Below are 461373 nucleotides of genomic sequence, written 5' to 3'. Positions count from 1 at the left end.
CTCATATTCTTTCATCAGAGTGAATTTAATTGTTATGCTAAAGAAAGATTATCTATAATGAGTTGGCCTTTTTTATGGTTAAGTAATTTGTTATAGTCTGTAGATTATCTCATAATACTTCAAAAACTATAATCAGCTATAAATTTACTACGGTTCTACTTTTAGGTTTTAATTCTGAGTAGTTTTTAAGCCATGTTTTGTTTTTTTACAGAGGTGTTAATTTTAAATTGAAGGAGTGCAATCATCGCAATAAAAGTGACAATAATTATTAATATTAACATTTTAATTTCCGAAGCTATAGCCGAAACATCTCCATCGTAAAAAGCAATTGTTCTAAAACCACTTAAGAACTGTGTCACAGGAATAAATTGTGCTATGCTAGTAATAAAATCTGGTATAGCTATCGTTGGCCATGTAAATCCGCTTAGTATAAATGCTGGTGTAGAAATAACCATTAATAACTCTGTAGCTTTTAGCTGACTTGGTATGGCAATAGAAAAGAGCATACCAATTCCCATAGAAGCTAGTGTTAATAATAGGGTTAAAATTAGCATTGGGATATTAAAAATAGCTGCTGTAATATTAAAATACGGAAAGAGCAGACTAACAAATAACCACATTATAGGAAGCATTATAAGAAATGGAGTGGCTTTTAACATAACATGATAAAATGAAGACTTGCTTTTTTTTGTTAAGGTAATAAAGTAGCCATCTTCAAAATCTCTAGAAAACACCAATGCCATTGCTAGGAAAATAACCTGTTGCATAATTGCAGCTAGTAAACCTGGTAGCATAAACGTAACATAGTTCCCTGTAGAATTGTAGAGCTTGTTAAAATTTATTTTAAAGCTTTCATAAGCTGCTTTTGCTTGTGTAGGATGCAGGCCTTGCTTTTTAAGTCCTTCGATTTCTATGCCTGCATTTAATGTCATTAAAACCGAACTTATATTTTTGCTTGCCGTGTTGGCATTTAAAATATTAGCCATATTAAGATCAATACGTACTTCAGGATGATTTTTCTGTAGAATATTTTTTTCAAAATCTGAAGGTAAGGTAATAACCGCAGCATATTGTTCTACAGGCATTTCGTTTATAATATTGACGTCAGAAGACCGTACATCTACAACAAGTAACACTTCATTATCTTCAAAAGCATCAATAATTTTATCTGTTGTTGGACTTTGATCTTGATCTATAATGACAACAGGTAAATCGACAACTTTTGCTTGTTGGTATACATAGCCAAATAAAATACCGTAGCCAATAGGTGCACCAAAAAAAATAGCAAGTAAAACACCATTTGAAAAAATGCGTTTAAACTCAATTTTAAGTAAGTTTATAAATGTTTTCATTACCTAATTTTTTATGAGCATGGTCGCATTACTGAAAAACTTTTGTTCAGAAACATCGGCTGTTGGTACAACTTTTAATTCGTATATAGACTCCGATAATTGGTACAGAGGTGCTGTACTTGTTATGTCTGCATACTGCGCCAATTGTTTTATAGCAACGATTTTAGCTGTGGTTTCTATTTTAGTGTATGGGTTAATTATGGTGAGGTGTTTTCCGACTTCAAAATCATAAATTTTTGATTCCGGAACTGTAAACCTGAAATACACACTTTCTGTTTTATAACCGTTGAATAAGGTAAATCCAGCCGTTAATAATTCGCCTTCTTCTAAACTAATAGTTTCTATAGACATCGTTGCAGGCGCAATGACATATTGTTCATTTGAAGCCGAAAGTACCTCTTCTTTTGCTCCAAGTGCTCGCTCTAATTGTCCTTTAGCTTGTTCTATTTGTTCAGTTCGTGTTCCTTTTTTTACTTCATCGCGTTTGGCTTCTAAACTAGCAACTTGAGCTTTTGCCATTTTTAATTTCATTTTTACTTCGTCAAATTGCTGTTGGCTAACTAAAGAGTCTTGATACATGTTTTGTAGCCTTTGGTAAGATTCTTGTGCAAACTCTAATTGGGCTTTTCCGGCTTCTAATTGACCTTCAATCTGATTTAATTGTTCGGATGTGGCACCATTATGAGCCATGCTTAATTGGCCTTGTGCTGCTGTAATTGCACCATTAGCTTGTAGTAGTTTAGCATTCACTTCAGGAATATTAAGCAAAGCTAAAGTATCTCCTTTTTTTACCGTTTGTCCTTCTTCAACATATATGGCATTAATACGTCCAGGTATTTTACTACTAACAGCAATGGTTTCAAATTTTACTTTTCCCCTTAAAGGTGTAATTGGGTCGTGCTTACACGATTGAAGGAGTAACAGTGTAAAAAAACTGAGGATGAAAGTTTTATAAGTGTTCATTGTATAGCGTTATTGAATTAATATGTAAGTATACCTTTAGCATGAAGCAGTTCTGTAACAGCTCTTCGCTCATTATAGAATGATTCTTGCAGTTTAAAATTGGCTTTTTCTACATCGTTTAAAGCATCGAGAACCTCATTGATTGAAGCCAAATTATTTTTGTATTGTTGATTAACTAAATTATAAGTTTCTTGAGCTAATTCAATTTCTTTTTCAACCACCTTAGTGTTTTCAATGGCAGCTTCGTAAGTTAATTGTGCTTTGGTAATACTTAAGGCAATTTTTTCGTTGGCATCATCAATCTGTTCTTTTAGTTTTTCACTTTCTAGTCGTGTTTTTTTACTTTTTAATCGTGATGAGTTACCATCAAAAACATGCCATTTAATACCTGCGCCTATAAACCATTTGGGATCTAATAAGGACAGATTATCTTCAATAAACTCATAATGGCCTTTAAGTGCAACCTTAGGTATAAAATTACTTTTTTCCATTTTTGCCTTATAGTTGGTGGCTTTTTCAGCTTCTTCTAAGGCCTTAATTTCATTTCGTTTTTTTGTGTCTGAAGCGGCGTTAAATGCAAACAATTGTAATTCTGGACTAAGTAATCGCAAGTTGGCTTTGGGTTCTCCTGTTAATTGATGAAGCACTTCTATTAATAGAGTGGTTTTATGTTCATAATCGATTTGTTTAGCTTTTAATTGTTGTTGGGCGAGTTCAATTTTTTTTCTGCTAATTGGTGTCGCTAAACCATTTTTAATGGCTTTTTTGACATAAAAAGTTTGCTCATTTAAATAGTTTTCTGTGGTGGTTAAAACTTTTTTTGAGGCTTTTACAAGTGCTAATTTATCGTAAGTTTCAATAATTTGTAAAGCGATTTTATCGGCTTCGGCTAGACCTACATAATGTAAAGAAGATTCTTTATGTTTACTTGCCTTAAGTGCATGGCTAGCTTCAAAACCACTGAATAATACCCAATCTAAGTCCACAGAGGATTTTAGGATATTCTTGTCCTGCAAGTTGGCGGCTTCCTGTAATGGAATATCTTCAGGAAAAGGCGAATTAAAAGGCAGACCTATAGCATCTTTAATAATAAGTTTTTGAGTTTCTATTAATAACGCTTTGGTGTCATCGTCAAAAGTAATGTCGTCATTTAAACGCGTATAGCTTCCGCTAAAGGTAATTCTAGGTAAGAAAACAGATTTTGCCATTTGTTGATCTACTTTGGCTTGTTCTGATTCAATACGATTACTTTTTATAGTGTGATTTTTTTGAAGTCCTTTGTGGATTAAATCATTTAAAATTGGGTCTAACTCTTGTGCCGAAATGACCGTTGGAGATATGCCAATAAGTGTAATGATGATACTATTTAGTATGACTTTTTTTAGGTTCATTTTGCATAGCTTTTAATTACTATACAAAGATATTAATGTATTCGGAATTTATTTTTGACTTATATCAAAAAGTGAGTGTATATGAGGTTTTAATGGCTAGCATCGTGGTTTCTAATACGACTTAAGGTTTCTTGTGCCATGCCTAAATAAGATGCTATATGACCTAGTGAAACTTGGTAGGCAATATCGGGAAATTCGGCTAGCATATAATCGTAGCGTTCTCTTGCGGTTTGAAATTGAATGGCATTGAGTTTATGAACAACATTGCTTAACATTTCGGTAATGACGAGTCGGCCCAATTTTTCCATTTTGGGATATTTTGAAAATAAGATTTCTAAGTTGTCTTTAGAGATGAAATATAAAACAGAATCTTCAAGAACTTCTAAGTAATATAAGCTAGGTTTTTTTTGAAAAAAACTATCAGCACTAGACATAAATTTACCATTTGAAAAAAACCATTGCGTAATGTCTTTTTGATTTTCGTTAAGGTAATAACTCCGGCACATACCTTGTTCTATAAAGTATAAGTATTTGCATACCTCACCTTCATGAACTAGAATTTCATTTTTAGAGACAGCTTTCGTTTTAAAATGATTTAGGATATCATTTAATTCATCTTCTGAAAATGGTACTAAAGCGGTAATAGCGTCGGTAAAACCCATAAATAGTATTTGCTTGTAATTTAAGAAAAGCTAAGCTAATTGAAATTTAGGCTACAAACAAATGAAATGAAACGGAGTGCTTTTAGCTTATATTCTTTTATTCGAATGAGATTTAATTGCCATAAAAGAGAAAGGTCATCCATAATGAGATGAGCTTCTTTATTCGATGATAATTGTATTTCTAAAACCGATGTCAGTCTGTTTGTTAAACAAAAACGTGTAATAACCAGCATCACCTTCTTGTCCTTGTATTGTCGTTTTTGCTCTACCGATTTCCAATTCAGATTTGTTATAAGCTTTAGCGATAACTTCCTTGTTAAAATCTGTATCAAACATGATATATAAGGTGAGTTTATTTTTATTGCTGCTAGATTGACTATCAATAACGTAAGCACCAGTTTTTATGCCGTTTTTTTGTAAGTCATTTGAAAGTATAATTTTACATTCCAATGTTTTGTCAACTCCTTCAGAAACACCTTCAAAAAACTCCGTGGCACTTTCTCCAACAACTTCACCACCTCTGTTTATTCCTTCTTTTGTTTTGTTGGCTATTCTGTCACAAGAGAAAAAGCTTAATAGAAGGATTAGAGTTGTTAATTGGTGAATTTTCATTTTGCTAACCATTTTTATAATTATAAAAATAAATAAACTAAAGGAATCTAACGTGTATATTTCTTAATTTTATCAATAATTTTCTGCAAATTAGAATAGACAAATTCATTAGTCTTAGCGTAATAAAACGAGATAAAACAAACTACAGAAAGAAATAGTACGGCACCAATAACAGCTTGCCAAGGTTCTAAAGTTTTGCCAATAAGTTGATGCAGTCCAAGACCTGTAAAACTACCATAAATGATGATAAAATGAATAACATAAATAGATAGCGTTTTTTGACCAATTTTTAGAATTAATGGTTGTTTGATGTAGTTTTCTGCTAAATAGAATAAAGAGAACAGAATTAGTACATTGCCTAGGCGAGTAAACAAATAATTATAATAAGCAACCTCTTTTAAAATTGAAATGTCTAAAGCGTAATATAGTCTCATTAATACTTCAGAAGACCCAAAAATGAGTGCAATTCCAAAGACGAAAAAACCAGAGACAATAGCTGTTTTAAATTTTGGGCGTTCGACGTAGCGATAAAATAATGTGGCTATAAAAGCACCAAAGGCTACATAACCAAACCAAGGTATTATGGTGAAAATAGAACCGTTAGCCTTAGATAAATAGTTTGATATTAATATAGGAACTTCAGGTAATTCTAAATAACGATACAAAGGTTCTGTTATAAAAATGGCCAAACCTAAAAGTAACATTATGATTGAAAATAGCAACGTTTTTTTTAAGGTGAGCTTATAGATGCATACAATGAGTATAAGTGATAGGCCAATGCATTGCAGTACGTCAATAACTAAAAAATAATTAGAGAATTTACCCATTAGCCATTCAAAAATAGGTGCACGCAACAAATAACCAATACTAATTAGCATTAAGCCTCGTATTATACCTTTGTGCATACGTTTTTTTATTGTTCCGTTTTGTTTAGCTCGTATCAATAAATATGAAAAAATAAGTCCCGAAATTGTAAAAAAGGTAGGTGCGGTAATTCCTCTAAAGTATTCCCAAACTTTAAACGCAGTATAATTATGGCTTCTGTATGAAGTTTCTAGCAGTGTATCTATAAAGTGCCCTTGTAGCATCATTAAGATAGCGAATGCCCTTACAGCATCTATAAAATATAAACGGTTTGCGCTCAAGTTAAAATTGGTTGGTATGCAAATGTACTATTTTAGAGTTGGAATAAAATACTGTGATACTTTTTTGGACTTGCGCTTAGCATTAAGATATTGTTTTATTTTAAAGGGCTATAGCCACTGATAAGTAAAGTTGGTGTTTTACTGTTTTAAAATCAGTAACTTACATTTCTGTTGTTAAATTAATTGTAAACATTATACCATAAATTCAAACCGTTTACTACATTTATCATCTATGGAATTTTTAAATCAACTACTCAGTGACTTTTCATCATTAGCTTGGGGTTTGCCTTTGCTTATTTTATTAATTGGTGGAGGTTTATATTTATTAATACGGTCTCACTTTTTACCTTTTCGGTATTTAGGTCACGCTTTGAATGTGCTTCGCGGAAAATATGATGATCCAAATGACCCTGGTGAAATTTCACATTTTCAGGCTTTAACAACAGCATTGTCGGCAACTGTTGGTATGGGAAATATTGCAGGTGTTGCTGTAGCCATATCTGTAGGCGGACCTGGTGCTGTGTTTTGGATGTGGATTAGCGCAGTGGTTGGTATGTCTACCAAATTTTTTACATCAACCTTAGCAATTATGTATAGAGGTAAGGATAGTGCTGGAGAAATTCAAGGTGGTCCAATGTATTTTATTATGGAAGGTTTAGGTAAATCTTGGAAACCTTTAGCTATATTTTTTAGTTTTTGTGGTCTTATAGGTGCTTTGCCTGTTTTTAATGTGAACCAATTGACGCAAGCCTTAAATGATATTTTATTAATTCCAAATGGAGTAGAAGTAGGGTTGAAATCTAACCTAATTATAGGTGCTGTTTTAATAAGTATTACATCTTTAGTTATTTTAGGTGGTATTAAGCGCATTGGAAACGTAGCGTCGCGTTTAGTGCCTAGTATGGTGGCTTTGTATTTTGTGTTGGTTATTGTTATTCTTGTGGCACATAGCGATGTGCTATTGTATTATTTAAAACTGATATTTACAGATGCTTTTGCCGCTAATTATTATCCAAAAGATGATACTTTTTTAGGAGGTGTTTTAGGAGCTTTAATTCTTCATGGTATTAAACGTGGAGCGTTCTCTAATGAAGCCGGAATTGGTACAGCGCCAATGGCACATGGAGCAGCAAAAACGGACGAGCCTATACGTGAAGGTTTGGTGGCAATGCTAGGACCTGCCATAGATACAATAATTGTATGTACACTAACGGCTTTGGCTATTTTGGTGACTGGAGTTTGGGAAACTACTTCTGATAATGGTGTTAGTCTTACGGCTTCTGCTTTTGCAGATGTAATGCCAAACTACGGTAAATACTTATTACTAATTTGTATTGCCGTTTTTAGTATGAGTTCATTATTCTCATATTCTTATTATGGAACTAAATGTATGTCCTTTCTTTTTGGAGCCGATAAAAAACATTATTATAATTACTTTTATATTTTAAGTATTCTTATTGGAGCGACTACAAGTTTAAGTATGATGATTAATCTCATTGATGGTGTGTTTGCTTTAATGGCAATTCCAACAATGGTTGCAACAATTCTTTTAGCACCAAGAGTAATTAAAGAATTGAAACGTTATATCAGTCAACTAAAACAAGATAAAAATTGAGTTAAAAAAACAACCTCTTATAATTGGAGATAAATTATAAGAGGTCGTTTAAATTGTTTCTAAAAAATTACTTTTTCTTCAGTAATATTTTTTCATTAGTAAACTGATTTGCTTCGTCTAAAAATGCTATCATTTTGCTCCAATTAGTGTTAGGTTCAAAATTGTGCTTGTATTGTTTAGAAGTGCTAATAATAAGTTGATTTCCTTCAACTTTAGCGCTACTTATAAAAGCTCCAGTTTCATTATCAATAGTTTTATTTAATTTATCTAAACCATTAACAGTGTAGCCTTCTGGAATGTTTAATGTAATGTTATAATTAAAACTTCTTGCATTAGTCGTATATATGTTTGAAGTACGTTGGCGTTCTTTTTCTTCAAGATCTATTTGACCTCCGATAAGTTTTCCTATTTCAAGAATATAGTTTGGACCTGCTTTTTTGATTAATGCATTTTTGATTTTAAAACTTTCAGTAAACTTTAGGTATGAATCTAAAGCGTAACGTCCTGTCTCATTAATCTCGTATGTGTAATCTTCAATGTCTTCAACTTGAAACTCTGCCTTGGCACTTTTTTCAAAGCGTTCCACTTGTTTTGCCTTAATTTTTTCGGCTAAAGCATCTAACTCTTTTTTATATCTAATTTTATCTTTTTTACGTTTAATAAGCTCTATAAATGATGCGGTTTCGTATTTCGCGTAATCTTCGGTAACGTAATCCGTAAACATTAAACGCTCATATTGTTCGTCTTTTTTAGAATGCCCTTTGTAACTGTTTACAGATGTAAGGTTCATTCCTGAGAAATCATCATTTAAACTAACGGTGATATCTTTTTTTGTTTCATTATCTAAATGTCTTGATACAGGAAGCTTTCCTTTTTCAATGACATCAATTCTATTTCTAGTTGGAGAAAGTAGGTAAACATCAGTACCTTCTATTAAAGGTGAAAACTCATTAATATTAGTGTGTATACTAAATAGCTCAGCATAAAGAGGGGTAGCGGTTTTTACTTTAATAAGTACGTTGACATTTTTTTCAATTAATAAATCGTCAATACTACCATCATAGCGTTTTTTAGCAACGACAATTTCATATTTAATTTTTTCACGTTTTAAGAATTCTGTGAAATGGCGTACAAATTGTTTCTGATTTTGAATAAACACAGGATTACCATAGTTCATAAACGGATAGCTCATGATTTCTGCATCCTTTACAATCATAGCTTCCACAAAACGTGTTAAGTAATAATGACGCATAAAATAATAAGCTTCAGTTACTTTTTCGGCATCATTTGCAAAGGTTTTCTTTTTAAAGAAGCGCTTAACATCTCCAACATCTCCGTCTGGTTTAAAGCGGTTGTCATAAAGTTCTAAAACTTCGTCTTTTGAAACAGATGTTTTAATAATATCTTCTTTTTCTGGTAAAAAGGCTAAGGCTCTATCTTCAAACTTCCCAGATCTTGCAAAATAGACCTGAAATTTATAAGATGGTAATTCTAAAAGTGGATAAGACCAACGAGTAGATTGAATTTTTTCAATATCTGAAGCGACAAGTTCATAACGTCTTATACTGCGTTTTTCTGTTGGAATTTCAGTTAACTTTGGCGCTCCATTAAAAGAGTTGAAATTGATAAAAAAATCATTTTCAGTTTCAAAAAATAGCTTAAAATCTACGACAGGATATTCCTCACCTAAATAAGTTTCAACGGGATTAAATCCAAAAGCATAAGTTGTTTTAAAGGGTTCTAATCGGTAAAAATAGTAATCAATAATATCTCCTATTTCTAAATTAGCAATAGCAACTTTGGTTTCACCATCAACTTCAACAGATTCTTCTTCAACATCAATCTCTATTTCAGTACCATTTGGTTTTACAATTTTTACACCAATATAATTGTTCCCTTTTTCTTTCCATGAAAAACGACCTTTATCTGATCTAAAACGTTTTTTAAATGCAAATTCTGAAAACTCTTCTACGGCAGCTTTGTCTAATAATTTTATACGTTGTCTTATAGAGCTTGTGTAGGTTACGTTTTTTCCAAATTTATGGAAATCGTAATTTTCGTTTTTGTATAGTATTACAGCAGATTCGTTAGTCCATTTTTGGGGTACTTCTGTAACATTTTTATATGTGTCGTTTGTTCCCCAAAAAAAGTCTTTTGCTGCTAATTCTTCTTTAGTTTGTGAAAAAATAGAAATAGAAAAAAATAATAGGAAAGCGGTTAGTCCTTTAATTTTCATGTGTTTTAATTTATTTAATTTTTAATATTACATGCCGTTGGTGTAAACATGTGCTTTTGGTGTCCTTAATTTTTAGTAAGGATTATTTGTTCTTGGTAAAGGGTGTTGAGATCTTTTATAAATGTATTCCACTCTTCAAAATCCTTAGTTTCGATTTTTGCATTCTTAATTTGGAATAGTTTTTTGTATGTCAACGTATTGTTTTCATTTTTAAAGCTTACGGATAAGTCGTAATTATTACTTGACACCTCAATGTCATTTGGAAGGTGAGTAACGCTATAGCCATTTGGAATTTTTAATTCTGTTGTAGATTCCAAATATTTTTTTGAACTGAATATAAAGTCCACATCACGTTCCTTTAATTCGTAATTACTAAATTCCTTATCCAAATCGAGATCTATGTATATAGAGTTGTCAAAGGTTGAAACGGCATTTTTTACCGTAAGATCATGGGAAATAGTAACGTTAAGTTCTCTGTTAGTTAAATCTGATGTGGTAATGTTGCTCACTTTTCTGTTGCTGTCAGCGCTACTTAAATAAGCTTCTAAGAATTCATCTTTTTTATCTGTTTTTAACTGATCAAAGTAGTATAAGAGACTAGATCTGCTTTCTCCATTAAATTCCTTTTTTACTTTACCAGTTAGTGTTTCGTTATCTAAAGTGAGTTGATAATTGTAGAATTCTTTATTAAAAGCAACATCGCTTGTTGGTACGTGTTTCAAAATAAAGGCATCGTTGTCTTCAATTAAAACTTGCTTGCCTTGAATACGGTCGGCGTATTCGCCAAGAGCATTAAATTTTTCTGTTCCATCTAAAAATAGGATGTCATCATCTTTAAACAAAGTACAAATCATGTGATTATCTACTGATAAATTTGGGGTAGAATAATCATAAGCAATATGTTTGGTGCCAATCCAAGTTAGTCGAGCATCAAAGCCTGCTTCAATTAGCATTTGCTTGGTTAAATTTGCCATGCCTTTACAGTCACCATATCTTTTGTTGAACACATTAGCTGCTTCGTCTGGTTTAAATCCAGCGATACCATCTTCAAAGGCGATATACCTAATGTTGTCTTGTACCCAATAATAAATATTTTTTATTTTTTCTTCGTCGGTTTTAGCATCTTTGGTTAGTTCTGTAACTTTAGATTTTAGATCTGTATTGTCGTTTTCTAAACTGTTTACCAGAGATTTATACCAATTATAAAGGTCTTGAGTAGAGTTAAATATTGGTTGAGTTTCACCTTTTTTGGTGTACGATTTTGCTAAGATTAATAAATGAGGATATACATAAGTTGGTCCTGGAGCATTTGAAACTTTATGCATTGCAGGTACATCTTTAAAAGTGTAAGTGTAAATTTTAGATTTGTTTTTTGAGTTGGGTGTTATGGTTTTTTCAATAGTATAACCTTCAAAGTTTAATTCTTTTAATTCAAGGTTTAACCAATCGGGAATTTCAACAGAAATCACCTTTTTTTCAATCGGATAAGAATCATTAAAATAGAGTTTGGTAAAATATTTAATGTCTTTGTAAGTCTTTAAAATATGAGTGCCGTAACGGTATCCTTGCAACGGAAAATCTACATTTGTAAATTTTACTCTAGAATCTACATGAAATAAATCGCTACTTATAGAGGCTTCATCTTTAATATAAAAACCAGCACTTTTGTTATTTTTATATAAGATTTCGAATTCTTCTATTGTAGATTGGTCATTATAAAAAGAATACTTCTGAATATCAGCACGAGAAATCATGTTTATCATTTTTTCTTTTAAATCATGATTAACCGTTACTTTTTTGTTTCTGCTATCAAAATCAAAGGTGACATAATCAGTACTTTCTTCGAGTGCTATCTCGTCGTCTTTGTGGTCAAATTTTTCTTTAAGAGCTTTGGCTTTAGCAATATCGGAAGCGTCTGGTTCTATTTTTCGTTGGCTATGGGATATGGAAATAAACAAGAGGATAGAAGCGCAGGCAAGTAGTTTTTTGATCATGTAAAAGGGGTGTCTAGAATGCTAATATAATTAACCATGCTAGAAATAAAAAGATAATTGCCTTAATATGTGATAATGTTTGCTAAAATTAAAATAGATGATCTATTTACTTATAGATGCTTTAAACTGATGAGGTGTCATCATTTCCATTTTTTTAAATTGTCGGTTAAAGTAACTGGTGTTGTTAAATCCCGATTTAAATGCAATTTCAGACATTCTTAAATTCTGAGATGTTTTGATGAGTTTTTTAGAAAATTTAATTTTTTCTGAATTGATATAATCAATGGGAGAGATGCCTAAAGTATTTTTAAACTGTTTGTGAAAATGAGAGGTGCTCATATAAGCTTTCTCTGCTAATTGGTCTACTGAGATGTCCTTATTGGTTAAATTTTCTTTAATGAATTTAATGACAGTCCCGATTCTAGTATCTGTAAAAATATGAGTGTCATTAGTAATTAGAGATTTGGCTTTGGTTTGAAGTAATCTTATAATTAATTCTTGAATCATTAAATCTAATAAGACATCTTTGGATTTATTAGTGTTTGTAAATGTGTAAGTTAGTCGTTCTATTAAATGGTTGACATCAACATTATTTATAAGGTGTGATGCAGATTCGTCTAAATCCCAATTATTGTTTTCATTTTCAATAGCCACATTGTGATTAAATTTTCCTACAACTTCTTCTATTTTAAAGGCATCAATTCCTAGAGCTAAGCATTGGGTTGGTTTGTTTTTAGTTGCGATAGGGAAATCAATGATCATTTCCTTATTAGTTGGCATTACAACAGATTCTCCAGGGAAAAAATCAAAAGCATCAAAACCTTCTAGGTGCATTACTTTTTTTCCGGTGAGCATACTTGCAATAATAGGGAAGTCAAATTTTAATGATACTTTTTCTGCTATAGCATGTGTTTCATAAATATTAAGCTCTGCGTATTCAGCATTATAAGTCGTTCTATTCTCTACTAAAGTAGTTAGTTTTCTATGGCTTTTATGTTGAGATAATAAGTTGCTCATATTCAATATTACAAAAAAATAGTCTTAAAAATTGTTAATAATAGATATGTTCAAAAATATAATAAATATGTTCAAGTTATTTGGAATATGATAAAATAACTTTATCAAAATTATTAAATAGTCAGTTTTTTGGCTATTAAAATTATAAACTAATAAATAAACACGTTAAGGTATGAGTTATTCTAAACCACAATTTAAAGAAAAGTATTTCAATTTTATTAATGGAAAATTTGTGCCACCCGTAGGTGGAGAATATTTTGAAAACACCTCTCCTGTAGATGGCACATTAATTGCAAAATATCCTAGATCGCAAAAGGAAGATATAGAAAATGCTGTTGATGCAGCAAATGCAGCTAAAGAGGCTTGGGGAAATACCTCAGCAACAGAACGTGCTACGCTTTTAAATAAAGTAGCAGATATTATTGAAGCTAATTTAGAAGAATTCGCTGTTGTTGAAACTTGTGATAATGGTAAGCCAATTCGTGAAACCTTAAATGCCGATATCCCTTTATCTGTAGATCATTGGCGTTATTTTGCAGCATGTATTAGGTCAGAAGAAGGCAGTGCTACAGAATTAGATCAGAACACTTTGTCTATGAATATTAAAGAGCCCTTAGGTGTGGTTGGTCAAATTATTCCATGGAACTTTCCTTTATTAATGTTATCGTGGAAATTACCTCCTGCTTTAGCAACTGGTAACTGTGTGGTTTTAAAACCTGCAGAACAAACTCCATCATCTGCAACATTGTTAATGGAGAAAATTGCAGATGTGTTTCCTCCAGGTGTATTAAATATTGTTCATGGTTTTGGACCAGAAGCCGGAAAGCCTTTAGCGTCGAGTTCTAAAGTGGATAAAGTGGCTTTTACAGGAGAAACTACAACTGGACAGTTAATTATGCAATATGCTTCTAAAAACTTAAATCCAGTGACCATGGAATTAGGTGGAAAGTCCCCAAATGTATTCTTTAATAGTGTAATGGATGAAGATGATGCCTTTTTAGATAAAGCTATTGAAGGAGCTGTTTTGTTTGCCTTTAATCAGGGTGAAGTTTGTACGTGTCCTTCTAGAATTTTAGTGCAAGAAGATATTTATGATGCGTTTATGGAGCGTGTTGTAGCAAGAACAGAGGCTATTGTGCAAACAAGTCCTTATGATGTGAATTCTATGGTTGGAGCACAAGCGTCTAATGATCAATATGAAAAAATACAATCTTATTTTGAAATTGGAAGAGAAGAAGGGGCTAAAGTTTTAACAGGTGGAGAAGCTAATAAATTAGAAGGTGATTTGGCTAACGGTTATTATATTAAGCCTACAATTTTAGAAGGTCACAATAAAATGCGTGTATTTCAAGAAGAAATTTTTGGTCCAGTGGTGTGTGTGACAAAGTTTAAAGATGAAGCTGAAGCTATAGAAATTGCAAATGATACGCTTTATGGCTTAGGAGCTGGAGTTTGGACACGTGATGCTCACCAATTATACCAAATACCAAGAGCGATTAAAGCAGGTCGTGTTTGGGTAAACTGTTATCATGCTTATCCTGCTCATGCACCATTTGGAGGCTATAAGAAATCTGGGTTTGGTAGAGAGAATCATTTAATGATGATGAGTCATTACAGACAAACCAAGAACATGTTAATTTCTTACGATAAGAACAAATTAGGCTTCTTTTAGAAGTTAATTAATAGCTGATTAAGGCTGGATTAATAGATGTAATTCAGCCTTTTTTTTATACCATAAATTATGAAACGAGTAGAAATAACAGATAAAGCTGCAGAGGTTGTAAGACAATTAAAAGCGAAACATGGTGAATTAATCTTTCATCAAAGTGGAGGTTGTTGTGATGGCTCTGCGCCAATGATTTTTGAAAAAGGAGACATGTATCTAGATGAAAGTGATATACGTTTAGGTGAAGTTGAAGGGGTTAGTTTTTATATGAATCAAGATCAGTTTGAATATTGGAAACATACCCACTTAACTGTAGACGTTACGGAAGGTAGAGGAGCGAGTTTTTCGTTAGAGATTCCTTTGGGACTCAGGTTTTTAATTCATTCGCGATTACTAACCGAAGAAGAGAACGCTTACTTTAATATGAAAGACGAATAACTTCAAGAATATATATCTAAAGAGTCCATATACTATGTATATGGGCTTTTTGTGTTTTCATAATTTTATTTCAAATTACAGCTAATATGATAAGTTTTAGGGTTTGTTTTTAATAAAAATGAAATATTTTAACTATTCCTAATTATTTTTATTGCTAATTTGGTATATTTATGCTAAATAAATATATATGACTATAGATTTATGTCCAAATTGTAGTAGCGATCAGTACGTTAAAAGCGGGATTGTCAATAAAAGACAGCGGTATAGATGTAAAAAATGCAACTATTATTTTACGGTTAATAAAATAGGTAAGAAGATAGACGACTATTACGTTAATAAGTCATTGCAGCTTTACTTAGAAGGTCTTACTTATAGAGAAATTGAAAGGATTCTTGGGGTTTCGCATGTAAGTGTGATGAATTGGGTGAAAAAATACAATATTAAGCGCCCATATAATACAAACTATCATCCAACATATAGGATTTTAAATGCTAGTGAACTTGGTAAGTATTTTTTAGAAACTGAAAATATAAAAGGTGCAGGTGTTGTTGTGACTGAGTTGGGAGATAAATTTATGCTCATTAAATGGGAGCGTTTTAAGGATTAATATATCAAATTAGCAAATAAGTATATAAATTATTAATTAAACAGATGTTTTTAAGAGCTTAGTAGGGCACACAGAATTAATTTAAGTACTAACTAATCTTTTTTAAACCATGAAGAAATCAACTTTTTTGTTGATAGGACTGTTTATAATGTTCTTTCAATTTATGATTGCCCAAGGTTCACCTGATTATTCGGGTGGCCTTAAATTTAAATTCAACGAAGATGGCTCAAAATATCTCCGATTAATTTCTTGGGCGCAAGTTCAAGCCAATTACAATACCGATAAAACTTTTGATGGTAATGGTAATGAAAACAGTAAGTTAAACTTCAATTTACGTCGCGCTAGGGTTTTAATGTTTGCTCAAATCAACAAAGACTTTTTAATTCTTACACATTTTGGATTAAACAGTTTAACGAGCACTACCTTAAGTCCAACCGGTGAAGGTGACGGCTCTCAGCTTTTCTTTCACGATGTTTGGGCACAATACAGTTTAGGTAAAAATCATATTGTAGGTGGTGGTTTACATTATTTTAATGGAATTTCAAGACTAAACAATCAGAGTACGCTAAATATCATGACGCTAGATAACAATCGTCAGTCATGGGCAACTCTTGGTTTATCAGACCAATTTGCGAGACATATAGGAGTCTTTATGAAAGGAAGTTTCAATAAGCTGCAATATCGAGTAGCTATTAATGATGCTTCTGTGGCTTCATTAGATACTCAAACAGCTGTTGTTGATGGTGCTGCGGTTTATAACGGACGTTCTAGTCTTGGATCTAAAGCAGCAGGAAAAACTTACGCTGGTTATTTTGATTACCATTTTTTAGATCAAGAGTCTAACTTTTTACCTTACAAAGTTGGAACTTATTTAGGTGAGAAAAAAGTATTCAATATTGGTGCTGGTTTCTTTCTACATCCTAAAGGTGCTGTGATAAATACAGGTACAGCTATTGTTGGAGAAGATGTATCCATATTTGCAGTAGATGCTTTTTACGATGCACCAATTGGTGAAAACGGAAGTGCTATTACAGCTTATGCGGTTTATCAGAATAACAATTACGGAAAAAATTATTTATACAAAGTTTACGGAACAGGAAGTATGCTCTATGGTCATGTTGGTTATGTTTTAAATGGAGACAAACTAAAGACAAGATTTCAACCTTACCTCAGTTACGGAACTCATAGTTATGATGCTATTGATGATAACAGGTCTACCTTAGGTGTAGGAATCAATGCGTATATGAGTGGACACAATTCAAAATTAACATTAGAATACATGAATCAGAGTTTTGGTGAAATGGATGCAAATACGATTTCACTTCAAGCTATGATTTATCTATAAAACGAAAAAACTATGAGTGATAAGCAGAAACACGCAACAGCGTACTGGAAAGAAAATGTGAAGTATTTATTTATACTTCTAACCATATGGTTTGTGGTGTCCTTTGGATGTGGCATTCTTTTAAGAGAAGAGTTAAACCAGTTTAAACTTGGAGGTTTCAAACTCGGGTTTTGGTTTGCTCAACAAGGCTCTATATATGTATTCGTGGTATTAATATTCGTATACGTAAGACTAATGAACAAACTAGATAAAAAATACGGTTTCGACGAGTAAGCCATAACAAACAACATTAAATAAAAATATTATGAGTGTACAAACATGGACATGGTTATTGGTCGGCATTACTTTTGCGCTGTATTTCGGAATCGCAATATGGGCAAGAGCAGGCTCAACAAAAGAATTTTATGTTGCAGGTGGAGGAGTATCACCATTGGCAAATGGTATGGCAACTGCTGCAGATTGGATGAGTGCGGCCTCTTTTATAAGTATGGCGGGTATTATTTCATTCGCAGGTTATGATGGATCTGTTTATCTTATGGGATGGACAGGAGGTTATGTGTTGTTAGCATTGCTTTTGGCGCCTTACCTTCGAAAGTTTGGAAAGTTTACTGTGCCTGATTTCATTGGAGATAGGTATTATTCTAACACGGCAAGGACTGTTGCTGTAATTTGTGCTTTAATTGTATCATTTACTTATGTAGCAGGTCAAATGCGTGGAGTTGGAATTGTCTTTTCTCAATTTTTACAAGTAGATATTACCTTAGGTGTTCTTATTGGGATGACAGTCGTTTTGATATTCGCTTTATTGGGAGGTATGAAAGGTATTACATATACACAAGTAGCTCAATATTGCGTATTGATTTTTGCTTTTATGGTACCAGCATTCTTCATTTCATTTCAAATGACAGGAAATATTATTCCTCAAATAGGAATGGGAGGTAAAGTAGAAGGTGGCGCCTTTCTATTAGATAAACTAGATACATTACATACCGAATTGGGGTTTCATGAATATACAAGTGGCACTAAAAGTACATGGGATGTTTTTGCAATTACCTTAGCATTAATGGCTGGTACTGCAGGTTTACCACACGTTATTGTTCGCTTTTTCACAGTGCCTAAAGTAAAAGATGCTCGTAAATCTGCTGGATATGCTTTATTCTTAATTGCAATTCTTTATACCACAGCTCCTGCTGTAGCAGTTTTTTCAAGAACCAATTTAATTGAAACGGTGAGTAATAAGCGTTATGCAGATATTCCTGTATGGTTTAAAAACTGGGAAAATACAGGTTTAATTGCTTGGTCTGATAAAAACGGAGATGGTAAAATTCAATATGTTGCCGGAAATTCATTGTCGAGTAGTAAACCAGAATATGCAGAGGCAAGAGGTGAGCATGGTGAGCGTCTCGTTACCAATAATAGTGATGAAGTAAATGAGTTATATGTTGATAGAGATATTATGGTATTGGCAAATCCTGAAATAGCTAACTTACCAAATTGGGTTATTGGCTTGGTGGCAGCAGGTGGATTAGCGGCAGCATTATCAACTGCTGCAGGATTGTTATTAGTTATATCAACATCAGTTTCACACGATTTAATTAAAAAGCAATTACGACCAGATATTTCTGATAAAGGCGAATTAATGGCAGCAAGAATTTCAATTTTTGTAGCGATTTTAATTGCAGGTTACTTTGGGATTAATCCGCCAGGGTTTGTCGCCGCCGTCGTCGCGCTCGCCTTTGGGCTCGCAGCCGCTTCCTTTTTTCCCGCCATTATTTTAGGCATTTTTGATAAACGAATGAATAAAGAAGGAGCTATTGCAGGTATGGTTGTTGGTATTACATTGATGATGTATTACATGATGCGCTTTAAGCTCGATATGTTTGGTGGTGGAACCAGTGAAGATTGGTGGTTTGGTACATCGCCAGAAGGTTTCGGAACTATTGCCATGTGCGTTAATTTTGTAGTTTCTGTTGTGATATCCAGAGTATCAGTAGCGCCACCTCAAGAGGTTCAAGATATGGTTGAAAGTATTAGAATACCTTCTGGAGCTGGTGAAGCTCAAGACCATTAAAACAATAGTGTTTCTAAAACTTTTATAGATCATTATTTTAATTTTATTTAGTTAGAGAATCAGTATTGCAATTTTTGTAATACTGATTTCTTATATTAGTAGATATTTAGTTGTTTCTGCTTATAATTACGAATTCATGAAAAAACGTCACGAACAAAAATTAGTAGTTTTATCTATCGCTTTGTTTTTTGTGTTTAATATTCCTTTTGTCCTCATTTTTAATATTGAAGGCGCCATATTTGGGATTCCAATATTATACTTTTCCTTATTTACGTTTTGGGTAATATCTATTGTGGTTTCGTACATCGTTTTAAAACGTCACTATGAATAGTTACTCCTTAGTTTTTATTATTATCATTTATTTAGCGGTGTTGTTTTACATTGCTTTTCTTGCTGAAAAAAAACGACAAAGTAAGTGGGTAAATAACCCATACGTTTATACATTGTCTTTGGCTGTTTACTGCTCTGCTTGGACATACTACGGAAGTGTTGGTATTGCTGCAAATTCGGGAATTCATTTTTTGCCCATTTATATAGGTCCTGTAATTGCAGCACCTTTGTGGATTGTGTTGCTTCGGAAAATTATAAGAATTTCAAAACATCATAAAATTTCATCAATTGCCGATTTTATTTCTTTACGCTACGGAAACAATAGGTTTTTGGGTGCTTTGGTTACAGTAATTTGCTTGTTTGGAACCTTGCCGTATATATCTTTACAGTTAAAGGCTGTTTCAGAAACCTTTGAAATTATATCTGGAGATAATAGTTATATCTCAACGGTTGTTATTGATGACTCTACATTTTATGTGGCGTTATTACTGGCGATATTTGCAGCATTTTTTGGGACTCAAAATACAGATGCCTCTGAAAAACATAAAGGGATTGTCGCTACTGTGGCATTAGAATCTATATTGAAATTGATTTTCTTTCTAATCATCGGGACTTATATTACATTTTATTTGTTTGATGGCACTTCTGATATTTATGAAAAAATTTCTGTATCAGATAACTTTAAAGACTTAACGACACTCGGTAAGGTGGAAGATGGCTTTAATTGGTTTTTTATGATTGCCTTGTCGTTTATGGTTGTGTTTTTATTGCCAAGACAATTTCAGGTTACTGTTTTGGAAAATAACAGGGAGAAGCATCTTAAGAAAGCGATTTGGTTGTTTCCATTGTATTTATTGTTATTTAATAGCTTCGTAATTTTTATTGCTTGGGCAGGAAAGCTCACTTTTGGTTCTACAGAAAATGCCGAATATTATACCTTGTTATTGCCTTTAGAACACGGCAATACCTTTTTAGCAACACTTGTGTTTTTAGGTGGCTTTTCAGCGGTGATTTCTATGGTAGTGGTGTCAACATTAGCCTTGTCTACCATGGTGAGTAATAATTTGGTGATTCCATATGGTTTTCTAGATAAATTTATTAAAAATCAACCTGAGCGTAATTCCAAATACATTAAGACCATTCGTCGTATTTCTATTTTCACCATCATTATTACAGCGTATTTCTTTTATGTCTTGTTTTCAAAAGCCTTATCGTTATATTCTATTGGTTTAATCTCATTTGTGATTATTTCTCAATTGGCACCATCGTTTTTTATTGGTTTATACTGGAATCGTGGATCTTCAAAAGGAGCAATTATTGGTATGATTGTCGGGTTTTGTATTGCTATATATACCTTGGTGTTACCGTTTACATTAGAAGTGTATTCTGGTACGGATGATTTTCGCCAATACGGATTGTTGGGAATTGAAGCATTAAAGCCTTATGCTTTATTTGGAATCGATTTTTTAAGTCCGCCATCACATGCTTTCTTCTGGAGTATGACTCTAAATTTATTTTGTTATTTAACGTTTTCGTTAATGTCTAAAGGAAATTATAGAGAGCGTAATTACGCAGAGATGTTTGTGGATAGTAAGAATTTTACAAATCTTCAAGATAGTGCCTTGGTATGGAAAGGTGAAGCTTATGTAACAGATATTAAAAATGTTTTAGCCCGATTTTTAGGAGAGCAAAGAGCGGCACGTGCGCTGAGAATCTTTTTTACAAAGTATGAATTATCACAAGATACACAGTTGGCAGATGCGCGTTTAATTAACTTTTCTGAAAAACTCTTAACAGGAAGCATTGGTTCGGCTTCAGCAAAAATATTAATTGCAAGTGTGGTAAAGGAGGAGCAGATTAGTTTGGTTGAGGTTTTAAAGATTTTGGAAGAATCCAAAGAAAATATTGTGAGTAATAAAGTGCTTTTAGAAAAATCAAACGAGTTATCTCAGTTAACATCCCGATTAAAAGAAGCTAACGAGGAGTTAATTAGTAAAGACAGACAGAAAGATGAGTTTTTAGACACTGTGGCACATGAGCTAAAGACTCCAATAACAGGTATACGAGCAGCAACTGAAGTTATTATGGATGATGAAGATATGCCCAAAGAGATAAAAGCGCAGTTTTTAAAGAATATTCTACAGGATTCTGACCGTTTAGGACGCTTAATTAATAATATTTTAGATTTTGAAAAGTTAGAAACAGGAGGCTTATTGCTAGACTTACAAGAACAAGATATTCAGAGAACAATTGCAAAAGCAATTTCTAGTATTTCTCAAATTGCAGCAAAAAAAGAAGTTCAAATTGTAAATAATAATGTGCATTCTTTTATGCTTAGTTATGATGAAGATCGTATTCTTCAAGTGTTAACTAATTTATTGTCTAATGCCATCAAGTTTTGTGAGGCTAAAACGGGCAAAATTATAGTCGATTATAAATTAGGAAATCAACTTATAGAAATTTCAGTTTCAGATAATGGTAAAGGAATTTTAGAAGAAGATTTTCTTTATATTTTCGATAAATTTTATCAATCACAAGACCAAAACACAAGAAAACCAGAAGGAAGTGGTTTGGGTTTGGCGATAACAAAGCAAATTGTAGAAAAGCACAACGGAAAAATTTGGGCAAAAAAAGATATAAAAAACGGCGCAACACTTGTTTTTACAATCCCTTTTAAGTAAATTGAAACCCTAAAGTATGACGAAGAAAATTTTAATTGTAGACGATGAGCCAAATATTGTCATGTCGTTAGAATACACTTTTAAAAAACAAGGATTTGAAGTGTTTATTGCAAGAGACGGAAGTGAGGCTTTAGAAATATTAAAACATCATATTCCTGATGTCATTTTGTTAGATATTATGATGCCTAATGTAGATGGTTATCAGACATTATCGTATATAAAAGAATCTGAAAGTTTAAAGCACATTAAAGTGGTGTTTTTAACAGCAAAAAATAAAGCTTCAGATATTGAAAAGGGTTTAAAACTTGGAGCAGATAAATATTTAACCAAACCTTTTTCAGTAAAAAAAATAGTTTCAGAAATATTGGAACTTGTGACTTAAGAAACAGTCTTTTAGGTCTTTTTTAAATTAGTTCTGTGTGCAAACAAACTAAGTTTAATTAAAATTTAAAGACATGAAATTTCACATTAATCCACTGGCGTCAGATATAATTATAAGTATCTATGTTGTAGCTACGCTTTTTATTAGGTTTAAATACGAAAATATTACGAATGTAACTCCTATGCTTTCTATAGTTGTGGGCATTTGCTTTGTGGTTATTATTTGGGCCCTTATCAAGCTGAAGGTGCTTAATCCTAATTGGTTTGGCTTGCTTAATTCTAAAAAAGTAAAGTCATGAAATACCAAAATTTTTACAACGAAAGCATTAATAATCCGGAACAATTTTGGAAGAATCAAGCCAATGAAATTGATTGGTTTACATCTCCTCAGACGATTTTGTCTAAAGATGAATACGACTATAATCAATGGTTTGAAGATGGAGAACTTAATTTAAGTTATTTGTGTATTGATAAGCATATCAACGATGGTTTTGGAGAGCAAAACGCACTAATTTATGATTCTCCAGTTACCAATACAAAACAGCACATTACCTTTAATCAGTTGCACCACGAAGTTTCTAAGTTAGCAGGAGGCTTACAGAATTTAGGCCTTAAAAAAGGAGATACTTGTATTATTTATATGCCTATGATTCCGCAAGCTGCTTATGCAATGTTAGCTTGTGCAAGACTTGGTGTTATTCACTCTGTGGTATTTGGTGGTTTTGCACCGCATGAGTTAGCTATTCGTATTGATGATTGTAAACCTAAAGCAATTATTACAGCATCAAATGGAGTAGAAATTAAACGTATTATTCCTTATAAGCCATTTGTAGACGAAGCTATAGACAAATCTAAAAATAAGCCAGAACATGTTATTGTTTTTGATAGACAATTGGGTGTCGAAATACCTAAGAAAGCTTATGATGTAGATTATAAAACTTTAGTAGAAGATTCGCCATCTGTTGAAGCTGTTTCAGTAGCGTCCATACACCCTTCTTATGTATTGTATACTTCAGGAACAACAGGTACACCAAAAGGAATTATTAGAGATACGGGAGGTTATGCTACGGCGTTAAAATTTTCAATGAAATATATTTATGGAGTAGATGAAGGAGAAACGTTTTGGGCTGCTAGTGATGTCGGTTGGGTTGTTGGTCACAGTTTTATTGTTTATGGACCTTTATTAAATCGAAATACAAGTATCGTTTTTGAGGGGAAGCCCATAAAAACACCTGACGCTTCAACGTTTTGGCGTGTTATTAGTGAACATAATGTAAAAGCTATGTTTACAGCACCAACAGCAATTAGAGCCATTAAAAAAGAAGATCCTGAGGGAGATATGCTTAGACAATATGACTTATCATGCTTAAAATACCAATTTTTGGCAGGTGAGCGATGTGATGTATCGACGTTAACTTGGGCAGAAAAACAATTAAATATTCCTGTAATAGATCATTGGTGGCAAACCGAAAGTGGCTGGCCAATGTTAGCGAATATGGTAGGCGTAGGTTTGCAGCCTATAAAACCAGGATCGGCAGGCCTACCTGTTTGTGGTTATGATATTAAAATTTTAAACGAAGACGGAGAGGAAGTTGAACCTACTGTCGAAGGTTATGTAGCAGTGAAATTGCCATTACCTCCAGGTACTTTAAGTAATCTTTGGGGAAATCCAGAGCGTTTCAAGTTTGGTTATTTACATCGTTTTCCTGGGTATTATTTTTCAGGAGATGGTGGTTATATAGATGAAGACGGTTACGTATTTATCACAGGTCGTGTAGATGATATTATTAATGTAGCTGGTCATCGTCTATCAACAGCAGAAATGGAAGAAATAGTAGCTTCTCACCAATCGGTTGCAGAATGTGCTGTGTTTGGTGTACATTGTGAAATTAAGGGGCAAAAACCTTTAGGGTTGGTCGTTTTAAAGTCTGATAAGACTTATGTTGAAGATTTAGTTCAAAAAGAAATTATACAAGACGTAAGGCGCGAAATAGGTGCTGTGGCATCTTTTAGAGATGTGCTTGTTGTAGAGCGTTTGCCAAAAACAAGAAGTGGTAAGACGCTTCGGAAATTATTGCGAAATATTGCAGATGAACAACAATTCAATATACCATCAACAATTGATGATGTTGCTATAGTAGAAGAGATAAAATCAGTATATCAAAAACATAATATTGGAATTCATAATAAATAACATAAACTAATAAAAATTAGATTTTCATGCTAGTCTATTAGGTGTTTGAAATCTAATCAATACTATTAAATTAATAAAACATGAGTAATTATCACATCAAACAATTTGAAGAATATTTTCAGGTTTATAGAAAATCAGTAAGAAATCCAGAACAATTTTGGGAAGAAATAGCTGAAGAGCATTTTATATGGAAAAAGAAATGGTCTAACGTTTTAAGCTATGATTTTAGTAAAGCTGAATTTAAGTGGTTTGAAGATGCAAAACTTAACATTACAGAAAACTGTTTAGATAGACATTTACATACCAAAGGAGATAAAACAGCGCTTTTATTTGAACCTAATAATCCAGAAGAAGAAGCAGAGCATATTACATATAGGCAATTACATGAGCGGGTTTGTAAGTTTGCCAACGTATTAAAAGATAAAGGAATTAAAAAAGGAGATGTTGTTTGTATTTATTTACCAATGATTCCGGAATTAGCAATTTCAGTTTTAGCCTGTGCAAGAATAGGTGCTATACATTCTGTTATTTTTGCAGGTTTCTCATCTACAGCTGTTTCGTCACGAATTAATGATTGTAATGCTAAAATGGTTATAACTTCAGATGGATCTTATCGTGGTTCTAAAACTATTGACTTAAAAGGTATTGTAGATGAAGCATTAAAGGATACTCCAGGTATAGAGTCTGTTTTAGTTGCTAAACGTATTCATTCAGAAATTAATATGGAAGAAGGTCGTGATTTTTGGTTAGAACCACTTTTAGAAGAAGCTTATGCTGATTGTGCGGCAGAAGTCATGGATGCTGAAGACCCTTTATTTATTCTATATACATCTGGTTCAACAGGAAAACCAAAAGGTATGGTTCATACTATTGGTGGTTATATGGTTTATACAGCTTACACCTTTAAAAATGTGTTCCAATATAGAGATAATGATGTGTATTGGTGTACTGCAGATATTGGTTGGATTACAGGACATAGCTATATTGTTTATGGACCATTAGCAAATGGAGCCACTTCTGTAATGTTTGAAGGAGTGCCAAGTTACCCAGATTACGGACGCTTTTGGGATATTGTTGAAAAGCATAAGGTAACACAGTTTTACACCGCTCCAACGGCAATTAGAGCCTTAGCAAAACAAGGGGCTGAATTTGTAGAAAAATACGATTTATCGTCATTAAAAGTATTAGGTTCTGTTGGAGAACCTATAAATGAAGAGGCTTGGCACTGGTATGATGAAAATGTTGGAAAAAAGAAAAGTCCAATTGTAGATACATGGTGGCAAACTGAAACAGGAGGTATTATGATTACACCAATTCCGTTTTCTACACCAACAAAACCAACTTATGCAACCTTACCATTTATAGGTATTCAACCAGCGTTAATGGACGAAAATGGTGAAGAAATAAAAGGCAACCAAGTCGAAGGTCGTTTGTGTATTAAATTTCCATGGCCTGCAATGGCAAGAACGATATGGGGAAATCATCAACGCTATAAGGATACGTATTTTTCTGCCTACGATAATAAATATTTTACAGGTGATGGTGCGCTAAGAGATGAGGTTGGTTATTACAGAATTACTGGTCGTGTAGATGATGTAATTATCGTTTCTGGACATAATTTAGGAACTGCTCCAATAGAAGATGCCATTAATGAGCACCCAGCAGTTTCCGAATCTGCAATTGTAGGATTCCCACATGATATTAAAGGTAATGCTTTATATGGTTATGTTACGTTGAAAGATGTTGGAGAAAGCAGAAACCATGATAACTTAAGAATGGAAATTAATCAACTGATTACAGATCGAATTGGACCAATTGCTAAACTCGATAAAGTTCAGTTTACAGAAGGCTTACCTAAAACAAGGTCTGGTAAAATTATGCGTAGAATTTTAAGAAAAATTGCAGCAAATGAAATTGATCAGTTGGGAGATACAAGTACACTTTTAAATCCTGAGGTTGTTCAACATATTATTGATAATGTGAAATAAGTATAGTTAAATTTCAAAATCAAATCTAATATGTGGAATGGTTGAGCTAAAGTTATTTAGCGTGTTGAAGTTTTTTTTTTTTAGAATATAAAAAAGATCACTCGGTACTCTTAGTTGTTTTTGCAAGTGCAACTATCGCTTTTAAACGCGCTTTTCGTTCCTCTGATTTAGATTTGATTTTGTTCTTTTTTTGAGCAATAAGTTTGCTGTGCTTGGCTTTGTTATTGGTGTTTTTTTCTTTTCCTTTTTTCGCCATAATTGAAATACTATAAGATTGTAAAACTAAGCATTTTTTAAATTGAAATAATCAAACAGTAATTTTAGTTCATTATAAAGCTTTGGGTTTTGTCGGTTTTATTTAAAAAAATGGTGTTGCTTATTGGTGTTTAAGAGTTGGTTTTAAAAAATACTTTTCTAATTTAGCGAAAAACAAGAAAACCTATGCTTAAAGCTGTTTTATTTGATATGGATGGTGTTATTGTAGACACAGAGCCTTTACATCGCAAAGCTTACTATCAAATGTTTAAAGATGTAAATGTTGAAGTCGATGATACGCTTTACGAGTCTTTTACAGGACAATCTACCATTAATATATGTAACCGTTTAGTCGATCATTTTAATTTAGATAAACAGCCAGAACATTTAGTAAATATCAAACGAAAACATTTTAAGTATTTATTCGAAAATGATTCAGATTTAACCTTAATAGAAGGGGTTTTAGAATGCATAAAAGATTATCATGCCAATGGTGTAAAGCTAGTTGTTGCATCGTCTGCTTCTATGCCAAATATAGAACGTATTTTTAATCGTTTTAATTTGAATCCGTTTTTTATAGGGAAATTCAGTGGAGCCGATTTAGAAAAATCAAAACCACATCCCGAAATTTTTATAAAAGCAGCAGCGCATACAGGTTTTGATAAGTCAGAATGTATGGTTATTGAAGATTCAACAAATGGCATAAAAGCGGCTTATGCTGCAGGTATTTTTTGTGCAGGCTTTAAAAGTAAACACTCTTCTGGTCAGGACTATACCTTAGCAAATGTTGTTGTTTCTAGTTTTGATGCATTAGCATTTTCAAAACAACACTCCTTTTTTTTCTGAGCTAACATAATTTGGAACTTATATTTTAGTTTACGCTCTAATCTTTGTGTAGTTAAAGCACGTATTTTTTGTTTTATTAGCTATAAAAACGAAGTAAATCCTCTGTAAATTAGAGTTCTGAGGTTTTTAAAACTATTAGAAAGATATTCCTTATCTTGTGTGTCATCAAATTTATACTAATAAATAATTAATCATTATGAATATCAAAAAACGAAATGTTTTAAGACTCTTGTCTCTAGCATTTGTTGTGTTTGCTTTTATGGCACCTCAAAATCTAGAAGCCCAGCGTAAAAAGAAAAACAAAAAAAGTAAAACCGAAGTTCCTGCTGCAAAGCCTAAATCAAAAGAAAAGTCAATAAAAGACCTTACTAAGTCAAGTAAAAAAATAGAAGGCCTTTTTACAATGTATAGGGATACTATTACGGGTGCTTTGCAAATGGTAATTAGTGACGAGCATCTGGATAAAGATTATATTCATTTTAATCAAGTTTCCAATGGTGTTGTTGATGCAGGAAGGTTTAGAGGAGCTTATGGAGGTTCAAAAGTTTTTAAAGTAAAAAAGTTTTATGATAAAATTGAATTTGTATCTCAAAATACGTCCTTCTATTTCGATCCAGAAAATGCTATTTCTAAATCTAAAGATGCTAACACAAGTGAAGGCATTATGGCAACTGTAAAGATAGAAGCCTATGATAAAAAAGAAGGGTTATACTTAATAAAAGCAGATGGTTTGTTTTTAAGAGAAACTTTTGCTCAAATAAAGCCGCCTCGTTTCCCAGGTTCAAGTCCTATGGCTTTTACACTTGGTAATCTTGATAAGACAAAAACAAAAATTAATAGTATTAAAAACTATGATGATAATACAAATCTTGAAGTAGAATATGTTTATTCAAACCCTTCAGTATTAAATGGAGGGTCTCAAGCGGTTACTGATGGTAGAAATGTAAGCATTAAGGTGTTTCATAGTTTAATTGCTATGCCAGATAATGATTATACTCCTCGTTTTGATGATCCTAGAGTTGGTTATTTTACCACTGAGGTTAATGACCAAACAGCGACTAACTCTGCTCCATATAAAGATTTGGTACACCGATGGAATTTAGTTAAAAAAGATCCAAATGCTGCGATTTCAGAACCGGTAAAACCAATTACTTGGTGGATGGAAAACTCTACACCTATAGAGTGGAGAGAGACAATTAAACAAGGTGTTTTAGAATGGAATAAAGCGTTTGAAAAAGCGGGATTTAAAAATGCTATGGTTGTGAAATTACAGCCAGATGATGCAGATTGGGATGCTGGAGATATTAATTATAATGTATTGCGTTGGACATCTTCACCAAATCCACCATTTGGAGGTTATGGACCAAGTTTTGTAAACCCAAAAACTGGAGAAATAATTGGTGCAGATATTATGTTAGAATATGTGCATTTTACAAATAGAGTATTTTATGATCAGTTATTTGATTTGGCAAAAGCTGACGCAGAATTTAATGCATCAGATTATTTAAAAAAGAATAAAGTATTATGTTCTTTTGGTCATGTAATGCACGAAAACACCATGTTTGGACAAGCTGTAGTTGAGGCTTCAGGAGGTTCAGATTTAGAAATGGCTCGTATGAAAAAGGAAGCTATGTTAGCTTTAATTATGCATGAGGTTGGGCATACCTTAGGGCTTAACCACAACATGAAAGCCAGTCAGTTGTTTTCACCTGAAGAATTAGCTGATAAGGAATTTATTGAAGGTAAATGTTTAACAGGTTCTGTAATGGATTATGCAGGTATTAATCTTACAAATAATAGAGCTAAACAAGGTCAATATTACGATACATCTGTTGGTCCTTATGATGTTTGGGCAATTCAATTTGGATACACACCTTTTCAGTCTGAAGCAGAAAAAATAGCTTTACTTAATAGATCTACAGAGCCAGAATTAATATTTGGTAATGATGCTGATGATATGCGCGCACCAGGAAAAGCAATCGATCCTAGAGTAATGATTGGAGATTTGTCTAACGATCAAATTGGGTATTCTATAGATAGAATTAAGTTGGTGGATAGTATGATGAGTCATGTTAAAACTAAATTTTCTAAAACAGGTGAGTCTTATCAAGAATTAAGACGTGCTTATTATTTATTAAGTGGTCAACGTGCAGTAGCGGCAAATGTAATTTCTAGGTTTATTGGTGGTGTATATGTCGATAGAGCAATGGTGGGACAAAAAGGAGCTGCGCAACCTTATACACCAGTTAGTTTAGAAGATCAAAAAAGAGCAATGACAGCTTTATCTAAATATGCGTTTGCACCAGATGCCTTTAGTGCGCCAAATGATTTGTATAGTTATTTAGCAATGCAGCGTCGAGGTTATAATTTTTTTAGAGGACCAGAAGATCCAAAAATTCACCAGCAAGTATTAACATACCAACAGAATGTATTAAGTCATATTTTACATCCTAATACCTTGCAGAGAATTACAGATAGTGAATTGTATGGTAATAAGTACACCTTGTCTAAATATATGTCAGATCTAAATAGTGCTATTTTTAAAGCAGATATTTACGGTAACGTAAATTCGTTTAGACAAAATTTACAAATATCTTATACTAATAGGCTTATAGATATGCTTACAGGTAAGCAAAGTAGTCGTTTTACAAATAATGCTAAGTCAATGGCATTATACAACTTAAAGCAAATTAGAACTATGGCTGCACCAAGTGGTAATGTATCTAGTAAAGCTCATAAGCAGCATTTACGTACATTAATTGATAATGCACTTAAAGAGATAAAATAGTTAACGAGTCTTTGACTTGTGGGGAAAAGCACAAATTGCAATTAATCATGCAGTTTGTGCTTTTTTGTTTAATAAGCTTCTATAATGTGCTAAACTTTTCTTGTAATTCATTTACAACATGTGCAATTTTCTCATCTTTCAGTTTTGATAAAACAACTATTGGTTCTACTTGTCTTACTTCACAGTTACTTATAGTACAACGTTCGCAAGTAACACCAACTTCTGCTGAAGGTATAGATTTGCTTTTGGAAAAAGCAATTCTTTTTTTGTACTGATTGTTAATTTGAATGCCAATTGTAACACTTCTGTAGCTGTCTGAAATAAAAGGGTCTGCTGTAGCAGAAGATAGGACTAAATAACTTTTTCCTTCATTCGGATAATTAGAAATTTGGATGTCAAATTCGTGAGTGTTATTGGTTTTGCTTATGTCTTTTAATACTTTTAGAGAAACCCATCGTCTGCAATAATGTTCGTTGGTCTCATTGGCATGAGGAGATTGCTGTTTAGAGAGGTGTAGCTCTTTATTTAATATGTAATTATCGCTATTTTTTTTGTAAGAAAATCTTAAAAAGAACAAGCTTTTAAGGTTAAAATCTTTAGGTAAAATATTGGTTAATCTTTGGTATATTGATTCTGGAGAGGCATTGTAGTTGTTTAAAATGCGCTCAAAATCTCTGTTCTTAAAGGATTTTTTAGAAAATAATAATTTTAAATCGGCAACTAATCGTGTTCTTGGAATAATTAAAGCACCAGCAAAATATGAGGCGTAGAAATTATTAAGCACCTGGTCAAAATTTTCAAATTTAATCCAAGAAAACGTATAAAGTCGCTCGCTAATTTTTAAATAGTTATAGGCGATTTCTTTAGCGTAAATAAATGTTTTTTGAGCATCATCTATGTGTTTAGCTAATAATAATGTTTTGGTTTTAGGAATAAATATAGAACGTAAATTGTCTAGTGCTGTGTGCGACTCTAATTCAGATTTGTTAATTGTATAACCGTATTCTTCGATTAAAATTTCTTCGAGTTCTTTAGAATTAAGAGGTTGTGTTAAATCAACTTGATATGTTTTTGAGAATGAAATAACGGCCTGCTCTAAATGGTCAAAATAGTTATTGTTGGCTTCCTGAAAAGACCTAACAGAAGCTAAATAGAAACTTTCTTTACTAAAGCTGTAATTTTTAGCAATTTCAATGATAGTACTTATAAATGCTGTAACCTTTGAAGGTGCATTAGAAATAATATCAATCATAGTACTTTCTTGAATTCCGAATAGCTCTAAGGGAATTTCTTTTAGTAATTTAGATTGTAAAATCTCACCAATAGGAGCTAAGTTTTTATCAAGCTTTAAAGATACCATTTCATCGTATGGTACATCTAAATGTTCTGATAAAGCGGCAATTTTATCTGGCTTAGGATATTTTTTTCCTTTTTCAATCTCGTTTAAATACGATTTTGAAAGTCCCGATAATTTAGATAATCCAAATAGCGATAGCTCTTTGTCTGTACGGATTTGCTTCAGTTTTAAGCCAAAAATTAATTTAATGTACTCTTGTTCCATAGTGACAAATATACTACTATTTGCGAATATAATTTTTTAGCGAATAAAAATATTTAGCGAACGTTCGCTTGTTTTTTAGAAAAATAGATTGTAACATTGTTTCATCAAAATATATCAGTATGGAAATAACAACACAACAAACAATGAAATTTGTACCAGAGGTAACTCATTTCTATCCAGAACTTTTAACTGAAGAAGCTTTGAGTTTTCTTTCAGCATTACAAGAAAAATTTAACACACCGCGTTTAGAATTGTTAAAGCGGAGAGAAAAAGAGCAAACTCTGTTTGATAAAGGTGGGTTTCCCTCTTTTCCTGAAGAAACAAAAGCGATTAGAGAAGGCGATTGGTTAGCGTCAGACATTCCGAAAGATTTATTAGATCGTAGAGTAGAGATTACAGGGCCTGTGGATCGAAAAATGGTTATTAACGCATTAAATTCCGGTGCAAAAACCTTTATGGCAGATTTTGAAGATAGCAATGCTCCAAGTTGGAAAAATACTTTAGAGGGACAGCAAAATTTAAAAGATGCTAACAATCGAACTATTGAGTTAATTGACGAAGCGCGAGGAAAACACTATAAGCTTAATGATAAAACGGCGGTGCTAATAGTAAGACCTAGAGGATTGCATTTAAACGAACGTCATCTATTAGTTAATGGCCAAGAAATGTCTGGGAGTTTATTTGATTTTGGATTGTATGTATTTCACAATACCAAAGTATTAATGGCTAATAATTCTGCTCCATATTTCTATTTACCAAAATTAGAACACTATTTGGAAGCCCGTTGGTGGAATGCTGTTTTTGAGTTCGCTCAAGATTATTTAGATGTTCCAAACGGAACATTTAAAGCTACTTTACTTGTAGAAACGATAACAGCAAGTTTTCAATTAGATGAATTTATTTTTGAGTTGAAAGAACACATTGTAGGTTTAAACTGCGGACGATGGGATTATATCTTTTCATACATTAAGAAATTCAGAAATCACGATGGATTTATAGTGCCAAACCGTGATCAGGTTACAATGGCAACACCGTTTATGGCAGCTTATTCTAACTTAGTGATTCAACGTTGTCATAAGCGAGGTATTCATGCTATGGGAGGTATGGCGGCTCAAATTCCAATTAAAAATAATCCAGAAGCCAATAAAGCTGCGCTCGAAAAAGTAAGAATAGATAAAGAACGTGAAGCAAAAAATGGACACGATGGTACTTGGGTGGCACACCCTGCTTTAGTTGAAGTTGCTATGAAAGAATTTGATAGATATATGCCAACACCAAATCAAATTTTTAATAAACGCGAAGATGTTGTGGTTACTGAGGCGGATTTAGTAGAACTACCACAAGGTACGATTACGGAAACTGGTATTAGAAAAAACATTAATGTCGGTATTCTATATCTCGAAGCTTGGTTAAGAGGTTATGGTGCCGTGGCGCTTTATAATTTAATGGAAGATGCTGCAACAGCAGAAATATCTAGAACTCAAGTTTGGCAATGGTTGAAAAACGAAGTGTTCTTAGAAGATGGAAGAACTTTTAATAAAGAATTGTTTGACACTTTGTTTGATGATGAAGTTGAAAAATTAATCACAGAAGTAGGCGAGGACCATATTAAAAGTACCAAGTTTTCAGAAGCTATTGCACTTTTTAAACGTTTAGTGACTCAAGAAGAATTTGAAGAGTTTTTAACACTTTCAGCATATCAATATATTTAAAAAAAAAATGTCTCGCAACTACTGGAATAGTTAACGAGACCTAATTATCAAAATTTGGAATAAACATTAATAATCAAAACAAAATTATGAAAAATTTAGCACAAACTAACTATCGTTCAGCATTACAAACGGTAAGAGATCTTAAAGAAAAGTACGGGCAAACTTGGGATGCCATTAATCCGGAAAGTGCAGCTAGAATGGTTGCTCAAAATCAATTTAGAACAGGGTTAGATATTGCAAAATACACAGCAGCGATTATGCGAAAAGATATGGCTGAGTACGATGCAGATACATCAAAATACACACAATCTTTAGGTTGCTGGCATGGATTTGTGGCGCAGCAAAAAATGATTGCAGTAAAAAAGCATCACAAAACAACACAAAAGCGCTATTTGTACCTTTCAGGTTGGATGGTTGCTGCATTGCGTTCAGAATTTGGACCTTTACCAGATCAGTCTATGCATGAGAAAACTGCTGTTTCAGGACTTATTGAAGAGATTTATGATTTCTTACGCCAAGCAGATGCTATTGAATTAAATGATTTGTTTAGAAGGAAAGAGAGCGGAGAAGATGTGCAAGATCAAATAGATAATTTTGAAACACATATTGTTCCAATTATTGCAGACATTGATGCAGGTTTTGGAAATGAAGAAGCGACGTATTTGCTAGCAAAAAAGATGATTCAGGCTGGAGCTTGTGCTATTCAAATTGAAAACCAAGTATCTGATGCGAAGCAATGTGGGCATCAAGATGGGAAAGTTACTGTGCCTCATGAAGATTTTATTGCAAAATTAAATGCGGTGAGATATGCTTTTTTAGAGTTAGGTGTAGAAGATGGTATTATAGTGGCAAGAACAGATTCTGAAGGAGCAGGATTAACTCAAAAACTACCAGTAAGCCAAGAACCAGGAGATTTAGCTTCGCAATATTTAGCGTTTGTTGATGCAGAAGAAGTGGAGATAGTAAACGCTAAAGAAGACGATGTTTTATTGAAGCGTGATGGTAAATTAGTACGTCCAATTAGACTAGCAAATGGTTTGTATAAGTTTAAAGAGGGCTCTAATATTGATCGTGTTGTTTTAGATTGTGTAACAAGTCTTCAAAATGGTGCAGATTTATTGTGGATTGAAACGCCAACACCAAATGTAAAGCAGATTGCACACATGGTAAACCGAATTAGAGAAGTGGTGCCAAATGCTAAATTGGTTTATAATAATTCACCATCGTTTAACTGGACTTTAAACTTCCGTAATCAGGTCTTTGATGAAATGCTTGCAGAAGGTGAAAATATGACGGCTTACGATAGAAATAATTTAATGGATGCAGAATACGATCATTCAGAATTATGTCATAGAGCGGATGAGAAAATTAAAACGTTTCAAATAGATGGAGCTAGAGAAGCTGGTATTTTTCATCACTTAATTACCTTACCAACGTATCATACTACAGCACTTCATATGAACGATTTAACTGAAGGGTATTTTGGAGAAGAAGGTATGTTAGCTTATGTTAAAGGTGTACAGCGACAAGAGATTCGTAAAAGCGTGTCTTGTGTAAAACATCAAAGAATGGCAGGTTCTGATCTTGGTGATGATCATAAAACATTTTTTGCAGGTGAAAAAGCTTTAAAAGCGAGTGGAGTAAATAATACCTCAAACCAATTTGAAGTAAAATCTAAGAATGATAAAACCAATCAAAAATTAAGCGAGGTAGCATAAGTAGGTAATACTATCATATAACTATTTTGATTTTAATTAAAAAAGGCACATTCAGTTTTTTGAATGTGCCTTTTGTTATTTGTAAATATATTTATGATATCAGTTTAATGACTAAGTTTTAGCCTTCAAACTCCATATCATCTCCACCATTTCCTCGTTGTCCAGAACGGTCTTTATTGTTTAATCTTTGGTTAAATCTGTAAATGAAAGATACATTAATTTGACGTTGTCTCCATTGAAATTCGCTGTAACGATCATAGAAATCAGTGGTAGTTAATGATTCGTATTTTCTAGAGTTGAGTAAATCTCTAACGTTAACAGATATTGTTGCCTTTTTGTTTAATATTTCTTTACTAAAAGCAAGGTCTAAAGAGAAAATACCTTCGGTGTCAGATTGAGCATTTTGTCTTGCGCCTCTGTAAAATGCACTTGTTTGCCAATCTATAGCTAAAGGTAAAGTGACTTTAGAACTAAAGCGAGCGAACCAACTTGTGTTTTTTGCTCCGTAATCTACACCGTTAAATTCTCCATCAGTTTCAAATTGAAAGAAATTAATGCTAGAGTTTAGTCGTAACCATTTTTCAGGATTGTACATTAAACCAAGTTCGGCACCTGTACGTTTGTTTGTTGAAAGGTTAATTGGTATGGTTCTAATAATATCAATACCATCTGTAGTTTGCTGTCCTGTATTTTCTTGTACACGTTCAAATGAATCAGTTTCGTGTTGGTAATAAATAGAAGACGTTAGTGTAAACTTTTCCCAACGTTTTAAATAGCCTAAATCAAATGTGCTAGAGAATGCAGGATCTAAATTTGGATTTCCTTGAAAGATATTAGTTCTACTAGATCGTGATGGGAATGGGTTTATGTACCAACCACGTGGACGGTTAATTCTTCTGTTGTAACCTAGTGTTATGCTTTCTTCAACATCAGAATCTGCAGATGAAAGATTATAGATAAGGTTTACCGTAGGGAATAAACCTAAATAATTATTGTCAAAATCTGTGTCAATAGGGAAGCCAAAAGCTACGTTTAATTCTTCATCTGTTAAGCGTGAATCAATTTTTCCTTTTAATTGAGTGTTTTCTAATCTTAATCCTAATAAGAAAGAGAATTTTCCAAGTTTAGAACCGTATTGCGTGTAAAATGCATTTACATTTTCTGTATAATCAAAAATGTTTGAAACTTCTTCATTGATTGCAATAATTCCAGTATCTGTGTCTTCTTGATCGAGTTGGTAATCTGTATTGCTGTTTTTAAAATTTCCTCGGTATCCAGCTTCAAAACGAGAATCTTCACCTAAAGGCAACACATAATCAGCTTGAAATAAGTATTCTTTTTGTTTTTCGTAAGTGAATTCTTGTTCTATTTGGAAGGGGTCTGGCTCAGTTTGATTAGTGAAAATATAATCTTCATTTAAATAGGTAAGTCCATCTTCACTGTCCTTTTCAAATTGAAAGTCGGCAGTTAATTTATGGTCGCGATCGTCACCAAAGCGTTTTTCATAATTAAGTGCAATTTGATATCTGTGATCTTTTTCTGTTTCTTTTTCTCTTCTAAGTGTTTCTTCAACAATACTACCAGCACTAAAACGCTCACTATAATTTATAGATGTATCTGCATCATTTCCAAAATTATAAAATAAACTACCTGTTAGTGAAGAGGATTCATTTAAAAAATACTCCATGCCTATGTTGGCATTATAGTTTCTGTTTAAGCGTTCAACTTTTTTTGTTTCAATAATTCTTCTGTATGTAGGTTCTAAAAGTTGACCATTTTCATCTGTGGTATCAAAGTAGTTAACATCGGTGTATGTATTACGTGGTGCATCATTGTAACGCCATCCAAAATTAGAAAACAGGTTGTATTTTTCTTTACGGTAATTTAATGCAGCTGAAACTCCAAGGTTATCTGGATTACCAGCGGTTAAGGTTACAGAGCCATTAAACCCAAGGGTTTCTTTTTGTCTTAAAATAATGTTTAATATTCCTGCTGTACCTTCGGCATCGTATCTAGCAGAAGGTGAGGTAATCACTTCTACACGTTCAATAGCTTCTGCAGGTAATTGACTTAACACATTGCTATCTCCAAAACCAGCCATTGCAGATGGCTTACCATTAATTAAAATACGTACATTTTCATTTCCTCGAAGACTAATGGCGCCTTCTACATCTACTGTTACAGAAGGGACGTTGTTAAGAGCGTCACTGACAGTTCCACCAGCTGTGGTTAAATCTTTACCAATGTTATAAACTTTTTTATCTAGTTTAATCTCTACGGTAGTTCGTTCTGCTACAACCATAACTTCATTTAGAGTAGCAACATCTAAGGCAAGATTAATCGTACCTAAATTAGTGTTTTCTAAAATGGTCTGTTCTGGAAAAGTCTTTGTTTTATATGAAATGTATTCTACAGATATAATGTATGTGCCAGCAGGAACTTCAACTTTAAATTTCCCTTTAGTGTCTGTAATACCTCCTGTTATAATTTTATTATCTGCTTTTGTTTTAACAACAACTGTTGCGTATTCTAAAGGAATATTAGTATCTTCTTCAAGAACAGTACCTTCTATTTTAACATCTTTTTGAGCGAAAGAAAAAGAGAGGGAGAATATTAATAAAAGAGTAGTAAAAAGATGTGATTTCATTACAAAAGTTTAAAAGGTTAGTGCTTATTAGACGTGCAAAAATACCTTTAGTTTAACCGAAATTGGTTAATCTTTTGTTAAAGACATCTGTTAAAAATGTGTGAATTTTTTCCTAAAAAAGAATTAGTCTTTGTTCTTTTTTCGCTTCTTTTTTTTGCGTTTTTCTTTCTTCTTTTTTACAACTTCCTTTTCATTAAATTCGCCCTTAATCATTTCTGTGATCTTGGTCATGTCACTTTCTGATATAAGTTCTTTTAGTTCAGTGAAATGTGTTTTTTCTAAGTGCTCTATTGCTGCTTTACGATCAAGATAATGCTCATATTTTATTTTAAGTATAGCAAGTTTAGCATCAAAAAAACTAACTATTGTTTGTTTGGTAATGTGTTTTTGAAATTCGTCTCCTTCTAAAGTAGATATGAAGTTATTAATATATTCTTCTTTACGTTCCTCCATTTCACGCTCTCGTTTTTCGATCTCTGAGTCGGTAGGTTCTCTATTTGTTTGTGGAATGTTATTCGTTCTACCACGTTGACTTTGTGCATGGATGTTTAAGCCAAGTAAAAGAGCAAAAAGTACTAATGTTATTTTTTTCATTGTCTTATTTATTTAGATAATGTTTAATATGTTCTCAGGTGGTCTGCCAATAGTTGCTTTGTCTTCGTTAATTACAATTGGTCGCTCTATTAATTTAGGATGTTTAAGCATAGCCTCAATAATTTCCTGATCAGACAGTGTTTTACCTTTGTATTCAGATTTCCAAATGGCTTCATTTTTTCTGATTAAGTCCATTGGTTTTATACCCAATTTAGAAATAATTGACAGGAGTTCTTTAGATGTTAATTCCTTTTCAAGATATTTTATAATTTCAAATTCTTTTCCGGATGCTTCTAATATAGAAAGACCTTGTCTAGATTTTGAACATCGTGGATTGTGGTATATTTTAATCATTTCTTTTAGTTTATTGCAATTATAATGCCGAATCTTCTTTTTGTCCCATCATCATTAAATACGCTTTTAAGAAGGGTTCTATATCTCCATCCATAACAGCATCAACATTTCCTGTTTCGTAAGCAGAACGGACGTCTTTTACTAACTTATAAGGATGCATTACGTAGTTTCTAATTTGACTTCCCCATTCAATTTTCATTTTTCCAGCCTCAATATCGTCACGCTGTGCCATTTGTTTTTGTAGCTCAATTTCATATAATTGCGACTTTAACATTTGCATGGCTCTTGTTCTGTTATCGTGTTGAGAACGTGTTTCTGAACATTGAATTTGTATGCCTGATGGTTTATGTAATAATTGAACTTTTGTTTCTACTTTGTTTACATTTTGTCCGCCAGCTCCACTCGAACGTGCTGTTGTAATTTCAATATCTGCCGGATTAATGTCAATCTCAATTGTATCATCAACTAAGGGGTAGACGTAAACGGAAGCAAAACTCGTATGGCGTTTTGCGTTGCTGTCAAATGGAGAAATACGTACTAAACGATGCACGCCGTTTTCTCCTTTAAGCCAACCAAAAGCAAAATCACCTTCAATTTCTAAGGTTACCGTTTTTATACCTGCAACATCACCATCTTGAAGGTTAAGTTCTTTTACTTTATAACCATTTTTTTCGGCATACATTAAATACATACGCATTAGCATACTTGCCCAATCACAAGATTCAGTTCCTCCTGCGCCAGCTGTAATTTGTAAAACAGCACTTAAACTGTCACCTTCTTCCGAAAGCATATTTTTAAACTCTAGCTTTTCAATGGCATTGATTGCAGTAGCATAACGCGCTTCCACATTTTCCATAGGCGCTTCATCTTCTTTATAGAATTCGTATATGACTTCTAAATCTTCAAAAAGCGATTTGGCGTTGTTATAATCGTTAACCCAACTTTTTTTCTCTCGAATAGATTTCATAACCAACTCGGCGGCTTTAGAATCATTCCAGAAATTTGGATCAAAAGTTTGTTCTTCTTCGTTAGCGATTTCTATGAGCTTAGCATCTAAGTCAAAGATATTGTCTAAGTACGTCTAGACGGGAATTAAGATCTTTTATTTGATCTGATGTTATCATAGTGTAAGATAATTTTATACAAATATAAGCAGCGTTAATAAAGTGCCATAATTTTGAATCGGTTTTTTAGAAATTCCGTAGTTTTATGATTCAATAGTTGTGTTATGAAAAAATTAGCTTTCTTATTTTGTTTTGTATGTATTACTTTTCAATTTCAAGCTCAAATACTTGATAAAAAAGATTTGAAAACGCATGAAGGCTATTTTGACTTTTATTATGAAGAAAGTACTGATAAAATCTATCTTCAAGTTGAAAAACTGAATGAAGCATTTTTATATGTAAATTCTTTAGCGACAGGTATAGGAAGTAACGACATAGGTTTAGATAGAGGGCAGCTAGGAAATGAACGGCTGGTTTATTTTAAAAAAGCAGGAAACAAACTATTGCTTGTTCAGCCTAATTTAAAATATAGAGCAAATACCGATAATAAATTAGAGCAAAAAAGTATTGAACAAGCTTTTGCAAAATCAGTATTATTTGGTTTTAAGATATTGTCTGAAAAAGAAGGGGTGTATATCATTGATTTTACTCCGTTTTTAATGGAAGATACTTATGGTGTTGCTAATAACTTAAAAAGAAATAAAGAAGGATCTTATAAATTAGATGCTTCAAAAAGTGCTTTAGCTTTAGAACGTACAAAAGCGTTTCCTGAGAATGTTGAATTTGAAGCCTTACTAACCTTTAAAGGTGAACCAACAGGAAGGAATTTACGGAGTGTTACTCCAACGCCTTCTTTGGTAAGTGTGGTTCAGCATCACTCGTTTATCAAATTACCTGATAATAATTATAAGCCTAGAGTCTTTGATACACGTAGTGGCGCAATTTCGATGTCGTATATGGATTATGCAACTCCAATTCAAGACGCTATTACAAAGCGGTTTATTATTCGCCATCGCTTAGAAAAGAAAAATCCAAATGCCGAGTTAAGTGAAGCAAAAGATCCAATTATCTATTATTTAGATCCAGGGACTCCAGAACCTGTTCGTTCTGCTTTGCTAGATGGTGCACGATGGTGGAATGAAGCTTACGAAGCAATTGGGTTTAAAGATGCTTTTCAGGTAAAGCTACTGCCAGAAGATGCAGATCCTATGGATTGTAGATATAATGTGATTCAGTGGGTACACAGAAGTACAAGAGGTTGGAGTTATGGTGCAAGTGTGGTTGACCCACGAACTGGAGAGATTATCAAAGGACATGTGAGTTTAGGTAGTTTACGTATTCGTCAAGATTTTATGATTGCGCAAGCTTTAATGAATAAGCCATTTGAAGAGCGCGACAATAACTATCAGCCTATGTTAGATATGGCATTAGCTAGAATTAGACAATTAAGTGCGCACGAAATAGGTCATACGATTGGTTTTGCTCATAATTTTGCAGCAAGTACTAATAACAGAGCATCGGTAATGGATTATCCACATCCTCAGGTTACTTTAAAAGATGGAGATATTGATTTTAGTAATGCTTATGCAACAGGAATAGGAGAGTGGGATAAAGTTACTGTTGCCTATAGTTATTCTGAATTTAAAAAAAACATAAACGAAAAAGACGCTTTAAATGAAATTTTGAAAAAAGCTCAAGATAAAGGCTTGCGTTTTATTACTGATGCCGATGCTAGAGCTGCAGGCGGAGCGCATGCTTTAGCGCATTTATGGGATAATGGAAAAACACCTGCAGAAGAATTAGAGGCTGTTTTAGAATTACGTCAGCATGCTATTTCAAACTTTTCTGTAGATAATATCAAAGCTTACGAACCTTATTCTACTTTAGAAGATGTATTTGTGCCTTTGTATTTTTATCATCGTTATCAGGTAGAGGCTGCTACTAAAGTTATTGGTGGTTTAGATTATAATTACGCTGTAAAAGGTGATGGGCAATTAACTTCAAAACCCGTTAACGTTGCTATGCAGGAAAAAGCTTTAGATGCGATTCTTACAACTTTAAATGTAGAAACTTTAGCAATACCTAAAGACAAATTAAGTCTGTTTCCGCCAAGAGCTTATGGGTATAATCGTACTCGTGAGTCCTTTAAAGGTAAAACGGGAGTTGCTTTTGATCCTTTTAGTGCTGCAAATACGGCGAGTGATATGACTTTGAAGTATTTGTTACATCCACAACGTACCAATCGTTTAGTCTTGCAGAAAAGTTTAGATAAAAATCAATTGGGTTTAGAAGACCTAATGGGACAGCTCTTAAAAGATTCATTCGGGAAGAATTATAAAGATGCATATCTAAATGAAATACAACAACAAATCAATGTGAACGTTCTAAAATATCTCATGAATTTAGGAGTTAGTAATCAATCCTATTTTCAAGTTAAAGCTGAGGCTAATAAAGCTATAAATGATATTGAAAAGATGTATTTAGCAAAGAAAAAGATTTCAGAGGCTTATGTTGATCAGTTTCAATATATGCTTTTTGAATATAGATTACATCCTGAAAAATTTAAATTAGAAAGTTCACCCAAAATACCAGACGGTTCGCCAATAGGAAGTGCTGTTTGTAATTACAATTCAAATTAAAATATGATTATAGATTTAAGAAGCGATACAGTTACCAAACCAACTAAAGAAATGCTTAATACTATGCTAACTGCAGAGGTTGGTGACGATGTCTATAAAGAAGATCCTTCTGTAAATGCTTTAGAAAGACGTTTAGCTGATATGTTTGGCATGGATGAAGCCTTATATTTTCCAACAGGAAGTATGGCAAATCAAGCCGCTTTAAAATTACATACCAATCCTGGCGAACAAGTAATTTGCGATAAATATGCGCATATTTATAATTATGAAGGAGGAGGGGCATCGTTTAATAGTGGGATTTCATGTAAATTAATTGATGGCAATCGAGGTATGTTTACGGCTGCACAAGTAGAAGATTCTATAAATCCACCAGATTTTTATCACAGTCCATTAACGGCTTTGATCGCTGTAGAAAATACGACAAATAAAGGAGGTGGAGCTTGTTGGGATTTTGAAGAGCTTAAAAAAATCAGAAATGTTGCTAATAACCATAAGTTAGGTTATCACTTAGATGGAGCGCGTCTTTGGAACGCACTAATCTATAAAAATGAAGAACCAAAACAATACGGTGAATTGTTTGATACAATTTCTGTTTGTTTAAGTAAAGGCTTAGGATGTCCAATGGGTTCGGTTCTTATTGGAAATAGTGACTTAATGAAAGGCGCCTTAAGAGTGCGTAAAATTTTTGGAGGTGGCATGCGACAAGTTGGTTTTGCCGCTGCTGCTGGGTTATTCGCATTAGATAATAATATTGAACGATTAGCAGAAGATCATAAAAAAGCTAAAGAAATAGGTGAAGAGTTATCTAAACTATCAATAATTAAAAAAGTAGAACCTATTGAAACCAATATTGTCATTTTTGAATTAAATGACGGTGTGGATGAAGCACAATTCTTAAATAACTTAAAAGAAAAGCATATTCATATTATAGGAATGGGAAGCAATAAATTACGCATGGTCACGCATTTGGATTATACAGACCAAATGCATGACAAGCTTTTAACAGAATTAAATTCTATTTAAACATATCCATGCCAGGAATACTTGGCATGCCTTCTTTAGCAACAGCAGCAACTTCTGTTTCATGTACGTTGGTTGCTTTTTCTATTGCTTTGTTTAATGTTAAGATTAAATAATCTTCTAACATGTCTTTGTCTTCAAGCAACTCATCAGCAATGTCAATAGACTTTATTGTTCTGTTAGCTGTAATGGTTACTTTAAGTTTGTTGTCGTTACTTGTTTCATCAATTAAAACGGTATGTAGACGTTCTTTAGTTGCTTCAACTTTTTTTTGAGCTTCTTTTAATTTGCCCATCATACCCATCATATCTCCAAACATAATCTTGTGTTTTAAATTTTTACGATGCAAAATTACTAAATTGCGCCTTTTTTTAGACTAAATATTCATAACAAATGATAAAAAATCCAGATATAAAACCTCCAATAGCCAAGAAGATTCCACATCAGTTAGAAAAACATGGTGATATTCGTATTGATAATTATTTTTGGATGAAAGACAGAGAACATCCTGAAGTTATAGATTATCTCAATGCCGAAAACGAATATTGTAATTCTGAAATGGCTCATACAAAAGATTTTCAGACCGATTTGTTTGAAGAAATGAAAGCTAGAATTAAGGAGGATGATTCTTCTGTACCTTATAAATATAATGGCTATTGGTATATCACGAAATTTGAAAAAGGAAAAGATTATCCTATATATACACGTAAAAAAGAGCGTTTAGATAATCCTGAAGAGCTATTGTTCGACTGTAATAAAATGGCAGAAGGGGAAAGCTATTTTAAATTAGCAGGTATTAGTATTAGTCCAGATAATAAATTAGTTTCCTATGGTATTGATACCACAGGAAGACGAAATTATACGATTCATATTAAGAATTTAGAAACGCATGAAGTAGCTTCAGATAGAGTCAAAAACACAACAGGATCTTCAAGTTGGGCCAATGATAATGAAACTCTATTTTACACTAAAAAAGACGAGGTTACGCTTAGAGCGTTTCAAATATATAAACATCGTTTAGGGGATAATTCTGAAGATGAACTTGTTTTTGAAGAAGGAGATGATACGTTTGGAGTTGCTGTTTATAAGTCAAAATCTAGAAAATATATCATTATTGCATGTTATAGTACATTGACAAATGAATATCATATTCTTGATGCTAATAATCCAGAAGGGAAATTTAAGGTTTTTCAACCACGAATAAGAGGATTGGAGTATAGCATATCACATTATGATAACCATTTTTATATGCTGACGAATAAGGATAAGGCGACCAACTTTAAGCTAATGAAAACGTTAGAAACTGATACTAAAGTTGAAAACTGGACAGAAGTCATAGCTCATAGAGAAGATGTGTTACTAGAAGGTATCGATATTTTTAAAGACTATTTAGTTATTAGTGAGCGCAAAAATGGCTTAAATGAAATACGAATAAAGCGTTGGGATGGAAGTGAAGATTATTACCTGCCATTTGATAATGAAACGTATACAGCTTATACAGGTACCAATGTAGATTTTGATACCGAAGTGTTACGCTATGGTTATAATGCCATGACGACTCCATCTTCGGTTATTGAGTTTAATATGCGTACTAAAACTAAAACGGTATTAAAGGAGCAAGAGGTTTTAGATAAGAATTTTAACAAGGACAATTATATTTCTGAACGTATTTGGGCCACAGCAGAAGATGGTACTAAAATTCCAATGTCTGTTGTTTATAAAAAAGGGATTAAAAAAGATGGCTCAAACCCATTGTTACAATACGCATACGGAAGTTATGGCTCTACAGTAGATCCTTATTTTTCAACAGTACGATTGAGTTTGTTAGACCGTGGATTTATCTATGTAATTACACACATTAGAGGTGGTGAATATTTAGGACGTGATTGGTACGAAGATGGAAAGTTACTGAATAAGAAAAATACATTTTCAGATTTTATTGCCTGCTCTATTCATTTAATAAAAGAACGTTATACATCTTCTGAACACTTATATGCTATGGGAGGTAGTGCCGGCGGTTTGCTAATGGGAGCTATAATTAATGAAGCACCAGAATTGTACAACGGTATTATTGCAGCAGTCCCTTTTGTAGATGTTATTACTACAATGTTAGACGATTCTATACCATTAACGACAGGTGAGTATGATGAATGGGGAAATCCAAACGATAAACTTTATTATGATTATATAAAATCGTATTCGCCATATGACAATGTTGAGGCAAAAGCTTACCCAAATATGTTAATTACAACAGGACTTCACGATTCACAAGTGCAATATTGGGAACCTGCAAAATGGGTAGCTAAACTTAGAGAGATGAAAACAGATTCTAATAAATTATATTTAAAAACAAACATGGATGCTGGTCATGGTGGTGCTTCTGGGCGTTTTGAAAGTTTAAAAGAGGATGCTGAAGAGTTTGCATTTCTACTTGATTTAGAAGGAATTTCAAGTTAATTCAAAAAAAAACGTTACTTTTGTGAGGTTTTAGGTGTCTAATAAATAATGACTACTGAAAATTTTCATTTATGAACAATAATAAAAATGTATTTGATAACGTGTTACAATTGATAGGTAACACGCCCTTAATCAAATTAAATAGAATGACAGCTGACTTTGATGGTGACTTTTACGCGAAAGTCGAAGCATTTAATCCAGGTCATTCTTCAAAAGATAGAATTGCATTACATATTATAGAAGAAGCAGAGCGCCAAGGTATCTTGACTCCTGGTGATACTATTATAGAAACGACATCTGGTAACACAGGTTTTAGTATTGCTATGGTAAGTATTATTAAGGGATACGAGTGTATTTTGGCTGTAAGTTCTAAATCTTCTGCAGATAAAATAGACATGTTAAAGTCTATGGGAGCAAAGGTTTATGTTTGCCCTGCACATGTAAAAGCAGATGATCCTCGTTCTTATTACCAAGTCGCAAAACGCTTACACGAAGAGAATAAAGGTTCTATTTATATCAATCAATATTTTAATCAATTAAATATTGATGCACATTACAACTCTACTGGTCCAGAAATTTGGGATCAGACTGGAGGTGAAATTACTCACTTAATTGCTTGTAGTGGAACAGGAGGAACAATTTCTGGAATCTCTAAGTATTTAAAAGAGCAAAACCCTAATGTAAAAGTTATAGGAGTTGATGCTTATGGTTCTGTACTACAAAAATATCATGAAACACGTGAGTTTGATGATAAAGAAATTTATCCATACAGAATTGAAGGTTTAGGTAAAAATTTAATTCCTTCTGCAACAGATTTTGATGCGATTGATAGATTTGTAAAAGTTACAGATGAAGAAAGTGCTCATACTGCAAGAGAAATTTCAAATACCGAAGGTCTTTTTGTAGGTTATACAAGTGGTGCTGCAATGCAAGCGATTAAACAATTACAAGAAGAAGGTGAGTTTAAACCTACAGATAAAATTGTAGTTGTTTTTCCAGATCATGGATCACGTTATATGAGTAAAGTCTATAATGATAAATGGATGGAAGATCAAGGCTTTTTTGATACTAAAAGTGCTGTTCAAGCAACTATAGAATACGTAAAATAAATTATACTTAGCATCTAAATAATAGGACCTATCATATTAAATTATGATAGGTTTTTTTTTGCTGTTTCTAAAAGAGACCATTGAAAAGGACAAAGCAAAATGGAATTACTATAATTAAAAACAGTGGGAGTATAGTCATGGTTTTGTTGTGTTCTAAGGCTAGTATTAATTCTATTTTTTAACTTCTTTTGTTATAGAAATACAAGGTATTAAGCAAATATGTAGTCATATTAAGTGTTTCGTAGGAGCTTAACAATCATTTTTTAAGTAACAGGTTTATTCTGACTTGGTAAAACGATGAACATGAGTATTATAAGTAGATTCTTCATTTTGGTTGTGGTTTTTATTTTTTCAAATAGGTATTAGTTCATTAAATAACATCTATTACCTTTTCCAATATGTAATGTGTTGCTGTGACAAAAATGGCTATAACTATAATTATTAGTAAACGAATACCTGTAGCTTTTGTATTGCTTTTTAGTTTGGTATTGAAATAAAACAGATCGCTTAAAATGTATAGTAATGCGATAATACTGCCTAAGGTGAGACTCACATAAACAAATGCTAAATCATAAATTGTATTAAATAATTTTGCCATCCAATCTGTGTTTTTTGATTTAGAACCGAGTATAATTCGCATATAAGCAAATGCACACAAGAAGGATATTAGTGTTGTTATAGTATAATTTAAAATCCGTTTTAAAACCTTCATAGGTAAATTTTGTATGGTGTCGCTTTTCTTAAATTTATCATTTTAAATCGTTGAGGTACATCAGTAAAAAACAAACTTCTATATGTTGCATACTATAAGATTGATTTTATAAGTACGTCTTTAATGTTTCTGTGGATATAAATTATGTGCTGCTTGATCGTTTATCATCCTTATTACAATTTAGACAATCTTATTTAGGTATATAATTTAGTAATTAAAAACCAGATTGAATCAGGAATGCGTTCTAACATTCAAATGGGATTAATGCTAAGATGTATAGCTTGTTTGTTGTGTTTTTATGTGTTAGATACTCTATTACTGAATAGGATAAGCCTCTAATTGTTTTTTATAAACGACAAAAAAATTAAAGAAATTGCATTTTAACGATAGAATATAGCCAATCTAAATTTGTAGTGTTTAACCCCTTAAGTGATGTGTTTGAGACCATAAGCGCTTAGTGGTGAATTTTATATAGGTGTTTTTATTTTCTTCTAATGTTGTCTATACTTTTTTTGTTTAAAACTTAGTTAATACTTAAATTAAATAAATTATGCAGTCATAATATTATTAATTAATTTTGCGAGCACTAACAAGATTAAATTAACTAAATAATTATTGATTGATTATGCAGTGTGTATTGCGTAAAACAATTGATTAACAGCAAACTTAGCGCATGAAGGATTTATTTGAAAAGATTTATAGAGACAAAGGACCGCTTGGTAAATGGGCCGCGCAAGCAGAAGGATATTTTGTATTTCCAAAGCTTGAAGGTGAGATTTCTAATAGAATGAAGTTTCAAGGTAAAGATGTTATTACTTGGAGTATCAATGATTACTTAGGTTTAGCAAATCACCCAGAAGTTAGAAAAGTAGATGGTGAAGCAGGTGTTAAATACGGTTCTGCCTATCCGATGGGAGCACGTATGATGTCAGGTCATACAGAGTTACACGAGCAATTACAAAACGAATTAGCTGCGTTTGTTAATAAGCAAGCAGCATACCTATTAAATTTTGGATATCAAGGTATGGTTTCAACCATTGATGCTTTGGTGGCCAAAGATGATATTATTGTTTATGATGTAGATTCTCATGCTTGTATTATTGATGGTGTGCGTTTACATATGGGTAAACGTTTTACTTATAAGCATAATGATATGGACAGCCTTGAAAAAAACCTTGAGCGTGCTACTAAAATGGCAGAGCAAACAGGTGGAGGGATCCTAGTTATTTCTGAAGGAGTCTTTGGAATGCGAGGAGAGCAAGGACGTTTAAAAGAAATTGTTGCCCTTAAGAAAAAATTTAATTTTAGGTTTTTTGTAGATGATGCACACGGATTTGGAACACTAGGAGCAACTGGTGCTGGAACAGGTGAGGAGCAAGGTGTACAAGATGAAATTGATGTTTATTTTGCAACATTTGCCAAATCTATGGCAAGTACAGGTGCTTTTATTGCAGCCGATCAAGAAATTATAGATTATTTAAAATATAACTTGCGTTCGCAAATGTTCGCTAAATCTTTACAAATGCAGCTCGTAGTTGGAGCATTAAAGCGTTTGAATATGTTGCGCACAATGCCAGAATTAAAACAAAATCTTTGGACTATTGTTAACGCATTACAGTCAGGTTTAAAAGATAGAGGTTTCGATATTGGAACAACTCAAAGTTGTGTGACTCCTGTATATTTAAAAGGAAGTATTCCTGAAGCTATGGCTTTAGTAAGAGATTTACGTGAGAACTACGGAATATTCTGTTCTATAGTTGTTTATCCAGTTATACCTAAAGGATTAATTTTGCTTAGAATGATTCCTACAGCAACACATACCTTAGAAGATGTAAGAGAAACTTTAGATGCTTTTGACGCTATTAGAAGTCGTTTAGAAAACGGAACTTACAAAAGAATGTCTGCAGCTTTAATTGCAGCAATGGGAGAATAATTAGAAACATTAAGTACATAAAAAACGGTTATCGCTAGAAATAGTGATAACCGTTTTTTTTGTTTGTGTAGCTCATCTATTCTAAAAATGAAGCATTTTATATCGGTTCTAATTTAAGTCCTTTTTAAATGTTTTACGCCTTGCATAAACTTTTGGATCAAAATGTTTCCATATTTGTTTTATGGCGTAATTATCTTCAAGTTCTGGAGTTCTATAACAGGTTTTTATGTTTTTTTCCTTAAAAGTCTCATAGTATTCATTAAAGATAACAGCATGTACACCTTTATTTTGATACTCAGGAAGAATTCCTATTAAATAGAAAATAACTTCTTTGCTATTTCGTTTTGCTTTGAGAATATGCGTAAAACCAAAAGGAAACAACTTACCATTTGCTTTTTGTAGGGCTGTTGCAAACCTAGGCATAACTATGGCAAACCCTATAAGTCTATCATTTTCATCTACTACAAATTTGATATATTCAGGGTTGATAAAACTGATAAATTTCTTTTTAAAATACTCTTTTTGAATGTCTGTAATTTCTACAAAAGAAGAAAGGGAGGCATAACTTTCGTTAAACAAATCGAACATACGATCTACATAAGGCATGACTTCTTCTGTCTTAGTAAATTTTAATGCTCTTAGTTTATAACGACGCTTAATGAGTTCTTGAGCTTTCTTAAAAAATATAGGCTTTACATTTTCAAAAGGGAAGCTACTTTCTGCATATTCTTTTTCAATAGTATAACCATGAGCCTTATAATGATTAACGTAATAAGGGTGGTTATACCAAGTAATCATCGTTGCTAAATGATCAAAACCTTCAGTCATCACGCCAACTTTGTCTAAATTAGAAAATCCAACAGGACCTTCGCTATAACTCAGTTGGTGCGTTCTACCAATGTGTTCAACAGTTTCAATTAATGCTTTACTAACTTCTAAATCGTCAATAAAGTCAAACCAACCAAAACGCATTTTTTTAATGTTTTGTTTATCAACTTCTAGCCAATTTACAATAGCGGCAATCCTACCAACAACTTCACCTGATTTATAAGCTAAGAAAAAACGTGCTTCAGCATCATTAAAAATAGGATTTTTGTCCTTATTAAAAGTTTCTAGTTCTTGTTTTATAATTGGTGGTACCCAATATTTTGAGTCTTTATAAAGTTTAAAAGGAAACTTTACAAATGTTTTCAAATCCTTTTTGGATGTGGCTTCTTTTATTGTAATCATGTAGTAGGGAAAGCTATATTAAGAGTCAAAGTCATCTTCTTTTTTCTTCTTGTTCTTCTTTTTTCGTTTTTTACGCTTGCCTTCATCTTTTGCAGAAGTACCATTATCTATCTTTTTATCTTCATGAAAATCTAATCGGTAAGAAGCTCCAAATGCAATATTAAAAACCGAAGGTGTATCTTTAGTATTAAATGCAATATTGGCATCTAATTGAAAATCTTTAGTCCAAAGATAAGCTCCTCCAAATCTAAAAATGTTATCAGCATAAAAATCACTTTGAATACCTTGTGTTTCTCCAAATACAACCCATTGCGGAGTAAAAGAGTGTGTTAAAGTAAGTATATATTGAAAATCGGATTGATCAGTGCCAATTCTGTCCATTATTAAATTCATTACAAAAACCCATCCATTATTGAAATTGTTTTGAGTTGCGACCATCACCTTTGGACTAAAACCTTCAATGCCTTCTGCGGTGTACGGATTCTCTTTAGTGTCTAAATTAGCACCAGCATAAACTGAAACAGCAGGTATTAATGATTTCCAATTAAATTTTCTATTGGCGTGGTAACTGTAAATATTAGGTTTAGCTTCTTCTGCATTTTTATAAGGGTCATAAACCAAATATTTAGCACCTAATGTAAAGTTTTTGAAATTAGAACGGTTGTTTTCTGCAGGAATAGCACCATTTAAATTAAGCGTTTGCGTATCGTTTTGATAAACACCATCTAGCGATAATTCTAGCTCTTCAAATAATAAGCCATATCTTAAAGCAAAATCAAGGCCAAACCCCGAAACTTTGTAATTGGCAAGAGCATGTTCTTCTTTAACGGTAAAGGCGCCAGTTTCGAGTTGAACGACTCCAGTGCCAACAGAGAAAGCACTCTTAGATACACCAGGACGATTAGAGTTAATTACTTCTGTATATTGAGCATAGGCAGAATTAAAACTGATAATAAGAATTAATATAAGTATTGATTTGAGTATTCGCATTATTTAAGGATTTAAAACCATTCGGTCTATTGAAGATTTAAGTCAAATATAGATATTTTATAGTTTTTTTAAGGAATTATATCGGATTATAAATGAGTATAATTGTATTTTTGATAATTATATTATGTTTATCATGGGATTACTGAGAACTATTTTAATTATTTTACTGGTTTACTTCGGCTTTAAGATTTTAGCCAGACTTTTTGCTCCTTTATTGGTGAAATTTGTAGCAAAAAAAGCAGAACAAAAATTTGGCGAACAATTTGGCGGATTCCAAAACCCGAATCAACAAAGACAGGCGCAAAAGCAAAAGGAAGGTGAAACAGTAATTGATAAAATGCCTAATAAAAATGGTTCTTCTAACCCAAAAGTAGGAGAGTATATCGATTACGAAGAAATTGATTAATCTATTTTTTTGCACATAGAGGAAACTCTAATGATGTTTCAAAAAAAATAACTACTTTTCAGAATCATTCAATTTAAAGCATTCTCATGTCATTTTCTATAAAACGTTTCTTGCCACATATCTTAATTTTAGTAGGATTTGTAGCGTTGTCATTAGCTTATTTTAGTCCTGTCTTACAAGGCAAAAAAATCAATCAAAGTGATATTATGCACTACATTGGTATGGCAGAACAACAAAAAGAGTTTGCCAAAACCACAGGAGAAGAAACGTATTGGACCAATAGTGCCTTTGGTGGAATGCCAACCTATCAATTAGGGGCAAAATATCCGCACAATTATATTAAAAAACTCGATTTAACCTTACGATTTTTACCAAGGCCAGCAGATTATCTCTTCCTATATTTTATAGGGTTTTATATTCTACTCTTGTCTTTAAAAGTTGATTTTAAACTTGCCGCTTTAGGAGCAATAGCCTTTGGGTTTTCAACGTATCTCATTATTATACTTGGTGTTGGTCATAATTCTAAAGCTCATGCTATTGCTTATATGCCTTTAGTATTGGCAGGTATTGTACTCACGTTTAGAAAGAAATATATACTCGGATTTATATTAACAGCTATAGCTTTAGGTTTAGAGCTTGTTGCTAATCATTTCCAAATGACTTATTACCTTTTATTATTGGTATTAGTTCTGGGCTTAGCTTATTTGATTGATTCATATCGGAAAAAGGTATTACCGCACTTCTTTAAATCTGTGGGGTTACTATCTATTGCTGCCATTTTAGCTATTGGTTTAAATGCGACCAATATAATGGCAACGCAAGAATACGTTAAAGAAAGTGCGCGTGGTCAAAGTGATTTAACCATAAACCCAGATGGTTCACCAAAGGAAGTGACAACGGGTTTAGACAAAGATTATATTACAGAATACAGTTATGGCATTTTAGAAACGTTTAACCTTTATATCCCTAAATTTATGGGAGGTGGTAATTACGAAGATGTTGGTAAAGATTCAGAAACTTACGAAGCCTATATTAATTTAGGAGCTTCTCCAATGGAAGCATTAGATGCTGCTAGAAATGCACCAATGTATTGGGGCGATCAACCTATTGTAGAAGCGCCGGCTTATGTTGGAGCGGTAATTATCTTTTTGTTTGTTTTAGGTTTATTTTTAGTGAAAGGACGATTAAAATGGTGGCTCGTTGGAGGAACCTTGTTATCACTTTTATTGTCTTATGGAAAAAACCTTGGATTTTTAACTAATTTCTTTATCGATTATGTGCCTTTTTATAACAAATTTAGAGCGGTAAGTTCAATTCAAGTAATTTTAGAATTGTGTATTCCTGTTTTAGGCATTTTTGCTTTATCACGTTTGTTTGATAGCTTTCAGAAAGATGAAGAAAAACTAAAAGCCTTGCTCTATTCCGTTGGCATCACAGCAGGTTTAGCTATCATCTTTTTACTATTTAAATCCACATTATTTGATTTTGAAGGTTTACGAGACGATCAATATATAGGTGCTTATGGGCAAGCATTTATGGATGCTGTTATTGAAGACCGAAAATCCTTAATGACCACAGACACATTAAGAACCTTAATCTTGGTTTTACTTTCGGCAGGAACGATTTACTTATTCTTAAAGAAGAAATTATCAGAAAATTTAGTGGTTGTTGTATTTGCTGTTTTAATCCTTTTTGATTTAGTTACTGTTGATAAACAATATGTAAACAACGATGATTTTATCTCAGCTATTAAAGTAGATAAACCCTACCAACCTAATCAAGCTGATAAAGAAATCTTAAAAGACAAAGGACATTTTAGAGTAATGGATATGTCTTCTGAAGGCCAGCGTATGCCAGCAAAAGCGGCTTATTATCACAATTCATTAATGGGCTATAGTGCTGCCAAATTAGGACGTGTAGAAGAGTTATTAGAGTTTCATGTGTATAAAAACAATATGAATGTCCTAAACATGCTTAATACAAAATATATTATTGCAGAAGATCAAGGGCAAATTTTCCCATATACAAACACAGAAGCTAATGGCAATGCTTGGTTTGTTTCAGAACTTAAGTTTGTTGCAAATGCTAATGAAGAAATCGTAGCTTTAGATAGTTTAAATACAAAAACAACAGCTGTCTTAGACCATGAGTTTCAAGCAGCGCATAATTTAAAAACCACGTATCAAGTTGATTCTACAGCTTCAATTCAATTAAAAGAGTTTAAGCCCAATTATTTAAAATACGAATCTAATAACTCTAACGAAGGTTTAGCTGTATTCTCTGAAATCTATTACGCTCAAGGTTGGAATGCTTATATAAATGGTGCTTTAACACCACACTTTAGAGTAAACTACGTATTAAGAGCATTAGAATTACCTAAAGGTAAACACACCATAGAATTTAAGTTTGAGCCACAAGTTGTAGCAACAGGAAGTAAAGTGGCTTTAGCGAGTTCAGTTATTTTAGGACTTTTGCTTTTGGTTGGTGTTTTTTTTAAAATTAAAGGACGAAAGGATAAAGCTTAGTTATGAGCTGTAAGACACTGATTATAACCTATTATTGGCCACCAGCAGGAGGGCCAGGTGTACAACGTTGGTTAAAATTTGTGAAGTATTTACCAGAATTTGGTATTGAGCCTATTGTGTATTGTCCTGAAAATCCAAATTATCCCATATTGGATCAGAGTTTGGTAAATGAGATTCCAAAGAACATTACCATTTTAAAACAAGCTATCAATGAACCTTATGGGTTGGCAAGTGTGTTTTCAAAAGGAAAATCTAAAAAAATTAGTTCAGGTGTTATTCCTAAAGCCAAAAAGCAGTCGTTAACAGAAAAAGCCATGCTTTATGTGAGAGGGAATTTCTTTATTCCTGATGCTCGGAAAAATTGGATAAAACCTTCGGTTGAGTTTCTTTCAAACTATATAAAAGAGCATCAAATTGAAACGGTAATTACGACAGGACCACCTCATAGTTTACACTTAATAGGCTTGCAATTAAAAGCAAGAATAGGAGTAAAGTGGTTAGCCGATTTTAGAGACCCATGGACCACGATTGGTTATCATAAAGATTTAAAACTAACAGCGGCTTCAAAAGCAAAACATATTGATTTAGAACAAAAGGTTTTAAATGCTGCCGATGAAATTATAGTGACTAGTAATCATACCAAAAACGAATTTCAAACCAAAACCAAACAACCAATTTCGGTAATTACAAATGGTTACGATGCACATTCAGTTAGGATAGAAGCTAAGGATGAAAAATTTACTTTATCTCATATTGGTTCGTTGTTGTCTGAACGTAACCCTTTGGTTTTATGGGAAACCCTTTCGGAATTAATTAAAGAAAATAGTGCTTTTTCTGAAGCATTTAGCTTGCAATTAATAGGTGTGGTTAGTGATGATGTTATTGAGTCTATTCATCAAAAGGGATTAAAGAATCATGTTAATATTGTGGGGTATGTGAGCCATGATGAAGCCTTAAGGTTTCAAATGAAATCTCAATTATTACTACTCATAGAAATCGATTCAGAAGATACCAAAGCTATTATAGCAGGTAAAGTTTTTGAATATTTAATTTCGGAAACACCAATATTAGCTATGGGACCAAAAGATGCCGATGTAGCACAAATAATAACATCTACAAATACAGGATCGTATTTTAATTACCAACAGAAAGCCGAATTAAAAGTTCAGCTTTTAAACTATTTTGATGCTTATCAGAATAATACTTTAAAAGTAAATGCTATAGGTCTGCAGCCTTACAGTCGCAAAGCCCTAACTCAAAAATTAAGTGCAATAATTTTGAAGGGGTAATTTCTAAAATTCGTTTTAGAATTTAAAACCTTATAATTGTAATTTGCTAGACTATGGGAATTGTATTAAATCAATCGTTTAAAAACACAATCACTACGTATTTGGGTTTTGGCATTGGTGCTATTAACACACTATTTCTTTATACTAACTTTTTATCGGACGAGTACTATGGTTTGGTTGCGTTTTTGCTTTCTGCAGCCAATATTATGATGCCATTTATGGCGTTTGGTGTACACAATGCGATTGTGAAATTTTATTCGACATTCAAATCAAAAAACAGTATCAATAGTTTTTTAACCTTGATGTTATTTTTGCCATTATTGTTTATAATTCCAACAGCGTTTATAGGTTATTTTGCTTATGATACTTTAGTAGATTGGCTTTCTAGAGAAAACCCCATTGTAGAAAATTATGTCTGGCATATTTTTATTTTGGCTGTTGCTATGGCTTATTTCGAAATCTTTTTTGCGTGGACTAAAGTACAGATGCAAACCGTTTTTGGGAATTTAATGAAAGAAATTTTTCACCGCGTATGTATTATGCTATTACTTATTGCAGTTTTCTTCGATTGGTTAACGGTAGATAATTTTATAGTTGCGTTGGTTGGCGTTTATGTTTTACGAATGGTTATAATGAAACTGTATGCTTACTCGGTAAGATTTCCGAAGTTGAAATTTCAGAAAGTTGAAAATAGATTTTCAATACTAAAATATTCAGGACTTATGATTATTGCAGGTTCTGTTGCGATGCTTATTCTAGATATTGACAAGTTTATGATTGGTGTAATGCTACCAGATATTGAGCAAGTGGCTTATTACAGTGTAGCTATTTTTATAGCTACTGTTATTGCCGTTCCGCAACGTGCAATGCATCAAATTATGTTGCCATTAACCGCTAAATATCTTAATGAAAGAGATAAAATCGCTTTAGAAGATTTGTACAAACGGAGCTCTATAACATTGTTGGTGGTAAGTGGTTTTATTTTTCTGCTTATAATTTTAAACATTAATCAATTGTATCAAATTCTTCCAGAAAAATTTACGGGAGGTCTTTTTGTGGTGCTCATTGTGAGTCTTGCTAAATTATATGATAACAGTTTAGGAAATAATAATGCCATATTATTTAATAGTGATTATTATAGAATGGTTTTGTTTTTTGGAGTGTTACTCGCGTTGATGGCAATTGTATTAAATGCCGTATTTATTCCTGTATATGGTATTGAAGGTTCTGCTTTTGCAACATTCTTGGCTGTTTTTATTTATAATACAATCAAAATTATATTTGTAAAACGAAAATTTAATATGTTGCCTTTTACTATAGGTTCTGCTAAGGTTATATTGGCATTAATAGTATTATCATTAGCATTTTATTTTTGGGATTTTCCATTTCACCCTGTAATGAATATTATTTTGAAATCTGGATTAATAGGTCTCATTTACTTTGTGTTAATTTATAAATTGAATGTGTCTGAGGATATTTCAGAACAAATAAAAAAGTATTTAAAATTTTAAAAACGTTTAAAAAAAAGAAATTCCCGTAAGTTGCTTTGAGGCACACTTCATACGGGAATTCCTAACCAACCAAAAAAAACGTTTATCCTCTTGTTCGTCTTGAACTAGATCTTGTAGAACTTTGGTTGCTTGTTCTTGCTGTAGATCTACTGTTTACAGACGATGATTTACTTTTATTCTGAACGGTACTTCGTTGTCTTGTATTTTGCGAGCTCGTCTTGTTGTATGTACGAGAAGAAGTCGCAATTGGTTTTCTTGCCGAAGTTGTTCTTGTGCGATTATTAGACACACTTGAATTACTTCTGGTCACATTATTATTGGTGTTTCTTGTAGATACTGTATTACTACGAGTGGTTCTTGTTGGAGTTGTAGCTCTTGTATTAGAACGTGTCGTTGTTATTCCATTAGAAACCCGATTTGCACTCGTTCTGGTAGCTGTATTTGCATTACGTGTTGTTCTTGTTGTAGCTGTATTAGCTGCTCTTAAACGTGCTGTTCTTGTACTTGTAATTGTAGCATTGTTTCGTGTTGCATTAGTTCTAATAGCTCTTTCTCTACTATTTCTTGGTGTTTGAGCATAACTAACTCTATTTCTTGTTGTAGTAGATCTTCTTACGGCATGTCCATTATCACGTCTTCCAATATTATAATATCTGACATTGTTTATATATGGTCTATAATAAATATGTCTTACAGGTGTATAAAACTGTCTGTATGGATTAATATGAACAATAGAGAAGTTAACATGTGGTGTCGCATAAAATCGGTGCCAAGGTCTGTAAACATAAGATCTGTTGTATATATTAATAAAGCCATCATATCTGTAAAATACATTGTTTCTGTAGTACACATTTAGACCGCCAATACGACTAATTCTACCAAAATTGTTATAGTTAATAAAGATGTTTCCAATTTGGTTTACACGTCCGTAATAGTCGTAATAAATAGGTGTGTTTTCAATTTGAATAATAGCACCAAAGCTATCATACTGTACATAAGGATTATAGTCATAACCTGTATTAAAGCTCAAACTAAAACCAGGAGTATTAATTCCAACGCTTACGTCTGGTCCGTAATTTGGTAAATAAAAATCAAACTGACCATCGGCGAAAACGGAAAACTCAATTCCAGCTTCATTAAATATGAAAGAATTACCATAACCTCTCACATAGTTATTAATTGAAGCCTCTGCTTCTGATGTGGTTGTGTTGGTCGCGAATGCAGTAGTGCTTATAGCGACTAAAGCTGCAAATAAATATACAATTCGTTTCATAATAATTGGGTTTTAAATTAAACTCGTTTAGTACAAAACAAACAACGTGCCAAAAAAATATAACGCTATAATTCAGTATGTTATGTTTATTTGATAATTAAAATAAGAAATAGTATTAGATGCAATCATCCTAAAGGTATTGAAGGTGTCATATATTTTATTACTTTTAAACCAGACTAATTGCTACATCATGAGTGCCAACCAAGTGAATTGTAAGAATTGCGAACAACCTTATGATGAGGGTTTTCAGTTTTGCCCACATTGCGGACAAAAAACAAATGACGAACTTACGATAGGTGTATTATTTTATAATACTATTAGTAATTACTTTTCATTTGATGCACGTTTTTTTGTGAGTTTTATCCCTTTACTATTTAAACCTGGTTATTTAGCTAAAGAATTTATAAAAGGAAAGCGTTTACTGTATTTGCATCCTGCACAGATGTATTTGTTTATTTCTGTAGTATTCTTTTTTATTTTTTCGTTTACGGCAAGAGATCAGGTTAATACTCTAAACAATGATTTTCAAGAAATTTTTGACAAAGACAGTACAGTAGTTTTAGATTCAATTCAAACTAGAAAAAGAGACTCTATAAAACAAGTTAAAGATTCTGAGGCTCGAAAAGAAATTGAAACGGCACTTAGGAAGAATAAGTTCATTACAGGAATGAGCGATAAAGAAATTGATTCTATAATTAAATTAGATACCTTACCTAAGAAGAATAACATATCATTTGGTTTTGATGAGTCAGAAATAGATTCTTTACTTAGTGTTAACGCATCTGATGAGGTTATATACAAATCCATGGGATTAGAGGAAGATGATGGTTGGTTTATGCGAAAACTATATGCTCAGGTACTTAAGTTTTACAAATCAAAGGATGCAGGTAATATTGTAGGTGCATTTTATGATACGGTGCCTATTGCCTTGTTTTTTGTTCTACCAATTTTTGCTTTAATTCTTAAACTGTTCTATTTTAAAAGAGGAACTTATGCGCATCACTTGGTATTTAGTTTTTACTATTTTTCGTTTATTTTTACTGTTTTGAGTATCATTTTTGGTTTTAATTTAATTTATGAAATACCAGATTGGATAGATTTCTTAATTGCGTTATCTTGTTTTATTTATCTTTTCATAGCCATAAAACGCTTTTATAATCAAGGATGGTTTTTAAGTTTTGTTAAGACGTCTCTATCTACTATGGTGTTCTTTCCTTTTGTATTAATAGCAGTAATATTTATAGGACTTTTTGCTTTTATGTACTATTAGCCGTTAATAGAGCCAGCATGCCAAATAGGTATGCTTAAAAAAGCACTCAACATCTCAGCATCTTTAATAATAGATTTTAAATTACCATGATCAACGACGTTTCTTCTAGAAGCATCATCTAAAACTAAGTTGAGTTCAAAACTTTTATAGGAACCGTCATCACTTTGAACGTACTCTCCAATAATTTGAATGGCCACAATTGATTTCAAAGATAAATAGTCTTTAGATTGTTGCCTTCTCGATTTATGTAGTTTGAATTGGTAAGTCGTGTAATATAACCCTTGTTGCTTATCGAATACTCTTGGTTTGTAAAATATATAAAACATAAAACCACCAGCTCCAGCAAATATTAACCCAAAAAGGATGAGAAACCAATTGATGGAAATGGATTCTGAATTTCCTTTAAATAATGGAACGAGATTAAAAAATAAAACACCCAAACCAACAGCTAAAAATATAAAACTGAAGATGGCGGCTCCAATGGAAGGCTTGTAAATTAATTTTGAAGGAGATGCCTGAATTAAAACATGCGTTTTAAAACTGGCTCCACCAGGTTTCAAAGGAGACGTTGAAACTTTAGATTCTGTACCATGAGTATTACTAAGCGCATTTTCTCTAGCTTCAATAACTTCGTTATGAAAACCTTCGGGTAAATCCATCTTATAATTTTTCTTTTAGATATTTTCCTGTAACCGAATTCTTATTTTTCACAATGTCTTCAGGAGTGCCTGCCGCAACGAGTTGTCCGCCATGTTTTCCTCCTTCAGGACCTAGATCTATAATATAATCGGCACACTTTATTAAATCAATATTATGCTCAATCACTATAATAGAATGGCCTTTAGCAATTAAAGCTTGAAATGATTTGAGTAACTTTTTTATATCATGAAAATGAAGCCCAGTTGTAGGTTCATCAAAGATGAAAAGCGCATTATCGCTTTTACTTCCTTTGCCTAAAAACGTCGCCAGTTTTATACGCTGCGCTTCTCCACCAGAAAGGGTAGAAGAGGATTGTCCTAAAGTAACATAGCCTAAACCAACATCTTGAAGCGGTTGTAACTTGCCTTTAATCTTAGTTTCTTTATGAGTCTCAAAGAAATCGATAGCATCATCTATCGTAAGATTTAAAATGTCATCGATAGATTTGCCTTCAAACTTAACTTCTAAAACTTCTTTTTTAAAGCGTTTACCACCACAGGTATCACAGGTTAAATGCACATCGGCCATAAACTGCATTTCAATAGTAACTTCTCCTTCTCCTTTACAGGTTTCACAACGCCCACCATCGACATTAAAGCTAAAATGCTTGGCAGCGTAGTTTCTAATTTTACTTAATTTTTGAGAGGCAAATAATGCACGAATATCATCATAAGCCTTAATGTAAGTCACTGGGTTGGATCGCGATGAACGCCCAATGGGATTTTGATCTACAAATTCTACATGTTGAATATTGCTATGATTGCCTTTTATTTCTGAAACCTGACCAATTTTATCACTAAATCCTGTGAGTTTCTTTTGAATGACAGGAAATAGAATCTTTTTAACTAAAGTACTTTTCCCACTTCCAGAAACACCTGTAATAACCGTTAGCATTTCTAATGGAAAATTAACCGTTACATTTTTTAAGTTGTTTTCGCGTGCACCAACAATTTCAATATTATATTTTGAAGTTCTTCGTTTTTTAGGTACTTCTATTTCTAAGTCACCATTTAAGTATTTTGCGGTGAGTGTATCTGCAGATAGAATGTCCTCAAAATTACCAACAGCAACGACTTCACCACCTAAAGTTCCGGCTTCTGGACCAATATCAATAATGGCATCTGCTGCTTTCATAATGTCTTCATCATGTTCTACAACGATAACTGTATTACCTAGATCTCGTAAGGATTTTAAAACGTCTATTAAACGCTCGGTATCTTTTGGATGCAAGCCAATACTTGGTTCATCTAAAATATACATAGAACCTACTAAGCTACTTCCTAAAGAAGTGGCTAGGTTTATACGTTGACTTTCACCGCCAGATAAGGTATTCGATTTTCGATTCAAGGTTAAATAACTTAAACCTACATTAGATAAAAACTCTAATCGTGTATTGATTTCTGTTAGAAGGCGTTTTGCGATTTTAGCATCACTTTCGCTTAGCTTTAAGTTTTTAAAAAAGACTGTGAGTTCGTCTATAGGTAAATCTACTAAATCAGTGATAGTTGCATGATTGATTTTTACATAACTGGCTTCTACGCGTAGGCGCTTACCTTTACAAACATTACATTTTGTTTTACCACGATAGCGCGATAACATCACACGATTTTGAATTTTATAGGCTTTCGATTCTAATTCTGCAAAGAAATCATCTAAACCTTCAAAATATTTATTCCCTTTCCATATAAGTGCTTTGTGAGCATCACTTAATTGAAAGTAAGGCTTGTGAATAGGGAAATCGAAATGGTGAGAGTTGTTTACCAATTGATCTCTGTACCAACTCATACTTTCTCCTCTCCATGGAAAAATAGCGTTTTCAAAAACAGATAAAGCCGTGTTGGGAATCACTAAATCATCATCAATACCAATAACATCACCATAACCTTCACATTTAGGGCAGGCTCCATAAGGATTGTTAAAGCTGAATAAATGTGCATTTGGTTCCAAAAAAGACATGTCATCAAGTTCAAACTTATTGTTGAATATGGTTTGTTTTTTGTCTGAAAGCGATTCTATTATGCAAGTGCCAACACCTTCGTAGAAAGCCGTTCCTACAGCATCTGCTAATCGGTTTAAAAAGTCTTCATCGTTTTTAAAGACAATTCTATCTACAACTAGGAATAAATCATCAGCTGAAGAAATATTTTGTTTTAAGGCATCATCAATTCTAACAACATCATCTTTTACTTTTATACGTGCATAACCTTGTTGTTGTAAGGTTTGAAGTTTGTTTTCTAAAGTTCGGCCTTCTTCTAAGATAATAGGAGCTAAGAGTAATAATTTGGTGCGCTCTTCAAACTGAGAAATAAAGTTTATAACATCAGAAACTGTATGTTTTTTTACTTCCTCACCAGAAATAGGAGAGTAGGTCTTTCCTATTCTAGCAAATAATAATTTAAGATAATCGTAGATTTCAGTTGTGGTACCAACTGTTGATCGTGGATTTGTAGAATTTACTTTTTGCTCAATAGCAATAGCAGGAGCAATACCTTTTATGTAATCTACTTTGGGTTTGTTAAGTCGACCTAAGAACTGACGTGCATAACTACTTAAACTTTCTACATAACGTCTTTGACCTTCTGCATAAAGTGTATCGAATGCTAAACTAGATTTTCCTGAACCAGATAAACCTGTTATAACGACCAATTTATTCCGAGGAATAACCACATCAATATTTTTAAGATTGTGCAGTTTTGCGCCTTTTATAATAATATTTTCCTTTGGGCTAACGTCTAAAACAGTAGTATTCATAGGTTACTTTCGGTGTGTAAGTTTGCAAAGATACTACAATAGCAAGTAAAGATTAAAATATGTGATATAATTCGCTAAGGATGCTATAATCCTAAATAATAACATTCAATTATTACTGATTTAACAGTTATTTTATCCATTAAAGGAACTTTTTATTCGATAAAATGTTAAATTTTAGTACTATTTTTTGTTTATTCGGAATGATTGTTGTTATATTTGAAACTTATTCATTTAAAAAAAAATCGCGTATAGCATAATATTACTTTAAAAAAACAGCTTTTTAACCCCAAACTTTAGTAGGCAACTGCTAAGTTTTAAAGTAATTATTATGAAAACAGAACTTATCCAAGACGCGGAATTAGTAACCAACTACATTAATGGTAACGAAAGTGCACTTTCAGTATTAATAGAAAGGCATAAGCAGAAAATTTACAGCTTTATTTATTCTAAGGTGTATGATAGAGACGTTACTGAAGATGTTTTTCAAGACACATTTATTAAAGTAATAAAAACGCTAAAGCGTGGAAAATATAACGAAGAAGGTAAATTTTTACCTTGGGTAATGCGTATTGCTCATAATTTGGTTATAGATCATTTTAGAAAGAATAAGCGTATGCCTAAGTTTCATAACACTGGTGAATTTAGTATTTTTTCTGTGTTAAGCGATTCTACTTTAAATGCAGAAAAAGTGCTTATAAAAGATCAGGTAGAAACTGATGTAAGACGTATTATTGAAGAGTTACCAGAAGATCAAAAACAGGTGCTTTTGATGCGTATGTATCAAGATATGAGCTTTAAGGAAATTTCAGAACGAACAGGTGTGAGTATTAATACAGCTTTAGGAAGAATGCGTTATGCACTTATTAATATGCGTAAAGTAATTGAGCAAAATAATATTGTTTTAACTAATTGATACAATATAGTATATAAAGTTGCGTTTTTGCTATATATAAACTCATAAAACAAAAAAATGGCAAAAATTTACTCTAACGCTTCCCCAAAACAACATAACCTAAATCCAAAAGATGAAACTATAAGTTTCCTTTTGAATTATTCTAAGGCTTTAAGTGTTATAAATTATAATAAATTGAAGTTTGAAGCACTTCTTAATTAAATTGGAAAGAAAATCTTGATCTTAAAACGTCAGGATTTTTTTGTAAAAAGTAACTCTTCATAGTTTTGAGTGGTTAGATATTCGTGTTTTAAATCTTTTAAATATTGAATGGTCTTTTCCTTTAAAGGATGCTTATCTCTTAAGCAGTTTGTTATGTTTTCATCATAAATAGTTATGATAAGATACCAATGACCGGTTCTACTGGAATAATGCCCCTCAAACAAGCGAGAATTTCCGTTACTTTCTCTTTTAGCATCGATTAAAGCGAGAGGAAGGTTTACACTTTCTTCTGTGCGTTCTGCTTCATAATACGACAAATAAAGGCTTTGATTATTGAGTTGAAAAGGTACATTAATACCAACATCAATATCATTTAGGTTGTACTTTTTATTAATATAGTTATAGAATTCACCTGCGTCTTTAGGGTCTTTAAATATAAAAGATGTTTCTCTGGGCATTTTGCGCTGAAACTTCTTTGCTTGCATTATTTTATAATCTTCATTTTTGAATCTAGGTGCAATTTTTACCGGAATACAAGATAGTGTAGCAAAAGCCAAAAGTAACATGGTGAGTTTTTTCATGGATTGATGAATTTAAATTCATACATCAATAACTATTCCATAGCATTCTATTTTTTCTTTTTATAATAGTCATCTAACACCGATTTTCTACCAATAGTCTTGGTGATAATATCTTTATCTAAATCCCAACCACGAGCAGGCGAATATTCTCTACCATACCAAATAATTTGAAGATGTAAATCGTTCCAAAGTTCTTCTGGAAATATACGTTTAGCATCTTTCTCGGTTTGGACAACGTTTTTGCCATTAGTTAAGTTCCAACGGTACATTAAACGATGAATATGTGTGTCTACAGGGAAGGCCGGAATACCAAAAGCTTGTGATAAAACTACAGCTGCCGTTTTATGTCCAACAGCTGGTAATGCTTCAAGTTCCTCGTAAGTTTGAGGCACTTTTCCGTTATGTTTATCAATTAATATATGCGATAGGCCGTGAATACCTTTGCTTTTCATTGGAGATAGACCAACAGGTTTTATGATATCTCGTATTTCTTCAACACTAAGTTTAATCATATCATAAGGATTGTCTGCTTTTTCAAAGAGTAAAGGAGTGATTTTATTGACACGAACATCTGTGCTTTGTGCAGACATTAAAACGGCAATTAGTAATGTGTATGGATCTTTATGATCTAATGGAATTGGAATTTCTGGATAGAGCTGATTTAACGTATTTATAACAAAATCTACCTTTTCTTGCTTAGTCATTCATTGTATTTTTACAGAAATACAAATTTACATAATATGACACACTTAAAGGCAGGAGATAAAGCTCCAGATTTTACAGCTTTAGATCAAGATGGAAATACAATCACACTCAATGATTATAAAGGAAAGAAGTTAGTTTTGTTTTTTTACCCAAAGGCAAGTACTCCAGGTTGTACAGCAGAAGCTTGTAACTTAAATGATAATTACGAGCGTTTTACAGCAAACGGTTATGAGATTTTAGGAGTTAGTGCAGATAGTGCCAAAAGGCAGTCTAATTTTAAAAATAAATATACATTTCAGTATCCTTTATTAGCAGATGAAGATAAAGCTGTTATTGAAGCTTTTGGAGTTTGGGGACCAAAGAAATTTATGGGGAAAGTGTATGATGGTATTCACCGTACGACATTTGTTATAGATGAAAACGGTATTATTGAAGATGTTATTTCAAAAGTAAAAACAAAGGCTCATTCTGAGCAGATATTAGGAGAATAATACAGAATTAGAATAAAAAAAAAGCGACCATTATACTATGTTTAGTAGGTAAATGGTCGCTTTTTTACTTTATATATAATATCAATTTTTATGCAGTACTTCTTCGGATTCGCATCCAAATAAGCTCTTTTCTTTTATCAATTTAGAAACCCCTTCAGGTAACATTGTTTCCCAACCGTTTTCATTATTTGAAATCATTTTAAGAACAGTTCTAGAGAAAACAGACAAGTTAGAGCTGTCGTAATCTGATATATCTACAACTTTGCCATTGTATTTAAAGAATTTATAGAGTTCTTTCATACGTGGATGTACTTTAAGATTTTCGCTGTTGGTTATGCTACCATCTTTGTTTTCCATAGGATATAGATAAACACGTAAATCTTTGTAAAATAGTTTTCCAAAGGCCTCTAAAATACCACCACTTAAATGGCGGTAATATTTCTCGTCAAAAATGTCTACAAGGTTATTTACTCCCATGGCTAAGCCCATTCTTGCTCTAGAATATTGAGAGAAATATTCAACTAACTTGTAATATTCTTGGAAGTTAGAAATTAATACCGTTTGTCCTAAAGAACATAGTAATTTAGCACGATCCATAAAATCTTGCTCATCAATTTTACCTTCAGCTCTTAAGTTAGATAATGTGATTTCGAAAATAACTTGTGTTTTTTCTTTATCTACTTTATTTTCTTTAATGAACATTTCGTAAGATTTCTCAAACATGTCCATATTTACTTTAGTAACAGGTCTAAAGCTTCCTCTAAGGGTTAGTATATTTTTTTTGTATAACACACGAGCAGGTAATACATTATTACCATCTGGTGCAAACATTACGGCATCTGTCATTCCGTTTTTAACCAATTGTAAACTCATTAAACGGTTATCTACATCTTCAAATACAGGACCAGAGAAATTAATAGTATCAATTTCTAATTGATCTTTATCTAAATGGTCATATAAATAACGTAATAATTTTCGGGGTTGATTGTATTTATAGAAAGCACCATAAATTAAATTTGTACCTAATTTACCTAAAGTTTCTTGTTGTAAACGTGCATCTGTTTCCTTAAAACGGATATGAAGTACAATCTCATTGTAATCTTCTCCTGGGCCAACTTGATATTTTATACCAACCCAACCATGGCCTTTGTATTTCTTAGCAAAATCTATGGTTGCAACAGTATTAGCGTAAGAGAAAAATATTTTATTTGGATGTTTATCTCTTGTGATACGCTTTTCCATTAAACCAACTTCGTGATTTAACATTTTACGAAGCCTAGCTTCTGTAACATAGCGTTTATCATCTTCAATACCATAAATAGCATCACTAAAATCTTTATCGTAAGCAGACATAGCTTTAGCAATGGTACCAGAAGCACCTCCAGCTCTAAAAAACTGACGCACAGTTTCTTGTCCTGCTCCAATTTCAGAAAAGGTACCATAAATATCTGCATTAAGGTTAATCCGCAAGGCTTTGTCTTTTAGAGACGGAATATTTTCAAAATCCGAGTCGCCTGTATACGTTATGTCCTTCATAGAATTGGGTTTATATCGTTAAAGCAAAGGTACAGTTTTACTATTGTAAACAAAAAAATAAGTTTATTTTTGTTGGACGATATTCGAATTGAAAATACAGTAATTATATTGGGTATTTTTTTTCATTATTCTATTTATAGAAAGTGAAAAAAACGGTTTTTTACGATTATAATAATTTCAATTCATATTACTAATATAATAGTTTTGAAAATCACATTTTTAGGTACAGGTACATCACAAGGAATTCCTATAATAGGAAGTGATCATCCTGTATGTTTGAGTAATAACCCTAAGGACAAAAGACTTCGTGTTTCAGTTTTAGTAGAATGGGAGAAGTATACTTTTGTTATAGATTGTGGTCCAGATTTTAGGCAACAAATGCTCAATGCTAAAGTTTCTAGAATAGATGGTATAATTTTTACACATGAGCATGCAGATCATACCATGGGCTTAGATGATATTCGACCGTTTTTTTTTAGACAAGGTGATATTCCATTGTATGCACATCAACGTGTTTTTAAAGCTTTAGAAAAACGTTTTGATTATATTTTTACAACCGAAAATAAATATCCAGGAGTTCCAAGTGTAACTAAAATTGAAGTTAAGAATGAACCTTTTTTAGCAGGAAACCTTAATGTTACTCCTATTGAGGGCTTACATTATAGGCTTCAGGTTTTTGGATATCGATTTCATAATTTCGCATATTTAACAGATATGAAAACGGTTGAAGATTCCGAAATTGAAAAACTTCAAAATTTAGATGTCTTAGTGGTAAATGCATTACGAATAAAGCCACATATGTCGCATTTTAATTTAGAAGAAGCACTCGAATTTATTAAAAAAGTAAAACCAAAGCGTACTTATCTAACACATATTAGTCATCTGTTAGGTTTTCATGATGACGTGCAACAAAAATTACCAGAAAACGTTTTTTTAGCTTACGATAACTTACAAATTACCATTTAGATATGAAGAACAAAATTTTAATGTACTTATTTATTTTTTCAGTATTGTTACTTATTTTTCAGTATGTAAATTCTAAAAACATCATTGACAAATACGAAAAAGATATTGTTACAATGAAGTCTAAGCTTTCAAAAAGTGAAAAAAAGATAGAAGCTTTAGAAGAACAAAATTTTGAACTCAATTATTTCAATATTGATAAAAATGAAGATGCTTTAACTTATTTTGAAGCTCAAGGTTACGATACAGAACAGTTAATACCTGCAATTTTGGATGGTCTTTATGATATGAACATATATGAAGGCGAAGAACACCCTATTGTACCTTATGTGTCTATGACAGATTCTAAATTATTAATTAATAAAGCTAGAATTTTAAATCACAAATGGATTATAGCCAACTTTACAGATGGCGAATTTTGGGGTGAAATTATTGTGTCTTACACTATTGATGAGAAGCACAATCTTAAATATGAATTGGTAGAGTATTTAATGTACCCTTCAATTAATTAATGTGTTTAGACAGCCAGTCTTTTAGATCATAGAAGTTTTGTGGCGCAACACCATGTCCTACAGGATATTCTGAATACTCACAATTAATATTTAAAGCTTTTAAAAACACTGGTGCTTTTTGAGCCCAATCTACAGGAATCACTTGGTCAACAGTACCGTGAGAACAGAAAAAGTTTAGATGTGAAACATCACTTTCGTCTATAGATTCTGGTAAAATATCTTCATTGATATAACCACTTAAGGCTATAATATTTTTAACTTTCTCAGGATAAGTTAATGCCACAGCATAGCTTAATATAGTACCTTGACTAAAACCTAATAAGGTTACATTTTTAGAATCAACAGCGTATGTGTTACAAGCATAATCAATAAATTCTGCTATTAAATTTACCGATTGTTTTGCCTGTTCATTATCACTCCATTTACCTTTGTCTGCATCAAAATTTATAGCATACCACGCATTTCCATAAGGTTGCATAACGTAAGGTGCTCGTAAAGAAATAATCATTAATTCTTCTGGCAATTCTGAAGCAAAGGAAAATAAATCATTTTCGTCACTTCCATAGCCATGGCACATTATTAAAAGTGGTGCGTTTTCTTTAAGAGAAGAAGGTCTTGTGATGTAGTGTAATTTCGACATAATTATTGTCCGATGGTATTAAAAATTTTTTGAAAAAAATCACCTAGTAGAGGTATCTTATTTAGCTTGCCTGTTATTGCGCCATATATGGCATAGAGGTATAACACAGAAAAGAAAATCCAAAAGGACATGCTAATCATCATACTGTCTAAACTACTGATAACAAATGCAATTAGAATGTAAGTAAAGCCTAATCCTAAACCTTGTCTAATATGGAAAGCCGTAAATGGATTTCGCTTGTCTTGGTTCATGAAAAAGGCAATTAAAGTACCAAACAACGTTAAATAGGCTACTAAACCTAAAGTTTTTCCTTCGTTTATAGTATTCTGATCCATTATTTTAAAACAATTTTGTTATTGGCAATAATCCCATAGGTTTCGCCTTTAAGTTTTAAGCCTAAAAACATACTATTTTTAGATCGTGACAAAATATGAGTAGTGTTAAATTTGTAAGTTGTATCTGGATTGAACAATGTTAAATCTGCCAATTCTCCTTCGTTTATAGACGTTTCAGAAACGCTAAATCTAGATTTACCTTGTGTTAAAAGACTAACGGCTTTTTTTGTGGTAAAGATGTTTTGTAAAGCTCCAAATGCAGATTCTAAGCCAATAGTTCCGTATTTAGCGTAATCGAATTCAATTTTTTTATGCTCAATGTCAATAGGATTGTGGTCTGTAGTCACCATATCAATTGTACCGTCTTTTAAGCCTTCAATTAAAGCATTGCAATCGGATTGTGTTCTTAGTGGTGGGAGCACTTTATAATTGGTGTCAAACTCTTGTAAAACATCGTCTGTAAATACTAAATTATGAATAGCAACACTACAAGTTACATTTAGTTTCTTTGCTTTAGCTGCTCTAATCAATTCTACCGATTTAGCAGTTGAAATTGTCGGAATATGAAGTTTACCTTCTGTATATTCTAATAAGAATAAATCTCTAGCCACTTGTAGTTCTTCCGCTAAAGCCGGATTTCCTTTTAAGCCTAACTTAGTACTATTAATATGTTCGTTTACGACACCAAGTCCAGAAATTTTGGATTCTTGAGGAAATGAACATACTAAACCATCAAAATTACTTGCGTATTGCAATGCAATTTTCATCAAATTTGGATTAGAAATTGGCTTTTGATAATCATAAAATCCAACAGCTCCAGCATTCGTCATATCAAACAACTCAGCTAAATCTTCACCTTTACTCATTTGCGTTAATGCTCCAATAGGATAGAGGCTAACGGCGTGGTCATTGGCTTTTGATTTTACTAATGTAATATCAGCATAACTATCTATTACAGGATTAGAATTGGCATTTAAAGCCACAGAAGTAAAGCCAGAATTTGCAGCCGTCTTTAAACCGTTGGTAATGGTTTCGCGTTCTTCGTAACCAGGTTCGCCAAAAGAGACACTACTGTCAAACCAACCTTGCGATATATGCAAGTTGTCTCGTTTTATTTCTTTGTAATTGTTGGGGTTGGCGATGTGTTTAGAGATCTTAGAAATACGACCTTTTTCAATTAAAATATCAACCGTTTCATTGTGAAAATCACTTTTAGAATCAACGATGGTTGCAGATTTTATGAGTGCGTTCATTTAAGATATTTTAGAAGTAACATTTCAATTATTAAAAATGCTAGTGCAAAAATAACAAACCATTTCCATAGCGCATTAACATTTGTACTACTTTTTATATTGTTAATTGTGTTTGCTAAACTGGATTCAATATTTGCGTTAGTTAAAGTATTTAAATCGTAATAACTGAGATTGCTTTCTAATCTGTTATAGTTGAAACTTAAATTTTGAAGTGTATTTTCTTTATTTTTTACACTTAAAATTCCAGCCGTATTCGGGAAGCCTTCCGTTTCTAAAACCACAGACTTACTGTAAGTTTTTTGAAGAGGGATTACAGAAGTATCTTCAGAATCTAAGGTTAAAATATCGTCTTGCCCAATGGTCGTTTGAATAGCAATTGAATTAGACTGACCAATAGTGTAGTATAATTTTGAAAATTTCAAACTCTGCAATCCCATATTATACAATACGGGAATTATTAATTGTGAATTATTAAAGTTTGAATTATCCGAATTTAAGGCAGAAGAAAAGGCATAAGTATTGGTGTTGCCAACTAAAAAAGGACTGCCATCTTCATAGGATAAAACATGATTTGAATTTGAAGAAAAGCGATACGATGTTTCAACTTTAGGATATTGAAAATTTGTAACTTTAGAGTAAAATGCATTTGCTAAAAGGGGATGGTTATAGTTAATGCTTGTAATACGCTTTTCATTTGTATTTTGATTAGAAAAATAATTAATATTTAAATCTTTAAATGCCTGGTTGTAAGTGTTTATGTCGATTTCGTTTGAAGGAATAATTACTAGTTTTCCACCATCGTTTTTAAAAGCGACTAAAGCTGTTTTTAAGGCATTTGAAATGGTGTTTAACTCATTAAGTATAATAAGGTTTTGATTAGGAATTAAATTAAAATTGAGTGCATTTAGTTTAAAGCTTTTATAGTCAAATTCATCATCTGTATAAATCCGATTTAAGAACGAATCATCGGCAGATTCATTAATGGCTAAAACTTTAATTTTTGGTTTAGAATTAATGTTAAAATAGAATGTGTTGTCATATTGTAAACCAGCATCATCAATCATTAATTTTCCATTAAGCACTTTATTATTAGGAATGGTAAATGTAGCTTCAGCTTCTTTGTCTATATCAATAGCACTTTTAGTTAGTAAAACATCATTATTAAATAAAGAAATAGTAACATTATCAATGGGTTTTGATTCGTTAGATAGTTTTACAATAAGATCTAAAGTTTCGGCTGTTGTATTAGAAACAAAAATACTATCGATGCTAATATTAGACACTAAAGTAGATTTTGGTTGCACCAATTTAAGTTGAATGGTAGAATCTGTTTCAAAATTTAAAAGATTTTCTTTTTGTTGAAAATCGGAAACCAAAACTAAATTTTTAGTGGCACCACCTTGATTTGAAAATAATTGCTTTCCTTTTAAATAAGCAGCATCATAATTAAGCTGTGTAGGAGAATGTGTTAGCTGGATTAAATCATTTTTTAAGGCTTTAACCGTAGTGTTTCTATAGGTTTTATTATTTGTAAATAAACTTATGGTTTCGTCTTCTGGTAACGTATTTATAACGTCTTGAATTGCTTCATTTAGTAAAGTTCCGTTACTGCCTTTAGCTTCCATGCTAAAAGAGTTGTCTAAATAGATAACGGTTTCTTGGGTTTCGTTAAAATCTTCTGTATTAGGGATAAAAGGTTGTGCGAATGCAAAAATTACACAAGCCAACAAGAGCATCCTCGTTAGCAAAGTTATCCACTTTTTAAGTTGCGAGCTTTTACGAGTTTGAAGTTTAACAGATTTTAAAAACTTAACATTGGTAAACTCAACTTTTTGAAAACGACGAAGTTGAAATAAATGTATAAGGATAGGAATAACCAGCAAAAATAAGGCGTAAAGTAATTCGGGATTTTTAAACTGCATTCTTTATTTTTTACAGACCTGTCAGGTTTTTAAAACCTGGCAGGTCTTTATGCTTCAAATATAGAAAATGCAAAACGATAAAGAGATTTTGATTTTGAGAATTTTAACAGAAAAAGAAATAATCAATCATAGATTGCATGTTTTGTTTTTTAAAATAACGAGTTATCTCTTCTTGAGCTTTAGTATTAGCAACGGTCACAATACTTTGAGGTTGCTTAAGTTTTGATAAATAATCAAAATTATAAAGTTCTTGGTCGTAAATATGTTTGCCTATTTTTTTAGGGTTATCGCAAATCCAATAAAATGGAATATTTTCCTTTAAAAGAATTTTGGCAAGTGTTTTTCCCTTGTGTCCTGCACCCCAAATTGTTAAAGGACGAGAAGCATCATAATTTAACTCTAAAAAATAGTGTACTTTAAGGTCTAAGAACGAATTTTCGGCATAATGCTCGTGCGTTCTAGATGTTCGTGTACTGTAATCTCGCCAATGGAGTAGGACATCATTACAAGGAATACAAGTATAACCCGCTTTATAAAACCGGAATGCCAAGTCGTAATCTTCTGGATAAATATTCAAATTAAATCCTCCACAAGCATCTAAATCATTACGATGAAGCATCCAACAAGGAGACGGAATAACACATTCTTTATAAATTTCAGAATAATTATTGCCTGTAACGGTCAATTTATTCAGCCATTGCTCGTAACGTGAAAACCCATCGCTTAATCCATCTGCTCTAAAGTATTTTACTTGTCCAACAGCTAAATGTTTTTTGCCATGCTTTTCAAGATTACTAACCATAACTTCAAGTCGGTTTGGCGTCATTATATCGTCGCTATCCATTCTTGTAATATAATTTCCAGAGCTGTGTTTGTAAGCTGTTCTTAAAGCTTCTATAATGCCGTTACCCTCACTTTTATAAAGTTGTATTCTCGTATTTTTTTTGGTATAATTTTTAACAATGTTATAAGAGTTATCATTAGAGTTGTCATCAACAAAAATAGCTTCCCAGTTGGAGTAGGATTGCTTCAGAATTGTGTCTAAACATTCAGAGATAAATACTTCTGTGTTTTTAAAAGGAACTAAAATGCTAACTAATGGTTTCAACATATTGCGAATTTAACAAAACCTTTAGGTTTTTAACAGTAACAGATAGTAGATTTGTGCGTCTAAAAAAATAAAAGTATAAACATGAAGAATTATTTAGCCATTCTTGGCTTGAGTGTCGTTTTAGTAGGCTGTGGATCTGCAAAACCAACAGTAGATGATTTGGCAATAAGCAATCCTATTGAAACTGTTCTAGATTTAACAGCTGTAAATAATGATAGAGTCCCAGTGACCATTAATCCCGGTCGCTTTACCACTGAAACTGTAACATACAGATTGCCAAGAGTAGTGCAAGGAACCTATTCTGTAAGTGATTTTGGTAAATATGTAGACGATTTTAAAGCTTTAGATTACGACGGAAATGAGTTAACAGTAACTAAAGTTGATGATAACACATGGACAATTGCTGAGGCAACTAAATTAGATAAACTTCAATACTATGTTAACGATACATTTGATATTGAAACCAATGGTGGAATAGGTGGAGAGCAGCCGTTTTCTCCTGCAGGAACAAATATAGAAGAAGATAATTATGTTTTAAATCTTCATGGATTTATAGGTTATTTCGATTCTTTAAAGAACAGTCAATATGCTTTGGATGTTACAGCACCTGCAACTTTTAAAAGAACATCTGCTTTAGAAAATAAAGGGATGAAATCTAGTGCAGATGGTACAGCTATAACGAGTAGTTATTTTGCACAACGTTATTTTGATATTACAGATAACCCAATGATGTATGGTAATTTGGATGTTGAAGAATTTATGGTTGGAGATATTAAAATTGTTTTAAGTCTTTATTCTCCTACAGGTAAACACACTGCGGCTAGTTTAAAAGAGACGGTTTATAAAATGATGGAAGCTCAAAAAAACTATTTAGGAGATGTAAATACGACTCCGCGTTATGATATTTATGTGTATTTATCTAAAGGGGACGAAACATCTCCAAAAGGTTTTGGTGCCTTAGAACATCACACCTCTACAGTTGCTGTTTTTAGTGAAAATAGTTCTTTAGAAGGACTTAAAGCCTCAATCATTGATGTTGTTGCTCACGAGTTCTTTCATATTGTAACACCATTATCTGTACATTCTGAAGATATACATTATTTTGATTATAATAAACCAACATTCTCTAAGCATTTGTGGATGTACGAAGGTGTAACAGAATATTTTGCACAACATTTTCAAGTGTATGAAGGTTTGTCAGATGAAGCTACTTTTTATAATACTATGATGTCAAAAATAGCGACATCTACACAGCATTTAGATGATGCCATGAGTTTTACCATTATGAGTGAAAATGTTTTAGACGAACCTTATGCGTCTCAATATTATAATGTATATATGAAAGGTGCGTTAATAGGAATGTGTATTGATATTTTAATGAGAAAGGAAAGTGATGGAAATAGAAGTATGTTATCTTTAATGAAAGAATTATCTGCAAAATATGGTAAAGAAAAACCTTTTGTAGATGATAACCTTATTGCTGAAATTACTGCAATGACTTATCCAAGCGTTGGTGAATTCTTAAAAACACATGTCGAAGGTGATGTGCCAATTAATTACAATGAATTTTTTGAGATGGTTGGTTTAACAAAAGGTGAAACTCAAGTTGAAACTAATTATATTTTTGCTGGTGGACAGAATATTATTTTTGATGGAGACCAGGAGAAAGGCACTATTTTCTTTTCACCGATGGCATTAAAGAACTCGTTTTGGAAATCGCAAGGAGTTCAGGCAGGCGACGTGATTAAAAAAGTTAATGGAACAGATTTAACTTTAGCTAATGCGCAACAAATTATTGGTGGTATGTTTGGATGGAAAGAAGGTCAGGAAATTACAATGAATTTAGAACGTGATGGTAAGCCTGTTGAAATTAAAACAACCTTGACTAAAGCATATGCTGCAGACGAATCTATTGTTGAAGATGAAAATGCAACAGAGGCTCAAAAAGCATTAAGAGCAGCTTGGTTAAAAGGCTAACTTAGTATAATTAAGATAACAAAAAAGGCTTCCATATTAGGAAGCCTTTTTTGTTGTTTTTTAACTTATTCCGTTTAATACCTTAAACGATTTAATATTTAGCCGATTTGCCTTTAGAAAGTGAATGCTCAATAAACTCACGTAAATCGTCATTAGCTTTAATTAAATCCTCATTTCGCAAATACATCATGTGTCCACTTCTGTAGCCTTTAAATGAAAACCGATCTTTCATTTTTCCACTAGGATCAATTTGCCATTGAGAATATTTAGCGGCAAAATAGGTTGTAGCTCCATCGTAATATCCAGATTGGGTCAACACTTTTAAATAAGGGTTTTGTGCCATAGCTTGACGTAAATCATCTCTAGTGTTATCATTAGAATCATCCCAACGCCCTGTATTGCCAAAAACGTTATATTTTACGTCTGTTTTAAAGCCTAATTCATTCTGAATATAATAATTTATAGCAGGTGTAAAAGAATGTAACCAAGAAGTGAGTTCAGCATTGTAATCAGGACTGGTGCCTGTTTCTACCTTATCTATTCCAATATATCTAGAATCTAGTCGTCCTATGGTTTCTCCGGTTTTATCACGAAGTAGTTCTTTCCAGAAAAAACGTGTTGGGACATCTAAATTTTGTTGTAAGATTACTTTTTCAGATAAACCAGAATACTTACTCATTTGTTTAGCGATGGCTTGTTTTTCTGCATCTAAAATAAAGCCACCTTTTGCAATAGCAGGCATTAAATCATTAATTGCAAAATGTTCTACTTCGGGAAATATTTCTAACAAATCTTTACGCTGAAGCTCAGGGCTAAGCATTTTATGGTACCAAGCAGCTGCTGTGTAATACGGTAAATTTAAACTAGAAGATAATGGTCCTCCAACTCTTAAAACTTTATAGTCTGCAGGAGATACCATGATGACACCATTTAAATACATCCATTGTCTATTCTGTAACTCTAAGGATAACCCCATAACACGCGTGCCTCCATAACTTTCACCAATAATATATTTAGGGGATTGCCATCTGTTTTGCCTTGTTGTAAAAGTATTCATCCAACTTGCTAAATATTTTATATCTGCATTAATACCAAAAAACAATTTGTTATCAGGCATTTTACCATCTTTATCTGCTACTTTTCTAGAATAACCTGTATTTACAGGGTTTATAAATACAATATCTGCAACGTCTAAAATAGAATTAGGGTTGTCTTTTACTCCATAAGGTTGTATTGGGTAGCCCTCACCATCAATATTAAGAACTTTTGGTCCCGTATAAGCAATGTGCATCCAAAGTGAAGCAGATCCTGGACCTCCATTAAACGAATAAATGATAGGTCTGTCATTTCCTTTTGGATCATTGGTACGTTTGTAATAGGTGTAGTAAAGTGATGCAATTATTTTACCATTGTTATCCCAAACAGGTTGAAACCCTGTTTCAGCTTTGTAATTAATTTGTTTTCCTTTAATCGTAACAGAATGGTTGGTAACGTATGCAGTATCTGTTGGGATTTTTAAGTCTTGAGAAAAGCTAATGGTAAAACTAAGACACAAAAGGATAATAAGACGGTTTTTCATATGGATTGGAATTTAGTTGAAAAGTTTAAAGATACTAAAATGAACCTTGAATTTGGAATGCTTTTAATATGCCTAAACTAAAAGTGTATCTATGGTATATGTAAAAACAGTTTAACCATTGTAAACCTGGTTTTCTTGCTCAGCAACACGAATAAACGTTGTACGTTTGGTTAACTCTTTTAAACGTTCTGCGCCAACATAGGTGCAAGTACTACGTAAGCCTCCTAAAATATCTTGTAAAGTAGCTTTAACGTCACCTTTGTAAGGAACTTCTACAGTTTTGCCTTCACTAGCTCTGTATTCTGCAACACCTCCAACATATTTATCCATAGCAGTAGAAGAACTCATGCCGTAAAATTGTTTGAATTGCTCACCGTTTCGTGATATAAGTTCACCTCCACTTTCGGTATGGCCAGCAAACATACCTCCAAGCATTACAAAATCGGCTCCAGCTCCAAATGCTTTAGCAACATCACCAGGTGTGGCACAGCCACCATCGCTAATAATTTGTCCGCCTAAGCCATGAGCTGCGTCGGCACATTCAATAATTGCAGATAACTGAGGATAACCAACTCCTGTCTTAACACGTGTGGTGCATACGCTACCAGGACCAATACCAACCTTTACAATATCTGCACCAGAGAGCAGTAATTGTTCTACCATTTCGCCAGTAACAACATTGCCTGCTATAATTACTTTATCAGGATATTGTTCTCGTGTTTGTTGTAAAAATTCCACAAAATGCTCAGAGTAACCATTAGCAACATCTATACATATAAATTTTAACTCTGGGTGATTTTCAAATACTGTTTTCAGTTTTTTAGAATCCTCTTTTCCCGTTCCTGTACTTATAGCGATATAGTTGACAATATCTTTGGGAGCTGTATTAAAAAAAGTATGCCATTGTTGGGTAGAGTAGTGTTTGTGTATTGCTGTGAATAGTTTTTGTTGAGATAAAACTAGAGCCATTTCAAAAGTGCCCACAGTATCCATATTTGCAGCCATTATAGGTATACCAGCCCAAGTTGATTTGCTATTTAAAAAAGTAAAATTGCGCTCTAACGTGACTTGAGATCTGCTTTTTAATGTAGAACGTTTTGGACGAATCATGACATCTTTAAAGCCTAATTTTATATCGTGTTCTATATGCATCTTCGAGGAATATTTGGTTATATCCAAAAATACAAGTTCTTTGAAAAAGGAAGTTTAGAATTGTGTTTGTCTTACAATGTTTTATTAACAATTGTTTATAGTAAGGTCTTGATGTAGAGCACCTGTCAAATGATTTTATAGACGTAATGTTGTATTCTACAGTTGTTTTTTTTGAATAGTTTCTAGGTTTAAAAGCCTTCAAAAACACCTAGCCCAAATAAGGCAAAATCATATTTTACAGGATCTTTAGGGTCTAATTTTCGTAAGGCTTTATCCAATTGGGCTAAAGCTTTACCATCATTTTGTTTACGATTAAGAAGTTTTAATTTACGAGCCACGTTACCAGAATGTACGTCTAAAGGACAGCTTAACTGTGAAGGAGATAAGGATTTCCAAATTCCAAAATCTACTCCAGCATTATCGTTTCTTATCATCCAGCGTAAAAACATGTTAATACGTTTTGCGGCTGAGTTTTTAAGAGGATCACTAACATGTTTTTGTGTGCGTTCTAAATGCGGAACTTCGAAGAATACTTTTTTGAACTGATGAATACTGTTTTGAAGCGAATCTTTTTCAGCATACTTCAAAAACAGGGCTTCTAAGCCATTATGGTTTTTGTATATGTGTTGTAAGCTTTCAACAAACTGCATAAAATCATTCCCATTAAATGTACGGTGAACAAAAGGCTTTAAACGCTCTAAATCGGTGTCTTGGTGTTGAGTGATGAACTCAAAAGGGGAGTGATCTAGCAAATCCATCATCTTATTTGCATTTTTAATGATGCTTTTTCTATTTCCCCAAGCAATAGTTGCTGTTAAAAATGCTGCAATTTCAATATCTTCTTTTTTAGAAAATTGATGTGGAATTTGAATAGGATCGCTATCAATAAATTTAGGATTGTTGTAGAGGACTACCTTTTCATCAAGGAATTCTTTTAGTTCTGATTTTTTAAGCTTCAAGGAGGTGAGTAATTTTAAAATTAAAAATAAAGTAATTAATTTTATATACGTAAAACTACGTATTGTTTTTTTATGTTTGCTTAATTACTTTTGATGATATTTTAAGACTTAATGTTTTCTCGTGACTTTTCGTCTTAATGGTAATTATGTGATTCTCTTGTTATTATGTTAAATAAAAAATCGAAGTCTCGAATAGAGTGGGTAGATACAGCTAAAGCCATTGGAATGTTTTTGGTTTTTTATGGACATTTTGTTAAAAACCTATATTCTGAAACTAATGATATTGCTTTTCTGCAGCACAAGTATATTTATGCATTTCATATGCCTTTGTTCTTCTTTATCTCGGGATTTTATTTTAAACCAGTTACGAGTTTTAGTTTAAAATTTAAACAGCTTTTTCTTAGACGATTACTACCAGTATTTGCTTTTGCATTATTGTCATTACCACTATGGTTGATTTATAATTTTATTAGTTATGATAGTCTAAAGTTAGGAACTATTGTAAAACAAATATTGAGTTACGGTAGAGGTAATCCACAATTAAATATTATTACATGGTTTTTAGTGTGCTTATTTGTTGCAGAGGTTATAATCGCTGCAATTACGACTATATTTAAAAAACCATTTGCATTGTTTATTATTGGGCTTGTGTTTCTTGTGAGTGGTGTTATAATTAGTAATAGAATAGAACAATTTTCGGCTTTAACAGGTGTTGATAAAAATGTGTGGTTTATTCATACTGCAATAATTGCAATTGGTTTTTATCTATTAGGATATGTGATATACCCATATATAAATAAGCTTGTGAATACGGCTAAATGGGCATTTATACCATTAGTATTCGTAGGTTTTGTAGGGTTGTTTTTTACTTATAATATTAATAGTCCTTTTGAGGGGTTTAATGTTAATATGATTTATGCTCAGTATGGAAGTTTATTGTGGTTTTTAATTTCATCGTTTTTAGGGATACTTGGTATTATTAGTTTATCTATAATATTGAAATCTAATAAAGTATTTGATTTTATTGGAAAAAACACACTTATTTTAATTGGTCTAAATGGTGTTTTTTATGCGTTTCTTAATAAATTCTTAGGTAGTTTATATCCAGATAATGGCATATGGTGGCAAATTACAGGTTATGCATTAGTTATTTCAATACTATCTTTATTGGTGTGTTATCCAATAATAAATGCGTTAAATAAGTATGTTCCGCAATTATTTGGAAGACCAAGGCAAGAAGGACCATTACTTCCAAATTTAGAAGCTATAAATTGGAGAGCGTTTTTTAGAAAAAAACTAAGACAATAAGCGCCTCAACAGATACTATCAATTAAAGGAGATTAAATATTATTTAATAGCAATCATGCTAATCTCAACATTAACAAACTTTGGTAAATTAGCTACTTCAACAGTTTCTCTTGCAGGAGCAGTTGCTTCTTCAAAATATTCACCGTAAACCTTATTTATTTGTTTAAAGTTATTCATGTCACTAATAAATATTGATGACTTAATTACGTTTTTAAACGTCATGTCTGCAGCTGCTAAAACGGCTTTCATGTTTTCCATAACTTGTCTGGTTTCGGTTTTAATATCATCTAAAACCAATTCCATAGTATCAGGATCTAAGGCTATTTGACCAGAGGTATATAATGTGTTCCCTGTTAATACGGCTTGATTATATGGTCCTATTGGTGCAGGTGCTTTGGTAGTGTTTATTATTTTTTTCATTTTATACTAAACTTACTTCAATATTTTTTTTAGAAACTGAAATCTTATTAAAGGTTGAACAATAATTCAAATTTAATGTTTTTTATAAGAATAAAATTGCTGCGGTTATAAAAAAAATAAGCTATACAATGGTTAAAAAAATGTAAGAAGCATTTTAATTAATAATGGGTATTATACCTTTTTTTTGTAGCTTAAAATGAGTTGTTTAAGTGTTTAAAGTTGTTGGTCAGGCCTTTTACGTTGGTCGTATTTTAAATCTTTAAGTAAACTAGATTTAATACCTATAAAGAAATTCCATGAGCTACGATCACTAAAAGGGATCCAAGAAAAATTCATACGCCAACTTAATAAGTCACGTTCAAAACGCAATTGAGTGTATGTAAATCCTTTGTTTAAGAAATCATAACCAGAAGAGGCTCCAACACTCCAGCGTGGAGATAAATCTACATCGCCAGAAAACATTAACGAATGTGAAGATATTTTGTCTTCACGTCTTGTATTAGTATAGTTAGCAGAGTAGGCTAATCTAAGACTCCATGGCATCTTATAGTTGTAGAATTCATTATCTTCTTCCTTATCGTCTTTGTTTTTATCTCTATCTGAAAGGCGTTGGTCTGCAAAATCTTGGGATTTTCCAAATAAATCATCTGTTCGTCCTCCAGAACGAGCAGACTCTTGGGCAGAGGCTTTGTCACTGTCAGACTCAGTACCAGAAAAACTATCATTAGATAAGGTATAGCTCATGTTTACATTAGCAGAGGTTAGTCTAAATAAACTTCCGCCATTGTCAATATTAAATGTGTTAATAACATTGTTGTTACTGTCTAAAGCATAGGGGTTAAGTGTCATCCCAAAGTTAATACTCATTTTTTTGTTTAAAATTTGAGTACCACCACTTACACGAACCGGACTCCATTTTAGTGAGTCTGCGGCAATGTCATAATCTGTTGAAAAGTTAAGATTATTTAATATAAATATTTTTTCAGGTTCTGTTTTTGTAGAATCCTTAGCACGTATCTTAGCTTCAAGATTATTGCCTAAAGAAAGACCAACACGACTAGAGTAAGTGTTTCCTGGCCTCCCATATAAGGAGTTTTCAAATCTTGTATATTCTACTTGGTCTGTTGTTGTTCCGTCTGCATCTATGACGTCGTAAGTCTCGTAATATTGGTTAAAAGCCGGACTAATAGAGTAGCTTATAGAAGGTCGCATGACATGACGGATTGCTTTTAGCTTTTTATCCTCACCTTCTTCTTCAAAATTATACATACCATAAATCGTAGTTCCAACACTAGCACCAACATTATATGTTAAAAAACGGTCAAAACCATTTTGGTCTATAGATACAGCCTTTTCTAAAGATTGATCGTAGATTTTTTTTACGGTTTTAAGGGTCCAATTTTCTTCAAAATTAGCATTAGCACTAACACTAAAATGATTAAATACTTTAAAATTTGTAGTGACAGGTATGCTATGTTTTATTCCTGTTATGGCATCATCAAACATTTCGCTTTTACCAAATATAGTATCGTTGGTTTTAATACTGTATTCTCCTCTGGTGTTTAATTGAAAGTTAATGTTGTGAATAGCTCCTTTTTTTGTTCCAGTTTTGGGTGCGAAAGGATAAATTCTACCCATAGAAACCTGCATGGTTGGCAATGTTAAATCAATGTCTCCTGTATTAGTGTTTTGTCTATGCGTAGCTGTTAGACTAACGTTTACTTGAGGGTCACCTTGTAGTGTTTTAGAATAAGATACAGAAGAAGCAAGTGTGTTATTTAAAAAACTAGATTGGTTTAATTGATTTATAGATTCTTGGAAATAAGAGCTACTTCCTAAGTTAACAGATGCAGAAAAACGCGAATTCGGGTTTGCTTTTGTGTCTTGACTATGCGACCATCTAATATTGTAAACCGTACTTTTACTAAAGTCTGGGAATCCACGTTCGCTACTCAATAAGTTTTCGTATCTAAAACTTACATTACCTCTGTATTTGTAACGCATTGCATAGTTGTTTTCCACACGCAAACCATAACTACCATTAGTGTAGTAATCTCCAAGAACAGCTAAATCTAAATAATCGCTAATAGCAAAATAATAACCACCATTTTGTAGGTTGTAACCTCTATTATTGTCTTCGCCAAAAGAAGGAAATATAATACCAGAGGTTTGTTTTTTTGTCATCGGAAAAAAGGCAAAAGGTAAGGCTATAGGTGTTGGTACACCATAAATTTCCATGTAAGTAGGACCAACAATTACTTTTTTGTTAGGTACCATTTTCATTTTAGAAGTTACAAACTGGTATTCAGGATCCTCCTCATCTTCGGCTGTTGTAAAGCGTGCATTAGCCATAAAATAAGTAGAGTCATTTTCCTTTTTTGTTTTTGGGGAATAGACTTTAAAACCTTGTTGTTCAGTTCTAGAGTTAAAAACTAGAGCTTTTTTAGATTCGGTATTAAAAACAATGGAGTCTGGTTCAATAATATTTTCTCCTTGCTTAAATACAGGACGTTGTGAATAGCCGGTTGAGTCCTTTATACGACCAGCATACACCAAATTTTTACTATAATCAATTACTATAACGCCAGACTTAATTTCCATGTCTTGGTACAACACTTCGGCTTCATTATATAGATATATTTTTTTTTGCTTTTGATTTAAAGAGACATAGTCCTTAGCTTTATACTTTACCGCATCAGTTAAAAAGCTTTCCTTTTTTGTAGAATCTTTTTTAGTAGAGTCAATCTCTCTTATATTTATAAGTGGCTTAACAATAGAATCTATGACTATTGTTGTAGAGTCCTTGCGTTGCTCAGCAGGAATTGAGCCGTTCTTTTTAGGTAATTCCTGGGCGAAGCTAAAAGTGTTGATAAACACTGTAAAACTCAAGGTAAAAAGTATGTAAAAGCTATTTGTACGCAATCCTTTTAAATGTATTTTTGTAAAAGTATGGCTCGGTTTTTGAAACGCCAAAAGTACAGTTATTTTTTTGTGATTAAATTATTAAAATCATAAAGTTGAAAAATACTCGGTAACAAATAGTAATGTATAATAAACCGAGAAAATAAAACGTTAAAATTAAATATGCAAACGAAGCAAAATCCCCTAATAGTATTTTTAGGCCTTTTATTTATAACTACTTTAACATCTTTCACGGCTTTAAATGCGCAAGATAATAAGTTTGTAGTGGTTTTAGATGCAGGTCATGGAGGGCATGACTCTGGTAATGTTGGAAATGGACATAGTGAAAAAAATATTGCACTAAAAGTAACTTTAGAAGTAGGAAAAGAGTTAGAGAAAAATCCAGATATAAAAGTCATCTATACACGTAAAACTGATGTTTTTGTTGAGTTACACGAACGTGCTAACATCGCCAACAAAGCCGATGCAGACTTATTTGTGTCTATACATTGTAATGCGCATAGCTCACAAGCTAGTGGAACAGAAACATTTGTATTAGGAGAAAAGAATACAGGGCGTAATTTTGATGTAGCAAAACGTGAGAACGAAGTAATTTTTCTAGAAGATAACTACGAAGAAAATTATGCGGGGTTTGATCCTAGCTCTCCAGAATCTACTATAGCTATTGGCATTGAACAAGAAGTATATGTAGAGCAGAGTATTGTTTTAGCTCGAAAAATTGAAGATAATTTTATTCATAAAGCTAAGCGTAAGAGTAGAGGGTTAAAGCAAGCAAGTTTATTGGTTATTCGTAATACATATATGCCAAGTGTATTGGTAGAAGTTGGTTTTTTAACCAATAAAAGTGAAGGAAGCTACCTTAATACTAAGGCTGGACAAACTAAAATGGCAACTGCAATTAAAACAGCTATTCTAGAATATAAAAAAGAACTTGACCAAAATGTTGGTAGCCATATCTTTGTTGGAGAGCAAACCGAAACAAAGGTCGATGAAGTTATTACTCCTAGAGTTATAGAAGGTGTAACATTTAAAGTACAAATAGCTGCAAGTTCTAGAGAATTAGAGGCAAAATCGTATAATTTTAAGGGGCTTGATGAAATTTCGAGAGAAAAAATAGGGAATATTTATAAATATTACAGCGGAAATACTTCCGATTATAATAAGATTATTCAACTCCAAGAAGACGCTAAAAAGAGTTATTCAGGCGCATTTATTGTAGCATTCAAAGGAGGTAAAAGAATTAGTATGACAGAAGCCTTAAAATCTGCTTCTAATTAGAAACATTATTAATATATTTATTCCTAATTTTGTTTTAAACCAAAGTAAAGCCCATTGAAAGTCTCAAGAGAAGTTAAAACAGCCATATTAGTCTTATCTGGTATCGCTCTTTTTATATATTTATTTTCATATTTAAAAGGTGAAGATTTATTTTCTAATACCCAAACCTATTATACAGAGTTTAATTATAATGCCTTAAGTGCATCCTCTCCTGTTACTGTTAAAGGAAATAAGATAGGCAAAATTGAAGATATTTCTTATGATTTTGATTCTGGTAAAACCCGTGTGTCTTTTTCGGTTAATCCTAAATTAAAATTTTCTAAAAACAGTAAAATTAGATTGTATCCAACAGGTTTAATGGGCGGCAATGCCTTAGCTATAATTGATGCTGCTGATGGAGAAATGGCACAAGCAGGTGATTTTATTCAGTCAGAGGTAAAAGAAGGCTTAATCACTTCTTTAGGTGATGATTTTTCGGATATTAGTAAAGATTTAGGAACAACACTGCGTTCTACAGATACTTTAGTTGGGAACTTAAATACCTTGGTGACTGATGAGTCTGAAGAGGGTTTAAAACAAACTATAGCAGAACTCAACGCAACATTAAAGTCGTTTAAGAGTGTCGCATTTTCTGCGAACAACCTTATAAAAGCAAATGACGAAAAATTAACGTCAGTATTAGATAATTTTGATAAAACCAGTGCAGAATTAGCTATTTTAATCAAAGATCTTAATGAAGTAAAACTTTCTAATACCATTAAGAATGCAGATGAAATGCTTTTAAAATTTAATCAGTTAGCAGCTGGCTTGGAAGCAGGGAAAGGTTCTATGGGTAAATTGTTAAAAGACGATGCTCTTTATGATAATCTAGAAAAGGCATCTAAAGAATTAGAATTATTACTTTTAGATATTAAATTACATCCTGCGAGATACAGACGTATTTTATCCAAAAAGGAAATTCCTTATGAGGCGCCAACGCAAGAGCAATTAAATAATAATTAGACCTTTCTAAGATATGGAATACTTACCAAATATCATTTTTGCCATAATTTTAATTTCAGGTATCGGCTATTTTGCAAGCAACGTAAAAAAGCTAATTCGTAATATTAAATTAGGACATAAAGTAGATGCTAATGATAATAAATCTGAGCGCTGGAAAAACGTTATTAATATCGCTTTAGGCCAAAGTAAATTGGTAAAAAGACCTGTTTCTGGGTTTCTTCATGCCATTGTTTATGTTGGTTTTATTATTATCAATATTGAAGTTTTAGAAATCATTATCGATGGGCTTTTTGGAACACATAGAATAGGTTTATCTGTTTTACCAGAATCTGTATATGGGTTTTTAATTGGATCGTTTGAAGTTTTAGCGGTTTTAGTTTTAGTGTCTGTAATAGTGTTTTGGATACGAAGAAACGTTATTAAAATAAAACGATTCCTAAGTTCAGAAATGAAAGGTTGGCCAAAGAGTGATGGTAATATTATTCTTTATTTTGAAGTGGTTTTAATGTGTTTATTCTTAATAATGAACGCTACAGATACTACATTTCAGAATATTGAAGCAGGAAATGTAATTTCACAATTCATTGCACCATGGTTCAACGGTCTTTCAGAAGGTACACTTTCTGTTATAGAAAGATCTGCTTGGTGGTTACACGTTGTAGGTATTCTAATATTCTTAAACTATTTATACTTTTCAAAACATTTACATATTCTTTTAGCATTTCCTAATGTGTACTTTGGGAAAGTGGTACCAAAAGGAAAGTTTAATAATTTAGAAGCTGTTACTGCGGAGGTAAAATTAATGATGGATCCAGATGCCGATCCCTACGCCGTACCTCCTGAAACTTCTGAGGATGAAGTACCTGCTAAATTTGGTGCAAGTGATGTCATGGATTTGAGTCAGGTGCAGCTGCTTAATGCATATACATGTACAGAGTGTGGGCGTTGTACAAGTGAGTGTCCTGCAAACCTTACAGGAAAAAAATTATCTCCTCGTAAGATTATGATGGATACGCGAGATCGATTAGAAGAAGTTGGTAAAAATATAGATGCGAATAACGGCGAATTTAAAGACGATGGTAAACAACTTTTAGGAGATTATATTACAAACGAAGAGCTTTGGGCTTGTACAACTTGTAATGCTTGTGTAGAAGCTTGTCCAGTTAGCATAGATCCGTTATCAATTATTATAGAAATGCGTCGCTATTTAGTTATGGAGCAAAGTGCTGCACCAATGGAATTGAATACCATGATGACTAATATAGAAAATAACGGTGCACCTTGGCCTTACAACCAAATGGATCGTTTAAATTGGAAAGACGAAAATTAAAAATAGTTTAAAGGTTTAATACAATTTATGATTGCTAACACTTTTTTTAAGTAAAACCCAAAAACGATTAAATTTAATAGAATGAGCGAGCAACTTAATGTGCCAACTATGGCAGAAATGATGGCAGAAGGCAAGCAACCAGAAATTTTATTTTGGGTTGGTTCTGCTGGAAGTTACGATGATAGAGCAAAGAAAATAACAAGAGCTTTCGTGAAAATTCTAAATAAAGCAAACGTAAATTTTGCTGTATTAGGAACTGAAGAAAGTAATACTGGTGATGTCGCTAAGCGTGCGGGCAATGAGTTTTTATTTCAGATGCAAGCGGTTATGAATATTGAAGTTTTAAACGCTTACGACGTAAAACGTATTGTGACATGTGATCCTCATTCCTTTAATTGTATCAAAAACGAATATCCAGGTCTTGGTGGTAACTATGAGGTTATTCATCATACACAATATATAGAAGAACTTATTAAATCCGGTCGCTTAACATTAGATGGCAATACCTATAAAGGTAAGCGTATTACTTTTCACGACCCTTGTTATTTAGGAAGAGCTAATAGCGTTTATGACGCACCAAGAGATGTACTAAAAAAAACCAATGCAACTTTAATAGAAATGAAGCGACATAAAGGAACTGCTTTATGTTGTGGAGCAGGAGGGGCGCAAATGTTTAAAGATGCAGAACCAGGAAATAAGGAAATTAATATTCTTAGAACAGAAGATGCTTTAGAAACCCAACCAGAAATTATTGCCACTGGTTGTCCGTATTGTAATACCATGATGACAGATGGTGTAAAGTTTAAAGAAAAAGAAGCTGACATAAAGGTGATGGATATTGCTGAGTTAATTGCTAATGCATAAAACAATAAAGTTGTGGGAAACAATATTGAAAAACTACCGTTAAAAAAGAGGGGTATTTCAGGTATTGGCACTGGTTTGTTATATGCTTCATTAATGGCAGGTTTAGATTATTTTACAGACCAACCATTTTCTTTGCTAAAGTTTCTATTTAATGCTTTCTTTTTTGGACTTGTAATGAGTTATGCCTTTAGGTATAAAATCACAAAAAAGAAAGATTTATAATATGTTTAAACAATGAACTTCACAAATCTTCAAATTCAAACAGAGCAATTACCTAAAGTTGAGGATGTCGTTTTAAAACCCATTTCAAAATCATACCTAAAGATTATTCTGCTAAATAAATTAGCTCTTTATACAGGGTTAATAGGATTAGTATTTGGTTTAAAATATATTATTGAGAAAAAAGAAGAGGTTCAACTTAATTTATGGTACATGCTATCTGCTGTAGTGGTGTTCTGTATTTTTAATTTCATAGTTAGTTTATTAGCATTTAAAAAGCGAAAATACGCTATGCGAGAACACGATGTTGTATATGCTAAAGGATTGCTGGTGCATTCTATAACTACAGTTCCTATATCTAGAATCCAACACGTAGAAGAATCTCGAAGTTGGTTAGCAAGACATTTTGGTTTAGCTACACTTAAAATATTTACAGCAGGAGAAGCTGGTAGCGACTTAAGCATTAAAGGGTTACCGTATATTGAAGCCAAGCAGATAAAAGAAATAATTAGCGACAAGGTTAATGGAAACAACTGATTTTTCGCAACCTATAAGGCAGTCTTCTAAAGGTATTATTATCATTTTTGCATTTAATGCTTTTTCATTTTTTAAAAAGTTTTTTGTGCTTTTTATAGCATTTGGTGTTTCTATAATGCGTAGAAAATCTTTTGGTGGTATAACACCAACAATGATGCTATTAGCTTTGTTGGGAGTTCTAATTATTATATTAGTTATTGCCATTTTAAAATATCTTAATTTCAAGTTTCATCTTAGTAAAGATGATTTTCATTTGGCAACCGGAATTATAAATAAAGACAATACTATTATTCCAAAGTCTAAAATCCAGAATGTATACATAAAACAAAATTTTCTACAACAAATTATAAATGTAGTCTCTGTTAAAATTGAGACAGCAGGCGATAAAAAGTCTGAAATTGAAATTAGCGCCCTAGATAAGCCAACAGCGTTATTGTTAAAGAAAAAGTTGTTCAATAAAGCCAATGTTGAAAATGAACATGCAGAGCAAATAGACACTATTGAAGCATCAGAAGTATTCTTTAAAGTTACACCTAAACGTTTGTTATTAGAAGGTATATCTCAAAATCACTTTAAGAGCTTTTTACTGATACTAACTTTTGCTTATGGGATATATAGTGAATTCAAAGACTTTTTAAAAGATTTAGAATTAGAAAAACACGTTGAAGGTTTAGTGAAATTAGACGAAGACACAATTTTAAATCTAATAATCACTAATGTGGTAATTATTCTTGTGGTTGTATTGTTTTCATTTTTATTCTCAATAGTTACAACGTTTATCATCAATTTTAATCTCGAAGTTGTTGAGCATCAAAAAACGATAGAAATTAACAAAGGACTTTTTAATAAAGTATCCCTGAGTTTAACACCAAGCCGTATTCAGAATTTGGTTATTAAAACCAATCGCGTAAAGCAATATTTTAACTTGCATAGCTTATCTGTAAAGCAAGCGATGGTAAATGCTAAGCAACAAAAGAATTTTAAAATTGTTGCTTTAGAAAAAGAACAGCTTAATTATCTTATAAATAAACTATTAATAAATTATAATAACGAAGGAGAAGTTGCCAAACCAAGACCTTACTTTATACGAATTTCTGTACTAGAAATGTTAGCTTTTGGAATTGTAATTAATGCTTTGTCTCTATTTTTATTTGGTATAGAGATGTTGTGGATTAATGTTGTCTTTGTACCTTTTGCAGTGTTATATGTTTATTTTGCGTACAAGAAAGCCTATTATAAAATTTCAGATAATTTTTTAACTATAGGAAGTGGTGTAATTGATACGACCACAAATATTCTCGAAATTCATAAAATACAAGAAGTTGAATTAAAACAAACACTGTTTCAGCAGCGAAGTGACATTGCTTCTCTGGTTATTTCAACAGCATCAAAATCGGTTACTATTCCTTATGTTTCAAAACTAGAGGCTTTATCTATTTATAATTTCTTGTTATATAAGGTAGAATCTCAGGATAGAGATTGGATGTAAAATCGTATTTTTGCATTCAGAAATAAGAGAAATTTATGCTAGTCGATTTTAATACCTTACCAGAAGAATCCAGAGTTTGGATTTACCAAGCTAATCGTTCGTTTTCAGAAGAAGAACTAGAGCAATTAAAAAGCCAATTAGATACATTTATTGAAGCTTGGACAGCACATGGAAAAGATCTAAAAGCGGGTTATAAATTAGTTTATAAACGATTTATCGTTATTGCTATGGACCAAAGTTTGAATAGTGCAACAGGTTGTTCAATTGATGCGTCTGTCAATTTTATTCAACAATTAGAGCAGCAATACAATGTAGATTTAATGGATAAAATGAATGTATCTTACAAACAAGGAGAATTCATTGCGTATAAACCATTAGCGGACTTCAAAAAAATGGCACAGCAAAAAGCCGTGTCTAAGAATACTATTGTTTTTAATAATCTAGTAACTAATATTGCTGAGTTTAATGAAAACTGGGAAGTTCCAGCAAGTGAAAGTTGGCATAATAGATTTATTAAATAACACTTTGTCTAAAAAACTTTTATATTTCAGATAGAATAGTCACTTTTACGTTCTACAAAAACGACAAACTTTAAATTGTGGCTACAGACATTTTTTTATTAAATATTTCAGGACAAGATAAACCGGGTTTAACATCATCTCTTACTAGTGTTTTAGCAGAATATGATGCTAAAATTTTAGATATTGGTCAAGCTAATATTCATGATACCTTATCCTTAGGAATCATGTTTGAAATAAAATCAGGTAAAAAATCGTCAGCAGTTCTTAAAGATTTATTGTTTAAGGCCTACGAACTAGGCATCAAAGCGAAATTCAAACCAATATCGCTTGAAGATTATGAGAACTGGGTAAATCAACAAGGTAAAGATCGTTATATCATAACTATTTTAGGCGAAAAATTGGCTGCAGAACAAATCTCTGAAGTCACTAAAATAATTTCTGAAAAGAATTTAAATATCGATTCGATAAAACGATTAACAGGGCGTTTATCTCTCGTTAAAAAAGAAGAATACCCAAGAGCATCCATTCAGCTATCCATTAGAGGAAAAATAGGCGATAAGACCGATTTTACTCAGAAATTTATGGAAATTTCAAGAGAATTGGATGCTGATATAGCTTTCCAAGAAGATAATATTTTTAGAAGAAACAGACGTTTGGTTTGTTTTGATATGGATTCAACTTTAATTCAAACCGAAGTTATTGATGAACTAGCAGAATTAGCAGGAGTAGGTGACGAGGTAAAAGCCATTACAGAATCTGCGATGCAAGGCGAAATAGATTTTAACGAAAGCTTTAAAAGACGAATGAAACTCTTAGAAGGTTTAAGTGAAACTGTTTTGCAAGAAGTTGCCGAACGTTTACCAATTACAAAAGGAGCTAAACGTCTAATAGACACATTACACTATTACGGTTTTAAAACCGCTATATTATCAGGTGGTTTTACTTATTTTGGACACTACCTTCAGAAAAAATTAGATATCGATTATGTGTTTGCTAACCAGTTAGAAATTAAAGATGGAGTTTTAACAGGAGGGTATTTAGGAGACATTGTTGATGGAAGAAAAAAAGCGGAATATTTACAACAATTAGCAGATGAAATGGGAATTGATATCAGTCAAACTATAGCTGTTGGTGATGGAGCAAATGATTTGCAAATGCTTAACCTTGCAGGTTTAGGAATTGCGTTTCATGCCAAACCAAAAGTAAAAGACAGTGCACAAAGTTCTATTTCTAGTATAGGATTAGATGGTGTGTTGTATTTGTTGGGTTATCATGATCGTCAAATTGATTTGCTTTCTTAATTTTTAAAAATTAAAATGTTTATCGCCTAGTTTATAAAACTATCTTAAAGTCTTTTTACTTACTGCTAAATATGCTATTTTGGCATAATATTCGTTATCACTTTGTGTACTTAATCTAAAACGATAAAAGATTGCTAATGCGTTATTTTGCCCTTATTCTTATATGTGCTTGTTTTCAAATAAACTTTGCACAAGACCTTTCTGCTAATCCACTTCAGTCTCAAGATGCTGTTCAGCAACAGAAATGGGTTGATAGTCTTTACGGTTCTATGTCTATAGAAGAAAAAATAGGACAATTATTTATGGTACAAGTGTTTTCAGACAAGGGAAAAGCACACGAAAATAGTATAGCAAAATTAATTACAGGTCATCATATAGGAGGTTTAATTTATTCTAATGGCGGACCAATACGCCAAGCCAAATTAAACAACGAATTACAAGCCGCTTCTAAAATCCCTCTATTAGTAGGAATGGATGCAGAATGGGGTTTAAGTATGCGTTTAGATTCTACTTATGCGTTCCCATGGAATATGACACTTGGAGCAATTACTGATAATAAATTAGTAGAGCAAACAGGAAGACAAATAGGTGAACATTGTAAACGATTGGGCGTGCATTTTAATTTTGCGCCTGCTGTAGACATTAACACCAATCCTAAAAATCCAATTATTGGAAATCGTTCTTTTGGGGAAGATAGAGACAATGTTACAGAAAAAGGCTTAGCATTTATGAAAGGTATGCAAAGTGCAGGAACTTTAGCCAATGCCAAACATTTTCCAGGTCACGGAGATACTGAAGATGATTCTCATTTAAAATTACCAACCATTAATTTTAGTGCTAAACGAATCGATTCTATAGAGTTGTATCCTTATAAGAAATTAATAAAACAAGGTTTGGCAAGTGTTATGGTAGCACACTTAAATGTACCAAGTTTAGAATCGCGAAGAGATTTTCCTTCATCATTATCTAAGCATATTGTCACAGATATTTTAAAAGAACAATTAGGCTTTAATGGCTTAATTTTTACAGATGCCTTAACCATGAAAGGTGCTGCAGATTATGTAGAGAAAGGTGTAGATGGAACTAGAACAAAAAGTTTAATCAAAGGAGGAGAAATTGATTTAATGGCATTTTTAGCAGGTAATGATGTGATGCTTATGTCTGAAGATCCAGCTAAGGGAATTGCTAAATTTGTTGAAGCTTATAATAATGGCACTATAACAGAGGAACGATTAGCACATTCTGTTAAGAAAATTTTAATGGCTAAATACAAAGTAGGACTCAATAATTATTCGCCTATTGGAATCTACGATTTAGAAAAAGACTTAAACAGACTTAAAGACGACGCCCTCTATGAAGAACTCATGGAAAATGCCATTACAGTGGTTAAAAATACCAATGATATATTACCATTAAGAGATTTAGAAACTAAGAAAATTGCCTATGTATCACTTGGTGATGATGATGGTTCTGCTTTTTTAGATGAATTAAAAAAATACACAAAAGTTCACGAGATAACAGCAGATAAATTAGATGGAGTTATAACGAAGCTTCATAATTATAATACGGTTGTTATTGGTTTTCATAAGTCTAATGCCAATCCATGGAAGGGCTTTAAATTCTCTCAAAAAGAAATGGCATGGCTCTATGAAATTGCGAGGACCAACACTGTAATCTTAGATATCTTTGCAAGACCTTATGCCTTAAATGATTTACTATCAATAGAAAATATTGAAGGTATTGTAATGAGCTATCAAAACAGTAAAATCGCTCAAGAAAAATCAGCACAACTTATTTTTGGAGCGATTCCAGCAAAAGGAAAATTACCAGTAAGTACAGGTCAGTTTTTTCCAGTTGGTACAGGTATAACTTATAATAGTTTACTGAGCTTAAGTTATGGACTGCCAGAACGTGTTGGGATGGATTCTAAGTTATTAAGCCGAATAGATTCTGTAGCAAATCACGCTGTAAACGGGAAAATGACACCAGGAATTCAACTTTTGGTAGCACGAAAAGGTAAGGTAATTTACAATAAGAATTTTGGGTATCACACTTATGATAAAAAAAATAAAGTAGATTTTGACGATATCTATGATGTAGCGTCATTAACCAAAATACTAGCCACACTTCCTGTTTTAATGGAGTTAGAAGAACAAGGTTCTTTATCTTTAGATGATAAGCTAGGGGATTTAATGGTAGAATATAAAAATACAAATAAGAAAAATGTAACCTTAAAGAAAATGTTGTCACACTATGCGCAACTTAAACCTTGGATTCCTTTTTATTATGCCACTTTAGATACGCTTACAAAAAAACCAGACCCTAAGTATTACAGAAAAACTAAAACCGCAGGATTTGAAGTAGAGGTAACCAATACGCTTTTTATGCGAAATGATTACAAAGACTCTATTCAAAAAATTATTAGAGAAAGTGATTTACTATCTAGTTTGCGTTATCGATATAGTGATTTACCTTATTATATTCTTAAAGATTACCTCGAAGGATTTTACGATAAGTCTTTAAATGAAATTACAGAAGATAGGTTTTATAAATCTCTTGGTGCGAATTACACAACTTATAATCCACGAAAAAAATTCAGTTTAAAAGATATTGTACCAACAGAAATAGATAATTATTATCGCTATAAAAAAGTACATGGTTATGTACATGATATGGGAGCTGCTATGCAAGACGGAGTAGGTGGTCATGCAGGTGTTTTTAGTAATGCTAATGATGTTGCTAAAATAATGCAGATGTATTTGCAGAAAGGGTTTTATGGTGGAAAACGTTATCTAAAAAGTGAAACCATAGATAAATTTAATTACTGCTATTATTGTGGTAATAATAATCGTCGTGGTATTGGGTTTGATAAACCACAATTGGGAGAAGAAGGCCCAACTTGCGGTTGTTTATCTATGACCAGTTTTGGTCATTCCGGTTTTACAGGGACTTATGCTTGGGCAGATCCAGAAGAAGAAATTATATATGTCTTTTTGGCAAATAGAACGTATCCTCAAGCAGGTAAGAATTTGTTACTTAGAGAGAATATTAGAACTGAAATTCAGCGTTTAATTTATGAGGCGATTATTGAATAATTTAATCGTTTAAAAAATGTAAGGATTTTAGAATGTATGAGACTTTATTTTAATTAGAATCATAGATTATGCATAATCGGAATTAACTTCGTTTTAAATTTTAAAAGTTTTCCGACTGTACTCAAGAAAACATCATTAATAATAGTTTTTATACACATGAAAATAGGAATAGTTTGTTACCCAACATTTGGCGGAAGTGGAGTTGTTGCTACGGAATTAGGTTTAGAGCTTTCAAAACGTGGTCACGAGATTCACTTTATTACTTACAGTCAGCCTGTTCGTTTAGAATTGTTGAGTAGTAATGTACATTTTCACGAAGTTCATGTGCCAGAATATCCCTTATTTCATTACCAGCCTTATGAATTAGCTCTATCTAGTAAACTGGTAGATATGGTAAAGTTGTATGGTATAGAATTGTTGCACGTACATTACGCTATTCCTCATGCTTATGCAGCTTATATGGCTCAGCAAATGCTTAAAGACGAAGGGATTTATATTCCTATTGTAACGACACTACATGGTACAGATATTACTTTAGTAGGAAGCCATCCGTTTTACAAACCTGCAGTAACTTTTAGTATAAATAAATCTAATGCTGTAACTTCTGTGTCTGAAAGCTTAAAGAAAGATACGATGCGTTTGTTTGATATAAAGAAAGACATTTATGTTGTGCCTAACTTTATAGATTTAGAAAAACATGAACACAATTTTACAGATTGTCAACGTGGTATGATGGCAGATGATGATGAGCGCATTATAACACACATCAGTAATTTTAGAGAAGTTAAGCGTATTCCAGATGTAATTAAGATTTTCTATAACCTTCAAAAGGAATTACCAGCTAAGTTAATGTTGGTTGGTGAAGGACCAGAAAAAGAAGGTGCAGAACGCTTGGTTGAAGAATTAGGGATTTCTGATCGTGTAATTTTCTTCGGAAATAGCCATGAAATCGATAGAATTCTATGTTTTAGTGATTTGTTCTTGTTGCCATCTAAAACAGAAAGCTTTGGCTTAGCAGCTTTAGAGGCTATGGCAAGTGGAGTTCCTGTAATTTCAACTAATACTGGTGGTTTGTCAGAGGTTAACGAAGATGGTTTTTCTGGCTATTTAAGCGATGTTGGAGCTGTAAAAGATATGTCGGCAAATGCCATAAAAATCTTATCAGACGTAGAAACCTTAAAGCAGTTTAAAGCCAACGCAAAAGCACAGTCTCAAAAATTTGACTTGAGAAATATTGTACCTATGTACGAAAGTGTATATGAAAAAACGTTAAAGCAATTTATGGTTCATTAAGTTGTCTTTCAACTTAACAAATAATAACCTACCACATTTCACTAACTTCTTCTTTAATAAAAGCCAGTGCTGCATTACTAGGCGCAGGTTTATCCATAAGATCTGTTAAAATGACTTCGCGAAGCTTGTTTGCCGTATCTGTTTGCTCTTGTATAGTAGCCTTTCTAATCAACTGTATCGTTGCATTTTTTGCGGCTTGAGTAATAGACCAACATTGGTCACTAACATAAATTTGTTGAGATAAATTGTGCTCAAACTCTTGCTCAATCGTGGCTATAAGTAAACTTTCATAATCTTCTTTTTTAGAAGAGGTTGGGAGTACTCTAGTAAGCAGTTTAGAAGGAGATGTGCGTTCTAAAAAAAGAGTCATACGTTCATAAGCTTGTAAGCGTAAAGGAAAGCTTTCTTTTTGTAAATCTTTTTGTAATAAGAAGCGTCTCATACGGTTTTCATTTTCAATATGTTGCTTAAAAAAGTAATAGGCAATAGTACCAACAATTACTGCAGGAGCAATACTAAAAAGAAGTTCTATAATATTATCAATATCCATTAAAATTGATTTTTTTGAGTTAAGATTAATTTGTTATTGGTTAAGAATGACATAGTCTTATATGTAAATTCAATATCCAATCTGTAAAGTTAATTTATTTTAAAGATTTTGAAAATTTATCACTAAAACTATGAGTCGTAAACAAAAAAAAATAGGAATTATTATTGCCATTGTTTTATTGGTAATTGTAGCATCAACCTTTGCATTGAATTTAATTATTGAAAACAAAATAGCAACAGTTATTGATGACTTACCTAAATCTGTAAAGGTAGAGTGCCAATCAATAGATGTTAATGTTTGGACAGGAAATTTAGAATTAGCATCGCCAAAAGTAGTTGTTTCAGGAAAAACTACTAATAAGACCATTTTAGACGCAACGCTTAAAACTATTGAAATTAATAATTTGGGATATTGGGATTACCTTTTTAATGATAAGATTTCAGTAGAAACGTTAATTATTAATCGGCTAGTGGCAACATATAAACACAATCCAAAGGTGAATAACGACGACTATGAAAAGGGGTTTCTAAATCAAATAAAACAAATTATTGCTATTGAAAAAATAGCCATCACTAATGCAGATGTGTTAATAACCGAATATGATACAGATAGTACGCTTTTAAGTATGCCTAAATTTAATTTTGAATTAAACGATGTTCAAATTAATCCTAAAGCCTCAAAAAAGGATAAGAAAATTAGGTATGGCAATTTTACCTTGGCAGCTAAGAACCTAAAATGGACAATAAATGAGTTTGATGATTTATGGGTAAATTCAATTCAGATTACTAATGATAATGCGACTTTTAGTGATTTTAAGCTCAAAACAAAATATGATAAAGCGGAATATTCAGAAATTCTTAAAACGGAACGCGATCATTTCGACCTTCATATAGACGAAGTGAAATTTTTAGACATGAATTTTGGGTTTAATGATAATAAAACGTTTTATTTTAAATCGGGAAAAGTACTTTTAAATTCACTTAAAGCAGAAATTTATAGAGATAAGTTAGTTGCAGATGATGAGACTTATAAAAAATTATACGGCACCTTGCTCAGGGATTTAGATTTTGAATTGGGATTAAATTCAGTTGAAATTCGAAACGGTAAAGTTTCATATTTAGAAAAAGTAAACGTAGACGAAAAGGCAGGACGACTAGATTTTACAGCTATGAATGCAATAATGACTAATGTCGGTAATACATATCTTAATGAAAGTACTTTAATAAAAGTGAATTCAACTTTTATGGAAAATTCATCAATCGAAGTCAATTGGAATTTCAAAGTCGCTGATACTACAGATCAATTTGTATTTAAAGCCAATTTAGGATTGTTCAAAGCTGTAACTATGGATCAGTTTACAAAACCTAACCTTAATGTAGATCTTAATGGAGAGTTACAACAAACTTATTTTACAATTAGTGGCAACCCAAGTACATCTAGAATAGATATGAAAATGAAATATGATGATTTTGAAGTTTTGATCTTAAAAAAAGATGGAAAAGAGAAAAATAAATTTCTATCAACTATCGTTAATTTGTTTATATCAAAAGACAGTGACGACGAAAAAAAAGCATTTCGTTATGGGCAAGCAGAAGGTGTAGAGCGCGATGTTACCAAATCTGTATTTAATTATGTTTGGTTAAATATAAGAAGCGGTTTACTTTCTGTAATGACAGGAGACGGAAAGAAGGAAAACTAATTAATATATAGCCATTAAAATATTGTTTGTAATTTATCGGATTTAGATGCGGAAAACTATAAGAGTATCCGTAATTTTACTCCTTCAAAAATTTTTAGTTTGGAAAAGTATCTCAGTCAACTTAATGACGCACAATTAGAACCTACAATTCAGGTCGATGGACCAATGATTATCATTGCTGGTGCAGGTTCTGGTAAAACACGTGTGCTTACGTATCGTATCGCTTATTTAATGAGTAAGGGTATTGATTCTTTCAATATTTTAGCCTTAACCTTTACTAATAAAGCGGCCAAAGAAATGAAAAGTAGAATTGCTGATATCGTTGGCGAAAGTGAAGCAAAAAACTTGTGGATGGGAACATTTCACTCTGTTTTCGCTAAGATTTTACGTTTTGAAGGTCATCACCTTGGTTATCCAAGTAATTTTACAATATACGATACTCAAGATTGCCAAAAGTTAATCGGTGCCATTATTAAAGAAATGGGACTCGACAAAGATATCTACAAAACGAAGCAAGTGTTTAGTAGAATTTCATCGTATAAAAACAGTTTAGTTACTGTTAAGGCTTATTTTAAAAACCCTGAACTTATGGAAGCCGATGCCATGGCAAGGAGACCTAGAATGGGTGAAATTTACAAAGAATATGTAGACCGCTGTTTTAAAGCAGGTGCCATGGATTTTGACGATTTGTTATTGAGAACAAATGAGTTATTAACGCGTTTTCCTAATGTATTGGCACAATACCAAGATAAGTTTAGATATATTTTAGTGGATGAGTATCAAGATACCAATCATTCGCAATATTTAATTGTTAGAGCCTTAGCAGACCGTTTTCAAAATATTTGTGTGGTAGGAGATGATGCTCAGAGTATCTATGCCTTCCGTGGTGCGAATATTAATAATATTTTAAATTTCCAAAAGGATTACGATGGTGTAAAAATGTTCCGATTAGAACAAAATTACCGTTCTACTAAAAATATTGTTGGTGCCGCCAATTCGGTTATAGAGCACAATAAAACCAAATTAGATAAAATTGTTTGGACAGCAAATGACGAAGGTGAGAAAGTAATAGTTCACCGAGCATTAACTGATGGTGATGAAGGGAGATATGTCGCTAGTACTATTTGGGAAACTAAAATGAACGAACAATTACACAATAGCGATTTTGCTGTGTTGTATCGTACCAATGCACAATCTAGAGCCATTGAAGATGCTTTAAGAAAACGTGATATTCCATATCGAATATACGGAGGTTTATCGTTTTACCAACGTAAAGAGATTAAAGACGTTACGGCTTATTTGCGTTTAATTTTAAATTCTGCAGATGAAGAAGCTCTAAAGCGTGTTATCAATTATCCGGCAAGAGGAATTGGTCAGACGACAGTAGATCGTTTGGTTGTTGCGGCCAATGCTACAGGAAAAACCATGTATGATGTAATGAAGGATATTGATTCGGTTAATATCAACATTAATAATGGTACAAAAAATAAATTACGCGATTTTGTAACACTTATAGAGAGTTATAAGGTGATGAATCAGACCGCAAATGCATTCGATTTAGCCGAGCATGTCTCTAAAACCAGTGGACTAATTAGAGAGCTTGGCAAAGATGGAACACCAGAAGGTGTAACAAAAACAGATAACGTTCAAGAATTATTAAACGGTATTAAAGATTTTGTTGAAGGACAAATGGAATTAGCTGATGCAGGTGATTCTCTAGCCGAATTTTTAGAGGATGTGGCATTGGCAACAGACTTAGATGGCGACAAAGGAGATCCAGACCATGTGGCTTTAATGACGATTCACTTAGCAAAAGGTCTAGAATTTGGACATGTATTTATTGTTGGTATGGAAGAAGATTTATTTCCAAGTGGCATGAGTATGAATACAAGAAGCGAGCTTGAAGAAGAACGTCGATTATTTTATGTAGCTTTGACAAGAGCCGAAAAACAAGCGTATTTAACTTATACATTATCTAGATATCGTTGGGGAAAATTGATAGATGCAGAACCAAGTCGATTTATCGAAGAAATTGATGATGAATTTATAAATATTACAACACCTTTAAAAGAAAGACATAATCCAATGTTAGATGCCTCCATATTTGGAGATATAGAGCCGAATCGTGTTAGATTTGCAAAACCAAAAACTGCAAAAATGCCAAAAAAGAAGACAAAAACGAAACCAGAAAATTTTGAAATCAGTGCACCTAAAAAAATGGTTCCAGTAAGTGAAGCAGAAAGCGACACTGATTCTTTTGATAAAAAATTAGAAGTTGGTAATAAAGTAAACCACCAACGTTTTGGTAGAGGAGAAGTAATTAAAATTGAAGGTAAAGGCGCAGACGCCAAAGCCGAAATTAAATTTCAAAAAGGAGATACAAAAAAGCTATTATTGCGTTTTGCTAAGCTCCAAATAATGCGATAATTTATGGACACTCATTATGGCAGAATTTATTAAAATATATCCTGAGAATCCGAATCCTAAAGAGATTCAGAAAGTTGTTAAAGTACTTAAAAGTGGTGGTTTAGTCATATATCCAACAGATACTGTTTACGGATTAGGTTGCGATATTACTAATATAAAAGCCTTAGAACGTATTGCTCAAATTAAGGGTGTAAAGTTAGAAAAATCTAATTTTTCATTTGTTTGTGAGGATTTAAGTAATCTAAGTGATTACGTAAAACAGATTGATACAACAACATTTAAGATTCTGAAGCGCGCATTGCCAGGGCCTTATACCTTTATTTTACCAGGTTCTAAAAACTTACCAAATCCTTTCAAAAAACGAAAAACGGTTGGTATTAGGGTCCCAGATAACTCTATAGCTTTAGCCATAGTAGCTGCTTTAGGTAATCCTATTGTTTCAACATCTATAAGAGATGATGATGATGTTTTAGAGTACACAACAGATCCTGAATTAATCCTTGAAAAATGGGATAATTTAGTAGATATTGTTATCGACGGCGGTTATGGAGACAATGAAGCATCAACCATTGTAGATTTATCTGTAGATCCTCCAGAGGTTGTTAGAGAGGGTAAAGGTGGTTTAGAAATTTTTTAAACCTTGTTCAGGTTTTCTCTTACAGGTTTCTTTACACTGTAAAATAAAATTAGACCTATAACACCTGTTACTAAAAAACCTATAAACAGAGGTAATACAGAAGTTTTTATAAAACTACCAATAAAGTTCGCTATTGGTACAGCCATAACGGTAGAAATAAATCCGTTTAGGGCAGCTCCAACTCCTGCAATATGTCCCATAGGTTCCATAGCTAAAGCTCTATAATTTCCAAATAAGAACGCAACACTTGCAAATTGAAGCATTAAGAACACCATTAAAATTTCTATAGGAGGGTTTACACCAGACCAGAATAATATCACATATATAAGAGCGTTAACAACAAATGCGATTAAAGCAATGTTAACCAAATTCCACATACCAAACCGAATTACTATTGCGCTATTTAAAAACGTAGCAAGACCAATAGTAATAGCCAAACTAGCAAAAATATAAGGAAACAAATCTCCTAGATTGTACTGCACTTGAAAGATGTGTTGCGATGTACTTAAATACACCATAAAAGAACCCGTAATTAAACCAGAAAGCAATGTGTAAACAATGGCAGACTTTATTCTAAAAAAGGTGGTTACACCAGATTTAAAATTTGATAATTTAAATGTCTTTTGATATTTTTCATGAAGTGTTTCTGGTTGTCGCCTCCAAAACCATAGCATTACTAACAATCCAAAAGCTAAGTTTACAGTAAAAATTGAGTGCCATCCAAAATGGTTCAATAAAAACTGACCTAACATGGGAGCAATTACTGGTACTAAAATAAAGGTCATGGTAACGATAGACAAAATTTTTGCCATATGGTCACCACTATAAGAATCTCTAACTATAGCAGTACTCATGGTTCTTGGTGATGATAAACCTACACCTTGTAAAACTCGTCCAAAAAGCATCATTTCAAAGTTTCTTGTCGTGATACATATAATAGAGGCAATAACAAATACACCAAAGCCAAAATAAACCATGGGTTTACGTCCAAAACTATCAGACAGTGGACCAAAAATAAGCTGACCAAAACCTAAGCCTAAAAAAATAGCTGTAATAAGCTTCTGATTTTCTGTTTCATTTACACTGCTTAAATATTCACCAATTTTAGGTAAAGCAGGTAAAACTGCATCTATTGAAAGTGCGACAATAGACATTAACGCGGCCATTAATACCACAAACTCTAATTGAGACCTTTTTTGATTTTGCATTAGGCAAAAGTAAGTGAATTATTATCTACTTTTGATTAGAAATAATACTAATATTTAATAATTGTATAGATGCTTACAGATACACTAATAACGTTATTTAAAAGAGATCTTAGTAAATTAATCGAAGAGATTAATCAATATAAGGATGCGTCTAATCTATGGAAAATAGATGGTTTAGTGAGCAATTCTGCTGGAAGTTTATGTGTGCATCTTATAGGAAACTTAAATCACTTTATAGGTTCTGTTTTAGGGCATTCAGGATATATAAGACAACGCAATTTAGAATTCTCATTAACAGAAGTTTCTAAATCTGAATTGATAAAACAACTTGAAGATACTATTAGTATTGTGGAGAATACTTTACAAAATTTAACTGTTGAAGATTTACAAAGGGCATATAAACTTCAGGTTTTTAATGCACCTATGACTACAGAGTATTTTCTAGTTCATTTAAGTACGCATCTTGCATATCATTTAGGACAGGTGAATTATCATAGACGGTTAATTGAAAAATAGCAGATAAAAAAAGACTTCACAGATTTTATAACCTGTGAAGTCTATAGAATAAGTGTGCCTTATTGCTTACAAAGGGATGTTCCCGTGCTTACGATTAGGCCTTACAACATCTTTATTTTCAAGCATGCTAAAGGCTTTAATTAATTTACGTCTTGTGTTTTGTGGTAAAATGACATCGTCTACAAAACCACGTTCGGCTGCGCTATAAGGGTTGGCGAATAACTCAGCATATTCAGCTTCTTTTTCTTTCCATTTGGCTTCTTTATCTTCAGCTTTAGAAATCTCACGTTTAAAAATAATTTCGGCAGCACCTTTTGCACCCATAACTGCAATCTCTGCATTTGGCCATGCAAAATTCATGTCAGCTCCAATGTGTTTAGAATTCATTACATCGTAAGCTCCTCCATAAGCTTTACGCGTAATAACGGTTATTCTAGGCACTGTAGCTTCACTAAATGCATATAATAATTTTGCTCCGTTTACTATAATTCCATTCCATTCCTGATCTGTTCCTGGTAAAAATCCTGGGACATCTTCTAAGACCAGTAGCGGAATATTAAAACAATCACAGAAACGTACAAAACGTGCTGCTTTTTTAGAGCTATCTACATCTAAAACACCAGCCAAAAACATTGGTTGATTGGCAACAATACCTATAGATTTTCCACCTAAACGCGCAAAACCTACAATAATATTTTCTGCGTAGTCTTTATGAATTTCATAAAAAGAGTCGTTATCTATAATGCCTTCAATAACTTGATGCATATCGTACGGCTTATTAGGATTGTCAGGAACAATAGTTGCTAACGATTCTCTAACTTCTTCTTTAAGTTCAAAAGGAAGATCATCTGCTTTTTCTTTATTGCTTTGTGGTAAATAGCTTAGTAGTTTTTTGATGTCTTCTAAGCATTCTACATCATTAGTTGCTGTCTTGTGGGCTACGCCAGATTTAGAAGAATGTACACTTGCGCCTCCAAGTTCTTCACTTGTTACTTCTTCATTAGTTACTGTTTTAACAACGTTAGGGCCCGTAACAAACATGTAGCTTGTATCTTGAACCATAAGTGTAAAATCTGTCATAGCAGGCGAATAAACGGCTCCACCTGCACAAGGGCCCATAATTGCAGAAATCTGAGGGATTACACCAGAGGCCTGAACATTTCTATAAAATATATCGGCATAGCCCGCTAAAGAACGGACACCTTCTTGAATTCGTGCTCCACCAGAGTCGTTTAATCCAATTATAGGAGCACCAACGTTAACGGCCATGTCCATAATTTTACAGATTTTTTCGGCATGAGTTTCTGATAATGAACCACCAAAAACAGTAAAATCTTGAGCGAAAACGTAAATTAGTTTACCGTTAACCGTTCCGTAACCTGTAACTACACCATCTCCATAAAATTGTTGGTCAGCCATGCCAAAATCTTTAGTTCTATGGGTAACTAAAGCACCAATCTCTTCAAAGGAACCTTCATCTAAAAGGTAAAGAACACGTTCTCTTGCTGTTAATTTTTTATTTTGGTGTTGTTTGTCTATTCTAGCTTGTCCACCTCCTAATTTGGCTAAGGCTAGTTTTTCATTAAGTGTTTTTATTTTAGAATCCATAATTTTTTTGTTTTGTCATTCAGTATTTAATTCAGAATCTAATTGGTAATGTGAATTAGTTTATGCTGAATCTTTAATTTATATATACGGTTTAGAATGACAGTGTTAATTCGGTACTCGTAATAATTTTTGTGCCTTTAAGTAATGCTTTAAGGCAATTTTTGCAGCAATCTCTGCTTCTAACTTTTGCTGTTCTTCTAAAAGGCTAGGTGAGTAGTACTTTTTTACAAAATGTGTATCAAAGTTTCCGCTTTTAAAAGCATCATGTTCAAAAACAAAACGACCAAAGGCTAAAGTAGTTTGTACTCCTTTTATATGGTAATTGTCAATTGCATTTACCATTACTTCAATTGCTTCTTCACGTGTTTTGCCGTAAGTAATTAGCTTTGATAGCATTGGGTCGTAGTAAATTGGGATGTCCATACCTTCTTCAAAGCCATTATCTACTCTAATATTGTTACCTTCAGGTAGTTGGTATATTTCTAAATTTCCTACGCTTGGAAGAAAATCGTTCATAGGATCTTCGGCATAAACTCTGAGTTCTAAAGCATGACCATTAATTTTTAGATCCTCTTGCTTTAGATCTAATTTTTCGCCTCTAGCAACGCGTATTTGAAGTTCTACCAAATCTACTCCAGCAATCCATTCAGAAACAGGATGCTCAACTTGTAACCTTGTATTCATTTCTAAAAAATAGAAATTCAAATTTTCATCTAGAAGGAATTCTACAGTTCCAGCACCTATATAATCACAAGAACGCGCAACATTAATAGCTGCTTGCCCCATTTTTTCTCTCAATTCTGGTGTTAAAACCGCTGATGGTGCTTCTTCAACTACTTTTTGATGACGTCGTTGAATAGAACATTCACGCTCAAATAAATGGATGACATTACCATGTGTGTCTGCCATGATTTGGATTTCGATGTGTCTTGGCGATGCAACATACTTTTCAATAAACACAGAGCCATCTCCAAAAGCATTAGTAGCTTCACTAATTGCTCTGTCCATTTGTGATTCAAATTCGGCTTCTTTTTCAACAATACGCATACCTTTTCCACCTCCGCCAGCAGAGGCTTTAATAAGAATAGGAAAACCGATATCTTCGGCTATTTTTTTAGCTTCAGGAATATCGGTAATGGCTTCATCTGTACCAGGAACCATAGGAATATCATAAGCTTTAACGGTTTCTTTTGCCGCTAATTTGCTTCCCATTACTTTTATGGCTTTAGAACGTGGACCAATAAATATAATGTTATTTGCTTCACATAATTCTGCAAAATCGGCATTTTCACTTAAAAAGCCATAACCAGGATGTATAGCATCTACGTTAAGCGATTTAGAAACTTCTATAATGTTATCTCCTCTTAAGTACGATTCGTTAGAAGGTGCTGGGCCAATACAAACAGCTTGATCTGCATATTTTACATGAAGAGCGTTTCTATCAGCTTCTGAAAAAACGGCCACTGTTTTGATGCCCATTTTTTTTGCTGTTTGCATTACTCTTATGGCTATTTCACCTCTGTTTGCTACTAGTAGTTTTTTCATATTATTCAAATTCTATTAAGAGTGCATTTTTATCGACAGTTTCACCTTGTTTAACTTCAATAGCTTTTATAACGCCTTCTCTTGGAGAGGTTAATACATTTTCCATTTTCATAGCTTCTAAAATTAGAAGATCATCATTTTCTTTAACTTCATCGCCAACATTAACATTGATTTCTAAAATTAATCCAGGCATTGGTGCTTTTACATCATTAACTTGTTTTGAAGCGCCTATTTCAAAACCTAGAGCTTCAATTTGTTGATCTAACGCATCATAAATATCGACGTCATAAGCCGTGTTATTTACTTTTATAGTATAGGTTTTCTGATTAAAATCAGTATTTAAAATTTCTGCTTTTATCGTTGTATTATCTTGAAGTATATGGTATTTATTGGTTGATGTTTCTATAACATCTAGTTTTTCCATGCTTTCTTTAGTGACATCAAAAGTATGAGAAGTATTTACTTTTATTTTATACATAAAATTGAGTTTGTTAATGATTAGCAGTTTGTAATTTTCCTGCAAAATATGAAATTATTAAGGTTTATTTTATCTATTATCTGAATTTTATAAAGATTTAAAGTTTGAATTTTCCTGATGTTTTTTTATCGCTTTTTTCGAAAGAATGATACCAACAGCTAAAGAAACAAATGCTCCGATTGAAATGCCTGGAACGAAATTAATAAACAAGAAAAAGTCATAGGCGCCATGAAATAAAACGGCTAATAATAAGCCTGTTAAATTGAATAAGGTGCGGTTTTTTGAAAATTTTGCTTTTCCCATATAGAAGCCCATCAATACACCAAAAGTTGCATGAGCAGGTATTGCCGTAAATGCTCTTAAAATAGCAGTTTGATAACCTCCTTCTATGACATACATGATGTTTTCTGTACACGCAAACCCCATAGATACCATAACGGCATAGATGATCCCATCATAAGGTTCGTTGAATGCTTTTTTGGGTTGTGCGTAATATTTTACAATGACATATTTGCTAAATTCTTCTGACAAGGCAACGACTATAAATGCTTGGATAAATTGTTGCCAAATGCTATAATTATCAGTAATAGGAATAAATCTTCCGGTGAAAAAGTATAGAATAAAGACAATAATTATACTAACAATAGCTCCAAATAGAAAACTAGAAATTAGTATGCTTTTGGGTTCCTTTTCATACTTATCTTGAATATAAATATATAGAAGAATGGCAAAGACAGGAGCAACAGCTAGTAAGAGTAGATTCATTCAAAAATTTGATTATAGATTTCCCCAGCTATGTAATGGTAGTAATCGCTATTACTTTCAACAAAATGCATGTTTTTAAAACTATTAAAAACTAATTCTGAAAATACATCTAATGATACCAATTTAAGCGCTTCAACTTCATTTGGTTGTGGAGCTAAGTTTTTAAGAGGTACTTTTAATTCTGAGATAAAAATGTGATGAAACTCATTATCTTGAATAGCTCCGTTATTATAAGACCCTTCATGAAAATGTGTTGCAATCCGTCTTAAGTCGTTGGCATGAATATTTAAACCAATTTCCTCTTTCGTTTCTCTAACAGCTGCTTCTTCTATGGCTTCACCAGCATCAACATGTCCAGCAACAGATACATCCCAAAGTAGTGGACAAATGAGTTTTTTGTGTGAGCGTTGTTGTAAAAGAATTTCGCCTTCTAAAGTATAAAACCACACATGAATAGTATTATGTAACCAACCCTTTTTATGCACTTCAGATTTTAAAGCTGTTTTTCCTGTTGGTCTCCCTTTTTTATCTACTATGTCAAGATATTCGTCCATATATAAATAGACCTGCTAGTTTTTATGCTAACAGGTCTTTTTGGTTTTTATTTAAAATAACTAAATGTTTCTCCGTCTTCTATTTTAAGTAATGTTTCGTAAATTAACTTAATAACGTTTTCTACATCGTCTTTATGAACCATTTCTACCGTTGTATGCATGTAACGCAACGGTAATGAGATTAAAGCAGAAGCAACACCGCCATTACTATATGCAAAAGCATCTGTATCTGTTCCTGTAGCTCTAGATAATGCGGCACGCTGAAAAGGAATTTTCTTTTCTTCGGCTGTATCTGTAATTAAATCTCGTAGTTTTTGCTGTACAGCTGGTGCATAGGCAACAACAGGACCTTTTCCAATTTCGGCATAGCCTTGTGTTTTTTGCTCTATCATTGGTGTGGTTGTATCGTGTGTTACATCAGTAACAATAGCCACATTTGGTTTAATGGTTTGTGTAATCATTTCGGCACCACGTAAGCCTATTTCTTCTTGTACCGAATTGGTAACATAAAGTCCAAATGGTAATGTTTTTTTGTTTTCGTGTAGTAATCTTGCTACTTCAGCAATCATAAAACCACCCATTCTGTTATCTAAAGCGCGACATACAAATTTGTCTTTATTAAGAATGTGGAATTCATCAGGGTATGTTATAACACAACCAACATGCACTCCCATTTTTTCAACTTCAGCTTTATCTTTAGCTCCAACATCAATACATATATTATCGGGTTTTGGTGCTTGTTCTTTAGCTTTACTTCTTGTATGTATTGCAGGCCAACCAAAAACACCTTTTACAATGCCTTTTTTGGTGTGAATGTTTACAATTTTACTAGGAGCAATTTGGTGATCGCTACCTCCATTTCTAACGACATAAATTAAACCATTGTCAGAAATATAGTTGACATACCAAGAAATCTCATCAGCATGCCCTTCAATCACTACTTTAAACTTTGCTTTTGGGTTGATTACAGCAACAGCAGTTCCGTATGTGTCAGTTATAAATTCATCAACATAAGGTTTAAGGTAATTCATCCAAATTTTTTGCCCTTCCCATTCATAACCTGTAGGAGAAGCGTTATTTAAATATTTTTCTAAAAAGTCCATAGACTTTTTGTTCAGTAATTGTTTTTTTGCCATCTGTTTAAATTTTCAATAAAAATAATAATATTAATACGATTTTAAGGTTATAGGCTTTAATATTATTAATTTTGGAATGGTTTTGGTACAGTTGTAATAGATGAAATATATTATTTACATAGCCTTGTTTTTTTCAGTGGCAATTTTTGCTCAAGAAAACCCTATTAAACAAGATTCTACAGAAGTACATTACATGTATATTGAAGGAGATTCTATACCTGTAACCTCTGTAGAGTTAAACGAAGTTTTGGTACTACCTAATTTAAAATTTGAAACTAAAGAGGCACGAATTAGATATCTAATTTTAAGACGAAAAACCTTAAAAGTATATCCTTACGCAAAACTTGCGGCAGAACGTTTAGAAGCCTTACAAAAACGACTCGATGGCTTAGAGCGTAAACGTGATAAAAAACGTTATGCTAAGATTATTCAGAATTATATTGAAGATGAATTTTCAGCGGAACTAAAGAAGCTAACTAAAACCGAAGGTCAGATTTTGGTGAAGTTAATTCATAGGCAAACGGGAAAAACAACTTTTGATCTTATTAAGGAATTACGGAATGGTTGGCGAGCTTTTTGGTTTAATAGTACAGCCAGTTTGTTTGATATTTCTTTGAAGAAGGAGTTTAGTCCTATTGCTGATGAAGAAGACTATTTAATTGAAGATATTTTGCAGCGTGCGTTTCAGAATGAACGTTTAAAACGGCAAGAACCTGCTTTTGAAATCGATTTTTATGAAAGCTTAAATAAATGGTCCAAACCCAAAACACCAAAGAATTCAAAAGGTTAAACAATGCGCGCTCAAACAAAATTAGAAGAACAATTAAATGCTTGGACACATGGTTTTGGTGCACTCTTAGGAGTCATAGCTTTAGTGTTATTGATTGTAGATGCCAATCACTTAAAACCTTGGAGTTTATTTAGTGTTATTGTTTACGGACTATCTATAATTATTCTTTTTTTAGCCTCAACATTTTACCATGCAGTAGAAGGGGAGAAGCGTAAGTATTATTTTAGAATTGTAGATCATATCAGTATTTATTTACTTATTGCAGGTACTTATACGCCTGTTTTACTCATTTCACTAACAGATAGTTTAGGCTGGCTTTTGTTTTGGGTTGTATGGGGAATTGCGGGTTTTGGTGTGGTGTTAAAACTCTTTTTTACAGGAAGGTTTGAAGTTTTTTCAACATTATTATATTTGGTAATGGGTTGGCTTATCGTGTTTGACTTTACAAATGTGTCTGAAGCCCTTGGATCAAATGGGATATTGTGGTTATACGCAGGAGGTTTATTTTATACTGTCGGAATTGTTTTTTATGCCATTCGTAGAATTCCTTACAATCATGTGATTTGGCATTTATTTGTTTTAGGCGGAGCCATTTGCCATTTTTTTATGATTTATCTTCATGTGATATAATGTCATTTAAGACATTATTAGATTTTATTTTGTAGTCGCACAGAAACAACATATTAGGATTGTTTCTAATTGTTTAATCTATTTTATTGTTAATCGTTGCCATAGACAAGATCTATAAAATCAGACTTTTCTAATGTGCCAAAATAATTTTCTATGGCCACATTTTGTAGCGCTTTATTAATTTCATGCTTATCATAAGGAATGCCAATAAGTAAGTCTTCTAGATCTGAGATGGGCTGTCTTCCAAAAAAATCACCAAAGACTTTAAAGTCTGAAATATGACCTTTTTCTACAAAAATACGAAGGTCTATTTCGCCAATAGCGAATCGTTTATTGCGTTGGATATTAAATTTAGGTGAACGTCCAAAATTCCAATCCCATAAATCATATTTTTCGGCTTTTAAATCGTGTACAGCTTTCCATTCAGCTTCCGTTAATTTATAGGTTTCAAAAGGCTCGCTAGCTTCGTATAAACCTGTGAGTAATTGCTTTTTAAAATGTGCCATTGAAATAGGTTGTTCTAAAAATTCACTAATATTTGCGACACGACTTCTAACAGATTTATGACCTTTAGATTGTATTTTACTCATTTTTACTTGTAGGGCTTTAGCAACTTCACCCATATCTGTATCAAATAATAAAGTCCCATGACTTATCATGCGTTTTCCTGTAGAAAATTGAGCTGTTCCAGAAATTTTCTTCTCATCAACCAAAATATCATTTCTCCCTTTTAATTCGGCAGAAACACCCATAGCGTTTAATACTCTAATCACAGGCGCTGTAAACTTCTTAAAGTTGCTAATGCTTTTTCCATCGTGATTAGTAATAAAACTAAAATTTAAATTCCCTAGGTCATGATAAACAGCTCCTCCGCCAGAAACCCGACGTACGACATGAATATTGTTAGCTTCTATATATTCTTGGTTAATTTCCTCTAAGGTATTTTGATTGCGTCCTATAATAATAGAGGGCTCATTAATGTAAAACAGTAAATAATCTGTAGAAGCATCAAAATGTCTTAAAACATATTCCTCTAAAGCTAAATTTAATTTCGGATTTGTGTGGCCTTCATTATCAATAAAAATCATAGAAACTGTAGTATTTGTTGTTTACAAAGGTAACGAAATTGAGTATAATGCTGTCGTTGTCAAACCATCATTATTCTAAATATAGTAGGTGTGATGCTGTTATATATGTAGCTACAAGCCTTAAATCCATATCAATAAATTAAAAATTAGCAATGTGTTTTTTTGGGGCTTGATTTGTGAAAATTAATGTAAAAGTATAGCTGCCAGAGTTCTATAAAAATAATGATAAATTATTATTATTTTTATTTGGAATAAATATAAATAAGAATAATTTTGTCAAAAATTTAGACGTGTTCCAATTCAAACTATTTTTTATTTACGTATTTCTATTTTTTAGCATTTTAGGCTTTGGCCAAAGTGGAAATTTTTACGGAAAGGTGAAATATGATTCTAATGAACCTGCGGTTTCTACATTCATTGTATTAAAGGGGAATGCTATAACTAAAGAAACCAATTCCAATATAAATGGAGCTTATAACTTTAAAGATCTTCCTTACGGGACATATACAATAGCATTTTATTCATTAAATGACCTTCCTAAAACCGTTACAGTTCAGTTAGAAGAAAAGAACAAAGAGGTCAATGTTACTCTGGAAGTTGCAGCATTAGACGAAGTTTTTGTGAAATCTAAAACGGTGCAGCAAAAAATTGAAGAAAAAGGATTTGCGGTTAATGTTATAGAAACGAAAGAAGCTGCAATTCAATCGATACAAGTTAATGAATTACTAGACCAATCTGCTGGAGTTAGAGTTCGTCAATCAGGTGGTTTGGGCTCGCATGCACATTATAACCTTAATGGGATGACAGGTAATTCTGTTAAGATTTTTATTGATGGTGTGCCTATTCGGAATTTTGGACCTTCTTTTTCATTAAACAGTATTCCTCCATCTTTAATTAAACGGATTGAAGTTTATAAAGGTGTTGTACCTCCGCATTTATCTGATGATGCTATGGGTGGAGCGATTAATATTGTGTTAAACGACATTACTAAAAATGAATTAAAAGTGTCTGTTTCTGCAGGATCTTTTGGAACCTACAGAACGGACGTTAATGGTGGTTATAGAAATAACAAAAACGGTTTTACGGCAAGAGGTTCTGCTTTTGTGAATTATGCCGATAACGATTATGAAGTTTGGGGAGATCAGGTGGCTGTAGCGCTTTCTGCAGGAACACCAGATGTGTATATCAAAGCCAAACGCTTTCATGATCGCTATAGATCTCAAGGAGGAAAGGCCGAGTTTGGTTATACTCATGTATCTTGGGCAGATAAATTATTGGCTGGTGTTTTACTCTCTAATATGGATCAACAGATTCAAACAGGTGCTACTATGGAAATTGTTTATGGTAACCGATTTACAGAGCAAAGCACTAATATGTATAGTTTAGAGTATGCAAAAAAAGGTATTGCTAAGAACTTAGATGTGAGTGCATTTGCGTCTTATTCTCGTCTTAACAGAAAAACCATAGATACTATTGCGACACAATACAGTTGGTTAGGTCATCCTACAAGTTACTATAACGATCCCGATGTTTGGGCTACAGGCGCAGAAGCAAGTGTCCCAACACTTCAAAAAGATATTGATCAAACTATTAATATGCGCTCTAATGTCGCATACCATATTAATGATAATAATACCATTCAGCTAAATCATTTACTAAACACATTTACACGAGATTCTGATGACCCAATGCTTCCTGCTGCAGAAAACGCATTAAGAGAAGAACGCGGCTATTTAAAATCTATATTAACACTTTCATATGAAAATAGTGCTTTTGATGAAAAGTTGAGGACTTCAATTTTTGGTAAATCGTATTATATGGACAGAACTTCAAAATTACGCACGCGAAGTTCAAACACTTCAGAGTCAACTATATTTATTGAGGAGAATAACATCAACTCTAACGATTTTGGTTTTGGCGGATCAATTTCGTATTCCTTCTCTCCTAAATTTTCTGTATTTGGTTCTGCAGAAAAAGCGATTCGTTTACCAGAGGCCAATGAGGTTTTTGGTAATGTCGCAGCTAATTTAAATGCTTCAGTTAATTTAAAACCAGAGCACAGTAATAACTACAACTTAGGGTTTACGTACGATAATTTACAGTTTAAAGAACATACGTTTGGCGTGACTACCAATGTGTTTATTAGAGATACAGAAGATTTAATTATGCCTTTTCCTACAGGTAGCAATGAAGAGTTTTTTGAGAACTCTAACGTCGGTAAAATTTATACAGAAGGTATCGATTTTACATTAAATTATAATTATAAAGAGCGTTTGTTTTTTAGTGCAAACACATCCTTTTTTAATGCTAGAGATCACAATGTTACGTATGATGTGAATGGAAATCCTATTACACCAACCTATGAAAGATTAGCCAACACTCCTTATTTTACGATGAACTATAATCTAAAATATAAGGTACAGGATTTTATTCAGAAAGGAGCACGTTTATCAACTTATACCAACTTATTATATGTCCACGAGTTTTTTAGACACAGTAGTGTCCTTGGTGGCTCAGGAAAAACAGTCATTCCTGCTCAAGTTTCTTTAGATGCAGGTTTTGCTTTTACATTTCCAAAAAACAAGGTATCACTAAGCTTTGATGTAAAAAACATATTAAATAATCAGTTATTCGATAATTATGCCCTTCAAAAACCAGGAAGAGGGTTTTATGGGAAACTTACTTTTTCAATTTTATAAATCAATTAATTTAATACTTATGAATTTTAAATATTTATCTCGTATCGCTTGTTTATCAGCTTTATCTTTAATGACGTTTTCATGTAGTGAAGACGATACACCGTCATCAGATCCATCAAATACATCTGATTACAGACCATATCATTTGGTAATAGGTTCTAGCCCAACTGGTGAGTCTGAAACGTACATACAAGGGACTACAGTAGAAGAACTTAATGACCCAAATAAAACGTTTACTTTTAATGGGTATGGCCGAGAAGTTCCGTCAACTCGTACAGCACGTTTATATACCTCTGATGATGGTGAAACGGTTTACAATTTAAATTATGGAGGTGGTGATATTGCTAAATATGATTATATCAGTGGACAAAATTACGACTTAGTTTTAACAACAGATATCCAAGCAGTGATGGGAACAGCCTATCCACGTTGGACAAAGATTGATGATAATTATGCTATGTTACACAATGTAACTACAGAAAATATCTATGAAAATCCAGATGAAGAAACATCGCCTTACGTAAGAACTAAAGCCACTGTTACTTTAGCTCGTGTAGATTTAAATACAATGAGTGTATTAGAAAATACTTCTTTTGAATTTCCTTATAACGAAGATAATTCTGGCGATGGTATTCATACTTTTCGTATTGATGCCCCAGTAATTGCTAACGGAAAACTTTACTACGGAGTTGCAAAGCGTTTTTATGATGCTTTAACAGGAGAAAATGGTACTATGGTTTATGATAATGTAGAAACTCTAGTTGTAGATTACCCTTCTTTAGAAAATGAAACTACAATTGTGTCAACCTTAGCACAAGGTTCTACAAATGGTTATAGAACACCTGTTGCACATAAAGATGAATTAGGTGATACTTACCAATTAATAACATCTGGTGATGCTTCAATTATGAAAATTAGCAATGGTGCTTATGATACAGCTTATGGTAAATTTGATATTAAATCGCTTTTAGGTCATAATGCCGAAGCAAATACAGGTTGGTTTTATGTAGGTAACGGTATTGGTTATGTACCTGTTTTAAATACAGATTTAGGGGACAGTGCAAGTTCTAATTGGTATATTGTAAGAGTTGATGTTTACAATAAAACAGCAGTGAAAATGAATATTCCTATAGATTTATGGTTGCGTCAATACCAGTGGGCAAGTGTTATTGATGGTAAATTATATATGGCTTTAGCTTCTTTAGGAGGTGTAGGTAATGTTTATATTTTTGATCCTAGTTCTACTAGTGCAGATGGTTACACTACAGGTGCTACATTACAAACAGGAACAACTGATGCTTCTTACATTGGGTTATTTTAAAATTTAAAAGAACCTAAGCCTATCAGCTTAAAATAATAGGTTAAATATTTCAATAAAAAACCAGAATATATCTATGTTCTGGTTTTTTTTGTGTCTATATACATAATAGCGTTGCTGTAATAGGTGTTTTTTTTGAAACCTACTTTATAAACGTATTTATTGTTTCAACTTTATTTTATACATCTCATTATCTAAAGGCTTGTATGGATTGTATTTTAATATCTTAAATTTTAAATCATCATCTGATATTTCTAAGCTGATTTTTCTGGTGTCAATCGTAACATCTTTAATTTCTTTAGACCCTAATAAAGCCTTTTGTATGGTTATATTGGTAGATGCTTTATTTTTAAAATCGATTAAAATTTTGTTGTTTTTAAAATCTATTCTGATTTCAATAGTGTTAATGGGTAATGCTTTAAACTCAGATTGATTAATTGTTAAATATTTTTTTGGAATATTAAAATAGCCTCCTTGACTCAATGTGATATTTATTTTAGGTTGAAGGATATTTGTTTCAATTTCATTAATAAGGTTGTTGTTTTCAAATATTCGTTTTAAATTTTCAATAGTTTTTGTGTCGCTTTTTTTATTTAAAATAAAAAAGTCAAAAATCAGAGACGTAATTTCTTCATATTCGTATTCCGTTTCTTCGAGTATGGCATCTAGCATTATTTCTTCAATTTCCTTATTCATAAGGTTTTCAGATTTTGCCTCATCTAATATGGCGTCAAAATCAGGTATAACTTCTAATTTCAAAACATGGGATAAATCTTTAAAGAAAACAAGTCGTTTCGTTTTATAGTCGAGTTCTGGTTTGTAATGAAATAAAACTTTAGTTATCAAACTATATTCATCTAAATCATAATATGTGGTGGCTAAATCAAAAATGGAAGGCAATGAAAATATTGATTCATCTAATTCAAATTCATCATAGTAATTCAAAAATTTAAATTCATAATCTATATGAAATGTATACGTTTTTAAATTTTCTTTTGTTGTCTTGTCAAGGAAATCTAGATAAAATTCATCGTTAAAAGGGAAGTTAATTTTTAAACCATTTTTAGATTTAATATCAAATTGTGAGCTGTTATTTCCGCCATAGATATAATTATATATCAAAATATCAGAACAAACCTCCTCTATAAATGCTTTGCTTTTTTGCATTTCTTTAGGAAACTGTTCTAAACTATATAAGCTTTTAAGAAAGTTTTGAGCATTAATAGGACATATTGAAAAAGTAAGTATTAATGTAAGTAGTAGTGTTTTTCTCATAGTTTACAATGGGTGTTGGATAAAATTCGTGGCATGAATAAACACCTAATTTAGGAAATAAAACCGAATAGCCCCAAGTGTAGCAAACATGAGAAGCAACATCTACAAGAGGATTATAAGTAGGCGAGCACCAGCAATTACTTCAGAGGTTGTTTTTTATTTTAAATATTCAAGAGTGTTTACCATTTCAAACTTTGGGCTTCTTCTCATAAACTCTCTTAAAAAAGCAGTATGCGCTGCTCCCATAATTATAAATACTCTATCTTTTTTTGTCATTGGAATTCTGTTTAGATTAGAATATATTTTCATATTTCTATGATAAAAGATGGCAGCATTGTCAGCACCTTCAAATCCATCATCTATTCCAACGTAAAGAAGTTTGTCTGCATTGGTGTTTATTGAGTAGTCAAGGTGTATTGGCTCATTAATTAATTTTAATTTTTCGAGTAAAGATAATTTGTCATAGTTAGCTTCACGTTTAGCCATTTCGGGATATTCTTTAAATGGTTCGTTTGTAAGTTGTAAATAGGTTTTTGAATCAATAGCGTTTTCATGGTCGGGACTGTTTTCAATAAAATCTCCAACACTGTAATTATAGCCCATATGATTATCAATCCCATATATTTTTTTTACATTACTTAGCCTACCTACATCAAATCCAATCATACTACTTTCCCCATAATTTGTATTTAATGTAGAAGGGGTATTTAAGAACTCTTGGTAGGCCTTATTGATCTCGTCATTAAATTTTGGTAAGTTCTCGATACATATTATTGTTGGTTTAAATTCCGCTAACATTTTAGAAATTTCTCTAATTTCTTTTTGTGCATCATCACTATGTTCATCAAATTCTGTTTTGTTGGCATCAGGAGTATAACCAAAGTGAAATGTTCCAAAGTTTAGAACTTTTATTTTGTCACTTTTTTGTTCGGTTAAGCTTTTATTTTTTAATTCCTGCGATTCATTTTTAGTATTACAGCTTAAAAATAAAAGGCATAAAAATAAAATTGTTTGTTTCATCTGTCAGTTTTTAAATTGGCGACAACGGTCTCAATATGGTTTGTGATGTATTTATAAAACTAATTTAGCAAAAATGAAACGAACTAAAGGAAATTCCACTAGAATTTCCAAGTAGGTGTAATCTAGCTAATAATGACGCACGGTGATGTGAGTTGTTTTTTATTCTAGGTGAGGTTAATATAACTCTAATCTTCAGATTAAAGAGAGATTATCTTTTTCTTAGCCTGCAAGTATATTAATTGTATTAAAAAAATAAAAAGAGTCTTTGTGTTATTAGAACAAAGACTCTTTTTATAAGTTTAAAGATTTTCAACCATTAAAATTTCTAGTTTTCTTTCTCCATCTTTAAAAGGCCAATTTATTATATCGCCTACCTGTCTGCCAATTGTAGCAACCGCAACATCGCATAAAATAGATGATTTTCCTTTTTTGTTATTTGCTTTTGTGGTTGACACAAACGTATATTCTTTTTCTTTGTTTTCTGTATGATCTTTAATTTTTACACGTCGGTTAACTGTAACGATATCATTTGGTAAGTCTCGCCTAAGTACTTGTTTGGCGTTTTTTAATTCTAAAAGTAATAGTTCTTCTTCTTGTTTAGTTACTTTTTTTCTTCGAACATGATCTTTAATCATATCGTATATTCCGGTTGTTAAAATTACATTTTTTGACATAATATTTTTTTTGAATTTCTTTCTTAATACTATGTATAGTTGTGACTCAATCATCCAAAATAGTGTGCAGTAAATAGAGCTGCTATTTTTTGAATGCTAGTAATAGTGTTAAGAATAAAATAAGATTAAATTTTAAGAATAATCGAGAGTATCCCTGTTTTGAGTCGTAACAGGGATTAATTAATAAACTCTTTTGAGTTTTTTAAAAAAATATCGTCATGTAAATAAGATAATGATAGCGCTAATCCGTGAGGATTTTTTTTAAGATATAGAACATAAATTGCTGCCATTGGTATTAAATATAATGAGTTACAAACATAATCATTAGATTTAATATTTACAATGTTATACCTACTAAGGTACTATTAAAATTGTTCTATAGATTTATTCTAAAGCCTCATATTTTTGAGTATAGCGAAACATTTCAAATCGATAAGCTCCATAATCGCCTTTTTCTGTTTTTAATGTAATCGGATTTTTAATTGCATAACCATGTTTCGATTCGTCTCTTTCAGTTCCAAATCGTACAAAATCGTCTCTAACATCAGGAACAAAAACAAATTCTTTATAATATTTAGTTCCTTTTTTTACTTGACTGCCTTTAATCGGATAATGCTTAATCTTAACTTGGTCAAACATATTAAAATCAAGGTAGTAAAATGTAAATTTTATTCATTCAGTTTTGGGTTTGGTTAAATTATGCACAACGGTTTTGTGTATGATTTGTAGCGTTATTTTAGCAAGTAAGTTAGTAAATAATAACGGAAATAGAAAAACCGAGAGGTTTTTCAACAGTAGGCGAGAAGCAGCTATGAATTATATACATTGTTGGCAACAGTTTTTATTATTCAGATTACAGTATGTTAATCAAATCTTGTCTTCCGACAATAGCCATTATTTCAACAACGTCGTTATTTATTTTATAGTAAATACTATCTTTTCCGCAAACACATCTTCTGTAGTCTTTTTTTATATAATCAACTGATTCGAATGAAAAAGGTCTTTGGGTAATAATTTCAAAATATTCAAAGAATGATTCAAAATATTTATCAGCTTGAGTCATTCCAAATTTTTTAACTCCATAGTGATGAATTCGGATTAAGTCATTTTTAGCTTCATTACTTAAGCGATATTTAGCCATTCAATAGAGTTTTTGATTGAGCTAAAATTTCATTTTTTGATTCGCTTGTAAATCCGCTATTTTCAGCTTTTTCCAATTTAGTTCGTACCCAATCAATTTCGACTTGTTGTTTTCTAGCTTGTCTAATTAAATCGTTTACTAATTCGCTTTTACTTGAATATTCTTTTCCATTTACTTGGGCTTTCAGCCATTCGTCATTAGGTTCTGTAAATGATATACTTTGTCTTGACATAATTTAATTGTTTTGGTGTAAATATACATCAATTACGAATCATTTCCAAATTGTTGCCAACTCGTTATATCCATATAAAAAATACGCTTATCCATTAAATGAACATGGATAAGCGTGCTTTTTAATTTTTAGATCTTCTGTACAGGGAATCCTCGGTCTCTCATGAGAGCTTCAATCTTAGCATCGCGACCTCTAAATTTTCTGTAGGCTTCTGCTGGATCCATAGCGTTGCGTGGTGCAAATAAATATTTCACCAATTTATCTGCAACGGCTTTATCATAAAAACCACCTTCGGCTTCTCTAAAGGCTTCAGAAGCATCACTAGTTAGTACATCTGCCCACATATAGCCATAATACGCTGTAGCATAGCCTTCACCAGAAAACACATGACCAAATTGCGGTGTTCTGTGACGCATTGGTAGTTCTTTAGGCATGCCTAATTCGTCAAGTGTTTCGCGTTCAAATTTATCGATATCAATATCTGTAGGATCTGCTAGGTGTAACTTCATATCAATTAAAGCCGAAGCTAAATATTCAGTTGTTCCAAACCCTTGATTAAATGTTGAGGCTTTCTTTATTTTTTCAACTAAGGACGCAGGAATTGGTTCTCCTGTTTTATAATGCACTAAAAATTGATTGATAACTTTGTCTGTAGATAACCAACGTTCTAATAATTGCGATTGGAATTCTGTGTAATCTCTAACACCTCCATTTAAGGTTGGGTATTTTACATCGGCAGAGAAGAAGTGAAGGGCATGACCAAATTCATGGAAAAACGTTGTGGCATCATCCCACGATACTAAAACTGCTTCTCCGGGTGCTGGTTTAACAAAGTTGGAATTGTTAGAGGCTAACACATTTTTTTCGCCTTCAAAAGAATCTGAACTTCTATAGGTTGTTGCCCAAGCGCCAGAGCGTTTGCCTTCGCGGGCAAAAGGATCTAAATACCATAAGCCAATATGCTTACCAGAATCTTTATCGGTAACTTCCCAAACCTTCACATCCTCATGAAACACAGGAACAGTACCTTCTGCTACTGGTGTAAATTTATAATTAAACAATTCGCCAGCGGTAAAGAACATGGCTTCTGTTAGTTTATCTAACTGTAGGTATTGTTTTACTTCGTCGCTATCTAAATCGTATTTCTTTTTACGCACTTTTTCTGCATAGTATCTATAATCCCATGGTTCTATGCTTATGTTATCTCCAAGTTCGTTAGCTACAGTTTGCATATCTGCCACTTCTTCTTTAACTCTTGAGGTTGCAGCTGGCCAAACGGCCATCATTAGATCCATTGCGTTTTCTGGCGTTTTTGCCATACGGTCTTGTAATCTCCATTCGGCATAATTATCATAGCCCATTAAGCCCACACGTTCTTTACGTAATTTTAAAATTTGAGCAATGATTTTGTTATTGTCGTATTGGTCTCCGTTATCTCCTCTAGAGTAGTAGTTTTCCCAAACTTGCTTACGTAATTCGCGTTCAGTAGAGTAGGTAAGGAAGGGATCTATTGATGAGCGTGTATTGGTAATGGCGTATTTTCCGTCTTCACCTTTATCTGTAGCAATTTTAGCAGCAGATTTAATAAAGCCTTCAGCTAAACCCCCTAACTGATCTTTGTTTAAATAGGTGATGTAGTTTTCTTCATCGTGCAGTACATTGTTTGCGAAATCGGTGTAAAGCGATGATAATTCTTTGTTGATTTGGGCATAGCGTTTTTTCTTTTCGGCATTTAAATTTGCGCCATTCATTTCAAACTGCTTGTAGGTTAAATCAACTACGCGTTGTGCTTGCGGTTCTAAAGGTGTTTTTTGAGACGCTTCATAAACCGTTTTTATACGTTGGAATAGTTTTTCGTTTTGCGAAATTTGAGATCTAAAATCTGAAAGTTTTGGTGCTAATTCGGCTTGTACTTTTCTAAATTCTGCTGAGGATACGTTGCTTCCCATAACACCATAATAGGCAAAGACTCTGCTTAATTCTTTACCGGCACTTTCCATGGCCACAATAGTGTTTTCAAAGGTGGCAGGTTCGGTGTTGTTAGCAATAGCTTCAATCTCGGCAAGGTTAAGCTTCATGGCTTCTTCCATTGCAGGTTTTATAGCTTCAACAGAAACTTTATCAAAAGCAGGAACACCTTGGTAAGGTCCTGTCCATTCTTGGATTAATACATTATCACTCATGTTTTTTTCTGTGGTTTTTTTTATGTCTTCTTTACAACTTGAAAAAAGGACAATGCTACAAATTAAGGTTGCTCTAAGGGAATTAGAAATCATAATTAATTGTTTAGTTTATGAAAAATGGTTGCTGTTTTATCAAGTCATCAAAATACTGAAAATAGGAATAAACTCTCTTAAATATTTTATAATTTTTTGAAGGAAATCACTTTAGGATTACAGGGATTATATAGGCTTAAATAAGGCTAAAAAATAAGTAATATCTTAAAGTTATTTACGCAATATGTGTTACTCAATCAATTCAACCTTTCTAATATAAACATTATGTAAAGGCCAATCTCCTTCGTCTGTTTTAACAGCATTAATTTGATCTACGACATCCATGCCTTTTGTGACTTCTCCAAAAACGGTATACTCACCATCTAAATAATGGGCTCCATCTTCACGTTGAATTATAAAAAACTGAAATGGAGAGGCTAATTTATAGGCATTTTCTATTTCGCTACTTGGCATAGAAACGGCTCCTCTTTTGTGTGTGTAGCCGCGTTTGGTATCTGGAGGTAATAAATAATGTCCTATATTTTGACGTCTTTTAGCAATGTTATAATCGTCACTGCTTCCGCCTTGTATTACAAAGTTTTTTACGACTCTGTAAAACTGTGTGCCATCAAAATATTTACGCTTAGTAAGGTAAACGAAATTTGCTCTATGGAATTTTGTTTTATCATAGAGCTCGATTTCTATAATGCCAAAATCTGTGGTAATTCGTACTTTGTTTTCTTTGTTTTCTTTTTCGTATTCTAAAAAGAATTCCATCGCATTAGCATCTGTTAGTTTAGGATAGTCTATTTCTTGTTTCTTTTTAGGTGTAACTTTGGTTTGGGTAACTGTAGAATCTTTTGCAATTGTTGTATCTGTTTTTTTTGAAGTTTGTTTATCTTCACAATTCAGAAGTAATAATCCAATTCCAATAACCATTGGAAACAATAATCGAAATTTCATAAATGTTATTTAATACGTTTTTAGAATCTGTAGTAAAAATAAAACATCTAGAGCTTTTTGGCGAAGACTCTCATGCTAAAATGTCTCCTCCTTATCGTTTAGAATTAGCAGAAAAAATGAAAAAGAAGTCTAAAGCGGCTAAAAGGGCAGGAGTTATGGCTTTGTTTTATCCTAATACTAACGATGAAACTCACTTGGTTCTTATTCTACGTAAAACTTATAAAGGAGTACATTCTGCTCAAGTTGGGTTTCCTGGAGGAAAATATGAAGATAATGATAATAACGATTTAATGGAAACTGCCATTAGAGAAACAGAAGAAGAGATTGGAGTCTCAAGGACTCATATTGATGTTTTAAAAACAATGTCTCCTATTTATATACCACCAAGTAATTTTATGGTGCATCCTTATATTGGAATTTCAAAAGAATATTTAATTTTTACAAAACAAGATGAAGAGGTTGAAGAAATCATAGAAGTAAAACTTGCTGACTTTTTAAACGATAATAGCACTATAACTACAACAGTACCAACCTCTTTTGATGAGCATGTAGATGTGCCAGCTTTTAAATTTAATGGACATATTGTTTGGGGAGCAACTGCAATGATGCTTGGAGAAATAAAAGACTTGTTAAAACAAGTTTTATAATTTAACTTAATGGTTACATTTGTAATTGACAAAATTTGAAAAATTAACTATGGGATTATTCAAAAGAAATCCTTTCGGACATATACTTTGGGTTAAAAAATGGCTTATAAGAATTCTTGGAGCTTTTACACACAGACGTTTTAGAGGGTTTAATGATTTACAAATAGAGGGGTCTGAGATTATTAAGGACCTTCCAGATACTAATGTGTTGTTTATTTCTAATCATCAGACCTATTTTGCAGATGTTATTGCTATGTTTCATGTATTCAACGCTAGTTTAAGCGGACGATTAGATAGCATTAAAAATGTAGGTTATTTGTGGAATCCTAAGCTAAATATGTATTATGTGGCAGCAAAGGAAACCATGAAATCTGGTATACTTCCTAAAATATTTGCTTACACAGGTTCTATTAGTATTGAGCGCACGTGGAGATCTCAAGGTAAAGATGTTAATCGCCAAGTAAAAATGAGTGATATTACCATGATCAAAACCGCTTTAGATGATGGTTGGGTAGTCACATTTCCGCAAGGTACAACCACTCCTTTTAAACCTATTAGAAAAGGAACAGCCCATATCATTAAAACCTATAAGCCAATTGTAGTGCCTATTGTTATTGATGGTTTTAGACGATCGTTTGATAAGAAAGGATTGCGAATTAAAAAGAAAAATATTTTTCAATCTTTTGAAATAAAACCCCCTTTAGAAATAGATTATGAAAATGAATCTATTGCTAGTATTGTTGAAAAAATAGAGTATGCTATTGAGCAACACCCTTCATTTTTAAAAGTAATTCCACAAGATGTACTTGAAGAAAATGAACGATTGAATAGAGAACTTAGAGATATGTAATTTATATTTCTAATTTTTTTAACTCTTGATAATTTCGGTTTAATCGTCTTATTAGAATGCCATAGATTAACTTGTAAAACAACCATACAAGTCCTAAAAATGCGATTGTAATTCCTATAGCTACTAAAGACATAATAACTAATTTTTCGGTTGAAGCATTGCTTAGTTGTTCTGATATTTCAGGATGTTCGTTTATTGAAAAATACAGCGAAATAGGTATACTGATTAATGCAATTGATAGATTGTAAAGCACGTAATACTTAATTATTTTTCTTGTTTTCAAAATACTTTCCATGAGTTTCTTTGCATTATCAGTAACAGATATTGCTTTGTGAGCTCTCCAAAGTAAATACACAAATAAAATGATAACAAGGTAGCTAATGATATTTAAACTTACATATATCCAGCTATGACTCATTTCTTCTAAGTGCGCCTTCATTTTCTCTGAAAGGACATAAGGTAGAAAATTGATGAGTACCCAAAAGACTAATTCAGCCACACTGATATAAAACAAGGTTTTAACAATGGTTGATGATTTTTTGTGACTCATTTTATAGATATCGTTATCCGAAAATGATTTATATTGGTTATCGGATCTCTTCCAATCCTTTTTTAATAATTCTAATTCATCCATAATCTTACGGATTTAGTATGGTTTTTAATTTCTTTTTAACACGATTCATTTTCACTCGTGCATTCACTTCTGTTATACCTAAAGTCGCGCTAATTTCCCTGTAGTCTTTATCTTCTAAATACAAGAATACTAAGGCTTTTTCTATATCATTTAATTGATGTACAGCTTGGTATAAGAGTTTTAATTGTTGTTCTTCAGTATCGTCATATTCTTCTGCTTTAATTTTAAACTGTACAGCATCAAAATCTTGTGTGTTTATGCGTCTTTTTGATTTTCTGTATAAGGTAATTGCAGTATTAAGCCCTACACGATACATCCATGTGCTAAATTTAGAATCACCTCTAAATTTTGGATAAGCTCTCCATAATTGTATGGTAATTTCTTGAAACAGATCGTTATGGGCATCAGCATTATTGGTATACAAACGACACACCTTATGCACAATGTTTTGATGCTTTTGTAACTGTTCTACAAAACTATGTTCTAGTTCTTTGTTCAATTGATGAAATTGGTTAGTTATTTTATTAGTAGTAGCTAATTGTGTTTTGTTACAAATTTATTTAACAATTGTTTTAAAAGACAATTTTTAGGCTTGATAATTCGTATTTTTGTATGAGAAATTACAATAGATATTTAATGAATATTCCGCAGTCTAACCTGCCAAGAGTTGTCATTGTAGGAGGTGGCTTTGCAGGTATAAATTTAGTTAAACGCTTAGCAAATAAAAATCTTCAAGTTGTTTTAATAGACAAACGTAATTACCATACGTTTCAACCATTATTATACCAAGTATCTAGTTCTGGTTTAGAACCAGATTCTATTGCTTATCCATTGCGGAAAATTATAAAAAAACATAAAACTACTTTTTTTCGTTTGGCAGAAGTTGAACAAATTCTACCTGATAAGAACGAAATTATTACTTCTATAGGTCATTTAACTTATGATTATTTGGTTATTGCAACAGGAACAAAAACCAATTACTTTGGTAATAAAGCCATTGAGTCATCTAGTATGCCAATGAAAACGGTTCCTCAAGCTTTAGACATTAGAAGCTTGATTTTACAAAATTTTGAAAAAGCAGCTATTGCCGATTCTAAAGAAGAACGTGAAGCCTTTCTTAATTTTGTAATTGTAGGAGCAGGACCAACAGGAGTAGAGCTCGCTGGTGCCATAGCAGAATTGAAGAATAATATTTTACCAAGAGATTATCACGATTTAAATCCTGATGACATGCATATTCATTTATTAGAAGGTGCAGATCGTGTATTACCTCCTATGAGCAAACATGCCTCTAAAAAAGCAGCTAAATTTTTGAATAAATTAGGTGTAAAGGTGCATTGCAATACGTTTGTAAAACATTATGATGGCTTAACGGTAACGACAAATTCAGATTTAACAATGGAATCTGAAACCTTAATTTGGGCAGCAGGTGTTACTGGTGCTCCTGTACAAGGTTTAAAAGCAGAGGCTGTAATAGCCGGAGCAAACCGTTATAAAGTCAACCAATTTAATCAAGTAGAAGATTACGCTAATATTTTTGCCGTTGGCGATATTGCTTTAATGACATCTGAGGAGTATCCAAAAGGGCACCCTCAAGTTGCACAACCAGCCATACAACAAGGGGAATTATTAGGAAAAAATATATTGCGATTAATAGAAAACAAACCTTTGAAACCCTTTGTTTATAAAGACAAAGGTTCTATGGCAACGATTGGTAGAAATAAAGCGGTTGTAGATTTAAAGCATTATAAATTTGGAGGCTTCTTTGCTTGGTTTATTTGGATGTTTGTACACTTGATGTCTTTAGTAGGTTTTAGAAATCGCGTTATTGTACTGTTTAATTGGACCTATAATTATATCAATTTTGATAAGGCAGCACGACTTATTATAAGGCCATTTAAAAAGTAATATTTAGTGCACTTTCAACTTTAATATGCCTATGACTATTAAATATTGCGCTAAAGCATAGGTCAGCATTATGCTTATATTAGACCATGGAATAGGGGTGTAAAACTTATTGAGCGCCAAAATACTATCTGACACCATAAATAATAAGGCTCCTAAAAAAACGAGTCCATAACTGAGTATATTCACTTGGTTTTTTCGTAAATATGCTGTTGTGGCCATACTTAATATGACCAACATATATACAAGAACAGGAATGAATAGTTCACCTAAATTTCCATTTAAAAAATAAAATAAGCTTGCTGCATAAACGAGCAATACGGCTATAAACCCTAAAGGTGATTTGTGTTTATGTCTATGTTTTAAAAATACGATGACATACATGACGTGAGCTGTTAAAAACGCAATCAATCCCAATGTAAAAAAGTGAGGTGAATGGTCTACAAACATCAATAATACATCTCCTAAAACGGAAAAGGCGAGTGCCAATAGCGTTGTCCGTTTTATGGCCTTAGGAAGTGATTCAGATGTTCTTAAAAACAACACAATAAGACTAATCACAATTGCTGGTTTGGCTATGTAATGGATGCTGTTTAGCCATGTTATACTTCCTGTTACAAGTTCAACAAGTACAATTATAAAGAAGAGAATGCTGAATTGTTTTTCGGTAGAAGTTAACATGTCTGTTGGTTTTAGTAAAGATGTCTTATGTCTAGAACCAAATATATTCAATTCGTCATTGATATTATACAGTTCAGTACAATAGAATTCATATCGGTTTAAAAATCGGTCAAATTTGTACTATCAACAAAAACGAACTTTTAATGACCAATCACATTATGAAATCACAGACTTACGAATACCTAAAGAACCATAGAAATGTGGTGGGTAAAATGCTAGTTACAATCATTACACTCTTTATAAGTATAATTACGTTTGGACAAACTACCATTTCAGGACAAGTAACAGATCATAAAGGTGAAGTTGTTATTGGTGCCAATGTGTATTTAGAGGGGACTTATGATGGAGACACTTCAGATGAACATGGTAAATTTTCGTTTTCTACTGATGAAAAAGGTGTACAAACCTTAATTATTTCTTTTTTGTCTTTTGAAACCAAAACAGTTATCGGAGATGTTTCTAAATTTTCAAACCTTCAAATTAAATTACGAGAAGACGTTGAATCCTTAGATACTGTAATTATTAGTGCTGGTACTTTTGAAGCAGGTGATAATTCTAAGGTTTCTGTTCTAAAACCGTTAGATGTGGTAACAACAGCAAGTGCCTTAGGCGATTTTGTTGGAGCCTTACAGACGCTGCCAGGAACGTCAAATGTGGCAGAAGATGGCCGTTTATTTGTACGTGGAGGTAATGCAGATGAAACTCAAATTTTTATAGATGGCATTCGTGTGTTTACACCGTATGCACCAACGACTAATAATATGCCAACACGTGGGCGTTATTCCCCATTTTTATTTGATGGTATTACATTTTCAACAGGAGGTTATTCTTCCGAATTCGGACAAGCTTTATCGAGTGTATTACTTCTAAATACCATTGACGAACCAGACCAAGAGAAGACAGATATTGGTATTATGAGTGTTGGAGCAAGTATAGGTAATACACAGAAATGGGACAAATCGTCTTTAAGTTTTAATGCTAGTTATATTAACCTGGCTCCTTATTTAGCTGTTTTTAAAGATAGAAACGAATGGAAAACCCCTGTTTCTGGAGCGCAAGGTGAAACTGTTTTTAGACAAAAACTAAATAATGGTATGTTGAAATTTTATGCGGCTTTTGATGCTTCAAAATTTGAATTAAATCAAGAAGATATTAATTATGAAGAAGGCATCGATTTTAAATTGAAGAATAATAACTTCTATCTCAATACATCTTATAAGGGTGTTTTAGGACATAATTGGACCTTAACTTCAGGAGTGAGTTATACTTATGCTAAAAATAAGATAGGCATTCAAACTAGTACAATTAATGCTACTGAAAATTCCGCTCATTTAAAGTTGAAATTAAAAAAACGATTTAATAGTCGGTTTAAATTGAGTTTCGGTGCCGAACAGTTTATTACGGATTTTAAGGAAAATTATAATGAAGGTTTTATTGACGAAACCTATGGCTTTAACAATAATATAACCGCTGGATTTGCTGAAGCAGATGTCATTTTTTCTAAAGCCTTGGCGTTAAAGATAGGAGTAAGAGCAGACCATAGTTCAATTTTTAATGCTATAGATGTGGCTCCACGAGCAGCATTGGCTTATAAAAGTTCTAAAAACGGACAGTTTTCCTTAGCTTATGGTAACTTTTTTCAGAATCCTAATAGCAATGTTTTAAAGTTTAATCAAGATTTAAGAGCACAAAAGACATCACATTATATATTTAACTATCAATATGTAAATGATGGTAAACTATTTAGAGCAGAGGCTTACAGAAAGGATTACGACGATTTAGTAAAGTTTGATACTGATATAGCGCAGTTTGATAGCAATTTTAATACCTCAGGACAAGGCTATGCACAAGGAGTTGATTTCTTTTGGAGAGATAATACGAGTATAAAAGCAGTAGATTATTGGGTAAGTTATTCTTATTTAGATACAGAACGCGATTATAGAAACTATACAACTGCTGCACAGCCAAGTTATGCTACAAACCATAACTTATCTATTGTTGGTAAATATTGGATTGAAAATTGGAAAAGCCAAGTAGGATTATCTTATGGATTTTCTTCAGGTCGTCCCTATACCAATCCTAATACTAATGCATTATTAAGTGAGCGCACAAAAGCATTCAATAGTTTAAGTGTTAATTGGGCGTATTTATTAAGCCCACAAAAGATCTTATATTTTTCTGTTAATAATGTCTTAGGCTTTAAAAATATTAATGGTTACCAATATGCAAATACACCAGATTTTAATGGACAATTTAATAGACGCGCTTTAACTCCAGCAGCCGATCAGTTCTTTTTTGTTGGATTCTTTTGGACCATAAGTGAAGACGGAAAAGAGAATCAATTAGACAATTTGTAATGCTTAAGGTGTTGATTCTAAGTGAAACATGATATATGTCATAATTTTTAAGCGTTATGATGCGTAAATTTATGTAACAAAATTAAACGTCATGGAACTCAAGAAAAACCCAAAAGCCAATGTAGGTCGAAACAGTAGTTTATTTTTTGCTGTTGGCTTAAACGTAATGTTACTCCTAACATATATAGGATTAGAACATAAGACTTACGACAGAGAAGCTACAAAGATTGATGTCTTAATGGTAGATGATTTAATAGATGAGGATATCCCTATTACAACTATTGAAATTGCTCCGCCACCACCTCCAGCTCAAAAACAAATTGTAACAGAAGTCATAACTATTGTTGAAGATGTTGAAGATGTTGAAGAGAGTGTTATAGAAAGTACAGAAATTGGTCAAGATGATATTATTGATGAACGAGAAGTTGGAATTGAAGAAGTTGCTGTTGTGGAAGTTGAAGAAGAAGTAGAAGTTCCTTTTGCGGTAATTGAAAGAGTGCCAAGATTTCCAGGCTGTACAGGAAACAATGCAGAGTTAAAAGCTTGTTTTGAAAAAAAAATACAAGAACATTTACAGAAACATTTTAAATACCCAGAAACTGCGGCAGAACTTAATATTCATGGTAAAGTATTTGTATTCTTTTTAATAGATAAATACGGAAAGGTGACTAAAGTTAAAAGTAGAGGTCCCGACAAACTTTTAGAAACTGAAGCAGAGCGAATTATTAATTTGCTACCAACAATGGAACCCGGAAGACAGCGAGATATGAACGTAGCTGTACCTTACAGTATTCCAATTAATTTTAAGTTAGAAACACAATGATTTTAATAACAGTTTTAACTTAAGTTGTAGTCGGTTTAGTTTAATAAAATGTCATTTTGAGGATAGTAAAAACAAAAATAATTTTTTTACAATTCTTAAAATGACTTTTTTGCGTTCTATATTAAATAGAAGCAAGGGATAAAAGGTTAATTAAACCAAACTGCATAACCTTCTCTTCTTAATTCTAAAGCAATTTGTTCTTCAGCTTTTAAAGCTTCGGCTCTGGTAAAAAAAGGATCAATATGATTAAAAAGACTAGGGCGTAAATAGGTGCCATATTGCTCTACAATATTTGAAGATATTTTATACCCTTTTTTATTCCGATGTCCTGTTTTGTGTTGTAAAAAGCGTTCTTTAGGTGTTTTACTTGTCATACCAACATATAAACACTCTAAAACACCATTAAACTGCGGATTTGCTTTTCTAAACTTAGTGTTTTCAGTAAACACGCGTTTAGAAAGTTCTATGACATATATGGTATATAGTGTTTTAGACATTTTAGGAAAACTAGATTTCTTACTGTTTAAAATAAGGAATTTTAAATGATTTAATAGCTAGTGATATGTATATTTAAGTAATGCTAGTAATTTTCCTTTTTTAGAAAAATACTCTTTTTTTTCTACTAGTCCATTGTCTAATCTTGTTTCTATACTTTTACCGCCTTTTTCTAATACTAACTTTATTCCCGACATATAACCTGTACGATTTGTTGAAAATTTTCTAATTTCTTTGTTCCTTTCGGTACATTTATTAGACACAACAGTCCTGTTTTCATTTCTCATTTTTACACAGTTCCCATTTATATGATATGTGTAAATATCTTTGTTTATTAGATTTCCGTTTTTGTCAAATTTTGCTTTGGTAATTAACATTTCACCATCATTGTAATTCCATGTGTAACTAACAATCCGTTTGTTTTTTATGATATTATATAGAATGCTATCCTTTAAGTTTTTATCTCTAATTCTAAGTTGATGTACTAAAGTATCGCCTTCGGCATTTAATTGTAACCTTCGCATAGAGCGATTTTCGTAATCTTTAGTAATAATGTGTGAGTAATTTACCGCTCCTTTTTCATCTAATGTTGTACTATATTGTGTCTTCCCATCATCAGAAATTTTATAATTCGTTTCTTTAATTAAAGAGTCGTTTAAATCGTATGTTTTAAATGCTGTTGTATTTCCATAATTATCAATTTCATTAACGTGATATGTCTGTTTTATTAGTGAATTGTCTTGGTATTCATACCCTTGAATTATAATCTTAGTGATTTTATTTTTAGTTAACAATTCAGGAGCATTATTTTGACTGAAAATAACAGAAGTAAATAAGCTAAAAAAAAGGATATGTATGTTTTTCATATTCATATTCATATTGTAGGCATAATTAAAATTAAATAAGCTTTAAAACTCAAATATGAAGAAAAGAATAGTATTAGCTCAGTAAAAAGCTTTTTAATTTTTCATAAGTAGCAATTTTATTGGATACTTTTTCTTTATCTATTACAGCTTCAATTTGAGAAGGTAAAGGCAACGTTTTTTTAATGACATCTTCCACAACATCTAAAAACTTTGTTGGATGTGCTGTTTCTAAAAACACCACATGTGCATCATTGTTTTCTAAATAGGTTTTAGCACCTAAATATCCAACAGCACCATGTGGATCAGCGACATAGTTGAATTCTTTGTATAACTCTAGTAATGCCGTTCTAGTTTCAGCATCTGTAAAACTGTAAGATGATAAATTAGTTTTTAGGGCATCAAAATCGTTATTATGTAATTCTTGGATACGTATAAAGTTACTTGGGTTACCAACATCCATGGCGTTACTAATAGTTTGTACAGATGGTTTTGGGTCGTAAGATTGTGTGGTCATATAATTTACAACCGTGTCATTAGCGTTGTTTGAAGCTATAAAATGTTTAACAGGTAATCCTAATTTTTGAGCGACCATACCAGCACAAATATTTCCAAAGTTACCACTAGGAACAGAGAAAGCAATGTCTTTGTGTTTTGATTTTAATTGCTTGTATGCAAACATAAAATAAAAGAGTTGTGGTAACCAACGTGCAATATTTATAGAATTAGCCGAAGTTAACTGCATTTTACTAGTCAACTCTTCATCCATAAAGGCCTGTTTTACCATGTCTTGACAGTCGTCAAAAACGCCATCAACTTCTAAAGCTGTAATATTTTGACCAAGTGTTGTTAATTGTTTTTCTTGAATATCACTCACTTTTCCACTTGGGTAAAGAATCACAACGTTTACACCTTTTACACCTAAAAAACCATTAGCAACAGCGCCACCTGTATCTCCAGAAGTAGCTACTAATACCGTGACATCATTAGTATTGGTTTTGTTGAAATACCCTAAGCACCTCGCCATAAAACGTGCTCCAACATCTTTAAATGCCATAGTTGGTCCATGAAATAACTCTAGTGTTGAAATGTTTTTATTTATTTCAACTACGGGAAAATCAAAACTTAAGGTCTCTTCAACAATCGTTTTTAAGACATCTTTAGGAATTTCAGGAACAATGAATTGTTTAATTGCTTCAAATGCAATTTCTGTATTTGATTTGTCTTCAATCGTTTCAAAAAAAGAGGCCTCTAAAGGTGTAATAGATTCTGGGAAATATAAGCCTTTATCTGGTGCTAATCCTTTTACAACAGCATCTTCAAAAGTTGTGTTTGGTGCTTTTCTGTTTAGTGAATAGTAGTTCATTAGTTGTTTTATATTATGTTCAGAAGAATGATTTATTGGTGAGGTTCATCCCAATATTTTAATGGTGTTAAGAGTGACCTCGTGTTTACTTTAAAATTTTTATACCTTCTGTGTTAATTTTTGAAACATAAGTTTCGAATGCAATATCTGTTTTAGCATAGACATCTCTAATTGCTTTTTCTACATTTTGAGCAGTAGCGTCTCCTTTGCTTAACATAAAAATTGATGGTCCAGAACCTGAGATTGCACAGCCCAAAGCTCCTGCTTGTAATGATGCCTTTTTGATAGCGTCGAAATGTGGAATCAGTTGTTTGCGATACGGTTCTATAACCACATCGTTTAATGAGTCTTTTAATAACTTATAATCCGATGTGTGTAAAGCATGAACCAAGCTTCCAACATTTGCCCATTGTGTAATGGCATTACTTAATGGAATGTCTTTTGGAAGAATTGCTCTAGATTCGGATGTTTTTATTTCAATCTGTGGGTGAATTAGAGTTGCAAATACATCTGAAGGTGTAGGTAATTCTAAAACATGTAATGGACAGGCACTTTTTACCAGTGTAAAACCACCAAAAATAGCTGGCGCTAAATTATCGGCATGTTCGCATTTACTGGCTAAGGCTTCACCTTTCATAGCAAAGTTAGTTAGCTGTGTTTTGTTTAATGGATAATCTAGTAAAACATTCATTCCAAAAACACTTCCAGCTGCACTTGCAGAGCTACTTCCAATACCACTGCCAGGTTTAATTTTTTTATAGATTTCAATTTCAAAACCGCAATCTGGTTGTAAAGCATTGTACATCGCTAATGCTGAAACACCAGCAACGTTTTTCTCGGCTTCAAAGGGCAAATCGTAGCCTTCAATTTTGGTGATTTTAATACCTTTTTTTTCTGTTTTTCTAATGACCATTTCATCACCAATGGTGTCTAAGCAAAAACCAAGGACATCAAATCCACAAGCGACGTTAGCAACTGTTGCAGGCGAAAATATTTTGATTTCATTTTTCATATTTATTTGCCGCAATAGCGGTCATCTAATTATTAGCGATTCTTATAATATCTGCAAACAAACCAGAAGCTGTAACGTCTGCACCAGCACCAGCACCTTTAATAATCATGGGTTGTTCTGGGTAACGTTGTGTATAAAACATAACGATATTGTCTTTACCTTTAAGGTTGTAAAATGGATGCCCTTCAGGAATTTCTTGAAGTCCAACTTTAGCTTTTCCGTTATTAAACTCTGCAACAAATTTTAGTTGACAATTTTTATCTTCAGCCGATTTAAATAAGCTTTGGTAATAGGTTTCATCTTTTATTAATGTTTTAAAGAAGTCTTCTACAGAAGCTGCTTCCATGGCATCATTGGTTAAGAAATTATCAGATTCCAAATCAGATAGTTCTAAAGCATGACCACTTTCTCTAGCCAGAATTAGAACTTTTCTTGCAACATCAATTCCGCTTAAATCAATACGAGGATCTGGTTCGGTATAGCCTTCTTCTTGGGCTTGTTTTACCACATCATAAAATGTAGTTTCAGCATTAAAGTTGTTAAATATAAAATTAAGACTCCCCGATAAAACGGCTTGTATAGTATTTATTTTATCTCCAGAGGTAACTAAATGATTTAAGGTGTCTATGACAGGTAGTCCTGCGCCAACATTGGTTTCAAACAAAAATGCTGCGTTGTATTGTCTAGACAATATTTTTAATTCATTGTAGTATTCAATGTTTCCAGAACAAGCAATTTTGTTGCAAGCTACAACTGAAATACTATGCTTAAGATAATCTCCATATATATTAGCAACGGCATCATTAGCTGTAATATCTACAAAGACAGAGTTTCTTAAGTTTAGTTTTTTTACATGATTTAAGAAGCCTTTTAAACTTGCTTTTTCTCCGTTTTCTAGCTGCTGTTTCCAGTGTTTTAAATTGATACCATCGTCATTAACAACCATAGTTCTAGAATTGGACAGGCCAGCAATTTTTAAACTGATTTTAAAGTTTTCTTTAAGGTAAGATTTTTGTTGATGAATCTGTTCAATTAGGCGTTCACCAACATTACCAACACCTGTAATAAACAAGTTGATTTGTTTTGTTTTAATTTCAAAAAACTGCTCGTGTAAGCTGTTTAGTGCTTTTTTTACATCATTTTTATGAATAATAGCAGAAATATTACGTTCCGAAGCTCCTTGGGCAATCGCTCTAATATTAACATTGTTTTTACCTAGTGTACTAAACATTTTGCCACTAATGCCTTGGTGGTTTTTCATCTTATCTCCAATAACAGCAATAATGGATAAGTCGGTTTCAACAATGATTGGATCTATTTTTAAAAGTTGAATTTCATATTCAAAAACAGTATCTATAACTTCTTTGGCACGTTTGGCATCGTTATCTGAAATTCCGAAGCAAATAGAGTGCTCAGAAGAAGATTGTGTAATTAGAACAATGTTAATTTTTTCTTGAGCTAAAGTTTCAAACAAGCGTTTTCCAAACCCTGGAACACCAACCATACCATTACCTTGTAAAGTCAGTAATGCTATATTTTCAATATTACTAATACCTTTAACAGGTGAGCCATTTGGTTGCGTGTTTTCTGTTATTGTAGTTCCTAGTGCCTCAGGATCTAAAGTGTTTTTAATCACAATAGGAATTTTCTTTTTAAGCACAGGCATCACTGTTGGTGGATATAAAACTTTGGCTCCAAAATGTGATAATTCTACAGCCTCTTGGTATGATAGTTCTACAATAGGAGCAGCTTGTTTTACCAATTTTGGATTGGTGGTGTACATACCACTAACATCTGTCCAAATTTGTAATTCATCTGCATCTATGGCAGCTGCAATTATTGCGGCAGTATAATCTGATCCTCCGCGACCTAAAGTCGTTATTTCTCCGTGTACAGATTTAGAAACAAAACCTGGTAATAAGACTATAGCGTTTGAATTTGAATTAAAATATAATTGAATATTAATATTGGTAATCTCAAAATTAACAATGGCATTATTGAAGTTAGAATCTGTTACAATTAACTCTTGTGCGTTTTTGTACGCAACATCAACTTGTCTGGATTTTAAAGTGTGGTAAATTATAGTTGATGATAAGGCTTCACCAAAACTCAATAATTTGTCCTTAGTTTTAGGAGACAATTCATTAATTAAATAGATACCATCTAAAAGGCTTTTTAATTCATTTAATTTTTCTGAAATTAAATCATATAAGGCTTCATGGCTCTTTTTGAGATTTTTATCATGATCTGAATTTTCAAAAAGCCCCTCAATAACTTTACTGTGTTGAGACCAAATGGCATTATAGGTTTGTTTATATTCTAAGTCTTTATTACAAGCTAAGTTTGCCGCTTCTAATAATTTATCTGTAATACCACCAACGGCAGAAACAACTACAGCAATATTAGTGTCTTTAGATTGTTGCTCTAAAATAGAAATAACTTTATTTATGTTTTCGGCTGAACCTACAGACGTTCCGCCAAATTTTAGAATTTTCATGTGTTTATGTAATTTAAGAGAATAAAATGTCTAAATAGACAATAAGGGACGGAGAGCATATTATAAATTACCCCAAAGGGTAATAATAGTTGAAATGAAAAACATAGAAATACACATGCTGTTAGCATTACCCATTGTATGTGATGTTATTTTAAGATTTGTTTTCATTACATACCAAAAGTATTATTTTTATAACAATAAAAAAACTAATCATAGCTTTTTAGGGAATTAGTAAAAAAGAGGTAATCTTTATTAAAAAAATGAATTATAATTAATAAATATGGTCCAGTATTAAATTATTCACATGTAACGTTTTGTGACAAATGTTTCCTATAGAGTAAGAATGATTTGTGATCTCTTATTAACTGAATTTAATCTGATAAATAATATACAAATGAAACGAGCATGTTCAAAATTCTATTATCAATAAAATGAATTGATTGAGAGTGCCATGTGACTTATAAAAAATAAATATAGACAATACATGAAATTATTTTCAAAAGAACAAATTTATGAAGGCGATAAATTAACTACAGAACGCCAAAAAATATCATCAACAGAATTGATGGAAAGAGCAGGAACACAAATTTTTAATTGGATGCATATGCGCATGCAAGGTGCGCAGGTGCCTATTCATGTATTTTGTGGTATTGGTAATAATGGTGGAGATGGTTTAGTTTTGGCTAGACATTTAATTACCCATGGCTATAATGTGGTGACCTACATTGTAAATTGCAGTGATAAACGTACTAAGGACTTTTTGCTTAACTATGATCATATAAAAAACGTTACTAAAAAATGGCCTACAATGTTAAGTTGCAAAAGCGATTTTGAAGATGTTGTTATTGGAGTAGATGATATTATTGTAGATGCTGTTTTTGGAATAGGATTAAATAGGCCACCTAATACTTGGGTTCAAGAATTATTTCAAAAGTTTAGGGATTCTAAAGCGTTTACATTATCTATAGATATTCCTTCGGGACTTTATACAGATAAAGCTGTAGAAGATAGTAAAGCAGTTGTTCATGCTAATTATACACTGAGTTTTCAATCTCCTAAATTGGTCTTCTTTTTGCCAGAAACAGCCAAGTATACATCACAATGGGAAGCTTTAGATATTGGTATAGATCGTGATTATTTAATGCAAACAGAAACAGAAGTAGAGCTTATATCTAAACATGAAGTTTTGCCAATTTATAAACCAAGACAAAAATTTGCACATAAAGGAGATTTTGGGCATGTTTTAATGTTAGGAGGTAGTTATGGTAAAATAGGCGCTGTTAATTTAGCTAGTAGAGCAGCTTTAGGCTCTGGGTGTGGTTTGGTAACAGCTTATGTTCCTAAATGTGGTTATCAAAGTTTACAGACGGCTATTCCAGAAGTTATGGTAATTACAGATGAAGATGAAACAAATATTTCTAATATTCAATTTGAGATAGAACCAACAGTAATTGGTGTTGGAGTAGGATTGGGAACTTCAGAAAAAACAGCAAAAGCATTTGAGGCCTTTTTAAAACAAAATAAAAGTCCTTTAGTAATAGATGCAGATGCTCTCAACTTGCTTTCAAAAAAGAAAGCCTTATTAAAATTATTACCAGAGCAATCTATTTTAACTCCACATCCTAAAGAATTGGAACGTTTAGTAGGAGCTTGGTCTGATGATTTTGAAAAGCTTAAAAAGGTAAAAGCATTTTCAAAAAAATATAATGTTATAGTTCTTATAAAAGGAGCACATTCTATAACTGTTTATAATGAAAAACTTTATGTGAATACCACAGGAAATCCTGGTATGGCAACAGCGGGAAGTGGCGATGTTTTAACAGGGATTATTTCCGGATTAGTAGCGCAAGCATACGAACCGTTAGCAGCAACTATTTTTGGAGTTTACCTCCATGGAAAAGCTGCAGATATTTCATTAGAAGATTACGGTTACCAAAGTTTAATTGCTAGTCATATTGTAGCAACCATTGGTGAGGCTTATATTGATTTGTTTAAACAGCCAGAGCAACCTCAGGAAGAAGAAAAACAAAACAAATAATAAAAAAAAAAGCCTGTTTCAATAGAATGTTTGAAACAGGCTTTTACTAATTGAGATTTGAAATTATAGTCCCAATTTTTCAAATAATTTAATAAGTTGAGGGCTTGATGGTCTTGGAGCATCTGCATCAACAATATTTCCATTAGGATCTACAAGAATAAATCTTGGAATTGAATTGATTTTGTAACTTTTAATAAAGTCAGAAGCAAAACCATTATCTGCCATTAATTGAATGCCTCCAAGTTCTTCATCGGCAACCATTTTTTTCCAACCTTGGTATGCTGCAGCGGCATCATTTTTATAGCCACGACCATTATCTACAGAAATACTTACAAAAGCTATGTTTTTGCCTTCAAATTGTTTTTCAACCTTTTTAAGAGAAGGAATTTCCTTAATGCAAGGTCCGCACCAAGTCGCCCAAATATCAAAGTAAACATATTTTCCTTTTAAGTCTGAAAGCGATAAGTCACCACCAGCAAAATTTTCATAATTTTCAAAAGTAGGAGATGGTGATCCTTTAGGAAAAGCAGCACGTGTTGCTATTTTAGACGCCATAAATCTATTTAATTGTACAATAGAACCTTCAATATTTCTATCCATTAGTGCTACTCGAGTTGAGTCTACTTTAGGATATTTGATTTTTATATCATTATATGCCGATTTGTAGTCTTCAATTGCTTTTTCTAAATCTTCTTTTGTGCCATAATTAATAAGGTCTTCTGTAAAATAGTCTTTAGAAATTGAAAATGATCTAACAGAAAAGTTATTAATATCCGAATTATCACCTTTAAAAACAATTGATTCTAAAAAGGAGTCGTTGTCTACTTCAAAAGCAGACGTTTTGTCATTTTTTAAATAGATTGATCCGTATTCTTTTCCATGTAAAAAGGTGTAATCTCCTTCAACAACTTTTAATGTATCTTTAAACGTACCATCATCATTAAGCTTAATTATTTTTTCGTACTCGCTACCTTTAAAAACTTTTAGAGTTTTACTATTATCTGGGTTTTCAATTTTTCCAGAAATTGTTGCATAATCTTTAGGTTCTCCCTTACAAGCTAAAATAGTTGTAGCTAAGCAAAGCACTAATAATCGTTTCATAAATTTTGTTTTTTTTTCGATTGCAAAAATAACCATTAAAAAATAAAATTAATATTGAAATGAATTATTAACAAAACCTTGTAGAATCCAAAAATATTCTCAATTTTGAAAAAAACATTAAAATTCTTCCTAATGGATAACTTTCATATAATTTCTTCTGATGCTTTAGATATTGTAACGATTTATAATATTTTTTATAAGAATAAAAAGCTAAAACTTTCAGAGGCATCTAAACATAAGATACAGAAATGTAAAACGTATTTAGACAATAAATTGGCAAATGAAAAAAAACCTATGTATGGAATTAATACAGGTTTTGGATCGTTATATAATGTAAAGATTTCTGATACGGATCTTAGTCAGCTTCAAGAAAATTTAGTAATGTCTCATGCATGTGGAACAGGTGAGCGTGTACCAGAATCTATTGTTAAAGTGATGCTGCTTTTAAAAATTCAGTCACTGAGTTATGGCCATAGTGGAGTGCAGTTAGCAACCGTAGAAAGATTGATTGAATTTTTTAATAACGATATTTTTCCATTTGTGTTTACGCAAGGTTCTTTGGGAGCTTCAGGGGATTTAGCACCTTTAGCACATTTGGCATTACCTTTATTAGGAAAAGGAAAAGTGATGCATAACAATAAGGAATATGATGCAGCAACACTTTTAGAAGAGTTTAATTGGGAGCCTATAACACTTGAAGCTAAAGAAGGTTTAGCTTTATTAAATGGTACGCAATTTATGAGCGCTTATGGTGTTTATTTGTTGCTAATGTCTCATAAAACATCGTATTTGGCAGATATTATTGCTAGTATTTCTTTAGATGCTTTTGATGGACGCTTAGATCCTTTTCATGATTTGGTACATGCAGTAAGACCACATCCAGGACAACGAAAAGTAGCAAGACGCTTTAATGAATTTTTAAACGGAAGTGAATTAATCACGCGCGAAAAAGAACATGTACAAGATCCTTATTCGTTTCGTTGTATTCCACAGGTGCATGGAGCAACAAAGGATACTTTAGATTTTGTTGAGAAAGTGATTTTAACGGAAATTAATTCTGTAACAGATAATCCTAATATTTTTCATGAAGAAGATTTAATTATTTCTGGAGGAAATTTCCATGGTCAGCCGTTAGCATTAGCTTTGGATTATTTGAAGATTGCTATGGCTGAAATAGGTAATATTTCAGAACGACGTGTTTTTCAATTGGTATCTGGTTTAAGAGGTTTGCCTGCATTTTTAGTAGATAATCCTGGTTTAAATTCGGGCTTTATGATTCCGCAATACACTGCAGCAAGTATCGTAAGTGCTAATAAACAAATGGCATCTCCTGCTAGTGTAGATAGTATTGTCTCTAGTAATGGACAAGAAGATCATGTGAGTATGGGAGCCAATGCCGCGACACAGGCTTATACTTTGATAAAAAATGTTGATCGTGTTATTGCTATTGAATTGATGAATGCTTCACAAGCCATAGAGTTTAGAAGACCTTTGAAAACTTCTCCTTTGTTAGAATCATTTTTAGAGCAATACCGAAAAGTAGTGCCATTTATAAAAGTAGATGAGGTGTTACATGATTCTATTGAAGCTTCTATTCAGTTTCTAAAAGATGTTGATATTGAAATAGAGGAGTTATTTTTAAATCATTACGATTTAAAATAAGGATGCATTAGCTATTGCTAATTAACTCATCAGCCCAATTAAAAGCTTCTGTTAAAGTGGCGAAAATTTCAAAAGGTTTGTGAAGAAATAATTTTTCGATTTGAGCATTCCTTTTGGCTTTATAATCGTGAGTTACTACGGCTAAACCAGCTAAATTTTTAGTTTTAGAAGTCCTTGGGTAAACATTGGGATTTACGGAATAAGAATTTACTCTGTGGCTAATGTATACAAAAGGTTGGTTTGAATAATAGTTTTCTGCTATTTTGATGAGTGCTTCATTTTGTTCCTTATCTACATGAACACCTTCATTTATAGTTGTGATCATATAATTTTTGTAGAATTTTAATGTACAGAAGCCTATATCAATAATTTTTTGCATAAAAAAGAGTACTTATTTTTCTTACAAAATACAAAAAACTCCTTTATAATTAAAGGAGTTTTTTTTATTATGAATGATTTTTAAAATATTAAAAATCGCTATTTATGATTCTGTAGTTTTACCCGCTGATTTTATCTTTATGCTTAAGACATCATTTTTTTCATCTAAATCCATAGTGATAATATCTCCTTCTTGAATTTTAGAATTAATGATTTCTTCAGCTAGAGCATCTTCAACATATTTCTGAATGGCTCTATTTAATGGTCTTGCGCCATACTGTTTGTCAAATCCTTTTTCGGCGATATAACCTTTAGCGTTATCTGTAAGTTTAAGATCGTAACCTAAATCTTTAATTCTATTAATAAGCTTAACTAGTTCAATATCAATAATTTTATTAATATCTTCTTTCTCTAGAGCATTAAAGACAATAACATCGTCAATTCTGTTTAAAAATTCAGGTGCAAACGCTTTTTTAAGTGCATTTTCAATAACCCCTTTTGCATGATCTGATTCTTGAGCTATTGCTGCAGAAGTACCAAAACCTACACCAGTACCAAAGTCTTTTAACTTTCTGGCTCCAATGTTAGACGTCATAATTATGATAGTATTTCTAAAATCAATTTTACGACCTAAACTGTCTGTTAAGTACCCGTCATCTAGAACTTGTAATAACATATTAAAGACATCTGGATGTGCTTTTTCAATTTCATCTAAAAGGACAACAGCATAAGGCTTACGTCTTATTTTTTCTGTTAATTGACCACCTTCTTCATATCCAACATATCCTGGAGGTGCACCAACTAAACGCGATATAGCAAATTTTTCCATGTATTCACTCATATCTATTCTTACTAAAGAATCATCACTTTCAAATAGCTCGCGAGCTAATACTTTGGCTAATTGTGTTTTTCCAACACCAGTTTGCCCTAAGAATATAAATGATCCAATAGGTTTGTTAGGGTCTTTAAGTCCAGCTCTGTTTCGTTGAATCGCTTTTACAACTTTAGCAACAGCTTGATCTTGTCCAATAACCTTACCTTTAATTAATTCTGGTAATTTAGATAATTTAGTGATTTCTGTTTGTGCTATTTTATTTACAGGAATTCCTGTCATCATAGAAACGACATCAGCAACATTATCTTCAGTAACAACTTCTTTGTGTTGTTTTGTTTCTTCTTCCCATTTTTCTTGGGCAGTTGCGAGTTCCTTTTCTAATCGTTTTTCGTCATCTCTAAGCTTTGCTGCTTCTTCGTACTTTTGCTTTTTAACAACGCTATTCTTTGTTTCTTTTACTTCTTCAAGTTTCTTTTCTAGTTCAAGAATTTGTTTTGGTACATCTATGTTAGTAATATGTACACGAGAACCTGCTTCATCTAAAGCATCGATAGCTTTGTCTGGAAGAAAACGCTCTGTCATATAACGATTAGTTAGCTTTACACAAGCTTCAATAGCTTCATCTGTATAATCGACATTATGATGCTCTTCGTATTTTCCTTTAATATTATTAAGGATTTCGATGGTTTCTTCAACAGAAGTTGGTTCAACAATAACTTTTTGAAAACGACGTTCTAAGGCACCATCTTTTTCAATATATTGTCTGTACTCATCTAAAGTAGTTGCACCTATACATTGTATTTCACCTCTTGCTAAAGCTGGTTTAAACATATTAGAGGCGTCTAAACTTCCTGTGGCACCACCAGCACCAACAATAGTGTGAATCTCATCAATAAAAAGAATAATATCATCATTCTTTTCAAGCTCGTTCATAACGGCTTTCATACGTTCTTCAAACTGCCCTCTATACTTTGTGCCTGCAACTAAGCTTGCCAAGTCTAAAGTGACGACACGCTTATTAAATAAGGTACGAGATACTTTTCGCTTTACAATGCGTAATGCTAAACCTTCGGCAATAGCAGATTTACCAACACCAGGTTCTCCTATTAATAAGGGGTTGTTTTTCTTTCTTCGACTTAAAATTTGAGAGACACGTTGTATTTCTTTTTCTCGTCCTACAACAGGGTCTAATTTGTCTTCTTCAGCAAGTACAGTTAAGTCTCTACCAAAATTATCTAAAACTGGTGTTTTTGATTTCTTGTTTGTTTTACTAGATTGGCCTCCAAACGGATTCTGTTTTGCATCTTCTTGTTCGTTCATATCATCATCAGAAAACGATTCTGCTTTTGGGGTTTCTAAATAATCATCTTCGTTAGTTGCCATAGATTTAAATTCTTCTTTTACGTTATCATAATCTACATTTAGCTTGTTTAAAAGCTTTGTTGTAGGATCATTCTCATTTCTTAAAATGCACAATAATAAATGTGCTGTGTTTATTGAGGTGCTCTGAAATAGTTTTGCTTCTAAAAACGTTGTTTTTAGTGCACGCTCTGCTTGCCTTGTTAAGTGCAAGTTCTTTTTTTCGTTCGATGTAGTTACGATATTTGGGTTGGCAGGACTTAAAATCTCTACTTTACGTCTTAGGTGATTTAGATCTACATCTAAGGCGCTTAAAATATCTATAGCTTTACCGTCTCCATCTCTTAAAAGTCCAAGCATTAAATGCTCAGTACCAATAAAATCATGACCTAAACGTAAAGCTTCTTCTTTGCTGTAAGCAATTACATCTTTAACTCTTGGGGAAAAATTATCATCCATACTATATTCCTTTCTGCTTTAAAAATAATAAAAACATATTGAGTATAAGTCAAAAACCGTACCTTAATTATATGATTATTATAAGTCGTAAACGAAGAGAGTAAAAAAGCTTTTTAAATCAAAGGAAAATTGCAGATACTTATTAACGAAAAAGATATCAAATATTGTTAATAAAAAATACCAAAAACCAAGTGGTATTTCTCTAAAAACAGTGGTATTTTGGTTATATTAGCGCGTTATGAAAATTCACAAAAAAACTAATTAATTTTATATATGGCAGAAGGAGAAAAACTCATTCCAATTAACATTGAGGATGAAATGAAATCGGCTTACATTGATTATTCAATGTCGGTCATAGTGTCACGTGCGCTACCAGATGTAAGAGACGGTTTAAAACCAGTTCATAGACGTGTACTTTACGGTATGCACGAATTAGGTGTTAGAGCAACTGGAGCACATAAAAAATCAGCAAGAATTGTCGGTGAGGTTTTAGGTAAGTATCATCCACATGGTGATACTTCAGTTTATGACGCTATGGTACGTATGGCTCAAGAATGGAGTTTGCGTTATATGTTAGTTGATGGACAAGGTAACTTTGGGTCTGTAGATGGAGATAGTCCGGCTGCAATGCGTTATACAGAAGCAAGAATGCGTAAGATATCTGAAGATATGTTAGCAGATATTGATAAGGAAACTGTAGATCATAAATTAAATTTTGATGATACTTTAGAAGAGCCAACAGTTCTTCCAACGCGTATTCCAGGTTTATTAGTTAATGGAGCCTCAGGTATTGCTGTTGGTATGGCAACAAATATGCCACCACACAACTTAACCGAAGTGGTAAATGGAACAATTGCTTACATCGACAATAATGATATTGAAATAGATGAATTAATTCAACATATCAAAGCACCAGATTTTCCAACAGGTGGAACCATTTATGGTTATGATGGGGTTAAGGAAGCTTTTCATACAGGTCGTGGGCGTATTGTAATGCGTGGTAATGCAATTATTGAAGAAGTACAAGGTAGAGAATGTATTGTAGTTACAGAGATTCCTTACCAAATCAATAAAGCAGATATGATTAAGAAAACTGCTGACTTGGTTAATGAAAAAAAATTAGAAGGTATTGCTACTATTAGAGATGAATCTGATAGAAATGGTATGCGAATAGTTTACGTTTTAAAGCGTGATGCAATACCTAATATTGTACTTAATAAGTTATTTAAATATACAGCTTTACAATCGTCATTTAGTGTTAATAATATTGCATTAGTAAATGGTCGTCCGCAGTTATTAAACCTAAAAGAACTAATTCATTATTTTGTAGAACACAGACATGATGTAGTTGTTAGAAGAACCACTTACGAATTGCGTAAGGCTGAAGAAAGAGCTCATATATTAGAAGGCTTAATTATAGCTTCTGATAATATTGATGAGGTTATTAAAATTATTCGTGCATCATCAAATGCAGATGAGGCTCGTAATAGTTTAATAGAACGTTTTAAATTATCTGAGATTCAGGCCAAAGCTATTGTTGAGATGCGTTTGCGTCAGTTAACAGGTTTAGAGCAAGATAAGCTGCGAAGTGAGTATGAGGAAATTATGAAAACAATCATAGACCTTAAAGATATCTTAGACAAGAAAGAACGTCGAATGGATATTATTAAAGCAGAGCTTGAAGTTATTAGAGATAAATATGGAGATGATCGTCGTTCAGTAATAGAATATGCAGGAGGAGACTTGAGTATTGAAGATATGATTCCTGATGCACAAGTGGTAATTACAATTTCTCACGCAGGTTATATTAAACGTACATCACTTTCAGAATATAAAACACAAAATAGAGGTGGAGTTGGTCAGAAAGCATCAACGACTCGTAATGAGGATTTCTTAGAGCACTTATTTGTTGGTACTAACCATCAATACATGCTATTCTTTACGCAAAAAGGAAAATGTTTCTGGATGCGAGTTTACGAAATTCCAGAAGGAGCTAAAACGTCTAAAGGTAGAGCAATTCAGAACCTAATAAATATTGAGCAAGATGATAAAGTCATGGCTTTTATCTGTACTCAAGATTTAAAAGACGAAGATTACATTAACAATCATTATGTAATAATGGCGACCAAAAAAGGTCAGGTTAAGAAAACCTCTTTAGAGCAATATTCAAGACCAAGATCTAACGGAATTAATGCCATTACCATTAAGGAAGACGATGTTTTATTAGAAGCAAAATTAACAACAGGTGAAAGCCAAGTGATGTTAGCTTTAAAATCTGGTAAAGCTATCCGTTTTGAAGAAGCGAAAACACGACCAATGGGTAGAAATGCATCTGGTGTACGTGGTATTCGTCTTCAAGATGAAAAAACCGATGAGGTTATAGGTATGGTTGCTGTAGACGATATGGATAGCAATATTCTTGTGGTTTCTGAAAATGGATACGGAAAACGTTCTAGTTTAGAAGATTATAGAATTACCAATAGAGGTGGTAAAGGTGTAAAAACCATTTCTATTACAGAAAAAACAGGAAACTTAGTATCTATTAAGAATGTAACCGATGAAGATGATTTAATGATTATTAATAAATCTGGAATAGCTATTCGTATGGCTGTGGCAGATTTACGTGTAATGGGAAGAGCAACACAAGGTGTTAAATTAATCAACCTTAAAGGAAATGATTCTATTGCAGCAGTTGCTAAAGTGATGAAAGATGAGGAAGAAGATATTGAAGGTATTGATGATGCCGAAGTAATTAATTCTGAATCAATTGATAATGAAGATGCAGCTGAAGATGGCACGGCTATTGATAATAATGAAACTGAAAACGAATAATTAACAACAAAACTATTTATTACAAGATGAAAAAATTACTGACATTAGTGTTACTTTTAATTGTTTCCTCAATGTCTTTTGCACAAAAGAACGAGATTAAAGCCATTGAAAAAGCACTAAAAAATTCGAATTTTGGAGATGCTAAATCTGCAGTATCAGCTGCAGAAGCATTAATAGGAAATATGGATGATAAGTCTAAAGCCAAATTCTATTTCCTTAAAGCTAAAGCTCTTTATGCAGAAGGAAAAGGTTCTGATAAAGATATAGATGAAGCTATAGTAAGTTTAGATGACTTGAAAGAATTAGAATCTAAAATGGGGAAATTAAAATATACCCAAGAAGCTAATGAAATGTCATTAGGAATGGTTAATACATTTCTAACTAAAGCTAACAATGCGTTTAGTAGTAAGAATTACACTGTTGCTGCAAAAGGCTTTGAAAAAGTTTACAGAATGTCTCCTAAAGATACGTTATATCTTTATTACGCTGCTTCTGCTGCTGTAACTTCTCAAGATTATGATACTGCTTTAGACTATTATGTAGAATTAAAAAACATGGGATATACAGGTATCCAAATGAATTACTATGCTACAAATGTAGAAACTGGTGAAGAAGAATTGTTTGCCAATAAGCAAACAAGAAATTTTTCTGTAAAATCTAAAGCTCATACTAAGCCTAGAGATGCTAAAAGCGAATCTAAAACAGCTGAAATAGTAAAGAACATCGCTTTAATATATGTATCACAAGGAGATAATGAAAAAGCTTTAGGAGCTATGGCTGATGCTAGAGCAGAAAATCCTGATGATTTAGGTTTATTATTATCAGAAGCTAATGTTTACCTAAAAATGGGTAACAGAGAAAGATTTAAAGAATTAATGGAAGAAGCAACTACTAAAGATCCTAATAATGCTGAATTACAGTATAATTTAGGTGTGTTAGCTGCTGAAGGTGGTAACCCAGAAGCTGCTATAAAATATTATGAAAAAGCTATTTCTATTAACCCTGGTTATGTAGATGCTTATAACAATATTGCAGTTGTAATGTTAGAAGGTGAAGCTAAGATTGTTGAAGAGATGAATAGCTTAGGAAATAGTTCTGCAGATAACAGAAAATATGATGAGTTAAAAGAAAAACGTTCGCAATTGTATTATCAAGCTATTCCTTTTTTAGAGAAAGCTTTAGAGTTGAGAAATACTAATATAGATGCGGCTAAAACGTTAATGAACATATATAGCGCTTTAGGTGAAACTGATAAGTTTAAAGCTATGAGAGCTAGGATTGAAAAAATGGAAGCTTCTGCTGCAGGTGGAAATTAAAATTAGATTCAAAATAGTATAAAAAAAGCGGCTGAAAAGCCGCTTTTTTTTATACTATTTTTTTAATAACTCTCAGTTTGTGGGTATGTGTATTCTTATCAATATTATAAATACCACTATGATCTAAACGATCAATTCTTACTTTGCCATGCGCATGGATAATGTAATTATCTTTCATGATAATACCTACATGAGTAATGTTGCCTTCTGCATTATCAAAAAAGGCTAAATCACCAGGTTCACTTTCTTCAATAAAGCTTAGAGCTTCCCCTTGTGTTGCTTGTTCAGAAGCATCTCTAAATAATTTATACCCATTGAGTTTATATACCATTTGTGTAAATCCAGAACAATCAATTCCAAAAGGTGATTTTCCACCCCATAAATAGGGGGCATTCAAGAATAAAAAAGATGATTTAACAATATTTTCTTTAGCGCTTTTTGAGGTTAAGGCAGTACCATCAAAGTTATGCTTAAGTATGTTTAACCCATTTAAATCTGAACCAACAGGAATAGGATATAAATTATTTGAAGCATCTGATACAAATTCAATTAAATCTTTGGATAAATTAACACCAGATTTATTTAGGTCATTATAATTAGACGCATCAATTTCTAAGTATTGCTTATTATCTATCCAACCTTCATATTTATCGAAAGCAAAACGGATGCGACTCCACTTTTTTCGTTGCTCAAGCACTTTAAAAAAGTCACCATACAGAGCTTGCGTTACCATTTCACTGGTATCGCTAGGTTCTAATCGTATAGGTACAATGCCAAGATTGCAAATGCCGTATTGCATAGAGTTTGGTTAAGCGCGTTCTAATACCACTGCAGAAGCACCTCCACCGCCATTACAAATAGCAGCTGCTCCAATATTGGCGTTATTTTGTTGTAATACGTTGATTAAGGTCACTAAAATTCTTACGCCAGAGCATCCAAGTGGATGTCCTAAAGAAACGGCACCACCATTAACATTTACATTACTATCGTCTAATCCTAAAATTTTCATATTAGCTAATCCAACAATAGAGAATGCTTCGTTAAATTCAAAGAAATCAACGTCTTTTATATCAATATTCGCTTTAGCTAATGCTTTTGGTAAAGCTTTAGCAGGCGCTGTTGTAAACCATTCTGGTTCATGTGCAGCATCTGCATACCCTTTTATAACAGCAATAGGTTGTAAGCCTAATTCTTCAGCTTTTTCTCTGCTCATTAATATCATAGCTGCAGCTCCATCGTTAATTGTAGATGCATTTGCAGCAGTAACTGTTCCGTCTTTAGTAAATGCAGGACGTAATGCAGGAATTTTATCCATTCTCACATTCGTATATTCTTCATCTTTATCAACAATTACAGGTTCTCCACGACGTTGAGGAACTTCAACAGCAATAACTTCATTCTCAAATTTTCCAGCATCCCAAGCCGCTTTAGAACGTTCATAAGACTGAACAGCAAAAGCATCTTGATCTTCTCTAGAGAATTTATATTCAGTTGCACATAAATCGGCACAAACTCCCATGGCATTATTGTCATAAGCGTCAACTAATCCGTCTTTTTGCATACCGTCTTCAAGCGTTGCTGGTCCAAATTTTGTACCAGTTCTTGCATGATAATAATGTGGAATTAAACTCATGTTCTCCATTCCACCGGCAACAACTATTTCTGCATCACCTAATTGTATAGCTTGAGCAGCTTGCATTACAGCTTTCATTCCTGAAGCACATACTTTGTTAACTGTAGTACATGGAATTGTGTTTGGTAATCCTGCGTAAATAGCAGCTTGTCTTGCAGGAGCTTGTCCTGTACCAGCTTGCACAACATTTCCCATAATGACTTCATCTACTAGCTCTGGTTTTAAATTAATTTTATCTAAAGCTCCTTTAATAGCCGCAGCTCCTAATCGAGGTGCTGGTACTGTAGATAAACTTCCTAAAAAACTTCCAATTGGTGTTCTAACTGCTGAAACTATAACGACGTCCTTATTCATTGTGATTATATTTGATGTTATTTGGAGCGAAATTAAACATTTTTTAAGAGATTTTAGAATGTATTAATGATATTAGCAGTCTAAAATTCTAATATTTATTACATTTGATTGTATATGAATGTATTCCTCAATAAATGGTATAAGAATCATGCTTTAGTTTATAAGATATTATTATTCTTATTAACCACATTGTTTATTGTTTACTTGTTTCCTAAAACAGGGAAGTTTAGATACTCTTTTGAAAAGGGTAAGCCATGGCAATCCGAAAACCTATATGCTCCATTTAATTTTGCGATAAAGAAATCCCAAAGTGAAATAGACAAAGAACAACGCGAAATTAAAAATCATAGTCCTTTGTATTTTGAGGTCACTAAAGGTGTTGAAGACGATGTTTTGTTAGATTTTACGATGAGATTTAACCAAGTATTTAAAGATTCTAGTACTCTTAGAACTGAAAATACAACGTTATTTAATCATGGTAAATCAATTGTAAACAAGCTTTATAATTCCGGAATATTAGATTTAGATTATAATTATGATAAAGATAGACCTGTATTTTTAACGTCATCTAATACCATTCAAAAAGAGTTGCAATATGGCAGTTTGTATGAGTTAAGTGAATGGAGAGCACTTGTAGAGAAGGATTTAGGAAATACATTATCTATAGATACAAAAAAGCGTATAGTCTCTATTTTTTTCGATGTTATTAAACCTAATATAAAACTCAATAAAAGTCTTAGTGATAAAGCTTTAGAAGAGGAATTGTCACGAATTTCTTTAACGAGAGGACGTATTGAAAAAGACCAACTCATAGTTTCTAAAGGACAAGTAGTAGAGGAAGATCAATACGTTATTTTAAGCTCTTTAAAATCCGAATATGAATCTCAAGTATGGAATTCTGCTAATTATAATTGGGTTCTTGTAGCTTACACACTATTGGTGGCATTGGCATTACTCATGTTATTATTGTTTTTAAGAAAATATAGACTCGAAGTCTTTTTAAACAACACTAAGGTGACGTTTATATTTTTTAATATCGCATTAATGATATTGTTAAGCACTTTGGTTATTAACTTTAATTCTCAGTATATCTATGTGGTGCCATTATGTATTTTACCACTCGTACTAAAAGCTTTTTTCGATGCAAGATTAGGTCTCTTTACACATGTACTTACGGTATTACTTTTAGGTTTTATTGTACCTAATAGTTACGAGTATATGTTTCTTCAGATTATTGCAGGAATGGTAACGATTTTAACGGTCTCAGAATTATATAAAAGAGCTAACCTTTTTATATCAGTAGGACAAATAACATTTATTTATATCATTGCTTATTTTGCGTTTTTCGTTATTCACGAAGGGCAATTAACAGGTCTAAAATGGGAAACCTTTGGTTTATTTGTGCTTTGTGGTTTAGCGACTTTGTTTGTTCAGCCTTTAATCTATATTTATGAAAAGATTTTTGGACTGGTGTCTGACGTATCTTTATTAGAATTGTCTGATACAAATACAAAATTGCTAAAAGAATTATCAAACAGAGCTCCAGGGACATTTCATCATTCATTAAATGTAGCTAATTTGGCTGAAGCTTCAGCTAATGAAATTGGAGCTAATGCTATGTTAATTAGAGTAGGAGCCTTGTATCATGATATTGGCAAGATGAATAATCCAACGTATTTTACAGAAAACCAGAGTACGGGTATTAATCCTCATGACGAATTATCGAATAAAGAATCTGCGAAAATCATTATTGATCACACAATTAAAGGCATTGAAATTGCTAAAAAATACAATTTACCAGATCGTGTTATAGATTTTATTAGAACACATCATGGTACCAGCTTAGTGTATTATTTTTATATGAAAGAAAAAGCTGAGAATGAAAATGTTGATATCAGCGATTTTACTTATCCAGGTCCAAAACCATTTAGTAAAGAAACAGCAATTTTAATGATGTGTGATAGTGTAGAAGCTGCTTCAAAAAGTTTAAAAGATCCTACAAGTACAAAGATTAATGATTTTGTTGAAAACATAATCAATAAACAAATGGAGAGTGGCCAGTTTTTAAATGCGAATATTACGTTTAAAGAAATTCAATCTATCAAAAAAGTACTTAAACATAAATTAGCGAATATTTACCATCTAAGAATAGAGTACCCTGAATAATAAAAAAAAGCCACTCCCTACAGCGGCTTTTTCTTCTAAAAAAATAATCGTTTACTAAACAACAATTACTATGTTTTTAATTAAGTTTTATTATTAGGGGAAATTTATTTTATTAATAAATGCTTCGGTAAATCTTCAACGCGTTCACAACATATTTGTTCCATCACTTGTTGTAGTTCTGTTTTTAAAAGTGAAATAGTATGATCACCACCTTTATGCCCTAAAGCCGAAACTCCATACATAAATGAGCGTCCCATAAATGTAAATTTAGCTCCAGTAGCAAGCGATCTGGTTTAATGACCGGAAGATATGCTAACAGAGTTGGCGTTTGGCATACCATCGGTGGTGTGTCAATTCTAAGACAAGATGAGGTGACTATGGCTGAAGTGTTTCAAGAAAATGGTTACAAAACCGCGATGTTTGGAAAATGGCATTTAGGAGATACTTATCCTTCTAGACCTCAAGATAAAGGTTTTGAATACACCATCACCCATGGTGGAGGTGGAGTTGGTCAGACACCAGATTATTGGGATAACGATTATTTTGATGATACCTATTTTAAAAATGGAGTACCAACAAAATTTGAAGGCTATTGTACCGATGTATGGTTTGATGAAGCTATAAAATATATTGAAGAGAAGAAAGATGAACCATTCTTCGCTTATATTTCTGCCAATGCGCCACACCTTCCTTTCAATGTGCCAGAAACCTATTATAATCAATACAAAGATTTAGATATTCCGGAGTTTCAAAAAATCTTCTACGGAATGATTACCAACGTGGATGACAACTTTGCGAAGCTTCAAAAGAAATTGAAAGACTTAAAAATTGCAGATCATACCATCGTTATTTTTATGACGGATAACGGAACCGCTTCAGGATATAAAACAGTAGGAGGTCAATTATACGGTTTTAATGGAGGAATGAAAGGCACAAAAAATAGTGAATATGAAGGAGGACACCGTGTACCGTTTTTTATTTCGTATCCAGAAAAGCATATTAATGGAGGTAAAGATGTCACGGATTTAACAGCACATTTAGATATTTTACCAACTTTAGCAACCTTATGTAATTTAGAATTACCAGAGAGACAAAAGAAAATGGACGGTTCAGATATTTCTTCACTGCTTTTAGGAGAAGAAGAAACCATTGGTAGAGACTATCTTATCACCGATTCGCAACGTGTACAAAGCCCAATAAAATGGAGAAAAAGTGCCGTGATGTCAGACAAAATGCGATTGGTTAATGGTAAAGAATTATATGATATTTCTAAAGATCCAGGTCAAGACAATGACTTAGCTGCTCAGTTTCCTGAAAAAGTAGAACAAATGCGAGGTTACTATAATGAATGGTGGAGTTCTGTATCTACAGAGTTTAATCAATTTCCAATCATTGTTTTAGGTTCTGATAATCAAAATCCTATAGAACTAACCTGTCATGATACACATGTGCACGATTCTAAAATTCCATGGAATCAAAATTACATTAGAGAAGCGAAAAAGAATCCAATGGGAGGTGAATTTACCGTAGCATTTGAACAGTCTGGAACGTATACTATTGAATTAAGCAGGTGGCCTTTTGAAGCTGATTTAGCAATAAATGCAGCTGTTGCCGGAAAAGAAGGCACCATTTCTACGGAAGCTATTGCAGAAGGTAGAACAATGAATTTTAAATCTGGTGGTGTAAAAATCGGGGCTTGGGAACAAACCAAAGCTGTAGAAAAGGACGCAAAAGTAATAAGCTTTACAGGTAATTTTACTAAAGGTGAAACGGATATGAGTGCTTGGTTTACAACCGATAAAGGTGAAGACTGGGGAGCATTTTATATTAAAGTGACTAGAGTATCAAAAGAATTCTCTATGATAGACTAACTGTTTTAGAGATTACGCTTTACAAATCCGTATTGTAAATCATTTTATGAAATAAAAAAAGGGAAAGTTAGCTTTCCCTTTTTTTATTGATATATGTGAACCGTATATATTATTCTTTAGAAGTTAACATATCTGGTGTAGCAACTGTTCTAAAGCCCATATGATCGGACCCAGAATCTACAGAAACACCCATTTTAGCCGATATTCTAAAACTAGCACAGTATGAGGCATGGCACAAAAAAGACCCACCTTTCATCACGTGTTCTACTTGATACGGATTATTAGGATTAAAATGAGTTGCTGCTCCTTTAGGGTTTACAATTGGCTTAGACGTGTCTAATTCACTGTAATATTTTACACTAAAGAAATCACTAGTTATTTCCCATACATTTCCAGCCATATCGTATAAACCAATACTATTTGGAGGATACGATTTTACTGGAGAGATAAATTCAAAACCATCTTGAGACTCATTTTTTGTAGGAAACACACCTTGCCAAGTATTAGCATTAGCATCTAATTTAGCGGCATCATTACCCCAAGTAAAAATAGTGTTCGTATTTTTACCTTGAGCAGCAGATTCCCATTCGGCTTCGGTTGGTAAACGTCTATTGGCCCACTCACAATACGCTAAAGCATCTTGGTAGGCCACGTGTACTACAGGATAATCATCTTTACCTTCAATAGTCGATTCTGGACCATCAGGATGTCTCCAATTCGCTCCTGTTTTCCATGTCCACCATTGGCCATAGTTTTCCATGTTTACAACAGCATTAACGTCTTTATTGAAAATTAAACTTCCAGGTTGTAGAATAGAATCATGAGGTTTTGGTGTGTTTGGAGGCAATTCTTTTTTCATTTCTTCCCAATCAATCTCACGTTCTGCTATAGTTATATAGTTTGTAGCTTCTACAAAGGCTTTAAACTGCTTGTTGGTAACCTCAGTGATATCCATAAAAAAACCATCAACAGTAACCCAATGTGCAGGCTTTTCTCTTGGCATGGCATAATTATCGGTGTCTTTTGCCCCTTGTATAAACGTTTTTTTCTCTACCCAAACCATACCTTCAGGTGTTTCCATTTTTGAAGTTGGTTCCGCTTTAGCTTCAGTTTTAGGTTCAGAAGATTTTTTCTGGTCTTCATTTTTACAGCTAGAAACTGATGAGAACAGTACTAAAGCAAAAGCCAAATAAGCGAATTGTTTTGTTAAGCGTTGTTGATACATGTTGTTTTATTTTTAGTATTTATTTCTTAATTTAAATAGTGTGCAAATTAGTAGTCGTTCTTTAAAAGATTTAGTTTTCCACTTGTAAATAAACTAATTTGGAGTCATAACATTACAAATAATTCTTATTAATTTAACTAGTTATGGTCCTTGATATTTCATGTTTACATTAGAAATTTAATCATAAGACAGTGCTAAGAGATATTCTATATGAAAAAAAACCGTAACATTTTTTCAAATATTGCGGTTTTTTGGGCTATTAATCAATTCAAAAGGATATCTATATTCAACACGTTAAGGTGTTGATTTTATATTTTTAATTAATAATAATTTTTTGGGTTCTATTTTGTGTTTCACTTTTTAATTCAACAATATAGACACCAGTTCTTAGCGCATTCACTTCAACAATGTTTGTTGTATTAGAAGTATCCAAGGCTTGTTGTAATACTATTCTGCCGTGCATATCGTATACTACAGCTGTTGTATTTGTGTTTAATTGGCCTTTAATCACTACAGTTTTCGTTGCTTGTTCTGAATAGATGTTTAAACCATTTAACAAGTTATCTTTTATAGATAATGCAGATGAAGAGTAATGTATATAGAATCGTCCTGTTCCGTTTAAATTGTCAGATGGTGTAAATACATAATCTCCAGTATTTAATAAGGTCCATGTATTAGTAATGTTATCTTCAAGATACACATTAATATGTGATGGTATAGAAGCCGTTTCTACATTTAAACCAATGGTTAATTGTGTGCCAGCATCTCCTTTAACACCAAGTGGTACAACCACATCATTAAAATCGTTATAAGGTAAAGCCTGAATCGCAAATTCTAATCCTTCATTATGCTCTACAAGATGAGTATAAATACCATTAGTAGAACCTGTGAAAGCAGCAGCATCATAACCTGGATCTAAACCTCTTGTTTGATGCTCTGCAAAGTATATTTTTGTAGTTTGCGTAGAAGATGCATTAGATAAAAATAATTCTGATAACAAAAAGTTAGGTGTTGATGATCTTCCAACTATAAAGTCATCAGAAGTACCAAGAGTTCGCATAGCAGGTGTAAATGTTACTGTGCCTCCAGAAATTGTTCTAACAAAGAATCCTTGACTTGGTGTAATTTTATCTGAAGAGTTTATATTATTCCAAATCGTATAATTACTACCGTTAGCATCATTAGCATCATATCCATAAATCGCCTGATAAGCTCCGCCGCCGCCATTTAATGCACCTGAGTTTTCAGTCCAAAATTCACCAAAATCTAAATAAGAAGGGAAGGGATTTCCAATTAAGTTCCATAAACCATATGTAGTGTCTCCTCCGTTTGAAATAGTTACTGACACATTTGCTACAGGAGAGTTTGGTACTGTTCCTTTAAAATACATCGTGCTTCCACTAACAGTTCCTGCTCTATAACCTTCACCTGGCACTATTACATCGCTACCAGTCTTATTCCAATTTAGAAATTCACCATTTGTATTATCAAAAGGGCCAAATAATTTTTGATCGGGATTACTAGGGTTTGATACAAGTTCAGCATCATTATTATTTGCTAGAGTTGAAAAATTTTGATCAACAGGAGATGCTATTAAGTCATTACCATTAGGATTTCCATTTACATATCTATAATATCTAATGTCTCCATTTACGGTTCCATTAAAAATTAAACTTCCAAAAGTCGATGACGTTGAATATGCAAAAAGGTTATTTTTTGTAATGGCATTACCATTTATAGTAAGTGAGTGCCCTGCCTCAACTTTTACTCTTTCTATAGCACCAACTTCAATAATTGTAAAATCGTTTACGGTAACGTCTGTATTTATTTGTAAATTACCTTGTATTATTACATTATCTGTAGCTGTAGGAACAATTCCTCCTATCCAAGAAGAACCATCTTCCCAATCAATAGGGTCCGCCGTTGTTGAAGCAATTTTTGGAACTCTAATATAACCAGATGCATCTTGTACTATAGTACCATCTGTAGGTTCAACACCATCAAGAAGCCACGAGTCTAATATTGTTTGAGAAACCTCAGTAGCTGTGGTTCCTATTCTAAGAACACCAGAATAATAATTTTGTAAATCTACGACTCCTTCTGTAGCCGAAGTTGTATATGAAGAAAATTGCACAAGCGTAACTTCTGGAGCAAAGCCCAAACTTAAGGGTCTAGTAAGTACTCTTAAGTAACCTAAATTACTTTGGTTTTTATTAAATGTGACTACAGATGTATTATTTACTTGAGAATCTTTATAAATGTTTCCTTCAAACGAATCTGCAACGTTAAAAGTAAGAGTACTACTTCCTTCTAATTCTATAGTATTAGAGTCAGTAATTACATTAGTACTATTAAAAATAATTGGATTGTTTCTCGTTTTAAATCCTCCTGTAAAAGTGGATAAATCTGAAGTAGCTTCAAAAGTTACTCCTCCATCAGCACCAGCTGCATTTATAATATTAAAAAGACCTGATCCTGTAATTTCTCCATGAAATTCAAAAGGATTAGATGATTCATTTTCAATAGTAAGACCAAAAGTACTTGAACTAATCGTGTTGCCATTTGTAAAAATAGTACTAGCTCCTGATACATTTTTAAATCTTCCGCTAGTGGCTAAAGTTATGTTGCAATCAATAGTAACATTACCTGAAGCAGCATTATTTTCTATAATATAATTTCCATTACCTGTAGTGAAGGTTAAAGTTGAATTCGAAGCGCTACTGATTGTTATAGCATCTGTTATTATTATAGCTCCAACGCTTTGATCACTATTAACGTTTACATCTGCTTCTAAAGTTGCAATACCAGTTGCATCCGCTATTATTCCGCCTGTCCAGTTAGTTGGAGTAGACCATAAGCCATCTCCAGTGCCATTATTATTTGTATAAGTGCCATTGGTCTGGGCATTTAATTGAAAGTTACTTAAGCCGATAAGAGCTAAAAGTATAAAGAATTGTAATTGTTTATTCATGATGTTAGTAGATTTATTAAGTAGATTAAAAAACATTTTTACAAAATTAAGTGTATACACTATATATACTTTGCTTAATTCGCTCAAAAACATACTCATTTCATGTAAAACACTCTATACAAGGCTTTAAAACAGCATGTTGCATCTTTAATTATAATATGGGCTTATATAATTAGAAATGGAAAAAGTAATTACAAACGATAGTCTCGTTAACATGTAAATTTTACGTTGAATTTAAGATTATGAAAAACAGTATTCTTTAATTCTTTTAATGTTTCATTACCTTTTCTAATGAAACCTGTAAATTCTAGGTTTAACGGTGGGGTATTATCTATTAGTAATCCTATTATGTTTTTGAACAAAAAAGCCTTACTTAAAAAAGTAAGGCTTTTTGTGATCGCACTAGGATTCGAACCTAGGACCGCCTGCTTAGAAGGCAGGTGCTCTATCCAGCTGAGCTATGCGACCAATTAGAGTAAAACTCTAAAATTTCAATAAAAGTCGGGGTGGCAGGATTCGAACCTGCGGCCTCCACGTCCCAAACGTGGCGCGATAACCGGGCTACGCTACACCCCGAAAATTTGATTATCTTTTTAAATATTACTTACAGTCGCATAAGCTGTAGTAAATTTGCGGAGAGACAGGGATTCGAACCCTGGGTAAGTGTTTCCACCTACGACGATTTAGCAAACCGCTCCTTTCGGCCACTCAGGCACCTCTCCAATATTTATATGAACATTCCTTTAAATGCGGATGCAAATGTAACGCAACATTTTAAAGAACGCAACAATTTTTTTGAGTTTTTTTTTGAATATTTTTGATTGTATATTTAAGTGTATATTTATCAGACAAATAAAAGTATTTTACTCAACTTTATAAGTTTCAAAAAATGTTTAAATAAAGTATAAACTAAGTTCTAAACTTTAAAATATGGCTAGTTACAAAAAAGATAGAGCTTTTTCCGACTATGTACATCAGCAATTAGCATTACCTTTAATATATAAGGCTTTAGGGTGGCAAGAGGTTAGATTGCGAAAGGACTATGCTCAATATATAGATATGATGGATGGTATTGATTATGTGTTTAGAAAGGGAAATGAAATTATGAGCGTACAAGAGCGATTTAGGGAAGCGCAATATAAAGACTATTCAGATTTTACCATTAGGTATAGGCGTGATGATAATAAATTTAAAGAACGACAAGAATCTGAATATTATAAAATGAAAGCACATTATTTTACCTATGGCATTATTGATTGTGCTAAAAGTAAGGTGAATACTGCTAAAGGATTTATAAAATATGCCATAATAGACTTAAAAAAAGTCTATGATAAGATTGATTCCAAAGCCATTTTTATTTCAGATAATAAAAAGCATAAGTGCGAAATTGTAAATAATAAAAGAATTGAATGCCCTGTAAAGTATAATGTAGATGGTTCTTCTTCTTTTTTTCCTATTGATATTTCTTTCTTAATGAAGCTTTGGGGTAATGAGATGATTGTAGCTCAGAAAGGTTTTTGTGATTAATGAACTTTTGAGCAAATCAAAATAATTTTGTCTTCATCTACATTTGTTGTGAAAAATAAATAGAGTGTTCCGCCGTCTTTAACTTTGAATTTTTTACGAATATCATGTACTGATAACGGAAAGTTTCTCGTAGTTATATTAGCTTTTAATATTTTTTCTTTGGAAAATGCTTTTTTATTAAAGGGTACTATTTTTTCAATTTTAAATCTTCTTCCAGGAAATTCTATAAGTGAGTCAGATGTGTATAAATGCGAATGTTTGTGTAGTTTTTCAATATTTAGAATGTTAGCAACAGAATTAAAACTACCAGATTTTAAAACTGCAGAATTTGGTTCGTACAAATAGGTGAGTGGCTTGCTGTAATTTGCTTCAGCTTCAGCTTCTTCTTTAAAGTTAAATTTAAAATATTGAGCTTTACCTCTTTGTAAATTAACAGTTTTTACGAGAACGTCTCCTTCAAAACCCCGCTCTAAAATCCATAATAATTCTTTAACTTCATTGTTAACGGCTACAATATGAATTTCTTTTACATGCTGTAAATCTGATAGCGTTGCTGATAAATCCAATAAAGGTGATGTTTTAATCATCACATTTGTTGCGCATTGTAGCAATAAGTTTTGATGTGTTTTAATATTAGGTTCGCAGTCTGCTAATAAAAATACTTTTTGCTTTAAATCATCACGGCGCGAAGGGTCAATATAAATCCAATCTATAGTTTGAGTAACTTCTTTTAAAGCGTCAATTCCATTTGCATTATAGCATGTAATGTTTGAAGTATTTAGTGCTTTTAAGTTATGTTTAACTAATGCTGAAAGTTCTGGGTTAATTTCACAATGTATTACGTTTTCTACATGTTTTGAAAAGTAAAATGCATCTACACCAAAACCACCTGTGAGATCCATAATCTGCTTACCAGAAACTAAACTAGATTTATATTGAGCAGTAATTTCTGAAGAGGTTTGTTCTATATTAAGCTTATTGGGAAAGTATATATTTTTAGTAATAAACCATGTTGGTAGTTTCTTTTTACAGCGTTTTTTTGCTTCAATTTGTTCAATAATTAATTTTGAATCTACAGCTTTAAACGGTATACCTTTCAGCAATAATTCTGAAACATCAGAATTTAGGTTGTTGTTTATAAAATTCTGTATTTCAGTATTTAGTAGGTTTTTGTTAAACATTAACTATAAGCCTTTGGTTAGTTTTTGAACTATATTATAATCCGATAAAAATTCTTTCAAGATAACTTTTATGGCTGTGTATGTTGGTATGGCGACAATCATTCCAACAACACCAAATAAAATTCCGGAAATAATGATAATTAAGAAAATTTCCAAAGGGTGTGATTTTACACTTTTAGAAAAGATATAAGGTTGGCTAAAGAAATTATCTACCAATTGCGCGAAGATAAACCCAATCATTACATACATGGTTTTTGGTAAAATTACCTCACTAAAATTTTCGCCTAAGTTACTAGACATGCTTAGCAAAAGCATTAAAAAACCACTAACTAAAGGTCCAATATAAGGCACTAAATTAAGAAGTGCACACAGAAAAGCAATAACAATGGCATTGTCTATTCCAAACACTAATAATACAATGGTGTAAATAACAAAAAGAATTAATATTTGAAATATAAGTCCAACGAAATAGCGTGATAATAAGTCTTTTATTGTGGTGATAGAGCGTTTAGAGCGTTCTTCATTCCCGCTTGGCACAAAGGTCATAATACCATCTTCAAAAAGCTTACTGTCTTTTAGGAAAAAGAACGAAATAAATAGTACTGAGAATAAACCAATACTAAAAGTACCTAAGCCACTAATAAAACTATTTAGAAAATTAGGAATGATTGCAAAATCGAGTTTAGAGAGTACATGAGAGTCTTTAATAGATTGTTCGAGATCTATATTGTTGAATTGAAAATAAGTAATAATTTGATCGTATAGATTTTCAATATTTAATTGTAATTGATCAATATTTAGTAAGGCTAAATTGTGACCTTGTTCGATAATTAGCGGAATAAAAAGTCCGACTAAGCCAATTAAAAGACTTAAAAGAAGGGTCATGGTCACTACAACTGCAACGGTGTTATTAAATTTTAATCGCTCTCTTAAAAATAGTATGATTGGTCGTCCAATTAGAGAAATAACTGCAGCAACAGCAATATAAACGATTACGGATTGAATTTTAAAAAGAAAATATAAGACTAACATTATAGCTAGAATCACACCCAATGCTCTTAAAATACCGTTAGCTATTGTTTTTGAATTCATCTCTTGCATATTTACTCAAAGGTGCTGAAATAAATTCAGCATGGCAAATTTAAGCATTTAGTTGTTTTGTAATTTCGTAAAGCGCAATACTTGTGGCTTGTACCACATTCATACTGCTGTTATTGCCAAACATATTAATGTGTACAATAGCATCAACGCTTTTTAATAGTGGTTCTGAAACTCCAAAGTTTTCATCTCCTAATATTAGCGCAATTGGTTGATGGGTTTGTAATTTAAAAGTTGATAAATCCTGACTATTCTCTGTGATTTCTAAAGCAATCAAATAATAGTTTTTAGCTTTTAAAGCTTGGGTTTGTGTTTCAATATCTTCGTTTATGCTATGTGTTACGTACTTTTCAGTTGAACGCGATGTTTTTGTCATTCGTTTACCCAATGGAATATCGGAACCACAAAAAACAAGCTCTTCAATACCAAAGGCATCTGCTATTCTAAATAAACTTCCAATGTTTGGTGCGTTGGTTACATTATCGCAAATTACTGTAATAGGATGTTTTTGCTTTTGAAAGTTAGAATTGTAGTGATTTAGTTGCATAAAATAGGAAAGGCAAAATTAATTTTCAAAAGCGTACTTTACAATGTTGGCACCCATTTTAAGTGCTTTTTCTCGCACATCTTCTGGGTCGTTGTGTACTTCTTGGTCTTCCCAACCATCACCCAAATCACTTTCAAAAGTAAATAATAGTACTAATCTACTTTCGTGAAAAATCCCAAAAGCTTGTGGTGCTTTTCCGTCGTGCTCATGGATTTTAGGTAAACCGTTAGAAAATTCAAAAGCTGAACTAAATATTTTATGATCCTTAGGAAGTTCAACTAAATCGCTATTAGGAAATACCTTTTTGAGTTCTTTAGTAATATAAGGTTCCATGCCGTAATTATCATCAATATGAAGAAACCCACCAGAAATTAGATAATTCCTCAAGTTTTCGGCATCATCATCACTAAAGAATACATTTCCATGACCTGTCATGTGCAGTAAAGGAAATTGAAAAATATCTGTACTACCAACTTCAACGGTTTGAATACTTTCGTTAATGTTGGTATCTATGTTATCGTTGCAATATTTTACTAAATTAGGTAATGCTGTTGGATTGCTATACCAATCACCTCCTCCTTTGTATTTTAAAATAGCGAGGTCTTGTGCAAATAAGAACACTGAAAAAAGAGAAAAGAAGAAGGAAATAAATAGTTTCATTAAAATTCGTTTAAAAATGCAACAGAATGGCAAGCTGCAATTGCAGCTGTTTCTGTTCGCAAACGTGTCTCACCCAAAGTTACAGGAATAAAGTTACGTTGCAAGGCCATTTCGATTTCTTTAACGCTAAAGTCGCCTTCAGGACCTATGAGGATTGTACAATCTGTTGCTGTTTTTAATTGTGATTTTAAAGATTTTTTATCTGTTTCTTCGCAGTGTGCAATAAAAATTTGAGCCTTAAAATTTTGATCTATAAAATCTTTAAAAGCAATGGGCTTGTTAAGTTTTGGTAAATAATATTGCAGGGATTGTTTCATTGCAGACTGAATGATTTTTTCAAAACGTTCAATCTTTACCACTTTTCTTTCACTGTGTTCGCAGATAATAGGAGTTATGGTTTCAACGCCAATTTCAGTAGCTTTTTCCAAAAACCATTCGTACCTATCGTTCATTTTAGTTGGTGCAACAGCTAAATGTAAATTGTAATTACGTTTAGGTTGTAAGCTTTTAGACTGTATAGAAACGACACATTTTTTTTGTTCAGCTAATATAATTTCAGCGACAAAAACCCAGCCTTTGCCATTGGTAATGTGTAGTTTGTCGCCAATTGTTTTACGTAAAACTTTAGCAATGTGTCGGCTTTCGTCTTTATCGAAACTAAAATTAGTATCGGTTTCCGAAATATTTGAATTGTAGAATAATTGCATTAATCTATGTCTTCAGAAAATTTTAAAACTGTAATCTCTTCAATAGCTGTTCTGTCTTCTGTTTTAATAGCGAGATAATATTTTTGATTTTCAATATCGTCTATTGAAAATATTTCGTCAATAGCATGGTTTTTACCAAAAGCAACTTCGTCAAAAGCAGCTGGCATTTCTCCGGCTTTAATCCAACCTGTATCTCCTCCTTTTTTTGCAGTATGATCAGTAGAGTGGTGTTTTGCTAAGTCTTTAAAACGGTAACCTTCTTTATACTGAGCTATTACCTTGTTACGCTTTTTTATGGCTTCTTCAGTAGACATTTTTGAGGCGTCTATTACAATAATGCTAAATTTTAAATAATCTATTTCAGCTTTATCAATGACTTTGTAGTAGGTTTTTTTAAAATCTGTTCTAATTACTTTTTTGCCACCTTTAGAAAGGTTAAATAAGTCATTAGCTAATCTGGTTTTATGTTTTTCTTTATTGAATGTGAAAAGTTTACCTTGTTTGGGCTTGTTTTCTTTTAAAAACGTTGTAGCTTCATCTGAAGTAGAAATAGAATCTAATTGTTGCTCTAATGCTATTTGAGAAAAACCTAAGAAAGGAATTAAAAGTAATAGCGTAAATAAATGTTTCATGTTAAATTTTGTTTAAAGTGATTTGGATACTGCAAAACAACTAAATTTTAAGATACAATAGAGGTGAATAGTTGTAAGGATGTTAACAGATGTTTTAACAATTTTAAAGAAGTGATTGCTTTTTGATAATTAAATTAAATTTTTAAATAAATTTAAAACCCTTTAAAAGAAAAAAAATTGAGGAGTAATCAATAAAAGGGTTAAGATAAGCACATATCAATTAAAGTTAACATCGCTATTAAATACTAGAAATTTGGAATTACTCTTCGTTTATATTTTTAATCGGGCAGTAGCCATAACATTAAAATCTGAAAAATCCTTTTCTAAATATTTTAAATAACCAACAATAGCAATCATTGCGGCATTATCTGTAGTATATTCAAATTTTGGAATATAACTCGTCCAACCAAATTTTTGTTCGGCATCTTTTAAAGCTTTTCTAATACTAGAATTAGCAGAAACACCTCCGCCAATGGCAATGTGTTTAATGCCTGTTTGCTTTACCGCTAGTTTTAATTTGGCCATTAAAATACCTATGATGGTATATTGAATAGATGCGCAAATGTCATTTAGATTTTCTTCAATAAAATTAGGGTTTGCTTTTACTTCGCGCTGAATAAAATATAAAATATTAGTTTTTAATCCTGAAAAACTAAAATTTAACCCATCGACTTTTGGTTTTGTAAACTGATAAGCCTTTGGATTGCCAAGTTGTGCACGTCTATCAATTTCTGGCCCAGCAGGATAGCCTAAGCCTAATACTTTTCCGCTTTTATCATAAGCTTCTCCCACGGCATCGTCTATAGTTTCTCCTAAAACTTCCATATCAAAATGAGTATTCACTTTTACTATCTGTGTGTGGCCTCCAGAAATAGTCATGGCTAAAAAAGGAAAAGGAGGTTTTTTATGATCTTTTTCGTCTATAAAATGTGTTAAAATATGCGCTTGCATGTGGTTTACGTCTATTAGCGGAATATCTAAACCAAAAGCCAAAGATTTGGCAAAAGATGTACCAACCAATAACGATCCCATTAAACCTGGACCACGAGTAAAAGCTATAGCGTTTAATTGCTCTTTTTTTATTCCTGCTTTTTCTAGGGCTTGGTGTACTACTGGAACAATATTTTGTTGATGCGCTCGAGATGCCAATTCTGGGACTACGCCTCCGTACTCTGTGTGTATTTTTTGATCAGCAACAACGTTACTTAAAATTTGGTCGTTGCATAGTATGGCAGCAGATGTGTCGTCACAAGACGACTCAATTCCGAGGATATAAATATTTTCTTTTTCCATAGTAGATATTAGGCACAATAATTGTTAATTTTGTTAGTTATAGCTCATTGCCATAATTAACAGCATAGTGTTGCTGCAAAGGTAGTGAAGATTTAAAACTTTAAAACGCATTAATTTTATCAAACGGATACTTAAAATATTAGGAAAAATAGTAGCAATAATACTGCTACTTTTTTTCATTTTATTTTTGGTATTATCTATTCCTGCTGTACAAACCAAGTTAGGACGGTATGTTACAGATACACTTAATAAGGATTTTAAAACGGATATTAACGTTGGTAGAGTAGGTTTGCAACTGAATGGTGATGTTGAACTGAAAGAAATTTTAATTAGAGATTATAAAAAAGATACACTTATAAGTGTTGGTGAATTAAATAGTTCTATCATTAGTTTTAAGAATCTTTTGAATAGTAAGTTGAATTTTGGCGATATAGATTTGCAAAATGTCATTTTTAATTTAAAAACATACCAAGGTGAACAGGACTCAAATTTAGATGTTTTTGTAGCAAAATTTGATGATGATAACCCAAGAGTTGGTCCAAGTGAGTTTTTATTCTCTTCTAGTGATGTATCTATAGAAAACGGAATTTTTAGACTAATTGACGAAAACCTAGAAACACCAGAAATCTTCGAATTTACTGAGCTTAATGCTAATACGACTAATTTTTTAATAAATGGGCCTGAGGTAAGATCTCGAATTAATACATTTAGTTTTAGAGACAGTAGAGGTATTGCTGTTAAGAATTTAATGGCAAACTTTGAGTACACATTAGATCATATGTCTTTTGGAGACCTTAATATTAAAACCGAACAGTCTGAGCTAAAAGGAGAGTTAAGATTTGATTATAATCGAGAAGATTTTAAACATTTTACAGACAAAGTTAATGTAGCCGCAAGTTTTAAGGATTCTGATATTTCTTTAACAGAGCTCAACGTCTTTTTTGATGAATTTGGAGTAAGTCAACATGCAAATTTTAATGCAGATTTATCGGGGACTTTAAATAATTTGATTGCTAAAAACCTTAATGTAAGTACCTCTAGAAATACAAGAATTATTGGTGATATTACGTTTAAGAATTTATTTAGTAAGGCCGACGATAGTTTTGCGTTACAAGGGAATTTTCAAAATTTAGCTTCAAATTATAGAGATTTAACGGCTTTATTACCAAGACTATTGGGGAATTCTATTCCTAGTGTTATTTCTAAGGTTGGGAATTTTAATATCAAAGGCACATCTTTTATCACAACTAAGCGTGTTGAAGCAGATTTGGAGATAGATACGGATTTAGGGTTTATAAAATCTAATTTACTACTTACAGATATCGATAATATTGACAATGCAAATTATATAGGGAATATTGTTTTAGATGAATTTAATCTCGGAGAGCTTATTAATGAACCTTCAGTAAAAACAGCTTCTTTAAATCTCGATGTTGATGGTAAAGGGTTTACTATTGAGAATTTAAAAACAGATGTAAAAGGAGATGTTTATGTTTTAGATTATAACGGTTATACGTACAGAGATATTTCACTTTCGGGAGATCTTGGAAATAAAATATTTAATGGTATTGTAAAAGCTGAAGATCTTAATTTACAACTCGACTTTAATGGTTTGGTAGATTTTTCTGAAGATCTTAAAAAATTCGATTTTAAGGCTAATGTTGGTTATGCCAATCTTAATAAATTAAATTTTGTTACACGAGATAGTATTTCAGAATTTAGAGGGTTAGTAACCATGAGTGCTAGAGGTACAACACTAGACAATGCAACAGGTGCTATTAATATAAAGAATACAACGTATAAAAATCAAGATAAGAGTTATGGTTTTCAAGATTTTGATATTGTCTCTTCTTTTAGAGATACCGAACGTACCATTACTATAAACTCCCCAGATATTATAGATGGAAAAGTCTCAGGCCAGTTTAAAACTAAAGATATTATTGGATTAGTAGAAAATTCAGTAGGAAGTATTTACACGAATTATGTTCCAAATATTGTAGAAGAAGGGCAATACCTCAATTTTAGATTCAATATATATTCTAAAATAGCAGCGGTATTTTTTAAGGATTTAACTATAGGAAGTAACACGTTTATTGAAGGTAGGATAGAAACGGATGAGAAAGGATTTGAATTAACGTTTAATTCGCCAGAAATTAAATTTAAAGACTATTTTGCTAACAATATCAATATAAACATAGATAATAGCAACCCAATATATAACACGTATATAGAAATAGATAGTATTGGTGCAGGTATATACAACGCATCTCAATTTAGCTTAATTAATGTTACAAAACGTGATACTTTACTCATCAAGTCTGAGTTTAAAGGTGGAGAAAATAATGCAGACGATTTTAACCTAAATTTATTTTACACTATTGACGAAACTAATAAATCTGTAGTTGGTTTTAGAAAATCAGATGTGTTATTTAAAGGTTACGATTGGCTTTTAAATTCTAAAAAAGATACCTTAAATAAAATTCGATTTGATAGAGATTTTAAAACGTTTGATATCTCACCAATTAAAATTACACATGATAATGAAGAAATTTTGCTTTCTGGTAAAGTAAAGGATTCAGTTAACAAAGATTTTAATGTAGATTTTAAAGATGTACAGCTGGTTAAAATTACGCCACGTATAGATAGTTTAGCTTTAAAAGGTATTGTAAATGGTAAACTTGATGTGGTTCAAAACAATGGAGTGTACTTGCCTAAATCTAATGTAGAAGTAAGTGGTCTTTTTGTTAATGATTATGATTTAGGAAACTTAAAAGCTAAAATTGAAGGGAATAACTCTATTACAAACTATAATGTAGATGTAACACTAATTAATGACAATTTAAAATCGTTAGACGCAAAAGGTGTTATTGATGTTGCAGAAAATAATCCTATTATAGATTTAGATGTAGTGTTTGAAGAATTTTTATTAGATCCATTAAACCCTTTGGGTGAAGGGGTTATTAGTAATATTAGAGGCTTAGTATCTGGTTATGCTAATGTAACTGGAAGCTTAAAAAAACCAGCAATTTATGGTGAGTTACTGTTAGATAGGGCAGGCTTGTCTATTCCATACCTTAATGTAGATTATGGTTTTGATTTTGACTCTAAGGTATCACTAAGAGGGCAGCAATTTGTTTTTAATGACGTTTCAATGACGGATTCTAAATACTTTTCCAAGGGAAGTCTCAATGGGTTTATAGCACATGATAATTTTTCGGATTGGAAATTAGGTTTAGAATTAAATACAGACCGTCTTTTAGTGTTGAACACTGAAGAAACAGAAGATGAGCTGTATTATGGTACAGGTTTTATTTCAGGAAAAGCAGAAATAAAAGGACCAACAGATCAGCTGGTTATTAAAGTTATAAACGGACGAACAGAAGCTGGAACAGAGTTTTATATTCCATTAAATGATTCTGAAAGTTTTGGAGACAACTCTTTTATTCATTTTTTAAGTCCAGAAGAAAAAGCTGCCAGAATAAAAGGAGAGGTTTCAGATTTAATTGAAGTTAAAGGTTTAGTCTTAGATTTTGATTTAAATGTAAATCAAAATGCCGTGATTGAAATAGTTATAGATAAAGAGGCCGGTAGTACTATTAAAGGTAGAGGTGTAGGAGGTTTAAACTTTTTAATCAATACCAATGGCGCCTTTAATATGTGGGGAGATTTTGTGGTTTATGACGGAACATACAACTTTAAATATGGAGGTGTTGTAGAAAAAAAGTTTAAAGTAGAACAAGGAGGAAGTATTGTTTGGGAAGGAGATCCAATGAACGCGGAGTTAAACTTAAAAGCAGTGTATGAAGGTAGTGCTAATCCTTCTGTATTATTAGACAATCCTATTAATCAGAGTATAGACGTAGAAGTCGAAATTCATTTAACAGGTCAATTAGAACAACCAGACCCTCAATTCGATTTTAGATTTCCTAATGTAAGTTCTACAGTAAAGTCAGAGTTAGATTACAGGCTATCCTCTAAAGATGAACGCGACAATCAGGCTTTAATTTTCTTAGCAACAGGAGGGTTCTCAAGTAGTTTAGGAGGTGCTAATTTTACAGGTACCATTTCAGAACGATTAACAGGGATTGTCAATAATCTTTTTGGTACAAATAATGGAAATTTAGATGTTGGTATCGATTTAGAACTAGGACAAGACACACCAGAATTACAAACCAATAATAAAGTAGGAGTTACACTTCAAACTAAAATAAGTGATAAGATTTTAGTTAATGGTAAAGTTGGTGTACCATTCGGAAGCGCCAGTCAAACAGTTATTAGTGGAGATGTTCAAATAGATCTTTTATTAAATGAAGACGGAACACTTAAAGCCAAAGTTTTTAATAGAGAAAATAGTATTAGAAATTTTGGAGAAGAAATAGGGTATACACAAGGTGTTGGTCTCTCTTATAATGTCGAGTTTGATACCTTTAAAGAACTCCTTCAAATTATCTTTTCGGGTAAAAACAAAAAAGATGAAAAGGCTAAAAATAAGTCACAAAAAAAAGAGAGTGACGATGAAAAAATGATGCCAAATTACATGACAATGAAGAAAAAAAAGACGAAAACTCAGTCTTAAAACCTTCAATTCTTCATTTATATTAAAATACTTATTAACGAAAACGTTTGAATTACTTTAATGCTATTTTTTTTATGATAATAGTCACATTATTATATGTATAGTTTCTTAATTTTACTATAAATAATTAAGACAATGCTACATACAATTAAAAAAATAGGTGTTTTAACATCTGGTGGAGACTCACCAGGAATGAATGCAGCAATTAGATCTGTAGTTAGAACATGTGCTTTTCATGATATAAAATGCTACGGAATTTATAGAGGTTATGAAGGAATGATCGATGGCGATTTTATTGAGATGGATGCACGAAGTGTAAAAGGAATAATCAATAAAGGAGGTACAATATTAAAGTCTGCACGTTCAAAAGGATTTAGAACTAAAGAAGGTAGACAAACAGCCTACAATCAATTAAGAAAAGCAGGTATTGATGCTTTTGTGGTTATTGGTGGTGATGGTAGTTTTACAGGTGCTATGGTTTTTAATCAAGAATTTAATTTTCCTGTAATGGGAATTCCTGGAACTATAGATAACGACATTTATGGTACAACGCATACTCTTGGCTATGATACAGCTTTAAATACCGTTGTAGAAGTTATAGATAAAATTAGAGATACAGCAAGTTCACATAACCGATTATTCTTTATAGAAGTTATGGGACGTGATGTTGGACATATTGCTCTTAACGTTGGAGTTGGAGCAGGTGCAGAAGAAATTTTAATACCTGAAGAAGATTTAGGATTAGATCGTTTAGTAGAATCTTTAAGACGAAGTAAAGCTTCTGGTAAATCTTCTAGTATCGTTGTTGTTGCAGAAGGAGATAAAATAGGAAAAAGTGTTTTTGAACTGAAAGATTATGTTGATGAAAACATGACAGAATACGAAGTACGAGTTTCTGTTTTAGGACATATGCAACGTGGCGGAGCACCTTCTTGTTTTGATCGTGTTTTAGCAAGTAGAATGGGAGTAAAAGCTGTAGAAAGTTTAATTACAGGTAAAAGTAATTATATGGTTGGTATTAAAAATGATGTTATGGATTTAACACCATTTGATCAAGCTGTAAAAGGGAAATCTAAAATAAACATGGAGCTTTTAAGAGTTTCAGATATAATGTCAATATAATTAAGAACAAAAATAAAAACAAAGATAGAGTAATGGCAAATTTAAAATTAGGAATCAATGGATTCGGTAGAATAGGAAGAATTGTATTTAGAGCAACAGTAAAACGTAATGATGTTGATGTTGTAGCAATAAACGATTTATTAGATGTAGAACATTTAGCGTATTTATTAAAGTACGATTCAGTTCATGGAAGATTTGATGGAACAGTTGAAGTAAAAGATGGTAACTTAGTTGTAGACGGAAAAACAATTCGTGTAACAGCCGAAAGAGATCCAAAGAGCTTAAAGTGGGATGAAGCTGGAGCAACAGTGGTTGCAGAATGTACAGGTATTTTTACAACTCTAGAAACGGCTCAATATCATATAGATGGTGGTGCTAAAAAAGTAGTGATTTCTGCTCCAAGTAAAGATGCTCCTATGTTTGTAATGGGTGTAAATGATGATAAATTAACAGCGAATAATACAATTGTGTCTAACGCCTCTTGTACAACAAACTGTTTAGCTCCTTTAGCTAAGGTGATTGAAGATAATTTTGGAATTGAAGAAGCGTTAATGACAACAATTCACGCTGCAACGTCTACGCAATTTACAGTAGATGCACCTTCTCGTAAAAATTACCGTTTAGGTCGTTCAGCTATTAACAATATTATACCAACTTCTACAGGTGCTGCAAAAGCAGTAGGAAAAGTAATTCCAGAATTAGATGGAAAACTAACAGGTATGGCATTTAGAGTACCAACTGTAGATGTATCTGTAGTAGATTTAACAGTAAGAACTAAAAAAGAGACTTCATTAGCAGAAATTAAAGCTGCAGTTAAAAAAGCGGCAGAAGGTTCTATGAATGGAGTTATGGGCTATACAGAAGATGCTGTAGTATCTCAAGATTTCGTTAGTGAAGAAAGAACAAGTGTATTTGATGCAGATTCTGCAATAGAATTAAATTCTAAATTCTTTAAATTAGTATCTTGGTACGATAATGAGTTTGGTTACTCTAATAAACTTGTAGATTTAGCACAGAAGGTTAATAACCTTTAATTTATAATATAATTCTTAAATTCCGTAGGATTATGTGTTTGCATAGGCTACGGAATTTTTATATAAAAATATTATCATGATTCTAATTACAGATGGAGGTTCAACAAAATGCGACTGGATTGCGATAGATCAAAACGGTAAGCAAGCAGTTGATAAAATAAGAACTAAAGGCTTAAATCCGGCAATTGTTGCTGAAAAGAAACTCAATAAAACGATCCGAAAAAGTAAAGAGCTAATGGCAATAGCCAATGAGGTTACACATGTTTACTTTTATGGAGCAGGATGTGGCACAGAAAAGCCTAGACTTTTATTGAAAATGATACTAGAATCGTTTTTTACAAGTGCTATAGTAGAAGTAAGAGAAGATACTTATGCTGCAGTGAGAGCGTGCATTAATTCAAATGATGAAGCTGCTGTAGTTTGTATATTAGGAACGGGATCAAATTGTAGTTATTACGATGGTAAAGACTTACATCAACGTGTGTCAAGTCTTGGATTTATACTAATGGATGATGCTAGCGGAAACTATTTTGGTAAGCAATTAATTAGGGATTACTACTTTAAAAAGATGCCAGATACTATTAGCGTGGCTTTTGCTCACAAACATAATCTAGATGCTGACTATATTAAGTATAACCTTTATAAGCAAACCAATCCTAGTGCTTATTTAGCAGACCATGCAGAGTTTATGTTTATTAATAAGGATTCTGAATATATTAGTAATATCATAACTAAAGGAATTCGTCTGTTTGCAGAAAATATGATTCTTCAATATAAAGAAGAATTAAAAGCAGGAACTCCGGTTCATTTTGCAGGTTCTATTGCCTATTTTGGACAAGATGAAATTAAGCAAGTAGCCAAAGAATACGGATTTAAAGTCGGTAATTTTGTAAGACGACCAATAGAAGGTTTAGTCGAGTATCACGTTAAAAATCTTTAATATGGAAATAGCTATAATAGCTCACGATGGAAAAAAAGCAGAAATGGTTCAGTTTTTAAATGAGCATAGCGAAATTTTACATCACAAAAATATCAATCTAGTTTCTACAGGAACAACTGGAGAAAAAGTCTCTAAAGCAGGTTTTAATGTTAATGCGTTATTATCTGGTCCTTTAGGAGGAGATGCTCAAATAGCAGCGCGAGTAGCAGAAGGACAGTGTAATATGGTCTTGTTTTTTAGAGATCCATTAGATCGCCATCCGCATGAACCAGATATTCTTATGTTAATGAGACTGTGTGATGTACACAATGTGCCCTTGGCTACAAATCCTGCTACAGCAGATTTATTAATGAAGTCTCTATAAATTTTTTTAATAACCTGTTAATAAAACTAAGATTACCTGTTGTAAAACTTATATTTTGGTTATATCTTTGTACTAACAAAACGTAAACGATACAAGAATTATGTTCGACTTTGATCAATATTTAGGATTTTTAGCATTTTTAACCATATTAACTATAGGCTTTTGGTTAATGATTTTCCTTTTAACTTTCGTTATTCCTTACTGGATTTTTGGTGCATCAATGGAACGTCTAAAAGAAATTAGAGAAGAAAAGAAAGCTAAACGTGAAGGGTTAACCCTTTAATAGCATATTATTATATAAAAAAAGAGCGCAATTTGCGCTCTTTTTTTATGTGGTTATATTACAAATTACTTTAAACTTGTAACACACCCATATTAAATGGTTTTTCAATAGGAGCATGATTTGCGGCTTCTATGCCCATAGAAATCCATGTTCTGGTATCTAAAGGGTCAATCACACCATCAGTCCAAATACGAGACGCAGCATAATAAGGAGATACTTGATCATCGTATCTATCTTTAATTTTATTAAATAATTCTTCTTCCTTTTCTTTTGTTATTTTTTCGCCTTTTTTCTTTAGCGAAGCCGTTTCAATCTGTAATAAAACTTTAGCCGCAGAATTACCACTCATCACAGCAAGTTCGGCACTTGGCCAAGCTGCAATTAACCTTGGGTCATAAGCTTTTCCACACATCGCATAGTTTCCGGCTCCATAGCTATTTCCTAAAACAATAGTGAATTTTGGAACTACAGAATTACTAACTGCATTTACCATTTTTGCACCATCCTTTATAATACCAGAATGTTCAGATTTACTACCAACCATGAATCCTGTGACATCTTGTAAAAAGACCAAAGGAATTTTCTTCTGATTACAATTTGCTATAAAGCGCGTTGCCTTATCAGCAGAGTCGTTATAAATAACACCGCCAAATTGCATTTCACCTTTTTTGTTTTTTACTAATTTTCTTTGATTGGCAACAATTCCAACAGCCCAACCTTCAATTCTAGCATAAGCTGTAATAATAGTTTTGCCATAATCCTGTTTGTATTCGTCAAACTCAGAGTTATCTACCAAACGTTTTATGATCTCTTTCATATCGTATTGGTCAGCACGACTTTTTGGAAGAATTCCATAGATATCATCCGGATTCTCTTTTGGTTTTTTAGAATCAGTTCTATTATAACCTGCTTTATCAAAATCACCGATTTTATCAACGATGTTTCTAATTTTATCTAAAGCATCTTTATCATCCTTAGCTTTGTAGTCTGTAACTCCAGAAATTTCACAGTGTGTTGTTGCTCCTCCTAAGGTTTCGTTATCTATAGATTCACCTATGGCAGCTTTTACTAAATAGCTTCCCGCTAAGAAAATACTTCCGGTTTTATCTACAATTAAAGCTTCATCACTCATAATTGGTAAATAAGCACCACCAGCAACACAACTTCCCATGACAGCGGCAATTTGCGTAATTCCCATACTGCTCATTACAGCATTATTTCTAAAAATACGCCCAAAGTGTTCTTTATCTGGGAAAATCTCATCCTGCATTGGTAGAAAAACTCCAGCGCTATCCACCAAATATATAATTGGTAAACGGTTTTCTATGGCGATTTCCTGAGCACGTAAATTCTTTTTTCCTGTAATAGGAAACCAGGCTCCAGCTTTTACTGTGGCATCATTAGCAACAACAATACATTGTTTACCTTTAATATAGCCCATTTTTACAACGACACCTCCAGAAGGACAACCACCATATTGCTCATACATGCCTTCACCTGCAAAAGCACCAATCTCTATAGATTTAGATTTTGGGTCTAACAGATAGTTTATACGCTCTCGAGCTGTCATTTTGCCTTTTGCGTGATGTTTTTCTATACTTTTTTCGCCACCACCTAGCTTTACTTTTGCAAAGCGTTTTTTTAGATCAGAAACTAAAAGTTTATTGTGGTCTTCGTTTTGGTTGAATTTGATATCCATTAATACAGATTTGTTTTGCACGAATTTACAAAACGAAACGATGTTTGGAAAGCGAATGTTTTGCTAAATAATGTTACATGGAATTATTTTCCTTGGAAACTAATTTGTTTTGTTGTAGATTTGTATCATTAAAACATATAAAAAATGAAAAAAAATAAAATTATTTATTACGTAGCTACAGGCTTATTAACCTTGTTAATGTTATTTTCCATTAGCATGTACTTTTTTAAACATGACGATATGGTAACGGCATTCACAAATTTTGGATATCCATCTTATATTATATATCCCTATGCTGTTGTTAAATTACTAGGATTGATAGTGCTTTGGGCACCAGGTTTAAAAACCTTGAAGGAATGGGCATATTCAGGCTTCTTTTTTGCATTTATATTGGCCTTTTTTGCTCATTATATGATTGGCGATGGTGAACAAATGGCAGCAGTATTAGCATTTGTTTTACTAATGGTATCATATATCTTTTATAAAAAAATAAATTAAACCTAAATAAGAAATCAATGAAACATATTATAGCGTTTGCAGGAAGTAATAGCAGTACTTCAATTAATAAACAGTTAGCCACTTACGCATCCCAATTAGTAGATGGAGTTAGTACAACAGTATTAGATTTAAACGATTTTGAAATGCCTATTTATAGTTCAGACAGAGAACAGGCTCAAGGTTTTCCTGAGCAAGCTGTAGCTTTTGTAGATCATTTAAAAGGAGCTGATGGTTTTATAATCGCTTTAGCAGAACATAATGGTGCATATACGTCAGCGTTCAAAAACATATTTGATTGGGCTTCTAGAGTAGAGCAAAAAACGTTTTTAAACAAACCGTTATTACTTATGGCAACATCGCCAGGAGCTAGAGGTGGAGCTTCGGTTTTAGAATTGGCTGCTGATCGTTTTCCAAGACATGAAGCTAATATTGTAGGGCAGTTTTCTCTACCGTCATTTTATGATAATTTTTCTGATGGTAAGATTACTAATGACGATTTAAATACAGAATTGTTGAATAAAGTGGAACATTTTAAAAACAGTCTATAATCATGGAATTAAAACACGACACATCAAATAAGAGCAATAGATTCTATCTTTTAGATAATGAGAAAGAAATTGGTGAAATTGCGTATGCATACGTTAATGAAAGTCTTATCGATATCAATCACACAGAGATTGACCCGAATTACAGAGGGCAAAATCTTGGTCATAAATTAATAGAAGCGGTTGCAGATTTCGCAAGAGAAAACAAATTACAGGCTACAGCAAGTTGTCCTTATGTCGCCAAAGTTTTTGGTAAGACCACGCAATATGATGATATCAAAGCTTAAAAAGAATTCTAAGACTATTAATTATGGGAGACTTATCTAAAGATATTAATTCAAAATTTGAAAACAATAGAGTTAAGGCGCTTCTAAATATTATTTATACTGCTAATTGGATTACGAGTATTCAAAGCGAATCTTTTAAAGCCTTTGGAATTTCACAGCAGCAGTATAATATTTTAAGAATTTTAAGAGGTGCTAACGAACCTTTGAAAGTACAGACTATTAAAAATAGAATGTTAGAACGTTCACCTAATGCTACACGATTAATGGATAAACTCTGTGCTAAGCAATTAATTAAACGTTTGCCATCAGAACACGATAGGCGTGTGGTTAAAATTGAAATCACACAGCAAGGTTTGGATTTGTTAAACACAATTCCTGATGATATGAATAAAGAGTTAATTCAAAATTTAAGTGAGGCTGAAGCGGAACAATTAAGTAATCTGCTCGATAAAATGCGCTAGTTAAAACCAATAAAAGGACATTATCATGAAAAAAGTACTACATAAAGCAGACACTAGAGGTTTTGCAGATCATGGATGGTTGCAAGCTAAACATTCCTTTAGTTTTGCAAGTTGGAATAATCCTGAACGCATACATTTTGGTGCATTAAGAGTCTTAAATGATGATATTATAGCACCAAAAATGGGGTTTGGAACACATCCTCATGATAATATGGAGATTATAACCATGCCATTAAAAGGTGTTTTAAAACATCGCGATAATATGAAGGATGATTGGCAAGCTGTTCTTCCTGATGAAGTGCAAGTGATGTCAGCAGGAACAGGAGTACAACATTCTGAAATTAATGGATCGCTTGATGAGCATTTAAGTCTATTCCAAATTTGGGTAATACCACAAGAACGAAATGTTGAACCACGTTACGATCAGAAAACATTTAAGGCTGAAGGTCGAAAAGGACAGCTTCAAACATTAGTAACATCTTTTGATGATAGTGATACAGAAAGTCTTAAAATTCATCAAGATGCTAAGCTTTCAAGAATTGATTTGTCAGAAGGCGAAGCATTCACATATCAATTAAAAGGAAAGACTCATGGTGTTTATGTGATGTTGATTTCTGGTAAAGCCAAAATTGAAGGAGATATTTTAGCGTCTAGAGATGCTATAGGGATTTCAGAAACAGATAGTTTTAATATAACAGCCAAAACCAATAGTGAGCTATTGTTTATTGAAGTTCCTATGATTAATTTTTAGTTTTTGATACAATTTACATTAGAAGCATCACAAATAGTGATGCTTTTTTTATTTAAAATGCGATATTTGTAAACTAACTAACGATTAAAATTAAGATTGATTATGGCAATGAATAAAAATACAGTATTAGCTTGGGCTACATGGATTATGCTTTTTGTAGGATTTGGATTAATTGCGCTTGGCGCATTCCGATACGATGATGTTGCAGGTTGGGGATTTGCTGCTGTTGGTGGTGGTTTTTTCTGTATAGCATGGGTTTTTAATGCTCTAAAAGGACGTGTGTAATTAATTTGTGATGTTCAATAGTTTAACTTTACAATAAATAAACTAACAATTATGAGTGACGATAAAAAAGTAATTTTTGCAATGTCTGGTCTCACAAAGACCTTTCCAGGAGCAAATACTCCTGTTTTAAAAAATATATATTTAAGTTTCTTTTATGGTGCTAAGATTGGGATTCTAGGTCTAAATGGTTCTGGTAAATCTACGCTTTTAAAAATCATAGCAGGGGTAGATAAAAACTACCAAGGAGATGTGGTTTTTCAACCAGGTTATACGGTTGGCTACTTAGAGCAAGAGCCGCAACTGGATGACGATAAAACGGTTATGGAAATTGTACGAGAAGGAGCAGCTGAAACTGTGGCTATTCTTGATGAATATAATAGTATCAATGACCAGTTTGGATTAGAGGAAGTATATAGCGATGCCGATAAGATGGAAAAGCTAATGAATCGCCAAGCAGAACTGCAAGATCAGATTGATGCAGCTAATGCTTGGGAATTAGATACCAAGCTAGAAATTGCAATGGATGCGCTAAGAACTCCAGATGGTGATAAGAAAATTGGAGTGCTATCTGGTGGTGAACGTCGTCGTGTAGCCTTATGTCGCTTGTTATTACAAGAGCCTGATGTATTGTTATTAGATGAGCCTACCAACCACTTAGATGCAGAGTCTGTACATTGGCTAGAGCATCATTTAGCACAATATAAAGGTACTGTTATCGCTGTAACGCACGATAGATATTTCTTAGATAATGTAGCTGGCTGGATTTTAGAACTCGATAGAGGCGAAGGAATTCCTTGGAAAGGAAATTATTCGTCTTGGTTAGATCAGAAATCAAAACGAATGGCTCAAGAAAGTAAAACAGCGTCTAAACGTCAAAAGACTTTAGAACGTGAGCTAGATTGGGTACGTCAAGGAGCAAAAGGGCGTCAAACAAAGCAAAAAGCACGTTTGAAGAACTATGATAAATTAATGAGTCAAGATCAAAAACAACTTGACGAAAAATTAGAAATCTATATTCCTAACGGTCCACGTTTAGGAACTAATGTAATTGAAGCTATTGGAGTTGCTAAAGCTTATGATGATAAATTGTTATACGACAACTTAAATTTTAATCTTCCTCAAGCAGGAATAGTTGGTGTTATTGGTCCTAATGGTGCTGGTAAAACTACTATTTTTAGAATGATAATGGGAGAGGAGAATCCTGATAAAGGAGAATTTAAAGTTGGTGAAACAGCAAAGATTGCTTACGTCGATCAAAAGCATTCTAATATAGATCCTGAAAAAACAATTTGGCAAAACTTTAGTGATGAGCAAGAGTTGGTTATGATGGGAGGAAAGGAAGTAAATTCTAGAGCCTATTTAAGCCGTTTTAACTTCTCTGGTGGTGAACAAAATAAAAAGGTAAAACTACTTTCTGGTGGTGAGCGTAACCGTTTACACTTGGCTATGACACTTAAAGAAGAAGGTAATGTGTTACTTTTAGATGAGCCTACTAACGATTTAGATGTTAATACATTAAGAGCTCTGGAAGAAGGTTTAGAGAACTTTGCGGGTTGTGCTGTAGTGATTAGTCACGATAGATGGTTCTTAGATAGAATTTGTACGCATATTTTAGCTTTTGAAGGAGATTCTCAAGTCTATTTCTTTGAAGGCGGATTTAGTGAATACGAGGAAAATAAGAAGAAACGTTTGGGTGGTGATTTAATGCCAAAACGAATTAAGTATAAGAAATTAGTACGATAATACTAAATGTTATAAACTAAAAAAGCCAGCAATTTTGCTGGCTTTTTTTATGATATATAAATGAGATTATTTTATAAATATTTTAGTATTGATTTTAATTTATGGGATTTAAGAGAAATGACCAAATCTAACCTATAAGTAGTAACGATTTTATAAGTAGCCTTTGTTAAAACAGCCCATAAAAACGGATAAATTTAGTTTTTAAATAACGGCTTTAGTTGTCGCCATAAAGATGTCCACTAGGAATATCTTGATTGGATTCTTCGTAATCTTTGTAGGCATTGGTTTGCATTAATTTTTTGTTTTCAGCTTTTAACTTATACATCTTCACAATAGCTATAAGAATAAAAACGAGAAAAATGGACGCTACAGCTATTAAAATCATAGTAAGTTGCGTAGTCGTCACAATTAAGGCTTTGGAAAGCAGGTTACTAAACATATAAGTATGGTTTTAGAATTGGGTTCTAGAATGCTAAGATAGAAAAAAACTTAATGTTAAATACTTAATATTAAAATATTTACAATTTTTAATCAACAAATTTATCGATTAAGCGTTTGTAATTTCCGACGAAACACAGTGTTTCTAAGCGAAAATCAACATTAAGTTATTTGTTAATAAATCAAATTTTAACAGTTCTATAATTTGTTATAATGCCATAAAATGACAAATATGGTATTAATTAAGATTTGGTAGGTGTAGTGTCATAGATATTAAAAAAATAGTAAGAAAGTTGTAACAATGTTAAAAGTATGACTACATATATTTTAGTAAGTAAAGTTTTTATAGTCTTAAAAAAATACCGAAATTGCTTTACAGAAAATAGTTCAACCAAATACCACACACAATATGTCTGATGATTTTGATTTATTAGAAACAAGTTCCAACGAAAAAGCAGCGAAAGTTGATGTCAATTGGGGAAAAGCCATAGACCAAATGAAGTCTAAATTGGCACAAGAAGATGATCCTGAAAGTCGTCAGAAAATATTAAATGCCACCTTAGATAATGTGGTAGATATGGCCGAAAAAGATAGAACTACTTTATTAGATGCCATTAAAGACTTAACAGATTATCAGGACGAAGTTGGTATTATGTTTGAAGGCTTTTCTGCATTAAATGCCGCAGAGCAAAAAATCATTGATGATGCCGTTAAGCGTTTAGAGCGCGCAAAAGTAGAACTTGAAGATGCAAATAATAAACCAGATACGTGGTGGAACAATCTTTGGGGACGTAAAAGTAAGATTAAAGATGCTGAGCAAGAACTTCAAAATGCTCAAAAAGAACGTGATGCATCAGACAATAAAGCAAAAGCAATGTTTCAACAACGTATTGAAACGGCAGATGTTCAAACCTTATTAAATGAATTATCATTTAAGAGTCAGGCTGCAATTAAGCGTTTAAAAGATAGAGAAATCGAAATAAAAGAAGTCGAAGAAAGTCTTAAAACAGCTATTGTTGAAGCGTCTAATAATCATACCAAAGCACTTCAAAAGAAAAAAGAAGTAGAGGATAAGCTTGAAGAGCAATATGCTCTATTAAAACAAGCGCGTCAAGCTTTAGAAGAAGTTGCAGATAAACAATCTACAGATTATTCAGATGCTTTAAGCAAAGTAACCACCTTAGAGCAAAAAGTAGAAGAATTAGAAGGCCTTAAAAATGCTTATACCACATTAGCAGCTTCTAAAGATAGTTTTGTTCATAAACATAACTTAACTATTAAAGTATTAACGTCTTTACGTAGTAACTTACAAACGCATCGTGCAAAATTAAAGTCAGATACAGACGAGCGTCTTAAATATTACGATGGTTATGTGGTAGCTTTAAAAGCACGTACAGATCAAGAATTCGCAGCAATTTTAGAGCATTTAGGTGTTAAGACAGACGAGCATATTGGTGAAACTTTAGCCGCAATGCATACTGCAAGTGCTAGAGCACGTCAAGAAATGATGGATAATATTCCAGTGCACGAAAAAGTTATGCAAGGGGTTTATGGTAGTTATGCCGAAGCTTTAAGTGAAATTAGAGAAAAGGATAAGTCTATTCAAAAGAATTTTGCTGAGCGTTACGGAATTGATATGAAAGAAATTTTTGAAGATTACTACGCAGCAGATGCAAACGCACCTTCAGGTGACGGAGGAGGAGAGCCAGCAGGCGAACCAAAACCAGAAGCTAACGAAGATGACCTTTTAGGATAATAATAAGTTGTGAGTCAGTAGTATTCAGTTAACAGTCAAATGAAGACTGAATACTGTGGCTAACACTATATATTCAATATATTTTTAAATAATACTTTTCAGGTATTCTTGGTATACTACAAACTGAATACTGCCAATTGCCTACAAAAATGATAGTAACACCATTAGATTCCGCCATATTAGATTCCAAAGAACAATATGTGTTCTATCACAGAATGATAGATTTTGCATTAAAGGAACTCATCGTTGCTGTACAACAAAAACAAATACTAAATCAACAAGAAGTACTTCTCTTTAAGCAATACAGTGATTTGTTGCTGTATTCTATTGAAGCCATGCGTGTAAAATACATGTATGACGAAGAGGAAAACATGAAAGTAGATTTAACTGATTCAAGCTTTCCTAATTATTTAGAATTCCGCTATTTGTTTAATGATTTAGCATTACGAGAAGATTACTTAGGTAAGCTTACAGATGTAGAAACGCTAAAAGAGGAATTTCTAGACACTTTGATGCGAAAGAAAGAACCTATCGCTAAACGTAAGCTCTTTCAGGCAGCTTCAATAGTGTATTATACCTCGGCCAAAAAAGAATATATTTTTAACCGTTTTGTTCAAGGTAAAATAATAGCAGCACCAGAAGGTTCAGCGGCTGAATATTTAGTGAGCTGGAGCTTCTATGATGTGTCTCATAACAGACCATTCATTTGCTACATGTATTTTGATTACGATGGCAAAGATCCTTTAAAAGAACGCAGTGAAATATACAGTGCTTTAAAGTCTATTGCAGACCGAGAAATGGCTTTAGATACTATGGCTTATGGCATAGATAAGCGTTTGCCAAAAGTATTACCCAAACTGATAAAACGTGTAGATTTAGGACCAATTCATAATGTGTTTGCTAAGGATGAAAATAAAGTGACACATGCCATTTTACAAGGCATTGCAAATAAAGAAATTCCATTAGAATCTTATGCGATTTCACTAAAAGTAGACGAATTAAAATCGGGAAGCGAATTTAAAGAAGGTGGTTTTTTTAGCAAACAAACCTATCAACGTTGGGATGCTATGTTTAGACAACGATACGTCTTTGCGCCACATCGAATCATACAATTACTATATAATAAAACACCTGAAATTATGAATAAGTTAGCAATGTCGCCTATTCAGATTTCTGAATTAAAAATGGAATGAGTCTGCAGTGTGCAGTCCTCAGTTAGCAGTCAGAATCAGTAAATATTAATATGTCTTTTAAAACAGTATTGGCTTATCGTCGCAAATGATAAGAACTAGTAGGTTGGTTTGTTCTAATATTGCTGAAGGCTATAGAAAACGACAGTACGAAAAGCATTTTAAAAGTAAATTATCTGACGCTGACAGTGAAAATTCTGAAACACAATTATGGCTAGATTTTGCTTTAGCATGTGATTATATTTCAGAAGAAAAGAAAAATGAATTACAATATAAAAGTGAAGAAATAGGAAAGCTTATCAATTACATGATGAAACATCCTGATAAATTCGGATTATAAAATTATAAAAATACTAAGCAACACAAGAAGTCGCAACAGTTGGTACTGAAGACTGAAGACTGCATACTGAAGACTAAATAAAAAGCAAGAGTAAGCTGGAACAGTAAATACTGAAGCCTGCATACTGTAAACTGAAGACTAAAAAAATGGAACACAACTCAACTTTCCCTATAAAACAAAATGAATTAGATATGCTTCGCGATGAAGCCACATCGTATTTAAAATCCATACAATGGGAGCAAAGTCAACGCGCTAAAAACAAAGATAATGATGCTAAAGATGAATCAATCTTATTGTATTTATCTAGGGCGAATAACGGTAGTAATGTTAATGTTACATCTGTTTCAAAAACGGTTTTAGCTTTAAAGAAACGTTTGTTACCAGAATCAGTGGCACTTCCAATTTATTTAAATCAAACGTTGTATGCTGTACAGGAAGGTTTAAATCTTGGTATTTGGATTAAGGATTCCTATTACGATGCTTCAGGTTTATCGAGTTTAAGTGAAAACAAATCGGCATTAGATCGTTCTGGAAGGAGAGAGTACGAAAGCAAAATGCATACAGCAACGGCTTTTATGTTGTTTGCAACAGCGTATAAGATTTTACACGATTTAAAACCACATGCTTCAGACGATTTATCGGTGATGAAACAGAAGTTTGCAGGTATTCCGGAAGTGTCTCTATTAACACCTTTAAAAGGTATTTCGTGTCAGTTATTTTATTACGACAAATATTTAGGGCATCCAGAAATCATTAAATCAGACAAAGATGTTATTGATTTTACGGTTGTTTATTTTGAAGCTTTAATAGATGAAATTCAACTACGCAAAAGTAGCTTAGAATATACAGAAACGATTGTTGACAGAACTTACAAGTTAGAAAATAGTGACTTTGCAATTTCGGGTTGGGAGAATGCTTTTTCTGGTACAGCTAAGAGTGTTGAGTTTAATAAAATTCAGTTTGAGCAAATTGTAGGTAACAGAGATGCCAAACATTTTGCACGTCGTTTAACCGAACGTATGCTGAGTTACGATTTTGAAGCTAAGAAAAATCCTTTTCAAGAATTAGGCGGTTTTATGCCAGTTTTTATGGGGTATGGAATTCCGGGAACAGGAAAAAGTATGTTGATTGCTGCCATCGCCACCCGATTAAAAGAACATTCTGATAATTTAGATATTCCATTTTTATTCCATCCCATGCCAGATACTTTAATTAGTACCTTTCAAGGTGGTTCAGCAGAGAAAATGGTAGAGTGGATGAAGCCATTACAAGATCCTACAAAATTAATTTTTGCACCTATTGATGATGCCGAAAATAATTTACAAGAACGAACAGCGCAAGGAGTTTCTGCTGGTGTTAAAGAGGTGATTGGTGTATTTTTAAGGTATACCGAAGGTGCTTATGCCGTTAATTACGGAAACAGTTCTATTGGTTTATTTACCAATTTGCCTGAAATGTTAGATAAAGCAGTGATTTCTCGTGTGCAAGGTCGATTTAAAATAGATGGTGCACGTACTGAGCACGATTTTGTAGACCAAGACTATATCTGGTGGAAGAAATTGCAAAATACCATGCCAGATTTCGTAAATATGGACGATCCTGAAACCTATAAATACTTGTCAGATCAAGGTTTGGCAAACAGCATGGGAGAAATTCTGAATGCCATAGAGCATCCTTCAGAAGCACGTGTTCACGAAACCTTTGATAAAATTGAAAAGCTTCATGAAACTAATGATCACATGTTTTATGCTGCTCTGTATAAAGAAATTCAGAAGATATTTCCGTTTTTCTCTTCAAGAGATGTGCGTAATATTCAATCTGCAATTTCATTACGATTAACCGATTTCGATTTAGAACAAGACTGGTTTGAAAATCCAGAGACGTATTTCAAAAAGGATTATGATACCAAATTCAATATGCTTCAAGAATTAATGAAGTCTAATATGAAAGGTTTAAACTTTTCAGATATAAGACGACAAGAAGTCATTCGTTATTTAGATAATGTGGCAACGATTGCAGATACAGACTTTAAACGAAAAGTGGATGCAAGAGTGAATCAGTTGAATATTGAAACTGAAGCTAGAGAACAGTTTGGTAAATAAAGTGAAATATTAAAAGTATGAAGTTTTTGTCTTTCAGACAGAATAAGGCATAAGCGATGAAAAATCTCATGAACAACCTAAAAAACATAACTAAAACAACCCTTTCTAAAGAATGGGCAAGATTAGATAGAATTGATTACGATTATCAATTTAAAAATGGAGAATGGAAACGTTTATCTCGCGAATGTTACAATCGTGGTAATGGTGCTGCTATATTACTGTATAATGTAGAAAAACAAACGGTGATTCTTACTAAGCAGTTCCGTATGCCAGCTTATGAGAACAATAAAAATGAAGGTATGTCTATTGAGGCATGTGCAGGTGCCATAGATAATAATGATAAGCCTTTAGAAACCATAATTAGGGAAACAGAAGAAGAAGTGGGTTATAAAATTGATAATGCTAAACAAGTTTTAACCGCATATACCTCACCAGGTGCCTTAACGGAAAAGATGTATTTATTTGTGGCAGAATATAATGAAACCATGAAAGTAAGTAAAGGTGGAGGATTAGAAAGCGAAGATGAAGACATTGAAATTTTAGAACTTTCATTTTCTAAAGCTATAGCAATGGTAAAGAACGAAGAAATTATAGATGCAAAAACGATTATGTTATTGCAATACGCTCAGATTAATGAATTATTAATTCCTGTATAGATAGGAACTTGATTTGAAATAAAATATAGAGTTTTGATATAATTGAATACTGTACGTTATCACTAGAGTTAGTGAGAATTAGTAAAATTCATGTCAAAAAAGAATAAAAGAAAAATTTAGATTACCGCATTTGCGGCAACAAGATGCAAAAACTAAAACAAGCAAATTTATACAGAAGCGAACTTATTCCCATCAGTGGAAAATTAGTAGAACGTTACAATAAATGCTTAAAAACTCTAGGGTTTAAAGAAACAACATTGACCTCTTTTTTTATAGATGGTATTGGTTGGAGTCCTGAAGTTGCTGAAGAAATGAATAATATGCATTACCTTAATCATGGTGATGCAAATCCGCATGGAATTATTATTTCTCCATTGCAAAAAGGAAAACCTGTGTATTTACCTTTTCATTCGTTTGATAAAGATATGATGCAACATGTGTTTAGAACACATGGCCAGAAAATCAATGATATTACTAGAGATTCTGCTATCTGTATTGATTTTGATCAAGACATCGATGTGTTTTATGAACCTTTAGATGTCTTAAAGTATGACAAAGTCAATATTACTTTCCGCTTAATTGATCATCTCGAAGAAAAGCAAAAGGAGCAATTAAGATTAGTAGATAGGTTTAGGCTAGGTAATAATTTTATAGATGAAGATATTCACCAGCTATTATTAAATTCTGCTACAACTTATGGCGATTTAAGAGGCAGAGATTTAAGCTTAGGACCATTACAATATACAACAGGCTCATTTTATACAAGAGCTTTTGATGGTGTGTATTTGCTTCGAGATTTTATAAAACCAATTGTTGTTTTTGAAAGCAAAGAATTTTATAAAGAAGCCATAAAAGATACCATTCACGATGTGCTAATTTATCATATCTCACAACCGGAATTAGTTGCTAAATTAAAGGATCATATCATTATAGAATGTGATTTAGAACACATTGTAAAAACACCAAATTACGACCGAATTAAGAAATACGAATTAGCACAATTTTTAAAAGATACAGAACACCCAATTGCAGCTATTTTGAATGATAAAGTGTTATTCAAAAGTTATTTGAATAAAATTGATATCAATGCGAGGAAGCAAGTAATGAGCGTTGAACTGTATCTTGAAAAATTAGAACGCAGTAATGCTTATAAAATTGAAGATATCGTAGATCAAGATTTATATTTTGCGTTGCATCAGCCACATTCGTCATTGTCGTCTGAGCATCGTGATTTAATTCATAAATTGTTAATTAATATTGCGCCAATGGATGTGTTATTCTTGTATTGGTATGATAAAGAACAGTTTTATAAAAATTACGACACTTGGGACGATTCTTTTAAGGATTGGGTAATTGAGCGTATTCGTAACAATATTTAATATAATTAGACTAATTTTATAAGAAACCAAAACATAGATTATGATGTCACTCGAAATAATAGTTTTTATTGCAGCCATACTGTTTGGAATTGTATTGTATTGGCGCGAATCTAAAAGTAACAAAGTATATCGTTTTTTTAATAAGATATTTTACTCTAAAGAGCTACAGATGCCTAAAAGTAGTACAAAAGGGTTTCTATATCAGCAGTCTTTTTTAATGCGTTTGGTTTATATTGGAGTGCTTTTTTTAGTTGGAATTGTTGTCGTTAGATTTGTAATTCCTATTGATTTAGCAACCATATCATTATTCGCATCTAGTATTTTTGGTACCTTATTAGGGACGTATTTGGCAAATTTTGTATTTAAATCATCTGAGGTTATTGACGAAAAAAGTGATTCGCTTTTAGATGCTGTTAAGGATACTGTTGAAAAAGGAAAAGATTTTATTCATGATTTAGAATCAAAAGATGCTAAGGTTGAAACAGAAGTGAAACAAGAAATTAAATCTAAACCTGAAGTTGAAAAAACAAGTGCACGTGACCGATTGAAAGATAAGGGTCTAATGTAGTTGAAATACGTTATGAAGTTTAAGTGCTTTACATAACATGACTTAATAATTATAAAACAAACCGATTGCTAGAGTTGAAAAAATAGTCAGCTTCGCAATGAGAAATTGATACTATGATAAAATCATACTGGAATAAAGGAGGTAAACAAAAACGAATTACCATTTTTGTAGTGTTGCTATTATTAATTTTATTGTTCTTTTTTAGAGACGATTACCAACCTGTTTTGCTATTTCTACGAAAGTATATTTTCGTCATATTAGTTAGTGGCTTAGTTTTATATTTTGGTTTGCGTAAATTTAGAAACTCTGCTCATGTTGGTAGTCGTTTAGGAATTTTAGCATTACTAATTGTCTTTTTTGGATTACTATATGGTGTTGGTTGGCATTATAAAATGTACGACTACATGAAAACCTATAATGTGTTTAATGATCTTAATAAAGTAGAAATTAACGAACTACCATTAACACAAAACGAACGTATCCAACCCTTAAGAAACATCTTTTCTATGGCCAACGAAAGTGTTGGAGAAACTAAAGATGTGTCTTTACCGCATTTGGTTAGAGTAGATGATCAAAATAAATGGACTATGGCTATTCAGCCAAGTGAGAAGTATGTAATGCAGCAAATAAGTGATAACACAGAAGAAGTGTTTGCTGTGAGTAGTACAACTCCATTTCCTCGTTTTTCTAACGAAAATCGTATTTCGGTAACGTTTTCAATTGGAGAATCTTTAAAATTTAGTCGTAACACATACAATGCTGTTGTGCAACGTTTTAATCCTTGGATGTTATTTAATTATGAACCAAGTGATACGTTTTACATGAAAAATGATGATGGTAATTGGGTAGAAGTGGTGAGTTTAATAAAATGGAAAGGTTTCTTTTTTCCATATCCCAGTTTTGGTGGTGTGATGATTATAGATAGTGGTGAGCACGATATTAATGATTATATAGAGCGTATTACCATTGGAAAAGGCACATTTGTGAGTCCAGATAATATTAAAAATTATCCGTTTTTAAATAAACAAAACACCTTAGCAGAAAAGGTATCACAGTTGCAAGCAGAATCGTTAAAGTTTTTAGGTGGTTTTAGTGATCCATTACCTTGGAATATGGAAACGGCTGTAAAAATTCCAATTATGCCAAAAGACCAAAACCAACAACCTTATGTTACTGATTTTGATTTTGCAGGCTCAAACTCTGATGCATACAGTGGCTTATACCATTGGTTTGGATTAGAACCAGTAGGAAATGAACGTACCAGTTTAAGTTATAGCGTTTTTATTCCAGCAGATGGAACGGATAAAATGTATTATTATGATCATGCAACCAAAAAACAAGGTTATGCAGGTGTTTCTGCAATGCCTTTAAAAGTAAAAGAATCTCGAAAAGAATACGATTGGAATGCGAGTACACCAGTAGAGTTTAGGCCTTATATTAAAGACATTGCAGGTAGAAAGCGTATGTTTTTCTTAGGAACTATATCTTCTATTAGTTCTTCAGATGCTCAGCAATTTGATGGTTCTGCTACACCAGATTTGGTTTTAATTGATAGCGAATACAGAGATGTGATTTGGATAGATGTAAAACATCCAAGTACTTGGGATAAGGAAGTGTATAATCAGTTAAATGAAGCTTGGAGAGCCAGTGAAGGTATTGGCTATTATTACAACGAACAGCCAAAAGATGAAGATATTATGGAACGCGAAATGGATTCTTTAATGCGTATTCCAAAAGTAGAAGATAATACAGATGCTATTGATAGATTACAGCGTCAAATCGATTCTTTAAAGGCGGTTGGGAATTAATAGCCTTATAACTTTAATAACATCTTAATATCGGAACGAACATAAGGCGAATTACGTTCTAATTGTAATTCTTCAAATCCATATTTTCGATATAAATAAATAGCGTTTTCTAATTTTTTGCTAGAGTAGAGTAGTAGCCCGTTTAGATTTTGTGCTTTTCCAAAATCAATACAGTGCTGTAATAGACGTTGCCCAATTTTTTTACCGCGTTGTTCTGGACATACAGCCATTTTAGTTAATTCTAAAAGGCCTGTTTCCTCAGTTGGCATTAAAGCAACAGTTCCAACAACGTTGTCATTTTTTATAGCGAAGAAAATAAAACCACCTTTACTAATGATGTGTTTTTTTGGTTGACTTAAAACGTCCTCATCATAAGCTTCAACATAAAAGAAGGCTTTTAACCATTCAATATTTAAATCGTAGAAGTTTTGGGTATACTTGGCATGAAAATCTATAATTTTAATTTCCATGAGCTCTAATAAAATCTGTAATTAGGTAAGTTATTAATTTGCCAACTTTAGTTTCTGTTTTTTGAGTAGGTGCCGCTTCACAGATATGTAAATATGTAGCATTTTCATGCTTACCAAAGTAATTAACAAATCGTCTTGCTTTTTTTACACTAAATCCGCTGGGAGTCATAGCACTACTAGGTATGTTTTTTATGGCATCACAATCTATTTCAATACCAAAAGGTTTTTCAGAAACATGAGTTAATGCATTTTTCATTTCTGAATTAAAATCGAGTTCTTTTCTAACTTCAATAGCTTCGTAAGTATTATATTTAATAGATTTTACTTTCTTCATGGTTTTGAGTAAGGTATCAGAAGTATAGTTTTCGTGAAGACCAAATACAAAATAATTTTTTAAGAATCCTTCAGCATAAGCATAGCTAAAACCGTTACCACTATGTCTCCCTTCTTCTGCTCTAAAATCGGAATGTGCATCAAAATTAATCACATTGACTCTTTCGTTATTTGCTAAAGCAGAACCTTTTATATTTCCATAAGCATTGTTGTGACCTCCACCTATTATTATCGGAATTTTCCCAGCTTTAATAATTGAAGAAACGATATGAGTCACATCTTTATCAATGGTTTCTGTGTATTTTCGAATTTTATTTAGATTTTTCTTTTTAGAGGTATTTAATGTTAGTAGTTCTTCGCGTTTGTCAGAATACTCTAAATGTCCTAATATTAAAACACGTTTTGCTTGTGTAAAACTATTACTCTGGACATTTAACAAAACTTTTAGAGTGGCTTCCCAAGCCTTATAAGTACCTGTTTGTCCGAGGTTTCCGTAAACGCCTATATCTTCTTTTATTCCAAATAAAACAAAGTCAACATCTAAATTAACAATATCATCGTATATGTTAGTGAGGTTAGTAGTTAACTGAACATGTTCTCCAAATTTTGTTTCACCTGTACGTTTCTTTAAAAGCAGTTGTTGTTCTTTTTCTGTAAATAGGGTAAGATGTTCCATTTGGGTAAAAAATTAATATATTAGAATAAAAGTACAGATTTATTTAATTACTTTGATCTCAAATTAACAATTAAAAAAAATTAGATTTAACAATACTTAAAACCAAACAGTTTATGGAAGGTGCACAAAAATCAAACACAGGATTAAAAGTTGGCTTAGTTATACTTGCGGTATTATTCTTAGGTACTGCATTTTATACATCTAAGCTTTACAATGAAAAGCAAGAGAACGAAAAATTATTAGTTAGCGAAAAGCAACAAGTAATGAATGATCTTAGTAATATGGCTAAAGATTATGATGAAGCGATTGCTGAAAGTGAAATAAAAAATGAAGAAATCATTGCTGCTAGAGAGCGTATTCAAGGTTTAATGGATTCTTTAAAAATTTCTCAAAATAGTGTTGGTAGCTTATGGAGGTACAAAAAGAAATATCTAGCCTTACAGGAGGAAATGGATATTTTGTTAACTGAAAATGACCGTTTAAAAGTTGAAAATGAGTATTTAGCAACATCGTTAGATAGTACAAATGTTCAATTAGCCGAACGTACGATGTTTACAGATTCGCTTTTGGTACAAAACACAGAATTAGCTACAGTTGTTAGAGATGCTGCAGCATTGCAAACAGTAGGTCTAGTAGGATTGGGAGTGATAGAAAGAAGAAGCGGAAAGCAAATTCCAACTGAACGAGCGAGTAGAAGTGATAAACTTAAAGTATGTTTTACAGTCGCTAAAAACACTTTAGCTGAGGCTGGAGACAAGGAATTGTATATACAAGTAATTGATCCAAAAAATAATGTATTAGGTTCTAACGACCAAATTGAGTTTGAAGATCAAGTGTTAAACTACAGCTTAATTAGTAGATTTAACTACGAGAATAGAAATTTAAATATTTGTGAATACATCAATGAATTAGAAGACTCCAAGTTTGAAAAAGGACGTTATAAGATTAATGTATTTAACGATAAAGAATTAATTTCCTCTTCAGAGTTTACAATGAAGTAAGAGATGAATATTGATTAATTAATAGTAAGAAAATCCAAAAGCGTACTTTTGGATTTTTTTTGTTACAACAATTGACCGTTTATGATGACCTGTTCTATAGGATTGTGCGCGAAAGCATAAGGTATTTCGCTATAATGATTCATAGGTTTTGTAATAATAAGATTTGCCTTTTTTCCTCTTGTGATACTGCCGTACATATTACTAATTCCCATAGCATAAGCACCATTTATAGTTGCTGCATTTATTGCTTCTTCAGGAGTTAGCTTTAGTTTTACACAAGCAGCACTAACAACAAAGTTCATGTTTCCACTAGGAGCCGTGCCAGGATTGTAATCTGTAGCAATGGCTAATGGTAAACCTGCGTCAATAATTTTTCTAGCTGGTGTATAAGGAATGCTTATAAAGTAGGAGCAACCAGGTAAAGCAACTGAAATGGTATCACTTCCTTTTAAAGCTTCAATATCGTCATCGTTTAATTCTTCTAAATGATCTACAGAAAGTGCATTATGTTTAACTCCAAGTGCTATGCCGCCTAAAATATTAAATTGATTGACGTGTATTTTTGGTCTTAAATTGTATTTTTTTCCAGCTTCTAAAATAGCTTCAGTGTCTTTAATGTCAAAGTAACCTTCTTCACAAAATACATCGACGTAATGTGTAATATTTAGTTTAGCAGCTTGTGGAATTAACTCTTCTGTGATGTATTTAATATAGTCTTGTTTTTTAGATTTGAATTCTTCAGGAATAGCATGTGCAGCTAATAGTGTAGGTATAATTTTGGCTAAGCTTTCTTGTTTAATTCGTTTAATAACACGTAGCATTTTCAGTTCAGCTTCAGTGGTTAAACCATAGCCTGTTTTAATTTCTACAGCACCAGAACCCATGGCTATAAGTTCATTTAATCGCTTTATTGATTGTTCAAATAAATCGTCTTCAGAAGTGTCTTGAAGTTTCTTTGCAGAATTTAGAATTCCTCCACCTTTGTTAGCTATTTCAGCATAAGACAATCCGTTAATTCTATCTACAAATTCAGACGTTCTATCACCTGCATAGACAACATGGGTATGAGAATCGCACCAAGATGGTAGCACAATTTTTCCTGTGGCATCTATAACAGTATCTGCTTCAATAGGCCTGTAGTCTTCCATTTTACCATATTCAATAATAGTATCGTGGTCTATATAGACATACGCATTTTCTATAATAGGTAAATTTTTCATAGCATCACCTTTTACAATAGTAACGTTAGAGTCGTGAACTTGTAATAATTGTTTAATGTTGGTAATTAGGATAGACATATGGATTGGTATTTTTGTAAAGATTGCTATTTTTTTGAACAAAAAAAAACGCTAGTCGTAATTTACTAGCGTTTTTAGATTTTACAAAGATGATTTTTTATTCCTTTATGAATTTTGAAGCAAATTTATTATTAAACTTAATGGTGTATAGACCACTCACTAATTGAGATACGTTAAGTGTTTCTCCATAATTTAATGTTTGTTCTAATACTTGCTTTCCTAAAACATCAAAAACTGAAATTTTAATAGTTTCATTAATACCTTCAAAGGTTAAAACATCCTTTGTAGGATTAGGAAAAATCTTTATTGAAGTTGCATCAAAATCTGCAACACTTAATGTTTCATAAAGGTTTTCAATATAATTTAGATTGTCTGCACCATAAGCATTACTTGCAATGTCTAAATCCAAATCACCATCAAAATCTGCAACAGTAAATACATAAACTTGAGATTGTGTATCGTTTATAATTTGTTCAGGACCAAAAGTGCCATCACCATTATTTTTAAACCACACCAAATCAATAACATCTCCTAGCGCACCACTACTTAATATAATATCAACTAATCCGTCATTATCTAAATCTTTAGCTTGAGCCATTGAAGGGTTGTTTGTAGAGGTCGTAAATGTTGTTTCAGTAAAACCAGCACCATTATCTTCGTACCAGTATAAATGACCAGTAGGGCCACTTCCATAAGAAATCTCAGTAGCTAAGATATCTAAGTTTGCATCTCCGTCTAAATCTTCAAAAGAGACATAAAAAAGGCCTGCTTTTCCAGTAGCAACAGATGTGGCATCTTTTGTAAATGCAACTGCACCTCCTGGAATTAAGTCGTTTCTAAAAATTTCTAAAACATCTCCAGCGTAATTTGTTGTTCCTATTAAAGCATCTAAATCTCCATCGTTATCAATATCTTTCATATTAACAACTCCAGGTCCCGACAATGTGTTATCTATTGTGCCACCAACTGTAAAGTTGCCAGATCCATCATTAGAAAGCCATACGACTTGGTTATCAGCATTAGACGTTAGAGCAATATCAGGAGTTGTTCCTGCATCAATATTACCAACAAAGATACCACTCATGCCATCATAAGCATCGGTTATCAGTTGCTCTGCACCAAAAGATCCAGTACCATCTCCTTGAAACCAAACAATTTTTGAATCAGAGCCTATAGAACCTGTATAGTTTCCATACCCAGCAGCCAAAATATCCATATGAGTGTCATTGTTTAGGTCAGCTAATTTAATACTTCCAAGATTTACTAGTGTGTTGGTAATTTCAGCTTGTTTTGAAAACGTACCGTCACCGTTACCTTTATACCATACTATTATGTTATCGGCTTCTGTACCTATTAAAATATCGATGTTACCATCATTATCCATTAGACCTGAGTCAATGGCGTAAGGAGTGTCTCCAGTAGCATTATCAATTGTTGTTTTTGGTGCCCAATCAGTTTGAGCATTTGCGGTTATAGTAATACAAAATGCTGATAGTAAGCCTAGTAGTTTTGTTTTCATAATAATTTTAGTTTGTGCTAATATATAAATTATTTCGCAGCAGATGTATTTTGTCGATAATAATTTACACTTTAACGTTATTTTAGGCTTCCTACCATATTTTCTGGTTTTACCCATTCGTCATAATCTTCGGCAGAAACGTAACCTAAATTTACAGCTTCCTCTTTTAATGTAGTTCCGTTTTTATGTGCTGTATTTGCAATTTCAGCAGCTTTGTAATAGCCAATTTTTGTATTTAAAGCCGTAACTAGCATTAAGGAGTTGTTTAATAATTCTTTAATGACTTGGTGGTTGGGTTGAATGCCGCTAGCACAGTGCTCCTCAAAACTCACACAAGCATCTCCAATTAATTGTGCAGATTGTAAAATATTTGCAGCCATCATTGGTTTAAACACATTTAGTTCATAATGTCCTTGTGTACCACCAACAGAAATAGCAACATCGTTACCCATAACTTGGGCACAAACCATTGTTAAGGCTTCGCATTGTGTTGGGTTTACTTTTCCTGGCATAATAGAACTTCCTGGTTCGTTTGCCGGAATTATAATTTCACCAATTCCAGAACGAGGACCAGAAGCCATCATTCTAATATCATTGGCTATTTTATTTAATGAAACGGCTAGTAATTTTAACGCTCCATGAGTTTCTACAATGGCATCATGTGCCGCTAAAGCCTCAAATTTATTGTCTGCTGTTACAAAAGGTAAACCTGTAAATTCGGCAATGTATTTAGCAACTAAAACATCGTATCCTTCTGGTGTGTTTAGTCCTGTTCCTACTGCTGTACCGCCTAATGCTAATTCGCTAAGGTGTGCCAAAGTAGCTTCCAAAGCTTTAAGACCATGGTCTAATTGCGATACATAACCAGAAAACTCTTGTCCTAAAGTTAAAGGTGTTGCATCCATTAGGTGTGTACGACCAATCTTTACAACCGTTTTAAATTCTTGAGCTTTTTTATGTAGTGTATTACGTAATTGAATCACTCCTGGAATTGTAGTTTCTACCACTTTCTTGTAGGCGGCAATATGCATTCCTGTTGGAAAGGTATCGTTAGAGGATTGCGATTTGTTTACATCATCGTTAGGCTGAATTGTTTTCTCGCCTTCACCAATAACTTTTCCAACAATTTGATGTGCTCTGTTAGCAATAACTTCATTAACATTCATGTTGCTTTGTGTACCAGAACCTGTTTGCCAAATAACTAAAGGAAACTGATCGTTGTGCTTGTTGTCTAAAATTTCATCACAAACTTGAGCAATTAAATCACGCTTTTCTTTAGATAATACTTCTAGCTCACAGTTTGTATATGCCGCTGCTTTTTTTAAATAAGCAAAGCCATGTACTATTTCTAAAGGCATAGATGCAGATGCTCCAATTTTAAAGTTGTTGCGAGAACGTTCTGTTTGTGCTCCCCAAAGTTTGTCTGCAGGCACTTTTACCTCGCCCATGGTGTCTTTTTCTATTCTGTAATTCATGTGTATTGTATTTATTGCATTACAAAATTAAAGGTTTTGTGAGTTTTATAGGATATAATGTATGGTTTTATTTGAACAGCTTTTTATTTAAATAGTTAATAAGTTTTATTGCTTATAAAACATTTTATCAATTCTATTTTAATGGTCTTATGATATCCTATATCATCATTAAAAATATAACTCTCCATTGTTTTCAATTTAATGAGTGTCGTGTAAGAAGGGGAAATAAATGTTGATTTTAGTCTAGCTACGTTCAATATCTTTAAAAAGAAAAGGAGTAGGTTTTATGGATGAAGCACAAGTAATATATGACAACTATAATAATATGGTAAAAACAGAACTTCAATGCACAAAGTTGACCGTTCAGTTTTTTAAAACTATTTTAGCCTAGTCTTTTTTACTTGAGAAGATATTCAAATCAATAGTATATGGCAACAAATCAGTACCTTATTAATAAGCTAATTGAAAAATTAGAATTGCTTTTTAAAAAGCAAGCTGAGTTTTCTTCCGAGATTAATAGTCTTAAAGAAGAATTGTATCGCTTAAAATCTGATGCAACTACAGAAAAACAAATTGAAGTTGAGAAAGCGGTAGAATTAGAACCTGATATTAAACTTGATATTGATGTTGATAATGAGGTTGATAAGCCTTTGGTGTTAGAATCAGATTCTGTTTTAGAAACAAAACATACAACAGAATTTATTGAACAAGAAGTACCAAAAGTTTCTTATGATACACCAAAATCAAAATCGAGTTTAGAAAAGTTTATAGGTGAAAACATTCTGAATAAAATAGGAATTATTATCACAATTATTGGTGTTGCTATTGGTGCAAAATACTCCATTGAAAATGATTTAATAAGTCCGCTAACACGAATTGTTTTAGGTTACCTAACAGCTATTGGTTTACTTGCTTTTGGAATAAAACTTAAAAAGAAATACGAATCTTACAGCGCAGTTTTGGTAAGTGGTTCTATCGTTATTTTGTATTTTATCACCTTTTTTGCTTATAGCTTTTATGATCTTATTCCGCAACTATTTACGTTTGCGCTCATGGTGGTTTTTACCGCATTTACAGTTGTTGCAGCTACAAGTTACAATAAACAAGTAATTGCACATATTGGTTTAGTTGGTGCATATGCAGTTCCATTTTTATTGAGTGATGGTTCTGGGCAAGTTGAAGTTCTGTTTAGTTATATGGCTATAATTAATATTGGCATATTAGTGCTTTCATTTAAGAAATATTGGAAATCATTATACTATTCAGCCTTTATATTTACATGGCTAATTTTCGGGGCTTGGTTCTTTTTTGAATATTACGAAGACGAACAGTTTAGTTTAGCTTTAGTTTTTCTGAGTTTATTTTTTGTTATTTTCTACATCACATTTTTAGCCTATAAGATGCTTAAAAGAGAGGTCTTTAAAAAGAGTGATGTTGTATTATTACTGTTTAATTCCTTTTTGTTTTTTGGATTTGGCTATGCTATTCTAGAACGTAATAGCATTGGCTCACAACTTTTAGGGGTGTTTACGCTTGGTAATGCTGTTATTCATTTTATTGTTAGTGTCATATTTTACAAGAAAAAACTGGGAGATAAAAACTTGTTTTATTTAGCTTCTGCAATGGTTTTAGTATTTATTACAATTACAATTCCGGTTCAGTTAAATGGCAATTGGGTAACACTTTTATGGGTAAGTGAAGCAGCATTACTATTTTGGTTAGGAAGAACAAAAGGTATTAAGGTTTACGAAAAATTATCGTATCCATTAATGTTTCTAGCATTTTTAAGTATTCTACAAGATTGGTCTTATGCGTATGATTCATTTTATGGAATTGACATAGAAAATAAAGTGACCTCAATTTTTAATATTCATTTTTTAACATCGTTGTTATTTGTTTCAGCATTTGGAGTTATTGTTTGGTTATCTATAAATAAGGAATATACTTCTGCATTAAAACCAACTTCAATTTGGTACCGTTTGTTGTCTTATGTGATTCCTTCAATATTGGTGTTTAGTGCTTATTATGCCTTTAGGTTAGAAATTGAAATGTATTGGGATCAATTATATCATACTACAGATTTATTGATTGCTACTGAGGGTAATTATAAAGAGCCCATCTTTAATTATGATTTAAGAGATTTTAAGACCATCTGGATTCTCAATTATTCTTTAGTATTTGTAGCGTTGTTAGCTTTTATTAATTTTAAGCTTATAAAAAATAAAATATTAGAGAAAATCATTTTAGGCTTAACAGTGGTGAGTATATTTGTTTTCTTAACACAAGGTTTATTAGCATTAAGTGACTTAAGAGAAAGTTATTTAAATCCTTCAGAATATTTTGCGCAAAACAGTTTTTATTTATGGATTAGATATGTGTCGTTTATATTCTTGGCCTTAGCATTATATACATGTTATAGGTTTATAAAGCGTGAGGGTATAACCAAAGGCTATAAAATGGCATACGATATTATACTTCATGTGTCTCTTATTTGGGTGTTAAGTAGTGAGCTTATTCATTGGATGAATATGTTTGAATCTACTCAATCATATAAACTAGGCTTGAGTATACTTTGGGGAGTCTATTCGTTTTTATTAATTGCTTTTGGAATTTGGAAAAATAAAATTTATTTGCGAATTGGAGGTATGGCTTTCTTTGGAATTACTTTAATAAAACTCTTCTTTTACGATATTGTACATCTTAATACCATTTCAAAAACTATAGTATTTGTGTCGCTAGGTGTACTCCTTTTAATTATTTCATTTTTATATAACAAATACAAAAACCAGATTACAGATGACGTTAACGAATAAGTTATTTATAGGGTTATTTATTGGATTTACAACTTTTTGTTCGGCTCAAATGGAAACGTATAATTATAAACGAGCTCTTAATGAGGTTACTAACGAATGGCATCAATTAATTATACCAGAAGCTGTTTTTGGAAGTTTGAAATCAGATTTTTCAGATCTTAGAATTTATGGAGTTACTAAAAATGACACTATTGAAGCTCCTTATTATCTTAAAGTATTGTCAGAGAGAATAACGCATAGATCCAGTTCTTTTGATATTATTAATAAAACCAAAGGCGATAAAGGCTATTATTTTACATTTCAGTTGCATTCAGAAGTGGTCATCAATCAAATTAGTTTAGATTTTAATGAGCATAATTTTGATTGGAAAGTAGAGTTGCAAGGCAGTCAAAATCAGCAAGAATGGTTTACTATACTAGAAGATTATAGAATTATGTCTATTAAAAATAAATCGACAAACTTTAAATTTACAAAGCTAGAATTTCCAAATTCTAAATTTCGTTTTTATAGACTTATTGTAAAGCATGATGAGCAGCCACAATTAAATTCTGCACAACTTTCTAAATACGAAACTACTGAAGGTACTTCTATTAATTATAGCATAAAAAAGTTAGAAACAATAGATGATAAAGAGCAGAAAGCAACTATTGTAAATTTAGAACTAAAGCAACCTGTTGCATTAAGTCAATTAAACATTGATGTTAGCAATACATTTGATTATTACAGACCTGTAAAAATTGAATATAGAAGAGACAGTGTAAAAATTGAAAAAGGGTGGAAATATGATTATAAAACAGTAGCTAGTGGTACATTAAACTCTTTAGAGGCTAATCTGTTTAAACTTCCTAATACAATAGCTAAGCATTTAAGAGTAACCATTTATAATGATAATAATCAACCACTATCAATTGCTGGTGTTTCTGTAAAAGGTTATGAATTTCAAATGATAGGAAGATTTACAGAGCCAGCAGATTATATGTTGGTTTATGGAAATCCTTCTGCTAGACAGCCAATCTATGATATTAATAGGTTTGAAACCAAAGTACCAAAAGATTTAAAAACTTTAACAATAGGAGCAGAGGAATTAATTGTAAAACCTAAACAAGAAAAAGTAAAGCCATTATTTGAAAATAGTTATTGGCTTTGGGGAATTATAGGTGTTGTGATGTTGTTGTTAGGAGGTTTTACTTTAAGAATGTTAAAGAAGAGCTAGTGTTTTTATTATTCATTAACAATTTTCCCATCAACCATAGTTAGCTTTCGGTCTGCCATTTCTGCTAATTCTTGGTTATGCGTAACAATAACAAACGTCTGATTAAATTCATCTCTAAGTTTAAAAAACAAGTTATGAAGTTGGTCTGCAGATTCGCTATCTAAATTTCCTGAAGGTTCATCAGCAAAAATAATATTTGGTCTGTTAATTAAAGCTCTAGCAACAGCTACACGTTGTTGTTCGCCACCAGACATGCTATTGGGTTTGTGATGAATGCGTTCGCTAAGTCCTAAATAGTCTAATAATTCTTTTGCACGATTTTCTGCTTCAGCTTTAGGTGTGTTATTAATAAAAGCAGGAATACATACATTTTCTAAAGCCGAAAACTCAGGTAATAATTGATGAAACTGAAATATAAAACCAATATTCTTATTTCTAAATTTAGCTAAAGCTTTATCGTTTAAAGACTTTATAGATTGGTTGTTAATAATGAGTTCCGTTTCAGATGTATAATCTGGTTTATCTAAAGTACCTAAAATTTGAAGTAAGGTTGTTTTACCAGCGCCAGAAGCTCCAACTATGGATATGATTTCGCTTTCTAAAATGGTTAGGTCAACACCTTTTAAGACCTGAAGATCTTTATAGGCTTTCTTAATTTGTTTTGCTGAAATTACGATATTGCTCATAAGAGGTGAAAATAATACTTAATGCATTAATCCACAAAATTAAGATGCAGATTTGTTTTTATTAAATACAGATTTAATGCCATTAAAATCAATAAAATATTGAAGACGTAATGAAAACGTGTGTTGTATAGGTTGTTCAAAAAGATTGTTTAAGCTTTCAGAATAATTATTTTGAGCAATAGAATTAGCGTTAAACAATTGGTTTCTGTATAAAGCGGTTAAAAAACTTCCAGGTGCAAATTGCCAAGAGTAATTTAAATCGATGTTCCAAGTACTAAAATTAATATTTGGAGATTCTTCAATATTACCTAATGTATAACCAGAAGCAGTTGTTAAACGACCAGTATCTAAAAGGGTAAATAAATCGTTGTCGTAATTTACAGTATCCCAATAATGTCTAAAGCTAAGTACTAAAGAGTTAAAAGGATTGAAGGCGTAGTTAGCAGAAATACTATTGGTTACAATTTGCCTGTTTCGTTCTCCAAAAATAGTTTGTTCATCTGCTTCTGTTGCATAACCACGATCACCGTTAGCAAAGTCGTAACTCAGTTCGTAAATAAGTAAGAGTTTATTGTTAACTCTAAGGCGTGGTTTAAAATCAAAATCATAAGTAAATAAGTCTCTGCCATTTTCAAATAAAGTACCAATGTTGGCGCTTAAATCTAGGGCAAATCTTCGGTTGTAATTTGATGAAATCCATCCGCCAGTGCTTACAAAATTTTCATAGATAAATGGTCTGCCATCTCTAGATTCAAAGTAATCGTTCTGTCTGCCTGGTTCTATGTTTAATCTAAAACCAAAACCATCTAATTTATTTGTTGTAGCTTGATATGTGATGCCAAAATTAGACTGCGCATATACATTAGGATCTACTAATTTATTATAATTAAAAAAGGCATTGATGCTATAATTATTTAAACTTCCGCTAGGCTCAAAGGTTTGGTACGATATATCAGAACTAAATGTGTTGTAATTATTTCTTAATAGAAGTCCAAGGTCGTTTATATTAAATTTAGTGTCTGCAAAACTGTGTTCTACACTATAGCGTAAATTACCATGAATTTTAGCCAGTTTTAAATAACTACTAAAGCCTGTTTCGTTACTAGAGTTTTGGTAGTTTACATTGCTCATTCGTAAATCGGACGCTACACTATAGGTATTGCGTTTATTAATTAGGTTAGCAACTAAAGCTGTTGCATTAGCATCTCTAAAATGACCTTCTCTAAGTACATTAGTATTAATTAAACTAACAGAAGAGTTGCCGTTAAATTGTTGGTCTACAACTAAAATATTGTAATTAGCAAACGGTTCAACTACGGTTTTGCGTTTTTCGTTAGTTAGTGTGTTTTTTATGGTAGCTGTGGTTTTTTCTGTAATAGCATTAAAAAAGCCTATACCAAGACCATTTTTTGTTCTACCAGACACTTTTACGGCATTTAAAACTTTAACGTCATTTGGTGTGTTAGCTTCTTCATTTTCGTTAAGAACAATTTTACCGCTTGGTCTATTTCCAATACGTCTAGAAAAGAATAAACCTCCTTTAGAAAATAAATCGACACCTTCTGTAAAAAATTGACGTTGTTCAGAGAAGGTTTGTTCAAAAGGACCAAGGTTTAAAACGACATTATCAAATCCTGCTTGGCTAAAATCGGGGATCAATGTTGCGTCTAAGGTAAAATTATCTGTGAGTCCGTATTTAACATCCATTCCAAATTTTAAGTCGGTATTAGTTTCTCCATCAAAACTATTAACGATACCTGTAGTAAAAGGGTAGAGGTTTAACCTAACAGGTGGTTCTATAGCTTTAAGGCCTTTTATTTCACCATGATATAATCCTGAATTACCTTGGGTGGGATCAATGGGATTCCAAGTAAATCGCGATCTAGATCGTCTAAATTCTCTATGAAATTGAACTCCCCAAGTCGGTTCTTCTTGATCTGCAAAACGTAATGTTCTATATGGGATTTTCATTTCTACAACCCAACCGTCGTCCATCATTTTAACAGCACTATCCCAAACACCATTCCAACCAAAATCCTCTCCAATAGTTGGATTAACTATAGCATCTGCTTGCTGGCCAGAACTAAAAACATAAAACGAAGTATCATTTTGAGCATCGTTATTGGGGTTTAGAACAAGTATAAAGTAGTCGGTTTGTCCAAAATTATCTCTACTAGTGAGTTGATTCATTATTTTAGTAGGATCATCATATAGGTAAGCTGCAACATAGATGGCTTTATCATCAAACGTCATCTTTACTTCTGTACGTTCGTTATGTGGAGCTTTTTTACCAATTTCGGGTCTGTTAGAAATAAAACCAGTAGCCGTTTCAGTATTTTTCCAAATAGTATCGTCTAAAATGCCGTCTATTTTTGGTGCTATTGCTGTACGTTGAATATGTAATACTTTTTTATCTTGAGCTATACTGATTTGTACATAACATAAAAATGTAAGCAAAAGCGTTAAAGAGCGAGCGGTCATAATTGGTTTAGTCGTTTAGAATACAGATGTCATTATTTAGCGGTTATTACATCTGTATCGCCACAAAGCTAAGTTCTCAAATTAAGCAAAGCTCTTAATTAAACGTTAAATATAAAGTGCGTAAGCCACTTACCGTTTAGTACTAGAAAATGATATTCATATATTATTTGGAATAATTATTGCTTTAAATTAGCTAGTAACTAATAGAATATATGAATAAATACAAAAAATTAATAATAGGCATTCTCCTTGATGGTTTAGGTTTGGTCTCATTTATAATTCCAGGTGTCGGAGAATTTTCAGATATCGTTTGGGCTCCAGTTTCGGGTTGGTTAATGACTAAATTATATGCCGGCAAGGCAGGTAAGGTAGCAGGACTTATTACCTTAGTAGAAGAAGCGCTGCCAGGCTTTGATGTGATACCAACATTTACATTAATGTGGTTTTACACTTATGTTTTTAAAAGAGAGAAAATTGAAAATAAAACATAAAAAAAGCACTCAAAATGAGTGCTTTCTTTAACTGTATTACAAAATAAGATTATTGAACTTGTATTGGAAATGTTACTTCTACATCTGTACTACCACCAGCATTTATAGAGGTTCCATCGTTTGGTTTTGTTGGTTCGTGAATTAATTCTATAGTCAATGAACCTGTTCCGGCATCGCCTGTAACAAATGTTGTTGCTATTCCAATAGGATTACCATCTTCATCTATATCATTTTTACTAATTGTAATGTCTGAAATTGTAGTTGTGTAAAAGAACTCATGATCATCGCCTTCGTCTTCAACTTCTAAGGTAATATCATCAGCAGGATTTTCGGTTTCATTTAATAGTTTGATGGCACCTGTATATGTTGTGTTTGCTGTTAATGGACCAGACACATCATAAGTTCCATCTGCACCACCTTCTCCGTCTAAATCTTGAAACTCTAAAGTAACAATATCTGTACCATTAGTAAGTGTATAGCGTACTGTAGTGATAAGTTCTTCTTCATGATCATGATCGTCATGGTGTCCATCGTCGTCACTAGAGCAGCCTACAAATGCTAAACTTGAAACAAAAAGTAAGGCTAATAATTTAATTGTATTTGTTGATTTGATATTTTTCATCATTTTAATTTTTGAGTTAATAATTGATCTTTATTTTTAAGTTAATGTTTCTGCCCAATTCATTAGCAAAATACCTTTGTCTATTTAAGTACTCATTGTACTTTGTGTTAAATAGATTTTCGACATTTAATTCTAATTTTAATGTTCCTGTTTTAAAAGCTTTAAAGCTAACAGAGCTATTAAAACTAAATAATGAATACGCAGGTGGAGTAGAGCTAATGTCTACATACACATCTTCTTGTAGTATTGGGTTAAATGTATAAAAGTTATAATCTGGAAATTTATTTTGTTGTAATACAGTTTTGTGAATTAAATTAATGGATAATTGATTTAACTCGTCATTATAATAGGATATACTATTCGTAAAATTTGTTGAAGGCATATGTATAAGTGGTATGTCTTGGCTAAGGTTTTCACCTTTTAAAAGACTTATACTGCCTTTGTAATTAAATTTATCGGTGATTTTTTTATTGACATCAATATCAACACCGAAAATTTGTGCATTAATCTGATTATATTCCCATACAGGAAACGCTCCTCTAATGGTTGTGGTAATACCAACAGGAATAAGTTGAATATAATCGTTAATAGCTTTAAAATACGGACTGATTGAAAATCCAAAATTCTGATTATTTCTTTCTAAAGACGCCACGAACTTATTCGCGATTTCTTTATTAAGGGTTAATAAACCAGTTTCTATTCTCGCAGCACTATGATGTAAACCGTCGCTAAACAATTCTGATGGGTTAGGTACTCGCGTTGCCAAACCATAATTAACAAATAAGGATATGTCGCTATTAAATTGCTTAGAATATCCCAAATTGGCAGAAATGTTATGAAATGTAAATTCCGGACGTGTTAAAATCTTAGAATTATCTATATTATTAGTTTCAAATTGCGGAAATAATTCATCGTAATTATACGTGTCATTCCAATCTGTTAAATTATACCGCTTTTCAGCTTCAATTCTTGTAAAATCGTAACGCGCTCCAGCACTTATTTCAGAAGACTCATTTAAGTCATAATTTCCAATCATATAAATACTTGCATCATACTTTTGAAAATCAGGAATTAAAGGACTTATTCCAGTACCTGAAACAGCATCATTTTGCTGATAACGCACTAATAAGCCTGTATCTATTTTAATATTATCAATAGCATCTATATTCAAATTAGTCTGTAAAGAATTTGTGAATAATCTAAGATCTATAACAGGAGTGTCTGCTAAATTACCTCTTCTTAAATCGAATTCTTTTCGTCTGTTAATTTGCATATCATATTGTACCGATAATTTCCCAAAGTTCTTAAACCGCTTATAGGCTTCAATCTTTGCTAAATGATGCAAAATATTTTGTTTCGGGTAATCAATATTATATGAGAAATCTTCAATGACACGTGGTTCTCTGCTATTTATTGCAGCAACCAAATCTCCGACATTACCAATGTGTGATGCTTGTAAAATAGCGAACTCATTACTCACAACACTATAGTAGGCATCAAAACCCTTTTCAAAAGTTCTGTAGCCGATTCTTGCAGAGGCATTGCTATTTTTTAAACCGCTATTGGTTAAATAATAGTCAGGTGCTTTAAAATCTCCGAATTGTTTGTAGCTTGCTTGAATTCTACCATAAAATCCAGATTTATAGGTTTTAACCAGTTCTGAATTTATATTACCACCACGTCCATTTGAATTTAATGATAACATAGTGCTACCAAATAAACTGTCTTGAGCAACGTATTTTTTAGGTTGTACAAGGATTAATCCTCCAATGGCATCACTTCCATACTTTAAGGTATTAGCTCCTTTAATCACTTCAACTTTATTACTAGAATTAATATCAATGTTTGGTGCATGTTCATCTCCCCATTCTTGGTCAAACATGCGTACATTATTATTAATAATTAATAAACGGCTGCTGTGTAAACCATGTATCATGGGTTTTACAATAGTATTTCCCGTATTTAGTGAAGACACACCACTTACCGAATTTAGAGCATCACCTAAGGATTTATCGGTGTATTTTTCTAAATCTGCTTTATTAATAGTTTTCTCTATACTAGTACCTTCTGTTTTTAAATGAGAATTCACCACAACTTCATTTAGTTCTTCTAAATGGTGTTCTAAGGAAATAATTTTAAAAACATCATTGTCAATGGTATATGAAACAGTTTTTGTTTCGCATCCAATATGAGAAATAGTTAATGTTAAAGTGCCAGAGCAAAGGTTTTCAATTCTGAACTTACCATCAAAATCTGAAATTATATATTTATCACTTTCTTTAATGTAAATAGTAGCAGATTCAATGGGTGTGCCATCATGAAAATCTTTGACTTCACCTAAAAAAATATAGCTGCAGTTTTGACTGTAGCTAAAGCCAGAAATAGCTATAACTAAGCCAATAATTATTGATTTCATTCAAATAGATTTTATGAGAGTATTAGAAAATTTTTATTCTAACTCACATGAGGAGGTCCTCTTACAAATCGTGTGGAATACTGATAACTTTTTAAAGAATTATAATATGAAGACAGCTGTTCTGTTGCTGTTATTTTTGTAATTATTTCATAGTTGTTACAGACTAGAAATAAGTTGTTTGTGAGTTTGAATTTATAAAAATCACAATCTAAATCAGATTCATGAAAGTGAGTTTTAAGCGCGTTGTCTGAATCACAGACCTGATGTGAATGATGATTAAAAGCATGGGTTAATTTTACAGCAGAAGGTAACAACACAGAAAGCATTAGCACAATTGCTAATGTTTTAAAAAGTGATGTTATTACTGTTTTTGTTTTCAATCTAAAAAGCGTTTAAATCCGAACCTTCGTAGCATTTTCTTTTCAAATTCCCAGAAAAATTTAAACTGACCAAAAAGCCATCCAAACATTACTAATAGAATTTGGTAGAAAATGAGCCCAATAATAATAAATAAAAACCAATAGAGAATAGGGTTTAAGTTTTCTTTAGTAATTCCAATAAGCTTTATTATGGGTCTTCCAACAAATAAGGATGATGTACCTGTAAAGGCAAATACCATAAAGACACGGATCATTTCCCATTTATAATCGAGAATCCATTTCTTTTCTAATTTTTTAAATATGAATAACGTTAATTTTAATAACAGAAAGAAAACAAAAATAGAAGCGACCAAACTCAGCGTTAAACCGTAGTTTTCTAAAAAGGCATTAGAAATTTTAAAAGCAGAATACCCTAAAATAACCAAACCAAAAAAGGGAAATAACAACTGCCAATTGTGTTGAATTTCCCAATGTTTTTTAAATTTTTCCATAGCACGAATATCGTGCTGCAAAATTAGTAAATTATGATGGTTTTCTATACTAAATTCTAGGTGTAAAAGAAGATAGTTTTTGCTTGTATGTTAATTGGAAATAGATAAAGTAGTTATATAGCTTATAGTTTATTTCATATCCATAATCTGTACGTGTATCATAATCTATACGTAATTCATAAAGGTTTGGGTCGTAAGTTTGAGGTTGCATATTTCTTTGATTCCATGATTGTACAAATATGGCATTTCTAGATTCTAAAAATTCTTGAGAATAATAACCTTCAGGTCTTGCAGTACTCGCTAACCATGTGTTAAATCCTGGCTCTATAATAATAATTTCGTAATCGTTTTCATCACTATTTATATAAACGGTATCGCTTTGCACTAAGCTATTTTTGTTCTCATTATTAATGGTTTGGTTTGTGTTATACGATTTGCAACTAGCAATTAAAACGAGCACAATAATAAATGGAATAATCTTTTTCATGTTTTTTTGTTTTTTTTGATGGATAGAGAGGTTTACTATTACTCATTTTTTTTTATTTATAATAATATATTAAACGGCCTCGTTCCATAAATATTAAAGGTATTAAAAATTGTTAGTGTATTTATGTTTTTACTTCAAATTAACACTACAAAGCAAGGTGATATTTACTGTTTTTACAACCTAAATTATGTGAACTGACCATTTGAGTGCGTTAACGTATCTTTTCTGAAAGGTAAATGTTGTAGAATAAAAAAAAGCAGCTCGTTTGAGCTGCTTTTTAATATTTTGAATGGCATTTTATTTTCCGAATAAACCGCCTAAAAGACCGCCAATTCCTCCTGAGCTTTTATTTCCTCCGCCTAAAACCATACCAGCGACATCATCGATAACACTACCGTCACCATCGGCGTCTAATATTTTTTCTAGGAAACTTTGTTCATTGGCAGTATCGTTACCTCCAAGTAAACCACCTAAAAGGCCACTAATATCATTTTGTGAGCTTACATTATTTTGGCTAGCTTGTTTTCCTAAAACACCCATTAGTATTGGAGCTGCTACTTTTAAGATGTTAGCGACAGATCCTGCATCTAAACCAGCTTTTTGACCAATAACTTGTTCTACACCTTGCTGCTTACTTCCTAATACATGATTAAGGATTTTAGCTCCATCATCTTTTACATTATCATCAACACCACCACCAAACAAACCTCCGAGGTTATCTAAAATGCTACCATCATGCTTGCTGCTTAATGCTCCCATAAGTCCAGCTGCTCCATCTGGAGTAGAAGCGTTACGCTCCATTGCTTTCATTAATACTGGTAACGCCATTGTTAATACGCTACTTGTTTTATCTTGATCGGTTCCTGTAGAACCAGAAACACCACTAATGATGGTTTTTCCTAAGTCACTGTTTAATAAATCTAAAATTCCTGCCATTTTGTTGTATATAATTAAGGTTAATAAAATTAAGCATTGTGTAAGGTACAAAAAAAAGTCCCACGTTAGTAGGACTCATTTTATTTGCTTTGGTCACATTTAAATGCTTAACCTAAAATATTTATAATTTGTTCTGCTAATTCAGTACCAATTCTGTCTTGTGCTTCGTTGGTTGCTGCTCCTGTGTGTGGTGTCAATGATAATGCAGGATTCATTAATAATTGTACCTCAGGCTTAGGTTCTTTTTCGTATACATCTAAAGCTGCTCTAGCAACTTTACCGCTTTCTATTGCTTTTACTAAAGCAACTTCATTAACAACTCCACCACGTGCTGCATTGGCTATAATTACACCGTCTTTCATTTGGTTAAATTCGGCTTCGTCAATTACGTAGTCTTTTTGTGCTGGTACATGCAAGGTTAAAAAATCGGCTTGTTTTAAAACTTCTTCTTTTGAAATGGTTGTAATTTCAAAATTTAGTTTCTGACCATCAAAGAAATCTAATTGTAAGTCTGCTTTTTCTAAAAACGGATCAAAGGCTACGACTTTCATTCCGGCACCAATAGCCACTTTAGCTGTTGCTTGTCCTATACGTCCAAAACCTAAAACACCTAAAGTTTTACCTTTTAATTCGGTGCCTTTAGCATAAGATTTTTTTAAGCCTTTAAAGTTAGCATCACCTTCTAATGGCATATCGCGATTAGAATTATGTAAATAACGTGCTAAACCATAAAAATGGCCAAATACCAATTCTGCAACTGAGTGTGATGATGCTGCAGGCGTATTTATCACTTTTAAACCTTTGCTACGTGCGTATTCTACATCGATATTATCCATACCAACACCGCCTCGTCCTATAATTTTAAGGCTTGGACAGTTGTCAATAATATTTTTTCTTACCGTTGTAGCACTTCTTACTAATAAAACAGAAATGTTATTTTTATTGATATAGTTTTCTAATTGTTCTTGTGCGACTGTGGTTGTTAATACTTCGTAACCAGCTGCTTCTAAAGCGTTAATTCCACTTTGAGAAACTCCGTCGTTTGCTAATACTTTCATTGAAAAACTTGTTTTTCATTTCCGTAAAACGGAAACATTAAATTTTGTTATAATTATTTTGTGATGCGATTCCCATTTGTATGGTAGCTCACTTTAGGCTTTGCTCTCTAATTCACTCATGACTTCAACTAAGGCCTTCACACTATCTAATGATAGAGCGTTGTACATTGAAGCTCTGTAGCCACCAACACTTCTATGACCATTAATGCCATTAATACCAGCTTCTTTAATCATAGCTTCAAACGTTTCCTTAAGATTTTCGTTTTCTAAAGTGAATGTTGCATTCATCATAGAGCGATCTTCTTTTACAGCGTAACCTTTAAATAGTGGGTTTAAGTCAATTTCAGAATACATTAAACGTGCTTTCTTTTCATTTAACTCTTCAATGGCTTTAATACCTCCTAAGTTTTTCAACCATTCTAAGGTTAGCATAGATGTATAGACTGCAAAAACAGGTGGAGTATTAAACATACTGCCTTTACTGATATGTATTTTGTAATCCATCATAGAAGGAATTTTACGCGATACTTTTCCTAAGATGTCTTCTTTTATTACAACTAAAGTTGTTCCGGCAGGTCCCATATTTTTTTGAGCGCCTGCGTAAATCAAATCAAATTTTGAAAAATCTAATTGACGTGAAAATATATCACTACTCATATCACATACTAAAGGAACAGGTGAGTTTGGGAAACTCTTCATCTGTGTTCCAAAAATGGTATTGTTAGAGGTACAGTGAAAATAATCGTAATCCTCTGGAATATCATATCCTTTAGGAATATAGTTGTAGTTGGCACTTTTTGAAGAGCCTACTTCATATATATCATCATAGATTTTAGCTTCTTTAATAGACTTGTCTGCCCAAGTACCTGAATTTAAATAACCAGCTCTTTTTTCTAAAAGATTTAAGGCTACCATTAAAAATTGTGTACTTGCACCACCTTGAAGAAATAAAGCTTTATAACCCTTACCTTCAAGACCTAACAATTCTAATGCTAAGGATCTAGCGTTTTCCATAACATCTACAAAAGGTTTGCTACGGTGTGAAATTTCTAAAAGCGATAAACCATCGTCAAAATTTAAAACAGCTGCTGCTGCTTGTTCTATTACTGACTTTGGTAATACGCATGGTCCTGCACTAAAATTATGTTTTTTCATTGTATACTGAATTTAATCCTGAAGTTAAAACAGCTACAAAGGTGCTAATTAATTGGTTATTTTATGTTATTAAATTGATAATTTTTAGGCTACATTTTTAACAAAAACTCAACAGTATCTATATTGTCTGCATATTCCCAAAGCTGTGGCTTTTGAGTTTTACCAAAAATAATTTCATCAGTAGAAAAATTATTTGCGACAATACATTGTATTTTATCTGCATCTGTTTTTAATTTATGCTCTAAATCTGTTTTGTTATCATAATATTCATAAAATAGCGTTGCTATAGGTGAGGCATAGCTTTCGTCTTCCTTTATCATTAGGAAACCATTTTCTAACATATCAAATTCACTCATTAAATAGACAGCCTTGTTGTAGTCGTAATTATTTGCGTATTTAGATTCGTTAATAATAGGATGCCATTTGTAAACAGCATTAAAAAAGGCGTCAAAATTATAGTCTTTAGGTACAAATAACTTTGATACATTTCTGCAGCCTAAACCATAATATCTAAATATATCATGAGATAAGGCTTCTAGTTCTTCATTAGTTTCGTTACCTGTTAATATAGCAACCGAATTTCTGTTTTTTCTTATTATAGAAGGTTTGTCTTTAAAATAGTATTCAAAATAACGAGCCGTATTATCACTTCCTGTAGCGATAACGGCATCAAAGTTTTCTAGTTTTTCTTCAGTAAATTTGATTTTACCTTTAAAATTAGGTTCTATAACTTCTAAATATTTGGCTAAAAACGGTAATAAATGTTTGTCGTTAGAGGATTGTTTTACCAAGACATTATGACCGGAAATTAAGACAGATAAAAAATCGTGAAAACCAACCAATGGAATATTTCCTGCCATAATTATGGCTACAGTTTTGGGATTATTAATATTAAACTGATACTTTTCTATCCAGCGGTTAATGTTTTTGTTACTTAATACATTAGACCAGTTTTCTAAAGTAAATGTAATGTTTTGTTGTGTAAACCAGCCGTTGTGTTCTTGAGCCAATTTTATTTGGTGTTTAAATCCGTCAAAGAATAAATCGTTAGCTTCAATCTTATCGTTTTTGCTGATTTTATTTTGCTGAAATTGATTTATAAATTCGCCTAATTTTACAAAAGCGTTAATTCTTTGTTGTAAATCCATATACTGTTTGGTTATACGATGTTTTGGCTCTATTTTTGCAATTGCAAATTTACGCAATAAAGAGAAATGAGCTAAATAAAAGTTTTAGATTGTTGTTGAATTAATTTTTGATGCAGTCTTAAAATCGCTTAATTAGCTATAAAAATAATAGATTAAAATAATGTTATGGCAATAATAATCACAGATGAATGTATAAATTGTGGAGCGTGTGAGCCAGAATGTCCAAATACTGCTATTTATGAAGGTGCTGACGATTGGCGCTATTCCGATGGTACCAGCTTAAAAGGTAAGATAGTTTTAACAAACGGTAAAGAAGTGGACGCAGAAGAAACACAGGAACCTATAAGTGACGAAGTGTATTACATTGCACCAGATAAGTGTACGGAATGTATGGGCTTTCATGAAGAACCGCAATGTGCGGCTGTTTGTCCAGTAGACTGTTGTGTTCCGGATGAAGACCACGTAGAAACGGAAGAGCAGCTGTTAGGAAAACAACGTTTTATGCATCCTGATGGCCATTAATCGGTTTAACCATAGATATTATAAGAATCCTAAGTCTTTAGCTTGGGATTTTTTTTGCTTTTAAAAATTAAATAGTGCGACTGTATTGCTGTTGTATATAGATAAGCTAACTTCGCCTCATTGTGCTAAACATGTTTTAGTGCTTCATTATAAAAGGATACGTTCCATAAAAATTACTCATATAATATGACACAAACTGAATTCTTAGAAAAAAATGTATTTAACGATTTAGAAAATGTAAACGATGGATTTGATAGTGAATCTACACACTATTTTTCAGCATCAGATTTTGAAACCGTATTAAAGCGTGTAGAGCATTTTGGTATATCAGTTTATAAAATTGAGCCTTGGTTTGAATCAGAGGTATATGATGTTGCTAATCACGACGCTTTTAAAAAGAAAGCCACAGATTCTAAATGGTATGCTAAAGCATTCTCAGATTTTAAAAAACGCCAAGAAGGCTTGTTGTATTCTGCAACTTTTAAGGTGTCTAAAAAGCTGTTAGAGCGAGAGTAATATAATGTTATTTGTATTATTAATTGAGATGTAAATCCTGAGTTGTTAACTTGGGGTTTTTAATATTGTAGCTGTTAATTGTATGGGGTTTATATCTTTTTTTTAGCCCGTTTAATTAAGTGTTTATCCTAAAACGTTAGTAGTATTATTTATTTTTAAATTTATGACATATCAAGATGAATTTATTGTTTTCTGGGAACAGGTAAAAGAAAGTATAGCGGACTGTACTTTTGCAAAATTAACCATGGCTAAGACTATAGGTAAGCCTGAATTAAAGAATATATTTATTAGGCCAATATATTCTGATAGCGATTTTAAGGTTATGCTTAAATATAGTTTTAGACCAAGGGAAACTGAAGATATAGAGGAAGAACTTACTTTAGAAGATGCATTAGTTATTTTAAAATCACACTTAAAAAGCTCTTTTTTATCTGTTTTATTGTTTACAACAGAAAAGGATGTTGTTTTTAAGGTAAATAAAAAAGGTGTAGGGAGTATTACTGAGAGTTCGCCAACTTTTAAAAACGTAATACAAGCCTAGGGCTTCTTGAGAATATAATGTTGTAGAAGCGCAAGGTGTATAAAATCAAGGTGTTGCAGCCTGGTGTTTGTTTTGTTATGAGGGCCCTCTACATGTGTATTTAAGCTATCAATTATTCCAATAAAAATATATCTCAACTATTCTACGAATTACTTACATTTGCACTCGCAAAATTTGCGATTAAAAATTAACAAGATTCCCTTCTTTAAGGGAAGGCAAAACAAGTTTTTCGATGAAAGCTGGAATAGTAGGATTACCAAACGTAGGAAAGTCAACCTTATTTAACTGTTTATCTAACGCTAAAGCGCAAAGTGCTAACTTTCCGTTTTGTACTATAGAACCTAATATTGGTGTGGTAAATGTACCTGATCCTAGATTAGAGAAATTAGAAGAATTGGTGAATCCAGAGCGCGTATTACCAGCAACTGTAGAGATTGTTGATATTGCAGGTTTAGTAAAAGGTGCTAGTAAAGGTGAAGGATTAGGAAATCAATTCTTAGCTAACATTAGAGAAACTGATGCTATTTTACATGTTTTACGTTGTTTTGATAACGAAAACATTGTACATGTTGATGGTTCTGTAGATCCGATTAGAGATAAGGAAACCATTGATATGGAATTGCAGCTTAAAGATTTAGAAACTGCTGAAAAGAAACTAGATAAAGTTAAGCGTGCTGCCAAAACCGGAAATAAAGAAGCGCAGAAAGAAGAGGCCGTACTTTTAACTATAAAAGAAAAGCTTGAAGCTGGTATTTCAATTAGAGCGATAGAGTTTTCTGAAGAAGATTATGAAGATTACGTAAAGCCATCACAGTTTATTACAGATAAGCCAGTAATGTATGTGTGTAATGTAGATGAAGGTGCTGCAACTACAGGTAATGCTTATGTAGATAAAGTACGAGAGGCTGTAAAAGATGAAAATGCAGAAGTTTTAGTTTTAGCTGTTGGCACCGAAGCAGATATTAACGAATTAGACGACTACGAAGAGCGTCAAATGTTTTTAGCAGATATTGGATTAGAGGAGCCAGGTTCGGCAAAATTAATCCGTTCTGCATATAAATTATTAAATCAGCAAACCTATTTTACAGCAGGTGTAAAAGAAGTAAGAGCATGGACAGTTAATGTTGGAGCAACTGGTCCGCAGGCTGCAGGTGTTATTCATACCGATTTTGAAAAAGGATTTATTAGAGCTGAAGTTATTGCTTACGAAGACTACATTGCCTATGGCAGTGAAGCTAAAGTTAAAGAAGCTGGTAAAATGCGTGTAGAGGGTAAAAATTATATTGTTAAGGATGGTGATATAATGCACTTTTTATTTAACGTGTAAAGTTTGGCTCTTAGCTTTTAAGGCTTAGCTATTGGCTTTTTATGGTGTCTTCTTTTTAGTGTAGAGGATTTTGTTGGTGTTTTGTTTTTAAGCGTTATACGTCATTTTTTTTGCTGTTAGAAATGCGTTTTTAAAACAAAAAACTAAGGAATTATCTCAGATTTGACAAAACTGCTATGTTCTCAACAATATTAGGTGGTTATTGTTAATTACTTTACGCTATCCGTATTTCATTTTTTAAGGTATAATCTTATATTAGCGTTCCAACAAAAAAATTGACCTAAATTTTATGGCAGAACAGTCTAACTATACAGAAGATAACATACGCTCACTAGATTGGAAAGAACACATCCGAATGCGACCTGGTATGTATATCGGAAAGTTGGGTGATGGATCTTCTCCAGATGATGGTATCTATATTTTACTAAAAGAAGTTTTAGACAACTCTATTGATGAGTATGTCATGGGCGCAGGTAAGACTATAGAAATTTCTGTGCAAGGAGATCGTGTTATTGTTAGAGATTATGGTCGTGGTATTCCATTAGGAAAAGTGGTAGATGTGGTTTCTAAGATGAATACCGGTGGAAAGTACGATTCTAAAGCCTTTAAAAAATCTGTTGGTTTAAATGGTGTAGGTACTAAGGCGGTTAACGCTTTATCTTCTTATTTTAGAGTAGAGTCTACAAGAGATGGACGATCTGCTTCTGCGGAGTTTGAACAAGGAAACTTAACTCATCAAGAGTTGTTAGACGATACATCTAGACGAAAAGGAACTAAGGTTAGTTTTATTCCGGATGAAATCATCTTTAAAAAATACAAATACAGAAGCGAGTATATTGTTAAAATGCTTAAAAACTATGTGTATCTTAATCCAGGATTGACCATAGTTTTTAATGGAGAAAAATATTTTAGTGAAAATGGCTTAAAGGATTTATTATCTGAAAATATTAACGAATCAGATATGTTGTATCCTATTATCCATTTAAAAGGTGATGATATAGAAGTTGCTATAACACATAGCAAAACACAGTATAGCGAAGAGTATCATTCGTTTGTCAATGGTCAAAATACGACACAAGGTGGAACGCATTTAGCTGCTTTTAGAGAATCTTTGGTAAAAACGATACGAGAATTTTATGGCAAAAACTACGAAGCTTCAGATATTAGAAAATCTGTAGTTGCTGCAATTGCTATAAAAGTTATGGAGCCTGTTTTTGAAAGTCAGACTAAGACCAAATTAGGATCTACAGATATGGGCGGTGACTTGCCTACAGTAAGAACCTATATCAATGATTTTGTTAAAAAGTACTTAGATAATTTTTTACATAAGAATCCTGATTCAGCAGAAAAAATTCAACGTAAAATTCTTCAAGCAGAACGTGAGCGTAAAGAGTTATCTGGTATACGAAAACTAGCAAAAGATAGAGCAAAGAAAGCAAGTCTTCACAATAAAAAATTACGCGATTGCCGTGTGCATTTTGGAGATACTAAAAACGAACGCTATTTAGAAACAACCTTGTTTATAACAGAGGGGGATTCTGCATCTGGTAGTATAACAAAGTCGCGAGATGTAAATACACAAGCTGTTTTTAGTTTAAAAGGGAAGCCTCTAAATTGCTATGGATTGAGTAAAAAAATTGTTTATGAGAATGAAGAATTTAATTTGCTTCAAGCTGCGTTAAATATTGAAGAATCTCTAGAGGATTTACGCTATAACAACGTCGTTATTGCTACAGATGCCGATGTGGATGGTATGCACATTCGGTTGTTGTTAATTACGTTCTTTTTGCAATTCTTTCCAGAAGTTATAAAAGATGGACATCTTTATATTCTACAGACACCATTGTTTAGAGTGCGAAATAAAAAGGAAACTATTTATTGCTATTCAGAACAAGAGCGTAAAGATGCTATGGAAAAATTAAAACCAAAACCAGAAATCACTCGATTTAAAGGTTTGGGTGAAATTTCGCCAGATGAGTTTGTTCATTTTATTGGTGCGGATATTCGTTTAGATCCTGTAATGTTGGATAAAGACATGTCTATAGAAGAGTTATTGTCTTTCTACATGGGAAAAAATACACCTACACGTCAAGAATTTATTATTGACAATCTTAAAGTTGAATTAGATGTCGTAGAAGATACTATATGAGAACAGATAATAGAAAAGTAAAAAATACTATAATATCCTTATATTTTTTATTGGTCGTAGCAGCAGTTTTGTTAGGAACTGTGTTTAAGTCTATTGAATTATTTGAAGGAAGTTCATTTTATGTTATATTGGGGTTAATCGTTGCAGTAGTTATTGTACATTTTGTGGCCAGATATTTTGAGTACGATAGTGATGGTGCAAAAATTGTAATTACTAATAGTGGATTAATACTGACAGAATTCATTAATTACAGAGAAAACAAAGTTGAGATTTCTAAACATAAATTAATAGGTTTTAAGGTTCATGATTACATTGTATATAGCGTTTTAGTGATTGCTAAAGAGAATAGCGATGGAACAATATCTAAAGAGCGTTTTAATATAACATTGTTAAAACGAAAAAAATTAAAGTATGTAAAGCAGTCTTTAAGAAAGATTATAAAAGAAAACATAAAGCATAAAGTTGGATAGATGATAGAAGAACATGATGAGTTGTTAAATGAGGACGAAGGTAGCCAGGAAACCATTACCAAGGTTACTGGAATGTACAAGGAATGGTTTTTGGATTACGCTTCTTATGTCATATTAGAACGTGCTGTACCTGCCATTGAAGATGGTTTTAAACCTGTTCAGCGTCGTATAATGCATTCTATGAAAGATTTAGATGATGGTCGTTATAACAAAGTAGCGAACATTGTTGGTCATACTATGCAGTATCATCCGCATGGTGATGCTAGTATTGCTGATGCTATGGTGCAGATTGGTCAGAAAGATTTATTAATAGATACCCAAGGAAACTGGGGAAATATTTTAACGGGAGATCGTGCTGCAGCTTCAAGATATATTGAAGCTAGACTTTCTAAGTTTGCTTTAGATGTTGTTTATAATCCTAAGATTACCGAATGGCAAGCTTCTTATGATGGTAGGAGAAAAGAGCCTATTAATTTACCAGTTATGTTTCCTTTGCTTCTTGCACAAGGAGGAGAAGGAATTGCTGTAGGTTTGTCTACAAAGATTTTACCGCATAATTTTATTGAGCTTATTGATGCTTCTGTAAAACATCTTAAAGGAAAGCGCTTTACGTTATTGCCAGATTTTCCAACAGCTGGTATTGCAGATTTCACCAATTATAATGATGGTTTACGTGGAGGTAAGGTTAGAGTTAGAGCTCAAATTTCTCAACGTGATAAGAATACTTTAGTTATTACTGAAATTCCTTATGGTACTACAACATCGTCGCTTATAGACTCTATACTTAAGGCAAACGACAAGGGGAAAATTAAGATAAAAAAGATTGAAGATAATACAGCTGCTAATGTAGAGATTTTAATTCATTTGCCTTCAGGTTTGTCGCCCGACAAAACCATTGATGCATTGTATGCTTTTACGAGTTGTGAAACGTCAATTTCTCCATTGGGTTGTGTTATTGAAGATAACAAGCCGTATTTTGTTGGTGTCACAGAAATGTTGCGTCGCTCAACAGATAATACCGTTCAGCTTTTAAAAAGTGAATTAGAAATAAAACTTGGTGAGTTTGAAGAGCAATGGCACTTTGCGTCATTAGAGCGTATTTTTATTGAAAATAGAATCTATCGCGATATTGAAGAAGAAGAAACTTGGGATGGTGTTATAAATGCTATTGACAAAGGACTTCAGCCTCATATAAAACATTTAAAACGAAAAATTACAGTTGAAGATATTACGCGCTTAACCGAAATTAGAATTAAGCGTATTTCTAAATTTGATATTGATAAAGCACAGCAAAAAATAGATGCTTTAGAAGATCAAATAGCTGAAGTAAAACATCACTTAGCGAATCTAATTGATTACGCTATAGCTTATTTTGAACGTTTAAAAAAGGAATACGGAGAGGGTAAAGAGCGTAAAACAGAAATAAGAATTTTTGATGATGTAGATGCGACAAAGGTTGTTATTAGGAATACAAAACTTTATGTAAATAGAGAAGAAGGTTTTATTGGTACGTCATTGAGACGCGATGAATACGTGTGCGACTGCAGTGATATAGATGATATTATTGTGTTTACCAAAGAGGGTAAGATGATGGTTACCAAAGTAGATTCTAAAACTTTTATAGGTAAAAACATTATTCATGTTGCTGTATTTAAGAAGAAAGATAAGCGTACCATTTATAATATGATTTATCGCGATGGTAAAAGTGGGCCTTCTTACGTAAAACGATTTGCGGTAACGAGTATGACTAGAGATCGTGAGTACGATTTAACTAACGGTAGTAAAGGTTCTGTATTATGGTATTTTTCTGCCAATCCTAATGGTGAAGCCGAAGTAGTAACAATAATGTTGCGACAAGTAGGAAGTATTAAGAAGTTAAAATGGGATTTAGATTTTGCAGATATTCTTATCAAAGGGAGGGCATCTAAAGGAAATCAAGTTACTAAATATGCTATTAAGCGTGTGGAGCTTAAAGAAAAAGGAGTATCTACCTTAAAGCCGCGCAAAATTTGGTTTGACGATACAGTGCAGAGGTTAAATGTTGATGGAAGAGGTGAATTGATAGGTGAGTTTAGAGGAGAAGATAGGCTTCTTGTTATCAATCAATCTGGAGTGGTTAAAACTATTATACCAGAATTGACGACGCATTTTGATAGTGATATGATTGTCTTAGAAAAATGGATTCCTAAAAAACCAATATCGGCCATTTATTATGATGGAGAAAAGGAGCGTTACTATGTAAAACGTTTTATAATAGAACAAGAAGGAAGAGAAGAGTCTTTTATTTCGGATCACTCGGATTCGCAATTAGAGATCGTTTCAACAGACTGGAGGCCAATGGTAGAGGTGGAATTCACTAAAGAGCGTGGTAAAGACCGAAAACCAAATATGGAGGTGAATCTTGAAGAGTTTATTTCTATAAAAGGTATTACGGCATTAGGAAATCAGTTGACAAAAGATAAAATTAATCAGATAAACTTGTTAGAAGCATTGCCTTATGAGGCTCCAGAAGAAGTGCATGCAGATGAGTTAGAGGTGGTTGATGAAGAAACAGTTTCTGAAAATTTACAAGCTGAAGGCTCAAAAACGGATACTAAACAAAAGTCAAATAGCGCATCTCAAGATGACGACGATGATATAGATGTTGATGATACAGGGCAAGCTAAGCTCTTCTAAGACTTAATTTGTTTATTAAGAGTTTTTTATTTTTTTTGTTTTAGAATCGTTGAACTAGCTAAAACTGCAACCCTATTGTGAAATTTTGGGTGTTAATGGTTTGGCTGAGAGTTACATCTGTAATTATTGAGTTAATAAATAATAATCTTTATTCTAATGATTACCTATTGAGTATTATATTCTTTTTGTTGGAGTCGGGGTTTGATTAACTCTATAAAAAAAAACAACTAAAAATTACAATTATTGTTATGTTGCAATAGTATGCAGTTTCTGTTGCTGCTTTGTGATGTATTTTTAAGAAACAACTTGTTGTGGTATTTATCAAACGTTTTGTCTATTTGCGAAATGTGATGTTGAAACTAAAAAAAAAGACAAGTGTAGGGTTAATCTATTTTAAAGGCCACTCCTTTTTCTATGTTTAATGGTTTGTTTGGTCGTTTTACAGCAAGCTTGTATTCAAACATATAAGAATCTTCTGTTGTAGAGAGGATTTTCATATGAATGGCGTTTTTTTCAGAATTATTGGTAGGGTGAAGTTTCTTAAGGATAAATTCACAATCATTAATCCAGCGAATAGATGAAGAGTCTGCTACTTCTTCATGATAATCAATGTTAAAGTGTTCTGTTCGTTTAAAACGAGAGGTTTTCTCAACACCATCAATAGTGTAGGTAAATTCAAAGGTACCTGTTTTAAAATCTGTACAATTGCGCTCTATAGTATAGCAGCTTGTTAAAAGTAATAATAACAAAAGTGAGGAAAAATGCTTCATTTAAAATCTTTTTTCAAAGATAATGAATAGTGCAATTAGTTTTAAGGCTTATAACTTTTAAAAGTACCGTCTTTATAAAAGATAACAATTTTTTCAATTTCAGAATTAGAGTTAGGGATCGAAACTGGGATTTGTGGTTTTGCAATAGGTTGTTCGGTTATGTTTGAGTTTGGTGATTCTGAAATTTTAGGCTCATTAGGAAAATGACCTTTGCCATTCATTAGCCAATATAGTTCTACTTCAGGATAGGAGTGAAGCACCTTCATTACAAAGTCTAAACTTGGCTTATTTCTACCAGACAAAATATGAGAAATACTAGAGCGCTGTACTCCGATTTTTTCAGCAAAACTAGATGCTGTTTCACTGTAAAAATCCATGACCTTCTGTAGGCGTTGTGTAAATTCTGATGAGTTTATCATTGTAAACCTTAGATTTGTTTTTGTGATGTTACAAATGTAATCAATAGTATTGTAATTGTAGCTAAAGGTTCTGTTTATATTTTATTATAGTTAAACTTTAGGTTTGATTTTGTGTGTTATATTACTGATAATATGTTAATTGAGATGAAAATATATTGTTTATTGAATTATTTTCAAAAAGCATATAAATAGCTGTGTCTTTTCTAATACTATCTGTTTAACATTGTAACAAAAATCAGAATAATTACTGTTTACAAATGTAAAATTTCAAATGATTACATTTGTAACATCAAAATAATGATATGAATTTAGAGCTTTTAAATGATGTGTTTTCTTCTGTAAAAACAACAGAATTATATGGTCGTTATATAACCAATTCTGATATAGAAAAGTGTTTAGAAAAATTACCAAAATCTAAGATTTCTACGCTTGGATATTCTGTTGAAAAACGACCAATCTACAGTTTGAAATTTGGGCATGGACCAATCAAAATTTTATTATGGTCTCAAATGCACGGAAACGAATCGACATCTACTAAGGCGCTTTTTGATTGTTTTAATTTGTTTGAAACTGAAAATAATTTCACAAAAGGTATATTAGAGCAATGTACGTTGGTGGTTATTCCTATATTAAATCCTGATGGAGCTGAAAAATACACGCGTTTAAATGCGAATCTAGTAGACTTAAACAGGGACGCACAAAATTTATCTCAGCCAGAAAGTAAGATTTTACGTCAGGCTTATGACGATTTTATGCCAAATTATTGTTTTAACCTTCATGGACAGCGTACTATTTTTAGTGCTGGAGAAAAAAACAACGTTGCTACACTTTCATTTTTATCACCTTCGCAAGATGAAGAGCGTTCTTTAACAGATAATAGAAAGGTGGCTATGGCTATTATTGCAGAGATAAATACTGTACTTCAAAATGAGATTCCAAATGGGATTGGGCGTTATGATGATGGTTTTAGTCTTAGTTGTGTTGGTGATACCTTTCAAAATTTAGGCGTGCCAACATTGCTTTATGAAGCTGGTCATTATACAAATGATTATGAAAGGGAAGAGGTGAGGCGTTTAATGTTTATTGCTATTTTGTCAGGATTGTTTACGATTGCTAAGGGTGTTGCTATTGGAGGTTATAAGAGTTATTTTGATATTCCTGAAAATGCAAAATGTTTTTATGATATTATTATTAGGGATACGAAATTAAAAGCAGGAAACACCGATTTAATAGATGTAGCTATTCAATATGAAGAAGTGTTGGTGGACAAAAAACTGCATTTTGTTCCTAAAATAGTAAAATTAGAAAAACTGCTTAATCATTTTGGTCATAAAGAAGTTGATGCAAAAGGTAGGGTTTTTAAAACTACAGGAAATTCGGAATTAATTTTGGGTAACGAAATCGTTTTCGCAATGTTAAATAATGAGGAAATCTTATTGAAACCTTAAAATAATTCAATTTTTATGCAATATCGTTAGTGTAAATGTTCTATTTTTGCATTTACTTTAAAGATTATATGATTATGGCAAAATTTAAATTAGATGAGATTGACCACCAAATTCTCGATATGCTTATTGATAATACACGTATTCCATTTACAGATATTGCGAAAAAATTATTGATTTCTGCTGGTACTGTTCATGTGCGTGTTAAAAAAATGGAAGAAGCGGGAATTATTAAAGGTTCTTCTTTAACATTAGATTATCAAAAATTAGATTATTCGTTTATTGCATATGTAGGAGTTTTTCTTCAAAATACATCGCAAACTAAGTTTGTTTTAGAGCGAATTAACAATATACCTTATGTGACAGTTGCTCATATTACCACAGGGAAATTTAATATCTTCTGTAAGATTAGAGCTAAAGATACTATGCATGCTAAAGAAATTATCTTTATGTTAGATGATATAGAAGGTGTTTACAGAACTGAAACTATGATTTCTTTAGAAGAAAGTCTTAATGATAAAAAACGTTTAATGCATACCATTTTTAATGAGTTGTAATTAAAACAATAAAATATACAAAAGCCCTTAGTTAGTTTACGAAGGGCTTTTTTAATTTATATAATTATGATTTCTAATACACTTAATAATAACGAATATGACATGTATTATAAATGGTATATTGATAATGCCACAAGCATAGATATCATTGAGGGTTTAGAACAAAATTTAGATTCTGTAGTGTTGTTTTATTCGGGCTTAGCGCAAGACAAGCATAATTACGCTTACGCAGAAGGGAAATGGACTCCCAAGGATGTGTTACTTCATATTATAGATACTGAACGTGTTTTTGCATATAGAGCATTACGAATAGCGCGAGAGGATAAAACGCCATTGGCCGGGTATGAACAAGACGACTATGCTATTACAGCTAACGCAAGCAAACGCTCTTTAGTTAACATAATAGATGAGTATAAGGCTGTAAGGCAGGCTTCTATAGCGTTGTATAGAAGTTTTGATTCAGCTGCTTTAGAACAAGTGGGTGAGGCGAGTGGCTGTCCTATTTCTGTGAGGGCAATAGGATATATTTTAACAGGTCATGAAAATCACCATACTCAAATTGTAAAAGACCGTTATCTCTAATGAGCATAATAATCAAAAGCTTCTAAAATAAGGTCGTTGTGAACTACACAGTCTGTTTTGGGTTTGCCAATGGCTTCAAGTAATACAAATTTTACAACGCCATAACTATTCTTTTTGTCGTACTGTAATAGATCTATGATTACTTTTTGGTCGTTTTTATTGATTTCAACTTTAGAGAATGTTTTGAGTATTCCTGAAGAAATTATCTCAAATTCTTCTTGGCTTAAGCCGCATATTTTAGTTGATAGGTAGCTTTCTAATAGCATGCCTATTGCAATAGCTTCTCCGTGTAATAATGGTGTCTTATCTGCGTTTTCTAGAAAGTAGCTTTCAATTGCGTGACCTAAAGTATGACCAAAATTTAGAATTTTTCTTAGGCCTTTCTCTGTTGGGTCAGATGTTACCACTTCATTTTTGATGATGATAGAGTCATAAATCAATTGGTCTAAATCAGAAATGTCTAATTTTTCAAGATGTGTTAAGGTGCTCCAGTAGGTTTTATCGTAAATTAAACCATGTTTTAGCATTTCTGCGAAACCAGAAACCATTTCATTTTGAGGTAAAGTATCTAAGTAAGAGGTGTCAACTCCAACCATTACTCCTTCATTTATAATTCCTATTTGATTTTTTAAGGCGCCTAAATCAACTCCCGTTTTTCCTCCAACTGAAGCATCTACCATGGCTAATAGTGTTGTTGGAATGTTTATGTAAGCGATGCCTCGCATGTATGTACTTGCTACAAAACCACCCAAATCTGTAACAACTCCTCCTCCTAAGTTAATTAATAAACTTTTGCGATCTGCGTTATATTCAGATAGAGCTTCCCAAACACCTGTACAGATATCTATGGTTTTGTGGTCTTCACCATTTGGTATTTCCATGACTTCAATGACTATGTCGCCAGACTCTATGCGTTCCAAAAACGCAGGTAAACAATAGTCGTGAGTATTGGTGTCTACAAGAATAAATATCTTGGAAGGTTTGTCGGTTTTTAGGTAATTATTTAACGCTGTATAGACTTCAGAATTAAAAAAAACTGTGGCATTTTTTGTAGAAATAGAATCCATTTTAAAATATCTAAATTGATGATGTGAAAATACTTCCTTTTTCAGAAAAAGTAAATGATTAATAAATATATTTGTACATATATTATTTAGCTAATGATTGATCGCTCACTCTTTGAAAATACAGAGACTGCCTTTGAATTAAAGTCGGACTCAGAATTAGAACGTGCCTACTTTTTATTTAAAATGATATCATCTGAACCTTTGGTTCGTATTGGTACGGCTGCAACAAACTTTGCTTTAAAAGCGCATTTACCCGTAGAAAAATTAATTAGAGCTACTGTCTTTGACCATTTTTGTGGTGGAGTTAATGAAGATGACTGCTTGCCAGTAATAGATAAGCTTTATACAAAAGGAGTGAGTTCGGTTCTGGATTATTCTGTAGAAGGTAAATCTGTAGAAAATCAATTTGATAATGCGCTAGCAAAAATATTGAAGATTATAAACTTCTGTGATGAACGGGAAGCAATGCCAATAGTGGTGTTTAAACCAACAGGTTTTGGTCGGTTTTTATTGTATCAGAAAAAAACAGAAGGTGTTGTTTTAACAAGTGAAGAAGAGGCTGAATGGGGTAGAATAGTAGGAAGGTTTGATGCTGTTTGTAAATTAGCCAAGGAAAAAGATGTTGAAGTTTTAATTGATGGGGAAGAAAGTTGGATGCAAGATGCTGCAGATGATTTGGTAGAAGAAATGATGCGTCGCTATAATAAAGATGTTGCTGTAGTTTATAATACTTTACAGTTGTATCGTTGGGATCGTTTAGATTATTTAAAGCAATTGCATAAACGTGCTAAAGCAGACGGTTTTAAAATTGGAATGAAGATTGTTAGAGGAGCATATATGGAGAAGGAGCGCGAACGTGCTTTGGATAAAGGATATGATTCGCCAATTTGTGAAAATAAAAAAGCGACTGACGATAATTTTGATGAAACCTTAAATTATATACTTCAAAATTTAAAAGATATATCAGTTTTTATCGGTACACATAATGAATTAAGTTGCTACTTAGCTATGGATCTTATGAAAACTCATAACATTTCTAAAGAAGATAATAGGATATGGTTTGGGCAGTTATTTGGTATGAGTGATCATATTAGCTTTAATTTGGCGGCTCAAGGTTATAATGTAGCAAAGTATATTCCGTTTGGACCGGTAAAAGATGTGATGCCTTATTTAATTAGAAGGGCAGAGGAAAACACTTCAGTTTCGGGGCAAACGAGTAGAGAGTTATCATTATTAAAAACGGAACGAAAACGACGAAAATTGTAAACTTTTGTTTTTGTTATATAAAAAAGCCACTAATTTTATTTAGTGGCTTTTTTTTATTAATGTAACTTGGTGTGATTTGTTATGACTTACCAAATTTATACCATTTTTTCTTTCTTTGGGGGTTATTTCCGTAGCCATAGCCGTAACCATAACCGCCGTATCCTTTTTTGCCTAAGCTAACGCTGTTTAATAGCATTGTCATATTAGGTAGTCTTTTTTCTGTATATAATGGTAGTGCAACATGTTGGAGTAAGCGTTTGTCTATATTATCCGCACTTACAACATAGATAAACATGTCTGCTAAATGAGAAATAAGTAGTGTGTCACTAACAATACCTACAGCAGAAGTGTCTGCAACAATATAATCGTACTTAGTGTCAAAATAGTTAAAGAGTTCTTCTACTCTTTCATTCATTAACAATTCAGATGGGTTAGGAGGAATTGTTCCAGATGAAATAATGTCTAAGAGTGGATTGTCTTCGTGTTTTAAGACAATATCTTGAGGTTTTAAAGATGTATCAGCAATGTAATCTGAAAGCCCTTGTTTTGACTGATCTTTGATGTTAAGATACTCAAGTAATTTAGGAACTCTAATGTCTGTTTCTATAAGGAGTACAGATTTGCCAGAAAAAGCAATTGATGCCGCAAGGTTTGAACTTGTATGCGATTTTCCTTCTTGCGGAACAGTAGAGGTGATAAATAATTTTTTAGAGCGACCTTTTATGTTTCTTAGCATAAAATCTATATTAGACTTTACAATTCTAAAAGCTTCTGCCTTTGGTGAATAATCAATTTTCTTTACTAATTTTTGCTTCTTAGAGCTTTTTGGTATGTCTCCTAAATAAGGGATGTTTAAAGTGTCTACTAAATCTTCTTTTTTATAGATTTTTGTGTTGAGTAAATCTGATATATAAATAAAAGCAATAGGAATACCTAGGCCAAATAATAATGATGCAATGTATACGATCATTTTATTTGGTGCTACTGGTTTGTGTGAAGAATAAGCACTGTCGATTATCTTTGCATTAGGAGTGTACATGCCTAGCCTTATTGCTGATTCTTCTCGTTTTTCTAATAAATAAAGGTAAAGAGACTCTTTAATATCTTGTTGTCTTTTAATGTCTCTAAACTGGCGCGCTTTTTTAGGTGCTGCTGAGAGTCTACCTTGTATTCGAGCATTGTCTCTGCTTAGGTTGTTAAGAGTGAGTAGAGACGTTTGTTTTATGTTTTTTACCGAATTAAGAAGGTTAGATTTTAAAGATTCTATCTGGTTATTCAGTTGAATAACAACTGGGTTCTTAGTTGTTGAGTTTCTTAAAATTCTGTCGCGTTCTGCTACTAACTCATTGTGTCTTTTTATAACTTGAGATGTGTTAGAGTCGCCAATTCCTATGTCGGCTGGTAGCATGTCGTTACTTTTGTTTGTACTACTAATTTCCTCTTCTAAAAACGATAACATTTCTATGTTATTTGCAGTAGAAGAAATTTGAGATTGTAATTGTTGTCCTGTTTGTAGGTTTAAGTCGGCTCTAGAGTCTAAAGCTGTTAAACCTTCTTTCTTTTGTAAGTCTTCTGCTGTGTAATCTACTTTTTCTAATTCCTCAGAAACTTGCTTAAGTCTATTGTTTATAAAGTCAGAAGTTGTTTTGACAACAGACTCTTTATCTAAGAGTACGTCATTGTTGTATTCATCTATGATTTGATTTAAAATATCAACAGCTTTGTAGGAATTACTTTCGTTAAGGTCTAATTTAATAACACTTGATCCTTTATCTGTTGATACTTTTATTTTTCGTTGATAGCTGTTTACGACTTTGCTAACAGAGGTTATAGATATTTTTAAATTACTTCCTATAACTGGAGCGTGGTCTCCAATATTTGGTGTTAACACCATGCCTCCAAAGCCTGTTTTTATTTTTTCTCCAAATGTGTATGGAACACCTGTTTGTTCGTCTCTGTCAATTAAAGATTTTCCTTCCTTTTTAAATGCTAAAAATTGAGTTGGGGATTTTATTTTAATATACAAGGTCGTATCTACTTGATGTATGATAGAGTCACTTGCGAAAAAACTTAGTTTTACAGGTGGGTTTCTATAAATTTCACGCTCTTTTATATTACCCTCTGCAAAACATCTAATATTAAGATCTAAGGCTTTTACAACATTAGAAATTAAGGTTCTTGACTGAATGGTTTCAATTTCATCTTTAATTTTATCTGTACCATCTGAGAATAGTCCACCACTAGTCATTTCTCCAATAGAAGGAAGTTTTTTAGATTGCTTTTCGTCTATTATTTTAATAGTTGCATTAGCGTTGTATTGATAAGTAGTGTAACGTAAATAAGTATAGCCTAGAAATAGGGCAACGACACTACAGAAAAGCAGAATTTTCCAGTTAGATAGGAATAAATCTACACTTTGTCTAATTTCATTCGGTTTTGAAACAGGGTTGGATTCCATATAATATTTTAATTGGTACTTATTTTATTAAGAATACAGCTAATATGGTTGTTAATGTGCCTATTGCAGATATTAATACTCCATTGTTTTGGTTGTAAGTAGACGATCTAATTTTAGCATTATTTGGTTCAACATAAATAACATCATTTTGCTGTAGATAGTATAAATGAGAATTTACGGTGTTTATGGATGTTAAATCAATTTCAGCAAACTTCTTTTTACCGTCTATTTCTCTAATTAGCCTTACATTTTTTCGTTTACCAAATATAGTTAAATCATTTGCATAACCAAGAGCTTCTAGGAGTGTCACTCTTTCGTCTTGCATTGTAAATGTCCCAGGATTAGAAACTTCTCCAATAACTGTGACTGTAAAATTAGCTAGTCTTACATTAACAATAGGGTTATTTACCATACTCTTAATACGCTCAACTAACAGTGCTGTTAAGTCTGTACGTGTTAAGCCTTCAACTTTTATGGTGCCTAATACTGGGAATTCTATATTACCATTGTGATCTACTAAGTATGTTTGTTGTTGTTGCGTTCCTTGAGCGTTTCTTAAATCGTTTGTATTATTAGATACTATAGGTAAATTAAAAGGCCTAACAGTATCAGGGTCTAATGCTGAAACGTTAATTGTTAAGATATCATCTGGTTTATAAATTAACTGAGTTGCTTCAGAAGCAATTAGTCCTTCTTCTAGTGGTTTGTCTTGAAAGTAAACAATATCTTTTCTAGACGCACATGATGTAGCGTTAATAATCGCTAATATCGAGATAATAAGGATACGTGTTTTCATTTGAGTTAATTTATGGGTTTAGTAAAAATGGGATTATTTTTTTTTGTCTAATACTTCAAAAGTAGAGTTATTAGAGATGTATTCAGGTATTAAAAACTTTATGGAAGAAACGATTTCTAACGGTTGGGTTAAAGAGTTTATCTTAGTAAGTTTATTAATTTGACTTTCAACTGTTATAATATCAACGTGTCTTGATTTAGCAATCATTATTTTGTCGTGATATGTTTTTTTGGTGTTTTCACCGTCAGCTAAAAGTTCTTCGTATATTTTTTCACCTGGTCTTAAACCTGTTATTTTGATATCTATGTCTTCAGGATATCTTAATCCAGAAAGGATAATCATGTTGGTGGCTAAATTAAATATCTTAATAGGTTCGCCCATGTCAAAAACAAAAATCTCACCACCATTACCCATGGCTGCTGCTTCTAATACAAGCTGACATGCTTCTGGTATAGTCATAAAGTAACGTGTAATATCTTTATGAGTTACTGTTAGAGGTCCTCCTTTTTCAATTTGTTTTTTAAATAACGGAATTACAGATCCGTTAGATCCTAAAACGTTTCCAAATCTTGTGGTTATAAACTTTGTGTGTCCTTTTCCTTTAAGACAAGTTACATAAAGCTCTGCAATTCGTTTAGTTGCACCCATGACATTTGTAGGGTTTACCGCTTTATCAGTAGAGATTAAAACAAACTTATCTACACTGTGTTTTACAGAGATATCTGCAACGTTTTTAGTACCTCCAATATTAACGCTAACTGCTTCAAAAGGGTTGTTTTCCATTAAAGGCACGTGTTTATATGCAGCGGCGTGAAAGACAATTTTAGGTTTGTATTGATTAAAAATTTGATCTATTCTAGTTCTGTTTCGTACATCTGCTACAACAGCATCAATATTTTCTAAACCTTGTTGTCTAAATTCTTGTTGAATATCGTAAAGTGCAGATTCTGCATTATCTACAAGGATTAACTTTTTATAATTATATAAGCTAACTTTTCTGCAAATTTCACTTCCAATAGATCCGGCTGCACCAGTAATTAAAATTACTTTATTGTCGTACTGTTCTTCTAAATCTGGGTTTTTAATATTAATTGGGTCTCTTCCAAGAAGGTCTTCAATTTTAACTTCTTTAATTTGTCCTACACTTAAGTCTCCATCAATCCAGCTTTGAACTGGAGGTACAATTTTAACTTTAAGTCCGAGTGAAAAAAGATTACTAGTAATTTGAAGTAGCCTTGTAGGATCTATATTTTGAATTGAAATTATGACATCTTCAACATCATTCTTTTTAATGAAATCCTCGTCAATAGAGTTGATGTTGTAAACTTTTAATAGGTTTATTTTCTTTCCAATTTTTCTTTCATCATCATCAACAAAACCAACAACTTCAACGCCGTTTTTAGTATCGTTTTGAATGGCATCATAAGTTAACATGCCAGAATTACCAGCTCCAAAAATTAAAACATTAGAAATAGATTGAAAGTCTTGAGTAATATGGTTATAAAGAGATTTTATAAACAATTTAGCCCCAATTAAGAATAATATGTTAAGTAATAAGTGGATATAGATGATTGAGCCGGAGATGTCAAAAAGGCTATCTTCATTCATAAACTTTCTACTCGCAAAAGTACAGCAGATAAGTATAGTTGCTAAAATGTTAGCTCCGATTATAATGTTGACAATATCTTTAAATCCTGTAAATCGAACTACACCTTTGTATGTCCCAACAGCTATTAGGCTAATTGTAGCTACAACAATAACATATGGAATTTGCATCAAAAGGGTAGAGAAGTCAAACTCTATGATGAAATTATACCTAATAAGGTATGCCATAAAAAATGTAGCAACTATTATTGATATATCAAATAACAGCACTAGCCATTTTGAGGCATATTTCTTAGATATTTTATTTAGATATTTAACTATCATGATACAAAATACGTATTTATAGCAGAAACTACTCTATTTAATTCAATATCAGTTAAATTTGATCCGCTAGGTAAACATAAGCCTTTTTCGAATAATTCATCAGAAACTCCGTTAAGATAGCTAGGTGCATCTTTAAAAACGGGTTGTTGGTGCATTGGTTTCCATAAAGGTCTAGATTCTATGTTTTCCTTTTCTAAAGCGAGTCTTAAACCTTCTCGTGTGCTTTCAGAATCTAACAGAATACAAGATAGCCAACGGTTAGAAAAATAACCTTCAGGTTCGTTTAAAAATGTGATTTTAGTATTGTCTTTAAAAGCATTTACGTAAAATTCGTGATTTGAACGACGTTTAGCTACGTGACTGTCTAAAATAGTCATTTGACCACGGCCAATACCAGCAACGATATTAGACATTCTATAATTGTAGCCTATTTGAGAGTGTAAATAATGTGGTGCATTATCTCTTGCTTGTGTGGCTAAGAAAACAGCTTGCTCTTTCTGTTTTTGCGTTTTTGTAACTAAAGCACCACCTCCAGAGGTTGTTATGATTTTATTGCCATTAAAGGATAATATTGAAAAATCACCGAAAGTGCCACAATTTTTACCTTTGTAAGTACTTCCTAATGATTCAGCGCTGTCTTCTACAACAGGAATGTTATATTTTAATGCGATATTGTTAATCTCGTCTACTTTATAAGGCATTCCGTATAAATGCACCGCAACAATTGCTTTCGGTTTATTTCCTTTTGCAATTCTATCTTTTATTGCGATTTCTAGTTGAATAGGGCACATGTTCCATGTTTCCCTTTCACTATCTACAAAAACAGGAGTTGCACCTTGGTATACAATAGGGTTAGCAGAAGCTGAAAACGTTTTGCTTTGGCATATTACCTCATCTCCATGACTAACACCTAATAAAATAAGGCTTAAGTGAAGGGCAGACGTACCTGATGCTAAAGCTGCAACATGAATATCTTCATTAAGATAAGATTGTAAGTCGTTTTCAAAGCCGTTAACATTTGGTCCTAAAGGTGCTACCCAATTAGAGTCAAAAGCTTCTTTTATGTAAGATTGTTCATTACCACTCATGTGCGGTGATGAGAGCCATATTTTAGTATTCATAGGTTAATTCTTTAAGTTAGTTTAGTACCTAAAGTTGTTAATTAGAGGTATTTGGGACCTAAAATTAATTAGCATTTATGGTGCTAATATAAGTCCTAATAGTTTAAACCAAGAAACAAAAATATAAATTTACGATAAACTGCTAAATTTACACGATATATAAGGTTTATCTGATTTTTAAAGGTATAAAAATCAGATAAAAAACACTCTAAAACTCTAATATCATCGTTTGATTAGTGTTTGAGATTAAAATTAGGTTTGTGTCTCGTATACTATCTTAATATACTTAAAAATCATAAGCTTATTTAGTGTTAGTACGAGTTTTAAAATCAATAATGAAAAGGAGGCTTGTGTATAAGAATGAATTATTACGATCTGTATTTAGGAAAAAAATCTGTTTCATCTTTTTGTTGAGATAATTCATCGTAAATATCATGATTAACAATGTATTTCCATACTTTAAAAGTTCTGAAATCCTTAGAAAAAGAAGCTTTAAATTCAAATAAAGAGTCGTGTTCACTTCCTAGTCCTCCACCAAGATTAAAAACCTTAAAACCTTGCTGTGTAGCTTGTAGTCGCATTTCATCTAAGAATAATTTTGATGGTTTTAGTCTTAGGTGTTCTGTGCGTGTACCAGACAAGTGGTATTGTACAATTTGTTTTGTTTTTACAAACATTGAACCTGCCACAAAAGTGTTAGATTCTAGGTGTCTAACTAAAAGGATATCTGTATCAAAATCGCTAATTTCCATGAAGTTAAGAAAATACTCTTTACTAAAAAAGTAGTTTTCTTTAGCATTTAGACGTTTCATGTTTTCGTAATAGATATCTACAAACTCAAGGATTTCTTCTTTAGTTTCTGCTTTAACAACTTCACATTGTTTTCTTAGTTTGTTTATTTGGTTTTTATTGGATTTTCCATATGCCATACGTGACTGTTCTATTGGTAATGAAACATCAATATTTACAACGTCACCTAAGCTTACGGTATCTCCTAAGTTTTCTAATATTCTATCTTGTTGAATGTAAGGGTGTAATCTGCTAAAAACAGACACGATGTTATTAGAATCTAAATAAGCGTTAAAAGTTGTTTTAAAATCACTAAAATCATACGTGTTTACGTCTACATTACATAGTGGGCCTGCATAACCGTAAACAGATGTAAGATCAGAATATATTGTATTAGGAATCTTACGGAGTAAAATAGGTAGGGCTATTGTAGCTTTGTCTTTTGTATAGGTTAATAAAATAGGGGTTTCACCCTCGTTTTTAGAAATGTTATGGTAGTCGTATGTGTGGTAAAAATCATAGTTTTCTATTTGTTCTAAAATAGCATTCCACTCTTTCTTGTCTGTGATTTCTTTCATCATTAAATCTTTAGCTTTATGATTGAAGTTATTGGTCTTGTGTTGTTTTTGTTCCTGTAAACATAGGCATGTCGAGTGTTTCAGAACTATTGATGTCACTTTTCTTTATTACTTTGTAGAAGGTAAGCCATAAGATTTTTAAATCTAGTAAAAAGGATAGATGATCAACGTAATAAACATCATATTCAAATTTTTGTTCCCAGGTAATTGTGTTTCTTCCATTAATTTGAGCCCAACCTGTAATACCTGGCATTACTTCGTGTCTTCTGTTTTGTTCTTTATTATAGTGTTTTAGATACTCTGGCAAAAGTGGGCGAGGCCCTATTAGACTCATATCTCCTTTTAGTATATTAAGTAATTGAGGGATTTCGTCTAGTGAGTATTTTCTACAAATATCGCCGGTTTTAGTAACACGTTCTAATGCTGGTAATAGTTCTCCATTAGCATCTGTTTTATCGGTCATGGTTTTTAACTTGATAATTGTAAAAATTTTACCATGCTTTCCTGTTCTTCTTTGGTAAAAGAAAGGCTTTCCGTTGTTTGAGATACTTAAGATAATTATAAGTATTATAAAAAGTGGTGAAATTAGAATTAGCCCAATTAAAGCTGCTGTAAAATCTAATAAACGTTTAATAATTACAGTATACATATTTCTTATTTTTCTATCTGTTATAATTCCCAAAACAATGCAAATAAACTGTTTTTATTTTTGATTTTAGTGTTGCTCTTAATTTTTTAATGATTAAAATTGCTACAAATAGTTTTACATTTTATAAATATCAAAATTAAGAATTTTTATTACTTTACTAGAGAGCAATGATATATTAGGATTTAGCATGTGAAGTTTGCTATAGGTTTAGCTCAGATTTAAAATTTATGATAGCTAAAACGGAGATCTGATATAAAAAAATAAAGTTATAGGTTGTTTATTATAAAGTAGTACTCTGGAAATTTAAGAAAAATGATTGTGTAATTTAGGTAGGTAAGTTAATAAAGCGGGACGTTTATTATAGGGTTTATTGTCTTTTCATCTAGTTTTGTTGCTGATATTAAGATTAACCTATAACTTAGATTTTTAGATTAGATATATACGATATTTAAATGTCTTTTCTCGAGATTATTTTTAATCTTGATACTAATATATGTTAATATGAATTTTAAAGAGTTAATACCTGTATATCGGAAGCAACCATCAACATCATACAAATATAAATTTACGGTATTCACACCTGTTTATAATTGCGAAAATTCAATAAAGAAAGTTCATGATTCGTTACTTAAACAAACATTTAAAGATTTTGAATGGCTTGTAATAAATGATGCTTCATCAGATAAATCACATGAAGTTATTTCTAAAATAGTTGAAACATCTCCTTTAAATATAAATTATGTAAATAATATTGAGAACAAGCATAAGATGAGTTGTTTCATTCAGTCTATAAAATTAGCTAAAGGCGAATTTTTATTGACATTTGATGGTGATGATGAATGTTATCCAAATGCACTTGAATTTTTTAATAACGAGTATGAAGAAATTCCAGATGAATTAAAACCAAAGGTGGCAGCTGTAACAGTTTTGTGTGAAGATCAGTATGGATCACGTGTTGGTGATTTATTTCCAGAAGACCCTTTTTATTGTAACACATTTGAGGCTCGTATTGCTGGCAAAATAATTGGTGAAAAATGGGGCTTTACAAAAACAGATGTATTAAGGAGTATTATTGTGAATCCAAGGATGCTTAATTATGGTTTTGTACCTGAAAGTATGATATGGGATCCTGTAGCGAGTAATGGTTTCTTGACTAAATGTGTAAATAAAATACTTAGAATTTATCATGTAGGAGTAGAGGGGTCCATCATGAATACACCAATGACGGCAAGAAGTGCATTTGGTACTGTTCTTAAAGGTTTAGCTGTATTTGATTGGTTTTTTGATAAATATTTTTTTAAATCTCCAATATTTTTTCTTAAAACAATTTATATAACTATACGTTCAACTTTATATCTCGAATACCCTTTAAAAGATTATATAAAATCTATTGATTCTTATTTTATAAAATCAATTTTTATTCTTTTATGGCCATTTAGAAAATTAATGAAATAATTTTAAGTTTAAACTTTCTAAATATCTATTGTCTAGATTAATATATTGTTGAAGATATCGTTAAAGTGAAATCTAGTACTATAGTTGCTTTATTTTAAATTTAACAAATATTGGTTCGTGATCAGATAGTTTTAAATTAAAATTATCATGACTTAATACTTTAAATTGATCATCATAAAGAAAGTAATCTAAGCGTAATGGATACCTTCTGTGAGCATATGTTTTTCCAATTCCATTACCATTCGTTATGAAAGAATCATTGAATCCTTTTTTTAATTTTCTATAAGGTAAGCTATATGGAGTTGCATTAAAATCTCCTGTAATAATGGTTTTTTTATTTGATTTGTTCGCGTGATCTTTAATTAAATTAGCCTGTTCTACTTGTTTTGTGATGGTGTTATTTAAGTTTTCCCAATAGTTAAAACCACTAAATCTATTCGCGATTATGTATGGTGAAATAACATAAGATTGCAGATGTGTGTTATAAACTCTAATAGTGTCTTGTTGAATTTTTATATCTGCATAAATGGCATCATTTTTTGAATTAGGAAAGTCTACATACCCTTTATTAACTATTGGGTACTTGGAAAAAATGGTAAGAAGCGATTTTTCTGAATTTTCTTTGTAGCCAATAAAACGGTAAGGGTAATCTTTTATTTTTTTGCTTTCTTTATAGGAAGATTCTTGAAAAACTAAGATATCAGGACTTAAAGAGTTAATAAACTTTTCTATTTCAGTAAACGGACTTTGGTTTGATTTTGAAGCGTATAAGACTTGGCTAAAGGATCTGACATTGTAAGTTAATAGACTAATTGAGTCTTTTGTTTCTACGTTAGTAGTTCTAGAGAATTGATAAAAGAAGCTATTGAAAAGAAAAAACACGATAACCCCAATTAGGTATATGTATTTTTTTTTGAATATACCATATAGAGCTAATATTGCATTAGCAATAAAAATTAATGGCATTGTAATGCTAAAAAAAACAGATATTATGCCAAAATCCATAAACGTACTTAAAACGCCTAGTACTAAAACTAGTATAATTACAATCGGAAGTTTGTTTAGGATTTTAAGAATGAGTTTCATTAAAAAAAATTATAGCAATTTGTTATAGCTCTTTTTTAATTAAGTTGATGAGATCGTTATTAATGATGTTTACATCAAATCGTTCTTCTGCATATGTTCTGCTGTTTATTCCCATCTCCTTAATTTTAGCAGGATTATTAATGAAAAATTCCATAGGTTCTACTAAAGCTTCAAGGCTTTGCGGTTTTATTAAAAAACCATTTACACCTTCTTTTACAGATTCTCTACAGCCAACAGAATCTGTTGTAATAATTGGGTTTCCGCAAGCACAAGCTTCTAATGTGGTTCTTGGTAGGCCTTCTCTGTAATAACTTGGTAAAACAAAAACATCTCTTGCGTTTAAATGTTCTGGAATGTTATTTTGACTTCCGTGAAAGACAATAACTCCTTCTTTGTGTAGTACTTTTAGTTCGTCTTCACTAATGGCAGAAGGTGATGTTTCTGGAGCTCCTATCAGATGAAATTCGGCTTTAGGGTATTTGGCTTTTAAGATTTTAGCAGCTTCCATATAAAGTGCAATTCCTTTTTCTTTTATTAGTCTTGCTACTAAAAGAAAGCTCACGCTGTCTGATGCATCTTTTTCTTTAAATGAAAACTGGTTAAGGTTTACACCAGAGCCACTTACGAAATCAACTTTTTGTTTTTTAGAAATCACTTTTCGGTCTAAAAAAAGTTGATAATCATCTTTATTTTGAAATACTATAACCTTATTCTTTCGTATTGAAAGTTTGTATAATGTTTCATTAAAGCGTTGTAATAATCGTGCTTTTGCTGTTAAGCCTGTAAACGCATAACCCAAGCCTGTGATTAATGAAATTACAGGTATTTTGCACATATTGGCCGCCATTGAGCCATAGATTACAGGTTTTACGGTGTATGGAAAAACCAAATCTATTTTGTTCTCTTTCATTAAGGATTTTAATTCTAAAATGGATTTAAAATCCTTAAAAGGGTTAAGGCCTGTACGTTGTAATTTAAACTCTAAAGGTGTTGCTCCGAGGTCTTTGATGTTTTGACGAAATTCATCAGCATAATCTGGAGCTGCGGTAAATACTTCAAATCCATCATCGACAAGGCTTTTAATAAAATCTCCTCTAAATCTAATGAGAGAACCATCATAAGATGCTATAAGTAAAATTCTTTTTTTATTCATTTCGATTTAGTTTTGCTTCAAGAAATTAAACTTATACCATTTTTGGAAACAGTAATAAGACCACACTCTAAACGTGCTGTCTTTTTTACTGTCTAAATGATCTTGAACTAATTTAGTGATTACTTCGACATTAAATATGCCTTGAGACTTTAATAATTCAGGTTCTATATAGCTTTCTATTTCTTTTCTAAGACTTTGTCTTAACCAATCTCCTGTTGGAGATCCAAATCCGCTTTTGCTTTTTTCTAAAAACTCATCAGGAAACTGATCTCTAAAGGCTTCTTTTAAAATGTGTTTTTTGTTCCAGCCTTTCATTAAATAGTTTTCTGGTAGTGTATTAGCAAACTCCCATAATTCTTTGTTTAAGAAAGGGGCTCTACATTCTAGAGAGGTCATCATACTTGTTCTGTCTACTTTGGCAAGCATTCCGCCTTCTAGACTTAAGATTTTATCGACCAATCTAAAATCGGTTAAAGATTCAATCTTTTGTTTGCCTAAAACATCTTTGTATTCTTGAAAAATATTTGAATCATAAAAATCTGGAGACATAATTTCCTCGAGCTGCGCACTTGTGTTTGCTAATGAAATGATATCCCAATAAAAATCGCCATCGTAATCAATAGCATTTAACAGTTTGTTGATTTGGAATTTTTTTCCACGTGTATCATCTTTATTAATGAGGTATTTATTGCTTAATCCGGCAATAGTTTTATGAAAACCTTTAGGAACAATACCTGTGTACCTCTTGTTCATTTTGCCAATGTAGTACTTATTGTAGCCACCAAATACTTCGTCGCCTCCATCTCCTGTTAGGGCCACCGTAACGTGTTCTCTTGTTTTTTCTGAAAGCAAATGTGTTGGTAGCGCAGCTGTATCTGAAAAAGGCTCGTCGAAATTGACTAGAATTTCGTGAATATTGTTTTTAAGATCATCTTCATCAATAATAAATTCGTGATGATTACTATTTACCATATCTGCAACCACTCTAGATTTATCAGTTTCATCGTAAGATGCTTTTTTAAATCCTATAGAGAAGGTGTCTATTTTTCTGTCTGTAGACTGTGCTAAGCATAGTGAAATGATAGAAGAATCTACGCCTCCTGATAAAAAGGTACCTAAACCAACATCTGCAATAGATCTGCTATCGACACTTTTGTACACTAAATCTTTTGTTTTTGCTTTTGCATCTTCAAAAGAAATATTGATTGGCTTTGGTTTTGGTTCAGCGTTGATTTTATGAATTGTCGTATTGTGTGACGCTAAATCATATGTGATATAGTGATTGGCTTGTAATTTATATATGTTATCGTATATAGTGTGAGGAGCAGGAATGTAGGTTAATCTAAAATAAAGATTTAATCCTTTTTTTGAAATATTAGGAGTAAAATCAATAGTTTTAATAATTGACTTTAATTCAGATGCCCAAATAAATTCGTTATCTGTGTGTGTGTAATACAGTGGTTTTTCACCAAAGAAATCACGAGCAATAAATAGTTTGTTGATGTTTTTGTCATAAATGCTAAAACCATACATGCCATCTAACCATTGAAAGGATTCTACTCCATATTTTTCGTAGGCTTTTAAGATGACTTCGGTGTCACTGGAGGTGTTGAATGTTACACCTTCGGTTAGTAGTTTGGCTTTTAAAACCTTATAGTTGTAGATTTCTCCATTGAAAACAATAACAATTTGCTTATCGTCTGAAAATATAGGTTGCTTACCAGAAGATAGATCTATAATAGATAATCTTCGCATTCCCATACCAACAGTGAATTGCTCATTTTCTTCAGCAAACAAACCATCTTGATCTGGTCCTCTATGAATAATTAGATTATTCATTGCGTTAAGAACCGATGTGATTTCGTCTTTGTTTCTATTGGTCTTTGCTATAATGCCGTTAATTCCACACATACTTTAATTCGTTTTGTCTAATGAGCTATGTTTGTGCTATTTATTAGATCTATATATTTCTTTAAAATGGTATCTTTTTCAAAGTCTTTAATCCGACTTTTACTATTTGTTTTACACGTTTCAGTGTAAGTTTTATGATCTATAAAATAGCTAATGCCTTTAGCCATTAGGTCTGTATTCTTAATTGGTACTAAAATACCATAATCGGTAATCATTATGTCTTCTTTTACCGTTTCTAATTCCATGATTTCACTTGGGCCAGATTGGCAATTGGTACTTAATATTGGTAATCTGCATGCCATAGCTTCTAATAATACATTTGGAAACCCTTCGTGATTTGAGCCAAATATAAATAAATCTGCAGATTTAAGATATTGATAAGGGTTTGGGCTAAAGCCCATTAAGTAAACTTGCTCTTTTAATTCTAGTGCTTCAATAAGTTGTTCAAATTCTTCATGTAAATCGCCAACACCAAAAATGTATAATCGCAATAAAGGATTTTGAAGTTGATGAATGGCTCTTATCAACATTTCGTGATTCTTTCCAATATCTAAACGGCCAAGTGTAATAATGTTGAATTTTTCAGAATCAAAGAATGATAAATTTGGTTCTATATTTTCAATTTTACTTAGGTCAATGGGATTATGAATGACCTTCATTTTTTCTGAAGGGACTTCAAAATTATCAACCAAGTCACCCGCATTTCCATAAGAATTAGAGATTACTAAATCTGATTTCTTGTATAGTGCCTTAATTAAGGTTTTGTTAAAAGACGATTGAAATCCTTTGTAGCTATATTGTAGGCTAGGGAAGGCTCTCTCATTTGTTATTACTTTAAACTTATATGTTGTTAGCTTACTGGCAATAACATTAATAAAAGATGGTCTGGTTAAAAAGCTTAAACTATGAGTAAGTTTGAGTTGTTTTACGAGTTTGGCATATTTATATGCTAGAACAGGTATTTTTAAAGCTTTTTTTATACCGCTTTCGCTAGGATTGGATTTTTCAATATAATGAATCTTAGTATTTTTTGGAATATCGTACTTTATAGTAGGGTTCATTAAAATTAAATGAACATCTATATTGTTTTTTATACAATAAGACACAAGGTATGAGACGACGCGTTCTGCGCCACCTCCGGATAATGAATATATTAAAATACCAAGTTTCATTTAAGCGTTTAGTTTTTTACAATATTTTCAAATAAGTCTTCGTACTGTTGAAGAATTACATCTTTATTGAATTTTTTATAAACAGATGCTCTAACATCTTTAGGATTCCATGTTTTAGAGTCTTTTAGTTTTTGAAGATATTCTTCTTCGTTTTCGACTAAAAAACCATTGATACCATTTTCTATAATTTCTTTTGTTCCTCCAGGAGCTTTAAATGCGATTACAGGTGTGCCAACGACACAACTTTCTAATAAGGCATTGGGAAATCCTTCGACATAAGAACCTTGTAAAAATAAGTCGTGCTCTGCGATATAATCATTGACTTTGTTTGTAAAAGGGACGTGCTCAATATTATCATAAATCCCTAAAGCTTTTGCTTTTTCAAAAATTTCATCTTTTAGATTGCCTTTACCAATAATAGTATAACTAAATGGTTGATCTAATTTAGAAAGGATATCTAAAAGTCTCAGATGACCTTTTACTTCGGTTAATCGTCCTACAGTAATAAACTTTTTAATTTTAGTAGTAGGTTGTGTTTGTTTTACCTCTGGTAAATTAGAAATAGGATTGTTAATTACGTAGATGCTCTTTTTAGGAATATTGAAATTGGTAATCATATCCTCTGCCATATCTTGAGATTGGCAAATTAAAGCATCTAGGTTTTTAAAGCCATTTGGCAATAATCTAAAAGGAGACCATTGTCTTATTTTCTTTTCATTGCCGCGTTTACTCAATACTGTAGCTTCTCTACCTATAAATTTCGTTTTTTTGAAAAATGGAGAGAGCATGGACATTGCTGTGTTAACATGCGAAATAGAGCTTACTACTATTTGCGGTTTACGGTTTTTAATACTACTTATTATTGAAGGTAATGCAGTTAAAATTCTAGGTTTATTAAGGTAAGTAACTTCTACATTACTTACATCATAAGCTGCATCTTTTTTGAAACCAGCAATAACTAAAAGGGGTTGAAATTTTTCTTTATCTATATTTTGAGAGACAAATGAAATAACGCGTTCTGCACCACCAGCACTTAGTGAAGGAAGAATAAACATTATTTTTATTTTGGGTTGATTGCTCATTGATATTAATTGAAATCTAAATTATAGATTATTCTATTTTAATAAAGCATTAGAAATTTGCTTTGCCACTTGTTCATGTCCGTAACAAGTCCAGTGGCTATCGTGATCAAATACCCATTTTTTATCATCTTTGCTAGAGTCTAAAACAATTATATTAAAGCCAAGATTTTTACATTGTTCAATAATTTCGGTATTACTATTAGGGTGAAATACAAAGACTTTATCTTTAATAAAGTAGTTGTCTTTTATATAATTAATTAAATTAAATACTTCAGACTTTGATTTTAATATATCGTTATTCTCTTCAATAGCTTCACTAACTGTAGGTGCTTCTGCATTTTCTGATTGATTATTTAAAGGAAATCGAGTATAGAAATAGTAAAGTAATTTCCAATTATATAAAATCTTTTTAAATAAAGGTGCTTTCATTTTACCGTAAACAATTGTACCATTTTTAAGATTAACTTGCGTTATATCTTGTAGGGGTTTAATGTCTCTAATGCTTTCGTAAAAATCATTATTGTTTACGTAAACTAATGTTTTTACAGGTTTTAAAGAATCTAAGTTTTTACTAATTTCCATAGCTTCAATAAGCGACACACCAGAACGACCGGCTTCCATGAAATTAAATGTTTTCATGTTTTTCTTTAAGAATGCTGATTGGTGACAATCATTAGGATTCATAAAATTTTCGATATATGAATCTCCAATAATCATGATTAGATTATCATAACTATTTGGTAATTCTCCAGGCCAACCTAATTTATTAATACTCCATTTATGATCACCACCTTTCCAGTAACCTTCTTGGTTGGGGTAATATTTTTGTATCCCATTCTCGTCAATAACTCTTTGGGGGATATCAGACATTGTGTGTGTCACTCTAACAACAATTTCTCCAACTATTAAAGCTAGAAGAAAAAATATTATTATATTTTTTAAGAATTTCTTCATGATTTAGAATTGAAAGTAGATAAATTGTTGTTCTTCTCCAGTAAAAGCAAACATTAATATAATTAGTAGCAGATAAAACCCCCAACGTATAGGTCTGTTTATAAAATCTACTTTTTCAATAGCATATTCTCCACTTCTTCCTAGCCATTCTGTAATGATAAAAAAGAATACTAAACCTAAAATTGTACTCGGGAAAATTTCTACCCAAGAAAATAGAGATTCTGAAAAGATACCTTTTAAATAAGAAAATGCATGTGTAACGTTATCTGCTCTAAAAAACACCCAAGCTATTAACGTTAATAAAAAGGTAAATCCCATCTGACCAAGCTCTTTTATGCTAGGTAAATATTTTTCTTCAGCAACTAAATTTGTGTTAACTCTATTTTTATTAGCTAGCAATAACGGTAAAAAGTATATAGCGTTTAGAGCTCCCCAGATTACAAAGGTCCAATTTGCTCCATGCCAAAAACCACTAACAATGAAGATGATAAATGTATTTCTGACCTTCATACTTGTGCCTCCTCTACTTCCTCCTAATGGAATATATAAGTAATCTCTAAACCATGTAGAAAGTGATATATGCCAACGTCTCCAGAACTCTGCGATATCTCTAGAGAAGTAAGGAAACGCGAAGTTTCTTTTTAAGTTAAAGCCAAATAATCTTGAAATACCAATAGCAATATCAGAATATCCTGAGAAATCTCCGTAAATCTGAAATGCAAAGAAAAAAGCACCCAGTAAGAGTGTACTTCCATTGTAATCTGTATGGTTATTAAATATTATGTTAGCATATTTAGCACAATTATCTGCGATTACTATTTTTTTAAATAATCCCCAAAGTACTTGTCTTAAGCCATCGACCGCGTTTCTATAATCAAATTTTCGTTCAACTGAAAATTGAGGTAATAGGTTGGTCGCTCTTTCAATTGGGCCAGCGACTAATTGTGGGAAAAAGCTAACGAAAGCCATAAAACCTACAAAATCTTTAGTTGGTTCTAGTTTTCTATTGTAAACATCAATGGTATAACTTAACGTTTGAAACGTATAAAAGCTAATTCCTACTGGTAATATAATGTTAAGTGTATTTATACTGAGTTCTGAGCCAAAAAACGTGAAGGAATTAATTAAGCTATCTACAAAGAAATTATAATATTTAAAAAAACCTAAGAAGCCAAGATTAACGCAGATACTAATCCAAAGTAATGTTTTTCTAGTAGTTGGTTTCTCATTTTTACCAAGTGCTATTCCTATAGAATAGTCAACTAAAGAGCTAAATAATATGAGTGACAGAAATCTCCAATCCCACCAGCCGTAAAAAACGTAACTAGCAGCTGCAACAAGAAGATTTTGGGTTTTAATATTTTTACCACCAATGAGCCAATAAAGCCCAAAAACAATAGGTAGAAATATGAAAAATTCTATTGAATTAAAAAACATATATGGTTAAAATTTGGGTCTTCATTATAATAGGTTATAAATCCGAAATGTAAAGATGTCACAAGTGTGTAAAAGTATCAAAATTATTCTTTGAATGGACATTATATACTACTATCTGCATGAATTAGTAAAAAGAAAGATGAATTATTCGTCTATTTCTTTAATTAATATAAATTCAAGTGTTTAAAAACGGTTAGAAATATTAATTAGAGATTAAATGTAAACTAGACAACAGTATAGAGTAAGTGTTTAATAGGTTGAAAATGAGTTGTGGAAATTAAATTCAGTGGTCTATGTGATTTTTTTATTTGTTGTACTTTTTTAACTTGGTATGAGGAAATATAAAAGCTTAATGGTTAAGCTATTTTTATGTTTTTATTATCAACAAGATATCCCATGTACACAAATAAAGCCATGAAATATGGTTGATTTATTACACTTTGCAAACTTAACATAAATATGCATAGAACTAATAGCATTGGTAGTACAAAATATCTTATATCAGGCGGGCTTTTTATAGCTTCTAAGAAATATTTACCTAACATAAATAAGAAAAATAATAAAACAAAAATCCCGGCATCTGCCCAGACACCAATAATTGTATTATGTGCGCTTTGAGAATTAGCAAAATCTACACCATTACCTAATATAGGGTTTTCAAATACATAATTAGTTATGAGTTTCATTAAGAGTTCATTTCTTCCAGAAGTATCAACCTTGTCTGTATTAAAAGTGACAATGTTTACAATGTTATCAATTTTAGCTCGCTGTTGACCAATTAAATTTAAATCTGCTGTTAATGTGTTTAGATTAGCTAAAGCTAAATATACAAAAGGAAGCAATGAGAGCCCTAAAATTAATCTTAATCCACTGAAAAACTTGTGGTTAAGTATCGTTAAGCAAATAATAAACACCATAAAACCCGTGTTGGAGAATGTAAGAATCAAACCGTAAACCATAATCCCTATGGCTAATAATTTAAACAGTTTAAATATTTTCTTCTTAGGGTTGTACAGCTTAAATATTAAAACAACCGAAATTATTGCTGCTAATGCTGTATTGTTAGCATCTGCATAAACACCACCAGATCTGTCCTTATATGCATAAGTGCCTCCGCGATCTAAATCAAAATTTATACTATATAAATAGATACTTAGAATTCCAGATAAAACAAATGCTAAAACAGCTATGTTACCAAAAACCTTACGGTTTTCCGGTATACTTAAATAAACATAGAAAGCTAAAACATATATAAATGGAATAATTGCAACTAAAATATTAGCTGGATTAAAATGAATAGCACTAGCTAAAATTGCAAAAATAAAATATAAGAGATAAAAAATAATCCATAAACGAGCAGTTTTTGATAATGGACCTTTATCTTTAATACATAAAGCTACGCCTAGTATTAATAACCCTAAATTTCCATAAGCCATAACTTGAGCTATTGCCATAGATACTAATCTTGTAATAAAAACTTGTAGGTTGAAAACCGTAAGTACAAAGGGTAATAAAAAGCAAATATGAATTAGAAGACTCTTTTTCATAATTATAGAATATTTTTAAAAATATTTAAGTAATTATTATAAATAGTATCTATATTATATTTTTCTAAGGATTTAACACCTTCATTAGCTAATTTAATTCTTAAAAGAGGATTATTTATTAACTTATCTAACCCTTCGGACATTGCCTGAAAGTTTTGATCCTCTATAAGAATGCCATTTTTGTTAGAGTCTATAATATCTGAAGGACCAGTTACGCAATCAAAAGCAATACAAGCAGCTCCACGTGCAAAGGCTTCTAGTATTACCATAGGTAAGCCTTCAGTTCTTGATGAAAGTACATAGATCTCTGACTCTGTCATAATTTCAGAAACTTTTGTAGAATAACCTTCAAAAATAACTTGATCTTCAATTTCATGTTCTTTTGTTAGATTCTTTAGTAATTTTGTGCCTTCATCACCACCACCAACGAGCTTTAATTTCCAATCTTTATTTTTCTTTAATACAGGTGCAATCAACGGAATGAGGTTATCAAATCCTTTATGGTGATATCTATTTAAATCACCAACAGCTAATATTATTTTTTTTCTATTTCTTTCTGTCTCTTTATAAATGTCAAACGTACAGGGATTAGGCATTATATAGGCATTAACACCTTTACTTTTGTAATATTCTTCATCAAACTTGGTAAGTACTGTTAATGCGTCAGATTTACTATACATATACTTTCTAGCTAATTTTCCAATAAAATCGGTTTTCCTTAAATGGTTATTGTGCTCAGCAGAAACCACTTTAATACCTCTAAGCTTTCCTATTAGTGCACCTATAAAGTTGGTTTGTGTCATAAAAGGCATTAGAATATCTGGCCTGTTTTTTTTATCTGAATAGATCTGGTATAGGTTTATAATACTTCTTATCGTATGATTTTTTATTTTACCATCATGTAATTTAATACGTTTAACTGTTGGATTAGCTGAAAAGACTTCAGGTTCATTGAATGTAATAATGGTAACATCATGTCCTTTGTTATCAAAATGATTTGCAAGTAGAATTAGCACGCGTTCGGCACCACCAGCTACTAAGGAATTGACGACAAAATCTATTTTCATTACTTAATCAATTTATATTGTTTGTAAGTATAAGAGAAATAAAACACACTACCCAATATAAATACCAAAGTGGTACTTAATACAAGCCCATAAACATCGTAATATTTTATAAGAATAAAGTTTAGCGTAATATTAATAATTAAATTTGCTAAAGAAACCCATGCCATAAATCTATTTTTGTTAATACTGGTAAGAAACTTAACCATTATCAATGTACATAAATTAAAAGGTACACTAACTAATAGAATCTGCTGAATAGCAGAAACTTTCAAAGTGTCTTTATGTGTGAATTTATCTCTTTCTAACCATAGTTCAACAATCCAATCTGACATAAAAACACTAATTATAACAATTATTATGCCTATACCTAAGATTAATTTTAGAGCTCTAAAAAGTTGATGATATGCCGCTTTTAAATCTTCGTTAACTAATCGAGAAAAATGAGGTAATAAAACACTACCTAAAGCCATTATTACAATAGCTACACCAAAAGCAGGCAATCTATTTCCATAACTAATAGCAGCTAGTGAACCTACTGCAAGTTGACCTACAAAAAATTGATCAATATAATTATTCATTGCAGATAAAAAACTAGATGATATTTTAGGTGGTAACTGATTAATCATTAAACGAGAGTTATCATTTAGAACAGGTTTGCTAAGTGTTAAATCATTATATTTTATCGAAAAAAACAACAAATAAGCAAAACCTAATATACTTCCAGCTAAAGTACCATAGGCTAATACCATATATCCAAAATTATCTTTTAAAAATAGTAAAAAGAAAATCATGGTAAGTAATGGTATTATTTCAGAAAGTGTCGCTACTAAAAAGCGATTAGATACTTCTAAAAGTCCACGGAGTGCTATAGAGATTCCCCAAAAAAATAAACAGGGCATAACAAAATATAATTGTTCTTTTATGAGGGCATAGTAGTTATCTGGGAATTCAGAATAAACAATGTTTAAAAACATATCTGTACCCAAATAAGCTAGTAAACAAGAGAATAATGAAATGCCAACTGTAATAGTTATAATTAAAGATTGAAAACCTCCTTTATTGCCGTTACTTTTTAATTCTGCTATGTAATTAGGTATAAAAAGATTGTTAAGAGAACTCACAAATACACTTTGTATAAATGTAGGTATTAAAATGGCGACAAGAAAGGTGTCAATTACCTCATCTAAACCAAAATTACCAGCAATGATCGTTTCTTTATAAAAAGCAATAATCTTAATAAGCATTGCTATGACAGCAACAATCATCATGTTTTTTACAAGAGGATTGCGTAAGGCATCATTAATTTTATTTCTTATGTATTGTAATTTAAAAATGGACATTATAGGTAGGGGAGTTGGCTTGTAAAAAAAGGTTTAAATATTAATGTTTGAAAGCCTAAAAATTAAATTTATAAATATTACTTCTTTAAAATAAAAATTATATCGTGACTCCATGATTTCTATGAATATAGAAAATGAAATAGCTGTTTTATTATAATGTAATATTTAAGACTTTAATCATTTAGATTTGGGTTAATCAATATGCTGAGCAAATATGTGAAAAATAAATTAAACTGTACCTTAATATCATATTAACGTCATTTTTTTTGGGATAAACTCCTTTCTTTACTAATAACTAGGTAATTGTAAATTGTTTAAGAATACAAATTAAAATCGTTTTCTCTTAATTTTAATATCACTTATATATAATTGTTCAGCAGAATTAAAAGAATGCGTACAGTTAATTGCTTTATCCCAATCGGGTTTAATTGCAAAAATTAAATCTTCTTCAAATTTATTAGTATTAAGTGCTGTTATTTCAGAAATATTAAGTCCATAACCATAATGATTAGAGCAGTTTTGAGAAGGTCTATATAGTTTGCCATTATAATTAAAAAGTTTGCCAGCTGGTCTAGCCGTTTTAATATCGGTGACTATTGGGTTCAAAGGATGCTCAATCCATTGATCTGTATATAGGCTTTTGGAAGAATAGAGGAAAAGTTCTACATGCTTAGATGCACCTTTGTGTTTTTTCATATTTGTAAACATCCAATAGGTGTCATTTTCTTTATAAATAGTTGTGTCTACAGCAACTACATCTTTCATTAGTACTTGTTGAAATTCCCATTTTAGTGGAAAGTCTGTAGCTTTGTATAGTTGAATGTCATTGTTTCCGCTAGTTTCAGGAATCATATAATAAGAGCCATTGTCTTCAAAAACAAAAGGGTAGGAGAGGTGGTAGTCTTTAACTAAAATTGTTTCTGGTTTAGTGTAATTTCCTTGCTCGTCAATTTCCATTACAGCTAAATGTCCCAATTTATTTTTATAAATTAATTCTTCTATAAATAAATATGTTTTGTCGTTATGCTTTATTAAAAAAGGATCGGCCCAAAAACGATCTTTAGGCGGTAATATTTTTGTGTAAGACTTTAGGTTAAATGGGTCATTAGCGTTTTTGTTGTTAAAAAAGATTAAAGCCCATTGATCAAAATAAAATAGACTTTTAATAAGTTGTAATATTTTGTTTTTATATAATTTGAGTACAAAACTTAAGATTTTTAAATTAGAAGGAGGTAATAAAGGAACATTAATCGCTTTGGATTCATAGATGTGAGATTTAGAATCTAGCTTTTTATTAAAAAGTTCTTCGTTTGTTGCTAATAATTCAACATTATTTTTAATTAAAAAATGGGTTTGCCATAAAATTTCATTGAGATTTCTTTTATAGCTTAATCCATCTTTACAAGAAAATGTGAGATCAATAGTTTTAGGTGATGACATTCCTGATTTCAGGTATCTAAGTACGCCTGCGACTTCCGGTTTCTGATCTAGCATTTCCCAAATTCCATATGGCCTTTTATTAATGTCATCTAAATCACAATGATTTAAAAACCAGATGCCATATTTAGCCGCATCTTGTATTTTTAAATTAAAATTTGTCTCAGTTAGGTTTAAAATAATATCTAAATTATATGTATCTAAATCACTAGCTATAAAGCTATCTGTAATTTGATATGAAGGTATATTATTTAATGTTATATCGTTATCAAGTAGTGCTGTAGCATTAGGATTAGGTTTAAAAATTTTTGAATCTATTTTTAAAAACAGTTTCCATAATAAAGGAAGTTTTTTTTCAGAATTTTTTGCTTTCTTTATGTCTTCGTCCAAATCTATTTTTAAAACTATTTCTACAGATTTAGAATCCTTTAAGTCTTTGACAATTGCATCCTGCCAAGCAAAATAGTTTCTATGATCTACAATTAATGCAATTTTTAGTTTTTTCATATCAATACCTAAAAGAAAAAAAATGTTACTGTTAATTTTTGTTTTAATAAAAGTCAAAAAAACAATTTTTAACCTAAACTAAATAATTTTAAAGGAATAATAATACTTTTTAAGCTAATACAGTTATTAAAATTACCGCTTCAATCTACATTATAGCTAAAGGTCTGTCATTTTCATATTAATATTTGAACCACCTTATTTTACTAGTTTTATATGTTAATAACTCTGTATAACTATGGAAAAAGACTTTAAAAGTTACTGCATTTCATAGTTATTTTTGTAAAAAAATCCGATAAAGTGTTAAATGTCACATTTAGATACGTCTAAACTGTATTAAATGTCCGTATATAGATGAATTAAAATATTTACTCATATTCATCGTATGTTTTAACTTACATTTTTTTACATTTCATCGAAAAAAAATACATTCGACTGCATTTCGTCGAATAATAAAGCATTTGAACATAGTAAAACATTTTATTTTTATAGATTGCAATCCCTACTTAAAGTTATAATGACCCAAGAATTTATGAAGTTTCCTAAAATTACCCTAAAATCATTTTATTATTTACCTGTTTTATTCTTATCCTTTTTAGCATTTAATTTAAATGCTCAACAATTAGCATTTCCTACAGCTAAAGGTGCAGGAGCATACGCAACTGGAGGACGTGGAGGACAAGTTATTCATGTTACTACTTTAGATTGGGATGCGCCAGGCGGGTTAAAAGAAGCGATACAGACACCTGGTCCTCGTATCATTGTTTTTGACGTGAGTGGTGAAATTGACGCAACCAGCGAATGGAATTATACACCTATTATTAGTGGATCTGATTATGACAACATAACAATAGCAGGTCAATCTGCTCCTGCAGGTGGTATAAGTATTAAAACATCTGAATTTATGTTTAGAGAGGTTAGTAATGTAATTATAAGATATATTCGGTTTAGGAATGCCGAAAATAGTATACAAGATTCATTATGGTTTACAGGTGGAAACAACATAATTTTTGATCATTGTACATTTAGTCATGGTGGAGATGAATCAGGTAGTTTAGCATCTGGTTATGGTAGACCTCAAGATCCTACTGTTATAATGGGTAATATTACAGTGCAAAATTGTTTCTTTCAAGATAGCAAAACAGGTTCTATATTAGGTACAGAAACTCAAGATGGTGATTTCACATTTGTTAACAATGTTTTTAGCAATATTTCACATAGATTTCCAAATCCAAAAGGTAATGGTCATTACGATATCATAAATAATATAGTTTATAACTGGAAATATAGATTAATAAGAATTACTGGTAGCGGAACATATAACGTAGTAAATAATTACTATAAAGGTTCGGCTAATGGAATAAGACAACCAGGATGGTTTAATAATGTAGATATTACAGCAAGTTTTTTACAGAAATTGCAGACACAGCCAGACAATAACCCATTAATTTACGCAGCAGGAAGCCTGATAGAAGAACAGCGCGAAATACCATTAGGAGATGACTCAGATATGTGGTCAGTTTTTGCTGGTTCGCATTTACCAGAAAATTCTCAAGTGCCAGAACAATATTTTACGAGTTCTCAGTTTTCTCTTGCAGGTCATAATTTTACAATAAAACCAGCTAGTGAGGTTTACAATACATTACTTAATGATGTTGGTGCCGATAAAACGCTAAATGCAAATGGTTCTATTTACCCTTATCGCGATGATAAAGATGCAAGTGATATTTTAATGATTCAGAATGATACGTATGAAGGTAGTTTTTATGATAGCAAGACTTCAATACCTTACCCAACTGTGCCTCAAAATACAAGACCATCAAGCTTTGATACTAATAACGATGGAATGCCAGACGTATGGAAAATAGCTAGAGGCTTTGCTGCAGATGAAGATTTATCTAATCATGTTTGGCCAAGCGGATATATTGGTGTAGAAGAATATTTAAATGAAATTGATCTTAATGGAATTGAGGTAATTGAAGCTACAGGAGTAGAAGTAACTCCAGAAATAGCTACAGTAAATATGCCAAATACAATTAATTTAACTGCAACAATATTTCCACAAGAAGCTACAAATCAAAATGGTACATGGAGTAGTAGTGATGAAACTATTGCAATAGTAGATTCAGATGGAGTAGTCACACCCGTTTCTGAAGGTGTAGTTACAATAACTTTTACATCCATGGATGGTGGATTTACAGATTCTGCAGAATTAACAGTTACAAATGTTGTAATCTCATTAGAATCTTTATTAATTACACCCGAAAATTCGATTTTAGAACTTGGTGAAAGTGTTCAATTAATAACAGAGTTTTTTCCTTCTAATACTTCAGATGTAACAGGTACCTGGTCAAGTAGTGATGAATCAATTGCTATTGTAAACGACAACGGTTTAGTTTCAGCAGTTTCTGAAGGTGAAGTAGAAATACTATTTACTGCAAATGATGGTGGTATTACTAATGGTTCAGTCATTACCGTAGTAGATGAGTTTTATGGAACTTATGTTCTTTATAATGCAGAAACAGATTTGATTATTCAAAATATCGAATCCGATGTTGCAATTAATTTAGAAGATGAAGGGGATAGAATAAATTTTAGGTGTATTCCTCAAGGAGGAGACGATAGTACAGAAGTTGAAAGTGTAGGTATTACGTGGACTGGACCAACTAATGGAAGCTGGATAGAGAGTGATGCTATTTATGCAGGACTTCCAAATGGACACGTTGGTTTAAATTTCGAACCATACTTGGTTGAAGAAGGTACTTATAACTTTACAGTAACCTATTATAGTGGAAATGGAGGTTCTGGTAGTGTTGTAGCTATTGATGATTTTTCTATAAACTTTTTTTTTGATTTACTTCCAGTCGCAGATGCAGGTTTAGATCAAGTTATTTGTAGTGGGGAAACAGTCACGTTAACAGCGTCTGGCGGTCCAAATTTTTTATGGAGCACAGGTGAAACAACAGCTTCAATTGAAGTTAATCCAACTACAACAGAAATATATACGGTTACCGTTTCTGATGATGAAGGAAATACAGATGAAGATAGTGTTACGGTTACAGTAAATGACTTACCTGTTGCAAATGCAGGTGAAGATCAAATCATTTGTGAAGGTGAATCAACGATACTTACGGCGTCAGGTGGAACTTCATACTTATGGAGTACTGGTGAAACAACAGCTTCAATTGAAGTAAATCCCGAATTAGAAACTATCTATAGTGTAGAAGTAATTTCTAATAATTGTTCTAGTACAGATGAAGTAACAGTTTTTGTTAATGAAGCACCAACTATTATAGTTACTGAAGATATTGTAATTGTTGAAGGTGAGTCAACTACACTTACAGCAAATGGAGGAGACAATTATGAATGGAATACTGGTGAAACAACAGAGTCTATTTCGGTAACACCAGACGTTACAACAACTTATTCTGTTAGTTCTCTTGGTGCTAATGGTTGTATAGCTACTGTAAATGTTACAGTTACTGTAGTGCCAGAAGTTATTGCCAATGCAGGAGATGATATGACTATTTGTAGTGGAGAAACTATTACACTGTCTGCTTCAGGTGGCTCAACGTATTTGTGGGATAATGGTGAAGAAGTTTCGGATCTTGTTGTTAGTCCAGAAACAACAACAACTTATACTGTTACAGTTGAAGATGATTTTGGTTTTACAGATACAGATACCGTTACGGTTTTTGTAAATGAAATTCCAAGTATTACAGCCAATGAAGATGTGTTTGTTATGTTCGGAAACACTGTAACGCTAACAGCTAGCGGTGGAGTTTCTTATTTATGGAGTACAGGTGAAACAACAGCAGAAATAACAGTAAGTCCAGAAGTAAATACAACATATTCAGTAACTGGATTTTCTGAAAATGGTTGTCAAAATACTATTGAAATACTAGTAACTGTAGTGGATGTTTTAAGTGCTAATGCAGGCGAAGATGTTTCAATATGCCTAGGAGAAAGTATTACTTTAAATGCATCAGGTGGTGTAACTTATACATGGAACACCGGAAATACAGGTTCATCTCCAACGTTTACACCTTTAGAAACAACAACATATACAGTTACAGTTGAAGATGGATTTGGAAATTCTGATTCGGATGAAGTGACCGTAACCGTTAATCCTTTACCAATAGCTAATGCTGGTGATGATCAAGTAATTTGTAATGGAGAATCTGTTGTTTTAACAGCAGAAGGTGGTGATTCATATTTGTGGAGTACGGGAGATACTACTGCATCTATTACAGTAAACCCTAATGAAGACACAACTTATAGTGTTGAAGTAACTGCTAATAATTGTTCGTCTACTGATGATGTTATGGTTACTGTGTTACCAACACCTGAAATTATTATAAGTGAAGATACTGTTATCATTACAGGTAACTCTACAACACTTGAAGTTTCAGGCGGAGATTCGTATTTATGGAATACTGGTGAAACTACAGATACTTTAGTAGTAAGTCCAACAGAAACAACAACATATACCATTACTGCTTTTATGGAAAATGGTTGTGAAAGCACCTCAGAAGTTACTGTTACGGTAATTCCAGAAGTAGTTGCAGAAGCAGGTGACGATGTTGTTATTTGTAGTGGAGAAAGTATTGTTTTAAATGCTTCAGGAGGTGTAACATACCTTTGGGATACTGGAGATACAAGTAGTACTATAACTGTTAGTCCAACTGAAACAATAACATATACTGTTACTGTAACGGATGATTATGGTAATTCTGACTTCGATAGTGTTACAGTTACAGTAAATGAATTGCCAAATTTAACTGTTAGTGAAAACGTTATTATTAATGAAGGTGATAGTACAAATTTAATTGCTGATGGAGCGGACACATATCTATGGAGTACTGAAGAAAGTTCTAGCTCTATTAACGTTAGTCCTTTAGAGACAACGACCTATTCTGTTACAGGTTTTTCAAGTAATGGTTGTTCAACTACATTACAAGTGACAGTTACTGTAATACCAGAAGTTATAGCAAATGCCGGCAATGATATTGCAATCTGCCAAGGTGAATACGTAATTTTAAGCGCAACTGGGGGTTCTAATTTTTTATGGAGTACAGGACAAAATAGTGCTTCAATAACATTTAGCCCAACAGAAACTACAACACTTACGGTTACAGTTAGTGATGATTACGGAAATTCGGATACTGATAGCGTTACTGTTATAGTAAATGATTTACCTAGTTTAACCTTAATTGAAGATATTACCATATTGGAAGGACAAAGCGCAAATTTAGTTGTAAGTGGAGCTGAATCATACCTTTGGGAAACAGGCGAGACAACGGCATCAATAACAGTTAGTCCTACAGAGTCAACAACATATAGTGTTACTGGCTTTTCAGAAAATGGCTGTCAAGTTATTAAAGAGGTATTGGTTGTAGTATTATCAGTAGTAATTGCAGATGCAGGGCCTGACGTTGTAATTTGTAGTGGAGACAGTGTAACTTTAACTGCTTCAGGTAGTTCTTATTTTTCTTGGAATACAGGAGAAACTAGTGCTTCAATCATTGTTAGTCCAACAGAGACGACAACGTATACAGTTATTGTAAGTGATGATTACGGAAATATTGATTCTGATAGTGTTACAGTTGTTGTCCCTAATTTGTCGGATGTAACTATTGGTGAAAATATTACAATTATAGAAGGAGAGAGCACTACATTAACAGCGAGTGGAGCTCATGTATATCTATGGAGTACTGGTCAGAATTCTAATTCTATTTCAGTAAGTCCAAATGTAACCACAACGTATACAGCTGTTGGTTATTCTTCAAATGGTTGTGAAAGTGAAGAAGTACAGGTGATTGTTACGGTAATACCACAGGTTGTAGCTAATGCTGGTAACGATGTCTCTATTTGTATTGGGGAGAGTGTAACGCTAAACGCTACAGGTGGTGGTGGATCTAATTTTTCTTGGAATACCGGGCAAACAGGTGCATCAATAACATTTAGCCCAACACAAACAACAACTTATACTGTTACAGTATCTGATGATTTTGGTTACTCTGACACTGATAGTGTAACAGTTACTGTACATGAATTACCAAACCTTACCGTAAGTGAAAACATTACGATATTTGAAGGAGAAAGTACAAACTTAATTGCTGATGGCGCAGAAACTTATCTTTGGAGTACAGGTGATTCATCAAGTTCAATTTTAGTAAGCCCATTAGGAACTACAACTTACACGGTTAGCGGCTTTTCTATTAATGGGTGTGAAACTACAGCACAAGTTGCAGTGACAGTAATACCTGCAGAGGTTATAGCAAATGCAGGTAACGATGTTTCAATTTGTATAGGTGAGAGTGTAACATTAAATGCATCAGGAAGTTCTAACTATTCTTGGAATACAGGTGATACAGTTGCTAACCCAACATTCACTCCAACAGAAACAACAACTTATACAGTTACAGTTTCTGATGATTTAGGAAATTCAGATACAGACAGTGTAACGGTTACAGTAAATGAATTACCAAGTATTACAGTAAGTGAAAATATTACCATATTTGAAGGCGAAAGTGCAAACTTAATTGCTGATGGTGCAGAAACTTACCTTTGGAGTACAGGTGACTCTTCAAGCTCAATTGTTGTAAGTCCATTAGAAACTACCACTTACATGGTCACTGGTTTTTCAGCTAATGGTTGTGAAACTACGGCACAAGTTGAAGTGACCGTAATACCAGAGATTATCGCAAATGCGGGAAACGATGTTTCTATTTGTATTGGCGAGAGTGTAACCTTGAATGCTTCAGGTGGTACAAGTTATATTTGGAATACTGGTGGTTCAGGTGCCAATCCAACATTTACACCAACAGAAACAACCACTTATACAGTTACGGTTTCTGATGATTACGGAAATTCAGATACAGACAGTGTAACGGTTACAGTGAATGAAATACCAGTTATAACAGCAAGTGAAAATATTACAATAGTTGAAGGAGAAAGCACAACTTTATCTGTTAATGGTGCTGAAACTTATTTATGGAGCACAGGAGACACTTCTAATTCTATAGTAGTTAGCCCAACTCAAACAACAACATATACAGTGATAGGTGCAACAAATACTTGTAGTAGTGATGTCGTAGAGGTTGTTGTTACTGTTATACCTGTATTTTTAGCTTCAGCAGGTGAAGATGCTTATGTTTGTGACAACCAAACTTATGAAGTTACATTAACAGCAAATGAAGGTGATAGTTATTTATGGAGTACAGGAGAAACGACACAAAGTATTGTTGTAAGTCCATTATCTACAACATCTTACACTGTTACAGTTTTTAATAATGGACAAGAAGATACTGACGATGTTATGGTTCATGTAGATCCAAGTCCAGAAGTGGTAATTGCAAATGGTGATAGTGTTGAGATTTTAAATGGTGACTTTGTAACGCTATCAGCTTCGGGAGCAAATACTTATGAATGGAGTAATGGTGCTACACAACCTAATATTGCTGTGAGTCCTTCTACAACTACAACTTATGAAGTTAAGGGTTATATAGGCGACTGTTATGACGAAAAACTAGTCACTGTTAATGTATTTGATTATGTTAATGCTGACGCAGGTGAAGACGTTGTAATTTGTTTAAACGAAATGACAACATTGACGGCTACAGGTGGAGATGAATATGTGTGGAGTACAGGAGAAACAACTCCAACTATTCAGGTGTCTCCAGATGTAACAACAGATTATACGGTTACTGTATTCAATCCTTTAGATTTTGATGAAGCTACAGTAAGAGTAGAAATAGATACGGATTGTATAGCTCAAACAACGGATCCAACAGATATCCCAAAAGACTTTAAATTTAATTTATACCCAAATCCAGCAGATGATCAAGTTAACATAAAATTTTCTGGAGTGTTGGTTGTTTCAGATTTGCATATTTATGATGTCACAGGGAAATTAATCCAACGTACTCAAATATCTAACGAAAATATAAGTACGAGCTCAACGATTCAAGTTGATATAAGTTCACTTCAATCTGGTGTTTACTTTGTAAAATTTATTGGAGAAGAAACAGATGTAACTAAAAAACTAATCGTAGAATAATAAAACGACCTCATGAAAAAAGCACCAAAAATTAATTTTTTTGGTGCTTTTTTTTATATAATAATTAAATAAATTATTGGCCAATTGAGGAATATTCAAAACCTATTTTAGTCATTTCTTTTTTGTTAAGAATATTTCTTCCATCAAAAATAAAAGCAGGTTTTTTCATTTGCTCATATATTCTTTGCCAATCGTATGTCTTAAACTCATCCCATTCTGTCATAATTGCAATTGCGTGGGCGTCTTTAGATACTTCATAAGGATCGTCATAATATTTGACTAAATCTTTGTTTTCCTCATTAGATCTTGTATTAAGATAATTTAAATCTGCTTGCACTTTTTCACTATTTACTTTAGGATCGTAAACGGCAATATTAGCTTGTTCATTTAATAAGTGGTCAGCAACATAAATAGCAGCAGATTCTCTTGTATCGTTGGTATCTTTTTTAAAGGCCCAACCTAACATTGCGATTTTTTTACCAGAAACCGTATTGTAGAGTGTACTGATTAGGTTATCAGAAAAACGACGTTTTTGATGGTCGTTTAGAATGATCACTTGTTCCCAATAGTCTGCTACAGCATTAAGGTTGTAACTTCGAGCAATGTAAACAAGATTTAATATGTCTTTTTGAAAACAAGAACCTCCAAAACCAATAGATGCATTTAAGAATTTTGGTCCAATTCTAGAGTCCATTCCAATTGCTTTTGCGACTTCGTTTACATTAGCTTCTGTATGTTCACATAATTCTGATATAGCATTAATAGAAGATATACGTTGTGCTAAAAATGCGTTAGCGGTTAGTTTTGACAATTCTGACGACCAGACATTAGTTCTTAAAATTCTTTCTTGTGGTACCCAGCTTCCATAAATAGCGGCTAAACTTTCAATAGCATCTTCAGATTCACCTCCAATAAGTACACGATCTGGACTTAATAAATCTTGAACTGCTGTGCCTTCTGCTAAAAATTCAGGATTAGATAAAATATCAAATTTTACATTACTTCCTGTATTGTGTAAAATACTTTTTATAGCTTGGGCTGTTCTTACTGGTAAGGTTGATTTTTCTACAACAATTTTATCTGTTGTCGCTACTTCAGCAATGTTTCTTGCACATAGTTCTACGTATTTTAAATCAGCAGCCATACCTTTTCCTTTACCATAAGTTTTGGTTGGTGTATTTACTGATATAAAAATCATTTCAGATGCTGCGATCGTTTTATCTATTTCAGTAGAGAAGAATAAATTTTTTCCTCTAGTTTCTTCTACGATTTCTGCTAATCCAGGTTCGTAAATTGGTAGTTTTGATACGTCTTTGTTATTCCATGCTGCAATACGTTCTGCATTTATATCTACAATAGTAACTTTTATGTGTGGATTTTTTTTTGCTATTACCGCCATTGTTGGTCCTCCTACATAGCCAGCCCCAATGCAACAGATATTTGTGATTTTCATGTGTTTATTTTTATTTTTTAAACTAACAAGATGCTAGATTCTTAACATACTCGCTTCGTTTTTTAAGTTTATTTAGATTTGAGTTAAATATTGTAAATGACAGCAAATTTGATAGAAATAATTGAATTGAAGTAATTATTACATATCAATGGCATATTTTTACGATAACTATCATTTAGGCTTCGAAAATAAGAACTTTTGTTCAAAATTTAGTCTTAATTGTAATAGTTTTTAAACCAATCTATAAAAGATTTAACCCCATGTTTTATAGATGTGTTAGGTCTGTAGTCGTAATCTTTAATAAGCTCATCAACATCTGCCCAAGTGCGTTCTACATCTCCAGGTTGCATTTCCATCATATTTTTAGTAGCAGATTTGCCTAGGTTGACTTCTATCTCCTTGATAAAGTCTAATAGTTTTACTGAGTTATTGTTTCCAATATTATATACTTTGTATAATTCATTAGTTTCTATACGTTGTGTAGGTGTTTTTTCAATTATTCTAACCACGCCTTCTACGATATCATCTATATAAGTGAAATCCCGTTCCATGTTACCATGATTAAAGACATTAATAGGTCTATTATTAACAATGGCGTCTGTAAATAAAAACATAGCCATATCTGGTCTTCCCCAAGGGCCGTATACTGTAAAGAATCTTAAACCTGTAGTAGGTATTTTAAACAAATGACTGTAGGTGTGTGCCATAAGTTCGTTACTTTTTTTTGTGGCAGCATATAAACTTATAGGATGATCTACATTGTCATCAGTTGAAAACGGTATTTTCTTATTCATACCATATACACTAGAACTACTAGCATAAACTAAGTGTTTAATATTGTTGTTTCTACAACATTCTAATATGTTTAAAAAACCAACTAAATTAGAATCGACATAAGTTTCAGGGTTTTCTAAACTATATCTTACTCCTGCTTGTGCAGCAAGGTTGCATACAATATCAAAATTTTCGTTTTTGAATAATTTAGGAAGCTCATCTCTGTTTTCAAGATTCATTCTTACAAAAGAAAAATCTTCAGATTTACTATTACAAAGTGTGTTAAATTCTGAAGCTTCATCTTTAGAAATACCTAATTCAGTTAATCTGTCATATTTTAAATTAACATCATAATAATCATTAATATTATCCAAACCAACGACTTGATGACCTTTAGAAAGTAAAACTTTAGAGGTGTAAAACCCTATAAATCCTGCGGCACCTGTTACTAATATTTTCATGTTATAATTTTTAAGTGTTGGAAATAGCTTCAAATATGTGAATTTAGAATGAAACGTCTAAATTCTACACCAAACAATTTCAACAAATTAGTTGTTTGTATAATTAATATCGAGGAGTGTCGCTATGGAGTCACAATTTTTAATCTTTAAAGCCAATTCCTGCTCTTTATAACTGTTTTCGATATAATAGATTTTACACGAATCTATTTTTGTTTTGCTCTTAGAAAAATCAACACTTCCAAATTTTACTAAATTGATTATTGTTGTAGAATCTAAAGCTTGGTTTGCTATAAACACAGAGGCTTTATTAGAATATTGTATGGGTTTAGAACTGATATTTTTTGTTGTTCTGGCATTAGGTCCATAATCACAAGAAGCATCTTTTCCGTTTAAAAAAAACATTAGAAGAATTAAACCAATAGCAAAACCACCAAGATAGTAGCCTAAACGATGTATAAATTTCATAGTAGCGCAAATAATTCTATTCGGTTGTTAATCGTTGAGAATAGATTAAAAAATTAATAAATTGGCATCGTTGTAATCTAAGCCAAACCATTCTGCAACAGATTTGTTAGTTAAAATGCCGTGGTAAAAATACAACCCATTTTTTAAACCGCGATCAAATCGAAGCGCATTTTCAATACCGCCATATTCTCCAATTTCTAATAGGTACGGAGTGAAAATATTACTAATTGAAACTGAGGCTGTTCTAGAATATCGCGCTGGAATATTAGGTACACAGTAATGAACTACACCATTATACTCAAAAGTAGGTTTGTCGTGTGTAGTAACTTCGCTAGTTTCAAAACAACCTCCCATATCTATGCTAACATCTATAACAACAGACCCTGCTTTCATATGGCTTAACATACTCTCGGTAACTACAATTGGTGCACGATTAAGTCCTCTTACAGCTCCAATGGCAACATCACAACGTTTTAAGGCTTTTAAAAGATTTTTAGGCTGCATAGTCGAGGTGTAAACAGTACGGCCCAAATTATTTTGAAGTCGACGGAGTTTAGTGATAGAACTGTCAAATACTTTAATATTAGCACCTAAGCCAATAGCAGAACGTGCTGCAAATTCTCCAACAGTACCAGCTCCTAAAATAACTATTTCTGTAGGTGGTACTCCATTAATATTACCTAGCATTAAACCATTGCCACCATTTACATTAGATAATAACTCTGATGCGATTAATATGGAAGCCGTACCTGCAATTTCGCTAAGAGAGCTTACGGCAGGATATGCACCGTCATCATCTTTAATATATTCAAATGCTAATGCTGTAATTCGTTTTTTTGCTAAAGCTTCAAAATAAGATTTGTTTTGTGTTTTTATTTGAAGCGCAGAAATTAAAAGTGTTTGCGGATTAATGAGTTTTATTTCATCTATAGAAGGAGGTTCTACTTTAAGAATAATAGGGCAGGAGTATACCTTTGCGGTATCTTTTGTAACTTCTGCACCTGCTTCGCTATAATCTTTATCTTTGAAATTTGCACCTTCACCTGCGCCAGATTCGAATAGTACACGATGGCCATTGGCTGTTAATGCAGATACTGCATCTGGTGTTAAACATACACGCCGTTCTTGAAAATGAGCTTCTTTAGGAATTCCAATAAATAGTTCTCCTTTTTGTTTAAGAATTTCTAAAGTCTCTTCTTGAGGTAATAATTGGGCTCTTGTAAATGGTGACAAAGATTTACTCATTTAATTGGTCAATTTTAATAGTAATTGCAATATAACGAAACGCTATAAATATTACGATACGTAAATTAACTTCAAATTACGAATAATATCTCAATCAATGTCAAATAGAAGATTAAAAATATTGTTTAACCTTACTCCAAACACCTTTAGGCTTAATCATGAATTCTTCTTCAAGTTCTTCAAGTGTTTTATCTGCATTATTTATTTTGTTGAATGCCTTAGCTCTAATTAAGTAAATAGAAGGCACAACAAATGCCATAATTGGTAGTAATACGACTATTTGATATTCGTCAAAATACCCTTGGTCTTCATTGAATAAATCAAAAATTTGGTAAGTATACATTACAATAGGAACAATTAATGCATGGTGCCACCAGTGACGGCATGTAAAAAACCAAATTAGTAAAAGTAATAAAGGTATGGCTTTGCCTGTAAAGATCCACATTACCAAGTTGGCATCTTCCCATACTTTACTGTCATATGTAAACAAAAAAGTACTCCAAATTTTTTTACTTGGAATACTTTCATGTAAAGAAAATAAGAATGGTACACTAGCTATAATAATCGCAAGCAGAGCACCTTTCTTGAAACTAGCTTTATAAGCTTCTTGGCTTCTTGAATTTTTTCTTTTCAATTTGTGTTGTTGTTTGTCCATCTAAGTCAATAATGTTAGTAGCTTGTACAGTAAATAACATTCCTCCAAAGATTGCAATCGCTAATACTAAGTTTTTTTTAGTCTTCATAATTTAAGGGATTTAATTAATTAATTACAACAAATGTAAGAGCATTGTATAGTGCTTACAAATGAGAAATTGTTAAAGTCCAATAAATTATGAGGCTTCAATTACGGTTTTTCCGTAATACTAGTGTCTTCTTGTAGGAATAGTATTAATCTTTTTTTAAAATTTTGATACTGTCATGGCTTCGTTCTCGGTTAAATGTTTAGTGTTTACAGTTAATTTGAGGGATCTAATATTATCGTTTAAATGAGTAATGGTAATGGTTTGTGAATCTTCTGGTATGAGTTCTTCAATACGTTCTGACCACTCCATAAATAACCAATGATTACTATTTAAATAGTCTTCTATACCAAAACTATAGGCTTCATCTATAGATTCTATCCTATAGAAGTCAAAATGATATACTTTATCATTTGGTAAAGTATATTCGTTTACAATAGAAAAGGTTGGACTCGTTGCTATATCTTCACTTTGCATTGCTTTAATAAGTGCATTAATAAATGTAGTCTTGCCAGCTCCCATGTTGCCATTAAATAACACTGTCTTAGCATCCAAATATCCTAAAACACGGCTTGCGGTAGCATCAATATCTTTAATATGGTATGTAAACTCTATAGTTTTCAATGTTTTTTAAAAATTTAATGCTACAATATTAGGTATAAATTTTTGAAAAACCTAAAGAAAAGTGCATTTCGTCGATTATTTTTGCATTTTAAAGGATTTTTATTATCGTCTAATATGAGTATCTCGTTAAAATACAGGTTTTAGTTGGACAACTTAATCTTGTATATTATAGTAGTTATTTAGGATCCATTACTACGAACGGAATAACCATTTCTTCTAAAGACACACCGCCATGTTGATATGTATTTCTGTAATAGCTAACATAATGATTAAAGTTATTAGGATATGCTAAAAATAGATCTCCTTTTGCAAATATAAACGAGCTACTCATTGTTAACGAAGGTAAATGTATAGATTTAGGATTCTTAACGGCTAAAACATCTTTGTCTTGGTAAGTTAGACTACGGCCTGTTTTATATCGCAGATTTAGACTAGTGTCTCTATCTCCAATAACTTTAGTAGGAGCTTTTACATTTATAGTGCCATGATCTGTAGTTAATATTAGTTTAAAACCGAGCTGTTGTGATAATTGAATCATTTCTAATAATGGTGAGTTTTTAAACCAACTTACCGTTAGCGAACGATATGCTTTGTCGTTAGATGCTAGTTCTTTAACGACTTCCATTTCGGTTTTAGAATGCGAAAGCATATCCACAAAATTATAGACAATCACATTAAGGTCATTATCTTTTAAAGACCTAAAATTTTCAACTAATTTTTTTCCAGCTTTAAGATTAGTGATTTTATGGTATTCATGTTTTAGGTGACCTAATCCTAAGCGTTTTAACTGTTCTCTTAGAAAATCGGCTTCATGTAAATTTTTTCCGCCTTCATCAGTATCATTTTTCCAATATTGTGGAAATAAACTTTCCATATCAGCAGGCATTAATCCCGAAAATATAGCATTACGTGCGTATTGTGTTGCTGTAGGTAAGATGCTATAAAATGCCAGTTCAGAAGTTTTTTTGTAATAATTGTTTACAATAGGTTCAAACGCTTTCCATTGATCATAACGTAAATTATCTATCACCACTAAAACTGTTGGTTGTTTATCACTTAATTCAGGAACGATTTTATCTTTAAATAAGGTATGAGACATTACTGGCGCATCTGTGTTGGGTTGAAACCAGTCTTCATAGTTTTTCTCAATAAACTTACCAAATTGCATATTGGCTTCGTTTTTTTGAGACTCTAAAATGTCAGTCATCCCAGCATCTTCAATACTTTCTAATTGTAGTTCCCAGTAAATTAATTTCTGATATAAATCTACCCATTCTACATACGAATTAACCATAGATAGATCCATAGCAATCTTTCGGAATTCTTGTTGGTAATTAGAGGTTGTTTTTTCAGATATTAAACGGGAGTGGTCTAAATTTTTCTTTAAGCTCAATAATATCTGATTTGGATTTACGGGTTTTATTAAATAATCGGCAATTTTATTACCAATTGCTTCTTCCATAATATATTCCTCTTCACTTTTAGTAATCATTACTATAGGTAAATTGGCACGTCGTTCTTTTATTTCGTTTAAAGTTTCTAACCCTGTCAATCCAGGCATATTCTCATCTAAAAAGACGATATCAAAGTTTGTGTCAGTTATAATTTCTAAAGCTTCAGTTCCACTTTGGCATTTGGTAACAGTGTAACCTTTTTGCTCTAAAAAAATAATATGAGGCTTTAATAAATCTATTTCATCGTCAACCCAGAGAATATTTATCATGTTATGGTATATTTGTTTATTAATTTTTGAATTTTAAAATTTTGCCTACAAAAAATAAGCTTAAAATCTTTAACGATCCAATTTACGGATTTATTACGATTCCGAATTCGTTAATTTTCGATATTATTCAACATAAATACTTTCAGAGATTACGTCGCATTAGCCAAATGGGATTGTCTTACTTGGTTTATCCAGGTGCACATCATACGCGTTTTCATCATGCTTTAGGATGTATGCATTTAATGCAAAAGGCTGTTAATGTACTTCGTTTTAAGGGAGTTACAATTAGTGAGGATGAAGAAAACGGATTGTTAATAGCCATTCTGTTACATGATATTGGTCATGGTCCTTTTTCACATGCTATGGAACATAGTATCGTAAATAATGTTTCTCACGAAGAAATTTCATTGCGTTTTATGGAAGAACTCAATGCAGAGTTTAACGGAAGTTTAACGTTAGCTATTTCTATTTTTAAGAAGGAATACCCTCGTCAATTTATGTGTGAGCTCATTTCTAGCCAATTAGATATGGATAGAGCAGATTATTTAAAGCGCGATAGTTTTTATACAGGAGTTGCAGAAGGCAATATAAATAGTGAGCGATTAATCACCATGTTAAACGTCGTTAACGACCAGTTAGTAGTAGAAGAAAAAGGAATTTTAAGCGTAGAAAAGTTTTTAATTGCTAGACGTTTTATGTATTGGCAAGTATATATGCATAAAACAGGTGTCGTTGCCGAACAATTATTAATGGGAACATTAAAGCGAGCAAAAGAATTAGTGCAACAAGGAGCAAAGCTAAATTGTAGTGATGCTTTATTTTATTTTCTTTTTTCTGAAATTAATGCCGAAAATTTTAATAATGAAACTTTAACTGTTTTTTCAAAATTAGACGATTATGATATTGTAGCAGCTATGAAAGATTGGCAAAACCATGAAGATTTTGTATTGAGTAACCTTTGCCAAATGATATTAAATAGAAACTTATTAAAAGTAAAGCTGAAAAATAAGCCCATTAAATCTTCAGAATTAAAAATGCATTCAGAAGCATTAATAAAAAAACATAAAATTACTAATCATGAAGCCTCATATTTTGTGTTTCAAGGGAAGTTAACAAACCAAGCATATCAGAATAACTTTCAGAAAATCAATATCTTATTTAAATCAGGGAAAATAAAAGATATCGTAAAAGCATCAGACCAATTAAACCTAAAAGCACTGAGTAAACCCATTACTAAATATTATATGTGTTACCCTAAAAAGAAAATGTAATCCTTTTTTTCTATTTTTGCGGAAAGCAACATGACTTTAAAATCTAATCATTGAAATTTACAGCAGAACAAATCGCAGGTATTTTAGAAGGAACAGTTGTTGGTGACCCTAATATTGAAGTTTTTAAACTCTCTAAGATTGAAGAAGGAACGCAAGGCTCATTAACTTTTTTATCTAATCTTAAATACACACCTTATATATATACCACAGAAGCATCAATTACTATTGTAAATACAGATTTTAAACCCGAAAAACCTATTTCAACGACGCTAATTAAAGTTGAAGATGCTTATGAAGGTTTTTCTAAATTGTTAGAATATTACGATCGTATAAAATCAAATAAATCGGGTATAGAACAACCTTGTTTTATTTCAGAAAGCGTTAAGGTTCCAGATAATATATATATAGGTGCTTTTGCTTACATTGGTAATAATGTAGAAATTGGAGATAATGTTAAAATTTATCCACATTCATTTATTGGAGATAATGTAAAAATAGGAGACAATTCAATTGTTTATCCTGGTGGAAAGATTTATTCGGACTGTATTTTAGGAAATAGTTGTGTTATCAATTCTGGCGCTATAATTGGTGCCGATGGTTTTGGTTTTGCTCCAACAAAAGATGGTGGTTACACTAAAATCCCACAAACAGGTAATGTTATTTTAGAGGATTATGTAGATGTTGGTGCTGGTACAACTATAGATAGAGCAACAATAGGTTCTACAATTATAAGAACAGGTGTAAAATTAGATAATCAAATACAAATTGCACATAATGTAGAAATCGGAAAAAATACGGTTATAGCTGCTCAATCAGGAGTGGCTGGTTCTACAAAAATTGGAGAACATTGCCAAATTGGAGGACAAGTAGGCATTGCTGGACATTTAATTATTGGAAACAATGTAAAAGTGCAAGCTCAATCTGGTATAGGAAGAAATGTAAAAGATAACGAGGTTTTACAAGGTTCTCCTTCTTTTGGGTATTCCGATTGGAATAAATCGTATGTTTATTTTAAAAATTTACCAAAACTCGTAAAAACTATTAATGAATTAGAAAAAAAAGTAGATGGCAATAATTAAAACGGAAACGAGACAAAAAACCATTGAAAAGGAAGTAACACTAACAGGTGTAGGACTTCATACTGGTGCAGATGTTAAATTAGTATTTAAACCTGGTTTAGAGAATTCAGGATTTGTATTTGTTAGAGTTGACCTTGAAGGCAATCCTAAAATAGAAGCAGATGCTAATTACGTTACAAATACACAACGTGGTACGTGCTTAGAGAGAAATGGAGTAACTATACAAACTTGCGAGCACGTTTTAGCAGCTTTAGTAGGTTTAGATATAGACAATGCTATTATAGAACTAAATGCTTCTGAACCACCAATAATGGATGGCTCTTCTAAATTCTTTGTGGAAGCAATAGAAAAAGCTGGTATTGTAGAACAAGATGCTCTTAGGGAAGAATATGAAGTAACACAGGTTGTATCTTATTGCGATGAAGAAACTGGAAGCGAAATAATATTAATGCCTTCTAGTTCTTATCAAATTACGACTATGGTAGACTTTGGTACCAAAGTTTTAGGTACTCAAAATGCGACATTAAATAAAGTTTCAGATTTTAAATCAGAGATTGCAGACGCAAGAACCTTTAGTTTTTTACACGAGATTGAAATGCTTTTAGAGCATGGACTAATAAAAGGTGGTGACTTAAATAATGCTATTGTTTATGTAGATAAAGAATTGTCTCCAGAAACTATGGAGAAATTAAGAGTAGCGTTTAATAAAGATAATATTGCTGTTAAACCTAATGGAATTTTAGATAATCTTACATTGCACCATCCTAACGAGGCAGCACGTCATAAACTATTAGATGTTGTTGGTGACTTAGCTTTAATTGGTACACGTATAAGAGGAAAAGTTATAGCAAATAAACCAGGACATTTTGTAAATACACAATTTGCAAAAAAGATGTCTAAGCTTATAAAGAACGAAAGACGAAATAATGTGCCTCAGATAGATTTGAATTCAGAACCATTAATGGATGTGAATCAAATTATGGACATGTTACCACACAGACAACCCTTTTTGTTATTAGATAAGGTTTACGAACTAACTAATAACCATGTTATTGGTATGAAAAATGTCACCATGAACGAAGAGTTCTTTAAAGGGCATTTCCCTGGAGCTCCAGTTATGCCTGGCGTTTTAATTGTAGAAGCTATGGCTCAAACAGGTGGAATTTTAGTGTTAAGCACAGTTCCTGATCCAGAAAATTATTTGACATTCTTTATGAAAATGGATAATGTAAAATTCAAACAAAAGGTTGTTCCTGGTGATACATTAATATTTAAATGTTCATTAATTTCCCCAATAAGAAGAGGGATTTGTCATATGCAAGGATATGCCTATGCCAATGGTAAATTATGCGCAGAAGCAGAATTGATGGCACAAATATCAAAAGTTAAGTAAAAATTAATGGTATAGCTTAAGGCTATTGAAATTAAGAAGCATTATATTTTTACTTCAAATTATAAAATAAAAAAAATGAACCAACCGTTAGCATACGTACATCCTGGTGCAAAGATTGCAAAGAATGTAGTTATAGAGCCTTTTACAACGATTCATAATAATGTAAAAATAGGTGAAGGTACTTGGATTGGAAGTAATGTAACTATTATGGAAGGTGCTCGAATCGGAAAAAATTGTAATATTTTTCCAGGAGCTGTTATTTCAGCAGTACCTCAAGATTTAAAGTATAACGACGAAGACACAACCGTAGAAATAGGAGACAATGTTACCATTAGAGAATGTGTAACTATAAATCGTGGTACAACAGACAAGATGAAAACCGTAATTGGTGATAATTGTTTGATTATGGCTTACTGCCATATAGCGCACGATTGTATCGTTGGTAACAATTGTATATTTTCAAATAATAGCACACTAGCAGGTCATATTACTGTTGGTGACTATGTAGTTTTAGCAGGAATGACTGCTGTACATCAATTTTGTGCCATAGGAAATCATGCCTTTGTAACAGGTGGATCCTTAGTTAGAAAAGACGTGCCTCCATTTGTTAAAGCTGGTAGAGAACCATTATCGTATGTTGGAATTAATTCAGTTGGGTTAAGACGAAGAGGTTACAGTACAGAAAAAATTAGAGAGATTCAGAATATTTATAGAATGCTCTATCAAAAAAATTATAATAATACACAAGCTTCAGATTTAATTGAAGCAGAAATGGAAGCCACTCCAGAACGTGACGAAATTCTTCAATTTATTAAGAATTCGCATCGTGGAATTATGAAAGGCTATTTTAAATCAAATTAAACAACTAAGACTTTAAACTAGAAATAAACAAATAGTTTTATTTGAATGTCTAAAAACAATTAAGACTATAAATTAACGACTAACAATAAAATAATGGCAAGTACTTCAGATATTAGAAACGGATTATGTATAAGATATAATAATGATATTTATAAAATTGTTGAATTTCTTCATGTAAAACCAGGAAAAGGTCCTGCTTTTGTAAGAACTAAAATGAAAAGTGTTACTACAGGTAAAGTTCTAGATAACACATTTTCTGCTGGTCATAAAATTGAAGATGTACGTGTTGAAACACATAAATTTCAATATTTATACAATGATGGCGAATTCTATCATTTTATGAATGAATCGGATTACACACAAATTAGATTATTAGAGTCTGCATTAGATAGACCAGATTTAATGAAAGAAGGAGAAATTGTAACTATTCAAATTAATACGGAAGATAACATGCCGCTTTCAGTAGATTTACCAGCTTCTGTAATATTAGAAGTTACAGCTACTGAGCCTGGTGTAAAAGGAAACACTGCAACTAATGCAACTAAACCAGCAACGGTGGAGTCTGGTGCAGAAGTTAATGTTCCATTATTTATCAACGAAGGAGATAAAATTAAAGTTGAAACAGATAAAGGAACTTACAAAGAACGTATTAAAGAATAACAAATAAGTAGGCCGTCTTCAGTCCACAGTTAGCAGCGCTTACTGAGGTCTGTAAACTGTAGACTTCTAATCTGAATACTGATAAATGAAATTCCCAAAACCTCACACCTTAAAACAAATCGCTACACTAATTGATTGCAATTTCAAAGGTGCAGAAGATTTTGAAATTTTAGGTATTAATGAAATTCATGTGGTAGAACCAGGTGATATTGTTTTTGTAGATCATCCTAAATATTATGATAAAGCGCTACAATCTGCAGCTACAATAGTCTTAATTAATAAAGATGTAGACTGTCCTGAAGGAAAAGCACTTCTTATCTCAGATGATCCTTTTAGAGATTTTAATAAAATCACAGAGCATTTTAAACCTTTTAAAGCCTCAAATAGTGCTATTGCAGATGACGCCATAATAGGTGAAGGTACTATAATACAACCTAATTGTTTTATAGGAAATAATGTAAAAATTGGTAAAAACTGTATTATTCATGCCAATGTTAGTATTTACGATGACGCTATCATTGGCGATCATGTCACAATTCATTCAGGTACGGTTTTAGGCGCAAGTGCATTTTATTATAAAAACAGACCAGAAGGCTATGACCAACTAAAATCTGGTGGTCGTGTTATTATTAAAGACCATGTAGATATTGGAGCGCTTTGTACTATTGATAGAGGAGTTACAGGCGATACCACTATTGGTGAGGGATCAAAATTAGATAATCAAATTCAAGTTGGTCATGATACCTTAATTGGAAAGAAATGTTTAATTGCATCGCAAACAGGAATTGCAGGTTGTGTTGTCATTGAAGATAATGTTACCATTTGGGGACAAGTAGGTGTAAAAAGTGGTATTACTATTGCAAAAGGTACGGTTTTGTATGCTCAATCTGGATTGGGACATTCTACAGCCGAAGGCAAAACCTATTTTGGTTCGCCAGCACAAGAAGCTAGATATCAATTTAAGGAAATGGCTTACATAAAAAAAATTCCTGAGATTCTTCAAAAATTAAAAAACTTACAATGACAGCAAAAGAGCTTGTTAAAGCATTTTATGAGTCCGATTTAGCTAATGACGCTACAATCGTACCTAGGTTTTTTCATAAAGACTGTAAAATGCATTGGAATAGTAGTCATGGATTTAGATTGTTAAATTACAATGACATTGAAGATTTTTTTGAGAACACAAGAAAATCATATCATAATATTCGTTTTGAATTTACACATTTAATAGAGGCAGATGCATTGGTAACGTCAAGGCATACGCTCTTTGCAAATACAATAGAGGATCCAAATTTTGAACAACCATTAGCACACTATTCAACCATTTGGGAAGTTAAGGATAACAAACTCTATCGTGGTTATGAGATAAGTCAGCAAGCAAATGAAACGGATTTAGAATGCATGAATTCTTATGCTGAAAGAAAAATATAAAAAGAGCTCGCTTTTGCGTATTAAATCTCTTATTTTTGTACAACAAAATTATAAAACTTAAAATCAACAATATCAAATGAGCGTTTTAGTTAATAAAAATTCCAATATTATAGTTCAAGGTTTTACAGGTAGTGAAGGTACTTTTCACGCTGAGCAAATGATTGAATATGGTACAAATGTTGTAGGCGGAGTAACGCCTGGTAAAGGTGGTCAAACACATTTAGATAAGCCTGTTTTTAATACAGTTTCTGAAGCTGTTGAAAAAGTAGGTGCAGATACAACCATTATTTTTGTACCACCTGCTTTTGCTGCTGATGCAATTATGGAAGCTGCTGATGCAGGTATCAAAGTAATTATTACAATTACAGAAGGTATTCCTGTTGCAGATATGATTAAAGCTTCAAATTATATCAAAAATAAAGACTGTCGTTTAGTTGGTCCTAACTGTCCAGGTGTTATTACTCCAGGTGAAGCTAAAGTTGGAATTATGCCAGGTTTTGTATTCAAATCAGGTAAAGTAGGTATCGTTTCTAAATCTGGAACATTAACTTATGAAGCGGCTGATCAAGTTGTGAAACAAGGTTTAGGTATTACAACAGCTATTGGTATTGGTGGTGATCCAATTATTGGAACAACGACTAAAGAAGCTGTAGAGCTTTTAATTAACGACCCAGAAACAGAAGCTGTTGTTATGATTGGCGAAATTGGAGGTCAATTAGAAGCAGATGCAGCAGAGTGGTACAAAGCAAGTGGAAGTAAGAAACCTGTTGTTGGTTTTATTGCTGGTGAAACTGCTCCTGCTGGTCGTACAATGGGACATGCTGGTGCTATTGTAGGTGGAAGCGATGATACTGCACAAGCCAAAAAGAAAATTATGAGAGCTTGTGGAATTCACGTTGTAGATTCTCCTGCTGAAATAGGAAAGAAAGTTGCTGAAGTTTTAGGCTAAACTTCTGTTAAAATATATTTAAATACATAACGTTATTAATCCATTGGCTATACATTTAGCTAATGGATTTTTTTTATTCAATTAATCAACTAAAATCAAAAAATGAAAATCACTAAAACACTAATGCTGCTTTCCATGATTGCAGTCGTTTTTGGCTGTAAGACCGAAAACAATGACAAAAAAATGGCTTATGCCATAGAAACTATTCAAGACGCTAATGGTTTTAATTATGAAACTGTTGCAAATGACCCAACAGGTTTACGACTTTATACTTTAGATAATGGTCTTAAAGTGTATTTGGGTAAAAATGAAGAAGAACCAAAAATTCAAACTCTTATTGCTGTTAGAGCTGGTTCTACTTATGACCCAGCCGATAATACAGGGTTAGCACACTATTTAGAACACATGGTTTTTAAAGGTACTGATAAAATTGGTACAACTAATTATGAAGAAGAATCTAAATTAATTAAACAGATTTCTGATTTATATGAGGAGCATAAAAAAGAACAAGATCCTGAAAAGAAAAAAGAAATTTATAAAAAGATAGATGAAATTTCTTTAGAAGCTTCAAAATTATCTATTGCTAATGAGTATGACAAAATGGTAAATTCATTAGGAGCTGAAGGTACAAATGCTTTTACCTCTAATGAGCAAACGGTTTATGTTAACAAAATACCATCTAACGAAGTTGATAAATGGCTTAAAGTAGAAAGTGAGCGTTTTAGCAAATTAGTATTACGTTTATTTCATACAGAATTAGAAGCTGTTTATGAAGAATTTAATAGAGGACAAGACAGTGATGGTCGTAAGCAATACTTTGCAACACTAGAAGGTTTATTCCCAACACATCCTTACGGAACACAATCTACAATAGGTATATCAGAGCATTTAAAAAATCCATCAATGGAAGCGATTAATGCTTATTTCAACAAGTATTATGTGCCAAACAATATGGCTGTAATCATGGTTGGTGATTTAGATTTCGATACCACTATAAAAAAGGTAAATGATGCTTTTGGAAGTTATGAGAAAAAAGAAGTAACACATCCTACGTTTCCAGAATTAGAGCCAATTACAGCTCCTGTTAAAAAAGTAGTATTAGGTCCAACATCAGAATCTATATACGTTGCTTTTAGATCAAAAGGAAAAGGATCTGACCAAGAAGTTATATTAAGTTTAGTAGATTATATGCTATCTAATTCTCAAGCAGGTTTAATAGATTTAAACCTTAACCAAAAACAAATGGTACAGAATGCATCGTCATTTACAAATTTTGATAATGATTACGGTTTCCATATGCTTTATGGGTCACCAAAAGCTGATCAAACTTTAGACGAAGTAAGAGATTTATTATTGTCACAAATAGAGAAAATCAAAAAAGGAGAATTTGAAGATTGGTTATTAGATGCTGTGATTAATGATATGCGTCTATCTCAAATTCGTCAATACGAAAACGGATCTGCAACAGCATATGCTTATTTAGATGCTTTTATTGGTGAACAAGAATGGAGTAATCGTCTTAAAATGTTAGATGAAATGAAAAAAATAACAAAGCAAGATGTTGTTGATTTTGCTAATTCATTTTATGGTAACAATTATGTAGAAGTGCATAAGCAAAAAGGAGAAGATACTTCTATTGTAAAAGTTGAAAATCCAGGAATTACTCCAATTGAATTAAATAGAGGTAAAGAATCTGAGTTTTTAAAAGCATTAAACGAGATAGAATCTCCAGATTTGAAGCCTCAATTTGTAGATTACAAAACGGCTATTAAAGAAACTAAAACAGACAATGGACTTAAAATGTCTTATATCGAAAACCCTAATAATGATATTTTTAATCTAAATATTATTTTTGATATGGGTCAAGATAATGATAGAATGGTTTCTCTTGCTGCTGGTTATTTAGATTATTTAGGTACTGATAAATACACACCAGAACAATTAAAACAAGAGTTTTATAAAATTGGAATTAGCTACAATGTATTTTCTTCTAGTGATAAAACTTATGTTGGTATTTCTGGACTTAAAGAAAACCTAGATGCAGGTTTAGCACTTTTAGAGCACTTATGGAATAATGCAGAACCAAACCAAGAAACCTACAATAAATATGTTGAAAGTATTTTAAAAAGTAGAGAAGATGGCAAAACAGAAAAAGGAAACATTTTCTGGAATGGGTTAATGAGTTACGGACAATATGGAGAAAACTCTAGATTAAGAAATATATACTCTCAAGCAGAATTAAAAGCAATGAGCCCAACAGAGTTAGTAAACAAGATAAAAGAAATGCGTGCTTATAATCAACGTATTTTTTATTATGGAAATGCAGTAGATGAAGCAAAAGTAGCTTTAAATACACATCATAAAATTCCTGAAACGTTATTAGATTATCCTGAAAAAGTAGAATATACCAATTTAGAAACAGGAGGTAATGTTTACTTTGTAGATTATGATATGGTACAAAGTGAAATTTTATTGGTAGCCAAAGGAGAGGAGTTCAGCCCAGAGAAAATGGCAGCTTCACAATTGTTTAATACTTATTTTGGTAGCGGCTTATCATCAATTGTATTTCAAGAAATTAGAGAATCTAAGTCTTTAGCTTATTCTGCTTTTTCAAGCTATAACAATGCTGCAGAAGTAGGAAAACCAAATTATACAATGGCTTACGTTGGTACGCAAGCTAATAAATTGGAGCAAGCCGTTGGTGCTATGATGGAATTAATGACTAATATGCCAGAAGCAGAAGATCAATTTAACCAAGCTAAAGAAGCAACTTTAAAGAAAATTGCCTCACAGCGTATCACTAAATCTAATATTTTCTGGACCTATGAAGGCTTGAAAAAACGCGGAATAGATAATGATAATCGTGAAGAAATTTATAACACGATTAAAAACATGACCATGGAAGATCTTAAAACATTCTTTAACGATAACATTAAAGGAGAAGAGTATAATGTCATGGTTATTGGAAATAAAAAGGATATGGATTTTGATGCCTTAAGTAAATTAGGAACAATAAAAGAATTAGATATCGATTATCTTTTCAATTACAATCAACCTGAAGCACTAAAGCAATAACAATATCTTTAGCATTAAAATTAAACCTCATATTTATGTTAAAATATGAGGTTTTTTTTATTTCGTACAGTTAGTAATTGGTATATTTGAAACTGTTTAAATACTCTTATAAACGTTAGTTCTAATGATTTTTTTAACTTTTATTAAGTTGAAAATAGTATTGAGTACATTATTTAGAAAAAGACGTTTAAAAGACTAACTTAGAAATAACTAACCAAACATATTAAATTATGAAACTTTTAGAAGGAAAAACAGCCATAATCACAGGAGCAAGTAGAGGTATTGGAAAAGGAATTGCAGAAGTTTTTGCAGATCATGGAGCAAATGTTGCATTTACATATAGTTCTTCAGTTGAAGCGGCAAATGCGCTAGAAAAAGAATTAAACTCTAAGGGCATAAAAGCCAAAGGCTACCAAAGTAATGCCGCTAATTTTGATGAATCTCAAAAACTAGCCGAAGATGTTTTAGCCGAATTTGGTTCTATTGATATCCTAGTAAACAATGCAGGTATCACAAAAGACAATCTTTTAATGCGAATGGGCGAAGAAGATTTTGATAAAGTAATAGAAGTGAACTTAAAATCAGTTTTTAACATGACTAAAGCCGTACAGCGTACCATGTTAAAACAACGAAAAGGTTCAATTATTAATATGAGCTCTGTAGTTGGTGTAAAAGGTAATGCCGGACAAACTAACTACGCAGCATCTAAAGCAGGAATCATAGGCTTTTCTAAATCTGTAGCATTAGAATTAGGATCGCGTAATATTAGAAGCAATGTCATTGCACCAGGTTTTATTGAAACTGAAATGACAGCAAAACTAGACGAAGAAACTGTAAAAGGTTGGAGAAGTGCCATTCCTTTAAAAAGAGGCGGTACACCAGAAGATATTGCTAATGCATGTGTATTTTTAGCAAGTGATTTAAGTGCTTATGTTACAGGACAGACGCTTAATGTAGATGGTGGTATGTTAACTTAAACTGTCATTCCTGCGAAAGTAGGAATCTTATGATATTTCTCGAGATTTTAATGAATAAACTAACAATTATATACATAACAATTGCTGCAATTACAGCGCTTTTATTAGCGCTGTTTCAGTATTTGTATAAATCGAAATTAAAGTCTAATCTAAAATATATACTTATAACACTTAGGAGCATTTCAATCTTTGGCATTTTGTTATTGCTTATTAATCCTAAGTTTGAATCCTTTACCTATTTCGACGAAAAACCAACTTTAGTCATAGCTGTTGATAATTCGGAATCTGTCTCATATTTAAAACAAGATGAAAAGGCTAGGGAAGTGGTTGCTGCTCTAAAAGGGAATTCAGAATTAAATAAACGTTTTAATGTTCAGTCTTATAGCTTTGGTAAATCTGTTTCGACCTTAGATAGTTTAAATTTTAAGGAGCGTCAATCAAACTTAGCAATGGCTCTAAAGCAGTTTGGAGAAGTTTATGCCAATCAAACGGCTCCAATTATAGTATTAAGCGATGGGAATCAAACCTATGGTTCAGATTATAGTTATATAGCAAAAGGAGTTAAGCAACCCATTTATCCTATTATCCTTGGAGATTCTACTATTCATTCAGACTTAAGCATTAAACAACTCAATGTTAACCGTTATGTGTATTTAAAAAATAAGTTTCCTGTAGAAATTATTGCTAATTATAGTGGTAACGCATCTATCAATACGGAGCTTAAGATTTGGTCGGGAAATACTGTAGTCTTTAGAAAAACACTGCAGTTTAACGCTTCAAAACAGTCTGAAATTATCTCTACTGCATTGTTAGCAAATAGTGTAGGTGTTAAAACATATAGAGTAGAATTAGTTGCTTTAGACAGTGAAAAAAATACCGTAAATAACTTTAAAAATTTTGGTGTAGAAGTTATTGATCAAAAAACAAATATTGCAGTAGTTTACAATCGGTTGCATCCAGATTTAGGAGCTTTAAAAAAAGCGATTGAAAGTAATGAACAGCGAAGTATTACGCTTATAAAACCCAAAGCATATTTAAATAAAATTAATGACTTTCAATTAGCAATATTATATCAGCCAGATAATAGCTTTAATGTAGTCTTAAAAGAAATTAAGGAACAAAAAGTCAATACGTTCATTATTTCTGGGGCTACAACCAATTGGAATATCTTAAATGAAAGTCAAGATTATTTTAAACAAAAAATTACCAATCAAACAGAGAACTACCAGCCAAGTTTAAATAGAAATTATGGCACTTTCATTGTTGAAAATTTAGACTTCAATAGTTTTCCTCCTTTAAAATCAGAGTTTGGTGCACTTCAAATTTCAGTTCCGCATGAAACTTTATTATATAAAACCGTCAATGGTATCACTACGGAAGATATATTATTAGCCACTTTTGAAGCAGATGCTACTAAACACGCCATTTTAAATGGAGAAGATATTTGGAGATGGAGAGCTCAATCATTTCTAAACACCAATGGTTTTAATGCATTTGATGAGTTTATAAATAAACTCGTTCAGTATTTAAGCTCAAACAAGAAACGAAAAAGAATTAATATCGATTATAAATCGTTTTATAATGGTAATGATGATGTAATTATTTCTGCACAGTATTTTAATAAGAATTTTGAGTTTGATAATTCGGCATCGTTAAGTGTTGTGTTAAAAAACAAGGATACTGAAAGCGTTAAAGAAGTTCCGCTGTTATTAAATAATGGAAATTATAGCGTAGATTTAAGTGGTATTGATGCTGGTTTGTACGATTTTACGGTTAAACATAATTTAGAATCTGTTGCTGCATCTGGAAGTTTTCAAATTTTAGAATACAATGTAGAACAGCAGTTTTTAAATGCAGATGTTACTAAGTTAAATGCCTTGGCAAATAATAGTAATGGTGAAGCGTATTTTACATCTCAATTAGAGCTATTAACAACCAATATACTTAGTGACAATCGTTATAAAACCATTCAGAAAAGCACTAAAAATATCGTATCTTTGATTGATTGGAAATATCTACTCGGTTTAATAGCTTTAAGCCTTTTTATTGAGTGGTTTATTAGAAAATATAACGGATTAATTTAAATAAATAATAATGGAAAAATTACCAAAAATAGGATTGCCAATTTTAATAGGAGTGATACTTTTAATTATAGTTTTAGCTAAATCTGCTGTAACCTTAGATTCTGGTCATGCAGGTATATTATATGAAACGCTTAATGGAGGTGTAGATCCTGATAAAGATCCATTGGGTCCTGGTTTTCATATAATAGCACCATGGAATCGTGTAATTGATTATGAAACACGTCAGCAAGAAGTACCTGAAAAGATGTCTGTTTTATCTTCAAATGGATTAGATATTAAACTGGATGCTTCTGTGTTATACCAACCAGATATTAAAAATTTAGGACGATTACACAACCAAAAGGGGGAAAGTTACTTGAGTCGTGTTTTACAACCTGCTATTAGAAGTGCAGCTAGAAGTGTCGTAGGAAGATATACTCCTGAGCAGTTGTATTCTAGTAAAAGAGATGCAATTCAAGAAGAAATTTATGAAGAGACTAAAAAAATCGTAGAGCCACAATTTATTCAACTGAATGATATCTTAATTAGAGACGTTACTTTACCACCAACAATTAAGGAAGCTATTGAAAGAAAATTAAAACAAGAGCAAGAATCTTTAGAATATGAATTTAGATTGGTAACGGCACAAAAAGAAGCTGAAAAAGTAATTATTGAAGCACAAGGTAAAGCAGATGCTAACCGAATTCTAAGCGCATCTTTAACGGATAAAATCTTACAAGACAAAGGAATTGAAGCAACAGTAAAATTATCTGAATCACCAAATAGTAAAGTTATTGTTATAGGATCTGGTGATAGTGGAATGCCAATTATATTAGGTAATCAGTAAAACAAAATTACCCTATTTATATTTAAAACCCTTTTGAGATATCATTAGGGTTTTCTTTTTTTTTATAAATAAAAAATGATAACTAATGGCAATAATATATTAGGTTAAATGTATGTTTTTAACGATTAAGTTGAGGATTTTGTATTTTTTATATATAAAAAATGTATTTTGTACATGTTTAATGAATCCCAAATCTTATGAAACCGATAAACCTACTAATTGTATTACTATTTTTTTCTTTTATATCTAAAGCTCAAGAACAACAATGTGCTTTTGATGTTATAAGACAGCAACAGCGTCAAAATTCAAATTTTGTTGAGTTAGAAAGACGCGCTGAAGAAAAAATAAAAAGCGCCATTCAGAGTCCTGACTTTTACTCAAGAAGTACAGCTGGTTCTGTAATAACAATTCCTGTGGTTGTACATGTTTTACATTTGGGGGAAGCTGTTGGATCCGGTACTAATATTTCTGATGCTCAAATACAAAGTAGTATTGATAATCTAAATGATTATTATAGAGGTCAAATTCCAACTAGTCCCATAGATTTTGAAATAGAATTTGCATTAGCACAAAGTGACCCTAGTTGCAATGCTACAACGGGTATAAATAGAATAGATGCTTCTGGTGTGCCAGGCTATTTATCAGATGGTGTTTCTTTTGAAGGCGCAGGAGCAGATGAAGGAGTCTTAAAAGATTTAAGCCGTTGGCCAGAAACAGACTATTTTAATATTTGGATTGTCACAGAAATAGACGGTAATAATGGTGGTTTTGGTTATCAAGGCTATGCAAATTTTTATTATGGAAGTGCGTATGAAGGTTCTGTAATGATGTACTCTGTTTTTGGTTATGACCCTACTAATGCTAATCCGTCTTGGCCATTACATTCTGCTAGAGACAACGGAACAGTAGTACATGAAGCAGGTCATTATTTTCACTTATTTCATACGTTTCAAGGTGATGACGGAGGAGGAACATGTCCTGGAGACAATATTGTTGGTACAGATAGTGATGGTTGTGCAGATACAGTACCTCACAAAAGAGAGACAAGTACATGTCCTGCTATAAATAGTTGTACGCTTGCGCCCTGGGTAGATAATAATACCATAAATAATATAATGAGTTATTATTATTGTGCAGATAGACTTACTAATGATCAAAAAACAAGAGTAAGAGCTGCTATGGAAGGTACATCGATTGCTAATTCTAAAGCTTCAGAGTCACCAAATTTAAGTTATGCATCTCCAAGTTCGGTATGTGCAATAAATACAGCAACAAATTTAACCAATTCTGCAGGTATCGTAAATGTTGAGTTAAATGGTGTAACATTTAGTTCTAGCACAACAGGCGAAGATGGTGGTAATATTAATAATGCTGCCAATTGTAATAATTATTTTGAAATTGACACAGCTATTTCTAATACTATTAATGTTGATCTTTGGATTAATTTTCATCAGCTTGGTATATGGATAGATTGGAATGATGATGGAGACTTTGATGATGAAGCAGAGCAACAACATCTTTCACAAGATATAGAAGATTATGGTTCAGTTTCTGTTGCTTTAACCTATCCAACAGTGATTCCTTATGGAGAATACGTAAGAGTACGTTTAATCACAGAACTGGATGACAGATATGGGTTCCCGGTATTAAGTTCGGCATGTCCTCCTTCTTTAGTTTATGGTCAATATGAAGATTACTCCATTTATATAAAACCAGGAGGTCCTGTTACCTATACTTATGATAATGGTTGGTTGCCTAGTGATCCTATAGGTGTATCTAATTCTAGTGATACCATTATAATTGAGTCTGGTACTGCTAATATCTCAGCTGATACTAATTGCAATACATTAACTGTAAATCCTGGTGCGGCTTTAACTATAGATTCAGGTGTTACGCTTACGGCAACCACGGTAGATTTAAACTCGACATCACAACTTTTTTCAAGTTTAATATCTGATGGCACAATTACGGGTGTTGTAAATTATCATAAGTATGCATCGCAAATAGGAACAAACGATTTAATTTCTGCACCAATTTCAGGACAATTATTTCCTGCTTTTGCTGCTTTAAATACAAACTTGGCAGCAGCCGCTATTACAATAAGAGCTTTTGCACCTTATAATACATCGGTTGGAGCTTATCAAAATTATGATGTAGCTGCAAATGCATTAACTACAATTGATGCAGGGACAGGTTACAGAGCAGCAACAACAGATGGAAGCAATTTAACTTTTACAGGTATTGCTAGAACAGATGACGTACTTGATGTACCTATTTCTGATGCAGCCGCAGGTTATGCGTGGAACTTAATTGGAAATCCATATCCTTCGTATATTGATTTTGAAACCTTTTTTACGACTAATGCAAGTGAGTTTGATTCCAATAGTGCGTTTCAAGCCATTTATGGTTATGATGGAGATGTTTCTAATGGTTGGACCGTTTGGAATTTAGCAACTATAGCAGATGGAACTGTTACCGAGTTAATTGCGCCAGGACAAGCGTTTTTTGTTAAATCTAAATCAGGAGGCGGTATGGTTGATTTTACCAAAGCAATGCGTCGTACAGGTAGTTCTGATGATTTTATTGTAGGCAGAAACTCTTCAGCAAATGTTGTTTCCTCTCAATTAAATTTAACTAGCACGTCTAAAAAAGCATCAACACAAATTTACTTTATTGAAGGTACCACTAGAGGCTTAGATGTTGGTTATGATGCAGGTTCTTATAATGCAGGTAGTGTAGATTTTTCAATATTTTCAAATTTAGTAGAAGATAATACTGGTGTAAATATGACAATACAGTCTTTACCTTATAATGATTTTAATGATATTATTATCCCTCTTGGTATAAAGGCTAATGCTAATGAAGACTTGACTATTTCTATTGACAATATTTCGGCATTACCTGTTGGTGTTAATATTTATTTAGAAGATAGTTTTGAAAACAGTTTAACCTTATTAAATGATAATGCTTATACGTTTAATTCGCCATCAGAATTAAATGGAACAGGTCGTTTTTATTTAAGATATTCGTCTGCTGTATTAAGTACAAAAACGAATGAATTTAATCATTTACATATTTATGCGACTTCAAAACCAAAAGAAATAGTCATCAGTGGTTCATTAGGTACTAAGACAGAAGCTAAAATTTACGATTTACAAGGTCGATTAGTTTTGTATACTAATTTAGAAACTACAAATACATCAAATTATATTGATGTGTCTACTTTGTCATCAGGGATTTATATTGTTAAGGTTTTTGATGCTATTAAAGTGAAAACAAAAAAAATAATTATTAATTAAAAACTTAATTGAAAATAAAAACAGTCTTAATCTATGATTAGGGCTTTTTTTTATTCTTAATTTAAGGTGTTTTATTGAGTGAAATAGAGGTTCAACTTTAAATAAAAAACAAAAAAGCACTTAATCGTTAAAAATATTATTTTTGTCGGATAAAAAGTAGTTTAAACGATTATATATTTTTTTTAATCGATTAAATATGTGTTTTGACGATTTATTTCAACGTTTTTATAAGTTTGTGGTACTGAAACTATTAACTATATCATAACCCCAAATTTATGAAAAACTTTACACCTACTTTAACTTTATTATTTCTGTTGTGCATTTTTAATTTGTCAAAAGCACAAGGACAAGATCAAAATTCTGTAGAAAGCGAAAATACCTCTATTACCTTTACTTATGATAATGGATGGTTGCCAAGTAATCCCTTGGGTATAGCCACGTCACTTGATAATATTATTATTAAGTCGGGTATTGCTAATATTACAATAAATACGCTATGTAGTATTTTAACTGTAGATCCTGGTGCAGCATTATATGTGGCTTCAGGTATTACACTAACGACTGATGTATTAAATTTAGAATCTACTTCTCAGCAATATTCGAGTTTAATTTCAGATGGTACTATTGTTGGGGTAATATCTTACCATAAACATACAGAGCAACTAGGAATCAATGATTTAATTTCGCCACCAATCTCTGGTCAGCTCTTTCCTGAATTTGCAGCAGAAAACTTAAACTTAGGTTATAGTGGTTTTACAAGAGCGTTTGCTCCATATAATACAGCAGCTGGAGCTTATCAGAATTATGGCATACTTTCAAATGCATCAACCCTTCTTGAAGCGGGAAAAGGTTATAGAGCTGCAACAACAGATGGAGGCACATTAACTTTTACTGGTATTCCTAGAACTGATGATGTTTTAGATATTTCAATTTCAGATGCATCAGCAGGTTTTGCATGGAATTTAATAGGAAACCCTTATCCTTCATATATCGATTTTGAAACGTTCTTTATATTAAATAAATCTCAATTTAATACAGGTACTTATCAAGCCATATACGGTTATGATGGAGATGCATCTGATGGATGGACAGTTTGGAACCAGGCAAGTATTGATTCGCCAGTAATAAATGAATTAATTGCTCCAGGTCAAGCCTTTTTTGTGAAAGCAAAATCGGGTGGCGGACTTGTTGATTTTACAACCACAATGCGTTGTGAAGGATCTTCTGATGATTTTATTTTAGGACGGTCATCGTCATCTCCACACCATGGACATATACAATTAAAATCTTCGTCTAGCGAGTCTAACTTTAGTACAGATTTTTATTTTAATAGTAATGCAACACAGGGTTTTGATCCTGGTTATGATTCTGCTTTATTCAGTGAAAATCCTCCTGCATTTTCTATTTATTCTCATTTGGTTGAAGATAATTCAGGTACTCCACTTGCTGTTCAAACATTTAATCCAATTGCAATGTATGATGTTGTAATACCATTAGGTGTTAATGCCAGTCAAGGACAAGAAGTAACACTTAGTATTACTGAAACTGATATGCCAGAAGATATCATCATATATTTAGAGGATACTTCTAATAATTCGTTTACTTTATTAAACACCAACGATTATGTGTTTACGGCTAATGATAATTTAACAGGTACAGGTCGTTTTTATCTTAGATTTAGTGGAGATGCACTAAGTGTTGATAAGTCAAACTTTACAACGGTTAATATTTGGTCTCATGATAAAACAATTAACATTAGCGGACAATTATTGAGTGAAACTAAAGCTAGATTGTATGATGTTAATGGTCGTGTAGTTTTAACTAATACATTAAATACCAATAGTGCTAAACAAACTATAGATGTTAGTCATATAAGTGCTGGTATTTATATAATGGAATTAGATAATAAAACAAACGAAAGACGTATTGAAAAACTAATAATTAGATAACAATTGTATGTTGTAAAACAATGTTTTATAAGAAACAGCCATAATTGTAAAATTATGGCTGTTCTGTTTTTGCGGTAATTGTTAAGAAAGTTTATTCACCAGCAAGCACAATTTTTAAATCAGGATAATTAGTCTGTAGTTCTTTTTCTAAACCAATAACATGAGAAGCTCCCACAATAACAATATTACGTTCTGAATCTGAAGCCATAACTTGTTCTCCTATGTTTTTTGCCATTCTCATATTACGCTCATTCCAATAACGTTCACCTTCTGTACAACCTTCTGTTTTTACAGCGACATAGGTAAATGAACTAGATTTATGTAATTGTTCTAATGATTTTCTTCTATTAGTGTGTTTTCCTAATCCTCTAAAAATAGCAGGAATTATAGCCGAATTGTATGCCTTTTTATTCATTTTGTTGTTAATGGCATTATTACCGTTAGATTGTCCTTCTTTACCACATTTAGTCCAAGCCTCATGATATTCTTCATTGGTTCGTTGGTCGTCCATAGACGTCAATAATTTTATATTTTGATGTAATGCGAGTTTAAAAGTAAGGTCGCCATCTTCATGTTGTGTTGGTTTTTTTGAGCCTTCAACACCATATTTTTTTATATAAGTATAAAATTCATGATTAGCATTATCTCTATTATAGGCAAGCGTAGTAATCATAAAATCTAAGTCTTCAGTTGTCATATCTGAAAAAGATTTTTCTAGAATAGAATTATACGTTTTAAGATTTGGTGTAAATACCTTTTGAATAGAATCAGATAAATAATAAAAAGCTTTATAGTTTTTAGACCAGCCATCTTTTAAATATTCCCAACTTAAGGTGTCATTTCCGCTTGGGCTTTCGACATAAATTGCAGTAGGGTTATATTTTTTGGCACGTCTTAGCATTGGTTTGTAACTGCGCTTTACAATATTTGGAACAGTATGCATTGTGCCTACAATTAAAATTTCTTTTTGTGAATCTTGTGCATTTACATTTAGTGTTGAAATACATAATGCGATAATAAAAGTGATTAGCGTTTTCATAATTAATGTGTTTTTGGTGTTAAACTTTCTTAGAGCAAACTTAATTATGAAATGGCTCAAAACTCAATAATAATAGGTGTTTGGGATGAAATGACCTTAGTTTGTGGTAGAATTAATGGTCGCTTTTATATCTTTTTGATAGGTTTTAGAAATAGGGACTTCTATATGGTGATTTAGTATTACATAAAGCTTACCGTTTTCTGTTTTCCATTGTTGGAAATGAAACGGATTAATAAGATATGAACGGTGTGCACGACGCAATTCTGGAAATTGATCTGCAATAACTGAAAGTTTATTTCTAATTAATGTTTTCTTCAAGTCATGTCCCGATAGATAAAAAACTTCGATGTAATTATCTGAAGATTGAATGCTAATGACTTCATTTAGCTGTAAGCGTAACCCTTCATAATTACCTTCGCCTTTAATTTCAATTTTTTGATCTTCTAATTGTTTTTCATAATATTTTCCAAATCCAAAACGGCCAATTAATATAATAGGCAATATGGTAGCAATTGCAGGAAGAAATATAGTTGTAAGCATATAACCTAAGGTGTTAGGATTAGGCTCATTGGCTACCACGATGAATAAATAATAGCATCGCGCAATAGCAATGCTAACTATAGAAAAGGTAATAATAAATGTTAGTTCGCTAAAAATGTTCCATTGATTTTGAAACTTACGATATAAATAGCTCTGAAAAGGTAAGAACAACAAATAGCAAAAGCCAGCAACTAAACCATAACCAGGTAAATAAATTAGTTTCTCATTGTTTGATAATTCGCTAACATCTAAAGGTTCTGTGAAGTACAAAAATATAAACACCCAAAGTGCCAGTAGCAAACTAATTATAATATGATGTTTTATTAACGGATCAAAGGGGTAAAGTCTTTTCAAATTTCAAGTTTTGAACTATAAAAGTAAGCATTGCTTTTGGAATCGTCAATAAAATTACGTTCTTGTGATTATGTTTGACAAGCGCTACTATTATCTTATTAAAATACAATATTTAGGCTATCGTTTTCATGGTTGGCAAAAGCAACCTGATGTAAAAACGGTTCATTTAATGATAGATCGTACATTAAAGTATATTCTTCAAGATACACGATTTAAGACTTTAGGTGCCGGCAGAACTGACGCTATGGTCTCGGCCAACGAAGCAGCTTTAGAATTATTTATTTACAACGAACCTATTCAAGATTTTGAGGAGTTCTTAGGTTTATTTAATCATAATTTACCTCAAGATATACGTGCTTTATCCATAGAGGAAGTCGATAAAACGTTTAATATTATTCAAGATTCTAAGTTAAAAGAGTACCATTATGTGTTTTCTGAAGGTCAAAAAAATCATCCATTTTGCGCACCAATTCTCACTACAATTCTAGAGCCTCTTGATGTTGATCTTATGAAACAAGGTGCCAAATTATTTGAAGGTACTCACAATTTTAAAACCTATTGTTATCGTGCTACAGATAAAGGTGAGTATATTAGAACTATTGAATCCTCAGAAATAGTCAATAATGATATTTACACGGCTAATTTTTTTCCAGAAAAATCGTATGTTTTTAAAGTGGTTGGAAAAGGGTTTATGAGAAACCAAATCCGACTAATGTTTGGATGTTTAATAAAATTGGGTAGAGGAGAAGTAACACTTGAGTATATAGAAAACACTTTAAAACACGAAAGCACTGAAGTTATGGATTATATTGCGCCAGCTTCAGGATTAATATTACATGCTGTAGATTTTGAATAAAAAAAGAAGGCATTAAATTTTTTATTTAATGCCTTCTTTTGGATTTGTTATGATCATTCTCTTTTCAATAAGAAAAAAATGAATTCAAGAATTAATCAGCCACATGATGTTTTGGCTCTTTATCTAAAAATTTTCCGTTTACAGATTCGCCTAAAATGATCACTTCTTTAGAGCGCTCATACATTTTAATAGCGCGATGCATCTGTAATTTAGTACCACTGTATAATTTTACACCTGATCTTGAGCCTTTGTTTCTAATTTCAATATAAAAACCGTCTTTAAGTGCTGTTGGTCTTGTTGCTGGTCTACCCATAAATAATAAATATAATATCTGTTTATAAATTAGTGCATGATAGGGAAAAATATGATAACTCACAAGTTTATTTTATAACATTTATTAATGTAGTTATCCACGTTGTTAAAATCTGTTTAACAATCAGTACTTTACTAAATAAGTATAGCAATATTTTAAGGCTCAATAATTCAAGCTATTTATAAAACAGCTTGGATATCAGTGGGTAGGTTGTGTTAAAGCAAAAAAATAGATTCGCAATTTGAATAAGGTTAAAACCTATAGTATAAGAGCTAAAGACAATCATTAATCATTACGATATTTGAATTCTAAGAGTGAAAAGTTCGAATTTAAAACTTAAATACTCAAAATTTATTTCAAATAACAATACAAATATATTCAACATGAAAGAGCAATTTAATACAGCACTAAGCAACCTTGTAGATAAATTAATAGGTTGGTTTAATGCTATTATAGAAAGTATTCCTAATTTAATTTTGGCTATTTTGGTTATGGTTGCAGCATATTTTACGGCTAAATATGTCAGCAGATTAGTCATTAGACTTATTGATAAACGTGTAGAGCAGGAGTCTATTAAAGGAGCCATTTCAAGAGTAAGTGCTGTTATTGTTGTGGCTTTAGGTTTATTTATGGCACTAGGTGTTTTAAATTTAGGCAAAGCCTTAACCTCCTTACTTGCAGGTGCAGGTGTTGTTGGTTTGGCTATTGGTTTGGCACTACAAGGTACATTGGCTAATACCTTTGCAGGACTTATATTATCCTTTAGAAAGAAAATACAAATAGGACATTGGGTTGAAACCACAGGATACTCAGGTGAAGTAATGGATATTAATCTTAAAGATTTTACACTTAAGGAAGCAGATAATAATATTGTTATTATTCCTAATAAAACAATCTTAGATAATCCTTTAAAAAACTATTCTTTAACAACAAAAATGAGAGTGTTTATAGAATGTGGAGTAGGTTATGAGTCTGACTTAGAGAAGGTAGAGCAACTTACCAAAGAAGTTATTGCTAATACGTTTGACCAAGTAGAAACTGCCGAAAATGTAGAGTTTTATTATACAGAATTTGGTGATAGTTCTATAAATTATTTATGCCGATTTTGGATAGATGCAGAAAATATGCTCGAAAAATTAAGAGCTAAAACCAAGGCTATTATTGAGATTAAAAAAGCCTATGATAAAGAAGGTATTAACATTCCATTCCCAATTAGAACCTTACAATTTGATAGTAAATTAGATGTTAATACATCTGATATCAAAGAGACTTTTGCTAAGAACTAGTACTAAACATTCAATTGAGTTAAAACTGATAGGATAAGAGCAAAAGGAATGGCATAAGGATAACGATATTTGCTATATATATTAATCACTAAAAACCAAAAATGATGAAGAAATTAAGTTTTTTATTTATAGCCTTATTTAGTTTAAGTATAATCACAACCAGCTGTAGAGAACAAAAATCTACAGGAGATAAAATTGAAGAAGCAGTAGATGACACAGGAGATGCTATTGAAGATGCTGCAGATGATGTTTCGGATGAAGTTGAAGATGTAGTAGACGACAACAAGTAATATTTTTGATATTTATATAAACAAAGCCATCAATTGAGATGGCTTTTTTTATTTTTATACAAAAAAATAATATGAAGAGTTATCCTGTACCCAAAGACGTCTTTACGTTCTTTAAAAAGTTAGAAAAAAACAACGATAGAGATTGGTTTAATGCACATAAACCAGAATTTAAAGCGATTGAAGCTAAAATGAAAATAGCTTATAATCATTTGGGTGAGTTAATGAGTGCACATGATCAGATTGAAAAAATCAAGATATTCAGAATTTATAGAGATGTGCGATTTTCTAAAAATAAATTGCCTTATAAAACCCACTTTGGAGGTTCATTTGCCAGAAAAAAGCCAGAATTAAGAGGTGGCTACTATTTGCATATTCAGCCTAATAACGAATCATTTATTGCTACAGGTTTTTGGGACCCAAACAAAGAGGATCTATTACGTATTAGAAAAGAATTTGAAATGGATGATAGCGAAATCAGAACGATTCTTAATGACAAAACATTTAAGGCTACTTGGGGAAATTTTGTTGGTGATGAACTAAAAACAGCACCTAAAGGTTTTGATAAAGAACACGCAGCTATAGATTTAATAAGAAAAAAACAATTTATATTCACTAAAAAATATACAGATAAAGACGTTTTAGCAGAGGGTTTCCTAAATGATGTTGATGATGCCTTTAAAAAAATTAGACCTTATTTTGACTATATGAGTGATGTCCTTACAACAAACTTAAACGGCGAATCGTTGTTGTAAATTTAAACGGCTTGTAAAACATCAGTTTTAGTAAATACTTGAATACTATCAATTAGTCGTTCCTTAACAATAGTCATCATACGTTTGTTTAAAGAAGATGAATTCTGAATATATAAGGCGTACTCTTCAACCGTAAACTGACCAATAAGCATGCCTTTTACAGCATTTCTGAATTTTGTGTCTTTATGAATCGTATTATCTATATAGGCCAATTGCTTTTCTAAAGAAAGTTCATAAAACACGTTTTTATGTTTCGTAATGTAATTTTTAAAAACGACGATGAGTAAATCGTGTTGAAGTTTTACAATTGGTCGTATCGTTTTATTTTGAAATAACTCTTCAGAACCTATTGTATCATAGATTTTTGCAGATGAAATATTTGGACGAATAGCTAATAAATCTTCGGTTCTAGAAGTCATAATGAGGTTATTAAGGTGAATTCGGAATTAAATTTACTCAATAACTTACCTCGTTTAATTGAAGTGCAATTATCTTGTTAACGTGGTTATTAACAATGGTGATTATTGTATTCAATATTCTAATGCTTTTCTATTTTCAAATAAAGTGATTACACTTATCTTTGAATAAACGCAAATTCATGAAATTCGGAAGTGTCGATAATCCAAGCGATATAGATTTTACTTTACCAGCAGATCATCCAGATACTTTAAAAGTGTTGCAGAACAAACCATCAGAAAGGTGTAATGTCTTTGTTGGTTGTGCAAAATGGAATAAAGCAGATCTAAAAGGATTTTATCCTAGAGGTACTAAAGACGAATTAGAATATTACTCGCGTCAATTTAATTCTATTGAACTCAACGCTACATTTTATAGAATATTTCCTCCAGAGCAATTTGCAAAATGGTACGATAAGACTCCTGATAATTTTAAGTTCTTTCCAAAGCTAAACCAAGAAATTAGCCATTGGAAACGGTTGAGTGACGCCATTACGCCTATTGTAGACAATTACCTCTACAGTGCCGTAAATTTAAAAGAAAAGTTGGGTTGTGTGTTTCTTCAAATGCATAACAATTTTGCACCAAAAGACTTTAATCGTGTTGTAAATTTTGCAGAGAGTTGGCCAAAAGAAATTCCATTAGCTATGGAGTTTAGACATACCAATTGGTATAACGACAAAGCCGTAGCCGAAGATTTATATCAACTTTTAGAAGCAAATAATATTTCAAATATTATAGTAGATAGTGCTGGCAGACGCGATATTATGCATATGCGTTTAACAAACTCTAGAGCTTTTGTACGTTATGTTGGCGCTAATCATCAAAGTGATTACGCAAGGTTAGATGATTGGGTAGAACGCTTAAAACTATGGAAAGCTAATGGTATTGAAGAAATAGACTTTTTTGTACATCAAAATATCGAAAAAGAATCACCATTACTTTCTGCTTATTTGATAAAACAATTAAATGCCGAATTGGGGACTCATTTAAAAATCCCAAACGACGATTCAGATAGACAACAAAAACTTTTATAAAAACATATTAAGATGGTTAATAACAACAATAAAAACATGAGATTTCATACAAGAAAATGGGTAAAACCCGAAGATTTAAATCCTAATGGTTCTTTATTTGGAGGACAACTTTTAGCATGGATAGATGAAGAAGCTGCGCTTTATACCATCATTCAGTTCGAAAATTCAAAAATTGTTACCAAATTTATATCTGAAATCAACTTTATGAGTTCTGCGGTACAAGGAGATATTGTAGAACTAGGAATTGAGGTACTAAAATTTGGTAAAACATCGCTAACATTAAAATGCGAAGCCAGAAATAAAATGACCAGAGAAACCATACTAACCGTAGATAACATTGTTATGGTTAATTTGGGAGCCGACGGAAAACCTGCACCACACGGTAAAACACAAGTGGAGTATGTTAAAGATAGATTATAAATCTGTTCTTAATTTTTGTTACCTAAGGACAGCTCGTAAATTTCTAAATCAAAATATTTTACAGATGCGAGGACATGGTCAAAGATATCACCTAATATATACTCATAATTTTTCCATCGTTGATCACTGCTAAAGGCATAGATTTCCAACGGAATTCCTTGTGAAGTGGGTTCTAGTTGACGCACCATTAATGTCATATCTTTATTTATGGCAGAATGGTTTTCAATATACGTTTGAAGGTATTTTCTAAACACACCAAAGTTGGTTAGGTTTCGTCCGTTAATTAAAACAGACTTATCTATATTGTGTTGTGCATTATAAGTATTTATTTCGGTAGAGCGTGTTTTTAAATACTCTGAAACCAATTGAATCTTGCTAAAACGTTCAATGTCTTCAGCAGATAAAAAGTTAATGGTAGAGGTCTTTATAATCACAGAGCGTTTAATTCGTCGTCCGCCAGAATCCATCATACCTCTCCAGTTCTTAAACGAATCTGAAATTAAAGCATAAGTAGGAATTGTTGTTATTGTTTTATCCCAGTTTTGAACTTTTACAGTGGCTAAATTAATTTCAATAACATCACCATCAGCACCATATTTCTCAAAGGTAATCCAATCTCCAATCCTTACCATATCGTTTATAGAGACTTGGATGCTGGCTACAAAACCTAAAATGGTATCTTTAAAAATTAAGATTATAACAGCAGAAGCAGCACCTAATGTCGTCGCAAATTTTATAAAAGAGACACCTGTTATAATGGCTAAAATTGAAAATAAGCCAAGAAGCCAAGCAAAAATCATAAAGACTTGTACATAACTATCAATAGGCTTGTCTTTGTAATTAGGTAATGTTTTAAGGTAATCTTTAATAGAACTTAAAAAACTTCTTATAATTTGAAGGGTGAGTACAATGGTAATAATCACCAAGGTTTTTTCGATAATAATATTGGCAGTTTCAAAATCTGAAAATACCTGAGGTACAAATTCAATTAAGATTAACAACGGAATTACATGCGCTATATTTCTTGGTAATTTGTTAGTGATTAGTATATTGTCAAAATCTGTTTTGGTGCGTTTAGCTACACTTGCCGAGAACCTCCAAAGTAGACGTTTGGTAATATAATCAACAATAAAGGCTAAAATTAAAAGTGCCAGGAGAAGTCCAAGCATATTAAGATACTTTGCTGTATCTTCAGATAAGCCATTTTCTATTAAAATATCGTATAAGATGTGTTTAATATTAAGCACGTTTAGACTTGTTTAAGTATTTTTTTTCAATATAAAAAGTTCCAAAAGGAATAATAGAAGCCAATAAAACAATCCAAAATGTTCTTGTTGGCCATTTCATGTCTGAGCTAATTAAAACGGCTATTACAACATAAGCCATAAATAAAATACCGTGTGGCATTCCTAATAATTTCACATATTGTGGGTCTTCATATAAATACTTTATTGGAGTAGCAATAAACAATAATAAGATATAGGAAACACCTTCTAGTAAAGCCACAATTCTAAAAACAGGCAATAATTTTAGCATGATATTAAATTTTGTGCAAAAATACTTTAGAATTAAGTAATAAGAGAAGATTTTAACAGCTTTTAAGAAATTTGATAAAACTAAAATTCTATTATTTATATTTAGCAATATCTTTAATCTATTAGCATTTTAATTCATGAGAAAAACTTTAACACTAACACTCTGTTCATTCATCTTATTGTCTTGTGCAACAGCGCAAACGGCAAGCAAGAAAAAAACAAAAAACAACACAGCACAGGTAAAAACACAACCATCTAAAAAAAGCAATGAAAAAATAAAAGATTACGATAAAGTCATTACAAAAGAAGCCATTTCAGATGAAGGGCTATTTGATGTGCATTTAGTGGGAGAGAAGTACTATTTTGAAATCCCAATGGCATATTTAAATACAGATATGTTGTTGGTAAGTCGTTTTTCTAAATTACCTTCAAACTTAGGTGGTGGTTATGTAAATGCTGGTACAAAAACCAATACACGTATGATTAATTGGGAGCGTTTTAAAGATAAAATTCTCATTAAAGAAAAATCATCTAGCGCTGTTGCTGCAGATAGTTTACCTATTAACGTATCTGTAACGTCTAATAATTACGAGCCCACCTTATATGCTTTTGACATTGCTGCGTTTTCTAAAGATTCTTCTGCTGTAGTTATAGATGTAACCAGCTTTTATGGATCAGATGTGAAAGCCATTAGTGGATTATCGTCAAGATTAAGATCGACTTACAAGGTTAAGAATTTAGATAAATCAAGAAGCTTTATCAATTCGGTTAAGAGCTTCCCGGAAAATATAGAAGTTATACAAGATTTTACCTATAACGCTTCAAACCCTCCAGTAAATACAGGAGATGAAACCATTAGTATACAAATGAATCAATCTATGATTCTTTTGCCAGAAACGCCAATGCAACCACGACTTTATGATGATCGTGTAGGTTGGTTTACTTTAAGTAAATACGACTACAGTAGCGAAGAATTAAAATCGGATAGAAAAACTTATTTAAGACGTTGGAAATTAATCCCAAAAGATATTGAAGCTTATAATAGAGGAGAGTTAGTTGAACCTGTAAAACCTATTGTTTATTATTTAGACCCAGCAACTCCGATGAAGTTTAGGTCGTATATGAAAGAAGGTATAGAGCTTTGGCAAAAAGCTTTTGAAGCTGCTGGGTTTAAAAATGCAATTATTGCAAAAGATCCACCAACTAAAGAAGAAGATCCGGATTTTAGTCCTGAAGATATTAGATATTCTGTAGTAAGATATGTAGCGAGTACCACAAGAAATGCCACAGGACCAAGCGTCTCAGATCCAAGAAGTGGTGAGATTATTGAAAGTGATATTATTTGGTATCATAACCATTTACGTTCGTACCGTAACCGTTACTTATTAGAAACTGGTGCAGCAAATCCATTAGCAAGAACCTTAAATACTCCAGATGAAGAAATTGGTGAAATGATGAAAATGGTTATTGCTCATGAGGTTGGTCATACTTTGGGTTTACCACATAATATGAGTGCAAGTTACGCTTATGATGTAGAAAGTTATAGAGATGGTGCGTTTACGCAAAAATATGGTATTGCAGCAACCATTATGGATTATGCTCGATATAATTATATAGCGCAACCTGGAGACGAAAATATAAGATTTATAAGACAGTTAGGGCCTTACGATGAATACGCAATTAATTATGGGTATAGATATATTGACGGAGCAAAATCTGCAGACGATGAAAAAGCCATATTAAATGGTTGGGTGATGGAAAAGGCAGGTAATCCTATTTACAAATTTGGAGGTCGCGGTAGTTATGATCCTACAGCACAAACGGAAGATATAGGAAACAATAGTATTAAGGCGAGTACATATGGACTTAAAAATTTAAAAATAGTCGCTAAAAATTTACCAAGTTGGACAAGTGATCAAACAGATAATTATGAAGATTTAGAAGAGCTTTATGGTGAAATGCTTAGCGTATGGAGTCGATATATTGGTCATGTGGTTACACATGTTGGTGGAGTAGTAGAAGAAAATAAAAATCCGTCACAAGGAGGCATGGTTTATAATCCTGTATCTAAAACATATCAAAAGTCGGCAATACAATGGTTGCATAAAAACGCATTTGAAACTCCAACATGGCTAATTGATAAGTCTATACTTCAGAATATAAATTATGCTGGTTATACAGATCGCATAAGAAGTTTACAGTCTAGACATTTAAATAATTTATTGCATTTTGAACGTTTAGGAAGGCTAATAGATCATAATGCAATGGATGCTAATAGTTATTCGGCTTTAGAAATGTTAAGAGATTTACGTTCAGGAATATGGTCTGAAGTAGATTCAGGATTGAATGTTTCAGTTTTTAGACGTAACTTGCAGCGTGTGTATTTAGATGCTATGGCAAATTTAATGACCAAAGATTTAGATCCAAATCGCAGCAGACAGTATTACAATGTTAATCAATCTGATGTTAGAGCTTTGGTTAGAGGTGAGTTAAATATAGTAAAGCGTATGCTTACTTCAGCTTCAAAAACTAATGTAAACACAGAAACCAAATACCATTATAGAGATGGTATCGAACGAATTAATTTAATTTTAGACCCAAAATAATCATGAAAAAAATTATTTATTTAGCCTTACTTCTATGTTTTTCTGCAACAACCATTACAAGTGCGCAATCAAAACCAAGTCAAAAGGAAATATTTGCTTCAACATATCACAGCTCTAAAACAGCTATTAAAGCACAACAATATCAATTTGTAGGTTTAGTTGTTTATAACAATAAAGAAAGACAAAGGTTAGAAGCAGATTATAATACGCTAAAAATTGAGTCTGATAATATTAGCGGAACACTAAGCTCATTAGGTACTTACACATTTTTAACAGATACCTCAAAGAATAAAATCACAAATTATAAAGCGTCTTTTAATGATGATGCACAAGAAATTGTGATTGAGTTTAATGTAGGTGAAGCTAAGTTTCATATTAATGTTAAAGCTAATGGCAATGCTTTTTTAACCTTAAAGTCTGGTGTTAATAATATTACTCAAACAGGAAAGATTGAAAGGATATAAGTTGTATCTTTGCAACTAGTTTATTGAAAATATACTACACAAGTAACTTTTTTCTTAAGTTATTTTACTAGATTTTAATACGATTCATTGTTAAGTTAATTAACTTGTCTGCATTAGCAATATTTTCATGAGCACACACATATTAATTTTTAAAACAACGAATGGCTAAATCACAACAAACTTTTAGTAAAAGCGAAAAAGAAAAAAAGAGATTAAAAAAGAGAGAGGATAAGCGTAAGAAAATGGAAGCGCGTAAACTCGAGAAAGAAGAAAATGGAACAGGTGGTATTCCTTTGGCTTATGTAGATCATAACGGAAACCTTACAGATACACCTCCAGATCCTTCTATGAAGGTTAAAGTAAAAGCAAAAAATATTGTTATAGGTATTCCTACAAAAGAAGAATCTGACGAAGATCCGTTTGATCCAATCAGAAATGGGAAAGTATCTTTCTACGACAGTTCAAAAGGTTTTGGTTTTATTATAGATACAGAAACTAACGAAAAGCACTTTACACACGTCAGTGGTATTATTGATGAAATTGCAGAAAACGACAAGGTTACTTTCGAGTTAGAGAAAGGACAACGTGGTATGAATGCCGTTAGAGTAAAACTAGTTAAATAGTATACCTTAAATATCATATATAGAACCATCATAATTAATACTTATGATGGTTTTTTTATACTTCTTTTTTATGCATCCACAAATAATAACAATTGAAAGCAAAATAGTCGTTGGAATAAAAAGTGCTATGCATCATAGTGAGTTTGGTAATATTGTTGCCTTATGGAAACGTTTTATGCCAAGACATAGAGAAATTCACAATAGGTTGAATAACGAATTTATAGCGTTACAAGTTTATGATGATTTTAATACTATAGAAAAACCATTTGATATTTGGGCTTGTGTCGAAGTTAAAAACTTAGATCACATACCAGAAGGTATGAAGTCGTTTACAATTCCTAAAGGTATGTACGCATTGTGTCTTCATAAAGGCATGGATGCTTCTAAAACCTATGAGCAAATCATGAAGAAATGGTTACCACATTCTGGATACACAATTGATAATAGACCACATTTTCAAACTATGGGCGAAAAGTATATAAATGGAAGTCCGGATTCTGAAGAGGACTTTTATGTTCCTGTAAGATGAATTAAAAATTAACTCTAAAATCACAACCTACCTTATAATTACTACAACCAAAAGCTGTTTTGCCTTGTAGTATTTTCCCTGTTTTACACTTAGGACAAACATCACCGGCTTTAATTGTTGGTTTTTTTACGGTTTGCTTTGGTTCAAATTTTAATTTAAAATCAGTATCAAAGCGTAATAAACCTTCCTGAGAGCTGCCTTCAATTTTAAAGCCTTTTAAGTTTACAGTAGATCCTTTAGTTAATAATCTAATAAATTGTTTTTCAGAAATTTTCTTGTCACCAAAACTAAAGGGTAAGGTAAAATCGCAAGATTTTCCATAAAGGTTACAGCCATAAGCCGATTTCCCTTTTAATAAAGAACCCGTTTTACATTTAGGACAAGAATTACCCACTAATGATTGGGACTTTGATTTCGTTTTTGCTTTCGATTTTGGTTTTCCTACAGGTTTATTATTTACCGCCGAAATTCGAGTTTGTACCTTTTCACTTCGGACTTCATAAACTAAGGCATCAACCATGCGTTTCATTCCTCTAATAAAAGCACTTGCGCTAAACTCACCTTTTTCTATATCTTTTAATTGCTTTTCCCAAGAACCCGTAAGTTCGGCAGATTTAAGCAATTCATTCTGAATTGTATCAATAAGTTGAATTCCTGTTACCGTTGGTAATATCTGTTTTTTATTTCGCTTTATATATTTCCGTCTAAACAGTGTTTCAATAATATTGGCTCGTGTAGATGGACGTCCAATACCATTTTCTTTCATTAAATCTCTAAGCTCTTCATCTTCAACTTGCTTTCCTGCGGTTTCCATTGCTCGTAGGAGAGTCGCTTCTGTATATTGATTTGGTGCTTTTGTCTGTTTCTCTATAAATGAAGGTTCATGAGGTCCTTTTTCACCTTTTACAAAAGTAGGCAGTAAGGCATCCTCTTTTTTGTTGGACTTTTCTGACTCAAAAACAACACGCCATCCTTTAGATAAAATTTCTTTTCCTGTGGTTTTAAAGTTAACATCAGCCGCTTTTCCTATAACTGTGGTGTTTGATACTTTACAATCGTCATAAAAAACAGCTATAAAACGCTTTACAATAATGTCGTAAACTTGTTGCTCATTGTATTGCAAATGGGTTTGCATTCCGGTTGGAATAATAGCATGGTGATCTGTTACTTTCTTATCATTAAAAACACGAGAAGATTTCTTTATTTTTTTAGTTAAAAGAGGTGTTATAAGAGTCGAATAATCAGTTAGTTTAGATAATATGTTTTTTACTTTAGGATATACATCATCAGGTAAAAAAGTGGTATCAACTCTAGGGTAGGTTACCGCTTTTTTTTCATATAATTTCTGAGCTATTTTAAGCGTATCGTCTGCCGAAAATCCAAATTTCGTATTACAATAAACTTGCAATCCTGTTAAATCAAACAGTTTTGGTGCGTATTCTGTCCCTTTCTTTTTAGTGGTGGATACAATCTCAAATTCGTGTTCTTTGACTTTATTAGCTAAAATTTCACCATCTTCCATTTTAAGAAAACGGCCTTCCTCATAACTAAAAAGGGTAGCTCTATATAGTGTTTGTAATTCCCAATACGGTTGTGGTACAAAGTTTTCAATTTCCTTAAACCGATTTACAAGCATTGCCAAGGTTGGTGTTTGCACACGTCCTACAGACAGTACTTGCTTATAACCTCCATGTTTTACCGTATATAAGCGTGTGGCATTAATACCTAAAAGCCAATCTCCAATAGAACGCGAAAAACCAGCATAATACAGGTTGTCATAATTTTCTGAAGGCTTTAAATTTTTAAATCCTTCTTTTATAGCTTCAGTAGTTAACGACGAAATCCATAACCGTTCTACTTTTCCTTTATAGTTAGCTTTATTAATTACCCAACGTTGAATTAATTCTCCTTCTTGGCCAGCATCACCACAGTTAATGACAACATCTGCTTTATCAAATAAACTTTTTACAATGTTGAATTGCTTTTTTATACCATCATTGTTAGCCACCTTAACCTCAAACTTTTCAGGAAGCATAGGTAAGTTGTTTAAATCCCAACTTTTCCAATAAGGTTTATAGTCGGCAGGCTCAAATAAGGTACAAAGATGCCCAAAAGTGTATGTCACAGCATAGCCATTGCCTTCATAGTAGCCATCACGTTTTGTGGTAGCTCCTAGTACAGAGGCAATTTCTCTAGCAACACTTGGTTTTTCGGCAATACAGACTTTCAATTAAAATGAATTTAATGAGTGCGAAAATACAGAAATTTATAAATGAAAAGGCTATTTTTTTAGAGTTCTAAAACTAATTTTTGCCCAATTTTTAATGGAGACGATTGTTTAATGGAGTTGGTTTTGCAAAGTTGTGATACAGACATATTATTTCGTCTCGAAATGCCATAAAGCGTATCTCCTTTTTTTACCACATACACTTTAGGAGTCTTAATTAAACTAACCAATGCAGCTTCATCGGCAGATTTAATAACTTTTACTTTACTGACACGCCTTGAGTTGTGAAACCTAGCATGCGTCCACTTTTGTGTCACCCAAACTTGTTGTGATCTGATGGCATTTTTAGATGAAAAATCTAAAAGGTATTCCGGATGAATGTATTCACCTTTATAGCTTAATTCCAGATGTAAATGGCTTCCTCTAGAATTCCCCGTATTTCCACCTTTACCTATATACTGACCCTTATAAATTGTATCGTTAGCTTTAACACCAATGTGTGATAAGTGTGCGTATGTAGATTCTAAGCCATTAAAATGGCGTACAACAATTACATTTCCAAACCCATTTGCATATTTTGCAAAACGTACAATACCATCTAATATCGTTACTACAGTATCTCCAGTTACCAAATCAATATCAATACCTTTATGAGGTCGCCCTCTGCGCCAACCATATCGTGATGTAACGACTTTTTTATGAGGAACAGGAGAGGCATAAGTGCTATCTGTAAAACTTAATTCAATTGGAAACTCTTGAATGGTATTGGCATAAGGATTGTAAAGTGTCGTATCCCAATGTTCAGCTTTAATATCTACAACTTCGGCTTTTTTTGTTATTAGAGGTATTTCAATAGCTTCAATAACAACCCGTTTAAATTTAGTTGTTTGTAATTCTATTTTTAAAGACTTAGAAATTGAATCTTCTTGGGCGAATGTTTGAATTGTACAGTAGAAAAATGTGATACAGAAAACAATGTATTTCATAGAGGGCAAATAATCTAACAAACTTTGGAAACGTAAATATATAATAAATATTATTTGAAAATTAAATTTTTGAAAGTCCTGCGAATTTTTCTAACAAAAAAATCGTTTTCATAAAATTGAATAGGTATCTATTGTTCTGAGACTTTTTTTGTGAACCAAAGTGTTGTAAATTTGCAACTTCTAAAAAGTTAACCCGAAACTAAATTTATGTCTGTAACAAATCAAGCAGTTCAAGAAAAAAAAACCGATAAAGAATTATACGACTACCAACAAGGAGCCATAAGCCAAATTTTCGAAAAGTTTGACACAGAGCGCGAAGATTATCACTTGTTATACCAATTACCAACAGGTGGTGGAAAAACAGTAATTTTCTCTGAAATTGTACGTCAATACCTTAAAAATCACAAAAAGAAAGTAGTGATTATGACGCACAGAGTAGAACTTTGTAACCAAACGTCTAAGATGTTGGATGGTTTTGGTGTGACAAATAAAGTGGTCAATAGTAAGGCAAATTTAGATGATCAAGGAGACTATTCTTGTTTTGTGGCCATGGTTGAAACCTTAAATAATAGACTAAACGATGACATGTTAGATATTTCTGATGTTGGTTTAGTAATTATTGATGAGGCGCATTACAATTCATTTACCAAACTTTTTAAGTTTTTTGAAAAATCGTTTATTCTTGGAGTAACTGCAACGCCTTTAAGTTCAAATAAGGATTTGCCAATGAAGGATAATTACGATGAACTTATTACAGGTGAAACGATTGAGAATCTTATAGAAAATGAGTTTTTGGCAAGAGCAGAGACTTATGCATACGATATGGGATTAACGTCTTTAGAAGTGGGTTCTAATGGAGATTATACCGTAAAATCGTCTGAAGATTTATACTCTAGTCCAGCAATGTTGCAAAAACTAATTGATGCGTATAAAAAACATTCGCTAGGGAAGAAGACCTTAATCTTTAATAATGGTATTAACACATCTATTAGTGTGTATTATGCATTTAAAGAAGCAGATTTACCAATTATGCACTTGGATAACACCGCGACAAAGAAACAACGTAAGCAAATTTTACAATGGTTTCATGAAACTCCAGATGCTATATTAACATCGGTAAGTATCTTAACTACGGGATTTGATGAGCCAACTATTGATACCATTATCTTAAACAGAGCAACCAAATCCTTGACATTATATTACCAAATGATTGGTCGTGGGTCTCGTATTTTAAATAATAAATCAAAATTTACAACTATAGATTTAGGAAACAACCTGTATAGATTTGGACCTTGGGGCGCAGATTTAGATTGGCAATTAATCTTTAAATCGCCAAACTGGTATGCAGATCGTATTAAGGATGATGAAGCGATTGAATCAAACTTTAAACACGATTTATCCGATGAAATCAAAGAAGAATTCTCTAAGTCTGAAGAAACTTATTTTGATATTAAGCAAACGTACAAAGATGCTGTAGATAGTGGAGAATCTTCAAAAGTAGTACTTGAACGTTCTATAGAGCAACACGCTAAAATCTGTATAGAAAATAGTGAAGATGTTTACGATGCTTTGGCATTAGCGAAACTATTAAAGGACGATATCAATCAACGTATTGAAACTTATGCCAAATGTATTAGTAGAAGTACGTATAATTTCTTGAAATGGTTAAAGGACGACTACCAGAAGAAATTAAACTCGTATTTAAGAACTAATTTTGATGAGAAATTTGAAGAAATCCACGGATTTCCTCCTGAGGATTAAAGGTTTATAATAAACAGAATTAAATTGATTTTGTATTATAAAATAGCGTAATTTCGCGCCTTATTTTAAAACACTATAAATGAAACGTATTAATCAATACAAAAAGCTTTTTTCTGTAGAAGATTCAATTAATCTTAAAGATTTAAAAAAGACCTATAGAAACTTAGTTAAAGAATGGCATCCAGATAAATTTCAAGATGGTGACGCCGGACAGGAAGAAGCTGAATTAAAGAGTGTTGAAATCATTGATGGGTATCATTTTTTAGTGAGTATTGCGCCAGAAACTAAAGCTGCAAACCTTGAAGAATATACTGCTACTATTACAGATTCTAGCATTTTAGATTTTCAGCATAAAGGACAGCTTTTAGAAATTACATTTTTAGATGGCAGCACTTATGAGTATTTTGGTGTTCCTAAAGGAGTTTTTATTAAATTCTTAAATTCAGATAAACAAATGCGTTTTGCAAGACGAAGTATTTTCAATTCGTATTTGTACAGAAAATCTAAAAAAGAGCTTCAGGAAGCTTAGAAAAGAGTAGACTTAGTATAAAATATAGTTATGAGCAACGAAAATTCCGATACAAACGAAGACATTTCAATCCATGAGATTGAAAACTGTATTTCTATATTAGAACGATTAGTTGCTAATACAAATCAAATTTTTGAAATTCCTAAAGCCCAACGTACGGCTTTAATCAAAGCATCAGGACAATTATCACGTCCAAGTAGAGAGGAATTTTCGCGACGTAAAAAAGACGCCAAAAAAGCAGCAAAACGTAAGCAAGCGGCTAGAGATAAAAATGCTAGAAAAGTAACAGGTATCAGAAGTGCAAGAGAAGCACATATTTTTGTAGCCCCTAAATTGTTACCTGAAGCCGATTTAAAAGCTAAAGAACAGTTAGAATTAGAATCTCCAAGAAACTGCTACGTTTGTAAAACCCTTTTCACCAAGTTACATCATTTTTATGATACCATGTGTGAAGAGTGTGGTGATTTTAACTATGCCAAACGTTTTCAAACGGCAGATGTTAAAGGTCAAGTTGCTGTCATTACAGGGTCGCGTTTAAAAATTGGATACCATATCACCTTAATGTTATTACGTGGTGGCGCCACAGTTATTGCAACCACACGTTTCCCTGTAGATTCTGCCTTGCGTTTTTCTCAAGAAGAAGACTTTACAGAATGGGGCCATCGTTTAAAGATTCACGGTCTTGATTTAAGACATATTCCTAGTGTAGAAATTTTCTGTAACTTTATAGAACAACGCTACGAAAAACTAGATATTCTTATTAATAATGCAGCACAAACCGTAAGACGACCAGCAGGTTTTTACAGTCATTTAATGCCAAACGAAGAACGCCCAATAGAAGAGTTACCTAAGTTTGCACGCGATTTACTAAACGATCATACCGAATGTTTACAAGAGTTACAACAATTAACTTCTGGAGCATCTTCTAATAAAAATATGCCAGTAACTTGGCATGGACCAGAACCAGGTATTGGTTTAAGAGCGTCTGCTAAATTATCGCAGATTCCGTATAGTTTTGATAATACTTTAGTAGCTCAAGAAGTCTTTCCAGAGGGAAAATTAGATGCCGATTTACAACAAGTGGATTTAAGAAAAACCAACAGTTGGAGATTAAAACTAGGTGAAATTGAAACCACAGAAATGATTGAAGTACAGCTTGTCAATTCTGTAGCACCATTTGTTTTGTGTAATCGTCTATCTGAAGTAATGAAGAAAGAGAATACAGGTAAGAAGCACATTATCAATGTTTCAGCCATGGAAGGGAAGTTTCATTCTTTTTTTAAAGAAGACCGTCACCCACATACCAATATGGCCAAAGCCGCTTTAAATATGTTAACGCATACCGCTGCTGGTAGTTTAGCTAAAGAAGGTATCTATATGAACGCTGTGGATACAGGTTGGGTAACTGACGAAGATCCTGCGGAATTAGCAAAACGAAAACAAGAATTACACGATTTTCAACCACCTTTAGATATTGTTGATGGTGCAGCACGTGTACTGGATCCTTTATTTGATGGTATTAATACAGGTAAACATTGGTCTGGTAAATTCTTAAAAGACTACCGACCTATTAGTTGGTAATTACACTTCAAACATTATCTAAATTTTAATTTTGTACTTAAATTTTCGGATTATCCAAAGTACAAATTACCTTTGCAACATAATAAAAGACTATGGCATCATTTTCAGAATTAGGAATACATAAGAATTACATCAAAGGTTTAAAAGAACTTAATATTGTAAATCCTACAGAGATACAAGAAACCGTAATTCCTATTTTATTAAAATCTAAAACCGATTTAATAGGATTAGCACAAACCGGAACGGGTAAAACAGCAGCCTTTGGCTTACCTGTGTTACACGCTATTGATACTAATAACTCTGACGTACAAGCTTTAATTATTGCGCCAACACGTGAATTAGTACAACAAATACAAAAGCAACTCTTTAGATTTACAAAGTATATTGACCAAAAGATTTTTGCTGAAGGTGTTTATGGAGGTGAAAAAATTGACAAACAAATTAAAGCCTTAAAAAGAACCACACATATTGTTGTGGCAACACCAGGGCGTTTACTTGATTTGGTAGAACGTGGTGATGTTGATATTTCTAAAGTAAAGATTTTAGTCTTAGATGAAGCTGATGAAATGCTAAGCATGGGCTTTAAAGAAGATTTAACTAAAATCCTTAAATTCAATACGTCTAAACGTAATACGTGGTTGTTTTCAGCAACGATGCCAGAAGAAATTAAGCGTATTGTAAAAACGTATATGTCTCCAGATGCAGTTAAAATAGAAGTGAATAAAAATGCTTTAGTTAACGAAAACATTTCTCATCATTATGTAAATACGTCTATCAAAGACAAGCTCAATATGATTATTCGCATCTTAGACAAGCGTCAAGATGAAAGAGGTATTATTTTTTGTAAAACCAAAGCCGGTACACAAGCATTGGCACATCAATTACAGCAAGAAGGTTTTGCTGTTGGTGCCTTAGAAGGTGATATGCAACAAAAGGAGCGCGATAAAGTGATGCGTGCTTTTAAAAACGAAAGTTTACAAGTTTTAATTTCTACAGATGTTTCTGCACGAGGTATTGATGTTAATAATCTCGCTTTTGTATTGCATCATCAATTACCAGAGCATTTAGATTATTACACGCACCGAAGTGGAAGAACCGCAAGAGCTGGTAAAACAGGGCAGTCTATTGCTTTAATTATTCCTGGCGAAATGCAGAAGGTATTAGAGGTACAAAAAGCTTTAGGAATTACGTTTAAAGAACTTACAATGTAAAAATAGAGTTCACTAAGCTTTTAAGCTAAAACCAAACGTTTTAATTTTTGATGGAATTTTATCAAAAAGCATAAGGACTAAAGGTTTGTTTTAAATTAGTGTAGTTCTTAAAACTCTTCAAATTCATAATACAGCACTTTCATATTTTAGTATTATATTGTGTCTTTAATTAATTAACACACAATTTTAATACACATGAAATCATTTTCAATAGAAGATATAAACGCCATTGTACAAGGTGAAGTTATAGGTGAAACCACCAATAAAATAAAAGGATTAGAACAAATTCAAAAAGCAAACGAAAACCAAGCAACCTTTATTGGTAATCGGAAGTTTGCTGGTTTATGGGCTACTTCTAAAGCAAGTTTAGCCATTGTTAATGATAATATAGATATTGATCCTGGAGAGAACCGTGTGTTTATTAAAGTTAAGAATGCCGATTTGGCCATGGCTAAATTGTTAGAGACGTTTACTCCAAAACCTCCACATTTTGATACCGAAATTCATCCTTTAGCCACTATTGATAAGTCTGCTAAAATAGGGGAAGGCACTAAAGTAGGTGCTGGTTCTTATATTGGTAAAGATGTGGTTTTAGGAAGTAATGTTATTATTTACCCTAACGTGACTATTTTAGATGAAACGACCATAGGCGACCACACTGTAGTTTGGTCTGGTACTGTGATTAGAGAGCGTTCTGTAATTGGCAGCTATTGTATTTTTCATAATAATGTGAGTATTGGAGCTGATGGTTTTGGCTATCGTCCGAGTGATGATGGTAGAGGCTTAGTAAAGATTCCACATATTGGAAATGTGGTTATTGGTAATGCTGTTGAGATTGGAGCTAACTCTTGTGTAGATCGTGGTAAATTTAGTTCTACGATTATTGGTGACGGATGTAAGATTGATAATTTGGTTCAAATAGCACATAACTGTGTGCTAGGACGTTCTTGTATTATGGCAGGAAGCTCAGGACTAGCGGGTTCTGTAACCTTAGGAGATGGAGTTATTATTGGAGGTTCGGCTTCTATAAAAGATCATACTACTATTCATTCAGGAGCTACTGTAGGAGCAGGCTCTGGCGTAATGAATGATGTCGCTGCAGGGAAAACGGTATTAGGTTATCCTGCTGTAGACTCTAGAGAAATGCTAAAACAATGGGTGGCGCTTCGTAAGTTGGCTAGGTAATTAGTTAGCTATTAGCGACAGTATAAGCTCAGAAATTATATACATATATTGACGTCAGTTTGAATGCGGTTCCTTTTTAGGATTTCATTCTAACTGACGTTATTTTTTGCAATACACTTAAGCAGATTTCTGTTCTACATTTTGTTTTAAATGTAATAAACCAGCGACCATACCATCTAATTCGTGTTCTAAGAAGTTAGCGTTTCTTTTGCTAAATCCTTTAATGGTATTGGAGTATAGTTCTACACCACAATGCTTTATACAAACACTATAAGTGTCATTTTCTGCATCTAATTTTACTGAAGTTCTGTAATCGCTTGACACTAATAACCAGTAACATAAACTATTAATCTGGTTAAACAAAGAGAATTTTGTTTCCATAATATTTAGATTTAATAGATAGAGGGAGATCTACAGCAAAGGTATGTGCAAAGCTATTTGGACTCAAACTTGTTTGTTGTAGGGCTTAGTTTTATCGGTAAGCTGTTTTTAATCGCTTATAAATCCGATAATTAGCAGTATTTAATTTGTGGCATCATATTTGAATACTATTAAGTAATTATTAAAATTAAATATAATACAATGAGTAAAGGAACAGTAAAATTCTTCAATGATGCTAAAGGTTTTGGTTTTATCACCGAAGAAGGTTCAAACAAAGAACATTTTGTCCACATTTCTGGATTAGTCGATGAAATTCGTGAAGGCGATGACGTAGAATTTGATCTTACAGAAGGCAAAAAAGGTTTAAACGCAGTAAATGTAAAAGTTATCTAATATATATTACTTAACCTAAATTATGGAAGCTCATCACTATGTGATGGGCTTTTTTACGTTATAAGCGTTCTGTTTTAAGTGTGTCTTTCAATACCATTAAGATTATTATTAAATGCGGTAATGTATGGTTAGTGTTCTTTCTAATTTTATAACATAAAGACGCTTAAAAATTAAGTTGAATATTAAAAAACAAATACAAGATGTTAAAACCAAGACAGCAAACACCAGACTTAAAGATTAATTTAGTTAATGGAGCAGAATGGGAGCTAAGTAAACAGCAGCCCGAAGCCTTTACATTACTTATTGTTTACAGAGGTCTTCACTGTCCGGTGTGTAAAACATACTTAGAAACGTTACAGAGCAAATTATCTAAATTTCAAGATTTGGGAGTTAAGGTTATCGCTGTAAGTAGTGATACAGAAGCTAAAGCAAAACAAACCTATGAGGAATGGGCTATTACTGATGTCCCTTTAGGTTATGCGTTTCCTATAGCAGAAGCCCGTAAATGGGGATTGTTTATATCTAAAGGTATTAAGGATGAGCCTGATACATTTATAGAACCAGGATTGTTTGTTATACGACCAAATCAGGAGTTGTATTGTGCTTCTCTACAGACGATGCCTTTTGCACGACCAGGATTGGATGATGTGATTAATGCCATCAAATTTGTATTGGATAAGGATTATCCGGCTAGAGGTGAGGCTTGATTTTAGGTGGTAGGGATTAGGTAGTAGGGATTAGGGATTAGGTGTTAGGTGGTAGGGATTAGGTGTTAGGTGGTAGGGATTAGGTAAATTAACGACATTGGATTTCATGAGTGAAACACAAAATTTTAAGATTCAACATTTGCCACGTTTATTAGTAGCTGCTGGTAAATCATGGTTTGATGGTGCACCGTTTCAGCGTAGTGCTATTGTGGCGTATTATGCGGTGTTGTCCTTACCGGCTTTGGTGATTATTATTTTAAAAGTAGTTGGTAGTTTTTGGGGTGAAGATATTGTACAAGGGGAGTTGCTTAGTGAAATTTCGAGAGCTATTGGTCCAGATGCCGCTGATGCAATAAGAACTATGATTGCGAATCAAAGTGGCGCGAAAACCTCTGTTTTTGCTACTGTTATAGGTATTGGTACGTTGCTTTACGGTTCTACAGGTGTGTTTTTTCAGTTACAGTCTGCTTTAGATACCATTTGGGAACAAGAACCCTCTTATAAAAACGATGTTGTTGCAACTTTAATGAGTCGAGTAAAAAGTTTTGGCTTTATACTTATTTTAGGTTTTTTATTGTTGACTAGTTTTATACTGACCTCTCTATTAAGTACGTTTAGCAAGCAATTGAATCGGTTTTTGCCAGATAATCTCTTTGATTATGTGTTTGTAGTTGACTTTTTAGTATCGGTAGGATTCATTTATATTTTATTTGCTACGATGTTTAAATATTTACCTTCAGCTAAGATATCATGGCCGTCTGTAAGAGTAGGAGCTGCACTAACAACTTTGTTTTTTCTCATAGGTAAATATTTGTTAGCCCTCTATTTTAATACTATGGAACCAGGATCTACATACGGAGCTGCAGGTTCTATTATACTTATTATGCTTTGGGTATCTTACTCGAGTTTGATTTTATTATATGGTGCACATTTTACTAAAGCCTATGCTGATGATTATGTTTCAGGAGATTACATAACTGGAAAGGATTAGAATTTGATGTCTTTATAGGTGCTGCTTTTATAATCCTTAACATTTATAAAACGTATTTTTGTTTCTAATAGCTGTCATAATTGCTGTAAAATGGTTAGTTTTGCCGCACATAGAAGCATTGGTATTATAATTGGATACGAAAGAAAACTAATTCATGCTTATTTTGAATAAAAACAATTACTGTGTTAAAATTATTAAAGAAATTATTTTCATCTCATAAAGGAACGGCTCAACAAGAAGGCACCGTTAAATTTTTCAACTATGCAAAGGGGTTTGGTTTTATAACCATTACAGATTCTGGTGAGGAAATCTTTGTACATAAGTCTGATCTTAAAACAAGAATTAAACAAGGTAACAAGGTTTCGTTTAATGTTGAAAAAAGTGATAAAGGACCAGTTGCTGTAAATGTGAGCAAGATTTCTAAATAAGTTATAGGAATCGTATAGGCCTTTATTTTTATTTATTTCCCAGAATACATAAGTTATACTTGATACTTTATTAGAAGTAAGGCAGCTCTAATGGTTTTAAATACTATTTTACATAATATAAATTATAGGACAAACTAGATTTAAGACTTATATAGTAATCATTTGGATATTTAGTTGATTATAGGCGTTTATGTATATGCGGTATATTTTCCGTATTTGAGTATTTGTACGGTTTATTTCTTTTTACGCGATTCTCAGGACGCTTAAAACTTTTGGTTTGTTGTGATTCTAATTATTACACTTCAGTTTCTTGTAGACGTTTTATGGTGTCTTTATAGTTTAATAAAAAAAGCAAGTAAAATAGATTTGTTGTTTGGTCTAATATGTTTTGAACTTGTAGTGTCTTACATCTGTTATACCGTTTATATTGTTTTGATTTCGTGTTTAACTAGATACACAGCTTATCCGAGTGTTATCTGAAGGACACCCGACGCATACCCGAATGAGACCCGAAGGAACTACGGGTGAACCTCATATTTGATATGACAACAGATTGCTATTGCGCCCAGGCTATTACTGGCTTTAAGCGTTGTTAGTTGGCCTGTATTCTATTTTACATAATATTATGTGGGATTGTTTTTATTTTTATGAGCTTAGATTATGGCTATACATTGCATGGCTTGTGGGGTTTGGTATACTTGGTAAGATTGGTGTTGCTGTTTTAGATATGCGATGCCTAACCATACTGTAATGGCCACATCTGTTGGAATGCCACTTGGTGTTGGTGCCTGCCATTGCAGACTGATATTGTGGTGTGTTGTATGTAGTTCTAATGGTTGACTTTGTACAATGCCACCTAAGGTGTTATGTTTTGGATGTGCGGGTTTATACGTTTTTATTTTGGCATGCCATTGCCATATAGATACACAACTGATGGCTGCTGAAAGCTGATAATGTGTGGCTTTTTTGGGAACTTTAGAATGTTGGTTTGCTGTGCTTTGTGGACACTTTATTGTAATTACAGTCCGTTGTGTATTGGTTGAAACTTTTGTTTTTGAGTTGTGTAAGTGGTGGAACGCTAAGTCACTATTGAGTTGAAAGCCTATGAGGTCTGAAGGGCTATTGAAAAGATTGGCCTCTCTTTCTCCGAAGGTACCACTCCCCTTTTGAATGATTTTACGACAACAACCTGTTAAACGACTCGCCATATAGTTGTTTTTGAATTGATTGGCTTTGTCTGCTAAACCTTTTCTGATGGCTTTAGATAGTTGTGATGCTGCTGCAAACTCTTGGTTGTTGCGTTTTATGTTTACAAAGGCTGGATCGTTGTTAATGCGCTCTCTTGATGGTCCAACGGCTTTGCGTACAATGTATTGGCCATTGAGTTGGTAAAAGCACTTTCCATTTAAGGTGCCTACGAGTTTTAGGATGCCTTTTTGTCTGGACATTTGGTTTTGAGCTTGTTAGAAGTTACAAAATAGTAAAAAAAGTTTTTTTATTGGTATTAAATTACTTAGAATTAGGGTTTTAGGTGTGTACTTGTAAAATATGTTTTTAATATCTTTTGTCTTGAAACAAAAGAAACAAAAATTCAAGGCGGCATATAATTTTGGAAACGATTACGGCTCTTTTCGCTATATTTTAAGAAACATGGGAACTCCTTAAGATTGCTTTGAAATCCTATGAAAGACTAAAATTTTTAAGTGTATGTATTATTAGCCCCTTAAAATATGGACGCTGCACTCACCTATCGTTTTGCCAAAATGATATGAGGCCAGGCTAAGCATTGGAACTTTACAGGGTATATGGATCATTGAGTTGGTAAAAGCACTTTCCATTTAAGGTGCCTACGAGTTTTAGGATGCCTTTTTGTCTGGACATTTGGTTTTGAGCTTGTTAGAGCTTGTAAAATACGGAATTTTTTGGATTTCTAGAATTGGGTTAAGAGGGTTCAGTGTGAAGGCTTTTAGAATCAAGAACCTAGAACCTAGAGGTAAGAATTAAGACAGTATATGATTTTTTTGTTTAGAAAGTTGCCTGTTAACTTGTTGATTGTTAAATTTATAGATCTAAGACCATAATCATGGAGCAACTATTTCATCTTAATGTTGAGGCTTACCGACTCATACTACTCGTTGTTTGTGTTATTATAATAGGTGTTGTCTATAGATATATATCCTCTAAAATATTATCTAGACGCCAACTTTACTACAGAAATGTTTATTTAAAATCGGATGCTTGGAAACGTAAACGCTATGTCGTTTTAAAAAGAGATAATTGGAGTTGTGTGCGTTGCGGTGCCTATGCTACGCAAGTGCATCATAAGCGTTATGCCAAGAAAAATATTGGTAAAGAACCTATAAAATGGTTAGTGTCTATTTGTAAGCCGTGCCATGATCGATTGCATTAGTTATTCTATTTTAGATTCGTTGTTGGTATTATGTTATAACTTAAGTATAACTAGGATCCACATTATCATAAACACGAATACCTGTTATTTTTCCTGTTTCTTTGTTAATGTCGTAAATGGATATACCAGCTTGTGGTTTAAAAGTTGCGCTTCCCCAAACATCACAAGTGTATTCGCCTGCAAAAGTGCCTTGTTCTTTATCTAGAATATAGTTATGAAACTTTAGCGGTACACCTCCATCGGCAAAGAAATGATTGAAATGTTCTTTTAAACCTTTTTCGGTTTTATGATTCCAGCGCCATCCTGCAGGTTCTCTAAAATAAACATTATCTTCAAAAGAAAGCGTTTTCATAGTGTCTTCGGTTGAACCTATGGTGATGCCTTCAAAATAGTTAACGACTTCTGTAGGTTCTGTTAACTCAATAAGTTCTGTAAATAGTGATGCCCTAAATACATGGCCTTCTGTAATCGGATAAACTGAATGGTAAGTTCGTAATGCGCTGTATTTATTTCCAGCTTTAACAAGGATAACCACCAAAGGTAAATCGAACGTATTATTTAATAGGATATCATACTCAATTACGAGATGTTTTTCATCTTCAAACTTCCTAAAAACCTTTACGTCCTTTATTTCTTCTTTTAAATATTCAGCTTGCTTTTTTAATAATGTAATACCCGACGTTTTCCCTTTTGCTTCACCAACGGTTTGTAAATTGAATTCTACATCTTCAGTGAGATGTGAAAGGATACTGTTATAGTCTTGATTTTTAATGAGTTCTATAAATTTCATAATTATTTAATTAGTGCTTTTTCTATTTTGACGACGAGATATAAATTGATCTTTAATTATAGGTAACCTTATGATAAAACCAACTCCAACAATTATAGCATAAATGAGCCACGTTTTTTCTAATATAGCGACATGCAACAAGCTTAAAAATATAGCTGCATAAGCAAAGCTTTGTAATTTCTTCCATTTGACTTTAAGACGTTTCATGGATTTTCTATTGGAAGTGAAAAATAAAGGAATCAAGATTAAAACGGCTATAAATCCTGCAATATAGTTGACTTGTGTAAATGTTTCCATAAATCCTTCTGCTACAATAAAAATAATGAAGTGCAAAAAACTCCAAACAGCAGTTGCAATACCCATTGCTTGTCTTACAAAAAGATTATTGATGCCAAAGAGAATAAAGAACGGTGTGCATGTTAGTACAGCTGTCATCCATCGAATGGCAAACTCTCCTGAAATATGGTATAACATATCTAAATTTTCTTTACCTCCTTCTAATACCATGTTCAATAATGGAATCATAGGTAGTATCGCCAGTATAGTAATAATCATCCAGCCATAATTCTTTTTGATATATTTCATCTTAATATTATTTTTTAATTGTAATTAACACAACCTTACCATTAAATTTTGGTTGTAATTGATAGGTACTATTTTCACCAATGGTTTCTAAAAATGTTTTTGTTTCCTTCATATCTGCATTGTCTACATAAATTATTGTGTGAGAATGAAAATTAGGTTCAAGCATTTGAAATAATGGTAAGTATAAATCTTTCCAACCATCTAGTAACAATAAATCTATTGGTTTATCATGATTTTTTAAGGTTTCCATAGCGTCTCCTACTCTTACTTCAATAAGCTCACTCACTCCTGCCCTTTCAAAGTTTTCGATTGCCTTTTTGGCTTTCGATTCAATTAATTCTGTAGTAATTATATGTCCACCAGTTTCAATGACACCTTGCGCTAAAAACAGTGTTGAAATACCGAAAGAGGTTCCAAATTCAACACTATTTTTGAGTTTATTGTCTGTAATTAGTTTTACTAAATCTTCTCCTTGTTCTTTTGAAATAGACAGATATGCATTTTTAAAATCTAAAGGCTGCATGGCTCTGAAAACACTTTTTGCTGCACTTTTCATTATTTTTAGCTTATCGTATTTTGAGTCTTCAAAGAGTTCGCTTATGGTAGTGTGTATTTGATTTTGTTGTGAGGTTATCATATTTTCTATTCTATAAAAGAAGGAACATCAAAATAATATTGATATTCCTTCATGCTATTAATCACTATTCTAAACGGATTGCATAATCATAAACTATTCAGCTATTTTTAAATGATCAATAATTCCGCTCTTAAACACGGTTTTTAATGGTCTTTCAGGTTTGTTTTCGTAACCAATAATAATAGAACTGTGTACTATCATTTTATCAAAATCAAAGACAATGGTTAAATAATCTTTGATGCCTGTTTCATGCCAATTGATTAGATAAAGATTATCATCCATTTTAGTGGAACGATATGGAATATCTTCGTTTCCGCGTCCTTTAGCCGGACCAGCAATCCATTCATATTTTGCCTTACCATTGTGAAATTCCATGTGTATGGCTTTACCATCTTGATATTGGAAGTTTAATGCATATCCATCTAAAAGGTGTTCAGCTTCTCCAAATTGAAATTTGTTGGTCTCGGTTGTTTTGGTTTGTGAAAAACCTAAGCAAAATGTTACAAGGCTAAAAAAAGTGATTAGTTTCAGTTTCATTTCTATTGTTTTTAAAAGTTAAATCTTATGTTCATATTTTTCCATTCGTCTTTTAAACAAATCGTAGAACAAAGTTTTTTAGAACCAATCTGCTCCTGGATCTCCTGGGAAAAAGGCGTCTGGTAATGATAAATATAGTCCACCGTCTAAATAGGTTGGATATAACACTTCTAGTTCATCTATAACTTCTTGCTGTGTTGTAGCTGTACCACCACCAGTAATGGTTTGAGTACCTTTTATAATGCCTTGCGCATTTTGTAAATAATCAATATTTTCATCGATTACAGTGCTTACATCAGAGCGAGAACCATTATGACCTACAAAAAGATGATTGTAATTCGCAAAGTTTGCTTTTAATACATTTAGACCAGCGATCCAATTATCAATCTCATCATCACCATTATTTGGTGTGTATTCTCTTAAATACGGATGCGATAAGTTATAAATAAGATCTCCTGCAAACACAACTTTATGTTCTTCATTATAGATATAACCGTTTTCTCCTGTTTCGGCGTTAGATACTTTGTCAAAAACAAATGTTAAACCTCCTATTTCTTGAGCACCAGTCACTCCAATTACACTGTTAGGATAGATACTAGTAAAATCGGTTGTACTGTTTAACTGTGCAGCAACGGTGCTTTCTGCATAAACATCTAAATCTGTGAAATTTGTAGCACCACCATAATGATCTCCATGATTATGGGTTATAATAACTGCACCTGGCTTATTAATAACATCTACATAAGCTTCTAGTTCGTTTGCGAAAAAAGGTGCAGGTCCTAAATCTACCAAAACAACATTGTTTTCTGTCTCTACAATGGTTACTGTGTAAGGTGCCGTATCAAAATTGATAGTGTGGTATCTTACAGTGTTTTCTGTAATTACGTTTACAGAACCCGTAGTTATAATGGTACTTGAAGGAGCAGTTCCAAAATCAATAACTTGTTGTGCATTTGAATCATCATCATTACTACAAGAGAACACTGCGAAAGCCAACATAACAATGGCTATAAATTTTAATTTAAAATACTTCATCATTTTTATTTTTTATGTTAATTATTAATACTGCAAAGGTGTAGCAATGCTTCAGTATTAAGATTATCAAAATGATGATAAAAATGGTAATAGTATAACCGAGTGTTATTTTTGTTCTCTAAATTTGAGTGGTGTAAATGTTGTATTTTTTCTAAAAAACCGCACCATATTAGCAGGCTCTTCAAATCCTGTTTTATAACTTATTTCTTTAACAGATAGTGACGTTGTTACCAAATAGCGTTTAATTTCAATAATTACAAAATCATCAATAAAAGCTTTTACAGTTTTGCCCGTTAAGGTTTTTACAATATCATTTAAAAACTTATATGAAATAAATAAATTTGAAGCATAATCTCTTGAACTTCTAGTTTTTGGGTAATCTATTTCTAGCATATCTTTAAATGCTGTAAATTTTTCTAACCACTGTAAATTGATATTTTTAACAGACTGATTTTCTTTAGCTCTCTCTGCTTTGAGAAGTAAAACATGTAGTAGATTACTTAAGATCTCTGATTTTCCAAAATCATTAGAAAACGTGTATTCATTACGTAAATCATTGGCTATATTAATAAGGTTATCATTGTCCATTTCTTTTTGATGGATCACTGGTGCTTCAATATGGTAATTAAATAACCGGTTTAGATTGAGGTTGCTTAACAAGTAATGCGATTTGTCTACAAAAGCACTATTGAAAACAATACAATAGCCATCCGCTTTTTTTAATTCTTTGGTAAAATGATGTATCTGATTTTTAGCAATAAAAATAGAACTTCCTTCAACTAGCGTATAAGATTTAAAATCGACAACATGAGAATACGAGTTTTTGGTTACAATTAGAATAAGATGAAATAAGATTCTATGTGAAGAAAAGGGATCGTGCGAAGACTTACTTAACTTGTTGTAAGTTTCTGCAAAAGTCATTACTTCAATATCTAATTCAATGTTTGATTTATAGGCTATTTTAGGTAAATCGTGTGACATAGTAGTAGTCATTTAAACAAATGTTATTGGCTTCTCCCTTAATTACCAAATAGATGATTTCATAATCCTTAAAGTTATGATCATCTAGTACCAGTGCGTTTAAGCTGTCTTCTAGGCCTTCAATGGTGTCGCAGGTTTTATAGATGCTTGCTATGCCATAGTTTAGGGCCAATTGCTCTAAGTTTTTTTGTGCTTCGGTTACCGTATTGGCGTCTACATCATCTACTCCTTCTAAGCAATAAATAAAGTACTCTGTTTCTGTGATCTGTTCTTGGGATACTTGTGGTCTTTTTTCTAGCAAGCTTCTAAATTTATGCGTCGTTTGTAAAGTGCGAAATTAAAAGAATGCTTTTAATCTTTTTAGTGGTTTGGTATTAAATTTTATGAGGTATAACTTTATTATGTCTTTTTTTCTTGATAAAAAAAGACATCGAAGATTCACGAACACTTAAAACAATATTAACGTGTGAGCTAAACAAAAACATCAAGGCAACATATAATTTTGGAAACGATTACGGTTCAATATACTTGTGTTACCCGTGAGTTATTTTAATCAGAGTGCTATTCGCAATGGTCATTGTGTTGTTTTTGATCTTTTGGTATGATATAAGCCGATTTTTGTTTTTTCCATCCCAGTTTTTGGTAAAACCCTTCTTTGTTTGGTGCTGCGGTTAAGGTGATAAAATTATAGCCTTTTAAATGTTCTGTTAATGTGTTAACAATAATTGTTCCTACCCCTTTTTTATGATGATTAGGATGCACCACCACATCTACCAGTAAAGCATAATATTTAGCGTCATCTACGGTTCTGCCAAAACCAATAATCTCATTATTCATCTTAATGATACAAACTACGGCACTTTTTTTAAAAGACTGTTTAATATCTTTTGGGCTTCTTTTGTCCCAACCTACCAATTGAAAAAGCTCAGACATGTGATTCCAGTCTTTTACATTCAATCTTGGATTAATTTCTACTGTCATTATTTTAAATCGTTTAGATCCTTTAATAAAAAGCAAACGTCAATTTGCGTCATTCCGATATGTGGATAGTAATTAACAGCATCTGGTGCAGCCAACAGAATTAATGTCGCTTTAGGAGTTTCTTGTTTTGTTAATCTAATGAGTTCCTTCCCTATGCCTTGTTTTTGATAGGCTTTATCTACTGCTAAATCTGATAAATAGGTACAATACACAACATCTGTAACGGCTCTTGAAACTCCTATTAATTGGTTGTTATGTCTTGCCGTAATGATTAAATCGGCATTTTTAACCATATCGATTATTCTATCCATATCATCAATTGGCCTGCGCTCACCTAATGTTGATTTGATGAGTACGTCTCTAAATTCAGTTGGCGATAGGTTGTTTTCTATTTTATAGGTTATCATGGTTTTAATTTATATGATGTGCTAATATTGGAGAATGCTACTATGACAAATAGCAATAACAAAAGCTATTTTGAGGTTATTATTGATTGATTATTAAGGTTTTGATGTTGTAATAATAACTTCTTAAAATTGTCCTCGATTTAAAAATAGCATTTTTTATGACAAAAAATTGCGTTTGAAAGGTGTATTTATATGCTTTTAAGGCTTCTGTATCTTTAACTCTTCAGCGCGTCGTAAGCGATCTAATTCATAAATCAAAGCCAATTGATAAGCACTATCTCTAAAGCCTGCGAAGCGTCCGGATCCGCCACCATGACCGTTTGAAAAGTCGGTTTTTAATAAAAGGACGTTATCATCGGTTTTAGTCGCTCTTAGTTTGGCTACCATTTTAGCCGGTTCCCAATACCCTACTCTGGTATCGTTGAGTCCGGTGAAGAACAACAGGTTAGGATAGTCTTGCGCTTTTACATTATCATAAGGGCTGTACGACTTGATGTAATGGTAGGCTTTTTTGTCTTTCGGGTTGCCCCATTCGTCAAATTCCCCTACGGTTAGTGGTAGGTTTTCGTCTAACATGGTATTGATAACGTCTACAAATGGCACATCTAATATCACGGTACTGAAAAGTTCTGGGCGTTCGTTAATGACCGCTCCCATGAGTAAACCTCCAGCGCTTCCACCTTGAGCAACAATACTACCTTTTTTTGCATAGTTTTCTGCAATGAGGTAGTCTGCACAAGCTATAAAATCGGTAAAGGTATTTTTCTTATTGAATAGTTTACCCTCTTCGTACCATTCGTTACCCATATCGTCTCCACCTCTAATATGTGCAATGGCATAGACGTAACCTGCGTTAACCAAATGATATACAGAAGCGCCACCAGGAATGCCTTGGCCAGAGCCATAAGAGCCGTACGATGTGAGGTAGACTTTGCGGTTATTGCCTTTTCGTTTTGCACGCCATTTGTGGCTGATGAGGGTTAGCGGAATTAATTTTCCATCTTTAGCCGTTACCCATTTGCGCTCTACCACATATTTGTAATACTGACGTGCAAGGGGTTTGCTGTGTTGTTTGACCAGACGTTTCTTTTTGGTTGCCATGTTGTATTTGTATGTGCTCAATGGAGTCTCAAAGGAACTGTAGCTGAACTGTAAACTGTCTGTGGCAAACTCTGGGTTGTAGCCTATACCAATATTATAGAAGTCCTCTTTGAGTTTTAAGATGTGGCTTTCTTGTGTGGTTTGGTCAATGATTTTGAGTCGTGACTGTGCATTTTCTTTTTCGTTAATGACGAAGAAGTTATCAAAGACCTGAAAATTTTGAATCAATACCCCTTTTTGATGTGGTATGATATCGGTCCACTTTTCGGAAGCCACCGCATTAACAGGTACTGTGGCCACTTTAAAATTAATGGCCTCTTTATTAGTAAGGATATAGAACAGGTCTTTGTGGTGTGCTACGGCATAGATATGATCCTTTTCGCGTGGACGGATAATTTTAAATTCGCCCATAGGGTTATCTGTTTTGAGGTACCAATTTTCGGAAGCCGTTTTACTTGATGTATTTAAGAAAATATAATCTTTAGATTTTGATTTTGCGATAGATACACCAAATTTTGGATCTTTTTCTTCGTAGATGATGGTATCGGTATTGGGGTCGGTGCCTAAAATGTGGCGTTTTACTTGAGACGAACGGTAGGTGTCTTTTTCTACATTTACATATAGAAATGTTGCGTTATCTAACCAAACGGTGCCTCCTACTCTATGAATTGAATCGTTTAAAAACGTTTTGTTGCTAAGGTCTTTTATTTTTAGCGTGTAGGCATCTGTACCTGTGGTGTTTTCGTAAACCGTAATGAATTGGTTGTTGGGACTTACAGAACCGAGACTAGCGGTGTAGTAGTCTTTCTCTTTAGCCATTTCATTAACGTTTAATAAGACTTCGGTAAGGGTATCTTTAGTGATGCCTTTTCTGTAATAGATAGGATATTCATCATCTTCGGTGTAGCTGCTGTAATAGCTGTAGCCATTTTTTTCAACGGGTAGTGAACTGGTGTTTTTCTCGACGGTTTGTACCAAATTTTGGTAAATGATACGTTGCGCTTTTTTGAGTGGAATGTTATAGTTTTCGGTGTATTTATTTTCTTGACGTAGATACTCCATAACGGCTTTATTGTGTTGTGGCGCTTTAGTATCTTTTAGCCAAGCATAATTATCGGTATAGGTTTCGCCATGAATCTTAAAGCTAGACGGTTTAATTTCAGCTATTGGTGCAGGCATAGCATCATTACGAATGTGTTTGTCTCTAAATTGCTGTTCTAGAGTTTTTTCGAATTCCATATCCTTTCTAATTGCTGCATCGATGGTGGCTACAGGATTTTTGAGGGTATAATTTTGCCAGTATTCCTTGTCGTAGTCTAATGGAAACTCGTATAAGTGATTAGACATGGTATTGGCAAAGTTGTCTTCTCTAGGGAACTTTTTGACGTTTGTGGTGTTGATTTTTGAGGTCTTAAATTCGGATATTGCCGAATAATAGGTTGTGGTTTGGTTGGTGCTGTCTTTATAGATGAATTCGTCTTCGTGTCGCATATGATCAATGTAATATTTTGCTCCTTCTTTTTTGAAGCGTACATCGAGTTTATAATCGAAATGCTTGACATGGTTGTATTTGTAACCACAGAAGTATTCTTTAAGTTGGTTAGGCACCATGCACTCGTAACGGACTACAGCATAATTCTCTGGATTGATATAGATTTTACCTTTAAGTAATTTACGGTTGTTGGCCTTTCGCCATTGTTTTCTGTTTCTTGAGTTGGGAGATGCTAAATCATCAAGTTCTTCTTTGGTAGTTTTGGTTTGAAATTCTAAGACATACACCCAATTGCCAGAGTCGTCTAGTTCTTCGGAGATGGTATAGTTGAAATCGCGCGTTGCTTTTTTACCTAAAAAACTCTCTTGGTATTTTACGCGATTTCTACCGAATAACCCTAAAGGACCACCTTCAATATTGCCATGAAATTCGCGCTTGCTTAAACTAGCACTAGATCTAGAATTTATAATATTGACCTGTTCGTCTTTTAAGGTTTGATAATGAAAGTGAAGGCGATGTAAAGAGCTGGCATCGAAACTAAAGGTACCAGCACTTACGGAAAAATCGTAAGGACTTTGGTAGTCTCTCCATTTGTATTTCTTTTTACGGTATGGCGCTTCGTAATACTCACAAGCGGCATCAGTGTATTTGATGTATTCGCCATTTTCTTTCATGGTTTCGCGGTAGTAGCCTGTAATAAGGCTTGGAGCGTTGGAGTAATTAGAGGGGATGTTTTTAATCACTTTTCTCAGTAATGACTTGACGCTAGGTAGTTTTTCTTTTTTTTCTTCTACAAAGACTTCATCTAGAGACACGGCTTCAGGAGTCATGTTAAAGGTGGTACCGTTTAGTGCTTTGAAATCTGAGATGTTAAGTTTTAAATCTTCAAAGCCTAAGTAACTTATAGTGATGGTATAAGTATCGTATTTTTTTGGAATGGTGATTTGAAATTTACCGTCCCCTTCTGTTACGGTACCTAAACCTACTTTATCTATTTTTAGATAGGCATAAGGTAGCGGAGTACCATCGGTTTTGTCTACGACGGTGCCTTTAATGGTCTCTTGGATAGTGCTGTTAGTAGACGAGTTTGTGTTTTGGGCATTAGAGAATGTTGCTATGATGAATAGCAATAGTAAAAGCGGTTTAGATGTCATGATTGGTGGTTGATTGATTTAGATTGATGGTTGGTGATTGATTTACAAGGTTTTGATTTTGTAATAATAGGGTCTTAAAATTAACCTTGATTTATAAATAACATTTTTTTGTGAAAAAAATTGCGTTTGGAAGGACTTGGAGTTTGTTTTAGGTTGATTTTTTGTACCTTATGGTATGTGATTTGTGTTTATTATTAACCTTAAAAACAACGTATTATGAACTATTATTTTAGTAAAACCTTAAAAGGTAATTTTAACGATACCGTAGAAAAAGTTACCGCAGCACTTAAAACAGAACAGTTTGGCGTGTTAACGGAAATAGACATTAAAGACACCCTTAAAAAGAAGCTGGATGTTAATTTTAATAATTACAAAATACTAGGGGCTTGTAATCCGCCTTATGCTCATAAAGCTTTATTAGCGGAAAATAAAATTGGGACCATGCTGCCTTGTAATGTTATTGTGCAGGAATTAGATTCTGGTGATATTGAAGTGGCTGCTGTTAATCCTATGGCTTCTATGCAAGCGGTGCAAAATGACGCTTTAAAAGGGATTGCTGAGGAGATTACTTTGAAGTTAAAGGCTGTTATTGAGGGGCTTTGAGAGAAGTGTTAAGTTTAAGGAGCTAAGAGTTATGAGTTGTTAGTTATGAGTTATGTGAGTTATGAGTTATGTGAGTTGTGAGTTGTGAGTTATGAGCCAAGAGTAGGTTAATTGTTGGTATTTTTTTGCCAAACAATGGGTTTAATAATACAATCTAAAGTCCAATAATTGGCAGGCGCTATAATGTTTTTGGTGCAATTCTTCTACCACAGCGAACATATCATCATCTTCTTTAAATAGATTAAAGAAGGCTTCATCTAGTTTTGTGCTTGCTATACCATTATAGGGATGACCATAGCCAGAAACCGCTTTGGCTCCTGTGATATCTAAAAAATATTGTGCTTCTTCTTCGTCTAAATCCAAAATTTTGGCATTTGAAAAATGTAAAATCTTTCCGTTTAATTGGCCCTCAAAAAGTTCTGCTATTTCTTGTAAACTATAGTAGTAGTCATTTAAACAAATGTTATTGGCTTCTCCCTTAATTACCAAATAGATGATTTCGTAATCCTTAAAATTATGATCATCTAGTACCAATGCGTTTAAGCTCTCTTCTAGGCCTTCAATGGTGTCGCAGGTTTTATATATACTTGCTATGCCATAGTTTAGGGCCAATTGCTCTAAGTTTTTTTGTGCTTCGGTTACCGTATTGGCGTCTATATCATCTACCCCTTCTAAGCAATAAATAAAGTACTCTGTTTCTGTGATCTGTTCTTGGGATACTTGTGGTCTTTTTTCTAGCAAGCTTCTAAATTTATACGACGTTTGTAAAGTGCGAAATTAAAAGAATGCTTTTAATCTTTTTAGTGGTTTGGTATTAAATTTTGTTACGTCTTATATCAGTATTATTAGAAATCAGATTCTTCTTCATAACCAGGCAATTCTAGAGCTTTTACTAGTAGAAAATACAACGGCCAACAGCTATGTGTATACATACGCTAGCAATAATAAAAAAAACAACCTACACTTATGCTAATAATGTATTAGAACAAGGCACGACTAATCATACCTTATATAATTTTACTTTTAGGTTGAAGGAGTAAGCGTATCTCAATTAAACTAATCTAATAAGAGTTATTAGATTAGTTTATAATTAAAACCCTTTTAAATGAGGTATATTTTGAGGTTTATTTATTATTAATTGTTATTACATTTTCAGGATTACCATTTAGATATTCATAAAGATTAATTTCAGGGTCTTTTGTAGGCAAAATAATTCTACCAGCTGAAATAGCAATACTAGCAGGAACAGCTAGAATTAAATGAATTTCACAATCTTTTCCATGATTTTTCTGTACCAAATTTAATACTTCTCTAAATTTATAGCCAAAAGAAACTAAATCTGATTTTCTTGTAATGCATGAAGGATTTGGTTTATCAATAGAAAGATTATAAACACTAAAAGATTCATCTATTATGGATTCATATTTATCTTTTTCTATATAATCACTAATAGCTAAAGCTATTAGAACCTTTTTTGAACTTGATTTTTTAATCAAATCAATAGAGAAATTCAAATTTTCAGAAATTATTTCTTCATTCCAATTAAATCTTTCTTCGGGTATATTTTCTCTTCTAGCATGATAAACTTCACCACTTATTGTATCTCCCAATTTATAACCTAAATAAAATAGTAATGGCATTGGGCCAATTCCAAAAATTGATAATTTGTAAAGTGTACTATTAATATTTTTACTCTCTATTTTATTACATAAGTCATCAATTTCTACAGTTGCAGACTTCCAGTCATACAAAGGATTAAAAACTTTGTTATTAATAGTTAACCAATAATCATGATGATTATCCGGATAATTAGGTAAGATTGCATTATAAATACTTTCAGTATCTAAAGTTATAAAACGATCTTTTATTTTACAACTATATGTTATAACTGTTGTTTGATTTCTTGGGACACCTAATAAAAAACTAACTCTTTCTTCATGCTTTTTTTTCATTGAAATTAATACATCAGAGCTATATTTTGTCTTATTTAATTTGTCATCAACCAATTTGTGACATTCCCTACATAATAGCATAATGTTTGAAGGTTCAATCTGTAACTTTAAAGAATCCTCATTTCCTCTAGGACCATCACTCTTAGCTCCAATAATATGAGCTAGTTCAGCAAAATTACCATCTGCAAAAGTTAAACCATTATACCACAAAGGCTTATTGCAACCATCAAATTGACATCTTCCGGCTGAATCAGACCAAATCTTAACTTTGATATGTTCAGGTATGCTTTTTCTTTCACTCATATTAATCGATTTTTTTAATTTCTAATGTTCTTGCATTTCCTTCCCAAACTCCAATTGATTTTGTTCCAACTATTATAAAATATAAATGTTTGCTTGTAAAAACATCATTCTTCAAAATTTTTTTCCAACTATTTATATCAGTTTTTGATGGAGTTGGATTTTCTTCAGGATGTGTATGCCATTCTCCAATATAATTACAAGTCCCTTCAGATTCCACCCAGATTTCATCTATTATCTCTTGATGCCTTTTTTTTCCTCTTTTAAACCTTCTTCGAGTTCTAATGTCGCCTTTCATAGGCTCTGTATTTACATCAATAACTATGTTGTTCGAGTCCTTAATGAATCTACCTAAAATTACTCCTCCAGCTTCATCTTTTTCAATTGTATCTTGTGCATAACTCAACATGTTCTCAATTGGTTTTCCATCTATTTTAAGCTTTCTATCATTGGATATGGAGAATACCATGTCACCTATTTTATTTTGCATATAGAACATGTATTATCAATATAGTCATAACGTGTATCAAATAATTCATTTTCAGATAATTCGAATCTACTTGATGTATTAAAGCCAGCATTAACAAATTCTTGATTATCTCCTTTCCAAGACAAATAAGGATTGTTAGTTATATTACCATTAAAGAAATTCTTGATTATACCTAAAGTTAAAACAGCCGTTTTATGACTGTCTAGGGAGCTAAAGGGAACAAATGAACTGGTACATCCAGCAATTTTTTTAGAAAAATGTTGACCTGGTAAACAAAAAGAACCTTTATTGGCTAAATTTTCATCATAAAGACAATTATAACAACCACTTCTATTCTGAACTAATAAACAGTGTCCACCAATTCCATATGGCTCATTCCAGCAATAGATTATTGGTGTCTTAATTTTGTTTTTAATAAGATATTTATTTATGTAAAAGTTTGTATTTGGACTTCCTGTTGCACTTATTATCAAATCATAATCTTGCAAGTCGATAATGCTATTTGAAATTAAATTTTCTATAGAATTATTTAAAGGGGCAATTTTAGTAAAAGGGTAGTTTTCTTCAAGGAATTTAGACATAGCATTAGCCTTGTTTTTACTTAAAAAATTAAGTCCCAATTGGTGTCTATAAATATTATCTCTAGAAATAAAATCGTTATCAACTATTGTAATATTATCTATTCCAAATTTTATTAGTTCTGGAGCCAAAATACTTCCAACAGAGCCACAACCAATTAGTAAAATTTTCTTTTCGTTTAAGGTGGTATCTCCACCTCCTCTTGGTTGTATAATTTCTTTTTCAATTCTTATAACCTCAAGAGGGCTTATTACAAAACTCAAATCATCAAAAGTCAAAGGATGACTAACTTCTTTTAACCTTTTATAAACTACTCCAAAAATCGAAGAACCATTACCTTTTGGTTGAGAAATAACTATTAATTCTTCTTTTTTTACATTATCATATTTGTTAAGTAAATCATCTAATATTTTTCGATTTTCAACACTAATATTATTATATATTTTGTGTTTAAACTCTTTCGAATCCCAAAATTCAGAATAATTAGGAGGTAATAAAGGTTTTTCTAATGGAATATATATGCAGTCTCTATATAGAACATTTAAGTTCTTCGCTATATGAAATTTTCTAGTATTTTCTCTAATTGCATTATCATCAACGCCAATTACAATTTTTCCGCCAATTTTAGCTTTTCTTATTATTTGTACTTTATTAGTTGGTCTAAAAGAAGAAACTATTTTTGTTGAAAGCTTATTTTGGTTTCTTGACCAATAATCTTCAAATTCCTCAATAAAATCCTTATCATTTTTTTTATTTAACCCATTTTCTAGTGTATCTATTACTTTAAGTAATGTGCTTTCTAAAATTTCTTTTGGTAATTCAGGGTTAAGTATAATATTATCTTCCGTATAACATATATAGCCATCACTTTCCACATGTGGTATAAAGCCTAACGAATCGTAATTTTCAATAAAATAAATTGGTTTTTTATACGGATAATGCTTGTTGAACGCTATAATTAATGCTGTCATAGAGCCATTGATTTCAACATTTCCACTAAAGCCAAAATCAAGATTCCATTTTTTTGATGGAAATTCATTTGTTTTAAGTTCCTTCAAAAAACTAAAACCCTTTAGGTATTTGACGATATTTAATAATTCTATAGAATCCAACCTCTATGCTTGGTCTGGAGAACTAACAATTGCAGGTGCAGTTCGAACTTGAGCAGATTCTTTTTTAGTTATTTCAGGAAAATCCTTACCAAAAGTCTTTATTAAAATTTTGCTTGCCTTATTAGGATCAGTCTCGTTATCTGCCTCATTCAACTTATCTTTTAAATCAGTTAATTTTGTTTTGAAATTTTCTTTTTGAATATCCGTCATTTTTTCAAAAAGATTATTGTAAGGTTTAACAGGTAACTTTACTTCAATGTCATTTGCCCAAGTAAACTGGTTTAAAATATAACCAACAAAATTTTTAAGAGCCTCTATATCATTTGATTTATAAGTATTAGTAAACCCATTATAATCTAGTTTAGGTAAAAAACCATTTAAAGCTAATGCAGTAATACTTATTCCTGTAGGTCTTCCACCTTCAGTATACTTAAATTTGAAATCTTTCCATCTTTTTAAATAACGAATAGACCTTTTAAACTGATGCCTTTCGTCAGTTACAGAAAATTTTTCATTTACAAGTTTCTTAAGTTTTTTTGGTTCTGCATCTTCCCATACTTCATCATCACTTGCATATTTGGGTTTTTTAGATAAATATTTGTTATCATCATTATTGCCATTAGAATATACTGCTAAATCAACATGGTAAAGTGTTTCTCCAGATTGATGATATTGCACTCGCACACAAGGCTTTTTTATTGAGACTGCACGTGGATACTTATTTAAAGCATTATAAACCCATTGTTTTACTTCTTTAGCAGTATATTCTTCTTTTTCGATATTAAAAAGCAGCATAATATCTATATCATAATCTTCTCCAGATAAGGGCTCAATACCCGTACTCATTGAGTAACTACCTTGGTTTTCATGTGTAAAACTAATTCTAACACCTTCATTTTCAGCCTTCTTTCTTAGGTAAGCTCTTATTTCACCAATAATCATATCTCGTTTATTAACAAGTTCCTGATTATCCTCAAAATTTAATTTTATTTTTGAATGAAATTCAATAAATGCTTCTTGAATATTATTTGCCATAATTATATTTTTATTACATTCTCAATAACACCCTGAATTCTAAAATTATCCGTAAGTATTATTGGTTGATGTATTTTATTGGTTGATTTTGGTTTTAGAATAACCATTCCATTATTTTTATTATATTCTTTAACTGTAGCTTCATCATCAATCAAAGCAAGAACTCTCTCTCCATTTTCAGCATCTTGTTGTTGCCTTATTAATAGTAAATCTCCATTATTAATTCCAGCTTCATTCATTGAATCGCCTTCAGCTCTTAATAAGAAATATTTATATCCATTTTTTATCATTTCTATTGAAATGGATACTTCTGCTTCAATATTCTCATCTGCAAAAATTGGCATTCCACAAGCTACACTTCCTAATAATGGTATTTTTACAGTTTGTGCTCTTGAACCATAATCTTCTGGTATTTCAAAATCAGCCATTTGAAAGCTACCATCAGTTTTCTTTTTTAAAATCGCTTTTTCTTCAAGCATATTAAAAATAACTGACGCAGAACGAGGTGATTTATAATTAAGGCAATTCATTAGTTCACGAACGCTAGGTGTTCTACCTTGGTGTATAAGGAAATTCCTAATATGCTTTATGGCCTCAAGTTCTTTATCTGATAGATTTTTAAACATACACAAAGATACATTTAGTATACATCAATAATAATTTTTAAACACATAGTTACCAACTAGTTATTAACAAAAAAAAACTCTTTTGTAAATTTAGAATGATTTTTAGTAATGATTCCCTATTGGTTTATCAGGTTCTCGATACATCCCGACAAAACAATCGAGACACTCAAACTGACGTCATTGAAAACAAGTTGGAATATCTCAATAATCAGAGTAATTTTACATGTGTAGTCGAGAGGTTTATCATAACATCTTTCAGAAAAATGACGCTATTAGTCTGTAATGTTTGTCGGTCTTTAGAAAACGATTATCTTCACTATTCCCTATACGTTGTACCATGACCAACCCTATTACCTCCATAAACGTCGTTGATTTAGATGGTGTTCCTGTAGATTTGATGCAAGTCTATAAACACAAGATTCTGTTGCTAATTATTTATAATAATGATTGTTTAGGTTGCACAGGTCGCGCTATTCCCTTGGCTTATGAGCTTCAACAGGCCTTTCCTATCATACAAGTTGTAGGGATTCATGCGGATTTTCCGGGTAGAATAGGTACCAAAGCTAATATCAAAAGTATTTTTACTAGTGGTGACATTCCGTTTCCTATTTATATAGATAAGAATCATCACGTATTTGATCAATTTCAATCTGAAGGGACGCCACAATGGGTTTTACTTTCTGAGGATGGTGTGCTGTTTCGTTCTATTTTTGGTTCTCAAGGAAATGCTAAAAACCGTTTGTTTTATGCTTTAGAAAGTCTTGTGGAAAAATGATATTGAATTGGATTATGTAATACCCGACTTTAAGCTATTAGTCCTCTTTATTGAAACAATTTAATTTATCTAAACCTTTTGGTCTGATACTTGTAAAAGTTTTTTGCTGTAATATGTTTACTTTCCTATTAGGCTATCTGTTAGTGCTAATAAATTTTTAATTTTTTCGTTACTGTAAGCATCGGCATGTGCTGGTGAAAAATACCCTTTTGGATCGCCCTTATCATTGTCAAAATATTTACCTGAATCGTTTTTATAATCTTCAGATAAGGCTAAATCTACCAAAATATCCACGCCTTTTTCTGCTGGAGACCAATGTTGTCCATAGGCTTCATTAGCCATTTTGGTATTTAATAGAGATCCTGGATTTACAGCAATAACTGTAATGTTCGGTTCTTGTTTTGCTAAATGGAAAGTCCACATCGTTAACGCCAACTTACTTTGTGCATAGGTGCTGTTTTCCGAGTCTTGCTCCTTCCCTATTAAAACAGCTTCAGAAACTGGAGCTTGTGCCGCAGAACTTAAATTGATAATTCGTGATGCTTCGGATTGCTTTATGTTTGGAAGTATAGCATTGGTTAATACATAAGGTGCTAGATAATTTACCACCATCCTGATGTCTAATCCGTTGTTGTTAAGCGTTTCTTTTGTTTTGAAAATTCCTGCATTATTGATGAGGATATCTATTTTAGGAATGTCGTTTTTTATTTGTTTTGCTAAATTTGAAACGGCTTCTAAATCTGAAAAATCGGCCACCAAACCATAAATGTTTTGATTGTTTGTTGCTGTTTTTATTTCTGATACTACTGCAGCTACTTTTGCTTCACTTCTACCATGTGTATAAATGGTATGTCCTTGTGTGGCTAATTTTAGAGCGGTTAGTTTTCCTATGCCGTCTGTACTTCCTGTGATTAATATTGTTTTACTCATGATGTTGTATGTTCTTTTTTATTGGAATGAAATTCGGGTAACACCTGTTTAGCAATGCGTTCTAAAGTCGCATCCATATTCATGGCATTGTATCTTAAGTTTAATGCTAAATGGTTGACTCCATAGCTTCTTAATTTTTCGATATAATCAACTAAATAATTGGCCCCTAATCTGAATCCTAAATGGATAGGTTCTGGTTTAAAATTATCATTCTTGTGCAAATCGATATACATAGGTTGCATAAAGGGTTTATCGAAATCTTGCGAGGCAGCCACTAATGCTCTATACTGTCTGATTGTGTTCTTTTGAGTGTATAGATCTCTGGGGTAGTTCATCCAACCATCAGCATGTTCTGCATTCCATTCTAAGGATTGTCTGCTGCTTCCCGTCATTAATAACGGAATTTTGTGTGCTGTTGGTTTTGGTAGCATGTCTATGTGGCCTTGTAAGCTTCCGTAGTTTTTCGTTTCAAAAATGGGGAAATCATCTTGTGCTTTTCTTATATAGTTGAATGCCTCTCTGAATAATTCGCCTCTGTTTCCATATGCGATTCCCATAGCTGGATATTCGTCATAACGATCGCCTGAAGCTACACCTAGTAATAATCGTCCGCCAGATAATTGGTCTAAAGTCGTTGCTGCTTTTACAACGTTTAAAGGATGATGCAAGGGCAAGGCAATACTAGAAATACCTAAAGCAATTTCTGAAGTCTGCCCCGCAAGAAAGCCTAAATATGTAAAGGGATCGAAGGTTTGTCCGGCATCTCCAAAACTAGGTACATTAAACGGAATATCTCTAAGCCAAATTGATTTAAATCCTAGCGCTTCTACCTGTTTTACACGTTGTAAATGGTCTTGCATGGTTGGAATGGCACTATCTGCATATTTTTCGATAGGTACTACGATTCCAATGCTTAGTTCGTTTGGTTTAAAAACGCTATTGTAGGCTTTGTTTATGTTTTCGAATGGTTTCATTTTAAAATTTAATACATCGTATTTTCATTCGCTGCTGTTTTAGGAATCTGTTGGATAGCGTCCCAATGTTCAACTATTTTTCCGTTCTCATCAAATCTGAAAAAATCCATGGTGATATATTGGTCATCATCAGGCCAAATTTGATGTGTGTGTAGGGAGACTAAATCTCCTTGGGCAATGCTACGTACAAAGTTTATGGACTTATTAGGGAATTCTGATTGCATACGTTCAAAATAATCAATGAATCCTTGTGTCCCATTAGCAACTGCTGGGTTATGCTGAATATAGGTGTCACCAACATAAAGTGCTATGGCTTTTTTAGGATTCCCTTCGTAAGCCATTTTATAAAAGGCAATGGCATTTTGCTTGTTTTGTTCTAAATTCATAAGGTTTGCTTTTTTATTATTGAAGACCTCAGTTCCCTAAAGGTCATCGCTTATTTATCTAAAAGATACACCTTTTACTATTGGTTTAAATCTGAAAATGTAAAATGGTTTTGTAGAGCTGTCTTTACCGTTATTAAAGACAGCACCTTTGTTGACTTGCGCTGCAGATACATACATATACCCATCTATATGATTATAACTTACGCCGTCTGGCCACACCATATTCGGGTCTTTAACCATGGTTTTTACACTTTTATCTTTAGCTAAGACTACTGCGACGCTGTTGGTTTCTAAAGCGGTTAGGTAAATGTTTCCGTCTTTGTCAATACTCATGCCACCATTGTTTGGTTTTTCGGAATAGGTTTCAATTTTGCTATCTAATTCTGTTTCGGTCAAGGCTTCATTTACTAAATCTAAGGTTTTAATTCTGTAGATTTTAGTGCCGTTTAAGGGACCATAATAGATGTATTCGAAATTGGCATCGGCAGTAATGCCATCGTTTCCGACTAATAAATCGGTACCGTTAACCGCTAAATGTTTACCGTTAATTACTGTTGGTGTGTTTTCTGGTAAGGTGGTGCGTGTACCTTCTAATAGTCGACGTGTTTTACCTGTTTTCATGTCTACAATAATAAAGGCTGCCTTGGTGCCATCGCCTCCATTTCCGATACCTTCATCTGCGATTATAAAATAACCGTTTTTGGTATCGACCACCATATCGTTAGGTTGCGCATGTTTAGGCACTGATGATTCTGGTAAATAATAGATACGTTCTAGCTGATTGGTTGTAGTATTCCAACCTACTATTTTAGGGATTACATTATTGCGTTGTGCCATGTCTAACATCCAAACTACACCGTTTTCATCGTTTCTTATTCCTAACACATTACTTAGATAATTATCGTCTGTAGTTCGTGGTGTATTCCACGCTTTGTTAGGAAATGGTTTGCTTTCTTTGGTTTTAGCATCCATAATCATCACTCTATTTTCTGGTGAGAAAAAAGGATGATGACTGTACACTAAATCGCCAGTATCAGTAAAGGTAATATTACCAACGGCTTGCTCTGTAGTTGCAAAAACTTCGGTTTCGGTTACAGTGTTTTGTGCTTTTAATGATATCACTGATGTGATTACAATTAATAAAACGCTAATAGTTTTCATATTACTTGCTCTTTTTTAAATATTCTGGTAATTCTTTACTTAACCAATCTTCACGTACAGGCACGTGAACATCTAAGTCTACGGTGTCTTCTAAAGCCCAAAACTCATGCGGTACATTTTCTGGAAATACAATGACTTCGCCTGCTCCAACTTCTACAAACGTTTCTTTCCCATCAATAATGGTTTTGATTTTTACTTTTCCAGACATGATGTATGTAATCTGCTCGTTTGGATGTTGGTGCCATGGAATATGTGCGCCTTTTTCTAAATTAAAAATGGTCATTTGGCCTTTTTCGCCATGAAACCATTTACGTTGGATGCCTTTTCCTATCGTTTCGGATGCCATGTCGTCAAAATTGAAATGTTGCACTTTTGACGTGGCAATAGAATCTTTGGTGGTGACTTGCGCATTTGCAGTATTATCAACAAACATTGCTGTTACTGCTACTGCAGCTATGATTGATTTATATTTCATATTAAAATCCTTCTAATACTATTTTTCCTTTTGCTTTTCCTGTTTCTAGGAATGCATGTGCTTTACGTAGGTTTTCTGCATTAATAACTCCGAAATTTTCACCTAAGGTGGTTTTGATGGTTCCGTTATCAATTAATTCAGCCACTTTGTTTAAAATGTTGTGTTGCTCTATCATATCTTCAGTTTGAAACATAGATCGTGTGAACATAAATTCCCAATGTGTTGAAACCGATTTTAATTTAAACGGCATAATATTAAACGTTTTTGGATCGTCAATAAATCCGAATTTACCTTGAGGTTTAATTAGTTTAACGATCTCATCTGCGTGTTGCTCCGTTCCGTTTAAACTCACTACATAATCTGGCGCAGGAAGGTTGTGTTTCTCAAACTCTTCGCTTAATTTATGTCTGTGATTTATAACAGCATCTGCTCCTAAATCTTTTAACCATGCTGTGGTTTCTTCGCGAGAAGCCGTACCAATAATGTTCAGTTTTGTTAGCTTTTTAGCCAATTGCACTAAAATAGAACCTACACCTCCAGCAGCACCAATGACTAAAATGGATTTACTAGCATCATCGGTTGCGACTTGCAATCTATCAAACAACAGTTCGTACGCTGTAAGTGAAGTTAAGGGTAAGGCCGCAGCTTCAGCATAAGATAAACTTGAAGGTTTTTTGCCTACAATACGTTCATCTACTATTTGGTATTCAGCATAACTGCCTTGACGTGTAAAATCTCCAGCATACCACACTTCGTCACCAACTTTAAATAAAGAGACGTCCTCTCCTACTTCTTTTACTATTCCGGTTGCATCCCAACCAATAACTTTCCAATCGTCACCTTCTACCGGCATACCTGCGCGGACTTTGTAATCTGCAGGGTTTACAGAAATTGCTTTTATAGCTACTAATAGATCTCTACCTGTTGCTTTTGGTGTGTTTAATTCTATGTCTTGTAATGAGTTAACATCTTCTATTGGAAGATTCTCTTTATATCCTATGGCTTTCATGTTTTGTTTTTTTTAGATGGAATTGCTTACTTAAATGTTACGATATCTTCAAAGTTTCGTCTTGATTTTCCGAATTCTGGATCTGCTTTTCTGTATCCAAAAGCAGCCATAAATGACAAACCGTATTTATCTGTATCTACTCCAAATTTCTCTTTTAATAATGCTTCTGCTTTTTCTTGATGGAAACCTTCAATTGGACAAGAATCAATTCCTGTTAATGCTGCAGCGGTCATCATGTTTCCTAAAGCAATGTAGGTTTGTTTAGACGACCAATCGAATAATTTTTTGTCGGTATCTAAATCGAAATCACGCTCTTGAAACTCTCTGTAGAATTTAGAATACATTTCAATAACATCCTCTGGTAACTGTTTTACGTCCTTCATCATGTGCATAATATAGTCGGCATCATGCTTAACCATAGGTGCTTTCATACTTAAACCCAACACAAAATGACTTGCTGTATCTAATTTTAAAGGCGCTCCCCAAGCCACAGGTTTTAATAACTCACGTAATTCTTTGTCTTGAACTACAATAAAATGCCAAGGTTCAAAACCAAATGAACTTGGTGATAAATGTGCTGTTTCTAGGATGAATTTTATGTCTTCATCTGATACTTTTTTAGTCGCGTCAAATTCTTTAGTCGCATGTCTAAAATTAAAGGCGTTTAAGATGTCTTCTTTTGCAATGTTTGGTGTATTCATAATTATATATTATTATCTGATTTATTATTTTATAATTGATACTATCAAAAGTATAGTTACAAAAGTATATATAGTTTTAGTTTCTCACAATAACGGTCAAAAAGGATAGTATAAAAATTATTTTATAACCACTTGTAGTTCAGTACTATATATATTAAATAAATTACTATAAAAAGTATAGTTGTGTAATTTAATATAGTATTATATCTTTGCACTTACATAAACTATGAATACTGTAATTTTTTAATTGTATGATGTATCACTATAAAGGAAAAGACTACCCTTGTTGCGCAAGTTTAACCATGGGCATTATTGGGGGTAAATGGAAGACTGTTATTTTATACCATTTAATAGGTGGTACACTTCGGTATAATGAGTTACGAAAAGAAATGCCTACTGTTACAGAGCGCACCTTAAGTTTACAATTAAAGACTTTAGAGGAAGATGGCATTGTAAAACGAAAGGTATATACTTCTAAGCCGCCTTTAAAAGTAGAATATTCGTTAACCGATTTGGGAAAAACACTCATTCCGGTTATTCAATCTATTGCAGATTGGGGAGTGTCTGTTGTTGAAGAACAAGGAGGTCTTGTAGCGTAAGCGTTGGTTGTTATTTTTAACTATAACATTTTTACTATATACACAAATGGTATGCAATGAAGACGCTTTACAATAATGCTGATCTTAATCTTTTGTAACATCCACATTAGAAATGTCTTTTAACACCCAATTTAAAACTGCATCTATGCTATTTTTTTGATTCGTCCATTTTGAAGAAATGGCTATATCTGGTTGAACCCCATTGCTTTTTGTCTCTTGAAAACGAAAGAGACGCTTAGAATATGTTATTAATAATTTAGAATTTGGAAGGCTAAATTGTCCTAAATCTTGATATCCATTAGGGTTTGCACCTGTAGTTTCGCCTACAAGTTTGGCATTTAAGATTTGTTTAAATTGCATGGCATTTACCATTGCCGCAGAATATGTTTTTCTATTGATTAGTACATAAACATTAGCATTCCAATTAATAGAGTCGCAAGTGTTTAAATAGCTAGAAAGAATTAATCCTTTAAAAAAGTCACCACCATAATTATCTCGTAAATCTATGATGAGATGTTCTGATTTGTTTTCTTCGATGAATTGATAAATTTGTTTTGAGAAATTATTCATTTCATCTTCTGGAGGATATGCTTTAAAGTTAATATAAATAGTTTTGGAATCGTTTAATGAAGAAAACCAAAGGTTTTTATTCTTTGCATCTTGAGGCGGAGTAATATTGGGGTGTGTATATTTTAATTTTTCATAGCTAATACTAGCCAATGCATCTTTATTGTATGATTTTAATTTGATGGACTTATCTATACCTTGCGCATCTGTAAATGTAAATGCTGTTTGTTCTGAGTTTGTTATGATATTTAATGCTTTTAATATTTCAGAAACAAGCATATAACTACAAGTTCTATCCATTGCTGAATACTTATTTTCGGTAAATGGTGTTAGTTTTAAGACTTTTTTATAAATATCTTCAACAGGTATACCATTAATACTTTTTAGTTTTTTACCAAGAAACTGTTGGTGCGCTTTAGGAATACTAATCACTCTGATGTCTCCATCATAATTAAAAAGCTCTATTGGATATCTTGTAAGCTCCCTATTCCATAACGGCACTGAAGTATGTCCATCGCCTTTTCCTCCACCTACTTTTTGCGTAATTCGCATGAGTTCAACTATAATTTGAAAATCATTTAAGCTAGATAATTTATGCTTCAAGTTTTCAATTTCAGAATTCAATTCATTTTTTGAAATTGTATGATACAGGTTAATATGCTTTTCTTCTAATGTCTTTTGATAATACGTAATATCTTCTATCCATTCCTTTCTATTTTGAGCATTACAAAAACATCCAAAAACAAGGCTGTATATTATGGAAACAATTATGTGTTTCATTTTAGTTTATCATTTTCATTAACTTACATATAAGTACCTAAGCCGTATGATGTTCTTCGATTTCTTTTGTATAAGCTGCCAAACGTAACATATCATAAAACTTATTCAATTTACCTGTAAGTACAGCGATGGCACTGTGATCTATAAATAAGCTTCTAGAGATGTTTTGTTTCTTTTGAATACGTTCTTTAATTAAGGCCTTAGCCTTATTAATTCCTTGCGTTTCATAAGTATACAGAATTTTAACTGCATTTTCCTCAGCTGTTATGGTACGTGCTTTAGGTGTATAGCCTATTTGTTTTACCATAGCTTCAGCTAATGCCCAAACCGACCATGGGTTTTGACCTGTGATTAAATTATTATCATGACTTATTTTTTCTAAATAGGTAATACCTTCATTAAATTGGGCTCCTTGTTCTGTTAATTTGTCTTGCAACAAGAATGGGAAAATAGATTTTGCATCAGGAATTAGCAATAGCTCTTCTTTATTGGTAAATCCACTGACTTGTTTGTTTTTTAAAAAGGATTCTCCATTATCTAAGGTTATATTAACCAATGCCGCTGGTCCGTGGCAGACTGCTCCAATTACTTTATTAGATTTATGAAAGTCTTGTATTAAAGTCTGTATGTGTTTGTTATTTGGAAAATCGAACATGGCTCCTTTACCGCCCACAAAATAGACCGCTTCATATCTTTCGGATTTAACCTTTTGCAATGCAATTGTATGCTTAAGTTTACGACGAGGTATACTATCATTTAAAAAGGCATAATCAAATACTCCCATATCGTCATCATCTAGAACCATAGGAGGCTTTCCTCCCAAAGGGCTTGCCACATCGACATCAAAACCATTAGCTTTAAAGACGTAGTAGGCTCGCGCTAATTCGGTAAGCTCGAAGCCTGTCGCTTTTCCACTTAAACCCATAGTGTCCGTACTGGTAACTACTGCTAATATTTTTCCACGATACGATGGCATGGCGTCATTAATATAGGCGATGTCACTGGCATTACTATTGCTAATGTTGGTGCTTTCTTGAGGCAAAAGGCTTGCGATATAGAAGCCTAATGCGATTATAAATACGATGATGAAGCCTAGACCTGTTAAAAGCCATTTTAAAATTTTATACTTTTTAAACATGTGAAGTGTATTAATTTGTTTTATATGGTTTTAGGTTATTATCATAACGATGAAACTTCATCTTTAAAAAACGTATGCAAACGTTTGGTGCCAAATCTTGGTGCAATGTTATCTTCTGCCATTAAGGTTAAAAAAAACTCTATGGGGCCATACACCTTAGACGACGCAAAGGTGCGTAAGCTCGATATAGCAAATCGCCTTATCCAATCTGGTAAGTGCATTATTTTTATTGGTTTTTGCCAAGCATCTAAAGCCATCTCTCCTATTTCATTTAATGTTAAAATATCCGGGCCACCAACTACGATTTCTGTATTTTTTGCATTAATAGCTTGCAAGCACACAATTGCCAAATCCTCTCCATGAATGGGGTTAAACTTTTGCTCACCATTGCCAAAAAGATATATTTTACCTCGTTTTGCCATGTCTAAAAAGTCTTTCATATCAGAAAAAAAGCCATTTGGTCTAATAATGGTATAATCTAATCCTGAGTTTTTTACAGCATCGACAAACTTTTCTTTAGCTTCAAATATTTTAAGATGTCTATATTTATGTCCATTAATTGCTGAGATGTAAATAAACTTTTTCACCCCCGCTTTTTTCGCTTCGTTGAGTAAGTTAAGGTTGGCCTGATAATCGACATCCATATAAGTTAAATCTTCTTTTTGTCTTGTAATGCCAACCGTAGAAATGACAGTAGTGACCCCTTCACAAATGCCTTTTAAAGTTTCGGGTTGTGTCACTTCTGCTTTTATAATTTTGACCGTTTGTTGTTCTAATGCTTGTAGCTTTTGGACTGATCTTGCTATAAGTTTTGCATTATACTTACCTTCTACTAAAGCTTTAGCGATATAGCCACCTAAATAACCTGTTGCTCCAGCAAGTAAAACGGTTTGAGTATTTGTTATATTCATTATGCTTCTATTTTTAAATTATAATTTGAGGAAGTACTACCGTACGAATGGTGAGTTTTTGACAACATAAATCTCTTACTAAACAGACACTTAAAAAAGTGCATTTAGATGGTACTTTAGTGTAACATGCTTAATATGAAAATTAAGATCATACTAATTTTTATTTTCTATGATTTGGAGTACATCGTAAACTAATATTAATGCGCTTTTGGAAGCTTCTAATTGATTTAAAGTACCAGATATGTAGGTATCTAACTGTGGGCAATACCATAGAAAAGCCGCAGTGCTTCCTGAATGTCCAATCAGTTGTACGTCTGAGTTCGTATCCATTAAATCTTTAATTGAGATCTTTCTTATTCCAAATCCGTAGGTCATACCTTTTGTTTCGTGTGTCCAACTTTGCATAGCTAAACGGGTTGCTTTGGTTACAATTTGATTAGTATTAAAAGCTTTAAGAAATGTGATTAAGTCTTTAGTTGTTGAAACTAATCCGCCACCACCCCAATCAGCGCTTAAGCTTTTAAGCGATGATAACTTTATATCTCCTGCATAAAACTCAGTCATTGAAAATGTATTTTCTATAGGCGCAGATTTTAAGTTGATATAAGAGTTATTCATTTGTAACGGCTGAAAAATATGCTGTAGCAAGAACTGATGGAACGTTAAACCACTTATGTTTTCTATTATCAATGCTAAGAGCACATATTCTGTATCTGTATAATGATAGCCAGCACCAGGACTAAAATGTGGTGTCATTTTTTGTTTAGTAAACGCAATCATTTCCTCTGCAGACCATGATTTATGAGGGTTTAATAATAACTGATTAATAATATTAGGACTCCTATCTGTAGTGTGGTCGGTAAAATAATCTGGCAAACCTGTAGTATGTTGCAACAGGTGCGCAATGGTAAGGTCTTTTGAATAGTCGACACTATCTAAAACATGAATATTATTCAGTAAGGATTCAGGTAAATACTGAGCAATTTTGTCTTCAAACCTCAGTTTGTTATCATCCTTTAAAATTCCGATAGCTGTTGCTGTAAACATCTTGGTAACACTAGCGGTGTAAAATGTGCTGTTGTTATAAATACTATCTTCTTTACTTTTGGCTAGTTGTATATCAATTCCTCGAGATTGAGAATACACGTGCAGTATGCCACTTTTAACATGTTCTGTTTCTAATGCGGCAGTAAATAGCTTCTGTATACCCTCATCTGTAGTTTGTTGACTAAAACCGAGACATCCAATCACAAGTAGTATTGTTAAAATAATGCTTTTCATAATGTTAAACTACTTTATTTAAATTACTTATTGATTTAAAATTTAATGCCAATATAGAGGTTGGGTTCAAATAAAAAATGAGATTTCCATTTGTTATCTAGTTGTTTAAATTCATCAGGAGTATTGGTATCAATCATCCAATTTTGACAATGAAATTGAGGCTCAATAAAGAATTGTTTCTTTTTACCAAAAGCCAAATGATAACCAATATGATAAGAGGTATATAATTTAAAGCCATTGGCTACTTCTTTATTATCCAAATCTACATAGGTTTTGTATTGTGGCAACACTTCTACAGACGCAAATAGCCCTTTCCATAACATGCGTTGATACGACACCCCTATTCCGGTTTCTTTTAGGTAGCCAGGATAGAACTCACTTTCAGAATCTATTTTATCTAATAGTCCGTCCCACCATTGAATGCCCATAGGTTGAAATAAGCGCCAGGTGGCTAATTTTATCCCAATAATATTTTTAGCGTCTAATTGGCGTTTTACGTGTAATTCGATATGTTTTGTGTTTGTTCTTTCTCCACCTTTGCCAATATTACCTAGAATTATGGCGGGAAAACTGACTCTGTATTTGTGATTTGGTGTTTGATCTTTTAGTTGTTCTTGCTGACTTTGTGCAAAAACAGCATTTGTTAATAGTGTGAAGAGTATAACTATCGTTGATAACTGTTTCATGGGTAATTGTTTTAATTGTTGTTATTAATGTTTTTAATTGAATTCATTGGTTAATAGCTGTTGTATAATGGTACTGCGTTGTGTACCTGAATCATCTTGCTGGTTACTTAATAGTACGATTGTAGCATTGTATTTTGGTATAAAGCCAATCATGCTCCAATAACCATTTATGTCTCCGCCGTGCCAGTATAAGGTGGTATTACCTTCTTGTGTAGTGAACCAACCTAAACCAAAATCTACATAACCACTTGGGACGTCTTCAGCCAATATTTCGGCTTTTTCTTCATCGGTAAACCAATTGGTTTTAACAGCATTGGTCCAAGTTTCCATATCGTTTGGTGTACTACTGAAGTCACCAACCCCAAATGCAATCGCCATAGGATAGGTGCTATTACTGCTACCATTGTTATATCCTTCGGCATGTGTTTCAGTATTGATACTATTATTGCCTCTATGGGTCCCTGTCATTTCTAAAGGAGTTAATATGTTTTGCTGAATGTAGTCGTGGTAAGTCATTTGAGATAATTCTTCAATCAATAATGCTGCGATAAGAAAGTTGGAATTGCTATATTGTTTACTAGAACCGGGTGTGAAATTGAGACCGTTTTCTGAAATCATTTCGATAATAACCTCGTAAATGTCTTCTTCATCTAAGGTTTCTCCTTGTTCGTAAGCGTCTTCAACTACAAACTGATAATCTGGAATGCCAGACTGATGGGATAATAATTGGCTGATAGAAATTTGATCACCGTTTGGAAATGCGTCGTCAAATTCGTCTAAGGTTTGATTGAAACTTGTAATTAACCCATCGCGTTTTAACTGTACGATAGCCGCTGCAGTTATTGTTTTGCTTACTGAACCGATGCGGTAGGCTAAGTTATAACTTTGTGGCATTGCTGTGTTCTCATTTGCATAGCCATAACCTTGACGTACGAGGTTATTTCCGTCTTTAGTTATAATGGCATAACCTTGAAAGTCGATAGCGGTTAATAAATTTTCAGCTGTCGTATAACTTGTAGAAGGTGAATTGTCGTCATCATCTTTAGAGCATGCTGATATTAAGGTGATCATACATAATGTACAGAAGATCATAAGACGATGAACTGTAATTATTTTGACCTTTTTGGAGGTTTGATGAAATGATGTCATAATTGTTCGTTTTTTGATTGATTTAAAATATGTTGAAAGTGCAAAGTTGCCGCATAAGTTGCCTCTAATCGTTCGAAATTATAATTTAGAACGTTCGGAATTATGGTTTGAAGTTTTTTAATAAAGTTCTTATTGACTGATACTTTCCGCTGAATTTAAGATGCGCTATGTTCTACTAAGTAAGAACAGTAGTCTATAAGCTGTATTTATTGTAGAAGAAAAATGAGCTATAAAACAGTTAGTTGCTGTTTTGTTTTACCCATTGGCTAGGTGTTATACCTTCTATTTTTTTGAAGAAAGTATTAAATACACTTTTAGAATTAAAACCACTATCATAGGCTAATCCTAAAATAGTGATATGCTTAAATTTTGGATTTAAAGCCACTGTTTTAAAATGACTTAACCTAAATTGATTTATATAATCGTTGAAGTTCTTATTGAATTCGGCATTTAATAACCAAGACAATTTATTAGGATGCAAAGCTATATTTTTAGCGAGTTCTTTTAAGGAAAGGTTTGGATTTAAATAAGGTTCACTGTTTTTTATAAAATTTTCTAAAATTAACTTGTATTTAGCTATTTCGGCTGTATTTAAAGGTTTGGAATTTTCCTTGGGTATATTATAAGCAGTGTCTTTGTTTACAGCTACCAAGCCAGACGACAAAACTTGTTGTTCAATTAGCTGAAAACGTTTATACTCACGTAATGGATTTAAAAAAGGATCTAATTGGAAATTAACTAATTGTCCTATTTTTAAATTCATTTTGTCTTCAAATAGTTGTAAGGCCTGTTCTGTTTTTCCAGTATGTATAAGGAAATAGAAATGCCAAGGATAAATACTTTTAAAACTTTCTTCAATATTAATCGTGATGGATTCAATCGGAGTAGATAATGGTTTTTTATTAATGAGACAGAATAGTATTTCACACACCTCAGGGGCAATAAGTTGCGGCATTTTGGCAATGTAATCTCTAAAATTATAAGCGTCATTTAGAAGCATATAACAAGCTAACTTTGTCTCGATTGCTAAGGTAAAATTAGGATCAATTCTTAAACATTCCTCTAAATACACTATGGCTTTATTATACTCCTTATCTAAAAAGTAAATATTGCCTTTGGTAAAAAGATGATTAGGTGATAAAGGGCTTATTTCTATGGCTTTATTAATATTTAGCAATGCTTTGTCTAATTGATTTGTAGCCATGTAAACTTCTGCTATTCCTTCATAAGCAATAGCGTAACTTGGATTTATTAAAAGTGTTTTTTTTAAAAACTCTATCCCTTTTGTATAATTCCAATTCAGCCAAAAACTTAGTGATGATTGAGAAAAATAACTCAAATAAGATTTAGAGTTAATCTTTAAACCTTGATTTAAAAACTGTCTCGTATGATACTCTCCGGTCTTTCTTTCAATACATCCCCAACTCGATAAAATACTGTAAGACCTAGATAAGGCAAAATAGGCATCATAAAAATCTTTATCTATGGCGATACTTTGTTTGTAGTAATTAATGGCTTCAATGTAATCTTCTAAAGCCCAATTAAGTTGATATGCCCTACCCTTTAAATAGAGCTTGTAGGCATTAATGTTTTTGGTTCCAATGATAGAAATGTTATTAGAAATATCAAAGTGACCAAAATTTTCTCTTATCTGTTCTGCGATTATTAAACTTATTTCATCTTGAAGTTCAAAAATATCGTCTAATTTGCGATTAAAATTTTGAGACCATACCTGAAAGCCATCATTTGTTCTTATTAATTGAATATTAATACGGATCCTATCCTTAAATATTCTAATACTCCCTTCTAAAATTGTAGCCACACCTAATTGATTGCCTATATGGCGCACATCGACATTGTTATTCTTAAACGAAAATGAAGAGGTTCTTGCTATAACTTTAAGCCCCTTAACTTTAGTTAGTGCATTAATGATTTCTTCTGTAATTCCATCACAGAAATAATCGTTGTCAATATTATTACTCATATTGACAAAGGGTAATACAGCTATAGATTTTTGGTTAATCAAAGTATTGGTTTACATGCGCAAATGTATAAAAAGTTAATGAAGATTATCTCAGCATTTTTTTAGAGTCAGTGATTTAAACAATCATTTCTCTCTATATTTAATGGTTTATTAAATATGTAAAATCATAATTAGAGATTTGCTTAAATCTATTTTGTGAAATATGCTGAATCTTCAAGAATTTGAATAATCTCACTTATACTGAGGTCTTTGATGGAAGACGTTTTTAATAGATGAGTAAGAATTATAACTGCTTTAAATATACTATATAATTTTGGTTGTGTTCACTTGTATTTGAGGGATAATATGGTTCTTAAATTATGTTAAGGTTAACAGAATAAAACTTAAAAACAAGTACCTTTGTAACCATTGTCATTTGAAGTCCAAATCTTCAATTTATTTTTATAAAATCTTCAATTATGAAACAGATACTTATCGTATTTACAGCCTTATTATTAAGCACAACATCTTATGCACAATTTGAAATTTCGGTTAGTGGTGGTTACGCCATTGGAAGCGCTGGAATGAAAATAGGAGAAAAACAAACGACTGGTGGTACCGAAAATACCTATGGTAGTTATGGGGAAGGATTTAACACACAATTACGTGGTACATATTTTTTTAATGAGCGCTTTGGTGCAGATTTGAGTTTAGGGTATTTACATGGTTCTGATCAAACGGTCTCTGAGGTTCGTTTGCCAGGTTATGACGTAGATGCTATTGCAAGAGCTCGTGCTTATGGTGCTTCTGCTTCATTAGTTTATAGGTTTAACGATAATGTATATGGTCGTATTGGTGCGCTTGTTAAATTAGGAGGTAAAACTGAAGCTGTTGTACATCAGAAAGTTAATTTTTCGCAAGCAGAAGCAGATGCTTTTGGCGTCCCATTAGGATCGTATTCTGAAACCAATTATGTAGAAGACTTTCACGGTCAGTTTCCTTTAGGCTTTGTTGCTGCTATAGGTTATAGACATGACTTAAGCACATCGTTTAGTGTTTTTGTAGAAGCTGAGTATTACGGTATCAGTTTAAAACGAAAAGATTCTGAAATCACGGAGTTTAATACCAATGTTGTTTTACCTGACGGAACGGTTGCTGTAAAGGGGCTTTATTCTTTAGATAATTTACCTGCAGGTATAAATAAAACCACAACTTATGTAGATGAGTTACCTAGTGGAAATACCGATTCGTCAAAGAAATTAGCCGTAAAAGTACCGTATTCTTCCTTTGGTGTTAACTTTGGTATAATTTATAAGTTTAAGCGATCGAATTCAGAATCTAAATAGATATTTAGGCAGGCATTATGCTTTGCTTTTAGTTTAACTCATTCATAATTTCTGCGAATAATTCGTAAGATCGAATTCTGGCATTGATATCATACAAATGCGTTACTGCAATGAGTTCGTCTGCGTTTGATTGAGCTAAAAATTCTTTAACCTGTGCTTTAACTGTGGCTTTGCTACCAATAAAACTGTACTTCAGCATTTGATGGACTTGCGGGTTACGCATGATATCCTTTAAATCTTCGGTCATTTCTGTTGGTGGCTGCACGTTAGCCCGTCTTCCTGTAAATATGCCTACAATCATTCGGATTAATGAGGTCGCTAAGCGTTCTGCTTCTTCGTCTGTATCAGCAATAATGATGTTAACGCCTGCCATAAAATATGGTTCTTGTAAGGCTTCAGACGGTTTAAATTCTTTACGATATATAGCTATAGCATCCCATAGATGTGTGGTTGCAAAATGACTCGCAAAGGCATAAGGCAGTCCTTTTTTAGCTGCTAAATGCGCACTATCTGTGCTAGATCCCAAGATATACAATGGTACGTTGACGCCTTCGGCAACAGTAGCTCTTACTTGAGATTCGTCATTTTCGGATGAAAAATAGGTTTGTATTTTGTCTACTTCAGTTGGAAATGAGTGTGCGGCTTGCATAAAATCGGTACGAATAGCTTCAGCCGTTTCTCTGTCTGTGCCAGGAGCTCTGCCTAATCCTAAATCTATTCTATTGGGATAGATGGTTCCTAAAGTCCCGAACTGCTCGGCAATAATTAAAGGTGAATGATTAGGTAACATAATACCGCCAGAACCTACTCTTAAGGTTTTAGTGCCTTGCGCTACATAACCAATTAATATAGAAGTTGCACTACTCGCAATATTAGCTGCGTTATGGTGTTCTGCCAACCAATAGCGTGAATAACCATAAGTCTCTGCATGTTGCGCTAGTTTTAATACGTTAGTATAGGTGTCTTGTAATGTATGGTCTTCTGATACTAAAGCCAGATCTAATATAGAATATGATGTATGTTTAGTGCTCATAACGTTATCAATTGTATAATTGGGGTCTAAGTAAGTGTGTTAAGACTGCTTTAGTCGCTTTTTTTACTTACGAGTTACAAAGGTAAATACATTTCCATTTCTATTGTTTTTTATGTCTTTATTTTATGATTATATAAGCTGTTTTTTTTGAGTGCTATTTATAAAATTCAAAAAGGAGCGTCGTTTTTAAAAACAACTCTCCTTTTCTACTCATCAACCAATCAATCTAACTCTTGTTATTCCATATCTATAATACCAACGACTTCATAAGCTCTAGTACCATCTACTTGTACTTTTTCATATAATACATTAGCGTATTCGTAATAGGTTTGTCCGTCTATGGTTACTTTTTCATAATCTTCTGGAAGCTCGTAAACAACAGTTCCTATTTCTGGATCTACGACTTCATACGCATTATTAATTTGAATATAAAAGATGCCTTGTGAGATGTAATAATTATGTGTGTTAAAACGTACGCGTTTGTGGTTTGCTGGTAAAGTCTTTATTCTAAATCCTACTTTTGGAGCAATAACAATGTAACGTCCTCTAGATTGGGTATAAAACTTATTATTTGCATAATAGTAATTTTGCCCCTTATGTTTTACAATGGTTTTGTTTGGTATAGATCTTACAGAAACGACTTTACGTGTTGGTTTTTTGTATATAACCTTAGTACTTGAGACTCTTCTGTTATTAGCCTTATTAACGACTGTGGTCGTTCTTTTTGTTGTAGTAACTACCGTTTTTTGTTTTGCATTACTACGCTTTGTTTGTGCTGAAACCTGTGTTGCTGTCCCTATTAATACCAGTGCTGGTAATACGATTGTTTTTATAAGTGTTTTCATAATCTTAATATTTAATAATTCAACGTTTTCAATCTGTACCTAAGACTTTATTTCTGTTTGATGGTTTAAAGGTATTTGTAATATTCATGTTAAAAAAAGCCAATAGACGTATGCAGAGATTGTGTCTACCAATGCAATAATTATATAGATTAGATTTGTGAATAATGGCTAATAGCGGCTTTGTGGTAGCACCATAAAAAAAGACCTATCGTTTTAAATAGGTCTTTTTATATCTGTATAGACATTTATATATGGCTGTTTTTATAAGGAGTTGTTATTGATAAACTCCAAGAATTTAGATTTGTATTGTTCAGATACTGTAATTCGTTGTTGGTTGATAATAATTTGACTGCGTTCAATGACATCTATATTATGTAAGGATACAATAAACGAACGGTGTACACGCATGAATTGTGTTTCGGGTAGTTCTTCTTCTAGAGATTTTAAGCTCATGAGGGTTAAAATAGGCTTTGGGTTGTCTTTTAACCATATTTTGATGTAATCTTTTAAGCCTTCAAAATATAAGACGTCTGCTAATTTAACGCGTAGTTGTTTGTATTCTGATTTTACAAAGAGGAATTCTTTTTCTTTAGAAAGGATACTTTCTCGTTTCCCTTTTACTAGCTCAAACCAGGTATTGGCTTTGTTGGCCGCGGCTAAAAATTCAGCATAATCAAACGGCTTTAATAAATAATCTATAGCTTCTACCTTAAAACCTTCTAAGGCATAATGATCGAAGGCTGTGGTAAAAATAACACGAGTGTCTTTTGGAAGCATTTTGGAAAACTCAATACCGGTAAGATCTGGCATTTGTATATCTAGAAAAAGTAAGTCCACCGGATTGTTTTTAAGAACTTCCATGGCTTCAATAGCACTACTAAACTTATGCTTTAGATCTAGGAACGGCGTTTTCTCTACGTAACTTTCTACTAAATTGAGTGCCATTGGCTCATCGTCTACAATACTACAGGTGATTTTAAAGTTACTCATGTTTAGTTGGTTTGAATTTCTAAAGTGACTATAAAGCGATTGTTTTTTAAGATGGTTTTAAAGCTGAACTTATCTGGGTACAATAATTCTAATCGTTTTTCTAAGTTTTGAAGTCCAATTCCAGACCCACTTTTATCATCTGTCTTCTTTGGAAAATTATCGTTTTCTATAGAAAATAAAACCGTATTATCATCACAAGTCATGTTAATATCAATACTACTAGTTTGAGATGCAGAAACACCATGTTTAAATGCATTTTCGATTAGTGAAATAAATAATAACGGCGCTATTTGAATGCCTGTTTCTTTGATAGGAAAACTATAACTCACAGTTGTTTTGTCTGACACCCTTAACTTCATTAGATCGATATACTTTTTAAGAAAATCAATTTCTTTAGTAAGCGGAATGGACTCTACATTGGTTTCATACAGCATATAGCGCATCAATTTGCTTAAACTATGTATAGACGATTTGGCTTGGTCTGGGGAAATATCGACTAATGAATAAATATTATTTAAAGAGTTAAAGAAGAAATGCGGTTGCAATTGGTAGTGTAAATGCTGTAATTCTGACTTTAATTTTATATTGGTTGCCTCTTTGCGTTCTGCTTCTGTTTTACTCCAACGTTTTGTTGTTTTTAAAGCAATTGAAAACAACAGTGGCGCCATATAAGACAAGATTTGTATATAGATGGCCATTTTAAATGGTGGTGCAACTCTGTTCTTGTTTTCAAGTCGTTTTTTTATGATTTGTTGAAAGAAGTTATCTTCAATATATTCTTTTAAAAACAAGAAGAAGGCAATTAATGCTGCGTTTATAAGTATAAACTGCAGCATTTTTTTAGGAAACAAAAAGCGATCTACTAAGACAAAGTAATTGAAGTAGAAGATTATGGTAGAAAAGAACAAGGGAATCCAAAAATGTGCTTTTACTCTATCTAACTCTTGTTCTTGGCCATACGACAACAAGTAAGGTAAACTAAATAGTGTTAACCAAACTAGTAGATGTGTAAGGATTGTAATTGTTTTATTCTTGTACATGATTTATTATTCGTAACGTAAAGCTGTTATTGGATCTAAAGCTGATGCTTTTCGTGCAGGATACCATCCAAAAAAGATACCAGTTACCGCACAAACGGCAAACGAAATCACAATGGAATACAGTGCCACGCTTGTAGGCCAATTTAAGAATTTTTCTATGAACACAGTTGCTCCAAGTCCTAATAATACTCCTAAAACACCACCTGTGATGCTAATTAAAATGGCTTCGATTAAAAACTGCATTAAAATGTCGGAGCCCTTGCCTCCTACTGCCATACGTAATCCAATCTCTTTAGTACGTTCTTTTACAGAAACATACATAATGTTCATGATGCCAATTCCGCCAATTAATAGTGAGATGCTAGCGACTGCCACGAGGAGAATGGTTAACATTTCGCTGGTAGAACTAAAGGTAGAAATTAATTCTTCCATAGAACGTACATGAAAATCATCCTCTTCAGTATCCATTAGTCTGTGTTGTTCGCGTAAAATTTGAGAGACTTCTATCACCGCATTTGGCGCTTCTTCTTCGCTTACCGCAGATGCCATAATTTGATTTAAATGCGTGATAGCCAAAATACGCTTTTGTACTGTGGTGTATGGTGCAATAACCACATCATCCTGATCTTGTCCAAAGGTGTTCTCCCCTTTTTCTTCTAACACACCAATCACTTTAAATGGAATATTATTAAAACGAATCATTTGCCCAATAGGATCTTGACCGTCTGTAAACACATTATCAACGACGGTCTGGCCAATTAAAGCCACTTTAGCAGCCGTTTGTACTTCAGCATCTGTAAACATACTTCCGCTTTGTAAGTCGACAACTTTAATTTTTAAATACTCCGGATTTACTCCATAAATAGAAGAAGGCCAGTTGTTAGAGCCGTTAATAACTTGACCTTTACCTTCTACTACAGGTGTACTGTAGCTCAACAGTGAAGCCTGTTTTTTTATCGCTTGATAATCACTTAATGTGAGTGATTCCATAACACTTGCTTCTTGTCTTACTCCACCTCGCGTATCTGCTCCTGCTTTGATGGTAATCATATTAGAACCCATAGCGGAAATAGTAGTACGGATACTTTCTTTAGAGCCTTCACCTATGGCTAACATGGCAATTACAGAGGCTACACCAATGATGATGCCTAACATGGTTAGCAAGGTTCTTGTTTTATTAAGAACAATAGCTTTTGTAGCGATTTTAAATAGATTTAATAGTCTCATCTGTTTAGATTTATTATTTTTTAAAGGTCAAATGGAATACCACAATTACATATAAGTTTATATTGGAATTTTGATATGGCATTTCCTAATTAATGGTCTTGTTTGGGTAGTTTAGCCAATTCATTTGCTGCAGATTGTATATTATCATTGTTATAATCTTGCATAATGTCTCCGTCTTTTAATACAATAGTTCTGCTACTAAACGTGGCGATATCAGGTTCGTGCGTTACGAATGTGATGGTAATACCTTGTTTGTTTAATTCTTGAAATAAAGACATGATCTCGTACGAAGTTCGTGTATCTAAGTTTCCTGTAGCCTCATCGGCTAATATCATTACGGGATTGTTAACCAACGATCTGGCAATGGCCACACGCTGTTGTTGTCCTCCTGAAAGCTGCGAAGGTGTATGGTGCAATCGTTCACCCAAACCAACCATCTCCAAGGCTTTGATTGCTCGTTCCCTTCGCTCTTCAGAAGTTACTTTACTATTGTATAATAAGGGTAATTCAACATTTTCAATAGCCGATGTTCTAGCTAATAAATTATAAGATTGAAAAATGAATCCAATCTTTTCGTTTCTAATGGTTGCTAATTCATTTCTGCTGAGATCTTTTACACGGACCCCATCAATTTCATAAGTTCCAGAGGTGGGTTGATCTAAACAACCTAAGATGTTAAGCATGGTACTTTTACCAGAACCACTCGATCCCATGATGGTTACAAATTCCCCTTCTTTGATATCAAACGAAATACCTTTTAAGGCATGAACCGTTTCGGTTCCCATGGTAAATTCTCGTTTTAAATCTTCAATTTTTATGATTGCTTTACTCATGATTCTTTATTTTTTCTTGCCTCCTGGACGTTGTGGTATAAAAGGACTTGTACTTTTTTTAGTTGTACTAGCTTCAGATTTTGACACACCTTTTAAGCTATACACTAGTTTTTCACCTTCTGAAATTCCGCTTAAAATTTGAACATTAACACCATCACTGACACCAAGAATTACTGGTTTAGGAGTTATAGCTCCGTTGCCTTCTAATACCCAAAGCGTAGTTTCATCTCTAGGGTATTCTGCTGTATTCCCCTCTAATTGATGTTGTAGATTATAGGTATTTAGAACTTCTCTTTCAGGATCAAAGTTGACGGCTTTAGCTTCTGCCGTTAATACATCACTTAATTCTAAAGTGTAAATTGAGATGGTTGCTGTTAATCCTGGTTTTAGTTTTAGTTCTGGGTTATGTGCTTTAATAACAACAGTATAAGTTACAACATTTGAAGTAACAGTTGGGTCTAATCGTACTTGAGTAACTTCACCTTCAAAGGTCTCACCTATGTAAGCATCTACAGTAAATTCTACACGTTGACCTTCTTTAACTTGCCCTATATCTGCTTCATCAACATCGGCTTCCACTTGCATTTCTTTTAGGTCTTGTGCAATGGTGAATAAGGTTGGGGTGCTTAAACTTGCCGCTACGGTCTGCCCTTCGTCAATCGCTCTCGATAATACGACTCCGTCTATAGGAGAATAAATATTGGCGTATTCTAAATTGGTTCTTGCCTGTTGTAAATCAGAATAACGTTGTGTTACTGTTCCTTTTGCTGTTTGATAATTGTATTCGGCATCATCAAAATCGGATTTGCTTATGACTTGATTATCGTATAAGGTTTTCTGTCTGTCGTAAATTGTCTTCGTGTAGTTTCTTTGGCTTACAGCATTGTCATAAGCTGCTTGTGCTTGAGTTTTAGCTGCATTGAGATTGGTTTTATCCAATTCGGCAATCAATTGACCTTCCGTTACCACACTGTTATAGTCTACATATATTTTTTCTACAACACCAGATACTTGTGTCCCTACTTCGACCTGTGTAATAGGCTCTATAGTTCCTGTTGCAGTCACCATTGTGGTGACGTCTGCTTTTTTTGCTACTATTGTTTTCGCTTCAATAATCATAGCATCGTCTCCCTTTAGAAAAGCGTAGCTTGCAAAGGCTATTACTATAACAACTATGCTGGTTATGATTATGGTTTTTTTATTTTTTTTCATGATGGTTATATTTAAAGTTTGATAGTGTTTCCTTGATAAAATTGTAATAATTGATGGTATAAAATGCTTAAGTATTTCGCTTGTAAATAGTTTTGCTGCGCATTGGTATATGTGTTTTGACTAATCACTAAATCGGTAGTACTTAAGCCACCTAATTCGTATTTCTTCTGCGCTAGATTATAAGATTGTTCTGCCGCTGCTTTAGAGGCTTCGGCTGCTATAAGTTGCTCTTGTGCAGATACGGCGTTTTGGTAAGCCGTCTCCACTTTTTTATACACTTCTTTTTCGGTTTGTTGTTGATTAATCTGTGCTTTCTCTATATTAATCTGTGCCGATTGTACTGCTGCTTTAGTCTGATTTCTATTAAAGATGGGAATGTTTAAAGACAGTCCGATACGCTGATTAAAATTGACATTAAACTGATCTGAGAAGTTATTATCATTTATGCTGGTATATCCAGAACCTAAACTGCTCACCAGCGATAAGGTTGGTAAATACGCTCCTTTGGCAATGTCTAACTCTTTTTCACTAAGCTGTATTCCTATTTTACTAGCATTAATTTCTGGTAAAATACCAAGTGCTTTATTGTAAATTGCCAGTTTATCGAGCTCTAAGGCTATATAGTTATCATTGTCACCTAAGGTTTCAATTTCTATATCTTGTGTTGGGTCTAACTCTAATAATTGTTTTAAGGCGATAATATATTGCTGATAAGTGTTTTTAGCCGTAATAACAGCGTATTTATTCGTTGCGGCTTGGCTCTGTGCTTCAGTGTAATCACTTAAAGCAATAGTACCAGCATCTAATCTTGCTTTGGCACGTTCTAGTTCTTTTTCTGAAGCTAATACGTTATTTTCTGCTATTGTAATACCTTCTTTAGCATATAGAATTTGTAAATAATTTTCTAAGACGCTTAAGATGATGTTGTTTTTGGTTTCTTCTTTTAGAAACACACTTTGATTCACTAATAATGCATTTTGCGCAATTTGATTATTAATCTGATTGCCTTGGAACAAGGTTACAGAGCTATTAAGGCTAACGTTAGTACTGTAAATTTGCTCAGAAACAAAATCACTAGTAATTGGATCAATAGAATTTCCGTTTGAAAATGTTTCGGATGCAGAACCATATAGGTTGGGTAGTCTAGATGATTTTGCCTTGCTAAAATTTACAGCTGCTTGTTCGTAATTTAAAGCCGCATCTTTAATAGTGATGTTGTTTTCTAAAGCATACTGAAGACATTCTTCTAATGTCCATAGTTTTGATGGTTCAGAATTGCTGTCTTGCGATAAGGTAACTTGAGTTACTAATAGCATTATGATGATAAAAAACTGTTTCATTTTTAGGTGTATTTAATTTTACACTACAAATATGAAACGATATCCTATCCTAATATAAAGCGATAGACGTTTGCACTGATTCACTATACGAATTGTAGGATTGTATCGATGAGATTTTTGGCCATATTAAGACATCGTGAATAGCGGTTCTGTTAACTGTTTAAAACGCACAGCAACGAAACCATTAACTGACACTACTTTTTTTGAAAGGAATTTTAACATCTCTCGACAAACGCAAAACCAACTGATTAACAACAATATGCAGTTCACCATTTTTTTTTAGGCTATCTTGGTGTTTTCGCTTTTAATATCGTCAGGTTGGACGAATATTTCCAAGGCTATTTAAATTCAATTTTAAAATATTCTGAGAATTATGAGCTTTTTAAAGTGTAAGCTTAGAGCCTCTTTATACTGAATATTGATAAAATAAGACTTTGTATTAGTCTTTTGCCTTTTAAATAAATTAATAACATAACGATACTCACATGAAACAACCCATAGTCATTGCTCAAGTAAGCAGCTTAGAAAATAAGCAACCAGAACACGCTCTAGTTAACGGATTAGATTTAGTCATTGTAAAATTTGATGAAGCTATTTCTGTACTCTACGGCAGATGTTTACACAGAGGAGCGCTAATGTCTGATGGTTATGTAGATGGAGATAATCTAATTTGTGGAGTTCACGGATGGGATTATCGTGTAGATTCAGGAGTTTCAGAGTATAATAATAAAGAGGTGCTTCATAAGTTTTCAACTAAAGTTGAAGGAGATGATTTACTTGTAGACGCCTTTGAGATTGATGCCTTTTTAGTAAGTAATCCCCAACCTTTTAATCGTGATACGTATTTAGGAGCATACGCAGACACACATCCAGAAGAGACAGAGCCTTACACGGGCTATATAAAAGAATTGGCTCAAAATGGTTTAAAAAACATAGGACATCATGGATTTTCTGCCTCTATGGGAGTGGATAGAACCACGCTTCCTCAATGGAACGATATTCAGTTTCTACCAGCGCAATTAGCTTCGAGACCTTTATTAGATCATGAAGCTGTTGCGACTAAAGTGGTAATTGGCCCTAAAGCAAAAAAGCCCTTAGAATTAGATATACCACTTTTTGTAAGTGATATGAGTTTTGGTGCTTTATCTCGTGAAGCTAAAATTGCACTATCTAAAGGAGCTGAATTGGCAGGAACAGGCATTTGCTCTGGTGAAGGAGGTATGTTACCAGAAGAGCAAGCGAGTAACTCCAAGTATTTTTACGAATTAGCTTCGGCACAATTTGGTTTTTCTTGGGACAAATTAGACCATGTACAAGCTTTTCACTTTAAAGCAGGTCAAGGTGCAAAAACAGGAACAGGTGGTCATTTACCAGGTACTAAAGTTAGTAAAGAAATTGCTGAAGTTAGAGGCTTAAAAGAAGGCGAAACAGCCATTTCACCAGCTGCAAACCCAAACTTTCATACTGTTGAAGACTTTAGAGTATTTGCCGAAAAAGTAAGAACACATACAGGCGGGATTCCTATTGGATTTAAACTGGCTGCAAGTCATATTGAAAAAGATATCCAGTTTGCACTCGACGTTGGTGTGGATTATATTATTTTGGATGGTCGTGGTGGCGGAACAGGCTCTGCACCTACTATTTTAAGAGATCATATTAATGTGCCAACTATTCCTGCCTTAGCTAGAGCGCGAGCTTATATGGATAAAGTTGGAGCAACAGATGTTACTTTAATCATTACAGGAGGTTTACGAGTAGCCGAAGATTTTGCAAAAGCGATGATGCTTGGTGCAGATGCTATTGCAGTATCTAACTCGGCCTTACAAGCTATTGGTTGTTTAGGGATGCGTGCTTGTGGAAGTAATAACTGTCCTGTTGGTATTGCTACTCAAAAAGAATCTTTACGTAGCAGATTGCTTATTGATGCTTCAGCAAAGCAATTACAAAATTACTTTGAAGCAAGTAACGATTTAATAAAAGTTGTGGCACGCGCTTGTGGTTATAATGATATCTCTAAATTTAATCAAGAAGACCTTTCAACTTACGATAACGATATACATCAACTTACAGGAATTAATTACGCAGGAATAAAATAATATACTATGGAAAAACAAATGCATTTAGCAGCACAATACTTAGCTGCGGCTGGAATTAGTTTTCTAGAAAAGGAATCAGACGACAGTCATACAAACTTAGGTTTTAACATTGAAAATGGATGTCTTTGTACGCATACACTTTCAGACAAAGGAGATCAATTATGTTTGAATTATGAGACCTTTTCCTTAGAATGGAAATCTAATAAAGGAACCACAACGTTTGAGTTAGATGGAGCTATGCATGCCGAAGTTTTAAATTGGCTAGAAGACACGTCTAAAGCCCATTTAAATAAAACTTATAATTATGAGTTTCACTACGATTTACCTTATGCAATAAACCATTCTTTTACGTTTGAATTATTAGATTCCGACCAATTAGACGCACTCAAAAACCTACGTGTTTTAGCACAATTAGCCCTTGAAAAGATTGACAGGATTTATGGTCTTGATGCTTCTATAAGAGTGTGGCCACATCATTTTGATACCGGAATTTATAGTGCACTACCTAATTCTGATATCACTATTGGATTAGGTTTAGCTATTCCTGACACAATTAGTAATAAGCATTATTTATATATCTCTGGATATAAAAATGGTGGTAAAATAGAGACGTCTCAATTACCAAAATTAGAATTTGGAGAATGGAAATCTGGTGACTTTATTGGCGCAATTCTTAAGGCAGATACTATTGTAGAATCTGAAGGTGTTGCCTTTTTTGAAGCAGCTATTACTCAACTAAAAAATAGCTAAAGCCATACTGTAAATAGGTTTTGGAATATAAAAATAGTATCATAAGCTATTACTTTTGGTAAGAGTAATAGCTATATTTATAAATAGGTTTAAATTATAAGGTATCTAGTTATGAGTGCTAAATCAAAAGAGAAAGCAGAAGATCAATATTTAATGGAAGAGTTACATATTGACAAAGAAGCCTTAAAAAAATTGAAAAAGAAACTGTCAAAAATTTCACCACGCTCAGAAAGAGGTGTTGAAACCTTGTTTCGGTTATTGTCTAGAAACCAGTACACCTTAAATACAATGATAGACACCAAATCCAATATTTTAATCTCTATAAATGCCTTAATTCTTTCATTAATATTAGGTACTGTTATGAGTCAGTTAGATACCGATCCTCATCTCATTTATCCTGTAGTCATGATTTTGATTACAAACCTCGCCTCTATCACATTTGCCATTTTTGCAACACGACCAGAATTAGTACATGGAAAAGCAGAAACAAACAACTTAATGTTTTATGGCAACTTTCAAGATATGGAAGAGGATGAATATGTAAACAGTATAACAAATCTAATGAATGAAGGAGACGAATTATATAGAACTATTGCAAAAGATACTTACCATTTAGGAAAAACGATAGACCGTAAGTTTAAGTTGCTTCGTAAATCGTTTAATATCTTTTTAATAGGCATTATTTTATCTGTAATTGCATTTATAGCTTGTCATACCTTATTTAGCTCACTAATGTCATAAGAGCTACTTTACTTGCATAAAAAAACCTGTTATACACTTCCGCCTTATGCTCTTTTTAAGCTATTTTTAAAGACTATAACTCCTTATTATTTAGTTGGTTTATTGAACTTTCGTACATAAAATAGACCCTATTATCAATACATTTTTTCTTATTATCAATACATTTTTTATCTCAATGTTTAAACCTTTGTTAAAAAAAGAATGAACGTTCATTTTTAATGTATATTTGTATCAGAATTAAAACACGATGGCAAAACTTCAAAAAAGTATAGATAAACGTAATGCACTTGTTAAAGCAACTATAGAGTTGGTTAACAATAATGGGTTTCATGCAACGCCTATGAGCAAAATTGCTAAAATGGCAAATGTATCACCAGCAACTATTTATTTATATTTTGAAAACAAACAAGATTTAGTGAATCAAACATACATAGATGTGAAGGCAGAATACACCAAGTATGCATTTGCTAATTATGATCCCACTATGCCTATTGAAGAAGGATTTAAAATGATTTGGAAACGTATTGCAGATTTTAAACTGAACGAAAGTGAACATGCCATGTTTTTAGCACAGTGTGATAATACTCCAATGATTGACGAGGAAAGTAGACAAGAAGGTATTAAGCACTTACAGCCTCTACTCGATCTATGGGAACGTGGTAAAAAAGAAGGGGTTATAAAACCGCTTTCAGATTATTTATTGTATGCTTATGCTATCAACCCTTTATCGTTTTTAATGATGACTCAAAAACGAGGCGCATTTACATTAGATAAAACACATTTAGAAGAAGCTTATCAATCTGCTTGGAGCAGTATAAAAATGTGTCAATAAGATGAAAAAGACAGCAATCATATTAGGTGCATCTGGTTTAACGGGTGGTTTTGTACTTCAAAAATTAATTGAAGACGAGCGTTACGACACTATAAAATTGTTTTCACGCTCTAAAATTGAAGGTCTACCTGATAAAGTCCAACAGTTTATTAGTGATCTTTTAGAGCTCAACCAATTTAAAACTGATTTTACAGCAGACGAAGTGTATTGCTGTATTGGTACCACAGCGAAAAAGACACCAGACAAAACGCTTTATAAAAAAATAGATTTCGGAATTCCGGTTGCGGCTGCAAAGCTTTCAAAAGAAAATAACATCTCTACATTTTTAGTCATTTCAGCAATGGGAGCGAATAAAAATAGCACGGTGTTTTACAACAAGACCAAAGGCGAAATGGAAAACAGCGTCTTAAAGCAGCAGATTAAAAATACATATGTTTTAAGACCATCTTTAATTGGTGGTGATAGACAAGAAACTCGATTATTAGAAAAAATAGGATTGGTGATCTTCAAAGTCATTCAGCCCTTATTTATCGGTAAACTAAAAAAGTATAAAATAGTGAATGCAGAGACCATAGCGCAAGCTATGATAGGCTTAGCTAATACTAAATATTCAGAAGTGATTATCACTTCAGAACACATAAACAAATTAGGAAACAACGCTTAAAAAGAAAATAGAATTATGGAATTATTAGATAAATTAAATTGGAGATACGCTGCAAAAGCAATGAATGGTGACACTGTTCCTGATGAAAAACTTCAAAATATTTTAGAAGCAGCACGTTTGGCTCCTACATCAAGTGGTTTACAACCTTTTGAAATTATTGTTATTGAAAACAAGGAATTAAAAGAACAGATTAAACCAGTCGCTTGGAATCAATCGGTAATTACAGACTGCTCTCACCTACTCGTCTTTGCGGCTTGGGATACTTATACCGAGGAACGTATAAATTACATGTTCGATTTAACCAATGATATTCGTGGTTTTAAAAATGAAGGTTGGGAAAATTATAGACAAATGTTATTGAGCTCTTATCCACAGAAAGATGCTGAAGAGAACTTTAACCACGCTGCAAAACAGGCTTATATTGCATTCTCACAAGCTTTAGCAGCAGCGGCTTTTGAAGGTGTAGACGCCACTCCTATTGAAGGTTTTGATCCAGATGCTGTAGATAAAATTCTTGGATTACGCGAAAAAGGATTACGCAGTGCTGTTTTAATGCCTATTGGTTATAGAAAAGAAAATGAAGATTGGTTAGTAAATCTAGTTAAGGTAAGAAAACCTATGGAAGATTTAGTAACTGTAATGAAGTAAAAAACAAAACATTATGATTAAGACCATTTTATTAAATAGTAGACCTGAAGGGAAACCCTCTGTATCTAATTTTGAATTTAAAACTGAAGATATAGAACTAACAATTAAAGAGGGAGAACTGCTCTTAGAGACAGAATATGTATCGGTTGACCCGTATTTAAGAGGACGTATGAGTAATGCTAAATCATACGTACCACCTTTTGAATTAAACCAACCTGTACAATCCGGAGTTATTGCTAAAGTTAGCTCATCTAAAAACGATAATTTTAAAGAAGGAGATTATGTTTCTGGTATGCTTAGTTGGAAAACACTACAAGTATCTAATGGTGAAGGCTTAAATAAAGTAGATCCTTCTAAAGCTCCATTAAGTGCTTATTTAGGAATTCTAGGTATGACAGGCTTAACAGCTTATTGCGGATTAACAGAAATAGGACAACCAAAAAAAGGCGAAACTTTAGTGGTTTCTGGTGCTGCTGGTGCTGTAGGATCTGTTGTAGGACAAATAGGTAAAATATTAGGCCTAAGAGTTATTGGAATTGCAGGTTCAGATGAAAAAATTGAGCTCTTAAAATCGAAATTTGGTTTCGATGCTGGTATTAATTACAACACTACTAAAGATATGACAGCGGCTATCGCTGAAGCGGCTCCTAACGGAGTGGATATCTATTTTGATAATGTAGGTGGCCCTATTTCAGATGCTGTATTAGTTAATATTAACCGATTGGCCAGAATTATAGTTTGTGGTGCTATTTCGGTTTATAATAATACAGAAGCACCAAAAAGTTTAAGCGTACAACCGTTCTTAGTAAAAAACAGTGCCTTAATGCAAGGGTTTATTGTTTCTAATTATGCTGAGAAATTTCCGGAAGCAATGACACAATTAACGTCTTGGTTAGCAGAAGGTAAACTCACCTATTCTGAAACCATAGTTGAAGGTTTTGATAATATACCTCAAGCTTTTATTGACTTATTTGAAGGTAAGAATAAAGGAAAAATGGTTGTTAAAATTTAAGACAATACTGCTCTCTAATCGTCCTATTTAGAGTGTATACTATCTAAAGGAATATTGAGCGTGGTTGTATAACAAGAATTAATAATTAAAAAGAAAAGAAGATGAATAATTTTGAATTTAAAAATCCTACCAAAATCATATTTGGTAAAGACACTATAGAAAAACTAGAAAACGAAATCCCTAAAGACGCCAAAGTACTAATGCTTTATGGTGGTGGAAGCATTAAAAAAAATGGTATTTACGACCAAGTAAAAACGGCTTTAGCTAAAGTAGAGGTTATTGAGTTTGGAGGCATTCCTGCAAATCCAGAATACGCTAAATTAATGGAGGCTTTAAAAGTTATTAAAGACGAAAACATTACGTACTTATTAGCCGTTGGTGGTGGATCTGTAATTGATGGAACAAAGTTTTTATCAGCTGCAGCTTTGTATGAAGGTGATACACCTTGGGATATTTTAACCCAAAATATCAGAACTGAAAAAGGAATGCCTTTCGGAACCGTTTTAACGCTTCCTGCTACAGGGTCTGAAATGAATTCTGGTGCTGTAATCACAAGAGCAGAAACAAAAGAGAAACGTACCATGGGAGGACCTGGTTTATTTCCTGAGTTCTCCATATTAGATCCTCAAGTGATAGCATCGATTCCAGAGCGTCAATTAGCTAATGGATTAATGGATTCATTTACCCATGTTTTAGAACAATACATGACGTATCCTATTGGTGCGTTGCTACAAGATCGTTTCGCTGAAAGCATTTTACAAACCATCATTGAGGTGGCACCGAAAGTATTGAAAGATCCAACAGATTATAAAGCAGCCTCTAACTTTATGTGGAGTTGTACTATGGCCTTAAACGGATTAATTCAAAAAGGTGTACCAAATGATTGGGCTGTTCATGCGATGGGACACGAGTTAACAGCGTTATTTGGTATTGATCATGCGCGTACTTTAGCCATAATCGCACCAAGCCATTACAAGTTTAATTTTGAAGCAAAGAAAGAAAAATTAGCACAATACGCAGAGCGCGTTTGGAATATTACGGAAGGTAGTACCGACGATAAAGCCTATGCAGCCATTGAAAGAACAACAGCTTTTTTCCATGAATTAGGTATCGACACCAAATTATCAGATTATACAGACGATTACGAAGGTACAGCTGAAGAAATAGCAAAACGTTTTACCGATCGTGGTTGGAAAACATTAGGCGAGCACCAGACTTTATCTCCAGATAAGGTAGAGAAAATTGTAAAAATGGCATATTAATTTAAACTGAAGGTCTGTTCAATTGATTTTGAGACCAGATTTTAAAGCAAGCATACCTTCTGAAACCGTTTCAGAAGTACAAAAAAATTAAAAAAGAAAAGAAATGAACGTATTATTCGTATTAACATCTCACGATAAATTAGGAGATACAGGAAAGAAAACAGGATTTTGGGTTGAAGAATTCGCAAGTCCATATTACACCTTATTAGATAAAGGAGCAACTATTACTATTGCGACACCAAAAGGTGGTGCTGCACCAATAGATCCAAGTAGCGATTCGCCAGATGCAGCAACCGAGGCTACTGAGCGCTTTAACAAAGATGCCCAAGCCAAAGATAAAATTGCAAACACTAAAGTATTAGCAGATATGAATCCAGATGATTTTGATGCTGTATTTTATCCAGGTGGTCATGGTCCTTTATGGGATTTAACCAATGATGCTAATTCAGTGGCATTGATTGAAAAGTTTGATCGTCAAGAAAAACCAATTGCTTTTGTATGTCATGCACCAGCTGTATTAAAAGATGTAAAAAATGAAGACGGAACAGCATTGGTAAAAGGTAAGAAAGTAACTGGTTTTTCAAATTTAGAAGAAGCAGCTGTGGGCTTAACTGAAGTTGTACCATTACTATTAGAAGATATGCTTATTGAAAATGGAGCACATTATTCTAATGCTGATAAATGGGCAGCTTATGCTGTGCAAGACGGCAACCTTATTACAGGGCAAAACCCTGCATCTTCAACTTTGGTTGCAGAGAAATTAATAGAAGCGCTTAAAAAGGCGTAGTATAATGATTTGATTTTGATTTGATTGATAGCGAGAGAGCCTGTATAACATAATGTATGCAGGCTTTTTTATTGCTTAAAACAATGAGGATATTGATTACTTTTAAGCCTCTACACAGACCTTATACTACAAAAAAGCCTCACAATTTTTGTGAAGCTCTTAAGTGCTATTAAACAACCAAGTAAACTTAGCGTTTCCGTTTAAATGCTAAGCATTAATTTTTCAATATCTTCTTTTTCAAATTTAGGGTTTGCACCTGCTTGGCTTGCGACATAAGCTCCTACTGCACAAGCATAATTTATGGCATTCTGTGGTGTACTTCCTATTAATAATTTATGTGTTAGTGTAGCGAGAAAGGCATCTCCTGCTCCAACAGTATCTATGACGTTTACGGTATAACCAGCATTATAATAGAACTCATTATCCACAAATAACACAGCTCCTTTAGCACCCAAGGTCACGCAGATTGATGCCGTTGAGGTTTGTTTTGATATGAGTCGAATACATTCTTCTAAAGCAATGCTTTTTCCATATAAGCTGTTACAAATTTCAAAGATTTCATCGTCATTAAATTTTATAAAATCAGCAGCATTCATCAAATAATTCAATTCTTCTAAGCTGTAATAAGGGGCTCTAAGATTAACATCAAATATTTTATATGGAGCACAATCAATAAGACGATATAACGTTGCTTTAGAAACTGCTGTTCTTGCCACCAAGCTTCCAAAAATAAAGGCATCTGACGTCGCAGTTATTTGTTTTGCCGCTTCAGTTAGTTCAATAGCATCCCAAGCTCTCGGTGCATGTATAACATAGGTTGCAGAACCTTCTTCATTTAATGAGACTTCAACTTCACCAGTCTTTAAATGGTCGTCTTTTTGAATATAATCGACTTCAACTCCATTTGTTTTAATGTATTCAAAAATGGTTTCCCCCAATGCATCTTTTCCAATTTTGGTTATCATAGCCACTTTATGCCCAAAAGACTGTAGCCGCAATGCCACATTTAATGGAGCACCTCCAATGGTTTTGTGGTTAGGAAACACATCCCATAACACTTCTCCAAAACAAACAATATTTTTCATTTATATAGAATTAATTTGGCTAAGGTTAATGTTTTGAACAGCTATAATTACACCTTCTTTTGTTATTGTTTTATACGCTTTAACATAAGCATCTACAAAAGGTTTAGACGTTTTTAAGTTTCCAAAAACAGATTCAATTTCTAGAAAATATTCAGGATGATTTTGGGATGCCAACTCCGCCTGTTTATGTAAGGTATCTTTTAGAGCATCTTTAATATTTAAATGTTCATCTTTTTCATTAGTGCCTAAGCTATAAATAGCCCAAGCAGCTACAACAAAAGCAGCTAATTCAGTTTGTCTAGATAACTTTAAATTAGCTTTAACGGTAGGCAAAATAAATATTGGAAACTTAGCCGAACTTTCTGAACAAATACGATCTATTTGGTCTTTAATACTAACATTTCCAAAACGCTGTAATAATGATGCTATATAGGCTTCTAAGTCAACATTTTCTAAATCACTAAGCGTTGGAACGACCTCTTGTTTTAAATAATGTTCTAAAAACGCGTGGATATTCTTATCATTTACGGCTTCGTCAATAGTAGTATATCCAACTAAAGCTCCTAAAATCCCTAAAACCGAATGCCCTGCATTTAAAAGGCTTAACTTCATTTTTTCATAAGGTTCGACATCTTTTACAAATTGTGCGCCTACAACTTCCCAAAGAGGTCTTCCATTACTAAATTGGTCTTCTATAACCCATTGCTTAAAAGGTTCGCATACAACAGGCCAAGCATCTACAATACCTTCTTCTGTTTTTAGTTGTTCTATATCTGCAGCTGTTGTTGCTGGTGTTATACGATCTACCATGCTATTTGGAAATGCAACACGCTGTTCTATCCATGGGATTAATGCTGGATCTGCTAGTTTTACGTAGCTTAATAACATTTGCTTAGTCATATCACCATTACCTTGAATATTATCACAAGATTGAATTGTGATGCCTTTTAAACCTTTTTGCTGTCTTAGCTTTAAAGCTTGAGTTAAATACCCAAACACCGTTTTAGGTTGTGTTGGATGTGCGATATCATATAAAATAGATGGATTTTTATCATCAAAAGCACCTGTAGCTTCATTGTAGTTATATCCGCCTTCAGTGATAGTTAAAGTAACGATTTTAACTTCTGGACTCGCTATCTTTTCTATCACTTTGGAAGGATCTTCTGGAGCAAAAAGTAATTCTGTAATTGCGCCTATAACACGCTTACTTAAAGAACCGTCAAATTCCTTAACCATAAGGGTGTACAAGCCATCTTGAGCTTTAAGAGTTTGGTATATTTTGGTGTCGTGCGGTAATAAAGCCACTCCACAAATAGCCCAATTAGTTATGGATGTGTCGTGTAATAATTGATCCGTATAAAATGCCTCATGAGCGCGATGAAACCCACCAATACCAATATGTACAATACCTGTTGTTAATTGCGTTCTATTGTATTTAGGTGTAGAAACACGTTCTGAAATAGCATTTAAATTTTCTTGATTCAGTGTATATGTTGTCATGATTTTTTATGCTTTAGTTGTGTTATTTGCTTTCAAATCGTTGTAGTAATACTGCAAAAATGATAATAGCGCCTTTTACCACTTGCTGTGGATATGAAGGCACATTTAAAAGGTTTAAAATATTGCCAATTAAACCTAAAATTAAAACTCCCATTAATGTGTTTATAGCGGTACCTCTACCTCCATTTAAACTCGCTCCTCCAATAACTACAGCTGCAATAGCGTCGAGTTCCCAAGCCATACCCATATTTGGCGAGCCTAAATTGGTTCTAGAAGCCACAACAATAGCTGCAACCGCTGCTAAAGCACCAGAAATGGCATACACCAGAAACTTGTATTTATTCACTTTAATACCCGATAATCTTGCTGCTTCTTCATTACTACCAATGGCTATTACTAGTCGACCAAACACATTGTATTTTAGCATGATCATGGCGATAATAACCACTAAGAAAAATATGATGGAAATATTTGGTAATCCTAAAGTAGAATTGTTTGCAAAATCAGACATAAATACACCACCTGCTGTTTTAAATGTAACAGGCGAACCGTTAGAGTAAATAAACCCTAATCCTCTGGCAATGGTCATTAAAGCTAAGGTTGCTACAAAGGGTGCCATTTTTTGAAATGCGACTAAGTAACCCGATATACTTCCCAAACCAAAACCAATACAGATGGTAAATAGTATGGCTAATGGTAAAATAATAACGTTGATTAACATGGCAAATATAACCGCTAAAAGCGCGACCATGGAACCTACGGATAAATCTATACCTCCTGTAAGAATCACTATAAGCATTCCTATACTTATAATACCAATACCCGAAACTTGTTTTAATAAATTTGAGAGATTAGCAGATGTAAAAAAAACATCAGATATAATAGCTGAAAATATAACCAGTAGTACAAAAATAAATATGGTATTGTACTTTACTAAAAACTTAAGTAAACCACCTGGACTATTTAGTTGCTGTTTAATTGATAAAGCCATAACTTAATTTTTTTAAGAGATTAATGTTTCTTGTTTTAGAGGTTTGCCAATGGCATAGCGTAAAATATTTTCTTCTGAGAATTCTTTTTTAGAAAGTTCACCATAATTACGACCTTCATGCATGACTAAAATACGGTCTGATATTCCCATAATCTCAGGCATATCTGAAGAGATGACTACAACAGCAACTCCTTTTTTAGCAACTTCATTAATGAGGTTGTATATTTCAATTTTAGCACCTACATCTACTCCTCGTGTAGGCTCATCTATAATGATAACTTTACTGTCTATACTTAACCATTTGGCTAAGGCGACTTTTTGTTGATTTCCTCCACTTAAATTCTTAACATCAACTTCAGAATGAGGTGTTTTAATATTTAAGCGTTGTATGAGGTCTAAAATATTTTTGTATTCATCTTTAGTGTTTATAAAACCGAGTTTGCTTGATATAGAGTCAAAATTTGTAACACTAATATTTCTACGAATTGATAAAGGCAAAAAGACGCCTTCTTCTTTTCGATCTTCAGACACAAATCCAATTTGATATCCTACAGCATCAACAGGGCTCTTAGCGTGTATTTCAACTCCATTTAAAGTGATAATGCCTGACTTCTTTCTATGGGCACCAAAAATTAATTTTCCTGTTTCGGTTCTACCACTTCCTCCCAAACCCGCAATGCCTAAAACTTCTCCTGCATGTACCGAAAAAGACACATCTTTTACAATGCCTCGTTTGCCTTCTAAATTTTTAACAACGAGCACTGGTTTTTTTCCTATTTCTATGGTACGTGTTGGGTATAAATCTTCTAAGGCTCTACCAATCATTAAATGAATTACAGCATCCGTATTGGTCTCAGAAACTGCTACACTACCTGTATCTACTCCATCTCTTAAAACCGTAATGGTATCTGCTATTTCAAATATTTCATCCAGATGATGTGATATATATATGATAGAAACTCCATCTTTTTTTAAACGTCTTAGATTGTTGAATAACTTCTTAATGTCATTAGGATCAAAAACGGTTGTAGGTTCATCTAATACTAAAACCTTTGTATCTTCTGCGATAGCTTTAGCAATTTCTACCACTTGTTTTTGAACAATACTTAAATTTCTCACTTTAGCAGTGACATCTATTGAAAATCCTAAAGAATCTACTAGCGCTTTAGCTTCAGAGATAAGCTTTTTCCAATTCATCCAAACTTTATTAGCACCTAGTTTGTGCAAATAAATATTTTCAGCAACTGACAAATCATTAACTAAAGACAACTCCTGATATACCACATTAATACCTAACATTTGGCCTTCGTGTGTATTTTTGGGTTGTATGGTTTCACCATCCAAAAGCACGTTACCTGCATCTTTTTGATGAACACCACTTAATATCTTTATTAGGGTAGACTTTCCTGCGCCATTTTCTCCAAGCAATGCGTGTATTTCACCTGGCTTTACCTTTAAATTAACCCCTTTTAATACTGAAACTAAACCAAAACTTTTTTCAATTCCAGTCATTTCTAATCGGTAGTTGTTCGCTGTATCTTTCATATTTGCTCAGGTATTAATGTTAAAACAAGGCGTTCGGGTTATAATACTTGGCAGCATTTTCTTTGGTAATAAGCAAAGGTGGCGTATATGTAGTTTTAGAAAATTCTCGCTTACCGTTTAAATATTCCACCGCATGTTTAATTGCTTTTCTTCCTATTTGCACAGGACTATTCATTGCTGTACATCCATAAAAATCTGTTTCCATGATGTATTTTATAGCTTCTTTTTGGCCATCTGCTGCCGCTACAATTAAAATATCATCAGTTTTACCAGCTTGTGCAATTGCTTTAATGGCACCTAATACGCAGACATCAGATTCTGTAATTACTACATTAATATCTGGATGTGCTACTAATATGTCTTCCATAGCTTTTAATCCTCCGGCATACGACCAATTGGTATAGGCTTGTGTTTTTATATTAAGATTAATATAACCTAAACTTCTCAACTGTTCTTCAGTAATGCCTTGCAATAAACCTTGTTTACGTGTACGGCCAACAGGATTACCTGCATTTCCGCTCAATAATGCAATATTCATATTGGATCTTCCAAATTTTTTAGCCAGCCATTCTCCTGCTAACTCACCATTTGCTAGATTATTAGACTGTATAATGGTCACAAAATCTGCAGAAGGATTAATAGCGCTATCAATAATAAACACAGGGATATTTGCTACTTTTGCAGCTTTGGTTGCTCCAACTAAGGCATCCGGATCTAAAGGGTTTAATAATAAAACATCAATACCTTTTGTAATTAAATCCTCAACTGCGGCGACTTGTTTTGTAATGTCATTTTGACCATCTGCTGATAAAAACTGCATGCCATTTGCTTCAGTTGTACTTTTTATACTTTGAAACAAAGCCTGGTAATACGGAGCATTTAACGAAGGAGTACAATAACCTATTTTTTTTCCTGTAAGGTCTATTTTACTTTCTATGAGTTCTCCAGCAGCATCACTATTATTAGTGTTAGCTTGTACAGTGTTTAATTCTTCTACACAACTCATTAAATTAATACCTAAGATAAGGGCAATAATCCCTATACGGTAATTGAAAACGGTAGCAAGGTGTTTAAAGTTCATAGTCTTATTATTTAGTAGTTAAATCGTGTTTTGTCTAAATTTAAAAAAGTCTTATATCTAGCTGTAGTACGGTTCTCTCCTGTTCCGGATTCCACATAGCCATAACTTCTACAGGAACGCTGTAATTACCAATTTTAAGCTCCTTATTAAGTGTAGCACCTACATTAATAATGTTTCCAACTCCAGCTGTATAAAAGGTTTTATCTGTAATAAAAGACCAAGCCCCTCCTGTAAATAACGATAAGCTAGTCGCGTCTTTTTCCCAAACTTTATGCTTAACTTCAAAATAATGAGTCCATGAGTTTTTTAAAGTGCCATCCGCTTGTACTTCATAATCCCCAGAACCACCTCCTAATATTGTAGCAAAATACAATAAGGTCTTAGGTGTGACATTGTAACCAAAATTAAGATCAACAAAATTGTAGCCTTGTGTTTTATCGTAACTCCAATAGTGTAATTTATCTCCGCGCTCCTCTACTCCTGTGTAATTATTATGAGAAACCGCTTCTATAAAAAAGCGTTCGTTAAATTTGTACTTAGTATATATAGAAAACTCCTTATAGTTGGCGCTTGTTAATTCACCTGTGTTATAATTTTCTACATCAATGCTAGAAAAACTAGCACCACCCCAAACACCAAATGTAAACTTTGTGTTTCGAGAATTATATTCCAAACTGGTAGCAAACACAGCTCCAGGATGCACTAAAAAGCCATGCCATGTATGCATGTTTTTTATATGGCCATGAACCACAAAAGGAGTATAATCCTCTTTAGCCTCTTTAGCCTCTTGAGCAAAGGCCCTGCCTTGTGCAATAAAAATAAGAATAATTACGCAGATACTTGTCGTAGCCTTAGGTAGTTTAACGTTTTGAAACTCAAAATGTTTAGAAGTGATGCTTCTAAAAACAAACCTTACGAAATAGAGTGTTTTGTACGTTGCCATCTTTATAGTTTATAAGTTACTTTTATTAAACGTCATTATTACGTTTATTTTTCAAATGTATAAATTATTTTTATATCTTTTCCTATTTCACTTAAAAAAATGTGTTATTTTAGCTTTAAAATATACTATATTGATATTTTAAGCCTGTAAACAAAAGGTTTTAAAGAAAAACCTAAAAGATGTCAAAATGACGTTTATTAATATGTTTTAATACTAATTATTATCTAATTTTGCTTATGAAGTCTGAATTAATCTCTAATTTATCTGTTGATTGTGTTGTCTTTGGGTATGATATTATTACCAAATCGCTCAACGTTTTATTAATTAAGCGTTATCTAGAATCTGAAGATAAAAAGGATGTACTAGTCAATGATTATGTCCTTACCGGATATCATGTTTTTGAAGATGAAACACTAGATAAGGCAGCGGAACGTGTACTTAAAGAGCTTACTGGGTTAAATAATTTATACAAAAAACAATTTAAAGCCTTTGGAGATCCAGACCGATTAACCAACCCTAAAGACTTAATATGGATTGAAAGTCAGAAATTTAACTTAAGAACCATTACAATAGCATATTACTTTTTATTAAAAACTGAAGATGTAGAGGTTACAGATAATGTTTCTAAAGCGAAATGGTTTCCAGTAGGTGATTTACCAGAGCTAGGTTTTGATCACAAACAAATTATAAAAGAAGCTTACGAAGATTTAAAAATAAAATGTTTAGCTGAACCTATTATTTTTGAATTGTTACCCGATAAATTCACAATTAACGAGGTACAAGACGCGTATCAATCTATATTAGGTATAGAAATAGATAATCGTAATTTTAGGAGAAAGTTAATTAATAAAAAGTACATCATTCCCTTAGATGAAAAGCAAGTGGGTGTTTCTAAAAAACCCGCACAACTTTATATGTTTAGCAAAGATGTTTACGATAAAATATTTCAAAAAAACTATTTAATCAGCATTTAGTATTTGGCTAATATATTCAGAAAGCTCAAAGTAATTAAGCCTAACAAAAAAGCAGTATCATTAGAAGTCTTTAAATAAAACTAAATACTATCTTCGCGCCCATTATGTGGATGTATCTTGGTTTATTAGCTGCTCTTTTCTTAGGATTACACAACTTATGTAAAAAACATGCCGTACAAGGAAACGAAGTATTTCCTGTGCTTTTAGGTACAGTTTCAAGTGGGTTTTTATTTATAGCGGCGTTTTATGGCTTGTCTGTTTTTTATCCAGATTACGCACTTGATCACGGTTATAATTTTCAAAAGATTTCGTGGCAAACTCATGGTTTTATCTTTATAAAATCAGTAATTATGGCAAGTTCTTGGATATTAGCTTACCAAGCGTTGAAGCATTTACCCATTACTATTGTCACTCCTATTCGTTCCGCAGGACCGTTTTTCACCTTTATTGGTGCGATTTTAATCTACCAAGAAAAACCAAACACTTTACAATGGCTTGGCTTTTTCCTCATTATATTCTCTGTCATGCTTTACTCCAAAATTGGAAAGAAAGAAGGCATTAATTTTAAGCGCAACAAATGGATCTTTGCTATTATTGGTGCGACGTTTTTAGGCGCTTCTAGTGGTTTATACGATAAATTCTTAATCCAAAACCTAAGCCTTAACCCACAAACCCTTCAATTCTGGTTTTGTCTATACACCATACTTATTTTACTCGTCATTCTAAGCATCACATGGTTTCCCTATGCCGAAAAACGAAAAGCTTTTAAATTCCGTTGGTCCATTATCGCTGTTGGTATTTTATTGCAAGCCGCAGATTACTTCTATTTTAAAGCGTTGCAAGATCCTGATGCCTTAATTATGCTATTGTCAGCCATTAAACGAAGTCAAATATTAATAGCTGTAGTTGTTGGTGGTTTAGTCTTTAAAGAGCATAATAAGCGCAAAAAATTAGTTCCTTTAGCAGGGATTTTAATTGGTGTTGGTTTGATATTATATTCTTAGCCAAATGCCTGCCAGACACTCCGTATATTTATGACTTTAAGGTTTAGGTACGTATAAAATCAATTAATCTTCTTTCCTTTTAAAATTTGCACCACCTATGCTTAATATATTATTAGAAATTGTATAACTACTTATGTGCATTTCCCAAGGAATATCCGTTGATAGTTTGCAGGTAGATCCATTTTTATGATCATATTTAAAGTCTATTGTGTTATCAGTAAATGTGTAGGTTATTTTTGCAATAAAATTACTATCTGTACAAATTTTATTACAATTATTAGAATTAACCTCTCCTGTACCATCTGAATTAAATTTAAAATAATATGGATTGCCATTTGGGTCTGAACATTTGTCACTCATTAATAACCAAGTTCCAAATAAAGAGTTTGATTTACTATCTGTTTGTTTTAAATATTCAAAATCATAAGTTGTTAACTGTCCTTGAAAATCAGTTACTAAGCAAAGTAAAATTATTATTAAGTACCTCATAATTAAATAATTGATTGTTTTCTCAAATATAAAAACCGTATTTATATAAATCAATACCCTGTATTAGGTATTTTTTAATATTGTTATTGAGTATATAACTTGTATTCGAAATTTAGATCTTATAAAAACCTCAAAATATTAATGCAACTGCGAATGATGCTTGCAATTTCCTAATAAATCGTTTTGAAATCGAAGATTCACGTAATCAAATGTATTAAAATAGAAGATTGAGTACTTTTTGGTTCGTTTATTCGTATAAATCTATTATTTATTTTGGAACTCATGATATGCTTCGCAGTTTGTGTCAGGACAAATGCGAAAGCATTCATGAACACCAATTCAATAAAATAGAAACCTAGTGAACTAAAATGAACATATAAAAAGAGTAAGGTAACCAATCAACATAAAGCCTTAAAAACTTAAGTATTCATATGATACAAAACTAAAAAAAAACCACTAAGAGCTTCGCTCGGTAGTTTCAAAACAAAATATATTTTGCTTTTCACTAATCCTCAAGGAGACAATCCACATAATTAAATTTTAAGTAATAAATGAGCTTAAATTTTTAAAAGCAAACAAACCAATAGCAAAAACTCAACCCCCAAATTCCGACAGCGTCGGAAGCAACGATTTTCAGAAATAGTGAGCTAAAAACAACGTTAATTTCCAAAATCTAGTACAGAAAATATAAATTTTATAAAGACCTCAAAATATTAATGCATCAGCGAATGATACGAAGTAATTTCCTAACAAATCGTTTTGACTTTTTGGTTCGTTTTGTGTCAAGACAAAATGAACATATAAAAAGAGTAAGGTAACCAATCAACTTTTCGTAATAATTACACTTATAATTTAAAAAAAACAGTCCCAAACCAAACAAGCGAACATTTATCGCATATAAGTTAAGCAAACACTAGCATTAGCTTTAATTTTAACTATAACCTTAAAAACAAAAAAATTATGGATAATAACACAATCATTTTCGAATATCATGATATTAACGCTAGCGATACTTTAGAAAATTTCACAAAAGAAAAACTAGAAACCATTTTTACACGATTCGATTTTGTACATCGAGCAGATGTATTTTTTAAAACTGAAAACACAAGTTCAGACGAAACAGGAAAGAAATGCGGTATTAGATTAAGCGCACCAGGTCCTCGCCTATTTGCAGAAGCTTCACACGACACCTTTCAAGATGCTGTTTCAGAAAGTATTAATGAACTAAAAAAACAATTACAAAAACGAAAAGAACAAGTTAAAACATATTAAAATGGGAGTGATAAGCGACGATAAAAAAGAAATTACAATTATTTATAATACCAATGACAAAAGAGATAAACAAACGTTTGGTTATTTAAGTGCTTCAGAAAAAAGCCTTTCACCAATCGATATATCCAATCAGAAATTAACAGGAACACAGTGGGCAGAAGTATCTACACGACTCAACAAAAGTCTGAATTCGTTAATCAATTCCGAAAAAATTGAAGGTGCAATAGAAAGCTTTAGTGACGACGATTGTATCAAAATCCTTCGTGAAAACCCAGATGCTTTAAATGGAGCGATTGTATTTACAACCGATAAAGCAGAGCAGATTAAAAATCCATCTAAAGTGTTAGAGTTTTTAGATCCTGACAGTGCGGCAATAGATAAAACATAGTATCGCGTCAATTAAAGACTTACTAAAACTATAAACAATTAGTGTAGCAACGTTTCAAAGCGTTGCTTTTTTTTTATATGATTTAAAGTGAACGTATTCAGGATAAAAATAAATCTAAACAATTGAAACATGAAAGATCATAAGCTCGTTATTAATAGATTATAAGGTAATCTTAAAACATTTCTTTATCAAAAAAAGCACAGCTTTTACACTGTGCTTTTTGTCTGTAAACGCGATTATGATCAACGTTTTCACCCCAATAGTATATTACTTTTTATAATTCACCATCCAGCTCACATTGTATTGGTCAGAACACCTACCATAAAAAGCATCCCAAGACATTTCTTGAAATGGTGTATGTACAGTTCCTTGTGCACTCAACTGATTAAAGATAGATACTGCATCTTCCTTAGAATCCAAATCAATACTCATATTAATATTAGTACCATTGGTTAATGGTGTATCTGGTGAGGCATCATAAGCCATAATATGAAATCCTTTTCCTTTCAATTCTGCATGCTGTAATTTGTCTCTATAGTTAGCAGGAATATCAATTTTAACATCGTTATAGGTTTGTTCGTTTTGAATGCTTCCACCTAAAACAGATTTATAGAATTCTAATGCGTTTTTACAATCGCCTTTAAAGGCTAAATATGGTTGTACTTTCATAAGGTTTTGTTTTTAAATTAAACTTCATTATAGATACATCCAATTTACAATCAAACGGTTAAATCAATTGTCGCATATGATAGAAATACTGATGGAAATCAAAATAAATCACAAGTAAACCATCAACACCCAAATGCCGACAGCGTCGGAAGCAACGATTTTCAGAAATAATGAGCTAAGAATAAAGTTAATTTACAATATCAAGTATTGAAAGTACAGGTCTATAAAAACATTAAAATATTAATGCCTCAGCGAATGGCGCACAGACAAATGCGATAGCATTCACGAATTCAAACTTAAAACAATAAAAATTTATGAGTAATTTTCTAATAAATCGTTTTGAAATCGAAGATTCACGCAATCAAATGTATTAAAATAGAAGATTGAGTACTTTTTGGTTCGTTTATTCGTATAAATCTATTGTTTATTTTGGAACTCATGATATGCTTCGCAGTTTGTGTCAAGACAAATGCGATAGCATTCATGAACTTCAATTTAATAAAATAGAAACCTAGTGAACTAACATAAACTTAAAACACCCCTAAAGTCCCCTCTAGGGGACAATCTACATATTCAACTTTTTTTGTTAAAATTGAGCATGAAGTCTTAACAAAAAAACAAACTAAAGCAAAAAAGCAAATCCCAAATTCCGACAACGTCGGAAGCAACGATTTTTAGAAATAATGAGCAAAGAATAAAGTTAATTTATCCTATCAAGTATTGAAAATATAGGTCTATAAAAACCTCAAATTATTAATGTATTGGCGAATGGCGCTTCAGCGATTTCCTAACAAATCGTTTTGACTTTTTGGTTCGTTTTGTGTCAAGACAAAATGAACATATAAAACTCCAAAAATGCTACAATAGCATTCATGAATTAAACAATAACTAATTCTTAATATTTTTTGGTTCGTTTATTCGTCTATGAATCTCATAATGCGCCCTGCAGTTTGCATCAAGACAAATGCGATAGCATTCATGAACACCAATTTAATAAAATAGAAACCTAGTGAACTAAAATGAACAAATAAAAAGGCATCGCAAAACAAAAGCCCTACAATGCCAATACTAATATCAAAAGAAACCAAAATTACTCAGCAGCAAACGGATAATCTGTATACCCTTTTTTTCCAGGAGTATAAAACGTATCCTTATCCCATTCCGCTAATGCTAAATGCTTCTCAAAACGTTCCACTAAATCCGGATTAGAAACAAAAGGCTTACCATAAGCCACTAAATCCGCATCTCCATCAGCAAGCACCTTATTCCCTTTTTCCTGATCAAAATTAGTATTAATCATCAGTGTTCCATTATACAACGGACGAAAATGCTTAGCAATATCAGTCACAGCAAACGGCACCTCAGAAACATCGGTAAACGGTTCTGACAAATGCACATAAGCTAAATTATAGTCATTCAATTTTTTAATAATATATTCAAATGTCGGAATGGTCTCTTCATCTACCGTAATACCAAACAGCCCATGTAACGACGGATTAAAACGCACTCCAATTTTTTCTTGTGGAATCACTGTTTTCATAGCGTCTAAAACTTCAAAAAAGAAGCGCGCTCTGTTTTCAATAGAACCACCATACGCATCCGTTCTAGTGTTAGAACAGCCATTAAAAAACTGCTGAAACAAATACCCATTTGACGAATGCAACTCAATACCATCAAAGCCAGCTTCCACAGCATTAGCAGCCGCATTTTTAAAATCGTTAACGGTTCGTTTAATATCTCCAGCCGTCATCGCTTTTGGAGTTACGGTATCTTTAAAACCATTTGGAGTAAAAGACTGGGCATTCGGATTGATAGCAGACGCAGAAACAGGCAAGGCACCATCATGAAAATCGGGATGCGAAATACGGCCTACATGCCATAACTGAATAAAAATAGTACCTCCTTTGGCGTGTACACGTTTGGTGACCGTTTTCCACCCTTCCACTTGCGCTTTAGAGTGAATACCAGGAGTATTAATATAGCCCACAGCTTCCTTAGAAACCTGAGAACCTTCTGTAATAATTAAACCTGCCGAAGCACGCTGTTCGTAATATAAACCTTGTAAATCGTCTGTAGCGACTTTTTCCTTGTTATCCGCACGACTACGTGTCATAGGTGCCATAACAACACGGTTTTTTAATGAAATATTTTTATGATAAGGTGTTAATAAGGGTTGTGTATTCATGGTGTTTTTTTCGTATTAATTTGAAGTATAAAGTTACGATTTTCAAACACCACTATGAACCGAAAATCATCAATTAAGATAGGTTTAACCTTTCACATAAATGGCTTAACATATCTCAAAGAATAATAGCAATACTATTGAAAGTAAGCCATAAAAAAGAACACTAAACCGAACTCAAGTACGCACACGTTACCCAACATCAGTTCGAGTGTCCCGACTTTTTTGTTGGGATGTATCAAGAACCTATTTAACCAAACATAAAATTGAAAGAACAATTACGCACTGTCATTACGAGGACGAAGGACGTGGTAATCTTTTAATTTTGCTTAACTATCTAAATTAACAACATTTCTTTCACCAAACCATTCTTTTGCTTTATTTAATACTAGTTTTGAGCATTCATCATCATAAAAAACAACTAAATTCTCTTTAGCTCTAGAACAAGCAACATAAAACAGATTTGAAGTCATTTTAAAATACTTTTCTTCACTCAAATTACTTTCAAATAGATATTCAAAACAAATATTTAAATTTGGGATTTTTTCCTTTTTAACAACGATAAGAACGTTATCAAATTCATCTCCTTTAACTCCATGTTGCGTTGAATACGGACTTAATCCCTCTGTATAATTATAAAGATTAATTAACTCTAAAAAATCAATCCTATTAATCCTTTCAACCAAATAAGATTTTGTAGATATAAAATCTGAGACTTTTGAATCTAGTTTTAAAATACCCGAAGAATCAGCAAACTCTACAATATCTTTAATTTTTAATCTTGTAAGCTGAGATAATTCATCCAGCTTATCTTTTAAAATTGATTTATGTTTACCCAAATGAATTTTAAAATCTACTTTTTTTAATAAATCATTAATATTTTTATTTTCATATAATGCTACTATTTCTTGAATTTTGAAAAGGTGCTTAATAAATCTATCTTTTTCATCATTTCTATTGTTGGAATCTGAATTTTTACTTTTCTTTTTCCCTATTAGTTTTTCTTTATTTACAAAAATGCTTGATAAATCATCAAACTGCATAAATAGAGCAATATCAAATAAAGCTGAATTTTGAACAATATATGTATACATAGCACCTGTTGGAAGAATCCTTTTTATTCCAGGATGTATTTTATCTACTGCATTTATTGCTTTTTGGATTGTATCAAAATTTAGTATTTCGTTTTTAATTAATTCAAGTCCTTTTTTGAAAGTTAATTTAGAATTAATTTCTCCCTTAATTAACACGTCTAATAACTCCAAAAATGTTATCGATTCTATATGGTAAGTTGTTTTTGTGGTTTTTAAAAAGTCTCTAATACGTTTAACATAACCACTACAAACTATTTTATCTTTTGTATAAATATCAAAGAGAGAATTAAAACCTGCATATTTAGCTATTTCTGCATTTTTAGTTAAAAGAATCTTAGTTATAGGCTTACCATTCTTATCATAGTTTTCATAATCCCAATTATAGCAATATTTACTTTTTTTAATATCTTCAAGCTTATGGATGCCTGATGATGAATAGAGAAAAGTTAAATTTCCTTTTTTGACTGTACCATCCTTATCAATATTAGGCGCTAAAGAATTAGGTAAAGCTTTCTGTTCTAGTTTATCATTTCTTAAACTATTAGCTAAGTCAATTACCAACTGAGGATTTCTCCTGTTCAGTTTTTTAGGGACCTCTATTAATTTTCTTTGTGAATCTTTATTTATTAATTCAGTGGTTTCTATTTCACCAATACCATCTTTATAAATAGATTGCATACTATCTCCAAAAAGACCAATTCTTAAACTAAAATCTTTTCTATTAAGGTTTTTAAATAAAATATTAATAACTTCATTTGAAGTATCCTGATATTCATCGACAAAAATATAATCAAACTTATCGTTTATTATTTTGGATAAAAGTTGATGTTTACTAAACATATAGTTTGATAGTTTAATTACATCATTATGAGAAATTACACCATTTTTTAAGCTCACATATTCTCTGTACTGAATTTCTATGTCTTCTAATAAATCGTCATCTTTTATATTATCATTTAATTCAATAATTCCTTTTCTCAAATTTGGTTGAAATCCTTTTATATTTTCCCAAAGAAAATCATGTATCGTACTAGCTTTTACAGAAAAAGAATTAGCTCTTTCTGTGATTTCATCAGCTGCGACATTAGTATAAGTTATACAAGCAATTTTTGATTTAGGGTTTATTTCATTTATTCGTTGAATCAGTTCAATTAATGTATGGGTTTTGCCACTGCCTGCACCACCACTTAATAAAAAGTGATTTCCAGCGTTCATTGTTTCTATAATTTCACCTACTTCTGAAGCCATAGTAATCCTTCTTTTATATATGATGGAATATTCCAATTACTATATTTTGCATCACTATGATAAATTATATCTAAAGCAAAATGTGTTTTTTTTAGTATACATCTTTCAGCAAGTTCAAATGGATTTTTTTTATCAACACCTTCTAAATTAAAATATTTTTTGAGTTGTAAACCTTTACATGTGTCTTTGTTTTGTTTAATAAAAGTTTCATTAATATGTATAAAAGAATCTTCAAAGCTTCTTGCATGATAGTTGAGTTCTTCATGTTGAAAAGCAATACATAAATCATCCTCTTTAACAAGAATATTCTCCTTTGATTTGATTAATTCTTTAATATCTTTTTTTATAAAATCTCTTAATGATTCATTACTTGTACCAGAGACCTTCTCATCTATAGGAGAACATGGTTCTAGCTTCATTTTATCTTCACCCTTCTTATTTGTCTTGCCTGTCGGAACTAATTTATATGTGTCAATATCTGTTATTAATAAATACTTTATATCTATGAACTCAATGAATTTTCTAAATATATGACCATATGCTCCTACTTCTACAATTGAAATATTTTGCGATAATAAAGGTAAGTCATAGGTGTTTTCCAAGTCTATTTTACTCATCATTGCGGGCAATAATATCCGCTCTGTATCTCCTTCAATTAGAATAGCTTTATCAGCAAAAAACAATTCTGCTCTATTCAATGTTAAATATTGTTTTAGAAACTTATATTGTTTAGTATTATCATCATAATCAACTCTTAAGTCTTTTAGATTGCGAGAATCAACTTCATTTAGTTGATTTTTTTTGTAAAAGTATTTTATATCATCAAAATTACTTTCGGCTACAATATGTGAAGAATGTGTAGTAATAACACTCTGCAAATTAAATTTAGCTTTTTTACTATCTCGTTTACCTGTAATATCTAATCCGTTTTTTTCTTTATCTAATATTTCTGTGATTTTTTTTATAAAAACATGTTGCATTTGCGGATGCGTATGTGCTTCTGGTTCTTCTATGAAAAGCATATTAATATCAGCAGGTATTTGGTCTTCTTTAAGTTCTTTTTCTTTACGAAACTCTCTAAATCTAATTTCTAAATCAAAAATTATAGAAAAAAGGTTTAAATACCCTAGACCATTATAATCTTCTGGAAGAAATGTTTTAGCATATTCATACACAACAGATGTGTTCTCTTTTAAAATGTTTTTACCTTGAAGTGTCGAAATAACTTTTATTAAAGATTCCTTCTCTTTCATTCCTCCAAAAAGCTGAACTTTATCTATTACTTCCTTAAAAACAATAGGATAAACCATGTCAAGTTCTTTATCCGTATCCTCTAACTTCCTATTTAAATCTTTAATTGCAGCTTCTTCTTCTAATGTGTTCTCTAAACTTTCATAGTAATCAGATGATAGCTTAGAAAGTGTCTTATCTGTTTTGTTAGAATCTGAATTATTTACTTCTCTTTTTGCCTTTATACTTTGGATATTAATAATTCTTGAAACCAATTTTTTGTCATCAATTATTTGAGATCTCCCTAACGTTTTATCATCAATATATTCATGGGCTCTAACCTCTGTTTTAAAATATTTATTACTTTTTGGTAAACTTAAAAAGGCAATAATATTTTTGGATCTATTTTCTTTTTTGAAATTTGAAAAATCTTCAATTAAATATTTAAACTGAGAAGGATTCAAAAAATATTCAAAACCTAAAACAACAATATCTTCCGTTTCAAGATTAAGAATTAAGGATGATAAGTTTTGTAAATTATCTTCAGCTTCATATTTAATTTCAAATAATAGCCGAATACTGAATTTAAAGTCTTCAGGTATATCAATAGTTGTTTCCTTTTCTAATGACTTTATTGTTTCCTGTGTATCTAAGTTAAAATCGTTGATTGAGAAGTCACTTTTATCAGTTAAAAACTTTTCAATTACAGATAGTAATGAGGTTTTACCTGTATTATTCTTCCCAATTACCAATGAAAGATTATCTTCTAAATCAATCTTAAAATCCTTTAGTAGTCTGTAATTTTTAATTTCAATTTGTGTTATTTTCATTTTAGATAATTGAGCTTATAATTGTCAAACAATATAGTAAATCTTGTAAGACTTTACTTTAAATAAAACCATAATCCATTAAAAGTTATTAACTTAAAATTTTTAATAATTAGTTATTAATCGCACAAGATTTTGTTTATATAGCATTAATATAACCCAAAACATTAAATAAATATTAAATAACCCATCGCTCCTTGGCATTTCAATCCATAATCAAGAACTTCGCAAAAAAACAACCCAATGACAATATTTGTAGACATGGACGATGTGTTAGCCGACACTTACGGTAAGCACATAGAATTATATAACAAGGAGCATCAACAAGACTTACATATCAACCAAATCACCTCTGGTGAAATATGGCATAACGTTCCAGAAATACACAAAAAAAGCATAAAAGATCATGCCTTACAGCCAGGCTTTTTCAGAAACTTAAAACCGTTTAAAGATGCCATACAAGTTATGGAAGCCTTGTACAACAAACATGAAGTGTACATTGCAACGGCAGCCACACAGTTTCCTAATTCCTTATTAGAAAAGAGCGAATGGTTAGACGAGCACATGCCGTTTGTAACATGGCAACATCGTATAATGTGCGGAGATAAATTTATTTTAAACGGAGATTTATTAATAGACGACAGAACCTACAACTTAGAAAAATTTGAAGGAGATACCTTGCTTTACAATTCGCCTCATAACGTCAATGACACAGGCTACACAAGAGTATCTAACTGGTTAGAAATCGCAGAACGCTTGTTGTAAAAACGGATAACGGTTTTATAAAGGTGCTTATTCGGGTCTCAACCAGAGCTCCGTCGGGTCTCCTTCGGGTATGCGTCGGGTATGCGTCGGGTGAGCTATGGTAAATTCCTACAAATAGTAAAAAGCTGTTAAAGAAAGTAACCATACCCAAATTTCAATATCTCACTAAAAGACAGTAACTTGTTGTACACAATAATCTAGCAACAAGCACACAACAAGATGAGTAAACCTCCAAACAAATATTCGAGAAGAGATTTCACCAAACTTTCAGCAATGGGTTTCGCTGCATTACCATTACTATCATTTCAAAATCCATTAACGTCAATTACAGCATCAACAGAAGAGCAGCTGCAGATACATTTATTCTCAAAACACTTACAGTTTCTTAATTATAACAACATGTCTAATGCTGCAGCAAACCTAGGTTTTAATGGCTTAGACCTTACCGTTAGAAGAAAAGGGCACGTACTACCAGAAAACGTTGAGCAAGACTTACCTATTGCTGTAGAAGCTATGAAAAGCCATGGACTGCAACCAAAACTAATGTCTACCAATGTTTGGGATGTGAATAATCCTGTAAACATTAATGTTTTAAAAACCGCAAGCCAATTAGGCTTTACACACTACCGAACCGATTGGTTAAAATATCCAGAAACCCAAACCATACAAGAAAGTCAAGCGCAATATGCAAAACAAGCCGAGCAACTAGAATTACTAAACAAGGACCTAAGACTAATAGGTGGTTATCAAAACCATTCGGGTAAACATGTTGGTGCACCTGTTTGGGATTTACTACCCATTTTAGAAGCTACAAAAGGCCAATTTCTAGGTTGCCAATACGACATTAGACATGCGGTTGTTGAAGGAGGTGGCAGTTGGGAACTCGGTTTACAACGTATAAAGCCATTGATTAACTCTATAGTAATTAAAGATTTTAAATGGGGAATTAAAGACGGTAAATGGCAACCTATTAATGTACCACTTGGCGAAGGTATGGTCGATTTTAAACGTTATTTTTCACTACTTAAAACTTATAAAATTAATGTGCCTGTGTCGTTGCACCTCGAATACGATTTAGGTGGTGCCGAAAAAGGCCGTTCCAAACTCACAATGGATAAAAAAGAAGTGTTTAATTATATGAAAAAAGATCTGCAGTTCATAAAAGATACATGGAAAAGTGCTTAATACGAATAGATCTGTAATCAGCATAAAAAAATCCCGCAATTGCGGGATTTTCAACATAATCAATCAAATATATGAGCCTAAAACTTTAAATCATTCAAAAACGCATTAACGCTTTCTTTTGTTTCGCCAGTGCGTTTCTGGATTCTTCCTAAGACTTCATCTTCTTTACCTTCACGGTAATCCAAATCATCATCAGTAAGTTCTCCCCATTTTTGTTTCAATTTTCCTTTTGCAATATTCCAATTGCCTTTTACTTTATCTTGCCATGGTTTAGACATAATTTCTATAGTTTTAAGTTATCAACGTAAACCACTATGATTTACTACCATAAAGTTACTTGAAATCCTAAGGACTATTTAACGCTATTCATTAAGATATTAATGCAAACACGAATAAAAAAATATGTAATAAGTCTGCTGGTATTGCTTAAAATATTAGTGAAGAAATGAAGAATATGTATCTTTACATTTCAATAATTACATGCAAAACTTGTGGATCAAATTAAAGCTTATATAGAGCAAATTGCGACATTATCTGATGCGGATTGGGAATACTTTATGTCTAAATTAGAACGACGTGTTATTCCTAAAAAAACAATCTTTTTAAAACGTAACGATATTGAAAAACACATCTCTTTTATAGAGTCTGGTGTGGTACGTTTGTTTATTCCTAAAGATAATCCTGAAAAAGAAATTACATTTGGTTTTAGCTTTAAAGACCAATTTATCAGTGCTTACGATTCGTTTTTAACCCAACAGCCATCTGCTTATGAATTACAAGCATTAACAGAAACAACCATTTTAAGTATTAACTATAACGATCTACAAGACGTTTATAATACCACACAGATTGGAAATCTTATTGGTAGGCTAACAGCAGAACGTCTGTTTTTAATAAAGTCTAAGCGCGAACAAAACTTACTAAACCTCACAGCAGAAGAACGTTACATTAAGCTATTTAAAGAACGACCTGAAGTTCTAAAAGTCATTCCTTTAAAATACGTGAGCTCATATATTGGTGTAACACCACAAGCGTTAAGCCGAATTCGCAAACGATTGGTATAGTGTTTTATTGATTTAGGTTCATTGTTTGGTGCTTCTTATCAATTTATCTTTGTAAAAAAACATTATGACAATAGTTATTTTTGTAGTGGTACTTTGGTATGGAGGCTTATTCTTTCAGTCGTTCTTTTTACATCGCTACGCAGCACACCAAGTGTTTACAATGTCCAAAACCATGGAACGTATCACCTTTATTTTAACATGGATTTTTCAAGGTTCTAGTTATTTAAGTGCTTATGGTTACGGAGTGATGCATCGTATGCATCATGCTTATACAGACACCGAAAAAGATCCGCATTCTCCATCTTATGATGCCAATCTTTTTGCTATGATGTGGAAAACAAAAACCATATATCAAGATATAAACAAACAACGTATTGCAGTAGATGAACGCTTTACCAAAAATGTCCCACAATGGAAAAGCTTCGATACTTTTGCGAGTTCTCGTATTTCTAGACTTTTATGGATTTCTAGCTATGTGCTGTTCTTTGCACTTTTTGTAACCGCTTGGTGGCAATGGCTATTACTGCCAATAACCTTTTTAATGGCACCTATTCATGGCGTGATTATTAATTGGTTTGGTCATATTTATGGCTATGTCAATTTTAAGATGAAAAACACGAGTAAAAACTTATTTCGTTTCGATTTTCTAATGATGGGAGAAGGCTACCATAACAACCACCATAAGTTTGCGAGCAGAGCTAATTTTGGTGTAAAATGGTATGAAATAGATATGACTTATGTAATTATAAAATTACTTAATGCCTTTGGTGTTATTCGTTTAAAACCAATAAAGATAAAAGCATAGTTGATTGTATCTTGATTTCAAATTCCCACTAAAAGGCAGTATCTTGCTGGTTCTATAAAAGTTCTCACATACATATTGTAAATTGTGGGTACTAAAAGTACAAGTACTAAGCATGATGTATACTATTATTGATGTTGAAACTACAGGACAAAGCAATCGTATGACCGAAATTTCGGTGTTTAAATACGATGGTGAAACTGTAATTGATGAGTTTACATCATTGGTAAATCCTGAAACCTACATTCCACAGCACATCACAGCACTTACAGGTATTGATGATCATATGGTAGCTGATGCTCCACGTTTTGCAGATATAGCACAAGACATTCTTAATATTACAGAAGGTACCATATTTGTAGCCCACAACGTTAACTTTGATTACAAAGTGATTAGCGGAGAATTTGAACGTATTGGTATAGAATTTACCAGAAAGAAACTATGTACAGTGCGTTTGTCTAGAAAGCTATTGCCAGGCCATCGTTCCTACAGTTTAGGAAAGCTATGTAATGCGCTTAATATAGATCTACAGAATAGACACAGAGCCAGAGGTGATGTACAAGCTACAGTCATTCTATTTGAGTTATTACTACAACAACCAGAAGCGACAGAAGTATTTAAAGAATTTTTAAACAAGAATTCTAAAGAAGCGACCTTACCTCCTAACCTACCTAAAGAAACTTTTGAAGCCTTGCCAGATACGGCTGGTATCTATTATTTTAAGGACAAAAAAGGAACAGTCATTTATGTAGGTAAAGCCATAAACATCAAAAAAAGAGTCCTCAGCCATTTTTATAGCAAGACTAAAAAGGCACAAGATATGGTAAGAGAAACACGCGATATCGATTTTGAAAACTCAGGAAGTGAATTAATAGCATTACTTATGGAAGATGCTGCTATAAAACACCACTTTCCTGTGTATAATAAAGTCGCCAAGCGCACCATTCAATCCTTTGCCATTTTTTCTTATGAAGACCGAAATGGAATTCTACATTTAGCCAGTAATAAAGCACGACTGACACCAAATCCTATCCTTACGCTTTTTAATCTAAGAGATGTGCGTACATACATGGAAAAGCTTTGTGCACAATACAACTTATGTCCAAAATATTGTCATTTACAAAAATCTGTCTCTGAGTGTTCGCATTATAGTATCACAAACTGTAAAGGGGTTTGTAGGAATGAAGAATCTACAGAAGCTTATAATAATAGAGTCTTAGAAGCCATACACGCTATGTCTAACCAAAAAGAAGATGTTATTATGAGAGAAAAAGGCAGACACAGTAATGAGGAAGCCTTTGTAATGATAAAAGGTGGTGAATATTTAGGCTACGGATTTATTGATAAGGAAGAACAAATTAGCCATGTTGATGATTTAAACGCTTTCCTTATTCCACAGAAAAACAGTATTGATATTCAGAAGATATTACGATCACGTTTGATGGAAATCTAGTATTTCAGGAAACATTTCACACCATTTTGACATGGTTTTGATACGGCATACCAATGCGCTAATTAATTTTAGTACCAAGAAAATGAATTATGATAAAATTCGATTTAAAAGTAATGTTGCTAATAGTGTTTCTATTAGGTGTTTCATCAACAGCTATTGCCCAAAATACAGATGAATTAAGTATTGTAAGAGTTGATAGTACTTGGGGAAAAGAGATTATAGAATTCCCGATAGATTGGGCTTCAAAATTAACTATTGAAGGTTATGAGGAGCTCAGATTTGCACCAAATTGGGCTGATAAAACAAGTGAAGAATTTTGGACGCTTGTGATGTCTTGGAATGTAAAAACCGAGACAGAGCTACCTCTTTATGAACTACAATTTAATTTTACACATTATTTCGATGGATTAATGAAACCTAATCATTGGGCTAATGAGTTTCCTGAACCAAAAGTAGAATTCTTTGAGCCTGAAACAACAGAAAACGGATTCATTTTTAAAGGGAAAATGTTTTTTTTTGATGGCTTTCATACTGGCAAACTAACACCAGTTTATATATTAGGTCAACAAGAGCATTGCGATACCACAGGAAAATCCATCATCATATTTAAAATTTCAAGCAAAGCTTATACTGAGCGCGTATGGGAAAAACTAAATAGCATCAATATAAAAGAAGATCTCTGCAATTTCTAAACAATATCTTTCTTTCTAGTTGTAATAAAATAAACACCTGTAAGTAATACTACAGCAGCAACTATAGATTGTGTACTCAAGGTTTCATCTAAAACATACCATCCTAAAATCATAGCGACAATAGGATTTATATAAGCTGAAGTTGCCACTTTTTCTGTAGAGACTTGTTTTAATAGGTAATTAAAAGCCGTAAAAGCAGCAATACTTCCAAATGTAATAAGAGCCAACATCGCGAGTTGCACTTTAGGACTCCAAACTAATGGAGAAGTCCAATCCTCGCCCAAGGTTAGACTTCCGCAAGCTAACATAATACTAGCAATGCCCATTTGGTAGCCTGTACTTACAAAATAATTTTTAGGCACGTCTGCTTTGGCGACATATACACTGCCATAACTCCAACTTAAAACACAAGTAAAAATCATAAAAATACCTAATAGGGTTTCTTCGTTTGTTACCAGTTCTTTTTGACTCACTAGTAAATACATGCCAAGAATACCAAGACCAACTCCTATTAAGGATTTTGGTCTCATTTTTTTATGATCTATTAATCGCATTAATAATAACACAAACAGTGGTTGGGTAGCGGCTAATAACGCACCAAACCCACTATCAACATATTTTAAAGCCCATACAAAAACACCATTACCATACACCAAAAACAAAAAGCCAACAAGCGCTGAATTTAGGAACTGTTTTTTCGTGATTTTAAGACTAAACTTTAAGACTTTAGCGATACCAAAAATTAAGATACTCGCAACAGAAAAACGTACAGCAGCTAGAAATAAAGGAGGTAATTCTGTTACAGAAATTTTATTTAGCAAATAGGTAGAACCCCAAATAATGTAAATAGCAATAAACGCTATAATAATTAAAGATTTAGAGCTAGGTTTAGGCATGGTCAGATTTTATATGAGATTCAATTAAATAGGATAAACTCTAACCTTTTTCTTCTTTAAGCGTACATTATTAAGCTTATTGACTAAGTCATCAGAAATTGACTTAGGAACAGCGACAAAAGCACAGTCTTGTTTTAACTCAATAACACCTAATTGATCTTTACTAATACCACCTTGTTTAAAGAATAAACCAGCAATATCTCCTTTAGATATTTTATCTTTTCTACCTCCAGAAATAAATAATGTGGTCCAAAATGAAGGTTTTATTTCCCCAGATTTTTTAAGCGTTAGTATTTTAGATTTTTCTACAAACTCAGGAAATACTTCTCTATCCCCTTTAATCAGATAAGCTGTTCCTTTAGCATTTACTCGAGCTGTTCTACCATTTCTATGGGTATATTCTTGGATAGCTTCAGGAATTTCATAATGAATAATATAACTCATTTCAGGAATATCAATACCTCTAGCAGCCAAATCACTCGCCACTAAAATATTTACACTTCCATTTCTTAACTTAATTAAAGCACGTTCACGATCGCGCTGCTCCATACCTCCATGAAAGCATGTATGTGCAATTTTTCGTTTGTCTAAAAAACGACTTAAATCTTCTAAACGTTCTTTTTTGTTACAAAATACAATACCAGGCGCATTACCTAAATGGTATAATAAGTCAACTAAAGTATTATGTTTATTAGCCGATGGTGACAACACTGTTTTCACCGTTAATTTTGGACTTGATTTATCTTTTAAGAAATTTAAAGTTTTGGCACCATTCATTTTAAGATAAGCAGGAATTGATGCTCCCTCTGTTGCAGAAGTTAAAATTCGCTTGTTAACATTTGCCAAATAGCCCATTATAAACTTCATCTCACCTCCTGCTCCAACTTCAATTGAAATATCAAACTCATCTATCACTAAAGTTTTTATAAATTTAGTAGTAAATCGAGCTTGCTCAAAATGATCGGCTAAACGTCCTGGTGTTCCAATTAATATGGTAGGTGTGTGTTTTAATTCTATTTTATCCTTTGAAATAGCACGTCCTCCGTATATAGCATTAGCTTTATAACCAGAGCCCATATTTCGAATTACGGTTTCAATTTGAATTGCTAATTCACGAGAAGGCACAATAATTAAAGCTTGGACTTCTTCTTCAATAGTTGGGTCCAAAGCATCCAACAAAGGCAATAAAAAGGCTAATGTTTTTCCAGTTCCTGTTGGAGATAAGAGAATAGTATTTGTGTTTTTTTCAATCGCTTCAATAGCAGATTCTTGCATTGCATTGAGTGCGTATATGTTTAATTTCTCGAGAATATCTTGTTGATCTTTAATGCTATTAGCCATTGCTATTTTTTGTTTGTTTTAGAATTGTCTGACGTAGAACTTTCTGAATTATCGGACAAAGATAGGTATATCATTCTTGAGAATTAACAAAACAAAAGCAACACCTTAAAAGATGTTGCCTTCTTAGCAAGTTATTAATAACGGTTAAGGTTATCTTGTAATCAATTTAGATTTATTTCCTTTTTTAAGTACTATTGTATAGGTGAATTTTGATGCCTCTTCCTTAGAATAAAAAATCTTGCAATTGCTCTTATTAAAAGACCATCCTGGATAGTCTTTAGCCAATTGACTTGTTAAATCATAAGGTATCCTTACATCTTCATAATACTCTTCTGATTTTATAATCTCACCATTATGGTCATAAACAGCTTTAATATAATTTTCGTTGGCTTCAAATACAACATCATAAGTAACCGATTTATTATTACTGTAAATAGACTCCTTAGAAATATCATAAGTAGCGGCTATTTTTTGTAATTTTTTAATGCGTGCAGCCAAATGTATAATTTCATTAGTATTACTCATTACATACGATTCATTTTTGATTTTTGAAGCTTTAATAGTAATGTCGTTATCATTAGCTGTTGCCATAGCTAAGTCATTCTGCGCAGAGATAAGGTTGGTTAAACCTAAAATACATAAACCAAGAAGAAATTTTTTCATGAGTGATACAATTTTATGGGTTATACTTATTATTAATGATGTTTTATAAACAGGCTGTAATTAATAAGATATTAGGACATGACGAAGTTACTAGACATGATACTTCTAACCATAAATTTGAGATAGACTGCTAATGAACAAGCAATAGACAATTAATAGACAACGGAAGAAAAACCAATATAATCCACTGTAAATAAATGTTTTATAAATTTTGAATAAAAAAGTCTAAGTCGACATCTTCTGAGAGATTTAGTTTTTTTCTTAAACGGTAACGACTCGTATTTAGTGACGCTAAAGTTATATTTTGAAGTGTGGCAATACTACGACTTTCAATTTTTAAGCGAATTAATGAGCAAAGTCTAATTTCATTTTTACTCAAATTTGGGTAACTGTGTGTGAGTTTACTATAAAAGGTATGACTTAATTTGTCTAAGCGTTCAAAGAAATCTTGTGTATCACTATCTACATTAATTTTATTGGCAATAGCGTGATCTAAGGTTTTTATTAAGGATTCGCGTTCTTCTGATGAAGTCTGCTTTATGGCCTCTAATTGCGCTGCTAATTCTTTTGCCCAATCTTGATCTTGGGTAAGTTTTATAGCAAAATCAGACAAATCACGTTCTTTAGATTTAATCTCTGAATTAAGCTGCTCGACCTTTAAGGCTGAGTTTTCTAGTTTCTGTTCAGCTAATAATTGTTTATTTTTTGCATTGATAAGGTGTTGCCTTCTACTAATAATAAGTGTCATTAATAGAATAATGAAAATAGACGATAAAAGCCCAATAAACCAAAGTTTAGCACGCTGATTTTTAATCATATTCTCTTTTTGAATGCGATCTATTTTAAAATTTAATTCAATTTTGTCTATCGTAATATCATTCAATTCTTCTTGCCATTTTTTATCAGCATGATTAGATATGGCCTGAAGACTATCCGAAAAACGTTCTATCGTCTTTACTGTAGCATAGGCTTCTAAAATATTGTTTTGAGCACTTAACAAACGTTCTTTAGCTCTTAAAAATTCTAATTTAGAACTAGACGTTATACTGTTATTCAATTCTTGATATTTTACAATGGTTTCTAACTCTTTAAAAACCCGTTGTGCAGCGTCTAACTGACTTAATTGTGTATTGGTCGTTACTAATTGTGATCCTGCACTAATTAACCGAGGAATATCTTTAGCTAAGGTTGCTTCATTAATGGCTGTTTTGAAATACTCAAAATTTTGCTGATATAATGGCTGTGCCTTTTTATAATCTTGCTGGTCTATATAAATATCTGCAATATTATCGCGTATACTTCCATTTAAAGTATGCTTTGGAAATTTAGACTTTGTAAGCGCATAGGCACGTTCAAAGAAATACATCGCAGAATCAAGGTCTTTTTTATGCCAATAAAAAAAAAGGCCATAATTGTTTATTGAAGACGGATGGTAAATATAGTTTAGATTCTTAGTAAACGCCATATTTGCTTTATGTTGAAATGCGGCGCTATCTAATAAACCAAGCTTTGCATAACTCTCTGCAAGCATGCTTCGCGCATAACTTCGCATTTCCATATATTTATTGCGCTCAGTTATATCTAATTCATTTTCATGATCTTCGTAGTAATTAAAAAAGTTGAGATAAGATTTAATAGACTCTTTAGGAAATCCTACTTCTCTAAACCAATTTCCCGAATGTAGATAACTGTCTAAAACAAATTTAACGTGTCCTTCAATATGATTTAATATGTCTAAACGCTTAAAATGAAGTGATAAATACCTTTGCATTTGGACATCAGAAAATGATGCGCGTCGGTATGTTTTTATATCATCTTCTGGAAATACAGAAGACATAGAGTCGCTAATCTGTTGGTACTCCTTAAAAGCTGATTCACTAGTAATTGCTGTGCTTTGAGACCATAACTGTGGTATGGCTATACTGCACAAAAGCAATAGTGATGCGTAATACTTAAACATTAATTATCAATAGGTTAGGATTCTCTAAATATACCTATTTTTTTAGAGTAACAGTATAAACCAGAAAAGACTTTAATAAAAGTAAGCCTTAAAAAATCTCTTCAGAAGTTCATTATTCTGAAGTGACCTTCCTACTTCAAACAAAAATCAATATTTAAAGCAACTATCCTTCTTTACGCAAGACTTCTAAAGGCGAACTTCTAAGTACGGTTTGAATATTACTCAGCCCAATTCCTAATACCAATATAGTAATACCTGGTAAAAAGACTAAAAATGGAATTAGTGAAGGGGTAAACGGTTCTTTAAATACAAATAGAGCTAAAAATAAGCTACTGACTAAAGCTAATAAAATACCAACTAAACTGCCTAAAAGTCCTAAAAACACGTATTCAAAAGCTGAAATTCTTAATATCTGAGAATTCTTAGCGCCAAGTGTTCTTAGTAATACACTTTCTTTAATACGTTGGTATTTACTAGTTCTTACAGAGCCAATAAGGACTATAATTCCTGTGAGAATACTAAAGAAGGCCATAAAATTAATAATCCATGACACCTTATCTAAGATATCTTCAATAATAGTAATGACTTGTCGTAAATCTAGAATAGATACATTAGGAAATTTTTGAACCAAATCGCGTTGTAAGTTTGCAGAAGCCACTTCATTTGGTGCAGAAGTAGAAATAACATTAAACTGCGGAGCTTTCTCTAGGACTCCTTTAGGAAATACAATAGAAAAGTTGAGTTGTATTTTTCCCCAATCTACCTTTCTAATACTACCAATTGTTGTTTCCATAAGCACTCCTTGCACATTAAAAACAATAGCATCACCAACACCTACTTTAGCATCCTTGGCAAGATTATCTGAAATAGAAATAACGATTGGGTCTCCCGGCTTTAATTCTGATGTCCACACACCTTCTAACAGTTCTTCTGAAGCTATAAGTGAATCGCGGTAAGTTGTTCTAAATTCGTGATTTAGAATCCAACCACGAACTTGTTTTGTGGTATCTTTTTTCATGTCATTTACCAACTGATCTTTAATGCGATGCATACGCATTGTTACCAATGGAATATTATCTACAATAGGTAAACCTTGAGACGTAATTGTTTGTTTTAAAGCATCACGCTGTTCACTTTGTACATCTAAAATAATGAGATTAGCACTACCTGCCGTTTGTCCCACTTCGGTTTTTGACAATAAGATATCTTTTGTAAAATATAGAGTACTAATTAAAAATGTCCCTAAACCAATAGCAACTACTAAAACAACTGTTTGATTGTTGGGTCTAAATAAGTTTAGCAAACTCTGGCGTGCTGTAAAACCCCAACGTTTAGGAAAATACTTCCGAATTAATTTAATGCACAACAAAGCAACACCAGCTAAGACAGCAAAAGTGATGAGCGTTGCAATAACAAAACCTAAGGCATAAGCCACATCTTGAAGCAACCAATACGAAAACAAAAACAGAAAGCTCAATATAATTAGGAAGACAGTAAACTTTACTTTTTTAGGCTCTTGTGAGGCTTGTTCGTTTACGCGTAGTACCTCTAAAGGAGACACGTACCAAGTTCTTAATAAAGGTAATAAAGCAAATAATACCGACATAAAAAGTCCGAGAAAAACACCCATTACAATAGGCTGAGCAGAAATACTTATGGTAACAGAAAACGGAAGGAAGTCTTTTAAAAGCAAAGGAAATAACTCTTGTACTCCTACACCAACAAGAGCTCCAATTAAGCCTCCAATAATTCCAATTCCAGAAATTTGAATCAGGAAAATAAGAAAGCTCTGTAATCTAGAAGCTCCCATACATTTTAAAACAGCAATCGCTTTTAATTTCTCTTTTATATAAATATGAACAGAGCTAGCAATACCAATACACCCTAATAATAAAGCTATAAAAGCAGCTAAATTTAAAAACTTGCCTACATTATCATAACGTCTACCTAAGCGTTCACTAGTACTTGTATGTGTATCTAAATCTGCACTTTCGGCTTTTAACATAGGATTTATTTTAGCTTCAAAAACCTCTAAATCAAGTGTGTCTGAAGCTTTGTAGAAGTATTGATATTCTTTACGACTACCAAATTGTAATAACTCTGTATCTTTAATAAAGCGATAAGGAATTATAATTGGTGGTGCTACCGAAGTTGAAATAGCCGTGCTTCCTGGAATAGCTTTTAAAGCACCTATAATAGGAAGTGTTATATGACCTACTTTTATAGAATCTCCAGGTTTAATATTAAATTGAAGTAATAAAGTAGCATCAACTAAAGCTCCTCCTGTTTCTTGATAAGTTGCTGCAGCTAAAGCAGGCTGTGTCTCAATTGTACCATAAAACGGGAAGTCTCCTTCTAAGCCACGTACTTTAACCAATTTTGTCCCTCCATTTTTAGGAAAAGCAACCATGGACATAAAGTTAACTTCAGAAGCATCAGGTTTTAATGAGTCTATAATTGTTTGGGCTCGTTCCGTAGGAACTTGTCTCGTATCTATAATATAATCCGCTCCCATCAAGGCTTTGGATTGTCGCTGAATGTTGTCTTTAAGATTGGTACTAAATAGCTGAATAGCTACTACAGCTGCAATACCTAAAATAATAGATGCCATAAATAATAGCAATCGCACTCTACTTGCCTTAGCATCTCTCCATGCCATTTTAAAAAGCCAAGCCGTGTTTAGTTTAGATATACTCAAAGTGTTGTTGTTGTTGCTTGATTTGTTAGTATTTGTCCACCTTTTAATCGTAGAATTTGTTGTGTCCGATTTGCTAATTCTAAATCGTGAGAAATAATGACTAAAGTTGTTCCTGCTTCTTTATTCAAATCAAACAACAATTTTATAACCTTTTCTCCTGTTTCTTCGTCTAAATTCCCTGTTGGTTCATCTGCAAACAAAATGGAAGGAGCGTTTGCAAAAGCTCTTGCTAAAGCCACTCGTTGTTGTTCGCCACCCGAAAGCTGTGATGGATAATGGTGAAAACGATTTACTAAACCTACTTTTTCTAATAATGACTTACTTTTTTTTACCGCATCTTTATCTCCTTGTAATTCTAAAGGTACGCTTACATTTTCAAGTGCTGTAAGTGTTGGTAACAACTGAAAATTTTGAAATATAAAGCCTACTTCTTTATTTCGCAATTGCGCACGTTCGTCTTCATTTAATTGACTTAAATCATGTCCACATAACTCTACAGTTCCAGTATTGGGATCATCTAGTCCAGCACATAGACCTAGTAAGGTTGTTTTTCCACTTCCTGAAGGGCCAATAATTGAGAAGGTTTGTCCTTTTTCAACATCGAAAGAAATGTTATTTAAGACCGTTAATTGTTTGTTACCACTAGAATATGTCTTTCCTAGACCAGTAATCTTTAATATCTTTGGCATATTAACTTTTAAATTTTTAGGACACTTATGTCGAAGGCTCAAAATAATCATTTGTATTTAATTTCACCAATCCTAAACGGCTCTAAACTCATAAAATTTTGTTATTTTATGGTAAGTGTGCTATTCCTTAGTTGTGGTAATAATACCGCTACAAAAGAGACAACGGAAACGCAACCTCTATCAAAAACAGAAGATACTGTGATTAGTGAAACCAAATCTAAAACCATTCTCTGTTTTGGAGATAGTATTACTGCAGGTTATGGATTAGACGATATTAATGATGCTTATCCTGCTATCTTACAACAAAAAATAGATGCTTTAGACTTGAATTATACCGTTGTTAATTCAGGAGTGAGTGGTGAAACTACTGCTGGTGGAAAAAGTCGTATCAACTGGATTTTAAATCAAAATATTGATGTTTTCCTACTAGAATTAGGGGCTAACGACGGCTTGCGAGGTGTTTCACTTTCTGAAACACGTGCTAATCTTCAATCTATTATAGATGCTGTAAAAGAAAAAAATGCAGAAACGACAATCATCCTTGCAGGTATGGAATTACCACCCAATATGGGACAGGATTATACTACAGAATTTAGACAAATCTTTGCAGATTTGGCATCTAAGAATGATTTAAAGTTTATTCCTTTTATACTGAAAGATGTAGGTGGTATTGCTAAGTTAAATCAAGCTGATGGCATTCATCCTACTATTGAAGGTCATAAAATAGTGGCTAATACCGTTTGGGAAACTCTTGAACCAGTGATTAATAAATAATAACGCTTTCTGAAGTTAGTGCTTCTTTTTTTTCTTTTTATTAGCCTCGGGTTTTGTGGCAGCTAAAGCTGTTTCTGCCAATTGGTGAGCTAATACTTTTTCTATTAACTCTTCTTTGGTTAAATGATGAAAAATAGTACGAACGTCTTTTCTTAGCGTTTCAGAAATAGCTCTGTTTGGTTTGGTCTTAAATATCTTTCTGGCCCATAACACCGCTTTAGTTTCTTCAATACTTTGTGTATTCGCTTTTTTTAATTCAGAAAAATGAATACCTAATTCATTTTCAAAATCGGCAATATCAATGACTTCTTCTTGCTGTAGAATAGTTAAAGCTAAGCCCTTTGCTCCTGCTCTTGCTGTTCGTCCTGATCTATGAACGTAAGCATCGTAAGTATCTGGTAAATGATAATTTATTACATAAGCCACGTCTTTAATATCTAAACCACGTGCAGCCAAATCTGTTGCCACTAAAATATCGATATGAGCTTCTCTAAATTGTCCCATAATACGATCTCTAATGCCTTGTGACAAACTGCCATGAATGGCACCAGACGAAAATTTATTAATTGCTAAATTCTTAGCGAGTTTATTAACCGCAGCTTTGGTTTTACAGAAAATAATACCGCGTTGACCTGCTTTAGAATTTAAAAAATGAAGAAGAACATCTAATTTTTCAATAGGTTCAACCACCACAAATTGATGATCTATACCTTGATGTCCAACAGTTGCCATATCTGCTTCAATATGCACTACATGTTTTGACATGTAATTTTGAACCAATTGTTTTATGGTTCCTGGCATAGTAGCAGTAAATAATAATGTACGTCTCTTTTTAGGAACTTCTTTAATAATAGCGTCTAATCCTTCTTTTAAAGCACTAACCATTTCATCTGCTTCATCCAAAACAAAGTATGAAATCTTTGAAATATCAACAGCGTTTCGTTTTACCAAATCGGCCAAACGACCAGGTGTTGCTACAACAATATGTGTGGTACTTTGTAAACGTTCTATTTGAGGTTTAATAGGAATCCCACCACAAACTGTGGCAATAGACATCTCAGGAATGTGTTTAGCGAATGCATTTAAATTGGCGCTAATTTGTTGGCCAAGTTCTCGAGTTGGTGCTAAGATAACAGCTTGTATTTCGTTTTTTTTTACATCAATTAACTGTAATAAAGGCAAGCCAAAGGCGGCTGTTTTTCCTGTTCCTGTTTTAGCTAAAGCTACTACATCATCCACTTTCTGTAATATAACAGGGATGGTTTTGTTTTGAATATCTGTAGGATTAGAAATGTGTAAATCAGCTAGTCCTTTTTGTAGCTGTTCATTAATTCCTAAATCGGAAAAATACTTTGACATAAAAAAATAATTTTGACAAAGGTAAGAATACTGTTCTTGGGAATGGCATAAATAAGAACGATCTAAAAACTTAACTTTTCAGTGTTTTTAAATACCACTTTAAGTCCGTTTTAAAATTATTAAGAATGTTATTATAAACATTAACATATAAAAACCGTAGAGATGCCATACGAGCTTTGTGTTCTTTGCTTGTTGTTAAAAACGTAAAGCACTCAGGAGTACAATTAAAATCCGTGATAAATTCAACATACCAATCTTCACTGTCTTCTATAGCTTTTAAATTGTCTGATATAGCTTTAAATATAATAGCTTCAGTATCATCTATACTCTTTAAATACAGCTTATAAGAGCTACTAAGATTAAGCATATTCTTGGCATCTTTACTATTGTTAAGTTGCGCATTGTCAATCAGATTTGTAGCAGAATTACCAAGTGATAATACTTTAATATTTAACAGTAAAGTAGCAACAACACTATTAGAATTAAGTTTTGAAGCATCATGTGGTCTATCTAATACTTTTAAATAAGCTTGATTAAGTGTGTTTAATTCTTGTTCAAATTCTTCTACGTGTTTTATATCTTTTTCTAGCTGAACAATGACTTGAGATTTTAATTCTTGATTAGAGTCATCTAGATTTTTTTTATTGAAATAGCTATTAATACTTACTGCAATTAAAATACCTACAACCACTAAAATAATTTCACCAAAAGCGTAAGTTAAGTATGACTTTAAGCGTTTACGTTCTATAAATTGGAAGCGTTGTTTGTTGAAGAGTTTCATATCATAAATATATAGTTTTAATACCTAAAAAAAAGAATTATTAATTGACAAAGTTTATCACTAATCACTAATTATACATTTTTCTGTTTTTAAAATCAGTTTCCACTTGTTCTATAATCCATTTAGTAATTTTACCCGCAATAACACCTCTAAAAACACTTACAATTGGACGCAACCACCAACGTTTAATACGTCCTTTTAATTCGGCTTTTAAAATGGCTTTAACTCTGTTTTTAATTGGTTTTTCTAAAGCTTTAAAGGCTTTGGCATTAAATTGAGGAAAGTCTTCAACCTCATAACTTGTTGGGTTAGTATCGCCTTTAATTTTACTCACATCAGGAATAATAGGCATATAAATTTTTTCACTTCCATCTTTTTGTTTCACTTTCTTTCTAAATTCTTCAATTGCAGTATCACTAACTCCATAGAACAAATTGTTAGGATCGTTTTTATCACATTCTAAAAAAAGAATTCCTCTTAGGAAATTACGCGCATTATCTCTACCGAGAAAAAAATCATGTTGTCTAAATTTAATATCTAAAAATCCACCAAAACCTTCTAAAGCGCCTGTAGCTAATGGAGGATGTTCTCTAATTTCCATTTTTCCTGGTTTTAACTTTCTAGGAAATGACATCAACTTAAACAAGCCCACACCATAAGTATCTGTCTGTTTATAACGTGCTTGGTTAAGAATAGTTGGTACTAAAGCTCCTAATATTCCTAAAACACTTGAGATTTTATAATTGACTGTATCTGTTTTTATGGAATCGAAAAAACTAGGGAATGGATCAATTAAAACTGTTCCAAATTTAGGGTTGTCTATATTAGGTTCTCCATGTTTTTTAATAAGATGACGTAAAACTTCATCAAAAGGTTCGTTATTTATTGTACCTCCATCAATAGCTGTAAATTGAAAATTTGATGACGTTTCTTCATCTATTAGGACGTCCAAATTATCATCTATTAAGGATTTTCTAACTTTTAAACTGTTATTTAAATATGCTGTAGCAAATTCATTATCAAAATAACGTGGTTTTAAACCAATAGGAAATGCACCAGTTGCTTTTGTTATTTTTTTTAAAAAATCTCTTGACTCTAATGAATGTGGATGAAAAGGTAAATAATGGTTTTTATCTTTTTCTGCGTCATAATTCAGTTTAAAATGCGCTAAAACATCATGGCTACTAACACGGTGAGAAGGCGTTTCGTCTAAAAATTTAGATTTAATTCTACTTAATTTTACTTTATAATCCAGAGGTCTAAGACTTGTTAGTGTAATTAGTAACCTTAAATCTTTAGCAATAAATTCTGGTAAATTTTTTAAACTAGCGTCAGTGGGCAATTCGTTAAAAACACGTTCTGCAATATTATCTATAGGACTAGAGTTTAAAAGTGATGGTGTGCCAATTTCTGGGCTAATATCAGAAGTGTCCAACATTTTTTCAAAAGTAGCTTTACCACTCCCCTTTTCTTTATAAAGATCTAAATCATCATCTAAAAACACCCAACTATCATAAAGGATATTACCTGTTTTTTTGTTAGACACTTTCTTTACAGGTTTCCAATTGCCTGCATATAATGCTAAAGTTGCTATCATTCCAACCATTCCACCTGCCGAAGCACCTCCAATAGCATCAATAACCACATTATGGTTAGGAATGTTACTATTTGGATTATTTTTTTGTGCCTGCTTTGCTAATTCCCATTCCGAAAGAGCCTCCAAGAGGTAATCTACAAAACCAGCAGTATAAGCACCTGCAGATACTGCGCCTGCTAAAGAAAGCCCTAAATGAAAGGTTTGTTTACTCATTAGATCTGTTTATTTAAATATCATTAAGGTTTAAAATTATAAAGAAAGATGAAGGTATGCAATCTTCTTCAAGAGATATAAAATTATAGACTAGAGATCTAAATGTTTTGATTGCCTTTAAATACGATAAAGTATAGAACACAAAAAAAGCGTCCTAAATATGTTATTTAGAACGCTTAAATAAGCTATTATGTTAAGACTACTATTTCGTAGCTTCTGTGTCTGATTTTAAAATGATATTACGCTGAGCAACTAAAATACCATTTTCTTTTTTTAATTTTAAAATTCTAGATAAATCTCCTTTTTTTGCCATACGTTTTCTACACATTTTTGTTAGCATCGGATCTTCATCAAAAAGAAAGGTCTCTACCGCATAAGCATCTTTTGATGGTTCTTTTACAATTGGAAATAATTGTTGCATTTGATTAAATCTTCTATCGTTTCCTGGAACAAACGTATAAAATGTATAACGACCATCTGCATCCGTTTTTACCCATCCTCTATGGTTAACATAACGTTTTTCTTTCGTTTCTCTTAAATCAAAATCACCATTTTCGTCTGGTTGCTCTACATAAAGAATAACATCTTTTGCAGGTGTTACTCCATCACTTTTATAAATAATACCTGAGACTTTAAGTTTATTCGTTTTAGATTCATAATCAGGAATAGTATCTACATTCTTAAAATTAAGGTCTGTATAATCATATAATGGTAGTTGATTATTAGAATCTTGAGCTGAAATAATGCAATTAGCGCTAAAAAAGCAGATAAAGCAATATAAGAACATTCGATTTTTCATAAGATAATGAGTTAAGATTACCTAAAATTGAAGCTTTTAGTTGGTAAATCGTTAAAAATCTTATCAATGTATTATTTATACGACGAACCGAAAATGCCGACAAATATTTCCGATGAAATACTAAGAATTACAATTCGATAAAAGGAGGTAATTGTTACTGTATTTTTCTGCTTAAGAAAATGTTTTGATGCATTTTATCGATATCAAAATATTAGCTTTTTAAGCCTGAAAAAAATGCGTTTTTTTAAATTATATTTCATTTTGGGCCTAAAAATCATTCATTTTTAGGCAATTATCTCGTTAAAAAACAACAATGTATTTTATCGGTATTATGTGCGTTTTGTCAAGTAATTAAGCAGTTTAACTATAAAAATAGCTATTTAATCGATGTGAAATTTTGTAAAAAACATAGAAATATAGTTGCTTTTTTTAATTAATTGCATAGATTTGTTGCACTAAGATTAATTTAAAAGCGTGAATATGAATACCAAATCTACTTTATTTTGTGCGATTTTTTCTCTAATGATTACCTTTGGTTTTGCTCAAAAAAAAGAGGAATCTCAGAGTATTATTAGTGGTAAAGTAAATATCTCCAAATACCACAGTCGAGAGGACTTAAAAAAGATGAAAAAGGGAGATTTACTTGTTCTTTATATAGAACGAATAGAAGTTATTGTAAATATACTTCCAAACATTGCATTCGCAACTAAACCGGGTGTTACAATGGAAACATTAGGTATTCCTGATACAAAAGATAATAAAAGAGCATTAGAAGAAAACATTGAAGCCTCTACGTCTTATTTTGATAGTACTATGGAATTTCAAAAAAAGATATTACCCTATTCAGACACGAAGGATTTAATAGCGGCAATTCTTTTTTATGAATCTACATTAAAAGCATTACATACCTATGACGATTTTAAAAAGGACTAATTAGTTTTTTTATTTATTAAATGTGTTTTAAAACCTTGACCGTATTATCTGTCAAGGTTTTTTTTATTACTGTTTTTATGACACATTCCTTATAAACATATAAATTTATTCGACAAAGTGTTATTTTTTGTAAGAAAAATATTATTATATGTATAATATTATGTATTTCATCGATATTATTTGTGTTTCATAGGTATTGTTTATATGTTTGATGATATAAAGTTTAAAAGCCCTTAATCTAAACTTAAAATTAACCTACTATGAAAAAAATTACTTTTACTACACTTGTCTTTCTTTTAGTGTTAGGTAATTTATTTGCCCAACAGGAAAAAGGAATTACTGGCTATAACAATTGGCTAGATTCATGGACAGACTTTCAGCCTAATAAAGCCAACTATGAAGAACCTACACAAATACTGTCTGGCAACATTTCGGAAAACACAACATTAACAAAAAGGAATACCTATCTTTTGCTAGGTGATGTTTTTGTTACAGATAGTACAACTTTAGTTATAGAACCTGGTACAGTAATACTTGGTGACTATAAAACCAAAGGATCATTAATTATTAGCAATGGTTCTAAACTTATAGCCGAAGGAAAATCTACAGACCCAATTGTATTTACATCTAACAGATCAGATAAAAAACCAGGAGATTGGGGAGGTATTTTTATTCTTGGTGATGCTCCTATTAACACCTTTGGAAAAGTAGCATCACTTAATTATGGCTTAAATCCTTCTTCAACTGAAAGTATTAGTTATGGTGGCGATAACACTGAGAGCAACTCTGGTGTGCTAAACTATACTAGAATTGAATACGCTGGAAAAAAAACAAAGGATTTTGGAAATTTTAGCGGATTAACACTTGCAGGTGTTGGATCAGAAACTAATATTAAAAATGTAATGGTTAGTTATTGCGAAGGCAATTCATTTAACATTTTAGGCGGAGAAGTAAACTTAACAAAAACGGTTTCTTTTAGATCTAATAAAAACGATTACAACTTTAACCAAGGTACACAAAGTACTATAAAAAATGCTTTAGCGGTAAGATCACCTTACATCTCTAGTCCAGATGGTTCACGTTGTATGTATATCAGTTCTTACGATATAAAAGAAAAAGCAGACACCTCTAAAAAGGAAACCTTTGTAAATGCTGAAAACCTTACGTTAGTTAATGTAAGTAATGATTTAAAATCAGATATTAAAGTAGGCTTAGTACAAGAAGCAATTTATATTGGGCCAGATGTATCGTTTAATATTCATAAAAGTGTGATTTCAGGATTTAAACCAGCTGTTATCTTAGATGACAGAATAGAAATCAACAATGAAAATTTAGAAAAGATTCAATTCACGCGTTCATATTTCAACAATTGTAAAGGAAATATTTATAGAAAAGATCACATTAACAATGATGATTTAGAGAGTTGGTATGGAAGTCGAGCTTTTGACAATGTGTACTCTAAAGGACCAGATTCTGAAACTTTTATTGACTCTGATAATAGTAGAGCTCCAGATTTTAGATTAAGAATTAACAAAATTATAGCTTCAAATGATTTGTTTGACGATGAAAAAGAAGAAGATGATGAATAAAATAATTTCAAACGCCCAATAATATAACATATATGCAAATGATTGTTTAAATATGTTACTATACTGATAAAACCCAAATAGCTTATAGATTAAAAAATTACACCCCAACCCGATGCTTAAACCTACTTACCTAACACAATTCTTATTTGGAATTTGCCTATGTACTGTTTTAATGTCAAAACAGGCTACTGCGCAAGTAGTAATTGGTACGCCAAACTTAGGTTTTAGTCAAGCATGCGCAAGTGCATCATTTAACACTTATAATACTACATTTGTTTTTTCACCGGAATCTGCATTAAGTGCTTCTAATCAATTTACTATTGAAATGTCTGATGCTGATGGTGATTTTTCAGATCCAACAATAGTGTATACTTCTGAAGCAGGATCAGTAACCACCTCACCTGCAACTTTAGAGTTTTCAATACCAAACACAACTGCTGGCGAAAATTATCGTATTCGTATTAAAAGTAGTGCACCTGTAGCAACAAGCTCTAAATCAATACCTTTTGCGGCTTATTATAAAATTCAAGACTCACCATTTACAATTAATAATTTAGTTTCTACTGGAGCCTTTTGTACAGGCGGTAGCTATTTATTAACTATAGATAACCCTGGAAGTGAAACAAACGATTCTCCATTACTTTATCCAAACCTAACTTTTTCTTGGTACAAAGAAACAGGTCCTACAACATATGCTTATGTCGCAGATGGACCAACACTATCTGTAAGTGAGAATGGTACTTATTTCGTAAAAACAAATTATGGCAGTTGTACATCAGATTCATTTTCTAATCGTGTAACTATTAGTGAAGCTATTTCTGGTGAAGCTAATGCAACTATTGCTTCTAGTTTAGGAAATCCATATTGTCCAGAACAAGGTTTTACAACCTTAAGTACAATTGGCGGAAATACATATCAATGGTTTAAAAACGGCAACCTTATTCCAGGTGCTACAAGTCAAATGTACCAAACTAATGAGTCTGGTACGTTTTCAGTTCAAGTAGATTTAGGAGATTGTTCCGCTTCAGGTACTATAGAGCTAGTAAGTGAACTATTTGAAAGTTCAATTGACGTCTCAGAATATAATGAAATGCTTTCAGGAGAATCGTTATTGGTTAATGTGACTACAACAGCTCAAAACCCTACATACACTTGGTATTTAAACAATACAATTATAGCAAGCGCAACTGAAGCTTCTTTTGAGGCTACTGAATTTGGCGATTATAAAGTTGTGATCTCAGAAACTACAGGTTGTGAAGCTTCAGTAGAATACACATTTACAATTGAAGAAGCTCTAGATCTTTTTCCTGATGTTGAAAAAATACCAAATGTTATTAGTCCTAATGGCGATTTAATAAATGACACTTGGGTTATACCAACTGCTTATGTAAGTGGAACAAATACCGAAGTTATTATAATGACCAATCGTGGTGAAATAGTATTAAAAACCAATGATTACCAAAATAATTGGCCAGAAAACAATTTAAACTTAACAAGTATTAATCAGGTGTTTTATTACATCATTACAACTACTGATAACAACACAAAAAAAGGAACTATAACCGTAGTGAAATAATATGAAAGCACATTTTTTACTTTTTATATTATGTATCTGTTCTGTACAGACATTCTACTCTCAAGAAGATGACGGAGTAGTTTCGCTTGCTATTCCCACACGGAATTCTTTAACGTTTAATAGGTATACCATAAATCCAACATTTAGTTTTGTTAGAGAACAAACAAAATATATTAGTATCTATAATAAAAGAGAATGGATACAATTTGAAAACGCACCACTCACCTATTTAGCGAGTTATTCTGGACGCTTTGGAGAAAATATAGGTGCAGGATTAGGACTGTTTCAACAAAATTATGGAGTACTAACCACCTTTGGTGGTATTTTGAATTTTGCATATAATGCAAGATTAGGTCAGGATAGCAATCTTACTTTTGGTATTAATGTTGGAGCTTATAAAAGCGGTGTTAACACGGCAAATGTCGTTACTAATTTTGAAGACCCTTCATTACAAAATGTGCCAGAGAATTTCCTATTAACAATTAATCCAGGTATTAATTATGGAACAGAATTTTTAGATTTTGGACTGTCCATTAATAATTTAGCATTATACAATTTTGAATCTTCAGAACTTATAGAAGATAACCCACAGCAAGGTATTCAAGCCCATATAATGTATACTGGCTATATGGATAGCAGAGGTTTTTTTGATGAAAGTAAATTTTCAGGATTATTACGATCTGAATTTCAAAAAGAAGAAACTATTCTTTCTGCTGTTGCTATGGTAACAGTTCCTAAAGGAATTTGGGCACAAGCGGGTTATAACACGCTTAATGGTGTTTCAGGTGGTGTTGGACTTAATATTACAACACAGATAGCTATTGAATATAATTATGAGAAAGCCATTGGAGACTTAAATACATTTGGTTCTTCACACGAAATCACATTGGCGTATAGATTTAAAAACAATAATTATTATGATTATAGTCGCGAAGATGAAGTGAGCGGTATTCTTTCGGGCAGAAAGAAAAAACGACGTATATCAAAAACTAACAATTCAAGAGTAGCAAGTCGTAAAACAACTAGCAAAACTACAGCAAAAACTGAATCTGATGCTCAAGCAAAATTAATTGCAGAACAAAAGGCAAAAGCTAAAGCGGAAGAAGAACAAAAAGCTAAAGAATTAGTAGAAATTCAAGCTGAACTTGATAAAATTGAAGCTGATAAAAAAGCAGAACAAGAAGCACAAGCGAAACTATTAGCAGAACAAAAGGCTCAAGAGGAAGCTGCTGCACAAGCAAAACTATTGGCAGAACAAAAAGCTCAAGAAGAAGCTGCTGCACAAGCAAAACTTTTAGCAGAACAAAAAGCTCAAGAAGAAGCTGCTGCACAAGCAAAACTATTAGCTGAACAAAAAGCTCAAGAAGAAGCTGCTGCACAAGCAAAACTATTGGCAGAACAAAAAGCTCAAGAGGAAGCTGCTGCACAAGCGAAACTATTAGCAGAACAAAAAGCTCAAGAGGAAGCTGCTGCACAAGCAAAACTATTGGCAGAACAAAAAGCTCAAGAAGAAGCTGCTGCACAAGCAAAATTATTGGCGGAACAAAAAGCTCAAGAGGAAGCTGCTGCAAAAGCGAAACTATTAACAGAACAAAAGGCTCAAGAGGAAGCTGCTGCACAAGCAAAACTATTAGCAGAACAAAAGGCTCAAGAGGAAGCTGCTGCACAAGCAAAACTATTAGCAGAACAAAAAGCTCAAGAGGAAGCTGACGAACAGGCTAAAGATGATGCGATTTCAAATCCAACAGACACTCTTGCTAAGTCTATGCAAACTATAGCAAAGTCAACTGAAAATTCTAAAGCTATTCAAAATGAATTATTAAAACAGTTTGATGATATTGTTGCTATTAAAGATCAAGATCTTAAAGATTTAAAAGAAGAAAATGACTTAAGCGATCAAGGTATTACAGTAAAGCCTAAACCTTTTAAAAGTGTTACTGCAGAAAATAATGCACTTAATGCTATTAAATCAGACTTAGAAAATGTAATTCAAACACGAAGTGAAAAAATAGATGCATTAAACAAGCTTTATGAAGAACGTGTTGAAAATGGTGCTTTTGCATTAGACGAAGTTACCCTATTCTACAAAAAGGAAATTAAAAGATTAAAAGCAGAACAATTAAAAGCTAAGGAAGTAAAAACAAAACTAGATACAAAATTAGAAGCAATCAGAGTTGCTACAGAGTTTGAAAAAAGAAGACGTATCAAACGTGCTGCTTTTAATAATGAAGAAGATAGATATAGCCAAGATAGAGCAATGTTAAAAAACATTAAAGAAACAACTAAACTAAGTGATACACCTTTAAAAGCTGAAGATTTTGACTTTGGTGAAGACCTTGGTAATAGTATTAAAATTTTAAAAAATATTGATAATGTTGAAAGCGGATATTATTTAATCATCGCTGTACATAGTGACACAAAACAAAGAAATGAATTTGTGACTAACGTAGTAGCTTCTGGCAGATCTGATGTCGATTTTTTCCACGATGTTAGTACCAGTAAATATTACATATTCTATGACAAGTTTGATAACATAAGCGATGCTAATGAAGCCTTAAAAACAAAAGGAAATAGACCGTATAATGGAAAAATGTCAATAGTTAAAATTGAAAATTAATAAGAGTTAAGCCTCTCTTTGCTTTCGCCTTTGCCCCGAGGAAAAAGTGAAGACAAAAACTAAAACATCATGAAAAAACCTACTTTTTCTAGAATAGCTATAATTGCTTTATTCCTCATTTTGGGACAGCAAATGTTTGCTCAAAATCTTGTGCCATTCTCGCCGCGATATGATCAAGCCATTAAAGGAGATATCCTTTTAATAGGAAACAGTAATGTGGGATTACATGTTTCAAATCCTTATAACGGAAACTCTACCAACGATGGAGTAAATGCTGCAGTATATGTAGATATTGATGGAGATCCTAGTACTTTTAACTCCAGTAGTGCCAATTTAGATGTACCAAGTGACGATAGCTGTTATGTTATAGTTTATGCAGGTTTATATTGGAGTGCAGTAGTTGATGGAGATGAACCAATTTCTGATGTAAAATTCAAAGTTCCTGGTGGTTCTTATTTAGATATTACAGGAACAGAAATCTACTATCAAAATGCACCTAACAATAACCAATCAAACACATATGCCTATTATCACGATGTTACAGATATGCTAACAGCTTTGCCAGATCCAGAAGGCACATATTCTGTTGCAAATATTTCTACTTTAGTAGGTCCAAAACCAAATTCAGAAGGCCTTTCTGCTGGTTGGTCCTTGTTTGTTGTTTATGAAGACCCTCTTTTACCTAGTAAGTATATTACCTCTTTTGATGGATTTACTAAGATTACAAGTTCTATTAACGAAACATTTCCTGTAAGTGGTTTTAATACCATACCAACAGGTCCTGTACGTGCAAAATTTGCCTTTAGTACTATTGAAGGAGATAGAAGTTATAGAGGAGATTATTTAAAACTTAATGGAAGTACAATCAGTGTTACAAATAATGCTGGAAATACAATACGCCCTGGAAATAACTTTTTCAATAGTTCTGTTTCAGATATTAATCCTGTTACTAATACCTCCGAATTGTTTACCAATAGAATACCTAATAGCTCTAATACATTAGGTTTTGATGCTGGTATTATTAATATTCCAAATCCTGGAAATTCGCTTATTGCTAATAATGCGACCTCTGCTAATATTAGCTTGGGAAGTAATTTAGATATTTACTACTATTATTTTAGTGCTTTTGCAATTGAAATTATCGCTCCAAACATCGTGTTAACAAAAGTTGTTGAGGACGATTTAGGTAATGATATAGGCGGACAACTTGTAGGCTTAGGTTCGTCTTTAAATTATGTCATCGGTTTTCAAAATACAGGAAATGATGATGCAACAAACTTTACAATTAGAGATGTACTTCCTGTAAATATTATTTATAATCATCCAACAGATTTAGTATTACCTCCAGGTGTTACAGTTAATAGTTATGATCCTACAACAAGAGAACTTGTTTTAGATATTGACGATTCCCTTGTTGAAGAAAACGATCCTGTTTATGAAATCCGTATTGAAGTACAAGTTGTTGATGATTGTGGTCAGTTAGAAGATGCTTGTTCAAACATCATTAATAATCAAGCTTTTGCAACATACCAAGGAACTATAAATCCTGATTTTACTATTACAGACGACCCGAGTTTAAGTAGTAATACAGGCTGTTTAATTACACCACAAGCTACTAACTTTTTAGCTGATTTAGATTGTACTTTTGAGTATAGTGAAATTCTTTGTGGAGACAGTTTAGAGTTAACTGCAGCAAATGGATACGATTCTTATTCATGGTCTACAAGTCCTACAGGAGTTCCTGTTATTGGAACGTCACAAAATATTACAGTTACCGAATCTGGTACTTATTACTCTTACAATACAGCAATTGCTCCATGTCAGTCAATTGTACAGGAATTTAATGTGCAACTTTTTGGAGCTAACACAACAAACCCTGCTATTCCTTACGCTGATGAAGTTGTAGTTTGTCCTAATGACGGAAAATTATTACCTAATATATTCTTATGTGGTGCAGATGACACAAGAATTATTCAAACTAACGTATCCGATTCTACCTCTATTATTTGGGAAGTACTTGATGAAACAAGCTGTGATGCCGTTTCAGATTCTGACTGTGCCAATGAAAACCCAGCGTGTACATGGAATGCAATACCTAGTGAATCTGGATTTGTAGTTGATACAGCCGGACAATATCGAATTACTATTAATTATCCTGGTGGTTGTTTTGTTCAGTTCTATTTCAATGTTTACGAAAATATATTAAACCCTACAGTGGTATCATCTGATATTATTTGTAATACAAACGGAAGCATTACCGTAAATAATGTGCCTTCTGGTTATGAATACAGTATAGATGGAACAAACTTTCAAACAAGTAATGTATTTTCTGTAGACACTCCTGGAACTTACACAGTTTATGTAAGACAAATAGGAGTTTCAACAAACCCATGTGTATTTACAGTTCCTGAAGTTCAAATTAGAGATCGTGAATTTACAGGCTCTACAACAGTTACACAACCGCTTTGTCATGATGATAAAGGAAGTGTGCATTTATCTGCAAATGATGTAGATCCACAATACTCATTTACGCTTTCTCAAGGTGCTACAATTGTAAATACTGTTGGGCCTATTATTGACAATACTTATACATTCCAAAATTTAAACCCTGGAACTTATACTGCAACTATCGAATCTGAAAACGGTTGTTTATTTACTGAAGATATCACTATTATTGAACCACCTATACTAACAGCTACAGTGGCTTTAACTAGTCCTTTAAATTGTTCTGATGGTGAGCTAACCGTTTATCCTGTAGGTGGAACACCTCCTTATTATTACTTTGTAAATGGTGCTACTGAATTTCAATCGACACCACAAATACCTGTAAGTTCTGCAGGAGTTTATAACATAGTTGTTACAGATTCTAATAACTGTAGTACAGATGTGACTATAAGCGTAGAGGCTATATCTGGACCAGATTATACTGTAGATACGACAGATATTGCATGTGCTGGTTCTGATGGTACTGGTGCAATAACAATCAATGTTAGTAATGCTAATGGCAGTAGTATTGCTTATAGTATTGATGGTGGAGCTACATTCGTTAATTCAAATGTATTTTCAGGATTATCTATCGGGAATTATGATGTTGTTGTAGAATACACTTCTGGTACTGATGTTTGTGAATCGAGTCCACAAACCGTTTCTATTGATTCTGCAGCAGCTATTACTGGTACTGTAGATTTATCGGCACCTTACACTTGTCTTTCAAATGGAACCATTACGGTTACAGGAGTTACAGGTGGACAAGCACCTTACACTTATAGTATTGATGGTGTAACATTTCAAAATAATGCTAATTTCAGTAATTTAACTGCAGGAACGTATACTGTCATTGTAATGGATGTTACAGGATGTGCATCTGCAATGGATGAAATTACAGTCGAAGAATTAAACCCACCAACCGATTTAACGTTTAGTAATAGTCCTGTATCATGTCCATCTAATACGGCTACCATTTCTATTACAGGAACAACTGGTGGTGTAGGCATATTAGAATATCAAATTACAGCACCTGCTTCTGCAGTGACAGCTTACCAAACCTCTACTGATTTTTCAGGTTTAGAACCAGGAACTTATACTTTTCAAGTAAAAGATGAAAATGATTGTGTGTATAGTGAATCATATACCATTGTTCCTACTCCATCTCCAACATTATCTGTGGTGTTAACAAAGGATTTAGATTGTGCTGCTTCGCCAGATGCTATATTAACAGGAACTGTTACTGGGGCCGCACCTTACACATATGCTGTATCTATAAACGGAGCTGCTTATACCGATTTAGGCACAACTGGAACACCATTTACATACAGCGCTGCAACTGCTGGAACCTATCAACTTCAAATTACAGATGCGAATGGTTGTACAGCTGAGTCCTCAGTAATTACTGTTACTCCCGTATCATTACCAGCTCTAAGTTTAGTAGTGCAAACACAAGAGATTTTATGCCATGGAGACACTAACGGAGCTATTGATGTTACTATTGATACAACTGTAGGAACCCCTCCATTTGTAATTAATGTGAGTGATAGCATAGGAAACGATTACGGTACACAAACCTCTAGCTTACCTGCAGGAACATATACTGTAACTGTTACAGATTCAAAAATGTGTACAGCAACTGAAACTGTAGTGATTAACGAACCAGATGCTATAACTATAGATTATGATGCTGTTGATATTACATGTGGCTCTGGTGGAATTTCTCAAGGATCAGTAATTGTAAACTCAGTTACAGGCGGAATACCTCCATACAATTATTTTGTTACGGGTACTAATGGTTATTCAAATTCTGAATTAAACACTACAGGATCAACATCAGTTAGTTTTGATGTGGTTGATTTTGGACTTTATCAAATTAATGTGGTTGATGCTAATGGTTGTTCTATTTTAGTTCAAGATGTATTAGTAGCATCACCTCCAACAGATTTAGACATTAATATTTTACCATCATTTGATTGTGCTACAGGTGGAGAAGCTGAAGTTAGTATTGGATCATCTCTTACAAGTGCTGGACCATTTTTCTTCAGTATTTATGAAGGTCCTAGTACTGTATATCCTGCTGGAACATGGTTAAGTGAAGATACTCCTGGTAGTGAATCTGCGACATTTACAGATTTAATACCTGGCGTGGTATATACATTTATAGTTTATGATGCCTCTACATTCTGTAGTTATTATGAGCCAGCAACAATTCCAATTCCTACAAACTCTACATTAACAGCTACAGCGGTTAGTTCTAACAATATTACATGTACTGGAAGTGCTGATGGTAACGTTTCATTTACTGTAAACAGTTCTTATGGAAGCCCTGTCTCTATCACCTATGAAATCTTTGACTCTTTAAGTTTAACAACAACTGGAATCAGTGGTTCTGCTGCATTACCAGCAAATGGCTCATTAAATATATTAGAGTTTGGTCCGCTCCCATTCGGAAATTACTTTGTTTCAATCCGTGAAACATCAGGACCTAACGCTGGTTGCGGTATTGTAACGGCTCCATTTAATATTACCGAATCTGCATTTCTATTAGAATTAGCAGCTTCAGTTGATCAGAATGCGAATTGTGAACCTAATTCTGGTGTCATAAGCGCTATAGCTTCAAACGGAACACCTCCTTATCAATATCAGATTACAACAACTGCTACTCCTCCACTTGTTACAGATGCAGCATGGAATAGTTCAAGTACATTTAATAATGATGCCGGAAGTTATTACGTTCATGTTAAGGATGCATATAACTGTATCGTTACGAGTCCTGTTTTAGTCATAGATACAGATCCTACACCTGCTATTTCTGCAACTTTAAATAATCAATGTACAGTAGCGGAAGGTGCTTATGAAATTGACGTAACATTAGATACTGTAGGTACACCTCCTTACAGTGTGAGTATTGATGGTGGTGCATTTCAAACTCAAACATTTCCATTTACACTTTCAAATTTATATTCAGGTACACATACTATAACAATTAATGATGTTAATGGCTGTGGTAACACAGTTTCAGTAGACGTAGTTGCACCTATTACTATTATACCAGAGGTAACAGCTTTACCAACATGTAATGATGATGATGGTGAAATTACCATGACCACTATAGGTGGATCTGGATCTTATACCTATAGCATTTCACCTAATCCTGCTTCAATTAGTTTTGCAGGAGATGTATTTTCTGGAGTCCCTTCAGGAATGTATACAATTACAATTACAGACACTGTAACATCTTGTACTGAAGAGGTATCTATTTCAGTTGCAGAAGCTATACTTCCTACACTTAGTCTGACTCCAAATGCTATTACTTGTTTTGGAGATAACTCTGGTTCATTTGAAATTAATATAGCTAATTACACCGGAGCATATACTTATGAGGTCTTTGATAGTCTAGGTACTTCTGTAACAGGAATTGTAAATGCAAACACATCTACCAATCCTGAAATAGTAACAGGAATGGAAGCAGGAACATTTTCAGTGGTTATTACTGAAACAGATATCCCGTTCTGTTCTGCAACATCTAGTGTCATTATTGCGTCTCCTTTAGAAGCTATGACATTAAGCGTTTCTGAAACTTCAAATGTAACATGTAATGATAATGAAGGTACCATAACAGCTATTGCCACCGGTGGTTGGGGAGATTATGAATATGAACTAACAGGAGCTGCAACTGTAGCTTATTCTAACAATGGTTCATTTAGTGGATTATCTGCTGGAACTTATATCGTAAATGTTAGAGATGCTGGTGGTTGTATTGTTTCTGAAACTATAACTTTAGAAACACCTGATCCAATTACTGCAACATTTACTCCAAGTACAACAGTACTATCTTGTTTTGGAGATCAAGATGCGAGTATTACTATTAGTAATGTTACTGGCGGACAAGGCACAAATTATACTTATACATTAAATACCGTTTTACCAACACCTAGTGTTTCTGGTCCGCAAACCTCTAATGTATTTGAAAACTTAGGGCCTGGAACCTATTTTGTTAGAATTACTGATGGTTATGATTGTGAATTTACATCTGTTAATATTGTGATTACTGAGCCAGCACCAATTGAAGCTAGTTTGGTAAGAACAACAACACAAACATGTTTAACAGAATCTACATTAACATTAAGTGCAACTGGTGGAACAGGTTTATATTCCTATAGCGAAAACCCTTCGTTTACACCTATTATAGGAACATTTGCAACATCGACAACATTCTCAGTTCCTGATGGTACGTATGCTTATTATGTAAGAGATGCCAATGGTTGTGTTACTAACGTATCTAATGAAATCACCGTAGATCCATTACCAACATTAGAAGTTACCTTAGAGTCTACTAACCCAACTATTAATTGTGCTGGTGATAATAACGGAACAATTATAGCTACAGCAGTAGGTGGATTAGGAAATTACACCTATACGCTTCAAGATAATTTAGGCAATCCAGTAATTGCTACAGAAAATAGTCCTGGTTTTTTTACAGAACTTTATGCAGGTGATTATGTTGTTCTTGTAGAGAGTGGTGATTGTAATGCAACTTCTGCTCCTATTAGTATCACAGAACCAGATGCACCACTTGATGCTAGTATTGTAGTTAACAATGTAAGCTGTGCAGGAAATAATAATGGTTCTGTTGAAATCACCGCTTCTGGTGGAACTGGAATTATTAAATATGCTATTTCACCACAACTCAATCAATTTTTTGAAACTAATACCTTCGAGAATTTAGCGCCTGGAGATTATAACATTATTGTACAAGATCAATTAGGTTGTTACTTAACTTTCGATTTTACTATAACAGAACCAAACCCAGTTATATTAAGTATTGTAGCAGACTCGTTCTTCCCTGAAGTTTGCACCGGATATGAAGATGGAGAATTTAGTATTGCCATTTCAGGAGGTACACTTCCTTATAGTGTGAGTTTAGATGATTATAATGGTGTTTACACTACAGGTAGTGCAATACAAACGGAATTTGATTTTACAAACTTAGTTGGTGGAGATCATATTGTATTTGTAAGAGATGCCGAAGGATGTGAATCTGAATGGAATATTACATTTCCAGAATCTGTGAGTATTTTACCAGAAATAACTATTGAATATATCTGTGAAGATAATCTGCAAGGAAATATAGTAACAGTTACTGTTGATCCTTCTATAGAAGATCTTACACAACTTGATTATTCATTAAATGGAGGCCCTTTTCAAGCCAGTAATATTTTTTACAATGTACCAGTAGGAACAGGTCATTACATAGAAGTACAACATACTAATAGTTGTGTTCAGGCTACTGATCCCTTTGATATAGATATGGCAGAGCCTATAAGCTTAACCTTAACAGAGGGAGAACTTAACCAGTTTACTGCAACTGCCTCTGGTGGTGAAGGAGACTACCAATTTACTTTGAATGGTGAAGATTATGGATCTGAAAACTCTTATATGATCACAGAATCTGGATTATACACGGTAACGGTTACAGACAGTGCAGGTTGTTATGCAACAGCACAAATTCAATTAGAGTTTGAAGACATTTGTATTCCTAATTGGTTTACTCCAAATGGCGATGGAGAATATGATACTTGGGCACCTGGTTGTACACAAAACTACCCTAACCTAACCTTCGATATTTTTGATCGATATGGACGTAAAGTCGCGACTTACAGAGTTGGCGAGGTTTGGGATGGAAAATATAATGGTAGAGATTTGCCTATGGGAGATTATTGGTTTGTTGTTAGAACAAATGACTCCACATACAATAAGGAATTTGTAGGACATTTTACACTATATAGATAACAGCCAAGAACATTTAAAGAGATAACATTATGAAAAAAATCACACTATATATTCTTTTTTTGGTCTTTGCTAAGAGTTATGGCCAAGAATTAAATTTACCTGTATTTACACAGTACTTAGCAGATAACGACTTTGTAATTTCACCTACATATGCAGGTATTGGAGATAATTTAAAAATAAGGGCCAATGGACTAACACAATGGGTTGGTATAAAAAATGCACCAGATAATCAATCTATTTATGCCGATTTTAGAATTGGAGACAGATCTGGTATTGGAATATCGGCATACAATGATAGAAATGGAAATACAATTCAAAAAGGTGTTAAGTTTTCTTTTGCTCATCATTTAACTTTAGATTATAAGTCTAAACAATATTTGTCTTTTGGGTTATCTTATAACATAAATAACTTTAGAGTTGCTATTGAAGATTTTAATACCACCTATGATATTCCAATATTAGACCCAGCAATCACCAATGACAGAGGTATTACAAACAATAACTTTGATGCTGGTATTTTATACAGATGGAAGGCATTTTATGTGAGTTTGAATGCTAATAACATCATGAAAAAAGATATTGACAATTATGAAGGTGTAGAGCCAATTCAGTTATTAAATTATCAGCTATACACTGGACTAGTTATAAAAAGTAAACAAAACAAAGATGTTGAGTTTGAACCTTCAGTTTTTTATCAAATGTTTGATAGTGACAAACGTTCTAGTACAGATGTCAATTTCAAATACAGAAAATTCAATCGTAAAGGAGATTACTATTTTGTAGGAGGGTCTTACCGTTTTTTAAATGATCAATTTTTTAAACCCTTAAATTTAGGCCCAATGGGCGGAATTACATTTAACAAATTCTTTTTTGCTTACTCATATCAATTAACATTAAACGATTTGTCTGGATTTAATACAGGGACTCATATGGTTACTATTGGGTTAGACTTTTTACAAGGCATAAGTAATTGTGCCTGTACAAGAGGAACTAGTCAAAGTTATTATAGATAAACTTTGATAAGTAAGGTAATTAACGTTATGCATTGCAAACCGATACTACAATGCTTTGAATAGGATAAAATAAATTAAAACAATTGCAAGAAGTGACAAGCTTTAAAAACCAATAAATAAAACAATTAACTGCAATCAAAATAATATAAAAGTTATTTTGATTGCAATACTTATAAACTTATTTCTACTCATATCCTTATCGTTAAAAAACGCTACTTCTAGTCTTCAAAAAATTCAATAAAGTCTTTAAAGAACAGATTGTATGTAAAACATCTTAAACTTTAACAAATCTAACAGTGACTTTATTAGATTTTATGACTCTAAATATTAGAAAACTTTCTATAATTTTCAATCATACTTTGTGCTATTTATATGGTTTTACAAGCATTAGTTGATTAATAATATCCAATTCAAAGGATATATATTCAATTAATCGATTATAAAATATCTTTGGTAAGAAAATGATTAATTTTAAGCGCTCTAAATGAATAAATTCAAATTAATATCGCTCGTTAAGCTATGTGCTTTTACCGTTTTTATAGGTAGAGCATATCAATTGTTTTTTTTTGGTGGTCCCTACCGAGCTATACTTTGGGATGAAAGTCTATTAACGCCTATTGTAGAAGGTATTTTTAATTATTCTTGGTATGATTATGCAACAAGTAAAACTGTAAATAATTGGATAGAAGGATTCACTAAATTTAATAGTTTAATCTTCTTAATTGCCGCTTTGGTCAGTTTACTTTGGCATCAAATAAAATGGTTAAAACTAAAGCGTTTCATTATAGGTCTAGGTTTCTTTTTATTATTCTTACTTGGAATTTGTATGGTTAAGGATAAAAATTATGATTTTCTACAACTTTTTGAAATGAGCATTCAATTATCTGCACCATTTTTATTGTGGCGTAATATTAAAATGGACTCAAATAACAAAAAATTAATCAATGGATTAAAAATTGCTATAGCATTTACTTTTATTCCTCATGGGTTTATGGCAATGGGTATACCATATCGTCCTGGACATTTTATAGACATGACGATTATTATCTTAGGTGTTAATGAAACACAGGCCACGCTATTTCTATTTATTGTTGGTTTTTTAGATGTGTTATGTGCCCTATTAGTATTTGTGCCAAAATTATCTAAATATGCATTATGGTATATGATAATTTGGGGCTTTGCAACAGCATTTGCCAGAATAGTATCTGGTTTTAATATAGATTTTATATCAAGTTCAATTCATGGTTCTGCCTATCTAACAATTTATAGATTGGCACATGGGATTATCCCCTTAATAGTTCTTTTACTTGAAATGAATAAAACAAACCATAAAAGACAAGTAGCATGAAATATAAAGCACATTTAACCTACTTACTACTTTTATTAAGTATTTCTTTAGGTTTTGCTAACAATGACAAGTATCGTATCATGATAATGGATGATCCATCCACTACAATTACCATTGGTTGGAATCAGATATCAGGCACTTCACCAGTTGTTTATTATGATACAATGGATCATGGTACAGACCATACATTATACGCCTATACCAAAACCGTTGATAGAACCGTTTCTTTCAAAGGAATGGATAATCGCTTTGCAAGACTTACAGGCTTAACACCGAATACCAACTATTATTTTGTAATTAATGATAGTGATGGCACAAGTCAACGTTTTTGGTTCAGAACTGCACCAGACGATCTTAGCCGTTTATCTTTTATTGCTGGTGGTGATTCTAGAAACAATAGAACACCTAGACAAGATGCCAATCTTTTAGTATCTAAATTAAAACCACATGCTGTATTTTTTGCAGGAGACATGACAGATACTAATAGCTCTATTGAATGGCAAGAATGGTTTGACGATTGGCAATCAACTATAGCAAGTGATGGAAGAATGTTTCCAATTATACCTGCTAGAGGAAATCACGAAACAGATTCTGAAACTATTTATAAATTATTTGACACACCTAATGCTGATTCTTATTATTCTGTAACATTTGGTAATGATTTAATAAAAGCTTACACCTTAAATTCCGAAATTTCAGTTTTAGGTGATCAAAAAACATGGTTAGAAAATGACCTATCTACAGCTTCTCCTAATTTGAAATGGAAAATGGCTCAGTATCATAAACCCATGCGTCCACATGCTGCATGGAAATCTGAAAACAACAATCAATATGATGCTTGGGCTCAACTTTTTTATGATGAAGGTGTACGCTTGGTTATTGATTGTGATTCTCATGTTGCTAAAACAACTTGGCCTGTTAAACCTTCAGCTAATTCTGGAAATGATGAAGGTTTTGTTATAGAACAAATCAATGGTACAGTATACACTGGCGAAGGCTGTTGGGGAGCGCCATTAAGACCAGCTGATGACGTTAAAACATGGACTAGAAGCTCTGGATCATTTAATCAGTTTAAACTCGTATTTGTAGATGCCCTTAAAATAGAATTAAGAACAATCGACGTAAGTAATGCTAGTTCGGTTGGATCAGTTTCTAACACAGATCCATTTACACTACCAGCTAACTTAAATGTTTTTTCACCTTCAACAGGTGCTGTTGTAACAATATCTAATGCACCAGATGTTAATTGCCCACCAAGAGGTGTTGTCTGTGATGATAATGATCCCACTACAATAAATGACGAAGAAGATGGTAATTGTAATTGTATTGGAGTTGATGAATTAACTACAACAAATGAAACCTATACTATTGTTGCCTCAGGAGATGATGCTGAAGAGTTTATTTCAACTGGAGCTGTAAGCTATACTAGTGGCGATTTAGAATTTGTGACCGATACTGATAACGCAACTAATTATGACCAAATTATTGGTCTTAGGTTTAATAATATTAGTATTCCTAAAGGAGCAACAATTCATCGAGCATACATTCAATTTCAAGCTGATGAGGTAAGTTCTGACGTGACAAATCTAACTTTCCATGGGGAATTAGCAGACGATAGTAATGGCTTTAACTCAAGCTCTTACAATATTTCATCAAGATCATTAACCTCTAATTCAGAAGCTTGGACTAACGTTGAAGCATGGAATAGTACTGGAGAAAAAGGCTACAAACAACGTTCACCTTATCTTCAATCTATTATTACGGAAATTATAACCCAACCAGGCTGGGAAGTAGGAAATGCAGTAACGTTTATTGTTTCTGGTTCAGGTAGACGTGTCGCAGAATCTAGAAATGGATCGGTAAACAATTCTCCTAAATTGGTTGTCTTTTATAATGCAAATTGTCCAATTACAAATGTAACTGTTGGTACTCAAACTATATGTAATGATATTGATGACACGTATTCTCAAGACTTGATTGTAGAATATGTTTCTCCACCTGCATCAGGCTCTTTAATGGTAAATGGGCAATCATTCCCTATTGGTACAAGTCCACAAACTGTAACACTTACGGGTTTAGCAGCAGATGGATTAGATGTAGATATAATAGCTAATTTTACAGAAGAAGCATGTAATTATACCGCAGAAAGAGCTTTTGAAGCACCAAGTCGTTGTAGCTTAGATGGTATTCCTGATAATAGTCCTGATGATAATTCAAACTTAGCATTACTTCCAGAAGCTATATTGTATGGCTCTTCAACTAATGGTAGAGGAGTACCTGGAGATATATTATATGATCCAGTTACTGATAATTATAAAACAGTTACTGCATACAACGAATATGGTGTTAGTTTTGGAGAAAATTTAGGAAAACCAACAGCAAGTGAAGGTTTTAAATGGCAAGTGAATTGGCCAAATGTAAAATACATGAATTATATAACACTGGGAGGTTCTTATTCTAACCAAGATCAAGCAGATTCTATGTGGATTATAAGTTATAGGAAAGATGGAGTTTGGACGACACTTGCTCAAGGTCAAGGTGGTTGGATTGACGATGGAATTTTTGAATGGGGCGGACCTACTTTTAATCCCATAGAAGCAGATGCATTAAGGGTACAAGTTTATAGTGACGGCACTAATGATCTAGTGAGCATTCATTTAAGAGGAAGAGGTGGTGTTGCAAATAGCAACAATGACAGTGCAACAACAACTAAAGCAACCTTAATTCAGTATTTATCTCCAGGCAATAGTTGTGGAGTAACCATACCTGCTAATACTATATTATATTGCGATGGATCATGGATCTATAGTGATGGCCCTGATGAATATTCGGGAACTAAACATACTATTATTGCAGATGGCACTTATATTATTGACGCAGACCAAAACGTTGAGGTTAATGACTTAGAAATACAAAGTGGTGCTACGGTAATTATTAAGGAAGGAGCTAGTTTAACCATAAAAGGAGATTTGGTTAACAATGGAAATTTAATTTTAGAATCTATTTCTACTAAATATTCAAGTTTAATAATAGAAGGATCCAGTACAGGTAACGTCTCTTACAAACGCCATATAAATGCCTTTAGTAATGGCTCAACAGGTAATGACTTAATATCATCTCCTTTTACAGGTCAGAATTTTGGAGATTTTGCTACAGCAAATCCTAACCTTTATGAAAACCCAGGAAATACAGCTCAGAAATTATTTGGACCATTTAATGAACCGGCTGGATCTTATGAAATTTATTCAACTACAGCTAATGCTGCTACAACCTTAGATAAAGGTGTAGGCTATAGAGCTGCAAGAGATGCTTCAGAAGATGGAGTAAGTGGTACTACGGTGACTTTTACTGGTGAAGTAGAAACAACTGGTTTTACAATACCAATTACAGAATCTGCAGGCTCTTATAACGGTTGGAATTTAATAGGAAACCCTTACCCTTCTTACATAGATTTTATAACATTCTTTGATCTCAACAAAACAAAGTTAGATTCTGGAGCCTATCAAGCGATATATGGTTTTGATGGTGATGCTTCCAATGGATGGACTATTTTAAACCATTTAAACTCTGGGCAATTAATTGCTCCAGGTCAAGGTTTCTTTGTAAAAAGTAAGTCAAGTAACGAAACCATATCATTTACACCTGCAATGCGAACAACAGGTGCTACAGATGATTTTATTTTAGGACGTAATACAACAGACTCATCAAATGGCGGCTATATTAAAATTCAAATAAATAACAACGCATTAGACACGTTTAATACAGCTATTCACTTTAATGAAAATGCAACATTAGGTTTAGACCCTGGTTATGATGCCGCTTTATTTCAAGATGTTGCTCCAGAGTTTTCAATCTATTCTAAATTAGTTGAAGATAATACGGGGGCATTTATGGCTATTCAAGCTTTAGGAACTAGCGACATTAATAATACTACTATTGCTTTAGGCATTAACGCCTTGCAAGGGCAAGAAATCACAGTGTCATTGTCTGAGTCTACACTTCCTAATGCAACTGAAGTTTATTTAGAAGACACACTAACCAATACATTTACGTTATTGTCTGATCACGATTATACTTTTACTGCTTTAAGTGATATCTCAGGTGTTGGTCGTTTTTATTTAAGATTAGAAGCAAATGCACTTAGCTTAGAGCAACAAAATTTAGACCGTTTAAGTATTTATAAAAAGCCAAATGAAAAAGCAATAGTTATTGAAGGACAATTGCAAACACAAACACGCTTTGCATTATACGATCTTAACGGAAGAGTATTAATGAATAATACCTTAGATAGCAGTACTACGATACAATCTATAGACGTAGATCATCTAACTACAGGAATTTATATTATAAAGCTTATTTCTAACGCTAATAAAAAACGTACTCAAAAATTAATAATTAATTAAGCGTACTTAATAAATAAAAGCTACTTTTATAGAGCGTACTTATTTTTTAAGTGCGCTTTATTTTTTTTATGACCCATAAAACTACGCATTGGACAGCAGTATAAATTTTCAAGAATTATTTAAAGGCTTTCAACACACACCATGCCTATGGAAGGCTTCTGAAGTCTATAACTTTGAACAATTTTGTCCAGAAGCTACAGAAATTCAATTTACACAAGAGTCCGAAGTTAAAAAGATACGTTTGGGTAAATGGGTAGAACATTTTGTAGTATTTCAGCTAAAGCATCAAGCTGATATAACTATTCTCGAAGAGAACTTACAAATCAAGAATAATAAAATTACTATTGGAGAATTAGACCTATTGTTTTTACAGGCTAAAAAACCTATTCATCTTGAAATAATTTATAAATTCTATTTATACGATTCTAAAAAAAACAATGTTAACTCACTTTCCAATTGGGTAGGCCCTAACCAAAGCGATGCTCTTGTTTATAAGCTAAATAAGTTAAAAGAAAAACAGTTACCACTACTCTATCATCCTAAAACAAAAGATGCGTTAAAACATTATCCTTTTCTTATCAATTCTATTACACAAAAGGTTTGTTTTAAAGCACAACTATTTTTGCCTTACGAATACCAAGATATTAATGTTGCTCCCTTAAATTCAGAATGTATTACTGGTTGGTATTTAAATATTGAAAACATTACCAAATTAAAAGACTTTCAATTTTACATTCCACAAAAACTAGAATGGCTATGTTTACCTAAACCAACTGTAAATTGGTTAGAGTTTGAAGATGCTAAACATGAGATTCAAATTCATATTAAAAATAAACGCTCTCCATTATGCTGGATAAAAAGTAAAAATGAGCTTCAAAAATGTTTTATTACATGGTGGTAAAATATTCACTTTACTTTCTGTATATTACTAGTTTATTAAACTATTCTACTTATAAAATTCTTTTCAATGGCTTCCTTTAAATTTTTAGCATGTCTAATTTTTACGTTTATTTCATTCACTGTAATTGCCCAAATAAAAACTTCTGATACTCCTAATTGGGTTTTAAAACAAAATTATACTACAACAATAGATATTGCCTCAGATGAGATAGATTACGGTTATGTGGTTCTATTATCAGATGAACAAATACATGTACCTAAACAAAAACATTACAATAGAGTTGTAAAGAAAATTACAGATAATTTAGGCATTCAAGACGTTGCTGAAATTGCAGAAATTTATGATCCAACTTATCAAACTATTACGTTCCATAATATTGATGTTATTAGAAATGGAGACGTAATAAATAAGCTAGATATCAATAACTTTCAGGTTATTAGACGAGAATCTAGTTCTGAGAGTTATATTTATGATGGCAGATTAACAGCAATGATTAATCTTTCTGACATTAGAAAAGATGATATTTTAGACTATAGTTATACCATATCAGGCTTTAACCCTATACATAACGGAAATTTTTCTGGCATTTTTTCATTAAACGATTATGTTTATATAAATACTTCAAGCTTAAGGCTATTATCTAATACAAATTTAGAGTACAAATTATTTAACTCTGATTTAAAACCTCGTTATACCACCTCAAATGGGCTTAAAGATTATCTCTGGTTTTCTGAAAAGGTAAATAGTGTTAATTTTGATAATGAAGCTCCAATTTGGCTAATAGAACATCAATATTTAATTGTTTCTAATTATCAGAACTGGAAAAATGTCATTGATTGGGGAATAGACATTTACAATGTCAACGATAAAATATCTACAGAATTAAAGGCTAAAATTGATGCTATACTATCCAATAAGGCAATGGAACACGAGCAGATTATTGCTACTTTAGAATTTGTACAAAACGAAATAAGATACTTAGGCTTGGAAGATGGTATTGGCAGTTATAAGCCTTTTTCACCTAATAAAGTTTTTAATCAACGTTTTGGTGATTGCAAAGATAAAACCTTATTAATGGTAACAATGCTAAGAGCAATGCATATAGAAGCTTATCCTATGTTAGTAAGTACAACATTTGGCAAAAATCTACCTAAAATTCTCCCTAGCCCAAAGGTTTTTGATCATGTGGTGGTCAAAGTTATTGATAAATCGGGACGTGAAATTTATTACGATCCAACAATTACAAATCAAAAAGGACGCTATGATAACATATACTTTCCAAATTATGAATATGGTCTAGTTATCAGTGAGGAGACTAATGATTTAGAAAAGATTCAGAGCTTTAGTAATAATCTTATTGAGGTTTACGATGAGTTTTATCTTGAAGCTGTTGGCAAAGGAGCAACATTAAAGGTAAAAACTATTTACAATGAGTATGAAGCTGATAAGATGCGTAATTATTACAAAAACAGTAGCACCTCTAGTATAAAAAAAGACTTTAAAGCTTATTACTCTAATTATTACGAAAACGTTGAGGTTATTGAAGCTCCAATAATCAAAGATGATAGCCTTAACAACGAACTAACTATTTATGAGCACTATAAACTAGAAGATATTTGGGAAGAGGTCTTAGCTGATGATGATAATATTGGTGTTACGTTTACTCCAACAACAATAAGTGATATTTTAGTATTACCAACAGAACAAAGCAAAACCAAGGAGTTGGCTTTATATTACCCAATAGCTAAACGTCATACTATAAATGTAAAACTACCCGAAGCTTGGAATATATCACCAATAGATTACAACATTTATTCTAAAGATTTTTATTATGAATTTGAAGGAAACTACAACCCTTCTTCTAGAGAATTAAATTTAATGTCTTACTACAAAAATCAAAATGATTATGTGTCGCCTGAAAATTACGCCCAATATTATAGAGATATTAAAACATTAGAAAGTAAGCTATCGTATTACATATATATTCCAAAAAGCTATGTTGCTTCCTATGCTAATGGTAAAAAGAATATTAACTCGTCAGAACTCGCCACAAGTTTTATAAAAAATTTATTTCTATTTCTAATCTTACCAATAATAGTTATACTTTTAATTGTCTTAATCATTATAGTTGTAAAACGCAACTCTAAAACCTAAACCATTATCACACATCATTATTTTAAAATATACAAACCTTACGGCTATTTAAGTCAATTTGTTAATCATCAAACTAAAAGGCGAAACAAAAAACTTTTAAATGAGTTGTATGATTTTACAGACAAGGTTATGGCTGTTGGACGTTTAGACGAAAAATCTGAAGGCTTATTGCTTTTAACTACAGACGGAAAGTTTAGCAATTATATAACCAGTTCTAAAATTGAAAAAGAATACCACGTAATGGTTGACGGTTTAGTTACACCAGAAGCTATCTTAGAACTTCAAAAAGGAATAGAGATTTCTGTTGAAGGTAAAGCGTATAAAACAAAACCATGCAATGCTCAAGTTTTAAATGATATTTCGCACATTGTTCCGCGTTTTGTTAGAGACGAACGTCATGGACCAACATCATGGCTCTCCATTACTTTAACCGAAGGTAAATTTAGACAAGTTCGTAAAATGACAGCAAAAGTTGGTTTTCCAACGTTGCGATTGGTAAGAGTAAGGATTGGCGATTATAAATTAGAGGCTATGCAACCTTCAAACTGTATTGAAATTCTTCCAGCAAACAATTATTTGCAGTAAATTTTATTACTTCAAACTCTTCAATATAAAATCTAAATTTGGATTCTTATTATCATTTGCCACATAAGCATCTGTATAATATTTTGGTGCCAAAGCCAAATCAAGCTGCTGCATCTTTTTAATGGTTGGTATGTAATCCTGACTCACTTTCCCTGTTAATAACACCCCTAAGTCGTTACCATTTTGAGCATATTTATAGACGTTTCGCAAACCAGATAAATACAGGTGATCTTTAGTAAATCCTCCTCCTCTATGCACACGTAAAGTAATGCCAAATGCTTTATCTCTATTTAATTTATGCTGATTATGCAATAGGTGAAACGTATCCGAAAAGGCGTAGCCTTTATTTAAACTATCAACAGCAATGACTCTAAATGCTAATTCTTTTAACCGTTCAATAGTAAGACAGCCACTCATAAATTCAGCATACACAGCCAAACCTTCTTGTGTTTCTACATTATTAGGAAAACCATTAGAAAACACTTTTAATGGATGCGATAAGCCATTAAAAGTTGTTACTAAATGCACTCCAATCTCATGATTTGCTAGTACTTTAAGCTGATTTTTACTGTACTTATGACTTTTACGCAATACCAAAGTCTGCGTATTATTCAGTACCATTGCAGCAGCAGAAAGATGATTAGAAATCTTAATGTTGTACTTAAAATCGTAACGTTTAGAAAATTCATCAAAATAATCTTTGGCTTCACTTGCACTATATTTAGCAAGCATTTGCTCATCAAATTCCGAATCATCAAAACGCAAAATAAATTTAGCATTCTCTATATCCTTTTCGGTAGGAGTTCCAAAGCTTTTTAAACTATTAAAATAAAATTTTCGGCCTTGCCCAATAGTTTCAATACATTCTATTAAGCCTGAATATTCGTAGATAATATCTTCGTACAATTGTCTAATATCATCATCTTCTATGCGTTCTAAACGTTGTGAAAAGAATAAACGATGCAGTTTATAACCGTTAAATTTTATTTTAGGGTACTTAAACTGAGGCTCATAATTAAATTTTGAAGAGTAGAATTTTTTCTTCTCAGATACCGTGTTAAGTGGATTAATATAGTTGAGGAGTTCAATATTTCTAACTAAACGATTAAGATTAGAATCAATATCAAATAAATCTTGAAAAGCTTCAGTAGTTTTTTTCTGAGACATTAGTGTTTAAACGTATTATAGAATTCGTTAGCATGTTTAGGTAAAAGTGTTTGTAACTGTTGCGCTACAGCAGCAACAACTTCAGGGTAATTAACCTGCTGATATTCGTCGCAATACACCTTTGCTATTTCGGTTGCCAAAACTAAAGTATTCTTAAAGTTATTAGTAATATATTTTAGAAAATAACCATTGCCTTGAAACGTATCATTAACCTTGGCGGTTTGCTTAATATTGTGTGGTAATTCTATAGAAGCCAAATAAGCTCTCCAGCGTTCAACTTCTTTACCAAAACGATGGTTATCTATATTAGAAGTCCCTAAATTCCATGTTGGCACTTCTCTATCCCAACGTTGCCAATTATAACTGTGCATATCGTAAACAACACATACTCCAAATTTTTCTTCTAATTTTGAAATTAAAGCCTTAACAACTTTATAAAAATTTGAATGTTTGTTTAAACTTTTGTCTTTTTCTGCTGCTGCTAAAGGTTGTTTCCAAAGTTGTTTTCCCCAAGCCGTTTCAAAAACAGCTTCTTCGGGTGTTCGATTTAAATCATACTCAAAACGAGAATCGCAACCTGCTAAAACAATAGGATGCGAAATAACCATCTTTTTAGTTTCAGGATCTTCTTCGTACCAACGTTCGTATTCGGTATGTAAACAGTTACTCCAAAGGTCTTTTCTAAACTGATGTCCGTCATGCACAGCTGCACAAGCATAAGGTACATAAGAATCAATTTTTAATGTAAATGCATAATCTTCAGAAACAGCACAAAAGGTTTCCTCTGCTTTTATCTTTGCGATAATTGAATCTACAGAAAGCCTTTTCATTACAATGTTTTAAACAGTCTATTAAGGCACTTTAGCATGTTTTGTTCTGTAATGTCAAAATCACCATCAGAGAAAAATAGCACTTTAATATCTTCCATTAAAATATCAATATCATCCTTGTCATAATTATGCTGCTCTAAGCTTGTCATAATTTTTTGTATGCCTTGATAGTCGTTGTCTCTATCAAATTCATCATGAATATCTTGAAAGGTTTGCAGATCTACTTTAGAGATAATTAAATTGCGTTCTTCTTCACTTTCTTTAAAATCTGAATTAGCAGCAAATAATAAAATATAAGCTACAAGTTCGTCTCTTGTCCAGTCGATTGTTTTCATTATTAATTGGTTAGTGTTCCATATTCTGTCCATGAACCATCATAGACAATGAGGTTATTAAAATTACATAGTGTCGCTGCAAGTGCTAAAATACAAGCCGTAATGCCAGAACCACAACTAAACACCACTTTTGTTTTATGAGTGACTAAATTATTAAAGATTGCTAAAAGCTCACTTTGAGGCTTCAACTTATAACCATTTAATAACATTGTGTAAGGTAGGTTTTTTGAATTGGGAATGGTACCACGTCGTAATCCAATTCTGGGTTCGTCTACTTGGCATTTAAAACGCTCTTGTGAGCGTGCGTCCAAAATTAGTGTATTAGAATTTTGTGAATATTGATTAATACCTTTAAAGTTAGTCATTAAGTCTAAATTTAAATGAGCTTTAAAATTCCCTTTGATATAAGTTTCATTGGTATACTTTTCAATAGGAAATCCATTTTTGTTCCATTCGGGTAATCCTCCGTCTAAAACAGCAACATTTTTAAAACCAAAAACTTTGAATAGCCACCAAGCTCTTGCACTAGAATAAATACCTTTATCATCATAAACGACAATGTAAGCATCTTTATTTACTCCTAAAGTTTGAGCTTCAGTTTCAAATTGTTGTAATGAAGGTAATGTACTTGGAAATGGTGCTGAAGTATCGCTAAACTTTTGTTTAATGTCAAAAAATCTAGCTTTAGGAATTCTTAAGGCTGTGGCATCAATACTCTTATTAATTGTAGCATCTAAAATAACGAGGTTACTGGCATTGCTATTTTCTTGAAGCCACTCTACTGAAACTAAATTTGAAATTTGACTTATTTTCATTTTATAAATTTCACGCTTCATCAACCGTTTTACGAAGTCTAGTTCGCCTATCAAACGCTTGTAATTGATCTAAGACTTTGCTTTCTAAAAAGTCAATGACCTTTTCTTCAACTCTAGTCTTGCTTTTATATACTTTATTTATATAAGTGATGCCGCCTGGCGACATTACATTAACCTCTACGAGTTTCCCGCCAATAACATCGATACCAACAAAATACAAACCGTCTTTTACTAATTTTGGACCTATTTGTTTGCATAATGCTTTTTCTGCTTTGGTTAAAGAATGCTTTGCAATACTTCCACCTGCCGAAACATTTGAACGATGATCTTCTGAACCAGGAATACGTTTCATGGCTCCAACTGGTTCTCCATTTAATAATAAAATTCTAACATCACCTTGGTCTGCTCCTTCTATATAATCTTGAAGAATCACATAATTAGAGGTGCCTTCTCCACTAGAAATATAAAAATCTAACAGCGAATTAATATTGTTCATAGCCGATTTTTCAATTAGAATCACACCAGAACCTCCAAAGCCATTCAATGGTTTTAGTATCATTTTATCTGCCTTAGACTCTTTAATCTGCTGAATTAAATACTTTTTGTTTTTAGAAACATGTGTATTGGGAATAATGTTACTGTGTGCATCTCCAAAAGCAGCTGTATAAAGTTTATTATTGGCTTCTCGCATACCTTCTAACGAATTCACAATAAACACATCATCTTTTACTGAGTCTAAAAAATTAAGCATTATAGGATCTAAAGGTGGATTTGCTCTAAAGAAAATAGCGTCAAAACCTGCTAAAGGCAGCATTTCCTCTCTTAATTTCGCTTTGTTATAAAACGATTTTAATGTAGATGGCACTTTTTCCATTCTACCGATAACATTACAAAATGCATTTGTTACACTATCTCTAATGGTTAAGTTTGCAGGTGTACACATGGCAACACCATGACCACGTTTAGCACATTCCTTGATTAAAGCTAAACTTGTGTCGTTTTCTGGGTCGATCTCATCCCATGGGTACATTATAAAACAAATGTTCATTTGCAATAGGTTTTATCTTCTCAATAAAGTTATAAAAATTAATTGAGTCTTCTTAAATTTAAGAATCTAAATCAAAAGTTTCTGTTGGATTTTTTTCACCTTGGTAATCTAACATATTTTCACCATCAGCAATAATAGAGCAAACTGTTGCATCTCCTGTGACGTTTACAACGGTTCTAAACATATCTAATATTCTATCTACTGGAAAAATAATAGCGATCCAAGCTGGATTTAATCCCACAGAACTCAATACAATAATTAACATTACTAAACCAGCACTTGGTACAGCTGCAGAGCCAACAGAAGCTAAAGTGGCAGTTAATACTACTGTAACTTGCTGACCTAGCGTTAAATCTATCATATGCATTTGCGCTAAAAAGATTACTGCAACCGCTTGATACATACTTGTGCCGTCCATATTAACTGTAGCTCCTATAGGAAGCACAAAACTGCTTATTTTATTATCTACTCCTAAATTCTCTTCTACACATTCCATAGTTACAGGAAGTGTAGCCGCACTACTTGATGTTGAAAATGCTAAAGTTTGTGCAGGACTCATAGATTTAAAAAAGCCTTTATATGGAATCTGTTTTACAAAAAACTTCAAAATCAATGGATAAATTACAAATATCATTAAAAGCAAGCCTAATAAAACGGTTAATGAGTACCAACTCAAACCTTTAAAAATTTCTACCACTTTACCAATATCGTCACCAGCCATTTTACTTACCACACCTGCAAGTAAAGCAAACACAAAAAATGGCGCACCTTGCATAACAATATCAACCATTTTTAGAAAAACCTCATTAATTCCATTTACTAAATTTAATACAGGTAATGATTTTTCTGAAGGAATAAACAACAAACAAACACCAAAGAAAATCGCAAAAAAGATAATCTGTAACATTAACCCATTATTAGATAGAGAATGGAAAAAATTACTCGGTACAATATCTATTAATGGTTGCAATGGTGTTGTTTCTTTACGACTTTTAACTGTTTCCATTTTATCTGCAACAGCTGCTTCTTTTAATTCACTTTTAGATAATTCTGAAATTTCCTGAGCACGTTCAAAAAATTCAGGATCTTGTAAGTAATTTATACCATCCTTAATCTCATGTCCTTCACTATCTGCCCAAATCTCATAACTAATACGATTATCTATTCGGCTTTGTTCATCAATAAGTTCGCCTGGTTTAATAACATTAACCAATACTAATCCTAATGAAATAGCCATGACTGTTGTTAATAAATAAATACCTAAAGTCTTACCTCCCATTCTACCTAAGCTTTTTGGGTCTCCAATATTAGCAACTCCACTAATTATAGAAAACAAGACTAACGGAACTGCTATTAGCTTTAGTAAATTAATAAAGATAGTTCCAAACGGATCTATCCAATCTATAGTAAATTGACTCCATCCCATTGTGCTTGAAACCAAAGCCCAAATGATACCGAGAACCATTCCTATTATAATTTTCCAATGTAATGCTAGTTTTTTCATAAGTTTATTAGTCTGTTATTCATTTTCCGGAAGGAAATACCATTTTTAAAATTACAATCTACTAACTCTATCTAGTAAGACATAATCTGCCAAAACCAAAGCAGCCATTGCTTCAACAATAGGCACTGCTCTTGGCACCACACAAGGATCGTGTCTGCCTTTGCCTTGCATTTCTACAATTTCGCCAGAACTATTTAAGGCATCTTGCTTTTGAATCACTGTTGCAACGGGTTTAAAAGCCACTCTAAAGTAAATATCCATACCGTTAGAAATGCCTCCTTGTATGCCTCCAGATAAATTACTTTTTGTAGTTCCATCTTCGTTAAACAAGTCGTTATGCTCACTACCTTTCATTTTTGCGCCACAGAAACCACTACCATATTCAAAACCTTTTACAGCATTTATAGATAACATCGCTTTTCCTAATTCGGCATGCAATTTATCAAACACAGGTTCTCCTAATCCAATTGGTACATTTTGTAAAACACATGTTATGGTACCACCAATGGTATCACCTTGTTTTTTAATAGCTTCAACTCTAGCTATCATTTTTTCTGCTGTAGCTTCATCAGGACAGCGAATGACATTAGATTCTATTTTACTAAAATCTAAATCTTGATATGGTTTATCTATAAAAATATCACCTACTGAAGATGTATAAGCATTAATGCTAATTGAGGCTAACATTTGTTTTGCAATAGCTCCAGCAACAACTCTAGACGCTGTTTCACGTGCAGAACTTCGTCCACCACCTCTATAATCTCTTACTCCGTATTTTTTATCATAGGTATAATCTGCATGACTAGGACGATACACATTTTTAATATGAGAATAATCTTTAGATTTCTGATTCGTATTATGAATTACAAAACCAATTGGAGTTCCTGTCGTTTTACCTTCAAAAATACCGGAATAAAATTCTACAGTATCAGGCTCTTTACGTTGAGTAACTATTTTAGATTGCCCTGGTTTTCTTCGGTTCAATTCATTTTGAATTGCTTCAAGATTAAGTTTTATTCCTGAGGGACAGCCATCTATAATGCCACCAATAGCTACACCATGCGACTCTCCAAAAGTAGTTAGTTTAAATAATTTTCCGAAGGAATTTCCTGCCATTTCAATTTATTTTACGCTAATGTAATTGTATTATTATGAAAATGAAAATACCATGTCGTATTTCATGTTATAGTCGCAAAAAAAGCTAAGGCTTCCTACTTCGTAATATTAAGGTAATATTTTAATAACAATTTGCTTATAGTTAGTTAATTATACGATAATCTGATTGTTAAAAATATTAAAGTTCTTTGTGGTATAGATTTAGAAATTTTGAAAATAAAACGAAAAGTTGAAATAGCAGTAATCTCAGATGTACATTTAGGCACTTTTGGCTGCCATGCCAAACAACTTTTAACTTATTTAAATAGCATAGAACCTAAGAAACTTATTCTTAATGGTGATATTATTGATATTTGGCAGTTTAAGAAACGTTACTTTCCAAAATCTCATCTTAGTGTTATTAAAAAGATTATGGATTTTGCCGCAAATGGCACTGAAGTGATTTACATTACAGGTAATCATGATGAAATGCTTCGCAAGTTTACAGATACGGAAATAGGTAATATTTCAATTGTAAATAAACTAGTACTAGATTTAGATGGAAAGAAAGCTTGGTTTTTTCATGGCGATGTGTTTGATATTTCCATTCAGAATGCCAAATGGTTAGCTAAGCTTGGTGGCTGGGGTTATGACTTACTAATCCTTATTAACAGGCTTACAAACTGGTGTTTAGATAAGCTAGGAAAAGAACGTTATTCTTTATCTAAAAAAATTAAAAACAGTGTAAAAGGTGCTGTAAAATATATTAGTGATTTTGAAAAAGTAGCTACAGACTTAGCTATTGAGAATGGTTATGACTATGTTATATGTGGGCATATTCACCAACCAAAAATGATATTAAAAGGTAATAAGTTTGGTAAAACCACTTATCTAAATTCTGGTGATTGGGTTGAAAACTTCACTGCTTTAGAATACCAATTTAAACGTTGGAAAATTTACAACTACAACAATGATAGACTGTCTCCTTTCTTTGCAGATGAAGATATAAAAGATATGGACGTCAAAGACTTAATAGCTGCAATTACAATTGTAGAACAACCTAAAAAGCACAAGACAAAATAATAACTTTAATTAGCATTATTGTAACTGGTAGTTAGAGCAAAGCTTCTTTTAAAATAGAAATAGGATGTTTAGCCACTCTACCTGTACCGTCTTTTATTTGATGCCTACAACTTGTTCCGTTTGCAGATATTTCTGTGTCTGCTGAAGCTTTTCTAACCGCAGGAAATAAAACCTGCTCTCCTATTTGCATACTTACTTCGTAATGCTCTTTTTCGTAACCAAAACTTCCTGCCATACCACAGCAACCACTTGGAATAATTGTTACTTTATAATTCTTAGGCAGATTTAAAATACTAAAGCTCGACTTCTGATTTGCCAATGCCTTTTGATGACAATGTCCATGAAATTTAATGGTTTTTATCTCTTGTGTAAACTGCGATGATTTTATACGTCCCAATGCCATTTCTTGTTGAATAAATTCTTCAATCAAAAAGGTGTGTTTCGCAATTAATTTAGCAGATTCTTTGTCGTCTGCTAATCTTAAATATTCATCTTTAAACGTAAAAATAGCGGAAGGTTCTATACCTAATAATGGAGTGTTTTCAGTGATTAAATGTTTGAATTTTGAAACATTTTCATTCGCTACTCTTTTGGCATCTTTTAGCAAACCTTTAGACAACATTGCACGACCAGATTCCGAATGTGAAATGATGGTCACTTTATAATTTAAGCGGCTCAATAGCTCCATAGCATCTATACCAATCTCTGTATCTAAATGATTGGTAAACTCATCATTAAACAAGATAACTTCTTTTATATAACCAATTTTAACTGTCTTATTTTTAGCTTCATAAAATTCCTTATCTAAACTTTTACTAGAAACCAAAGGCAAGCTTCGTTCTTTAGCAATACCTCCAATAGATTTTATAATTGCACTTGTAAAATCATTAGAAAACATAAAATTAGTAAGCCTTGGAACACGACTAGCTAAGCCATTTATTTTGTTATTGTAAGCAAATAATTTTGTTCTAAAAGGCACACCATTTACCTTCTGATATTGGTATTGAAATTCAGCTTTTAAACTCGCTACATCTACACTACTTGGACACTCACTTGCGCATGCTTTACAACTCAAACATAAATCAAAAACGTCTTTTAATTCTTTATGATCAAATCGGTTTGCTTTTTCAGAATTAGTTAAGAATTCTCGGAGCGCATTAGCACGTCCTCTGGTTGTATCTTTTTCGTTTCTAGTGGCTCTATAACTTGGGCACATAACACCTCCAAATTCAGGTAATTTTCTACAGTCACCAGAACCATTACATTTTTCGGCTTCACGTAAAATACCTTCAGAAGCAGAAAAATCAAGTAAGGTTTCAATCTGAGGTTCTTTTCTATCCACTTCATACCTAAAATTTTTATCCATAGGATAGGCATCTACAATCTTTCCTGGATTAAAAATATTATACGGATCGAAAGCTGATTTAATATGCTTTAAAATTTTATAATTAGCCTCACCAATCATCATAGGAATAAATTCTGCTCTCACAATACCATCACCATGTTCACCAGACATTGAGCCTTTATATTTCTTTACTAATTGCGCAACGTCTGTTGTTATTTTTCTAAATAGTACAACATCTTCAGCCTGTTTTAAATCTAAAATTGGTCTTAAATGTAACTCTCCTGCTCCTGCATGTGCATAGTATACCGCATTTTGGTTGTATGTTTTCATTAAAGCCGTAAACTCTGAAATGTAGCGGTCTAAATCTGGAAGCGCTACAGCCGTATCTTCAATACAAGCCACAGCTTTTTTATCACCAATAATATTTCCTAACAAGCCTAAACCGGCTTTTCGTAATTCTACAGCTTTATTGATATCATCACCTTTTAAAACAGGATTAGCATAACTTAAATTCATGCTTTTTACCGTTTCTAAGAATACGTTTATTTGTGATTGAAGCTCTTCATTTGAATTTGCTTTGAGCTCACACATTAAAATAGCAGCAGGATTTCCCTCTATAAATTGTCTGTTTTCTTGTTGTGTTTTATTGTGTTTTGTAAGATTTAAAATGGAATCATCCATCATCTCACAGGTATGCAAATTGTGTTGCATCACAGTTTCCACAGCATTTAGGCATTTAGCTATACTTTCAAAATGCAAAGCAATAATAGCGCTTTCCGTTGGCGGCAAGTCATCTAACTGCAAGGTGATTTCTGTTGTAAATGCTAAGGTGCCTTCACTTCCTGCTAAAAGTTGACACATATTAAAACCTGAATTTGAATCTGAAAACACTTCCGACTTTATCAATTCATCAATGGCATAACCTGTATTTCTTCTATGTATGCTTGGCTTTGGAAAATTATCTTGTATTTGATGCTGAACACTTTCAGAATTTAATTCTTTATAAATTGAATTATATACCTCTCCTTCAAGGGTTGATAACTGTAGTTTTTGTTGAAACTCTTCAGATGTTAACGCTGAAAATTCAACCTCGTTTCCATCACTCAACAACGTTTTCATTTTTAAAACCTTATCTCTAGTCACACCATATTGAATAGAGGTCGTTCCGGATGAATTATTCCCAACCATTCCACCAATCATACAGCGGTTAGAAGTTGATGTATTGGGTCCAAAAAACAAACCAAAAGGCTTAAGGTAATTATTAAGTTCATCTCTAACCACACCAGGTTGAACGGTTACAGTTTTAGCGTTTTCATTTATATCTAAAATTCGTGTAAAATATTTAGAGACATCTACTACAATACCTTCGCCAACACATTGTCCGGCTAGCGATGTTCCTGCTGTTCTTGGTATTAAAGAAGTGTTGTTAGACTTAGCAAAATCAATTAAAGATTTTATGTCTTGAGTATTTTTAGGTAAAGCTACAGCTAAAGGCAATTTTCTATACACAGAAGCATCAGTAGCGTAAAGTTTTCGCATTAAATCATTAAAATACAACTCTCCTTCTAATTTAGATTTTAGGGTTTTAAGTTGTATAAGGTTTTCTTTTTGCATAAGCGCTAACAATCGATTGGTATGAGTTATAATTTTGTCTTAAAAATAAGACTAATCATTCAATTTTGGCATAATTTTGGCGTTATGATGAAAAGCAATTTTAAGATTGCTAAAACTATGAATTTAAGATTATAAATTATTATGAAGAAATTAATTTTATTAAGTGTATTAACTATTGGGTTTATAAGTTTTTCTGACGCTCAGAACATTTCAAAAAATGCCATTGGACTAAGGTTTGGAGATAGTGATGGTTTTGGTACCGAAATAACCTACCAACGTGCTTTAGGTGGCAATAACAGACTGGAAGCCGATTTAGGTTGGAGAAACGGAAAAGACTATGATGGCTTTAAAATAGCTGGTTTATACCAATGGGTTTGGCAACTAGATGGCAATTTTAATTGGTATGCAGGTGGCGGTGGAGGATTTGGAAACTATAGCGTTGATACTCCTGGTAAGGATTACAATGATAGTTTCGTGTTTTTAGCGGGTGATGTTGGTATTGAATACAGCTTTGATATTCCGTTATTACTATCCTTAGATTTTAGACCAGAACTTGGATTTGGAGATTTTAATGACGATCTCGATTTTGATATCGGATTGGGCATTAGATATCAATTCTAAAACTTGATAAATAAATAAATAAATAACTTCAGAACCACCTTTAACGAGGTGGTTTTTTCATTATTTTTATTAGTATGAAGCAAATTGCAATTATAGGAATGGGACCACGAGGTCTCTATGCCTTAGAGAATCTTCTCTTAGCACTAAGTAGAATTCATAAGCAAGTTAATATTCAAATTTTTGATGCTAACAATGCTTCTGGAGCTGGAAACGTTTGGAACACAAGACAACCCGATTCTAATTGGATTAATATTACTGAACGCGCGCTAGTAGGCATTGAGAAACGTCCTAAAATCAGTTATGCTAATAGAGTTATTGAAGCTTTCCCTTCTTATCATGAATGGTGTAATTTTACACAACCATGCCATAAACCAGATGCATTTCCACCACGTAACAAACTAGGAAAATACCTTAATGAACGGTACAAAACTATAGAAAATGCCTTGTGCAATTTAAACTCCTTCAATTTTAATAAACTAGAAATTGAAAATATCAATTTAAAAGACAGTCAACTTGAAATTACAAGTAACAATAACTCTTGGATCTGTGACGATGTACTTTTAACTATTGGTCACCAATCTACAGAACTATCCAATCAATTAAAACAGTGGCAATCTTATGTGGCAACACATCAATCCCTCTCTCTTTTTAAAGAGTCCTACCCTATACATCATCTTAAAACAGTAAAAAATCAAGAAACAATTAATATTGGTATTAGAGGTTTTGGCTTGGCAATGATTGATGTAATGCGTTATCTTACCATTAATGATTTTGGAAATTTTAAAGTGATAAATAATGACACTTTTGAAACCATTTATTATAAGAGCAAGTCTCAAGATTTAAAACTAATTCCGTTTTCATTAGACGGCTTACCATTAGTTCCGAAGCCTCTAAACGAAAGTATTGATTCGTGGTACCAGCCTACGAAAGAAGAATTAGATAGTTTTAAATCTGAAATCGAAGCCGTTTCACACCAAACCACTGAAACAGATACCATTGATTTTTTAACGCATCCTATTGCTAAAATTATATCGCGTGTCTATTTAGACTTAAAATCGAACGGTATTTTGCATGATTTAAGTTCTTCTGAATTAGAGGCCATAATCTTAAATTGGTTAAATGATGACCATTATAACCATCCATTAATTCAAGATTCTAATAGTTCAACGTATCAACTGATTCAGAATTATATTGAAATGGCTTTAGGCACCATTCCTATTTCTCTCGATTATTGCATCGGACAAGTTTGGCGTCATTGTCAGCCGACTTTATACAAAGCTTTTTCGCATGCTAAAGTGACTAATGACATTATAGATAAAGTGATTGCCTTAGACGAACGCAGTAAACGATATTCTTACGGACCACCAATTGAAAGTATGCAGCAAGTTTTATCTTTGGTTGATGCAGATATATTGACATTAAACTTTGTCACTGATCCTGATATAGACTTAACAGCGAAAGGCTGGACTTTAAAAAATTCTAATAATAAATCCATCACCTGTTCTGTGATGATTAATAGTGTTTTGGATGCTCCAAAGTTACTTGAAGTCAACACGCCTTTAATTAAAGATTTACTTCAAAATGATTTGATACAACCTATCCATTCAAAATTAGGTATCGAAACAACTGCTGATGGTTATGTCATTACACCTGAAGCTAAAGACGATGTGCCTATTGCCGTTTTAGGTCGTTTGGCCAAAGGTAGCGTGATTGGTGTGGATGCTATTTTAGAATGTTTTGGACCACGTATTGAAGATTGGGCAAAAGCTTACGTGAAGCGTCTAAACGCTAATTAGGTTGCTTTTCACTTAAATACTTCCAATACCGTTTTGGCACGTGTCTAATATGAAGTTTCATATTTTTTCGAGAGGCAATATTGGTGGCTTTGAAGTAATCTTGCCATAGCTTTTGAAATTCAAATTCTTGAGTGGCAAAAAATGCATTGTCGGTTTTAGTAACGTTGAAATTCTCAGGAAAATCCATATTTATAAGTTCAACTGTTTCCAAATCGTAGAATAATCCATAACCACGTTTTATATCATAAATCACCCATTTTTGATCGGCATAACGTCTCTTAAAATGCTTTTCAATTAAAGGCAACACATTAAAATCGGGTTCTATACTTGCGAAATAGATGTCATCTTTAGTTAACCGAAAGCGTACAAAAGCCTCCATACGATGTTTTTCTCGTCCTACAGATTTTGCTATTTGTGCAATTTTTAAAATGGAAGGATGTGAATAATCTTTATCTACTTTCTTTTGTTGCGAAAACGCATATTGTATATAATCTAAAAGTAAGTCCTCTACTCCTACCTCTTCACTTAAAAAAGCATAATAGAGTTGGTAACTTCCGTTAGATGACAACTTCGATTTGATACCTTTCCACACACGATTTGCCTTAACTTCATCGGTAGGAATTGATTCATTTTCCGAAAACAAACCTTGCTGCACCGTAAATTCATTTTGAATGGTTACCGTTTTTAATTTATGTTCAAATACATAAAAAATAGTGGTAAGAAAACCATCAAAAGTGCCGTCGTATATAAGGTTTTTAGCTTGCATCTATCCGAATAAGCTTAATTGATTACTCAGCATTTTCTGATACTTACTCGTTGAATTTTGAAGGATTAAGCCTTTGATCTTTTCTGAAGTTAAATCCCGTTTTTCAAACTGATTGCTATCACAGACCATAAAGTATTGTGCTCTGTTTAATGCAACTCCTATTTTTTTTAGATGTTCCCAATTCAATTTTCTAAAGCGTCTGGCATTTATAATTTTAAACACCGATTTCATTCCTAAACCAGGAATTCGTGCTAACATGCGCTGGTCAGCTGTATTCACATCAACTGGAAATTCATGAAGATTCCGTAATGCCCAGCTCAATTTAGGATCCACATCTAAATCTAAATTTTGATGCTGTTCGTTTAAAATTTCACTGACATCAAAACCATAAAAACGCATGAGCCAATCGGTTTGGTACAATCTATTTTCACGAAGCATAGGTACAGCACTGCCTATTTGCGGCAAACGATTATCATAACTAATAGGTACATAACCTGAATAATACACACGTTTTAAATTATAGCTTTTGTAAAAGTGATTTGAGGTTTGCATAATCTGAAAATCATTCTCACCACTCGCCCCAATAATCATTTGTGTGCTCTGACCAGCAGGCGCAAATTTTGGTGTGCTTTTAATGATTTTCTTTTCGGCATTATATTGAATAATTTCATTTTTCACCTTCACCATCGGCTTTATAAAATCTTCACGCTTTTTATCTGGTGCTAATTTTTTAAGTCCGGCTTCGGTCGGAATTTCAATATTCACACTTAACCGATCTGCGTAGAGTCCGGCTTCACGCATCAATTCATCCGACGCTCCAGGAATAGATTTTAGATGAATATAGCCGTTAAAGTTTTCTTCCAATCGTAATTTCTTCGCTACAGCCACCAAGCGTTCCATGGTATAATCCGCACTTTTAAAAATGCCCGAACTCAAAAAAAGCCCTTCAATATAATTTCTGCGGTAAAAATTAATGGTTAAATCCACCACTTCTTGCACTTTAAAAGCCGCACGTTTTACATCATTACTTTTTCGGGTAACACAATAAGCACAATCAAAAATGCAATGGTTAGTTAATAGAATTTTTAATAAAGATACACAGCGACCATCTTCGGTATAGGAATGACAAATTCCCATGCCTGTAGCATCTCCTAATCCTTTATTGGTGTTAGCGCGTTTACTTCCGCTAGACGAACACGATACATCATACTTAGCAGCATCTGCCAGTATTTTTAATTTTTCTTGGGTACGTTGAAAAGACAAATATTTTCCTCCTAAATCTTAAGTTAAAATCTTAGCTGCAAAAATACTACACATAGTAGCTTATGATTGCTTCATTTTGTAGCAATCTAAAAATTAATGCTTATTTCAAGATGTTAGTTATTAGGAATTCAAATGGGTTAATATTTTGATGGTAACATGTAAACGACGTCGGATTTAAATCTTATTTTTCTAAAATATGAAAAGATTCATAATCATAATCCTTTTAACGCTAAACCACACTATGAGTGCACAGCACGAGATACCAGAAGATATAAAGATGACTGTAAATAAAGCTTTAGCGTATTATCCACAGCTGAAGGACACCAAAATAGAATTTCGGTTTAAGAAAAACATTAAGAAATCGACCATGCAAGCCAGACCTACATTTGGCAGTTTCTTTAAGAGTAGAAAAAATCGACATTATGTGATTCTGATTAGTGAAAAATTCAAGATTGCAGATAAAGAGTTTTTAACACGACATATTCCAGATACTATTTTTATTGGGTGGATTGGTCATGAATTGGGTCATATTATGGATTACCAAAATCGAAGCAAGCTCAATCTCATTTGGTTTGGACTAAAATATGTGTTTTCACAGAATCATATTGTTGAAGCCGAACGTGCCGCAGATTCATTTGCTGTTGCACATGGTATGGAAGATTACATTTTAAAAACCAAAGATTTTATTTTGAATAATGCAGATATCACCCAATCGTATAAAGATCGTATTAAGAAGTATTATTTATCGCCTGAAGAGATTATGGAATTGGTAGAACATAGAGATGCTGGCAAATAATTTAAAGGATTTATTTAATCTTGAATATAGAAACCCATAAAAAAACACCCCTCAAGTCCCCTCAAGGGGACAATTCTTTACGAGAATAATTTAAATTCATATTTATTAATAAGTAACGATTTACAGTTGATTAATAAATGCCCCCCAATCTGCAAATTTTTATTCACCCATCACACGCTCCATTTTTACTTGGTCTCCTTTTTTCTTATATGTTTCGTTGATTATACCTTTTAGATGTTTTTTTGCAATATTAGAACCTGCTTTATTTTCATAAAACTTATAAATTTCATCAAGCTGAATTTCAGCAAATTCAGACCAAATAATTTTAAAAGCCATTACTCATATTTTGCTAAAAGCTCAGGACTGGTTTTAAATCGATTGTTAATGAAATCAGATTCAGACTTATCAATTCTGTTATCCAATTCATCTTGAGTCATCGACTCAATGTTTCGCTCTTTATCTGACTGTTTTTCTTTTCTTAAAATTTTTTCAAGACGTGAAACAGCCTCTTCACTTTGAAGTTTTAAAAATTCCTGTACAAATTCTATTTTTCGAGCTTCTAAATTCATTTTAATCAGCTTTTTATAAAAGATACAAAATTACCAATTTAAAATTTTATTTTCTTACGTAAATGAATAATAGCGTGTGCTTATCTAAACACTTAAGATTCATTCACAAAAGCTTCCCAATCTGCAAATTTTTCGTCGCCCATAACACGTTCCATTTTTACTTGGCCTCCTTTCTTTTTGTTTCTTTCGTTCCAATCATAAAAACGATTTGGTGAAATCACTTTTACTTTTACACCTTTTAGCGCTTTACTTCTAGCCACTTTGTAATTCTTATTGGCGGATTTTAAACTTTCGTCTAAGGCCTCTGCAATGGTAAAATTATCAACACCTTTTACATCCGAACCTAAATACCAATAGTGATAAAATTCATCATCGTCTCCACGTTTGGCGCAGATGGTGTATTCAGGAATTGTAGTATCGAACTCCTCTTCTAATTCGCGCATAGCTGCATCCATTTTATTAACGGATAATTGCGAACCTACGGTATTTAAAAAGAATTTTGTGCGTCCTGTAATTTTAATTTCGGCACGTTCAATATTAGTGAATTCAATGGTATCACCAATAAGGTATCTCCACGCTCCACTAACGGTACTAATGATTAAGACATAATCTTGGTTTAGTTCTACTTGGTCTAAAGTTAACGCTGGAGCTTCATCTTTTAACGAACCATCTTCGTTGATATATTCGGGTTTGAATGGCACAAATTCAAAATAAATGCCATTATCGGTATTCAATTGCATGGCAACGGTTTCTGGTCGTACTTGGGTTGCGATGTACCCTTCGGACGCTAAATAAGTATCGATAACGGTGATTGGTTTTCCTAATAAGGCATTAAAACTTTTCTCATACGGACCAAAAGCAACTCCTCCAGAGGTATAGACTTGTAGGTTGGGCCAAATTTCATGAATATTATTCAAGTTATGGTAGTCTATCACTTTTTGAAGCATCAACTCTATCCACGATGGAATACCACTTAACGCGCCAATATCCCAATCTTTAGCACGTTCTGCAATGCGCTGCACACGTTCGTCCCAATCTTCAATTTGCGAAATTTCTTCACCAGGTTTGTAATAACCTCTAAACCAAGACGGAATATTACTCGCACTAATACCACTAATTTCACCTTCGAGGTGATCGTTGTTTTCTTCCAAATCAGTAGAACTACCGAGCATCATAATTTCCTTTTCGAAAAAATCCGCAGGTAAATCAAAATTCTTTAAGGCAAACACCTGTTTAATTCCTGCATTTCTTATGGCATCAATCATGGCATCTGTTACCGGAATGCGTTTACTTGTTTTGCCTGTGGTACCAGAACTCAATGCAAAATAAGATGGCTTCCCTGGCCATGTGATGTTACTTTCGCCTTCGTGATACTTGTGCCACCATTTTTTGTTTATTTTATTGTAATCAAAATACGGCACATGCTTCGCAAAACTTTGTTGTGTATTAGAAGTTTCAAGAATACTTTCAAAATCATAAAACTTTCCGAATTGGGTACTCTTAGCTGTTTCAAGTAATTCTTTAAGCATTTTTTCTTGAGCTTCTTTATGAATGACTTCAGACGTAAAGGTATCCTTCAATTCAATCACTCCTTTTATAATGTTCCCTAGTATGGCCATTTTTTAATTTCAATTTTTGATTCTATAATTATGCTGCAATTTCTCTACAAGCTTCAGCACATGCTCTACACGATTTAGCACATTCTATACAGTGTTCGTGTTTGTGTTCTTCACAGTGATCTGCACAGTACTCACAAATTTCGGCACATAATAAGGCGTATTGCTTAACGTATGCACTATCTGAAGTCATCATTTTAAGTAAAGCATCACAGGCATCAATACATTGGATGCAACATTTTGGGCAATCGTTCATGCTTTCTTTTCCTACCATTTCGGTTAGGCATATTCTACAATCCACTATACATTTCTGACAGGCTTCAATCGCATTTCTATAAGTCGCTTTCATATTAATTGTATTTAGAATTAATTTCCACTAATATCCAATATTGCTTCCAAAACGATTACTGCGATTCGGAAAAGAATTAACCCATTTAGTGAAAATGCTTTCAGAGTAATTTAAACTTGAAATGAGTTAAAACATCATTATAATTCGTGACATATTGAGGCTAATAAAATTCTAAAACATTAAGGATATGAATGATTGGTTTAAATTTTCTACAGACGGACTTTTGGCGATAATACTTACTGCTATTGGTATTTATATGGCCTTAGTCATTTTAACACGCATTAGTGGCAAACGCAGTTTTTCAAAAATGTCTAGTTTCGATTTTGCCATGACGGTTTCTATTGGTTCCATATTGGCAACGGTTATTGTTTCGAAATCTGTTTCGCTTCAATATGGTATTATTGGTTTAGTGCTTATTTATAGTTTACAAATGATTGTTGCTGCTGCAAGACATTGGAAACCCATTAGAAATTTAGTCGATAATAAACCGACCTTATTAATGCAAAACGGCAAACTTATTGCAGCCAATTTAAAGAAATGTAAAGTGACAGAATCTGATGTAAAGGCCAAATTGCGTGAAGCGAATGTGATTCAACTATCAGAAGTTAAAGCGGTGGTGTTTGAGTCTACAGGTGATATATCGGTATTACATGGCGCTGACAATAAAGCAATTGACGATTGGATTATGGATTTTTAGAATTTGCGCTATAATTCCGACCTTAAATCTTGAGACTGATTTCTTTAAAGGATTAGCAATTTCCTTAGCATCAAATTATGAAATTCTTCGTAAAATTTATGTAATTTTGCACATCTAAAAATTAAAACAATTCACAATGAAAGATACTGCTTTATCCTCTACTCACGAAGCACTTGGTGCTAAAATGGTTCCTTTTGCTGGCTATAACATGCCGGTTCAATACGAAGGTGTAAATATAGAACACGAAACGGTTAGGACATCGGTTGGTGTATTTGATGTCTCTCATATGGGTGAGTTTTTAATTGAAGGTCCACATGCTTTAGAATTGATTCAAAAAGTATCGAGTAACGATGCTTCTAAATTAGAAATAGGAAAAGCACAATACAGCTGTTTACCAAATGATGATGGTGGTGTTGTAGATGATTTAATCATATACAAATTAAAAGAAGAAACGTATTTATTAGTTGTTAATGCGAGTAATATTGAAAAGGATTGGAATTGGATTTCCTCTAAAAATGATGTTGGTGCTGAGATGCGCGATTTAAGCGAAGATTATTCGTTATTAGCGATTCAAGGTCCAAAGGCTGTTGAAGCGATGCAATCTTTAACGAGTCATGATTTATCTGCTATTAAATTCTACAATTTTGTTGTTGGCGATTTTGCTGGCATTGAAAATGTGATCATTTCAGCTACAGGTTATACTGGTAGTGGCGGATTTGAGATTTACTGTAAAAATTCAGAAGTCAAACAAATTTGGGATAAGGTATTTGAAGCAGGAGCAGATTTTGGCATTAAGCCAATTGGTTTAGCGGCAAGAGATACGTTGCGTTTAGAAATGGGTTACTGTTTATATGGTAATGATATTGACGATACCACGTCTCCAATTGAAGCTGGTTTAGGTTGGGTTTGTAAATTCAACAAAGACTTTACTAATAGCGAAGCTTTAAAAGCCGAAAAAGAACACACTCCAGAACGTAAATTAGTGGCTTTTAAACTCGATGAACGTGGTATTCCGCGTCATGGTTACGATATTGTAGATGGTAGCGGGAAAACAATTGGTGTTGTTACTTCTGGTACAATGAGTCCTAGTTTAGGGATTGGTATTGGTCTGGGTTATGTTCCTACTGTGTTTTCTAAAGTGGATAGTAAGATATTTATTCAAGTACGTAAAAAGGCCATTCCAGCAACCGTTGTAAAGGCTCCTTTTTACAAAGGCTAAATTTCTAAGCGTGTAGATTGATTAATGACGAAGAAACATTTAGATTCTCAAAAACATCGTATACTTATACTTGGCGCTAGTGGTTATATTGGCAATGCTATTTATAAAGAACTAGGACCTTATTTTAGGACTTACGGAACGTATCGTATTCCAAAGAAAGAATTTGAAAACAATAAACAATTCTTTCAGTATAATGTAGAAGAAGATGATGTTTATGACATTTTAGAGGCTTGTCAACCTACCATTATTATATCTGCACTTCGTGGTAATTTTAACGCACAAGTAATTGCGCATCAGCATATTGCTGATTATATAGTTGATACTGGCTGTAAATTCATCTTTTTGTCGTCTGCAAATGTATTTGATGCTTACAGCCAATATCCAAGTTACGAATTAGACAAAACATTGAGTCATAGTGTTTATGGTCACTTCAAAATAAAAATTGAAAACTTACTATTACGCTTGCCTAAAAAGCAAATTGCTATAATTAGACTTCCAATGGTATTTGGCAACGGTTCGCCAAGAATACAAGAATTAAAAGAAGCTATTATAGCAGATGAAACTGTTGAAGTTTTTCCGAATTTAATCATGAACGTGACACTTGACAAAAAACTTACCCAACAAATTCATTATATCATTAACAGAAATAAATTTGGTGTTTTTCATTTGGGCAGTACAGATTTGGTGCATCATGATGAGTTTATAAAATCTATTATCGATATTCTTTCTGACAAAAAAGTAGTTATTAAACAAGTATTTACAACTAATGAAGATCGTTATTTAGCCGTACTACCAAAGTTTAATAAGTTACCTAAACATCTTCAGATTACTAGTGAAATGGTTTTAGAAGAGCTTTCAAAATAAAGATGTAGTTGTCGTTTATAATGCTTAAAAAGAATCTCTTTTTTAAGTTTATTGTAATACATATTTTTTTTAATTTAAACACATCAAAACAATAACATGAAACTAGACAAGGATACTATAGAAAAAAAATTATTACAATTTCCAGATTGGGATTATTATGATAACGCCATTCATTCAGAATTTGAATTCGATAATTTTAAAGATTGCTTTAGCGCAATGAGCAGAATTGCTTTTGAGTGCGAAGCATTGAATCATCATCCTAATTGGAGTAACTCTTACAATATTTTAAAAATTTCCATTTCAACACATAGCGCTAAAGGAGTTACTTTGAAAGATTTTGAATTAGCTGAAGCGATTGAGGCTATTATAGAGGTTGAGGACTAGTTATTCTTGGTTGATGGTTGATGGTTGATGGTTGATGGTTGAAAAATAGAAATTTCAGAGTGATTAGGCTTCCTATGTCTTGTTTTAGAGGTTTTTCACCTTGAATCTTATATTTTTTTACATTTAGTTTCATTCCTATTCAAACAATTTCAATATTTTCTTAGATTTGCTATGGTAAAAATGTCACTACATATAATTTCAGTGTTATTTTTTACACATTACATAAAACATAATCGTTAACAGATTCCTGTTCTACAGGAATCTAAAAATATATTTAAGATGGGAAGAGCTTTCGAATTTAGAAAAGCAAGGAAAATGAAACGTTGGTCTGCTATGAGCAAAGCCTTTACGCGTATTGGTAAAGATATTGTAATGGCTGTTAAAGAAGGTGGTCCTGACCCTGATAGTAATTCGCGCCTTAGAGCTGTAATACAGAATGCCAAGGCTGTAAATATGCCTAAAGACAATGTAGAACGTGCCATAAAGCGTGCTTCAGATAAAAGTTTAGGAGATTTTAAAGAAGTTCTTTTTGAAGGTTACGCACAACATGGTATTGCAGTACTTATAGAAACAGCTACAGATAATAATACACGTACAGTGGCTAATGTCCGTTCTTATTTTAATAAAACAGATGGTAGTTTAGGGACTTCTGGATCTGTTGTTTTTATGTTTGATCATACCTGTAATTTTAAAATTAAAGGTGACGATTTAGACTTAGAAGAGCTAGAATTAGAATTGATTGATTCTGGAGTTGAAGAAATTTTTGAAGACACAGACGAAGATGAAAATGGTGTTGAACACACTAGTGTTATGGTTTATGCACCATTTGAAAGTTTTGGTAAAATTCAAGCTTACCTCGAAGAAAACAATATAGAAATCATTTCATCTGGATTTGAACGTATTCCACAAGTTACTAAAAAGTTAACACCAGAACAAGCAGAAGATGTTGAGAAACTTTTAGAAAAGCTAGAAGAAGATGATGATGTTCAGAATGTGTATCATACTATGGAAGAAAGTGTTGATTAACTTTTAAGCTCAAAAGCATTCGCCTGATTTTTTCTTTAGATATAGATATATCGCTACAATTTGTAGTTTCTTAATACATAACTTTAATAATTCATGATTTTAATGTAATTTACAAGAACGCAAAACCTATGTAAACACTTAATATCATGAAGATTACATTATCTAAGCTGCATCATAACAATGATAACCAGATTGCTATTGGTTTTGAATATAATAAGGAAACAAAAGCAATTGTAAAGGCTGTAGAAGGTGTAAAATGGTCACAGACGCATAAGACGTTTTACGTTTTGTATTCGAAAAACACAATTTATACATTATTTAATTATTTTAGAAGCCATGGCTATTATGTAGACTACAGTCAGTTTAGAAAACCAACAGAAAACACTTATAAACCTGTAAAAAAAATTAAGCCAAGCCATAGTATGGCAGAAATGTTTGCTAGCCTACCTTTGAATTTTAAGGAATTATTAAAGGGCTATACTGGTTTTTTAAAAGGCAAACGCTTGAGTCAGAGCACAGTTCGTACATACGGTTATTTTGTATTGCGATTTATGGATTACTACAAGCCAAAAGAAATAGAGTTTATACAGAAAAAGGACATTGATCATTTTTTTGAAATAGTTTTGGCTGGTGAAAATTTTAGTATTAGTAGTCACAGGCAATGTGTTAGTGCCTTAAAATATTTTATTTCTTTTTGTGATTTACCGGAATTAGACGCTGAGGATTTAAATCGTCCGAAAAAAAGCAAGAAGCTACCTGTCGTTTTATCTAAAGAAGAGATTATAGATCTTATTCAAGTCACCAAAAACCTAAAACACAGAGCGATTATTGGCCTGTTATATTCATGTGGACTAAGAATTGGGGAACTTTTAAATTTAAAAATCAACGCTTTAGATTTTGACAGGAATTTGTTGCGTGTAAATCAAGGTAAAGGCCGAAAAGACAGAAGTGTTGTAATGAGTGAAGTTTTAAAGCCATTAATTTTTAATTATTTAAACACTTACAAGCCTCAGGTTTTTGTTATTGAAGGACGTAATGGAGGGCCGTATTCTGCGACTAGCATACGTCAATTTTTAAAGAAAAGTTGTGGTTATGCGGGTATAAAAAAGCAAGTTACACCGCATGTATTGCGTCATAGTTATGCTACACATTTAATGGAAAATGGTGTAGATTTACGTCATATTCAAATGTTACTAGGCCATGCTAAACCAGAAACGACGATGATCTATACACATGTTGCTCATAGAGATTTAATGCAAATTAGTAGTCCGTTAGACACTGTAGTTAAGTCGATAACAAAATCGCAAAAAAACAATACAGAAGTTTTGTTATCCCGAAATTATAATATATAAACTACTATATTTGTTTTTATATAACACGTTGTGATTAATATTGCCGACTTTCGGTCACCCACCAAACATTGTAGCTTTCTTCGAGGTCTTTTAAGTTTCTAAAAATGATGTGATTTTAAAATCGACGTAGGAAGATTTTTAAAGCGCCAAACTGTTCGATTGAAATCGTTGAGAGCGCGCTCTCAGAACGTTTGAAAACGTTAAACAGTTTGTCTGAAGTTATTGAAAAAAAATGAGAAAGTCAAGTTTACTATATTATTTAACACTAACAAACACCTGACTGACAACTTCTTACATTGGTATTTTTCAATAACTCATCATTTTTAGAAATTTAAATGCTAATGATTCGAAAAAAGCNGATAATGGAGAGCTATAAACCGAATACAAAATAAAATACTAAACACAACAGCGCATATAAAAAATAGCTGAGACATTGATATCATTTATTTTTCGTTTCTTTATAGAAGATATTTAAATTCGAAAAGCAGTTGATCATCAAGACGCTACTTTTCATATACGCGCACCGTTGCCAGTAATTTGACCAAACCGAAAACATTGATATTTATTGATTAAATGAAAAACCACTTTTTAGTTTATTTTATTGCCATTTCCATTCTTTTCTCTTGTAATAATCAACAAGAAGAATTGAATGAAATGAACTCATTTTTAAAAACGAATTATGAATTCAGCAATAGAATTTTAGACTCGAACAGATCAGATTATTATACTTTAATTCAAGAAAAACCTTCACTAAAGATTGAGGAACTAAATCAGTTGGATTCACAACTTGATAAATTGATTTTCAAAATAGACAATGCGATTTTAAATAAAGAATTTGATTTGGAAAAGACAATCGCAGAATCAAACCACATCTTGCGTGAACTTAAAAAAATCGTAAAACATATAGAAAATTATTCATTTCAAGAATTTGAACAACCAAAAACAAATTCGAATGAGTTGGTTCTAAATTATTTAAAGAACAGACTTGTAATTGCAACGATTAATGCCTTTGAATATGCAAATGGTTTTACTTCTACAGAACCTAAATATGAAAGAGCAGTTGATAGTATTATTACAAGTAAAACTGAAAACGGAATTAAACTTACTTTGACTTCGAAGTTTGGACAATCAATAACTGAAAATAGACACATTGTAATAAACAGTATTAAGTTCAATGGACAGGAAAAAAAGGTTTATTTCAAATTAAAAGACAACTACTCTTTTGCTGATATTGAATTTGATTCATTACAAAGTGGAACATATAAAATAGATGGTCTTTTAAAATTCTATGGAAGATATGGAGAAGTAGAATCTTGGTTTGAAAGAGAATTTATAGTGGAATAAAAACTACTGGCAACACCGTGTATAATTAATTGCTTTTTAAGTGCTTACTTGCGAAAATTCCTGCGGAATTTTCACAGGTTCGTAAATGTTTATTAACTTAGTTGCTTAACCACGCAACTAACCATACACAAAACCGTTACCCAACATTTGAAAAAACATCGAGAATGAAAAAAACTTTACTTCTGACATTTATATTATTTGTAATATTTTCTTGTCAAAATGGACCAACTCAATCGGAATTTGATAAACTAAAAGCTGACTTAGAAAACTGTTCGAATGAAAACGCTGAATTAAAAAACACACCAGAAAACCGACTCTTGACAGCCCAAAAGTTAGAAAATGAAGGAAAGATTGAACAAGCTGAAAAAGAATATCGAGAATTAGCTAACAAGTTTCCTAAATCTGAACAGGGAATTTTAGCACAAAAATTTGTCGAGAAAAGAGAAAAAGAGATTGAAAAGATAAAAAAAGAAGAGGAAAGAAAAAAACAACTCGGATTTAAAGCATTGAAAGAACAAAATAAAATCGAACAAGGAGATGTTACCTTGACTTTTTCTAAAATTCAACTTGGGAAAAGATGGTATTTTGACAGATATGACGACAGATATTTTTATAGAGACGCTGAAAGGGGAAATAAACATTTGACAGCAACTTTGAAAATAAAATCAAAATCGAATGAACCTAAACTTCCACCTATCTATGTTTACAAATTAGAAAATGGAAATTTAAAATTTATTTCAACAGTAAGTTATGCATTTTACAGATGGAAAGATTATGGTTCTTATTTAGGAAATTATGCAGATTATGGAAATGATTTCGCTCATTCACCAACAATTAATTTTTCGCCTGGAGTTTCTTTAAGTGATGAAGACACAAAAAACTATCCGATTTTTTTAATGGTAAAAAAAGATAATTGTGTCATTAGAGAAAGTGCTAGATTTGATAATCCACCAGTAAGTTATACAACAGCAACTTGTGATGCCGACAGAATTATGGATGTTGACAAAGCATCTTCGGATTATTATACAATTAAGATTTTTAACAAACAGAAAATATAAAAACGTTGGGTAACACCGTGTATAATTCATTGCTAGTGCAGGCTTACTTACGAAAATCCTCGCGGATTTTCTATTCGGTTTGTATTTGCTAAATTAGTTGCTGAAATACGCAACGAAATCATACACAAACACGTTGTAAAACATTTAAGACAAACATTCTGCTGATTTAAAATGGCAAGAGAAAATTGGAATAGTGGAAAGATTTTTGACCGATTAGTAAACAACAAATCGCAGAAAACCTATTGGAATAATATTTCGGAATTGAGAAAAAGAGCAACTGAAGAAATTTATGACCAAGCTTATAAACTTGCCAAGTCTGAAAATGATAAAAACAAAATTATCGGAATAGACGTTTTGGCTCAATTAGGTTTTGACCCAAGAATTGGACAACAGAAAACTGTAGAATTGTACTTTGAGTTACTGGAAAATGAACAAAATGATGACGTTCTTTTTTCACTATTTTTTGGGATAAGTCATAACAATGAAAATCTTACGGAAAAGCAAATTTTAAAACTGACTGAATTTAAAAATTCTAAAAATAAAGATATTCGTTACAGTTTAGTTTCTGCCCTATCGACAGTTGAAAACCCAAAAGCTATCGAAACTTTAATTGAGCTTTCGGAAGATAAATATTCATCAATTCGCAACTGGGCGACATTTGGAATCGGAACTTTAAGCGAAAAAAATAATGACCGAATTTTAAAAGCATTGTGGAAAAGAACCAAAGACAAACATCAAGAAACGAAACTTGAGGCTATCGTTGGATTAGCAAACCGAAATGAAATTGGTGTTAAGGAACAAATAATAGAGGAACTGAAAGATGGCGAATATGGAACTTTGTTATTTGATGCTATCAAAACGCTTAAAGACAAAGATTTTATTCCATATTTAGAAAGTAATTTAAAATCTGCTAAAAAAGATAGCGGAATAAAAGAAGAATGGATTAGCGATTTAAAGCAATGTCTGAACAAACTGAAAGAATAAAAAACGTTTTACAACAAAGTACTGTGGTAAAAAACAAGTAAAAATGTATTAATTTTTCACTAAAGTACTTT

The 461373-nt window shown here is 32.6% G+C and carries 387 protein-coding genes, 3 tRNA genes and 2 pseudogenes; 184 read left to right on the top strand and 208 right to left on the bottom strand.

All coding sequences use genetic code 11. The annotated features are described in order from the left end of the window. Nucleotides 1-185: 185 nt before the first annotated feature. The 6 genes from ABD730_RS10635 to ABD730_RS10610 form a co-directional block, all read right to left on the bottom strand. Entirely contained in the window at nt 186-1352 is a 1167-nt protein-coding gene (locus ABD730_RS10635) for an ABC transporter permease (protein WP_344714456.1), read from the bottom strand. A 3-nt stretch (nt 1353-1355) separates the two neighbouring features. Next, nucleotides 1356-2315, bottom strand: coding sequence for an HlyD family secretion protein (locus ABD730_RS10630; RefSeq protein WP_344714454.1), 960 nt, complete (start codon nt 2313-2315; stop codon nt 1356-1358). A 17-nt stretch (nt 2316-2332) separates the two neighbouring features. Then, on the bottom strand, nt 2333-3706 hold the full coding sequence (locus ABD730_RS10625) for a TolC family protein (RefSeq protein ID WP_334466495.1): 1374 nt from the start codon (nt 3704-3706) through the stop codon (nt 2333-2335). Between the two features lie 89 nt (nt 3707-3795). Continuing rightward, nucleotides 3796-4368 (bottom strand): Crp/Fnr family transcriptional regulator, encoded by a 573-nt coding sequence (locus tag ABD730_RS10620; protein ID WP_334466493.1) that lies wholly within the window; start codon nt 4366-4368, stop codon nt 3796-3798. Between the two features lie 159 nt (nt 4369-4527). Further along, the gene (locus tag ABD730_RS10615) at nt 4528-4980 is read right to left on the bottom strand and encodes a hypothetical protein (protein ID WP_344714450.1); all 453 of its coding nucleotides are present in this window, start codon (nt 4978-4980) and stop codon (nt 4528-4530) included. A gap of 47 nt (nt 4981-5027) precedes the next feature. After that, nucleotides 5028-6125 (bottom strand): heparan-alpha-glucosaminide N-acetyltransferase domain-containing protein, encoded by a 1098-nt coding sequence (locus tag ABD730_RS10610; RefSeq protein ID WP_344714448.1) that lies wholly within the window; start codon nt 6123-6125, stop codon nt 5028-5030. Nucleotides 6126-6357: 232 nt separating this feature from the next. Here ABD730_RS10610 and ABD730_RS10605 point away from each other — a divergent pair, with 232 nt between their 5' ends. Beyond that, on the top strand, nt 6358-7740 hold the full coding sequence (locus tag ABD730_RS10605) for an alanine/glycine:cation symporter family protein (RefSeq protein ID WP_334466479.1): 1383 nt from the start codon (nt 6358-6360) through the stop codon (nt 7738-7740). 67 nt (nt 7741-7807) lie between these two features. On the opposite strand, the gene ABD730_RS10600 is transcribed toward ABD730_RS10605, so the two are convergent. The 3 genes from ABD730_RS10600 to ABD730_RS10590 form a co-directional block, all read right to left on the bottom strand. After that, complete coding sequence (locus ABD730_RS10600) at nt 7808-9976, bottom strand: hypothetical protein (RefSeq protein ID WP_344714446.1); 2169 nt, start codon at nt 9974-9976, stop codon at nt 7808-7810. 65 nt (nt 9977-10041) lie between these two features. After that, nucleotides 10042-11970 carry a transglutaminase domain-containing protein gene (locus ABD730_RS10595; RefSeq protein ID WP_334466475.1) on the bottom strand — a complete coding sequence of 643 codons (1929 nt, stop codon included), beginning with the start codon at nt 11968-11970 and terminating at the stop codon, nt 10042-10044. 102 nt (nt 11971-12072) lie between these two features. Beyond that, nucleotides 12073-12987, bottom strand: coding sequence for an AraC family transcriptional regulator (locus ABD730_RS10590; protein ID WP_215925937.1), 915 nt, complete (start codon nt 12985-12987; stop codon nt 12073-12075). Nucleotides 12988-13159: 172 nt separating this feature from the next. On the opposite strand from ABD730_RS10590, the gene ABD730_RS10585 reads away from it, so the two are divergent. From ABD730_RS10585 to acs, 11 genes are all read left to right on the top strand, one after another. Further along, on the top strand, nt 13160-14659 hold the full coding sequence (locus ABD730_RS10585; protein ID WP_334466472.1) for an aldehyde dehydrogenase family protein: 1500 nt from the start codon (nt 13160-13162) through the stop codon (nt 14657-14659). Between the two features lie 69 nt (nt 14660-14728). Then, complete coding sequence (locus ABD730_RS10580; protein ID WP_334466470.1) at nt 14729-15091, top strand: DUF779 domain-containing protein; 363 nt, start codon at nt 14729-14731, stop codon at nt 15089-15091. Nucleotides 15092-15278: 187 nt separating this feature from the next. Then, the gene (locus ABD730_RS10575; RefSeq protein WP_344714442.1) at nt 15279-15698 is read left to right on the top strand and encodes an IS1/IS1595 family N-terminal zinc-binding domain-containing protein; all 420 of its coding nucleotides are present in this window, start codon (nt 15279-15281) and stop codon (nt 15696-15698) included. A gap of 109 nt (nt 15699-15807) precedes the next feature. Then, nucleotides 15808-17043, top strand: coding sequence for a hypothetical protein (locus tag ABD730_RS10570; protein WP_344714440.1), 1236 nt, complete (start codon nt 15808-15810; stop codon nt 17041-17043). 12 nt (nt 17044-17055) lie between these two features. Next, nucleotides 17056-17316: a DUF4212 domain-containing protein gene (locus ABD730_RS10565; RefSeq protein ID WP_215925927.1), complete on the top strand. Its 261-nt coding sequence runs from the start codon at nt 17056-17058 to the stop codon at nt 17314-17316. 31 nt (nt 17317-17347) lie between these two features. Further along, nucleotides 17348-19114 (top strand): sodium:solute symporter family protein, encoded by a 1767-nt coding sequence (locus tag ABD730_RS10560; protein WP_334466462.1) that lies wholly within the window; start codon nt 17348-17350, stop codon nt 19112-19114. 136 nt (nt 19115-19250) lie between these two features. Next, a complete protein-coding gene (locus ABD730_RS10555; RefSeq protein ID WP_215925923.1) occupies nt 19251-19445 on the top strand; it encodes a hypothetical protein in 195 nt (64 codons plus the stop codon). Next, nucleotides 19438-22125: a sodium:solute symporter family transporter gene (locus ABD730_RS10550; protein ID WP_344714436.1), complete on the top strand. Its 2688-nt coding sequence runs from the start codon at nt 19438-19440 to the stop codon at nt 22123-22125. The genes ABD730_RS10555 and ABD730_RS10550 overlap by 8 nt, the downstream gene beginning before the upstream one ends. Before the next feature lie 16 nt (nt 22126-22141). Then, nucleotides 22142-22507 carry a response regulator transcription factor gene (locus ABD730_RS10545; protein ID WP_215925920.1) on the top strand — a complete coding sequence of 122 codons (366 nt, stop codon included), beginning with the start codon at nt 22142-22144 and terminating at the stop codon, nt 22505-22507. A gap of 294 nt (nt 22508-22801) precedes the next feature. After that, nucleotides 22802-24700, top strand: a complete 1899-nt coding sequence (locus tag ABD730_RS10540) for an acetate--CoA ligase (protein ID WP_344714434.1) — start codon at nt 22802-22804, stop codon at nt 24698-24700. 80 nt (nt 24701-24780) lie between these two features. Beyond that, nucleotides 24781-26688, top strand: coding sequence for an acetate--CoA ligase (gene acs, locus ABD730_RS10535; protein ID WP_344714432.1), 1908 nt, complete (start codon nt 24781-24783; stop codon nt 26686-26688). 97 nt (nt 26689-26785) lie between these two features. On the opposite strand, the gene ABD730_RS10530 is transcribed toward acs, so the two are convergent. Beyond that, nucleotides 26786-26944 (bottom strand): hypothetical protein, encoded by a 159-nt coding sequence (locus ABD730_RS10530; protein ID WP_215925914.1) that lies wholly within the window; start codon nt 26942-26944, stop codon nt 26786-26788. A gap of 185 nt (nt 26945-27129) precedes the next feature. Between ABD730_RS10530 and ABD730_RS10525 the strand changes: the two genes are divergently transcribed. Further along, complete coding sequence (locus ABD730_RS10525) at nt 27130-27789, top strand: HAD family hydrolase (protein WP_344714430.1); 660 nt, start codon at nt 27130-27132, stop codon at nt 27787-27789. A 196-nt stretch (nt 27790-27985) separates the two neighbouring features. Further along, on the top strand, nt 27986-30577 hold the full coding sequence (locus tag ABD730_RS10520) for a zinc-dependent metalloprotease (protein ID WP_344714428.1): 2592 nt from the start codon (nt 27986-27988) through the stop codon (nt 30575-30577). A 79-nt stretch (nt 30578-30656) separates the two neighbouring features. Here ABD730_RS10520 and ABD730_RS10515 read toward each other — a convergent pair whose 3' ends face one another. Further along, nucleotides 30657-32138, bottom strand: a complete 1482-nt coding sequence (locus ABD730_RS10515) for a helix-turn-helix domain-containing protein (RefSeq protein WP_334466441.1) — start codon at nt 32136-32138, stop codon at nt 30657-30659. A gap of 119 nt (nt 32139-32257) precedes the next feature. Here ABD730_RS10515 and aceB point away from each other — a divergent pair, with 119 nt between their 5' ends. Then, the gene (gene aceB / locus ABD730_RS10510) at nt 32258-33850 is read left to right on the top strand and encodes a malate synthase A (protein ID WP_344714425.1); all 1593 of its coding nucleotides are present in this window, start codon (nt 32258-32260) and stop codon (nt 33848-33850) included. Between the two features lie 86 nt (nt 33851-33936). Beyond that, nucleotides 33937-35568, top strand: coding sequence for an isocitrate lyase (locus ABD730_RS10505; protein ID WP_344714424.1), 1632 nt, complete (start codon nt 33937-33939; stop codon nt 35566-35568). A gap of 118 nt (nt 35569-35686) precedes the next feature. Here the strand turns inward: ABD730_RS10505 and ABD730_RS10500 are convergent, their stop codons facing one another. From ABD730_RS10500 to prfB, 4 genes are all read right to left on the bottom strand, one after another. Next, nucleotides 35687-38215 (bottom strand): TonB-dependent receptor, encoded by a 2529-nt coding sequence (locus tag ABD730_RS10500; protein ID WP_344714422.1) that lies wholly within the window; start codon nt 38213-38215, stop codon nt 35687-35689. A gap of 123 nt (nt 38216-38338) precedes the next feature. Continuing rightward, on the bottom strand, nt 38339-38809 hold the full coding sequence (locus ABD730_RS10495; protein WP_334466430.1) for a hypothetical protein: 471 nt from the start codon (nt 38807-38809) through the stop codon (nt 38339-38341). Nucleotides 38810-38821: 12 nt separating this feature from the next. Continuing rightward, complete coding sequence (gene arsC / locus ABD730_RS10490) at nt 38822-39163, bottom strand: arsenate reductase (glutaredoxin) (protein ID WP_334466427.1); 342 nt, start codon at nt 39161-39163, stop codon at nt 38822-38824. A gap of 19 nt (nt 39164-39182) precedes the next feature. Next, nucleotides 39183-40287, bottom strand: a protein-coding gene (prfB, locus tag ABD730_RS10485) for a peptide chain release factor 2 (RefSeq protein WP_215925896.1) whose coding sequence is annotated in 2 segments (ribosomal slippage) — nt 39183-40223 and nt 40225-40287 — 1104 coding nt in all. Because the reading frame shifts where the segments join, the coding sequence is not laid out codon by codon here. A 104-nt stretch (nt 40288-40391) separates the two neighbouring features. Between prfB and ABD730_RS10480 the strand changes: the two genes are divergently transcribed. Continuing rightward, nucleotides 40392-42806 carry a zinc-dependent metalloprotease gene (locus tag ABD730_RS10480; RefSeq protein ID WP_344714419.1) on the top strand — a complete coding sequence of 805 codons (2415 nt, stop codon included), beginning with the start codon at nt 40392-40394 and terminating at the stop codon, nt 42804-42806. Between the two features lie 3 nt (nt 42807-42809). Next, nucleotides 42810-43829 (top strand): threonine aldolase family protein, encoded by a 1020-nt coding sequence (locus ABD730_RS10475; RefSeq protein WP_334466418.1) that lies wholly within the window; start codon nt 42810-42812, stop codon nt 43827-43829. On the opposite strand, the gene ABD730_RS10470 is transcribed toward ABD730_RS10475, so the two are convergent. Beyond that, nucleotides 43822-44145 (bottom strand): YbaB/EbfC family nucleoid-associated protein, encoded by a 324-nt coding sequence (locus ABD730_RS10470; protein ID WP_215925894.1) that lies wholly within the window; start codon nt 44143-44145, stop codon nt 43822-43824. The two genes, ABD730_RS10475 and ABD730_RS10470, sit on opposite strands and share 8 nt — an antisense overlap. A gap of 74 nt (nt 44146-44219) precedes the next feature. Here ABD730_RS10470 and ABD730_RS10465 point away from each other — a divergent pair, with 74 nt between their 5' ends. Together ABD730_RS10465 and capA are read left to right on the top strand one after the other, a co-directional pair. Then, nucleotides 44220-46283: a S9 family peptidase gene (locus ABD730_RS10465; protein ID WP_334466414.1), complete on the top strand. Its 2064-nt coding sequence runs from the start codon at nt 44220-44222 to the stop codon at nt 46281-46283. A gap of 71 nt (nt 46284-46354) precedes the next feature. Next, complete coding sequence (gene capA / locus ABD730_RS10460; protein WP_334466412.1) at nt 46355-47392, top strand: cysteate synthase; 1038 nt, start codon at nt 46355-46357, stop codon at nt 47390-47392. Between the two features lie 370 nt (nt 47393-47762). Here capA and ABD730_RS10455 read toward each other — a convergent pair whose 3' ends face one another. Next, nucleotides 47763-48032, bottom strand: a complete 270-nt coding sequence (locus tag ABD730_RS10455; protein WP_344714416.1) for a hypothetical protein — start codon at nt 48030-48032, stop codon at nt 47763-47765. A gap of 745 nt (nt 48033-48777) precedes the next feature. On the opposite strand from ABD730_RS10455, the gene capB reads away from it, so the two are divergent. Beyond that, nucleotides 48778-50037: a cysteate-C-fatty acyltransferase gene (capB, locus tag ABD730_RS10450; RefSeq protein WP_215925890.1), complete on the top strand. Its 1260-nt coding sequence runs from the start codon at nt 48778-48780 to the stop codon at nt 50035-50037. 108 nt (nt 50038-50145) lie between these two features. Here the strand turns inward: capB and ABD730_RS10445 are convergent, their stop codons facing one another. Then, complete coding sequence (locus ABD730_RS10445) at nt 50146-51267, bottom strand: GTP cyclohydrolase (protein ID WP_334466404.1); 1122 nt, start codon at nt 51265-51267, stop codon at nt 50146-50148. An 18-nt stretch (nt 51268-51285) separates the two neighbouring features. Then, a complete protein-coding gene (locus ABD730_RS10440) occupies nt 51286-52257 on the bottom strand; it encodes a transporter (RefSeq protein ID WP_334466401.1) in 972 nt (323 codons plus the stop codon). A gap of 133 nt (nt 52258-52390) precedes the next feature. Here ABD730_RS10440 and ABD730_RS10435 point away from each other — a divergent pair, with 133 nt between their 5' ends. From ABD730_RS10435 to ABD730_RS10420, 4 genes are all read left to right on the top strand, one after another. Further along, nucleotides 52391-52663 (top strand): DUF4834 family protein, encoded by a 273-nt coding sequence (locus ABD730_RS10435; RefSeq protein ID WP_334466399.1) that lies wholly within the window; start codon nt 52391-52393, stop codon nt 52661-52663. 86 nt (nt 52664-52749) lie between these two features. Further along, nucleotides 52750-55188, top strand: coding sequence for a YfhO family protein (locus ABD730_RS10430; protein WP_344714413.1), 2439 nt, complete (start codon nt 52750-52752; stop codon nt 55186-55188). Between the two features lie 2 nt (nt 55189-55190). Then, nucleotides 55191-56477 (top strand): glycosyltransferase, encoded by a 1287-nt coding sequence (locus ABD730_RS10425; RefSeq protein WP_344714411.1) that lies wholly within the window; start codon nt 55191-55193, stop codon nt 56475-56477. Between the two features lie 53 nt (nt 56478-56530). Then, on the top strand, nt 56531-57988 hold the full coding sequence (locus ABD730_RS10420; protein ID WP_344714409.1) for an oligosaccharide flippase family protein: 1458 nt from the start codon (nt 56531-56533) through the stop codon (nt 57986-57988). Nucleotides 57989-58070: 82 nt separating this feature from the next. Here ABD730_RS10420 and ABD730_RS10415 read toward each other — a convergent pair whose 3' ends face one another. Then, on the bottom strand, nt 58071-59261 hold the full coding sequence (locus ABD730_RS10415; protein WP_334466387.1) for a hypothetical protein: 1191 nt from the start codon (nt 59259-59261) through the stop codon (nt 58071-58073). 190 nt (nt 59262-59451) lie between these two features. Here ABD730_RS10415 and ABD730_RS10410 point away from each other — a divergent pair, with 190 nt between their 5' ends. Next, nucleotides 59452-60531 (top strand): DUF3667 domain-containing protein, encoded by a 1080-nt coding sequence (locus ABD730_RS10410; protein ID WP_344714407.1) that lies wholly within the window; start codon nt 59452-59454, stop codon nt 60529-60531. On the opposite strand, the gene ABD730_RS10405 is transcribed toward ABD730_RS10410, so the two are convergent. Further along, the gene (locus ABD730_RS10405; RefSeq protein WP_334466383.1) at nt 60528-61190 is read right to left on the bottom strand and encodes a hypothetical protein; all 663 of its coding nucleotides are present in this window, start codon (nt 61188-61190) and stop codon (nt 60528-60530) included. The genes ABD730_RS10410 and ABD730_RS10405 overlap by 4 nt on opposite strands. 1 nt (nt 61191) lies before the next feature. Next, complete coding sequence (gene uvrA, locus ABD730_RS10400) at nt 61192-63981, bottom strand: excinuclease ABC subunit UvrA (RefSeq protein WP_344714405.1); 2790 nt, start codon at nt 63979-63981, stop codon at nt 61192-61194. Between the two features lie 328 nt (nt 63982-64309). Between uvrA and ABD730_RS10395 the strand changes: the two genes are divergently transcribed. Together ABD730_RS10395 and ABD730_RS10390 are read left to right on the top strand one after the other, a co-directional pair. Next, nucleotides 64310-64894, top strand: coding sequence for an RNA polymerase sigma factor (locus ABD730_RS10395; RefSeq protein ID WP_215925879.1), 585 nt, complete (start codon nt 64310-64312; stop codon nt 64892-64894). Between the two features lie 57 nt (nt 64895-64951). Then, nucleotides 64952-65095: a hypothetical protein gene (locus ABD730_RS10390; RefSeq protein ID WP_334466376.1), complete on the top strand. Its 144-nt coding sequence runs from the start codon at nt 64952-64954 to the stop codon at nt 65093-65095. 29 nt (nt 65096-65124) lie between these two features. Here ABD730_RS10390 and ABD730_RS10385 read toward each other — a convergent pair whose 3' ends face one another. Both ABD730_RS10385 and ABD730_RS10380 read right to left on the bottom strand, forming a co-directional pair. After that, entirely contained in the window at nt 65125-65676 is a 552-nt protein-coding gene (locus ABD730_RS10385) for a hypothetical protein (protein ID WP_344714402.1), read from the bottom strand. 47 nt (nt 65677-65723) lie between these two features. Beyond that, the gene (locus ABD730_RS10380; protein WP_334466370.1) at nt 65724-66380 is read right to left on the bottom strand and encodes an endonuclease III domain-containing protein; all 657 of its coding nucleotides are present in this window, start codon (nt 66378-66380) and stop codon (nt 65724-65726) included. A gap of 36 nt (nt 66381-66416) precedes the next feature. On the opposite strand from ABD730_RS10380, the gene bcp reads away from it, so the two are divergent. Further along, nucleotides 66417-66872: a thioredoxin-dependent thiol peroxidase gene (gene bcp, locus ABD730_RS10375; RefSeq protein WP_344714400.1), complete on the top strand. Its 456-nt coding sequence runs from the start codon at nt 66417-66419 to the stop codon at nt 66870-66872. 81 nt (nt 66873-66953) lie between these two features. Here the strand turns inward: bcp and ABD730_RS10370 are convergent, their stop codons facing one another. Further along, the gene (locus ABD730_RS10370; protein WP_334466364.1) at nt 66954-68408 is read right to left on the bottom strand and encodes a TonB-dependent receptor; all 1455 of its coding nucleotides are present in this window, start codon (nt 68406-68408) and stop codon (nt 66954-66956) included. 204 nt (nt 68409-68612) lie between these two features. Between ABD730_RS10370 and ABD730_RS10365 the strand changes: the two genes are divergently transcribed. Together ABD730_RS10365 and ABD730_RS10360 are read left to right on the top strand one after the other, a co-directional pair. Beyond that, nucleotides 68613-69374: an MBL fold metallo-hydrolase gene (locus tag ABD730_RS10365; RefSeq protein ID WP_334466361.1), complete on the top strand. Its 762-nt coding sequence runs from the start codon at nt 68613-68615 to the stop codon at nt 69372-69374. Between the two features lie 2 nt (nt 69375-69376). Then, the gene (locus tag ABD730_RS10360; protein WP_252723646.1) at nt 69377-69883 is read left to right on the top strand and encodes a hydrolase; all 507 of its coding nucleotides are present in this window, start codon (nt 69377-69379) and stop codon (nt 69881-69883) included. Here the strand turns inward: ABD730_RS10360 and ABD730_RS10355 are convergent. The 5 genes from ABD730_RS10355 to ABD730_RS10335 form a co-directional block, all read right to left on the bottom strand. Then, entirely contained in the window at nt 69876-70523 is a 648-nt protein-coding gene (locus ABD730_RS10355; RefSeq protein ID WP_344714397.1) for an alpha/beta hydrolase, read from the bottom strand. The genes ABD730_RS10360 and ABD730_RS10355 overlap by 8 nt on opposite strands. Before the next feature lie 2 nt (nt 70524-70525). Then, a complete protein-coding gene (locus ABD730_RS10350) occupies nt 70526-70858 on the bottom strand; it encodes a hypothetical protein (RefSeq protein WP_215925871.1) in 333 nt (110 codons plus the stop codon). Further along, on the bottom strand, nt 70858-72111 hold the full coding sequence (locus ABD730_RS10345) for a dihydroorotase (RefSeq protein ID WP_344714395.1): 1254 nt from the start codon (nt 72109-72111) through the stop codon (nt 70858-70860). Before ABD730_RS10345 ends, ABD730_RS10350 begins: the two co-directional genes overlap by 1 nt. Beyond that, the gene (locus ABD730_RS10340) at nt 72108-74033 is read right to left on the bottom strand and encodes a BatA domain-containing protein (RefSeq protein WP_344714393.1); all 1926 of its coding nucleotides are present in this window, start codon (nt 74031-74033) and stop codon (nt 72108-72110) included. The genes ABD730_RS10345 and ABD730_RS10340 overlap by 4 nt, the downstream gene beginning before the upstream one ends. 103 nt (nt 74034-74136) lie before the next feature. Beyond that, nucleotides 74137-75144, bottom strand: a complete 1008-nt coding sequence (locus ABD730_RS10335) for a glycosyltransferase family 2 protein (protein ID WP_334466349.1) — start codon at nt 75142-75144, stop codon at nt 74137-74139. Between the two features lie 81 nt (nt 75145-75225). Between ABD730_RS10335 and ABD730_RS10330 the strand changes: the two genes are divergently transcribed. Continuing rightward, complete coding sequence (locus ABD730_RS10330; RefSeq protein ID WP_334466346.1) at nt 75226-77121, top strand: M61 family metallopeptidase; 1896 nt, start codon at nt 75226-75228, stop codon at nt 77119-77121. Nucleotides 77122-77212: 91 nt separating this feature from the next. On the opposite strand, the gene ABD730_RS10325 is transcribed toward ABD730_RS10330, so the two are convergent. From ABD730_RS10325 to ABD730_RS10315, 3 genes are all read right to left on the bottom strand, one after another. Continuing rightward, nucleotides 77213-78700, bottom strand: coding sequence for a S10 family peptidase (locus ABD730_RS10325; RefSeq protein WP_344714390.1), 1488 nt, complete (start codon nt 78698-78700; stop codon nt 77213-77215). A 111-nt stretch (nt 78701-78811) separates the two neighbouring features. Continuing rightward, complete coding sequence (locus tag ABD730_RS10320; protein ID WP_344714388.1) at nt 78812-79852, bottom strand: GMP reductase; 1041 nt, start codon at nt 79850-79852, stop codon at nt 78812-78814. 188 nt (nt 79853-80040) lie between these two features. Then, the gene (locus tag ABD730_RS10315; RefSeq protein ID WP_344714386.1) at nt 80041-80811 is read right to left on the bottom strand and encodes a TIGR02757 family protein; all 771 of its coding nucleotides are present in this window, start codon (nt 80809-80811) and stop codon (nt 80041-80043) included. Nucleotides 80812-80976: 165 nt separating this feature from the next. On the opposite strand from ABD730_RS10315, the gene ABD730_RS10310 reads away from it, so the two are divergent. Further along, nucleotides 80977-82119 carry an acyltransferase family protein gene (locus tag ABD730_RS10310; RefSeq protein WP_344714384.1) on the top strand — a complete coding sequence of 381 codons (1143 nt, stop codon included), beginning with the start codon at nt 80977-80979 and terminating at the stop codon, nt 82117-82119. A 39-nt stretch (nt 82120-82158) separates the two neighbouring features. Here the strand turns inward: ABD730_RS10310 and ABD730_RS10305 are convergent, their stop codons facing one another. Further along, nucleotides 82159-82539 (bottom strand): Rid family detoxifying hydrolase, encoded by a 381-nt coding sequence (locus ABD730_RS10305; protein WP_344714382.1) that lies wholly within the window; start codon nt 82537-82539, stop codon nt 82159-82161. Between the two features lie 213 nt (nt 82540-82752). After that, nucleotides 82753-85512 (bottom strand): putative LPS assembly protein LptD, encoded by a 2760-nt coding sequence (locus ABD730_RS10300; protein WP_334466329.1) that lies wholly within the window; start codon nt 85510-85512, stop codon nt 82753-82755. 111 nt (nt 85513-85623) lie between these two features. Between ABD730_RS10300 and ABD730_RS10295 the strand changes: the two genes are divergently transcribed. The 11 genes from ABD730_RS10295 to bshA all read left to right on the top strand — a co-directional run bounded on the left by ABD730_RS10295 (nt 85624) and on the right by bshA (nt 98390). After that, a complete protein-coding gene (locus tag ABD730_RS10295; protein ID WP_334466326.1) occupies nt 85624-86739 on the top strand; it encodes an N-acetylmuramoyl-L-alanine amidase in 1116 nt (371 codons plus the stop codon). A gap of 54 nt (nt 86740-86793) precedes the next feature. Continuing rightward, complete coding sequence (locus tag ABD730_RS10290) at nt 86794-87741, top strand: MlaD family protein (protein ID WP_344714379.1); 948 nt, start codon at nt 86794-86796, stop codon at nt 87739-87741. Nucleotides 87742-87754: 13 nt separating this feature from the next. After that, on the top strand, nt 87755-89071 hold the full coding sequence (locus tag ABD730_RS10285) for a 4Fe-4S dicluster domain-containing protein (RefSeq protein WP_334466320.1): 1317 nt from the start codon (nt 87755-87757) through the stop codon (nt 89069-89071). 81 nt (nt 89072-89152) lie between these two features. After that, nucleotides 89153-89935: a (Fe-S)-binding protein gene (locus ABD730_RS10280; RefSeq protein WP_215925856.1), complete on the top strand. Its 783-nt coding sequence runs from the start codon at nt 89153-89155 to the stop codon at nt 89933-89935. 12 nt (nt 89936-89947) lie between these two features. Next, nucleotides 89948-90157: a hypothetical protein gene (locus ABD730_RS10275; RefSeq protein WP_344714377.1), complete on the top strand. Its 210-nt coding sequence runs from the start codon at nt 89948-89950 to the stop codon at nt 90155-90157. A gap of 12 nt (nt 90158-90169) precedes the next feature. Beyond that, nucleotides 90170-90691, top strand: coding sequence for a PH domain-containing protein (locus ABD730_RS10270; RefSeq protein WP_334466313.1), 522 nt, complete (start codon nt 90170-90172; stop codon nt 90689-90691). Continuing rightward, nucleotides 90678-92180 carry a PH domain-containing protein gene (locus ABD730_RS10265; RefSeq protein WP_344714374.1) on the top strand — a complete coding sequence of 501 codons (1503 nt, stop codon included), beginning with the start codon at nt 90678-90680 and terminating at the stop codon, nt 92178-92180. The genes ABD730_RS10270 and ABD730_RS10265 overlap by 14 nt, the downstream gene beginning before the upstream one ends. A gap of 35 nt (nt 92181-92215) precedes the next feature. Then, nucleotides 92216-92701: an ABC transporter ATPase gene (locus ABD730_RS10260; protein ID WP_344714372.1), complete on the top strand. Its 486-nt coding sequence runs from the start codon at nt 92216-92218 to the stop codon at nt 92699-92701. Between the two features lie 77 nt (nt 92702-92778). Then, a complete protein-coding gene (gene serB / locus ABD730_RS10255) occupies nt 92779-94002 on the top strand; it encodes a phosphoserine phosphatase SerB (RefSeq protein WP_344714370.1) in 1224 nt (407 codons plus the stop codon). Nucleotides 94003-94139: 137 nt separating this feature from the next. After that, on the top strand, nt 94140-97097 hold the full coding sequence (locus tag ABD730_RS10250) for a serine hydrolase domain-containing protein (protein ID WP_344714368.1): 2958 nt from the start codon (nt 94140-94142) through the stop codon (nt 97095-97097). A 156-nt stretch (nt 97098-97253) separates the two neighbouring features. Further along, nucleotides 97254-98390, top strand: coding sequence for an N-acetyl-alpha-D-glucosaminyl L-malate synthase BshA (gene bshA / locus ABD730_RS10245; RefSeq protein ID WP_334466303.1), 1137 nt, complete (start codon nt 97254-97256; stop codon nt 98388-98390). Nucleotides 98391-98418: 28 nt separating this feature from the next. Here the strand turns inward: bshA and ABD730_RS10240 are convergent, their stop codons facing one another. Continuing rightward, nucleotides 98419-98940 (bottom strand): DUF7935 family protein, encoded by a 522-nt coding sequence (locus ABD730_RS10240; protein WP_344714365.1) that lies wholly within the window; start codon nt 98938-98940, stop codon nt 98419-98421. A gap of 130 nt (nt 98941-99070) precedes the next feature. Here ABD730_RS10240 and ABD730_RS10235 point away from each other — a divergent pair, with 130 nt between their 5' ends. The 3 genes from ABD730_RS10235 (at nt 99071) to ABD730_RS10225 (ending at nt 103703) form a co-directional block, all read left to right on the top strand. After that, nucleotides 99071-100639 carry a hypothetical protein gene (locus ABD730_RS10235; RefSeq protein ID WP_344714363.1) on the top strand — a complete coding sequence of 523 codons (1569 nt, stop codon included), beginning with the start codon at nt 99071-99073 and terminating at the stop codon, nt 100637-100639. Nucleotides 100640-100738: 99 nt separating this feature from the next. Continuing rightward, complete coding sequence (locus tag ABD730_RS10230) at nt 100739-103066, top strand: ATP-dependent helicase (RefSeq protein ID WP_334466297.1); 2328 nt, start codon at nt 100739-100741, stop codon at nt 103064-103066. A gap of 16 nt (nt 103067-103082) precedes the next feature. Beyond that, on the top strand, nt 103083-103703 hold the full coding sequence (locus ABD730_RS10225) for an L-threonylcarbamoyladenylate synthase (protein ID WP_334466295.1): 621 nt from the start codon (nt 103083-103085) through the stop codon (nt 103701-103703). On the opposite strand, the gene ABD730_RS10220 is transcribed toward ABD730_RS10225, so the two are convergent. Then, nucleotides 103700-104911 (bottom strand): multidrug effflux MFS transporter, encoded by a 1212-nt coding sequence (locus tag ABD730_RS10220; RefSeq protein WP_334466293.1) that lies wholly within the window; start codon nt 104909-104911, stop codon nt 103700-103702. The two genes, ABD730_RS10225 and ABD730_RS10220, sit on opposite strands and share 4 nt — an antisense overlap. 69 nt (nt 104912-104980) lie before the next feature. On the opposite strand from ABD730_RS10220, the gene ABD730_RS10215 reads away from it, so the two are divergent. Further along, entirely contained in the window at nt 104981-105427 is a 447-nt protein-coding gene (locus ABD730_RS10215) for a DinB family protein (RefSeq protein WP_344714360.1), read from the top strand. Between the two features lie 66 nt (nt 105428-105493). Here ABD730_RS10215 and ABD730_RS10210 read toward each other — a convergent pair whose 3' ends face one another. The 6 genes from ABD730_RS10210 to ABD730_RS10185 all read right to left on the bottom strand — a co-directional run bounded on the left by ABD730_RS10210 (nt 105494) and on the right by ABD730_RS10185 (nt 111513). Further along, nucleotides 105494-107035, bottom strand: coding sequence for an acyl-CoA carboxylase subunit beta (locus tag ABD730_RS10210; protein WP_215925842.1), 1542 nt, complete (start codon nt 107033-107035; stop codon nt 105494-105496). A 105-nt stretch (nt 107036-107140) separates the two neighbouring features. After that, complete coding sequence (gene accC / locus ABD730_RS10205) at nt 107141-108580, bottom strand: acetyl-CoA carboxylase biotin carboxylase subunit (RefSeq protein ID WP_344714358.1); 1440 nt, start codon at nt 108578-108580, stop codon at nt 107141-107143. A 1-nt stretch (nt 108581) separates the two neighbouring features. Then, nucleotides 108582-109058, bottom strand: coding sequence for an acyl-CoA carboxylase biotin carboxyl carrier protein subunit (locus ABD730_RS10200; protein WP_334466287.1), 477 nt, complete (start codon nt 109056-109058; stop codon nt 108582-108584). Between the two features lie 87 nt (nt 109059-109145). After that, entirely contained in the window at nt 109146-109823 is a 678-nt protein-coding gene (locus ABD730_RS10195) for a PrsW family intramembrane metalloprotease (RefSeq protein ID WP_215925839.1), read from the bottom strand. Next, complete coding sequence (locus ABD730_RS10190) at nt 109820-110377, bottom strand: NUDIX hydrolase (protein ID WP_344714354.1); 558 nt, start codon at nt 110375-110377, stop codon at nt 109820-109822. Before ABD730_RS10190 ends, ABD730_RS10195 begins: the two co-directional genes overlap by 4 nt. A gap of 47 nt (nt 110378-110424) precedes the next feature. Beyond that, on the bottom strand, nt 110425-111513 hold the full coding sequence (locus tag ABD730_RS10185) for a M42 family metallopeptidase (RefSeq protein ID WP_215925837.1): 1089 nt from the start codon (nt 111511-111513) through the stop codon (nt 110425-110427). A 100-nt stretch (nt 111514-111613) separates the two neighbouring features. On the opposite strand from ABD730_RS10185, the gene ABD730_RS10180 reads away from it, so the two are divergent. Both ABD730_RS10180 and trhA read left to right on the top strand, forming a co-directional pair. Further along, nucleotides 111614-112303, top strand: coding sequence for a DUF4294 domain-containing protein (locus ABD730_RS10180; protein WP_344714351.1), 690 nt, complete (start codon nt 111614-111616; stop codon nt 112301-112303). A gap of 3 nt (nt 112304-112306) precedes the next feature. Then, a complete protein-coding gene (gene trhA / locus ABD730_RS10175; RefSeq protein WP_344714349.1) occupies nt 112307-112933 on the top strand; it encodes a PAQR family membrane homeostasis protein TrhA in 627 nt (208 codons plus the stop codon). An 89-nt stretch (nt 112934-113022) separates the two neighbouring features. On the opposite strand, the gene lplA is transcribed toward trhA, so the two are convergent. Next, nucleotides 113023-114021 (bottom strand): lipoate--protein ligase, encoded by a 999-nt coding sequence (gene lplA, locus ABD730_RS10170; RefSeq protein WP_334466280.1) that lies wholly within the window; start codon nt 114019-114021, stop codon nt 113023-113025. 290 nt (nt 114022-114311) lie between these two features. Here lplA and ABD730_RS10165 point away from each other — a divergent pair, with 290 nt between their 5' ends. Further along, a complete protein-coding gene (locus ABD730_RS10165) occupies nt 114312-116720 on the top strand; it encodes a TonB-dependent receptor (protein WP_334466279.1) in 2409 nt (802 codons plus the stop codon). Nucleotides 116721-116739: 19 nt separating this feature from the next. Then, a complete protein-coding gene (locus tag ABD730_RS10160; RefSeq protein ID WP_344714346.1) occupies nt 116740-118041 on the top strand; it encodes a hypothetical protein in 1302 nt (433 codons plus the stop codon). Nucleotides 118042-118197: 156 nt separating this feature from the next. Here ABD730_RS10160 and ABD730_RS10155 read toward each other — a convergent pair whose 3' ends face one another. The 8 genes from ABD730_RS10155 to ABD730_RS10120 form a co-directional block, all read right to left on the bottom strand. Then, nucleotides 118198-119313, bottom strand: coding sequence for a hypothetical protein (locus ABD730_RS10155; protein ID WP_344714344.1), 1116 nt, complete (start codon nt 119311-119313; stop codon nt 118198-118200). A 156-nt stretch (nt 119314-119469) separates the two neighbouring features. After that, nucleotides 119470-120333 carry a DUF5694 domain-containing protein gene (locus tag ABD730_RS10150; RefSeq protein ID WP_344714342.1) on the bottom strand — a complete coding sequence of 288 codons (864 nt, stop codon included), beginning with the start codon at nt 120331-120333 and terminating at the stop codon, nt 119470-119472. Nucleotides 120334-120632: 299 nt separating this feature from the next. Further along, nucleotides 120633-121007, bottom strand: coding sequence for a GreA/GreB family elongation factor (locus tag ABD730_RS10145; RefSeq protein ID WP_344714340.1), 375 nt, complete (start codon nt 121005-121007; stop codon nt 120633-120635). A gap of 384 nt (nt 121008-121391) precedes the next feature. Continuing rightward, a complete protein-coding gene (locus tag ABD730_RS10140; RefSeq protein WP_344714338.1) occupies nt 121392-121646 on the bottom strand; it encodes a hypothetical protein in 255 nt (84 codons plus the stop codon). Between the two features lie 214 nt (nt 121647-121860). Then, nucleotides 121861-122148, bottom strand: coding sequence for a type II toxin-antitoxin system RelE/ParE family toxin (locus ABD730_RS10135; RefSeq protein WP_344714336.1), 288 nt, complete (start codon nt 122146-122148; stop codon nt 121861-121863). Next, nucleotides 122141-122380: a ribbon-helix-helix domain-containing protein gene (locus tag ABD730_RS10130; RefSeq protein WP_036578964.1), complete on the bottom strand. Its 240-nt coding sequence runs from the start codon at nt 122378-122380 to the stop codon at nt 122141-122143. The genes ABD730_RS10135 and ABD730_RS10130 overlap by 8 nt, the downstream gene beginning before the upstream one ends. 128 nt (nt 122381-122508) lie before the next feature. Next, nucleotides 122509-124656 carry a M3 family metallopeptidase gene (locus ABD730_RS10125; RefSeq protein WP_344714332.1) on the bottom strand — a complete coding sequence of 716 codons (2148 nt, stop codon included), beginning with the start codon at nt 124654-124656 and terminating at the stop codon, nt 122509-122511. Nucleotides 124657-124845: 189 nt separating this feature from the next. Next, nucleotides 124846-125559: a peptidylprolyl isomerase gene (locus ABD730_RS10120; RefSeq protein WP_344714330.1), complete on the bottom strand. Its 714-nt coding sequence runs from the start codon at nt 125557-125559 to the stop codon at nt 124846-124848. A gap of 2 nt (nt 125560-125561) precedes the next feature. Here ABD730_RS10120 and ABD730_RS10115 point away from each other — a divergent pair, with 2 nt between their 5' ends. Further along, nucleotides 125562-126206: an NUDIX hydrolase gene (locus ABD730_RS10115; RefSeq protein WP_334466266.1), complete on the top strand. Its 645-nt coding sequence runs from the start codon at nt 125562-125564 to the stop codon at nt 126204-126206. A gap of 49 nt (nt 126207-126255) precedes the next feature. Then, the gene (locus ABD730_RS10110) at nt 126256-127056 is read left to right on the top strand and encodes a lysophospholipid acyltransferase family protein (RefSeq protein ID WP_215925823.1); all 801 of its coding nucleotides are present in this window, start codon (nt 126256-126258) and stop codon (nt 127054-127056) included. A gap of 1 nt (nt 127057) precedes the next feature. Here ABD730_RS10110 and ABD730_RS10105 read toward each other — a convergent pair whose 3' ends face one another. Next, complete coding sequence (locus tag ABD730_RS10105; RefSeq protein WP_334466263.1) at nt 127058-127690, bottom strand: hypothetical protein; 633 nt, start codon at nt 127688-127690, stop codon at nt 127058-127060. A 4-nt stretch (nt 127691-127694) separates the two neighbouring features. After that, on the bottom strand, nt 127695-128189 hold the full coding sequence (locus tag ABD730_RS10100) for an RNA polymerase sigma factor (protein WP_215925821.1): 495 nt from the start codon (nt 128187-128189) through the stop codon (nt 127695-127697). 137 nt (nt 128190-128326) lie between these two features. Between ABD730_RS10100 and ABD730_RS10095 the strand changes: the two genes are divergently transcribed. Then, nucleotides 128327-129598: an NAD(P)/FAD-dependent oxidoreductase gene (locus tag ABD730_RS10095; protein WP_334466864.1), complete on the top strand. Its 1272-nt coding sequence runs from the start codon at nt 128327-128329 to the stop codon at nt 129596-129598. 3 nt (nt 129599-129601) lie between these two features. On the opposite strand, the gene ABD730_RS10090 is transcribed toward ABD730_RS10095, so the two are convergent. Next, nucleotides 129602-130276: a lysoplasmalogenase gene (locus ABD730_RS10090; protein WP_344714326.1), complete on the bottom strand. Its 675-nt coding sequence runs from the start codon at nt 130274-130276 to the stop codon at nt 129602-129604. Nucleotides 130277-130488: 212 nt separating this feature from the next. On the opposite strand from ABD730_RS10090, the gene ABD730_RS10085 reads away from it, so the two are divergent. Together ABD730_RS10085 and ABD730_RS10080 are read left to right on the top strand one after the other, a co-directional pair. Beyond that, a complete protein-coding gene (locus ABD730_RS10085; RefSeq protein ID WP_344714556.1) occupies nt 130489-132633 on the top strand; it encodes a TonB-dependent receptor in 2145 nt (714 codons plus the stop codon). A 91-nt stretch (nt 132634-132724) separates the two neighbouring features. Further along, nucleotides 132725-133456, top strand: a complete 732-nt coding sequence (locus ABD730_RS10080) for an energy transducer TonB (protein ID WP_334466241.1) — start codon at nt 132725-132727, stop codon at nt 133454-133456. Nucleotides 133457-133602: 146 nt separating this feature from the next. Here the strand turns inward: ABD730_RS10080 and ABD730_RS10075 are convergent, their stop codons facing one another. The 5 genes from ABD730_RS10075 to thrA form a co-directional block, all read right to left on the bottom strand. After that, a complete protein-coding gene (locus tag ABD730_RS10075; RefSeq protein ID WP_334466238.1) occupies nt 133603-133953 on the bottom strand; it encodes a ribose-5-phosphate isomerase in 351 nt (116 codons plus the stop codon). 57 nt (nt 133954-134010) lie between these two features. Beyond that, a complete protein-coding gene (locus ABD730_RS10070; RefSeq protein ID WP_344714322.1) occupies nt 134011-134817 on the bottom strand; it encodes a hypothetical protein in 807 nt (268 codons plus the stop codon). Nucleotides 134818-134890: 73 nt separating this feature from the next. After that, on the bottom strand, nt 134891-136180 hold the full coding sequence (gene thrC, locus ABD730_RS10065) for a threonine synthase (protein ID WP_344714320.1): 1290 nt from the start codon (nt 136178-136180) through the stop codon (nt 134891-134893). Nucleotides 136181-136265: 85 nt separating this feature from the next. Beyond that, nucleotides 136266-137192, bottom strand: coding sequence for a homoserine kinase (locus ABD730_RS10060; protein ID WP_344714318.1), 927 nt, complete (start codon nt 137190-137192; stop codon nt 136266-136268). A 25-nt stretch (nt 137193-137217) separates the two neighbouring features. Beyond that, on the bottom strand, nt 137218-139689 hold the full coding sequence (gene thrA, locus ABD730_RS10055) for a bifunctional aspartate kinase/homoserine dehydrogenase I (RefSeq protein WP_344714316.1): 2472 nt from the start codon (nt 139687-139689) through the stop codon (nt 137218-137220). Between the two features lie 484 nt (nt 139690-140173). On the opposite strand from thrA, the gene ABD730_RS10050 reads away from it, so the two are divergent. After that, the gene (locus ABD730_RS10050) at nt 140174-141727 is read left to right on the top strand and encodes an NAD(P)H-hydrate dehydratase (RefSeq protein ID WP_334466224.1); all 1554 of its coding nucleotides are present in this window, start codon (nt 140174-140176) and stop codon (nt 141725-141727) included. A gap of 63 nt (nt 141728-141790) precedes the next feature. Here the strand turns inward: ABD730_RS10050 and ABD730_RS10045 are convergent, their stop codons facing one another. Further along, entirely contained in the window at nt 141791-142828 is a 1038-nt protein-coding gene (locus ABD730_RS10045; RefSeq protein ID WP_334466222.1) for a TlpA family protein disulfide reductase, read from the bottom strand. 132 nt (nt 142829-142960) lie between these two features. Between ABD730_RS10045 and hutH the strand changes: the two genes are divergently transcribed. Continuing rightward, a complete protein-coding gene (hutH, locus tag ABD730_RS10040; protein WP_334466220.1) occupies nt 142961-144490 on the top strand; it encodes a histidine ammonia-lyase in 1530 nt (509 codons plus the stop codon). Between the two features lie 7 nt (nt 144491-144497). Here the strand turns inward: hutH and ABD730_RS10035 are convergent, their stop codons facing one another. Together ABD730_RS10035 and ABD730_RS10030 are read right to left on the bottom strand one after the other, a co-directional pair. Next, complete coding sequence (locus tag ABD730_RS10035; protein WP_344714313.1) at nt 144498-144869, bottom strand: hypothetical protein; 372 nt, start codon at nt 144867-144869, stop codon at nt 144498-144500. Nucleotides 144870-144971: 102 nt separating this feature from the next. Then, the gene (locus tag ABD730_RS10030) at nt 144972-147521 is read right to left on the bottom strand and encodes an ATP-dependent Clp protease ATP-binding subunit (RefSeq protein ID WP_344714311.1); all 2550 of its coding nucleotides are present in this window, start codon (nt 147519-147521) and stop codon (nt 144972-144974) included. A gap of 273 nt (nt 147522-147794) precedes the next feature. Between ABD730_RS10030 and gyrA the strand changes: the two genes are divergently transcribed. Then, a complete protein-coding gene (gyrA, locus tag ABD730_RS10025) occupies nt 147795-150353 on the top strand; it encodes a DNA gyrase subunit A (protein ID WP_334466214.1) in 2559 nt (852 codons plus the stop codon). Nucleotides 150354-150379: 26 nt separating this feature from the next. Then, nucleotides 150380-151669 carry a tetratricopeptide repeat protein gene (locus tag ABD730_RS10020; RefSeq protein ID WP_334466212.1) on the top strand — a complete coding sequence of 430 codons (1290 nt, stop codon included), beginning with the start codon at nt 150380-150382 and terminating at the stop codon, nt 151667-151669. A 49-nt stretch (nt 151670-151718) separates the two neighbouring features. Here ABD730_RS10020 and ABD730_RS10015 read toward each other — a convergent pair whose 3' ends face one another. Then, nucleotides 151719-152468, bottom strand: coding sequence for a C40 family peptidase (locus ABD730_RS10015; protein ID WP_334466209.1), 750 nt, complete (start codon nt 152466-152468; stop codon nt 151719-151721). Nucleotides 152469-152477: 9 nt separating this feature from the next. Then, on the bottom strand, nt 152478-153656 hold the full coding sequence (locus tag ABD730_RS10010; protein ID WP_344714307.1) for an acetyl-CoA C-acyltransferase: 1179 nt from the start codon (nt 153654-153656) through the stop codon (nt 152478-152480). 114 nt (nt 153657-153770) lie between these two features. On the opposite strand from ABD730_RS10010, the gene ABD730_RS10005 reads away from it, so the two are divergent. Continuing rightward, nucleotides 153771-155822 carry an HD family phosphohydrolase gene (locus ABD730_RS10005; protein ID WP_334466203.1) on the top strand — a complete coding sequence of 684 codons (2052 nt, stop codon included), beginning with the start codon at nt 153771-153773 and terminating at the stop codon, nt 155820-155822. Between the two features lie 104 nt (nt 155823-155926). On the opposite strand, the pseudogene ABD730_RS10000 reads toward ABD730_RS10005, so the two are convergent. Beyond that, nucleotides 155927-156112 (bottom strand): annotated as a pseudogene (locus tag ABD730_RS10000) (alpha-hydroxy-acid oxidizing protein); the annotation flags it as partial. Between the two features lie 6 nt (nt 156113-156118). On the opposite strand from ABD730_RS10000, the gene ABD730_RS09995 reads away from it, so the two are divergent. After that, nucleotides 156119-157693 (top strand): arylsulfatase, encoded by a 1575-nt coding sequence (locus ABD730_RS09995; protein ID WP_344714302.1) that lies wholly within the window; start codon nt 156119-156121, stop codon nt 157691-157693. Between the two features lie 109 nt (nt 157694-157802). Here ABD730_RS09995 and ABD730_RS09990 read toward each other — a convergent pair whose 3' ends face one another. The 5 genes from ABD730_RS09990 to ABD730_RS09970 form a co-directional block, all read right to left on the bottom strand. Then, nucleotides 157803-158918, bottom strand: coding sequence for a formylglycine-generating enzyme family protein (locus ABD730_RS09990; protein ID WP_344714300.1), 1116 nt, complete (start codon nt 158916-158918; stop codon nt 157803-157805). A gap of 316 nt (nt 158919-159234) precedes the next feature. Continuing rightward, nucleotides 159235-161889, bottom strand: a complete 2655-nt coding sequence (locus tag ABD730_RS09985) for a T9SS type A sorting domain-containing protein (RefSeq protein ID WP_344714298.1) — start codon at nt 161887-161889, stop codon at nt 159235-159237. A gap of 394 nt (nt 161890-162283) precedes the next feature. Next, nucleotides 162284-162357 (bottom strand) — tRNA-Arg (locus ABD730_RS09980). 33 nt (nt 162358-162390) lie between these two features. Then, nucleotides 162391-162465 (bottom strand) — tRNA-Pro (locus tag ABD730_RS09975). A gap of 57 nt (nt 162466-162522) precedes the next feature. Next, nucleotides 162523-162611: transfer RNA gene (locus ABD730_RS09970), tRNA-Ser, on the bottom strand. 208 nt (nt 162612-162819) lie between these two features. Here ABD730_RS09970 and ABD730_RS09965 point away from each other — a divergent pair. After that, a complete protein-coding gene (locus ABD730_RS09965) occupies nt 162820-163416 on the top strand; it encodes a hypothetical protein (RefSeq protein WP_344714296.1) in 597 nt (198 codons plus the stop codon). Here the strand turns inward: ABD730_RS09965 and ABD730_RS09960 are convergent. The 7 genes from ABD730_RS09960 to tsaD form a co-directional block, all read right to left on the bottom strand. After that, a complete protein-coding gene (locus ABD730_RS09960; protein WP_344714294.1) occupies nt 163413-164597 on the bottom strand; it encodes a THUMP-like domain-containing protein in 1185 nt (394 codons plus the stop codon). The genes ABD730_RS09965 and ABD730_RS09960 overlap by 4 nt on opposite strands. Nucleotides 164598-164600: 3 nt before the next feature. After that, a complete protein-coding gene (locus ABD730_RS09955; protein ID WP_344714292.1) occupies nt 164601-165689 on the bottom strand; it encodes an AI-2E family transporter in 1089 nt (362 codons plus the stop codon). 49 nt (nt 165690-165738) lie between these two features. Further along, entirely contained in the window at nt 165739-166242 is a 504-nt protein-coding gene (locus ABD730_RS09950; protein WP_344714290.1) for a TrmH family RNA methyltransferase, read from the bottom strand. 18 nt (nt 166243-166260) lie between these two features. After that, nucleotides 166261-166902 (bottom strand): DUF4159 domain-containing protein, encoded by a 642-nt coding sequence (locus ABD730_RS09945; RefSeq protein WP_334469391.1) that lies wholly within the window; start codon nt 166900-166902, stop codon nt 166261-166263. Further along, a complete protein-coding gene (locus ABD730_RS09940; RefSeq protein ID WP_344714288.1) occupies nt 166902-167609 on the bottom strand; it encodes a 16S rRNA (uracil(1498)-N(3))-methyltransferase in 708 nt (235 codons plus the stop codon). Before ABD730_RS09940 ends, ABD730_RS09945 begins: the two co-directional genes overlap by 1 nt. Further along, nucleotides 167609-168241 (bottom strand): peptidylprolyl isomerase, encoded by a 633-nt coding sequence (locus ABD730_RS09935; RefSeq protein ID WP_344714286.1) that lies wholly within the window; start codon nt 168239-168241, stop codon nt 167609-167611. Before ABD730_RS09935 ends, ABD730_RS09940 begins: the two co-directional genes overlap by 1 nt. A 270-nt stretch (nt 168242-168511) precedes the next feature. Beyond that, on the bottom strand, nt 168512-169534 hold the full coding sequence (gene tsaD, locus ABD730_RS09930; protein WP_344714284.1) for a tRNA (adenosine(37)-N6)-threonylcarbamoyltransferase complex transferase subunit TsaD: 1023 nt from the start codon (nt 169532-169534) through the stop codon (nt 168512-168514). 187 nt (nt 169535-169721) lie between these two features. Between tsaD and ABD730_RS09925 the strand changes: the two genes are divergently transcribed. The 6 genes from ABD730_RS09925 (at nt 169722) to ABD730_RS09900 (ending at nt 177853) form a co-directional block, all read left to right on the top strand. Next, entirely contained in the window at nt 169722-174110 is a 4389-nt protein-coding gene (locus tag ABD730_RS09925; RefSeq protein WP_334469383.1) for a translocation/assembly module TamB domain-containing protein, read from the top strand. A gap of 135 nt (nt 174111-174245) precedes the next feature. After that, entirely contained in the window at nt 174246-175232 is a 987-nt protein-coding gene (pfkA, locus tag ABD730_RS09920) for a 6-phosphofructokinase (RefSeq protein ID WP_215925794.1), read from the top strand. A 32-nt stretch (nt 175233-175264) separates the two neighbouring features. Then, a complete protein-coding gene (gene gap, locus ABD730_RS09915) occupies nt 175265-176266 on the top strand; it encodes a type I glyceraldehyde-3-phosphate dehydrogenase (RefSeq protein WP_344714280.1) in 1002 nt (333 codons plus the stop codon). 76 nt (nt 176267-176342) lie between these two features. Beyond that, nucleotides 176343-177206: an N-acetylglucosamine kinase gene (locus ABD730_RS09910; protein ID WP_334469378.1), complete on the top strand. Its 864-nt coding sequence runs from the start codon at nt 176343-176345 to the stop codon at nt 177204-177206. A gap of 1 nt (nt 177207) precedes the next feature. Continuing rightward, entirely contained in the window at nt 177208-177570 is a 363-nt protein-coding gene (locus tag ABD730_RS09905) for a methylglyoxal synthase (RefSeq protein WP_215925791.1), read from the top strand. 100 nt (nt 177571-177670) lie between these two features. Next, nucleotides 177671-177853: a hypothetical protein gene (locus tag ABD730_RS09900; RefSeq protein ID WP_215925790.1), complete on the top strand. Its 183-nt coding sequence runs from the start codon at nt 177671-177673 to the stop codon at nt 177851-177853. A gap of 70 nt (nt 177854-177923) precedes the next feature. Here ABD730_RS09900 and ABD730_RS09895 read toward each other — a convergent pair whose 3' ends face one another. After that, entirely contained in the window at nt 177924-179552 is a 1629-nt protein-coding gene (locus tag ABD730_RS09895; protein ID WP_215925789.1) for an acyl-CoA carboxylase subunit beta, read from the bottom strand. A 144-nt stretch (nt 179553-179696) separates the two neighbouring features. Here ABD730_RS09895 and ABD730_RS09890 point away from each other — a divergent pair, with 144 nt between their 5' ends. The 7 genes from ABD730_RS09890 to ettA all read left to right on the top strand — a co-directional run bounded on the left by ABD730_RS09890 (nt 179697) and on the right by ettA (nt 184122). Beyond that, nucleotides 179697-180050 (top strand): DoxX family protein, encoded by a 354-nt coding sequence (locus ABD730_RS09890; protein ID WP_344714277.1) that lies wholly within the window; start codon nt 179697-179699, stop codon nt 180048-180050. Nucleotides 180051-180067: 17 nt separating this feature from the next. Continuing rightward, nucleotides 180068-180598, top strand: coding sequence for an NADPH-dependent FMN reductase (locus ABD730_RS09885; RefSeq protein ID WP_344714275.1), 531 nt, complete (start codon nt 180068-180070; stop codon nt 180596-180598). 2 nt (nt 180599-180600) lie between these two features. Beyond that, complete coding sequence (locus ABD730_RS09880; protein ID WP_344714272.1) at nt 180601-180882, top strand: GNAT family N-acetyltransferase; 282 nt, start codon at nt 180601-180603, stop codon at nt 180880-180882. 23 nt (nt 180883-180905) lie between these two features. Next, on the top strand, nt 180906-181343 hold the full coding sequence (locus tag ABD730_RS09875) for a MarR family winged helix-turn-helix transcriptional regulator (RefSeq protein WP_334469369.1): 438 nt from the start codon (nt 180906-180908) through the stop codon (nt 181341-181343). A 25-nt stretch (nt 181344-181368) separates the two neighbouring features. Beyond that, entirely contained in the window at nt 181369-182094 is a 726-nt protein-coding gene (locus tag ABD730_RS09870; RefSeq protein ID WP_344714269.1) for a pirin family protein, read from the top strand. Between the two features lie 102 nt (nt 182095-182196). Then, nucleotides 182197-182379 carry a CAL67264 family membrane protein gene (locus tag ABD730_RS09865; RefSeq protein WP_110475140.1) on the top strand — a complete coding sequence of 61 codons (183 nt, stop codon included), beginning with the start codon at nt 182197-182199 and terminating at the stop codon, nt 182377-182379. 51 nt (nt 182380-182430) lie between these two features. Then, nucleotides 182431-184122 (top strand): energy-dependent translational throttle protein EttA, encoded by a 1692-nt coding sequence (ettA, locus tag ABD730_RS09860; protein WP_334469363.1) that lies wholly within the window; start codon nt 182431-182433, stop codon nt 184120-184122. A gap of 214 nt (nt 184123-184336) precedes the next feature. Here ettA and ABD730_RS09855 read toward each other — a convergent pair whose 3' ends face one another. Then, nucleotides 184337-184561 (bottom strand): hypothetical protein, encoded by a 225-nt coding sequence (locus ABD730_RS09855; RefSeq protein ID WP_334469362.1) that lies wholly within the window; start codon nt 184559-184561, stop codon nt 184337-184339. A gap of 408 nt (nt 184562-184969) precedes the next feature. Here ABD730_RS09855 and ABD730_RS09850 point away from each other — a divergent pair, with 408 nt between their 5' ends. The 8 genes from ABD730_RS09850 to ABD730_RS09815 all read left to right on the top strand — a co-directional run bounded on the left by ABD730_RS09850 (nt 184970) and on the right by ABD730_RS09815 (nt 194359). Next, nucleotides 184970-186316, top strand: a complete 1347-nt coding sequence (locus ABD730_RS09850) for a microtubule-binding protein (protein ID WP_334469360.1) — start codon at nt 184970-184972, stop codon at nt 186314-186316. 149 nt (nt 186317-186465) lie between these two features. Beyond that, entirely contained in the window at nt 186466-187509 is a 1044-nt protein-coding gene (locus tag ABD730_RS09845; RefSeq protein WP_334469358.1) for a hypothetical protein, read from the top strand. A gap of 67 nt (nt 187510-187576) precedes the next feature. Continuing rightward, nucleotides 187577-187846: a four helix bundle protein gene (locus tag ABD730_RS09840; RefSeq protein WP_344714554.1), complete on the top strand. Its 270-nt coding sequence runs from the start codon at nt 187577-187579 to the stop codon at nt 187844-187846. Between the two features lie 146 nt (nt 187847-187992). Further along, complete coding sequence (locus ABD730_RS09835; protein ID WP_334469354.1) at nt 187993-189948, top strand: AAA family ATPase; 1956 nt, start codon at nt 187993-187995, stop codon at nt 189946-189948. 68 nt (nt 189949-190016) lie between these two features. After that, entirely contained in the window at nt 190017-190604 is a 588-nt protein-coding gene (locus ABD730_RS09830) for an NUDIX domain-containing protein (protein WP_344714256.1), read from the top strand. Between the two features lie 143 nt (nt 190605-190747). Beyond that, nucleotides 190748-191983 (top strand): DUF6638 family protein, encoded by a 1236-nt coding sequence (locus ABD730_RS09825; RefSeq protein WP_334469350.1) that lies wholly within the window; start codon nt 190748-190750, stop codon nt 191981-191983. Nucleotides 191984-192023: 40 nt separating this feature from the next. Beyond that, nucleotides 192024-192551, top strand: coding sequence for a hypothetical protein (locus tag ABD730_RS09820; RefSeq protein WP_252723643.1), 528 nt, complete (start codon nt 192024-192026; stop codon nt 192549-192551). A 113-nt stretch (nt 192552-192664) separates the two neighbouring features. Further along, nucleotides 192665-194359, top strand: a complete 1695-nt coding sequence (locus tag ABD730_RS09815) for a hypothetical protein (protein WP_344714252.1) — start codon at nt 192665-192667, stop codon at nt 194357-194359. Nucleotides 194360-194364: 5 nt separating this feature from the next. Here ABD730_RS09815 and ABD730_RS09810 read toward each other — a convergent pair whose 3' ends face one another. Next, nucleotides 194365-194829 carry a GNAT family N-acetyltransferase gene (locus tag ABD730_RS09810; protein WP_344714250.1) on the bottom strand — a complete coding sequence of 155 codons (465 nt, stop codon included), beginning with the start codon at nt 194827-194829 and terminating at the stop codon, nt 194365-194367. After that, nucleotides 194819-195838: a formimidoylglutamase gene (locus tag ABD730_RS09805; RefSeq protein ID WP_344714248.1), complete on the bottom strand. Its 1020-nt coding sequence runs from the start codon at nt 195836-195838 to the stop codon at nt 194819-194821. Before ABD730_RS09805 ends, ABD730_RS09810 begins: the two co-directional genes overlap by 11 nt. A 113-nt stretch (nt 195839-195951) precedes the next feature. Between ABD730_RS09805 and ABD730_RS09800 the strand changes: the two genes are divergently transcribed. Further along, entirely contained in the window at nt 195952-196839 is an 888-nt protein-coding gene (locus tag ABD730_RS09800; RefSeq protein WP_215925772.1) for a chromosome partitioning protein ParA, read from the top strand. Nucleotides 196840-196901: 62 nt separating this feature from the next. On the opposite strand, the gene hutI is transcribed toward ABD730_RS09800, so the two are convergent. The 3 genes from hutI to fumC form a co-directional block, all read right to left on the bottom strand. Next, entirely contained in the window at nt 196902-198137 is a 1236-nt protein-coding gene (gene hutI, locus ABD730_RS09795) for an imidazolonepropionase (protein WP_344714246.1), read from the bottom strand. Between the two features lie 97 nt (nt 198138-198234). Further along, complete coding sequence (locus tag ABD730_RS09790; protein ID WP_344714244.1) at nt 198235-199656, bottom strand: T9SS type A sorting domain-containing protein; 1422 nt, start codon at nt 199654-199656, stop codon at nt 198235-198237. 77 nt (nt 199657-199733) lie between these two features. After that, a complete protein-coding gene (gene fumC, locus ABD730_RS09785; RefSeq protein WP_334469336.1) occupies nt 199734-201131 on the bottom strand; it encodes a class II fumarate hydratase in 1398 nt (465 codons plus the stop codon). Nucleotides 201132-201559: 428 nt separating this feature from the next. Between fumC and ABD730_RS09780 the strand changes: the two genes are divergently transcribed. Both ABD730_RS09780 and ABD730_RS09775 read left to right on the top strand, forming a co-directional pair. Next, entirely contained in the window at nt 201560-203944 is a 2385-nt protein-coding gene (locus ABD730_RS09780; RefSeq protein ID WP_344714242.1) for a DUF2339 domain-containing protein, read from the top strand. Beyond that, entirely contained in the window at nt 203928-205157 is a 1230-nt protein-coding gene (locus ABD730_RS09775) for a DUF3999 family protein (RefSeq protein WP_344714240.1), read from the top strand. Before ABD730_RS09780 ends, ABD730_RS09775 begins: the two co-directional genes overlap by 17 nt. A gap of 8 nt (nt 205158-205165) precedes the next feature. Here the strand turns inward: ABD730_RS09775 and ABD730_RS09770 are convergent, their stop codons facing one another. Together ABD730_RS09770 and ABD730_RS09765 are read right to left on the bottom strand one after the other, a co-directional pair. After that, nucleotides 205166-205843: an ABC transporter ATP-binding protein gene (locus ABD730_RS09770; RefSeq protein ID WP_334469330.1), complete on the bottom strand. Its 678-nt coding sequence runs from the start codon at nt 205841-205843 to the stop codon at nt 205166-205168. Nucleotides 205844-205882: 39 nt separating this feature from the next. Beyond that, nucleotides 205883-208324 (bottom strand): DUF5916 domain-containing protein, encoded by a 2442-nt coding sequence (locus ABD730_RS09765; RefSeq protein WP_344714238.1) that lies wholly within the window; start codon nt 208322-208324, stop codon nt 205883-205885. Between the two features lie 212 nt (nt 208325-208536). On the opposite strand from ABD730_RS09765, the gene ABD730_RS09760 reads away from it, so the two are divergent. Beyond that, complete coding sequence (locus ABD730_RS09760) at nt 208537-208815, top strand: hypothetical protein (RefSeq protein WP_215925764.1); 279 nt, start codon at nt 208537-208539, stop codon at nt 208813-208815. 49 nt (nt 208816-208864) lie between these two features. Here ABD730_RS09760 and ABD730_RS09755 read toward each other — a convergent pair whose 3' ends face one another. The 9 genes from ABD730_RS09755 to ABD730_RS09715 all read right to left on the bottom strand — a co-directional run bounded on the left by ABD730_RS09755 (nt 208865) and on the right by ABD730_RS09715 (nt 217508). Beyond that, nucleotides 208865-209440 (bottom strand): type 1 periplasmic binding fold superfamily protein, encoded by a 576-nt coding sequence (locus ABD730_RS09755; protein ID WP_334469327.1) that lies wholly within the window; start codon nt 209438-209440, stop codon nt 208865-208867. Between the two features lie 13 nt (nt 209441-209453). Then, on the bottom strand, nt 209454-211853 hold the full coding sequence (locus tag ABD730_RS09750; RefSeq protein ID WP_344714235.1) for a TonB-dependent receptor: 2400 nt from the start codon (nt 211851-211853) through the stop codon (nt 209454-209456). A 38-nt stretch (nt 211854-211891) separates the two neighbouring features. Further along, the gene (locus tag ABD730_RS09745; protein WP_344714233.1) at nt 211892-212233 is read right to left on the bottom strand and encodes a hypothetical protein; all 342 of its coding nucleotides are present in this window, start codon (nt 212231-212233) and stop codon (nt 211892-211894) included. Next, nucleotides 212230-212724, bottom strand: a complete 495-nt coding sequence (locus ABD730_RS09740; protein ID WP_215925761.1) for a DUF6787 family protein — start codon at nt 212722-212724, stop codon at nt 212230-212232. Before ABD730_RS09740 ends, ABD730_RS09745 begins: the two co-directional genes overlap by 4 nt. A gap of 49 nt (nt 212725-212773) precedes the next feature. Next, a complete protein-coding gene (locus ABD730_RS09735) occupies nt 212774-213211 on the bottom strand; it encodes a DUF6146 family protein (protein ID WP_334469319.1) in 438 nt (145 codons plus the stop codon). 297 nt (nt 213212-213508) lie between these two features. Then, on the bottom strand, nt 213509-214147 hold the full coding sequence (locus ABD730_RS09730) for a DUF937 domain-containing protein (protein WP_215925759.1): 639 nt from the start codon (nt 214145-214147) through the stop codon (nt 213509-213511). Between the two features lie 107 nt (nt 214148-214254). Beyond that, complete coding sequence (locus tag ABD730_RS09725) at nt 214255-215205, bottom strand: D-2-hydroxyacid dehydrogenase (protein WP_334469316.1); 951 nt, start codon at nt 215203-215205, stop codon at nt 214255-214257. Between the two features lie 93 nt (nt 215206-215298). After that, nucleotides 215299-216360: a 3-phosphoserine/phosphohydroxythreonine transaminase gene (serC, locus tag ABD730_RS09720; RefSeq protein ID WP_215925757.1), complete on the bottom strand. Its 1062-nt coding sequence runs from the start codon at nt 216358-216360 to the stop codon at nt 215299-215301. Nucleotides 216361-216449: 89 nt separating this feature from the next. After that, on the bottom strand, nt 216450-217508 hold the full coding sequence (locus ABD730_RS09715; protein ID WP_344714230.1) for an acyl-CoA reductase: 1059 nt from the start codon (nt 217506-217508) through the stop codon (nt 216450-216452). A 165-nt stretch (nt 217509-217673) separates the two neighbouring features. On the opposite strand from ABD730_RS09715, the gene ABD730_RS09710 reads away from it, so the two are divergent. From ABD730_RS09710 to ABD730_RS09680, 7 genes are all read left to right on the top strand, one after another. Next, a complete protein-coding gene (locus ABD730_RS09710; protein WP_215925755.1) occupies nt 217674-218030 on the top strand; it encodes a 4Fe-4S dicluster domain-containing protein in 357 nt (118 codons plus the stop codon). Nucleotides 218031-218216: 186 nt separating this feature from the next. After that, nucleotides 218217-218546 carry a hypothetical protein gene (locus ABD730_RS09705; protein ID WP_344714227.1) on the top strand — a complete coding sequence of 110 codons (330 nt, stop codon included), beginning with the start codon at nt 218217-218219 and terminating at the stop codon, nt 218544-218546. Nucleotides 218547-218709: 163 nt separating this feature from the next. Beyond that, on the top strand, nt 218710-219087 hold the full coding sequence (locus ABD730_RS09700; protein WP_334469309.1) for a hypothetical protein: 378 nt from the start codon (nt 218710-218712) through the stop codon (nt 219085-219087). A gap of 232 nt (nt 219088-219319) precedes the next feature. Then, nucleotides 219320-220414 carry a redox-regulated ATPase YchF gene (gene ychF / locus ABD730_RS09695; RefSeq protein WP_334469307.1) on the top strand — a complete coding sequence of 365 codons (1095 nt, stop codon included), beginning with the start codon at nt 219320-219322 and terminating at the stop codon, nt 220412-220414. A gap of 289 nt (nt 220415-220703) precedes the next feature. Further along, nucleotides 220704-222563 carry a DNA topoisomerase IV subunit B gene (locus ABD730_RS09690; RefSeq protein WP_334469305.1) on the top strand — a complete coding sequence of 620 codons (1860 nt, stop codon included), beginning with the start codon at nt 220704-220706 and terminating at the stop codon, nt 222561-222563. Continuing rightward, entirely contained in the window at nt 222560-223033 is a 474-nt protein-coding gene (locus ABD730_RS09685; protein ID WP_334469303.1) for a hypothetical protein, read from the top strand. Before ABD730_RS09690 ends, ABD730_RS09685 begins: the two co-directional genes overlap by 4 nt. After that, the gene (locus tag ABD730_RS09680) at nt 223034-225709 is read left to right on the top strand and encodes a DNA gyrase/topoisomerase IV subunit A (RefSeq protein ID WP_344714224.1); all 2676 of its coding nucleotides are present in this window, start codon (nt 223034-223036) and stop codon (nt 225707-225709) included. A gap of 383 nt (nt 225710-226092) precedes the next feature. Here the strand turns inward: ABD730_RS09680 and ABD730_RS09675 are convergent, their stop codons facing one another. Both ABD730_RS09675 and ABD730_RS09670 read right to left on the bottom strand, forming a co-directional pair. Next, nucleotides 226093-226479, bottom strand: a complete 387-nt coding sequence (locus tag ABD730_RS09675) for a hypothetical protein (RefSeq protein ID WP_344714222.1) — start codon at nt 226477-226479, stop codon at nt 226093-226095. A 41-nt stretch (nt 226480-226520) separates the two neighbouring features. Next, complete coding sequence (locus ABD730_RS09670; RefSeq protein ID WP_344714220.1) at nt 226521-226898, bottom strand: helix-turn-helix domain-containing protein; 378 nt, start codon at nt 226896-226898, stop codon at nt 226521-226523. A gap of 302 nt (nt 226899-227200) precedes the next feature. On the opposite strand from ABD730_RS09670, the gene ABD730_RS09665 reads away from it, so the two are divergent. The 3 genes from ABD730_RS09665 to ABD730_RS09655 all read left to right on the top strand — a co-directional run bounded on the left by ABD730_RS09665 (nt 227201) and on the right by ABD730_RS09655 (nt 229482). Continuing rightward, entirely contained in the window at nt 227201-228346 is a 1146-nt protein-coding gene (locus tag ABD730_RS09665) for a M14 family zinc carboxypeptidase (RefSeq protein ID WP_344714218.1), read from the top strand. 74 nt (nt 228347-228420) lie between these two features. Further along, complete coding sequence (locus ABD730_RS09660) at nt 228421-228900, top strand: Lrp/AsnC family transcriptional regulator (RefSeq protein WP_215925742.1); 480 nt, start codon at nt 228421-228423, stop codon at nt 228898-228900. A gap of 66 nt (nt 228901-228966) precedes the next feature. Beyond that, nucleotides 228967-229482 carry a DinB family protein gene (locus ABD730_RS09655; RefSeq protein ID WP_334469292.1) on the top strand — a complete coding sequence of 172 codons (516 nt, stop codon included), beginning with the start codon at nt 228967-228969 and terminating at the stop codon, nt 229480-229482. Here the strand turns inward: ABD730_RS09655 and aroB are convergent. Beyond that, nucleotides 229479-230549 (bottom strand): 3-dehydroquinate synthase, encoded by a 1071-nt coding sequence (aroB, locus tag ABD730_RS09650; RefSeq protein WP_344714215.1) that lies wholly within the window; start codon nt 230547-230549, stop codon nt 229479-229481. The genes ABD730_RS09655 and aroB overlap by 4 nt on opposite strands. A gap of 93 nt (nt 230550-230642) precedes the next feature. Between aroB and ABD730_RS09645 the strand changes: the two genes are divergently transcribed. Next, nucleotides 230643-231815, top strand: coding sequence for a proline dehydrogenase family protein (locus tag ABD730_RS09645; protein ID WP_344714213.1), 1173 nt, complete (start codon nt 230643-230645; stop codon nt 231813-231815). Between the two features lie 79 nt (nt 231816-231894). On the opposite strand, the gene ABD730_RS09640 is transcribed toward ABD730_RS09645, so the two are convergent. From ABD730_RS09640 to ABD730_RS09615, 6 genes are all read right to left on the bottom strand, one after another. Beyond that, nucleotides 231895-234273 (bottom strand): GumC family protein, encoded by a 2379-nt coding sequence (locus tag ABD730_RS09640; protein WP_344714211.1) that lies wholly within the window; start codon nt 234271-234273, stop codon nt 231895-231897. A 19-nt stretch (nt 234274-234292) separates the two neighbouring features. Continuing rightward, on the bottom strand, nt 234293-235069 hold the full coding sequence (locus ABD730_RS09635) for a polysaccharide biosynthesis/export family protein (protein WP_334469283.1): 777 nt from the start codon (nt 235067-235069) through the stop codon (nt 234293-234295). Nucleotides 235070-235102: 33 nt separating this feature from the next. After that, entirely contained in the window at nt 235103-236998 is a 1896-nt protein-coding gene (locus tag ABD730_RS09630) for a polysaccharide biosynthesis protein (RefSeq protein ID WP_334469281.1), read from the bottom strand. Beyond that, nucleotides 236995-238119: a DegT/DnrJ/EryC1/StrS family aminotransferase gene (locus tag ABD730_RS09625; RefSeq protein ID WP_334469280.1), complete on the bottom strand. Its 1125-nt coding sequence runs from the start codon at nt 238117-238119 to the stop codon at nt 236995-236997. Before ABD730_RS09625 ends, ABD730_RS09630 begins: the two co-directional genes overlap by 4 nt. Before the next feature lie 368 nt (nt 238120-238487). Next, the gene (locus ABD730_RS09620; RefSeq protein WP_344714208.1) at nt 238488-239489 is read right to left on the bottom strand and encodes a peptidoglycan bridge formation glycyltransferase FemA/FemB family protein; all 1002 of its coding nucleotides are present in this window, start codon (nt 239487-239489) and stop codon (nt 238488-238490) included. 25 nt (nt 239490-239514) lie between these two features. Next, complete coding sequence (locus ABD730_RS09615; protein WP_334469277.1) at nt 239515-240135, bottom strand: sugar transferase; 621 nt, start codon at nt 240133-240135, stop codon at nt 239515-239517. A 501-nt stretch (nt 240136-240636) separates the two neighbouring features. On the opposite strand from ABD730_RS09615, the gene ABD730_RS09610 reads away from it, so the two are divergent. Further along, complete coding sequence (locus ABD730_RS09610; RefSeq protein ID WP_334469275.1) at nt 240637-241590, top strand: glycosyltransferase family 2 protein; 954 nt, start codon at nt 240637-240639, stop codon at nt 241588-241590. A 78-nt stretch (nt 241591-241668) separates the two neighbouring features. On the opposite strand, the gene ABD730_RS09605 is transcribed toward ABD730_RS09610, so the two are convergent. From ABD730_RS09605 to ABD730_RS09555, 11 genes are all read right to left on the bottom strand, one after another. Continuing rightward, the gene (locus ABD730_RS09605) at nt 241669-242676 is read right to left on the bottom strand and encodes an endonuclease/exonuclease/phosphatase family protein (protein ID WP_344714205.1); all 1008 of its coding nucleotides are present in this window, start codon (nt 242674-242676) and stop codon (nt 241669-241671) included. Nucleotides 242677-242698: 22 nt separating this feature from the next. After that, nucleotides 242699-243829: a glycosyltransferase family 4 protein gene (locus ABD730_RS09600; RefSeq protein ID WP_334469271.1), complete on the bottom strand. Its 1131-nt coding sequence runs from the start codon at nt 243827-243829 to the stop codon at nt 242699-242701. A gap of 6 nt (nt 243830-243835) precedes the next feature. Then, a complete protein-coding gene (gene asnB / locus ABD730_RS09595; RefSeq protein WP_344714203.1) occupies nt 243836-245740 on the bottom strand; it encodes an asparagine synthase (glutamine-hydrolyzing) in 1905 nt (634 codons plus the stop codon). Between the two features lie 17 nt (nt 245741-245757). Next, nucleotides 245758-246912: a glycosyltransferase gene (locus ABD730_RS09590; protein WP_344714201.1), complete on the bottom strand. Its 1155-nt coding sequence runs from the start codon at nt 246910-246912 to the stop codon at nt 245758-245760. Nucleotides 246913-246920: 8 nt separating this feature from the next. Beyond that, nucleotides 246921-247994: a glycosyltransferase gene (locus tag ABD730_RS09585; RefSeq protein WP_344714199.1), complete on the bottom strand. Its 1074-nt coding sequence runs from the start codon at nt 247992-247994 to the stop codon at nt 246921-246923. 33 nt (nt 247995-248027) lie between these two features. Continuing rightward, nucleotides 248028-248948: a hypothetical protein gene (locus ABD730_RS09580; protein ID WP_344714197.1), complete on the bottom strand. Its 921-nt coding sequence runs from the start codon at nt 248946-248948 to the stop codon at nt 248028-248030. Nucleotides 248949-248951: 3 nt separating this feature from the next. Beyond that, nucleotides 248952-250385 (bottom strand): MBOAT family O-acyltransferase, encoded by a 1434-nt coding sequence (locus ABD730_RS09575; RefSeq protein ID WP_334469261.1) that lies wholly within the window; start codon nt 250383-250385, stop codon nt 248952-248954. A 356-nt stretch (nt 250386-250741) separates the two neighbouring features. Next, nucleotides 250742-251932 (bottom strand): hypothetical protein, encoded by a 1191-nt coding sequence (locus ABD730_RS09570; protein WP_344714195.1) that lies wholly within the window; start codon nt 251930-251932, stop codon nt 250742-250744. Between the two features lie 2 nt (nt 251933-251934). After that, nucleotides 251935-252999 carry a glycosyltransferase family 4 protein gene (locus ABD730_RS09565; RefSeq protein ID WP_334469257.1) on the bottom strand — a complete coding sequence of 355 codons (1065 nt, stop codon included), beginning with the start codon at nt 252997-252999 and terminating at the stop codon, nt 251935-251937. Beyond that, a complete protein-coding gene (murJ, locus tag ABD730_RS09560; protein ID WP_334469255.1) occupies nt 252999-254339 on the bottom strand; it encodes a murein biosynthesis integral membrane protein MurJ in 1341 nt (446 codons plus the stop codon). The genes ABD730_RS09565 and murJ overlap by 1 nt, the downstream gene beginning before the upstream one ends. A 327-nt stretch (nt 254340-254666) precedes the next feature. Continuing rightward, nucleotides 254667-256283: a glucosamine inositolphosphorylceramide transferase family protein gene (locus tag ABD730_RS09555; RefSeq protein ID WP_344714192.1), complete on the bottom strand. Its 1617-nt coding sequence runs from the start codon at nt 256281-256283 to the stop codon at nt 254667-254669. Between the two features lie 529 nt (nt 256284-256812). Here ABD730_RS09555 and ABD730_RS09550 point away from each other — a divergent pair. After that, nucleotides 256813-264342, top strand: a complete 7530-nt coding sequence (locus ABD730_RS09550; protein WP_344714190.1) for an Ig-like domain-containing protein — start codon at nt 256813-256815, stop codon at nt 264340-264342. Nucleotides 264343-264415: 73 nt separating this feature from the next. On the opposite strand, the gene ABD730_RS09545 is transcribed toward ABD730_RS09550, so the two are convergent. The 8 genes from ABD730_RS09545 to porX form a co-directional block, all read right to left on the bottom strand. Further along, nucleotides 264416-265795, bottom strand: coding sequence for a nucleotide sugar dehydrogenase (locus ABD730_RS09545; RefSeq protein ID WP_334469249.1), 1380 nt, complete (start codon nt 265793-265795; stop codon nt 264416-264418). Nucleotides 265796-266010: 215 nt separating this feature from the next. Then, a complete protein-coding gene (locus tag ABD730_RS09540) occupies nt 266011-267030 on the bottom strand; it encodes an NAD-dependent epimerase (RefSeq protein ID WP_334469248.1) in 1020 nt (339 codons plus the stop codon). Between the two features lie 87 nt (nt 267031-267117). Then, nucleotides 267118-267495 (bottom strand): hypothetical protein, encoded by a 378-nt coding sequence (locus ABD730_RS09535; RefSeq protein ID WP_334469247.1) that lies wholly within the window; start codon nt 267493-267495, stop codon nt 267118-267120. A gap of 45 nt (nt 267496-267540) precedes the next feature. Beyond that, nucleotides 267541-268740, bottom strand: a complete 1200-nt coding sequence (locus ABD730_RS09530) for an alanine dehydrogenase (RefSeq protein ID WP_215925716.1) — start codon at nt 268738-268740, stop codon at nt 267541-267543. Between the two features lie 112 nt (nt 268741-268852). Continuing rightward, complete coding sequence (locus ABD730_RS09525; RefSeq protein ID WP_344714187.1) at nt 268853-269230, bottom strand: hypothetical protein; 378 nt, start codon at nt 269228-269230, stop codon at nt 268853-268855. A 106-nt stretch (nt 269231-269336) separates the two neighbouring features. Next, nucleotides 269337-269483 (bottom strand): hypothetical protein, encoded by a 147-nt coding sequence (locus ABD730_RS09520; protein WP_215925714.1) that lies wholly within the window; start codon nt 269481-269483, stop codon nt 269337-269339. Nucleotides 269484-269639: 156 nt separating this feature from the next. After that, the gene (gene tsaE / locus ABD730_RS09515) at nt 269640-270104 is read right to left on the bottom strand and encodes a tRNA (adenosine(37)-N6)-threonylcarbamoyltransferase complex ATPase subunit type 1 TsaE (protein WP_334469243.1); all 465 of its coding nucleotides are present in this window, start codon (nt 270102-270104) and stop codon (nt 269640-269642) included. 175 nt (nt 270105-270279) lie between these two features. Further along, the gene (gene porX, locus ABD730_RS09510) at nt 270280-271827 is read right to left on the bottom strand and encodes a T9SS response regulator signal transducer PorX (protein ID WP_344714186.1); all 1548 of its coding nucleotides are present in this window, start codon (nt 271825-271827) and stop codon (nt 270280-270282) included. 41 nt (nt 271828-271868) lie between these two features. On the opposite strand from porX, the gene ABD730_RS09505 reads away from it, so the two are divergent. From ABD730_RS09505 to ABD730_RS09440, 14 genes are all read left to right on the top strand, one after another. Further along, nucleotides 271869-273098, top strand: coding sequence for an HD domain-containing protein (locus ABD730_RS09505; protein WP_344714185.1), 1230 nt, complete (start codon nt 271869-271871; stop codon nt 273096-273098). Nucleotides 273099-273148: 50 nt separating this feature from the next. Next, nucleotides 273149-274177: a UDP-3-O-(3-hydroxymyristoyl)glucosamine N-acyltransferase gene (gene lpxD, locus ABD730_RS09500; RefSeq protein WP_334469238.1), complete on the top strand. Its 1029-nt coding sequence runs from the start codon at nt 273149-273151 to the stop codon at nt 274175-274177. Next, nucleotides 274164-275570 (top strand): bifunctional UDP-3-O-[3-hydroxymyristoyl] N-acetylglucosamine deacetylase/3-hydroxyacyl-ACP dehydratase, encoded by a 1407-nt coding sequence (locus tag ABD730_RS09495; RefSeq protein WP_334469235.1) that lies wholly within the window; start codon nt 274164-274166, stop codon nt 275568-275570. The genes lpxD (ABD730_RS09500) and ABD730_RS09495 overlap by 14 nt, the downstream gene beginning before the upstream one ends. A gap of 75 nt (nt 275571-275645) precedes the next feature. After that, nucleotides 275646-276431, top strand: a complete 786-nt coding sequence (gene lpxA / locus ABD730_RS09490) for an acyl-ACP--UDP-N-acetylglucosamine O-acyltransferase (RefSeq protein WP_334469233.1) — start codon at nt 275646-275648, stop codon at nt 276429-276431. A gap of 93 nt (nt 276432-276524) precedes the next feature. Beyond that, on the top strand, nt 276525-277091 hold the full coding sequence (efp, locus tag ABD730_RS09485; protein ID WP_215925707.1) for an elongation factor P: 567 nt from the start codon (nt 276525-276527) through the stop codon (nt 277089-277091). Between the two features lie 85 nt (nt 277092-277176). Continuing rightward, complete coding sequence (locus tag ABD730_RS09480; RefSeq protein WP_215925706.1) at nt 277177-278115, top strand: UDP-3-O-(3-hydroxymyristoyl)glucosamine N-acyltransferase; 939 nt, start codon at nt 277177-277179, stop codon at nt 278113-278115. Then, complete coding sequence (locus ABD730_RS09475) at nt 278112-278522, top strand: nuclear transport factor 2-like protein (protein WP_334469231.1); 411 nt, start codon at nt 278112-278114, stop codon at nt 278520-278522. Before ABD730_RS09480 ends, ABD730_RS09475 begins: the two co-directional genes overlap by 4 nt. A gap of 76 nt (nt 278523-278598) precedes the next feature. Further along, the gene (gene sucD, locus ABD730_RS09470; RefSeq protein WP_334469229.1) at nt 278599-279471 is read left to right on the top strand and encodes a succinate--CoA ligase subunit alpha; all 873 of its coding nucleotides are present in this window, start codon (nt 278599-278601) and stop codon (nt 279469-279471) included. 102 nt (nt 279472-279573) lie between these two features. Beyond that, nucleotides 279574-282546, top strand: coding sequence for a M16 family metallopeptidase (locus tag ABD730_RS09465; protein WP_344714181.1), 2973 nt, complete (start codon nt 279574-279576; stop codon nt 282544-282546). 230 nt (nt 282547-282776) lie between these two features. Continuing rightward, nucleotides 282777-283523: a 3-oxoacyl-[acyl-carrier-protein] reductase gene (fabG, locus tag ABD730_RS09460; RefSeq protein WP_215925702.1), complete on the top strand. Its 747-nt coding sequence runs from the start codon at nt 282777-282779 to the stop codon at nt 283521-283523. Between the two features lie 29 nt (nt 283524-283552). Continuing rightward, the gene (locus tag ABD730_RS09455) at nt 283553-285607 is read left to right on the top strand and encodes a VWA domain-containing protein (RefSeq protein ID WP_344714179.1); all 2055 of its coding nucleotides are present in this window, start codon (nt 283553-283555) and stop codon (nt 285605-285607) included. A gap of 10 nt (nt 285608-285617) precedes the next feature. Then, nucleotides 285618-286433 carry a prohibitin family protein gene (locus tag ABD730_RS09450; protein WP_334469222.1) on the top strand — a complete coding sequence of 272 codons (816 nt, stop codon included), beginning with the start codon at nt 285618-285620 and terminating at the stop codon, nt 286431-286433. Nucleotides 286434-286630: 197 nt separating this feature from the next. Further along, on the top strand, nt 286631-289732 hold the full coding sequence (locus tag ABD730_RS09445) for a zinc-dependent metalloprotease (protein ID WP_344714176.1): 3102 nt from the start codon (nt 286631-286633) through the stop codon (nt 289730-289732). Between the two features lie 275 nt (nt 289733-290007). Further along, on the top strand, nt 290008-291681 hold the full coding sequence (locus tag ABD730_RS09440) for a T9SS type A sorting domain-containing protein (protein WP_344714174.1): 1674 nt from the start codon (nt 290008-290010) through the stop codon (nt 291679-291681). Nucleotides 291682-291772: 91 nt separating this feature from the next. On the opposite strand, the gene ABD730_RS09435 is transcribed toward ABD730_RS09440, so the two are convergent. Both ABD730_RS09435 and ABD730_RS09430 read right to left on the bottom strand, forming a co-directional pair. Then, the gene (locus ABD730_RS09435; protein ID WP_344714172.1) at nt 291773-292720 is read right to left on the bottom strand and encodes a DUF5694 domain-containing protein; all 948 of its coding nucleotides are present in this window, start codon (nt 292718-292720) and stop codon (nt 291773-291775) included. A 96-nt stretch (nt 292721-292816) separates the two neighbouring features. Further along, on the bottom strand, nt 292817-293614 hold the full coding sequence (locus tag ABD730_RS09430) for a LytTR family DNA-binding domain-containing protein (RefSeq protein ID WP_344714170.1): 798 nt from the start codon (nt 293612-293614) through the stop codon (nt 292817-292819). A 70-nt stretch (nt 293615-293684) separates the two neighbouring features. Between ABD730_RS09430 and truA the strand changes: the two genes are divergently transcribed. Further along, the gene (gene truA, locus ABD730_RS09425; RefSeq protein ID WP_344714167.1) at nt 293685-294470 is read left to right on the top strand and encodes a tRNA pseudouridine(38-40) synthase TruA; all 786 of its coding nucleotides are present in this window, start codon (nt 293685-293687) and stop codon (nt 294468-294470) included. A 91-nt stretch (nt 294471-294561) separates the two neighbouring features. Here truA and ABD730_RS09420 read toward each other — a convergent pair whose 3' ends face one another. After that, nucleotides 294562-294783: a hypothetical protein gene (locus ABD730_RS09420; protein WP_215925694.1), complete on the bottom strand. Its 222-nt coding sequence runs from the start codon at nt 294781-294783 to the stop codon at nt 294562-294564. Nucleotides 294784-295166: 383 nt separating this feature from the next. On the opposite strand from ABD730_RS09420, the gene ABD730_RS09415 reads away from it, so the two are divergent. From ABD730_RS09415 to ABD730_RS09405, 3 genes are all read left to right on the top strand, one after another. Then, nucleotides 295167-296069, top strand: a complete 903-nt coding sequence (locus ABD730_RS09415) for a mechanosensitive ion channel family protein (RefSeq protein ID WP_334469202.1) — start codon at nt 295167-295169, stop codon at nt 296067-296069. A 101-nt stretch (nt 296070-296170) separates the two neighbouring features. Beyond that, on the top strand, nt 296171-296359 hold the full coding sequence (locus ABD730_RS09410) for a hypothetical protein (protein WP_334469199.1): 189 nt from the start codon (nt 296171-296173) through the stop codon (nt 296357-296359). 71 nt (nt 296360-296430) lie between these two features. Next, nucleotides 296431-297111: a DUF2461 domain-containing protein gene (locus ABD730_RS09405; protein WP_344714164.1), complete on the top strand. Its 681-nt coding sequence runs from the start codon at nt 296431-296433 to the stop codon at nt 297109-297111. 2 nt (nt 297112-297113) lie between these two features. On the opposite strand, the gene ABD730_RS09400 is transcribed toward ABD730_RS09405, so the two are convergent. Next, entirely contained in the window at nt 297114-297530 is a 417-nt protein-coding gene (locus ABD730_RS09400) for a glyoxalase (protein WP_334469195.1), read from the bottom strand. 179 nt (nt 297531-297709) lie between these two features. On the opposite strand from ABD730_RS09400, the gene ABD730_RS09395 reads away from it, so the two are divergent. Together ABD730_RS09395 and ABD730_RS09390 are read left to right on the top strand one after the other, a co-directional pair. Beyond that, nucleotides 297710-298603 carry a DUF72 domain-containing protein gene (locus tag ABD730_RS09395; RefSeq protein ID WP_215925689.1) on the top strand — a complete coding sequence of 298 codons (894 nt, stop codon included), beginning with the start codon at nt 297710-297712 and terminating at the stop codon, nt 298601-298603. Nucleotides 298604-298639: 36 nt separating this feature from the next. Then, a complete protein-coding gene (locus ABD730_RS09390; RefSeq protein WP_215926074.1) occupies nt 298640-299023 on the top strand; it encodes an acyl-CoA thioesterase in 384 nt (127 codons plus the stop codon). 8 nt (nt 299024-299031) lie between these two features. Here ABD730_RS09390 and ABD730_RS09385 read toward each other — a convergent pair whose 3' ends face one another. Both ABD730_RS09385 and ABD730_RS09380 read right to left on the bottom strand, forming a co-directional pair. Next, entirely contained in the window at nt 299032-300270 is a 1239-nt protein-coding gene (locus ABD730_RS09385; protein ID WP_334469191.1) for a mechanosensitive ion channel family protein, read from the bottom strand. Then, on the bottom strand, nt 300263-300559 hold the full coding sequence (locus tag ABD730_RS09380) for a DUF3817 domain-containing protein (RefSeq protein WP_334469188.1): 297 nt from the start codon (nt 300557-300559) through the stop codon (nt 300263-300265). The genes ABD730_RS09385 and ABD730_RS09380 overlap by 8 nt, the downstream gene beginning before the upstream one ends. Nucleotides 300560-300695: 136 nt before the next feature. On the opposite strand from ABD730_RS09380, the gene ABD730_RS09375 reads away from it, so the two are divergent. The 4 genes from ABD730_RS09375 (at nt 300696) to ABD730_RS09360 (ending at nt 304780) form a co-directional block, all read left to right on the top strand. Continuing rightward, the gene (locus ABD730_RS09375; RefSeq protein WP_344714157.1) at nt 300696-303164 is read left to right on the top strand and encodes a zinc-dependent metalloprotease; all 2469 of its coding nucleotides are present in this window, start codon (nt 300696-300698) and stop codon (nt 303162-303164) included. Between the two features lie 2 nt (nt 303165-303166). Further along, nucleotides 303167-303628, top strand: coding sequence for a hypothetical protein (locus tag ABD730_RS09370; protein WP_344714155.1), 462 nt, complete (start codon nt 303167-303169; stop codon nt 303626-303628). Between the two features lie 161 nt (nt 303629-303789). Continuing rightward, entirely contained in the window at nt 303790-304251 is a 462-nt protein-coding gene (locus ABD730_RS09365) for a cold-shock protein (protein WP_334469181.1), read from the top strand. Between the two features lie 70 nt (nt 304252-304321). Next, complete coding sequence (locus ABD730_RS09360; protein ID WP_344714152.1) at nt 304322-304780, top strand: GyrI-like domain-containing protein; 459 nt, start codon at nt 304322-304324, stop codon at nt 304778-304780. 1 nt (nt 304781) lies between these two features. Here the strand turns inward: ABD730_RS09360 and ABD730_RS09355 are convergent, their stop codons facing one another. Further along, on the bottom strand, nt 304782-307010 hold the full coding sequence (locus tag ABD730_RS09355; RefSeq protein ID WP_344714151.1) for a type IA DNA topoisomerase: 2229 nt from the start codon (nt 307008-307010) through the stop codon (nt 304782-304784). A gap of 59 nt (nt 307011-307069) precedes the next feature. Continuing rightward, nucleotides 307070-307993 (bottom strand): peptidoglycan DD-metalloendopeptidase family protein, encoded by a 924-nt coding sequence (locus ABD730_RS09350; protein ID WP_334469175.1) that lies wholly within the window; start codon nt 307991-307993, stop codon nt 307070-307072. Nucleotides 307994-308200: 207 nt separating this feature from the next. Between ABD730_RS09350 and ABD730_RS09345 the strand changes: the two genes are divergently transcribed. The 5 genes from ABD730_RS09345 to lpxD (ABD730_RS09325) all read left to right on the top strand — a co-directional run bounded on the left by ABD730_RS09345 (nt 308201) and on the right by lpxD (ABD730_RS09325) (nt 314260). Then, on the top strand, nt 308201-309754 hold the full coding sequence (locus tag ABD730_RS09345; RefSeq protein ID WP_334469173.1) for a DEAD/DEAH box helicase: 1554 nt from the start codon (nt 308201-308203) through the stop codon (nt 309752-309754). A gap of 79 nt (nt 309755-309833) precedes the next feature. Then, nucleotides 309834-310283: a KTSC domain-containing protein gene (locus tag ABD730_RS09340; RefSeq protein ID WP_215925681.1), complete on the top strand. Its 450-nt coding sequence runs from the start codon at nt 309834-309836 to the stop codon at nt 310281-310283. 30 nt (nt 310284-310313) lie between these two features. Continuing rightward, on the top strand, nt 310314-311864 hold the full coding sequence (locus tag ABD730_RS09335) for an SDR family NAD(P)-dependent oxidoreductase (RefSeq protein WP_334469169.1): 1551 nt from the start codon (nt 310314-310316) through the stop codon (nt 311862-311864). 92 nt (nt 311865-311956) lie between these two features. Next, nucleotides 311957-313075: a DEAD/DEAH box helicase gene (locus tag ABD730_RS09330; protein WP_344714149.1), complete on the top strand. Its 1119-nt coding sequence runs from the start codon at nt 311957-311959 to the stop codon at nt 313073-313075. A 195-nt stretch (nt 313076-313270) separates the two neighbouring features. After that, nucleotides 313271-314260, top strand: coding sequence for a UDP-3-O-(3-hydroxymyristoyl)glucosamine N-acyltransferase (gene lpxD, locus ABD730_RS09325; protein ID WP_344714147.1), 990 nt, complete (start codon nt 313271-313273; stop codon nt 314258-314260). A gap of 117 nt (nt 314261-314377) precedes the next feature. Here the strand turns inward: lpxD (ABD730_RS09325) and ABD730_RS09320 are convergent, their stop codons facing one another. Further along, nucleotides 314378-314641: a hypothetical protein gene (locus tag ABD730_RS09320; protein ID WP_334469163.1), complete on the bottom strand. Its 264-nt coding sequence runs from the start codon at nt 314639-314641 to the stop codon at nt 314378-314380. A gap of 201 nt (nt 314642-314842) precedes the next feature. Between ABD730_RS09320 and ABD730_RS09315 the strand changes: the two genes are divergently transcribed. From ABD730_RS09315 to ABD730_RS09300, 4 genes are all read left to right on the top strand, one after another. After that, nucleotides 314843-315034 carry a cold-shock protein gene (locus ABD730_RS09315; RefSeq protein ID WP_215925676.1) on the top strand — a complete coding sequence of 64 codons (192 nt, stop codon included), beginning with the start codon at nt 314843-314845 and terminating at the stop codon, nt 315032-315034. Nucleotides 315035-315234: 200 nt separating this feature from the next. Next, complete coding sequence (locus tag ABD730_RS09310) at nt 315235-315741, top strand: redoxin domain-containing protein (protein WP_344714144.1); 507 nt, start codon at nt 315235-315237, stop codon at nt 315739-315741. 106 nt (nt 315742-315847) lie between these two features. Next, complete coding sequence (locus ABD730_RS09305) at nt 315848-316732, top strand: YihY/virulence factor BrkB family protein (RefSeq protein ID WP_344714142.1); 885 nt, start codon at nt 315848-315850, stop codon at nt 316730-316732. A 182-nt stretch (nt 316733-316914) separates the two neighbouring features. Next, complete coding sequence (locus ABD730_RS09300) at nt 316915-317160, top strand: cold-shock protein (protein WP_334469154.1); 246 nt, start codon at nt 316915-316917, stop codon at nt 317158-317160. Between the two features lie 653 nt (nt 317161-317813). On the opposite strand, the gene ABD730_RS09295 is transcribed toward ABD730_RS09300, so the two are convergent. After that, nucleotides 317814-318608: a hypothetical protein gene (locus tag ABD730_RS09295; protein ID WP_344714139.1), complete on the bottom strand. Its 795-nt coding sequence runs from the start codon at nt 318606-318608 to the stop codon at nt 317814-317816. A 635-nt stretch (nt 318609-319243) separates the two neighbouring features. On the opposite strand from ABD730_RS09295, the gene ABD730_RS09290 reads away from it, so the two are divergent. After that, a complete protein-coding gene (locus ABD730_RS09290; protein WP_334469149.1) occupies nt 319244-319570 on the top strand; it encodes an HNH endonuclease in 327 nt (108 codons plus the stop codon). 40 nt (nt 319571-319610) lie between these two features. On the opposite strand, the gene ABD730_RS09285 is transcribed toward ABD730_RS09290, so the two are convergent. The 10 genes and pseudogenes from ABD730_RS09285 to ABD730_RS09240 form a co-directional block, all read right to left on the bottom strand. Then, nucleotides 319611-320360 (bottom strand): hypothetical protein, encoded by a 750-nt coding sequence (locus tag ABD730_RS09285; protein ID WP_344714137.1) that lies wholly within the window; start codon nt 320358-320360, stop codon nt 319611-319613. A gap of 6 nt (nt 320361-320366) precedes the next feature. After that, nucleotides 320367-320945, bottom strand: a complete 579-nt coding sequence (locus tag ABD730_RS09280) for a ferric reductase (RefSeq protein WP_115808831.1) — start codon at nt 320943-320945, stop codon at nt 320367-320369. Between the two features lie 7 nt (nt 320946-320952). Then, nucleotides 320953-321582, bottom strand: coding sequence for an O-methyltransferase (locus ABD730_RS09275; protein WP_344714134.1), 630 nt, complete (start codon nt 321580-321582; stop codon nt 320953-320955). Nucleotides 321583-321675: 93 nt separating this feature from the next. Beyond that, nucleotides 321676-322119 (bottom strand): MoaF-related domain-containing protein, encoded by a 444-nt coding sequence (locus ABD730_RS09270; RefSeq protein WP_115808833.1) that lies wholly within the window; start codon nt 322117-322119, stop codon nt 321676-321678. A gap of 78 nt (nt 322120-322197) precedes the next feature. Further along, nucleotides 322198-323157, bottom strand: coding sequence for an MBL fold metallo-hydrolase (locus tag ABD730_RS09265; RefSeq protein ID WP_115808834.1), 960 nt, complete (start codon nt 323155-323157; stop codon nt 322198-322200). 102 nt (nt 323158-323259) lie between these two features. Continuing rightward, nucleotides 323260-323547 (bottom strand): helix-turn-helix domain-containing protein, encoded by a 288-nt coding sequence (locus ABD730_RS09260; RefSeq protein WP_344714552.1) that lies wholly within the window; start codon nt 323545-323547, stop codon nt 323260-323262. Nucleotides 323548-324133: 586 nt separating this feature from the next. Next, nucleotides 324134-324436: pseudogene (locus ABD730_RS09255) on the bottom strand (DUF6642 family protein); the annotation flags it as partial. A gap of 260 nt (nt 324437-324696) precedes the next feature. Continuing rightward, the gene (locus tag ABD730_RS09250) at nt 324697-325116 is read right to left on the bottom strand and encodes a GNAT family N-acetyltransferase (protein WP_334469143.1); all 420 of its coding nucleotides are present in this window, start codon (nt 325114-325116) and stop codon (nt 324697-324699) included. After that, entirely contained in the window at nt 325116-325523 is a 408-nt protein-coding gene (locus ABD730_RS09245; RefSeq protein WP_334469139.1) for a GNAT family N-acetyltransferase, read from the bottom strand. Before ABD730_RS09245 ends, ABD730_RS09250 begins: the two co-directional genes overlap by 1 nt. 198 nt (nt 325524-325721) lie before the next feature. Continuing rightward, complete coding sequence (locus ABD730_RS09240; protein ID WP_344714125.1) at nt 325722-329270, bottom strand: prolyl oligopeptidase family serine peptidase; 3549 nt, start codon at nt 329268-329270, stop codon at nt 325722-325724. Nucleotides 329271-329486: 216 nt separating this feature from the next. On the opposite strand from ABD730_RS09240, the gene ABD730_RS09235 reads away from it, so the two are divergent. Further along, the gene (locus ABD730_RS09235) at nt 329487-329873 is read left to right on the top strand and encodes a DUF302 domain-containing protein (protein WP_344714123.1); all 387 of its coding nucleotides are present in this window, start codon (nt 329487-329489) and stop codon (nt 329871-329873) included. 141 nt (nt 329874-330014) lie between these two features. Here ABD730_RS09235 and ABD730_RS09230 read toward each other — a convergent pair whose 3' ends face one another. The 6 genes from ABD730_RS09230 to lexA form a co-directional block, all read right to left on the bottom strand. Further along, the gene (locus tag ABD730_RS09230; RefSeq protein ID WP_344714121.1) at nt 330015-330614 is read right to left on the bottom strand and encodes a DUF6642 family protein; all 600 of its coding nucleotides are present in this window, start codon (nt 330612-330614) and stop codon (nt 330015-330017) included. Between the two features lie 383 nt (nt 330615-330997). Beyond that, entirely contained in the window at nt 330998-332128 is a 1131-nt protein-coding gene (locus ABD730_RS09225; protein ID WP_344714119.1) for an SAVED domain-containing protein, read from the bottom strand. A 1-nt stretch (nt 332129) separates the two neighbouring features. Beyond that, complete coding sequence (locus tag ABD730_RS09220; RefSeq protein ID WP_344714117.1) at nt 332130-332615, bottom strand: Mov34/MPN/PAD-1 family protein; 486 nt, start codon at nt 332613-332615, stop codon at nt 332130-332132. Continuing rightward, the gene (locus tag ABD730_RS09215; protein WP_344714115.1) at nt 332600-334306 is read right to left on the bottom strand and encodes a ThiF family adenylyltransferase; all 1707 of its coding nucleotides are present in this window, start codon (nt 334304-334306) and stop codon (nt 332600-332602) included. Before ABD730_RS09215 ends, ABD730_RS09220 begins: the two co-directional genes overlap by 16 nt. A gap of 3 nt (nt 334307-334309) precedes the next feature. Next, on the bottom strand, nt 334310-335341 hold the full coding sequence (locus ABD730_RS09210) for a nucleotidyltransferase domain-containing protein (RefSeq protein WP_344714113.1): 1032 nt from the start codon (nt 335339-335341) through the stop codon (nt 334310-334312). A 2-nt stretch (nt 335342-335343) separates the two neighbouring features. Continuing rightward, nucleotides 335344-335967 carry a transcriptional repressor LexA gene (lexA, locus tag ABD730_RS09205; protein WP_344714111.1) on the bottom strand — a complete coding sequence of 208 codons (624 nt, stop codon included), beginning with the start codon at nt 335965-335967 and terminating at the stop codon, nt 335344-335346. A gap of 337 nt (nt 335968-336304) precedes the next feature. On the opposite strand from lexA, the gene ABD730_RS09200 reads away from it, so the two are divergent. Beyond that, the gene (locus ABD730_RS09200) at nt 336305-336742 is read left to right on the top strand and encodes a TlpA family protein disulfide reductase (RefSeq protein ID WP_344714109.1); all 438 of its coding nucleotides are present in this window, start codon (nt 336305-336307) and stop codon (nt 336740-336742) included. A gap of 117 nt (nt 336743-336859) precedes the next feature. Here the strand turns inward: ABD730_RS09200 and ABD730_RS09195 are convergent, their stop codons facing one another. From ABD730_RS09195 to ABD730_RS09165, 7 genes are read right to left on the bottom strand one after another with little or no spacing between them, the layout of a single operon-like run. Further along, a complete protein-coding gene (locus ABD730_RS09195; protein ID WP_344714107.1) occupies nt 336860-337672 on the bottom strand; it encodes an SDR family NAD(P)-dependent oxidoreductase in 813 nt (270 codons plus the stop codon). Further along, nucleotides 337669-338646: an LLM class oxidoreductase gene (locus ABD730_RS09190; RefSeq protein ID WP_344714105.1), complete on the bottom strand. Its 978-nt coding sequence runs from the start codon at nt 338644-338646 to the stop codon at nt 337669-337671. Before ABD730_RS09190 ends, ABD730_RS09195 begins: the two co-directional genes overlap by 4 nt. Before the next feature lie 8 nt (nt 338647-338654). Beyond that, nucleotides 338655-339032 (bottom strand): nuclear transport factor 2 family protein, encoded by a 378-nt coding sequence (locus tag ABD730_RS09185; protein WP_344714103.1) that lies wholly within the window; start codon nt 339030-339032, stop codon nt 338655-338657. Nucleotides 339033-339086: 54 nt separating this feature from the next. After that, nucleotides 339087-340193 (bottom strand): L-dopachrome tautomerase-related protein, encoded by a 1107-nt coding sequence (locus ABD730_RS09180; protein WP_344714101.1) that lies wholly within the window; start codon nt 340191-340193, stop codon nt 339087-339089. Nucleotide 340194: 1 nt separating this feature from the next. Then, nucleotides 340195-340668, bottom strand: a complete 474-nt coding sequence (locus ABD730_RS09175) for a cupin domain-containing protein (RefSeq protein ID WP_344714099.1) — start codon at nt 340666-340668, stop codon at nt 340195-340197. A 1-nt stretch (nt 340669) separates the two neighbouring features. Further along, nucleotides 340670-341677, bottom strand: a complete 1008-nt coding sequence (locus ABD730_RS09170; RefSeq protein WP_344714097.1) for a zinc-binding alcohol dehydrogenase family protein — start codon at nt 341675-341677, stop codon at nt 340670-340672. Nucleotides 341678-341703: 26 nt separating this feature from the next. Continuing rightward, entirely contained in the window at nt 341704-342378 is a 675-nt protein-coding gene (locus ABD730_RS09165) for an NAD(P)H-dependent oxidoreductase (protein ID WP_344714095.1), read from the bottom strand. A gap of 254 nt (nt 342379-342632) precedes the next feature. Here ABD730_RS09165 and ABD730_RS09160 point away from each other — a divergent pair, with 254 nt between their 5' ends. Further along, nucleotides 342633-342977 (top strand): winged helix-turn-helix transcriptional regulator, encoded by a 345-nt coding sequence (locus ABD730_RS09160; RefSeq protein WP_334469401.1) that lies wholly within the window; start codon nt 342633-342635, stop codon nt 342975-342977. 84 nt (nt 342978-343061) lie between these two features. Here the strand turns inward: ABD730_RS09160 and ABD730_RS09155 are convergent, their stop codons facing one another. The 7 genes from ABD730_RS09155 to ABD730_RS09125 form a co-directional block, all read right to left on the bottom strand. Then, the gene (locus ABD730_RS09155) at nt 343062-344324 is read right to left on the bottom strand and encodes a S41 family peptidase (RefSeq protein WP_334469095.1); all 1263 of its coding nucleotides are present in this window, start codon (nt 344322-344324) and stop codon (nt 343062-343064) included. A gap of 37 nt (nt 344325-344361) precedes the next feature. Continuing rightward, nucleotides 344362-345462, bottom strand: coding sequence for a type 1 glutamine amidotransferase domain-containing protein (locus tag ABD730_RS09150; protein ID WP_344714092.1), 1101 nt, complete (start codon nt 345460-345462; stop codon nt 344362-344364). Between the two features lie 41 nt (nt 345463-345503). Then, the gene (locus ABD730_RS09145; protein ID WP_344714090.1) at nt 345504-346373 is read right to left on the bottom strand and encodes an SDR family oxidoreductase; all 870 of its coding nucleotides are present in this window, start codon (nt 346371-346373) and stop codon (nt 345504-345506) included. A gap of 153 nt (nt 346374-346526) precedes the next feature. Continuing rightward, nucleotides 346527-347654 carry a serine hydrolase domain-containing protein gene (locus tag ABD730_RS09140; protein ID WP_344714087.1) on the bottom strand — a complete coding sequence of 376 codons (1128 nt, stop codon included), beginning with the start codon at nt 347652-347654 and terminating at the stop codon, nt 346527-346529. Nucleotides 347655-347689: 35 nt separating this feature from the next. Further along, a complete protein-coding gene (locus tag ABD730_RS09135; protein ID WP_344714085.1) occupies nt 347690-348340 on the bottom strand; it encodes a hypothetical protein in 651 nt (216 codons plus the stop codon). Nucleotides 348341-348373: 33 nt separating this feature from the next. Beyond that, the gene (locus ABD730_RS09130; protein WP_334469084.1) at nt 348374-349489 is read right to left on the bottom strand and encodes a serine hydrolase domain-containing protein; all 1116 of its coding nucleotides are present in this window, start codon (nt 349487-349489) and stop codon (nt 348374-348376) included. A 238-nt stretch (nt 349490-349727) separates the two neighbouring features. Beyond that, the gene (locus ABD730_RS09125; RefSeq protein WP_344714084.1) at nt 349728-351473 is read right to left on the bottom strand and encodes a tetratricopeptide repeat protein; all 1746 of its coding nucleotides are present in this window, start codon (nt 351471-351473) and stop codon (nt 349728-349730) included. Nucleotides 351474-351931: 458 nt separating this feature from the next. Between ABD730_RS09125 and ABD730_RS09120 the strand changes: the two genes are divergently transcribed. Continuing rightward, nucleotides 351932-352798, top strand: coding sequence for an outer membrane beta-barrel protein (locus ABD730_RS09120; RefSeq protein ID WP_334469080.1), 867 nt, complete (start codon nt 351932-351934; stop codon nt 352796-352798). Nucleotides 352799-352826: 28 nt separating this feature from the next. On the opposite strand, the gene ABD730_RS09115 is transcribed toward ABD730_RS09120, so the two are convergent. The 8 genes from ABD730_RS09115 to ABD730_RS09080 all read right to left on the bottom strand — a co-directional run bounded on the left by ABD730_RS09115 (nt 352827) and on the right by ABD730_RS09080 (nt 361318). Next, the gene (locus ABD730_RS09115; protein WP_334469078.1) at nt 352827-353831 is read right to left on the bottom strand and encodes an LLM class flavin-dependent oxidoreductase; all 1005 of its coding nucleotides are present in this window, start codon (nt 353829-353831) and stop codon (nt 352827-352829) included. 236 nt (nt 353832-354067) lie between these two features. Further along, entirely contained in the window at nt 354068-354676 is a 609-nt protein-coding gene (locus ABD730_RS09110; protein ID WP_344714081.1) for a DUF6515 family protein, read from the bottom strand. A gap of 261 nt (nt 354677-354937) precedes the next feature. Next, complete coding sequence (locus tag ABD730_RS09105; protein WP_344714079.1) at nt 354938-355666, bottom strand: LytR/AlgR family response regulator transcription factor; 729 nt, start codon at nt 355664-355666, stop codon at nt 354938-354940. 2 nt (nt 355667-355668) lie between these two features. Next, on the bottom strand, nt 355669-356706 hold the full coding sequence (locus ABD730_RS09100; protein ID WP_334469071.1) for a sensor histidine kinase: 1038 nt from the start codon (nt 356704-356706) through the stop codon (nt 355669-355671). Nucleotides 356707-356712: 6 nt separating this feature from the next. Continuing rightward, complete coding sequence (locus ABD730_RS09095) at nt 356713-357933, bottom strand: ABC transporter permease (protein WP_334469068.1); 1221 nt, start codon at nt 357931-357933, stop codon at nt 356713-356715. An 89-nt stretch (nt 357934-358022) separates the two neighbouring features. Beyond that, nucleotides 358023-358766 (bottom strand): ABC transporter ATP-binding protein, encoded by a 744-nt coding sequence (locus ABD730_RS09090; protein WP_334469066.1) that lies wholly within the window; start codon nt 358764-358766, stop codon nt 358023-358025. 6 nt (nt 358767-358772) lie between these two features. Beyond that, nucleotides 358773-359978 carry an efflux RND transporter periplasmic adaptor subunit gene (locus ABD730_RS09085; RefSeq protein WP_344714076.1) on the bottom strand — a complete coding sequence of 402 codons (1206 nt, stop codon included), beginning with the start codon at nt 359976-359978 and terminating at the stop codon, nt 358773-358775. Nucleotides 359979-359989: 11 nt separating this feature from the next. Then, on the bottom strand, nt 359990-361318 hold the full coding sequence (locus tag ABD730_RS09080; protein WP_344714074.1) for a TolC family protein: 1329 nt from the start codon (nt 361316-361318) through the stop codon (nt 359990-359992). A gap of 485 nt (nt 361319-361803) precedes the next feature. On the opposite strand from ABD730_RS09080, the gene ABD730_RS09075 reads away from it, so the two are divergent. The 9 genes from ABD730_RS09075 (at nt 361804) to ABD730_RS09035 (ending at nt 370110) form a co-directional block, all read left to right on the top strand. Then, nucleotides 361804-363414 carry a glutamate synthase-related protein gene (locus ABD730_RS09075; RefSeq protein ID WP_344714072.1) on the top strand — a complete coding sequence of 537 codons (1611 nt, stop codon included), beginning with the start codon at nt 361804-361806 and terminating at the stop codon, nt 363412-363414. Between the two features lie 6 nt (nt 363415-363420). Next, nucleotides 363421-364164 (top strand): hypothetical protein, encoded by a 744-nt coding sequence (locus tag ABD730_RS09070; protein ID WP_344714070.1) that lies wholly within the window; start codon nt 363421-363423, stop codon nt 364162-364164. 111 nt (nt 364165-364275) lie between these two features. Continuing rightward, the gene (locus ABD730_RS09065) at nt 364276-364905 is read left to right on the top strand and encodes a Pycsar system effector family protein (RefSeq protein WP_334469055.1); all 630 of its coding nucleotides are present in this window, start codon (nt 364276-364278) and stop codon (nt 364903-364905) included. A gap of 247 nt (nt 364906-365152) precedes the next feature. Further along, nucleotides 365153-365737: a TetR/AcrR family transcriptional regulator gene (locus ABD730_RS09060; protein WP_334469053.1), complete on the top strand. Its 585-nt coding sequence runs from the start codon at nt 365153-365155 to the stop codon at nt 365735-365737. A 1-nt stretch (nt 365738) separates the two neighbouring features. Continuing rightward, complete coding sequence (locus tag ABD730_RS09055; protein ID WP_344714067.1) at nt 365739-366401, top strand: Rossmann-fold NAD(P)-binding domain-containing protein; 663 nt, start codon at nt 365739-365741, stop codon at nt 366399-366401. A gap of 15 nt (nt 366402-366416) precedes the next feature. Continuing rightward, the gene (locus ABD730_RS09050; RefSeq protein ID WP_215925612.1) at nt 366417-367049 is read left to right on the top strand and encodes an NAD(P)H-dependent oxidoreductase; all 633 of its coding nucleotides are present in this window, start codon (nt 366417-366419) and stop codon (nt 367047-367049) included. Nucleotides 367050-367062: 13 nt separating this feature from the next. Then, nucleotides 367063-368061 carry an NADP-dependent oxidoreductase gene (locus ABD730_RS09045; RefSeq protein WP_344714065.1) on the top strand — a complete coding sequence of 333 codons (999 nt, stop codon included), beginning with the start codon at nt 367063-367065 and terminating at the stop codon, nt 368059-368061. Nucleotides 368062-368162: 101 nt separating this feature from the next. Next, nucleotides 368163-369323: an iron-containing alcohol dehydrogenase gene (locus ABD730_RS09040; RefSeq protein WP_344714063.1), complete on the top strand. Its 1161-nt coding sequence runs from the start codon at nt 368163-368165 to the stop codon at nt 369321-369323. Between the two features lie 103 nt (nt 369324-369426). After that, complete coding sequence (locus tag ABD730_RS09035; protein ID WP_334469043.1) at nt 369427-370110, top strand: type 1 glutamine amidotransferase domain-containing protein; 684 nt, start codon at nt 369427-369429, stop codon at nt 370108-370110. Nucleotides 370111-370310: 200 nt separating this feature from the next. Here the strand turns inward: ABD730_RS09035 and ABD730_RS09030 are convergent, their stop codons facing one another. The 6 genes from ABD730_RS09030 to ABD730_RS09005 are packed head-to-tail and all read right to left on the bottom strand — an operon-like array spanning nt 370311 to nt 377255. Then, nucleotides 370311-371195, bottom strand: coding sequence for a carbohydrate kinase family protein (locus tag ABD730_RS09030; RefSeq protein WP_344714061.1), 885 nt, complete (start codon nt 371193-371195; stop codon nt 370311-370313). After that, nucleotides 371196-372695 (bottom strand): mannitol dehydrogenase family protein, encoded by a 1500-nt coding sequence (locus ABD730_RS09025; RefSeq protein WP_344714059.1) that lies wholly within the window; start codon nt 372693-372695, stop codon nt 371196-371198. A gap of 22 nt (nt 372696-372717) precedes the next feature. After that, complete coding sequence (locus ABD730_RS09020; protein WP_215925606.1) at nt 372718-373686, bottom strand: ABC transporter permease; 969 nt, start codon at nt 373684-373686, stop codon at nt 372718-372720. 12 nt (nt 373687-373698) lie between these two features. Next, nucleotides 373699-375231, bottom strand: coding sequence for a sugar ABC transporter ATP-binding protein (locus tag ABD730_RS09015; protein ID WP_344714057.1), 1533 nt, complete (start codon nt 375229-375231; stop codon nt 373699-373701). 19 nt (nt 375232-375250) lie between these two features. After that, nucleotides 375251-376312, bottom strand: coding sequence for a substrate-binding domain-containing protein (locus ABD730_RS09010; protein ID WP_215925604.1), 1062 nt, complete (start codon nt 376310-376312; stop codon nt 375251-375253). 40 nt (nt 376313-376352) lie between these two features. Further along, nucleotides 376353-377255, bottom strand: coding sequence for a hypothetical protein (locus ABD730_RS09005; protein WP_344714054.1), 903 nt, complete (start codon nt 377253-377255; stop codon nt 376353-376355). Nucleotides 377256-377491: 236 nt separating this feature from the next. Here ABD730_RS09005 and ABD730_RS09000 point away from each other — a divergent pair, with 236 nt between their 5' ends. Next, the gene (locus tag ABD730_RS09000; protein ID WP_334469026.1) at nt 377492-378229 is read left to right on the top strand and encodes an NUDIX hydrolase; all 738 of its coding nucleotides are present in this window, start codon (nt 377492-377494) and stop codon (nt 378227-378229) included. 104 nt (nt 378230-378333) lie between these two features. After that, entirely contained in the window at nt 378334-379233 is a 900-nt protein-coding gene (locus tag ABD730_RS08995) for an EamA family transporter (protein WP_334469024.1), read from the top strand. 63 nt (nt 379234-379296) lie between these two features. Here ABD730_RS08995 and ABD730_RS08990 read toward each other — a convergent pair whose 3' ends face one another. Continuing rightward, the gene (locus tag ABD730_RS08990) at nt 379297-379722 is read right to left on the bottom strand and encodes a hypothetical protein (protein ID WP_344714049.1); all 426 of its coding nucleotides are present in this window, start codon (nt 379720-379722) and stop codon (nt 379297-379299) included. A 960-nt stretch (nt 379723-380682) separates the two neighbouring features. Here ABD730_RS08990 and hpf point away from each other — a divergent pair. Together hpf and ABD730_RS08980 are read left to right on the top strand one after the other, a co-directional pair. Then, on the top strand, nt 380683-380994 hold the full coding sequence (gene hpf / locus ABD730_RS08985; RefSeq protein ID WP_334469019.1) for a ribosome hibernation-promoting factor, HPF/YfiA family: 312 nt from the start codon (nt 380683-380685) through the stop codon (nt 380992-380994). 1 nt (nt 380995) lies between these two features. Then, complete coding sequence (locus ABD730_RS08980) at nt 380996-381382, top strand: arsenate reductase family protein (RefSeq protein WP_334469016.1); 387 nt, start codon at nt 380996-380998, stop codon at nt 381380-381382. Between the two features lie 267 nt (nt 381383-381649). Here the strand turns inward: ABD730_RS08980 and ABD730_RS08975 are convergent, their stop codons facing one another. The 4 genes from ABD730_RS08975 to ABD730_RS08960 form a co-directional block, all read right to left on the bottom strand. Then, nucleotides 381650-382051 (bottom strand): VOC family protein, encoded by a 402-nt coding sequence (locus tag ABD730_RS08975; protein ID WP_334469013.1) that lies wholly within the window; start codon nt 382049-382051, stop codon nt 381650-381652. A 1090-nt stretch (nt 382052-383141) separates the two neighbouring features. Further along, nucleotides 383142-384236: an alkene reductase gene (locus ABD730_RS08970; RefSeq protein ID WP_344714045.1), complete on the bottom strand. Its 1095-nt coding sequence runs from the start codon at nt 384234-384236 to the stop codon at nt 383142-383144. A gap of 326 nt (nt 384237-384562) precedes the next feature. After that, nucleotides 384563-386575: an AAA family ATPase gene (locus ABD730_RS08965; protein ID WP_344714043.1), complete on the bottom strand. Its 2013-nt coding sequence runs from the start codon at nt 386573-386575 to the stop codon at nt 384563-384565. Beyond that, a complete protein-coding gene (locus ABD730_RS08960; RefSeq protein ID WP_344714041.1) occupies nt 386560-388635 on the bottom strand; it encodes an AAA family ATPase in 2076 nt (691 codons plus the stop codon). The genes ABD730_RS08965 and ABD730_RS08960 overlap by 16 nt, the downstream gene beginning before the upstream one ends. A 240-nt stretch (nt 388636-388875) precedes the next feature. Between ABD730_RS08960 and ABD730_RS08955 the strand changes: the two genes are divergently transcribed. Both ABD730_RS08955 and ABD730_RS08950 read left to right on the top strand, forming a co-directional pair. Next, nucleotides 388876-389397, top strand: a complete 522-nt coding sequence (locus tag ABD730_RS08955) for a 5' nucleotidase, NT5C type (RefSeq protein ID WP_334469008.1) — start codon at nt 388876-388878, stop codon at nt 389395-389397. Between the two features lie 219 nt (nt 389398-389616). Further along, nucleotides 389617-390582, top strand: a complete 966-nt coding sequence (locus tag ABD730_RS08950) for a sugar phosphate isomerase/epimerase family protein (protein WP_344714038.1) — start codon at nt 389617-389619, stop codon at nt 390580-390582. A 77-nt stretch (nt 390583-390659) separates the two neighbouring features. Here ABD730_RS08950 and ABD730_RS08945 read toward each other — a convergent pair whose 3' ends face one another. Further along, nucleotides 390660-390860, bottom strand: coding sequence for a CsbD family protein (locus ABD730_RS08945; protein ID WP_215925594.1), 201 nt, complete (start codon nt 390858-390860; stop codon nt 390660-390662). A gap of 213 nt (nt 390861-391073) precedes the next feature. Here ABD730_RS08945 and ABD730_RS08940 point away from each other — a divergent pair, with 213 nt between their 5' ends. From ABD730_RS08940 to ABD730_RS08925, 4 genes are all read left to right on the top strand, one after another. After that, the gene (locus ABD730_RS08940; RefSeq protein WP_115816498.1) at nt 391074-391646 is read left to right on the top strand and encodes a Crp/Fnr family transcriptional regulator; all 573 of its coding nucleotides are present in this window, start codon (nt 391074-391076) and stop codon (nt 391644-391646) included. A 64-nt stretch (nt 391647-391710) separates the two neighbouring features. Then, nucleotides 391711-392451 carry an acyl-CoA desaturase gene (locus ABD730_RS08935; RefSeq protein ID WP_344714032.1) on the top strand — a complete coding sequence of 247 codons (741 nt, stop codon included), beginning with the start codon at nt 391711-391713 and terminating at the stop codon, nt 392449-392451. A gap of 112 nt (nt 392452-392563) precedes the next feature. Then, on the top strand, nt 392564-393901 hold the full coding sequence (locus ABD730_RS08930; protein ID WP_344714030.1) for an exonuclease domain-containing protein: 1338 nt from the start codon (nt 392564-392566) through the stop codon (nt 393899-393901). An 89-nt stretch (nt 393902-393990) separates the two neighbouring features. Further along, entirely contained in the window at nt 393991-394593 is a 603-nt protein-coding gene (locus ABD730_RS08925; RefSeq protein ID WP_344714028.1) for a hypothetical protein, read from the top strand. On the opposite strand, the gene ABD730_RS08920 is transcribed toward ABD730_RS08925, so the two are convergent. The 6 genes from ABD730_RS08920 to ABD730_RS08895 all read right to left on the bottom strand — a co-directional run bounded on the left by ABD730_RS08920 (nt 394590) and on the right by ABD730_RS08895 (nt 402840). Further along, complete coding sequence (locus tag ABD730_RS08920) at nt 394590-395489, bottom strand: EamA family transporter (protein WP_334468984.1); 900 nt, start codon at nt 395487-395489, stop codon at nt 394590-394592. The two genes, ABD730_RS08925 and ABD730_RS08920, sit on opposite strands and share 4 nt — an antisense overlap. Nucleotides 395490-395513: 24 nt before the next feature. Further along, a complete protein-coding gene (locus tag ABD730_RS08915; protein ID WP_334468982.1) occupies nt 395514-396830 on the bottom strand; it encodes a DEAD/DEAH box helicase in 1317 nt (438 codons plus the stop codon). 150 nt (nt 396831-396980) lie between these two features. Continuing rightward, the gene (locus ABD730_RS08910) at nt 396981-397493 is read right to left on the bottom strand and encodes a hypothetical protein (protein WP_344714026.1); all 513 of its coding nucleotides are present in this window, start codon (nt 397491-397493) and stop codon (nt 396981-396983) included. Nucleotides 397494-397695: 202 nt separating this feature from the next. After that, the gene (locus ABD730_RS08905; RefSeq protein ID WP_334468978.1) at nt 397696-399453 is read right to left on the bottom strand and encodes a helix-turn-helix transcriptional regulator; all 1758 of its coding nucleotides are present in this window, start codon (nt 399451-399453) and stop codon (nt 397696-397698) included. A 163-nt stretch (nt 399454-399616) separates the two neighbouring features. Next, nucleotides 399617-402112, bottom strand: a complete 2496-nt coding sequence (locus ABD730_RS08900; protein WP_344714549.1) for an ABC transporter permease — start codon at nt 402110-402112, stop codon at nt 399617-399619. Nucleotides 402113-402147: 35 nt separating this feature from the next. Then, entirely contained in the window at nt 402148-402840 is a 693-nt protein-coding gene (locus tag ABD730_RS08895; RefSeq protein ID WP_344714023.1) for an ABC transporter ATP-binding protein, read from the bottom strand. 27 nt (nt 402841-402867) lie between these two features. Between ABD730_RS08895 and ABD730_RS08890 the strand changes: the two genes are divergently transcribed. Then, complete coding sequence (locus tag ABD730_RS08890; RefSeq protein ID WP_344714021.1) at nt 402868-403614, top strand: arylesterase; 747 nt, start codon at nt 402868-402870, stop codon at nt 403612-403614. 15 nt (nt 403615-403629) lie between these two features. Here ABD730_RS08890 and ABD730_RS08885 read toward each other — a convergent pair whose 3' ends face one another. From ABD730_RS08885 to ABD730_RS08870, 4 genes are all read right to left on the bottom strand, one after another. Further along, the gene (locus tag ABD730_RS08885; RefSeq protein ID WP_344714019.1) at nt 403630-404973 is read right to left on the bottom strand and encodes a DEAD/DEAH box helicase; all 1344 of its coding nucleotides are present in this window, start codon (nt 404971-404973) and stop codon (nt 403630-403632) included. A gap of 70 nt (nt 404974-405043) precedes the next feature. After that, nucleotides 405044-405754, bottom strand: coding sequence for a hypothetical protein (locus ABD730_RS08880; RefSeq protein WP_344714017.1), 711 nt, complete (start codon nt 405752-405754; stop codon nt 405044-405046). Between the two features lie 67 nt (nt 405755-405821). Further along, nucleotides 405822-407564, bottom strand: a complete 1743-nt coding sequence (locus ABD730_RS08875) for a patatin-like phospholipase family protein (protein ID WP_344714014.1) — start codon at nt 407562-407564, stop codon at nt 405822-405824. Nucleotides 407565-407766: 202 nt separating this feature from the next. Then, a complete protein-coding gene (locus ABD730_RS08870; protein WP_344714012.1) occupies nt 407767-408363 on the bottom strand; it encodes a hypothetical protein in 597 nt (198 codons plus the stop codon). 480 nt (nt 408364-408843) lie between these two features. Between ABD730_RS08870 and ABD730_RS08865 the strand changes: the two genes are divergently transcribed. From ABD730_RS08865 to ABD730_RS08815, 11 genes are all read left to right on the top strand, one after another. Further along, entirely contained in the window at nt 408844-409296 is a 453-nt protein-coding gene (locus ABD730_RS08865; protein ID WP_334468958.1) for a hypothetical protein, read from the top strand. A gap of 260 nt (nt 409297-409556) precedes the next feature. Beyond that, nucleotides 409557-410885 carry a hypothetical protein gene (locus ABD730_RS08860; RefSeq protein WP_215925579.1) on the top strand — a complete coding sequence of 443 codons (1329 nt, stop codon included), beginning with the start codon at nt 409557-409559 and terminating at the stop codon, nt 410883-410885. Between the two features lie 172 nt (nt 410886-411057). Beyond that, a complete protein-coding gene (locus ABD730_RS08855) occupies nt 411058-412461 on the top strand; it encodes a T9SS type B sorting domain-containing protein (protein ID WP_344714010.1) in 1404 nt (467 codons plus the stop codon). 1 nt (nt 412462) lies between these two features. Beyond that, nucleotides 412463-415078 carry a PorP/SprF family type IX secretion system membrane protein gene (locus ABD730_RS08850; RefSeq protein WP_344714008.1) on the top strand — a complete coding sequence of 872 codons (2616 nt, stop codon included), beginning with the start codon at nt 412463-412465 and terminating at the stop codon, nt 415076-415078. Nucleotides 415079-415147: 69 nt separating this feature from the next. Continuing rightward, the gene (locus ABD730_RS08845; protein WP_344714006.1) at nt 415148-423358 is read left to right on the top strand and encodes a T9SS type B sorting domain-containing protein; all 8211 of its coding nucleotides are present in this window, start codon (nt 415148-415150) and stop codon (nt 423356-423358) included. A gap of 29 nt (nt 423359-423387) precedes the next feature. Next, on the top strand, nt 423388-424371 hold the full coding sequence (locus ABD730_RS08840; RefSeq protein WP_334468945.1) for a PorP/SprF family type IX secretion system membrane protein: 984 nt from the start codon (nt 423388-423390) through the stop codon (nt 424369-424371). A 484-nt stretch (nt 424372-424855) separates the two neighbouring features. Continuing rightward, on the top strand, nt 424856-425719 hold the full coding sequence (locus tag ABD730_RS08835) for a hypothetical protein (protein ID WP_334468942.1): 864 nt from the start codon (nt 424856-424858) through the stop codon (nt 425717-425719). Further along, on the top strand, nt 425716-430122 hold the full coding sequence (locus ABD730_RS08830) for a fibronectin type III domain-containing protein (RefSeq protein ID WP_344714003.1): 4407 nt from the start codon (nt 425716-425718) through the stop codon (nt 430120-430122). Before ABD730_RS08835 ends, ABD730_RS08830 begins: the two co-directional genes overlap by 4 nt. Before the next feature lie 88 nt (nt 430123-430210). Continuing rightward, nucleotides 430211-431023, top strand: coding sequence for a DUF1853 family protein (locus tag ABD730_RS08825; protein WP_344714001.1), 813 nt, complete (start codon nt 430211-430213; stop codon nt 431021-431023). A 66-nt stretch (nt 431024-431089) separates the two neighbouring features. Further along, complete coding sequence (locus tag ABD730_RS08820; protein ID WP_344713999.1) at nt 431090-433177, top strand: DUF3857 domain-containing transglutaminase family protein; 2088 nt, start codon at nt 431090-431092, stop codon at nt 433175-433177. Nucleotides 433178-433183: 6 nt separating this feature from the next. Further along, nucleotides 433184-433762 carry a pseudouridine synthase gene (locus tag ABD730_RS08815; protein WP_344714547.1) on the top strand — a complete coding sequence of 193 codons (579 nt, stop codon included), beginning with the start codon at nt 433184-433186 and terminating at the stop codon, nt 433760-433762. A 6-nt stretch (nt 433763-433768) separates the two neighbouring features. Here ABD730_RS08815 and ABD730_RS08810 read toward each other — a convergent pair whose 3' ends face one another. Genes ABD730_RS08810 through aroC form a run of 7 tightly spaced genes read right to left on the bottom strand, consistent with a single transcriptional unit; the run spans nt 433769 to nt 440577 of the window. Further along, a complete protein-coding gene (locus ABD730_RS08810) occupies nt 433769-434929 on the bottom strand; it encodes a peptidase MATCAP family protein (protein WP_344713997.1) in 1161 nt (386 codons plus the stop codon). After that, nucleotides 434929-435759 (bottom strand): N-formylglutamate amidohydrolase, encoded by an 831-nt coding sequence (locus tag ABD730_RS08805; protein WP_334468930.1) that lies wholly within the window; start codon nt 435757-435759, stop codon nt 434929-434931. Before ABD730_RS08805 ends, ABD730_RS08810 begins: the two co-directional genes overlap by 1 nt. Continuing rightward, nucleotides 435759-436094 carry a hypothetical protein gene (locus ABD730_RS08800; protein ID WP_334468928.1) on the bottom strand — a complete coding sequence of 112 codons (336 nt, stop codon included), beginning with the start codon at nt 436092-436094 and terminating at the stop codon, nt 435759-435761. Before ABD730_RS08800 ends, ABD730_RS08805 begins: the two co-directional genes overlap by 1 nt. Before the next feature lie 2 nt (nt 436095-436096). After that, nucleotides 436097-436909 carry a sulfurtransferase gene (locus ABD730_RS08795; RefSeq protein WP_344713993.1) on the bottom strand — a complete coding sequence of 271 codons (813 nt, stop codon included), beginning with the start codon at nt 436907-436909 and terminating at the stop codon, nt 436097-436099. 10 nt (nt 436910-436919) lie between these two features. Continuing rightward, nucleotides 436920-437957 carry a glutathione synthase gene (gene gshB / locus ABD730_RS08790; protein ID WP_215925566.1) on the bottom strand — a complete coding sequence of 346 codons (1038 nt, stop codon included), beginning with the start codon at nt 437955-437957 and terminating at the stop codon, nt 436920-436922. 58 nt (nt 437958-438015) lie between these two features. Continuing rightward, on the bottom strand, nt 438016-439461 hold the full coding sequence (locus ABD730_RS08785) for a dicarboxylate/amino acid:cation symporter (protein ID WP_344713991.1): 1446 nt from the start codon (nt 439459-439461) through the stop codon (nt 438016-438018). 51 nt (nt 439462-439512) lie between these two features. Then, nucleotides 439513-440577, bottom strand: a complete 1065-nt coding sequence (gene aroC / locus ABD730_RS08780) for a chorismate synthase (RefSeq protein ID WP_344713989.1) — start codon at nt 440575-440577, stop codon at nt 439513-439515. 210 nt (nt 440578-440787) lie between these two features. On the opposite strand from aroC, the gene ABD730_RS08775 reads away from it, so the two are divergent. Then, the gene (locus ABD730_RS08775; RefSeq protein ID WP_334468915.1) at nt 440788-441639 is read left to right on the top strand and encodes a UDP-2,3-diacylglucosamine diphosphatase; all 852 of its coding nucleotides are present in this window, start codon (nt 440788-440790) and stop codon (nt 441637-441639) included. 31 nt (nt 441640-441670) lie between these two features. Here the strand turns inward: ABD730_RS08775 and ABD730_RS08770 are convergent, their stop codons facing one another. Beyond that, nucleotides 441671-444598, bottom strand: a complete 2928-nt coding sequence (locus tag ABD730_RS08770) for an FAD-binding and (Fe-S)-binding domain-containing protein (protein ID WP_344713986.1) — start codon at nt 444596-444598, stop codon at nt 441671-441673. A gap of 141 nt (nt 444599-444739) precedes the next feature. Between ABD730_RS08770 and ABD730_RS08765 the strand changes: the two genes are divergently transcribed. Both ABD730_RS08765 and ABD730_RS08760 read left to right on the top strand, forming a co-directional pair. Further along, a complete protein-coding gene (locus ABD730_RS08765; RefSeq protein WP_215925561.1) occupies nt 444740-445219 on the top strand; it encodes a hypothetical protein in 480 nt (159 codons plus the stop codon). A 74-nt stretch (nt 445220-445293) separates the two neighbouring features. Then, complete coding sequence (locus tag ABD730_RS08760) at nt 445294-447015, top strand: FAD/NAD(P)-binding protein (protein ID WP_344713983.1); 1722 nt, start codon at nt 445294-445296, stop codon at nt 447013-447015. On the opposite strand, the gene ABD730_RS08755 is transcribed toward ABD730_RS08760, so the two are convergent. Both ABD730_RS08755 and ABD730_RS08750 read right to left on the bottom strand, forming a co-directional pair. Next, the gene (locus ABD730_RS08755) at nt 447008-447781 is read right to left on the bottom strand and encodes a TIGR03915 family putative DNA repair protein (protein WP_344713981.1); all 774 of its coding nucleotides are present in this window, start codon (nt 447779-447781) and stop codon (nt 447008-447010) included. The two genes, ABD730_RS08760 and ABD730_RS08755, sit on opposite strands and share 8 nt — an antisense overlap. After that, nucleotides 447782-449044, bottom strand: coding sequence for a putative DNA modification/repair radical SAM protein (locus ABD730_RS08750; RefSeq protein WP_215925558.1), 1263 nt, complete (start codon nt 449042-449044; stop codon nt 447782-447784). Nucleotides 449045-449240: 196 nt separating this feature from the next. On the opposite strand from ABD730_RS08750, the gene ABD730_RS08745 reads away from it, so the two are divergent. Further along, the gene (locus ABD730_RS08745; protein ID WP_425583524.1) at nt 449241-449840 is read left to right on the top strand and encodes a hypothetical protein; all 600 of its coding nucleotides are present in this window, start codon (nt 449241-449243) and stop codon (nt 449838-449840) included. Between the two features lie 159 nt (nt 449841-449999). On the opposite strand, the gene ABD730_RS08740 is transcribed toward ABD730_RS08745, so the two are convergent. The 4 genes from ABD730_RS08740 to ABD730_RS08725 all read right to left on the bottom strand — a co-directional run bounded on the left by ABD730_RS08740 (nt 450000) and on the right by ABD730_RS08725 (nt 452374). Beyond that, on the bottom strand, nt 450000-450176 hold the full coding sequence (locus ABD730_RS08740) for a hypothetical protein (protein ID WP_334468904.1): 177 nt from the start codon (nt 450174-450176) through the stop codon (nt 450000-450002). After that, nucleotides 450176-450409 carry a hypothetical protein gene (locus tag ABD730_RS08735; RefSeq protein WP_344713979.1) on the bottom strand — a complete coding sequence of 78 codons (234 nt, stop codon included), beginning with the start codon at nt 450407-450409 and terminating at the stop codon, nt 450176-450178. Before ABD730_RS08735 ends, ABD730_RS08740 begins: the two co-directional genes overlap by 1 nt. Before the next feature lie 92 nt (nt 450410-450501). Beyond that, entirely contained in the window at nt 450502-452028 is a 1527-nt protein-coding gene (locus tag ABD730_RS08730) for a GH3 family acyl-acid amido synthetase (RefSeq protein ID WP_344713977.1), read from the bottom strand. Nucleotides 452029-452056: 28 nt separating this feature from the next. After that, entirely contained in the window at nt 452057-452374 is a 318-nt protein-coding gene (locus ABD730_RS08725; protein WP_334468897.1) for a four-helix bundle copper-binding protein, read from the bottom strand. 187 nt (nt 452375-452561) lie between these two features. Here ABD730_RS08725 and ABD730_RS08720 point away from each other — a divergent pair, with 187 nt between their 5' ends. From ABD730_RS08720 to ABD730_RS08680, 9 genes are all read left to right on the top strand, one after another. Then, nucleotides 452562-453071, top strand: coding sequence for a DUF421 domain-containing protein (locus ABD730_RS08720; protein ID WP_334468895.1), 510 nt, complete (start codon nt 452562-452564; stop codon nt 453069-453071). Between the two features lie 136 nt (nt 453072-453207). After that, on the top strand, nt 453208-454290 hold the full coding sequence (gene gcvT, locus ABD730_RS08715; RefSeq protein WP_334468892.1) for a glycine cleavage system aminomethyltransferase GcvT: 1083 nt from the start codon (nt 453208-453210) through the stop codon (nt 454288-454290). Between the two features lie 24 nt (nt 454291-454314). Further along, nucleotides 454315-455154: a sugar nucleotide-binding protein gene (locus ABD730_RS08710; RefSeq protein WP_344713973.1), complete on the top strand. Its 840-nt coding sequence runs from the start codon at nt 454315-454317 to the stop codon at nt 455152-455154. Between the two features lie 96 nt (nt 455155-455250). After that, complete coding sequence (locus ABD730_RS08705; RefSeq protein ID WP_344713971.1) at nt 455251-455538, top strand: 4a-hydroxytetrahydrobiopterin dehydratase; 288 nt, start codon at nt 455251-455253, stop codon at nt 455536-455538. Between the two features lie 279 nt (nt 455539-455817). Further along, nucleotides 455818-456564 carry a YebC/PmpR family DNA-binding transcriptional regulator gene (locus ABD730_RS08700; RefSeq protein WP_334468884.1) on the top strand — a complete coding sequence of 249 codons (747 nt, stop codon included), beginning with the start codon at nt 455818-455820 and terminating at the stop codon, nt 456562-456564. A 146-nt stretch (nt 456565-456710) separates the two neighbouring features. Then, entirely contained in the window at nt 456711-457916 is a 1206-nt protein-coding gene (gene xerA / locus ABD730_RS08695) for a site-specific tyrosine recombinase/integron integrase (protein WP_334468882.1), read from the top strand. Between the two features lie 573 nt (nt 457917-458489). Further along, a complete protein-coding gene (locus ABD730_RS08690) occupies nt 458490-459260 on the top strand; it encodes a hypothetical protein (protein ID WP_344713967.1) in 771 nt (256 codons plus the stop codon). 164 nt (nt 459261-459424) lie between these two features. Beyond that, entirely contained in the window at nt 459425-460318 is an 894-nt protein-coding gene (locus ABD730_RS08685; protein ID WP_344713965.1) for an outer membrane protein assembly factor BamD, read from the top strand. A 171-nt stretch (nt 460319-460489) separates the two neighbouring features. Beyond that, a complete protein-coding gene (locus ABD730_RS08680; protein WP_344713963.1) occupies nt 460490-461302 on the top strand; it encodes a hypothetical protein in 813 nt (270 codons plus the stop codon). Nucleotides 461303-461373: the final 71 nt, after the last annotated feature.

The sequence above is a fragment of the Winogradskyella damuponensis genome (assembly GCF_039538385.1).
Classification (GTDB): Bacteria; Bacteroidota; Bacteroidia; order Flavobacteriales; family Flavobacteriaceae; genus Winogradskyella; species Winogradskyella damuponensis.
The sequence above is the reverse complement of the archived record's forward strand: the minus strand, read 5'-3'. Positions and strand labels throughout refer to the sequence as shown.

What these genes read in the sequence shown, in the direction of transcription:
- ABD730_RS10635 (WP_344714456.1), bottom strand. Translation starts at nt 1,352, where the DNA reads ATGAAAACATTTATAAACTTACTTAAAATTGAGTTTAAACGCATTTTT.
- ABD730_RS10630 (WP_344714454.1), bottom strand. Translation starts at nt 2,315, where the DNA reads ATGAACACTTATAAAACTTTCATCCTCAGTTTTTTTACACTGTTACTC.
- ABD730_RS10625 (WP_334466495.1), bottom strand. Translation starts at nt 3,706, where the DNA reads ATGAACCTAAAAAAAGTCATACTAAATAGTATCATCATTACACTTATT.
- ABD730_RS10620 (WP_334466493.1), bottom strand. Translation starts at nt 4,368, where the DNA reads ATGGGTTTTACCGACGCTATTACCGCTTTAGTACCATTTTCAGAAGAT.
- ABD730_RS10615 (WP_344714450.1), bottom strand. Translation starts at nt 4,980, where the DNA reads ATGAAAATTCACCAATTAACAACTCTAATCCTTCTATTAAGCTTTTTC.
- ABD730_RS10605 (WP_334466479.1), top strand. Translation starts at nt 6,358, where the DNA reads ATGGAATTTTTAAATCAACTACTCAGTGACTTTTCATCATTAGCTTGG.
- ABD730_RS10600 (WP_344714446.1), bottom strand. Translation starts at nt 9,976, where the DNA reads ATGAAAATTAAAGGACTAACCGCTTTCCTATTATTTTTTTCTATTTCT.
- ABD730_RS10595 (WP_334466475.1), bottom strand. Translation starts at nt 11,970, where the DNA reads ATGATCAAAAAACTACTTGCCTGCGCTTCTATCCTCTTGTTTATTTCC.
- ABD730_RS10590 (WP_215925937.1), bottom strand. Translation starts at nt 12,987, where the DNA reads ATGAGCAACTTATTATCTCAACATAAAAGCCATAGAAAACTAACTACT.
- ABD730_RS10585 (WP_334466472.1), top strand. Translation starts at nt 13,160, where the DNA reads ATGAGTTATTCTAAACCACAATTTAAAGAAAAGTATTTCAATTTTATT.
- ABD730_RS10580 (WP_334466470.1), top strand. Translation starts at nt 14,729, where the DNA reads ATGAAACGAGTAGAAATAACAGATAAAGCTGCAGAGGTTGTAAGACAA.
- ABD730_RS10575 (WP_344714442.1), top strand. Translation starts at nt 15,279, where the DNA reads ATGACTATAGATTTATGTCCAAATTGTAGTAGCGATCAGTACGTTAAA.
- ABD730_RS10570 (WP_344714440.1), top strand. Translation starts at nt 15,808, where the DNA reads ATGAAGAAATCAACTTTTTTGTTGATAGGACTGTTTATAATGTTCTTT.
- ABD730_RS10565 (WP_215925927.1), top strand. Translation starts at nt 17,056, where the DNA reads ATGAGTGATAAGCAGAAACACGCAACAGCGTACTGGAAAGAAAATGTG.
- ABD730_RS10560 (WP_334466462.1), top strand. Translation starts at nt 17,348, where the DNA reads ATGAGTGTACAAACATGGACATGGTTATTGGTCGGCATTACTTTTGCG.
- ABD730_RS10555 (WP_215925923.1), top strand. Translation starts at nt 19,251, where the DNA reads ATGAAAAAACGTCACGAACAAAAATTAGTAGTTTTATCTATCGCTTTG.
- ABD730_RS10550 (WP_344714436.1), top strand. Translation starts at nt 19,438, where the DNA reads ATGAATAGTTACTCCTTAGTTTTTATTATTATCATTTATTTAGCGGTG.
- ABD730_RS10545 (WP_215925920.1), top strand. Translation starts at nt 22,142, where the DNA reads ATGACGAAGAAAATTTTAATTGTAGACGATGAGCCAAATATTGTCATG.
- ABD730_RS10540 (WP_344714434.1), top strand. Translation starts at nt 22,802, where the DNA reads ATGAAATACCAAAATTTTTACAACGAAAGCATTAATAATCCGGAACAA.
- acs (WP_344714432.1), top strand. Translation starts at nt 24,781, where the DNA reads ATGAGTAATTATCACATCAAACAATTTGAAGAATATTTTCAGGTTTAT.
- ABD730_RS10530 (WP_215925914.1), bottom strand. Translation starts at nt 26,944, where the DNA reads ATGGCGAAAAAAGGAAAAGAAAAAAACACCAATAACAAAGCCAAGCAC.
- ABD730_RS10525 (WP_344714430.1), top strand. Translation starts at nt 27,130, where the DNA reads ATGCTTAAAGCTGTTTTATTTGATATGGATGGTGTTATTGTAGACACA.
- ABD730_RS10520 (WP_344714428.1), top strand. Translation starts at nt 27,986, where the DNA reads ATGAATATCAAAAAACGAAATGTTTTAAGACTCTTGTCTCTAGCATTT.
- ABD730_RS10515 (WP_334466441.1), bottom strand. Translation starts at nt 32,138, where the DNA reads ATGGAACAAGAGTACATTAAATTAATTTTTGGCTTAAAACTGAAGCAA.
- aceB (WP_344714425.1), top strand. Translation starts at nt 32,258, where the DNA reads ATGGAAATAACAACACAACAAACAATGAAATTTGTACCAGAGGTAACT.
- ABD730_RS10505 (WP_344714424.1), top strand. Translation starts at nt 33,937, where the DNA reads ATGAAAAATTTAGCACAAACTAACTATCGTTCAGCATTACAAACGGTA.
- ABD730_RS10500 (WP_344714422.1), bottom strand. Translation starts at nt 38,215, where the DNA reads ATGAAATCACATCTTTTTACTACTCTTTTATTAATATTCTCCCTCTCT.
- ABD730_RS10495 (WP_334466430.1), bottom strand. Translation starts at nt 38,809, where the DNA reads ATGAAAAAAATAACATTAGTACTTTTTGCTCTTTTACTTGGCTTAAAC.
- arsC (WP_334466427.1), bottom strand. Translation starts at nt 39,163, where the DNA reads ATGATTAAAATATACCACAATCCACGATGTTCAAAATCTAGACAAGGT.
- ABD730_RS10480 (WP_344714419.1), top strand. Translation starts at nt 40,392, where the DNA reads ATGAAAAAATTAGCTTTCTTATTTTGTTTTGTATGTATTACTTTTCAA.
- ABD730_RS10475 (WP_334466418.1), top strand. Translation starts at nt 42,810, where the DNA reads ATGATTATAGATTTAAGAAGCGATACAGTTACCAAACCAACTAAAGAA.
- ABD730_RS10470 (WP_215925894.1), bottom strand. Translation starts at nt 44,145, where the DNA reads ATGTTTGGAGATATGATGGGTATGATGGGCAAATTAAAAGAAGCTCAA.
- ABD730_RS10465 (WP_334466414.1), top strand. Translation starts at nt 44,220, where the DNA reads ATGATAAAAAATCCAGATATAAAACCTCCAATAGCCAAGAAGATTCCA.
- capA (WP_334466412.1), top strand. Translation starts at nt 46,355, where the DNA reads ATGAACAATAATAAAAATGTATTTGATAACGTGTTACAATTGATAGGT.
- ABD730_RS10455 (WP_344714416.1), bottom strand. Translation starts at nt 48,032, where the DNA reads ATGCGAATTATACTCGGTTCTAAATCAAAAAACACAGATTGGATGGCA.
- capB (WP_215925890.1), top strand. Translation starts at nt 48,778, where the DNA reads ATGAAGGATTTATTTGAAAAGATTTATAGAGACAAAGGACCGCTTGGT.
- ABD730_RS10445 (WP_334466404.1), bottom strand. Translation starts at nt 51,267, where the DNA reads ATGATTACAATAAAAGAAGCCACATCCAAAAAGGATTTGAAAACATTT.
- ABD730_RS10440 (WP_334466401.1), bottom strand. Translation starts at nt 52,257, where the DNA reads ATGCGAATACTCAAATCAATACTTATATTAATTCTTATTATCAGTTTT.
- ABD730_RS10435 (WP_334466399.1), top strand. Translation starts at nt 52,391, where the DNA reads ATGGGATTACTGAGAACTATTTTAATTATTTTACTGGTTTACTTCGGC.
- ABD730_RS10430 (WP_344714413.1), top strand. Translation starts at nt 52,750, where the DNA reads ATGTCATTTTCTATAAAACGTTTCTTGCCACATATCTTAATTTTAGTA.
- ABD730_RS10425 (WP_344714411.1), top strand. Translation starts at nt 55,191, where the DNA reads ATGAGCTGTAAGACACTGATTATAACCTATTATTGGCCACCAGCAGGA.
- ABD730_RS10420 (WP_344714409.1), top strand. Translation starts at nt 56,531, where the DNA reads ATGGGAATTGTATTAAATCAATCGTTTAAAAACACAATCACTACGTAT.
- ABD730_RS10415 (WP_334466387.1), bottom strand. Translation starts at nt 59,261, where the DNA reads ATGAAACGAATTGTATATTTATTTGCAGCTTTAGTCGCTATAAGCACT.
- ABD730_RS10410 (WP_344714407.1), top strand. Translation starts at nt 59,452, where the DNA reads ATGAGTGCCAACCAAGTGAATTGTAAGAATTGCGAACAACCTTATGAT.
- ABD730_RS10405 (WP_334466383.1), bottom strand. Translation starts at nt 61,190, where the DNA reads ATGGATTTACCCGAAGGTTTTCATAACGAAGTTATTGAAGCTAGAGAA.
- uvrA (WP_344714405.1), bottom strand. Translation starts at nt 63,981, where the DNA reads ATGAATACTACTGTTTTAGACGTTAGCCCAAAGGAAAATATTATTATA.
- ABD730_RS10395 (WP_215925879.1), top strand. Translation starts at nt 64,310, where the DNA reads ATGAAAACAGAACTTATCCAAGACGCGGAATTAGTAACCAACTACATT.
- ABD730_RS10390 (WP_334466376.1), top strand. Translation starts at nt 64,952, where the DNA reads ATGGCAAAAATTTACTCTAACGCTTCCCCAAAACAACATAACCTAAAT.
- ABD730_RS10385 (WP_344714402.1), bottom strand. Translation starts at nt 65,676, where the DNA reads ATGAAAAAACTCACCATGTTACTTTTGGCTTTTGCTACACTATCTTGT.
- ABD730_RS10380 (WP_334466370.1), bottom strand. Translation starts at nt 66,380, where the DNA reads ATGACTAAGCAAGAAAAGGTAGATTTTGTTATAAATACGTTAAATCAG.
- bcp (WP_344714400.1), top strand. Translation starts at nt 66,417, where the DNA reads ATGACACACTTAAAGGCAGGAGATAAAGCTCCAGATTTTACAGCTTTA.
- ABD730_RS10370 (WP_334466364.1), bottom strand. Translation starts at nt 68,408, where the DNA reads ATGAAGGACATAACGTATACAGGCGACTCGGATTTTGAAAATATTCCG.
- ABD730_RS10360 (WP_252723646.1), top strand. Translation starts at nt 69,377, where the DNA reads ATGAAGAACAAAATTTTAATGTACTTATTTATTTTTTCAGTATTGTTA.
- ABD730_RS10355 (WP_344714397.1), bottom strand. Translation starts at nt 70,523, where the DNA reads ATGTCGAAATTACACTACATCACAAGACCTTCTTCTCTTAAAGAAAAC.
- ABD730_RS10350 (WP_215925871.1), bottom strand. Translation starts at nt 70,858, where the DNA reads ATGGATCAGAATACTATAAACGAAGGAAAAACTTTAGGTTTAGTAGCC.
- ABD730_RS10345 (WP_344714395.1), bottom strand. Translation starts at nt 72,111, where the DNA reads ATGAACGCACTCATAAAATCTGCAACCATCGTTGATTCTAAAAGTGAT.
- ABD730_RS10340 (WP_344714393.1), bottom strand. Translation starts at nt 74,033, where the DNA reads ATGCAGTTTAAAAATCCCGAATTACTTTACGCCTTATTTTTGCTGGTT.
- ABD730_RS10335 (WP_334466349.1), bottom strand. Translation starts at nt 75,144, where the DNA reads ATGTTGAAACCATTAGTTAGCATTTTAGTTCCTTTTAAAAACACAGAA.
- ABD730_RS10330 (WP_334466346.1), top strand. Translation starts at nt 75,226, where the DNA reads ATGAAGAATTATTTAGCCATTCTTGGCTTGAGTGTCGTTTTAGTAGGC.
- ABD730_RS10325 (WP_344714390.1), bottom strand. Translation starts at nt 78,700, where the DNA reads ATGAAAAACCGTCTTATTATCCTTTTGTGTCTTAGTTTTACCATTAGC.
- ABD730_RS10320 (WP_344714388.1), bottom strand. Translation starts at nt 79,852, where the DNA reads ATGCATATAGAACACGATATAAAATTAGGCTTTAAAGATGTCATGATT.
- ABD730_RS10310 (WP_344714384.1), top strand. Translation starts at nt 80,977, where the DNA reads ATGTTAAATAAAAAATCGAAGTCTCGAATAGAGTGGGTAGATACAGCT.
- ABD730_RS10305 (WP_344714382.1), bottom strand. Translation starts at nt 82,539, where the DNA reads ATGAAAAAAATAATAAACACTACCAAAGCACCTGCACCAATAGGACCA.
- ABD730_RS10295 (WP_334466326.1), top strand. Translation starts at nt 85,624, where the DNA reads ATGCAAACGAAGCAAAATCCCCTAATAGTATTTTTAGGCCTTTTATTT.
- ABD730_RS10285 (WP_334466320.1), top strand. Translation starts at nt 87,755, where the DNA reads ATGGAATACTTACCAAATATCATTTTTGCCATAATTTTAATTTCAGGT.
- ABD730_RS10280 (WP_215925856.1), top strand. Translation starts at nt 89,153, where the DNA reads ATGAGCGAGCAACTTAATGTGCCAACTATGGCAGAAATGATGGCAGAA.
- ABD730_RS10270 (WP_334466313.1), top strand. Translation starts at nt 90,170, where the DNA reads ATGAACTTCACAAATCTTCAAATTCAAACAGAGCAATTACCTAAAGTT.
- ABD730_RS10265 (WP_344714374.1), top strand. Translation starts at nt 90,678, where the DNA reads ATGGAAACAACTGATTTTTCGCAACCTATAAGGCAGTCTTCTAAAGGT.
- ABD730_RS10260 (WP_344714372.1), top strand. Translation starts at nt 92,216, where the DNA reads ATGCTAGTCGATTTTAATACCTTACCAGAAGAATCCAGAGTTTGGATT.
- ABD730_RS10250 (WP_344714368.1), top strand. Translation starts at nt 94,140, where the DNA reads ATGCGTTATTTTGCCCTTATTCTTATATGTGCTTGTTTTCAAATAAAC.
- bshA (WP_334466303.1), top strand. Translation starts at nt 97,254, where the DNA reads ATGAAAATAGGAATAGTTTGTTACCCAACATTTGGCGGAAGTGGAGTT.
- ABD730_RS10240 (WP_344714365.1), bottom strand. Translation starts at nt 98,940, where the DNA reads ATGGATATTGATAATATTATAGAACTTCTTTTTAGTATTGCTCCTGCA.
- ABD730_RS10235 (WP_344714363.1), top strand. Translation starts at nt 99,071, where the DNA reads ATGAGTCGTAAACAAAAAAAAATAGGAATTATTATTGCCATTGTTTTA.
- ABD730_RS10225 (WP_334466295.1), top strand. Translation starts at nt 103,083, where the DNA reads ATGGCAGAATTTATTAAAATATATCCTGAGAATCCGAATCCTAAAGAG.
- ABD730_RS10220 (WP_334466293.1), bottom strand. Translation starts at nt 104,911, where the DNA reads ATGCAAAATCAAAAAAGGTCTCAATTAGAGTTTGTGGTATTAATGGCC.
- ABD730_RS10215 (WP_344714360.1), top strand. Translation starts at nt 104,981, where the DNA reads ATGCTTACAGATACACTAATAACGTTATTTAAAAGAGATCTTAGTAAA.
- ABD730_RS10210 (WP_215925842.1), bottom strand. Translation starts at nt 107,035, where the DNA reads ATGGATTCTAAAATAAAAACACTTAATGAAAAACTAGCCTTAGCCAAA.
- accC (WP_344714358.1), bottom strand. Translation starts at nt 108,580, where the DNA reads ATGAAAAAACTACTAGTAGCAAACAGAGGTGAAATAGCCATAAGAGTA.
- ABD730_RS10200 (WP_334466287.1), bottom strand. Translation starts at nt 109,058, where the DNA reads ATGTATAAAATAAAAGTAAATACTTCTCATACTTTTGATGTCACTAAA.
- ABD730_RS10195 (WP_215925839.1), bottom strand. Translation starts at nt 109,823, where the DNA reads ATGAATCTACTCTTACTAGCTGTTGCTCCTGTCTTTGCCATTCTTCTA.
- ABD730_RS10190 (WP_344714354.1), bottom strand. Translation starts at nt 110,377, where the DNA reads ATGGACGAATATCTTGACATAGTAGATAAAAAAGGGAGACCAACAGGA.
- ABD730_RS10185 (WP_215925837.1), bottom strand. Translation starts at nt 111,513, where the DNA reads ATGGCAAAAAAACAATTACTGAACAAAAAGTCTATGGACTTTTTAGAA.
- ABD730_RS10180 (WP_344714351.1), top strand. Translation starts at nt 111,614, where the DNA reads ATGAAATATATTATTTACATAGCCTTGTTTTTTTCAGTGGCAATTTTT.
- trhA (WP_344714349.1), top strand. Translation starts at nt 112,307, where the DNA reads ATGCGCGCTCAAACAAAATTAGAAGAACAATTAAATGCTTGGACACAT.
- lplA (WP_334466280.1), bottom strand. Translation starts at nt 114,021, where the DNA reads ATGATTTTTATTGATAATGAAGGCCACACAAATCCGAAATTAAATTTA.
- ABD730_RS10160 (WP_344714346.1), top strand. Translation starts at nt 116,740, where the DNA reads ATGAATTTTAAATATTTATCTCGTATCGCTTGTTTATCAGCTTTATCT.
- ABD730_RS10155 (WP_344714344.1), bottom strand. Translation starts at nt 119,313, where the DNA reads ATGAGAAAAACACTACTACTTACATTAATACTTACTTTTTCAATATGT.
- ABD730_RS10150 (WP_344714342.1), bottom strand. Translation starts at nt 120,333, where the DNA reads ATGAAACAAACAATTTTATTTTTATGCCTTTTATTTTTAAGCTGTAAT.
- ABD730_RS10145 (WP_344714340.1), bottom strand. Translation starts at nt 121,007, where the DNA reads ATGTCAAAAAATGTAATTTTAACAACCGGAATATACGATATGATTAAA.
- ABD730_RS10140 (WP_344714338.1), bottom strand. Translation starts at nt 121,646, where the DNA reads ATGTTTGACCAAGTTAAGATTAAGCATTATCCGATTAAAGGCAGTCAA.
- ABD730_RS10135 (WP_344714336.1), bottom strand. Translation starts at nt 122,148, where the DNA reads ATGGCTAAATATCGCTTAAGTAATGAAGCTAAAAATGACTTAATCCGA.
- ABD730_RS10130 (WP_036578964.1), bottom strand. Translation starts at nt 122,380, where the DNA reads ATGTCAAGACAAAGTATATCATTTACAGAACCTAATGACGAATGGCTG.
- ABD730_RS10125 (WP_344714332.1), bottom strand. Translation starts at nt 124,656, where the DNA reads ATGATTTCTAATTCCCTTAGAGCAACCTTAATTTGTAGCATTGTCCTT.
- ABD730_RS10120 (WP_344714330.1), bottom strand. Translation starts at nt 125,559, where the DNA reads ATGAAATTTCGATTATTGTTTCCAATGGTTATTGGAATTGGATTATTA.
- ABD730_RS10115 (WP_334466266.1), top strand. Translation starts at nt 125,562, where the DNA reads ATGTTATTTAATACGTTTTTAGAATCTGTAGTAAAAATAAAACATCTA.
- ABD730_RS10110 (WP_215925823.1), top strand. Translation starts at nt 126,256, where the DNA reads ATGGGATTATTCAAAAGAAATCCTTTCGGACATATACTTTGGGTTAAA.
- ABD730_RS10105 (WP_334466263.1), bottom strand. Translation starts at nt 127,690, where the DNA reads ATGGATGAATTAGAATTATTAAAAAAGGATTGGAAGAGATCCGATAAC.
- ABD730_RS10095 (WP_334466864.1), top strand. Translation starts at nt 128,327, where the DNA reads ATGAATATTCCGCAGTCTAACCTGCCAAGAGTTGTCATTGTAGGAGGT.
- ABD730_RS10090 (WP_344714326.1), bottom strand. Translation starts at nt 130,276, where the DNA reads ATGTTAACTTCTACCGAAAAACAATTCAGCATTCTCTTCTTTATAATT.
- ABD730_RS10085 (WP_344714556.1), top strand. Translation starts at nt 130,489, where the DNA reads ATGCTAGTTACAATCATTACACTCTTTATAAGTATAATTACGTTTGGA.
- ABD730_RS10080 (WP_334466241.1), top strand. Translation starts at nt 132,725, where the DNA reads ATGGAACTCAAGAAAAACCCAAAAGCCAATGTAGGTCGAAACAGTAGT.
- ABD730_RS10075 (WP_334466238.1), bottom strand. Translation starts at nt 133,953, where the DNA reads ATGTCTAAAACACTATATACCATATATGTCATAGAACTTTCTAAACGC.
- ABD730_RS10070 (WP_344714322.1), bottom strand. Translation starts at nt 134,817, where the DNA reads ATGAAAAACATACATATCCTTTTTTTTAGCTTATTTACTTCTGTTATT.
- thrC (WP_344714320.1), bottom strand. Translation starts at nt 136,180, where the DNA reads ATGAACTACTATTCACTAAACAGAAAAGCACCAAACACAACTTTTGAA.
- ABD730_RS10060 (WP_344714318.1), bottom strand. Translation starts at nt 137,192, where the DNA reads ATGAAAAATGAAATCAAAATATTTTCGCCTGCAACAGTTGCTAACGTC.
- thrA (WP_344714316.1), bottom strand. Translation starts at nt 139,689, where the DNA reads ATGAAAATTCTAAAATTTGGCGGAACGTCTGTAGGTTCAGCCGAAAAC.
- ABD730_RS10050 (WP_334466224.1), top strand. Translation starts at nt 140,174, where the DNA reads ATGAAATTATTTTCAAAAGAACAAATTTATGAAGGCGATAAATTAACT.
- ABD730_RS10045 (WP_334466222.1), bottom strand. Translation starts at nt 142,828, where the DNA reads ATGAAACGATTATTAGTGCTTTGCTTAGCTACAACTATTTTAGCTTGT.
- hutH (WP_334466220.1), top strand. Translation starts at nt 142,961, where the DNA reads ATGGATAACTTTCATATAATTTCTTCTGATGCTTTAGATATTGTAACG.
- ABD730_RS10035 (WP_344714313.1), bottom strand. Translation starts at nt 144,869, where the DNA reads ATGCAAAAAATTATTGATATAGGCTTCTGTACATTAAAATTCTACAAA.
- ABD730_RS10030 (WP_344714311.1), bottom strand. Translation starts at nt 147,521, where the DNA reads ATGGATGATAATTTTTCCCCAAGAGTTAAAGATGTAATTGCTTACAGC.
- gyrA (WP_334466214.1), top strand. Translation starts at nt 147,795, where the DNA reads ATGGCAGAAGGAGAAAAACTCATTCCAATTAACATTGAGGATGAAATG.
- ABD730_RS10020 (WP_334466212.1), top strand. Translation starts at nt 150,380, where the DNA reads ATGAAAAAATTACTGACATTAGTGTTACTTTTAATTGTTTCCTCAATG.
- ABD730_RS10015 (WP_334466209.1), bottom strand. Translation starts at nt 152,468, where the DNA reads ATGCAATACGGCATTTGCAATCTTGGCATTGTACCTATACGATTAGAA.
- ABD730_RS10010 (WP_344714307.1), bottom strand. Translation starts at nt 153,656, where the DNA reads ATGAATAAGGACGTCGTTATAGTTTCAGCAGTTAGAACACCAATTGGA.
- ABD730_RS10005 (WP_334466203.1), top strand. Translation starts at nt 153,771, where the DNA reads ATGAATGTATTCCTCAATAAATGGTATAAGAATCATGCTTTAGTTTAT.
- ABD730_RS09995 (WP_344714302.1), top strand. Translation starts at nt 156,119, where the DNA reads ATGACCGGAAGATATGCTAACAGAGTTGGCGTTTGGCATACCATCGGT.
- ABD730_RS09990 (WP_344714300.1), bottom strand. Translation starts at nt 158,918, where the DNA reads ATGTATCAACAACGCTTAACAAAACAATTCGCTTATTTGGCTTTTGCT.
- ABD730_RS09985 (WP_344714298.1), bottom strand. Translation starts at nt 161,889, where the DNA reads ATGAATAAACAATTACAATTCTTTATACTTTTAGCTCTTATCGGCTTA.
- ABD730_RS09965 (WP_344714296.1), top strand. Translation starts at nt 162,820, where the DNA reads ATGGCTAGTTACAAAAAAGATAGAGCTTTTTCCGACTATGTACATCAG.
- ABD730_RS09960 (WP_344714294.1), bottom strand. Translation starts at nt 164,597, where the DNA reads ATGTTTAACAAAAACCTACTAAATACTGAAATACAGAATTTTATAAAC.
- ABD730_RS09955 (WP_344714292.1), bottom strand. Translation starts at nt 165,689, where the DNA reads ATGAATTCAAAAACAATAGCTAACGGTATTTTAAGAGCATTGGGTGTG.
- ABD730_RS09950 (WP_344714290.1), bottom strand. Translation starts at nt 166,242, where the DNA reads ATGCAACTAAATCACTACAATTCTAACTTTCAAAAGCAAAAACATCCT.
- ABD730_RS09945 (WP_334469391.1), bottom strand. Translation starts at nt 166,902, where the DNA reads ATGAAACTATTTATTTCCTTCTTCTTTTCTCTTTTTTCAGTGTTCTTA.
- ABD730_RS09940 (WP_344714288.1), bottom strand. Translation starts at nt 167,609, where the DNA reads ATGCAATTATTCTACAATTCAAATATTTCGGAAACCGATACTAATTTT.
- ABD730_RS09935 (WP_344714286.1), bottom strand. Translation starts at nt 168,241, where the DNA reads ATGAAACATTTATTTACGCTATTACTTTTAATTCCTTTCTTAGGTTTT.
- tsaD (WP_344714284.1), bottom strand. Translation starts at nt 169,534, where the DNA reads ATGGAAAAAGAAAATATTTATATCCTCGGAATTGAGTCGTCTTGTGAC.
- pfkA (WP_215925794.1), top strand. Translation starts at nt 174,246, where the DNA reads ATGCTACATACAATTAAAAAAATAGGTGTTTTAACATCTGGTGGAGAC.
- gap (WP_344714280.1), top strand. Translation starts at nt 175,265, where the DNA reads ATGGCAAATTTAAAATTAGGAATCAATGGATTCGGTAGAATAGGAAGA.
- ABD730_RS09910 (WP_334469378.1), top strand. Translation starts at nt 176,343, where the DNA reads ATGATTCTAATTACAGATGGAGGTTCAACAAAATGCGACTGGATTGCG.
- ABD730_RS09905 (WP_215925791.1), top strand. Translation starts at nt 177,208, where the DNA reads ATGGAAATAGCTATAATAGCTCACGATGGAAAAAAAGCAGAAATGGTT.
- ABD730_RS09900 (WP_215925790.1), top strand. Translation starts at nt 177,671, where the DNA reads ATGTTCGACTTTGATCAATATTTAGGATTTTTAGCATTTTTAACCATA.
- ABD730_RS09895 (WP_215925789.1), bottom strand. Translation starts at nt 179,552, where the DNA reads ATGGATATCAAATTCAACCAAAACGAAGACCACAATAAACTTTTAGTT.
- ABD730_RS09890 (WP_344714277.1), top strand. Translation starts at nt 179,697, where the DNA reads ATGAAAAAAAATAAAATTATTTATTACGTAGCTACAGGCTTATTAACC.
- ABD730_RS09885 (WP_344714275.1), top strand. Translation starts at nt 180,068, where the DNA reads ATGAAACATATTATAGCGTTTGCAGGAAGTAATAGCAGTACTTCAATT.
- ABD730_RS09880 (WP_344714272.1), top strand. Translation starts at nt 180,601, where the DNA reads ATGGAATTAAAACACGACACATCAAATAAGAGCAATAGATTCTATCTT.
- ABD730_RS09875 (WP_334469369.1), top strand. Translation starts at nt 180,906, where the DNA reads ATGGGAGACTTATCTAAAGATATTAATTCAAAATTTGAAAACAATAGA.
- ABD730_RS09870 (WP_344714269.1), top strand. Translation starts at nt 181,369, where the DNA reads ATGAAAAAAGTACTACATAAAGCAGACACTAGAGGTTTTGCAGATCAT.
- ABD730_RS09865 (WP_110475140.1), top strand. Translation starts at nt 182,197, where the DNA reads ATGGCAATGAATAAAAATACAGTATTAGCTTGGGCTACATGGATTATG.
- ettA (WP_334469363.1), top strand. Translation starts at nt 182,431, where the DNA reads ATGAGTGACGATAAAAAAGTAATTTTTGCAATGTCTGGTCTCACAAAG.
- ABD730_RS09855 (WP_334469362.1), bottom strand. Translation starts at nt 184,561, where the DNA reads ATGTTTAGTAACCTGCTTTCCAAAGCCTTAATTGTGACGACTACGCAA.
- ABD730_RS09850 (WP_334469360.1), top strand. Translation starts at nt 184,970, where the DNA reads ATGTCTGATGATTTTGATTTATTAGAAACAAGTTCCAACGAAAAAGCA.
- ABD730_RS09845 (WP_334469358.1), top strand. Translation starts at nt 186,466, where the DNA reads ATGATAGTAACACCATTAGATTCCGCCATATTAGATTCCAAAGAACAA.
- ABD730_RS09835 (WP_334469354.1), top strand. Translation starts at nt 187,993, where the DNA reads ATGGAACACAACTCAACTTTCCCTATAAAACAAAATGAATTAGATATG.
- ABD730_RS09830 (WP_344714256.1), top strand. Translation starts at nt 190,017, where the DNA reads ATGAACAACCTAAAAAACATAACTAAAACAACCCTTTCTAAAGAATGG.
- ABD730_RS09825 (WP_334469350.1), top strand. Translation starts at nt 190,748, where the DNA reads ATGCAAAAACTAAAACAAGCAAATTTATACAGAAGCGAACTTATTCCC.
- ABD730_RS09820 (WP_252723643.1), top strand. Translation starts at nt 192,024, where the DNA reads ATGATGTCACTCGAAATAATAGTTTTTATTGCAGCCATACTGTTTGGA.
- ABD730_RS09815 (WP_344714252.1), top strand. Translation starts at nt 192,665, where the DNA reads ATGATAAAATCATACTGGAATAAAGGAGGTAAACAAAAACGAATTACC.
- ABD730_RS09810 (WP_344714250.1), bottom strand. Translation starts at nt 194,829, where the DNA reads ATGGAAATTAAAATTATAGATTTTCATGCCAAGTATACCCAAAACTTC.
- ABD730_RS09805 (WP_344714248.1), bottom strand. Translation starts at nt 195,838, where the DNA reads ATGGAACATCTTACCCTATTTACAGAAAAAGAACAACAACTGCTTTTA.
- ABD730_RS09800 (WP_215925772.1), top strand. Translation starts at nt 195,952, where the DNA reads ATGGAAGGTGCACAAAAATCAAACACAGGATTAAAAGTTGGCTTAGTT.
- hutI (WP_344714246.1), bottom strand. Translation starts at nt 198,137, where the DNA reads ATGTCTATCCTAATTACCAACATTAAACAATTATTACAAGTTCACGAC.
- ABD730_RS09790 (WP_344714244.1), bottom strand. Translation starts at nt 199,656, where the DNA reads ATGAAAACAAAACTACTAGGCTTACTATCAGCATTTTGTATTACTATA.
- fumC (WP_334469336.1), bottom strand. Translation starts at nt 201,131, where the DNA reads ATGAATTACAGAATAGAAAAAGACACCATGGGCGAGGTAAAAGTGCCT.
- ABD730_RS09780 (WP_344714242.1), top strand. Translation starts at nt 201,560, where the DNA reads ATGGCAACAAATCAGTACCTTATTAATAAGCTAATTGAAAAATTAGAA.
- ABD730_RS09775 (WP_344714240.1), top strand. Translation starts at nt 203,928, where the DNA reads ATGACGTTAACGAATAAGTTATTTATAGGGTTATTTATTGGATTTACA.
- ABD730_RS09770 (WP_334469330.1), bottom strand. Translation starts at nt 205,843, where the DNA reads ATGAGCAATATCGTAATTTCAGCAAAACAAATTAAGAAAGCCTATAAA.
- ABD730_RS09765 (WP_344714238.1), bottom strand. Translation starts at nt 208,324, where the DNA reads ATGACCGCTCGCTCTTTAACGCTTTTGCTTACATTTTTATGTTATGTA.
- ABD730_RS09760 (WP_215925764.1), top strand. Translation starts at nt 208,537, where the DNA reads ATGAATAAATACAAAAAATTAATAATAGGCATTCTCCTTGATGGTTTA.
- ABD730_RS09755 (WP_334469327.1), bottom strand. Translation starts at nt 209,440, where the DNA reads ATGATGAAAAATATCAAATCAACAAATACAATTAAATTATTAGCCTTA.
- ABD730_RS09750 (WP_344714235.1), bottom strand. Translation starts at nt 211,853, where the DNA reads ATGAAATCAATAATTATTGGCTTAGTTATAGCTATTTCTGGCTTTAGC.
- ABD730_RS09740 (WP_215925761.1), bottom strand. Translation starts at nt 212,724, where the DNA reads ATGGAAAAATTTAAAAAACATTGGGAAATTCAACACAATTGGCAGTTG.
- ABD730_RS09735 (WP_334469319.1), bottom strand. Translation starts at nt 213,211, where the DNA reads ATGAAAAAGATTATTCCATTTATTATTGTGCTCGTTTTAATTGCTAGT.
- ABD730_RS09730 (WP_215925759.1), bottom strand. Translation starts at nt 214,147, where the DNA reads ATGGCAGGAATTTTAGATTTATTAAACAGTGACTTAGGAAAAACCATC.
- ABD730_RS09725 (WP_334469316.1), bottom strand. Translation starts at nt 215,205, where the DNA reads ATGAAAGTATTAGCAAACGACGGAGTTTCTCAAAGTGGAATTAACGCT.
- serC (WP_215925757.1), bottom strand. Translation starts at nt 216,360, where the DNA reads ATGAAAAAACATAATTTTAGTGCAGGACCATGCGTATTACCAAAGTCA.
- ABD730_RS09715 (WP_344714230.1), bottom strand. Translation starts at nt 217,508, where the DNA reads ATGGATTTACAACAAAGAATTAACGCTTTTGTAAAATTAGGCGAATTT.
- ABD730_RS09710 (WP_215925755.1), top strand. Translation starts at nt 217,674, where the DNA reads ATGGCAATAATAATCACAGATGAATGTATAAATTGTGGAGCGTGTGAG.
- ABD730_RS09705 (WP_344714227.1), top strand. Translation starts at nt 218,217, where the DNA reads ATGACACAAACTGAATTCTTAGAAAAAAATGTATTTAACGATTTAGAA.
- ABD730_RS09700 (WP_334469309.1), top strand. Translation starts at nt 218,710, where the DNA reads ATGACATATCAAGATGAATTTATTGTTTTCTGGGAACAGGTAAAAGAA.
- ychF (WP_334469307.1), top strand. Translation starts at nt 219,320, where the DNA reads ATGAAAGCTGGAATAGTAGGATTACCAAACGTAGGAAAGTCAACCTTA.
- ABD730_RS09690 (WP_334469305.1), top strand. Translation starts at nt 220,704, where the DNA reads ATGGCAGAACAGTCTAACTATACAGAAGATAACATACGCTCACTAGAT.
- ABD730_RS09685 (WP_334469303.1), top strand. Translation starts at nt 222,560, where the DNA reads ATGAGAACAGATAATAGAAAAGTAAAAAATACTATAATATCCTTATAT.
- ABD730_RS09680 (WP_344714224.1), top strand. Translation starts at nt 223,034, where the DNA reads ATGATAGAAGAACATGATGAGTTGTTAAATGAGGACGAAGGTAGCCAG.
- ABD730_RS09675 (WP_344714222.1), bottom strand. Translation starts at nt 226,479, where the DNA reads ATGAAGCATTTTTCCTCACTTTTGTTATTATTACTTTTAACAAGCTGC.
- ABD730_RS09670 (WP_344714220.1), bottom strand. Translation starts at nt 226,898, where the DNA reads ATGATAAACTCATCAGAATTTACACAACGCCTACAGAAGGTCATGGAT.
- ABD730_RS09665 (WP_344714218.1), top strand. Translation starts at nt 227,201, where the DNA reads ATGAATTTAGAGCTTTTAAATGATGTGTTTTCTTCTGTAAAAACAACA.
- ABD730_RS09660 (WP_215925742.1), top strand. Translation starts at nt 228,421, where the DNA reads ATGGCAAAATTTAAATTAGATGAGATTGACCACCAAATTCTCGATATG.
- ABD730_RS09655 (WP_334469292.1), top strand. Translation starts at nt 228,967, where the DNA reads ATGATTTCTAATACACTTAATAATAACGAATATGACATGTATTATAAA.
- aroB (WP_344714215.1), bottom strand. Translation starts at nt 230,549, where the DNA reads ATGGATTCTATTTCTACAAAAAATGCCACAGTTTTTTTTAATTCTGAA.
- ABD730_RS09645 (WP_344714213.1), top strand. Translation starts at nt 230,643, where the DNA reads ATGATTGATCGCTCACTCTTTGAAAATACAGAGACTGCCTTTGAATTA.
- ABD730_RS09640 (WP_344714211.1), bottom strand. Translation starts at nt 234,273, where the DNA reads ATGGAATCCAACCCTGTTTCAAAACCGAATGAAATTAGACAAAGTGTA.
- ABD730_RS09635 (WP_334469283.1), bottom strand. Translation starts at nt 235,069, where the DNA reads ATGAAAACACGTATCCTTATTATCTCGATATTAGCGATTATTAACGCT.
- ABD730_RS09630 (WP_334469281.1), bottom strand. Translation starts at nt 236,998, where the DNA reads ATGATAGTTAAATATCTAAATAAAATATCTAAGAAATATGCCTCAAAA.
- ABD730_RS09625 (WP_334469280.1), bottom strand. Translation starts at nt 238,119, where the DNA reads ATGAATACTAAAATATGGCTCTCATCACCGCACATGAGTGGTAATGAA.
- ABD730_RS09620 (WP_344714208.1), bottom strand. Translation starts at nt 239,489, where the DNA reads ATGATGAAAGAAATCACAGACAAGAAAGAGTGGAATGCTATTTTAGAA.
- ABD730_RS09615 (WP_334469277.1), bottom strand. Translation starts at nt 240,135, where the DNA reads ATGTATACTGTAATTATTAAACGTTTATTAGATTTTACAGCAGCTTTA.
- ABD730_RS09610 (WP_334469275.1), top strand. Translation starts at nt 240,637, where the DNA reads ATGAATTTTAAAGAGTTAATACCTGTATATCGGAAGCAACCATCAACA.
- ABD730_RS09605 (WP_344714205.1), bottom strand. Translation starts at nt 242,676, where the DNA reads ATGAAACTCATTCTTAAAATCCTAAACAAACTTCCGATTGTAATTATA.
- ABD730_RS09600 (WP_334469271.1), bottom strand. Translation starts at nt 243,829, where the DNA reads ATGAATAAAAAAAGAATTTTACTTATAGCATCTTATGATGGTTCTCTC.
- asnB (WP_344714203.1), bottom strand. Translation starts at nt 245,740, where the DNA reads ATGTGTGGAATTAACGGCATTATAGCAAAGACCAATAGAAACAAAGAC.
- ABD730_RS09590 (WP_344714201.1), bottom strand. Translation starts at nt 246,912, where the DNA reads ATGAAACTTGGTATTTTAATATATTCATTATCCGGAGGTGGCGCAGAA.
- ABD730_RS09585 (WP_344714199.1), bottom strand. Translation starts at nt 247,994, where the DNA reads ATGAGCAATCAACCCAAAATAAAAATAATGTTTATTCTTCCTTCACTA.
- ABD730_RS09580 (WP_344714197.1), bottom strand. Translation starts at nt 248,948, where the DNA reads ATGAAGAAATTCTTAAAAAATATAATAATATTTTTTCTTCTAGCTTTA.
- ABD730_RS09575 (WP_334469261.1), bottom strand. Translation starts at nt 250,385, where the DNA reads ATGTTTTTTAATTCAATAGAATTTTTCATATTTCTACCTATTGTTTTT.
- ABD730_RS09570 (WP_344714195.1), bottom strand. Translation starts at nt 251,932, where the DNA reads ATGAAAAAGAGTCTTCTAATTCATATTTGCTTTTTATTACCCTTTGTA.
- ABD730_RS09565 (WP_334469257.1), bottom strand. Translation starts at nt 252,999, where the DNA reads ATGAAAATAGATTTTGTCGTCAATTCCTTAGTAGCTGGTGGTGCCGAA.
- murJ (WP_334469255.1), bottom strand. Translation starts at nt 254,339, where the DNA reads ATGTCCATTTTTAAATTACAATACATAAGAAATAAAATTAATGATGCC.
- ABD730_RS09555 (WP_344714192.1), bottom strand. Translation starts at nt 256,283, where the DNA reads ATGAAAAAACTAAAAATTGCATTAATTGTAGATCATAGAAACTATTTT.
- ABD730_RS09550 (WP_344714190.1), top strand. Translation starts at nt 256,813, where the DNA reads ATGAAGTTTCCTAAAATTACCCTAAAATCATTTTATTATTTACCTGTT.
- ABD730_RS09545 (WP_334469249.1), bottom strand. Translation starts at nt 265,795, where the DNA reads ATGAAAATCACAAATATCTGTTGCATTGGGGCTGGCTATGTAGGAGGA.
- ABD730_RS09540 (WP_334469248.1), bottom strand. Translation starts at nt 267,030, where the DNA reads ATGAAAATATTAGTAACAGGTGCCGCAGGATTTATAGGGTTTTACACC.
- ABD730_RS09535 (WP_334469247.1), bottom strand. Translation starts at nt 267,495, where the DNA reads ATGAAATTTATACATCGTTTAGGCTACTATCTTGGTGGTTTTGCTATT.
- ABD730_RS09530 (WP_215925716.1), bottom strand. Translation starts at nt 268,740, where the DNA reads ATGAGTAAATCTTTGTCACCATTTACAAGAGCCCAATTATTACCTCAA.
- ABD730_RS09520 (WP_215925714.1), bottom strand. Translation starts at nt 269,483, where the DNA reads ATGAAGACTAAAAAAAACTTAGTATTAGCGATTGCAATCTTTGGAGGA.
- porX (WP_344714186.1), bottom strand. Translation starts at nt 271,827, where the DNA reads ATGATAAATATTCTCTGGGTTGACGATGAAATAGATTTATTAAAGCCT.
- ABD730_RS09495 (WP_334469235.1), top strand. Translation starts at nt 274,164, where the DNA reads ATGGCAATAATTAAAACGGAAACGAGACAAAAAACCATTGAAAAGGAA.
- lpxA (WP_334469233.1), top strand. Translation starts at nt 275,646, where the DNA reads ATGAACCAACCGTTAGCATACGTACATCCTGGTGCAAAGATTGCAAAG.
- efp (WP_215925707.1), top strand. Translation starts at nt 276,525, where the DNA reads ATGGCAAGTACTTCAGATATTAGAAACGGATTATGTATAAGATATAAT.
- ABD730_RS09480 (WP_215925706.1), top strand. Translation starts at nt 277,177, where the DNA reads ATGAAATTCCCAAAACCTCACACCTTAAAACAAATCGCTACACTAATT.
- ABD730_RS09475 (WP_334469231.1), top strand. Translation starts at nt 278,112, where the DNA reads ATGACAGCAAAAGAGCTTGTTAAAGCATTTTATGAGTCCGATTTAGCT.
- sucD (WP_334469229.1), top strand. Translation starts at nt 278,599, where the DNA reads ATGAGCGTTTTAGTTAATAAAAATTCCAATATTATAGTTCAAGGTTTT.
- ABD730_RS09465 (WP_344714181.1), top strand. Translation starts at nt 279,574, where the DNA reads ATGAAAATCACTAAAACACTAATGCTGCTTTCCATGATTGCAGTCGTT.
- fabG (WP_215925702.1), top strand. Translation starts at nt 282,777, where the DNA reads ATGAAACTTTTAGAAGGAAAAACAGCCATAATCACAGGAGCAAGTAGA.
- ABD730_RS09455 (WP_344714179.1), top strand. Translation starts at nt 283,553, where the DNA reads ATGATATTTCTCGAGATTTTAATGAATAAACTAACAATTATATACATA.
- ABD730_RS09450 (WP_334469222.1), top strand. Translation starts at nt 285,618, where the DNA reads ATGGAAAAATTACCAAAAATAGGATTGCCAATTTTAATAGGAGTGATA.
- ABD730_RS09445 (WP_344714176.1), top strand. Translation starts at nt 286,631, where the DNA reads ATGAAACCGATAAACCTACTAATTGTATTACTATTTTTTTCTTTTATA.
- ABD730_RS09440 (WP_344714174.1), top strand. Translation starts at nt 290,008, where the DNA reads ATGAAAAACTTTACACCTACTTTAACTTTATTATTTCTGTTGTGCATT.
- ABD730_RS09435 (WP_344714172.1), bottom strand. Translation starts at nt 292,720, where the DNA reads ATGAAAACGCTAATCACTTTTATTATCGCATTATGTATTTCAACACTA.
- truA (WP_344714167.1), top strand. Translation starts at nt 293,685, where the DNA reads ATGTTTGACAAGCGCTACTATTATCTTATTAAAATACAATATTTAGGC.
- ABD730_RS09420 (WP_215925694.1), bottom strand. Translation starts at nt 294,783, where the DNA reads ATGGGTAGACCAGCAACAAGACCAACAGCACTTAAAGACGGTTTTTAT.
- ABD730_RS09415 (WP_334469202.1), top strand. Translation starts at nt 295,167, where the DNA reads ATGAAAGAGCAATTTAATACAGCACTAAGCAACCTTGTAGATAAATTA.
- ABD730_RS09410 (WP_334469199.1), top strand. Translation starts at nt 296,171, where the DNA reads ATGATGAAGAAATTAAGTTTTTTATTTATAGCCTTATTTAGTTTAAGT.
- ABD730_RS09405 (WP_344714164.1), top strand. Translation starts at nt 296,431, where the DNA reads ATGAAGAGTTATCCTGTACCCAAAGACGTCTTTACGTTCTTTAAAAAG.
- ABD730_RS09400 (WP_334469195.1), bottom strand. Translation starts at nt 297,530, where the DNA reads ATGACTTCTAGAACCGAAGATTTATTAGCTATTCGTCCAAATATTTCA.
- ABD730_RS09395 (WP_215925689.1), top strand. Translation starts at nt 297,710, where the DNA reads ATGAAATTCGGAAGTGTCGATAATCCAAGCGATATAGATTTTACTTTA.
- ABD730_RS09390 (WP_215926074.1), top strand. Translation starts at nt 298,640, where the DNA reads ATGAGATTTCATACAAGAAAATGGGTAAAACCCGAAGATTTAAATCCT.
- ABD730_RS09380 (WP_334469188.1), bottom strand. Translation starts at nt 300,559, where the DNA reads ATGCTAAAATTATTGCCTGTTTTTAGAATTGTGGCTTTACTAGAAGGT.
- ABD730_RS09375 (WP_344714157.1), top strand. Translation starts at nt 300,696, where the DNA reads ATGAGAAAAACTTTAACACTAACACTCTGTTCATTCATCTTATTGTCT.
- ABD730_RS09370 (WP_344714155.1), top strand. Translation starts at nt 303,167, where the DNA reads ATGAAAAAAATTATTTATTTAGCCTTACTTCTATGTTTTTCTGCAACA.
- ABD730_RS09365 (WP_334469181.1), top strand. Translation starts at nt 303,790, where the DNA reads ATGGCTAAATCACAACAAACTTTTAGTAAAAGCGAAAAAGAAAAAAAG.
- ABD730_RS09360 (WP_344714152.1), top strand. Translation starts at nt 304,322, where the DNA reads ATGCATCCACAAATAATAACAATTGAAAGCAAAATAGTCGTTGGAATA.
- ABD730_RS09350 (WP_334469175.1), bottom strand. Translation starts at nt 307,993, where the DNA reads ATGAAATACATTGTTTTCTGTATCACATTTTTCTACTGTACAATTCAA.
- ABD730_RS09345 (WP_334469173.1), top strand. Translation starts at nt 308,201, where the DNA reads ATGTCTGTAACAAATCAAGCAGTTCAAGAAAAAAAAACCGATAAAGAA.
- ABD730_RS09340 (WP_215925681.1), top strand. Translation starts at nt 309,834, where the DNA reads ATGAAACGTATTAATCAATACAAAAAGCTTTTTTCTGTAGAAGATTCA.
- ABD730_RS09335 (WP_334469169.1), top strand. Translation starts at nt 310,314, where the DNA reads ATGAGCAACGAAAATTCCGATACAAACGAAGACATTTCAATCCATGAG.
- ABD730_RS09330 (WP_344714149.1), top strand. Translation starts at nt 311,957, where the DNA reads ATGGCATCATTTTCAGAATTAGGAATACATAAGAATTACATCAAAGGT.
- lpxD (WP_344714147.1), top strand. Translation starts at nt 313,271, where the DNA reads ATGAAATCATTTTCAATAGAAGATATAAACGCCATTGTACAAGGTGAA.
- ABD730_RS09320 (WP_334469163.1), bottom strand. Translation starts at nt 314,641, where the DNA reads ATGGAAACAAAATTCTCTTTGTTTAACCAGATTAATAGTTTATGTTAC.
- ABD730_RS09315 (WP_215925676.1), top strand. Translation starts at nt 314,843, where the DNA reads ATGAGTAAAGGAACAGTAAAATTCTTCAATGATGCTAAAGGTTTTGGT.
- ABD730_RS09310 (WP_344714144.1), top strand. Translation starts at nt 315,235, where the DNA reads ATGTTAAAACCAAGACAGCAAACACCAGACTTAAAGATTAATTTAGTT.
- ABD730_RS09305 (WP_344714142.1), top strand. Translation starts at nt 315,848, where the DNA reads ATGAGTGAAACACAAAATTTTAAGATTCAACATTTGCCACGTTTATTA.
- ABD730_RS09295 (WP_344714139.1), bottom strand. Translation starts at nt 318,608, where the DNA reads ATGTCCAGACAAAAAGGCATCCTAAAACTCGTAGGCACCTTAAATGGA.
- ABD730_RS09290 (WP_334469149.1), top strand. Translation starts at nt 319,244, where the DNA reads ATGGAGCAACTATTTCATCTTAATGTTGAGGCTTACCGACTCATACTA.
- ABD730_RS09285 (WP_344714137.1), bottom strand. Translation starts at nt 320,360, where the DNA reads ATGAAATTTATAGAACTCATTAAAAATCAAGACTATAACAGTATCCTT.
- ABD730_RS09280 (WP_115808831.1), bottom strand. Translation starts at nt 320,945, where the DNA reads ATGAAATATATCAAAAAGAATTATGGCTGGATGATTATTACTATACTG.
- ABD730_RS09275 (WP_344714134.1), bottom strand. Translation starts at nt 321,582, where the DNA reads ATGATAACCTCACAACAAAATCAAATACACACTACCATAAGCGAACTC.
- ABD730_RS09270 (WP_115808833.1), bottom strand. Translation starts at nt 322,119, where the DNA reads ATGAAACTGAAACTAATCACTTTTTTTAGCCTTGTAACATTTTGCTTA.
- ABD730_RS09265 (WP_115808834.1), bottom strand. Translation starts at nt 323,157, where the DNA reads ATGATGAAGTATTTTAAATTAAAATTTATAGCCATTGTTATGTTGGCT.
- ABD730_RS09260 (WP_344714552.1), bottom strand. Translation starts at nt 323,547, where the DNA reads ATGCTAGAAATAGATTACCCAAAAACTAGAAGTTCAAGAGATTATGCT.
- ABD730_RS09250 (WP_334469143.1), bottom strand. Translation starts at nt 325,116, where the DNA reads ATGACAGTAGAAATTAATCCAAGATTGAATGTAAAAGACTGGAATCAC.
- ABD730_RS09245 (WP_334469139.1), bottom strand. Translation starts at nt 325,523, where the DNA reads ATGATAACCTATAAAATAGAAAACAACCTATCGCCAACTGAATTTAGA.
- ABD730_RS09240 (WP_344714125.1), bottom strand. Translation starts at nt 329,270, where the DNA reads ATGACATCTAAACCGCTTTTACTATTGCTATTCATCATAGCAACATTC.
- ABD730_RS09235 (WP_344714123.1), top strand. Translation starts at nt 329,487, where the DNA reads ATGAACTATTATTTTAGTAAAACCTTAAAAGGTAATTTTAACGATACC.
- ABD730_RS09225 (WP_344714119.1), bottom strand. Translation starts at nt 332,128, where the DNA reads ATGAGTGAAAGAAAAAGCATACCTGAACATATCAAAGTTAAGATTTGG.
- ABD730_RS09220 (WP_344714117.1), bottom strand. Translation starts at nt 332,615, where the DNA reads ATGCAAAATAAAATAGGTGACATGGTATTCTCCATATCCAATGATAGA.
- ABD730_RS09210 (WP_344714113.1), bottom strand. Translation starts at nt 335,341, where the DNA reads ATGGCAAATAATATTCAAGAAGCATTTATTGAATTTCATTCAAAAATA.
- lexA (WP_344714111.1), bottom strand. Translation starts at nt 335,967, where the DNA reads ATGTTTAAAAATCTATCAGATAAAGAACTTGAGGCCATAAAGCATATT.
- ABD730_RS09200 (WP_344714109.1), top strand. Translation starts at nt 336,305, where the DNA reads ATGACCAACCCTATTACCTCCATAAACGTCGTTGATTTAGATGGTGTT.
- ABD730_RS09195 (WP_344714107.1), bottom strand. Translation starts at nt 337,672, where the DNA reads ATGAGTAAAACAATATTAATCACAGGAAGTACAGACGGCATAGGAAAA.
- ABD730_RS09190 (WP_344714105.1), bottom strand. Translation starts at nt 338,646, where the DNA reads ATGAAACCATTCGAAAACATAAACAAAGCCTACAATAGCGTTTTTAAA.
- ABD730_RS09185 (WP_344714103.1), bottom strand. Translation starts at nt 339,032, where the DNA reads ATGAATTTAGAACAAAACAAGCAAAATGCCATTGCCTTTTATAAAATG.
- ABD730_RS09180 (WP_344714101.1), bottom strand. Translation starts at nt 340,193, where the DNA reads ATGAAAACTATTAGCGTTTTATTAATTGTAATCACATCAGTGATATCA.
- ABD730_RS09175 (WP_344714099.1), bottom strand. Translation starts at nt 340,668, where the DNA reads ATGAAATATAAATCAATCATAGCTGCAGTAGCAGTAACAGCAATGTTT.
- ABD730_RS09170 (WP_344714097.1), bottom strand. Translation starts at nt 341,677, where the DNA reads ATGAAAGCCATAGGATATAAAGAGAATCTTCCAATAGAAGATGTTAAC.
- ABD730_RS09165 (WP_344714095.1), bottom strand. Translation starts at nt 342,378, where the DNA reads ATGAATACACCAAACATTGCAAAAGAAGACATCTTAAACGCCTTTAAT.
- ABD730_RS09160 (WP_334469401.1), top strand. Translation starts at nt 342,633, where the DNA reads ATGTATCACTATAAAGGAAAAGACTACCCTTGTTGCGCAAGTTTAACC.
- ABD730_RS09155 (WP_334469095.1), bottom strand. Translation starts at nt 344,324, where the DNA reads ATGAAACACATAATTGTTTCCATAATATACAGCCTTGTTTTTGGATGT.
- ABD730_RS09150 (WP_344714092.1), bottom strand. Translation starts at nt 345,462, where the DNA reads ATGTTTAAAAAGTATAAAATTTTAAAATGGCTTTTAACAGGTCTAGGC.
- ABD730_RS09145 (WP_344714090.1), bottom strand. Translation starts at nt 346,373, where the DNA reads ATGAATATAACAAATACTCAAACCGTTTTACTTGCTGGAGCAACAGGT.
- ABD730_RS09140 (WP_344714087.1), bottom strand. Translation starts at nt 347,654, where the DNA reads ATGAAAAGCATTATTTTAACAATACTACTTGTGATTGGATGTCTCGGT.
- ABD730_RS09135 (WP_344714085.1), bottom strand. Translation starts at nt 348,340, where the DNA reads ATGAAACAGTTATCAACGATAGTTATACTCTTCACACTATTAACAAAT.
- ABD730_RS09130 (WP_334469084.1), bottom strand. Translation starts at nt 349,489, where the DNA reads ATGACATCATTTCATCAAACCTCCAAAAAGGTCAAAATAATTACAGTT.
- ABD730_RS09125 (WP_344714084.1), bottom strand. Translation starts at nt 351,473, where the DNA reads ATGAGTAATAATATTGACAACGATTATTTCTGTGATGGAATTACAGAA.
- ABD730_RS09120 (WP_334469080.1), top strand. Translation starts at nt 351,932, where the DNA reads ATGAAACAGATACTTATCGTATTTACAGCCTTATTATTAAGCACAACA.
- ABD730_RS09115 (WP_334469078.1), bottom strand. Translation starts at nt 353,831, where the DNA reads ATGAGCACTAAACATACATCATATTCTATATTAGATCTGGCTTTAGTA.
- ABD730_RS09110 (WP_344714081.1), bottom strand. Translation starts at nt 354,676, where the DNA reads ATGAAAACACTTATAAAAACAATCGTATTACCAGCACTGGTATTAATA.
- ABD730_RS09105 (WP_344714079.1), bottom strand. Translation starts at nt 355,666, where the DNA reads ATGAGTAACTTTAAAATCACCTGTAGTATTGTAGACGATGAGCCAATG.
- ABD730_RS09100 (WP_334469071.1), bottom strand. Translation starts at nt 356,706, where the DNA reads ATGTACAAGAATAAAACAATTACAATCCTTACACATCTACTAGTTTGG.
- ABD730_RS09095 (WP_334469068.1), bottom strand. Translation starts at nt 357,933, where the DNA reads ATGAGACTATTAAATCTATTTAAAATCGCTACAAAAGCTATTGTTCTT.
- ABD730_RS09090 (WP_334469066.1), bottom strand. Translation starts at nt 358,766, where the DNA reads ATGAGTAAAGCAATCATAAAAATTGAAGATTTAAAACGAGAATTTACC.
- ABD730_RS09085 (WP_344714076.1), bottom strand. Translation starts at nt 359,978, where the DNA reads ATGAAAAAAAATAAAAAAACCATAATCATAACCAGCATAGTTGTTATA.
- ABD730_RS09080 (WP_344714074.1), bottom strand. Translation starts at nt 361,318, where the DNA reads ATGAAACAGTTTTTTATCATCATAATGCTATTAGTAACTCAAGTTACC.
- ABD730_RS09075 (WP_344714072.1), top strand. Translation starts at nt 361,804, where the DNA reads ATGAAACAACCCATAGTCATTGCTCAAGTAAGCAGCTTAGAAAATAAG.
- ABD730_RS09070 (WP_344714070.1), top strand. Translation starts at nt 363,421, where the DNA reads ATGGAAAAACAAATGCATTTAGCAGCACAATACTTAGCTGCGGCTGGA.
- ABD730_RS09065 (WP_334469055.1), top strand. Translation starts at nt 364,276, where the DNA reads ATGAGTGCTAAATCAAAAGAGAAAGCAGAAGATCAATATTTAATGGAA.
- ABD730_RS09060 (WP_334469053.1), top strand. Translation starts at nt 365,153, where the DNA reads ATGGCAAAACTTCAAAAAAGTATAGATAAACGTAATGCACTTGTTAAA.
- ABD730_RS09055 (WP_344714067.1), top strand. Translation starts at nt 365,739, where the DNA reads ATGAAAAAGACAGCAATCATATTAGGTGCATCTGGTTTAACGGGTGGT.
- ABD730_RS09050 (WP_215925612.1), top strand. Translation starts at nt 366,417, where the DNA reads ATGGAATTATTAGATAAATTAAATTGGAGATACGCTGCAAAAGCAATG.
- ABD730_RS09045 (WP_344714065.1), top strand. Translation starts at nt 367,063, where the DNA reads ATGATTAAGACCATTTTATTAAATAGTAGACCTGAAGGGAAACCCTCT.
- ABD730_RS09040 (WP_344714063.1), top strand. Translation starts at nt 368,163, where the DNA reads ATGAATAATTTTGAATTTAAAAATCCTACCAAAATCATATTTGGTAAA.
- ABD730_RS09035 (WP_334469043.1), top strand. Translation starts at nt 369,427, where the DNA reads ATGAACGTATTATTCGTATTAACATCTCACGATAAATTAGGAGATACA.
- ABD730_RS09030 (WP_344714061.1), bottom strand. Translation starts at nt 371,195, where the DNA reads ATGAAAAATATTGTTTGTTTTGGAGAAGTGTTATGGGATGTGTTTCCT.
- ABD730_RS09025 (WP_344714059.1), bottom strand. Translation starts at nt 372,695, where the DNA reads ATGACAACATATACACTGAATCAAGAAAATTTAAATGCTATTTCAGAA.
- ABD730_RS09020 (WP_215925606.1), bottom strand. Translation starts at nt 373,686, where the DNA reads ATGGCTTTATCAATTAAACAGCAACTAAATAGTCCAGGTGGTTTACTT.
- ABD730_RS09015 (WP_344714057.1), bottom strand. Translation starts at nt 375,231, where the DNA reads ATGAAAGATACAGCGAACAACTACCGATTAGAAATGACTGGAATTGAA.
- ABD730_RS09010 (WP_215925604.1), bottom strand. Translation starts at nt 376,312, where the DNA reads ATGAACTTTAAACACCTTGCTACCGTTTTCAATTACCGTATAGGGATT.
- ABD730_RS09005 (WP_344714054.1), bottom strand. Translation starts at nt 377,255, where the DNA reads ATGGCAACGTACAAAACACTCTATTTCGTAAGGTTTGTTTTTAGAAGC.
- ABD730_RS09000 (WP_334469026.1), top strand. Translation starts at nt 377,492, where the DNA reads ATGAAGTCTGAATTAATCTCTAATTTATCTGTTGATTGTGTTGTCTTT.
- ABD730_RS08995 (WP_334469024.1), top strand. Translation starts at nt 378,334, where the DNA reads ATGTGGATGTATCTTGGTTTATTAGCTGCTCTTTTCTTAGGATTACAC.
- ABD730_RS08990 (WP_344714049.1), bottom strand. Translation starts at nt 379,722, where the DNA reads ATGAGGTACTTAATAATAATTTTACTTTGCTTAGTAACTGATTTTCAA.
- hpf (WP_334469019.1), top strand. Translation starts at nt 380,683, where the DNA reads ATGGATAATAACACAATCATTTTCGAATATCATGATATTAACGCTAGC.
- ABD730_RS08980 (WP_334469016.1), top strand. Translation starts at nt 380,996, where the DNA reads ATGGGAGTGATAAGCGACGATAAAAAAGAAATTACAATTATTTATAAT.
- ABD730_RS08975 (WP_334469013.1), bottom strand. Translation starts at nt 382,051, where the DNA reads ATGAAAGTACAACCATATTTAGCCTTTAAAGGCGATTGTAAAAACGCA.
- ABD730_RS08970 (WP_344714045.1), bottom strand. Translation starts at nt 384,236, where the DNA reads ATGAATACACAACCCTTATTAACACCTTATCATAAAAATATTTCATTA.
- ABD730_RS08965 (WP_344714043.1), bottom strand. Translation starts at nt 386,575, where the DNA reads ATGGCTTCAGAAGTAGGTGAAATTATAGAAACAATGAACGCTGGAAAT.
- ABD730_RS08960 (WP_344714041.1), bottom strand. Translation starts at nt 388,635, where the DNA reads ATGAAAATAACACAAATTGAAATTAAAAATTACAGACTACTAAAGGAT.
- ABD730_RS08955 (WP_334469008.1), top strand. Translation starts at nt 388,876, where the DNA reads ATGACAATATTTGTAGACATGGACGATGTGTTAGCCGACACTTACGGT.
- ABD730_RS08950 (WP_344714038.1), top strand. Translation starts at nt 389,617, where the DNA reads ATGAGTAAACCTCCAAACAAATATTCGAGAAGAGATTTCACCAAACTT.
- ABD730_RS08945 (WP_215925594.1), bottom strand. Translation starts at nt 390,860, where the DNA reads ATGTCTAAACCATGGCAAGATAAAGTAAAAGGCAATTGGAATATTGCA.
- ABD730_RS08935 (WP_344714032.1), top strand. Translation starts at nt 391,711, where the DNA reads ATGACAATAGTTATTTTTGTAGTGGTACTTTGGTATGGAGGCTTATTC.
- ABD730_RS08930 (WP_344714030.1), top strand. Translation starts at nt 392,564, where the DNA reads ATGATGTATACTATTATTGATGTTGAAACTACAGGACAAAGCAATCGT.
- ABD730_RS08925 (WP_344714028.1), top strand. Translation starts at nt 393,991, where the DNA reads ATGATAAAATTCGATTTAAAAGTAATGTTGCTAATAGTGTTTCTATTA.
- ABD730_RS08920 (WP_334468984.1), bottom strand. Translation starts at nt 395,489, where the DNA reads ATGCCTAAACCTAGCTCTAAATCTTTAATTATTATAGCGTTTATTGCT.
- ABD730_RS08915 (WP_334468982.1), bottom strand. Translation starts at nt 396,830, where the DNA reads ATGGCTAATAGCATTAAAGATCAACAAGATATTCTCGAGAAATTAAAC.
- ABD730_RS08910 (WP_344714026.1), bottom strand. Translation starts at nt 397,493, where the DNA reads ATGAAAAAATTTCTTCTTGGTTTATGTATTTTAGGTTTAACCAACCTT.
- ABD730_RS08905 (WP_334468978.1), bottom strand. Translation starts at nt 399,453, where the DNA reads ATGTTTAAGTATTACGCATCACTATTGCTTTTGTGCAGTATAGCCATA.
- ABD730_RS08900 (WP_344714549.1), bottom strand. Translation starts at nt 402,112, where the DNA reads ATGGCATGGAGAGATGCTAAGGCAAGTAGAGTGCGATTGCTATTATTT.
- ABD730_RS08895 (WP_344714023.1), bottom strand. Translation starts at nt 402,840, where the DNA reads ATGCCAAAGATATTAAAGATTACTGGTCTAGGAAAGACATATTCTAGT.
- ABD730_RS08890 (WP_344714021.1), top strand. Translation starts at nt 402,868, where the DNA reads ATGTCGAAGGCTCAAAATAATCATTTGTATTTAATTTCACCAATCCTA.
- ABD730_RS08885 (WP_344714019.1), bottom strand. Translation starts at nt 404,973, where the DNA reads ATGTCAAAGTATTTTTCCGATTTAGGAATTAATGAACAGCTACAAAAA.
- ABD730_RS08880 (WP_344714017.1), bottom strand. Translation starts at nt 405,754, where the DNA reads ATGAAACTCTTCAACAAACAACGCTTCCAATTTATAGAACGTAAACGC.
- ABD730_RS08875 (WP_344714014.1), bottom strand. Translation starts at nt 407,564, where the DNA reads ATGAGTAAACAAACCTTTCATTTAGGGCTTTCTTTAGCAGGCGCAGTA.
- ABD730_RS08870 (WP_344714012.1), bottom strand. Translation starts at nt 408,363, where the DNA reads ATGAAAAATCGAATGTTCTTATATTGCTTTATCTGCTTTTTTAGCGCT.
- ABD730_RS08865 (WP_334468958.1), top strand. Translation starts at nt 408,844, where the DNA reads ATGAATACCAAATCTACTTTATTTTGTGCGATTTTTTCTCTAATGATT.
- ABD730_RS08860 (WP_215925579.1), top strand. Translation starts at nt 409,557, where the DNA reads ATGAAAAAAATTACTTTTACTACACTTGTCTTTCTTTTAGTGTTAGGT.
- ABD730_RS08855 (WP_344714010.1), top strand. Translation starts at nt 411,058, where the DNA reads ATGTCAAAACAGGCTACTGCGCAAGTAGTAATTGGTACGCCAAACTTA.
- ABD730_RS08850 (WP_344714008.1), top strand. Translation starts at nt 412,463, where the DNA reads ATGAAAGCACATTTTTTACTTTTTATATTATGTATCTGTTCTGTACAG.
- ABD730_RS08845 (WP_344714006.1), top strand. Translation starts at nt 415,148, where the DNA reads ATGAAAAAACCTACTTTTTCTAGAATAGCTATAATTGCTTTATTCCTC.
- ABD730_RS08840 (WP_334468945.1), top strand. Translation starts at nt 423,388, where the DNA reads ATGAAAAAAATCACACTATATATTCTTTTTTTGGTCTTTGCTAAGAGT.
- ABD730_RS08835 (WP_334468942.1), top strand. Translation starts at nt 424,856, where the DNA reads ATGAATAAATTCAAATTAATATCGCTCGTTAAGCTATGTGCTTTTACC.
- ABD730_RS08830 (WP_344714003.1), top strand. Translation starts at nt 425,716, where the DNA reads ATGAAATATAAAGCACATTTAACCTACTTACTACTTTTATTAAGTATT.
- ABD730_RS08820 (WP_344713999.1), top strand. Translation starts at nt 431,090, where the DNA reads ATGGCTTCCTTTAAATTTTTAGCATGTCTAATTTTTACGTTTATTTCA.
- ABD730_RS08810 (WP_344713997.1), bottom strand. Translation starts at nt 434,929, where the DNA reads ATGTCTCAGAAAAAAACTACTGAAGCTTTTCAAGATTTATTTGATATT.
- ABD730_RS08805 (WP_334468930.1), bottom strand. Translation starts at nt 435,759, where the DNA reads ATGAAAAGGCTTTCTGTAGATTCAATTATCGCAAAGATAAAAGCAGAG.
- ABD730_RS08800 (WP_334468928.1), bottom strand. Translation starts at nt 436,094, where the DNA reads ATGAAAACAATCGACTGGACAAGAGACGAACTTGTAGCTTATATTTTA.
- ABD730_RS08795 (WP_344713993.1), bottom strand. Translation starts at nt 436,909, where the DNA reads ATGAAAATAAGTCAAATTTCAAATTTAGTTTCAGTAGAGTGGCTTCAA.
- gshB (WP_215925566.1), bottom strand. Translation starts at nt 437,957, where the DNA reads ATGAACATTTGTTTTATAATGTACCCATGGGATGAGATCGACCCAGAA.
- ABD730_RS08785 (WP_344713991.1), bottom strand. Translation starts at nt 439,461, where the DNA reads ATGAAAAAACTAGCATTACATTGGAAAATTATAATAGGAATGGTTCTC.
- aroC (WP_344713989.1), bottom strand. Translation starts at nt 440,577, where the DNA reads ATGGCAGGAAATTCCTTCGGAAAATTATTTAAACTAACTACTTTTGGA.
- ABD730_RS08770 (WP_344713986.1), bottom strand. Translation starts at nt 444,598, where the DNA reads ATGCAAAAAGAAAACCTTATACAACTTAAAACCCTAAAATCTAAATTA.
- ABD730_RS08765 (WP_215925561.1), top strand. Translation starts at nt 444,740, where the DNA reads ATGAAGAAATTAATTTTATTAAGTGTATTAACTATTGGGTTTATAAGT.
- ABD730_RS08760 (WP_344713983.1), top strand. Translation starts at nt 445,294, where the DNA reads ATGAAGCAAATTGCAATTATAGGAATGGGACCACGAGGTCTCTATGCC.
- ABD730_RS08755 (WP_344713981.1), bottom strand. Translation starts at nt 447,781, where the DNA reads ATGCAAGCTAAAAACCTTATATACGACGGCACTTTTGATGGTTTTCTT.
- ABD730_RS08745 (WP_425583524.1), top strand. Translation starts at nt 449,241, where the DNA reads ATGAAAAGATTCATAATCATAATCCTTTTAACGCTAAACCACACTATG.
- ABD730_RS08740 (WP_334468904.1), bottom strand. Translation starts at nt 450,176, where the DNA reads ATGGCTTTTAAAATTATTTGGTCTGAATTTGCTGAAATTCAGCTTGAT.
- ABD730_RS08735 (WP_344713979.1), bottom strand. Translation starts at nt 450,409, where the DNA reads ATGAATTTAGAAGCTCGAAAAATAGAATTTGTACAGGAATTTTTAAAA.
- ABD730_RS08730 (WP_344713977.1), bottom strand. Translation starts at nt 452,028, where the DNA reads ATGGCCATACTAGGGAACATTATAAAAGGAGTGATTGAATTGAAGGAT.
- ABD730_RS08725 (WP_334468897.1), bottom strand. Translation starts at nt 452,374, where the DNA reads ATGAAAGCGACTTATAGAAATGCGATTGAAGCCTGTCAGAAATGTATA.
- ABD730_RS08720 (WP_334468895.1), top strand. Translation starts at nt 452,562, where the DNA reads ATGAATGATTGGTTTAAATTTTCTACAGACGGACTTTTGGCGATAATA.
- gcvT (WP_334468892.1), top strand. Translation starts at nt 453,208, where the DNA reads ATGAAAGATACTGCTTTATCCTCTACTCACGAAGCACTTGGTGCTAAA.
- ABD730_RS08710 (WP_344713973.1), top strand. Translation starts at nt 454,315, where the DNA reads ATGACGAAGAAACATTTAGATTCTCAAAAACATCGTATACTTATACTT.
- ABD730_RS08705 (WP_344713971.1), top strand. Translation starts at nt 455,251, where the DNA reads ATGAAACTAGACAAGGATACTATAGAAAAAAAATTATTACAATTTCCA.
- ABD730_RS08700 (WP_334468884.1), top strand. Translation starts at nt 455,818, where the DNA reads ATGGGAAGAGCTTTCGAATTTAGAAAAGCAAGGAAAATGAAACGTTGG.
- xerA (WP_334468882.1), top strand. Translation starts at nt 456,711, where the DNA reads ATGAAGATTACATTATCTAAGCTGCATCATAACAATGATAACCAGATT.
- ABD730_RS08690 (WP_344713967.1), top strand. Translation starts at nt 458,490, where the DNA reads ATGAAAAACCACTTTTTAGTTTATTTTATTGCCATTTCCATTCTTTTC.
- ABD730_RS08685 (WP_344713965.1), top strand. Translation starts at nt 459,425, where the DNA reads ATGAAAAAAACTTTACTTCTGACATTTATATTATTTGTAATATTTTCT.
- ABD730_RS08680 (WP_344713963.1), top strand. Translation starts at nt 460,490, where the DNA reads ATGGCAAGAGAAAATTGGAATAGTGGAAAGATTTTTGACCGATTAGTA.